324 protein-coding genes, 7 tRNA genes and 1 other RNA gene are annotated in these 357,692 nt (G+C 69.5%); 147 read left to right on the top strand and 185 right to left on the bottom strand.

Translation table 11 applies throughout. The annotated features are described in order from the left end of the window. Positions 1-130: 130 nt before the first annotated feature. Positions 131-1,471 (bottom strand): polysaccharide pyruvyl transferase family protein, encoded by a 1,341-nt coding sequence (locus tag FNH24_RS06200; protein ID WP_152361245.1) that lies wholly within the window; start codon positions 1,469-1,471, stop codon positions 131-133. 54 nt (positions 1,472-1,525) lie between these two features. Further along, positions 1,526-2,035: a YqeB family protein gene (locus FNH24_RS06195; RefSeq protein WP_152361244.1), complete on the bottom strand. Its 510-nt coding sequence runs from the start codon at positions 2,033-2,035 to the stop codon at positions 1,526-1,528. 64 nt (positions 2,036-2,099) lie between these two features. On the opposite strand from FNH24_RS06195, the gene FNH24_RS06190 reads away from it, so the two are divergent. The 5 genes from FNH24_RS06190 to FNH24_RS06170 all read left to right on the top strand — a co-directional run bounded on the left by FNH24_RS06190 (position 2,100) and on the right by FNH24_RS06170 (position 6,101). Then, the gene (locus FNH24_RS06190) at positions 2,100-2,693 is read left to right on the top strand and encodes a TetR/AcrR family transcriptional regulator (RefSeq protein ID WP_161606022.1); all 594 of its coding nucleotides are present in this window, start codon (positions 2,100-2,102) and stop codon (positions 2,691-2,693) included. Positions 2,694-2,796: 103 nt separating this feature from the next. Then, positions 2,797-3,207 carry a VOC family protein gene (locus FNH24_RS06185; protein ID WP_152361242.1) on the top strand — a complete coding sequence of 137 codons (411 nt, stop codon included), beginning with the start codon at positions 2,797-2,799 and terminating at the stop codon, positions 3,205-3,207. 44 nt (positions 3,208-3,251) lie between these two features. Further along, complete coding sequence (locus FNH24_RS06180) at positions 3,252-4,394, top strand: NAD(P) transhydrogenase subunit alpha (RefSeq protein ID WP_152361241.1); 1,143 nt, start codon at positions 3,252-3,254, stop codon at positions 4,392-4,394. Beyond that, on the top strand, positions 4,387-4,725 hold the full coding sequence (locus tag FNH24_RS06175) for an NAD(P) transhydrogenase subunit alpha part 2 (RefSeq protein ID WP_152361240.1): 339 nt from the start codon (positions 4,387-4,389) through the stop codon (positions 4,723-4,725). Before FNH24_RS06180 ends, FNH24_RS06175 begins: the two co-directional genes overlap by 8 nt. Further along, positions 4,722-6,101, top strand: a complete 1,380-nt coding sequence (locus tag FNH24_RS06170) for an NAD(P)(+) transhydrogenase (Re/Si-specific) subunit beta (protein WP_152361239.1) — start codon at positions 4,722-4,724, stop codon at positions 6,099-6,101. Before FNH24_RS06175 ends, FNH24_RS06170 begins: the two co-directional genes overlap by 4 nt. A gap of 69 nt (positions 6,102-6,170) precedes the next feature. Here the strand turns inward: FNH24_RS06170 and FNH24_RS06165 are convergent, their stop codons facing one another. The 4 genes from FNH24_RS06165 to FNH24_RS06150 all read right to left on the bottom strand — a co-directional run bounded on the left by FNH24_RS06165 (position 6,171) and on the right by FNH24_RS06150 (position 12,401). After that, the gene (locus FNH24_RS06165; protein ID WP_152361238.1) at positions 6,171-7,994 is read right to left on the bottom strand and encodes an ABC transporter ATP-binding protein; all 1,824 of its coding nucleotides are present in this window, start codon (positions 7,992-7,994) and stop codon (positions 6,171-6,173) included. After that, positions 7,991-9,712, bottom strand: coding sequence for an ABC transporter transmembrane domain-containing protein (locus FNH24_RS06160; RefSeq protein WP_152361237.1), 1,722 nt, complete (start codon positions 9,710-9,712; stop codon positions 7,991-7,993). Before FNH24_RS06160 ends, FNH24_RS06165 begins: the two co-directional genes overlap by 4 nt. Before the next feature lie 137 nt (positions 9,713-9,849). Then, positions 9,850-10,302 carry a DUF3817 domain-containing protein gene (locus tag FNH24_RS06155; protein WP_152361236.1) on the bottom strand — a complete coding sequence of 151 codons (453 nt, stop codon included), beginning with the start codon at positions 10,300-10,302 and terminating at the stop codon, positions 9,850-9,852. A gap of 518 nt (positions 10,303-10,820) precedes the next feature. Then, positions 10,821-12,401: a gamma-glutamyltransferase family protein gene (locus FNH24_RS06150; protein ID WP_152361235.1), complete on the bottom strand. Its 1,581-nt coding sequence runs from the start codon at positions 12,399-12,401 to the stop codon at positions 10,821-10,823. A gap of 245 nt (positions 12,402-12,646) precedes the next feature. Between FNH24_RS06150 and FNH24_RS06145 the strand changes: the two genes are divergently transcribed. Then, complete coding sequence (locus FNH24_RS06145; RefSeq protein ID WP_161606021.1) at positions 12,647-13,552, top strand: dihydrodipicolinate synthase family protein; 906 nt, start codon at positions 12,647-12,649, stop codon at positions 13,550-13,552. A 9-nt stretch (positions 13,553-13,561) separates the two neighbouring features. Continuing rightward, entirely contained in the window at positions 13,562-13,948 is a 387-nt protein-coding gene (locus tag FNH24_RS06140; protein ID WP_152361233.1) for an MmcQ/YjbR family DNA-binding protein, read from the top strand. On the opposite strand, the gene FNH24_RS06135 is transcribed toward FNH24_RS06140, so the two are convergent. Beyond that, entirely contained in the window at positions 13,949-14,644 is a 696-nt protein-coding gene (locus tag FNH24_RS06135; RefSeq protein ID WP_246186771.1) for a formylglycine-generating enzyme family protein, read from the bottom strand. A gap of 118 nt (positions 14,645-14,762) precedes the next feature. Here FNH24_RS06135 and FNH24_RS06130 point away from each other — a divergent pair, with 118 nt between their 5' ends. After that, complete coding sequence (locus FNH24_RS06130; RefSeq protein WP_152361232.1) at positions 14,763-17,270, top strand: alkaline phosphatase D family protein; 2,508 nt, start codon at positions 14,763-14,765, stop codon at positions 17,268-17,270. Between the two features lie 74 nt (positions 17,271-17,344). After that, positions 17,345-18,577, top strand: coding sequence for an MFS transporter (locus FNH24_RS06125; protein WP_152361231.1), 1,233 nt, complete (start codon positions 17,345-17,347; stop codon positions 18,575-18,577). 8 nt (positions 18,578-18,585) lie between these two features. Here the strand turns inward: FNH24_RS06125 and FNH24_RS06120 are convergent, their stop codons facing one another. Next, positions 18,586-18,834 carry an anti-sigma factor family protein gene (locus FNH24_RS06120; protein WP_152361230.1) on the bottom strand — a complete coding sequence of 83 codons (249 nt, stop codon included), beginning with the start codon at positions 18,832-18,834 and terminating at the stop codon, positions 18,586-18,588. Continuing rightward, positions 18,831-19,457, bottom strand: coding sequence for an RNA polymerase sigma factor (locus FNH24_RS06115; RefSeq protein WP_152361229.1), 627 nt, complete (start codon positions 19,455-19,457; stop codon positions 18,831-18,833). The genes FNH24_RS06120 and FNH24_RS06115 overlap by 4 nt, the downstream gene beginning before the upstream one ends. A 43-nt stretch (positions 19,458-19,500) precedes the next feature. On the opposite strand from FNH24_RS06115, the gene FNH24_RS06110 reads away from it, so the two are divergent. Further along, complete coding sequence (locus FNH24_RS06110; RefSeq protein WP_152361228.1) at positions 19,501-20,730, top strand: MFS transporter; 1,230 nt, start codon at positions 19,501-19,503, stop codon at positions 20,728-20,730. An 11-nt stretch (positions 20,731-20,741) separates the two neighbouring features. Then, the gene (locus FNH24_RS06105) at positions 20,742-21,806 is read left to right on the top strand and encodes a nucleoside/nucleotide kinase family protein (protein ID WP_152361227.1); all 1,065 of its coding nucleotides are present in this window, start codon (positions 20,742-20,744) and stop codon (positions 21,804-21,806) included. Here the strand turns inward: FNH24_RS06105 and FNH24_RS06100 are convergent. Further along, a complete protein-coding gene (locus tag FNH24_RS06100; protein ID WP_152361226.1) occupies positions 21,803-22,456 on the bottom strand; it encodes a class I SAM-dependent methyltransferase family protein in 654 nt (217 codons plus the stop codon). The genes FNH24_RS06105 and FNH24_RS06100 overlap by 4 nt on opposite strands. Positions 22,457-22,578: 122 nt before the next feature. Here FNH24_RS06100 and FNH24_RS06095 point away from each other — a divergent pair, with 122 nt between their 5' ends. Both FNH24_RS06095 and FNH24_RS06090 read left to right on the top strand, forming a co-directional pair. Then, positions 22,579-24,153, top strand: a complete 1,575-nt coding sequence (locus FNH24_RS06095) for an HNH endonuclease signature motif containing protein (RefSeq protein ID WP_152361225.1) — start codon at positions 22,579-22,581, stop codon at positions 24,151-24,153. Between the two features lie 74 nt (positions 24,154-24,227). Beyond that, positions 24,228-24,300 (top strand) — tRNA-Thr (locus FNH24_RS06090). Between the two features lie 64 nt (positions 24,301-24,364). On the opposite strand, the gene FNH24_RS06085 is transcribed toward FNH24_RS06090, so the two are convergent. Beyond that, a complete protein-coding gene (locus FNH24_RS06085) occupies positions 24,365-24,742 on the bottom strand; it encodes a tyrosine-type recombinase/integrase (protein ID WP_152361224.1) in 378 nt (125 codons plus the stop codon). A 162-nt stretch (positions 24,743-24,904) separates the two neighbouring features. Between FNH24_RS06085 and FNH24_RS06080 the strand changes: the two genes are divergently transcribed. From FNH24_RS06080 to FNH24_RS06065, 4 genes are all read left to right on the top strand, one after another. Continuing rightward, complete coding sequence (locus tag FNH24_RS06080) at positions 24,905-25,588, top strand: hypothetical protein (RefSeq protein WP_217428057.1); 684 nt, start codon at positions 24,905-24,907, stop codon at positions 25,586-25,588. 286 nt (positions 25,589-25,874) lie between these two features. Continuing rightward, positions 25,875-27,923 carry an AAA family ATPase gene (locus FNH24_RS06075; RefSeq protein ID WP_161606020.1) on the top strand — a complete coding sequence of 683 codons (2,049 nt, stop codon included), beginning with the start codon at positions 25,875-25,877 and terminating at the stop codon, positions 27,921-27,923. Between the two features lie 367 nt (positions 27,924-28,290). Continuing rightward, entirely contained in the window at positions 28,291-29,130 is an 840-nt protein-coding gene (locus tag FNH24_RS06070; RefSeq protein ID WP_246186770.1) for a helix-turn-helix domain-containing protein, read from the top strand. 67 nt (positions 29,131-29,197) lie between these two features. Continuing rightward, entirely contained in the window at positions 29,198-29,779 is a 582-nt protein-coding gene (locus FNH24_RS06065) for a dihydrofolate reductase family protein (protein ID WP_152361223.1), read from the top strand. A 7-nt stretch (positions 29,780-29,786) separates the two neighbouring features. On the opposite strand, the gene FNH24_RS06060 is transcribed toward FNH24_RS06065, so the two are convergent. The 4 genes from FNH24_RS06060 to FNH24_RS06045 all read right to left on the bottom strand — a co-directional run bounded on the left by FNH24_RS06060 (position 29,787) and on the right by FNH24_RS06045 (position 34,251). After that, positions 29,787-31,463 (bottom strand): ABC transporter ATP-binding protein, encoded by a 1,677-nt coding sequence (locus FNH24_RS06060; protein ID WP_246186769.1) that lies wholly within the window; start codon positions 31,461-31,463, stop codon positions 29,787-29,789. A gap of 101 nt (positions 31,464-31,564) precedes the next feature. Further along, complete coding sequence (locus FNH24_RS06055; protein ID WP_246186768.1) at positions 31,565-32,485, bottom strand: ATP-binding cassette domain-containing protein; 921 nt, start codon at positions 32,483-32,485, stop codon at positions 31,565-31,567. Next, positions 32,479-33,450, bottom strand: coding sequence for an ABC transporter ATP-binding protein (locus tag FNH24_RS06050; protein ID WP_161606019.1), 972 nt, complete (start codon positions 33,448-33,450; stop codon positions 32,479-32,481). Before FNH24_RS06050 ends, FNH24_RS06055 begins: the two co-directional genes overlap by 7 nt. A gap of 129 nt (positions 33,451-33,579) precedes the next feature. After that, complete coding sequence (locus FNH24_RS06045) at positions 33,580-34,251, bottom strand: alpha/beta fold hydrolase (RefSeq protein WP_217428056.1); 672 nt, start codon at positions 34,249-34,251, stop codon at positions 33,580-33,582. Positions 34,252-34,386: 135 nt separating this feature from the next. On the opposite strand from FNH24_RS06045, the gene FNH24_RS06040 reads away from it, so the two are divergent. After that, positions 34,387-34,647 carry a cupin gene (locus tag FNH24_RS06040; RefSeq protein WP_152361219.1) on the top strand — a complete coding sequence of 87 codons (261 nt, stop codon included), beginning with the start codon at positions 34,387-34,389 and terminating at the stop codon, positions 34,645-34,647. A gap of 158 nt (positions 34,648-34,805) precedes the next feature. Here the strand turns inward: FNH24_RS06040 and FNH24_RS06035 are convergent, their stop codons facing one another. The 5 genes from FNH24_RS06035 to FNH24_RS06015 all read right to left on the bottom strand — a co-directional run bounded on the left by FNH24_RS06035 (position 34,806) and on the right by FNH24_RS06015 (position 38,672). Then, on the bottom strand, positions 34,806-35,570 hold the full coding sequence (locus FNH24_RS06035) for an ABC transporter permease (RefSeq protein ID WP_152361218.1): 765 nt from the start codon (positions 35,568-35,570) through the stop codon (positions 34,806-34,808). Then, positions 35,567-36,394 carry an ABC transporter ATP-binding protein gene (locus FNH24_RS06030; protein ID WP_152361217.1) on the bottom strand — a complete coding sequence of 276 codons (828 nt, stop codon included), beginning with the start codon at positions 36,392-36,394 and terminating at the stop codon, positions 35,567-35,569. The genes FNH24_RS06035 and FNH24_RS06030 overlap by 4 nt, the downstream gene beginning before the upstream one ends. 50 nt (positions 36,395-36,444) lie before the next feature. Beyond that, positions 36,445-36,900, bottom strand: a complete 456-nt coding sequence (locus FNH24_RS06025) for a DUF1048 domain-containing protein (protein WP_152361216.1) — start codon at positions 36,898-36,900, stop codon at positions 36,445-36,447. A 228-nt stretch (positions 36,901-37,128) separates the two neighbouring features. Further along, entirely contained in the window at positions 37,129-38,019 is an 891-nt protein-coding gene (locus tag FNH24_RS06020) for an MBL fold metallo-hydrolase (protein ID WP_152361215.1), read from the bottom strand. A gap of 41 nt (positions 38,020-38,060) precedes the next feature. Then, the gene (locus FNH24_RS06015; protein WP_152361214.1) at positions 38,061-38,672 is read right to left on the bottom strand and encodes a DUF998 domain-containing protein; all 612 of its coding nucleotides are present in this window, start codon (positions 38,670-38,672) and stop codon (positions 38,061-38,063) included. Between the two features lie 156 nt (positions 38,673-38,828). Between FNH24_RS06015 and FNH24_RS06010 the strand changes: the two genes are divergently transcribed. After that, entirely contained in the window at positions 38,829-39,209 is a 381-nt protein-coding gene (locus FNH24_RS06010) for an NUDIX hydrolase (RefSeq protein ID WP_152361213.1), read from the top strand. 6 nt (positions 39,210-39,215) lie between these two features. Here the strand turns inward: FNH24_RS06010 and FNH24_RS06005 are convergent, their stop codons facing one another. Next, complete coding sequence (locus tag FNH24_RS06005; protein ID WP_152361212.1) at positions 39,216-39,677, bottom strand: NUDIX hydrolase; 462 nt, start codon at positions 39,675-39,677, stop codon at positions 39,216-39,218. A 217-nt stretch (positions 39,678-39,894) separates the two neighbouring features. On the opposite strand from FNH24_RS06005, the gene FNH24_RS06000 reads away from it, so the two are divergent. Genes FNH24_RS06000 through FNH24_RS05985 form a run of 4 tightly spaced genes read left to right on the top strand, consistent with a single transcriptional unit; the run spans position 39,895 to position 43,195 of the window. Further along, positions 39,895-41,031 carry a VOC family protein gene (locus FNH24_RS06000; protein ID WP_152361211.1) on the top strand — a complete coding sequence of 379 codons (1,137 nt, stop codon included), beginning with the start codon at positions 39,895-39,897 and terminating at the stop codon, positions 41,029-41,031. A gap of 39 nt (positions 41,032-41,070) precedes the next feature. After that, on the top strand, positions 41,071-41,640 hold the full coding sequence (locus FNH24_RS31910) for a PadR family transcriptional regulator (protein WP_152361210.1): 570 nt from the start codon (positions 41,071-41,073) through the stop codon (positions 41,638-41,640). Further along, positions 41,637-42,413: an ABC transporter ATP-binding protein gene (locus tag FNH24_RS05990; RefSeq protein ID WP_217428055.1), complete on the top strand. Its 777-nt coding sequence runs from the start codon at positions 41,637-41,639 to the stop codon at positions 42,411-42,413. Before FNH24_RS31910 ends, FNH24_RS05990 begins: the two co-directional genes overlap by 4 nt. After that, positions 42,410-43,195: an ABC transporter permease gene (locus tag FNH24_RS05985; protein ID WP_152361208.1), complete on the top strand. Its 786-nt coding sequence runs from the start codon at positions 42,410-42,412 to the stop codon at positions 43,193-43,195. Before FNH24_RS05990 ends, FNH24_RS05985 begins: the two co-directional genes overlap by 4 nt. Before the next feature lie 25 nt (positions 43,196-43,220). Here FNH24_RS05985 and FNH24_RS05980 read toward each other — a convergent pair whose 3' ends face one another. Together FNH24_RS05980 and FNH24_RS05975 are read right to left on the bottom strand one after the other, a co-directional pair. Continuing rightward, positions 43,221-43,679, bottom strand: a complete 459-nt coding sequence (locus tag FNH24_RS05980; protein ID WP_161606018.1) for a pyridoxamine 5'-phosphate oxidase family protein — start codon at positions 43,677-43,679, stop codon at positions 43,221-43,223. Between the two features lie 60 nt (positions 43,680-43,739). Beyond that, the gene (locus FNH24_RS05975; protein ID WP_217428054.1) at positions 43,740-45,080 is read right to left on the bottom strand and encodes an MFS transporter; all 1,341 of its coding nucleotides are present in this window, start codon (positions 45,078-45,080) and stop codon (positions 43,740-43,742) included. A gap of 188 nt (positions 45,081-45,268) precedes the next feature. On the opposite strand from FNH24_RS05975, the gene FNH24_RS05970 reads away from it, so the two are divergent. Further along, a complete protein-coding gene (locus tag FNH24_RS05970) occupies positions 45,269-45,649 on the top strand; it encodes a hypothetical protein (RefSeq protein WP_152361205.1) in 381 nt (126 codons plus the stop codon). 17 nt (positions 45,650-45,666) lie between these two features. Here the strand turns inward: FNH24_RS05970 and FNH24_RS05965 are convergent, their stop codons facing one another. The 12 genes from FNH24_RS05965 to FNH24_RS05910 all read right to left on the bottom strand — a co-directional run bounded on the left by FNH24_RS05965 (position 45,667) and on the right by FNH24_RS05910 (position 60,568). Further along, positions 45,667-46,314 carry a dTMP kinase gene (locus tag FNH24_RS05965; RefSeq protein ID WP_152361204.1) on the bottom strand — a complete coding sequence of 216 codons (648 nt, stop codon included), beginning with the start codon at positions 46,312-46,314 and terminating at the stop codon, positions 45,667-45,669. 19 nt (positions 46,315-46,333) lie between these two features. Then, entirely contained in the window at positions 46,334-47,893 is a 1,560-nt protein-coding gene (locus tag FNH24_RS05960; protein ID WP_161606017.1) for an alpha/beta hydrolase, read from the bottom strand. Positions 47,894-48,002: 109 nt separating this feature from the next. Next, positions 48,003-49,100, bottom strand: a complete 1,098-nt coding sequence (locus tag FNH24_RS05955) for a hypothetical protein (protein WP_152361202.1) — start codon at positions 49,098-49,100, stop codon at positions 48,003-48,005. Positions 49,101-49,167: 67 nt separating this feature from the next. Further along, positions 49,168-49,581, bottom strand: a complete 414-nt coding sequence (locus FNH24_RS05950) for a hypothetical protein (RefSeq protein WP_152361201.1) — start codon at positions 49,579-49,581, stop codon at positions 49,168-49,170. Positions 49,582-49,585: 4 nt separating this feature from the next. Then, the gene (locus tag FNH24_RS05945) at positions 49,586-50,059 is read right to left on the bottom strand and encodes a hypothetical protein (RefSeq protein WP_152361200.1); all 474 of its coding nucleotides are present in this window, start codon (positions 50,057-50,059) and stop codon (positions 49,586-49,588) included. Between the two features lie 44 nt (positions 50,060-50,103). Further along, the gene (locus tag FNH24_RS05940) at positions 50,104-50,973 is read right to left on the bottom strand and encodes a PSP1 domain-containing protein (RefSeq protein WP_152361199.1); all 870 of its coding nucleotides are present in this window, start codon (positions 50,971-50,973) and stop codon (positions 50,104-50,106) included. A 379-nt stretch (positions 50,974-51,352) separates the two neighbouring features. Then, a complete protein-coding gene (locus tag FNH24_RS05935; RefSeq protein WP_152361198.1) occupies positions 51,353-52,537 on the bottom strand; it encodes a DNA polymerase III subunit delta' in 1,185 nt (394 codons plus the stop codon). Continuing rightward, on the bottom strand, positions 52,534-53,172 hold the full coding sequence (gene tmk, locus FNH24_RS05930) for a dTMP kinase (protein WP_152361197.1): 639 nt from the start codon (positions 53,170-53,172) through the stop codon (positions 52,534-52,536). The genes FNH24_RS05935 and tmk overlap by 4 nt, the downstream gene beginning before the upstream one ends. A gap of 31 nt (positions 53,173-53,203) precedes the next feature. Beyond that, entirely contained in the window at positions 53,204-54,655 is a 1,452-nt protein-coding gene (locus tag FNH24_RS05925) for a CYTH domain-containing protein (protein ID WP_152361196.1), read from the bottom strand. Positions 54,656-54,669: 14 nt separating this feature from the next. Next, positions 54,670-57,444, bottom strand: a complete 2,775-nt coding sequence (gene topA / locus FNH24_RS05920; protein WP_152361195.1) for a type I DNA topoisomerase — start codon at positions 57,442-57,444, stop codon at positions 54,670-54,672. A 165-nt stretch (positions 57,445-57,609) separates the two neighbouring features. Next, positions 57,610-59,088, bottom strand: a complete 1,479-nt coding sequence (locus FNH24_RS05915; protein ID WP_152361194.1) for a DUF7059 domain-containing protein — start codon at positions 59,086-59,088, stop codon at positions 57,610-57,612. A 7-nt stretch (positions 59,089-59,095) separates the two neighbouring features. Continuing rightward, complete coding sequence (locus tag FNH24_RS05910; protein WP_217428053.1) at positions 59,096-60,568, bottom strand: MFS transporter; 1,473 nt, start codon at positions 60,566-60,568, stop codon at positions 59,096-59,098. 61 nt (positions 60,569-60,629) lie between these two features. Here FNH24_RS05910 and FNH24_RS05905 point away from each other — a divergent pair, with 61 nt between their 5' ends. After that, complete coding sequence (locus FNH24_RS05905; protein WP_152361192.1) at positions 60,630-61,139, top strand: winged helix-turn-helix transcriptional regulator; 510 nt, start codon at positions 60,630-60,632, stop codon at positions 61,137-61,139. Between the two features lie 9 nt (positions 61,140-61,148). On the opposite strand, the gene FNH24_RS05900 is transcribed toward FNH24_RS05905, so the two are convergent. Continuing rightward, positions 61,149-61,472, bottom strand: a complete 324-nt coding sequence (locus FNH24_RS05900) for a DUF2277 domain-containing protein (RefSeq protein WP_152361191.1) — start codon at positions 61,470-61,472, stop codon at positions 61,149-61,151. A gap of 82 nt (positions 61,473-61,554) precedes the next feature. Then, on the bottom strand, positions 61,555-62,835 hold the full coding sequence (locus FNH24_RS05895) for a BNR-4 repeat-containing protein (RefSeq protein ID WP_152361190.1): 1,281 nt from the start codon (positions 62,833-62,835) through the stop codon (positions 61,555-61,557). A 131-nt stretch (positions 62,836-62,966) separates the two neighbouring features. Between FNH24_RS05895 and FNH24_RS05890 the strand changes: the two genes are divergently transcribed. Continuing rightward, positions 62,967-63,848 carry an aminoglycoside phosphotransferase family protein gene (locus FNH24_RS05890; protein ID WP_152361189.1) on the top strand — a complete coding sequence of 294 codons (882 nt, stop codon included), beginning with the start codon at positions 62,967-62,969 and terminating at the stop codon, positions 63,846-63,848. Positions 63,849-63,859: 11 nt separating this feature from the next. Here FNH24_RS05890 and FNH24_RS05885 read toward each other — a convergent pair whose 3' ends face one another. From FNH24_RS05885 to FNH24_RS05875, 3 genes are read right to left on the bottom strand one after another with little or no spacing between them, the layout of a single operon-like run. Further along, positions 63,860-64,723 carry an ABC transporter ATP-binding protein gene (locus FNH24_RS05885; RefSeq protein ID WP_152361188.1) on the bottom strand — a complete coding sequence of 288 codons (864 nt, stop codon included), beginning with the start codon at positions 64,721-64,723 and terminating at the stop codon, positions 63,860-63,862. A 3-nt stretch (positions 64,724-64,726) separates the two neighbouring features. Beyond that, positions 64,727-65,815, bottom strand: coding sequence for a FecCD family ABC transporter permease (locus FNH24_RS05880; RefSeq protein WP_246186767.1), 1,089 nt, complete (start codon positions 65,813-65,815; stop codon positions 64,727-64,729). Continuing rightward, positions 65,812-66,870 (bottom strand): FecCD family ABC transporter permease, encoded by a 1,059-nt coding sequence (locus FNH24_RS05875; protein WP_152361187.1) that lies wholly within the window; start codon positions 66,868-66,870, stop codon positions 65,812-65,814. The genes FNH24_RS05880 and FNH24_RS05875 overlap by 4 nt, the downstream gene beginning before the upstream one ends. A 124-nt stretch (positions 66,871-66,994) precedes the next feature. On the opposite strand from FNH24_RS05875, the gene FNH24_RS32420 reads away from it, so the two are divergent. Genes FNH24_RS32420 through FNH24_RS05860 form a run of 3 tightly spaced genes read left to right on the top strand, consistent with a single transcriptional unit; the run spans position 66,995 to position 70,184 of the window. Beyond that, a complete protein-coding gene (locus FNH24_RS32420) occupies positions 66,995-67,612 on the top strand; it encodes a TetR/AcrR family transcriptional regulator (protein WP_152361186.1) in 618 nt (205 codons plus the stop codon). A gap of 50 nt (positions 67,613-67,662) precedes the next feature. Further along, on the top strand, positions 67,663-68,574 hold the full coding sequence (locus FNH24_RS05865; RefSeq protein WP_152361185.1) for an ABC transporter ATP-binding protein: 912 nt from the start codon (positions 67,663-67,665) through the stop codon (positions 68,572-68,574). Next, positions 68,571-70,184, top strand: a complete 1,614-nt coding sequence (locus FNH24_RS05860; protein WP_152361184.1) for an ABC transporter permease — start codon at positions 68,571-68,573, stop codon at positions 70,182-70,184. Before FNH24_RS05865 ends, FNH24_RS05860 begins: the two co-directional genes overlap by 4 nt. Here FNH24_RS05860 and FNH24_RS05855 read toward each other — a convergent pair whose 3' ends face one another. Then, entirely contained in the window at positions 70,185-71,399 is a 1,215-nt protein-coding gene (locus FNH24_RS05855; protein WP_152361183.1) for a type II CAAX endopeptidase family protein, read from the bottom strand. It abuts the gene before it with no gap. Positions 71,400-71,454: 55 nt separating this feature from the next. Here FNH24_RS05855 and FNH24_RS05850 point away from each other — a divergent pair, with 55 nt between their 5' ends. Next, positions 71,455-72,372 (top strand): oxygenase MpaB family protein, encoded by a 918-nt coding sequence (locus FNH24_RS05850; protein ID WP_152361182.1) that lies wholly within the window; start codon positions 71,455-71,457, stop codon positions 72,370-72,372. A 442-nt stretch (positions 72,373-72,814) separates the two neighbouring features. Here FNH24_RS05850 and FNH24_RS05845 read toward each other — a convergent pair whose 3' ends face one another. Beyond that, positions 72,815-75,238, bottom strand: coding sequence for a sodium-translocating pyrophosphatase (locus tag FNH24_RS05845; RefSeq protein WP_152361181.1), 2,424 nt, complete (start codon positions 75,236-75,238; stop codon positions 72,815-72,817). A 199-nt stretch (positions 75,239-75,437) separates the two neighbouring features. On the opposite strand from FNH24_RS05845, the gene FNH24_RS05840 reads away from it, so the two are divergent. Beyond that, the gene (locus tag FNH24_RS05840; RefSeq protein WP_246186766.1) at positions 75,438-77,792 is read left to right on the top strand and encodes a DEAD/DEAH box helicase; all 2,355 of its coding nucleotides are present in this window, start codon (positions 75,438-75,440) and stop codon (positions 77,790-77,792) included. Between the two features lie 65 nt (positions 77,793-77,857). Continuing rightward, positions 77,858-78,526 (top strand): hypothetical protein, encoded by a 669-nt coding sequence (locus tag FNH24_RS05835; protein WP_152361180.1) that lies wholly within the window; start codon positions 77,858-77,860, stop codon positions 78,524-78,526. A 38-nt stretch (positions 78,527-78,564) separates the two neighbouring features. On the opposite strand, the gene FNH24_RS05830 is transcribed toward FNH24_RS05835, so the two are convergent. From FNH24_RS05830 to FNH24_RS05790, 10 genes are all read right to left on the bottom strand, one after another. Further along, positions 78,565-79,035 carry an Rv3654c family TadE-like protein gene (locus FNH24_RS05830; RefSeq protein ID WP_161606016.1) on the bottom strand — a complete coding sequence of 157 codons (471 nt, stop codon included), beginning with the start codon at positions 79,033-79,035 and terminating at the stop codon, positions 78,565-78,567. A gap of 61 nt (positions 79,036-79,096) precedes the next feature. Beyond that, complete coding sequence (locus tag FNH24_RS05825; RefSeq protein WP_152361178.1) at positions 79,097-79,447, bottom strand: TadE family type IV pilus minor pilin; 351 nt, start codon at positions 79,445-79,447, stop codon at positions 79,097-79,099. Positions 79,448-79,509: 62 nt separating this feature from the next. After that, positions 79,510-79,767: a DUF4244 domain-containing protein gene (locus tag FNH24_RS05820; protein WP_217428052.1), complete on the bottom strand. Its 258-nt coding sequence runs from the start codon at positions 79,765-79,767 to the stop codon at positions 79,510-79,512. 182 nt (positions 79,768-79,949) lie between these two features. Next, positions 79,950-80,882 carry a phosphotransferase family protein gene (locus FNH24_RS05815; protein WP_152361177.1) on the bottom strand — a complete coding sequence of 311 codons (933 nt, stop codon included), beginning with the start codon at positions 80,880-80,882 and terminating at the stop codon, positions 79,950-79,952. Positions 80,883-80,976: 94 nt separating this feature from the next. Continuing rightward, the gene (locus tag FNH24_RS05810) at positions 80,977-81,753 is read right to left on the bottom strand and encodes a type II secretion system F family protein (protein WP_152361176.1); all 777 of its coding nucleotides are present in this window, start codon (positions 81,751-81,753) and stop codon (positions 80,977-80,979) included. A 46-nt stretch (positions 81,754-81,799) separates the two neighbouring features. Further along, on the bottom strand, positions 81,800-82,609 hold the full coding sequence (locus tag FNH24_RS05805) for a type II secretion system F family protein (protein WP_152361175.1): 810 nt from the start codon (positions 82,607-82,609) through the stop codon (positions 81,800-81,802). Beyond that, complete coding sequence (locus tag FNH24_RS05800; RefSeq protein WP_152361174.1) at positions 82,606-83,757, bottom strand: TadA family conjugal transfer-associated ATPase; 1,152 nt, start codon at positions 83,755-83,757, stop codon at positions 82,606-82,608. Before FNH24_RS05800 ends, FNH24_RS05805 begins: the two co-directional genes overlap by 4 nt. 14 nt (positions 83,758-83,771) lie before the next feature. Next, the gene (ssd, locus tag FNH24_RS05795; protein ID WP_152361173.1) at positions 83,772-84,908 is read right to left on the bottom strand and encodes a septum site-determining protein Ssd; all 1,137 of its coding nucleotides are present in this window, start codon (positions 84,906-84,908) and stop codon (positions 83,772-83,774) included. Next, positions 84,905-85,045: a hypothetical protein gene (locus FNH24_RS31365; protein ID WP_161606015.1), complete on the bottom strand. Its 141-nt coding sequence runs from the start codon at positions 85,043-85,045 to the stop codon at positions 84,905-84,907. Before FNH24_RS31365 ends, ssd begins: the two co-directional genes overlap by 4 nt. Before the next feature lie 437 nt (positions 85,046-85,482). Next, positions 85,483-86,187, bottom strand: coding sequence for a Fic family protein (locus tag FNH24_RS05790; protein WP_152361172.1), 705 nt, complete (start codon positions 86,185-86,187; stop codon positions 85,483-85,485). A 108-nt stretch (positions 86,188-86,295) separates the two neighbouring features. Between FNH24_RS05790 and FNH24_RS05785 the strand changes: the two genes are divergently transcribed. The 4 genes from FNH24_RS05785 to FNH24_RS05770 all read left to right on the top strand — a co-directional run bounded on the left by FNH24_RS05785 (position 86,296) and on the right by FNH24_RS05770 (position 89,796). After that, positions 86,296-87,045: a class I SAM-dependent methyltransferase gene (locus FNH24_RS05785; RefSeq protein ID WP_152361171.1), complete on the top strand. Its 750-nt coding sequence runs from the start codon at positions 86,296-86,298 to the stop codon at positions 87,043-87,045. Positions 87,046-87,165: 120 nt separating this feature from the next. After that, a complete protein-coding gene (locus FNH24_RS05780; protein WP_246186765.1) occupies positions 87,166-87,540 on the top strand; it encodes a DUF485 domain-containing protein in 375 nt (124 codons plus the stop codon). Beyond that, entirely contained in the window at positions 87,537-89,165 is a 1,629-nt protein-coding gene (locus FNH24_RS05775; RefSeq protein ID WP_152361170.1) for a solute symporter family protein, read from the top strand. Before FNH24_RS05780 ends, FNH24_RS05775 begins: the two co-directional genes overlap by 4 nt. Positions 89,166-89,253: 88 nt before the next feature. After that, entirely contained in the window at positions 89,254-89,796 is a 543-nt protein-coding gene (locus FNH24_RS05770; RefSeq protein WP_152361169.1) for a hypothetical protein, read from the top strand. Positions 89,797-89,895: 99 nt separating this feature from the next. Here FNH24_RS05770 and FNH24_RS05765 read toward each other — a convergent pair whose 3' ends face one another. Next, positions 89,896-91,677, bottom strand: a complete 1,782-nt coding sequence (locus tag FNH24_RS05765; protein ID WP_152361168.1) for a hypothetical protein — start codon at positions 91,675-91,677, stop codon at positions 89,896-89,898. Between the two features lie 90 nt (positions 91,678-91,767). On the opposite strand from FNH24_RS05765, the gene FNH24_RS05760 reads away from it, so the two are divergent. Then, entirely contained in the window at positions 91,768-92,808 is a 1,041-nt protein-coding gene (locus FNH24_RS05760; RefSeq protein ID WP_217428051.1) for an SIS domain-containing protein, read from the top strand. 73 nt (positions 92,809-92,881) lie between these two features. On the opposite strand, the gene mmsB is transcribed toward FNH24_RS05760, so the two are convergent. From mmsB to FNH24_RS05740, 4 genes are all read right to left on the bottom strand, one after another. Then, the gene (gene mmsB / locus FNH24_RS05755) at positions 92,882-94,129 is read right to left on the bottom strand and encodes a multiple monosaccharide ABC transporter permease (protein ID WP_217428050.1); all 1,248 of its coding nucleotides are present in this window, start codon (positions 94,127-94,129) and stop codon (positions 92,882-92,884) included. A 44-nt stretch (positions 94,130-94,173) separates the two neighbouring features. Then, positions 94,174-95,727: a multiple monosaccharide ABC transporter ATP-binding protein gene (mmsA, locus tag FNH24_RS05750; RefSeq protein WP_152361167.1), complete on the bottom strand. Its 1,554-nt coding sequence runs from the start codon at positions 95,725-95,727 to the stop codon at positions 94,174-94,176. A 30-nt stretch (positions 95,728-95,757) separates the two neighbouring features. Then, complete coding sequence (gene chvE / locus FNH24_RS05745; protein WP_152361166.1) at positions 95,758-96,891, bottom strand: multiple monosaccharide ABC transporter substrate-binding protein; 1,134 nt, start codon at positions 96,889-96,891, stop codon at positions 95,758-95,760. 249 nt (positions 96,892-97,140) lie between these two features. Further along, the gene (locus FNH24_RS05740; protein WP_152361284.1) at positions 97,141-98,247 is read right to left on the bottom strand and encodes a LacI family DNA-binding transcriptional regulator; all 1,107 of its coding nucleotides are present in this window, start codon (positions 98,245-98,247) and stop codon (positions 97,141-97,143) included. A 22-nt stretch (positions 98,248-98,269) separates the two neighbouring features. On the opposite strand from FNH24_RS05740, the gene FNH24_RS05735 reads away from it, so the two are divergent. The 4 genes from FNH24_RS05735 to FNH24_RS05720 all read left to right on the top strand — a co-directional run bounded on the left by FNH24_RS05735 (position 98,270) and on the right by FNH24_RS05720 (position 102,764). After that, positions 98,270-98,608 carry a DUF7677 family protein gene (locus tag FNH24_RS05735; protein WP_217428048.1) on the top strand — a complete coding sequence of 113 codons (339 nt, stop codon included), beginning with the start codon at positions 98,270-98,272 and terminating at the stop codon, positions 98,606-98,608. Positions 98,609-98,789: 181 nt separating this feature from the next. Then, positions 98,790-100,775 (top strand): acetate--CoA ligase, encoded by a 1,986-nt coding sequence (gene acs / locus FNH24_RS05730; protein WP_152361164.1) that lies wholly within the window; start codon positions 98,790-98,792, stop codon positions 100,773-100,775. A 204-nt stretch (positions 100,776-100,979) separates the two neighbouring features. Continuing rightward, positions 100,980-102,203, top strand: coding sequence for a Na+/H+ antiporter NhaA (gene nhaA / locus FNH24_RS05725; protein WP_152361163.1), 1,224 nt, complete (start codon positions 100,980-100,982; stop codon positions 102,201-102,203). A 108-nt stretch (positions 102,204-102,311) separates the two neighbouring features. Then, on the top strand, positions 102,312-102,764 hold the full coding sequence (locus FNH24_RS05720; RefSeq protein ID WP_152361162.1) for a phage holin family protein: 453 nt from the start codon (positions 102,312-102,314) through the stop codon (positions 102,762-102,764). Positions 102,765-102,771: 7 nt separating this feature from the next. Here FNH24_RS05720 and FNH24_RS05715 read toward each other — a convergent pair whose 3' ends face one another. The 6 genes from FNH24_RS05715 to nth all read right to left on the bottom strand — a co-directional run bounded on the left by FNH24_RS05715 (position 102,772) and on the right by nth (position 108,501). Beyond that, positions 102,772-103,293, bottom strand: a complete 522-nt coding sequence (locus FNH24_RS05715; RefSeq protein ID WP_152361161.1) for a nucleotidyltransferase domain-containing protein — start codon at positions 103,291-103,293, stop codon at positions 102,772-102,774. After that, a complete protein-coding gene (locus FNH24_RS05710) occupies positions 103,290-103,880 on the bottom strand; it encodes a TetR/AcrR family transcriptional regulator (protein ID WP_246186763.1) in 591 nt (196 codons plus the stop codon). The genes FNH24_RS05715 and FNH24_RS05710 overlap by 4 nt, the downstream gene beginning before the upstream one ends. Further along, positions 103,873-106,299, bottom strand: a complete 2,427-nt coding sequence (locus FNH24_RS05705) for a PEP/pyruvate-binding domain-containing protein (protein WP_152361160.1) — start codon at positions 106,297-106,299, stop codon at positions 103,873-103,875. The genes FNH24_RS05710 and FNH24_RS05705 overlap by 8 nt, the downstream gene beginning before the upstream one ends. 112 nt (positions 106,300-106,411) lie before the next feature. Continuing rightward, positions 106,412-107,059: an HD domain-containing protein gene (locus tag FNH24_RS05700; RefSeq protein ID WP_175047861.1), complete on the bottom strand. Its 648-nt coding sequence runs from the start codon at positions 107,057-107,059 to the stop codon at positions 106,412-106,414. Beyond that, positions 107,049-107,648 (bottom strand): NUDIX hydrolase, encoded by a 600-nt coding sequence (locus tag FNH24_RS05695; protein ID WP_425486879.1) that lies wholly within the window; start codon positions 107,646-107,648, stop codon positions 107,049-107,051. The genes FNH24_RS05700 and FNH24_RS05695 overlap by 11 nt, the downstream gene beginning before the upstream one ends. Before the next feature lie 85 nt (positions 107,649-107,733). After that, entirely contained in the window at positions 107,734-108,501 is a 768-nt protein-coding gene (gene nth / locus FNH24_RS05690; protein WP_152361159.1) for an endonuclease III, read from the bottom strand. A gap of 129 nt (positions 108,502-108,630) precedes the next feature. On the opposite strand from nth, the gene FNH24_RS05685 reads away from it, so the two are divergent. After that, positions 108,631-109,308, top strand: a complete 678-nt coding sequence (locus FNH24_RS05685; RefSeq protein WP_152361158.1) for a Crp/Fnr family transcriptional regulator — start codon at positions 108,631-108,633, stop codon at positions 109,306-109,308. An 81-nt stretch (positions 109,309-109,389) separates the two neighbouring features. Here FNH24_RS05685 and FNH24_RS05680 read toward each other — a convergent pair whose 3' ends face one another. From FNH24_RS05680 to pdxR, 3 genes are all read right to left on the bottom strand, one after another. Further along, entirely contained in the window at positions 109,390-111,201 is a 1,812-nt protein-coding gene (locus FNH24_RS05680) for an ABC transporter ATP-binding protein (protein WP_152361157.1), read from the bottom strand. Next, positions 111,191-113,053, bottom strand: coding sequence for an ABC transporter ATP-binding protein (locus FNH24_RS05675; protein WP_246186761.1), 1,863 nt, complete (start codon positions 113,051-113,053; stop codon positions 111,191-111,193). Before FNH24_RS05675 ends, FNH24_RS05680 begins: the two co-directional genes overlap by 11 nt. Positions 113,054-113,169: 116 nt before the next feature. Beyond that, positions 113,170-114,573 carry a MocR-like pyridoxine biosynthesis transcription factor PdxR gene (gene pdxR, locus FNH24_RS05670; RefSeq protein WP_152361156.1) on the bottom strand — a complete coding sequence of 468 codons (1,404 nt, stop codon included), beginning with the start codon at positions 114,571-114,573 and terminating at the stop codon, positions 113,170-113,172. A gap of 66 nt (positions 114,574-114,639) precedes the next feature. Here pdxR and FNH24_RS05665 point away from each other — a divergent pair, with 66 nt between their 5' ends. Next, positions 114,640-115,608: a DMT family transporter gene (locus FNH24_RS05665; RefSeq protein WP_161606014.1), complete on the top strand. Its 969-nt coding sequence runs from the start codon at positions 114,640-114,642 to the stop codon at positions 115,606-115,608. Here the strand turns inward: FNH24_RS05665 and FNH24_RS05660 are convergent. Next, positions 115,586-117,085: a S1C family serine protease gene (locus FNH24_RS05660; RefSeq protein WP_152361154.1), complete on the bottom strand. Its 1,500-nt coding sequence runs from the start codon at positions 117,083-117,085 to the stop codon at positions 115,586-115,588. The genes FNH24_RS05665 and FNH24_RS05660 overlap by 23 nt on opposite strands. Positions 117,086-117,296: 211 nt before the next feature. On the opposite strand from FNH24_RS05660, the gene FNH24_RS05655 reads away from it, so the two are divergent. Continuing rightward, positions 117,297-119,255 (top strand): elongation factor G, encoded by a 1,959-nt coding sequence (locus FNH24_RS05655; protein WP_152361153.1) that lies wholly within the window; start codon positions 117,297-117,299, stop codon positions 119,253-119,255. 542 nt (positions 119,256-119,797) lie between these two features. On the opposite strand, the gene FNH24_RS05650 is transcribed toward FNH24_RS05655, so the two are convergent. Then, positions 119,798-120,268 (bottom strand): DUF6319 family protein, encoded by a 471-nt coding sequence (locus FNH24_RS05650; protein WP_152361152.1) that lies wholly within the window; start codon positions 120,266-120,268, stop codon positions 119,798-119,800. Between the two features lie 197 nt (positions 120,269-120,465). Here FNH24_RS05650 and FNH24_RS05645 point away from each other — a divergent pair, with 197 nt between their 5' ends. The 3 genes from FNH24_RS05645 (at position 120,466) to FNH24_RS05635 (ending at position 123,842) form a co-directional block, all read left to right on the top strand. Beyond that, the gene (locus FNH24_RS05645) at positions 120,466-122,154 is read left to right on the top strand and encodes a tetratricopeptide repeat protein (RefSeq protein WP_152361151.1); all 1,689 of its coding nucleotides are present in this window, start codon (positions 120,466-120,468) and stop codon (positions 122,152-122,154) included. Positions 122,155-122,186: 32 nt separating this feature from the next. Then, complete coding sequence (locus tag FNH24_RS05640; protein ID WP_152361150.1) at positions 122,187-123,179, top strand: RNA polymerase subunit sigma-70; 993 nt, start codon at positions 122,187-122,189, stop codon at positions 123,177-123,179. A gap of 63 nt (positions 123,180-123,242) precedes the next feature. Next, positions 123,243-123,842: a dihydrofolate reductase family protein gene (locus FNH24_RS05635; protein ID WP_152361149.1), complete on the top strand. Its 600-nt coding sequence runs from the start codon at positions 123,243-123,245 to the stop codon at positions 123,840-123,842. Here FNH24_RS05635 and FNH24_RS05630 read toward each other — a convergent pair. The 5 genes from FNH24_RS05630 to sp36 are packed head-to-tail and all read right to left on the bottom strand — an operon-like array spanning position 123,836 to position 126,291. After that, the gene (locus FNH24_RS05630) at positions 123,836-124,144 is read right to left on the bottom strand and encodes a hypothetical protein (protein ID WP_152361148.1); all 309 of its coding nucleotides are present in this window, start codon (positions 124,142-124,144) and stop codon (positions 123,836-123,838) included. The genes FNH24_RS05635 and FNH24_RS05630 overlap by 7 nt on opposite strands. Before the next feature lie 48 nt (positions 124,145-124,192). Continuing rightward, positions 124,193-124,960 carry an MBL fold metallo-hydrolase gene (locus tag FNH24_RS05625; RefSeq protein ID WP_246186760.1) on the bottom strand — a complete coding sequence of 256 codons (768 nt, stop codon included), beginning with the start codon at positions 124,958-124,960 and terminating at the stop codon, positions 124,193-124,195. Next, on the bottom strand, positions 124,957-125,616 hold the full coding sequence (locus FNH24_RS05620; RefSeq protein ID WP_152361147.1) for an NUDIX hydrolase: 660 nt from the start codon (positions 125,614-125,616) through the stop codon (positions 124,957-124,959). The genes FNH24_RS05625 and FNH24_RS05620 overlap by 4 nt, the downstream gene beginning before the upstream one ends. A 25-nt stretch (positions 125,617-125,641) precedes the next feature. Beyond that, complete coding sequence (locus FNH24_RS05615) at positions 125,642-126,130, bottom strand: RidA family protein (RefSeq protein ID WP_152361146.1); 489 nt, start codon at positions 126,128-126,130, stop codon at positions 125,642-125,644. Next, the gene (gene sp36 / locus FNH24_RS05610; protein ID WP_152361145.1) at positions 126,127-126,291 is read right to left on the bottom strand and encodes a Sp36 family protein; all 165 of its coding nucleotides are present in this window, start codon (positions 126,289-126,291) and stop codon (positions 126,127-126,129) included. The genes FNH24_RS05615 and sp36 overlap by 4 nt, the downstream gene beginning before the upstream one ends. An 83-nt stretch (positions 126,292-126,374) precedes the next feature. Here sp36 and bagA point away from each other — a divergent pair, with 83 nt between their 5' ends. Both bagA and bagB read left to right on the top strand, forming a co-directional pair. Further along, a complete protein-coding gene (gene bagA / locus FNH24_RS05605; RefSeq protein ID WP_152361144.1) occupies positions 126,375-127,364 on the top strand; it encodes an ATPase BagA in 990 nt (329 codons plus the stop codon). Beyond that, positions 127,364-128,512 (top strand): ArsA family ATPase, encoded by a 1,149-nt coding sequence (bagB, locus tag FNH24_RS05600; RefSeq protein ID WP_152361143.1) that lies wholly within the window; start codon positions 127,364-127,366, stop codon positions 128,510-128,512. The genes bagA and bagB overlap by 1 nt, the downstream gene beginning before the upstream one ends. On the opposite strand, the gene FNH24_RS05595 is transcribed toward bagB, so the two are convergent. Next, positions 128,474-128,755, bottom strand: a complete 282-nt coding sequence (locus tag FNH24_RS05595) for a WhiB family transcriptional regulator (protein ID WP_152361142.1) — start codon at positions 128,753-128,755, stop codon at positions 128,474-128,476. The genes bagB and FNH24_RS05595 overlap by 39 nt on opposite strands. A 179-nt stretch (positions 128,756-128,934) precedes the next feature. On the opposite strand from FNH24_RS05595, the gene FNH24_RS05590 reads away from it, so the two are divergent. Continuing rightward, a complete protein-coding gene (locus FNH24_RS05590) occupies positions 128,935-131,490 on the top strand; it encodes a penicillin-binding protein (RefSeq protein ID WP_152361141.1) in 2,556 nt (851 codons plus the stop codon). Positions 131,491-131,603: 113 nt separating this feature from the next. On the opposite strand, the gene FNH24_RS05585 is transcribed toward FNH24_RS05590, so the two are convergent. Further along, on the bottom strand, positions 131,604-132,065 hold the full coding sequence (locus FNH24_RS05585) for a GatB/YqeY domain-containing protein (protein ID WP_152361140.1): 462 nt from the start codon (positions 132,063-132,065) through the stop codon (positions 131,604-131,606). 91 nt (positions 132,066-132,156) lie between these two features. Between FNH24_RS05585 and FNH24_RS05580 the strand changes: the two genes are divergently transcribed. From FNH24_RS05580 to FNH24_RS05570, 3 genes are all read left to right on the top strand, one after another. Further along, positions 132,157-133,098, top strand: a complete 942-nt coding sequence (locus tag FNH24_RS05580; RefSeq protein ID WP_217428046.1) for a metallophosphoesterase — start codon at positions 132,157-132,159, stop codon at positions 133,096-133,098. A gap of 40 nt (positions 133,099-133,138) precedes the next feature. Further along, a tRNA-Pro gene (locus FNH24_RS05575) sits at positions 133,139-133,215 on the top strand. A 179-nt stretch (positions 133,216-133,394) separates the two neighbouring features. Beyond that, positions 133,395-133,796, top strand: a complete 402-nt coding sequence (locus FNH24_RS05570) for a VOC family protein (RefSeq protein WP_152361139.1) — start codon at positions 133,395-133,397, stop codon at positions 133,794-133,796. Positions 133,797-134,169: 373 nt separating this feature from the next. On the opposite strand, the gene FNH24_RS05565 is transcribed toward FNH24_RS05570, so the two are convergent. Beyond that, a complete protein-coding gene (locus FNH24_RS05565) occupies positions 134,170-134,898 on the bottom strand; it encodes a VOC family protein (RefSeq protein ID WP_152361138.1) in 729 nt (242 codons plus the stop codon). Positions 134,899-134,969: 71 nt separating this feature from the next. Continuing rightward, complete coding sequence (locus FNH24_RS05560; RefSeq protein ID WP_152361137.1) at positions 134,970-135,509, bottom strand: hypothetical protein; 540 nt, start codon at positions 135,507-135,509, stop codon at positions 134,970-134,972. Between the two features lie 110 nt (positions 135,510-135,619). On the opposite strand from FNH24_RS05560, the gene FNH24_RS05555 reads away from it, so the two are divergent. Both FNH24_RS05555 and FNH24_RS05550 read left to right on the top strand, forming a co-directional pair. After that, the gene (locus tag FNH24_RS05555; RefSeq protein ID WP_161606013.1) at positions 135,620-136,162 is read left to right on the top strand and encodes an NUDIX hydrolase; all 543 of its coding nucleotides are present in this window, start codon (positions 135,620-135,622) and stop codon (positions 136,160-136,162) included. Next, positions 136,159-136,698 (top strand): mycothiol transferase, encoded by a 540-nt coding sequence (locus FNH24_RS05550; RefSeq protein ID WP_217428045.1) that lies wholly within the window; start codon positions 136,159-136,161, stop codon positions 136,696-136,698. Before FNH24_RS05555 ends, FNH24_RS05550 begins: the two co-directional genes overlap by 4 nt. Before the next feature lie 75 nt (positions 136,699-136,773). Here FNH24_RS05550 and FNH24_RS05545 read toward each other — a convergent pair whose 3' ends face one another. Further along, positions 136,774-137,352 carry a hypothetical protein gene (locus tag FNH24_RS05545; protein WP_152361135.1) on the bottom strand — a complete coding sequence of 193 codons (579 nt, stop codon included), beginning with the start codon at positions 137,350-137,352 and terminating at the stop codon, positions 136,774-136,776. Positions 137,353-137,584: 232 nt separating this feature from the next. Between FNH24_RS05545 and FNH24_RS05540 the strand changes: the two genes are divergently transcribed. From FNH24_RS05540 to FNH24_RS05530, 3 genes are all read left to right on the top strand, one after another. Next, positions 137,585-138,082, top strand: coding sequence for a pyridoxamine 5'-phosphate oxidase family protein (locus FNH24_RS05540; RefSeq protein ID WP_152361134.1), 498 nt, complete (start codon positions 137,585-137,587; stop codon positions 138,080-138,082). 61 nt (positions 138,083-138,143) lie between these two features. Next, positions 138,144-138,656, top strand: coding sequence for a ribonuclease FAU-1 family protein (locus tag FNH24_RS05535; RefSeq protein ID WP_161606012.1), 513 nt, complete (start codon positions 138,144-138,146; stop codon positions 138,654-138,656). Positions 138,657-139,359: 703 nt separating this feature from the next. Beyond that, complete coding sequence (locus FNH24_RS05530; protein WP_152361132.1) at positions 139,360-140,067, top strand: hypothetical protein; 708 nt, start codon at positions 139,360-139,362, stop codon at positions 140,065-140,067. Between the two features lie 116 nt (positions 140,068-140,183). Here the strand turns inward: FNH24_RS05530 and FNH24_RS05525 are convergent, their stop codons facing one another. Then, positions 140,184-140,624, bottom strand: coding sequence for a hypothetical protein (locus FNH24_RS05525; RefSeq protein ID WP_152361131.1), 441 nt, complete (start codon positions 140,622-140,624; stop codon positions 140,184-140,186). 3 nt (positions 140,625-140,627) lie between these two features. Further along, on the bottom strand, positions 140,628-141,893 hold the full coding sequence (locus tag FNH24_RS05520; RefSeq protein ID WP_152361130.1) for an aspartate kinase: 1,266 nt from the start codon (positions 141,891-141,893) through the stop codon (positions 140,628-140,630). 137 nt (positions 141,894-142,030) lie between these two features. On the opposite strand from FNH24_RS05520, the gene FNH24_RS05515 reads away from it, so the two are divergent. Together FNH24_RS05515 and FNH24_RS05510 are read left to right on the top strand one after the other, a co-directional pair. Continuing rightward, on the top strand, positions 142,031-143,044 hold the full coding sequence (locus FNH24_RS05515; RefSeq protein ID WP_246186758.1) for an iron-siderophore ABC transporter substrate-binding protein: 1,014 nt from the start codon (positions 142,031-142,033) through the stop codon (positions 143,042-143,044). A gap of 27 nt (positions 143,045-143,071) precedes the next feature. Next, the gene (locus FNH24_RS05510) at positions 143,072-144,709 is read left to right on the top strand and encodes a glycoside hydrolase family 3 protein (protein ID WP_152361129.1); all 1,638 of its coding nucleotides are present in this window, start codon (positions 143,072-143,074) and stop codon (positions 144,707-144,709) included. Positions 144,710-144,918: 209 nt separating this feature from the next. Here FNH24_RS05510 and FNH24_RS05505 read toward each other — a convergent pair whose 3' ends face one another. Next, positions 144,919-145,311 carry an SgcJ/EcaC family oxidoreductase gene (locus FNH24_RS05505; RefSeq protein WP_152361276.1) on the bottom strand — a complete coding sequence of 131 codons (393 nt, stop codon included), beginning with the start codon at positions 145,309-145,311 and terminating at the stop codon, positions 144,919-144,921. An 86-nt stretch (positions 145,312-145,397) separates the two neighbouring features. On the opposite strand from FNH24_RS05505, the gene FNH24_RS05500 reads away from it, so the two are divergent. Further along, positions 145,398-146,069: a TetR/AcrR family transcriptional regulator gene (locus FNH24_RS05500; protein ID WP_152361128.1), complete on the top strand. Its 672-nt coding sequence runs from the start codon at positions 145,398-145,400 to the stop codon at positions 146,067-146,069. Positions 146,070-146,419: 350 nt separating this feature from the next. Here the strand turns inward: FNH24_RS05500 and FNH24_RS05495 are convergent, their stop codons facing one another. Together FNH24_RS05495 and FNH24_RS05490 are read right to left on the bottom strand one after the other, a co-directional pair. Further along, complete coding sequence (locus FNH24_RS05495) at positions 146,420-146,746, bottom strand: hypothetical protein (protein ID WP_217428043.1); 327 nt, start codon at positions 146,744-146,746, stop codon at positions 146,420-146,422. Positions 146,747-146,767: 21 nt separating this feature from the next. Continuing rightward, positions 146,768-147,601, bottom strand: coding sequence for a phytanoyl-CoA dioxygenase family protein (locus tag FNH24_RS05490; protein ID WP_152361274.1), 834 nt, complete (start codon positions 147,599-147,601; stop codon positions 146,768-146,770). Between the two features lie 175 nt (positions 147,602-147,776). Between FNH24_RS05490 and FNH24_RS05485 the strand changes: the two genes are divergently transcribed. After that, a complete protein-coding gene (locus tag FNH24_RS05485; RefSeq protein WP_152361127.1) occupies positions 147,777-148,583 on the top strand; it encodes a helix-turn-helix domain-containing protein in 807 nt (268 codons plus the stop codon). A 260-nt stretch (positions 148,584-148,843) separates the two neighbouring features. Then, on the top strand, positions 148,844-150,601 hold the full coding sequence (locus tag FNH24_RS05480) for a sialidase family protein (protein WP_161606011.1): 1,758 nt from the start codon (positions 148,844-148,846) through the stop codon (positions 150,599-150,601). Here the strand turns inward: FNH24_RS05480 and FNH24_RS05475 are convergent. Next, the gene (locus FNH24_RS05475) at positions 150,598-151,278 is read right to left on the bottom strand and encodes a CPBP family intramembrane glutamic endopeptidase (protein ID WP_152361125.1); all 681 of its coding nucleotides are present in this window, start codon (positions 151,276-151,278) and stop codon (positions 150,598-150,600) included. The genes FNH24_RS05480 and FNH24_RS05475 overlap by 4 nt on opposite strands. After that, the gene (locus FNH24_RS05470; RefSeq protein ID WP_152361124.1) at positions 151,275-152,177 is read right to left on the bottom strand and encodes an NAD(P)H-binding protein; all 903 of its coding nucleotides are present in this window, start codon (positions 152,175-152,177) and stop codon (positions 151,275-151,277) included. The genes FNH24_RS05475 and FNH24_RS05470 overlap by 4 nt, the downstream gene beginning before the upstream one ends. A 124-nt stretch (positions 152,178-152,301) precedes the next feature. Here FNH24_RS05470 and FNH24_RS05465 point away from each other — a divergent pair, with 124 nt between their 5' ends. The 4 genes from FNH24_RS05465 (at position 152,302) to FNH24_RS05450 (ending at position 157,314) form a co-directional block, all read left to right on the top strand. Next, complete coding sequence (locus FNH24_RS05465) at positions 152,302-152,775, top strand: SRPBCC family protein (RefSeq protein ID WP_152361123.1); 474 nt, start codon at positions 152,302-152,304, stop codon at positions 152,773-152,775. A gap of 57 nt (positions 152,776-152,832) precedes the next feature. Continuing rightward, entirely contained in the window at positions 152,833-153,843 is a 1,011-nt protein-coding gene (locus FNH24_RS05460; protein WP_152361122.1) for a Gfo/Idh/MocA family protein, read from the top strand. 24 nt (positions 153,844-153,867) lie between these two features. Then, positions 153,868-156,594 carry a helix-turn-helix transcriptional regulator gene (locus tag FNH24_RS05455; RefSeq protein WP_152361121.1) on the top strand — a complete coding sequence of 909 codons (2,727 nt, stop codon included), beginning with the start codon at positions 153,868-153,870 and terminating at the stop codon, positions 156,592-156,594. 90 nt (positions 156,595-156,684) lie between these two features. After that, positions 156,685-157,314 carry a hypothetical protein gene (locus tag FNH24_RS05450; RefSeq protein WP_152361120.1) on the top strand — a complete coding sequence of 210 codons (630 nt, stop codon included), beginning with the start codon at positions 156,685-156,687 and terminating at the stop codon, positions 157,312-157,314. A gap of 16 nt (positions 157,315-157,330) precedes the next feature. On the opposite strand, the gene recR is transcribed toward FNH24_RS05450, so the two are convergent. From recR to FNH24_RS05430, 4 genes are all read right to left on the bottom strand, one after another. Then, on the bottom strand, positions 157,331-157,930 hold the full coding sequence (gene recR, locus FNH24_RS05445; protein ID WP_152361119.1) for a recombination mediator RecR: 600 nt from the start codon (positions 157,928-157,930) through the stop codon (positions 157,331-157,333). Positions 157,931-157,991: 61 nt separating this feature from the next. Continuing rightward, positions 157,992-158,327 carry a YbaB/EbfC family nucleoid-associated protein gene (locus FNH24_RS05440; protein ID WP_217428042.1) on the bottom strand — a complete coding sequence of 112 codons (336 nt, stop codon included), beginning with the start codon at positions 158,325-158,327 and terminating at the stop codon, positions 157,992-157,994. A gap of 194 nt (positions 158,328-158,521) precedes the next feature. Next, positions 158,522-160,933 carry a DNA polymerase III subunit gamma and tau gene (locus FNH24_RS05435; protein WP_152361117.1) on the bottom strand — a complete coding sequence of 804 codons (2,412 nt, stop codon included), beginning with the start codon at positions 160,931-160,933 and terminating at the stop codon, positions 158,522-158,524. Between the two features lie 9 nt (positions 160,934-160,942). Next, positions 160,943-162,292, bottom strand: coding sequence for an MFS transporter (locus FNH24_RS05430; protein WP_152361116.1), 1,350 nt, complete (start codon positions 162,290-162,292; stop codon positions 160,943-160,945). A gap of 110 nt (positions 162,293-162,402) precedes the next feature. Here FNH24_RS05430 and FNH24_RS05425 point away from each other — a divergent pair, with 110 nt between their 5' ends. After that, complete coding sequence (locus FNH24_RS05425) at positions 162,403-163,047, top strand: HAD family hydrolase (protein WP_161606010.1); 645 nt, start codon at positions 162,403-162,405, stop codon at positions 163,045-163,047. A gap of 23 nt (positions 163,048-163,070) precedes the next feature. Here the strand turns inward: FNH24_RS05425 and FNH24_RS05420 are convergent, their stop codons facing one another. The 3 genes from FNH24_RS05420 to ffs form a co-directional block, all read right to left on the bottom strand. Then, entirely contained in the window at positions 163,071-163,844 is a 774-nt protein-coding gene (locus FNH24_RS05420) for an SDR family NAD(P)-dependent oxidoreductase (RefSeq protein WP_152361114.1), read from the bottom strand. A gap of 2 nt (positions 163,845-163,846) precedes the next feature. Further along, entirely contained in the window at positions 163,847-165,031 is a 1,185-nt protein-coding gene (locus FNH24_RS05415; RefSeq protein ID WP_152361113.1) for a winged helix DNA-binding domain-containing protein, read from the bottom strand. 35 nt (positions 165,032-165,066) lie between these two features. Further along, an RNA gene (gene ffs, locus FNH24_RS05410) (signal recognition particle sRNA small type) lies at positions 165,067-165,163 on the bottom strand. 63 nt (positions 165,164-165,226) lie between these two features. On the opposite strand from ffs, the gene FNH24_RS05405 reads away from it, so the two are divergent. The 3 genes from FNH24_RS05405 to FNH24_RS05395 all read left to right on the top strand — a co-directional run bounded on the left by FNH24_RS05405 (position 165,227) and on the right by FNH24_RS05395 (position 168,641). Next, a complete protein-coding gene (locus FNH24_RS05405) occupies positions 165,227-165,715 on the top strand; it encodes a DUF1707 SHOCT-like domain-containing protein (protein ID WP_161606009.1) in 489 nt (162 codons plus the stop codon). A 37-nt stretch (positions 165,716-165,752) separates the two neighbouring features. Then, a tRNA-Ser gene (locus tag FNH24_RS05400) sits at positions 165,753-165,837 on the top strand. Positions 165,838-165,950: 113 nt separating this feature from the next. Continuing rightward, the gene (locus FNH24_RS05395; RefSeq protein WP_152361111.1) at positions 165,951-168,641 is read left to right on the top strand and encodes a glycine betaine ABC transporter substrate-binding protein; all 2,691 of its coding nucleotides are present in this window, start codon (positions 165,951-165,953) and stop codon (positions 168,639-168,641) included. A 5-nt stretch (positions 168,642-168,646) separates the two neighbouring features. Here FNH24_RS05395 and FNH24_RS05390 read toward each other — a convergent pair whose 3' ends face one another. The 3 genes from FNH24_RS05390 to FNH24_RS05380 form a co-directional block, all read right to left on the bottom strand. Next, positions 168,647-169,435 (bottom strand): VOC family protein, encoded by a 789-nt coding sequence (locus tag FNH24_RS05390; protein ID WP_246186757.1) that lies wholly within the window; start codon positions 169,433-169,435, stop codon positions 168,647-168,649. Positions 169,436-169,535: 100 nt separating this feature from the next. Beyond that, a complete protein-coding gene (locus FNH24_RS05385) occupies positions 169,536-170,402 on the bottom strand; it encodes a carbon-nitrogen hydrolase family protein (protein ID WP_161606008.1) in 867 nt (288 codons plus the stop codon). A gap of 281 nt (positions 170,403-170,683) precedes the next feature. Next, positions 170,684-171,124 carry a DoxX family protein gene (locus FNH24_RS05380; RefSeq protein ID WP_161606007.1) on the bottom strand — a complete coding sequence of 147 codons (441 nt, stop codon included), beginning with the start codon at positions 171,122-171,124 and terminating at the stop codon, positions 170,684-170,686. A 78-nt stretch (positions 171,125-171,202) separates the two neighbouring features. On the opposite strand from FNH24_RS05380, the gene FNH24_RS05375 reads away from it, so the two are divergent. Beyond that, positions 171,203-172,033, top strand: a complete 831-nt coding sequence (locus FNH24_RS05375) for a phosphotransferase family protein (protein WP_152361108.1) — start codon at positions 171,203-171,205, stop codon at positions 172,031-172,033. Between the two features lie 108 nt (positions 172,034-172,141). Continuing rightward, positions 172,142-173,749 carry a carboxylesterase/lipase family protein gene (locus FNH24_RS05370; protein WP_152361107.1) on the top strand — a complete coding sequence of 536 codons (1,608 nt, stop codon included), beginning with the start codon at positions 172,142-172,144 and terminating at the stop codon, positions 173,747-173,749. Positions 173,750-173,759: 10 nt separating this feature from the next. On the opposite strand, the gene FNH24_RS05365 is transcribed toward FNH24_RS05370, so the two are convergent. Further along, complete coding sequence (locus tag FNH24_RS05365) at positions 173,760-174,050, bottom strand: hypothetical protein (RefSeq protein ID WP_152361106.1); 291 nt, start codon at positions 174,048-174,050, stop codon at positions 173,760-173,762. Between the two features lie 81 nt (positions 174,051-174,131). Continuing rightward, the gene (locus FNH24_RS05360) at positions 174,132-174,686 is read right to left on the bottom strand and encodes a P-loop nucleotide/nucleoside kinase family protein (protein WP_152361105.1); all 555 of its coding nucleotides are present in this window, start codon (positions 174,684-174,686) and stop codon (positions 174,132-174,134) included. Positions 174,687-174,821: 135 nt separating this feature from the next. Between FNH24_RS05360 and FNH24_RS05355 the strand changes: the two genes are divergently transcribed. Continuing rightward, positions 174,822-175,292, top strand: a complete 471-nt coding sequence (locus tag FNH24_RS05355; RefSeq protein WP_152361104.1) for a hypothetical protein — start codon at positions 174,822-174,824, stop codon at positions 175,290-175,292. 17 nt (positions 175,293-175,309) lie between these two features. Further along, complete coding sequence (locus tag FNH24_RS05350; RefSeq protein WP_152361103.1) at positions 175,310-175,876, top strand: YbjQ family protein; 567 nt, start codon at positions 175,310-175,312, stop codon at positions 175,874-175,876. A 27-nt stretch (positions 175,877-175,903) separates the two neighbouring features. Here the strand turns inward: FNH24_RS05350 and FNH24_RS05345 are convergent, their stop codons facing one another. Beyond that, positions 175,904-176,590 (bottom strand): ribonuclease FAU-1 family protein, encoded by a 687-nt coding sequence (locus FNH24_RS05345; RefSeq protein WP_152361102.1) that lies wholly within the window; start codon positions 176,588-176,590, stop codon positions 175,904-175,906. Then, complete coding sequence (locus FNH24_RS05340) at positions 176,591-177,256, bottom strand: HAD family hydrolase (RefSeq protein ID WP_246186756.1); 666 nt, start codon at positions 177,254-177,256, stop codon at positions 176,591-176,593. Positions 177,257-177,683: 427 nt separating this feature from the next. Between FNH24_RS05340 and FNH24_RS05335 the strand changes: the two genes are divergently transcribed. Both FNH24_RS05335 and FNH24_RS05330 read left to right on the top strand, forming a co-directional pair. After that, positions 177,684-177,893: a hypothetical protein gene (locus FNH24_RS05335; RefSeq protein ID WP_152361101.1), complete on the top strand. Its 210-nt coding sequence runs from the start codon at positions 177,684-177,686 to the stop codon at positions 177,891-177,893. Between the two features lie 168 nt (positions 177,894-178,061). Then, complete coding sequence (locus FNH24_RS05330; RefSeq protein WP_152361100.1) at positions 178,062-181,265, top strand: heparinase II/III domain-containing protein; 3,204 nt, start codon at positions 178,062-178,064, stop codon at positions 181,263-181,265. A gap of 96 nt (positions 181,266-181,361) precedes the next feature. Here the strand turns inward: FNH24_RS05330 and FNH24_RS05325 are convergent, their stop codons facing one another. Both FNH24_RS05325 and FNH24_RS05320 read right to left on the bottom strand, forming a co-directional pair. Further along, a complete protein-coding gene (locus FNH24_RS05325) occupies positions 181,362-181,916 on the bottom strand; it encodes a hypothetical protein (protein WP_152361099.1) in 555 nt (184 codons plus the stop codon). A 115-nt stretch (positions 181,917-182,031) separates the two neighbouring features. After that, positions 182,032-183,684, bottom strand: coding sequence for a helicase HerA-like domain-containing protein (locus FNH24_RS05320; RefSeq protein ID WP_246186755.1), 1,653 nt, complete (start codon positions 183,682-183,684; stop codon positions 182,032-182,034). Positions 183,685-183,795: 111 nt separating this feature from the next. Here FNH24_RS05320 and FNH24_RS05315 point away from each other — a divergent pair, with 111 nt between their 5' ends. Both FNH24_RS05315 and FNH24_RS05310 read left to right on the top strand, forming a co-directional pair. Next, positions 183,796-184,089 (top strand): type II toxin-antitoxin system VapB family antitoxin, encoded by a 294-nt coding sequence (locus tag FNH24_RS05315; RefSeq protein ID WP_152361098.1) that lies wholly within the window; start codon positions 183,796-183,798, stop codon positions 184,087-184,089. A gap of 49 nt (positions 184,090-184,138) precedes the next feature. After that, positions 184,139-184,678, top strand: a complete 540-nt coding sequence (locus FNH24_RS05310; protein WP_161606006.1) for a LytR C-terminal domain-containing protein — start codon at positions 184,139-184,141, stop codon at positions 184,676-184,678. Between the two features lie 13 nt (positions 184,679-184,691). Here the strand turns inward: FNH24_RS05310 and FNH24_RS05305 are convergent, their stop codons facing one another. The 6 genes from FNH24_RS05305 to FNH24_RS05280 form a co-directional block, all read right to left on the bottom strand. Beyond that, entirely contained in the window at positions 184,692-186,206 is a 1,515-nt protein-coding gene (locus tag FNH24_RS05305) for a potassium/proton antiporter (RefSeq protein WP_152361096.1), read from the bottom strand. Between the two features lie 105 nt (positions 186,207-186,311). Next, entirely contained in the window at positions 186,312-187,286 is a 975-nt protein-coding gene (locus FNH24_RS05300) for a Fic family protein (RefSeq protein ID WP_246186754.1), read from the bottom strand. A 130-nt stretch (positions 187,287-187,416) separates the two neighbouring features. Next, complete coding sequence (locus FNH24_RS32415) at positions 187,417-187,542, bottom strand: hypothetical protein (protein WP_281351001.1); 126 nt, start codon at positions 187,540-187,542, stop codon at positions 187,417-187,419. A 125-nt stretch (positions 187,543-187,667) separates the two neighbouring features. After that, positions 187,668-187,752 (bottom strand) — tRNA-Ser (locus tag FNH24_RS05290). 43 nt (positions 187,753-187,795) lie between these two features. Then, the gene (gene tadA / locus FNH24_RS05285) at positions 187,796-188,257 is read right to left on the bottom strand and encodes a tRNA adenosine(34) deaminase TadA (RefSeq protein ID WP_152361094.1); all 462 of its coding nucleotides are present in this window, start codon (positions 188,255-188,257) and stop codon (positions 187,796-187,798) included. Positions 188,258-188,303: 46 nt separating this feature from the next. Beyond that, positions 188,304-188,987 (bottom strand): tRNA adenosine deaminase-associated protein, encoded by a 684-nt coding sequence (locus tag FNH24_RS05280; RefSeq protein ID WP_152361093.1) that lies wholly within the window; start codon positions 188,985-188,987, stop codon positions 188,304-188,306. A gap of 122 nt (positions 188,988-189,109) precedes the next feature. Between FNH24_RS05280 and upp the strand changes: the two genes are divergently transcribed. After that, entirely contained in the window at positions 189,110-189,748 is a 639-nt protein-coding gene (upp, locus tag FNH24_RS05275) for a uracil phosphoribosyltransferase (protein ID WP_152361092.1), read from the top strand. A 10-nt stretch (positions 189,749-189,758) separates the two neighbouring features. Here the strand turns inward: upp and FNH24_RS05270 are convergent, their stop codons facing one another. From FNH24_RS05270 to FNH24_RS05250, 5 genes are all read right to left on the bottom strand, one after another. Beyond that, on the bottom strand, positions 189,759-190,079 hold the full coding sequence (locus FNH24_RS05270) for a type II toxin-antitoxin system RelE/ParE family toxin (protein ID WP_152361091.1): 321 nt from the start codon (positions 190,077-190,079) through the stop codon (positions 189,759-189,761). Beyond that, entirely contained in the window at positions 190,076-190,318 is a 243-nt protein-coding gene (locus FNH24_RS05265; protein WP_152361090.1) for an addiction module protein, read from the bottom strand. Before FNH24_RS05265 ends, FNH24_RS05270 begins: the two co-directional genes overlap by 4 nt. Before the next feature lie 35 nt (positions 190,319-190,353). Next, a complete protein-coding gene (locus FNH24_RS05260; RefSeq protein WP_152361089.1) occupies positions 190,354-191,238 on the bottom strand; it encodes a 1,4-dihydroxy-2-naphthoyl-CoA synthase in 885 nt (294 codons plus the stop codon). Next, positions 191,235-191,771 (bottom strand): DedA family protein, encoded by a 537-nt coding sequence (locus tag FNH24_RS05255; RefSeq protein WP_152361088.1) that lies wholly within the window; start codon positions 191,769-191,771, stop codon positions 191,235-191,237. Before FNH24_RS05255 ends, FNH24_RS05260 begins: the two co-directional genes overlap by 4 nt. Positions 191,772-191,840: 69 nt before the next feature. Then, a complete protein-coding gene (locus tag FNH24_RS05250; protein ID WP_152361087.1) occupies positions 191,841-194,384 on the bottom strand; it encodes a DEAD/DEAH box helicase in 2,544 nt (847 codons plus the stop codon). A gap of 43 nt (positions 194,385-194,427) precedes the next feature. Here FNH24_RS05250 and FNH24_RS05245 point away from each other — a divergent pair, with 43 nt between their 5' ends. Beyond that, positions 194,428-194,859 carry a (deoxy)nucleoside triphosphate pyrophosphohydrolase gene (locus FNH24_RS05245; RefSeq protein WP_246186753.1) on the top strand — a complete coding sequence of 144 codons (432 nt, stop codon included), beginning with the start codon at positions 194,428-194,430 and terminating at the stop codon, positions 194,857-194,859. Between the two features lie 60 nt (positions 194,860-194,919). Continuing rightward, complete coding sequence (locus FNH24_RS05240) at positions 194,920-195,297, top strand: GntR family transcriptional regulator (protein ID WP_246186752.1); 378 nt, start codon at positions 194,920-194,922, stop codon at positions 195,295-195,297. Positions 195,298-195,336: 39 nt separating this feature from the next. On the opposite strand, the gene FNH24_RS05235 is transcribed toward FNH24_RS05240, so the two are convergent. Continuing rightward, the gene (locus tag FNH24_RS05235) at positions 195,337-196,161 is read right to left on the bottom strand and encodes a TIGR03620 family F420-dependent LLM class oxidoreductase (RefSeq protein WP_152361085.1); all 825 of its coding nucleotides are present in this window, start codon (positions 196,159-196,161) and stop codon (positions 195,337-195,339) included. A 196-nt stretch (positions 196,162-196,357) separates the two neighbouring features. On the opposite strand from FNH24_RS05235, the gene FNH24_RS05230 reads away from it, so the two are divergent. From FNH24_RS05230 to FNH24_RS05220, 3 genes are all read left to right on the top strand, one after another. Beyond that, positions 196,358-196,636, top strand: a complete 279-nt coding sequence (locus tag FNH24_RS05230; RefSeq protein WP_152361084.1) for a GlsB/YeaQ/YmgE family stress response membrane protein — start codon at positions 196,358-196,360, stop codon at positions 196,634-196,636. Between the two features lie 236 nt (positions 196,637-196,872). Continuing rightward, a complete protein-coding gene (locus tag FNH24_RS05225; RefSeq protein ID WP_152361083.1) occupies positions 196,873-198,210 on the top strand; it encodes a DNA/RNA non-specific endonuclease in 1,338 nt (445 codons plus the stop codon). After that, entirely contained in the window at positions 198,207-198,611 is a 405-nt protein-coding gene (locus FNH24_RS05220; RefSeq protein ID WP_152361082.1) for an antitoxin YezG family protein, read from the top strand. Before FNH24_RS05225 ends, FNH24_RS05220 begins: the two co-directional genes overlap by 4 nt. 3 nt (positions 198,612-198,614) lie before the next feature. On the opposite strand, the gene FNH24_RS05215 is transcribed toward FNH24_RS05220, so the two are convergent. After that, the gene (locus FNH24_RS05215; protein WP_152361081.1) at positions 198,615-199,805 is read right to left on the bottom strand and encodes an MFS transporter; all 1,191 of its coding nucleotides are present in this window, start codon (positions 199,803-199,805) and stop codon (positions 198,615-198,617) included. Between the two features lie 114 nt (positions 199,806-199,919). Beyond that, the gene (locus FNH24_RS05210; protein WP_152361080.1) at positions 199,920-201,962 is read right to left on the bottom strand and encodes an acetoacetate--CoA ligase; all 2,043 of its coding nucleotides are present in this window, start codon (positions 201,960-201,962) and stop codon (positions 199,920-199,922) included. A gap of 108 nt (positions 201,963-202,070) precedes the next feature. Between FNH24_RS05210 and FNH24_RS05205 the strand changes: the two genes are divergently transcribed. From FNH24_RS05205 to FNH24_RS05195, 3 genes are read left to right on the top strand one after another with little or no spacing between them, the layout of a single operon-like run. Beyond that, positions 202,071-203,024 carry a DUF389 domain-containing protein gene (locus FNH24_RS05205; RefSeq protein WP_152361079.1) on the top strand — a complete coding sequence of 318 codons (954 nt, stop codon included), beginning with the start codon at positions 202,071-202,073 and terminating at the stop codon, positions 203,022-203,024. Then, a complete protein-coding gene (locus FNH24_RS05200; protein WP_152361078.1) occupies positions 203,021-204,022 on the top strand; it encodes a methyltransferase domain-containing protein in 1,002 nt (333 codons plus the stop codon). Before FNH24_RS05205 ends, FNH24_RS05200 begins: the two co-directional genes overlap by 4 nt. A gap of 10 nt (positions 204,023-204,032) precedes the next feature. Continuing rightward, positions 204,033-204,869 carry an aldo/keto reductase gene (locus FNH24_RS05195; RefSeq protein WP_152361077.1) on the top strand — a complete coding sequence of 279 codons (837 nt, stop codon included), beginning with the start codon at positions 204,033-204,035 and terminating at the stop codon, positions 204,867-204,869. A 705-nt stretch (positions 204,870-205,574) separates the two neighbouring features. Here the strand turns inward: FNH24_RS05195 and FNH24_RS05190 are convergent. Next, positions 205,575-206,477 (bottom strand): RNA polymerase sigma-70 factor, encoded by a 903-nt coding sequence (locus FNH24_RS05190; RefSeq protein ID WP_152361076.1) that lies wholly within the window; start codon positions 206,475-206,477, stop codon positions 205,575-205,577. A 156-nt stretch (positions 206,478-206,633) separates the two neighbouring features. On the opposite strand from FNH24_RS05190, the gene FNH24_RS05185 reads away from it, so the two are divergent. Continuing rightward, entirely contained in the window at positions 206,634-207,980 is a 1,347-nt protein-coding gene (locus tag FNH24_RS05185) for an FAD-binding oxidoreductase (RefSeq protein ID WP_152361075.1), read from the top strand. 28 nt (positions 207,981-208,008) lie between these two features. Here the strand turns inward: FNH24_RS05185 and FNH24_RS05180 are convergent, their stop codons facing one another. Continuing rightward, positions 208,009-209,307 carry an outer membrane protein assembly factor BamB family protein gene (locus FNH24_RS05180; protein WP_152361074.1) on the bottom strand — a complete coding sequence of 433 codons (1,299 nt, stop codon included), beginning with the start codon at positions 209,305-209,307 and terminating at the stop codon, positions 208,009-208,011. Between the two features lie 49 nt (positions 209,308-209,356). Next, complete coding sequence (locus FNH24_RS05175; RefSeq protein ID WP_152361073.1) at positions 209,357-210,982, bottom strand: succinic semialdehyde dehydrogenase; 1,626 nt, start codon at positions 210,980-210,982, stop codon at positions 209,357-209,359. Between the two features lie 216 nt (positions 210,983-211,198). On the opposite strand from FNH24_RS05175, the gene FNH24_RS05170 reads away from it, so the two are divergent. Continuing rightward, positions 211,199-212,950 (top strand): glycoside hydrolase family 2 protein, encoded by a 1,752-nt coding sequence (locus tag FNH24_RS05170; RefSeq protein WP_246186751.1) that lies wholly within the window; start codon positions 211,199-211,201, stop codon positions 212,948-212,950. 27 nt (positions 212,951-212,977) lie between these two features. On the opposite strand, the gene FNH24_RS05165 is transcribed toward FNH24_RS05170, so the two are convergent. From FNH24_RS05165 to FNH24_RS05150, 4 genes are all read right to left on the bottom strand, one after another. Next, positions 212,978-214,246: an RNA polymerase sigma factor gene (locus tag FNH24_RS05165; RefSeq protein WP_152361072.1), complete on the bottom strand. Its 1,269-nt coding sequence runs from the start codon at positions 214,244-214,246 to the stop codon at positions 212,978-212,980. A 4-nt stretch (positions 214,247-214,250) separates the two neighbouring features. Then, the gene (locus FNH24_RS05160; RefSeq protein ID WP_152361071.1) at positions 214,251-214,628 is read right to left on the bottom strand and encodes a YciI family protein; all 378 of its coding nucleotides are present in this window, start codon (positions 214,626-214,628) and stop codon (positions 214,251-214,253) included. Beyond that, positions 214,625-215,083 (bottom strand): DoxX family protein, encoded by a 459-nt coding sequence (locus FNH24_RS05155; protein WP_152361070.1) that lies wholly within the window; start codon positions 215,081-215,083, stop codon positions 214,625-214,627. Before FNH24_RS05155 ends, FNH24_RS05160 begins: the two co-directional genes overlap by 4 nt. A gap of 136 nt (positions 215,084-215,219) precedes the next feature. Beyond that, entirely contained in the window at positions 215,220-218,150 is a 2,931-nt protein-coding gene (locus tag FNH24_RS05150; RefSeq protein WP_152361069.1) for a helix-turn-helix transcriptional regulator, read from the bottom strand. A gap of 218 nt (positions 218,151-218,368) precedes the next feature. On the opposite strand from FNH24_RS05150, the gene FNH24_RS05145 reads away from it, so the two are divergent. The 5 genes from FNH24_RS05145 (at position 218,369) to FNH24_RS05125 (ending at position 222,114) form a co-directional block, all read left to right on the top strand. Then, positions 218,369-218,584 (top strand): hypothetical protein, encoded by a 216-nt coding sequence (locus FNH24_RS05145; protein ID WP_152361068.1) that lies wholly within the window; start codon positions 218,369-218,371, stop codon positions 218,582-218,584. Between the two features lie 20 nt (positions 218,585-218,604). Further along, positions 218,605-218,847, top strand: coding sequence for a hypothetical protein (locus FNH24_RS05140; protein WP_152361067.1), 243 nt, complete (start codon positions 218,605-218,607; stop codon positions 218,845-218,847). Continuing rightward, entirely contained in the window at positions 218,844-219,083 is a 240-nt protein-coding gene (locus FNH24_RS05135) for a hypothetical protein (protein ID WP_152361066.1), read from the top strand. The genes FNH24_RS05140 and FNH24_RS05135 overlap by 4 nt, the downstream gene beginning before the upstream one ends. 127 nt (positions 219,084-219,210) lie before the next feature. After that, a complete protein-coding gene (locus tag FNH24_RS05130; protein WP_152361065.1) occupies positions 219,211-219,612 on the top strand; it encodes a MarR family winged helix-turn-helix transcriptional regulator in 402 nt (133 codons plus the stop codon). Between the two features lie 66 nt (positions 219,613-219,678). Further along, positions 219,679-222,114 (top strand): polysaccharide lyase 8 family protein, encoded by a 2,436-nt coding sequence (locus tag FNH24_RS05125; RefSeq protein ID WP_152361064.1) that lies wholly within the window; start codon positions 219,679-219,681, stop codon positions 222,112-222,114. Positions 222,115-222,164: 50 nt separating this feature from the next. Here the strand turns inward: FNH24_RS05125 and FNH24_RS05120 are convergent, their stop codons facing one another. The 4 genes from FNH24_RS05120 to FNH24_RS31360 all read right to left on the bottom strand — a co-directional run bounded on the left by FNH24_RS05120 (position 222,165) and on the right by FNH24_RS31360 (position 226,077). Further along, positions 222,165-222,443 carry a hypothetical protein gene (locus tag FNH24_RS05120; RefSeq protein ID WP_152361063.1) on the bottom strand — a complete coding sequence of 93 codons (279 nt, stop codon included), beginning with the start codon at positions 222,441-222,443 and terminating at the stop codon, positions 222,165-222,167. A gap of 189 nt (positions 222,444-222,632) precedes the next feature. Beyond that, positions 222,633-222,908, bottom strand: a complete 276-nt coding sequence (locus tag FNH24_RS05115) for a DUF3817 domain-containing protein (RefSeq protein WP_152361062.1) — start codon at positions 222,906-222,908, stop codon at positions 222,633-222,635. Between the two features lies 1 nt (position 222,909). Further along, positions 222,910-223,395, bottom strand: coding sequence for a DUF2269 family protein (locus tag FNH24_RS05110; RefSeq protein ID WP_152361061.1), 486 nt, complete (start codon positions 223,393-223,395; stop codon positions 222,910-222,912). Between the two features lie 234 nt (positions 223,396-223,629). Then, positions 223,630-226,077: a hypothetical protein gene (locus tag FNH24_RS31360; RefSeq protein ID WP_161606005.1), complete on the bottom strand. Its 2,448-nt coding sequence runs from the start codon at positions 226,075-226,077 to the stop codon at positions 223,630-223,632. 138 nt (positions 226,078-226,215) lie between these two features. Between FNH24_RS31360 and FNH24_RS05100 the strand changes: the two genes are divergently transcribed. Next, positions 226,216-227,154 (top strand): aminoglycoside phosphotransferase family protein, encoded by a 939-nt coding sequence (locus FNH24_RS05100; protein ID WP_161606004.1) that lies wholly within the window; start codon positions 226,216-226,218, stop codon positions 227,152-227,154. A gap of 13 nt (positions 227,155-227,167) precedes the next feature. Here the strand turns inward: FNH24_RS05100 and FNH24_RS05095 are convergent, their stop codons facing one another. From FNH24_RS05095 to FNH24_RS05075, 5 genes are all read right to left on the bottom strand, one after another. Further along, positions 227,168-227,644 (bottom strand): OsmC family protein, encoded by a 477-nt coding sequence (locus FNH24_RS05095; protein ID WP_152361059.1) that lies wholly within the window; start codon positions 227,642-227,644, stop codon positions 227,168-227,170. Then, positions 227,634-228,563 carry a DMT family transporter gene (locus tag FNH24_RS05090; protein WP_161606003.1) on the bottom strand — a complete coding sequence of 310 codons (930 nt, stop codon included), beginning with the start codon at positions 228,561-228,563 and terminating at the stop codon, positions 227,634-227,636. Before FNH24_RS05090 ends, FNH24_RS05095 begins: the two co-directional genes overlap by 11 nt. 85 nt (positions 228,564-228,648) lie before the next feature. Next, a complete protein-coding gene (locus FNH24_RS05085; RefSeq protein ID WP_152361057.1) occupies positions 228,649-229,707 on the bottom strand; it encodes a Gfo/Idh/MocA family protein in 1,059 nt (352 codons plus the stop codon). Positions 229,708-229,757: 50 nt separating this feature from the next. Beyond that, positions 229,758-230,642, bottom strand: a complete 885-nt coding sequence (locus tag FNH24_RS05080) for a sugar phosphate isomerase/epimerase family protein (protein WP_152361056.1) — start codon at positions 230,640-230,642, stop codon at positions 229,758-229,760. After that, entirely contained in the window at positions 230,639-231,850 is a 1,212-nt protein-coding gene (locus FNH24_RS05075) for an ROK family transcriptional regulator (RefSeq protein WP_152361055.1), read from the bottom strand. The genes FNH24_RS05080 and FNH24_RS05075 overlap by 4 nt, the downstream gene beginning before the upstream one ends. Positions 231,851-232,104: 254 nt before the next feature. On the opposite strand from FNH24_RS05075, the gene FNH24_RS05070 reads away from it, so the two are divergent. The 3 genes from FNH24_RS05070 to FNH24_RS05060 are packed head-to-tail and all read left to right on the top strand — an operon-like array spanning position 232,105 to position 234,501. Beyond that, entirely contained in the window at positions 232,105-232,737 is a 633-nt protein-coding gene (locus FNH24_RS05070; RefSeq protein WP_152361054.1) for a YiiX/YebB-like N1pC/P60 family cysteine hydrolase, read from the top strand. Between the two features lie 23 nt (positions 232,738-232,760). Beyond that, a complete protein-coding gene (locus tag FNH24_RS05065; protein ID WP_152361053.1) occupies positions 232,761-233,852 on the top strand; it encodes a hypothetical protein in 1,092 nt (363 codons plus the stop codon). A gap of 40 nt (positions 233,853-233,892) precedes the next feature. Then, entirely contained in the window at positions 233,893-234,501 is a 609-nt protein-coding gene (locus tag FNH24_RS05060; RefSeq protein WP_152361052.1) for a DUF1349 domain-containing protein, read from the top strand. A 48-nt stretch (positions 234,502-234,549) separates the two neighbouring features. Here the strand turns inward: FNH24_RS05060 and FNH24_RS05055 are convergent, their stop codons facing one another. Beyond that, positions 234,550-236,265 (bottom strand): IlvD/Edd family dehydratase, encoded by a 1,716-nt coding sequence (locus tag FNH24_RS05055; protein WP_152361051.1) that lies wholly within the window; start codon positions 236,263-236,265, stop codon positions 234,550-234,552. A 120-nt stretch (positions 236,266-236,385) separates the two neighbouring features. Between FNH24_RS05055 and FNH24_RS05050 the strand changes: the two genes are divergently transcribed. After that, positions 236,386-237,369, top strand: coding sequence for a hypothetical protein (locus FNH24_RS05050; RefSeq protein ID WP_152361050.1), 984 nt, complete (start codon positions 236,386-236,388; stop codon positions 237,367-237,369). Here the strand turns inward: FNH24_RS05050 and FNH24_RS05045 are convergent. From FNH24_RS05045 to FNH24_RS05025, 5 genes are all read right to left on the bottom strand, one after another. After that, positions 237,366-237,680: an excalibur calcium-binding domain-containing protein gene (locus FNH24_RS05045; protein WP_152361049.1), complete on the bottom strand. Its 315-nt coding sequence runs from the start codon at positions 237,678-237,680 to the stop codon at positions 237,366-237,368. The genes FNH24_RS05050 and FNH24_RS05045 overlap by 4 nt on opposite strands. 141 nt (positions 237,681-237,821) lie before the next feature. Then, positions 237,822-239,651 (bottom strand): hypothetical protein, encoded by a 1,830-nt coding sequence (locus FNH24_RS05040; protein ID WP_152361048.1) that lies wholly within the window; start codon positions 239,649-239,651, stop codon positions 237,822-237,824. Positions 239,652-240,317: 666 nt separating this feature from the next. Continuing rightward, complete coding sequence (locus tag FNH24_RS05035; protein ID WP_152361047.1) at positions 240,318-241,772, bottom strand: family 43 glycosylhydrolase; 1,455 nt, start codon at positions 241,770-241,772, stop codon at positions 240,318-240,320. Between the two features lie 198 nt (positions 241,773-241,970). Next, complete coding sequence (locus tag FNH24_RS05030) at positions 241,971-243,638, bottom strand: alkaline phosphatase D family protein (protein WP_152361046.1); 1,668 nt, start codon at positions 243,636-243,638, stop codon at positions 241,971-241,973. A 189-nt stretch (positions 243,639-243,827) separates the two neighbouring features. Further along, the gene (locus FNH24_RS05025; protein WP_152361045.1) at positions 243,828-245,030 is read right to left on the bottom strand and encodes an NAD(P)/FAD-dependent oxidoreductase; all 1,203 of its coding nucleotides are present in this window, start codon (positions 245,028-245,030) and stop codon (positions 243,828-243,830) included. A gap of 59 nt (positions 245,031-245,089) precedes the next feature. Between FNH24_RS05025 and FNH24_RS05020 the strand changes: the two genes are divergently transcribed. Then, positions 245,090-246,007: an SMP-30/gluconolactonase/LRE family protein gene (locus FNH24_RS05020; RefSeq protein WP_152361044.1), complete on the top strand. Its 918-nt coding sequence runs from the start codon at positions 245,090-245,092 to the stop codon at positions 246,005-246,007. Between the two features lie 14 nt (positions 246,008-246,021). Continuing rightward, positions 246,022-246,537, top strand: a complete 516-nt coding sequence (locus FNH24_RS05015; RefSeq protein ID WP_217428041.1) for a GNAT family N-acetyltransferase — start codon at positions 246,022-246,024, stop codon at positions 246,535-246,537. A gap of 578 nt (positions 246,538-247,115) precedes the next feature. On the opposite strand, the gene FNH24_RS05010 is transcribed toward FNH24_RS05015, so the two are convergent. From FNH24_RS05010 to FNH24_RS05000, 3 genes are read right to left on the bottom strand one after another with little or no spacing between them, the layout of a single operon-like run. Beyond that, complete coding sequence (locus tag FNH24_RS05010; RefSeq protein ID WP_175047860.1) at positions 247,116-248,054, bottom strand: formylglycine-generating enzyme family protein; 939 nt, start codon at positions 248,052-248,054, stop codon at positions 247,116-247,118. A 24-nt stretch (positions 248,055-248,078) separates the two neighbouring features. Beyond that, entirely contained in the window at positions 248,079-248,864 is a 786-nt protein-coding gene (locus FNH24_RS05005) for an SDR family NAD(P)-dependent oxidoreductase (RefSeq protein WP_152361043.1), read from the bottom strand. A gap of 50 nt (positions 248,865-248,914) precedes the next feature. Next, positions 248,915-249,592 (bottom strand): TetR/AcrR family transcriptional regulator C-terminal domain-containing protein, encoded by a 678-nt coding sequence (locus FNH24_RS05000; protein ID WP_246186750.1) that lies wholly within the window; start codon positions 249,590-249,592, stop codon positions 248,915-248,917. 78 nt (positions 249,593-249,670) lie between these two features. Between FNH24_RS05000 and FNH24_RS04995 the strand changes: the two genes are divergently transcribed. Continuing rightward, entirely contained in the window at positions 249,671-250,414 is a 744-nt protein-coding gene (locus tag FNH24_RS04995; protein WP_152361042.1) for an NAD(P)-dependent oxidoreductase, read from the top strand. A 35-nt stretch (positions 250,415-250,449) separates the two neighbouring features. On the opposite strand, the gene FNH24_RS04990 is transcribed toward FNH24_RS04995, so the two are convergent. Continuing rightward, positions 250,450-251,988: an LLM class flavin-dependent oxidoreductase gene (locus FNH24_RS04990; RefSeq protein WP_152361041.1), complete on the bottom strand. Its 1,539-nt coding sequence runs from the start codon at positions 251,986-251,988 to the stop codon at positions 250,450-250,452. 74 nt (positions 251,989-252,062) lie between these two features. On the opposite strand from FNH24_RS04990, the gene FNH24_RS04985 reads away from it, so the two are divergent. Continuing rightward, positions 252,063-252,557 (top strand): MarR family winged helix-turn-helix transcriptional regulator, encoded by a 495-nt coding sequence (locus FNH24_RS04985; protein ID WP_161606002.1) that lies wholly within the window; start codon positions 252,063-252,065, stop codon positions 252,555-252,557. 40 nt (positions 252,558-252,597) lie between these two features. Here the strand turns inward: FNH24_RS04985 and FNH24_RS04980 are convergent, their stop codons facing one another. Beyond that, on the bottom strand, positions 252,598-253,095 hold the full coding sequence (locus tag FNH24_RS04980) for a nucleotidyltransferase domain-containing protein (protein WP_152361039.1): 498 nt from the start codon (positions 253,093-253,095) through the stop codon (positions 252,598-252,600). A gap of 386 nt (positions 253,096-253,481) precedes the next feature. On the opposite strand from FNH24_RS04980, the gene FNH24_RS04975 reads away from it, so the two are divergent. Continuing rightward, positions 253,482-254,003, top strand: a complete 522-nt coding sequence (locus tag FNH24_RS04975; protein WP_281351000.1) for an isochorismatase family protein — start codon at positions 253,482-253,484, stop codon at positions 254,001-254,003. Between the two features lie 49 nt (positions 254,004-254,052). Here FNH24_RS04975 and FNH24_RS04970 read toward each other — a convergent pair whose 3' ends face one another. Further along, positions 254,053-256,185, bottom strand: a complete 2,133-nt coding sequence (locus FNH24_RS04970) for a hypothetical protein (protein ID WP_152361037.1) — start codon at positions 256,183-256,185, stop codon at positions 254,053-254,055. Between the two features lie 227 nt (positions 256,186-256,412). On the opposite strand from FNH24_RS04970, the gene FNH24_RS04965 reads away from it, so the two are divergent. After that, on the top strand, positions 256,413-257,831 hold the full coding sequence (locus FNH24_RS04965) for an aspartate aminotransferase family protein (RefSeq protein WP_152361036.1): 1,419 nt from the start codon (positions 256,413-256,415) through the stop codon (positions 257,829-257,831). Between the two features lie 60 nt (positions 257,832-257,891). Here the strand turns inward: FNH24_RS04965 and FNH24_RS04960 are convergent, their stop codons facing one another. From FNH24_RS04960 to FNH24_RS04950, 3 genes are all read right to left on the bottom strand, one after another. Continuing rightward, positions 257,892-258,611 carry a DUF433 domain-containing protein gene (locus FNH24_RS04960; RefSeq protein WP_152361035.1) on the bottom strand — a complete coding sequence of 240 codons (720 nt, stop codon included), beginning with the start codon at positions 258,609-258,611 and terminating at the stop codon, positions 257,892-257,894. A gap of 66 nt (positions 258,612-258,677) precedes the next feature. Next, positions 258,678-259,499 (bottom strand): SDR family oxidoreductase, encoded by an 822-nt coding sequence (locus FNH24_RS04955; protein ID WP_152361034.1) that lies wholly within the window; start codon positions 259,497-259,499, stop codon positions 258,678-258,680. 8 nt (positions 259,500-259,507) lie between these two features. After that, positions 259,508-260,278 carry an alpha/beta hydrolase gene (locus tag FNH24_RS04950; protein WP_152361033.1) on the bottom strand — a complete coding sequence of 257 codons (771 nt, stop codon included), beginning with the start codon at positions 260,276-260,278 and terminating at the stop codon, positions 259,508-259,510. A gap of 145 nt (positions 260,279-260,423) precedes the next feature. Here FNH24_RS04950 and FNH24_RS04945 point away from each other — a divergent pair, with 145 nt between their 5' ends. After that, on the top strand, positions 260,424-261,038 hold the full coding sequence (locus tag FNH24_RS04945; RefSeq protein ID WP_152361032.1) for a hypothetical protein: 615 nt from the start codon (positions 260,424-260,426) through the stop codon (positions 261,036-261,038). Positions 261,039-261,073: 35 nt separating this feature from the next. Here the strand turns inward: FNH24_RS04945 and FNH24_RS04940 are convergent, their stop codons facing one another. The 5 genes from FNH24_RS04940 to FNH24_RS04920 form a co-directional block, all read right to left on the bottom strand. Further along, positions 261,074-262,909 carry an MSCRAMM family protein gene (locus FNH24_RS04940; RefSeq protein WP_152361031.1) on the bottom strand — a complete coding sequence of 612 codons (1,836 nt, stop codon included), beginning with the start codon at positions 262,907-262,909 and terminating at the stop codon, positions 261,074-261,076. A gap of 76 nt (positions 262,910-262,985) precedes the next feature. After that, entirely contained in the window at positions 262,986-264,287 is a 1,302-nt protein-coding gene (eno, locus tag FNH24_RS04935) for a phosphopyruvate hydratase (protein ID WP_152361030.1), read from the bottom strand. Further along, positions 264,284-265,288: a phosphotransferase family protein gene (locus FNH24_RS04930; RefSeq protein WP_152361029.1), complete on the bottom strand. Its 1,005-nt coding sequence runs from the start codon at positions 265,286-265,288 to the stop codon at positions 264,284-264,286. The genes eno and FNH24_RS04930 overlap by 4 nt, the downstream gene beginning before the upstream one ends. A gap of 2 nt (positions 265,289-265,290) precedes the next feature. After that, entirely contained in the window at positions 265,291-266,382 is a 1,092-nt protein-coding gene (locus FNH24_RS04925) for a zinc-binding dehydrogenase (protein WP_152361028.1), read from the bottom strand. Between the two features lie 14 nt (positions 266,383-266,396). Next, on the bottom strand, positions 266,397-268,340 hold the full coding sequence (locus FNH24_RS04920; protein ID WP_152361027.1) for a beta-L-arabinofuranosidase domain-containing protein: 1,944 nt from the start codon (positions 268,338-268,340) through the stop codon (positions 266,397-266,399). Positions 268,341-268,600: 260 nt separating this feature from the next. Between FNH24_RS04920 and FNH24_RS04915 the strand changes: the two genes are divergently transcribed. Beyond that, complete coding sequence (locus FNH24_RS04915; protein ID WP_161606001.1) at positions 268,601-271,348, top strand: alpha-amylase family glycosyl hydrolase; 2,748 nt, start codon at positions 268,601-268,603, stop codon at positions 271,346-271,348. Positions 271,349-271,508: 160 nt separating this feature from the next. Here FNH24_RS04915 and FNH24_RS04910 read toward each other — a convergent pair whose 3' ends face one another. Continuing rightward, positions 271,509-272,912, bottom strand: a complete 1,404-nt coding sequence (locus FNH24_RS04910; RefSeq protein ID WP_152361025.1) for an alpha-L-fucosidase — start codon at positions 272,910-272,912, stop codon at positions 271,509-271,511. A gap of 131 nt (positions 272,913-273,043) precedes the next feature. On the opposite strand from FNH24_RS04910, the gene FNH24_RS04905 reads away from it, so the two are divergent. Next, a complete protein-coding gene (locus tag FNH24_RS04905) occupies positions 273,044-273,622 on the top strand; it encodes a PadR family transcriptional regulator (RefSeq protein WP_152361024.1) in 579 nt (192 codons plus the stop codon). Positions 273,623-273,643: 21 nt separating this feature from the next. On the opposite strand, the gene FNH24_RS04900 is transcribed toward FNH24_RS04905, so the two are convergent. The 4 genes from FNH24_RS04900 to aac(3) all read right to left on the bottom strand — a co-directional run bounded on the left by FNH24_RS04900 (position 273,644) and on the right by aac(3) (position 278,306). Continuing rightward, a complete protein-coding gene (locus tag FNH24_RS04900) occupies positions 273,644-274,543 on the bottom strand; it encodes a sugar ABC transporter permease (RefSeq protein WP_152361023.1) in 900 nt (299 codons plus the stop codon). Beyond that, positions 274,543-276,078, bottom strand: coding sequence for an ABC transporter permease subunit (locus FNH24_RS04895; protein ID WP_152361022.1), 1,536 nt, complete (start codon positions 276,076-276,078; stop codon positions 274,543-274,545). The genes FNH24_RS04900 and FNH24_RS04895 overlap by 1 nt, the downstream gene beginning before the upstream one ends. Positions 276,079-276,082: 4 nt before the next feature. Beyond that, positions 276,083-277,348, bottom strand: a complete 1,266-nt coding sequence (locus FNH24_RS04890; protein ID WP_161606000.1) for a sugar ABC transporter substrate-binding protein — start codon at positions 277,346-277,348, stop codon at positions 276,083-276,085. A 112-nt stretch (positions 277,349-277,460) separates the two neighbouring features. Further along, entirely contained in the window at positions 277,461-278,306 is an 846-nt protein-coding gene (gene aac(3) / locus FNH24_RS04885; RefSeq protein WP_161605999.1) for an aminoglycoside 3-N-acetyltransferase, read from the bottom strand. Positions 278,307-278,923: 617 nt separating this feature from the next. Between aac(3) and FNH24_RS04880 the strand changes: the two genes are divergently transcribed. Next, positions 278,924-280,834: an HNH endonuclease signature motif containing protein gene (locus FNH24_RS04880; RefSeq protein WP_152361019.1), complete on the top strand. Its 1,911-nt coding sequence runs from the start codon at positions 278,924-278,926 to the stop codon at positions 280,832-280,834. 52 nt (positions 280,835-280,886) lie between these two features. Here the strand turns inward: FNH24_RS04880 and FNH24_RS32610 are convergent, their stop codons facing one another. Genes FNH24_RS32610 through FNH24_RS04870 form a run of 3 tightly spaced genes read right to left on the bottom strand, consistent with a single transcriptional unit; the run spans position 280,887 to position 282,601 of the window. After that, entirely contained in the window at positions 280,887-281,165 is a 279-nt protein-coding gene (locus tag FNH24_RS32610; protein ID WP_161605998.1) for a VOC family protein, read from the bottom strand. After that, positions 281,068-281,904 carry a nucleotidyltransferase domain-containing protein gene (locus tag FNH24_RS04875; protein WP_246186774.1) on the bottom strand — a complete coding sequence of 279 codons (837 nt, stop codon included), beginning with the start codon at positions 281,902-281,904 and terminating at the stop codon, positions 281,068-281,070. Before FNH24_RS04875 ends, FNH24_RS32610 begins: the two co-directional genes overlap by 98 nt. Before the next feature lie 43 nt (positions 281,905-281,947). Beyond that, positions 281,948-282,601 (bottom strand): GntR family transcriptional regulator, encoded by a 654-nt coding sequence (locus tag FNH24_RS04870; RefSeq protein ID WP_161605997.1) that lies wholly within the window; start codon positions 282,599-282,601, stop codon positions 281,948-281,950. A 586-nt stretch (positions 282,602-283,187) separates the two neighbouring features. On the opposite strand from FNH24_RS04870, the gene FNH24_RS04865 reads away from it, so the two are divergent. Genes FNH24_RS04865 through FNH24_RS04840 form a run of 6 tightly spaced genes read left to right on the top strand, consistent with a single transcriptional unit; the run spans position 283,188 to position 293,168 of the window. Continuing rightward, on the top strand, positions 283,188-285,068 hold the full coding sequence (locus tag FNH24_RS04865) for an ABC transporter substrate-binding protein (RefSeq protein ID WP_161605996.1): 1,881 nt from the start codon (positions 283,188-283,190) through the stop codon (positions 285,066-285,068). A 3-nt stretch (positions 285,069-285,071) separates the two neighbouring features. Continuing rightward, on the top strand, positions 285,072-287,168 hold the full coding sequence (locus FNH24_RS04860) for a beta-galactosidase (RefSeq protein ID WP_152361015.1): 2,097 nt from the start codon (positions 285,072-285,074) through the stop codon (positions 287,166-287,168). Positions 287,169-287,177: 9 nt separating this feature from the next. After that, positions 287,178-288,167, top strand: a complete 990-nt coding sequence (locus FNH24_RS04855; RefSeq protein ID WP_152361014.1) for an ABC transporter permease — start codon at positions 287,178-287,180, stop codon at positions 288,165-288,167. A gap of 16 nt (positions 288,168-288,183) precedes the next feature. Then, positions 288,184-289,341: an ABC transporter permease gene (locus FNH24_RS04850; RefSeq protein ID WP_152361013.1), complete on the top strand. Its 1,158-nt coding sequence runs from the start codon at positions 288,184-288,186 to the stop codon at positions 289,339-289,341. After that, the gene (locus FNH24_RS04845) at positions 289,316-291,043 is read left to right on the top strand and encodes an ABC transporter ATP-binding protein (RefSeq protein WP_152361012.1); all 1,728 of its coding nucleotides are present in this window, start codon (positions 289,316-289,318) and stop codon (positions 291,041-291,043) included. Before FNH24_RS04850 ends, FNH24_RS04845 begins: the two co-directional genes overlap by 26 nt. 28 nt (positions 291,044-291,071) lie before the next feature. Next, the gene (locus tag FNH24_RS04840) at positions 291,072-293,168 is read left to right on the top strand and encodes a beta-galactosidase (protein WP_161605995.1); all 2,097 of its coding nucleotides are present in this window, start codon (positions 291,072-291,074) and stop codon (positions 293,166-293,168) included. Positions 293,169-293,184: 16 nt separating this feature from the next. Here the strand turns inward: FNH24_RS04840 and FNH24_RS04835 are convergent, their stop codons facing one another. Genes FNH24_RS04835 through FNH24_RS04820 form a run of 4 tightly spaced genes read right to left on the bottom strand, consistent with a single transcriptional unit; the run spans position 293,185 to position 297,455 of the window. Continuing rightward, a complete protein-coding gene (locus tag FNH24_RS04835) occupies positions 293,185-293,877 on the bottom strand; it encodes a cache domain-containing protein (protein ID WP_152361010.1) in 693 nt (230 codons plus the stop codon). A gap of 18 nt (positions 293,878-293,895) precedes the next feature. After that, positions 293,896-294,645, bottom strand: coding sequence for a winged helix-turn-helix domain-containing protein (locus tag FNH24_RS04830; RefSeq protein WP_152361009.1), 750 nt, complete (start codon positions 294,643-294,645; stop codon positions 293,896-293,898). Between the two features lie 48 nt (positions 294,646-294,693). Further along, entirely contained in the window at positions 294,694-296,031 is a 1,338-nt protein-coding gene (gene gabT, locus FNH24_RS04825; protein WP_152361008.1) for a 4-aminobutyrate--2-oxoglutarate transaminase, read from the bottom strand. Continuing rightward, positions 296,028-297,455: an NAD-dependent succinate-semialdehyde dehydrogenase gene (locus tag FNH24_RS04820; protein ID WP_152361007.1), complete on the bottom strand. Its 1,428-nt coding sequence runs from the start codon at positions 297,453-297,455 to the stop codon at positions 296,028-296,030. The genes gabT and FNH24_RS04820 overlap by 4 nt, the downstream gene beginning before the upstream one ends. Before the next feature lie 298 nt (positions 297,456-297,753). On the opposite strand from FNH24_RS04820, the gene FNH24_RS04815 reads away from it, so the two are divergent. Genes FNH24_RS04815 through FNH24_RS04795 form a run of 5 tightly spaced genes read left to right on the top strand, consistent with a single transcriptional unit; the run spans position 297,754 to position 303,660 of the window. Beyond that, a complete protein-coding gene (locus tag FNH24_RS04815; RefSeq protein WP_217428040.1) occupies positions 297,754-299,208 on the top strand; it encodes a (Fe-S)-binding protein in 1,455 nt (484 codons plus the stop codon). A 2-nt stretch (positions 299,209-299,210) separates the two neighbouring features. Beyond that, entirely contained in the window at positions 299,211-300,773 is a 1,563-nt protein-coding gene (locus FNH24_RS04810) for an FAD-binding oxidoreductase (protein WP_152361005.1), read from the top strand. Next, on the top strand, positions 300,766-301,047 hold the full coding sequence (locus FNH24_RS04805; protein ID WP_152361004.1) for a hypothetical protein: 282 nt from the start codon (positions 300,766-300,768) through the stop codon (positions 301,045-301,047). The genes FNH24_RS04810 and FNH24_RS04805 overlap by 8 nt, the downstream gene beginning before the upstream one ends. Beyond that, on the top strand, positions 301,037-302,593 hold the full coding sequence (locus tag FNH24_RS04800) for an APC family permease (protein WP_152361003.1): 1,557 nt from the start codon (positions 301,037-301,039) through the stop codon (positions 302,591-302,593). Before FNH24_RS04805 ends, FNH24_RS04800 begins: the two co-directional genes overlap by 11 nt. Positions 302,594-302,613: 20 nt before the next feature. Further along, positions 302,614-303,660: an LLM class flavin-dependent oxidoreductase gene (locus FNH24_RS04795; RefSeq protein ID WP_152361002.1), complete on the top strand. Its 1,047-nt coding sequence runs from the start codon at positions 302,614-302,616 to the stop codon at positions 303,658-303,660. Between the two features lie 73 nt (positions 303,661-303,733). On the opposite strand, the gene FNH24_RS04790 is transcribed toward FNH24_RS04795, so the two are convergent. After that, a complete protein-coding gene (locus tag FNH24_RS04790; RefSeq protein ID WP_246186749.1) occupies positions 303,734-304,885 on the bottom strand; it encodes an alpha-hydroxy acid oxidase in 1,152 nt (383 codons plus the stop codon). A gap of 135 nt (positions 304,886-305,020) precedes the next feature. On the opposite strand from FNH24_RS04790, the gene FNH24_RS04785 reads away from it, so the two are divergent. Together FNH24_RS04785 and FNH24_RS04780 are read left to right on the top strand one after the other, a co-directional pair. Then, entirely contained in the window at positions 305,021-306,310 is a 1,290-nt protein-coding gene (locus FNH24_RS04785) for a neutral zinc metallopeptidase (protein WP_152361000.1), read from the top strand. A gap of 60 nt (positions 306,311-306,370) precedes the next feature. Then, positions 306,371-307,477 carry a hypothetical protein gene (locus tag FNH24_RS04780; protein ID WP_152360999.1) on the top strand — a complete coding sequence of 369 codons (1,107 nt, stop codon included), beginning with the start codon at positions 306,371-306,373 and terminating at the stop codon, positions 307,475-307,477. A 126-nt stretch (positions 307,478-307,603) separates the two neighbouring features. On the opposite strand, the gene FNH24_RS04775 is transcribed toward FNH24_RS04780, so the two are convergent. Continuing rightward, a complete protein-coding gene (locus FNH24_RS04775) occupies positions 307,604-308,665 on the bottom strand; it encodes a fatty acid desaturase family protein (RefSeq protein WP_152360998.1) in 1,062 nt (353 codons plus the stop codon). A gap of 172 nt (positions 308,666-308,837) precedes the next feature. Between FNH24_RS04775 and FNH24_RS04770 the strand changes: the two genes are divergently transcribed. Continuing rightward, a complete protein-coding gene (locus FNH24_RS04770; protein ID WP_281350997.1) occupies positions 308,838-309,353 on the top strand; it encodes a GNAT family N-acetyltransferase in 516 nt (171 codons plus the stop codon). A 32-nt stretch (positions 309,354-309,385) separates the two neighbouring features. Here FNH24_RS04770 and FNH24_RS04765 read toward each other — a convergent pair whose 3' ends face one another. From FNH24_RS04765 to FNH24_RS04755, 3 genes are all read right to left on the bottom strand, one after another. Then, positions 309,386-310,219 carry a discoidin domain-containing protein gene (locus FNH24_RS04765; protein WP_161605994.1) on the bottom strand — a complete coding sequence of 278 codons (834 nt, stop codon included), beginning with the start codon at positions 310,217-310,219 and terminating at the stop codon, positions 309,386-309,388. Positions 310,220-310,272: 53 nt separating this feature from the next. Next, positions 310,273-311,715 carry a hypothetical protein gene (locus FNH24_RS04760; protein WP_152360995.1) on the bottom strand — a complete coding sequence of 481 codons (1,443 nt, stop codon included), beginning with the start codon at positions 311,713-311,715 and terminating at the stop codon, positions 310,273-310,275. Positions 311,716-311,825: 110 nt separating this feature from the next. After that, positions 311,826-312,689, bottom strand: coding sequence for a helix-turn-helix transcriptional regulator (locus FNH24_RS04755; RefSeq protein ID WP_152360994.1), 864 nt, complete (start codon positions 312,687-312,689; stop codon positions 311,826-311,828). Positions 312,690-313,008: 319 nt separating this feature from the next. Here FNH24_RS04755 and FNH24_RS04750 point away from each other — a divergent pair, with 319 nt between their 5' ends. The 4 genes from FNH24_RS04750 (at position 313,009) to FNH24_RS04735 (ending at position 316,973) form a co-directional block, all read left to right on the top strand. After that, positions 313,009-313,428: a hypothetical protein gene (locus FNH24_RS04750; RefSeq protein ID WP_152360993.1), complete on the top strand. Its 420-nt coding sequence runs from the start codon at positions 313,009-313,011 to the stop codon at positions 313,426-313,428. 126 nt (positions 313,429-313,554) lie between these two features. Further along, complete coding sequence (locus FNH24_RS04745) at positions 313,555-314,163, top strand: hypothetical protein (protein WP_152360992.1); 609 nt, start codon at positions 313,555-313,557, stop codon at positions 314,161-314,163. 1,122 nt (positions 314,164-315,285) lie between these two features. Beyond that, complete coding sequence (locus FNH24_RS04740; RefSeq protein ID WP_152360991.1) at positions 315,286-316,629, top strand: S1 family peptidase; 1,344 nt, start codon at positions 315,286-315,288, stop codon at positions 316,627-316,629. Next, positions 316,629-316,973, top strand: coding sequence for a hypothetical protein (locus tag FNH24_RS04735; RefSeq protein WP_152360990.1), 345 nt, complete (start codon positions 316,629-316,631; stop codon positions 316,971-316,973). Before FNH24_RS04740 ends, FNH24_RS04735 begins: the two co-directional genes overlap by 1 nt. A gap of 237 nt (positions 316,974-317,210) precedes the next feature. Here the strand turns inward: FNH24_RS04735 and FNH24_RS04730 are convergent. Beyond that, positions 317,211-317,283, bottom strand: a tRNA-Arg gene (locus FNH24_RS04730). Between the two features lie 215 nt (positions 317,284-317,498). On the opposite strand from FNH24_RS04730, the gene FNH24_RS04725 reads away from it, so the two are divergent. The 8 genes from FNH24_RS04725 (at position 317,499) to FNH24_RS04690 (ending at position 326,958) form a co-directional block, all read left to right on the top strand. Next, a complete protein-coding gene (locus FNH24_RS04725; protein WP_152360989.1) occupies positions 317,499-320,099 on the top strand; it encodes an esterase-like activity of phytase family protein in 2,601 nt (866 codons plus the stop codon). Between the two features lie 116 nt (positions 320,100-320,215). Then, positions 320,216-321,181: a threonine ammonia-lyase gene (locus FNH24_RS04720; RefSeq protein WP_170304474.1), complete on the top strand. Its 966-nt coding sequence runs from the start codon at positions 320,216-320,218 to the stop codon at positions 321,179-321,181. Positions 321,182-321,294: 113 nt separating this feature from the next. Next, entirely contained in the window at positions 321,295-322,068 is a 774-nt protein-coding gene (locus FNH24_RS04715) for a phytanoyl-CoA dioxygenase family protein (RefSeq protein ID WP_152360988.1), read from the top strand. Between the two features lie 13 nt (positions 322,069-322,081). Beyond that, complete coding sequence (locus tag FNH24_RS04710; protein ID WP_152360987.1) at positions 322,082-322,984, top strand: helix-turn-helix transcriptional regulator; 903 nt, start codon at positions 322,082-322,084, stop codon at positions 322,982-322,984. 92 nt (positions 322,985-323,076) lie between these two features. Continuing rightward, positions 323,077-324,318, top strand: coding sequence for an ABC transporter substrate-binding protein (locus FNH24_RS04705; protein WP_152360986.1), 1,242 nt, complete (start codon positions 323,077-323,079; stop codon positions 324,316-324,318). Continuing rightward, positions 324,315-325,241, top strand: coding sequence for a carbohydrate ABC transporter permease (locus tag FNH24_RS04700; protein ID WP_152360985.1), 927 nt, complete (start codon positions 324,315-324,317; stop codon positions 325,239-325,241). Before FNH24_RS04705 ends, FNH24_RS04700 begins: the two co-directional genes overlap by 4 nt. Before the next feature lie 2 nt (positions 325,242-325,243). Next, positions 325,244-326,125, top strand: coding sequence for a carbohydrate ABC transporter permease (locus tag FNH24_RS04695; protein ID WP_152360984.1), 882 nt, complete (start codon positions 325,244-325,246; stop codon positions 326,123-326,125). After that, on the top strand, positions 326,122-326,958 hold the full coding sequence (locus tag FNH24_RS04690) for an HAD family hydrolase (RefSeq protein WP_161605993.1): 837 nt from the start codon (positions 326,122-326,124) through the stop codon (positions 326,956-326,958). The genes FNH24_RS04695 and FNH24_RS04690 overlap by 4 nt, the downstream gene beginning before the upstream one ends. Positions 326,959-327,087: 129 nt before the next feature. Here the strand turns inward: FNH24_RS04690 and FNH24_RS04685 are convergent, their stop codons facing one another. Both FNH24_RS04685 and FNH24_RS04680 read right to left on the bottom strand, forming a co-directional pair. Further along, positions 327,088-328,038, bottom strand: coding sequence for an NAD-dependent epimerase/dehydratase family protein (locus FNH24_RS04685; protein WP_152360982.1), 951 nt, complete (start codon positions 328,036-328,038; stop codon positions 327,088-327,090). 18 nt (positions 328,039-328,056) lie between these two features. Then, positions 328,057-328,860: a GntR family transcriptional regulator gene (locus FNH24_RS04680; RefSeq protein ID WP_152360981.1), complete on the bottom strand. Its 804-nt coding sequence runs from the start codon at positions 328,858-328,860 to the stop codon at positions 328,057-328,059. A gap of 335 nt (positions 328,861-329,195) precedes the next feature. On the opposite strand from FNH24_RS04680, the gene FNH24_RS04675 reads away from it, so the two are divergent. The 4 genes from FNH24_RS04675 (at position 329,196) to FNH24_RS04660 (ending at position 334,016) form a co-directional block, all read left to right on the top strand. Next, the gene (locus FNH24_RS04675; protein WP_152360980.1) at positions 329,196-331,088 is read left to right on the top strand and encodes a phosphoenolpyruvate carboxykinase (GTP); all 1,893 of its coding nucleotides are present in this window, start codon (positions 329,196-329,198) and stop codon (positions 331,086-331,088) included. Positions 331,089-331,277: 189 nt separating this feature from the next. Next, positions 331,278-332,375: a glycoside hydrolase family 183 protein gene (locus tag FNH24_RS04670; protein WP_152360979.1), complete on the top strand. Its 1,098-nt coding sequence runs from the start codon at positions 331,278-331,280 to the stop codon at positions 332,373-332,375. A gap of 44 nt (positions 332,376-332,419) precedes the next feature. Beyond that, on the top strand, positions 332,420-332,884 hold the full coding sequence (locus FNH24_RS04665) for an SRPBCC family protein (RefSeq protein WP_152360978.1): 465 nt from the start codon (positions 332,420-332,422) through the stop codon (positions 332,882-332,884). 115 nt (positions 332,885-332,999) lie between these two features. Continuing rightward, positions 333,000-334,016 (top strand): DMT family transporter, encoded by a 1,017-nt coding sequence (locus FNH24_RS04660; protein WP_217428039.1) that lies wholly within the window; start codon positions 333,000-333,002, stop codon positions 334,014-334,016. Here FNH24_RS04660 and FNH24_RS04655 read toward each other — a convergent pair. Genes FNH24_RS04655 through FNH24_RS04640 form a run of 4 tightly spaced genes read right to left on the bottom strand, consistent with a single transcriptional unit; the run spans position 334,006 to position 338,646 of the window. Next, positions 334,006-335,325 carry an enolase C-terminal domain-like protein gene (locus FNH24_RS04655; RefSeq protein ID WP_152360977.1) on the bottom strand — a complete coding sequence of 440 codons (1,320 nt, stop codon included), beginning with the start codon at positions 335,323-335,325 and terminating at the stop codon, positions 334,006-334,008. The two genes, FNH24_RS04660 and FNH24_RS04655, sit on opposite strands and share 11 nt — an antisense overlap. Before the next feature lie 58 nt (positions 335,326-335,383). Continuing rightward, positions 335,384-336,946: an N-acyl-D-amino-acid deacylase family protein gene (locus tag FNH24_RS04650; protein ID WP_152360976.1), complete on the bottom strand. Its 1,563-nt coding sequence runs from the start codon at positions 336,944-336,946 to the stop codon at positions 335,384-335,386. A gap of 37 nt (positions 336,947-336,983) precedes the next feature. Then, on the bottom strand, positions 336,984-338,291 hold the full coding sequence (locus FNH24_RS04645; RefSeq protein ID WP_152360975.1) for a type III PLP-dependent enzyme domain-containing protein: 1,308 nt from the start codon (positions 338,289-338,291) through the stop codon (positions 336,984-336,986). After that, complete coding sequence (locus FNH24_RS04640; protein WP_152360974.1) at positions 338,260-338,646, bottom strand: RidA family protein; 387 nt, start codon at positions 338,644-338,646, stop codon at positions 338,260-338,262. The genes FNH24_RS04645 and FNH24_RS04640 overlap by 32 nt, the downstream gene beginning before the upstream one ends. Before the next feature lie 320 nt (positions 338,647-338,966). Between FNH24_RS04640 and FNH24_RS04635 the strand changes: the two genes are divergently transcribed. From FNH24_RS04635 to FNH24_RS04625, 3 genes are all read left to right on the top strand, one after another. Continuing rightward, the gene (locus FNH24_RS04635) at positions 338,967-340,112 is read left to right on the top strand and encodes a glycosyltransferase family 4 protein (protein WP_152360973.1); all 1,146 of its coding nucleotides are present in this window, start codon (positions 338,967-338,969) and stop codon (positions 340,110-340,112) included. A 328-nt stretch (positions 340,113-340,440) separates the two neighbouring features. After that, positions 340,441-341,136 carry an SDR family NAD(P)-dependent oxidoreductase gene (locus FNH24_RS04630; protein ID WP_152360972.1) on the top strand — a complete coding sequence of 232 codons (696 nt, stop codon included), beginning with the start codon at positions 340,441-340,443 and terminating at the stop codon, positions 341,134-341,136. A gap of 135 nt (positions 341,137-341,271) precedes the next feature. After that, entirely contained in the window at positions 341,272-342,129 is an 858-nt protein-coding gene (locus FNH24_RS04625; RefSeq protein WP_152360971.1) for a 5'-3' exonuclease, read from the top strand. An 831-nt stretch (positions 342,130-342,960) separates the two neighbouring features. On the opposite strand, the gene FNH24_RS04620 is transcribed toward FNH24_RS04625, so the two are convergent. From FNH24_RS04620 to FNH24_RS04595, 6 genes are read right to left on the bottom strand one after another with little or no spacing between them, the layout of a single operon-like run. Then, complete coding sequence (locus FNH24_RS04620) at positions 342,961-343,593, bottom strand: GNAT family N-acetyltransferase (RefSeq protein ID WP_152360970.1); 633 nt, start codon at positions 343,591-343,593, stop codon at positions 342,961-342,963. Beyond that, on the bottom strand, positions 343,590-345,695 hold the full coding sequence (locus tag FNH24_RS04615; protein ID WP_152360969.1) for a penicillin acylase family protein: 2,106 nt from the start codon (positions 345,693-345,695) through the stop codon (positions 343,590-343,592). Before FNH24_RS04615 ends, FNH24_RS04620 begins: the two co-directional genes overlap by 4 nt. A 12-nt stretch (positions 345,696-345,707) precedes the next feature. Next, positions 345,708-347,525 carry an IucA/IucC family protein gene (locus FNH24_RS04610; RefSeq protein ID WP_152360968.1) on the bottom strand — a complete coding sequence of 606 codons (1,818 nt, stop codon included), beginning with the start codon at positions 347,523-347,525 and terminating at the stop codon, positions 345,708-345,710. Further along, positions 347,522-348,088 (bottom strand): GNAT family N-acetyltransferase, encoded by a 567-nt coding sequence (locus tag FNH24_RS04605; RefSeq protein WP_152360967.1) that lies wholly within the window; start codon positions 348,086-348,088, stop codon positions 347,522-347,524. The genes FNH24_RS04610 and FNH24_RS04605 overlap by 4 nt, the downstream gene beginning before the upstream one ends. Next, on the bottom strand, positions 348,085-349,428 hold the full coding sequence (locus FNH24_RS04600) for a lysine N(6)-hydroxylase/L-ornithine N(5)-oxygenase family protein (RefSeq protein WP_152360966.1): 1,344 nt from the start codon (positions 349,426-349,428) through the stop codon (positions 348,085-348,087). The genes FNH24_RS04605 and FNH24_RS04600 overlap by 4 nt, the downstream gene beginning before the upstream one ends. Further along, entirely contained in the window at positions 349,425-350,918 is a 1,494-nt protein-coding gene (locus FNH24_RS04595; RefSeq protein WP_152360965.1) for a pyridoxal phosphate-dependent decarboxylase family protein, read from the bottom strand. Before FNH24_RS04595 ends, FNH24_RS04600 begins: the two co-directional genes overlap by 4 nt. 119 nt (positions 350,919-351,037) lie before the next feature. On the opposite strand from FNH24_RS04595, the gene FNH24_RS04590 reads away from it, so the two are divergent. Then, complete coding sequence (locus FNH24_RS04590; RefSeq protein ID WP_152360964.1) at positions 351,038-351,583, top strand: hemerythrin domain-containing protein; 546 nt, start codon at positions 351,038-351,040, stop codon at positions 351,581-351,583. A 65-nt stretch (positions 351,584-351,648) separates the two neighbouring features. On the opposite strand, the gene FNH24_RS04585 is transcribed toward FNH24_RS04590, so the two are convergent. Continuing rightward, positions 351,649-351,739, bottom strand: a tRNA-Ser gene (locus FNH24_RS04585). Positions 351,740-351,890: 151 nt separating this feature from the next. On the opposite strand from FNH24_RS04585, the gene FNH24_RS04580 reads away from it, so the two are divergent. Beyond that, positions 351,891-353,609: an LCP family glycopolymer transferase gene (locus FNH24_RS04580; protein ID WP_152360963.1), complete on the top strand. Its 1,719-nt coding sequence runs from the start codon at positions 351,891-351,893 to the stop codon at positions 353,607-353,609. A gap of 15 nt (positions 353,610-353,624) precedes the next feature. Here FNH24_RS04580 and FNH24_RS04575 read toward each other — a convergent pair whose 3' ends face one another. Both FNH24_RS04575 and FNH24_RS04570 read right to left on the bottom strand, forming a co-directional pair. After that, positions 353,625-354,092 (bottom strand): YcxB family protein, encoded by a 468-nt coding sequence (locus tag FNH24_RS04575; protein WP_152360962.1) that lies wholly within the window; start codon positions 354,090-354,092, stop codon positions 353,625-353,627. Positions 354,093-354,180: 88 nt separating this feature from the next. Beyond that, positions 354,181-354,269, bottom strand: a tRNA-Ser gene (locus FNH24_RS04570). A 104-nt stretch (positions 354,270-354,373) separates the two neighbouring features. Between FNH24_RS04570 and FNH24_RS04565 the strand changes: the two genes are divergently transcribed. Continuing rightward, positions 354,374-355,345 carry an NAD(P)H-quinone oxidoreductase gene (locus FNH24_RS04565; RefSeq protein WP_152360961.1) on the top strand — a complete coding sequence of 324 codons (972 nt, stop codon included), beginning with the start codon at positions 354,374-354,376 and terminating at the stop codon, positions 355,343-355,345. 76 nt (positions 355,346-355,421) lie between these two features. Then, positions 355,422-356,012: a hypothetical protein gene (locus tag FNH24_RS04560; RefSeq protein WP_152360960.1), complete on the top strand. Its 591-nt coding sequence runs from the start codon at positions 355,422-355,424 to the stop codon at positions 356,010-356,012. A gap of 4 nt (positions 356,013-356,016) precedes the next feature. On the opposite strand, the gene FNH24_RS04555 is transcribed toward FNH24_RS04560, so the two are convergent. Continuing rightward, on the bottom strand, positions 356,017-357,681 hold the full coding sequence (locus FNH24_RS04555; protein WP_161605992.1) for a sialidase family protein: 1,665 nt from the start codon (positions 357,679-357,681) through the stop codon (positions 356,017-356,019). Positions 357,682-357,692: the final 11 nt, after the last annotated feature.

Raw genomic sequence — 357,692 nt, 5'->3', positions numbered from 1 at the left:
CAAGAGTCCATCGAGAGCACCCCCTGCCACATCCGGTGAGCGACGACAGTTGGCTACGTGATCGTGTGTAAGGGGAATACCCCAGCGCGCGTACGGGGACACCCTGCGCGTACGGCAGCCAGAAGCTGGCTCAGGCGCCGATCCGGCGGCGGACGACGCCTCGGATCCGGTCGACGATCCTGCCCCAGGGCAGCCTGAGTTCGAGTGCGTCGGCGCTGACCCGGAGCACCGGCGGCGTGGATCCCGCCGATCGCTTCAGGGCGTACAACTGCTCGGGGTCCACCCCCATCAGCGTCTCCACCGGCGGCGGGTAGTCGGCCGCCGCAATGGCCGCGTCGAATCGCTCGGCACTCTCCCCCGGCAGGTACACGTGGCGCAGCCGATGCCGGTCGAGGAAGCCGGTGAAGGTCTGCCAGCGCTCGGCATGACCCTCGTTCAGCGACTCCCAGTCACACTCGGCGTAGAGCTCGGCCGCGTCCGGCCGCTCCGGCAGCCCGTCGATCCGGCGGTGCGGGATCCGGTGGTAATCGGCCAGTTCGAGGGTGCGCGAATCATGGGCCAGCACCAGGGCGGGGGTGCCGGCCAGCAGGGCCGCGATGTTGCCGTGGATCCGGGTACCGAAGGAGAACTCGTAGCCGGCCAGGTGCTCGAACCAGGTGCGCGGATCGAGGAAGAACCGGACCCGGTTCTGCCGGATCAACGGATGCTCCAGCGTCACCGGGACGCCGGAGTCACGGAACTTGGAGCGCTCGCTCATCGGATAGCGGCCGTGCAGCAGCAGTTCGAGACTCTGCCGGTTCTGAGCCTGGTAGATCAGGTTCGGATAGCGCTCGGCGTGGTCCAGGGAGATCGGGCCGAGTTCGCTCACGTACGGCGAGATGTTGAGCGCGATCGGCGAATCGGGCCGCAGCGCCTCGACCTTGCGGGTGATCTTGAGGTCCGGCCCGTACATGAACATCGACGGACAGCCGATCACGTCGATCTCGGACTCGGCGAACCCGAGCCCCCGCAGGTACGACTCCGTGAAGCCGCCGCGGACCCCGATCGTCGGCGACCGGCGCAGCACGGCAGCCACGAAACGGCGCACGGCCGGGCCGACCACTTTCGCCCCGGGAACCTTGCCGTCGAGGGAGGCCTGGGCACCGACGCCGACCACCGTGACCGGGATGGTCAGCTTCTCGATCAGGCCGGACAGCCGGTCCAGCCGATCGGTGTAGCGGTGCCGGAAGGCGTTGGCCAGCGGGATCACCAGGTGGTCGAACTCGGCGTTGATCTGCTCCGGCGGATAGCGGAACACGCCGGTCGTGATGTCGGCGTCAGCCGTGGACAGCAGCCGCCGGACGGACTGGCTGAAGACCAGGTTGCCGGTGTTGCCGCCGATCAGGTCATGCCGCAGGGTGGCCTCGGCCGAGGCGACGCGGAGCGGATCCTTGTGGGCGCGAAGAAGCAGACGTTGCGGGTGATCGGTCATGATGTGTCCGCAACTCTAACAAGCGCTGACCTGGGGAAGGATCCGGATGCGGTGTCATCCCTCGAGCTGATCACTCTCGATCGGCCAGTCGTAGCGGCGCAGCGCGGTCACCAGATCTTCGTTGCTGCCCTCGATCTTCTCCCGGACCAGGTCGGCGTCAGCGGAGTCCCGCAGGACCAGATGCCCCTCGTCGATCAGGACCAGGGCGACCTGGGAGCGGGCGAACCGCTTTTTGGTCGAGCCCTTGATGATCGTGATGTCGCGCGCGGTGATCTTGGCACTGATCAGGCCGCTGAGCAGGATCAGGCCGCCGATCACGCCGATCACGCCGCCGACGATGATCAACACCCAGCTGCCCCAGGACTCGGAGATCCGCTGCAGCAGTTGCATCGGCTTCTCGAACGGCAGCCCGCCGATGCCGAGGGCCCAGCCGATCACTCGCGGTGCGAAGAACCCGAGCACCAGCCCGATCACCGTGGTCACCGCGACCAGGATCAGCTGATGCGCGTTCTTCATCTCCACGAGGACCTCATCGGCCGCACCCGCTGCCCGCTTCTCACTCATACCACTATGAAACATGAATGTCCCATTTTTGGCAAAGCGAGTGCCAGAGAGGTACATTCCGAACATGGCACGGAAGAGCACGGCAGCGCCCGAGCCGGCACCGTCGGCGACGTCGGAGCGGACCCGCCGGGCGATCATCGACGCGGCGATGGAGACCTGGTCGGTGAACCAGACGGCGACCCTGGGCGACATCTGCGACACCGCCGGGATCGGCCGCTCGACCCTGCACCGGCACTTCGCCGACCGCGCCGCCCTGCTCGCCGCCGTCGACCAGCAGTGCCAGCAGCAGTTCACGGTTGCCGCCCTGCGGGCCCACCCCGACGACGGCCCGGGCCTGGAGGCCGTGCTCCGGCTCTGCCAGGAGTTGCTCGAGTTCGGCCAGGTGCTGTCGTTGATCTTCAGCGACAACGCCCTGATCGATCCGGACGGCTGGGATGACGGCTCCCGGGCCGATCAGGGCCTGACCGCGGTGATCCAGCGCGGCCGCCGGGACGGGACGATCGACCCCGAACTGCCGGCCGACTGGATCGAATCGGTGATCTGGATGCTGCTCTTCTGCGCCTGGCAGCGCAGCCGCGACGGCGGTTCCCGCCGGGAGACCGCCGCCCTGCTCAGCCGCAGCCTGTCCGGCGCGATCGGCACCCGCGGCCCGGCTTGATCAATACTTCCCGAACCGGCTGCGAGGCTCGTTCGACGGGGTTAGCGTGGAGCCCTCGGAATGCCGACGAGGGGCGCCGGCACCACAGCCGAAGGAGTGCGCGATGACCTCGAATCTCAATCCCTACCTCAACTTCGACGGCAACGCCCTGGAGGCGTTGGAGTTCTATCGCGAGGTGCTCGGCGGGGAGCTGAAGACAAACACGTTCGGTGAGTTCGGCAACGACGACGCGGCGGTCAAGGACAAGATCATGCACGGCCAGCTGACCAGTGCGGCCGGCTACACCTTGATGGCAGCCGACATCATGCCCGGGATGGAGTTCCGCCAGGGCACGACGATGACCATCAGCATCAGCGGCGACGACGCCGATCAACTGCGCGGCTACTTCAAGCAGCTGGCCGAGGGCGGCACCGTCTCGGTCGAGCTGGCGAAGCAGCCGTGGGGTGACGAGTTCGGGATGTGCACCGATCGGTACGGCGTCAGCTGGATGGTCGACATCTACCCGGCTTCCTGATCACGGTCCGGCTGGTTCTGCCGGGCGTCGGCTAGATTCGCGGTGTGCGGATCGCTCTGGCAAAAGAGTCGGCGCCGGGCGAAGCCCGGGTGGCGCTGGTGCCCGAGCTGATCGCTGGATTGTCCGCCGCCGGGTACGAGCTCGCCGTCCAGCCCGGCGCCGGCGAGGGCGCCATGATCACCGACGACGCGTACCGGCTGGCCGGCGCCACCGTGACCGAAGAGTTCCTGGCCGGGGCGGCCCTGGTGATCGGCGTACAGCCGCTGCCCGCCGACCTGGCCGGCACACTGCCGGCCGGCACCGCCACGCTGTCCTTCTTCCCGTACGTCGACGACGGTGACGCGGTCCGGATCCGCCGGGATGCCGGCATCACCACCTTCGCGATGGATCTGGTGCCGCGGATCTCCCGCGCCCAGGCGATGGACGCGTTGACCTCGCAGGCCATGGTCGCCGGCTATCGCGGCGCGATCGTCGCGGCCGGGATGCTGCGCCAGTTCTTCCCGATGAGCATGACCGCGGCCGGGACCGTGCCGCCGGCCCAGGTGGTCGTGCTCGGAGCCGGCGTCGCCGGACTGCAGGCCATCGCGACCGCGCGCCGGCTGGGGGCGGTGGTCAAGGGCTACGACGTCCGGCCGGCCGCGGCGGAGGAGATCGCCTCCCTGGGGGCGATTCCGATCGACCTCGAGCTGCCGCCGCTGGACGGCGCCGGCGGCTACGCCCGGGAGATGTCGGCCGAGCGGGCCCGGCAGCAGCAGGAGAAGCTGGCGCCCTATCTGGCCGCCGCCGACGCGGTGATCACCACCGCCGCAGTGCCCAACCGTAGGGCGCCGGTGTTGATCACCAAGACGATGGCCGCGGCGATGAAGCCGGACTCGGTGATCATCGATCTCGCCGCCGACAGCGGCGGCAACGTCGAGGGGGTCGAGGCGGGCGCCGTGACCCGGCTCGGGCCGGCCCGGCTCTGGGGCGGGCACAACGTGCCCAGTCAGCTGCCCGGCCCGGCGAGCCGGCTGTATGCCCAGAACGTGGCGAACGTGATCACGCTGTTGACCCGGGACTCGAGCTTCGCGCCGGACTACGCCGATGAGATCGTCGCCGGGATGTGCCTGACCCGGGACGGCAAGATCACCCATCCGCCGGCGGCGGAGCTCTTCGAGGACACTCAGGTGGTGGCGCGGAATGAGTGAACCGATCGTCTGGCTGACCTTCTTCGTGCTGGCCGTGTTCGTCGGCATCGAGACGATCTCCAAGGTGTCCTCGACCCTGCACACGCCGCTGATGTCCGGGGCGAACGCGATCCACGGGGTGATCCTGGTCGGCGCGATCATCGCCGCCGGCACCGCGACCAGGACTCCGGTGTTGATCTTGGCTCTGATCGCCGTCGTGCTGGCGTCGATCAACATGGCCGGCGGCTTCGTGGTCACCGACCGGATGCTGCAGATGTTCACCCGGCCCAAGCAGCTTCCACCCGGCGACGGGTCCAGCCGCAGCGTGGGCGACGGCAGGAGTGATCGGTGACGGCGGCGTCCTGGGTGCAGCTCGGCTATCTGCTGGTCGCGGTCTGCTTCATCCTGGCTCTGAAGGGGCTCTCCTCGCCCCAGCACGCGCGGCGCGGCAACCTGATCGGGGCGGTCGGCGCCGTCCTCGCCTGCGTGATCGTCTTCTTCTCCGCTCCCCTTGATCATCTACTGCCGATCATGATCGCGATCGCCATCGGTACGGCGATCGGGGTGGTCGGCGCGTACCGGGTGAAGATGACCGCGATGCCGCAACTGGTCGCCCTGTTCAACGGGGTCGGCGGCGGGGCCGCGGCGATCGTCGCGCTGGTCGAGCTGCGCACCCTGACCGCGTCCGGCGCCGCGGTGATCGATCTGATCGCCACGGTGTTCACGATCTTGATCGGCTCGATCAGCTTCGCCGGCTCGATCGTCACCTTCCTCAAGCTGCAGGAGTGGATGACCACCCGGCCGGTGATCTTCCTCGGCTACCCGATCGTCTACGTCGCCTGTCTGCTGGCGGCGATCGGCACCGCGGTGGGCGTGGTGCTGGCCCCGTCGGTCGGCGTCGGCAGTCTGCTGGCCCTGCTCGGCCTGGCGCTCGGAGTGCTGCTGGTGCTGCCGGTCGGCGGCGCCGACGTGCCGATCGTGATCTCGCTGCTCAACGCGTTCACCGGGCTGAGCGTCGCCGCCACCGGCTATGTCTTCCAGAACCTGTTGCTGCTGGTCGCCGGCACCCTGGTCGGGGCCGCCGGCACGCTGCTGACGATCTTGATGGCCCGGGCGATGGGCCGCTCATTGATCAGCACCCTGTTCGGCGCGCTCCGCGGCGGCTCGACGCTCGGCTCGACCAAGCTCAGCGACCGGCCGGTGAAGTCGGCCCAGCCCGGTGATGTCGCGATGATGCTCGGTTACGCCGGCCGGGTGATCATCGTCCCCGGGTACGGACTCGCCGTGGCCCAGGCCCAGCACACGCTGCAGCAGCTGGTCGAGGTGCTGCAGCAGCGCGGCACCCGGGTGGACTACGCGATCCACCCGGTCGCCGGCCGGATGCCGGGCCACATGAACGTGCTGTTGGCCGAGGCTCAGGTCCCGTACCCACAGCTCAAGGAGATGACCGAGATCAACGGCGACTTCGCGCAGACCGACGTGGTGCTGGTGGTCGGCGCCAACGACGTCGTCAACCCCGCCGCCGAGACGGACCCGGCCGCACCGATCTACGGCATGCCGATCTTGAAGGTGGCCGACGCGAAACAGGTGATCTTCATGAAGCGCTCGATGCGCCCGGGCTTCGCCGGGATCGAGAACGAGCTCCTCTACGCCCCGACCACCAGCCTCCTCTTCGGCGACGCCAAGGACACCATGGCCAAGCTCCTCACCGAGGTCAAAGCCCTCTGAACAACCCCGACTTGTCAGACTCTCGGCACGCTATAGCGTGCCCTGCTTCTGACAAGTCGGGGGTTTGGGTCAGTGGCCGGACCAGGTGTGCCAGAGGGTGGCGTAGCGGCCGCCGGCGGCGACCAGTTCGTCGTGGCTGCCGGACTCGACGATCCGGCCGGCGTCCATCACGACGATCCGGTCGCACTCGCGGGCCTGGGTCAGCCGGTGGGCGACGATCAGGGCGGTCCGGCCCTTGATCAACGAGCGGCCGGCGGCCTCCAGTTGCCGGGCGCCGGCACTGCCCGCCTCGGCGGTCGCCTCGTCCAGGACGACCAACGGCGGGTTGCGGGCGAGCAGCCGGGCCAGCGCGAGTTGCTGCACGTGGGCGGCGCTGAGCACGGCGGTGTTGGGGCCGACCGGGGTGTCCAGCTCCTCCGGCAGCGCCCGGACCCAGCCGGCGGCGGAGACGGCTTCCAGGATGTCCCAGATCTCGGCGTCGGTGATGCCGGGCCGGGCCAGGGTGAGCTCCTCGCGCAGCGTCCCGGTGAAGACGTACGTCTCCTGGGCGACGATGCCGACCCAGTCGCGCAGCTCGTCCTCGTCCACGGCGGCGGGATCGGCGGACAGCACCAGCTCGTGCTCGCCGTCGCTGAGCCGGACCGTGCCGACGGTCGGCGTGATCGCCCCGCCGACGATGCCGGCCAACGTGGTCTTGCCGGCTCCGCTGGCGCCGACCAGGGCCACCGAACTGCCGGCCGGGATCTCCAACTCCACCCGGTCCAGCACCAGATGGCCCTCGACGTAGGCGTGCCCGACCCCGTCGGCCCGGACCGTGACGGCGCCGCGCGGCTTCGGCAGCGGCGTCGGATCCGGATCCGGGATCTCGGAGACGCCGACCATCCGGGCCAGCGCGGCACCGGCCCGCTGCACGTCGTCGACCGACATCAGCAGCCAGCCGAGCGGGCCGAACAGCCGGTGGAACAGCAGCGCGGCCGCGGTCACCGCGCCGACCGTGACCAGGTCGGCCCGAACCAGCAGGAAGCCGGTCGCCAGCACCGCGCTCAGCCCGACCGCCTCGGCGAAGTTGAGGGTCAGCGCGAACCGGGCGACCAGCTTGAGCAGCCCGATCGAGGCCTCCAGCGCCGACTGCGACGCCCGACGCAACCGGCCGGACTGCAGCTCGGCCATCTGGTACGCGGTCACCGTCGGCCGGCCGCGCAGCGAGGACAGCAGCACCCGGGACCGTTCGGCGGACAGCCGGCGCTCGGCCGCATACATCGGTCCGGACCGCGGCAGATACCAACGCAGGCCGAACAGGTGCACCGGCAGTACGGCGGCGAAGGCGAGGGCCAGCCGCCAGTCCAGGCTGACGAAGCCGATCGCCGCCACCACGACCGTGACCAGCGACGCCGTCACCCCGGAGAGCACCGGAATGGCACCCATGAACAGCTCGACGTCGTCGGTCACCCGGGAGGCGATGTCGCCGTGCCCGGCGCGTTCCAGCACCTTGGTGTCCAGCCGCAGCGCCCGCTGCACCACCCGTTCGCGCAGGTCGGCGCCGACCTGGGCGGCGAGCCGCTGCAGCGCCCGGCCGGCGGCCGCGGTCAGCACCACGGTGACCAGCATGATCAGCACCAGGGCGATGATCAACATGATCAACGGCGCACTGTCGCCGGTCCGCGCGACGACCGGGACCTGGTCGACCAGGGCGCCGAGCACGATCGGCATCCCGACCGTCCCGGCACTGCTGGCCGTGCTCAGCAGCAGTGCCGCGGTCAGCTGCGCCGGATGGGCCCGGAGCCGGCGCAGCACGGCCCGGCCGGTGGTCCGCAGGCTGGCGATGGGCAGCAGGTCGGTCGTCCCCTGATCCGCCGGGTCGGTGCGTTCGGAGGTCAGCTGATCGGACGTCATCGCAGCACCACCGCCGCATAGTCGGGCTCGGCCAGGAGTTGATCATGGTCGGCGATCCGGGCCGGGCCGGCGGCCGGCAGCCAGGCCACCTGATCACAGCGGGAGAGCAGCGCCGGCGACGTGGTGATCACGATCGTCGCCGCTCCCGGGGTGATCCGTTGCCGGGCCTCGTGCAGCCGGCCGGACACCTGCTCCTCGGTCACCGCGTCGACGGCGGTCAGCGGATCGTGCAACACCAGCACCGGCCGTCCAGCGGCAATCGCCCGGGCCAGCGCCACCCGCTGCCGCTGGCCGCCGGAGAGGTTGGCCGCCTGGTCCAGCAGGGTCAGCCGATCAAGATCATCTTCCGCCGCCGGAGTGCCGGAGCGGAGACTGGTCAACACATCGTCGGCGCCGGCCGCGGCCAGGGCGGCGGTCCGCAGCGCCGGATCCGGTCGATCACCCGTCCGCATCGCCGCGCCCAGGGTGCCGCCGAGCAGTTCGGTCGCATGTGGCTCGGCCAGCAGTTGCCGGCGCAGCGTCGACTGCGGCACCTCGGTCGTCGGGCGCCCGGCCCAGGTCACCGCGCCGGCCTCGGGCTCGGTGCTGCCGGTGATCAATCCGAGCACGGTGGTGGCGGCCGCCGGGTCGGCGTACGCGATCCCGATCATGGTGTCCGACCCGACGGTCAGGTCCAGGCCGCGCACCGGCCCGTGGCCGACCCGGTCGAAGATCAACGGCCCGGCCCCGTTGCCGTCCGCGACCGACTCCGGTTCGGACCGGCCGAGCAGCGGCACCAGCCGGGAAGCGCTGGCGCGGGCGGCGGCCAGCCCGCCGATGCAGGCCGCGACCGTGCGGACCGGATCGGCGAGGAAGGATGCCATTGCGACCACGGTGACCAGTTCGCCGACCGTGATCCGGCCGGCCAGCGCCATCAGCACCGCCGCGATCGACGTGCCGGCCATGACCAATCCGGTCGCCAGCAGGCCCGAGCCGGTGACCACCGACGAGGCCGTCGCCGCCGACCGGGTGGCGTCGAGCGAGGCCCGGCTGGCGATTCCGTACCGCCGGGTCGCCTCGCCCACCCCGCCGAAGCCGCGCAGCGGCCGCAGCCCGGCGACCAGTTCGGCCGCGGTGGCCGCAGCGAGCCCGCCGGTCTGCTGCTGGGCGTGCAACCGCTGTTCCAGCCAGGGACTGAGCCGGTCGACGCCGAGCAGCAACAGCGGCACCACCACGATCAGCGCGATGCCGAGGAACAGATCGACCCGGAGCAGCACCACGACCGAGACCGCGATCCCGGCCGTGGCGGCGAACAGGGTCGAGATGAACGCGGTGATCTCCGCCGCCGCGAGCGCGTCGGAGGTGGCGATCGACAACAGTTCGCCGGTCCGCCGGTCGGCCCCCCGCTTCGGATCGGCGAGCACGCCGTGCACGGCGTCGGTCCGGAGTCGGTGCGCCTCCTCGTAGGCCGCGGCGTCAACCGTGCGATAGCCGTACGCCGCCGAGAACGCCAGCACCGCGAACAACCCGAGGACGCCGAGCACCGCGATGATCATGGCCGAGGTGACCCCGGTGGCCACCGCCTGATCGATGGTCAGCCCGATCGCCAGCGGCACCAGCGCCTCGCAGACCTGGTGCGACGTGACCATCAGGCCGCCGACGATCGTCTTGCGCCGCTGGTTGCGCAGCACGGTGCGGAGCAGTCCGCGAGACCGCGCACGGTCGCTCGTGTTCTTCACCCGGGCGGCCCTTCCTGACGGATTCCTGGGATGACGGTGCGGCCGCCCTCGCTGTGAGGTCGCCGACGGCCGGCACTAAGGCTAACCTCACCGACCCGGCGGCGCCGAGTCGTCCCAAGGTCTCCGTGATGGGGGAATCAGGCGAAGCGGGTCGACCAGCCGGTCGGCGGGCCGAGCCAGAGCAGGGTGCCGAAGGCGATGGCGACGGCGGCCAGGGCGATCGCGGCCGCCGGGATCGGATGACGCAACACCCAGCCGGTCAGCCGGGCCAGCCGTCCGTCGCCGTGCCGCTGCCAGTCGCCCGCGAGCAGGCCGCGCCGCTCGGCCCAGCGCTCGAACGGGATCGTCGCCCACGGCACGATCGCGCTGGCCAGTCCGACCAAGATCACGGACCGGCGCCAGCCGAGGTTGAGCCCGGCGAACAGCGTCGCCAGGACGTAACAGAGAAACGCGAACCCGTGCACGCCCCCGCCGATCCGCACCCCCAGCTCGGTCATCCCGGTCGCCCGCAGGATCAGTCCGATGATCAACAACGTCCAGGTGATCGCCTCCGCGATCGCAACGATCCGGTACAACAGGCGCGGCGTCATCCCGAGACCCTAACCTCCCGCCCGCACCGCTCGTCCGCGAGACCCGGTTGGGTGGGCGCCGAGGCCGCGGTGTCGTTGCCGTGAGCGTGGTTGGAGGGATTTCAGGCGCAGCGAAGGAGGGCAGGTTCGGCGGCGGGTGGGTCTGGGCCGCCGGCTGCCGGTCGGGCGACGTCGAGTGGGACGTTAGTGACGTCGATCGGCCGATCTCACGTCGCTTTCGTCCCACTCGACGCCCCGAGCCGAGTACGTCGGCGCCTGCCGGCCAATCCAGCCCACTCCGAAGGCTCAATTCGGCGCGCGAGACCCGGTTGAGTGAGCACCGAGTTCGCGGTGTCGTTCCGTGAAGCGTTGCCGGGGCCACAAACGCAGCGAAGGGGGGCAGGTTCGGCGGCGGGTGGGTCTGGGCCGGCCGGCTGTCGGTTGGGCGACGTCGAGTGGGACGTTAGTGACGTCGACCGGCCCATCTCACGTCGCTTTCGTCCCACTCGACGACCCCGAGCCGAGTACAGGTGCGGGATTCAGCCGCGGCCGTCCGCGCGCGGGTCGGTGGCGGCGTCGAGGGTGCCGTCGGAGGTGGCGCGGATCAGGTGGGCGTGGCCGAAGCGGTTCTCCGGGCCGGTGATCACTTCGGCGCCGAAGGTGGCGACGAGCGTGTCTCGGACGTCGCCGGGAGCGGTGGCTTCGACCAGCACCTCGGGTCCGCCGCCCGGTCCGGTGGCGGGGGTGACGACGTAGCGCGGAGCGTCGATCGCCTGCTCGGCGGACTGGCCGAGGGAGAGCCGGGTGATCAGCTGGGCGGCGATCGCGGGCTGGCTGCGGCCGCCCATGGTGGCGACCGTGGCGACGACCCGGCCGGCGCGCCGGACCAGGCACGGCATCAGGGTGTGCGGCGGGCGGCGGCCGCCGGCCAGCAGGTTGGGCCGAGCCGGGTCGAGGCTGAAACCGCTGGCCCGGTTGTGGCCGATGATGCCGGTGGTCGGCTCCAGCACGAGCGAGCCGAAGGTGCCGGCGACGCTCTGCAGCGAGCTGATCCACAGGCCCTCGCCGTCGGCGGCCGCGATGCCGATCGTGTCCCCGTCCAGTCGCGGCGGCGGGCCCGTGGCCGGCACCGGCGCGCGGCCGAGGGTTCCGGCGTCACGCCGGACGACGGCGGCGTCGAGCACCGCGGCGAGATCGACCGCGACCGCCTCCGGGTCGGCGGACCGGGCATCCCGCTGGGCACCGGCCAGGTCGAGCAGCCGGACGAATGCGACCGCTTGTTCGGCGGCCAGCGGATCGGTCAGCCCGAGCTCGTCGGCCAGGGCGAGCATCTTCAGCAGCGCGAAGCCCTGGGAGTTCGGCGGCGCGGTGAGCACCTCGGCGTCCCGCCACCGGCCGGCCAGCGGCGGCAGCACGTCGGCCCGGTGCCGGCTCAGATCATCCCGGGTCATCGAGCCGCCATGGATGGCGAGGCCGCGGGCATACGCCGCCCCCACCTCGCCGCCGTAGAGCGCGCCGACACCCTCGGCGGCCAGCGCCTCGAGGCTGCCGGCCAGGGCCGATTGGACGTACGTGTCGCCCTCGGTCAGCGGGAATCCGTCGGCGGTGAAGAACAGCGGCCGGGCTCCGGGATCGCGGACCAGCCGGCTGCCGTAGTCGACCAGATCGCGGGCCAGGCTGGGCGCGACGGTCGCACCGTCCCGGGCGTACGCGATCGCCGGGGCCAACAGCTCGGCGAACGGGATCCGGCCGAACCGGGCGTGCAGTTCGGCCCAGGCGGAGGGCAGTCCGGGCACGCTGATGCTGTGCACGCCGCTGCCGGGCATTGCCTGGTGACCGAGGGCGCGGAGCAGGTCGGGGGTGAGGCCGGCCGGCGCCCGGCCGGTGCCGTTGATCGCCACGATCTCACCGTCGGCGGGTCCGGCCAGGGTCCAGCTGTCGCCGCCGATGGTGACCATGTGTGGGGAGACGACGCAGAGCACGGCTCCGGTCGCGATCACCGCATCGGCGGCGGTGCCGCCGGCGGCCAGCACCTCTTGTCCGGCCCGGGTGGCCCGGGAGTCGGGTGATACGACCCGTCCCGTGCCGGTCTGATCATCCTGGGCATCGGACAACGTCATCTGGTCTCCTCACGAGCGACGGCCGCACGACGGCCTCTCCGGTATGCGAGGGGCGCATGATCATCGACCCCCGACCGAGGGTACGAGCGATCGGCCGGACAGGATCCGGAGGCTGCCCGAAATCTTGACAACTGGTCAGACATTGGCGTGAGCGATGGCGGCGGCATCCCGACGGACGGTACGCGGAGTGGTGACCCGACCCGCGACTTGTCAGACTCGGGGTGGTCGACGACGAGGAGGCGACGGTGGACGTTCAGGGATTGCACGGAGTGCACGTCGCGCTGGCCACGCCGATCGATCCCGGCACCGGTCACCTCGACCCGGCTGGGCTGGAGCGACTGGTGGACCGGGTCGTCGGCGGCGGGATCGACGCGATCTGCCCGACCGGGTCAACGGGCGAGGGGCCGCGGCTGACCCGCGCGCAGCGGTTGACGATCTTGCAGACCGTACGGGAACGGGTCGGACCCGACCGGGTGGTGCTGCCGGGCGCCTCGTCGCTGAACCTGCCCGACGCGATCGCCGAGGTCAACGACCTGGCCGCGGCCGGCGCGAGCGCGGTATTGCTGGCCCCGCCCGCGTACTATCCGCAGGCCCCGGCCGAGGTGGTGGCCTGGTATCGGACGGTGACCGAACACACCGACTGCCCGCTGGTGCTCTACAACATCCCGGTGTTCACCAAGATCAGCATCGCGCCGGCGGCGGTGGCCGAGTTGGCCGCGCTGCCCGGGGTGATCGGGATCAAGGACAGCAGCCGCGATCTCGAATATCTGCAACTGGTGCTGCACGCCACGGCCGACGCCGACTTCGCGGTGCTCACCGGCAGCGACACCCTGCTGCTGGCCTCCCTGGTGCTCGGCGCGGACGGCATGATCGCCGCCGGGATGAACCTGGTGCCGGACCTCGGCCGGATCGTCTTCGACGCGGTCAAGGCCGGTGATCTTGGCACCGCCGAAGGCACCCAGCGACTGCTCTCGACGATCGTCCAGGCCTGCCGCGCCGGTCAGCCGCCGGCCGGTTGGAAGGCGGCTCTGGCCTGGGCCGGCATCTGCTCCGACGCCCTCGTACCCCCGGCCGCCCCGCTCACCGACGAAGCCCGCGCCACCCTCGCCGCCGCCCTCGACTCCCTCCTCCCCCGCCCGATCCGGGCGTAAGGTCGGGGCATGGCGACCGTCAAGGATGTCGAGAAGATCGTCGCCGGGCTGCCCGAGGTGACCACCGGCGAGCGGCACGGGCAGCCGACCTGGTTCGTCGGCGGCAAGGCCTTCGCCTGGCACCGCGGCTTCAGCAAGGCCGACCTCAAGCGGTTCGGCGACGAGACCCCACCGAGCGGGCCGATCTTCGCCGTCGTGGTCGGCGACCTGGCCGAGAAGGAGGGCGTGCTGGCCGGCAGCTCGGCGGCCGTCTTCACCATCCCGCACTTCGATGGGTACGCCGCCGTACTGATCCAACTCGAGGCGATCGACCGCAAGGAGCTGCGCGAGTTGATCACCGACGCCTGGCTGGCCAAGGCACCGCGCAAGCTGGCCGAATCCTTCCTGGCCGGCTGATCAACACCCGGCGACGCGAGCCACCCTGAAGCCGAGGTCGTCCATCCGGAAGCTGGGGTGGCTCTTCCGCCGGCAGGAGGCACGACAGGCCCGCGGTTGATCATTCCAACCGCCGCCGCGAAAGACCCGGTACGGCCCGTACACCTCGGGATCGTAGTGATCCCAACACCATTCCCAGACGTTGCCGATCAGGTCGAACAGCCGCCAGGCGTTCGGCGCGCGGGTCGCCACGGGGTGCGGCGCACCGCCGGAATTGCCGCGATGCCAGGCGATCTCGTCCAGGTCGCCGTACCGGACGCCCGGGTCGCCGGCCCGGCAGGAGTACTCCCATTCGGCCTCGGTCGGCAGCCGGTAACCGTCCGCCGACCGATCCCAGGTCACGTCCAGCCCGTCGGGGTCGGCACCCGTCCGGTAGCAGGGCTGCAGGCCGGCGGTGACCGAGAGGTGATTGCAGAGGTCGATCGCGTCGAGCCAGGAGAGCTCGGTGACCGGCGCCTGCGGCCCGCCCGGCCCGACCGGCTCGCGCCCCAGCGCGCGGACGTCGGCCCGGGTGATCGGCCGGGCGGCGAGGGCGTACGGCTCCAGGTCGACGAACCAGGCCCGGCCGGTGCCCTCGTCGCGCAGCATGATCCGGCCGCCCGGGATCTCGATCATGGACTCGGCGATCGCCGCGGCGGCGGATTCGGGCGAGGTCACGGCCCCATCCTGCACCACCCCGCCGAGGACTCGGTGTCTCAGGAAAGCGAATGGAAACGTCGATGTTGCCATCCGGACACCAACCTGCGACAGGGTTGTGGCAACTCAGGGGGATGACATGATCACGAATCTGTTGGACCGGCGGCGCTTCCTCGTGCTGGCCGGCGGCGCGACGGCGACGACGCTCGGCGCGCAGGCACTGTGGCAGGAGACCGCCGCGGCGGCCGATCTCGACCCGGCCCCGTTCACCCTCGGTGTCGCATCGGCCGACCCGGACGCGAGCAGCGTCGCACTCTGGACCCGGCTGGCCAACGATCCGGCCGCCGGCGGCGGGATGCCGAACCAGGTGATCAAGGTCGGCTGGGAGGTCGCCCGGGACGAAGGGTTCCAACAGATCGTCCGCAGCGGGGTCGCCCAGGCGCGGCCTGATCGGGCCCACTCGGTGCAGGTGGTCGCCGACAAGCTGCGGCCGGACACCTGGCACTGGTATCGGTTCTCCGTCGACGGCGCGACCAGCCGGGTCGGCCGGACCCGGACCCTGCCGCTGCCGCAGCAGCGGGCCGACCGGCTCCGCTTCGCGTTCGCGTCCTGCCAGGCCTGGGCCGGCGGCCGCTACTCCGCCTACCGCGACCTGGCCGAGCAGGACCTTGATCTGGTGCTGCATCTCGGCGACTACATCTATGAAACGGCCGCCGGCAGCTTGGCCGAATTCCGCCGGCTGCACGCGCTCTACAAGAGCTCGCCCGATCTGCGCGACGCCCACGCCCGGTTCCCGTTCATCACGGTCTGGGACGACCACGAGGTGCTCAACAACTGGGCCGATGATCATCAGGGCAGCCCGGACGGCACTCCCTGGGACGAGCGGCAGGCCAACGCGTTCCAGGCCTACTACGAGCACCTGCCGATGCGGACGCAGCCGAAGGGTTCGGACTGGCAGGTCTATCGCCGCTTCCGCTGGGGCCGGCTGGCCGAGTTCTCGGTGCTGGACACCCGGCAGTATCGCAGTGATCAGGCCTGCGGCGACGGCATGAACACGCCACCCTGCGACGAGGTGTACGAGGACGATCGCACCCTGACCGGGCCGGAGCAGGAGCGCTGGTTGCTGACCGGGCTGAAGACCTCCAACGCCCGGTGGAACGTGATCGCGCAGCAGACGATCTTCTCCCGGTTCGATTATGATCTTGGTCCCGGGCTGGCGTACAACCTTGATCAGTGGGACGGCTATCCGGCTGCCCGGCAAAGGATCCTGGACACCCTCGCCACCCACCGCCCGTCCAACCCGGTGATCATCGGCGGCGACTGGCATTCGGCCTGGGTCAACGACGTGCTGGCCGACTTCGACGACCCGCGGTCGGAGGTGCTGGCCAGCGAGTTCGTCGCGACGTCGATCTCCTCCGGGATCGGCTGGGACGCCGCGGTGCGCCAGGGGCTGCCGGCCAATCCGCACGTCAAGCTGTACGAGGGCGGCTATCGCGGCTACACGCTGTGCGAGATCACTCCGGAGCGCTGGACGTCGGACCTGCGGATCGTGCTCAATCCGGGCGACGGCGCCTCGCCGGCGTACACGCTGGCCAGCTTCGAGGTGCGCGACGGCGAGCCGGGGGCGAACCAGGTCGGCGGCGGCGACGGCATCGCCGGCACGATCGTCTCCGGCGATGATCCGCTGGTCAACGCCGAGCTGCTGGTCCGGCGCGGCGACGGCTCGGTGCTGGTCCGCCGTTGGACCGACGCGGCCGGGCGGTGGAACCTGTTCGTGCCGCCGGGCAGTTACACGCTGGAGGCGCACGCCGTCGGCTACCGGTCGAGCAGTCGGCCGGTCACCGTCGGTTCGGGCGGCACCGTGGACGGGGATTTCGATCTTGATCGCGACGACCAGCCGTATGCGGCGACCGGGCGTTACCTGCCGGGGCCGAACTCGGAGGGCAGCAGCCGGGACGCCATGATCGGCAACGGGTCACTGGCGATGACCGTCGCCCGCGAGTTCGCCGACGGTCAGTTGCCCGGCGCGACCCCGGGCAAGCCGATCAACCTGGCCGCGGTCGGCCACCTTGATCAACTCGACTGGATCAACCTCGGTCTGGTGGCGACCAGCCGGCCGACCGGGACCGAGGCCTGGCAGCGCGGCCTGGTCCGCTGCGACGCGGTGACCGTTGACGGCGACCGGGCCATGATCACCACCACCGGCCGGGCCGCCGAGGCCGCAGCCCTGGCCGTGACCACGACCTATGCGGTCGGCGCCGAGGATCCGTGGATCACCGTCGAGACCAAGATCGACAACACCGGCACCGCACCGATCACCGTCTGGTGCGGCGACGCCGTTGATCATGACGGCCCCGGCCAGCGCAGCGGCGTGCCCGGCCACGGCACCATCGCGACGCCGTACGGGAGCCCGGCCGACTATGCGCCCGACGGTCCGTGGATCGGGATGACAGGCAGTGATCGGCAGGTCTACGGCATCGTGTACGACGACGCCGACTTCCTCGGTTACGGCAACGGCAACTGGATCATGAGTCTGCGCGAGATCACCCTGGCCGCCGGTCAGCAGTGGACCCTGCGCCGCCGGATCACCGCCCTGGACAGCGGCTCCGGCTCGGATCCCTGGGCCGTCCTGAACGATCTCGGTTGATCGGGGCGCTCGGGGTGGCCGTTCCCTGAGCCCCGGCGCCGGCCTCCGGTCGGCCGGTGGCGACAATGGCGGGGATGGACGGGCCGGAGGCGGGTGACGGACCGAGGCAGCCACGCCTCGGCGCGGTGCTGACCGGTCTCTGCGTTACCGAGATCGTCAGCTGGGGTGTGCTCTACTACGCGTTCCCGGTGCTGGCGCCGTCGATCCGCGCCGACACCGGCTGGTCGCCGTCGCTGACCACGGCCGCGTTCTCCGGGGCGCTGGTGGTGGCCGCGATCGTCGGCATCCCGGTCGGTCGGTTGCTTGATCGGCACGGGCCGCGAGCGATCATGACGATCGGGTCGGTGCTGGCGACGGCGGCCTGCGTGGTGATCGCCTGGTCGCCGAACCTGATCATCTTCGCCGTCGGCTGGCTGCTGGCCGGGGTGGCGATGGCCGGAATCCTGTATCAGGCCGCGTTCGCCGCCCTGACCCGCTGGTACGGATCCCGCCGGGTGCGCGCCCTGACCGCCGTGACCCTGGTCGCCGGGCTGGCCAGCACCGTGTTCGCGCCGCTCACCGACGCGCTGAACAGCGTGCTCGACTGGCGCGGGGTGCTGACGGTGCTGGCCATCGGGCTGGCGGTGATCACCATCCCGGTGCACGCGATCGTGCTGCGCCGGCGGTGGCCGGCGGACATCGCCCCGGCGGCGCACGCGGCGGTCGATCTCGACCGGCACGTCGCCACCGTGCAACGGAGCCGCGAGTTCTGGTTCCTCACCGCAGGACTGACCCTGGCGTCGATCGCCACGTTCGCGGTGTTGATCAACCTGGTCGCGCTGCTGACGGAGCGCGGTCTGAGCAGTGCACTGGCCGCGTGGACGCTGGGCCTCGGCGGAGTCGGGCAGGTCGCCGGCCGGATGTTCTATCCGGCCCTGGCCCGGCGGATCGGCGTCCGGGCCCGTACCTTGATCATCTTCGGTCTGGTCGCGATCACCACCGCAGTCCTGGCCCTGGTGCCGGGACCTACCGGGGCGTTGATCGTGATCGTCATGATCGCCGGCGTGGCCCGCGGCATCGGCACCCTGCTGCAGGCGACGGCGGTCCCGGACCGGTGGGGTGCGCTGGCGTACGGCCGAATCTCCGGGGTGCTGGCCGCGCCGGTCACCTTCGCGTCGGCCCTGGCTCCGTGGATCGGCACCACCCTGGCGATCCTGGTCGGCGGCTACCCGGCCATGTTCGGGGTGCTGGCCGTGCTGGCGACGGTCGCGGTGATCTTGCTCGGCTTCAGCGTGCCGCGCCGGCCGCCGGACCATCGCCCGACCTGATCACGGGATCAGCCCCGCGTCTTCCAGCTCCGGAACGCGGACAGCAGCTCGTCCTGTACCCGCGGCTCCAGGTCGGTCGGCTCGAGCCGGCCGGCCAGGCCGATCGTCTGCCGGAACTGGTCCAGGTAGGTCGTGCAACCGTCGCAACCGGTCAGATGCCCGTCGAACCGGCGGGTGTCCTCGGCCGTCAGCGCGCCGTCCAGGTAGTCGGTCACGATCGCGACCAACTCACGGCAGGTCAGCTCTTCTCTAGTCACGACCCCTCCTCCCCCAGATAGTCGGCCAGCTCACTCCGCACCCGGGTCCGGGCACGGTGCAGCAGGACCCGTTGATTGGTCTCGGTGAGCTCCAGAACGTTACACACCTCGGCCGATCCCCAGCCTTCCACGTCACGCAACGTGATCACGGCGCGCTGACTCGCCGGCAGGGTGTCGATGGCCCGGTCCAGCCGCTCCCGGACCTCGGCGCCGAGCAACCGGGCCTCGGGCCACGGCTCCGGCAGCACCGCCCAGTGCCCCGGCCACTCCGCATGATCGACCGGCAGGAACCACTCCTCGTCCGTCGCGTCCACCTCGTCACCGAGGGACGAGAAGGGCACCGTCCGGCGATCCCGCTGACCGCGGGATTTCGCTGTGTTGGTGAGGATCCGGAAGATCCAGGTGCGCAGTGACGAGCGCCCCTCGAACCGGTCGAGCCCGCGCAGCACGCCGAGCCAGGTCTCCTGCACCACCTCGGCCGCCGAGTCGCGGGTGGCCACGTAGAGCAGGGCGACACGCAGCATCGATCCGTGGTGCCGCCGGACCAGCCCGGCGAACGCCTCCTCGTCACCGGCCCGCAGCGCGGCGACGACCAGTTGCTCGTCGGGCGCGGGATCGGACATGGCTTGGACTGTAACGAATCCCGGCCCCGGGGGACTAGGAATCATGAGTCGAAATAGCGCGCTGATCCGGCGGTTGGCCCCGTTGCACCTTGCCGTCTTCCTGACCGGCTTCGGGCTCTGGGTGCCGATCGAGAAGTTGTTCATGAACGAGATCGGGTTCCAGCCGGCGACGATCGGCCTGATGGTCGCCGCGTATGCCGCGGTGGTGCCGATCATCGAGATCCCGTCCGGGGTGCTGGCCGACCGCTGGAGCCGGCGCGGCATGTTGATCATCGGCACCGTGGCCGCGCTGATCAGCGTGTTGCTCGCCGGGCTGAGCAGCACCGTGCCGACGTACATCCTCAGCGTCATGGTGCTCGGCATCTACTTCGCGACGGCGTCGGGCACGCTCGATTCGATGGTGTACGACACCGTGCTGGAGGTGACCGGCGACGGTCAGGGATTCCAGCGCCAGATCGGCCGGATCCGGCTGATCGAGAGCGTCGCGCTGGTCGGCAGTGGGCTGGCCGGCGGCTGGATCGCCGAGCTGACCTCGACCCGGATGACGTACTTCCTGACCCTGCCGATCCTGGCGTTGTCGATCATCGCGCTGCTGCGCTTCGAGGAGCCGCGCCAGCATCAGGTGGAGCAGCGCACCTCGCTGCGGGCGCACCTGAGGCTGACCGCGACCACCCTGCTCCGATCCGGCACCCTGCGCCCGATCGTGCTGCTCTCCTTGCTCAGCTCGGTGCTGCTGACCACCTTGTACGAGTTCGGGCCGCTGTGGCTGGTCGCGCTCTCGGCGGCGACCATGATCTTCGGACCGGCCTGGGCCGGGCTGATGGCCAGCATCGGCATCGGCGGGCTGCTGGCCGGCCGACTGCGGCTGGACCGTCCGCTGGTGCTCGCGGCCGCGGCGATCATCTCGGTGCTGTCGGTGATCGGGTTGATCATGAGCCGGAACGTGCTGATCGCCATCCTGTCCCAGATCGCCCTGGTGCTGGTGATCATGGTGATCAGCATTCACGTCACCAGCCTGCTGCACGACGCCGTACCGTCGACGATCCGGGCCGGCGTCGCGTCCGGCGTGAGCTCACTGTCCTGGATGGCCTTCCTGCCGTTCTCGCTGAGCTTCGGGTTGCTGCACCAGGCGACCGACGTCTTCACCGCCGGTTGGATGATCGCCGCTGCCGTCGTGCTCACCTTTGCGGTCCTGGTGAAGCTGACGGCGGGCCCGGCGGCACCTCCCGAGCCGGCGGCGCTGCTGCAGGAGTCGAGTGTCGGAGGCCGGTAGGTTGGCCTGCTGTGAGCCTATTGACCGAGCGGCACTCCGCGGCCCCGTACCGTGACTTCGTGCTGGCCGCCGGGGCGGCTCGAGATGATCTTGAACGGATCGTCGGCCTGCTGCCGCTGATGGAGACCGGATATGAGGCATGCCGTCATGATCTTCTGTGGGCCCTGGCCTGCTGCTCCTGTCTGCCGGAAGCCGTTGCTCCTGATCCCTTACTGGACCGGCTCGGCTGGACCGCGGCCGAGCGGGCGGAACTCGCGGCCGGGCTGGGCCGGTTGCTGTCCGATCCACAGACGCCCGAGGAGTGGGTCGCCCACGACACCGTCGCCGCCGCCCGGCGACTGCCGGCGGACCGGTGGATCACGCCGATGGGGCTGCGCACCGAGGGCCGGCTGGAGCCGCTGACCGAGCCGGCCGCGCCGATGACGCCGGAGCGGGCCGCCCTGCTCGCCGAGCTCGCCGATGAAGTCCTCGCGACGAATCATGATCAGCCGATCAAGATCGCGGTGGACGGTGGCACCGGTGCCGGGAAGTCGACCCTGGCCGACGAACTGGCTGCCGAATTCCGCCGGCGGGGCCGTTGGGCCGTCCGGGCCTGCGCGGACTTCTTCAAGATCCCGCCGGATCGGCGCAGCGCCGACGGCGTGGCCGGCATGTACGACCGGCCCGCTCTGCGCCGGGAACTGCTGGAGCCGCTCGGGCCGGGTGGTGATCGACTGGTGCGCACCGGCTCCTGGGACGGTTGGACCCGACGCAGCCTGCTGGACCGGCCGCGGCTGGCCGTACCGGAGAACGGGATCGCCGTGGTCGACGGCGTGTTGATCTTGACCGATGCCGAGCTCGAGGACCTGTGGGACTTCCGGATCTGGATGCACACCAGCATCGACACCCGGCGGGAACGGATGGTCGTCCGGGACGCCCTGTGGTCCGACGAACCGTCACCGGAGGCGCTGCGGAAGCGGTTCGATGATCGTTATCGGCCGGATGAGGAGGCCTACCGGATCGGGAGCGAGGTCGAGAAGCTCGCCGATGCCCTTGTGGACAACGAGGATCCCCTGCATCCGCGCTTGCACCGCTAGCTGAGGGTGATCCGGCCGATGTCGATCAAGGTCTGTTCATCGGCGAACTCGAACATCCGCCGCCCCGGTTGCAGCGGTGTCGGTTGCGTGACCAGCTGGTGCCTGGTGACGCCGAACCGATCGTCCGGGTCGGTGTGACGCCGGGTCAGTCCGTGCCGATCGAACGCGGCCGAGGCTTGGCGATAGAGGTCGGGGCTGGACCGGTGGGCGGTCCAGATCACCTGGGCGTTCTCGTCGCACAGTTGCGGCAGCATGCCGACCGTACGGTTGATGTCGGGTTCGGTGAGGCTGCCGAAGACGCCGCACAGCAGCACGATCTGGGCCGGGGCGGCGTCGACATAGGCGTCGGTGAGACCGGCGTCGCCCTGACGTACCTCGATGTTGCCGAGGCCGGCGGCATCGACCCGGCGCTGCGCTTCGGCGACGTTGCGGTGGTCCCACTCGACCAGCCGGGCTCGTACGTCGGCCTGGCGCGGCCCGTCCTGGAAGACGCCGATCACGTCGTGGCCCTGGCCGGCACAAACGCTGATGATCATGATCGGGCCGGGTCGGGTTTCGGTGAGGGCCTGGCGGAGTTGGTCCTGCACGAGCGGCAGCCGGCCGGCCAGGCCGCCGCCCTGATAGCCCTGGTGCCACTGATGCCAGTCCATGGTTTCGCAGTCTAGTGTCGCATCGTGGAGGACGATCGCGTGCTGCCGAAATCCCCACAGAACAAGGCATTTGTCGGACTCTTCAACTTGTGTTCGAACACCTGTTCGATTAGTATCGGGACATGAACTCGGGATTGTTCGTCGGCAACTCGCCGGTCAAGCACGCGCTCGTGGCGGTGCGGGCGACGATGGCCGAGTTGATCACTGCGGCACAGGACGGCGGGCTTGATCATCACGACGAGTCCGGGTTGCTGGAGCTGCTCGAGGAGTTCACGATCCTGGCCAACCAGGCCCAGGCGTTCGACGCGGAGCTGATCGCCGCCTGCCGTGATCGCGGCGTGCCGGAGGTGACCTGCCAACGATCGATGCGGCAGGTGCTGGAGCAGGTGTGCCGGGTCGGCAGCGCTGAGGCCGGCCGACGGGTCCGGGCCGCCGAGGCAGCCGGTCAGCGGGTCACCCCGACCGGGCTGCCACTGCCCCGACTGCGCGGCCGGGTGGCCGACGCCATGACCGCCGGAATGATCAACTCCGAGCAGACCGAGCAGATCTGCCGCACCCTGACCAAGATCGACAACGTCGACGTGCACCCCGACGACGTCGCGCGGGTCGAGAGCGATCTGGTCGAGCAGGCCGAGCAGCTGGGCCCGCGAGAGCTGAAGCAGGTCTGCCAACGCGTACTTGACATCTACGATCCCGACGGTCCCGAGCCGAACGAGCAGCGAAACTGGGACCGTCGCTCGTTCCGGATGCATCAGACCCCGTCCGGGGCGGTCGTCGGCGAGTTCCGGCTGACCCCGTCGACGGGCGCCAAGCTCGCCGCGATCCTGGAGCCGCTCGCGAAGCCCCGGCGCGACCGGACGGCGAAGGATCGGACCGCGACGACCGACCAGCGTAGCCGGGACCAGCGCCTGCACGATGCCCTCGACGATGCCTGCTCGCGCCTGCTCCGCGTCGGTGGGTTGCCCGACTCGGGTGGCACGCCGGCGACGGTGATCGTGACGATCGACCTGAACGACCTGCTCGCCCACACCGGTGCCGGGACCCGAGGCGTGAATCCCGTCGCCACGACGACCGCGCCCGAGCGTGCCGACGGGACTGAACCGGAGACCGAAGCCGCACCGGAGCCGGTGTGCCCGGCGGGTGCCCGTTTCGATCCGGGACCACCCGGCCGGGTCCGCCGGAGACGGCCGCGCCACGGCACCACCAGCGGTGGAGTGTCGCTGACCGTGCCGGAACTACTGAAGCTGGCCACCGAAGCCGAGATCTATCCGGTCGTGCTCAACCAGCACGGAATCCTGCTCGACCTCGGCCGATCCCGCCGGATCGCGAACAAGCACCAGACCATCGCGCTGATCGCCCGCGACGGCGGCTGCTCCTTCCCGGGCTGCGACTTCCCGCCGGAGTGGTGCGAGCGCCATCACGTCGTGCCCTGGGAGGAAGGAGGCCCGACCAAGCTCTGCAACCTGACGCTGCTGTGCGCGTATCACCACCACAACTTCCTCAACCGAGGCTGGCAGGTCCACATCAACGCCGACGGCCTCCCCGAGTGGATTCCACCCCGCTGGATCGACCCCGAGCAAGCGCCCCGGCTCAACAACCGCATCATCGCCCGGATCCACCAGTCCACCCTGCTCACCGACGTCACCCCGCTCCCCGTACCCCCGGATCCTGGCGTGCCGCCGCCCGAGCCAGAATGATTTCGCCGACGGGGCCACCCCTCGATATAGTGTCCAACCGTGCACCGAGCCCGCCCGCGGGCCAGGACGCACAAGCCGCCTTAGCTCAGTTGGCAGAGCGATTCACTCGTAATGAATAGGTCAGGAGTTCGACTCTCCTAGGCGGCTCAGACAAACGCCCCGGCCGAAACCGGGGTGCTTTCCCTTGTATTGCTGGGTTTTCGCGGTTCTCTTACGCAGCACCTGCCGTGTCCCCATGATCATCTCCGTCGGTGTTCGACTCGGCTTGTGCATCTAACTGTGCATCCACGTCCCCCGAGAAAAGGGTGTCCATCACCTCCGCCCCGGTCTCCACCACCGGCCGGATCTGGTGCCGGTAGACGAGCTCGGTCACGCTGGTTCCGGCGTGGCCGACCAGGCGGGAGATGTCCTCGATCGGCACGCCCGCATCGGACAGCAGCGACACGAACGAATGGCGCAATTCTCGTGGCGTCCAGTCCGCCGGCGTGATCCCGTCGATACCCTCGAGCGCGGCCCGGAAGTAGTCTCTGCCTGCGAGTCTGGGACTGCCGCGCTCAGCCTCGTCACTGGTGAAGGGGCCGTATGTCACCGGGCGTCAGCCATCTGATCAAATGCCATTGCCGTTGACCGTGGCGACCTGAGCTTGCCATCCATTCCGATCGCTGCAGCGCTTGTCAGTCAGCAGGGCCGCTCGTATCAGAATCCGTGTAACCCCAGCGACGCCGGGGATGAGGCTGAGACAATCCGACCCGTGAATGAACCAACCTGGACCGACATCCTGGCCGCCTGGTCGACCTTCGGAACCGCGGTCTTAACGGCCGTCCTGGTGATCCTGGCCGTCTGTGCCTGGCGAACTGCGAAGGACACACTAGATGCCTCAAAGAAGGCAAGCGAGGCAGCAGAAGCATCGGCGGTGGCGGCCCAGGCCGCGAATGAGCAGGCGCGGCTAGACAGTATCGAGCAGACCAGGCCGTACGTCTTCGTTGAAGTCGTCCCGGGGCTGCAGGGTGCTGGCTGTTGGGACGTTCGCATCGCCAACTCAGGCCGGTCGGCCGCCCGGAACCTAACACTGGACTACGAGCATTGGTCACAGAATCCCGACGACGTGGGCACGGCGGTACGGGAACTCTTCGAAACGAGTCGCGCCCTGCCACCTGGCTGCAGCATTCGCGCTGTTTGGCGCCTCGAGGGCAACTTCACCGAGGGTCCAAGTATCGTCGGGCTGGGCAAGTCGGGAAAGATCACTGTGCGATACACAAGCGATGACCCATCGAGACCGGATTATGACGACAGCTTCGATGTCATGATCGAGAAGTCCGGGCTCTGGCCAATACCCGAGTCGGGGCCCGAGCCAGAGGGAGTCACAGGCCAAGCGCGAAAGTTCTACCGCCTGGGCCAGGCACTCACGCGCCGCATCGGTGAGACGAGTAGATGACAAATCCGTGGTCCTGAACGTGATGCCCCAGTTCGTTGGAAACCGCGATGGACGAGCGTCGGCACCATCGCCGCGTCGCGCTGGCTGAGACCGCGCCGTGAGCCGACCCAAGTAAGACCGCGACTTCTGCGATCACACCGTAGAACTTTGCGGCGCGCGTTGGTCGATCGAGGCGGTGGCATCGACGTAGCAGATGCGGGCGATCAAGCATCGGCATCGGACGTGGCGGACGTGTCGGAGCTGGCGGACGTGTCGGGAGCTGGCGGACGTGGCGGAGCTGGCGGACGTGGCGGAGCTGGCTGCGGGCCGCGATCTTCGGGAATCCGGCGCCTCGGTGATCGACTTCGGGCAAGATTGGGTTCTCACGTCCCATCGATTGGCCGGCGCTGCGGTCGTTCAGAGCGAAAGAATGGTCAGCATGAAGTGCACCCGTATCCTGTTTGAAGGCTACAAGCGGTTGGCAAGGGCGGAATGCGACGTGAATCAATCACTACTTGCATTCGTGGGGCCGAACGAAGCGGGAAAGTCCACCGTGCTCACCGGACTCGAATGGTTAACCGGAGACGGCGAAACTGAGCTGGCCAACTTGGACAAGACCAGATCGAACCGCAAGGATGAGGGCTGGATTGTTGGAGCCATATTCAAGCTGAACGACAGCGAACGAGCTCTTCTGAAGAATCTCGGCCTAGCTGACGTGCCTAACGGGTACGCCTTGTGGAAGCAAGCTGACGGCACACTTCATGCGACCCTTCGGGAACCGGAGCCAAGAAGGAATGCCGTCCCATTCCTCAGGACAGAAAAGGCACTAGTATCAATTCAGGACCGACTTCGAACCGTTCTCGGCGGGCAGTTTGATGACGACGAAGACAATCCTCGCAGTTGGCTGGAAAGGATTCTCAACCTAACTAGGGACCCAGAGAAAGATTGGAGCAAGGAGGATGAGGGCGTCTGCAAGGGACTAATGGAGTGGATTTCCAATCAGAGGATTCCCGGAAAGCCTGGACCCGAGGCGACTGCTGCACTCTTGCAGGATGCCATGCAGGTCGGCCTTAGTGAGCATCCGCGAGAGGAGGCCAAGCGAATCCTGCGCCAGCATTGCCCGACATTCGTACTGTTTCGAGACGACGATCGAGATCTTCCCACTATCACCCCCATTTCGACAGCCCCCGAGCGTCACTCGATTCGCCCAGCTGTCAAGAATCTATTGAATGTCGCTGGTATCAGTCCCGCTCAGTTATGGCGGGCGTACGCTCAAGCCGACAGCGGAGAAGTCCAGACTATTCTAGGAAATGGGAACGAAAAACTCGATGAGTTCTTTGGACAATCTTGGAACCAGTCGAACATTTCAGTACGTCTCAGTCTGGATGCGACCGGCCTATCGGTTCACATCTACGAAATCGACACCAAGCGGTTCACGAGAGTTGAGGAGCGCAGTGATGGATTGCGCGCATTCGTAGCCCTAGCCGCGTTCCTAGAAGCAAAACACACTGACGTCCCCCCCATTCTTCTCATTGACGAGGCCGAATCCCATCTTCACTATGACGCGCAGGCAGACCTGGTCGGCGTGTTACTCAAGCAGGTCAATGCCGCTCAGATCTTCTACACAACCCACTCACCTGGCTGCCTTCCAGCAGATCTCGGGACAGGCATACGACTAGTCGAGAGGTCCGAGAATTCCAGTACTCTTAAGTCTCATTTCTGGGCCAATGAAGCTCCTGGGTTCCGACCACTTCTGTTTGCAATGGGCGCAGGCGCTGCGGCCTTCTCAGCTTGTCGATGGGCAGTCATGGCCGAAGGTGCAGCCGATATGATTCTGTTACCGACATTGCTCCGATGCGCCACCGGACTCAATGAGCTCGACTACCAGATTGCACCAGGTCTGGCTAATGCGCGCGCCTTCAATATGGACGTCGAAGAGGTTGCAGCGAAGGTGATCTATTTGACAGATGGCGATGGGGCCGGACAAGACTACCACCGCGCCCTCAAGCAGGCGGGAGTCTCCGAGGAGCGTATCCACTCCCTACCTGAAGGTATGGCTACTGAAGACCTTCTCGACCCTGGTTACTACCTCGGCGTTGTGGCCAGCATGCTTCCACCCGGTGCACCGGAGATCCCGTCCATAGTGGCCAGCAGTCGCCCGATAGCGAAAGCCGTCGTGGACTGGGGTGCAACTCAGTCACCCGGACTCAAGGTCCCGGGAAAGATCCCGGTTGCGTACAGGATCATTGAACGAGATGACATAAAGCTCCGAAGCGAGGCGAAGCAAGCACTTCGGGACTTGCATACCGCGTTCACCCAGATTTTCCGCGGCGCGGCGCCGGTCGGAGTCGAGTAACCCTCAATGCTCCAGCAAGATTACGACTTGTCACCGATCCCTCTTGTTGCTGGAGCATTGAGGGCGATCGCGGGGCCCCGACAGGCCCCGGCCTGCCATCACCAGCCACCAACACCGTAGGCAGGTCACTGGCTGTCGGTGCGCCAATCCGCCAAGGCCTGAGGCAACCTCTCGACCTGCCCCGCACTCGTAATGAATAGGTCAGGAGTTCGACTCTCCTAGGCGACTCCACTCCTGAAGGTCCCTCACCCGTCACTTTCTTGATCATCTTGTCGTGTGCGCAAGTGGGAAGCGCGGGACAGAACCACGGCCGTTCCTTCTGTCCTGCAAGCGAACTGAGCCGGGAGCCTTCGGCGATACTTGGCGGGTGAGGTACGTGTCCAGAGTGCCGCGACCGCCGCTGGACGGCCTGATCGACGACCTCTATTACCTGGAGGGGACGGCGCCGTACGCCCGGCTGACGCTGCCGCCGGCGCCGTCGGCACTGCTCATCGTCAACCTCGGGGCGCCGTTCCACATCCGCGGTGGCAGCGACACCGAGACGGGCGAGTACGCCGACGGCTGTGTGGTCACCATGCCGACCTGCGCGTGGGACTTCGGCTACCCATCCCGGACCCGGTCCGTCGGCGTGCACTTCAAGCCGTGGGGGCTGGCGCCGTTCCTGCCGATGCCCGCGGCCGAGCTGCGTGACCGGCCGGTGACGGTGGAGCAGGTCTGGGGTCGGAGCGCCATGGCCGAGCTGCAGGACCGGCTGGCCGCGGCGGACCGGCCACCCGAGCTGCTGACGCTGCTCGAAGAAGAGCTGACGCGACGGCTGAGCGAGACCGCGGGCCTTGGGTTGGTCCGGTACACGAGCGGCGTCATCGCAGCGACCGGCGGGGCGGTGCCGGTCGGCGACTTGAGCGTGGCCGCCGGGGTCAGCGCCACTCACCTGGCGAAGCGGTTCAAGGAGCTGATCGGCGTCACGCCGAAGCGGCTGGCCCGCACTCACCGCTTCGCCTACACCGTGTTGACGATCAACCCCGCCGAACCGATCGACTGGGGCGCGCTCGCCGCCGGCGCGGGCTACTTCGACCAGGCCCACTTCGGCCACGAGTTCCAAGCCTTCACCGGGCTCACCCCGACCCGGTACCTCGAAGTCCGGCGGCAGTTCCTGCGCGATCACCCCGGCCACGCGCTGGACGGCTGGGCCCTGCCGGCCGATTGATTTCTTACAAGATCGACGGCTCCCGGGACGCTAATTTGTGGGCACCCCGAATGCAGAGGAGAGCCCGATGGGCAAGGTGGTCATGTACGCGTCGGTCTCGGTCGACGGCTTCATCGCCGACGAGAACGACCAGCCCGGACCGCTCTTCGAGTGGTTGCTCAGCGGTGACGTGCCGCTGGACGAGAGCGGCGTCGTGAAGGTGTCGCAGACGTCGCACGACTACACCCGGTCGTACTGGGACCAGATCGGGGCGACGATCGCCGGTCGCCACGTCTTCGACCTGACGGATGGCTGGGACGGGAAGCCTCCGGCCGGGATCGACCACGTCGTCGTCGTGACCCATCGGGGCCGGCCCGAAGGCTGGCATCCCGAAGCGCCGTTTCACTTCGTCGACGGCGTCGCGGCGGCTGTGACCAAGGCACAGGAGCTTGCGGGCGACCGCATCGTCGAGGTCGCCGCCGGCGACGTCGGTGGCCAGGTGCTTGCCGCGGGCCTGGTCGACGAGGTGCGCATGGATGTCGTACCCGTCGTGTTCGGGTCCGGCAAGCGCTACTTCGGGTCGGTCAACGCCCAACACCTGTTGGAGGACCCCGAGGCCGTGGTTCAGGGCAACCGGGTGCTCCACCTGCGCTTTCCGGTGCGCCGCTGACCGAGCGCTACCGGTACCCGCGCGCCTGCAGCTCGTAGAGCTCGGCGTAGTGCCCTTGATCGGCGATCAGTTCGGCGTGCGTTCCGGTTTCGATGATCCGACCCTGGTCGAGTACGACGACGAGGTCGGCGGCGGCCACGGTGGAGAAGCGGTGGGTGATCAGCAGCGTGATGCGTCCCTCGTTGCGGCCGGCGTGGGCCGCGGCGGCATAACGCTCGAAGAGGGCGTGTTCGGTGGCGGCGTCGAGGGCCGAGGTGGGCTCGTCGAGGATCAGCACCAGCGGGGCCGGGCGCATCATGCCTCGCGCGATCGCGATCCGTTGCCATTGACCGCCGGACAGGTCGACGCCGTCGAGCCAGCTCGTGCCGAGCTGGGTGGCGAGGCCGGCCGGCAGAGCGGCGATGACGTCTTCGGCGGCGGCGGCGCGGAGGGCGCGACGCACGTGATCTTCATGGTCCATGATCGAAAGATCTCCGCTGCCGACTGACTGTTGTGCCTTGAGCTCGAAGTTGGCATGGTCCTGGAACGCGCCCGAGAGCTTGGATCGCCAGGCGGTGAGGTCCAGGGCGGCCAGGTCGTGGTGGTCCACCAGGATCCGGCCGCTGCTGGACCGATGGAGGCCGGCCAGCAGCTTGATCAGGGTGGACTTTCCGGCGCCGTTCTCTCCGACGAGGGCAACGACCGCGCCGGCCGGGAGCTCCAGATTGATCTTGATCAGGGCGTTGTTGTTCGACTCGCCGTAGCGGTAGCTGACGTCCTCGATCCGGATCCCGCGATCGAGTCGATCCGGCGGCCGAGTCCGACCCGGATGGGCGGCTTCGACTTGCGCCGCATAGTCGCGGAGCCAGATGAAGCGGGCGCCGTTCCGACCGACCCGGCTGAAGTTGCGGGTCGCGGTGACGAAGGTGGAGCTCACGTTCTGGAGGGTGAGCATGACGCCGACAGCGACGACAAGCATCGGGATGGAAACCGTTCCGGCGAAGGCGTCTTGCGCCATCCAGGCCAGGAGCACGACGGCAACGGCGAAGAAGCTGATCGTGTTCGCGGCGTTGAGGAGGGCGTTGCGATCACCGGATCGGACGAGCGGCTCTCGCCAGCCGGCGACCGCGGCGCTGAGGCGATTGCGTAATTGCTGCTGCTGCCCGAAGACGCGGGTCTCGGCACCGGCGGTCGGCGACGTGGTGAGATCCAGGAGGTGCCGCGACAGCCGGCTCGGCGCGGCGCCGGCTTCCTCGGCCTCCTTCTCCCACCGGACGGACCAGCGCGCGGTCAGTAGCCGGACGGCGCCGATGGCGACCAAGATCAACAGTCGCCAGTCGGCGGTGACCGCGACCAGGAGCACGGCGACGGCGTAGGCCAGCGTGTTGATCGTGTGCACCAGCAGACCGAAGGAGGTGCCGAGCACACCTTCGTTGTCACGCAGGATCTGCAGCCGGTCGAGATACCGAGCGGATCCCAGGTGGTCCAGGGTGGGGACCCGCGCGGTCAGGTCAGCGATCTGGGCGTCCAGGGTGTGCCCGACGAGTTCTTGTTGCTTGATCTGGGCGGTGACTGCGATCGCCTGGAACGCCTCCGCGACAGCGGTCGATCCGACCAGTGCGGCCGCCGCGAGCAGCATCCGGCCGAGATCCTGGTCCAGAGCGCCGGCGGCGAAGATCCCCATGAACAAAGGGGTGAGAGCCACGAGCACTCGTCCGACACCGTCGAGAAGACACAGCAGTGATTGCCGGGGACTGATCCGGACCGCGGTGACAAGGACCACCCCCAGACCGCGCAGCGTCGGGTTCATCGGATCACCGGGCCCGGATCGTCCGAGGCGTCGCGCCCGGTCTGCGCGAACCGGCTGGCCTGCAGGCTGAACAACCGGGAGTAGCGTCCGCCGCGACGCATCAGCTCCTCATGGGTGCCGTCCTCGACGATGCCCTGCCCACTGTCGGCCGGATCGCCCAACACGACGATGCGATCGGCGTGCCGGACGCTCGACAACCGGTGGCTCACCAAGATCGTGGTGACACCGCGGGTGACCTCGAGGAACCTGTCGAACAGGGCGGCCTCGGCCCGCACGTCGAGGGCGGCCGTGGGCTCGTCCAGGATGAGAACCCCGGCCCCGCCGGCCACGGCCGCCAGCGCCCGCGCGAGGGCCACTCGCTGCCACTGACCGCCGGACAGGTCGGTGCCGCCCTCGTACTCGGCCGAGAGGACGGTGTCCCAGCCGTGATCAAGACGTTCCAGTACGGTGGCGCCGCCGGCATCGACCAGGGCGCGGTCGAGCAGCTCTTGATCATGATCATCCGTCCCCGCACCGAGCCTGACGTTGTCCCGGAGCGACAACTGATATCGGACGAAGTCCTGGAAGATGACCGCCACCTTCCGCCGGGCGTCTTCCTCGACCGCCGGATCTGCCTGGTCGACCAGAACCGTTCCCTCGTCGGGTGTGTAGAGGCCGCAGAGAAGTTTGATCAAGGTCGACTTGCCGGCGCCGTTGACGCCGACGATGGCGATCGACTGACCGGGCGGGATATGCAAGGTGACGTTGCTGACCGCGCGAGTGTCCCGAGTCGGATAGCCGAAACTCACCCCGGTCAACCGCACCTCCGCCGCGATCACCGGCGCGTCATTCGCCGTCCGGTCCCCGACCGGGGGTGGCACCCGATCGACGGCGGGCAGACCCAGCTCTCGGCGAAGCTCGATCAAGCCGATCAGCACCGAGGTGTTCCGCGCCAGAGAGGAACCCCGGCGAAGACGTCGACCCCGACCAGCGCCAGCGCACCACCGATCACGACGGCGGCGCCCAGACAGGTCACCAGGACCGGACCCAACCCGCTACGCCGCGCCTGCCACAACCCGGCCATCGCGTGCAGCCACGTCGCTCGATAGAGGTCGCCGAGCCAGTCCGCGAGCCCGAACAGCCGGATCTCCTTCGCCGGTTCACTTCCCGTCATCAGGGACCGCAGGTAGCCCGCGCGCCGGCGCTCGTTCCCCGTCGTCTGCAGCAGCTGGTCGAAGGCCAGGCTGATCCAGCGCATGAACACGTTCGACAAGATCAGGAACATCGCGGCGACGACGAGCGGAACCCACCACCGCCAAGGCAGCAACACCACCACCGCGCCGATCCCGGCAAACCGGGACGCCAGGACCGACCAGGTTGAGTCGAGTCCCATCACGAACGACCAGTCCCGGGTTCCGTCGACCACGGCGCGCAGCCGGCCGGAGAATGCGGGGGTGTCCAGGTGCGCGATGCTTCGAGGTTGTACGCCGACCTCGGCCACAAGATCGAATACATACCTCAGGTAGGCCGCCGAGCACCGCTCCGACGTCATCGACCGCAGCAGTTGTAGCGCTGGGCCCATGATCAACAGAACTGCCGCTGCCGCTAACCAACGCCACGCCTGATCCGTCGCCTGAAGATCGGCACCGCCGCTGACAGCCGCCGGTACGGCACCCACGAACTGCCCCACCGCGATCATGAGCACCGTACGGACGGTCGCGTCGAGCACGGTCAGCACCAGGGTCAGCCCGGACCACAGACGCGTGGCACGCCACAGAACCCGTGCATGCTGCAGATAGCGACGCGTTCCCTGAGTCAGTCGGTGCAATGCCCGAGCTAGCAGGGCCTTACCGGTTGACGATGCCTCATCCGCGACCACACAAACCTCCCGAAGCCGCGCCAAGAGTCGCAACCGCCACGGACCCTCGCAACGTTGACCGCGTGTCGTCTGAGCTGCGGCGTGTTGCTACCGAAACTCCGGCATAATTGAACGTGAGCCACCTTGGAGATCAGTCGGCTCGTGGTCCTGCGGCTAGTTCTCTTCCAACCCGTCGAGGACGGCAGCCAGACCCTGCGGGTCGCGGCGGGCGATGTTGTGGCCAACGGGAATCTCGACAACCTGCCAGGCCGGGTCGTCGCGCAACCGTTCGGTCAGGGTCAGGAACGGGCTGCCCGGCCAGGCGCCACCACTGAGGTACGTCCGAGTGAGCGCGGGTCGCGGAGCGCCGGTCAGCCTGATCGACTGGAGGAAGCTCGGCAACGGATGCGGACGCGCACGGGGATCGAGGCCGTCGGGGACGGCGACCCAGCGGCCGTCGGTACGGGAACCGGCGATGAACAGCTCCCGGAAACCGTCGCTGGTCAGGGACCAGCACGAGTCCCCGTCGTCCGGGACGTAGGCGTCGATGAAGACCAGATGATCAAGGCGATCGCCGAGCCGGTCCGCGACGCCGGCGATCACCAGCCCGGCATAGCTGTGGCCGCAGAGCGCGAGCGGGGTTTCGTCGCTGCGGTCGATGATCTCGGCTACTTGATCAATGTGGTCGTCGAGATTCGGCGGCCGCTCCGGCTCGATCGGGCCGTCCGGCTCCAGCCCGGCCGGGGTCACCGTCTCGACCTGGTGCCCGTTGCGCTGCAACGCTTCGGCCACCGGATCGAACACCCATCCGCCCTGCCAGCCGCCCGGCACCATCACGAACTTCACCGCCTCAGGCTAACCCCGGTTGGTTGCCCGCCTTGGGTAGGTTCCTGACTCGTGACCACCACCACGCCGAAAGTCCGAAGTTTCAATCCGGGAGGCGAGAGCGGGCCGCTCCGGTTCGGAGACCGCCGCATCGTCATGACGCCCGCCATCGAAGCCGCCGAGGGCGGACCGCTGAGCAGCTACTCGGCGTTCTTCGGCGCGGGCGAGCGGGCCGACCTGCCGGCCCCGTACGACGAGGTCTGGGTCGTCATCCGCGGTCGACTCGTTGTCGGCGAGCCCGGCAGCACGGTCACCGCGACGGCCGGGGATCACCTCCACGTGCCGCGGGACAGTCCGGGCGAGGTGGAAGCGATCGAGGACACCGAGCTGGTCTGCGTCTCGGTGCCGGCGCACTGATCGAGCGATCATCGTGGTCAGTTCGGCCCCGTCCCAGCGCCAAAGTGACCACGATCCTTCCGATCCGGGCTCCGCGGACATGACGATGCCGCCCGCGTCTCCCCGGGGGAGCGGGCGGCATACGTCGCGGTCCTGCGTTCGGCGCGCAGGGGGCGTCCTCAGTTGATCTTGCGACGGTAGATGACGATCGCGAAGGCGTAGGCGGCGATGAGGATGCCGACCAGCCAGGCGAGGGCGATCCAGATGTCGCCACCGACGGGTTCCTGGGCAAACAGGGCCCGGATGGTGTTGACGATGGAGGTCACGGGTTGGTGCTCGGCGAACCAGGCGACCGGGCCCGGCATCGAACCGGTGGGGACGAAGGCCGAGCTGATGAACGGCAGGAAGATCAGCGGGTAGCTGAAGGCGCTCGCACCGTCGACCGACTTCGACGAGAGTCCCGCGATCACGGCGATCCAGGTCAGGGCCAGGGTGAACAAGATCAGGATGCCGGCGACCGCGAGCCAGGCCAGGGGCGATGCTCCGGTACGGAATCCCATGATCAACGCGACGCCGATGACGAGCGCGACCGAGACCAGGTTCGCGACCAGCGAGGTGAGCACGTGGGCCCAGAGCGCGCTCGACCGGGCGATCGGCATGGACTGGAACCGCTCGAAGATGCCGCCCTGCAGATCGAGGAACAGCCGGTACGCGGTGTAGGCGATGCCGGAGGAGATCGTGATCAGCAGGATGCCGGGCAACAAGTAGTTCACGTAGGACGTGCTGGAGCCGGTGTTGATCGCGCCGCCGAGCACGTACACGAAGAGCAGCATCATGGCGATCGGGGTGATCGCGGTGGTGATGATCGTGTCCGGGCTGCGCAGGATGTGGCGCAGCGAACGGCTGGTGAGGACGCCGGTGTCGCTGAGAACGTGGGTGGTCATCGGGATTCCTTTCCTGCCGTGGCGGCTGCGTCGGCCGGGACAGCGTCAGTGGGTTCGCCGGTCTCGCCGACGAGAGTGAGGAAGACGTCTTCGAGGGAGGGCTGCTTCTCGACGTATTCGACCTTCGCCGGCGGCAACAGTTGCTTGAGCTCGGCCAGGGTGCCGTTCTGGATGATCACGCCCTGATGCAGGATCGCGATCCGGTCGGCCAACTGCTCGGCCTCGTCGAGGTATTGGGTGGTCAGCAGGACGGTGGTCCCGCCGTCGGCCAGTTCCTTGATCGTTTGCCACACCTCGATCCGGCCCTGGGGATCCAGCCCGGTGGTCGGCTCGTCGAGGAAGATGATCGGCGGGTTGCCGATCAAGCTCATCGCGATGTCGAGCCGGCGGCGCATGCCGCCCGAATACGTGATCGCCCGGCGCTTTCCGGCCTCGGTGAGCGAGAACCGGGCGAGCAGGTCGTCGGCCACCGCCCCGGGGTTCTTCAGGTGTCGCAGCTTGGCGATCAATACTAGGTTCTCCCGGCCGGTGAGCACCTCGTCCACCGCGGCGAACTGACCGGTGAGACTGATCGACTCGCGCACGTCGCCGGGCTTGGTCGCGACGTCGAAGCCGTGCACGGTCGCGGATCCCGCATCGGCCTTCAGCAAGGACGACAGGATCCGGATCAGCGTCGTCTTGCCGGCGCCGTTGGAGCCGAGCAGCGCGAAGATGCTTCCCGGCTGCACGTCGAAGTCGACGCCGCGCAGCACCTGCAGGTCCTTGTACGACTTCTGGATGCCCTGCACCCGGATCGCGGGTTCGCGGGTCTGGTTGGTGATCATGACTGGGTCTCCGTTCTGGGCTCGTTTTGGGCTGGCCGGTGGTCGGGTGGTCATCGGGCGTCCGCCTCGGCCCGCTCGATCGCCCGGCTCAGCCGCTTCCGCTCCTTGCCGGCCCAGCCGCCCTGGCCGTACTCCTGCAGCAACGCCTCCAACACCGCCGGGTTCTCGTCGACGAGCTCGCTGATCAGCCGCTCCCGCTCCTGGCTGGGCAGTCCGCCGCCCTTCGGGTAGTTCTGCAGCAACGTCTTGACGAACTCCACCGGGTTGTCGCCGACGATCTCGCGGACCGGGGTGCCGGCCGCGGCGGCCTGCTCGAACCGGGTGGCGAGATCCTCGAACACGGTGGCCGCGGTGTCGGCATCGGCCGGCCCGAAGCGCAGCAGGTAGCGCTCCAGCGCCTTGACGCTCGTGCGGTAAGCCGCCGGAAGCTGCCGCGTCCGCGCCTTGTAGGCCCGCCAGCGCCGCTTGTCGCCGATCAGCTTCACCGTGAATTCTGAGATGGTCATGGTCAGGTTCCTTTGCATTCGTCCGGCGGGGTTCCGCCATGACCACAGACTCCGGGCCCGACCTGCCACCGGCCTGACACGGCACTGACACGGATCAGGACGGCCTGGCAGGCGATGACAGAGGGGTATCGTCCGGGGCCCGGGCCCCGGGACAGGACAGGCCGACGCCCCGACCGCAGCCGGGGCGTCATCCCTGATCAAAGCCGTAATAGCCGGCCAGCCTGAAGGTCAGTCCTGCTTCATCACCGAGGTGAGATAGGCGATGACCTCGTCGTGGCCGGGCGCCCTGGATCCCTCGTTCTCCGAGGCGTTGACAGCCCACTCCAACGGGGTCAGCCCGGAATTGTCGGACAGGGCGGTCAGGTCGGCACCCAGGTGCACCAGCCTGCGGACCTGGTCGAGATCCCCGCGCCAGGCCGCGATGTGCAGCGACGTCGCCGGCCACGGCGGCAGGTCCAGCGCCCGCTCGAACGCCTCCCGGGAATGTACGGGCTCGCCGTGGGAGACGATCACCCGCTCGAACGGCAGGGCGAGCATGGCCCGAAGGTCGGGCAGGGCGCGCTCCTCGTGCGTCGGCGACATCCACACCCGCAGCGATCCGGCCCGCTCGGTCATCCCGTCGCCGAACACCAACGTCCGGTGCTGTGGAAGATAGAGCGGCGTCTCGGCCCAGCCCCGGACATCCCGGAACGGCAGCAGGCCGCCCGGCAGTTCTCGGCCGGGCACGATCTGCTGCCCTTCGACCTTGGGCCGGCCCCACTTCTTGATCATGTCCTGATCGAAGGCGTTCGGCCCGAAGGTACGACAGCCGTAGCGGTCGACCAGGGCATCGACGCTCCACACCGTCTGATCACTCCACGTCTCGCGCAGATGATCACCGATCAAGATCACGACCGCCGTCGGCGGCCGCTCGGCGAACCGGCGCCACACCTCGGTGGTGTCGTCCGGCGGGAGCAGCGGATCGATCACCCAGCGCTCGGTGCCCGCGTCGACGCACACGCTGGTGACCACCTCGGGCCAGTCCTCGCCCTCGCTCCAGTGCGGGTGCTCGAGGCGCCAGAGCCACAGGCCCGGCTCGAGGTCGATCACCTGCACGTTCGGCGCGCTGCGCTTCGTCATGTGCCAACGCTAATCCCCGTACCGGACATCTACTGTCCTGATCAACGTCGGCCGCGGAGGATGGTGGCGGTGGCGAGGGAGACGCCGATCATGCCCGTGCCGACGCCGATGGCCAGGACCAGGGACGGATACGGCAGCCCGATCGTGGTGGCGACGTTGGCCCCGATCACGAAGGCCGCGGCGATCACGCTGAGCACGGCGACCAGGCGATGGCCGGTCCGGGCGAGGTGCCGGGCCAGGGTGATCAAGGTCGCGGCGATCGCGATGAAGGCGATGATGCCGACGATCAGGTGTGGCAGCAGTTGATCTTCCAGGGTGAAGGCGCCGGACAGGACGTAGCCGAGACCGTAGATCAGGACCCAGCGGGGAGCCCACCGGCTCGGCACGGTCCGCCGCAGCCCGAAGGCGCCGGCGACGACGAGCAGACCGGCGATCACGAAGTTGCTGATCTGGATCCAGCCCAGGCCGCCGGACGACAACAGGCTGAGCGGCTGCTGGGTCAGGTCGAACCCCGGCCGGGTGGCGGCCTGGATCAGCGAGGTCGCCACCCAGAGCGGATTGGCGATCACCAGGGCGAGCAGCAGTCGCCGCGGTGCACCGGCGGCCGGATCCGTGGCGGAGGCGGCGGCAGCGGGAGAGAACTGAGTGGACATGATCAGGCCTTTCGGAGTTGATGGCCCCGAGACCGGGGCTGCTTTGCCCTTAGGTCGAACGGACCGCCCCGATCTCGACACGGCCCCGAAGAAATCTCGTCATCCAGTTCGAGCTGCTCGACCCGGTTGTCAGTGGCGGCTGGCACCGTGCAACCCATGTTTGAATGGGAGACCAGCGTGGTGATGATCTTGGATCCGAGCGACCGGGTGCTGTTGGTGCGACAGAACTACGGCTACCGCTTCTTCGGCCTGCCCGGCGGCAAGGTCGAGGACGGCGAGGCCCCGGACCAAGCGGCCATCCGGGAGTTGTACGAGGAGACCGGGCTGCGGGCCGACGCGGTCACCCCGCTCGCCGTCCACGATCTTGTCTATCCCGGCAGTGGTCGCCACTACCGGGCGCACGCGTTCAGCTGCGACCGGTTCTCCGGTCAGCTCGGCGTGACGATGCCGGACGAGATCTCCTCCGTCGGGTGGTACGGGCGGGACGAGCTGCCCGCTCCGCTGACGCCCTCGGCGACGGCCGTGCTGGGCGGCTGATCCGGGTCAGTGTTGGATCAGGCCGCCGACCGGGACCGGATCGACGTGGCCGGTCGGTGGTTCGGTCCGGGCCAGGGCGAGACCGATGTCGACCAGCGATGATCGGCGCAGCTCGGCGACGTCGGCGAGCGGGGTCCAGACCGACTCCAGGGTGTCGCCGTTCGGCTCCGGCCGCGGCTCGCCACCGGTGATCTTGACCCGGTAGAAGATGCCGAGGTTCTGGTGTTCCGGCCCGCCCGGCACGGCGCGCTCGGCCGCCGGGATCACCCGTGAGTCCACGCCGAGCAGCCGCTCCACCGCGGCCTCCCAGCCCGTCTCCTCGGCGATCTCCCTGATCACGGTGTCGAACGGATCCTCGGCGTGCTCGACCCGGCCTCCCGGCAGCGTCCAGTTGCCCGACGCGTGGTGGGCGAGTAGCACGCGCCCGTCCTCCAGGCACACGGCGTAGGCGGCCAGCCGAAAGCTCATCCCCGCACCCTAATGGCGCTTCGTCGGGTCAGCGGGCGGACCGACCGTCGGCGAGCCAGCGGGACAGGTGCTCCGCGGTGGCGTTGTCGCCGACCCGGAGTCGTCGTTCATCACGCCTCCTGGTCGGGATCCCGTACCTTGCTTATCGAACGACTTATTCGGATGATTGAGCCACTCTGCCTAATGCCGCGGTCGGCCGACGGAGGGACGGGGAATCATGGACATCGTGTTGGTGCCTGGGCCGCAGCCCGACGGCGCGGCTTGGGAGCCGGTGGCGACCATGATCAAGAAGGCGGGACATCGCCCGCATCCGCTGGCGTGGGCGCCGGCTGATCAGGTCGCGGCAGTGGTGTCGGTGATCGACACCTGCTCCACCCAGGTACTCCTGGTCGGGCACGCCGAGGGCGCCGGGATCGCGTATGCGGCCCTCGACGCCCGGCCGGACCGGGTGGTCCGGTTGATCATGGTCGACGGCTCGGCGCCCCCACCCCCGCTAACGGATCCGGCCGGCCTCGACGTGCCGGTGACCATCGCCGACAGTGCCGCGCCGCCCTTGTCCGGGGACGAGCCCTCGGGTGGGCTGAGCAAGATCAAAGAGGTGGAGCGACTATGGCTGCCGGCCGACCCACGGCCCGATGATCTTGCCGGCATCATCCTCGGGTCGGTGCCGGTGACCGGGAAGCAGTTCGTCGAGGCGGGCGGCACCGGGGACTGGCGGCTCGGAATGGGCGGCGCCGGTGCCCACTTCACCGCCTCGTCATTCGGCCAGGGCCTCGCGCTGGCGACCAAGCTCGCCGACCTGGCCGACGGCGGAAACCGCCGGATCGATGTCGATCTTCGCCGCGAGGGCGTGACCGTCACACTGGACCTCCGGTTCAGCAGCTTCATCCACCGCGACATCGAGGTCGCCCGGCGGATCTCGGCCGCGGCCGGAGAGGTCGGGATGAGCGCGGACCCGTCGAAGCTCCACAGCCTCAACATCATGTTCCATCCCACGGCGGAGAGCATCCGGCCGTTCTGGCAGGCGGCCCTCGGCTGGGACGAGCGTGGCGAGGAGGACCTCGCGGATCCGCTGCGCCGGGGACCCAACGTGCAGTTCTTCGGGCTGGAGGAGATCAAGCCCGGCGATCCGCAGTTCCATCTGGACGTGACGGTCGGCCACGACGTCGCCGAGGCTCGGGTCGCCGCGGTCGTCGCCGCCGGCGGCCGCCTGGTCAACGACAAGTTCGCCCCGTTCTGGTGGACCCTCGCCGACGCCGAAGGCAACCTGGTCGACATCGCCACCGGCGTCGGCCGGGAGGAGCACTGGGGCTGGCCCTTCGCGCCCGATGACCCGGCCGCCGAACCCGACTGACCTCTTGCCTGAGGCGATTAGTCGTATGAGACTAATCGCATGAGAGATGCCAATCCGGTCCGGTTGCTGATCCTCGGGCTGCTCGCGGAGGCGCCGTTGCACGGCCACCAGATCCGCCGCGCCGCCGATCTGAGCGGCATCGAGCACTGGGGCGAGGTCAAGGTCGGTGCGCTGTACGGCATGCTCCGTCGGCTCGAGGCCGAAGGACTGATCGAACCCGTACGGGTCGAGCAGGAAGGGCGGCGGCCGCAGCGCACCGTGTACGCGATCACCGAGGACGGGCAGCAAGAACTCGCCATCCATCGGGACCGGGCGCTGACCCAACCGATGTTGCATTCGACCACGGTTGAGGCGGCCATCAAATGGTCGGCCGGTCTGGACGAAGTCGCCCTGCGCGAACGACTGGATCGACGCCGATCCGCCCTTGTGGCGGCGCTGACGGAACTGGTCGCGAACCGAGAGCTACACCGCCGGGAAGATCACCTGTCCGCCGCCAGCCTCGCGGGCTACCGGCGCACCGAACTCCACCTCGAGGCGGAGCTGGCCTGGCAGGACGAACTGGACGAGATGCTGCCGGATATCGCGCGCGGATCCGGACCGACCTCGTGACCGACGTCATCACCGCGCGGAACCTGGCCAAGCGCTACGGCAAGGTCGAGGCCGTCGTCGACGTGTCGTTCTCGGTCGCCGAAGGGGAGGTGCTCTGCCTGCTCGGCCCGAACGGCGCGGGAAAATCCACCACCGTCCGCATCCTCGCCACCCTCACCCGAGCCGACGGTGGCACGGCGGTCGTCGCCGGTCAGGATGTGAGCCTGCAGCCGCGGGCCGTTCGCGCCGCGATCGGTTACGTCGCCCAGAACGCCGGCACGGACGGCTATCTGACCGGGCGGGAGAACCTGCTCGTTCAGGCCGCTGCCCACCGGCTGCGACGAGGCTCGGCGATCCGTCGCGCCACCGAGCTCCTCGACCTGGTCGGACTGGCCGGTGCCGCCGACCGGGTTGTGAACACCTACTCCGGCGGCATGCGGCGGCGGCTGGAGATCGCGATGGGCATCGTGCACGACCCCCGGGTGCTCTTCCTCGACGAGCCCACCACCGGGCTCGACCCCGAGGCAAGAGCGTCACTGTGGCGAGAACTCCGCCGGCTGCGGGCCGAGCAAGGTCTGACCATCCTGCTCACGACGCACTATCTGGACGAGGCCGACAGGTTGGCCGACCGGATCGTGATCATCGACCACGGCACCGTGATCGTTTCTGGACCACCGGCGACGCTCAAGGCGGAACTAGGGCCGACCGGCGGCCAGGACGGCCCAAATCTGGACGATGTCTACCGACACCACACGAGGACGCGGCTTACGCTCGGCGAAGAACTGGCCGGATGATCATGAGTCATCGCTGCGGACTCGGCGCCCAGCTTGTCCTGCTCGGCCGCAACTACCGGCTGCTGCGACGACAACCGATCCTGCTCCCGATCATGATCGCGCAACCGCTGGTGTGGCTGTTGCTCTACAGCCAGCTCTTCGCCGGGCTGCCGCGGCTCGGCGGCTTCGGCACCGACTCGTACCTGGCGTTCCTCGCTCCGGGCATCGCGATCATGACCGCCTTCTCCCACGGCGCCTGGGAAGGGCCGGGCCTGGTCCAGGACATCGAACGTGGTGCGATCGACCGATTCCTCGCCACCCCATTGCCGGCCAGTGCCTTCTTGATCTCTCGCGGGCTGCAGGCGGCGATCACCGGCACCCTTCAGGCCCTTGTCGTGGTCGTCGTGGCACTGATCTTCGGCGCTCGACTGGACAGCGGCCTCCCCGGGCTGCTGGTGATCTTGGCCGCGGCCGCCCTGGTCTGTGTCGCGTTCGCGGGATTCTCGCACGCGTTGGCCCTACTGTTTCGCCGACAGGAGACCATGATCGCGGTCGGCCAGCTCGCGGTGCTTCCGTTCATGTTCCTGTCCGCGACGCTCACCACGACGGCACAGATGCCGGATTGGATGCAGCGGGTGGCCGAGGCCAATCCGGTCAACTGGGCGGTGCAGGCGGCCCGGACGGCGATGCTCGGCGGCGATCCGACCACGATGATGATCAACCTGGCCGCGCTCGCCGCCCTCGCAGTCGCCACCGAGACGCTCGCGCTGGTCGCACTCCGGCGCTACCGGCGCAGCCTCTAGCGACGGGTTGTGCGATGGGGGGAGGTCAGGCGGGTTCGATCGGGAGGCGGCGGTCCGGGCCGCCGTCCTCGGCGAGCACCCACTGCTCGGTCATCGTGGCGCGGTAGAGGCGGAGCCGGGAGTCGCCGGTCACCCGGTCGATCCCCCAGGCATCGTGACCCGCGGCCACCGACTCGGCGGAGAAGATCGCGATCCCGGCTTCGACCTCGTCCGGCGGGACCTGCTGGGCGGTCGCGCTGGCGTAGTAGGCGCTGGCGCTGCCGACCGGGACCTGCGAGTTGAAGATCACCAGGGCGACGTCGGCGCGGGCCGCGATGTTTTCCGAATGCCGGGAGGTCGGGGCCGAAACCCAGTAGAAGTGTTCGCCGTCGCTGGCGTACCAGACCGGCGTCGCCCAGGGCCGGCCGTCCGCGTCCGCGGTGGACAGGACCAGGTAGCGGGTGCCGGCCAGCACCCGCTCCGCCATCCCTTGTGTCTCAGTCATGGGCCTCATCCAACCCGAGTCTCGCGGAGCCCGGGCGAAATCTGCCGGACAACGTTCGGGTCAGTGGTTGGAGCCGACCAGCTCCGGCTCCGCCGCGACCGGCTCGGCGGTGATCTCCGCGTCGCTCGTGTTCTCCGCGTCGGGGGTGTCCAGCGGGTGGGCGATCTCGTCCCGGGTCATCCGGGCCGCGAAGATCGCGACCGCGCCGATCAACAGCGGCGCCAGCCCGGCGATCAGGAAGACCACCGGCAGGCCGAGGGTCTGTCCGGCCGGACCGGCCAGCGCCATCGACACCGGCATGAAGGCCAGCGAGACGAAGAAGTCGAGGCTGGACACCCGGCCCAGCATGTTCGACGGCACCCGGCGCTGCAGCAGCGTTCCCCAGATCACCACGCCGGCGTTGAACGCCGCACCAACCAGGAAGGCCGCGATCACCATCACCCAGACCTGATCGGTCAGGCCGAAGGCGATCAGCGGCAGGCAGCCGCCGGCCCAGAGCAGGTTCATCACCGTCAGGTAGCGCCGCGGCAGCTTGATCGAGGCGATCACCAGCGAGCCGACCGCCCCGCCGATGCCGAACGCCGCCAGCACCAGCGCGTGCTGGGCCGGGCCGCCACCGGCGTTGTCCTTGATCGCGAACGGCACCAGGACCTCGAACGGACCCATCATCACGAAGATCAACAGCGAGGCGAACACCAGCGTGCCGAGCAGCCAGGGCGTCCGCACCATGTAGCGGAAACCTTCCCGGACGTCGCCCAGCAGCGAGGTCGCGGGGGCGGCCGGCTCGTCGGTGGCCGGCTCCGGCGGCGCCGCGGGCTTCGGCAGCCGCAGGATGAACAGTACGGCGACCGCGCCGGTCAGCGCCGTGACCGCGAGGGCGGCACCGGGCGAGGTCACGGCGATCAACGCACTGGCCAGGGCCGGACCGCCGGCCTGCATCAGCACCGGCCGGGTCATGCCCTCGAAGCCGTTCGCGGCCAGCAGCTGATCCTCCGGCAGCACGGTCGGCAGCAGGGCCGAGTACGCCGGGTAGTAGAGGCCGCCCATCACGCCGCCGACGAAGGCGACGGCCGCCAGATGCCAGAGCTCGATCATGCCGCTCAGCGCCAGCAACGCGACGATGCCGATGGTGACCGCCCGAGTCGCCTCGACCACCAGCAGGATCCGCCGCTGCGGCATCCGATCGGCCAGTGCCCCGCCCAGCAGAGTGGTCAGCAGCATGCCGACGGCCGCGGCTCCGGCGGCCAGCGAGAGGTCGGCCGCGCCGCCACCGATCGCGACGATCTGCCAGACCAGCGCCACCATCCAGACCCCGGAACCGACCAGGGACGAGACGAGCGCCGCCGCCAGCCAGCGGTAGGCCGGGGTGGTCAGCGGCCGGAGTGCCCTCGGGATCTTCATGATGTGCTCCTCATCGAATGTTCGGGTCCTTCTACTCATCAGTCGAAGCAGCCCGACGCAGATCGACAGCTCGCTGGATATTTCTCCGCGATTTCTGATCGCTCCGCGGGGATCGTGGTCACTTCGACCCCGTCTCCGCACCGAACTGACCACAGTGAAGGCGGCGCGGACCCGTACCATCGGCGACCGTGAGCAGCATTCGTGCCGGTCGGTTCGACCGCGACGTCGCCGTCTGCGTCGAGCTGTGGGTCGAGGCGGTCACCGCCCGCGACGGCGCCGTGCCGGACCCGGCCGCACTGGTCGCGCGGATGCGGGGGAAGTTCGAGCAGCCGACGGTGCGGTTCGCGGTCATTGACGCCGACCCCGCTCCCGGCGGCACGCAACGACCGGTCGCCGGGTTCGCCCTGACCGTCGTCCGGCCCGACCCGCTACCCGACCGGACCGGGACCGCACCGGCGTTCCTCGACCTGTTGGCGGTCGCCCCCGCTCAGGCCGGCCGTGGCCTCGGCCGCGCCCGCCCTCCGGCCGCCGCCCAAACGCGGCAGTTCCACTCAAACGCGGCAGTTTGAACTGCCGCGGACAGCTGTTACTGCCGCGTTTGAGGGCGGGCCGGCTGGTCGGGCCGCAGGTGCGGGCGGGCGGCGGCGAGGATGGCGGAGCGGACGGAGTCGGGGTCAGCGGTGCCGTCGATCACGGCGAAGGCAGCGGCCTCGGGCAGTGAGCGGTAGGCGCGGGCGAGGGAATCGAGCTCGGCGGCACTGTGCTCGCGCTCGCCCCGGTGCGCCAGGCGTCGCCGGGCCAGCTCGCCGGGGACGTCGATGAAGATCGTCCGGTCCGGGCCCGGCAGGTCGGCGAAGATGTCCCGGAGCAGGTCCTCGTTCTCGGCGCCGATCGCACGGGCCACCGCGTACTGGCAGAGCACGCCGCGGTCCGTGATCACCACGCGGCCGGCCTCGGCCAGGGCCTCCCGCAGCGGGGCGAGGCTGCTCCACTTGTGGACGGCAGCGATCAGCCGGGCCGTGTCCGGTCCGAGCAGGTCGACATGATCAGCAGCGCCCCGGCGCGCGGCGAGAGCGTTCAGCATCGCGCGGACCGGTGACAGGCTCACGCTGGGCACGAAGACGGCGTCCGTCCCATCGGCCCGCAACCGTTCGGTCAGCAGCCGGGCCTGGGTCGTCTTGCCGGACCCGTCGACCCCGGCGAAGGCCAGCCAGGTCGCGGCGGCGGGCGTCACCGCCGGGTCAGCGACGTGATCAACATTTTGCGCCGTCCTTCGGCGCCTTGTCCTTGGTCAGGTAGCCGATCACCAGTTCCCGGACGCAGGCGCTGCGCCGATAGGACAGGTGACCCTGGCCGCGGTAGGTGATCAACACGCCGGACTCCAGCTGGTCGGCCATGTCGACGGCATACTCGTACGGGGTCGCCGAGTCGCCGGTGTTGCCGATCACGATGATCGGCGGGGTCCCCTTGCCGGTGATCTTGTCCGGCCGCTTCCGCGCCTTGACCGGCCACAGCGGGCAGGTGTAGTCGAGGCCGATGTACGGGCCGATCACCGGGGCCATCCGGGCGTCGTCGGCGGCATCCTGCTTCGCGTCCGCAACGCCTTCGTCGGAGTTGTCCAGACAGCGCACTGCCGGGAAGCCGTAGTTCAGCTGACCGAAGTTTCCTTGATCATCGCGGACGTTGTACTGGTCGGCGAAATAGAGCAGACCCTGCCCGTTGTCCTCGGTGATCGCCAGCAGCAGGGCCTGGGCCAGCAACCGCCAGCCCTCCTCGTCGTCGTACAGCACCTGGATCACCGCGGTCACGCCCAGGGTCTGGGTGAGCACCCGGTCGCCGACCTCGAGCGGCCGGGAGTCCAGAGAATCCCAGAGATCGGTGATCGCGGACAGCACCTCCTGCTGGCTGTCGCCGAGCCGGCAGCTCTCTCGGACACACCAGTCGGCGAAGTCGGTCAGCGCCCGCTCGAAGCCCTGGGTCTGGCTGATCTCGTCATCGGGCGTCAGCGACACCGCGCCGTCCAGCACCAGCCGGCCGGCCCGGCCGGGGAAGAAGTGCGCGTAGTAGGCGCCGATCTCGGTGCCGTAGGAGGCGCCGAAGTAGTTGAGCTTGCGGTCCCCGACCAGGTGCCGCAGCAGATCAAGATCACGTACGGTCTCCTCGGTGGAGACGTGCTGCAACAGCGCGCCGGACTGCTGCAGGCAGGACTCGCCGAACCGGCGGTTGGACTCCTGCAGCGCCAGATCTTCCTGATCGCTGTCCGGCGACATGTCCAGCTCGGTGTAGGCGGCCAACTGTTCGCCGCCGAAGCAGGTCACCGGGGTCGACCGGGCGACGCCGCGCGGATCCCAGCCGACGATGTCGAAGGAGTCCAGCCCCGACTTCTCGAAGTAGCCGACGTAGTCGACCCCGGAAGCGCCGGGCCCGCCGGGATTGATGAACAGGCTGCCCTTGCTCGGCTGCAGCTTGGCCGGCCGCCGAGCCAGGCTGAGGGTGATCGCCATCTTGTCCGGCTGCTTGTAGTCCAGCGGCACCAGCACCGCCGCGCACTCCAGCGGGTCGTCCTGGTTGGTGCCGCACGGGGACCAGGCGAGCCGCTGCGCGCGATAACGATCAAGCCCCTTGCCCGGCGGCGGAGCCGCGAAGCCGCTCGGCCGGACCTGGGGCGGACTCTTGATCGGACGGCCGGTCTCCTGCAGCTCGGTCGGGCTCGCCGACGACGCCGGCGCGGAACTGCTCGGAGCCGGTGCGGGCCGCCGGGGGCCGATCGGAGCCACGGAGCACGAGCCGACCAGGCCGGCGATGATGATCATCGCGACCACTGCGGCTGCGCGCGGGCGCGGGCGCGACAAGATCGATCGTCCGCACCCCACCACCATGGACCGAGCCTACCGGCTGATCACGCCCGGCAGGGCCTCCGGGTCAGCCGCGATAGGCCGCGAAGGCCGCCTCGGCCACCCCGCCGACGGTCCAGAGCCGGGACCGGCCGGCCACGAGGCCGGTCAGCACGCCGGTCGCCTTCGCCGGCACCTTCGGCGGGTCGACGGGCACGAAGGCCTGCCGGCGGTGCTCGAGGACGTACGGCTTGAAGATCACGATCCCGTCGGGCTGCTCGATGAAGCGTTCGCCGACCGCCACGGCCCGGCCGTCCCAGATCGCCACGTCGTAGAGCTGGGCCGACTCCTCCGGCACCGCGACCGTGCTCCAGCTGCCGCCGTCGTAGTGCACGGCCAGCGGACGCTCACCGGACTGGCTGTGTTCGACCCCGACACCCCACAGGTCGTCCGGTCCGGCCGCGGTCAGCCCGGTCAGGATCTGCGACCCGTCGGCGGGGAACTCCTCGACCGGCGACCAGGACTTCCCGTTGAAGTGCACCAGCCCCGGATTCAGCGCCAGCCAGGCGTCGGTGGCGGACGACACCAGCAGCGCGTTGCCGTTGATCGACTGTTCCAGCCCGTCGAGCAGCGGCTGCCAACGGCCGTCGGCGTAGCGATACACGACACCGCGCTCGGCGCCGTCGATGTCGGCCCAGCCGGCCACCCAGACGGAGCCGTCCGGCGCGGCCACGACATTGCCGAACGCCCCGGTCGGCACCGGCGGCGGCTCGACCACCCGCCACCCGCGACCGTTCCAGCGCAGTGCCAGCGGCTGCGGCGCCTGCGGATCGGCGTAGTCGACGCCCACCGCCCAGACCTCGTCCCGCCCGGCGACGGCCACGCTCGACAACACCGAGTGGGTCCGGACCGGATTCGGCGTGGCGGCCCAGCGCCCGTTCTGCCAGCGCAGGGTCAGCGGCCGGGTGTCCTGGAATCCCTCCAGCAGGGTCACCCCGACCGCCCAGGTGCCGTGCCGGGTGCTGTCGACATCGTCCAGGAAGGTCTCGGCCAGGCCGACCGGGGAGCCGGTCCAGCCGCGGCCGGCGGCCGGGCCGAGCGCGGCCGCCCGGTCCGTCCCGGTGTGGATCGCCAGCCCGAGTCCGGCCAGTCCGGCCGTCGCCAACAGATCGCGTCGCTTCATCACGCAGAGGTCCCTTCGGTTCAGCTGAGGCTGCGGTGGGTCGACCGACCCACCCCCTTCCCTTACGGGCTCAGCCGCCGCCGGGTTGCAGCTGGCGCGAGATTCGCCGACCGAGCATCAGACAGCCGCCGGTGAGGACGGTGATCAGGATCGGCACGCCGGCGACCGCGGCCAGTTGGAGCGGCGGCTCCAGCTGGCAGTCCGGAGCATCGGATCGCCGGACCGTCATCGACCACGCCTCCTTTGACACGGTGTCGCCGCGGCGCAGGCAGGCGGCGGCGCTCGGATCGACCCGCAGGGTCCGCCGGTCGGTCCGGACGAAGATCGCGTCGTCGCGGCCCGGCTGATGCTCCTCGTGCACCGACACGTCCATGATCGTTTCGGCCGCGAAGGACTGCGGGACGATCGTCCGGGTGAAGGTGATCATGATGGCGGCACCCCAGAGCAGCGCCGCGATGATCGCCAGGGTCACCACCACCACCACCGGCCTAGAGGAGCCCGACAAGCCGCCCACCTCCGCCGAGGAATCCGAAGGCCAGGACCAGCCAGATGATCACCGCGAGCCCGCGGACGGGCCAGAGCGCGAACACGATCCCGGCCGTCAGCGCGCCCAGACTCTGGTTCGCGACGTCGACAAGATCGAATCCGCCGCCCGGAAACAGGACCAGCTCGCAGCCGACGCCGAGCAGGCAGGCGATCACGGTCAGCACCACGACCGACCACTCGCGTCGCCGCCGGCGGCCGAACCCGAGCACCGCGAGCAGCAGCATCGTGCCGCCGAGACCGGCCACGTAGTGCGCGGCGAAGTCGAACCGGTCGGAGAAATAGCGGTAGCCGAAGACGCCGACGACACCGGCCACCGTGATCGCCAGCACCGGGGTCAGCGCTCGGACCGCCGCCATCCCGGCCGCGCGCGGCCCGGCGGCGCTCTCGTTCCGCAGTGGCTGTTGAGCCTCAGTCACGTGTCACTTTCCGTCCGCAGGACCCGAGTCGTGCCGCGCACAATCTAGCGAGGTCCGGGCGGTTCCGGGGTCGGCGGGCGGCGTTCGGTGTACGCGGCGCGGGAGCCGCAGACCGAGGCCCGGTTGCAGCTCGTCACCCGGCCGGAGTCGGTCATCCGGACGACGACCGAGTCACTGGGCACCTGGTGCGCGATGACCACCCCGTCGCCGGCTTCGGTCGAGACCTCCGACCCGATCGCCGGCGCCTCCTTGGTGAAGCTGGCGTAGAGCGGGTGCTCGTACTTCAGGCAGCACATCAGTCGGCCGCAGGCGCCGGAGATCCGCAGCGGGTTCGCCGGCAGGTTCTGCAGCTTGGCCATCCGCAGGCTGACCGGCTCGAAGTCGGTCAGGAACGTGGCACAGCACAACTCCCGGCCGCAGCTGCCCAGTCCGCCGGTGATCCGGGCCGCGTCGCGAGCGCCGATCTGGCGCAGGTCGATCCGGGCCTGCAGGGAGCGGGCCAGATCCCCCACCAGGGCGCGGAAGTCGACCCGGCCCGGGGCGTGGAAATAGATCACGACCAACAGATCGACGCTGGCATCGCCGTCCACGAAGTCGACCCCGATCAGCTTCATCGGCAGGGCATGTTTCTTGATCAACTTCTTGGCCACGAGCCTGGCCTCGGCGCGCCGGCGGCGGTTGGCGGCGTCGCGTTCCAGGTGCTGGGCGGAGGCCAGACCCTGGCAGCGCGGCAGGTCGGCGAAGGCCAGTTCGGCGTCATCCACCCACTCCGGCGCCCAGACGCATTCGGCGACCTCGGCGCTGGTGTCGGTCGGCACCAGGACCTGATCACCGACCCGGTAGTCACGGTCGCCGGGGTCAAGATAGTAGAGCCGCCCGTAGCGGCGGAACGAGACAGCCATGACCCGCGCCATGGGCGTCAGCGTAAAGGTCGGGGAAGGCAAGGGGAAGGCCCGGCATGCGGGGGCGGCCGGGCCTTCCTGGGCCGGGTGGCTCGGGGGCGTCCACCCGTGGCACTCCGCAGAGCGCCGCTGGAAAGTAGCCCATCTACCCTAACTCGCAACTGATCCGGAAACGACAAAATGCCGCTCAGAATCTGAGCGGCATCACCGGATTGATGCAAAGCCGGCCGGAGAACCGGAAAGGGTTGCCGGAGAGAACGCTCGGGGGTTCGTGCCCTCCGGCAACCTGAGAAGAACAGTACTAGACCGCGACCGTCTTGCAAACTCAATCCACAGGATGGGACAGCTGTTTCTCGCGCAATTTCGGTCCGATTTCGGCGGTGGCGCCGAATCAGCCTCTGGCCAGGCCGATCAGGGTCGACTCGACGGCCAGCAGCGGCGCGACGTTGTTTTCCAGCGCCTCGCGGCAGGCCAGCAGGGCGTCGATCCGGTGCAGCGTGGACGCTGCCGTGGTCTTCCGCGCCAGCACCCCCAGCTGCGGCGCCAGCTCCGGATTGACCAGCTCGGCACCGGAGCCGGTCTGGATGCTCAGGGTGTCCCGGTAGAAGCCGGTCAGCTCGGTCAGCGCGCGGTCGATGGCGTCGCGCTGGAAGCGCTTCGCCCGGGCCTTCTGCTGGTCCTCCAGCTCCTTCATCGCGGCCTGGGCGTTGCGCGGTCGGGCCCCCTTGGTGCCGAACCCCAGCGCCTCGGACAGCTCGGCCTTCTCCTTCTGGTCCAGCTCGGCGGTCGAGGCGGCCGCCTCCTCGGCGGTGGCCTCGACCAGCTCGGCCGCGGCCTGCAGGCAGGAGCCGAGGTCGGTCAGCCGGCCGGGGATGGCGAGCACGGCCATCCGCCGCTCCCGCGCCGCGGGGTTGCGGGCCAGCGCGCGGGCCCGGCCGACGTGGCCCTGGGCCACCCGGGCCGCGTACTCGGCCAGCTCCGGCTCGACGCCGTCCCGGGCCTGCAGCAAGCGGGCCACGGCGGCGACGGTCGGGGTCTGCAGGGTGAGCAGCCGGCAGCGGGACCGGATGGTCGGCACCACGTCGTCCACGGTCGGCGCGCAGAGGATCCAGACCGTCTTCGGCGCCGGCTCCTCGATGCTCTTCAGCAGGGCGTCCGCGCCGCGCTCGGTGACCCGGTCCGCGTCCTCGACGACCAGCACCTGGCGGCGGCCCATGGTCGGGCTCATCGCGGCCCGCCGGACCAGTTCGCGGACCTCGTCGACGCCGATCGACAGCTGTTCGGTCCGGACCAGGGTGACATCGGGGTGCGCGCCGGAGCGTGAGGTGCGGCAGTCGGAGCACTCGCCGCAGCCGCCGCGCCGGCACTGCAACGCCGCGGCGAAGGCCCGGCCGACGTTGGACCGGCCCGACCCGGGTGGCCCGGTGACCAGCCAGGCGTGGGCCATCGCGTTCCGTTCGCCGGCGACGGCCCGACGCAGTACGACGACCGACCGCTCCTGGCCGATCAGCTCGCTCCAGACTCCGGGCAGCTCGGGGGCGGGGCCGGAGTCGACGGCGGGGCTGGCGGCGGTCATGGTGCCAGTGTGCCGGTCCGCGCCGACAGCAGCGCCGCGACCCGGTCGGCGACGCTCGCGGCGATGGCGGTCTCGGCGTCCCGGGCCGGCAGCACCAGGTAGCTCTCGGGTGCCTCGGCGGCCAGGTCGAGGAAGTGTTGTCGGGCCCGGTCGTGGAACGACTCACCGGCCGACTCGAGCTTGTCCTTGACCGCCTTGGTGCCGACCGCCCGGCGCGGGTCGAGATCGAGCAGCACGGTGAGGTCGGGCCGCAGCTCGGCGGTGGCCCAGCGGGCGATCCGGGCCACCTCGGCCAGGTCCAACGCCCGGCCCGCGCCCTGGTACGCCAGCATCGTGTCGACGTAGCGGTCGCAGATGACCACCGCTCCCCGGGCCAGCGCCGGCCGGACCACCTCGAACAGGTGCTGGGCCTTGTCGGCGGCGTAGAGCAGGGCTTCGGCCCGCGGATCCAGCTCGCCCGACGCATGGTCCAGCACCAGCCGACGGATCTCCCGCCCGGCCAGGGTGTCGCCCGGCTCGAAGGTCCGCACCACCTCATGATCACGCTCGGTCAGCCACCGGGCCAGCCGTCTGGCCTGGGTCGACTTGCCGACGCCGTCCCCGCCCTCGAACACGATGAACAGTCCCGCGGTCACGCCGTTCGCATCCTCTTCTTGATCAACATCGTCAGCTCAGCTTCTTGATCAACTTCGCCCAGCGCTGCAGGAACTCGGCCCGGTCGGCGGCCAGCTCGCCCAGCTGCCGCTCGTAGCTGCGACCGAGCTCGAACGCCTTGGCCTGGTCCGTGGCCACCGCCTGACCGCGGAGTTGCTCGGCCCGGCGGACCCGGTCCTCGACCACGGCGATGCCGTCCCGGGCCCGGTCCAGTCGCCGCCGTTCGGCCGACGACCCGTCCGGTCCGCCGATCTCGGCCAGCCGGAGCGCCCGGTGGTAGGCGGTGAGGCCCTGCGCCACCCGCTCCCAGTCCGCGTCACCGGAGTCGGCGGCCAGGCCGTCCGCGGCCGCCAGCGCCTCGGCCCGGGCGTCGTCGATCACCGTACCGATCACGTCGGTCGCCGGCAGCCGGCTCAGCTCGCCGATCTTGGGGGCCCGGATCCCGTTCACCAGTTGATCAAGGATGGTGAGGTAGCGCTCACCACGCAGCCGGACGCGCAACCCGGCCGGTCCGCCCGGCTCGATCACCCAGTCGAGCTCGTCGTCCAGGTCGGAGATCCAGTCGGTGTCCAGGACCCCCGACAGGGCCTCGATCTCGTCCCGGAGCCGGACCGCCTCGGCCACCAGATCGGCGACGAGCAACGAATCGGTCTTGTCGTCGTCGGTCCCGGACAGCCGGAGATCGGCCGCCACCAGCGCCCGCAGCCGGAGCGCGAGCCAGCGGGCGACGAAGGTCCCGAACGGCAGGTCGGCGACCGGTGGCTCGACCTCCGGGAAGTCGGTCAGCCCGGTCGCCGGCGCGCCGAGCCGGTGCACCAGCGGCGGGAAGTCCTCGACCGGGGTGCCCCCCGCGTCGGACAGCCGGTCGGTCAGCCAGGCCTGCTGCTCGTCGGTCAGGCCGGGGCCGGTCGGGGTCAGGGTGACCTCGCGGTAGCGGGCGATGGTCACGCCGCCGCGACGTACGGTCACCCGGTCGTCCCGCAGCACGCCGAGCGCCCGGCCCGCGGCGTCGCGGAACTCGAACTCACGGCGCTCGCAGTTCAGCGCGGCGACCGGCCCGAGCGGGGCCCGGCGCCGGAACGGCCGGATCAGCCCGGCCAGGCTCTCCGGCAGGTCGCCGGAGCCCATCGGTTCCGATCGCTCGGCCGGCAGCAGCGGGGCCCACCGAGGGGCCGCGAGATACCACTCGCCGCGTTCGCCGACCACCCGGTGGGCGAGCAGGACGCCGGAGCGGAGCAGCCGATGGTCCGGCGCGTCGAGCACCGTGACGTCCATCGAGTAGGCCGCGTGCCGACTGAGCCGGCCGACCAGGGCAGCCAACCCGAGCTCCGGATTGATCAGCCGCGGCGCCGCCGCCGGGAACGGCATCTCGAACCGGCGCGCGCCGTCGACGGGCGCCCCGGCGACGTCCGTCGGCGTGGGCTTCCGGGACCGCCCGCCGGAGGAAGACTTGCGTTTGGCCACGGCCGGCTCCCGGATCAGTGCCCGGAATCCGCGCCGGCCGTGACCTCGGTCGACCGGCCGTTGGTCGCGGACCCGGTCGCCTTCTTGGCCGGGGCCTTCTTCGCCGCCGCCTTCTTGGCCGTCGTCTTCTTGGCCGCGGTCTTCTTGGCCGCGGCCTTCTTCGCCGGTGCCTTCTTCGCGGCCCGCTTCTTCGGTGCCGGACCCTTGGCCCGCTTCTCCGCCAGCAGTTCGGCGGCGCGCTCCTTCGTGATCGTTTCCACGTCGTCGCCGCGGCGCAGCGTGGCGTTGAACTCGCCGTCGGTCACGTACGCCCCGAACCGGCCGTCCTTGATCACCATCGGCTTGCCGGACACCGGGTCGTCGCCCAGCTCCTTCAGCGGCGGCTTGGCCGCGGCCCGGCCGCGCTGCTTCGGCTGCGAGTAGATCTGCTCGGCCTGCTCGAGGGTGATCGAGAAGATCTGATCCTCCGTCTCCAGCGAGCGGGAGTCGGTGCCCTTCTTCAGGTACGGGCCGTAGCGGCCGTTCTGGGCCGTGATCTCGGTGCCCTCGGCGTCCTGGCCGACCACCCGGGGCAGGCTCATCAGCTGCAGCGCCTGCTCCAGCGTGACGTCCTCCACCGTCATCGACTTGAACAGGGAGCCGGTCCGCGGCTTGGCACTCTTGGGCGCGTCGTCACCCAGCACCTCGGTCACGTACGGGCCGAACCGGCCGTTGCGGGCCACCACCGGCGTGTGCGTCTCGGGGTCGAGGCCGAGCTCGCGCTCCTCGCCCATCGGCTTGCTGAGCAGCTCCTTGGCCAGCTCGACCGTCAGCTCGTCCGGCGGCAGCTCGTCGTCGACGTTGGCCCGCCGCTCCTCGTCGTCCTCGACATAGGTGCCATAGCGGCCGACCCGGACCACGATGCCGGAATCAAGATCACCGACCTGGAACGTGGACAACCGGCGGGCGTCGATCTCGCCCAGCTCGGTGACCAGCCGCTGCAGGCCTTCATGATCATCACCGGAGGCGCCGAAGTAGAAGTCGGTCAGCACGCCCAGCCGCTCGGCGTGGCCGCCGGCGATCTGGTCCAGCACCTGCTCCATGTCGGCGGTGAACTTGTAGTCGACCAGGTGCGGGAAGTGCTCCTCCAGCAGCCGGGTCACGGCGAACGCGAGCCAGGTCGGCACCAGCGCGGTGCCGCGCTTGAACACGTAGTCCCGGCTGGTGATCGTCCGGATGATCGACGCGTACGTCGACGGCCGGCCGATCTCCAACTCCTCCAGCTTGGCCACCAGCGACGGCTCGGTGTAGCGGGCCGGCGGCTTCGTCTCGTGACCCGAGGCGAGCACCTCCTCCGGCCGCAGCGACTGACCCTCGGTCAGATCCGGCAGCCGGGTCTGGGCGTCGTCGGACTGGCCGTCGGCACCCTCGTCGATCGACTCGACGTAGGCCTTGAGGAAGCCGTAGAAGGTGATCGTCCGGCCGGACGCGGTGAACGAGCAGTCGTCGCCGCTGGCCGGGTGGGCGTTGATCTTGACCGTGATCGTGTTGCCTTCGGCGTCGCGCATCTGCGAGGCGACGGTGCGCTTCCAGATCAGGTCGTAGAGCCGGAACTGATCACCGGTCAGCCCGGTCTGCGCCGGGGTCGAGAAGGTCTCGCCGGCCGGCCGGATCGCCTCGTGCGCCTCCTGCGCGTTCTTCACCTTGGAGGTGTAGACCCGCGCCTTCTCCGGCAGATACTGATCACCGAACAGCTGCCGGACCTGGGTCCGGGCGGCGTTGATCGCCGTGCTGGACAGGGTGACCGAGTCGGTTCGCATGTAGGTGATGTAGCCGCCCTCGTAGAGATCCTGGGCGACCGACATGGCCCGCTGCGCGGTGAAGCCGAGCTTGCGACCGGCCTCCTGCTGCATCGTGGTGGTCCGGAACGGCGCGTACGGCCGCCGGGTGTAGGGCTTGGACTCGACCCCGGTGACCGAGAACTCGGCCGTCCGCAGCGATGCGGCCAGCGCCTCGGCGGTGGTCTGATCGAGCTGGACCACCGGCTCGGAGCCCTTGCTGATCAAGGAACCGCGGGAGTCGAAGTCGCGGCCCTGGGCGACCCGGGCCGCGCCGACATGGGTCAGCCGCGCCGGGAACAGCGGCGGCTCGGCCTCCGCGCCGGCGTCCAGGGTGGCGTCCAGATCCCAGTAGGAGGCGCTGCGGAACGCGATCCGCTCCCGCTCCCGGTCGACCACCAGCCGGGTCGCGACCGACTGCACCCGGCCCGCCGACAGGCGCGGCATGACCTTCTTCCACAGCACCGGGGAGACCTCGTAGCCGTACAACCGGTCGAGGATCCGCCGGGTCTCCTGCGCGTCGACCAGATCGGTGTCCAGCTCGCGCGGGCTGGCCACGGCTTCGGCGATCGCGTGCGGGGTGATCTCGTGGAACACCATCCGCCGGGCCGGCACCTTCGGCTTCAGCTCCTGCAGCAGGTGCCAGGCGATCGCCTCGCCCTCCCGGTCACCGTCGGTGGCGAGCAGCAGTTCTTCGGCGCCGGCCAGGGCTTCCTTGAGCGACTTGATCGTGGCCCGCTTGTCCGGGCTCACCACATATAAAGGAGCGAACCCGTTGTCGACGTCGACGCCGGTCCGGGCCCACTTCTCGCCCTTGTACTTGGCCGGCACGTCGGCCGCGCCGGTCGGCAGATCCCGGACGTGGCCGCGGCTCGACTGCACGACATAGCCGTCACCGAGGAAGCTCGCGATCTTGGTCGCCTTCGTCGGCGACTCGACGATCACCAGGCGTCTGCCTGTTTTTCCAGCCACTGAGGTGTCAACTCCTTGAAGAAACGTGAGTACAGTCCGGCCCCGCCCCCTGGAAACCGCGCCCCGGACTCAGGCGCAACGAACCTGATGCTAATCGCCATGTCAACACGGTTCAGCCTCGGGAGCCCGAGTGAGACAACCCCCGAGGGCCCGGCCGCAACCGGTTCAGCGCAGGAAATCGTCCCGGATCAGGTCTCGCAGCCGCGGCATCAACTCGGCCCGCAGATCGATGGAATCGATCTCCAGCACGGTCGCGACGGCGTCGACGATCCGTCCCAACGGTAACTCGCCGTCGCACGCTCCGACGACACCGGCCAGGGCCGTGTCGGCCTCGACCGCCCGCCGGAAGCCCCGTTCCTGGCGCAGCACGATGTGCCGCGGATCGGCGCCGCCCGGGTCGGCCAGCGATTCCTCGCCGACGTCGGCGGCCACCACCCAGTGCCGACCGAGCAGCTCCGAATCAGGCAGCTCGCGGAGCGTGCCGACGTGATCCAGCCGGGTGGCGATCGCCGGTCCGATCGGCTGCTCGATCGGGTGCGGCCACTCCTCGACGGTCACCTCGGGGGTCGCGTCGGTGCGGCGCAGGGTGATCCAGCCCATCCCGATGCCGGTGATGTCCAGGGCGGCGAGGTAGTCGAGCCAGTCGGCGTACGCGCTCCGGTAGCCCGGCTTGCCGCTCTGCCCGGCGTCGGCCAGCCAGAGCTCCACGTACTCGCCCGGATCGAGCACCTCGCGCTGCACCACGTGGGCGTCGCAGCCGTCGACCCAGCCCGCCAGCCGGTCCGCCCAGGTCTCGCTGCCCACGGCCGGGTGGGCCCAGTTGGCCAGGATCTGGCAGATCCCGCCCTCGGTCAGGTGCGTCGGCGCGGCCCGGACCAGCTCCTCGACCAGGCCGTCGGCGGACCGGTCGCCCTCGCGATAGGTGAGCCGGCGGCCGGCCGTGGTGGGCGGTGCCATCACGTACGGCGGATTGCTGATGATCAGATCGAACCGCTCGCCGGCGACCGGCTGCAGCAGGTCACCGGGGCGGAGCTCGGCCTCGACGTCGTTGATCAACAACGTCAGCCGGGCCAGCTCGAGGGCGCGCGGGTTGAGGTCGGTGGCGATCACCTGATCGGCGTGGCCGTCCAGGTGCAGCGTCTGGACACCGCAGCCGGTGCCCAGGTCGAGGGCCCGGCCGATCGGACGGCGCACCGTGAGCTGGGCCAGCGTGGTCGAGGCGGACGAGACGCCGAGCACGTAGTCGGGCCGGATCGGGGTGATCACGGTGTCCATCCCCGGCGTCAGATCGGACACCACCCAGTACGGTCCCGCCTCGTCGGTCGCGTACGGACGAAGATCGAGCAGCGCCCGGACCGAGCCGTCGGCGGACCCGAGCAGACCGCTGTCGATCATGGTGTCGACCAGCCCGGGAAAGGCCGTGATCACCGCGCCTCGTTCCACCGGGAGTTGCAGCAGGAAGAGCGTGATCATGGTCGCCAGCGGGTCGTCCCGACCGGCCAGCGCCCGCTCGGCCGGCACCGTGCTGTTCCGCCCGAGGGCCCGATGGGCTTCGGTGCCGATGGCCGCGATCACGCCGTCGACGGTGTAGTCGGCGGCACCACAGGTCGCCCGGAGGTCGGCGCAGGCGGTCGCGGTCAGCACCCCCGCATCATCCCACTGTCCGGCCCGCGCGTGGCACCGCCGCCCGGAGTCGCCTCAGCTCCGCTCGATCCAAGATCAACACCGTCAGACCGCCGAGGGCGGACAGCACGGCGGTGACCGTCGCCGCCGCGGTCCAGCCGCCGGTGAGCTGATCACCGGACGGATCGGACGGCGCCGATCCGTGCAGCAGCAGGATTCCGGTGATCGTCACCCCGATCGCCGAGCCCAGATAACGGGCCGTGTTGTTCACGCCGGAGCCGAAGCCGCCGCGGCCGGCCGGCACGCTGGCCACCGCCTCGCGGCCGAGACCGGCGTTCAGCACCCCGCTGGCGATGCCGGCCAGGAACAGCCCCGGCGCGATGGTCGCGAAGCTGTGGGCCGGGATCATCAGCGCCTGGCCGGCGGCGACGCCGAGCAGGCCGATCGCCAGTTGGGTGCCGCCGCCGACCCGCTGCGCCAGCGGCCGGGCCAGCAGCGCGGTCAGCACACTGGTGCCCGACCACAGCGCCAGCGTGCCCGCCGCCGCCAGCGCGGTGAAGCCGAGACCGCTGATCAGGAACGTGATCGACACCGAGCAGAGCGCGATGATCCCGATCCCGGTGGTGAAGCCGGCCACCACCTGGCCGGTGAACCGCGGGCCGCGAAACAGCCGCGGATCGAGCATCGGCTGGGCCACCCGCAGCTCGATGATCACGAACACCACGAACAGCAGCGCGCCGCCGATGATCACCAGGATCGGTTGGTACGGCTGCGCGGCGAGCCGCAGCCAGACCAGCCCGGTCAGGCTCACCACCATCGCGGCGACGAAGATCACCCCGCCGACCAGATCGACCCGCTGCCGTTCCGGCACCCGGGATTCGGCCAGGCTGACCCAGGCCATGATCGCCGCCGCCACCGCGGCGACCCCGACCACCAGATAGGCCGACCACCAGGCTCCGATCAGGTGCGCGACCCCCGCCAGCAGCGGCCCCGCCGCGATGCCCGCGCCGAGCACGGCACCCCAGACGCCGGTCGCCGCCGCCCGCCGGGCCGGCTCCTGATGACCCGCGGCGATCAGGCCGAGGCTGGCCAGGGTGATCGCCGCGCCGCCGATTCCGGCCACGATCCGGCCGGCGATGAAGACCGGCGCGCTCGGCAGCAACGCCGCGAACGAGCCGAGCGCCAGCACCGCGCAGCCGATCAGGAACATCCGCCGCCGGCCGTAGTCGTCGGCCAACCGGCCGGCGATCAACAGCGCCGCGGCCAGGCCGACACTCATCGAGCTGAGGATCCAGGCACTCTCGGCCGGCCCGGCGCCGAGCACCGTGACGATCGTCGGCAGATCGGCCAGCGGCAGGGTGAAGGCGACCAGGGCCAGGAACGTCCCGACCGAGCTGACGGCGAGGATCGGCCCGGGCCGGGCGCCGGTCCGCCCGGTCGAGAACACTCCCCCGGGTGCCGGCTCGGCCAACGGGCCGACGGCTAGGTTAAGTCTGGTCACGAGACCAAACCCTAGGTGAACTTTGGTTCGGTGACAAGACCATAATGGTAGGCTCGCGACCATGGCACTGGGCAAGGACTACGCCGACCAGGACTGCGGCATCGCCCGCACGCTGGAGATCATCGGGGAGCGTTGGACCGCGCTGATCGTGCGCGACTGCCTCTACGGCGTGACCCGGTTCTCCGACCTGCAGGTCCACCTCGACATCTCCAAGGCGGTGCTCGCCGACCGGCTGGAGAGCCTGGTTGCGAACGGCGTGCTGGAGAAGCTCACCGGCGAGGGACACCCCGAATACGTGCTGACCCGGGCCGGCCGTGACCTGTGGCCGTTGATCAACGCGATGGCCCAGTGGGGCAATCGGCACGGCACCGGCGGCACCCGTACGCCCACCCGCGCGTTCCGGCACGCCGACTGCGGATCGTTGATCGACATCAACGGATTCTGCACGGCCTGCAAGATCATCCCCGAGGTCACCGAGATCATCTCGACCCCCGAGCGCGCTTCACGCCGCACCGACCCGGTCACCCAGCGACTCCGCGAGCCCCGCCGGCTGCTGGACCCGCTGCGCTAGCGCGCCAGCTCAGTGCGAGTGGGCGATGCCCAGCTCGTGCATCCGCTCGTGCTCCTCGCGCTCCTTGATCCGCTGCGCGATCCGCGCCTGGACCTCGGGGCGGCGCAGCGGCGGCACGCTCTTCGGCGGCTGACGACGATCAGGCAGCGAGTCGAGCAGCCGGACCACGATGTCGGAGATCTCCTGGGTGGCCTGTTCCACCGCCTCCCGGGTGGTATCGGTCACCTTCGTCACGCCCGTGACCTTGCGCACGAACTGCAGAGCGGCGGCGGTGATCTCTTCATCGGTGGCCGGCGGTTCGAGGCCGCGCAGCGTGGTGATGTTTCGGCACATACCCCGACCGTACGTGGTCGGCGGGCGTACGGCATCCGTTGCGCCGCCCGGCAAGACGACCCAGCAGGCGCGAAACGGCAGCTCAGCGCGGCAGGATCCGGGCCACCACCTCGGCCGCGTAGTGCTGCGAGCGGGTCATCGTGCCGCGGAACCAGAGCAGCACGGTGCGGCCGGGCACGCCCGGGACGACGATCGGGCGCAGGTTGTCCACCGGCGAGTCCGCGGTGATCGGCCGCCAGTCCCAGCGGCCGCCCTGGTCATCGGTGTGGCCGGCGAAGATCTCGTGGTGCGCCAGCCGATCGCCGGTCCGCGGGTCGATCGGGGTGGACAGATAGAGCGTGTCCAGGTCGGCCGGATCGATCGCGCCGAGGCCGGTGTAGTCCTGCTCCCGGGCCCACAGCGGCGGTCCGGCCTTGGCCAGCGGCCGGACCCGCCAGTCGGTGCCGGTGAGCCGGCCGTAGAAGAAGCGCCGGTCCTCCAGCGCCGACTCCTCCCCGGCCCGGCAGGTGATGATCGCCGCCAGCTCGCCGGCGGCATTGCGGCGGAGATCGCAGGTCCAGGCGTGGCTCATCGGGTCGCCATCGATCACCTGGCCGGAGTCGAAGATCGTGGTCAGCCCGGTCTGCGAGGTGCCGGCGCCGCCGATCACCCGCGGGTCGGTCACCGTGCCGTCGGCGCGGTGCAGAGCGCCGCCGCGCAGGTAGCCGTGGAAGATCCGGTTGTCGAAGTCCCGCGGATGGTGATCGGTGGTGATCAGATCGATCCGGTCGGTGCCGTTGGAGGCATAGCGGGTGTAGCCGTTGACGTAGCCGATCTTGGGCTCGGTGAACAACTTGCCGCCGTAACGCCAGCTGTAGCCGTTGTCCTCCGACAGCATGATCGACGGGTCGTCGTTGATCGAGCGGACGAAGATGTACAGCAGGCCTTCCGCGGCCAGGTAGTGCAGATTGGAGTACGTCGCGCCGCGGCCGCCGGTCAGCTCGGACCAGTCGAACGTCTGCTCCGGCTCCCAGGCCGACGGGTCGTGCGGCTCGGCCGAGATCCGCCAGCGGGAAAGATCATCGGTCTTGTGCCGGGCGTACATGGCCAGGTAGCGACCGTCCGGACGCAGCCACAGCGCCGGCACGTCGTGATCATCGGTCTCCAGCCGCTCGTGCAGCACGGCGACCCGGCTGGTGCCGGTGGCCAGGTCGAGTTCGGTCAGCTCGATGTTGCCGGCGCGCGCCTCGCCGCCGGGCCCCTCGGCCGCCGGCACCGAGCCGATCAGGACCCGGTCGGTGTCCGGGTCGTAGAGCGTGCGTTCGTCCTGGAACCAGCACCAGGCGCCGTTGTCGTTGACGAGGATCGACTGCTCGGCCGGCATCAGCTCTCACGCTCCGTGATCAAGGTTTGGTGGCACCAGCATTCCATGCGGTTGAGCTTTATCGCCTTGCGTTCGCGCCGGGTCCGGTCAATACTCCCGCTGGTACCGCGGACGGACGGGAAGGCGCACGGGTGACGAGGTTGCACGAGGGACAGCTCGAGATCGACGACGTGCTGGTGGCCGGACTGTTGGCCGAGCAGTTCCCCGCCTGGGCCGGATTGCCGATCACCCGGGTCCCGTCCACCGGCACGGTCAACGCGCTGTTCCGACTCGGTGATCGCCACTGTGTCCGGCTGCCCCTGATGCCGCACCACGCCGACGACCTGGCCCGGGAGTTGCGCTGGCTGCCGCGGCTCGCGCCGCACCTGCCGATCGGCGTCCCGCAACCGATCGCGGCCGGTGACCCGACCCCGGAATTCCCTTACCTGTGGGCGGTGTACGAGTGGCTCGACGGTCGGCCGTACGGCGACGACAACGTCGCCGACGAGCCGGCGGCGGCCCGCGACCTGGCCGGCTTCGTCGCGGCCCTGCGCAAGATCAAGATCACCCCCGACGTGCCGCCGGGCGGGCGGGCGCCGCTGCGCGAGGTGGACGAGCTGACCCGGCAGGCGATCATCGATTCGGCGCCCGAGATCGACACCGCGGCCGCGCTGCGGGTCTGGGACCGGGCCCTCGAGCTGCCGCCGTTCGACGGCAATCGGGTCTGGATCCATGCCGACCTGCTTCGGCCGAACGTCCTGGTCCGCGACGGCCGGCTGAGCGCCGTGATCGACTTCGGCGGCGTCGGGGCCGGCGACCCGGCCCTCGACCTGATCCCGGCCTGGGCGATCTTCGATCCCGCCGGCCGGCAGGCCTACCGGGACGCGTTGCAGCCGTCGGACAACGATTGGGAGCGCGGCCGCGCCTACGCCCTGCACCAACATTCCATGATCATTCCGTACTACCGGACGACCAACCCCCGCTTCGTCCTCACCGCGATCCGCACCATCCAGCAACTCCTCCTCCCCACCTGAGCTCGGAGGGGTCAGCGAAGGTCGGTAGGGGTGGTGTCGGGGTTGTCGCAGTGGTGCCGGCCGATCGGGATGATCGTCGGGGTGCGGGAGACCGGGTCGCTGATGATCTCGGCGCGGAGGCCGAACACCCGATCCATGTTCTCCGCGGTGATCACGTCGTGCGGCTTGCCTTCGGCGACGATCTGGCCGTCGCACATGGCGATCAGGTGATCGGCGTAGCGGCAGGCCAGGTTGAGGTCGTGCATGACGATCACGATCGTCGTGCCGCGCCGCCGGTTGAGGTCGGTGAGCAGGTCGAGCACGTCGATCTGATGGGTCAGGTCGAGATAGGTGGTCGGCTCGTCCAGCAGCAGCAGGTCGGTCTCCTGGGCCAGCGCCATCGCGATCCAGACCCGCTGCCGCTGGCCACCGCTCATCTCCTCGATCGGCCGGCCGGCCAGGTCGACGATGTCGGTCGCGGCCAGCGCCTCGGCAACCGCACGATCATCCTCGGCGGTCCACTGCCGAAACCAGCCCTGGTGCGGGTAGCGACCGCGGCCGACCAGGTCGGCCACCGTGATCCCCTCGGGCGCCGTCGGGGCCTGCGGCAGCAGTCCCATGATCTTGGCGACTTCCTTGCTCGGGATGGACTGGATGCTGCGCCCGTCCAGCAGCACGTTGCCGCCGGTCGGGGTGAGCAGCCGGGCCAGGCCGCGGAGCAGGGTCGACTTGCCACAGCCGTTGGCGCCGATGATCACGCTGACCTGGCCGGTCGGGATCTCGACCGTCAGATCACGAACGATCTGCCGGTCGCCGTAACCGAGATCGAGCCGGGCGGCTTCGAGCGTGTGCTCCACCGCGGGCCGGATCTCAACAGGCACCTGTAGTGCGACCATCGGTCATCCCCCATTTCCGACACGATTGGAAACGATCAAGAGATAGATCAGGTACGGCGCACCGATCGCGGCAGTCAGCACGCCCACCGGCAGCTGCATCGGCAGCAGGTGCTGGCCGGTGAAATCGGCCGCGGTGACGACGACGGCGCCGACCAGCGCGGCCGGGATCAGCGCGATGCCGGTGCCGCGGGTGAGCCGCCGGGCGATCGGGCCGGAGACGAAGGCGACGAAGCCGACCGGGCCGGCCGCGGCGGTCGCGATCGCCGCCAGCGCCACGCCGAACAGGATCAGGCACAGCCGGTAGACCTCGACCCGGATGCCGATGCTCTTCGCGGTGTCGTCGCCCAACTGCAGCCCGGACAGGGCGGCGCCGGCCCACATGGTCAGCGGCACGATGATCGCCGTCAGCACCAGCAGCGGCACCATCTTGGTGGTCGAGGCGCCGTTCAGGCTGCCGGTCAGCCAGAGCAGCGCGACCTGGGCGTCGTTCACCTCGGCCCGCGTCATCAGATAGTCGATCACCGAGGCGAGCATCGCCGCGATGCCGATGCCGACCAGCACCAGCCGATAGCCGGCCAGGCCCTTGCGCCAGGCCAACGCATAGATCAACGCCGCGGTGATCACCGCGCCGAGCAGCGAGAGGCCGGAGACGGCGAACCCACCCAGACCGAACACCAAGATCGCGACCACCGCGCTGGCGCTGGCGCCCGAGGTGATGCCGATGATGTCCGGGCTGGCCAGCGGGTTCTTGATCATGGACTGGAAGATCGCGCCGGACATGCCGAAGCAGAGGCCGATCGCCATTCCGGTGACCACCCGGGGCAGCCGGAGGTCGTACACGATGAAGTTGGTCGCCCGGGTGCCGCGACCGGTCAGCGAGGCGAACAACTGCTGCGGCGAGATCGGGTAGTCGCCGACCACCATGCAGGCCACGAACAGGGCCAGCAGAATCGCGGCCAGCACCAGCGACACCACCAGCACCCGGCGACGGAGACCGTGCCGGACGCCGCGGACGACGCGGATCGTGCCGACGATCGGCTCGGCGGCATCGAAGGGGGCGGCGCCGGACTGGCCCGGCGCGTACGCGGTCACAGGTCGGCCAGCTTCCGGCGGCGGACCAGCGCGATGAAGACCGGCGCCCCGATCACCGCGGTCACGATGGCCACCTGCACCTCGCCGGGCGGCGCGATCACCCGGCCGACGATGTCGGCGGACAGCAACAGGATCGGCGCCAGGAACATCGAGTACGGCAGGATCCAGCGATAGTCGGGGCCGGTGATCATCCGGGCCACGTGCGGGATGGTCAGGCCGATGAAGCCGATCGGTCCGCAGGCGGCGGTGGCCGCACCGCAGAGCAGCACCACCGCGGCGGCGGCCAGGCCGCGGGACAACAGCACGTTGGCGCCGAGCGAGGTGGCGACGTCCTCGCCGAGGGACAGGGTGTTCAGCACCCGGCCGAGGACCAGCGCGAGCCCGGCGCCGACCAGCAGGAACGGCCCGACCTGCCAGGCGATCGTGAGGTCGCGGCCGGCCAGCGCGCCGACCTGCCAGAACCGGAACTGATCGAACGTCGACTGGTTAAACAACAGGAACGACGTGGTCACGGCGCCGAACGCGGCCGTGATCGCCGCACCGGCCAGCGCGAGCTTGATCGGGGTCGCGCCCTCCCGGCCGAGCGAGGCGACGCTGTAGACCACGACGGCCGCCACGCCGGCGCCGAGGAAGGCAAACCAGACATAGCCGAGGACCGAGGTGATGCCGAAGACCGAGATCGCCAGCACGACGAACAGGGCGGCGCCGGAGTTGACGCCGAGGATGCCGGGATCGGCCAACGGGTTGCGGGTCACGCCCTGCATCACCGCACCGGCCAGGCCGAGCGCGGCACCGACCATTAGGCCGAGCACGGTCCGCGGGATCCGGTAGTTCAAGATCACCAGGTGATCGGTGTTCTGCGCGTCGTAGCTGAACAGAGCCTGCAGCGTGGTCTCCAGGCCGATCGATCGGGTCCCGATCGCGACACTGAGGAAGCTGAGCACGACGAGGATGCCGAGGCCGAGCAGGACCCCGACCAATCGGAACGATGTCCGCCGTAGTGGCGAACGAACCCCCGGTTGATCGGCGGCCTTGGCCACCGTCAACACACTCATAAGGGAAGCCTAACCTGGATCCTCGGACCTGAAAACTTCGTGCTCAGCGCCTGGACCGAGACCCCGCTCACACAGCAGCACTGGACACTTGTACGGTCGACTGGACAGTTGTACAGTCTGCCGTATGAGCATGCGATCGCCGGAAGATCTGACCGCGCGGGCCCGGATCCGGGACGCGGCCATGGAGGTCTTCGCCGAACGCGGGGCCAAGGGTGCGACGATCCGCGCCATCGCCGAGCGGGCCGGGGTGTCTCCGGCCCTGCTGCAGCACCACTTCGGCACCAAGGAACAGCTCCGGGCCGCCTGCGATGATCACGTGCTGGCCTACCTGAAGCAGGGGGTCGCCCTCGGCATCGACGAGGGCCGGCTCGACCGGCCGGACTTCGCCACCGAGATCTACCGTTCGGCCCCGCCGGTGCTGCGCTATCTGGTCCGGGCCCTGGTCGACGAGTCACCCGGCTCGGCGTTGATCTTCGAACGCGTCGTCGAGCTGACCACGCCGTATCTGAAGGGCCGGGACGACTCCCTGGACCCGAAGGTGCGGGCGGCCGTGTTCGTGGCGATGCGGCTCGGCCTGGTGGTGCTGTCGTCCCAGCTGTCCGGCGTGATCGGCGCCGAGCTGCTCTCCCCCGACGGTGCCCGCCGGGTGGGCGCCGCGATGCTCGACATCCTCGATCCGGCACTGTTCGACGCCACGATCAACGAGCAGGCGCGGCGCGCGGTCCGAGACCCCGATTCATGATCATCAACTCCGAATTCGATCACTCCTCCTCAGGAAAGCGGGAAGCTGCGATGAACACACCCGGATCGTCCGTGATCACGGTGTCCGGACTGACCAAGCTGTACGGATCCGTTCGTGCTCTGGACGGGTTCGAGCTGGACGTGACCCAGGGGGAGGTGCACGGCTTCCTCGGCCCGAACGGCGCCGGCAAGACCACGACGATCAGGATCCTGCTCGGCCTGCTGCGAGCCACCTCCGGCTCGGCGTCCGTGTTCGGCCTCGACCCCTGGGCCGACGCGACGGCGATCCATGCCCGGCTCTCGTACGTGCCGGGCGACGTGACCCTCTGGCCGACGCTGACCGGCGGCGAGGTGATCGACCTGCTCGGCCGACTCAACGGGCGGACCGTGACCCGGCTGCCGGAGCTGCTGGACCGGTTCGAGCTGGACCCGACCAAGAAGTGCCGCGCCTACTCCAAGGGCAACCGGCAGAAGGTCGCGCTGGTTGCCGCGTTCGCCTCCGATGCCGAGTTGTTGATCTTCGACGAACCGACCTCGGGGCTCGACCCGCTGATGGAGCAGGTGTTCAGCTCCGAGCTGGAGGCGGCCCGGGACCGCGGCGCGACCGTGCTGCTGTCCAGCCACATCCTGTCCGAGGCGGAACGGCTCTGCGACCGGCTCAGCATCATCCGCGCCGGCCGGCTGGTCGCCTCCGCGCCGCTGGCCGAGCTCCGCGGGGCACGGCACAGTGTGATCACCGCCGAGCTCGACCGAATGCCGGCACTGGATGCGATCCCCGGCCTCGACGATGTCGCACTGACCGGGACCTCGCTGCGCTGCCGGGTCGACCCGGCGGCCCTCGACGCTCTGCTCCGGGTGTTGGCCGAGGCCGGCGTGCGCAGCATCACGATCACCCCGCCGAGCCTGGAAGAGGTCTTCCTCAGCCACTACCAGTCCGAGAGCGGGAAGGCGGCGACCCGATGACCGCGACCATCGTCCAGCCGGTACGGCAGCACAGCGAGCCCCGGCCCGGGCGGTTCACCGGAAGTCTGATCTTGCTTCGGCTGCACCTGCGGCGCGACCGAACGCTGCTCACGGTCTGGATCCTGGCCATGGGCCTGCTGCCGGCGGGTCTGGTCTCGGCGACCAGGATCGGCTACCCGACCGCGCAGGACATGATCAACTTCGCCGAGGCGGCCATGATCAGCCCGTCCCAGCTGGCCACCCGCGGCCCGGTGTTCGCCGCGACCCTCGGCGGACTGGTCGCCTGGACCGTCGCCAGCTCCGGCGCCCTGGTCCAGGCGGTGATCAACATCCTGGTCGCGATCCGGCACACCCGGGCCGACGAGCAGACCGGCCGGCAGGAGACGCTGTCGTCAACCCGGATCGGCCGGCTGGCACCCCTGGCCTCGGCCCTGCTGCTGGCCGTCGCCGGCAATCTCGGAGTGGCGGTGCTGGCCACGGTCGGGCTGCTGGCGCAGGGCCTGCCGATCGCCGGTTCGATCATGATCGGCGCGGTCTTCGGCAGCGTCGGCCTGTTCTTCGCCGGGATGGCCGCGCTGTTCGCCCAGCTGGCCCAGACCGGCTCGGCGTACGCGCTCTCGTTCACCGCGCTCGGTGCCTTCTTCGCCCTCGCCGCCGCCGGTGACCTGGCCCGCTCCTGGCTGGTCTGGCTGACCCCGATCGGCTGGGCCCGGCACGCCGAGGCCTTCGTGGCCGACCGCGGCTGGGTGCCGTTGCTGGCCCTCCTGGCCGGCACGCTGCTGATGATCATCGCCGGCCTGTTGGCCGAGCGTCGCGATCTTGGCGCCGGGTTGCTGCCGACCCGGCCGGGCCGGGCCCGCGCCACGGCCCTGTTGAGCACCCCGCTCGGGCTGGCCTGGCGCCGGCACCGCTCCGGAGTCGCCGGTTGGGCGATCGGGCTCGGCTTCCTCGGCCTGCTGCTCGGCTCGGTCACCCAGTCGCTGGACGCACAGCTGAACACGCCCGCCTTCCAACAGTTCAGCCGCGGCGTCGGGGGCGGCAGTGTCAGCGAGGTGTTCTTCCTCTTCATCGTGTACGTGCTGGCCCAGGTGGCGACCGCGGCCGCCCTGGCCACCGTGCTCGGGCTGCGCGGCGACGAGCGGGCCGGGCTGGCCGAGCCGATCCTGGTCACCCGGACCTCTCGGCTGTCCTGGGCGGTCGGTGAGATCGCGATGGCGGTGATCACCGGGGCCGCGGTGCTGGCCGCGATCGGGCTGGCCGCCGGCGCCACGTCGGGCGCCGGGCTGGCGCTGATGGCGATGACGCTGGCCTACCTGCCGTCGGTATTGATCATGGTCGGGTTGGCGATCGCGCTGATCGGCTGGCTGCCGCGGGCCGCGGCCCCGGTCTGCTGGACCGTGCTCGGCCTGCTGCTCGTGCTCGACCTGCTGGGCGAGTTCCGGCTGGTCCCGGACCAGGTGCTGTGGCTGTCACCGTACGCGCTGACCTTCAACGCCCAGTTCGGCCGACTGGAGCCGGCGCCGGTGCTGATCCTGCTGACGCTGATCGCCGTCGCCCTCGGCGCGCTCGGCCTGGCCGGGCTGCGCCGCCGGGACGTGGCGACCGGCTGATCAGCGCGACGACCGGTCCGGCGGCGGCTGGTCCGGCGGCGGCTGCGTCGGGCGGTACGGCGGTGCCGAAGGGAACGACGGTGTCGCCGGGTAGTGCGTCTGGACCTCGGGATGCGGCTGCACCGGCTGCTGGGAGCCGCCGAGGTACGGCTGCCCGCCCGGGTACTGCGGGGCTCCCGGGTAGGCCTGACCGGTCGGGTACGGATGCTGCCCCACCGCCGGGTAGGACGGGCTGCCGGCGGCCAGCTGAGCCGGCCCGGGACGGTAGAGCCGATCGATCTTGGCCCGCTTGGCCTGCCACAGGATCAGCGCGACGGCGATCGCGTCGACCACGACGGACAGCACCAGGGTGATCGGCGAGCCGGTGGTCTCCGGGCCGACCAGGGCCTCGGCCCAGCCGCCGAAGATCACGATGGTGATGAAGATCAACACGTTGTTGACGATGTGCATCGCGATCGCGGCCTCCAGCCCGCCGGTCCGCCAGGTGAGGAACATCGCGACCACGGCGAACAGTCCGATATCGGCCAGCACGAACGGATCCAGGCTGCTGTGCGCCAGCGCGAAGGTGACCGCGGAGACGATGGTGCTGATCACGATCGCCACCACCGGCGGCTTGATCCAGCTGCCGAGGTTCTGCAGGATCCAGCCGCGAAACGCGTACTCCTCCGCGGCGCACTGCAGCGGCGTGGTCAGCAGCACGATGATCAAGAACGCCAGCCACTGCTCCGGCCGCGGTGACGCGGGCGGGAAGATCACCTGCCCGACGCCGAGATAGACCACCCAGACCGGTAGCAGCACGATCAGGCAGCGGGCCATCCAGCCCCAGCGGATCCGGCCGGCCACCGAGCCGGTGTAGCCCGGCCGGATGCGGTGCACGATCCAGTTCGCGAACAGCACCGACGGGATCAGCGCGATCAAGATCAGATTGTTGAACAGGAAGACGTCGGCCCCCAGCGCGCCCTCGTTGAACGACGCCAGCAGTTCCTCCATGTCCTGCCCGGTCAGCGCCCCGTACACCACGTAGCCGACGGTCAGCACCAGGACGATGATCATCCAGAACGCGACGGTCAGCAGCAGCGACAACAGCGGCTTCCACCAGCGCCGCCGCGGACCCCGGTACAGTTGCTGATATTCGCTCGGCTCGACCGGTAGCGGTGAGACGGGCGCGGGTGCGACGGGGTAGGCCGGAGGGGGTGGGCCGACGGGGACGCTCATAGCGGGCAAGTCTGCCAGGGCCGACCCCGATCACCCGGCCACCTACCATCGGGTTGTGCTGTCATCGGGGCTGAAGTTGATCAGGGAGCGGACGCCGCCGTGGCGAGGGGCCGTCGGCCGGGTCCGGGCCGGGCTGACCGCGGCGGTCCGGGGGCCGGTAGCCGGCGATCGGTTCGCGGAGCATCACGCCCGGATCTGGCACACGCCGGGGCCGCGCTGGTTCGCCGAGGGCGATCCGATCTGGACCGTCCACTCCGACATCGCGATGCTGATCGGCGGGATCCGGGCGCTGCTGCTGCAGTCCCTGCATCCGGTGGCGATGCTCGGCGTCACCGATCACTCCGACTTCCGCGACGACCCGCTCGGCCGGCTGCAGCGGACCAGCCACTTCATCACGGTGACCACATTCGGCACGGTCAGCGACGCCGAGCGGTCGATCGCGAAGGTCCGCGGCATCCACCGCCGGGTCCGCGGCGTCGTGCCCGACTCCGTGCCGAGCGCCGAGCCCGGCCGGGCTTACCGCGCCGATGATCCGGATCTGCTGCTCTGGGTGCACGCCGCCGAGATCGACAGCTTCCTCAGCGCACATCGTGCCTTCGGCGCCACGCCGCTCGACCGGGCCGGCTATGACCGCTACGTCGCCCAGACCTGTGTCGTGGCGGAGCGCCTCGGCGTCGTCGACCCGCCCGACTCGGTCGACCGGCTGGACGCCGTGATCGCGAGCTACCGGCCGGTGCTCACCCGCGGTCCCGGGTCGGACGACGTGGTCGACCTGCTGCTCCGCCGGCCGCCGATCGTCGGCCCGGCCGGCCCCGGCTACCGGCTGCTCGCCGCCGGCGCCGTCTCGCTGCTCCCACCGTGGGCCCGGTCCCAGCTCGGCCTGCCGCCGCGCGATCGACTTCCCGCCCGAACCGCCGCCCGCACCCTGACCCGGATCCTCCGCTGGGGGCTGGCCGGCGACACCGCCGTCTGACCTCAGCGCTGTTCGTCCCCTGAGCCTGTCGAAGGGCAAGCCCGCTGCATGTTCGTTCCCTGAGCCTGTCGAAGGGCAAGCCCGCTGCATGTTCGTTCCCTGAGCCTGTCGAAGGGCAAGCCCGCTGCATGTTCGTTCCCTGAGCCTGTCGAAGGGCAAGCCCGCTGCATGTTCGTTCCCTGAGCCTGTCGAAGGGCAAGCCCGCTGCATGTTCGTTCCCTGAGCCTGTCGAAGGGCAAGCCCGCTGCATGTTCGTTCCCTGAGCCTGTCGAAGGGCAAGACTGATTCACCGGAGCCCTTCGACAAGCTCAGGGAACGAAACACCCAGCCCTCCACACCACCAGGCGAAAGGCAGTCCCGAATGCGGGGTGGTTCCGCAAACGACGGATCCCCTGCACGCGGTTGCGTGCAGGGGATCCGAGCCGGTGTTCGGCTGAGCTACTTACTTCCTCGACTCGGAGGCCTTCTCAGGCTCCTGCTCGAGGTCCGACTGCTCCGACTCCGGCCGGGACGGGAGCTCGTTGACCGCGTCCGCCGCGTTGCCGGGCAGGCCGTCGAGACCCGGGTTGGGCTCGTCGTCGGCCAGCGACTGACCGCGCCGGGTGCTGATCGCCACCGCGACGATGATGCCGGCCAGAGCGGCCAGGGCGATCACGTACCGCAGCGGGCTTTCCGACGTGCTCAGCGGCGACATCGCGACGACGGCCGGGGCGATCAACACGGCGACCAGGTTCATCACCTTGATCAGCGGGTTGATGGCCGGGCCGGCGGTGTCCTTGAACGGATCGCCGACGGTGTCGCCGATCACGGTCGCCTCGTGGGCCGGGGAACCCTTGCCACCGTGGTGACCGTCCTCGACCAGCTTCTTCGCGTTGTCCCACGCGCCACCCGAGTTGGCCAGGAAGACGGCCATCAGGGTGCCACAGACGATCGCACCGGCCAGGTAGCCGGCCAGCGCCGGGGCGCCGAGACCGAAGCCGACCGCGATCGGGGCGAGCAGGGCCAGCAGACCCGGCGTCGCCAGCTCACGCAGCGAGTCCTTGGTGCAGATGTCGACGACCTTGCCGTACTCCGGCTTGCCGGTGCCCTCCATGATCCCGGGGATCTCGCGGAACTGGCGGCGCACCTCGAACACGACCGCACCGGCGGCGCGACCGACGGCGCTGATGGCCAGGCCGGAGAAGAGGAACACGACGGCCGCACCGGCGATCAGACCAACCAGGGTCTCCGGTGCGAACACCACAGCCTGCGCGGTGAACTCGGCGTACCGCTCGGCCAGCACCCCGCGGATCGCGTCCGTGTAGGAGCCGAACAGGGCGGTGGCGGCCAGCACGGCGGTCGCGATCGCGATGCCCTTGGTGATCGCCTTGGTGGTGTTGCCGACCGCGTCCAGCTCGGTCAGGATCTGCGCGCCCTCGCCGTCGACGTCGCCCGACATCTCGGCGATGCCCTGGGCGTTGTCGGAGACCGGGCCGAAGGTGTCCATCGCGACGATCACACCGACGGTGGTCAGCAGACCACAGCCGGCCAGCGCGATCGCGAACAGCGCCACGATCCCGGCGCCGCCGAGCAGGAACGCGCCGTAGACGGCGGCCCCGATCACCAGTGCGGTGTAGACGGCGGACTCCAGGCCGACCGAAATGCCGGACAGGACCACGGTGGCCGCGCCGGTCAGCGAGGTCTTGCCGACCTCCTGCACCGGACGGGCCTCGGTGCCGGTGTAGTGACCGGTCAGCGACAGGATGATCGCGGCCAGCACGATGCCGATCAGCACCGAGCCGAACGCCACGATCCGCGGGTCGTCGATCGGGCCGGTGAAGACGAGGTTCTCGACGTTCAGGCCGGCGAAGCTCGACGGCAGATAGACGAAGGCCGCGATGCCACAGAGCACCGCCGAGATTCCGGCGGAGATGTAGAAGGAGCGGTTGATCGTCTTCAGACCGTTTTCGCCGGACCGCGGCTTGGTCAGGAAGATGCCGATGATCGCGGTGATCACGCCGATGGCCGGCACGATCAGCGGGAAGACCAGGCCGGCCTCGCCGAACGCCGCCTTGCCCAGGATCAGCGAGGCGACCAGGGTCACCGCGTACGACTCGAACAGGTCGGCTGCCATGCCGGCGCAGTCGCCGACGTTGTCACCGACGTTGTCGGCGATGGTGGCCGCATTGCGCGGGTCGTCCTCGGGAATGTTCTGCTCGACCTTGCCGACCAGGTCGGCGCCGACGTCGGCGGCCTTGGTGAAGATGCCACCGCCGACCCGCATGAACATGGCGAGCATCGCGGCACCGAAGCCGAAGCCCTCGAGGATGGTCGGGGCGTCGCCGCGGAAGATCAGCACCACGACGGCCGCACCGAGCAGGCCGAGGCCGACGGTCGACATGCCGACGTGGGCGCCGGTACGGAACGCGATCCGCATCGCCGGGTTGCGGCCGTCCTCGCGGGCCGCAGCGGCCACCCGCACGTTGGCGCGCACCGCGAGCCACATGCCGAGGTAACCGATCAGCGCGGAGAACAGGGCGCCGAGCAGGAACGCGACCGAGCGAGCGCCACGCAGCACCCACTCGTTGAACGCGCCGTCCCCGTGCACCGGCAGCACCAGCAGCAGCAGGAACGCGATCACCGCGAACACGCCGAGGGTCTTGAACTGACGGGTGAGGAACGCCGAGGCGCCCTCCTGCACCGCCAGGGCGATACGTTGCATGTTGGGCGTACCGTCGCCGGCCGCCAGCACTTCGCGGCGGAAGATCAAGGCCATCACGAGAGCGACGAGCGCGATCGCACCGACAACGGCGACCAGGGTCACGTTGATCCCTGACAGGTCAACGGCAAGCGGCAGCACTTCCAGCGCACGTGGAAGTCCGGGCATACGGGGTCCTCCTGAGACATGGGTGTAGCACGCGCCGGGCGCGGCGCAATGGCGGGCAGTCTAACCACCATGCGCACTGGTTTGCTCATCGGTCCCGAAATGCCACGCGGAATCGTCCGAGACGCCTGTCACAGTGGCCTCAGGTTTTCCACGGCGGCGTGAAAAACTTCCAGAAACCCCAAGGAAAGCTGGTCAAACGGTGGAGCTGCTGAGCGAGGCGCAGCAGGTGCGCTATCGGCACCTGGTGCCGCGCCGGTCGGCCTCCTTCGCCGAGTGGCCCGGCTGGCTGCCGGCGGCGGTCCGGGAATCGGTGGCGCGGGGTGGCGGGATCGATCGACTGTGGCGCCATCAGGCCGGGGCCGCCGACGCGCTGTTCGGCGGTCGGCACACCGCACTGGCCACCGGTACGGCCTCGGGCAAGTCGCTCGGCTATCTGCTGCCGGTGCTGAGCGCGACGTACGGCGGCCCTGAGGCGGCCGGCGGTGCGGCGGCGCCCGAGCGGGACCGGCTGCTTCGGCCGCGGCGACCGCACACCGCCCTCTACCTCGCGCCGACCAAGGCACTGGCCCATGATCAATTCCGGATCGCCGGCGAGTTCGGCCCGGCCGGCTGGTCGATCGCGACGATCGACGGGGACAGCGAGCCCGGGCAGCGGGACTGGGCGCGGGACTTCGGCGCCTACGTCCTGACCAATCCCGATCTGCTGCACGCCTCGATGCTGCCCAACCATGAGCGATGGTCGTCTTTCCTGTCCTCGTTGCGCTATGTGGTGATCGACGAGGCCCACCGGTACCGCGGGGTGTTCGGGTCCCACGTCGGCGGGGTGCTGCGCCGGCTGCGCCGGATCGCCGAGCGGTACGGGGCTCGGCCCGTGTTCGCCTTCGCGTCCGCGACCGGGTCGGACATCCGGCGGCTGGCGGCGGAGCTGATCGGGGTCGAGGAGTCGGAGATCGCCGCGATCACCGAGGACGGTTCGCCGCACGGCGAGGTCCGGATGCAGTTGTGGCAGCCGGAGCGGACGGTCGAGTCGGACGCCGCCGCGCTGCTGGCCGAGCTGGCCGCCGACGGCCGGCAGACGATCGCCTTCACCCCGTCCCGGCGGATGTCGGAACTGGTGGCGTTGCGGGCCCGGGAACGGCTGGAGGATCAGGAGGTGGCCGCGGTGGCCGGGGACGGCGCACTGCCGGGGAACGGCGCGTTGCCGGCGGAAGCGGAGGTGCCGCGGATCGAGTCGTACCGTGGTGGCTATCTGGCCGCCGACCGGCGTGCGGTGGAACGGGCACTGCTGGACCGGACGATCATGGGCGTCGCGGCCACCAACGCACTCGAGCTGGGGATCGACATCGCCGGCATGGACGCGGTGATCATGGCCGGGTTCCCGGGCAGCCGGGCGGCGATGTGGCAGCAGGCCGGGCGGGCCGGGCGCCGGGGCGGAGACGCCGACGTGATCATCATGATGCAGCCCGATCCGCTGGACCAGTATCTCGCCGATCATCCGAAGGAACTGTTCGAGGCGCCACCGGAACCGGTCGTGCTCGATGCCCAGAACCCTTATATTCTTGCGCCGCAGCTCACCGCGGCCGCGCAGGAGTATCCACTGACCGCGCGCGACACGGCCTACTTCGGGCCGACCGCCCCGGCGTTGATCAACCGGCTCTGTGATCACGGAGTGCTGCGCCGCCGACCGGACGGCGCCTACTGGACCCGCGCCGAGCGGGCGGTCGACGCGATCGATCTGCGGTCGATCGGCGGCCGGCCGGTGGAGATCGTGGACAGCTCCACCGGGCGGGTGCTCGGTCACGCCGACCGGGCGAGCGCGGACGCCGTGGTGCACCCGGGGGCGATCTATCTGCACCAGGGCGAGACGTATCTGTGTGAGGAGCTCGACCTCGACGCCGGTGAGGCGATGGTCCATCCGGAGCGTCCGGGCTACTTCACCCAGCCGCAGGTGTCGCAGCAGGTGCAGATCGTCGATGATCGAGAGGCGACCCGGTCCGGCACCGGCCGCCGGCACCTCGGCCGGGTGGACGTGATCTCCCAGGTGATCGGCTATCTCCGCCGGGACGAACTGACCGGCACGGTCTGGGACTCCACCCCGCTGGACCTGCCGGAGCGCCGGCTGCGGACCGCCGGGGCCTGGTGGACCGTCCCACTCGACGATGATGATCTTGACGGCGCCCAGGCCGGTGCCGCGATCCACGCGGCCGAACACGCCCTGGTCGGGCTGCTGCCACTGTTCGCCCGCTGTGATCGCGGCGATGTCTCCGGGGTCTCGGCGGTGGCCCATGCGGACACCGGGAAGCCGACCGTGTTCCTGCACGACACCCACGCCGGCGGGTCCGGTTTCGCCCGGCTGGCGTACCTGGCTGGTGACGAGCTGGTCCGCGCCGCGGCCGACCGAGTTGATCACTGCCGGTGCCTGGGCGGTTGCCCCGCCTGCGTGGTCTCGGCCCAGTGCGGTCGCGGCAACAACCCGTTGGACAAGGCCGGTGCCGGACTGGTGCTCGCCCGGCTGCTCGACAGCACACCCGACCAGCCCACCGGCTCGGGCTGACCGATCCGCCGCAGGCCCGCCGCGTCGCAGGTCTTCCGACGCGGCGGAGGTCCATAATGGCCGGCATGATTCCGGTAGCTGTGGTGCTGATCGTCCTGGTGATCGTCTTCACCATCGCGATCATCATCGGAAACCCACAGGCGTTCGATCTTCAGGTCTTCGTGGCCAGGATCCCGGCCAACATCACCGGGGTGTACGTCACCGGCGCAGTCACCATGCTGGTGCTCGCCGTCGCCGGCTGGCTGCTCTGGTCCGGGATCATCCGGATGCGGGCCCAACAGCAGGAGATCCGCGCCCTCAAGGCCGCGGCCGGGGCCCGGACCAAGTCGATCCCCGCCGGCGACAAGGCCGCGAAGCCGGCGGGTGCGGGCGGCTCCGGCACCAGGCGCGACCCCGACGCCGTTGCGAAGCGTGACCGGGAACCTGTCGGCGGAGCCGGTGCTCGAGACGGTGGAACGAAGTCCGCGGTGGGTTCGGCCGACGACAAGGGCCCAGCGGAGACCGCGGGCAGCCGGAGGACAGCCGCGGCGGAGTCGGCCGAGGAGTCCCGGCCCACCAAGGACTCCGGCCTCAGCGAAGGCGACAACGCGGCTCCGGACTCGTCCCGAGCTGATGATCATGAGGGCCGGAAGGGGTCCGGCCGGCGCGACGACAAGCCGGCCACGACGGCGGAGGAACGCCGGCGGATGCTGGCCGAAGCCGACGAACTGACCGGAGACGACACCGACAAGTGACCTCTGCCCCGGGAAGCCGGCCGGACACCGTCGACTCCTCAGCGGGGTGGTGAGACCGGGCCGGCGTGAGCGGTGGCGCTCACCTTCCGCGGCAGTCCGGGCAGCATCATCGGCGGCACCTCATGATCGACTCGGACCGTGATCACGAAGTCGATCCGATCACCGACCTGATCGCAGCTGGCCAACGCCGTCCCGTTCGCCCGCGCGATAGTCCGGGCGGCGGCGCAGGCGTCGTCCCCACCGGACCAGGCCAGCGCACCGCTCAAGGCGGCGAGATCGGCGGCGGCCCGAGCCCGGTGAACGGCGAGGGCGTAGGCGGCGACGCAGGTGCCGGTCAAGGCCAGCACGGTGATCACGATCATCACGCCGATCATCAACATCGTGCCACTGCCCCGTTCGTCCCGATGGTGAGCGGGACGCTGGGCCTGGGTCGCACCACGAGTCGGTCCGCCGATCACCAGTCCGCTCGGACCACCACCGGGCAGAGCGCCATGATCACCTCCGGTCATCCGAACCCACCTCCTTTCTTGTCGATCCCCGCGAGGAATCCTGCTCCGGCCCATCGGCAGGTCAGCCGCCCTCCCCCGGCTCGGTGACCACCTCGGCCGAGGCGGTCAAGGGCACCGGCGGCACCAGCTGGCTGAACGGCTGCACAGTGAGCCGGACCCGCACCACGGTGCTGCCGCCCCGCTGTTCGACCGTGATCATCGAGCCGTCCGGCGCGTCCCGCTTCGCCCGCCCGACGCCGGCCTCGTCACCGCGGGCGGCCTGCCGGGCCACCTCGGCGGCCGTGTCGGCGCACTGCAGTTGCAGCATGATCAACATGATCCCCCAGCCGAGCATGATCAACAGCGCGAGGGCCGCCAGGATGGAGACGGCCAGCTCCGCCGTCACCATCCCGCGGTCCCGCGACCGGCGCATGCCGCCGGAGCGAACGGAAGTCGACCGGCGGCACCGTTCTGCTCTCGGCATGGCCGGCCCGATCAGTTCTTCAGCAGACCGGTCAGCTTGCCGATGACTTCCAGCACGACCTTCACCAGCGACTCCTCGACCGGTCCGCTGGTGACGATCGCCAACAGCACGCCGGCCAGAGCGGCGGCCGCGATGATGCCCAGCACCCATTCGGCGCTGACCAGACCGCGCTCGTCGCGTCGACCGACGGCCCCGCCGGACTTCGCCGGCGCCTCGGGGTGGGCCGCCGGCACCGGCTCGGTGCCGGGACGAACCATGATCTCCGACATTTCTGCTCCTTCCATCACGCATCGATCGCAGACCGACCGATGCCGCATCCACCGCGGATACGCCGGGGAGTCTGTGGCGATCGGACCGGATCGTTCGGCCCGAGCAAGATCTGTTGATAAGCGAACGGACAACACCCGCGCTGTGGACAACCGCGATCCGGGAGCCGATTCCGGCGTCGCGGTCAGCGAGTGACGCGCCCGTGGTCCTCGATCAACTCCAGGCAGCGGGCCAGACAGCGATCGGCGAAATCGAGGTCTCCGTCGGCGTGACAGTCCGTGATCTCGCTGATGCCCGTCCGGAGGTCGTGGCACAGGACTCGGTCCCGGTAGGCGGGCAGGTCACCGAGTCGGCGGTCGGCGTGATCGGCCAGCGCAGTGACGCAGGCCGAGACGGCGGGCCAGAAGGCCCAGAAGCGGCCAGCGACGTCCCGGATCGGGTCGTCGACACCGGCAGTGGCCCAGTCCAACACCGCGGCGACCCGGCCATCGTCGACCAAGAGGTTGTTGCATCCCCAGTCGCCGTGCACGAACGCCCGTTGATCAGGACAGCAGTCGATCAGGGACTGAACGTGCTCGAGCACCGAGGTGACAGCCGGCCGGCGCGCCTCGACCCAGTGCGCCGGCCACCGCCGGGCCGAGTCGAGCTCGGACCGGAGCCGGTCCCGCGGCGTCCGGTAGGGCGCGGTCATCGTCGCGGGATCGAGCTCGCCGTACCCGGTCGTGGCTTCGATCGCGGCTGTCTGCAGCCGCGACCAGGCGTCGAAGACCAGCGGAGTCACCCGGCGGGCTTCGGCGGCGGGGAGGTCCTGCAGCGTCACTCCGTCCACCCAGTCGGTCAGGCAGTAGGCGGCCCCGTCGGGGAGCACACCGAGCTCCCGGACGGCCGGCACCGGCACCACGGATCCGAAGGTGTCGTGAGCCCAGGCGTCCTTACGAAATCCGCCCGGGCCGGCGCCGATGCGTAGACACCCGGCCAACCGGTCGTCGGTGACCCGGTACGCCTGGGTCTCCATCCCCGGGGTCGCCACGGCCGTGACCGTGGCTCTGGCCCGCCCGAACAACCGCGCGGCCAACGCCTCGACCGCACCCTGGTCGAGCAAAGGTGTCCGTGGCACCTGATCACCGCCGCCCCTCGACTCTGCCGATCACCCTCGCGGCTGCACCGACGCGGAGCAAGCAGGTTTTCGGCGGCTGCGCCGGCCGAAGCCTTCAGCCGAACACCTTGAGCAGCGCCGAGGCGATGGTGGGGACGATGCCGATCAGGATGAACGCCGGCACGAAGCAGGCCATCAGCGGCAGGACGGAGCGGACGCCGACACCACGGGCCACGACCTCGATCGACGCCTGACGGCGCCGCCGGGCCAGCTCCGCATGCCGCGAGAGCCCCTCGGCGAGCCGGGTGCCGGACTCCACCGAACGGGCCAGGTCGACCGCGATCGGTGCCCAGACTGGGTCCTGCCGGAGGTCGCGCCAGGCCTCGCCCTCGGGCCGGCCGAGCTCGATCTCCGCCAGCACCCGACCAAGATCATCCGCCACCGGCCCGGATTGCCCGGCGGCGACGTGCCGGGTGGCGGTCCGCAACGGCAGCCCGGCCCCGACCGCCGCACCGAGCAGCGACAGCGCCTGCGGCAGCTCCATGATCAACTGGTGCCGACGCCGCCGGCCGGCACCGGTCTCGACCCACCCGGTCAGCACGACGACGCCGAATCCGACCGCCACGGCCGGCACGAGCAGCAACGCGCCGAGCTCGGCGACCTGGCCCTGCCCGACCATGATCACGGCCAGCCCCAGGCCGGCACCGGCCGCCGCGCGGAGCCGCAACGGCGGTGCGCCACGGCGACCGACCAGCAGGCGCCGGAGCCGGGGGAACCGGTCGCGGCGATCATGATCGCCGCCGACCGCCGCCAGCCGTTCGCTCGGAGCGCGTACGGCGAGCGCGACGGCAAGCCCGGCCAGCCCCGCCGACAAGATCATCATCCAGATCATCCGATTCCTCCGTTCCGCCCGATCCGGGCGCGTCAACGCCTCCCGATCAGCCGTGCTCGGCCCGGGCGGCCAAACCGTCGATCCACAGGATCCCGGTCGCGGCGAGAGCGCTCCCGACCAGCAGGCAGGCCCAGCCGACCGGCTCCTGCCAGAGAAAGGCCACCGGGTCGCCACCGATCAGGTAGCCCAGCCCGATCCCGAGCAACGGCAGCACCGCCATCAGCTTGCCGCTCGCCCGCGGTGCGGCCAATTCACCCGCCACCATCATCCGGATCGTCTGATCGGACACCAGGTTGTCGGCGATCTGATCCAGCGCCGCCGACAGCGGAGCACCGGTCGCCTGGCACAGGTCCCAGCCGCGGGCGAGGTCGAGCAGGCCGGCATGCCCCGGCCGGAGCGCCCGGGCCCGCCAACTCCGTGCCACGTCCCCGCCCAGCCGCTGCACCCGATCGGCCTCGGCGAGCACCGGATGGTCGGCCGCGGCGGCGGCGAGTGCCGCCGCGGGGATCTTTCCGGTCCGCACCTCCGCGGCCAGTGCGCGGCAGGCGTCCGCGATCTCCGCCTCGGCCCGCCCCGCACGCAGCCGACGCCCGCCGCCGGTGGCCAGCCGCAGGCCGAGCCCGACGATGAGCTGAAGGACGGCCGCGTACACCGCACCGCGCACGCCGTCGATCATGAATCCGATCACCAGGACGGCGAGACAGCCCGGCAGCAGGAGCAGCCAGCGCCGGGAACGGCCGCCGCTCGTCGGCGCCGGCTCGGCACCGGCCAACCGCCGCAAGGTCTTGCGACCACCGACTGTCGGCATGATCAGGAAGGTGGCCAGGCCGGCCAGCGCCACGCTGAGCATGATCATGATCGCTCCAGCAGGAGTTCGAGGCGCGCGGCGGCCGGCCCGCGGCGCGGCGGCCCACCGCGGTCGAAGATCAGCGCCGGCTCGGCGACCACCAGTCCGGTCCGCGGATCCTGCGCCAGGGTTGCGATCTCCGCCACCCGGCGCGGGCCCGTCCGGTCCCGGACCAGATGGATCACCAGCTCGACGGCCGCGGCGAGCTGGGCGTGCAGGGTGGACCGGTCCATCCCGCCCAGCGCGGCCAGCGCCTCGAGCCGGGCCGGCACCTGGGTCGCCGCGTTCGCGTGCAGGGTGCCGCAGCCGCCTTCGTGACCGGTGTTGAGCGCGGCCAGCAGGTCGCACACCTCGGCGCCCCGGACCTCGCCGACGACGAGCCGGTCGGGTCGCATCCGCAGCGCCTGCCGGACCAGGTCGGTCAGCGTGACGGTGCCGACCCCCTCGGCGTTGGCCGGCCGACCCTCGAGCCGGACCACGTGGGGATGACGCGGTGCGAGCTCACGCGAATCCTCCGCGATCACGATCCGCTCCGTGGCCGGCACCAGGCCGAGCAGCGCGGCCAGCAGGGTGGTCTTGCCGGAGCCGGTGCCGCCGCTGATCAGGAAGGCCGACCTGGATTCGACGATCCTGATCAACAGGTCGGCCGCGGCCTCACTCACCGAGCCGGAGGCCACACAGTCGGCCAGGGAGAAGGAGCGGTCGGCCGGGATCCGCAGCGACAGGCAGGTGCCGGGCGCCGCCAGGGTGCCGAGCACGGCATGCACCCGAGTCCCGTCCGGCAGCCTGGCGTCGACGTACGGCGAGGCGTCGTCCAGCCGCCGGCCGACCGAGGCGGCGAGCCGCTGCGCCAGGCGCCGCACCTCGGCCTCATCGGTGAAGGCCAGCTCGGTCCGCTGCAGGCCGCCGCCGACGTCGACGTACACCTCGGCCGGACCGTTGACCACGACATCGGTGACGCCCGGCAGCCGGAGCAGCGGCTCGAGGATCCCGGCCCCGACACTGTCCCGGCGCAGCACCTCGAGGGTCCGCAGCAGGATCGCGTCGGTCACCACAGTGCCCTCGGCGCGCAGGGCCGCCGCGACATCGGCGGGGGTGTGCTCCCGCCCCAATCCGGCCAGCCGGGATCGGATCGGCTCGAGCTCGACCGTCGTCATGTCTCGCCCGCCGATCAGGCCGCCCGGCCGTCCGCGGCCGACATCGTCGACCGCCGCGGCCCGGGCGGCTCGTCCGTCTCGGCCAGCTGGTCGAGCAGCGACCGGCAGGCCTTGGCCAGCGCACTCCGGGCCGACCGGCCAGGTGGCTCACCGCGGTCGGCCGCGCGCAGCACGCCGGGCTCATCCCGCACGGCGGCCACCACCTCGATCCCGACGCCGTCCCGGACGGTCGTTGCATCGACCTGGCCGCCCGGTCGCAGCCGGAGCACGGCAGCAAGATCGGAACACAGCCCGCTCAGTTCGGCCGCGGTCTGCCGCGCCGCCGCGAGCCCGCGGACGTCTCCGGCGACGACCAGATAGGTGCGGTCGGCCCGGCGCAATACCTCGGCGCCGGCGTCGGTCGGCGGTCGGGGCAGATCGACCACGACGACCTGGTAGTCGCGGAGCCCCGCCAGCAGCACCGCCTTCACGGCTTCGGCCGACGGCTCGGTCGGCAACTCGGCCGGCGGCGGGCCGACCCGGGCCATCGAGAGCAGGTCGACTCCCTCGACCCGGGGCAGCTGGCCGGCGAGCTGTCCGAGATGCCCCTGGGCCCGATCGAGCCGGGGCCAGCGCCAGCCCGGCTCGCCCTCCGCGCCGAGCAGCAGGTCGATCCCGCCGCCCCGCGGGTCGGCATCGATCAGGAGGGTGGACCGGCCCAGCTGCGCGGCCTGGTACGCGAACGCGGCGGCACAGGTCGACGCGCCGGCACCGCCGGAGCCGCCGACGAAGGCGACCAGGCGACTGGCACCGGCCCTCCCCCCGCCGGCGTCGGCGATCGCCGCCGTCAGCCAGGTCGCGCCGCCGGGCAGCAGCACGACCGCAGCGCCGAGCGGCCCGGACCAGCCGGTGGTCTCGCCGCCGGCCTCGTCGGGCGCGACCAGGAACACGTCGTCGCGGCGCGGCAGGGCCATCGTCGCCAGCCGGGGCGCGACCTCGACCCCGACGATCACCAGATCGGCCATCGCCCACAGCGGACGGATCGCCCCGGGGTCGGGCAACACCCGGGGCTCGACCCCGGCGGCAGCGGCGACGGCCAGGACGCGGTCCAGCAGGTCCGGGTCCGTGGCCAGCACCACGACGTGGGGGGACCGGGCAGGTTCGGCTCTCATGCGGAGGACTCTGTGCCGCCGAGCGCCGATGCGTCGCCCTCGAGAAAATCTGTGGACAACCGAATTGCCTCGGCCTCGGCTGTGGACAACTTCCCGACCACCTCCCGGGCCATGATCAACTTCGAATAGTTGATCATGAACGAGACCGTCCCGACAGCCCGTTGCGACGACCTCCGTCCGGCGCCGGTCGGCGCCGCCGCGACCAGGAGAGATTCCAACGGTGAAACTCAGCGCGGCGCGAAATTGCTGGTCAACAAGGTCTTTTCATTGGGTCGAATTCGAGGTACAAATGTCAGCAAGGAAAAGGACTCGCGGGCACCAAGTATTCGAGAAACGATCTTCCCGGATCGTCCCGGACAGTTGGCACCAGCGAGCCTGATTCCTCGCACGACAACCGAGCACCCACGCGAGGATCACCAACCTTCATGGGTAGTTGCGCCATCGGGCGGCCCGTCGCTGAGAGGGCACGCGCCTTGGCCAACTCTATGGGCAGTGCGCGCTTGGTCACTCGGAGCTGTCGTGCTTGGCGGCGCCCGCTATCCAGCGGGCGCCGTTACAACGTCCGGGGCAGGATTCATGGCCGCGGCCCCACCAGCCGGCCGCCGAGCTGCTCCGCCGCGTGGGTCACCGCCCGGGCGCAGTACGCGATCCACGGCCCGACCCCGGAGACGTCGGCGTAGCCCGCGAGCCGATCGCCGTACTCCTCGGCCAGTTGCCGGTGCCCCGAGCAGACCGGGACGACACCCTGCGGATCCACGCCGCGCGCGATCAGCACCGCCTGCTCGACCGCCCGGGCGACCAACCCGTCGCCGAACCCGAACGGCGACACGGTCGCCACCTCGGCATGCGCGACCGCCGCCAGCACCAGCCCCGGCGCCTCCGTCGGCGTGGTCAACAGTCGCTGCAGGCCGGCCATCCGATCCGCCGCCGCCGGCCGGATCCGGCCCAGCTGATCGTCCGGCACCAGCCCACGCCCGATCAACGCGTGCGCCCGAGCCAGCATCTGCCCCGGTGACCGCAGGATCGTGCCGGCGAGTTCGTGGAGTTCACCGGACAGCCGGATCGCCCCCGGCAGCAGCCGGTCCGGCTGCTCCGCCAGCGCGGCGTTGGCCCGGGCGCCCTCGAGCAGCGACCACGCCCGCTGCTCGGCCGTGATCCGCCGCAGACCGCGATCCCGGAGCACCGCGTCGACCGCGTCCCGCGCGGCCGCCACCGCCGACGGCACTCCCTCCAGGACGGACAGGGCGACCAGGGGATCGTCCCGACGTTCGGCTGTCATGGTTTCAGTCTCCCGCCTGGAGCGTCCGGGCGACACGGCCGGGCCGATCAATGCCGTCTGACCTGCAGAAACGGCCCTGGCCGGAGTCCGGACACTACAGTCAGCACCATGCGTCCCAGCCGATCGACCCCGTTCCCGGCCGAGGCGCCGGCGTGGATGGTCGGCGATCGGCCGGCCCTCGTGCTCGACGTCGGCACCGGCCGCGGCGGGCTGGCCGGCATGCTGCACGAGGCCGGGCACCGGGTCTGCTGCCTGGACCGGAGCGAGGCGGCGGTGCGGCGGCTCGCGCTGCGCAACGCCGGCCCGGTGGTGGTCGGCCAGGTCGAGTCGCTGCCGTTCCTCGCCTGCCACTTCGACGTCGTCACCGCGGCCCAGACCCTGCACCAGTTCGCCCCCGGCCTCGCCCTGTCCGAGATCGCGCGGGTGCTCCGGCCCGGCGGCCACCTGTCCGCTCTGTATGTCACCCGGGACGACACCGTGCCCTGGGTGCAGCGGCTGGCCGCGCTGCTGCAGAAGTACGATCCCGAGGCCATGGCCGGCGACTACGGCGCGGACTCCATCGACTGGATCGCCGACAGTCCCTACTTCGCCGAGGTGACCCGGAGGAACTTCCGCAACTGGGTGCCGGCCGATCGCGACGATCTTCGCGAGATGGTGCAGCGCCGGCCGGCCACGGCCCAGCTGCCGGCCGCGGAGCGGGACCAGCTGCTGGCCCAGGTCGACGAGCTCTATGCCTCGGTCGCCCGGCCGCCGGAGCCGCTGATGCTGCCGTACCAGATCTCCTGCTGGCGGGCGGTAGTTGATCACTCGCAGCTCAACCCGGCCGCGGCCGAGGACGGCGTCCAGATCCGGCTCTAGCACTGCGGCACTCTTGGCGGGTTGCTGGCCAACCGCGAGGGCTAACGATACTGTCGATCTTGGTCGGCAGGGTTGCGGTCCGTCTGCGGCTCGCGGCCTCGTGTCAGTGGGAGGTCATTCGTGGTTCAGCCAACAATCCCGGAGCCGGGTCTTCCCGACGAAGACTCCGGCCAGGAACGTGCCTACGCCAGTGTTGCCCGGAGTCAGGAGTTCGGCGAGCTCAAGCGCCGCTATCTGGGCTTCGCCGTGGTGGCGACGATCGTCTTCATGGTCTGGTACATCGCGTACGTCATCTGCAACAACTGGGCCCGCGACTTCATGAACATCCGGCTGGTCGGGCACATCAACGTGGCCCTGGTCTTCGGCCTGCTGCAGTTCGCGTCGACCTTCCTGATCGCGATCCTGTACGCCCGGCACGCGGGCAAGTCCCTGGATCCGCTGGCCGATGAGTTGCACGACCGGTACGAGAGCGAGAAGGCGGGCGATCCTCGATGATCACGATCATTCCGATGGCGACGGAGAGCAATCGCTTCCTCACCATCGCCCTGTTCCTGGTGATCGTCGCGCTCACCCTCTACATCACCTTCTGGGCCTCGCGGCACACCAAGAACGCGGCCGACTACTACGCCGGTGGGCGTGGTTTCTCCGGCTTCCAGAACGGCCTCGCGGTCAGCGGCGACTACATGTCGGCCGCCTCGTTCCTCGGCATCTCCGGCTCGATCGCGCTGTACGGCTACGACGGCTTCCTCTACTCCATCGGCTTCCTGGTCGCCTGGCTGATCGCGCTGCTGCTGGTCGCCGAACTGCTCCGCAACTCGGGCAAATACACGATGGCCGATCAGCTGGCGTTCCGGATGCGACAGACGCCGGTCCGGGCGGCCGCGGCGAGCTCGACCATCGTGGTGTCGATCTTCTACCTGCTGGCCCAGATGGTCGGCGCCGGCAGCCTGGTCGCGCTGCTGCTGTCCGTCGACAGCCCGTTGTTGAAGAACCTGGTGATCGTCGCGGTCGGCATCCTGATGATCGTTTACGTGACTCTCGGCGGCATGAAGGGCACCACCTGGGTGCAGATCGTCAAGGCGGTGCTGCTGATGGTCGGCACGCTGTTGATCACGATCTTGGTGCTGGCCCAGTTCGGCTTCAACCTCTCCACCCTGCTGGGGGCGGCGGCCGAGAACACCGGTAAGGGCGAGGCGTTCCTGCAGCCCGGTCAGTTGTACGGCAAGACCCTGGTCGGCAAGTTCGACTTCCTGTCCCTCGGCCTGGCCCTGGTGCTCGGCACCGCCGGCCTGCCGCACATCTTGATCAGGTTCTACACCACGCCGACCGCCAAGGCGGCCCGCAAGTCGGTGCTCTGGGCGATCGGGCTGATCGGGGCCTTCTATCTGATGACGCTGGTGCTGGGCTTCGGCGCGGCCGCCCTGCTCGCCACCGGCGACGGTAGCCCGGTGAAGACCTCGTCGGGCAACCTGGCCTCGCCACTGCTCGCTCAGGCGGCCGGTGGCGGTGACACGCTCGGTGGCTCGATCCTGCTGGCGGTGATCGGCGCCGTCGCCTTCGCGACGATCTTGGCCGTGGTTGCCGGCCTGACCCTGACCTCGGCGTCGTCGGTGGCGCACGACATCTACGCCAACGTGATCAAGAAGGGGCGGGCCAGCGAGCGGAGCGAATTGATCGTGGTCCGGATCGCCGCCTTCGTGATCGGCGCGATCGCGATCGCCCTGTCCATCCCGGCGCAGCGGCTCAACATCGCATTCCTGGTCGCCCTCGCCTTCGCGGTCGCCGCGTCGGCCAACCTGCCGGCGCTGATCTACAACCTGTTCTGGCGCCGGTTCAACACCTCCGGGGCGGTCTGGAGCATCTATGGCGGTCTGATCGCCGCGGTCGGTCTGGTGTTCTTCTCCCCCGTGGTCTCCGGCGCCCCGACGTCGCTGATCCCGAGCGCCAACTTCGCCTGGTTCCCGCTGAACAACCCGGGGCTGGTGTCGATCCCGATCGGCTTCCTCTGCGGCTTCCTCGGCACGATCCTGAGCAAGGATCGGACCAGCGAGCTCCGGTACGACGAGCTGTCCGTCCGGGCCCTGACCGGAGCCGGGGCGGAGAAGGAGGTCAAGCACTAGGGCGGGGTCTCCCGCCTTCGCCTCCATTCCCCCGGCGGCCCGAGTGTGCAACCATTCGGGTTGGATCACACGACTCGGGGGAGTTGGTATGACGCTTGAGCTGGATCTACGGCCGGTCCTGATCACCGCCGCCGAGATCCGGTTGACCCTGCTCGCAGTCGCCTTCGTGATCGGCACGGCCGCGGCATCATCCCTGGTCAGCCTGCCGGAGAGCGTCCGTCTGATCGTCTTGTTCGTGCATCTCGGGTCGTTGGTGGTCGGCTTCGGCGCCGTGCTCAGCATCGACTGGTACGGGCTGCTCTGGCTGCGCGGCCGGGCCACCCTGAGCGACATGATCAACCACGCCCACCGAGCCACCACGCTGACCTGGTGCGGGCTGATCGGGCTGTGCCTCAGCGGCATGCTGCTCAGCCCGGACCTCAACTCCCCACTGACCTTGATCAAGATCGGCGCGGTCGCCGGCGCGGCCGCGGTGGGCGTCTGCGCCCTGGCCGCCGGACGCCGGCTGCGAAGCTGGCGGGACAACCCGCCCCGCCAGGTCATGATCTTCGGCCTGGTCCTCGCCGGTGCGTCCCAGGTCTTCTGGTGGACCGCCGTGGTGATCGGCTTCCTCGCCCGCGAAGCCCGCTGATACTTGTCGTTCCCTGAGCCTGTCGAAGGGCAAGCCGAGTTCCCGGGTCCTCTGATCATGCCGGTCAACTTGGCCGGGTAGTCGCGGCCAAATTGACCGCTATCCCGTCGTCGGCCGCGGGCGGAGCTCACCGATCTCGCGGATCAGGCGGGCGGCGGCCAGGTCGCCGGTGAGCAGCCGGAGCCGGTGACCGGTTCCGTCGCGACCCGGCAACGCCCAGTGCGCGCCGGTGGTGGCCGGCAGCGGGTGATCGGCCACCGTGATCAACTCCAGTTCGACGGCCTGCTCCACCGGTGATCCGTGAAGCAGCCCGTCGATCGAGAAGACCCGAACGACGCGGGCCGCGCCGAGCTGCTGCCACGGCAACCGGCTCCGCGACTCGGCCGACCAGAGGAACCGGTCCCGGACCAGTTGCAGCCCGGCCGGCTCGACCTGGATCCCGCTCCGGGCCAGCCGTGCCGGCACCAGCCAGCCGGCGATCCAGACCAGGCCCGCCCCGGCCAGCAACGGCACCGCCGGCCAGATCGCCTGCTGCCACAGCGGCGGGTTGGCGATCGGTCGCGGCCCCCACCAGAACCAGCCGACCAGGACGAAGCTCAGCACCGCCGCCGCCATGATCATCCGCGCCAATCCGCGGCGGGCGACCGGGATCCAACGGACCATCCGTACCGCATCGTCGGATTCACCGGCCTCGGCCTGGCGGACGTGTCGGGAGATCAGCCAGCGCAGTCGCTCGGCCGAGTCACCATCGCCGGCCATGATCAACAACCGCGGCCGGTCGGCGACCAGCCGGCGGGCCTCCACCCCCGGCGGCACCACCCGCGCCCAGCTCGGCAGCGGCGGTTGCTCGGGGCTCCCGTTCAAGATCAACTCGAGCACGGTCGCGGCGCCGTGCCGCTCGGCCGGCTGGTCCTCGAGATCGACCAACGGACCCGGGTCGGGAAAGATGCCGGACCAGGCCCGGAGCTCCGACCAGCCGAGCCGCCACCGGAGGCCGGCCTGCCAGCCGCACCGCTCCCGTCGCACCTCGATCCCGTCCGGTCCGACCCCGACCCCCTGCCGGGCCAACGCGGCCGGCGCGGACCTGATCACCAGCAGCAACACCAGCACGGTGAGCCCGGCCGGCACCAGCAGAAACGGATCGGGCCAGCCGGTCGAGATCCCGGAGGCGACGTAGGACCACAAAGGAAGGTTGGTGACCGCCAGACCGACCAGCGCCGCTAAGCCCCAACGGACGATCCGACCGACCCGCAACGACACCCACGCCTCGCCCGGTCCGACATCCGACTCCGACCGATCGGTCCGCAGCCGGTCGATCGCCGCCCGGAGCCGGTCCACTTCGGCGGCGGGCAGGTCCAGGAGGAGCCGGTGATCGTCGCTGACCTGATCGCCGTTGCCCGGCGCGGCGCCCGGCTCCACCGCGGTACACCAGATCGGGCTGCCGCCCACCGGCACCGGCCGGGTCAGGGTGATCGCCAGCGCAGCATCCGACGCCTCGGTCCCCGACGCCTGCACCGTGCGCCGGGTCCGCGACACCGCCGTGATCACGGCCGGCGGCAACAGGATCCGCCAGCCGCGGAACCACCACCGCGGCTCGGCGAACACCTCCAGCCCGGACTCGTCGACCCGGATCCCCTGCCGGGTCAGGAACCGGGGCAGCAACCGCAGCACGAAGATCAACACGATCAGGACAGCGGCCACGACCACGCCGAGCAGGACGGCCCCGGTCACGGAGTGCGGAGCCACCAGCACCATCGCCACCGCCGCGACCAGCAGCACCGGAACGAGGATCAGCAGCGACCTGGTCAGGTGGCCGCGCTCGCCGGCGCCGAGCCAGACTGTCTCCCGGCCGAGTGGGGCCGTCGGTGGGTGCTGCGTCACGGAGCGACAGGGTACTAGCGGCAAGTCCGATCAGCGTGTGTCAAGGTGGTGCCCGCGGGGACGCGTCCGAGCGCCGCAGAGGAGGACACGATGGCCAATCCTGGGGCCCTGATGGCTGCCGAGATCGCCGAGCAGCCCGAGGCCTGGCGACGACTGTTGACCGAGAGCCGGGAGCAGATCCAGGTCGCGGCGCTACGGATCGCCGACTACCAGCCGCGGTTCGTCCTGTTCGTCGCCCGCGGCACCAGTGATCATGCGGCGCTGTACGCGAAGTACCTGACCGAGATCGTGCACCAGCTGCCGGCCGGTCTGGTCTCGCCGTCCACGATGACCACGTACGGCGCTCGGCCCGACCTGCGGCAGACGTTGATGATCGGGGTCAGCCAGTCCGGTGGGTCACCCGACCTGATCCAGTCGCTGCAGGTGGCACGGGACTGCGGCGCGCTCACCCTGGCGGTGACCAATCAGCCGTCCTCGCCGCTGGCCGAGGCGGCCGAGCTGGACGTCGACATCCTGGCCGGCGAGGAGCGGGCGGTGGCGGCGACGAAGTCGTACACCACCCAGTTGCTGGCGCTCTATCTGCTGCTCGACGCCGTCCGCGGCGGTGACGGCTCGGCGATGGCCGGGCTGCCCGATCAGGCGAGCAAGATCATCGACGACAATGATCATTTCGTCCGGCTGGCCGAGCGCTACCGGTTCGCGTCCCGGCTGGTCAGCACCGGCCGCGGCTATTCGTACCCGACCGCGCGCGAAGCGGCGCTGAAGCTGATGGAGACGTCCTACCTGTCGGCGCAGGCGTTCTCCGGCGCCGACCTGTTGCACGGGCCGCTGGCCATGATCGACCGACAGGTCCCGGTGCTGGCGACGATCAACGGCGGGTCCGGCGGCGAGGCGATGCGGCCGGTGCTGTCCCGGCTGCGTGATCTTGGTGCCGATGTCTGCTGTGTCGGCGCCGCCGACGCCGTCAAGGCCGCTTCGGCGGGCTACGCGCTGCCCGGCGAGATCGCCGAAGAGGTCTCGCCGCTGCTGGAGATCATCCCGTTCCAATTGTTGTCGCTCCACCTGGCCATCGCCCGCGGCAGCGACCCCGACGCCCCCCGCGGCCTGGCCAAGGTCACCGAAACCCTCTGAACACCCCGAGTTGTCAGACTCTGACCACGCTATAGCGTGGTCAGAGTCTGACAAGTCGGGGGTTTGGGTGGGGTTACTTGGAGGCGTTGGCGGCGCGGCGCTTGTTGAAGATGTCGAACGCCACCGCGAGCAGCAGCACGAAGCCCTTGATGAAGGCCTGGGCCTCGGAGCCGAGGCCGAGCAGCAGCATGCCGCTGTTCAGCACGCCCATGATCAAACCGCCGATCATCGCTCCGGTCACGGTGCCGACGCCGCCGGTCACCGCCGCGCCGCCGATGAACACGGCAGCGATCGCGTCCAGCTCGAAGCCGTTGCCGGCCCCGGGTAGGGCCGAGTCGCTGCGGGCGGTGAAGGCGATGCCGGCGATCGCCGACAGCACGCCCATGTTGACGAACAGCCAGAAGTCGACCGCCTTGGTGTTCACGCCGGACAGCTGTGCCGCCAACAGGTTGCCGCCGCGGGCGTACACGTGCCGGCCGAACACCGACCGGGTCATCACCACCGTGTAGCCGAGCACCAGCACGGCCAGGATGATCAACACGATCGGGGTGCCGCGGTAGCTGGCCAGCACGAAGGTGATCGCCAGCAGGAAGATCATCATGAACGCGAGCTTGACCACGAACCACCACAGCGGCTCGTCCTCGAGCTCCAGCTTGACCCGCTTCCGGCGCTCGCGGATGCTCTGCAGCAGCAGCGCGGCCGCGGCGATGAAGCCCATGATCAGCGTCAGCGGCTCGAAGACGGACAGGCCGCCGGCCAGGTCGGGCAGGAAGCCCACGCCGATCTCGGTGTACGCCGGCGGGAACGGCGTGATCGGCACGTTCTGCAGCACCATCTGGGTCAGGCCGCGGAAGGTGAGCATGCCGGCCAGGGTCACGATGAACGCCGGTATCCCGACGTAGGCGACCCAGAACCCTTGCCAGGCGCCGATCAGCGCCCCGATCACCAGGCTGGCGAGGATGCCGAGCCAGACCGGCCAGCCCCAGTTGACGATCAGGATGCCGCTCATCGCGCCGACGAAGGCGACCACCGAGCCGACCGAGAGGTCGATGTGGCCGGCGATGATGATCATCACCATGCCGATCGCCAGGATCAGGATGTAGGCGTTCTGGCCGATGATCGAGGTGACGTTGCGCGGCGTCAGCAGGCTGCCCTGGGTCAGCGCCTGGAACAGCACGATGATCACGACCAGGGCGATGAAGATGCCGACCTGACGCAACCGACTGGCCAGGAAGTTGAGCGCACTGGTCGCCGGCGGGCGCCGCGGCGCGGTCCTCATCGTCTCCGGCGTCTGCTCCTGTGACGGCGTGTTGACCGACATCAGGCCACTCCTCGCTCTGTCCTCGACAGAATCGTGTCCATCGCTCAGGACTCCTTGGTCATGAACTGCATCAACTGCTCCGGGTCGGCTTCCTCGCGGGTCACCTCGCCGGTGATCCGGCCGGCCGACAGGGCGTAGATCCGGTCACAGATGCCGAGCAGCTCGGGCAGCTCGGAGGAGATCACGATGATCGCCTTGCCCTCGCCGGCCAGCCGGTTGATGATCGTGTAGATCTCGTACTTGGCCCCGACGTCGATGCCCCGGGTCGGCTCGTCCAAGATCAACACGTCCGGGTCGGCGAACATCCACTTGCTCAGCACCACCTTCTGCTGATTTCCGCCGGACAGCTTGCCGGTGATCGCGGCGACGTTGGGCGCCTTGATCCGCATCGACTTGCGGTAGTCGTCGGCGATCAGCCGCTCGGCGTTGCTGTCCACCCAGCCCCACTGGGACAGCTTGCCCAGGGCCGAGGCGGAGATGTTGCGCTTGATGTCCTCGATCAGGTTCAGCCCGTAGCGCTTGCGATCCTCGGTGGCGTAGGCGATGCCGTGCCTGATCGCCTGCTGCACGGTCCGGACCTGGATCGGCTTGTCGCGCTTGTAGATCCGGCCGGAGATGTCGTGCCCGTACGAGCGACCGAAGACGCTCATCGCCAGCTCGGTCCGGCCGGCGCCCATCAGGCCGGCGATGCCGACCACCTCGCCGGCCCGGACATTCAGGTTGACATGATCGACGACGATCCGGCTGTGCTCCAACGGGTGATGCACGGTCCAGTCCTCGATCCGCAGCACCTCGTCGCCGATCTCGGGCAGCCGGTCCGGGAAGCGGCTCTGCAGATCGCGGCCGACCATGCCCTTGATGATCCGCTCCTCGGACACGTCCTGGTCGGCATCGCTGCCTTCCACGGGCTCACCGTGCACCTTGAGCGTCTCGATCGTCCGACCGTCACGCAGGATGGTGACCTTGTCGGCGATGGAGCGGATCTCGTTCAGCTTGTGGCTGATGATGATGCAGGTGATCCCCTCGTCCCGCAGACCGCGGAGCAGGTCGAGCAGGTGGGCCGAGTCCTCGTCGTTCAGCGCGGCGGTCGGCTCGTCCAAGATCAACAACTGGACGTCCTTGGACAGCGCCTTGGCGATCTCCACCAACTGCTGCTTGCCGACGCCGATGTCGGTGATCTTGGTCGCCGGGTTCTCCGACAACCCGACCCGACGCAGCAGCTTGGCCGCCTCGACGTTGGTCGCGTTCCAGTCGATCAGGCCGACCCGGGACCGCTCGTTGCCGAGGAAGATGTTTTCGGCGATCGACAGGAACGGGCTCAGCGCGAGCTCCTGATGGATGATCACGATCCCGGCCCGCTCGGAGTCACGGATCGTGGCGAACGTCGCCGGTCGGCCCTCGTAGATGATCGCCCCGTCGAAGCTGCCGTGCGGATAGACGCCGGACAGCACCTTCATCAGGGTCGACTTGCCGGCACCGTTCTCGCCACAGATGGCGTGGACCTCGCCGCGCTCGACCTCCAGGCTGACGTGTTGCAGCGCCTTCACGCCCGGGAAGGTCTTGCTGATGTCGACCATTTCCAGGATGTGATCATTCACCGTGGACTCCTCGGTCACCCGGGCCGCCGGCTACTTGCCCGACTCGACTTCTTCCTTGGTGTAGTACTCCGATTCGACCACGATCTTCATCAGGTTGTCCTTGGTCACGATGTGCGACTGGTGCAGGAAGGACGGCACGACCTTGACCTTGTTGTCGTACGTCGTCGTGTCGGTGACCTTCGGTTCGCGACCGTTCAGCAGGTCATCGACCATCGTCGCGGCGGTCTCGCCCAGGAGCCGCGTGTCCTTGAAGATCGTCGAGTACTGCGTACCTTCCAAGATCAACTTGTCGGACGGCTTCTCCGCGTCCTGACCGGTCACGATCGGGTTCGGGATGGCGGCGGCCTTGGTGGCGTTCAGGATGCCGCGGGACAGGCCGTCGTACGGGGACAGCACGCCGTCGAGCTTCTTGCCACCCTTGGCGTAGAAGCCGTTGAGGATGGTCTCCATCCGGTTCTGCGCGGTCTCCAGCTTCCATTGCTGGATCGCGACCTGGGAGAACTCGGTCTGGCCCGAGCCGACGGTCAGGATGCCCTTGTCGATGTAGGGCTGGATGACGCTCATCGCGCCGTCGAAGAAGAAGTGGGCGTTGTTGTCGTCCGGGCTGCCGGCGAAGAGCTCGATCGTCTTCTTCTCGGCCTGGCCGGTGTCCTTGCCGTCGGCGTCGAGGATGCCGAGGCCCTGCAGCAGCGAGGTGCCCTGCTGCACGCCGACCTTCTGGTTGTCGAAGGTGACGTAGTAGTCGACGTTCGGGGTGCCGTTGATCAGCCGGTCGTAGGCGATCACCTTGACGCCGTCCTTGGCCGCCGCGGCCAGCTGCTGGGACAGCGCGGTGCCGTCGATCGACGCCACGATCAGGGCCTTGGCGCCCTTGTTCAGCATCGACTCGATCTGCTGCTGCTGGTCCGGCACCTTGTCGTTGGCGTACTGCAGCTCGACCTTGTAGCCCAGGCCCTCGAGCTTGGCCTTGACGTTGTTGCCGTCGTCGATCCACCGTTCGGAGGTCTTGGTCGGCATGGCGACGCCGATCAGCGCGCCCTTGTTGTCCCCGCCCTGCGGCGCCTGCGCCCCCGGGTCACCGGCCCGCGAGCCCGCACAGCCGGCCAGCCCCAGGGTCAGGGCCGCAGCCGCGGCCACTCCAGCGATCAATGTGCGACGTTCCACGTGAGTTCCCCTCCGCGATGAATCGGACTCGTCGGAGCGGGGTCGAGAACGGGATCCCCCATCGGTGTTCTCGGCCGGGTCCGGCGCGTGACGGCCAAATGTGACCGGTCACATGCTTACTCTCCGCGACCTCCGGAGTCAAGCGGTCCGGCGTTCGGAGACCGAGTTGTTGTGTCCGAAATCTTGCCGAGACGTCACATCTGCGCCGACACGCCGAAAAACCGGTGCGTTTGTGACGGGTCGGCGGGTTTAGGAGGGGGGTGGTGGGGCGGTGGACTCGCGGATCACCAGGTACGGGAGCAGGCTCTCGCCGGCCGGGGGGCGGGTGGGTTCGGCGGGTTCGGCGGGCGGATCGGAGAGGGCCAGCAGCCGGGTGACACAGCGGCGGCCGAGCTCGGCGAAGTCCTGCCGGACCGTGGTCAGCGGCGGCCAGAAGTGCCGGGCCTCGGGTACGTCATCGAAGCCGACCACGCTGATCCGGCCCGGCACGTCCCAGCCGGCGTCGCGGAAGGCATGGATCGCACCGAGCGCCATCTGGTCATTGGAGGCGAAGAGCGCGGTCAGGTCGCCCTGCCAGGCCAGCTGCTGCCCGGCGCGATAGCCGAAATCTGCAGTCCAGTCGCCCAGGATCGGCGCGGTCGCGGACAGGTCGGCGTCGGACAACTCGAGCAGGAAGCCCTGCATCCGGGCGTCGGCCTCGAGCCATTCCTGCGGCCCGGCCAGGTGATAGATGTCGCGGTGGCCGAGGTCGATCAGGTGCCGGGTCGCCGCCCGGGCCCCGGCCAGCTGGTCGACGAAGACCTCGTGCGGATCGTCGTTGGCCCGCGAGTGCAGCAGCACGTACGGCAGATCCAGGGCCAGTTCATCCAGCGCGTGCAGCACCCGCTGCTGCGGCGCGATGATCACGATCCCGTCCACCCGGTAGTCGGCCTGGGCGCTCAACGCGGCCCGGATCTCCTCCGGATCGGCGCTGATCAGATTGGTGGTGTTGACCAGGTAGCCGACCTTGCGAGCAGCCTCCTCGATGCCGACCACGGCCGCGCCCGGCCCGTACTGGGTGCGCTGCGAGGCGACCACGCCGATGGTGCCGGAGCGGCGGGTGCCGAGCGCTCGGGCGATCCGGTTCGGCCGGTAGTGCAACTGCTCGATCGCCTGCTCGACCTTGCGCCGGGTCTCCGGCCGCAGGCTGGGATGGTTGTTGATCACCCGCGATACGGTCTGATGGGACACACCGGCCAGCCGGGCCACATCCCTGATGCTGGCCGGCTGATCTCGTTGACCCGAGGCGGTCACCAATTCCCCGGACAGTCGATGTGACCGATCACATCGCTCACTATAGGGCCGACCGGCCGGCATCGGATCGGGCAGGATGACCACGGTGACGACTCGACTGAGCCATTCCTTCAGTGGCGCGCTGCGGACCTTTTCCTTCTGGGTGGCCAACGGAACCCTCGGGCTGCCGGTCCTCGAGGGTATCGACTATCAGTTCGTCCTGGCCGAGGAACCGAGCGCCCTGGAGCAGGTGTACGCGATCTTCGCCAACGTCATCGTGATGGACGACGACGGAACCGTACTCAACGCCAAGTACGCCGAACGCCGCGCCGCCGAATGGCTCCGGTCCTACGTCGATCCGAACTACTCGATGGAGCCAGAGCTGGAGCACTGGGAGCGGGCGCTGCACGAGGCACCGCCGCGCGAGGATCCGGCCGGGCGATAACCCTGGACAGGGCATGGAACTGCCGGTCTCGCTCGGATTACGGTGTTCCGCGTGCATCCCGAGGATCGGGTCGCTATTTTTACTACGCTTGAATCAATTTATGGACGTGCCAAATTTACCGAGGTGGCGCGTCGAGATTAGGCTGGTCCCGGCCGGAGATCAATGAGGAGAGTGAGCCTAAGTGAGCGAGCCGCAACACAGCGAGGCACGGACCAATGAGGGTTTGGCGAACCTGCTGCACGAGGATCGCCGATTCCCGCCGCCCGATGAGCTGGCCGCCGCCGCCAACGTGACGGCCGAGACGTACGCCGAGGCCGAGGCGGATGGCGAGGCGTTCTGGGCGAAGCAGGCGCAGCGGATCAGCTGGGGCACGGAGCCGACCGAGGTGCTGGACTGGAGCAACGCCCCGTTCGCGAAGTGGTTCGCCGACGGCACCCTCAACGCGGCGTACAACTGCTGCGACCGGCATGTCGAGGCCGGCCTCGGCGACCGGGTCGCGTTCCACTTCGAGGGTGAGCCGGGCGACACCCGGACGATCACGTACGCCGAGCTGACCACCGAGGTGAAGAAGGCGGCCAACGCGCTGCTGGAGCTCGGCGTCAAGGCCGGCGACCGGGTCGCGCTCTATCTGCCGATGATCCCCGAGACCGTGTTCGCGATGCTGGCCTGCGCCCGGATCGGCGCGCCGCACACCGTCGTCTTCGGCGGCTTCTCCGCCGACGCGCTGTCGTCGCGGATCCAGGACTGCGGCGTCGAGGTCGTGATCACCGCCGACGGCGGCTACCGGCGCGGCGCCCCGTCGGCCCTGAAGCCCGCCGTCGACGAGGCTCTGAAGGCCTGCCCCGACGTCCGGTCCGTGGTCGTGATCAAGCGGACCGGCCAGGAGACGGCGATGGCCGAGGGCCGCGACGTCTGGTGGGACGACATCGTCGGCAAGCAGTCCGAAGATCACACGGCCGAGGCGTTCCCGGCCGAGCATCCGCTCTACATCATGTACACCTCCGGCAGCACCGGGAAGCCGAAGGGCATCCTGCACACCACCGGCGGCTATCTGGTCGGCTGCGCGTACACCCAGTGGGCGACGTTCGACCTCAAGCCGGAGACCGACGTCTACTGGACCGCCGCCGACATCGGCTGGGTCACCGGCCACTCCTACATCGTGTACGGGCCGCTGGCCAACGGCACCACGTCGATCTTGTACGAGGGCACGCCGGACACCCCGCACAAGGGTCGCTGGTGGGACATCGTCGAGAAATACAAGGCGACCATCCTCTACTGCGCCCCGACGGCGATCCGCACCTTCATGAAGTGGGGCGCCGAGATCCCGGAGAAGGCCGACCTCTCCTCGCTGCGCATCCTCGGATCGGTCGGCGAGCCGATCAACCCGGAGGCCTACGTCTGGTATCGCCACTACATCGGCGGCGACCGGACCCCGGTGGTCGACACCTGGTGGCAGACCGAGACCGGCATGCACATGATCTCCCCGATGCCGGGCGTGACCAGCGGCAAGCCGGGTGCGGCGATGCGCGCCATCCCGGGCGTCGGCGTCGATGTGGTCAACGACGAGGGCATCTCCGTCGGCGACGGCGAGGGCGGCTATCTGGTGATCACCAAGCCGTGGCCGGCGATGCTGCGCACCCTGTGGGGTGATGATCAACGCTACGTCGACACGTACTGGTCGCGGTTCGAGGGCAAGTATTTCGCGGGTGACGGAGCGAAGAAGGACGAGGACGGCGACCTGTGGCTGCTCGGTCGGGTGGACGACGTGATGAACGTGTCCGGCCACCGGCTGTCGACCACGGAGATCGAGTCGGCCCTGGTGTCGCACCCGACCGTGGCCGAGGCCGCAGTCGTCGGCGCCACCGACGCCACCACCGGCCAGGCCATCGTCGCCTTCGTGATCTTGCGCGGCGATGCCGCCAAGGGTGGCGAGGATCAGGTCACCGAGCTGCGTAACCATGTGGCGAAGGAGATCGGCCCGATCGCCAAGCCGCGGCAGATCATGGTCGTCGAGGAGCTGCCGAAGACGAGGTCGGGCAAGATCATGCGCCGCCTCCTCCGCGACATCGCCGAGAACCGCGAACTAGGCGACGTCACCACCCTGACGGACTCGACGGTGATGGACCTGATCAAGACCAACCTCGCCACCGCCCCCGCCGAAGACTGACCCGACCCCTCCCGGGCCACCGGCCCAACCAGACTCAAACGCGGCAGTTCGGACCATCCGCGGCAGTTGCAACTGCCGCGGATGAGTGGAACTGCCGCGTTTGGGTTGTAGGGGCCGCCGGGTAGGGCGGGATAGGGTGGGCGGCGGTGTGCCGGGAAGTCTGGTCGGCGATGATGCCGACGACCCCGGGGAGAGATCAGAGTCATGCCGTTGCGGAAGCGGATCGTGCTGTTCGGGCGGACGAGCGACGCTGACGCGCGCTCCGTCGCCGATGTGTTGCGGCAGGAGACTGCGGGCGGGGCCTTGATCCTGTTCGCCGCGGCGGTGGCCCTGATCTGGGCCAATCTCGGGCCGGACAGCTACCGGACCCTGGCGCACCTGCCGATCGGGCCCCTTGATCTTCATCACTGGACGGCCGACGGACTGCTGACGATCTTCTTCTTCGTCGCCGGGCTCGAGCTGAAGCGCGAGTTCACCGTCGGCTCACTGTCCCGGCCGGCGAACGCCCTGGTGCCGGTCGTCGCCGCGCTCTGCGGCATGATCATCCCGGCCCTGATCTATCTGCTGATCAACGGACTGGCGCCCGGCGGACACCCGCAGGGCTGGGCGATCCCGATGGCGACCGACATCGCCTTCGCCCTCGCCGTCCTGGCCGTCGTCGCGCCCGGACTGCCGGCCAGTCTGCGGGCGTTCCTGCTCACCCTGGCCATCGTTGATGATCTTGGCGCGATCCTGGTGATCGCCGTCGCCTTCACCGCGGACCTGCAACCGTTGTGGTTGCTCGGCGTCGTCGCCTGCGCCGGGCTGTGGGTCCTGCTGCAGTGGCGCCGGATCCGCGGCTGGTATCTCTATCTGCCGCTGGGGATCCTGTGCTGGTGGCTGACCCTGTCTAGCGGCATCCACGCCACCATCGCCGGCGTGCTGCTCGGCCTGCTGACCCGGGCCCGTCAGGGCGACCGCAGCCTCGGCTCGGATGCCGGGACGCCGGTCGACCGCTGGGAGCACCTGTGGCGGCCGGTCTCGGCCGGCGTCGCGGTGCCGCTGTTCGCCCTGTTCTCGGCCGGGGTGACGCTCTCCCCCGACGTGCTCCGGTCCATGATCACCGAGCCGGCGGTGATCGGCATCGTGGCCGGACTGGTGCTCGGCAAGACCATCGGCGTGTTCGGCGGCGCCGCGCTGACCGCCCGCTTCACCCGGGCCCAGCTCGCCCCCGATCTGCGGTGGTCGGAGGTGTTCTCGGTGTCGATCCTGGCCGGGATCGGCTTCACCGTGGCCCTGTTGATCTCCGACCTGGCCTTCGCCGGCACCCCGGAGCTGGCCGAGCAGGCCAAGGGCGCGGTGCTCTTCGCGTCCCTGCTGGCCGCCGTGCTGGCCACGATCTCGCTACGCCGGCGTACGGCCTCGCGGCGCCGAGCCGAATCCGACTGACAACTCGGTTCAAAGGGCGGGAGAAGGGGAACCAGGTGATCGCGGCCAGCCGGAGTCATCCGCCGAAGCGTTTCCGTTAGGCTCCGGCGGAGACGAGAGGAGCAGATCATGACCGAACCAGCGGTGGGCGACATCGTCAAGAACATCTCCGAAGACGTCAAGGTCCTGATCCAGGGCGAGGTCGAGCTCGCCAAGCGGGAGCTGTCCGAGTCGGCCAAGCGTGGCGGCATCGGTGCGGGGATGTTCGGCGCCGCGGGTTACTTCGCGATCAACGCCGTGACCCTGCTCTATTTCGCCGCCGCGTTCGGCCTCTGGGCGCTGACCGGCTGGCATCTGGCGGCCTGCTTCCTGATCGTCGCCGGCGTGCTGTTGGTGATCGCCGGCGTCCTCGCCCTGCTTGGCTATCTGTCGATCAAGAAGATCAAGGCCCCGGAGGCGACGATCACCGAGGCCAACAAGACCATCGACGGGGTGAAGACCGCCGCCCAGCGCGGGCTGGCCGCGGTCAACCAGCCGGAGCAGCCGGCTGTCGGTGTGGGACCCGCGGCAACGCCCCGGTGACCTGAGGTCAGCGCGCTCCGAGCAGTGAGCGGAGCAGGTCGAGGTCGCGCAGATCCTTGTCCCGCAACGGGCTCCCGTTGCGCAGCCCCGGATACTGCTCCTTCATCGCCACCATGCCGGCGACGCTCATGGCCCGGGCCGCCAGCCCCGCGAATTCGACCGGTTCCTCCGGGAACGAGCCCGCCGGGAAGACCCAGTCGGACCAGCGGCCCTCGGGGGTCGCGGTGCCGTCGGGTCGGGCGTCGAAGTAGGCGGTGCTGAACCAGGTGTCGCCCCAACTGAATTCGGTCGACTCCGCCGGCGGTTGGGTGTCCTGCCGCGCGGCGCCTTCGGCGATCAGGATCCGCTGCACCTCCGCCGCGTCCCGGCGGTCGACCCAGAACTCGATGTCACCGTGATCACGGGTGATCCGGCCGATCCGCGCGTCGAGACCCCAGCCGCCGAACAGCCAGGCCCGCCGCGCCTCGCGGCCGAGCACGGTGGTGATCCTGGCGATCAGTTCGAGTTGGTCACGGGTCTGCCCGTTCATCTGGTCACCTCTCCCGGGGTGAAGAGCGGCAGCACGACGTCGTCGACCAGTTCGGTGACGTCCAGCGGTCGGCCGTCCAGCAGCAGCCGGTAGCGCAGGATCGCCGGGCCGGCCTCCATCCGCTGGTTGGTGATCACCGCCGGATCGACCTCGCCGCGATCCACCGCGCGATCCAGGATCGCCCGCATCAGGGCCAACCCGCCGTGCCGGGAATGGCGTCGCACCCGGCGGTGGTGCTCCTCGTCACCGAGCGACTCGGCCCAGACCCCCCGCAGCGCCCGGCCGAGTGGACCGGCCAGCTCCGCCGCGAACCGGTCGAAGACGGTGATCAGATCGGTCCGCAGGCTGCCGGTGTCGATGATGGCGTCCTCGGTCGGGATCCGGGATTGGATCGTGTCCAAGATCAACTCCAGCCGGGTCGGCCAGCGCCGATAGAGCGACGCCTTGCCGGTGTGGGCCCGCTGGGCGACGGCCTCCATGGTCACCGCGGCATAGCCGTTCTCGGCCAGCTCCGCCAGCACCGCGTCGTAGATCGCCTGGACCAGCTCCTCGCCCCGTCGCCGTGGCTCCGACCGATGATCACTCACCGGCGGCAGACCCGTCCGCCGCGGTGACCCGGCCGGTCGTCCCGTCCACCCGGATCCGATCACCGGTACGCAGCCGGACGGTGCCCTCGCCGGTCCCCATGATCGCCGGCAGGCCGTACTCCCGGGCCACGATCGCCGCGTGCGAGCCGACGCCGCCGGTGTCGGCGACCACGGCCACGGCACTCTGGAACAGCGGGGTCCAGGCCGGGTTGGTGTACGGGCAGACCAGCACCTCGCCCGGCCGCAGGGTGCCGAACTCCGTCGCGTCGGTGATCACCCGGGCCGGCCCGGTGGCCACTCCGGCGCCGGCCGGAGTGCCGGTGACGATCGCGTCCCCGGTGTCGCCCGCCGGACCGAACACCGCCACCCGGTTGATCATCGGGACCGCCGCCAACTCCTCCCGGGCGATCGCGCGGCGGCGGACCAGCCGGGTCAACCGGTCCCGTTCGGCCGGCTCCAGCCGCTCCGGATCGATGATCGCCTCGAGCTCCTCCAGCCGCAGGTGAAACACGTCGAACGGCTCGGCCAGCACCCCCGCCGCCCGCAGCCGGCGGCCGATCTCGAGCAGGCAGCGGCGCAGCACCGGGGCCGGCCGGGTCAGCAGATCGTGCGAATCCTCCCGGAACACGGTGCCGGCCCGAGCCGCGTCGATCGCCGCGCGCATCGCGGCCCGGCGCCGCGGATCGGCCAGGCTGCGTTTGCCGAACACGATCGCCTCGGCCGCGGCGGCGCGATCGGCCGGAGTGGGCGGCTCGGCGCCGGCGGCCAGGGCCTTGATCGTGCCCAGCGGCGCCTCCGGCTGATCGATCCAGGTCGGCGGCGAGACGAGCACCGGGCTCGCCGTCTCCCGGTGGCCGAAGTCGGCGAGCAGCCGGTCGAAGTCGGCCGCGAGCTCGGCCAGCGCCGGGTCCTCGCGGAGTCGTACCAGCAAGGCATCGGTCGGTAGGTCCGCGAACAGCCGGGCCGCGTCGGGTGCTCGCCGTACCGCCGCGGCGATCTCCGCCAGCCGCTCGTTCATGATCGTGGTCGCCGTGACCGCCCCGCCGATCAGGTCGTCCAGCAGCCGGGTCTCCCGGAGCAGGGTCAGCCGGAGCCGCAGCCGGACCGCCGACACGGCGATGCCGGGTAGGAAGTCCTCCCGCACCGACCCGGAGAGCTCGGCCACCCGGAACAGGTCCCGCGGCCGCCGGATCAGGTCGCGCCAGCCGAGCTCGGCCGGGTCGCCGGACAGGTCAGCCAGCCGCCGCTCGAACTGTCCGACCCGCGGATCGGACCGCCACCGCGCCGGATCGAAGCGATGCGCCCGGAACAGCATCGCCGGCAGCGCCACCAGCAGCCGCGGGCTCGGTTTCGGCGACACCGGCTGCAGCCGGGTCACCACCCCGTCCTCCTCCGGCAGCAGCGTGGCCAGGTCGACGCGGAGCCCGATCCGGCTGACCAAGCGCATCATGATCCCGGCCGGGCCGTACGGCAGCCAGGTGGTGACGTCCAGCGGATACGGCCGCTGGACCAGATAGTCCGAGACCACGGAGGACGCCAGCCGCTGCCCGGCGCCGATCGCGGCCGGCGTCGGCAGCGCGGTCATCGGCCGGGCCTGGAGCAGCCGGAACCGCCCGTCGGCCAGCGCCCACTCGATGTCCTGCGGGCCGCCGAAATGATCACGGACGGCCGCACCGAGCTCGGCCAGCCGGCGCAGCTGATCGGCCGCCAGTAACGGCTGCCCGGTCGACGGGACGCCGGCCCGGAACTCGAGCTGCCGGCCCTCGGCGTCGAGCAGATGATGATCGGGCGTGACCTCGCCGGAGACCAGCGCCTCGCCCAGGCCGGCAGCCGCGTCGATCATGATCACGTCCCGTCGGCCGCTGACCGGGTCGGCGGTGAACATCACCCCGGCGACCTCGGCCGGCACCATCGCCTGCACCACGACCGCGATGCTGACCTCCTCCGGGTCGATCCGCAGCCGGCGCCGGTAGGCGACCGCGCGATCGGTCCAGAGCGAGGCCCAGCAGCGGCGGACGGCGCCGAGCAGGTCCGGCTCCGTCACGTTCAGATAGGTGTCCTGCTGGCCGGCGAACGCGGCGCCGGGTAGATCCTCCGCGGTCGCGCTGGACCGCACCGCGACCGGCCCGGCCGGCAGTCCGCGGTACGCCGACATGATCAGCTCGGCCAGCCGCGCGGCGACCGGCGCGGCTTCGATCCGCCGCCGCAGCTCGACCGGATCCTCGTCCGCGAGTGACAGCCCGGCGACGTGCTGTCGGTAGGCCGCAGTGGTGATCACGAAGCCCTCCGGCACCGGGAACCCCGCCACCGCCAGCCGCGCAAGATTGACCGCCTTGCCGCCCAGCCGCCCCAACTCGGTCCCGGCCTCGGCCAGGCTCCGGGCCACCAGCACAGGCTCCACCCCGATTAGAGAACTCATAGTTCTCTAACTGTACGCCTGCCGGTCACCCACCCGTCAACCAAATCCGACTTGTCAGAACTGAGTTGTGCCCTGACACAACTCAGTTCTGACAACTCGGCTCAGGGTCGGGTCAGGTGTCGTCGGGGTTGGGGAGGCCGAGGCGGCGGCGGAGGTCGGCGCGCTCGCGGTCCAGGTTGTCGCGCGCGGTCGCGAGCAGCTCGCGCCGGGCCTTGCCGGTGCGGAACAGCTGGGTGCCGGCCAGTCGATCGAGGACGTCGAGCCGGGCCGTCCAGAAGGTCTCGTCGTCGACCGCCGCGTACTCCTCCCGGACCGCCTCGGCGTAGGCCCGGTATTCCGCGCGGGTCCCGGCCAGCACGGCCAGGTCGGCGTCGCAGAGCAGCTCGCCCGCGGCGTCGCCCGGGCCGACCTGATGGGTCGCGGTGAGCCGGACCAGCCGGGTCACCTGGTTGACCTCCTCGATCTCCAGGCCGGCCAGATGCAGCCGGCGCACTGCGAGCCGCGCCGACGCCTCCTCGTTGCTGACCTGTCCGGCCGGGATCGCGTACACGGAATCGTGGAACCAGGCCGCGAGCCGGATCAGGAACAGATCATGATCACGTTCGGCCAGCCGATCGATCCAGCGCAGCACCGCCAGCAGATGATCTTGACCGTGATAGTGCCGGTGCGGCTCCGCATAGCGGGCGATCAGGTCGTCGCCCAGCTCGGTCTGCTCGGGCAGCACGTCCTGCCAGCGGGCACGCAGTTCTTCAGTGAGCATTCGTTCCTCCGACGTTGCGTCGATCGGTCAGGTAGCGCTCGGGAATCTCGACGGTACGGTCACGGTCCCACGGCTCGGTCCAGCCGGCAAGATCAAGAACGCCCTCGACGAAGTGGGCGGTGAGTCCCCAGATCAGCCAGTCGTCGATGATGAAGGCCGGCCCGGTGTAGCCGGAGGGGTGCCGCACCCGGGCCCGGTTGGCCGGGTCGACGAGGTCGGCGATGTCGATCATCCGGACCGACTCGACCTCGCGCGGATCCGCCGCCGAGACCGGGCCCGGCGTGTGCCACCAGCCGATCACCGCCGAGACGTCGAAGCCGCTGACCGCCACGTGCGCGGCCGGGAAGGCGCCAAGCACCGAGACGCCGGCGCGATCGAGCCCGGTCTCCTCGTTCGCTTCGCGCAGCGCGGCCGCGGCAAGATCAACATCGGCCGGCTCCACCCCGCCGCCGGGGAAGGCGATCTGACCGGCGTGGTGGCGCAGCCGCCGGGACCGCTCCACGAACAGGATCGCCGGCGCCGGCTCGGTTGCGATCAAGATCAACACGGCCGCCTGCCGGGCGCCGAGGCCGGGCCGGGAGCCGACGATGCCGGCCAGCCGCGGCCGATCGGTCAGGCCCGCCACCAGCGGGGACAGCAGCTCCGGCGGTCCGGCCGGATCGATCGGGGCCAGGTCAGCCACGAGGCTCGCGGATCAGCTTGGCCGCCTTCTTCGGGTCGGTCTCGCCCTCCCCGTACGCCGGGCAGAGCCGGGCCACCGGGCAGGCCCCGCAGGCCGGGTTGCGGGCATGGCAGCGCCGCCGGCCGTGCCAGATCACGTTGTGCGACAGCTGGGTCCAGTCCGCCTTCGGGAACAGGGCGCCGATCTCGGTCTCGGCCTTCACCGCGTCGGTCTGCCGGGTCCAGCCGAACCGGCGGATCAGCCGGCCGAAGTGCGTGTCGACGGTGATCCCCGGCACGCCGAACGCGTTGCCGAGGACGACGTTGGCGGTCTTCCGGCCGACGCCGGGCAGCGTCACCAGATCGTCCAGCCGGCCCGGCACCTCGCCGTCGAACCGCTCCACCAACGCCGCGCCGAGCTTCAACAGAGAATCGGTCTTCGCCCGGAAGAACCCGGTCGGCTGCAGCAAGGTCTCCAGCTCGGTCCGGTCGGCCGCCGCGTACGCCGCCGCGTCGGGATAGCGCTCGAACACGATCGGCGTCACCAGGTTGACCCGCCGGTCGGTCGACTGGGCGGACAGGATCGTCGCGACCAGCAACTCCAGCGGGGACCGGAAGTCCAGCTCGCAGTGCGCCTCGGGATAGGTCTCGGCCAGCTCCCGATTGATCGTGCGGGCCCGCCGGACCAGCGCCGTACGACTCCGATCGCGCGACGACGGCAGCTCTTCCGCCGCCGCCTCGAGCTCACCCGCACCGCGGGCCTGCGGACCTGAAACCTTCATGGCAGGTCACCCTACGCGGCGGCTCCGACGACGGTGCTGAGAGAGTGCATCAAGAGGTGATTCGATCCCAAGCCGGAGGCGTGACGGTACCCTTGGGCGCGGACAGGTGCTTGAAGAGCAGGAGGACGAGTGGATCCAGAGGTCTTGAAGCAGGCGCCGCTGTTCGCCGAGTTGGACGACGAGGCCGCCAGCACCCTCGCCGCGGCGATGGGCACGATCAAGGTCAACAAGGGTGACGTCCTGTTCCACGAGGGCGACACCGAGGATCGGCTGTACGTCGTGGTGAGCGGAAAGATCAAGCTCGGCCGGAGCGGCTCCGCCGGCCGGGAGAATCTGCTCGCGGTCCTCGGCCCGGGCCAGATGTTCGGTGAGCTCTCGGTCTTCGACCCCGGCCCACGATCGAGTACGGCCACCGCCGTCACCTCCTGTGAGCTGCGGGTGCTCGAGCACGACGAACTCACCCAGTGGCTGACCGGCCGTCCCGAGGTGGCCCGCGGGCTGCTCGGACAACTCGCCTCCCGGCTCCGCCGGGCCAACGAGAACGCCGCCGACCTGGTCTTCTCCGATGTGCCCGGCCGGGTCGCCAAGGCCCTGCTCGACCTGGCCAAGCGGTTCGGCGAGCAGCGCGACGAGGGCATCCATGTCCATCACGACCTGACCCAGGAGGAGTTGGCCCAGCTGGTCGGCGCCTCCCGGGAGACCGTGAACAAGGCCCTGGCCGACTTCGCCGCCCGCGGCTGGATCCGCCTCGAGCCCCGCTCGGTCACCCTGATCGACGTCGAACGCGTCGAACGCCGCGCCCGCTGACCCACCAGTTTCCGAGTTGTCAGAACTGAGTTGTGCCAGGACACAACTCAGTTCTGACAACTCGGGTTTTAGTGCCGGACGTCAGCGGTAGGAGCGGGCCTGTAGGTCGTACATCTCGGCGTAGTGGCCGCCCCGGCTGATCAGTTCGGCGTGGGTGCCGACCTCGGTCACCCGGCCCTGGTCGCAGACGACGACCAGGTCGGTCATCCGGACCGTCGAGAACCGGTGCGAGACCAGCACGGTGATGCCGCCATTGGTTTCGGCGGCCAGGCGCGCGGCCAGTGCCCACCGAAGGAACAGCTCGTGCTCCGCCGCCGCGTCCAGCGCCGCGGCCGGTTCGTCGAGCAACAGCAGCAGCGGCTGCGGCCGCATCATCGCCCGGGCCAGGGCGAGTTTCTGCCACTGACCGCCGGACAGGTCGACGCCGCCGGGCCAACTGGGCCCGAGCTGGGTGTCGAGCCCGGCCGGCAGCCCCGCCACGACGCCGGCGGCACCGGCCCGGTCGAGCGCCCGCGCGATCGCCGGCTCGCCGATCTCGGGGTCGGCCAGCGCGTCGAGGTCACCGAGGCCGACCGCGTCCCGGACCGGGAACTCGAATCGTGCGTGATCTTGGAAGCAGGCGGAGGTCCGGCGCCGGAACGCGACCGGGTCGATCCCGGCAAGGTCGGTGTCGTCGAGCAGGATCCGGCCGCCGGTCGGTCGATACAGACCCGCCAGGAGCTTGACCACGGTGGATTTCCCGGCGCCGTTGTCCCCGACGATCGCCACCGTCGCCCCGGCCGGAAGCGTCAGGTCCACCTCCCGCAGCACCGGCCGATCGGCACCGGGATAGGTGTACGACACCCGCTCGAGCCGGATCCCCCGCTCCAGCCGATCCGGCGCCTCGCCGGTGCCGCCGCCCCCGGCACCCTTCTCGAGGTCGGCCAGATAAACCAGCCGGCCCGCGGCGACCAGGCTCTGGAAGGTGAGTTGCAGCGCCTCCGCGGCGCCGGTCACCAGGCCCAGCACCTGCCCCGCGAGCACCGCGGTCAACACCGCGTCACCGACGCTCGCCCGGCCCGAGGCGGCCAGGACGACGACCAGGACCACGGCGCCGACGTAGCCGACCAGGAAGGCGGCCCGGCAGCCGATCCCGATCACGGCCGCGCGGAGCTGGAGCCGGTGGTGGATCCGTCGGACCGTCCGCTGCTCCGCGGCGAAGCGGGCCAGCAGCACGCCGGCGAGGCGGAACAGCCGGATCTCCTTGGCCGCGCCGGCGGTCGCGGTGAGCTCCAGCAGGTGCTCGGCCCGCCGCGCCGGCTCGGCCGCCCGCTCCTGGCCTTCGCGGAACAGCCCACCGGTCCACGGACTGACCAGCACCGCCGGGATCCCGAACAGCGGCAGCAGCAACAGGGCCGGATGAACGGCGGCCAGCAGCAGCCCCATCGCGAGCAGCCGGACGGCGAGCGCCAGCAGCTCCACCAGCCGGGGCACGACCGCATACAGTTGATACTGCTCGCGGCGCACCGCCTCGAGCTGGGTCAGGTGCTCCGGCGTCTCGTGCAGGTCGAGATTCGGCACGCCGGCGGCGACCCGGAGCAGGCGAAGATTCAGGCCGTACCGCAGCTCGCCGCTGAGGGTGGTGAGGACCCGGCCGCCGGCGTGGGCCAACGCGGCGGTCCCGGCGACCGAGCCGATCACCCCCGCGGCCGCGAGCACCAGCGTCGTCGGGTCGCGGTCGGCGATCCCGTCCAGCAGCAGTTTCAGCCAGTACGCGAACAGGGTCTGGACGATCGCGCGGCTCCCGAGCAGGACGAACGCCAGCACCGTCCGCCACCGGTCGGCCGACCAGGCGATCGCGATCACCGTGGCGGCCGACCGCCGCCAGCTCACCGTCGGGCGGTCACTCGGCATGATCAGCTCCAGGGTCGGGATCCGGATCCGTGCGGTAGGACTGAGCCTGGGTGGCGAAGAGCTGCGCATACCGACCGCCGGCGGCGACGAGTTCGTCGTGCGTCCCGTCCTCGGTGATCCGGCCCGCGGCCAGGACCACGATCCGGTCGGCCCGGCGCACGGTCGAGAAGCGGTGACTGATCACGATCGAGGTGAGCTCGCCGGTCAGGTCCAGGAACCGGTCATAGATGTCGGCCTCGGCCCGGACGTCCAGCTGAGCCGTCGGCTCGTCCAGGATCAGCACCCGGGCCCCGTTCTCCACCGCGGCCATCGCCCGGGCCAGGGAGATCCGTTGCCACTGGCCGCCGGACAGGTCGACACCGCCGGTGAACCGTCGGGACAGCGGCGTGTCGAGGCCGTACGGCAGCGCCGCCAGCACCCCGTCCGCGCCGGTGCGGGCGGCCGAGCGGCGGACCAGGGCTTCGATTCGATCATGATCGGGCAGCTGCTCGACCGCACCGAACGCGATGTTGTCGCGGGCGCTGAGCTCGTAGTGCACGTGGTCCTGGAAGATCGCCGCGACCGACCGGCGCCAGGAATCCGGGGCCAGGCCGGCGAGGTCGGCACCGTCGATCATGATCCGGCCACGGCCCGGCCGCTCCAGGCCCGCGAGCAGTTTGATCAAGGTCGTCTTGCCCGCCCCGTTGAGCCCGACGATGCCGAGCGAGGTGCCGGCCGCGATGGTCAGCTCGAGTCGTTCGAACACCGGCCGCTCCGCACCCGGGTAGCCGAAGGTCACGTCCTCGAAGCGGATCTCCCGGACCAGCGGCACGGCCGTGGCCGGTCCGGCCGGCTCCGGCGGTTGATCGAGCGGCCCGGCGGCTCGCTCCAGCTCGAGCACGGGCGGCACCTTGTTGGTGCCGAAGTCGATCAACTGGTCGGCCATCGGATCGGCCAGGGCCGCCATCCCGAGCAGCCCCAGCAACAGCACCGTGACCTGCGCCGCCGTCAGCTCACCCGCCGACCCCGCGACGGCCACGGCGGTGAGCACCACCGCGTGCGCGCCCGCGATCAGGAGCAGCACCAGGACGGCCCGCCGCAGCCCGACCCGGCGCGCCTGCGCCAGCTCCGCAAGCACCCGGGCCCACCGCCGGCCGAAGCGATCCGCCAGCCAGTCGACCAGTCCGAAGATGCGGACCTCCTTCGCCCACGCCGGCCGCACGGCGATCCGGCCGAGGTAGCTCGCGGCGCGCAAGGACGAGGACCAGAGGTCGACGTCCAGCCGCCGCGCGGTCGCCATCAGGGTGAGCCCGGCGACCAGCCAGACCAGGGTGAGCGAGCCGGCGGCCAGCGGCCAGACCGTCGCCACCAGGACCGCGGCGGCCAGGCCTTCGGCTAGCCGCTGCCACCGGCAGCACCACCCGTCGATCAGATCGCCCGGCTCGTCGCCGGCGATCCGGACGGCTCGGTCGGCGACCTGCGCCAGCCGCGGATCCTCGAACAGCTCCAGCCGCCCGCTGCCCACGGTCGCGGTGATCACCCGGGACAACAGGTAGTGCTCGTAGCGCCGGTAGAACGCCCACTTCGCGACCTCGTACGCCGACGAGGCCAGATCCTGGCCGAGCAGCACGATGGCGAGCATGATCAACAACCGGATCAGTTGATCACCGGCCGGCGTGCCGAAGCCACCGGACCGGATCACTTCGGGCAGCAGACCGACCAGGATCCCCAGCAGGGCGGAGAAGACGGCGGGCAACGCTCCGGACACCGCCGCCAAGATCAACTGCAACGCGACTCGGCCGGGCAATGATCGAACGACGAACCACAACGCGAGCCAGCGCACCCTCAGCCGGCTCTTCGGACCTTCAGTCAACCCGCACAGTGCGAGCTTGAACGACCCTCCCCGTTCTGTCAACGGTTTCCCCGATACTCCCCGGGGGTTCCCATCGCACAACCACCGAGTTGTCAGAACTGAGGTGCGCTATAGGGCTACTCAGTTCTGACAACTCGGGGGTTGGTCGGGCCGTGGACTGCTGCGGCGAGGGCGGAGACGAGGGTCGGGGCGATCGGGCGGGCGATGCCGAGGATGATGCCCGGGTCGCCAGTGCCGAAGAAGCAGGATCGGTAGCCCTGGGCGGCGATGCCGCGGTCGGCGAGGAAGGCCAGCGCCCGTTCCTCGGCGGTCGCGTCCGGCAGCGGGACCAGCAGGTGCAGGCCGGCCTGGTAGCCGCCGGGGTCGGGATCGAAGGAGTCCGGGGCCAGCCGCTCCCGGAGCTGGGCGACCAGGCTCGCCCGTCGCTCGCCGTACACCTGGCGCAGCCGCTTCACCTGCCGCTGGTACTCACCGCTGCCGAGGAACTCGGCCAGCGCGGCCTGGTCGAAGACGGAGGTGCCGAGGTCGGCGTTGCGCTTGGCGGCGACCAGTTCGGCGTGCAGGTGCGGCGGCGGGATCAGCCAGCCCAGCCGCATCCCGGGCGCGAGCACCTTGGAGACCGAACCGAGCAGGACGACCCGGTCGGGCGCCATCGCCTGCAGCACGCCGATCGGCCGGCCGTCGTACCGGAGGTCGGCGTCGTAGTCGTCCTCGATCACCAGCCGGCCGGCGGCCCAGTCGAGCAGCCGGCGGCGCCGGTCCGGGTCCAGCGGTACGCCGAGCGGATACTGATGGGCCGGCGTGACGATCACGGCGCCGGCCTCGTCGGCGAGGCGGTCGATGTCGATGCCGAGCTCATCGGTCGGGACGCCGACCACCGTCGCGCCGATCCCGCAGAGTGAGTCCCGGGCACCCGGCGAGCCCGGATCCTCCACGGCGATCGGTCCGGCCCCACGGGCCCGGAGCACGGTGGCCAGCAGGGTCAACCCCTGTGCCACGCCGCTGATGATCACGACCTGATCCGGCTCGACCACTGCGCCGCGGGTGAGCCGGAGCAGCTCGGCGACGCGCTCCCGGAGCGCCGGCAGGCCGCGCGGATCGCCGTAGCCGAGGTCGTCGGGACCGAGCCGAGCCGACCCGGATCGCATCGCCCGGAGCCAGGACGACCAGGGGAACAGCGCCGGGTCGGGAGTGCCCGGGCTCGGCGGGGGCCGCACCGTGGCCTCCCGGCGCGCCGGCCGGACCGAGGCCGCGCTGGGCGCGACGCTGCTGCCACTGCGTTCCCGGGTGATCAGATAGCCCTCGGCGGTGAGCAGTTCGAGGGCCTCCGACACCGGTCCGCGGGCGACCCCGAAGCCGGCCGCGACCGCCCGGCTCGAGGGCAACCGGACACCGGCGGACAGCCGGCCGTCGCGGACCGCGGCAGCGATCCCGTCGTGCAGCCAGGCCCGGATCCCGCGCCGGGTCCGCGGGCCGAGCAGCAGCCGCAGGTCCTCCGGGGCAATCGTCGCGTCCGCCATCTGGTCTATAAAAACATGGCTGGACTGGATCTGGAAGTAGGCCCAGTGAGTTCCTACCGTGAAGCCATGTCGCCCCGTGTCACCGGCTCCCTGCTCTGTGCCCTCGCCTGCGTCGGGGTCGGCGCGTCGATCTCGATCACGACGTTGATGCGGGACTTCCCGATCTTCGGCGGGCAGGCGGTGCGCTATCTGGGCACCGCGTTGATCCTGGCCCTGCTGCTGCGGCTCCGCGGGGTGCCGTGGCTGCGTCCGTCGGTGGTCGACCTGTTACGGCTGCTGGCCCTGGCCGGCAGCGGCATGGTCGGCTTCAACCTGATCTTGATCCCGGCCACCCACTTCGCCAGCCCGTCGCTGATCGGCGCCATCCTCGGTTGTGCCCCGTTGATCATGGCGATCGTCGGGCCGCTGGTGCAGCGGCAGCGGCCGCGCCTCGGAGTGATCGGCTGCGCCGCCGTGGTGCTGGTCGGGATCGTGATCATCGAGGGAGTCGGCGGCGGCTCACTGCTCGGCACTCTGCTGGCGATCGGGGTGCTGCTCGGCGAGCTCGGCTTCTCGCTGCTGGCGATCCCGCTGCTGCCGCGGTACGGACCGCTGCGGGTCTCCTGCTATGCCAGCTTCCTCAGCGCCGCCGTCCTGCTGATCATGGGCATGATCGCCCCCGGCCCACTGCTCCGCTGGCCGACCCTGACCGAGGCGGTGGCACTGGCGATCATGGGGTTGATCTTCACGCCCGGCGCCTTCGCCGCCTGGTATGCGGGCCTGCAGCGGCTCGGCGCGGCGTCGGCCGGGCTGTGGATCGGAGTGATCCCGCTGGCCGCGATGGGCGCGTCGGTCGCCCTCGGCTGGGAGTCGATCACCATCCCCGGCATGATCGGCTCTGTCCTGATCGGCGCTGGCGTGACCACCGGCCTCCTCATCAACCGCCCACCACCACAACCCCCAGCCGACTTGTCAGAACTGAGTTGCCCTGGGGCACAACTCAGTTCTGACAAGTCGGCTGATGGTGGGGGTGTTACTGCGCGGAGTCGAGGGTGACGGTCGCGGTGTGCGTTTGACCGTCGCGCTGGTAGGTGACCTCGACCTGGGTGCCGGGAGCGTAGAACCGGATCGCCGCGATCAGGCCGTCGGCACTGGTGACGCGGAAGTCGTTGATCTTGGTCACCTGATCACCGGCCTGCAGTCCGGCCTTGGCCGCGGCGCTGCCGGAGGCGACGCTCTGCAGCGGGATGCCGGTCGGATCTTCCTGCTGGCTGCCCGCGCCGGCGACCGTGACGCCGAGGCTGGCGTCGGTCGAACGGCCGTCCTTGATCAACTCGGCGGCGACCCGGGTGGCCACGTCCGCCGGGATGGCGAAGCCGATCCCGATGTTGCCAGATTCCTGGTCGTTGGAGCCGGAGCCGGCGATTGCGGAGTTGATGCCGACCACCGCGCCGTTGAGGTCGACCAGCGGTCCACCGGAGTTGCCGTGGTTGATCGCCGCGTCGGTCTGGACGCCGAGGTAGACCGCCTCGCCGCTGTCGCCGGAGCGGACCGGCCGCGCGGTGTTGGAGATGATGCCGCTGGTCACCGACTCGGACAGGCCGAGCGGGGCACCGACGGCGACCACGGTCTGGCCGACCTCGACCGAGGCGGAGGTCGCGAAGGTCGCCGGCACCAGTCCGTCGACGCCGGAGATCTTGATCACCGCGAGGTCGTTGTTCGGCGAGGTGCCGACCACCGTCGCGTCGACCACGCGGCCGTCGGGCAACGTCACCTTGATCTGGCTGCCCTGGCCGGCACCGGCCACCACGTGATCATTGGTCAGGATGTGCCCCGCCTGGTCGAGCACGATCCCGGTGCCGCCGACCGTGCCCTGGCCGGACTGGACGTTGATCGTCACCACCGACTGGCTGATCTTCTCCGCGGCGGCGGTGATCGAGCCGTCCAGCTTCGGGCTGTCCGCCGCGGGCAGCGTCGAGACCCGGATCGGTGACTGGAGCGCGCCACCGGCACTGGCCGCGGCAAAGCCGCCGATGCCCGCCCCGGCGCCGATCACCGCCGACAACGCGGCGGCGACCAGCAGGGTCGCGGCGCGGGGACGGTTGCTGCTCTTCGTCTTGGTCGCGAAGGCCGACACCGGCGGGACGTTCGGGGGTGCCGGAAAACTGCCCGCCGGAGCGGACGGCCCGTAGCCGGACCCGCCCGGCGCACCGAACGGCGGAGTGTTCAGCCCGGACTGGTTGCCCCAGTGCGGAGCGACGTGGGGCGCCTGGTGCTGAGCGGCCCCCGGGTGCTGGCCCGGTGCCTGGTGCTGAGCTGATCCCTGCTGCTGAGCTGATCCCTGCTGCTGGGCCGATCCCGGCTGGAAGGCCGGGCCCTGCTGGAAGGTCGGGTTCGGCTGCTGGGCGGGCGGCGTCGAGTGCTGGGCGGGCGTCGACTGGGGTGCGGACGGCGCGGGAGTGGCGGGGTCCGTGGCGGAGGTCGGGGGTACGAAGTGGGGGTCGGACGGCCCCTGCTGTTCCATGTTGTCCATGTCTTCGACCGTCTCTCCGGACCCTGTGCCCATGCTGTGCGCCGCGGATGAGACCACTGAGAGCCCGAAACGACCGTAAATGTTGTTGACAACGACCGGCGGACCGACTGGACTCGACCCCGAGCCGGCAGGACGTCGGTAGTTCAGCCCTGAGGAGATTCGATGCGCGTTCACGTGATCCTGACCACCGTCACGTCGAACACGAGGACCAATGCATCGAGCCCACTCTCCGGAGACCGCCGGACCAGCTGACCCGTCCGACCGGCCGGCACCGTCCCGCCGCTGGCTGAATCTCGGCGTGCTCGCGCACGTCGACGCCGGCAAGACCAGCCTGACCGAGGCGCTGCTGCACGCCGGCGGCGCCGTTGATCAACTCGGCCGGGTCGACGACGGCACCACCCAGACCGACACCCTGGCGCTGGAACGCCGTCGCGGCATCACGATCCGGACCGCCGTCGCCAGCTTCGCCGTCGGCGACGTCACGGTGAATCTGGTCGACACGCCCGGCCACCCCGATTTCATCGCCGAGGTCGACCGCTCGCTCGCCGTGCTGGACGGCGCGATCGTCGTCCTGTCCGCGGTCGAAGGCGTGCAGGCGCAGACGATCGTGCTGTTCCGGGCCCTGCGCCGGCTGGGCATCCCCGCCGTCTTCATGATCAACAAGATCGACCGCAGCGGCGCCGATCCCGAGCGGGTGCTGGCCGGGATCAGGCGCCGGCTGACCGCGGCGGTGGTCCCGCTCGGGGTCGCCCGTGATCAAGGTACGGCCGCCGCGGCCCTGCACCCGCACGACTGGACCGATCCCGCGCTGGCCGAAGCGACCACCGCAATGCTGGCCGAACTCGACGACGCGGTGCTCGCCGCCTGGGTCGATCAGGGCCGGGCCCTGGACCCGGCGAGCCTCTGGGCCGCCCTGGGCCGGCTGACCCGGCGCGGCACCGTCCATCCGGTCCTCTTCGGGTCGGCCGTGACCGGGGCCGGCGTGCCCGAGGTGATCACCACGGCCACCTCGCTGCTGCCGGCCGAGTCGGCCGACGCCGCCGCGCCGATGACCGGTCAGGTGTTCAAGATCGAACGTGCCACCGACGGCTCCCGGGTCTGTTCGGTGCGCCTCCGCGCGGGCACGCTCGGGGTCCGCGACCCCGTCCGGGTCGGCGAGGCCGAGGTCGGCCGGGTGACCCGGCTCGAGGTGCACGAACCCGGCGGGGCGGTGACGCGCGACCGCGCGCTCGCCGGCCAGATCGCCCGGGTCCACGGGCTCACCGAGGCGCGGCTGGGTGATCGGCTCGGCGTCGACCTGGCCGGGCTGCCGGAGCTCAACTTCGCCCCGCCCGCCCTGGAGACCACAGTGCAGGCCCGTGATCATGCCCAACAACTAGCCCTGCACACGGCCCTGGCCGAGTTGGCCGACCGGGATCCCTTGATCAGGCTTCGGCCGGATGCCGACGGCGCTTCCCGGATCAGCGTCTACGGCGAGGTGCAGCAACAGGTGATCGCCGACACGTTGGCGCTCGAGCACGGGATCGAGGTCGACTTCCGCTCGACCATGATCATCTGCGTCGAGCGACCGGCCGGGGCCGGCAGTGCCGTGGTGCGGATGGGCGATCCCGATCACTTCCTCGGGGCCGGGGTCGGGCTGACCGTCGAGCCCAACCGGTCCGGCGCCGGGCTGGAATTGATCTTGGACCTCCCGCTGTCCCAGGTGCCGATGCACGTCTATTCGACGGTCGGGGCGTTCCAGGAGGCGATGCTGCGCTATCTGGAGGAGCCGCTGACGAACGGCCCGCAGGGCTGGCAGGTCACCGATCTCCGGGTCACGGTGACCGAGATGGACTTCGTCCCGCCCGGGCCGTCCGCCGCCCACGCTCGGCTCACCGCCCAGCTGGTCGTCGCCGAGGCGGTCCGCCAGGCCGGCACGATCGTTTGTGAGCCGGTCGACCGGTTCCGGCTCGAGACCCCGGCCGACGCCCTCTCCGGCACCCTCGGCCTGCTCGGCCGGCACCGCGCCATCCCCGGGACGCCGCTGATCAAGGACTCGCTGGCCGAGCTGACCGGAACCATCCCGACCGCCGAGCTGGACGCGGTGCGCCGTCAGTTGCACAGCGCCACCCACGGCGAGGGGCTTCTCGAGTCCAAACTCGATCACTACGTGCCGCGACGATCGGGATGATCATCCGCTGGTTCCCTGGGCCCTGTCGCCGCTTGTTCGTTCCCAGAGCCTGTCGAAGGGCAGGCCAGACGGTGCCCCTCCGGTTTCGGCCTGACGGCCGGGGAAAGACGCGCCAAGGACGGTCCGGTCAAGGCGGTCCGCAGCGTCATGCGGCCGGGCGCCGGTTGGGCGGCGAAAGTCGCCGGCTGCGCATCGACTGTGACGTTTCCCGCCCGTTCCGTTCCGGTTGAGCCGGGAAACGTCACAGTCGATGATCCCGACCACGACCCAACCGGCACCCGGACGGACGTTCCTAAGAACCGCCCTAACCCGCCCGTCCTTGGCGCGTCTTTCTAATCCTCGGCGCGCACCGAGCGGACTTGCCCGGGCGAACCCGGGCGCGGCAAATCCTGCCGTTCCCGGGTCCACTCGACGGGTGCACAGGTTCCGTGACCCGAACCCGAGACAGCGCTTGCCTGGCTTGCCCTTCGACAGGCTCAGGGAACGAACAACGGGGACAGGGCTCAGGGAACGAACACACCACGGCTCAGGGAACGGAGCGGTCAGTCGGCCAGGTCGGCGAGGGCCTTACGGGCGGCCTCCAGCTCGGCCTCGAGCGCCGCGACCTTGGCCGCCTGCTGCTCGCGGGCGGCTTCGATCACCTCGTCGATCGGGGTGGACAGGTCTTCGTGGAGTTCCTTGGCCGCCCGCGAGACGGCCGCGGCGGCGACGGCGAGGTTGCGGGCCAGGAACGTCGTCCCCTGCTTCAGCTCGGCGTGCCACTCACCGTCGGCGGTGCCGGTGACGGTCAGCGTCAGCTCCAACGTCTTGGTCCGCTTGCCGGCCGCCTTCTTCGCCGGCGCCTTCTTCGGCTTCGCCTCGACCGGGGCCGCCGTCGACGCGTCCGGCGTCGCGTTCGCCTGGCTCCGGTCCTCGACGGCCGGAGTCGCCGGAACCTCGGCGTCGGTGGACGGTGCAGGTGCGGTCGGGGCGGGTGCGCTCGGGGCGGGGGCGGTCAGGGTGTCTGCAGTCATCGTTGCGGCGATCTCCTTCTGAGCATCGCCCGCCGGGAGCGGGCTGACGGGCGAGCGATCATTAGAACACATGTTCGGGGACAGCCTCGTCGCGCCACACCGGGTTTCACCGAAGCGTTCACGGCGCGGCGCCGGAACTTCCGCGAGTTTCGCCGAGCGGGCGCGCTCACCCCGGAGTCGGCCTAATCTGGGCGTTCATGAGCGATACCGCGTCGGCATTGCCGGGCCGGACGGAGCCCTACTACGACCTCGGCACGTTTCACCGGCCGGTCGAGACGTCATCGCCCCAGGCGCAGGTGTGGTTCGATCGCGGGCTCGTCTGGGCGTACGCCTTCAACCACGAAGAGGCCGTCCTCTGTTTCGATCGCGCCCTGGCACTCGACCCCGACCTGGCGATCGCGCGCTGGGGCATCGCGTACGCCATCGGCCCGAACTACAACAAGGCGTGGGAGGCGTTCGATCCGGTCGACCTCGCGGCCTCGCTGGCCCGGGCGCGGATGGAGCTGGGCCTGGCCGCGCAGGGCCGCCGGTCGCCGGTCGAGCAGGGGCTGATCGAGGCGTTGCAGACCCGTTTCCGCACCGACGACCCGAACGACACGGATGCGCTGGGAGCCGGCAGCGCCGCCTATGCCGACGCGATGGCGGCGTTGGCCGAGGCCCATCCGGACGACCTCGACGTGCAGACCCTGGCCGCCGACGCCCTGATCAACGTCACCGCGTGGGCACTCTGGGACATCAGGACCGGCGAACCGGCACCGGGCTCCCGCGTCGTGCCGGCCAAACGCCTGTTGGACGACGTCCTGGCCACGCCGGCCGGACGCGAACATCCCGGCGCCCTGCACCTGTATCTGCACACGATGGAGATGTCGGCCCGGCCGCAGGACGCGCTGCCGGCCGCGGATCTGCTGCGCGACCTGGTGCCCGACGCGGGCCACCTGCAACACATGCCCAGCCACATCGATGTGCTGTGCGGCAACTACCGCGATTCGGTGCTGGCCAACCAGGCCGCGGTGCGGGTCGATCGGCGGTTCGTCGAGCGCGAGGGGCCGCTGAACTTCTACTCCCTCTACCGCGCGCACAATCTCCACTTCGTGGTCTATTCCGCCATGTTCGAAGGCAGTTCGCGGACCGCGCTCGAGGCCGCGGCCGAGCTCGCGGATCAGCTCACCCCCGAGCTGCTGGCCATCGAGTCGCCGCCGATGGCCGACTGGCTGGAGGCATTCGTACCGTTGCGGATCCACATCCTGATCCGGTTCGGCCGCTGGGACGAGCTGATCGCCGAGCCGCTGCCGGAGGATCTCGAGCTCTACTGCAGCACCGCCGCGACCATCCACTACGGCCGCGGCGTCGCCTACGCCGCGACGGGCCGAGTGGCCCAGGCCCACACCGAGCGGGAAGCCTTCGCCGCGGCCTACCGGCGGATCCCGGACACCCGCTACCTGTTCAACAACACCGTGCACGACATCCTGGCGATCGCCGCGGAGATGCTCGACGGCGAGATCGCCTACCGCGAAGGGCGGTTCGAGGAGGCGTTCGGCCGGCTGCGGCGGGCGATCGAGCTGGACGACTCGCTGCCGTACGACGAGCCGTGGGGCTGGATGCAGCCGACGCGGCACGCCTACGGTGCCCTGCTGCTCGAGCAGGGCCGGGTCGAGGAGGCCGCCGCGGTGTACGCCGCCGACCTCGGGCTGGACCCGACGCTGGCCCGGCCCTGCCAACATCCCGGCAACGTGTGGAGCCTGCATGGCTATCACGAATGCCTGCACCGGTTGGGTCGTACGGCCGAGGCGGCGATCATCGCCCAGCAGCTGGACCTGATGCGGGCCCGGGCCGACGTACCGATCGTCGCGTCGTGTGCCTGCCGGCTGGAGACCGCCGACGCCTGACCCGAGGGCCCGGCGGCTGACAGACTCCGGCCATGGATCTGCTGACCGCCGCCCGGGATGGCGACGAACATGCGTTCGGCCGGCTCGTCGAGCCGCATCGGCGGGAGCTCACCGCCCACTGTTACCGGATCCTCGGCTCGGCCCACGACGCCGAGGACGCGCTGCAGGAGACGCTGTTGGCCGCCTGGCGCGGCCTGTCCGGTTTCCAGCAGCGCAGCTCGCTGCGGACCTGGCTCTACCGGATCGCCACCAACTGCTGCCTGCGGCAGGCCCGGAACCGGCCGCAGCGGATGCTGTCGTTCGATCATGGTCCGGCCCGGCGACCGGGCGACGAGCTCGGCGCCCCGGTCGAGGGCGACGGGTGGATCGAGCCCCTGCACACGCCGGAGGTCGATCCGGAGCAGGTCCGACAGCGCCGGGAACACATCGGCCTGGCCTACGTCGCCGCCCTGCAGCGGCTGCCACCGAATCAGCGGGCGGTGCTGATCCTGCGGGACGTGCTCGGCTTCCCGGCCGCGGAGGTGGCCGGACTGCTGGACACCTCCCGGGCCTCGGTGAACAGCGCGCTGCAGCGGGCCCACGCCACCCTCGCCACCGCACCGGCCGCGCCGGTCGAGCAGGTCGCGGCCCCGAAGGGCAAGGAGCGGACGGTGGTGGCGGCGTTCGTCACCGCCTTCGACGCGGGTGACGTGTCGGGCCTGGTCGACCTGCTGGCCGACGAGGTCCGATTCACCATGCCGCCGCTGCCGGCCTGGTTCGACGGCCGCGCGGACGTGGTCGAATTCCTGAGCCGGAACGTCTTCGCGCTCCCCTGGCGAGCTCGACCGGCCCGGTTCAACGACCGGCCGTCGCTGGCCTGCTATCTGCCCGAGGCGGACGGTGAGCTGCTCCTGTCGGCCATCCTGGTGATCACCCTGGACGGCGACCGGGTGACCTGGCTGGCGTCGTTCATCGACCCGGTGATGCTGGCCCGGTCGCCGCTGCCGCAGCGGATCTCGCCGAAAGAATTCCCGGCCGACCGATGAATCCGCGGCTCGTTCTGTCTCGATCCGGATAACAACTCGAATCGAGGCAAGGAGCCCACCATCATGCGCAAGATCATCGTCTGCAACATCGTCTCCGTCGACGGCTACTTCACCGATCCGGACGGCAATCCGCCGTTCGCCGGGATGGACGAGTTCTTCGACGGCTACAACCTGGAGCGGATCACCGCGGCGACCACCGTGCTGCTCGGCCGGAGGTCGTACGAGTTCTTCGGCGGTTACTGGCCGGCCGTCGCCGACGCCCCGGTCGACCCGGCCGACCGGTCGTTGGACGAGGTCAATCGGGGCATCAGCCGGGGCTTCAACCAGGTGCAGAAGGTCGCCGTCTCCGACGACTTCGCGGTGCCCGATGATCATCCGTGGCGGGACCGGACCACGGTCGTCACCCGGGCCGGAGTCGCGGGCTGGCTGGCCGCGGCGAAGGAGTCGGGCGAGGGCGACATCGTAATCTTCGCCAGCCGCACCCTGTGGAACGCCCTGCTCAGCCAGGGGCTGGTCGACGAGGTGCACCTGATGATCGCCCCCGTCGCGTACGGCGGCGGCACCCCGGCCTTCGACGGCCAGGTCCCCCTCGCCCTCAGCTCGGCCCGGCAGGCTCCCGGCTCGAACAACGCCCTACTGGTCTACCGGCCGGCCGCTCACTGATCGGCGACGCTGTCGTCGCCGCCGGTGATCACGTCGAGTTGATCCTGGTCGGCCCGCCACGAGGCCAGCGCCGCTCGGCGGTGGGACACCTCGGCCAGGATCGCCCGGCGGCGCGCCGACAGGATCGCCACCTCCCGGAGCGCCGCGATCTCGGTCTCGACCGTCGCGGCCCCGCGGGGCAACCCGGCGGCATGCATCGCCTGACTGACCTGGTGCAGCTCGATCTCCAACTCGACCATCGAGCAGCTCGACAGGTCGAGTTCCTTGCCACGATCCACCACGATCACCCCGGAGTCGGCCATGCAGAATTGGTCGATGTTCTGCAGGGTACAGCGGAGTAGCCCCCCGATTCACCCACGGCGGGAATCGCGGTCGAGATAGGCCAGCTGCGCCGCCACCGACAGCTCGGCCGCGGGCCGGACCGCCGCGTCGATGTCGGTGTAAACGGCGTCGACCACTTCGGCCGGGGTGCGGGCGCCGCCGGCCAGCGCGACCCGCACCTGATCCAGCCGCTCCAACCGGTGCTGCCGGTAGTACGCCAGCACGCCGGCCGGATCGGTGACCACGGGTCCGTGGCCGGGCAGGATCTCGGTCACTCGATGATCACGCACCAGCGCGATCATGATCTCCAGCGAGGCCAGATAGGAGCCGACGTCGCCGTCCGGATGCATGATCACCGTGGTGCCGCGGCCGAGCACCATGTCACCGGTGGCCAGCCGGGCCGACCCGTCGTCGCCGGTGATCAGGATCGAGTACGAGTCGCTGGTGTGACCGGGCGTCGCGACCAGCCGCAGCTCGGCCCCGGCCACCGAGAGGCGGTCACCGTCGGCCAGGCCGCGATCACCGATCCGGACGGCCGGGTCGGCGGCCAGCACGTCGCAGCCGGCCAATGCCGCCAGCGCGGCGGCCCCGGCCGTGTGATCAAGGTGCCGATGGGTGATCACGATCGCCGCGATCGCCCCGGCCGCGGTCAGCACCCGGCGCAGATGTCGATCATCGTCCGGTCCGGGATCGATCACCACCACCGGACCGCGCGCCGGGTCGCCGACCAGGATGGTGTTGGTGCCCTCCAGGGTCATCGGGCCGGGATTGTCGGCCCGGATGATTGCGGCGCTCACCGTTCGCCCCGCCGCGGATAGCGAAACGTCCGCCGCCCGCCCGCCTGTTCCGGCACCGGCAGCACCGGGCTCACCACCCGATCCCGGGCGGCCGCGACCACCGCGGCCACGGAACCGTACTCGGCCAGCTCGGTCAAGATCGCCTGAGTCGGCGGCATCAGCCCGAGGTCGCCGCGGAGGTGCCCGGCCAGGGTCTCCTTCGGCACCGCCCATCCGGCCGAGGACGCCTCGCCGGAGATGTCGGCCGGTTCTTGATCATCGGGTACGACCGCCACGAAGAATCGGGTGTCGTAGCGGCGCGGCTCCACCTCCGGGGTGATCCAGTGGGCCCAGGCCGACAGGGACGCCGGCTCGATCCGGACGCCGGTCTCCTCGGTCAGCTCACGGGTCGCGCAGGCGATCACCGGATCCCCCGACTTCTGATCGAGCGGATCGACTCCGCCCCCGGGAAAGACCATCATCGACGGGGCGAACGCCATCCGCGCATGTCGGTGCATCAGATAGACCTGCAACCGGTACCGCTGCCGGAGCAAGATCACACTTGCGCTCGGGCGCGGCACGACCGGCGGCCCGCTGAAGGTCAGCACCCGGTCGACGACGGCGTCCGGCACCGGCACCACCATCCGGTCCAGCACGTCGAGCGAGTGACTGACCATGATCACCAGCTTCCGTTCACCGGCATCAGGCCGACACGATCCGCGGCGGATCCGGCTCCATCTGCAGCACCAGCTCGACCTCGACCGGCGCGTTCAGCGGCAACGAGGCGACGCCGACCGCCGACCGGGCGTGCTGCCCGGCCGGGCCGAACACCTCGCCCAGCAGTTCGCTGGCCCCGTTGGCCACCTTCGGCTGCCCGGTGTATTCGGGCACCCCGGCCACGTACACCACGACCTTGATCACCCGGGCGATCCGGTCCAGCCCACCCGCCGTCTCGGCCGCCGCGGCCAGCCCGTTCAGCGCCGCCTGCCGGGCACACTCGACGGCCTGCTCCTCGGTCACGTCGGCCCCGACCAGGCCGAGCGCGATCGGCACGCCGTCGACCAGCGGCAGTTGCCCCGCGGTGAAGATCAGATCGCCGCTGCGGACCGCCGGCAGGTAGGCGGCGAGCGCCGCCGGCACCGCCGGCAGGGTCAGGCCGAGCTCGGCCAGCCGGCCCTGCGGCGACCTCATTCGCCCTCGGCGATCGGCCGTTTCAGGTAGGCGACCAGGTTTTCCGGGTTCATCCCGGGCACGATCTGCACCAGCTCCCAGCCGTCGGCACCCCAGTTGTCCAGGATCTGCTTGGTCGCGTGGACCAGCACCGGCACGGTCACGTACTCCCACTTCGTCATGAGCGACACAGTACTGGTGACCGATCGGCCCTCAGCGGGCTGCCTTCGCGGCACGCCAGGGCCTCCCGACTACGATCGGCGACATGCCGTCGCCCCCGTCGACAGTCCCGACGCGGACGCCGCTGCACACCCTGCACATCGTCTCCGGCAAGGGCGGCACCGGGAAGACGACGATGGCCGGTGCCCTCGCGTGCGCCCTGGCCGCCAACGGCCGCCGGGTCCTGGTCTGTGAGGTGGAGGGCCGCAACGCCCTGCCCCGGCTGTTCGGCACCGCCCCGTTGAACGGGGCCGAGGAGCGCCGGCTCTGCCGCACCCCGGCCGGCGGCGAGGTGTTCGGCCTGTCCGTCGACGCCGAGGACGCGCTGCTGGAATACCTGGAGACCTTCTATCACCTGGGCATCGCCGGCCGGGCGCTCGACCGGTTCGGCGCGATCGACTTCGCCACCTCGATCGCACCGGGGCTGCGCGACGTGCTGCTCACCGGCAAGGTGTACGAGGCGGTCCGGCGGCAGATCAAGGGCCGCCCGAACGCGTACCACGCCGTCGTCCTGGACGCCCCGCCGACCGGACGGATCGCGCAGTTCCTCAACGTGCACGAGGCCGTCGCCGGGCTGGCCCGGATGGGCCCGATCCGCGGCCAAGCCGATTCGATCATGCGCCTGCTGCGGTCGGTGACCACCGCCGTACATCTGGTCACGCTGCTGGAGGACATGCCGGTGACCGAGACCGAGGAAGCGATCCAGGCCCTCCGGCCGACCCAGATCCGGCTCGGCGTGATCATCGCCAACCAGGTCCGGGCCACGCCGCTGTCCGATGATCAACTCCGGACCGCGGCGACCGGCGAGACCATGCTCGACGTGCCCGGCCTCGACCCGGCGCAGAACAAGCTGCTGACCGCGGAGTTCGCCGGCGAGGCGGGTCGGATGCTGGCCGAGCGGTCCCGCCGGGACAAACTGCTGGAGACCGGGCTGCCGGTGGTCGACATCCGGCTCGACCCGACCGGGATCGACACCGATGCGGTCTGGGGCATCGCTGCCCAGCTGGCCGAGCAGCTCGCCGCCGAGGTCGCCTGATGGCCGGCTCCCCGACCGAGGTCCGCCGCCCGGAGCTGGACATCGACGCCATCCTGGCCGACCGGTCGATCGAGATCATCGTCTGCTGCGGCGCCGGTGGGGTCGGCAAGACCACCTCCTCGGCCGCACTGGCACTGCGGGCCGCCGAGGCCGGCCGGAAAGCGGTCGTGCTGACCATCGATCCGGCCCGCCGGCTGGCCCAGTCGCTCGGCCTGGGCGAACTGGACAACACACCGCGCCCGGTCACCGCCATCGACACGACGGCCGGCGGCAGCCTGGACGCGGCGATGCTGGACATGAAGCGCACCTTCGACGAGGTCGTGCTGGCGCACACCACGCCGGAGAAGGCTGAGCAGATCCTGCGCAACCCGTTCTACGTCGCGCTGTCGTCGTCGTTCGCGGGCACGCAGGAATACATGGCGATGGAGAAGCTCGGGCAGTTGCACGGCCAGTCCCGGGCCGACGGCCGGTGGGATCTGATCATCGTCGACACCCCGCCGGCCCGCTCGGCGCTGGACTTCCTGGACGCGCCGGAGCATCTCAGCTCCCTGCTCGAGGGACGGTTCCTCCGCCTCCTGCTGGCGCCGACCCGAGGTCCGCTCCGACTGATGAGCGTCGGCTTCAACCTGGTGTCGTCGGCGATGAACAAGATCCTGGGCGGACAGATCATCACCGACGTCCAGACGTTCGCCACGGCGTTCGAAACCCTGTTCGGCGGGTTCCGGCAACGAGCGCAGCAGACGTTCGACCTCCTGGCTTCGCCGCAGACGACCTTCATCGTCGTCGCGACCGCGGAGCCTGACGCGCTCCGCGAAGCGGCGTACTTCGTCGATCGCTTGGACGAGGAATCCATGCCGTTGTCCGGCCTGGTCGTCAATCGCGAGCACCGGACCGAACTTCCTTTGTCCGCCGGGCGCGCGCAAGCGCTCGCTGAAGAAATCGACCCGGAACAGTTCCCGGTCGCATCTGTGGCCTTGGAAAGACACGCCGCACTGATGCAGGTGATCGAGCGGGAACGGGTCCTGCTCGACCGCTTCGCTACAGCGCGGCCCCGGATCCTGACAACCCGGGTGCCGGCGCTGCAGTCCGACGTGTCCGACCTCGAGGCGTTACGCCTGGTTGGCGACCTTCTCGCCACTCAGGGCTGATCGCCACGACGCCACGTCCGGGCGTTGCCGCAGCAAGAGCCTTCGCTCCCGCTCCGTCATTCCGCCCCAGACCCCCCATTCGATCCGATTGTCCAGCGCCTCCGCCAGACATTCGGACCTGACGGGACAGCCTGAACAGACCACCTTCGCCCGCTTCTGATCGACGGCGTCCGGAAACAACCCGTCGTTCATCCCCCGGCACTTGGCTTGGACTGTCCAGTCATCCCACGCAGCTGTCCGCATAAGTGCGGCCCCCTTCCTGTGCTTGCCCCGTACGACGCCTCCCAACATCGTGCGCGGCATAGTGCATGTTACGAACGGAAGTGCGGTCTGACTAGGGGTCCACACGGATTTTTTGCACAACTCGATGGACGGCTACGAAAGATTCGGCTTGGGCCAGGGGGTCCCGTACCCTATGTGCCATGCCCGTCAGCCTGAAACGTCCGGCGAAAGTCCTGTCGTCACTGGCCATGTTCCTGGTGGTCAGTGCACTCGCCGGAGTCCTGGTCGCGGGCCTGTTCGTCCCCTTCGCCGGCCTGGCCGGCGTGACCGGACAGGCTGCCGCCGGTGAGATCGAGAACCTGCCCGCCGAGCTGGAGACCCCGCCGCAGGCGGAGCGGTCCAAGGTGCTGCTGGGCAACGGCGACGTGCTGACGTACTTCTATCAGGAGAACCGGATCTACGTCCCGCTCAAGAAGATCGCGCCGGTGATGATCCAGGCGCAGTTGGCGATCGAGGACCACCGGTTCTACGAACACGGCGCGCTCGACCTGACCGGCACGCTGCGGGCGCTGCTGCGGACGTCGAGCGGCAACACCCAGGGTGGTTCGTCGATCAGTCAGCAGTACGTGAAGATGGTGCTGGTCGAGTCCTGCCGGCTGGACCAGGCCTGTATTTCCAAGGTGACCGAGGCCAGCGGCACCGACGGCCTGCAGCGCAAGATCCGTGAGTTGCGGTACGCGATCGCGCTGGAGGAGAAGTTCTCCAAGGACGAGATCCTGGAGCGGTACCTGAACATCGCCTACTACGGCCAGGGTGCGTACGGGGTCGAGGCGGCCGCCCGGCACTACTTCTCCACCACGGCGGAGAAGCTGACCCTGGCCCAGGGGGCCATGCTGGCCGGCCTGGTGCAGAACCCGAACCAGGTGAACCCGGTGACGGCGCCGGATGCGGCAAGCGACCGGCGTGACTTCGTGATCAACCGGATGGCCGAGCTGAAGATGGTCACCCAGGATCAGGTGAAGAAGGCCAAGGCCGAGAAGTTCGACCAGAAGGACGTGCAGAAGACGCGGAACGGCTGCGTCGGCTCCAAGTACCCGTTCATCTGTGACTACGTACGGCGGAGCCTGCTGCAGGCACCGAGCCTCGGCAAGACGCCGGAGGAGCGCGAGGACACCCTGAAGCGGGGCGGCCTGACGATCGAGACCGCGATCGACCCCGAGGTGCAGGACATGGCGCAGAAGCGCCTGACCAAGGTCGTCTCGCCGACCGACCCGATCATCTCGACGATGAACATGATCCAGCCGGGCACCGGGCTGATCCTGGCGATGGCGCAGAGCCGCTACGTGATGGGCGACAACGCCAAGAAGGGTGAGACCTACTACAACTACTCGGCCTCGCCTCAGCTCGGTGGCGCGGAGGGTTATCAGGCCGGGTCGACGTTCAAGGCGTTCACCGCGGCGGCGGCGTTGGAGAAGGGCATCCCCACCTCCAAGAAGTACAACGCGGCCAGGCGGGTCGACCTGACCGGGCGAAGCTTCCAGACCTGTGAGGGCCGGGCCAAGCTCGGCAAGTGGAAGCCGGCCAACTCCACCGGCGTCGACGGCATCATGGACATGAACCGGGCGATGCAGAACTCGGTGAACACCTACTTCGCCCAGCTGGCGCTGCAGGTCGGCATGTGCCGGGTGACGGAGATGGCGGAGAAGCTCGGCATCGAGAGCACCGGCCTCGACGACCGGGCGGGCCACGAAGGCGAGATCCGCGACCTGGTCGACTACTACCAGTACATCCCGGCCTTCACGCTCGGCTCGGTGGAAATCTCGCCGATGTCGATGGCCGAGGCGTACGCGACCTTCGCGGCCCGCGGCATCCACTGCGACCCGACGATCGTCAAGAAGATCACCACGCCGGGCGGCAAGGAGCTGCAGGTGCCGGGCGAAGGCTGCAAGCGGGTGATCGAGAAGGACATCGCCGACGGCATGAACCAGGTGCTGGGCGGCGTGATGACCAAGGGCACCGGGCGGCGGGCCGCCGTCAACGACGGTCGGCCGCAGGCGGGCAAGACCGGCACGATCGACAGCAACGAGGCGGTCTGGTTCTCCGGCTACACGCCGGAGGCGGCCGGCGTGGCCATGATCGCGATCGACAAGCGGCAGAAGCCGTTCATCCGGGGCAAGAAGGGCTTCCGGCGTAACGGCGTTAAGGGCTTCAAGCTGGAGAGCGGCGAATATCTGGAGGGCTCCGGCAGCGGCGACGCGGGTCAGGAGATCTGGAAGCCGACGATGGAGCGCTACCTCGAGGACATGCCGAAGACGAAGTTCAAGAAGCCGCCGCGGGAGATCGAGACGGGCAAGATGGTCCCGATGCCCCGGCTGACCGGCCTGAGCATCTCCGAGGCCACCGCGAAGCTGGAAGAGGCCGGCTTTACCGTCGTCCGGGACAAGGTCTTCAGCGATTCCGTACCGAAGGGCGAGTTCATCGGCTTCAGCCAGTACAGCGGCAGCATCCGCGAGTTCTCGACCATCTACGTGATGATCTCCGACGGCCGGGACCCGGCGAAGGTCCAGGCCGAACGCGACGCCGAGGAGAAGGCGAAGAACGAGCGCGAGGAACGGGAACGCGAGGAACGCGAGCGGCAGAAGAAGGAAGAGGAAGAACGGAACAAGCCGCCACGCCAGGGCAAACCGGGGACCCAGGATCCTGGCGGCCAGAATGAGGGCGGCCAGAACGAAGGCGGCGAGGAAGGCCCCGGCTGAGGCTGAGGCCGCACCCGACCTGAACGTCGAGGGCGCCCCGTGGAGTTGATCTCCGCGGGGCGCCTTGGTTCGTTCCGCCGGCCGCTGTCGCAGCGCCGGTCAGGCCGGCCGGGTCACGCCGTCAGCTGGCGCTTGACCTCGGCGGCGACCGCTCCGCCGTCGGCCTTGCCCTTCGTCTTCGGGGTCAGCACGCCCATCACCTTGCCGATGCCGCGCGGGCCCAGCTCGGCCGCGCCGGTCTCGGCGATCGCCTGCCGGACCAGCTCGGCGATCTCGTCCGCGCCGAGCTGCTGCGGCAGGTATTCGGCCAGCACCCCGGCCTCGGCGTGCTCCTTCTCGGCCAGGTCGGACCGGCCGGCCTCGGTGTAGGCCTCCTCGGCCTCCCGACGCTTCTTGGCCTCCTTGACCACGACATCGAGCTCCTGCTCGGCGGTCAACTCCTTGGCCGACTTGCCGGCGACCTCGGCCTCGGTGATCGCGGTCAGCACCATCCGCAGGGTCGACGTGCGGACGCTGTCCCGCGCCTTGAGCGAGGCCACCATGTCCGAATGGAGCCGTTCCTTCAGTTCTGCCATGCCCCCATCCTTCCCGACCCCGCGGCCGGGCAGCAATCGGCTTACCGGCGCCGGCACGTAGGGGGTGGGGTGCGCTTGTAGCCTTGCTCGCATGTCTGTGGGTCGGGTAGCCAAGATCATGGCCGGTACGGTGCTCGGAATCGGAGCCGTCGGTGCCGGCTGCCTGGCGTACGCGGCCGGCTACGAGGTGCGATCGTTCCGGTTGCGCCGGCTTCAGGTGCCGGTGCTGCCCCGCGATGCCGTACCGATCCGGGTCCTGCACCTCTCCGACCTGCACCTGACGCCCGGGCAGCGGAAGAAGCAGGACTGGGTTAACCGGCTGGCCGGCCTCGAGCCCGACCTGGTGATCAACACCGGCGACAACCTCGCCCACGTCGACGCCGTGCCGGCCGTGGTGAATGCGCTCGGCCGGCTGCTCGATCGGCCCGGCGGCTACGTCTGGGGCTCCAACGACTACTTCGGCCCCTCCTTCAAGAACCCGCTGCGCTACCTGACCCAGCCGAAGCGGACCGCCAAGCCGAGCGACAACACGCTCCCCTGGCAGGACCTCGGCCACGCCTTCAAGCAGGCCGGCTGGCTCGACCTCACCCACACCCGGGCCACCCTCGACATCCACGGCGTCCGGATCGGCCTCCGCGGCACCGACGACGCCCACCTGAACGCCGACCGCTACGCCGAGGTCGCCGGCCCGATCGACCGGAACGAGGTCGACGTCGCGATCGCTGTCACCCATGCCCCGTACCGTCGGGTGCTGGATCCGATGGTCGCCGACGGCCACGACCTGATCGTCGCCGGCCACACCCACGGCGGCCAGGTCTGCGTCCCGTTCTACGGCGCCCTGGTGACCAACTGCGACCTCGATCCGGCCCGGGTCAAGGGCCTGTCGACGCATCGCGTCGGTGATCAGAGCGCCTATCTGCACGTGTCCGCGGGGCTCGGCACCTCGCCGTACGCGCCGGTCAGATTCGCCTGCCCACCCGAGGCGACCCTGCTCACCCTGATGCCCCGAGACCGCCCAGCTAATCCGATGTGAACTCGGCGCCCCGGATGGGCTAGACTCACCGAGGTTTCACCGGGGTGTGGCGCAGCTTGGTAGCGCGCTTCGTTCGGGACGAAGAAGTCGCAGGTTCAAATCCTGTCACCCCGACCACCAGATCGGCCCCCTGACCAGCAATGGCAGGGGGCCGATCGTTTTGTCAGACCGCTCGGCGGACGCCAGGAGTGACAAACGGTGTGACATCGCGGTCAGGCGCCGGTCGACTTGTACACGTCATCGATCGCGATGCCGAGCTCTGGACGACCACCGTGCTCACCGCACAGGATGGGCCGATGGATGACCTGCGCCCCCTCACCATCTCAGTCATGCTCGCCGTCGATAGCGTTCCGGCAGCCGTCGAGTGGTACCGCAAGGCAATCGGGGCGGAGGTTCAGTGGGACCTCGGATCGGTGGCCGGCCTACGGGTCTCCGGTGCGCCGCTGCTGCTCGGTGAGCCTGGCAACAACGGCTGGGCGACACCGGCAACACTGGGGATGACATCGACCCGCGTCGAGATCTTTGTCACCGATCCCGATGCATTCGTTGATCGCGCCGTCGCAGCTGGAGCGACAGCGGGAGATCCGATCGAGGTTCATTCCATGCCGTGGGGACCTCACCGACAGGGCACGTTCACGGATCCGTTCGGACACCTTTGGTTCGTGGGTGATCACAGCCCACTGGATGGCCGGACGTAAGCCAGCCATAGGAGCTGGACCCGCCTGCTATTGAACGTCGCGTTGCCCCCGTCGCCCTCGCAGGCGGACGGGCAGGTGTGGTGACAGTCCTGATCATCAGGGCAAGGTGTGACGAAGTGCGTGACATCGGTCCAGATCGTGCACGGACGAACCCGCACTGATGGGATCCTCACCGAGTGTGACGAAAACGACGCGGAAGTCGCTCGGACACGTCGTTATCGTCACTCTCGACGCGCGACCTTCATGCTCCACTGGGCTGCAAGCGGGTAGGCGCGAAGACGAGGTCTTACCAGATGAGTCCCTCCAGATGGTTGTGGCCGGAAAGCAGACGCGCGATGCGACCAGCGGCCGCCAGCGTCCTCAGCAGCACCGGTCAGCTTCCGGCGGTGCGCACCTGCTCCAGTTCGGCCGAGTTCGCCAGCGCCTCGCTCAGACCTTCCCGCTGCTCGCCGGTGAGTTCCGCGGCCCTGAGCTCCGCCAGCAGTACGTCGGCCCGCGCCCGATCGCCGAGCCGAACCGCGAGCTCCGCGGCGTAGGCCAGCGCTTCCACCAGGTCGGTGACCGGTGCCGACTCGCGGTGTCTGTTCAGCGCCCCGTCCAGGATCCGCGCGGCCTGCCGGACGTCGCCCTTGGAGTCGCCCAGCACGACCGCGTTCCGCACGGCCGTCCCGAGCTGGCTAGACGGCTCGTCGGTGCCCTCCTCCGCCAGGGCGGTGTTGCGGAAGACCCGAATCCAGTTGCCGCCCGGGTCGACGATCGAGAAGCCGGTGACGTTGCCGACGTTCTTGCGCTTGCGCGGCCTGGTCATCCGCGGCAGCCCGGAGATCAATACCTTGCCGTGCACCGCCCGCATCCCGGCAGCGAAAGCCTCGTAGAGCGCCATGGTGTCCTCGACCAGGACCACACACGACCCGTACGACGTCTCCGGGTCGAAACCGTCCAGCCCGAAGAACTGCAGTTGGAGGTCTTCGCGCTGGAGGCCGACGCACGGGTAAGGCTTGGCCTGCCGGTACGTGCGCTCGAAGCCGAGCATCCGGTAGAAATCCTCGATCTCGTCGATGGAGCGGCAGGGCAGCAGGGGAATGGCAATCTCGCCGGCCATGATCACTTCCTCACACGTACGGTGACAGTAACTCTGTACAGCGTACGGCATAAGGTTGAGGTGTGCTCAGGTCAGAAGGGTCCCGAGTAGGCGCTGCAGGTGAGGAGGGTGGCGCAGAAGCCGAACAGCGTGAGCATAATCAGCGCCGCGCCGCCGACCAGAAGGACTAGCGAGATGAGGGCATCGCGGGCGAGGCGACGGCCGGGACTGCGAAACCGCCACGCAGCCCAGGAAGCGAACGCGCCGAGAATCATGGCCGCAATTGGAAGATGGAAGATTATCGGCATCGGCAGGAACATGCTGGCAAGGAACATGATCACTGCGACAACGAGAGCCGCGGCCGCTGTCGTCCCGACCACGACGAGGATGCGACTGCTCGCGTCGGACATGAAGGCGTTGCGAACCCAGCTGGTCACGAGCCCGGCGAGGAGTCCGCCTGTCAGGGAAGCTACCGGCGCGATCAACTGCGGCGGCACAACCAACCCACCCCAAGCCATGAGCGGCAAGATCATCGCGAAGGCGGCAAGGGAAGAAAGAACCCAACTCAACGGGCCGGCGATAGGGCTAGCGGTAGCAGAATCCATATCGACCTCATCCTTGAAATTCGACATCCTCGTGTCAATTGTCGAGCAACCCGCTCCATTCGACTGGTCGCCGCACGGCACTTCCCTTGTGCGGCCTGAGTTACGGGGCGGCGGACAGGCGCGATACGGTCGCGCTTGTGCCGGATTCAGCGGAAGCCCCAGCTCATCAAATCCAGCGAATCGGCGCCTACGCCGTTTGCACCAACGTCGACGGATCGATCCTGCTGTCCCGCTACACGTCAGGAACCTGGGGCCTTCCCGGCGGCGGAGTCGAGCATGGAGAACATCCCGAGGACACCGTTGTTCGGGAGGTCGCCGAGGAGACCGGATACACCGCCAGAGTTCGTGATCTGATCGGCATTCATTCGAATGAATGGACCACCAACTCCGGACACGACATCCACAGTGTCAACGTTGTGTATCGGGTCGAACTCCTCGGCGGGGAACTACGCCATGAATCTGATGGCACCTCTGACCTCGCCGACTGGATCCCCATCACGGAGGTTGGCAATCACCCACACACGCCGCTGATCGATGTGGTGTTGCAGCAAGATCGGGAACCGCGCCTTCAGTCAGGGGCCCGGCTGACCAACGCCGGCTCTGCAGACAACGCCGATAGCGACGGCAACCACCACAGCCGTCTCGGCCTCGGGCCGGGCCTGCCACCCTCACGGTCATGAACCACATGGACCTCTACCCCTTCGCTGAGGACATGGATGGCAGCGAGGCGGCCGTGCTGTGCTTCGCTCTGGACCGTGCGCGGTGGCGGTTCGCTTGGAAGACCGGAGGACTCGACGCCGATCAGTTGCGCCGGCGACACCCGCCATCGGCGATGACCCTGGCCGGATTGATCAAGCACCTGACTGCCGTCGAGGATGGGTTCGCGGCTGGCGCAGCTGGTCGACCGCCAGCAGTAGCCGGCGGCGAAGGCGATTGGGTCACCGCGGTTGCCGATGCACCAGAGGCTCTCTATGCGGGCTGGTACGGGGCCGTCGAACGCGCCCGGAACGAGTGGCGGGCGCTGAGTGCCGACGACGGGTTGGACGTACGCGTCCCCGGTGGCACCGAGACCTGGGTTCTGAACCGGCGCGGCTTGCTTGTCACGTTGCTGGAGGAGTACCAAGTGCACGCCGGCCACGCCGATCTCATCCGCGAAGCAGTCGATGGCCTCGTCGGCAATGACCCGCCGGGGCCGGACGCCGTATCGGACGCTTGATTCTCAGGGGCTGTAGAGGGAACGCCCGTCATGATCAAAAGGGCTGCACCCAAGCAGATCTTTGCGTCGGGCCGCTCACCTGCCGCCCGCCAGGTGACAGGTCAATGACCAATCCGCAAGATTCGCGCGCGACGCACTGGTGACGCGTTCCCAGTCAGAGCAGCTCACCCGGCTCATCTCGAGCGCGGCGGGCTGGTGGGATTGCAGCACATACCCCCAGGAGAATCCGGCCAGTGCTTCCAGGGTCCGCTCGCTCAATCCGACGCGAACGAGGAACGTGTGCGCGATCCACTGCATGTCGGGATGATCGGGGTTCGCCGGAGCGTCGAAGAAGGTCGGCTTAAAGCCCAACGCAAGGACAGGAGCGCCAAGGCCGCTCCAGGCGTCGAGAGTCGTCATGGTCCCGTCGCCAGGTTCGGCGTACTCGTGCGTGACGGTCTGAATCCATCCGAAGATCGCCCGGTAACCAGAACCCGCGTACTCAACGGAGGCAGTCACAATCGGGAACCCACGGAAGGACTCCTCGTTGTAGCCGACCGCGACAATGTCATGTCCGGTGCGGACTGGATCGTCGTTCAAAGTTTGCTCAATGAGAATCTGCCCCTCGAATCCCATCGACCGAAACGGAACGGACAGTTCCTTCGCCTGGTTCACACCTGCCAAGCATAGATTCGCTCACCGCCCTATCCGAGAGCTGCAACGATCCGAGTCTGCCAGGCCATCCCCGAGCACCGGATAGACCGTGCAGTGGCCGCCCCATCGGTCCGAGGTTGCTTGATCACAAGGCCCATGTCAGCACCTGACTGGCACCGCCCTCCGGTCCGCTGAGTCGGGTGTCGGTGGTCACCTCTAGGTTCGATGGTGATCGACGACGGAGGAGGTTTCGGTGGGCAACAACGCTTCGACAACCGGGCCGAAGGGCCGGCCAGGGCGGTTACCGGATGGCTACAACCAGCGCGGGGAGCAGCGACCGCTGGCTTGGCCGGATGTACGGCAGCGACTGGAGCAGGCCAAGCATTTCTGGTTCAGCACGGCCGATGCCGACGGTGCTCCGCACGCCCGGCCGATCTGGGCCGCCTGGGTCGACAACACCCTGTATGCGGACGGCGGGGTGCAGGTGACCAGGTGGGGTCGTGATCTGTTGGCCAATCCCCGGATCCAGGTCCATCTGGAGAGTGCTCTCGACGTGGTCATCGTCGATGGGACGTTCACGCTGGAGAACGATCTGACCGCCGAGGCGTTCGGCCGGGTCCAGGCCAGCTATCTCGAACGGTACAAGGACTATCAGCCCGAATCAGCGAATGGCCTGTTCATGATCAAGCCGCGGCAGGTGCTCGCCTGGTCGCAGTTCCCGGTCGATGTCACGAGCTTCACGTTCGACTGAGCCGTCTCAGGTCTACTTCACTCCACCATCGAGACCGCATGCACGTTGCTACCGTCGTCCGATGACCGACCTGCGCTCCGTCACCAAGATCAAGCTCGACGGAGCGGTACGCACCCACTGGAGCCGGTTGATCACGGCGGCGCCGCCGGGCACCTGGCTGTTCGCGCCCGAGGGGACGGCGGTTCACTACGACTCGGGCGAGCTGTATACGAAGCACAACACGGCCGGTGTTCAACTACTTGTCCCTGGCGAGTGGTGGACCGCCTGGTGGTGGCAGGACCGACGCTGGATCGGCATCGATGTCACGCTGCCGGTCACCGAGACCGATAACGGATTCCGTTACACCGACCTCGAGCTCGATCTCTGGTGGCGGGACGGCGATTGCGGCATTGTCGATCAGGACGAGCTCCGGGAAGCTGTTGATCAAGGACGGATCGACTCAGATACCGCCACGGTCGCCGAACGGGTCGCGGCCGAGCTGCGCCAGCGGCTGCGGCGCGATCGGGAATTCGTCGAGCACGGCTTCACCGTCCTTGATCGCAACCTCACCAGGTCGGCCGGATCACCCGACTGATCACGACCCCACGCGGATTCAGGCCACGTGCACCACGGCACGGATGCGTGCTCGGCGGAACAGGCGCATCCGGCGTCTCGGCGAGGGCGCGTTCCAAACCGTTCGAACCATCGGTGACCTCGTCCTCGGTCAGCTGTTCGAAGGCCGAGAGGCTGCGCAGCGGGTGCTCGGACCGTCAGGAATGCCGCCAGCACCAACGTCCGGCCGCGCCGACCGACAGAATGGTGACGAGTTGACGACACCACGCGAGTTTCAACCGCGGATTCGGCGCGGGTCCCGTAACATCATCCGTGCTCGGGGCGATCTACACCGTCCGAGCAGTCAGCGAGCCGAGGCACTTGCGAACGCAAGGCCGATTTTTGCATGCCCTTCTTGACGAACTCTTGAGGCCAGGCCTCGCACGATAACCCGACGTTGAGCTTCTCCTGAGCCGGGATCCCTAGGATGATTTGGACCTCGCTGCGGGTGCACGAATCGATTCAAGGTCGTTCGGGGGACGTCACCGCACGAATCCCGTGGTCGACATGTCGTCGACCGGCGCCGAAGCCGCGCGCAACGATTCTCTGAGCCTTTTCGGCACCGAGTGAGATCGGATCCGGCTGACCGACGCCAGCCGGATGCACATCTTGGCGGCAACTCGGGAGGGGAACCCCATATGGTTCGGCCGCGTAGGGCCCTTGAGGCTCCACCGCCATCGCCGCTGATGCGGCGCGTGGTCATTCTCTGTACGGTTCCGCTGCTGGTCCTGGCTGCGGCCGGCGCGGGTTTGTTCGTCTGGAACTCGCAGCAGCAGCAGGCGGGGCCGGCCGAGCCCGGTGCCGTGCCGTCCACCTCGTCCACCCCGTCGACCGACGGCGCCCCCAGCGGGGATGCCAGCGAACTGACCGGCGAACAGCAGGCCGCGAAAGCGATCTCCTCCTGCCGGCGCGAGGTGGCCCTGGCCGAGTCCGTGCTCGGCGCGGCCGGCGACGGGACCGGCCACTGGCGGGAGCACGTACAGGCGCAGACCGATCTCACCCTGGGCCGCAACACCGACGCCCAGACCAAGGCGATCTTCAAGCGGTCCAAGCTGGCCGGGCCGTCGGACGTGGCGAAGTATCAGACGGCCAAGGCGGGCTACAAGGCCGAGAGCGGGGCCTGCAAGGCGGTCAAGGGCGCGGACGAGGAGCAGACCGACCACCTCGCCGTCTGCCGGGCCCGGCTGGACAAGGTCACCTCGGCCCTGACCAACGCCGACCTGGTGATGAAGGACTGGTCGAATCACCTCGCCGACATGCGCAAGTCGGCCGGCGGTGAGGTCCACGACGCCCAGGCCGTCTGGCTCGACACCTGGCGCAAGGCTCCGCCCAACCTGGAGAAGTACGCCGCCGCGATGGACACCCTGGCCAAGACCAAGAGTTGCCCGCGCTAGGAGCCCGAAAACAGTCAGACGCGACTGTTCGCAGCATCCGCGATCGTTTCAACGGTCGCTGACGCGGCGAACGGTCGCGTCTGTGCTTTCGTCCCCTGCCTGGCCCGGGACCGGATTTACTGGGGTGAGCCGCCGGGTTGGTACGGGCCCGGCTGATAGGGGCCTTGCGGGGGCGTCGGTTGCGGGCCCGGCTGATAGGGACCTTGCGGCGGCATCGGCTGCTGTCCTGCAGGCCGGAACGGCTGCGGTTGAGGCTGCTTGCGCCGACCTGCCACCACGGCGCAGATGACCAGGATCATGCCGATCGCGCCGAGCACGTTCATGATGGCGAGCGGCACGCTGGCCATGGCCATCGACAGGCTGAGCTCGGCCATGATCCGCGGCAACATGATCGACACGACCGCGGTCAGCGCGTGGGCGATCAACAGCAGGAAGCAGCCGATCATGCCGAGCACCCGGGCGGACCCCTTGGTCATGGCCCCGATCAGGACGATGCCGATCAGGAACGGCAGCCCGAACGCGATCTGCATCAGGGCGTACGGGATCATGTCCGACATGGATCAGCGACCCGTTCCGGCGTAGACGACCGCCTCGTTCTCGGCGTCCAGCCCGAACGCGGTGTGCGCCGCGACCACGGCCCGGTCGACGTCGTCCTGGTCGACCACGACCGAGATCCTGATCTCCGAGGTGGAGATCATCTCGAGGTTCACGCCCGCCTCGGCCAGGGCGGTGAAGAACCGCGCCGTCACGCCGGGGTGGGATCGCATCCCGACGCCGACAACGGAGACCTTGCCGATCTGGTCGTCGTACAGGACCTGCTCGAAGCCGACACTCTCCCGCAGTGCCTCGAGGGCGGCCTTGGCGGCCGTGCCGTCGGTCTTCGGCAGGGTGAACGAGATGTCGGTCCGGCCGGTCTCGACCGCCGACACGTTCTGCACGATCATGTCGATGTTGATCTCCGTCGCGGCGACCGCCTCGAAGATCCGGGCGGCCTCGCCGACCCGGTCGGGCACGCCGACGATCGTGATCTTGGCTTCGCCACGATCTTGCACGACGCCGGAGATGATCGCCTGCTCCATGGCACTTCCCTTCTCTGCCTCGGTGACCCAGGTGCCGTCCCGGTCGGAAAACGATGATCGTACATGCACGGCGACATGCTCCCGTCGGGCGTATTCGACACAGCGCAGGTGCAGGATCTTGGCACCACAGGCGGCCATCTCGAGCATTTCCTCGTAGCCGATCTTGGGGATCCGGCGTGCACTCGGGACGATCCGCGGGTCCGCGGTGAAGATCCCGTCGACGTCGGTGTAGATCTCGCAGTGATCGGCCTGGAGGGCCGCGGCGAGTGCGACGGCCGTGGTGTCGGAGGCACCGCGGCCCAGGGTGGTGATGTCCTTCGTGTCCTGGGCCACGCCCTGGAACCCGGCGACGATCACGATGTCACCGGCGTCGACCGCGGAAACGATCCGACCCGGCGTGATGTCGATGATCCGCGCGTTGCCGTGCGTACCGGTGGTGATGATGCCGGCCTGCGATCCGGTCAGCGACCGGGCATGCAGGCCCAGGTCGGCGATCGCCATCGCCAGCAGCGCGGCACTCATCCGCTCACCAGCGGTGAGCAGCATGTCGAGCTCTCGCGGCGGCGGCAGCGGGGAAACCTGGAGCGCGAGATCCATCAGCTCGTCGGTCGTGTCCCCCATGGCCGAGATCACCACGACGACGTCGTGGCCCTGCTGCTTGGTGGCGACGACTCGCTTGGCGACCCTCTTGATGCTCTCCGCATCGGCCACCGACGATCCGCCGTACTTCTGCACTACGCGGCCCACGCCGACTCCCTCTGTTATGCCTGTTCTCGGCCGTCAACTGGTCTCGAACCAGGCCCAACTGTAATCGGAACGGCCGCCGACGCCGGGGCCTGGCCACAGTGCGGTCGCCCGGCGAAGTTAGGTTACCCTTATTGACTGTGACCTCCTTCCTGTCCCGCCGCCGGATGCTGACCGGTTCCGTCGCCCTGGGCCTGGGCGCGAGCCTCGGAACGGCCGGCTGCAACTCCACCGCCGAAACGCCGTCCCTGGCCGGGCCGTCCGGCGCCGGTTCGGGCTTTCCGGTGACCGTCGAGCACAAGTACGGCAGCACGACGGTCCCGGCCGCGCCGCAACGGATCGTCTCGGTCGGACTGACCGAGCAGGACACGCTCTTCGCCCTCGGGCTGACGCCGGTCGCGGTGACCGAGTGGTACGGCGATCGGCCGCACGCGATCTGGCCCTGGGCGGAGCAGGCCGCGGCCGGCGCGAAGCCCGAGGTGCTCAGCACCGCCGACGGACTGCAGCTCGAGCGGATCGGAGCGCTCGAGCCGGACCTGATCCTCGGCACCAACGCCGGGCTGTCCAGCGCCGACTACGCCCGACTGTCCGAGTTCGCGCCGACCATCGCCAACCGCGGCGGCTTCGACTCCGACAACTTCGAGCCGTGGACGGTGCAGACCGAGCTGATCGGCAACGCCGTCGGCAAGGCGGCCGAGACCACGAAGTTGATCACGGACCTGCGAGATCGCTTCGCCCGGGCGGCGGCCGATCACCCGCAGTTCGCCGGCAAGAAGGCGGTCTTCCTCCAGGCGCCGTACTACGAGGGCAAGGCGATCGCCTATCAGGACGGCCTCAGCACCGCATTCCTGACCGACCTCGGCTTCGTCATCCCGCCGGTGATCAACGAGTACGCGACCGATGGCGGCCAGGCACAGATCCCGGTCGAGAAGCTCGACATCCTCGACGAGGCCGACGTCCTGGTCTGGGCCACCGAGGACGACAAGGCCCGGGCCGAGCTGGCCCGCAACGAGTTGTTCGGCCGGCTCCGCGCCGTTCGGGAAGGCCACTCGATCTACACCGGCGGGGTGCTCGCCGCGGCGATCTATTTCGCCACCGTGCTCAGCCTGCCGTACGTCCTGGACACGCTGGTGCCGATGCTCGAGACCCCCTGACGATCCGGTTGAGTTAGGGTCGCGCGGGTGGCGGAGACGGCGAAGAATCAGTGGATCGACGGCGTGCTCGGGCGGCTGTCGCTGGAGCAGTTGGTCGGCCAGTTGCTGGTGCCCTACGTGACCGGGGCGACCGTCGACACGGCGGCGCCGGAGAACCGGGAGCGGTTCGGGGTCGACACCCCGGCGGAGGTGATCAAGACCCTGCAGCCGGGAGGCGTGATCTATTTCGCCTGGTCCGGCAACGTCGACCGGCCGGAGCAGACCGCCGAGCTCAGCGCAGGGCTGCAACGGATCGCGCTCGATGATCATGGTCCACAGATCGGGCTGATGATCGCGACCGATCAGGAGAACGGGATCGTGGTCCGGCTGAAGGAGCCGGTGACCCAGTTCCCGGGCGCGATGGCGCTCGGCGCCATCGCCGGGGACGCGGGCCGCAGCCGGGACTGTTACCGGATCACCGGGCGGGAGTTGCGGGCGGTCGGGATCAACGCCGACTACGCACCCGACGGCGACGTCAACGTCAATCCGGCCAACCCGGTGATCGGGGTGCGCTCGTTCGGCTCCGATCCGGACCGAGTGTCGGAGCACGTCGTCGCGTCGATCCACGGGCTGCAGCAGGACGCCGGGATCTCCGCCTCGGTCAAGCACTTCCCCGGCCACGGCGACTCGGCGGTCGACTCACACAGCGACCTGCCGGTGATCACTCATGATCGCGCGACCTGGGAGCGGGTCGATGCCCCGCCGTTCCGGGCCGCGATCGCCGCCGGGGTCGACCTGGTCATGTCGGCCCATCTGTCCTTCCCCGCTTTCGATCCGTCCGGTGATCCGGCGACGCTGAGCCGGCCGGTGATCACCGGGCTGCTGCGGGATGAGCTGGGCTACCAGGGAGTGATCACGACCGACGCCCTGGACATGCAGGGCGTCCGGACCCGCTATCCCGACGGCGAGGTCGCCGTGCGGGCGATCGAGGCGGGCATCGATCATCTGCTCGATCCGCCGCAGCCGCTAGTCGCGCGGGACGCGCTGCTCCAGGCGGTCCGGGAGGGTCGGCTGAGCGAGGAGCGGATCGCCGCCAGCGTGCGCCGGATCCTCTCGGTGAAATGGGACCGGGGGTACGCGACCGGCCCCGACCCCGATCGGCCTGAGTTGTCGATCATCGGGTCCGACGAGCATCGCGCGGTCGCTACGAGCATCGCGCGGGAGGCGATCACGATCGTCCGGGACGACGCCTCACTGATCCCGCTCGCGGCCGGGTCGGTGCTGGTGACCGGCTGGGGCGACGCCGCGGTGCCGAGGCTGGCCGCCGGCCTGCGCTCCGCGTCCGAATCGGGCATCGTGCGGGTCGAGGAGTTGATCACCGGCCCGGAGCCGTCCGCCGGGACGATCGGGGCGGCGGTCGCTCTGGCCGTGGCGGTCGACCGGGTCGTCCTGGTGACCTCCTCGGCCTGGCGAAACCCTCCGCAGCAGGCCCTTGCCGCCGCCCTGGTCGCGGCGAACCCCCGGCTCGTCGTGGTCTCCGCCCGCGACCCGTACGACCTCTCCGTGCTGCCCGCGACGGGAACCTTGATCACCGGCTACTCCGCCCTCCCGGCAACCCTGGACGCCGTGACCGAGGTGCTGCTCGGCCGCGATGCCGCCCCCGGCCACCTCCCCGTCGAGCTCTGATCAGCAGCGCCGGCATCGGGGAAGATCTCGCCGGGTACTCCCGGCCGCATCTTCCCCGTTGTCGTCGGGGCACCGGCCGCAGGAGTGCCTTCCGTTCCCTGAGCCTGTCGAAGGGCAAACCGGGTCGTCGCCTGGCCCTTCGACAAGCTCAGGGAACGAAACCCACGGAGGGGTGCTCGGCCACCGTCGCCGGGCTCGGGCTGTCCAGCTCAGGAGCCGGCGACCGGGGTGGTCTGGGCGAGGGCGACTCGCCAGGCTCCGGCCTCTTCGACCGCCACGTAGGTGAGGCGGCCGGTGGTGGCGAAGGAGGGCTCCGCGGTGTCACGCTCGTCGGAGATGTGCTTGGTGCAGCTGATGATCGCGACATCGGGACGGAGGAAGCGGATGTCGTCGACCTCCGCGGTCGTGATCACCTGAGCCAACGGTGACGCGAGCCCGGCCGCCATCGCCCGCCCGAGCTCATCCCGCCCGGCCACGCGCCGACCGCCGAAGTTCACGATGATCGCGTCCTCGGTGTGCAGCGCGAGGAACGGCTCGACATCGAATTGCGCCGCCTGCAACTCCTCGACGAGTCGGTGCAGCTTGCCCTGATCCTGATCCATCTCGATCACTTTCCTATTGTGCGGAGCGATTTACTCCGCGCAGCCAGAATATTGCGGAGTGTTCCATTCCGCAATAGTGTCCGCTGATGGAGAACCGCCGGAAAGCCGCGCGCCGGGACGAGGTCGAACGCAACAACCGGGCGCTGCTGCACGCGGCCCGGGCGGTTGTCGACGAGGACGGTGCGCATGCCTCCGTGGCGGCGATCGCGGCCCGGGCCGGCGTCGGGGTCGGCACTCTGTATCGGCGATATCGCACCAAGGAGCAGCTCTTCCAGCACCTCTGCACCATCACCCTGACCGACTATCTCCGTGCCGCCGAGGAGGGGCTCGGTCACGACGATCTGTGGGACGGCCTGGCGCACTACATCGAGCAGGCGGTGCTCGCCGGCACGGGAGCCTTCGGCGCCATCGCCGGCACCATCGAGGTCACCGCGGAGATGAATGAACTGAGCACCCGCGGCGACGACGCCGCCGAAGAGCTCGTCCGCCGGGCGCACCAGGCCGGGGTGCTGCGCGCCGACGTCGGCGCGGTCGACGTCGCGCTGCTGATCGAGCAACTGGGGCGGTCACCGCTGGTCGAGACGATCGGCCGGCAGGGCCGGGCCGAGCTGGTCGAGGCGGCCGAGCACGCGCGCCGGAGGTTGATCAGCATCGCCGTCGACGGGCTCCGTGCGCCGGGCGGCGCACCGCTGGCGGAGCCGCGACCCGGCTGGGAGCTCTTCACCGAGCGGTGGACGTCACCCGGGGCGGGTTTGTGATCACAGGGCCTGCCCTTCGCCAGGCTCAGCCCGGATCCACCGATGATCTTGGATCCGTGGTGCCGTGACTTCGGTCCGGGCTGTGCGGCCGGGTGTTCGTTCCCTGAGCCTGTCGAAGGGCAGCCAGCTGGGTGCCCTTCGACAAGCTCAGGGAACGAACATCCGCCGGCCCGAACAGAGGTCGCGACACCACGACCAAGATCATCGGTAGGTCCGGGCTCAGGGAACGAAGTGTCGGACCTTCGACAAGCCGCGGGACGGGGTGGGGACGCGGTCGAGCCGGCCGGGATGCCGCGGGGGTTCGCCCGCGTGATCATCCCGACCGGCTCGTACTGCGTACTGCTGGGGTCTCAGGCGGAGATGTCGACAATCCGCTCGAACACGAACTCGTACGGCAGGTAGGCCACGTCGTACTCGTGGCCGGGCTGGTGTGACTGCAGCTGGGACAGCTGGAGCAGGCGCCAGCCGTCGATCAGGGCGTCGAGGCCGGTCTTGTAGGGCGGCTCATCGCTGTCGCCCATGGTCGGCTTGGACCGGCCGGTGCCGTCGTAGCGGGTCCAGGCGATCACGTTGGAATCCAGCGCCGAGGTGCCGAGATACAAGATCAGCACCTGCTGGCGCAGGTTGGGCTGGGCCGGGGTGGCGGCGAAGGCTTCTTCGATGGTGGTGGTCGTCATGGCAGTCTCCTCGTTCCTTGATCAGAAATGCCAGCCGCCGGCGCGATGGCTCGAGCCGAGCCGCACGTCGCTGGCTCCCGGTGCGACGAACTGCGGCCGCAACTGCTCCCGGGTCAGGTAGTAGTCGATGTCGAATTCGGCGTTGCCGGTGATCACCCGCCACAGCTTGGCCCGGTTGACCAGCTCCAGCCGACCCTCGTTGGCCGAGCTCCAACCGAAGCTCGTGGTCAGCTCCTTGAGCACCTGCGGGTCGTCGATGTCGTCGGTGTTCCAGAGCCGGAGCTGCCGCACTGTCGGGTTGAACCTGATCTTGAACATGTAGCGCGGCACGTCGGAGTCGTTGCGCCGGCCGCCGTGCCAGATGCCGTGGTGCAGGAAGACGACCGTGCCGGCCGGACAGGTCAGCCGGGTCTGGCCGGCCAGGTTCTGATAGCGGCCGATGCCGGTCTGGTTGATCTTGCGCAGATGGGTGCCGGGGACGCTGAGCGTGCCGCCCTGCTCCAGCGTGACGTCGCGCGGGTAGTACATGAGCTGCACGTCGAACGAGTCCGTCCGGGTGTCCAGGATCGCGTCGCCATGCATGTTCTGCGCCTCGCCGCCGCGCGGCGGACGGACGTGCACCGCGTGGTGGTCGATCACCGGGCCGGGCCCGACCAGGCTCTGCACCGCCCCGGCGACGGCCGGCAGGTCGAGCAGTTCGCGGACGAAGGTGCCGACGGGGAACGCCTCGTCCAGCGGCGTCCCGTACGGGTAACCGGGGATGCCGGCGTCCAGCACCTCGATGGCGCGCTGGTTCATGGCGTCCGGCACGGCCGCCTCCAGCGCGACGGCTCCGTGGGACACGAAGTGGGCCATTTCCACCGAAGTCAGTAAGTGTTTCCGATCGACCAGTGCACTCACGGCACAGTCCTCCCTTGGGCGTGGGTCAAGGATTCGCAGCAACAGAAGGGGTCGGCTGCGCTTACTACGCTAAGCCGCCGGAACCCCGATGTCGTGGTGCGGAAGCGGCCATTACTGGTTGAATTCCTGCATGACGGAGCCCGAGATCCCAGCGGTCGAGATCGACCTGACCGAGCCGCCCGAGGTCTGGGCGCAGGGTCGCGGCACGCACGGGCGGCGGCAGTTGGAGGACCGGTTCCAGTTGCCGCGGCTGTGGTCACTGCATCTGTACGGCTACCACGCCGAGCTGGAGGTGGACGGTCGGAGCTATCGGGTCGCGCCCGGCACCGTGTCCCTGGTCCCGCCGGCGGCCGCAATCGTCTACCGCTACCAGGGGCCGTCCACCCACCTCTACGCCCACCTCCGGGTCGAGGGCCGGACGCCGACCCGCGGCGGGCTGCAGTTGATCATGTCGCCCGGTGCCGAGCTGCCGGTGATCACCGACCTGATGGAGTCGGCCGTCGCCGCGGCGGCCGTCCGGCCGGAGCGGACCCGGGCCGACGTCTGGGGCGTGCTGCTGCGGCTGGCCGACCGGCCGGCGCCGCGGCGGGCGACCAGCCCCGCCCATGATCACGTGATGGCGGCGATGGCCTACATCGAGTCCCGGCTGACCGAGCCACTCACGGTGCCGCAGGTCGCCGCGGCGGCGGGGATCTCGGCCAACCACCTGGCCCGACTGTTCGCAACCGAGGTAGACCAGTCGGTGGTCGGCTACCTCCGCCGGCGGCGGATCGATCATGCCCGCCGGCTGCTGGCGAGCAGCACGATGTCGATCAGCGCGATCGCCGCGGCCGTCGGGATTCCCGATCTGCAGGCATTCAACAAGGCCTGCCGGGCGGTCACCGGGCAGTCGCCGCGCCGGCTGCGCCAGCCCGAGACGGCGTCGCCGGATCGCTGATCCTGGTCTGTCGCGACCGCTGGACGAGTTCTTGCGGCCAGCGTCCGACCTTGGCAGATTTGGGCTCGGCACCCAGCCCGCTGTTTCGTTCCCTGAGCCTGTCGAAGCATGTCCTGAGCCTGTCGAAGGGGGCAAGCCAGGTGCATCGGACCGGCCCTTCGACAAGCTCAGGGAACGAAACCGAGCATGCTCCGGTCCATCGCGATCGAGGAGGATCGATGACCCCAGCACCCCGCAGCCGACCTGCCCGAAATCCCGTCATGATCATCGGTCTCACCGTCGCCGCCCTGGTGACCACGCTGCTCACGACGGCTCCGGCCCAGGCAGCCCCGGCGGTACGCGATTTCGAGGCGGATCCGGTCGGCTCCGTGCCGACCGACTGCGGGACGCCGGCCGACCGAGCGGCCGCAGCGGTCACCGATCAGCAGGCCCAGAGCGGCCGGCAGTCGTTGCTGCTGGCCGACGACTCGACCACCAGCCAGACCGTGATCGTCTGCCCCGCGGCCGGCGGTGCCGGCGCCGAGCTGAAGGTCGCGCTCCGGCCGGAGTCGTTGCCCAACGGCTTCCTGATCTCGCTGCTGGGCACGACCGCCCGCCGTCCAGGCGTCGAGGTGCCCGTCTTTCAGCTCCGGGTCGGCCCCGACGGCGGTCTGTCCTGGTACGACGGCCTCGGCTGGACCCCGTTCGGCCCGACCGGCATCGTGCCGACCGGAGCCTGGAGCACCGTGATCATGCAGGTGCCGCAGGGGCATCAGGAGGCGCGGGTCTACGCCGGCGACCGGGCCGACCGGCGGTCCTACGTCGGAGCGGCCGGACCGGTCGGCGTCAGCCCGGTCACCGCGGTCGCCCGCTATCAGTTCGCGACCGCGGGCACGGCCACCTCCGGGGACACGATCTTCGTCGACGACGTGGCCGTGGACGACGGGGCCGGTGTCCGACCGGCACCGCCGCATCCCACCCTCCGGGTCGGCCGCCCGACGATCATCGACCAGACCGACGAGGGTCTGATGCAGATGCCGAACACCGTGGTCAGCGTGCCGCAGCCGGGCGGCGGCGAAGAGATCCTGGTGTCCTACCCGGTGCACGGCGACACCGCCCATGACACCGGCACCGCGATGGCGTCGTCCCTTGATCATGGTGCGACCTGGACCAACGCCGACGACCGGAATCCCTTCCCGGACGAGCAATCCTTCTACCTCAGCCGGCTGCAGGGCGGCGACCTGCTCGCGGTGTCGTACCACACGTTCATGATCGACGACTCCGGCAGCCTGCAGGCCGAGGTGCCGACCGCGGTGTCCAGCGACGGCGGTCACACCTGGACCCACCGGGCCGGCCGGATGACCGCGCCGACCGCGATGAAGCCGATCTCGACCGCGACCAGCCGGCCCGGCCATCCGCTCGGCGGCTTCGTCCTGGTGCACCGGGTGATCGAGGACGCCGACGGCACGCTCTTCCAGTCCGGCTACGGGTTCTACGCCCCGGACAAGAAGTTCCGGCAGATCCTGCTGGCCTCGACCGACGGCGGCGAGAACTGGACCGTGCGCGGCACGGTCGCCGCCGACCTGCCCGACCGGCAGAACTACGAGTGCCTCTGTGAGGCCGCGATCGAGCGGACGGCCGACGGATCGATGCTGGCGATCATGAGGACCGGCAGCTATCAGCCGCTCTACCAGGCGCGATCGACCGACGACGGCGCGACCTGGAGCACGCCGGTGCCGCTGGTCGCCGGTCCGGACCGGCTCCCGGTGGTCGGCGTCTTCCCCGATCTGATCTTGCTCGGCAACGGAAGGCTCGTGCTCTACGTCGGTCGCCCCGGGCAGTCGATCTTGAGCTCGCCCGACGGCAACGGACGATCATGGTCCGCCCCCGCCGTGGTCGACTATCTCAACTCGGGCAACGGAACCCAGCTGCCGATCGGCCCGAACCGGGTGCTCACCTTCGGCGACCGCGGCGCCGAATGGACGCCGAACACCCCGCTCCGCAAGGCCGTCTGGGCCGCCCCGGTCACAGTGCGCTAACCGCCTGGGGAGGTCAACGGAGGTACGGCGAGCAGCATCGTCACCGACCACGCGGCGTGAGCCAGGATCGGGGCGATGACCGCGCCGGTCACCTGCCGCAGCCGACCGACGACCAGGGCGAGCAGCACGGCCGCGAAGACCAGCAGCGGATTGCCGGTGGCGATGGTCGCGAGGGCGTAGAGCAGCGTCGTCGCCAGCAGGCGGTACGGCTCCCGGACCAGCCGCCACAGCGCGCCGCGGAAGAACAGCTCCTCGCCGGCCGCGTTGATCACCGTGATCCCGAGCACCAGGGCCGGCAGGCCCCGGTCGGCGTAGTCGAAGACGCCGGCCAGCACCCGGTCCAGCACTGGCACCCGATGCACGATCACGGCACCGAGCAGGAAGATCGCGGCCAGCCCGAGCCCGACCATGATCGGCGCGATGATCGTCCGGCCGAACGGTCGCGGCCGGTCGGGCAGCCAGCTGATCGGCCCGAGCAACAGCCCGCCGGCCAGCCAGACCGCGGCCAGCGCCAGGCTCAGCAGATAGAACCGGGGACTGCCGGGCGGGCTGGCGAACGACAGCTGGAGCAGCGCGATCCCGGCGCCCAGCACGATCAACACCAGCAGTCGGGCCAGCGTCGGTCGCCGCTCCAGGGCGGATCCCGTCGCGCCCCGCACCGTCGAGCCGGTGATCACCAGGACTCGCCGGCCCGCCGGCAGTCGATCAGCGCGGCGCGGACGGCGTCGTCGTAGCCGAGCTGGTCACCGGGGATCAGCCGCCGGATCCGGTCGTCCCGGACCACCACCTCGTTGCTCATCGACCCGATCAGGTTACGGGCGGTGACCGGGTCGACGTCGGTGATCAACTGCAGCCAGGCCGAGGACAGCCGCGGCGTGAGCAGCGGCACCGGCAACATCGGCAGCGGCCGCCCGTCGATGATCTTGGCCACCCGGCGCAGCATCTCGCCGTAGCTCAGCACCTCCGGACCGCCGACGTCGTACGCGCTGCCGTACGTCTCCGGCCGGCCGAGCACCCCGACCAGGTAACGGATCATGTCGACCAGGGCGATCGGCTGGGTCCGGGTCGACACCCAGGCCGGCGTGATCATGGCCGGCAACCGCTGCGCCAGCTGTCGGGTCAGCTCCCAGGAGATCCCGTCGTGGCCGATCACGATCGCGGCCCGCAGCGTGGTGACCGGCACCCCTCCACCGGCCAGCAGCCCCTCGACCTCCCGCCGGGACCGCAGATGATCGGACAACCGGCCGTCGTCGACCCCGAGCCCACCGAGGTAGATCAACTGACCGACCCCGGCCCGGGCGGCAGCCTCGCCGAACGCCCGAGCCGCCTCGGCGTCCCGTTCCACGAAGTCGTCCGACCCCAGCGCGTGCACCAGGTAGTAGGCGGCATCGGCCCCGGCCAGCCCCGGCTCGAGGCTGTCCGGATCGGACACATCCCCCGCGATCGGCTCGCCGGCTCCGGCATAGTCGTCCGGCCGCCGCGTCATCGCCCGTACGGTGTGCCCGCCCGCGACCAGCTCCGCACACAGGTGCGACCCGATGAACCCGGACGCGCCGGTGACCAACACCCGCGTCATCGCCGTCTCGCCGCTCGGTCCATCCAGCGAACCTACCCACCGAGCGTCGACCGGCGAGCCAGGGGCTGAGATCGGCAGGTCGGCCGAGCGGGACGGTGTCGCCGCCGACACTAGGCTGGCGATCATGAGAGACGCTGTCTCGATCCGGATCGATGCCCCGCCGAACCAGGTCTGGGAGTTGGTCAGCGACATCACCAACACCGGGCGGTTCAGCCCGGAGACGTTCGAGGCCGAGTGGCTGGGCGGGGCGACCGGGCCGGCGGTCGGCGTGCGGTTCCGCGGGCACGTCAAGCGCAACGGCAAGGGGCCGACCTACTGGAGCGTCTGCCGGATCGTGGCCTGCGAGCCGGGCCGGGAGTTCGCGTTCGTCGTCACGGCCGGCGACACGGAGCTGAACACCTGGCGGTACGTCTTCGAGCCGGACCGGGCCGGCAGCACGGTGACCGAGTCGTTCGAGCTCACCGATTCCATCGGCACCCGGATCTACTGGGCACTGCTCGGTCGCTGGCGGGGACGCACCAACCGGAACGGAATGCGGACCACGCTGCAGCGGATCAAGGCCGAGGCCGAGGGCACGGCCGGGACAAATCGGACCTGAATTCGAGTTCCGGCCCGGCCCCACCGCGGGATCACGGTCTCGCGCATAATCGGGCGCATGACGACGGGACTCGACCGGGAGGTTCGCTGGGGCATCATCGGGCCCGGCGGCATCGCCGGCAAGGTGATCAAGGACTTTCCGCTGGTGCCGAACGCGGTGCCGGTCGCCGTCGCCTCCCGATCCCAGCAGCGGGCCGATGCCTTCGCCGCCGAGCACGGACTGCTCGAGGCGTACGGCAGCTACCGCGAGTTGATCATGAGCGACTCGGTCGACGCGCTCTACATCGCCACGCCGCATCCGCAGCATCGTGATCTTGTCCTGGCCGCGGCCGAGGCCGGGAAGGCCGTCCTGGTGGAGAAGTCGTTCGCCGCGACGGTCGACGGGGCGACGCTGATGATCGAGGCCGTACGCCGACACCGGGTGTTTGCCATGGAGGCGATGTGGACCCGGTTCCAGCCGGCCATCGTCGCGGTTCGCGAGCTGATCGACGCCGGGGAGATCGGCGAGCCGCGCCAGGTCCAGGCCGATCTCGGCGTCAACCGGCCCTACGACCCGGCCGACCGGCTCTACGATCCGGCCCAGGGCGGCGGCGCGACGCTCGATCTCGGCGTCTATGTGGTCTCGCTGGCGCACTACGTCCTGGGCCGGCCGGATTCGGTTCTGGCGACCGGGTCGCTGGCGCCGACCGGGGTGGACGCCGACGCCGCGATCATGCTCGGTTACCAGGACGGCCGGATCGCTTCCTTGATCACCACTCTGCGCCATCAGACGCCGGGCGCGGCCCGGATCACCGGCACGGCCGGCTGGATCGACATCCTGCCGAGGTTCCACCATCCGACGACGTTCGTGATCACCCGGACCGGTGAGCAGCCTGAACGGGTCGAGCGGCCGCAGACCGGAGGCGGCTACGCGCACGAGTTGATCGAGGTCACCGAAGGCATCCGGGCCGGCCGGACCGAGAGTTCGATCATGCCACTGGACGACACCCTTGCGGTCCAGCAGACGCTGGCCGAGGTCTGTCACCAGCTCGGCGTCGAGCACCGCGAGGATGATCATGCGCTCAGTTGAGCTTCGTCGGCCGCCGGGCCGGCGATGACCGAGCGCTCACCGGTGATCATCGGCCGGTCGGGCGAGCAGGCCCGGCTGCAACGGCTGATCGGGGAGGCCAAGGACGGCCGGAGCCGATCGCTGGTGCTGCGTGGCGAGGCTGGGATCGGCAAGTCGACCCTGCTGAACTACGCGGAGGCGATCGCCGGGGATCTCCGGGTGCTGCGGGTGATCGGGGTCGAGTCCGAGGCCGAGATCCCGTACGCGGGACTGCAGGTGCTGCTCGCCCCGTACGTCGACCGGATCGACGGACTGCCCGGTCCGCAGGCCCGGGCCCTGAACGCCGTTTTCGGCAGGACCGAGGGCCCCGGTGATCAGATGCTGGTCGGAGCGGCGACCCTGACTCTGTTGTCGGAGCTCGCCGAGCCCCGGCCGTTGCTCTGCCTGCTCGACGACGCCCACTGGTTCGACCAGTCATCGGTGGCCGCGCTGCTGTTCGCGATCCGCCGGTTGCAGGCGGATCCGGTGGCGATGATCTTCGCCGCCCGCGACGGTGATCGCCCGTTCCGGGCCGACGGCGTCGACAGCCTCGAGCTGCGCCGGCTCGATCATGATCAGGCGGCCCGGCTGCTGGCCGCGGTGCGCGCCCTGCCGCACGACACGGTCGAGCGGGTGCTGCGGGAGACCGCCGGGAACCCACTGGCGATCCTCGAGCTGGCGGCCGAGGATCCGACCCGCCCCGAGGCGCCGCCGATGGCGCCGTTGCCGGCGGTCGGCCGGCTCGAACAACACTTCCGAGCCCAGCTCGCCCTCCTGCCCGAGCCGACCCGGCGGGCCCTGGCCATCGCCGCCGCTGATCATGGTTCGGACCTCGGCGGCTTCACCGCGGCGGCGGCCCGGCTCGGTCTCGACCTGGCCGACCTCGAGCCGGCCGAGGCGCGGCGGCTGGTGCGGGTCGGCGGCTCGGTCGAGTTCCGCCATCCGCTGATCCGCGCCGCCGCCTACCAGGGCCTCCCGGTGACCGGCCGGCTCGCCGTCCACCGGGCCTGGGCCGACACCCTGACCGACTCCGGCGATGCCGATCACCGGGCCTGGCATCTCGCCGCCGCAACGACCGGCGTCGACGACGCCGTGGCGGCCGAACTCGAGCGGGCCGCGTTGCGCGCCCTGGATCGCGGTGCCCCGGCTGCCGCCTCCCGGGCCTGGGAACGGGCGGCGCAGCTCAGCACCGTGCCCGCCGACCGAGCCCGTCGCCGGTCCGGCGCGGCCCGGATGGCCTACGACGCCGGCGAATCGGACCGGGCCGACCAGCTCGCGGCCGCGGTCGGACCGGCGGCCGCGCCGAGCGAGCGGGCCGATGCCGCCTGGGTCCGCGCCCAGGTGGCGTACGAACGCGACTCGCCCAGCCGGGCCGCGACCCTGGCCATGGACGCGGTCACCCCGATCCTCGCGATCGATCCCGAACGGGCGGACTCGATGCTCGCCGAGGCGGCGTGGTGTGCCCGCGACGCCGCCGACCCGGAGTTGATCGCCCGCTGCGCCGACCTGCTCCGGTCCGATCCCCGAGCCGGCGTGCTGCGCGAGGCCTTGGCCGGCATGACCGCCATGCTGCTCGGCGACACTCCCGCCGTTCCGGCGATGCGGGCGTTGCTGCTGGCGGTGCGGGACGGCCAGCTCGAGCCGCCGGTGCAGCGGCTGAGCGGCGGCTTCCTCGGCATCCTGATCGGAGCCGACGAGTTGGCCCGATCGGTGCTGGAGCGATTCGTCGCGCGGATCCGGGACGAGGGCCAGCTGGGTTGGCTGCCGTACGCCCTCGAACCGCTGGCCCTGGCCCAGTTGGTGACCGGCCGGTTCCGCGACGCCGAGGTCACCGTGGCCGAGGCGACCTCGTTGGCCGGCGAGCTTGATCAGCCCCAGCAGGCCGCCGTGCTGACCTCGATCGCCGCCTGGCTGGCCGCCGTCCGCGGCGATGACGCGGCCTGTGATCGGCTGGCTGCCGCGGTGCTGCACGGCGACGGGGCGGGTGGGCCGGACGGGGTCGACCGGGCTCGGCACCGGATGGCCGCCGCGACGACCGAGTGGGCGCTCGCCATCGTCGAATTGACCCGGCCGGATCCGGCCGCGGCGGCCGATCGGTTGGAACGACTCTGCCGCGGCACGGCCCGGCACGACCTCACCCTCCGCGCCATCCCCGACCTGGTCGAGGCCGCGGCGCGGGGCGGCGAGCCCGATCGGGCCCGGCGACTGCTGCCGGTGCTGCGCGACTGGGCCGGGCACACCGAGAGCCCGACGCTGCAGGCGCTGGCCCTGCGCTGCGCCGCGATCATCGACCCCGGCGACGCGGCCGCGGACCTGTTCGAGCGGGCGGTCGCGACCGTCGGTGTCGGACCGTACGACCTCGCCCGGACCCGGCTCGCGTACGGCGAATGGCTGCGCCGGCATCGCCGGCCGACGGCCGCCCAGACCCAGCTCACCGCGGCGCTGGAAGCCTTCGACCGGCTGGCCGCCCGCGGCTGGCAACGCCGGGTCGAGGCCGAGCTGACCGCCCTCGGCGTCGCCCTGCCCGATCACCCGGCCGACGCCGGCCGCGGGCCGGGAACCCTCACCCCACAGGAGTTGCAGGTGGTCCGGCTGGCCGGAGAGGGTCTGACCAACCGGGAGATCGCCGCCCAGCTGTTCCTCAGCCCGCGCACCATCGGTTACCACCTGTACAAGGCGTATCCGAAGCTCGGAGTCGCCCGGCGGGCCGAGCTGGCTCGGCTCGAACTCTGATCTGGCAGACTTGGGCCGGTCCAGGCTGCCGTGCGGAGAGGGAATCATGACCGGCTTGATGATCATGGACCTCTGATCATGATCGAGACCATGGAGCTCAGGCCTCGGATCTCGATCCGGGACTCGCTCGCCGCTCGCGGACTGATCCTCGGTGCCGGAGTCGGGCTCGGCGCGGCGCTCTGCTATCTGCTGGTCCTGGTGCCCATCGTGCTGATCCTCGGGCCGGCCGTCGACGCGGTCGCCGCAGGCCAGCCGGTGATCATGGCCGGATTCGACGGCGATCTCATCCTGCCCGCCGCCGTGATCACCGCCCTCGTCGTCGGCTTCGTGGCCGGAGTGCTGCCAGCGAGCGTGGCCGGAGGCATCGCCGGATTCGGCATCGGATTCGTGCTGCAGTTGACGATCCATCGCCGGCGCCCGGCCCGCTCGTCGGACCACGCGCCGCCGGGCCGCGCCGATCCTGCGGACCGGCAGCCCGGCTGGCCGGCCTGGTTGATCGGGACCGCGGTGAGCCTCTTCGTCGGCGCGGCGGCCGCGTTCGTAGCCACGCTGACCGTCCCGGGCGAACTGGTGTGGTCCTCGTCAGGGTTGATGATCCTCTGGCTGCCGGTGTTGATCTTCGCTGTGGCCGGCGGCCCGTTCGCTCGTTTACTGCCACAGCGGGCCGACCGGAAACGGCTGGCCGAGACGCCGGTCCGGCCGCGCCGCGCCGCGAACTGAGCGACCGGTCCGCGGGTCAGGCCTCGACGTAGCGGCGGCCCTCGAAAGCCCGGCCGAGGGTGACCTCGTCGGCGTACTCGAGATCGCCGCCGACCGGGAGTCCGCTGGCCAGCCGGCTCACCTTGACCCCCATCGGCAGCAGCAACCGGCTGAGGTAGGTCGCCGTCGCCTCACCCTCCAGGTTGGGATCGGTCGCCAAGATCACCTCGGTGACGGTGCCGTCGGCCAGCCGCTGGCACAGCTCCCTGATCTTGATCTCGTTCGGGCCGATGCCGTCGATCGGGCTGATCGCCCCGCCGAGCACGTGATAGAGCCCGCGGAACTCCCGGGTCCGTTCGATCGCGACGACGTCCTTGGATTCCTCGACCACGCAGATCGTGGTCTGCTCCCGGCGGACGTCGCTGCAGATCCGGCACCGATCACCCTCGGAGACGTTGAAGCAGACCTCGCAGAACTTGACCGTCTCCTTCACCCGGCGCAGCGCATCGGCCAGCCGCAACACATCCTCGGAGTCGGCGGCGAGGATGTGGAACGCGATCCGCTGCGCACCGCGAGGTCCGACGCCGGGCAACTGCCCCAGCTCGTCGATCAGGTCCTGGACCGGGCCCTCGTACACCGCACCTCCCCGTTCGCTGCTTGATCAGATCGTCTGCTTGATCAGTGTGCTCGCTGCTTGATCAGAACGGCAGCCCGGGCAGGCCGGAGCCGCCGAGCCCACCGGCCAGCGGGCCGAGCTTGGCCGCCGCACCGGCCTTGACCTTGTTGTTGGCGTCCCGGACCGCGGCGATGACCAGATCGGACAGGGTCTCGGTGTCCTCGGGATCCACGGCCTCGGGCTTGATCGTCAGCCCGACCAGTTCCCCGCCGCCGGTCAGGGTGGCGGTGACCAGGTCACCGCCGGCCGAACCCGTGAATTCGGCCTCGGCCAACTCCTGCTGCGCCTGCATCAGCTGCTGCTGCATGGCTTGCGCCTGCGCCAGCAGACCGGACATGTCGCTGCCTTCGGGAATCATCGGGACCGCTCCGTTTCGCATGCTCTGGGACAGTTCGAGTGCGGCGCCGCCGCTCCCGCCAGCCTAGCCGCGCCCACGCGCTGACCTCCCTCCGACCCGACCGGGAAGTTCGTTCCCTGAACCGGTCGAAGCGCCGTCCTGAGCCTGCCGAAGGGGGCAACGCCGGATTCGACCCGCTGCGCCGCTCAACCGCACTAACGAAGGGCGTCGGGCGATTCCTCGGCGATGATCTCCGCGCCCAGGTGCCGCTGCAGCAGTTCGGTGTGGGACTGGGTGTCTTCGGTGACGTCCAGATCGTCGCGCGCGGCCGCCGCGTCCCGGTCGTCCTCTTCCGGGTCGGCGTCGGGCGACGCCGGACCGCCGGCCCGCATCGGCCGGATCTGCTCCCGGGCCCGATCGAGGACGGCCCGATCCACCGGCGAACCGGCGGCTGCTGCACCAGCACTCGCCGGGCCTCCATTGACCGGACCGCCGGCCGCCGCACCGCCGTCCGCCGGCCTGCCGACCGTCGGGCCGGCCGCGGCCGCCCAGTCGTCGCCCGCCGGCGCTCCGCTCGCGGACGCCGAACCACCCTCGCCGCCCGGACCCGCTCCGGCCGTTGGCGCCCCGGCGGGCGCTGCTCCCCCGGCGCCAGTGCCGTCCGCCGCCCCCGGCGCCGACGCTGTCGGTTCCGCGAGGGCCTGGCCCGATGGCTGACCGCCGGGCGTCGGACTCGCCGGCGGCGCGCCGCCGCCCGGGTTGGCGCCCGGATCCACGATCGCTTCGATCCGCAGCTCGGCCCCGAGCACCTGCACCAGGGCGTCGGTCAGGATGTCCTCGTTGCCGCCGCGGGTGAAGCTGTCCCGCGCGCCGGCGTTGGTCATCCCGAGCACCAGCGTCTTGTCGCTCAGGTCGATCACCTGGGCGTTCTGGCTGAGCAGGATCCAGGTGAACCGCCGCTTGCCCTTGATCTCCTCCAGCACCTCCGGCCAGAGCCGGCGCACGTCGGCCACGGCCAGGCTCGACCTCGGCTGCTCGGCGGCCGGCGGCGAGGGCGCCGGCTCGGGTTCGGACCAGTCGGCCGAAGCCGGCGGAGCGGCCGCGGGTGCCGGCGTCCCTTGATCCGGTACGGAAGCCGCCGCGGCGGACGTCCCTTCGGCCGGCTCCGCCGAGGCCGGGCTCGCGGACCCGCCCGGCGCATCGCCGATCGCCGGGGGCGCAGCAGGCTCGGCGGCGACGACCGGCTCGGAAACCTTGGCCGGCACGACCTCGGCAACCGGCGCGGCCTCCCGGGTCACCGCCGGTCGGGCCGGCGGTTGAGCCACCACCGCCGGCGTCGGCCCGGAGGCCGTGTCGGTCATCCCGATCCGCCGCTCCAGCCGATCCAGCCGGGCATGGATCCCGCGCTCGTCGACATCGGCACCGGGCAGCAGCACCCGGGCGCACATCAGTTCGAGGTGCAGCCGCGGCGCGGTGGTGCCGCGCATCTCGGTCAGCCCGACCGCGATCACCTCGGCGGCCCGGCTCAGCTCGCCCGGGCCGAGCGCAGCAGCCTGGGAGGCGAGCCGCTCGGCCTGATCACCGGAGACGTCGACCAGCCCGGTCGACACCGCATCGGGCACGGCGGCGACGATCACCAGATCCCGCAGCCGGCGCAACAGGTCTTCGGCGAAGCGCCGCGGATCCTGGCCGACCTCGATCACCTTGTCCACGCAGGAGAACACGCCGCCGGCGTCGCCGGCCGCGAAGGCGTCCAGGAACTCGTCCAGCAGCGAGTCGGGGGTGTAGCCGAGCAGGGCCGCGGCATGGGCGTAGGACACCCCGGCGTCGTCCGCACCGCCCAGAAGTTGATCAAGAACGGAGAGCGAGTCGCGGACCGAACCGGCGCCGGCCCGGACCACCAGTGGCAGCACAGCGGTTTCCACCGCGATGCCCTCGGCCTCGCACAACTTGGCCAGGTAGGCCGATAGGATCTTCGGCGGCACCAGCCGGAACGGGTAGTGATGGGTCCGGGACCGGATCGTCCCGATCACCTTCTCCGGCTCGGTGGTGGCGAAGATGAACTTGACGTGCGGCGGCGGCTCCTCGACCAGCTTCAGCAGCGCGTTGAAGCCGGCCGTGGTGACCATGTGCGCTTCGTCGACGATGTAGATCTTGTACTGACTGCTGACCGGTGCGAAGAACGCCCGCTCGCGCAGGTCCCGCGCGTCGTCGACGCCGCCGTGGCTGGCCGCGTCGATCTCGATCACGTCGATGCTGCCCGGCCCGCCGCGGGCCAGATCCCGGCAGGACTGGCACTTCCCGCACGGCTCGGCGATCGGGCCCTGCTCGCAGTTCAGCGCCCGGGCCAGGATCCGGGCCGAGGTGGTCTTGCCGCAGCCGCGCGGCCCGGAGAACAGGTAGGCGTGGTTGACCCGGTTGTTGGTCAGCGCCCGTTGCAGCGGGTCGGTGACATGGCCCTGCCCGATCACGTCGGCGAACGTGTCCGGCCGGTAGCGCCGATACAGCGCCAGCGGGGCCGCCGAACTCACCGCAGGGCGCTCCGGCTCCGCGAACAAAGCCTCGTCCTGGCCCGGGCCCGCCACGTCCTCGTACTCGGGCCCCTCATCGATGTCTGGCTCGTCCACAGGTGCACCCTAGTGTCTGTCGCCGACAGCGGACGATGGGTCCGCGCCATCGGCCTTGGGCAGTCCGCGCAGGATCAGCACCAGGATGCCGGCGCCGACCATCGCCGCCCCGACCGCCCACATGCCGGCGTTCTGCGAGCCGGTGCCGTCGGCCAGGAATCCGGTGATGTACGGCGCCGCGAAGCCCGCGATGTTGCCGATCGAGTTGACCAGGGCGATCCCGCCGGCCGCCGCGGCACCGGTCAGGAACGCCGTCGGCAGCGTCCAGAACGTGGGCAGGGCACAGCAGACGCCGATCGCGCAGACGCTGACCGCGACCATCACCAGCGTCGGATTCTGCAGATAGAGCGCGACCGGGATCGCCAGCCCGCCGACGAAGGCCGGGATCGCCACGTGCCAGGTCCGTTCGCCGGTCCGGTCGCCGTGCCGCGCCCACAGGATCATCGCCACGGCCCCGAGCGCGTACGGGATCGCGGTGATCAAGCCGACCTGCACCAGCGAATACTCGACGCCGAACTGCTGCTGGAAGCCGCTGATGATCGTCGGCAGGAAGAATGAGAGCGCGTACAGCCCGTAGACGATGCCGAAGTAGACGAACGCGAGCGCGATCACCCGGCCGTTGGTCAGCGCCTTGCGCAGCGGGAAGTGGAAGCGCTGCTCGGTGCCGGCGGCCTCGGCCTCCATCTCGGCCGTCAGCCAGGCCCGCTCGTCGTCCTTCAACCACTTGGCGTCCTGCGGCTTGTCGGTCAGGAAGAACCACGTGATGAACGCCAGCGCGATCGCCGGAATCCCCTCGAACAGGAACATCACCCGCCAGCCGGCCAACCCGAACAGGCCGTCGCCGAGCTGCATGATCGCGGTCGACATGGGCGCGCCGAGCACGGTCGAGATCGGGATCGCCACCATGAACCAGGCGACCACCTTGGCCCGCTCCCGCTTCGGGAACCAGAAGGTCAGATAGAGAATGATGCCGGGGAAGAAGCCGGCCTCGGCGACCCCGAGCAGGAATCGCAGCACATACAGCACACCCTCGTTGGGGACGAAGGCCATCGCGCTGGCGATGATCCCCCAGGTGATCATGATCCGGGCGATCCAGCGCCGGGCGCCGAACCGGTGCAGCGCCAGGTTGCTCGGCACCTCCAGGAACAGATAGCCGATGAAGAAGATGCCCGAGGCCAAGCCGAACGCCGTCTGGGTCAGACCAAGATCAACACTCATGGTCAGCTTGGCGAAACCGATGTTGGTCCGGTCCAGATAGTTGATGAAGTAGAGCAGGCCCAGGAACGGCAACAGTCGCAGCGCGACCTTGCGGATCGTCCGGCGCTCCAGCTCCGGCACGGATGTCTCGGCTGTGGTCATGATTCCTCCCGGCAGTCGCGTCCTCGCAGCCTCGATCATCTCGCTCGAGCCGTCTCGGCGACACCCACCAGGACTCGTCTCGGACCCCCTGCGTACGGCAAAGTAGTGCTGTGGGCGATTCTGCGGGGATTTCGGCCATTCTGTTCGACGCGGACGGAGTGGTTCAACGGGCGCATCCGGACTGGCGGGCGCGACTCGGTTCCTGTGTTGCCCCGGAAGCCGCGGAGACCTTCATCGAAGAGGTGTTCGAGGCCGAGCTGCCGGTGCTCACCGGCGGCGATTTCGGCCAGGCGTTGCAGCGGGTGCTCGATCGCTGGCAGGTCGACCGGCCGGTCGAGGAGGTCCTCTCCGTCTGGGATTTGATCATCATCGATCAGCGGATGATCACCGCGATCCAACGGCTGCGACGGGGCGGGATCCGCTGCTATCTGGCGACCAACCAGCAGAACCACCGGCTGGACGTGATGCGCTCACTTCCCTGGTACGCCGACGGTCTGGATGATCAGTTCTACTCCTGCGAGCTGGGAGCGGCGAAACCGAGCCGGGCGTTCTTCACCGAGATCATGCACCGGATCCACACCCCGGCCGAGCAGGTGTTGTTCCTCGACGACAACAAGATCAACGTCGAGGCGGCCCGGGCCACCGGGATCAACGCCGAGCTGTTTCCGAAGGACGCCGGGGTGCGGGCCCTGGCGCCGTTGTTGTCGCGCTACCGGCCCGCCTCCGGAGTCGGCGCGGGCGTCGGCGTCGCCTGATCGATCGGCTCCGATCACGGCGGTCAGAGGTAGTGGAAGCCACCGTTGACGGTGACCCGCTGGCCGGTGATGAAGCCGGCGTCGGTGGAGGCCAGGAAGGAAACGGTCCCGGCGATGTCGGCCGGGGTGCCCCAGCGGGCCAGGTCCTGCCGCTCCAACCAGTCCTCCGCCGCTGCGGAGACGTCGCCGTGCCGTTCGACCGGGATCCAGCCCGGGGCGATGAGATTGACCGTGATCTCGTCCCGGCCGAGCTCAGTCGCCCAGCCGCGGGTCAGGCCGAGCAACGCGCCCTTCGCCGCCATGTAACCCGACCAGCCCGGGCTGCCGCGGTCGAACAGGTCCGAGCCGAGGTGGATCAGCCGGCCGTAGCCGGCGCGACGCATCTGCGGCACGAAGGCCTTGGCCAGCAGCAGCGGACTCTTGACGAAGAACTCGAGGTGGCCGAGCACGTCGGCCCAGTCGAGGTCGGCCAGCCGGATCGACGGCTGCGGCCCCGAGGCGTTGGCGACACTGACCGCGACCGGACCGAGCCGGGTCTCGACCGCGACCGCCAGTCCGGCGACCGCGGCCTCGTCGGTGACGTCGGCGGCGAACGCCTCGGCCCGGCCGCCCGCGGCGCGGATCGCCGCCGCCGTCTCCTCCGCCGGGCCGTCCCGGAGATCGTTGACCGCCACCGCCCAGCCGTCCGCGGCCAGTCGTTGCGCGATCACCCGGCCCAGCCCGCGGCCCGCCCCGGTGACCAAAGCCACCCCGTCGTCGATCGCCCGCCGCGGCACCGCCGCTCCCTCCGTCGTCATGATCAACTTTCGCTGAGTTCGCGCTCCAGTGGGGTCCGGAAGCTCGGGATCACTGTCGCTCCGCCGAGACGATCCTGCACGGAGGCCGCCGCGACGCCGATCGCCTCGGTCGCCTCCGCACCGACGTCCTCCAACAACCGCCAGACGACCTCGCCGGCCCGGATGGCCCAGCCGCCGACGATCCGGCCGTCCCACCACACGGTCGGCCCGATGTTGCCGTTGCGATCGAACAACGCCGGCTTGTGCGGCCCGAGATACCACTCCCGCTGCTGCCAGCCCATCGGCGTCGCGTCCAGCGCCGGCAGCAGGGCGGCGGTGGGCGCGACGGGCGCCTCCGGCTCCGTGTCCTCGGCCAGCACCACCCCGGCCTCGCCGTCCAGGTCGACCTCTGTGACGTCCAGCCGCGCCAGCACGGTCCGGGTCAGGCCGAGGGTCCAGCCGGTCCACCACTTCAGGTCCGCGACCGTGGCCGGCCCGAACGCGCCCAGCCAGCGCCGTACCAACTCCTCCTGGGCCTCGGCCTCGGCCAACTCCGGCATCCCGCCCGGCCAGAGTGATCGGACCGAGGCCCAGCGGTGCTGCCGGGACAGCCAGGTCCCGGCCGGACGACCGCGGACCACCCGGCCGTCGGCCCCCATCAGGGTCAGCACCCGGCTGGTGAGCTTCATCGGGACGTCGTAGGACTTGTCACCGTTCGGGATCAGCGTGGTCCGCAGCCTCGGTTCGTCCTGACTGAGCTGGCTGGCCAGCGCCTCGCCCCGGGCGTCCACGGCGCGCTCGGTGCCGGCCTCGACGTCGGTCAGCCAGGCCTCGAGGTCGCCTTCCACCGCCGGCTCGGTCCGGTGCGTGCCCAGGTGTTGCACCAGTTGTTTCCGCAGTCGCTGGGCGATCGCCCGGCCCGCCGCGCTGTGCACGACCGGAGCGAAGCCGGTCGGCACCACGAACATGGTCCGCCGCATCGCGATCAGCTTGACCAGCGAACGATCTTCGTACAGCGCGGTGGAGATGTCGTCGAGCTTGGCGTCCGGGCAGCGGGCCAGCAGGGACAGGTAGACGGTGGCCGGATCGGTGGCGTGCACCACGACGATCGCCGCGGCCGCCTCGGCGACCGTCGCACTGGGACCGGGGATCAGCCCGTGCCGGCGCTGCAGCCGGTGCCGCCGCTGCGCGGTGTCGATAGTGAGCACGCACCGAGGCTAGAGGGCGGCACCGACACCGGGACAACGAAGATCCCCCGCGCACCCGAAAGAGCTCTCTTACCCTTGCTGCCTTCCGGCCCTGGGGGAGTTGGGAAAGGTATCGCCACGCGGGGGACCAGGGACGAGTGTACGTGATCGGGCAGTGGACGCCAGTCGGCTCCCGCGGTTGGACATACTGGTCTGGTGACCGAGCCAGTTCCAGCCCCTCGCATCGGCGATTCCGAGCGCGACCAGGCGACGGAATACCTGCGTGAGCATCTAGCCCAAGGCCGGCTGGACCAGGCCGAGTTCGACGAGCGGATGACCGCCGCGCTGGTGGCCCGGACCCAACCCGAGCTGGACAAACTGTTCGCCGACCTCCCCGCCCCACGCCCTGGCCGGGAGCTGGCCGTGCCCGATCCGGCGAGACCCGCGGCCGTCGAGCCGGCCGGCCTGCCGCACTCCCCGCGCCTGATCAACACCATCGGGATCGTCACCGCGGTGATCTGGCCGGTCACCCTGCTGCTGCTGTTCGCCATCGGCTGGCACAACTGGTTCCTGATCTTCATCCCGATCGCCGTCTCCGCCCTCTTCGCCAACCTGCAGAAGCAGAGCGACGACCACCGCAAGCACCTCGACCGCGAGGAACGGCGCCGGCTGGAGGGCAAGCGGGACGACGACCCGGAAAGCTGATTCGCCGTTCCGCACCGCACCGGGTAATCTTCCGCGCGGAGGATTCGCCTAGTGGCCTATGGCGCTCGCTTGGAAAGCGGGTTGGGTGCAAGCCCTCAGGGGTTCGAATCCCCTATCCTCCGCTGATTGGGTGCATGACCTTGCGGGCATGTCAGACTCGCAGGCGGCGCCGCCCGAGCGGACGGTTCGTCGGCTGACGACGGCGCGACGGACGAGCGCTGGGAGTCGGGTGCGGATGAATCGTTCTGCCGGGAAAGCGACGACTGCGGCCATCACGATCGCTGCTGTCGCGGCCGTCGCGTTCTGGTCCCTGAAGCCGGTCCTGATCTCCGTCATCGGTGATCGCGGTGACTACGCCGAGGTGTACGTCGTGGCCGGAGCGATCTCCGTCCTGACCAGCCTGCTCGTTGCCGCAATCTTCTGGAAGCGCTCCGTCGCCGTGGTGCGGGGCGGCCGGACGACGGGCAAGGCGATCCTCTGGGCTGGACTGTCCGGGCTGTTCCTGGCCATGTGGTACTACGGCTTCTACCGGGCGCTGTACGGCACGGCCAAGGCCGACGCCACCGTCATCGCCTTCACCTGGCCGCTGATCGCGGCCATCGCGATCCGGCTCATCTCGCCGGGAACGGCCGGAAAGCTCAAACCCAATCAGTGGTTGCTGATCGGCGCTTCGTTCCTCGGTGCTGTCGCGATCGGTGTCGCCAACGTGGGGGCGTCGCCGCGGGGCGAGGCGTCCGGCGAGATCGTCTGGGCGTTCGTCGCCGCGATCGGCAGCGGCCTCTATCTCCCGTTCGCGTTCAAGGCGACGAGCGCCCTCGAGACGCGGGTCAGGTCGAAGCCGCTGGCCACCTTCTATTCGATCTCGATCGCCAATGTCGTCTCGCTGCTCGCCGTGCTGCTGGTCCTCTTCCTCGCCGGTCACCGGCTGCGGTTCTACGCCTTCGACGCCCAGGTCCTGTTGGTGTGCGCCATCATCGGGATCGGCACCTACCTCGTCGCCGAAGTGATGTGGACCTGGGCCTTCCAGGAATACAAGTCGCTAACCCTCTCGTCGCTGCCGTACTTCTCGCCGGCCGTGTCGGTCATCCTGCTGCACGTCCTGTTCCAGGAGCCGGTCCGCCCGATCGCGATCGTCGGTCTGGTGCTGATCCTCTTCTCCAATCTCACGCTGCACGCGAGTCAACGCTCGACCAACGCGCTCTCCCTGACCTTGATCGCCACCGTGTACGTGGCGTTGGCGTCACAGATCCTGCCGACGGGGACGATCGGCTCTGCCCCCGAGATGGCGGCGGCGCTCACCGGCCTGTTCGCGATCTTGGCCGGTTTCATCCTGGCCCGCGCGGCCGGACGCCGGACCCAGGAGGTGGATGCGCGGGCCGTGCTGGTCAGCCGCCTGATCGCCGTCGACGGCTCGGCCGGCAAGGAACTGGCCGACAAGCTCCTGCGCAGCCTGATGGATCTCGAGTTCGAGACCGATCGCGAACAGCAGGACAGCAAGACGGCCAAGCTGCGGGCGCTGCTCGCGGACGGTCCGGCTCAGGACGCGGCTGCGCGCAAGGACGCCCGGGACGCCTTCAGTTCCTGGCTGGCGATGCACCAGGATCGGCTCTCCATCGGCGAAACCGCCGCGCTCTGGTTGACCGGGATCGGCAGTGTCGTCTTCGTCCTCCTGCTGCGCGACGTGTCGCCGTTCGGCCAGGCCGGTTCGATCATCTTCGCTGCCGGCGCGTTCCTGGCGATCTTCACGATCCGCGACTACGACCGGAACAATCTCCACGGCTTCCGCAACCAGCTCCGCCGGCTGGAACAGGGCTTCAGCGAGATCGGGAAGCCGTACTACGTTCCCGCGGATGTCGTCGAGGCCGGACAGCTTTCCGGTGCCGAGTTCAAGCGGGGCGTACGCCGCGAGACCGCGGACGGGCGGATCGAGGTCGTCCGGAACTTTCCCGGGAGCCGGCTGTTCAACTCCTTCTATCTGGGCACCGCCGCGTTGGTGATCTTGGCGGTGATCGTGCTGCCCATCTCCTCGGTCGCCGGACCGGGCGCCGGTGGGGTCGCCGCACCCCGGCCCGGCGAGAGCCAGGGTTCGCTCGACCCGGGCGGCGACGCGCGGACCATCGTCATCGCCGATCCGGGATGGGCCGGCGCCACGGTCGCGGCCGAGATCATCAAATCAACGCTCGAGGCCCAGGACATCAGCGTGACGGTCGAGAAGGTCGACCACACCACCGCGGTCTCGGAGTTGATCAAGAAGGACGCCAAGATCCAGGTCCATCCCGATCTGTGGCTGCAGAATCAGAACATCGCAGTCCGCGAAGCGATCGAGTCCGGGGCCGTACGGCTCAGTGATCATCACTATGCGGCAACCCAGGGCATCTACATCCTGGACGACCAGCGGACGCGCGGTCTCGTCAAGGATCTGAACTCCCTGACGGATCCGGCGGTGGCGGCTCTGTTCGACACCACCGGCGACGGGCGCGGGGAGATGTGGATCGGGGCGCGCGGCTGGTCGACCACCGAAAGCCTCAAGACCTGGCTCGACAACGGAGTTCCGACGATGATCGGCGAGGCCTATTCGGAAACGATCTTCAAGGCGAAGCTGGCCGAGGACGCCAAGACCGGTCGACCATCACTGTTCTACGGCTATGTGCCCGATGGCATTCACGAGAAGTACGCGCTGCGCCGGCTCGGTGACGTGCCCGGCGAGACCGCCGCCAAGGAGGTGGACGCCTCGGTCGCGCGATCCGCCGAGGTCGCGGCGCTGTCGCCGACGGCGGACCGGATCCTGGCCCGGATCGGCTTCGACACCCACGACGTCAACGGCTTCATCAAGGCCTGCGACGACGGAGTTGAGCCGGCCAAGGTGGCTGAGCAGTGGATCACCGCGCATCGTGATCGAGTCGATGGGTGGACCAAGACTCGCTAGCGAGCTCAGAAGCAGAACGGGTGTCCGGCCGGGTCGGCGTAGACGACGTGCTGCAGGTAGATGGCACCGAGCTGTTCGGCGCGTTGGATGGCGGCTCGGCCGGCCGGGGTCTGGAAGTGCGGCAGTTCATGATCAACACTGAAGCGGTAGTCGGCGTGCAGTTGGGCCGGATAGGCGGGATCGGGCCAGCGGGGTGCGGGGACCTGGGCCTGGTGGAAGGCCAGGTCGGGCAACTCGTCGTCGGCCAAGTTGATCACTACCCGGTTCGGTGAGTCCTCGAGTCGGTCCGCGACGCCGAGGAAGGCCTGGTAGAAGGTTGCCAGGGAGCGTGGGCTGAAGCAGTCGTACACCAGCCGGGCGACCGCCGGCCCGGCCTCGGCTCGGCGCGGATCCGGGTAGAGACAGAACGCGTGCCCGACCGGATCGGCGTAACTGCGGTGGCCGGCTTCGTCGTGCAGCAGGGTCGCCCCGGCCGCCGCGGCGCGCTCGTCGGCGGGGGCCAGCTCCGGCACAGCGAAGTCGAAGTGGAGCTGTTGTGGATGCTCCGGATCGCCCCAGCGCGGCGGACGAAGGTCCGACCAGCCGTCGCGGTCGAAGCCGATCCGGAACTTGGGGTCCTTGGACAGGAACGGGGTCCCCCAGGCATCCCGGCGCGGCCAGCCGAGCAGGGCGCCGTAGAAATCGGCCAGCGCCGCCTTCCCGTCCCGACCGTCGACCTGGTCGGGACAGCCGAAGTAGACCGTCATGCCGTCTTCGTCCGCGAGCAGATGGGCCACCGCCGCCTCCAGATCCATGGGCCAGACGTTGATCCTTCACCGCTCGACCTCCGTCTGTCGAGCCTCGGCCGAGCGGCGGATCGACGACGCGTGTCGATCCGCCGCCCGGCCGTCGTGGCTAGCTGCCTGTGTACGCGAGTCGACGCGCGCCCTCCCGATGCCAGGCCTTGGCGGTCGGGTCCAGCGAATCGGTCACGTCCGCCACGGCCAGGCTCGGGCCGTCGCCGGTCGGGAGCCGGGCCAGCCAGTCGCCACCGGGCGAGACCACACCCCCGGCCGGGTCCTGATCACCACCGGAAGCGGCGCCGAGCCAGAGCAGGTTGCCGCGAGCCTGGGCGATCGTGTGCTCGAGCAGCGACCGACCCTGCTTCGCTTCGCCGCGGCCGCCGGTCGAGACCAGCACCAGGTCGGCGGCCTGCTCCGCGTACTGCTCGGAGACCCGGGAGAACAGACCCTCGACCCCGGAGGCGAGCCCGATCCGAACGCCGTCGACCTCGATCACCAGGCCGTCTTTCCCAGCCTGGTAAAGAAAGTCGGCCTTGGTCCGAGACAGGATCCGCTCCCGGTAGTAGCCGGCCGTGGCGCCGGTGTCGTCGATCACCAGCAGTCCCGTGTACGGCCGCGCACCGACCCTCGCCCGGGGCACACCGAGCACGGTCCAGATCCTCAGCCGAGCGGCGGTCGCCACGATCGATCGGAGCTCCGCGGCGAGCGCGTCCCAGTTGAACCTGCTCCAGTCGGCCTCGGCCATCCGGTCGGGGTCAGTCGAGAGCCGCCGTTTGGCCGGGAAGCAGAGGGTTCCTTCCTGGAACTGCACGAGCCGGGCCCCCTGCTCCTTCGCTCGACCGAGCAGCATCCGGACCTCATCGCCGGCGGCCCGGAAGCCGGCCGGATCTCCGGGGTCCTCGCGCAGGGTGGTCCGGGCGACGGCGAGCCGCAGCAGGACGGCTCCGGTCCCGGTGCGTACGGGTTGGCTGGTGGACATGGGCACTCCTTCGTCGGTTCGGAAGTGCCGGAGGGCAGCGGTGTAGGACTCACCGGTCCGTGCCGCACGGGCCCGTATCCGCTTCTTGAAACGCCTGTTGGCTGTCATCCGGACTCCCGCGCCTCGCCGATTCCCCAGCAACGCGCACGAGACGCATGGTCGATTGACAGCGACCTGAGACCGGGTCCCTTTGCCTCCGCGAGGGTCCGCGCTGGGGTCGGGCCATGGAGGTGCGGCGTTGGCCACGCCGGAGCCCTTACCTTAGAACGCCGCACCGACAGTCAGTCGCCGCGGCGCGCCGGCCGACGCTCTCGTACGGCAGCGATCAGCGCGATCGTGCTGCGCCGCCGGCCCCAGGCGACGATCGCCGAGATGATCAACAACGCCACGGCCATAGCGACACTTCCGCCGGTGCCGAGCTGCACCGCGATGGCTCCGATCGTCAGCGCGACGAAGGCGGTCGCGGCCGGGCCGGTCAGTCGCGGAATGAACAGGGCAACGGATCCGAGCAGTTCGAGGCCGGCCAGCAGGTAGCGCAGCGGCGGGCCCCAGCCGAGGGAGTCGAAGGTCGCGACGGACACCGGGTCCCCGGTGAGCTTGCCCAGCGCCGCCAGCAGAAATCCCAGTGCGGCGATCACCTGGAGGATCCAGAGGACGACGTTGCCGGCCCGCCGCCGGGCGGACGAGTCGTTCTTCGATGGGCTATACGACGTATAGTTCATTCTGCTACTGTACATCGTATATTCGCCGACCACTGAAAATGGGTCTCGACGGGAGGCCGCGTCCCGTACGCTCCTGCCGTGCTGACCACCGCCCGCCTCGGCTCACTGGCTCCGGGTCAGTTGCAGCAGGCGCGGGATCGGTTCGACCTCGGCCGGCTCGTTCGGGCCGAGCCGGCGACGACCGGAAACTTCGGCCAGAACGCCTTCCTGGACACCGATCGGGGCCGCTATGTGTTGCGCGGCAACCCGCTGCTGCCCGGCCAGTTCGCCAAGGAGGCTTACTTCGCCCGGGTGTTTCATGATCACTGCCAGCTGCCGGCGCCCTGGCCGTACTGCTACGAGCCGTCGACCGAGCTGTTCGGCTGGCCGTACGTGATCATGGGGCGACTGGATGGGCGCCAGGTCGCCGACGAGCAGGTCTACGCCGCGCTCACCGCGACCGAACGGGCGGAGCTCGCGCACGCCCTCGGCCAGGCAACGACCATGATCAGCGCGGTCCACGGCGAGACAGCCGGTCGCTGGGAACCCGAGACCGGTGCCGTCGTTCCCTTTCAACCGAGCTGGGCCGACTGGGTCCGGGACACCACGCTGGAGGTCCTGGGCCGCGCCCGCGCCATCAGCACCGAGGACCGGGCCTGGGTGGTCGGCGTGCTCGACGCCACCGCCGACACTCTGGCCCGGCCGTTCGAACCGGCGTTGCTGCACGGCGACTACAGCCGGCAGAACGTGACCGCAGCCCCGATCGACGGGCGCAGGGCACTGTTGGTGGTCGGACCAGATCCCGTTCCGCGACTGGCTCGGCCGGTATCTCGACGCGGTGCCGGCGTGGTGATCATGAGCGCGGCGAATCCCGACCGACAATTCGCCGACCTGGTCGTCGCTTCGAAGCTGCTCGACGACGCAACCTGAGGACAAGACCCGCTCCTCGACTCCGTGGGTTTGATGATCATTGTCACTGTTCGGGCCGGTTCCGGCTGCGTAGCGTGGCTGTCAGGAATCGAGACTCAGGGGGACGCCATGTTGATCAAGACCGTTGCCCAACCAGGCCTGACCGGACGGGCACGCGAGCTGCTGCTGGCGATCACCTCCGCCGCCCTGGCCGCGATTCTCGTCGTGTTGCCGGCGCCGGCGGCCGAAGCCCAGGGCCAAGGTCTGGTCCGCGTGGACACCGGGTGGTTGCGCGGCGAGGTCGGCGAAGATCACGTACGGTTCACCAAGATCCCGTACGCGTCCCCGCCGATCGGCGAGCGTCGCTGGCGGCGACCGGCTCCGCCCGCCGCCTGGTCAGGCGTACGCGACGCGACCGTACCTGCCGATCCTTGTCCCCAACCGGCCAACGACGGGACCGAGCTGATCATCGGCCTCGAGGACTGCCTCACCCTGGATGTCGTCCGCCCCCGCACCGACCGTCGGGGTCGACTGCCGGTCGTCGTCTGGTTGCACGGCGGTGAGCTGACCTCCGGCGCGGCCGCCGAATACGACGGCGCCCGGCTCGCTGTCCATGGGGACGTCGTCGTGGTCACGATCAACTACCGACTCGGAGCGCTCGGCTTCCTGGCCAATCCCGTGCTCGACGCCGAGGGCACGGTGTCCGGCAACTACGGCCTGCTCGACCAGGCCGAGGCGCTGCGCTGGGTGCGCCGCAACATCGACCGCTTCGGTGGCGACCCGGGCAAGATCACGCTGGCCGGCCAGTCCTCCGGCGCGCGCAGCGTCTGCACCCAGCTCGCCTCGCCCGGCTCCCGCGGGCTGTTCCATCGCGCGATCACTCAGAGCGGCGCCTGCAGCACCGAGGTGATGACCAAGATCACCGCCGACGCCAAGGGCGACCGGGCGATCGAGGAGGTCGGCTGCGCCGACGCCGGCAGCCACCGCGACGTCACGGCCTGCCTGCGCAGGGTGCCGCTGGCTGACCTCCTCCGCACCCTCCGCGGCGTCGGCCATCCGCTCGGTGATCGCCGCGATGCCGCCTGGGGACCGGTGGCGGGCACGCCGTACCTGCCCTGGCAGCCAGCCACCGCATTGCATTACGGCCTCACCGCCGACGTCCCGCTGCTCGTCGGCAGCACCCGCCACGAGGCGCGCGGCGTGGTGCTCAACGCGCTGCCGGACCTGACCGAAGACCGGTACGCGCTGCTGCTCCGCACCCTGCTCGGTGCCGACTCCGACGCCGTCCTGGCGGAGTATCCGGCCAACGAGTTCGACAGCCCGGCGCTCGCGCTGGCCACCGTCCTCACCGACCGGAACTACGCCTGCCCCGCGCTGACCACGGCTCAGTCGGCACGACGGCACGGTCCGGTCTACGCCTACGAGTTCCGCGAGGAGGCCGGGCCGATCGACGGGACCCTCTATGGCGCCTACCACAGTTGGGATCTGCCGTTCCTGTTCGACGTCTCGATCCGGAACAGCCAGTTCCCGCCGCTGACCGCGCAGCAGCAGCGACTCAGCCGGACCATGATCGACTACTGGTCGTCCTTCGCCCACACCGGCAAGCCGAATCGACCCGGACTCCCCGCATGGCCGGCGTTCAACACCGGCGGCACTGTGCTCGGGCTGTCAGCCGACCGGATCCGGCCGACGAGCTACGCCGCAGAGCACCGCTGCCAGTTCTGGGCCGCGTTGTGAGGTGGCCTGATCACCGGGCGGGATCGAGCATCTCGTCCGGAAGGGCGGGCACCAGGTCGTTGTCCCACGGGATCTCGACGTAGCGGTCGAACAGATAGCTCTGCCGCATTTCCTGGAGTGCCAGGACTGCGTCGGCCGGCGTGTCGGCGACCGTTCTGGTCACCCAGCCCCGGCGACCCCTTCCGCCGACCTGGAAGGCGATCCGGCCGACCACGAACATCAAGATCGTCTTCCGCCCGAACACGCCGCGACGCTCAAGCAGGCACTCCCACTCGGTCGGGATCGTCACGGGTTCGCTCATGGGCCGACGGTACGCGGACAAGGCCGGGTCCGCGGCGGGTTCAGGGAAGTTCGCCCAGGATGCCGGTCAGTTTGGCCGCGACTACCCGGCACGATTGACCGATATCTTGAGCTTGCTCAGCAAAGCTTCCACCAGGGCGCCGACCGGCCCTTCGGTGATCACGGTCAGGGTCTCGGCCGGCAGGAACGGGAACAGCTCGCGGCCGTCGCCGTCGGAGTCCGGCCGGGTCGTGGTCGGCCGGCCGGCATGGCCGAACTGCGAGATGCGGCTGACCCGGTCACGGGTGCGCCGGTCCCGGGTCTCGCGATCGGCGGCGCAGAAGACGACCCGGAGTGCGCCGTCGGCGTCAGCGGCAATGGCCCCGCACACCTCGATCACCCGCGGATAGAAGGTCGGCCAGTCCAGGATGATCGACAGCCGCTGCGTGACCACAAGATCACGGGCAAGATCGAACAGCACCTCATACGACGCCTGCCCGGCCAGCGACTCCTCGGCGCCGAGCTGCAACAGAGTCGTCTTCACCGTGTCCTTGTCGAGCACCGGCCAGCCCAGCGCCCGACCCAGTGAGCCGGCGAGCGTGCTCTTGCCGGCACCGGGCAGGCCGGCCATCAGGAGCAGGGTCGGCGTCGCGTTCATCGGCCCATTGTCCGACGCCGGGGCACCTCGCTCACTCCCCGATCGATTGGCTGGACCCGATCTCCCCTCCGCGCCGAGTGAACTTCCCCCGCGCGGGTGACCCGCGCCGCCGGCCTCCGGCCCAGGCTTGAACCCATGACCACAACCTCCACCGCCGATCGCGGTCTCGACCACCGGGCCGGCCCGACCGTGCCGCTTGCCACCATCGCCGGCCGCGTCGGCCGCGTCGGCGCGATCTTCGTCGTCATCCTCGGGGTGGTGCACGCCATCGTGAACACCATGGGCTTCGCCCAGCTCGGGTACGGTCCGTGGGCCGACTATCTGATCTTCGGCCTCGGCATCTCGGTGATCGGATTCCTGCTCGCGTACGGCGCCTGGCGGATCGCCGGCAGCAGCCGGCCGCGCTGGGTCACGCTCGTCCTGGTCGGGCTGGGCGGGCTGCTGCTGATGCTCCAGCTGGTCGGCATCGCGATCACCGATCCGGCGCTGCTGCTGCGCCCGCTCGGCCCCGGCCTGTGGTCGCTGGTCTGCGGACCGGCACTGATCATCGAGGTCGTCGCGCTGATCGTGCGCTGGGTCGGCGGCCGGTCGCGATCGAGCCGCTGACCTGATGGAATGGCCGCATGATCATCGTCACGACGGATGAGGTCGCCGGCTACCAGATCGTCGAGGTGCTCGGCGAAACGATGGGGGCGATCGCGTACAGCAGTTACGGGCTCGGCGCCGGCGGAATGTACGGCTCCGCCACCCCCGCCACCATCTCCGACATCGTCCACGGGTGTCGCAACGAGGCCATGAACCGGCTCTGGACCGAAGCCTCCAGCCGCGGGGCGAACGCGGTCGTCGGCATGCGCTACGACCTCAGCCAGCTCGCCGAGTATCTGCTCGAAGCCTGCGCCTACGGGACTGCTGTCGTGTTGCGGCCGCTCGGGGAAGGCGAGGCGGGAGCCACTCCGCAATCGATCCGCCAGGCGATCGAGACCAACGGACAGCCCGCGTCGCCGAGCCAGCCGCCGCCGTCCGATCGGCGACCGCCCGCCAATCTGGTCCAGGGCACCCTGCCGCCGCATCAGCAGGCCGGTCATCAGGCACCACGGCCGCCACATCCGCAAGCGCCGCTGACCCAGCCGGGTCCCCAAGGTCAGCCGCCGGGCACCTGGCAGCAGCCGCCCTCCCCCGGGTTCCGCTAGCCGGGTACCGTCCGGGCCGGGCCATGCTCAGGGGATCGGCGCGACCGGGTAACTTCGCCGCCAGCGCTCGCCGTCCGGCGCGTAGTCCGGCGGCAGGACCGCGGCCGCCTCGGGTTCCGGCCGCAGCTCCAGCAGCGCGGGATCGAAGGCTCCGGTCCCGCGATCCCGCTCGGCCAGGACGAGCTCGGCCTCGCGCTCCAGGATCGGCCGCAGCTCGGGCGCGAACAGCCCGTCAGCGAGGGCGCGGTCGAACTCCCCGTCGTCTTTCCAGTCCCAGCGACCGTCTGCGTACACGAACAGGTCCAGCACCAGATCCTTGCCCCAGATCCCGTCCTCCGTGGCGACCGGCGGCAGCTCGAAGTTGACGTACCAGCCGAGGAACTCGTGATCTCGGGCCGGATCCCAGGCCAGATTGATCCGGGACCACCGGCCGGGATGGAAGTAATAGACCTTGTCCAGCCAGTCCTCGGCCTCCAGCGGACGTGCCACCCCGGTCAGTAGCGCCTCGTGCTTGCGCTGGTCCCGGGTCATTCCCTCCGCCTCGGGCAATCCACGGTTGGTCATGAACACAGAGCGCGCGCAGGCCGGCATCCAGGTGATCAACATCTCCGGTCGGCTGTCCACGACCCGCTGAGGCAGAGCGCTCCACAGCCGGCCCTTCCACCGCTCCTCGATCACGATGTCCGAGCCAGGCGCAAAGACGGGAAGCGTCACTCAGCCAACCTTTCGTAGGGCGTCACGCAGGGTCAGCTCCGCCGCTGAGCCCAGGACCAGCTCGGCTGTGGCGCACCGGGTCGGATCGACGTGTGGGTTGGGAATCGCTATCGCCCGCAGCCCGGCCCGGTGGGCCGCCTCGACCCCGTGCGGCGTGTCCTCGACCGCGACGCCATGGCCGGGCAGGATTCCCAACCGGGTCAGTGCGAGCCGATAGACATCGGGGGCGGGCTTGTGATCATCGACCTCGTTCCCGGCGGCTACGACCTCGAAGGCGTCACCGACTCCGGCCCGAGCGAGATGTCCCGTGACCCAGTCCAACGGTGAGGACGAGGCCACGGCGAGGTGCAGCCCGAGTTCGGCCGCTTCGCTCAGCCAGGCACCGATCCCGGCCGAGAGCCCGAGCGTGCGGTGCAGGTCGTCGCGGTACGTCTCCCGGCGCCGATGACTGAGCTCTCGGTCGAAGCTCGGTCCGACCGCGCCCGCCAGACTGGCGTACCGCTGATCGCTGACGTCACCGCCGTGCGGCGCGAAGAAGGTGGCCCGGTCGAGCTCGAGCCCCCACTGGCTCCACTCGTACTCCCAGGACAGCAGCGAGGTCGACTCGGTGTCCATCAGCAGCCCGTCGAAATCGAAGATCACCGCCGTCACCGGTTCGCCTACCACCGGCTCATTGAACCACGATCATGATCATCACCGATGGCCCGGTGGGGGCCTTCGAAAACCCGGCCCGATAAATCGATTGCGTCGGATCTCCGCCGCTCCGTATGGTTGGCGACGCCTCGAAGAGGCCCCGGACGACACGAGAGGAGGTGCCAGATCATGATCAAGAACTACGAGACGATCCCCGTCGCCGTCGCGGTGACCGCTGGCACCTCGGCCTCCGTGTTCGTCGGCTGACGCCACTCATCGCTGCCCCGGCCTGATTTCGGCCGGTCGGTTCGGCGCACGCCCTTTCCACACTGCCCGACCGTCACTGACGCCTGCCTGGCGTCACGTGACTCCACTTTGTCCACGTCTCGACGTCACATGACTTGTATATGACGTCATCTTGGTGCCATACTGATGTCACCACCTACCAAGGAGACCCACCATGTCGTTCCACCTCGCCGACCTCGACGGCCAACTCGGACATCAGTCGATGATGGATCCGCAGCTGAACTACTCGACGATGCGGCTGAGCTACCTCGCAGCCAAGAAGTTCGAGCTCAACCGAGCACTGGCCGAGCGCCGCCAGGAGCGCCGGGCGGCGAAGGCCCGCTCCGCCCGCGGTCGGCGCCTGCCGGTCGCTCGTACGGCATGACAACCGTCGGCCCAGCTTCAAACCCCTCCCCCCAATCTCCCCGGTCCACCCAGGACCGGGGAGGTTGCTTTTCAGCCCGGCCAGCGAGCAGTTAGTGACAGACCTATTGCGCTATTAGGGGCGTGCGCTTAATTTCAGGGAACCACGGACCTCGCCCAAGGACGCGCCATGCCGACTGATTCCCGCCCGCTTCCCATCGCCCGCCGCCGCCTGCTCCAGGCCGGCGCCGGCCTCTCCCTCGCCGCACCGCTGGCCGGTTGGCCCGCCCTCCGCGCCGCCGCGGACCCGACGGCGCCGAGCAAGACCCGCTCGACGTACTACACCGCGGAGCGGGTGGCCAACGCCCGGGCCAACATCGACCGGTACGGCTGGGCCCGCCAGCAGCGCGACGCCGCGGTGACCGCGGCCGCCGAGTTCACCGCCCACAGCGACGCGAAGTTGTGGGACCTCGTCACCCCGCAGAGCGTGTCCCGCAGCCTCGGCGTGCTGATCCGCTACCGCCAGCGGATCAAGGGCAGCCCCGGCCCGGAGGGCGCCGAGATCAACAAGTTCGGCAACTACCCCTGGCGGATCGATGCCATCGGTGACCCGTGGAAGCTGAAGAGCCCGGTCACCGGCGAGCGCTACCCGAGCAACGACTTCGCCTCCTTCTATGCGGCCGGCCTCAACGAGCACGGCATCTTCGACGTCGAACTGGCCCGCGAGCGCGGCTCGCAGTTCTTGATCAACGAGCTCTACCCGGAACGCGGCGAGGGCTGGGGCGTCGACGACGGCAGCGGCTGGACCGACCCGGACGGCGACACTTGGACCTTCGTCGCGTACTACCACCACTGGGCGCTCTGGACCACCGGCGGCGGGCAGGCCTTCCACGGCTACCTGATCCGGGCGTTGAACGCGCTGCGCGATGCGTACCTCTTCACCGGACAGGCCGAGTACGCGCACAAGGGGCTGATCCTGCTGGATCGGATGGCCGACGTCTGGCCGGACATGGACGTCACCGCCTATCCGTGGGAGGGCGGCTTCGACAACGGCGATCCGGCGATCCACACCGCGCAGGGCAAGGTGGTCAACGACATCTGGGAGACCGGGATCGCACGGGTGCTACTGCAGGCCTACGACGCCTTCTACCCGGCGATCGAGACCGACCCGGCGGCGCTGGAGTTCATCCAGGCCCAGGCCGAGAAGTACAAGATCACGACCCCGAAGACGACGCCGGCCGAGCTGCGCGCGCACTTCGAAGATCACATCGTCCGGCTGGTCTACCCGGCCGTGCAGGGATCGCAGATCCGCGGCAACACCGGCATGCACCAGAGCGTGCTGGCGCTGGCGGCGGTGATCATGGACGAGGAGGGCACCAGCAAGGAGTGGCTGGACTACGTCTGGCAACCGGGGGACCTGGTCAAGATCACCGATCCGGCGGCGCCGTACGGCCGGCGCTACGAGGTGACCGGCGGCAACATGGCCCGGGTGCTGATAGACCAGATCGACCGGGACGGTTGGGGCAACGAGGCCGCGCCGGGCTACAACTCCGGTTGGCTCGGCAACTTCCTGCAACTCGCCGACGCCGTCGACGGCTTTCAGCGCTATCCGGACTACGACCTGTTCGAGCATCCCAAGTTCCTCAAGATGTTCACCGCGATCTACCCGATCGCGATGTTGTCCCGCTACACCCCGTCGATCGGTGACAGCGGCAACACCGGGGGCCCCGGCATCGTCGGCGCGCTGGCCACCGACCTGCTCGGCTTCGGCAGGACCAAGGATCCGGGCCTCGCCCAGCTGGTCCATCTGCGCAACGGCAACACCACCACCAACCTGCGCGGCAACATCTTCGAGGCCGAGCCGGAGGCCGTGGTGGCCGAGATCCAGGCCATCGTGGACGACCGCGGCCGGTTCAACCCGGGGACCGTGCACCAGCCGGGCTACGGCTTCGCCGCGCTGCGCGAGGGCTCCGGCGCGGCCGCCCGCGGCGCCTGGCTCTACTACGGTCGCAGCAGCGGCCACGGACACCGGGACACGCTCAATCTCGGGCTGCATGCCGCCGGCATGGACCTCACGCCGGACCTCGGCTACCCCGAGGTGACCGGCCTCGATCCGGAGCGGCAGAACTGGACCATGGCCACGGTCAGCCACAACACCGTGGTGGTGGACGAGTCCTCCCAAGCGGCCGCGTGGGTGGCGGTGCCGCGGCTGATCGCGGGCTCCGATCGGGTGCAGCTGATCGAAGTCGACGCACCGAAGGCGTACGCCCGGACCGAGCTCTACCGACGCACCACGACCATGATCACCATCGATGACCAGCGGTCCTACCTGATCGACTTCTTCCGGGTCGACGGCGGTGATGATCATGTCTTCAGCTTCCATGGCGCCAAGGGCACGGTGACCACCAACGGGCTCGAACTCGTCGATCAGACCAGCGGATCGTATGCCGGGCCGGAGGTGCCGTTCCAGGACCCGAAATACAACCAGAACGGGAAGTTGGGCGGCTTCAACTACCTCAATGCAGTGCAGCGGGACGCGTCGCCGGCGAGCCCGTACCGGATCGACTGGAAGATCGCCGACAACTGGAACGTCCATGATCAGGACCCGGACGCGCACCTGCGACTGACCATGCTGTCACCGGTCGACGACGTTGCCCTGGCCGACGGCGTCCCGCCGCGAAACAAGCCGGGCAACCCGGACAAGCTGCGTTACCTGCTGGCCCACCGGCACGGCAGTGACCTGAAGAGCAACTTCGTCTCGGTGATCGAGCCGACGGTCGGTGCCAGCATGATCACCGCGAGCGCCCTGGTCCCGGTCAGGACCGAGGACGGCGACGAAGTCGATCACTTCGAGGTCGCCGCGGTCAAGATCGATTTCGCCGACGGCCGGACCGACTATGTGGTCAGCGCGATCTCCGATGCCAAGGGTTACGTGATCGACGGGTCGCTGCAGTTCCGGGGCCGGTTCGGGGTCTGCACGCTGCGCGCCGGCGAGCCCGAACACCGGTTCCTGCACGACTGCCGCCGGTTCGGCCCGAACGCCTCGGCCGGCCCGCGGGCCTATTCCAAGCTGGAGGGCAAGGTCGTCGACTTCACTCGTGAACTGACGATGGAGAACACGATCACCGTCGATGTCAGCGGCGGCAAGCACGGCCCGCGCTTCGACCCGAAGACCTTGATCGGCAGCTATCTGCACGTCCAGACCGACAACGTCCGCAACGGCACCTACAAGATCACCGGCGCGACCATGGAGAGCATCAACCGCTTCGTCCTCGAGATCGGCGACCAGACCCTGATCCGCAGCCTGCTCGACCCCGACGACGCCAACGGCGGCTACACCTACGACCTAACCCCCAACACCCCCTTCACCCTCCCCCTCACCGAAACCCGCTGACCCGGCACTAATGCACGCGGTTTTGCGGCGTGTCGGAGCACAAGTGACGTCTCGGCAGGACCGGCGGCGCGGGAAGGACTCCCGAAAGTCGGACTGTCATGGGCGAGAAGGAGACGATCGGCCCAAGATCAACACGGCGATGACCGCTGCCGGCGGATCAGCACCGAGCCGGTACGAGGTGAGCCGGTCGGTGTGTCCGTCGGCGTACGTCACCGGCACGGACACCAGCCGGTCGAGGTCGTACAGCGTGATCAGATCGATCCGCATCGGCGGGGCACCGCGGTCGACCGGCGGCCCGACCCGGAAGTCGGACAACATCCGGCCACAGACGGATTGATCATGCCGGAGCGCCTGCAACCCGGTGTCCGTGACAACGGCCGGCTCGACGTGCAACTCCACCCCCAGGGCGTCATAGCCCGCGGTGAACGGCAGCAGCCGTTCACGATCGTGCCGATCGGTGCCGGTCCGGATGATCACGTCCGCCAACTCGCTCGCTGACCAACCGGGATGATCCACCAGGGACAGCCCGCGGACCCCGATCCGAGCAACGCGGGGTGCGTCGGCCCGGGCGATCATCGCGCACCGCTGGTCGAGTTTCGGACCGATAGCCGCATGCTCCCCCGGCGGTGCCGCATCGTCGACCGTCGGCACGGCGATCCTCACCACCGAACCAGACACTCCAGACCCCCTCAACCCCCTCGCCGAGACGTCACTTGTGCACCGACACGCCGCAGAATCGCGTGCATAAGTGACGTCTCGGCGGGGGTTAGCGGCGGCGGCGGGCGGTGCCGAAGAGGCCGCGGATGATCTCGCGGCCGGCGGTGTTGACCAGCTGCTTGAACATCGTGTTGGAGGTGACCTGTTCGATCAGGCTCTTCTCCTTGCGGCCGCGGGGCTCCGGGGCCGGCTCGGGCGGCGGTGGTACGGCGACGTCGGGGCCCGGCTCCTGAGCGGCCGCGGCGGCTCCGGCATCGAGCTTCTTGGCCAGCAGTTCGCGGGCCGACTCGCGGTCGACGGCCTCGCCGTACTTGGCCTTCAGCGGCGAGCCGTCGACGGTCTGGGTCAGCCGCTCGGCCGGCATCGGGGCCATCAGCGACTGCGGCGCCCGCATCCGGGTCCAGGCGACCGGGGTCGGCGCACCGTCCGGGTCCATCACGGTGACGATCGCCTCGCCGATGCCGAGGTGCTGCAGTGCTTCGGCCAGCTCGTAGTGCGACTTCGGGAAGGTCGAGACGGTCGCCTTCAGCGCCTTGGCGTCGTTGGGCGTGTGGGCGCGGAGCTGGTGCTGCACCCGGGAGCCGAGCTGGGCCAGCACGTCGTCCGGCACGTCCTTCGGCGTCTGGGTGACGAAGAAGACACCGACACCCTTCGACCGGATCAGCCGCACGGTCTGCGCGATCGAGTCCAGGAACGCCTTCGAGGCGTCGTTGAAGAGCAGGTGCGCCTCGTCGAAGAAGAAGACCAGCTTCGGCTTGTCCACGTCGCCGACCTCGGGCAGATCATGGAACAGGTCGGCCAGCAGCCACATCAGGAACGTGGAGAAGAGGGCCGGCCGGTCCTGCAGGTTCGGCAGCTCGAGCAAGGACACGACGCCCTGCCCGTCCGGCGTCGTCCGCAACAGGTCGGCGCTGTCGAACTCCGGCTCGCCGAAGAACGCCTCGGCGCCCTGGTCGGAGAAGGTGATCAAGGACCGCAGGATCACCCCGGCGGTCGCGGCGGACAGGCCACCGATCGCCTTCAGCTCCTCCTTGCCCTCGTCGCTGGTCAGGTGCTGCAGCACCGCGCGCAGGTCGGACAGGTCGAGCAGCGGCAGCCCGGCCTTGTCGGCGTAGTGGAAGACCAGGCCGAGCGAGGACTCCTGGACGTCGTTCAACCCGAGCACCTTGGACAGCAGGACCGGGCCGAACGAACTCATCGTGGCCCGGATCGGCACCCCGGTGCCCTGCCCGCCGAGCGCATAGAACTCGGTCGGGCACGCCTTCGCCTGCCAGTCCTGGCCGATCCCCTTGGTCCGGGCCAGCAGCTTGTCGCTGCCCTCGCCCTCGGCGCCGATCCCGGACAGGTCGCCCTTGATGTCGGCGGCGAACACCGGCACGCCGGCCGCGCTCAGCTGCTCGGCCAGCAGTTGCAGCGTCTTGGTCTTGCCGGTGCCGGTCGCGCCGGCGACCAGGCCGTGCCGGTTCATCATCTCCAGCGGCAGCCGGACGACCGCGGCGGGCAACGGCTGATCAGCTTCGACCACGACGCCCAGCTCGATCGACGCCCCTTCGAAGGCGTACCCCTCGGCGATCTTGGCGACCGCCTCCGGCAGCTCGGCCGGAGCCCCTTCGGTCGGCGCGGCTTCGATCGTTTCCGGCGCGGATTCGGTGGTGGAGTCGGTGCCGGATTCGGCCGGCTCGGCATGCTCGGTCATGGGCATCAGAGTTCCATATCCGCCCGTCGAGACGGTAGTACCTCACCGAGGAAGGGCCGCCTAAACCGTTACGCGGCCGTGTTCGGCCCCTGCCACCTTTGTGAATAGAGTGTCACAGTGATTTTCAAGCGTGTCGGTGACGTACGTCCTTACCCGGACCACGGGTACGCCCAGAAGCAGTGGGCGGCGATCGCTCCGCACCAGGTTCGCTTGGATCAGCTCGTCACGACGAAACGGACTCTCGATCTGGAAGCACTGCTGGAAGAGGATTCCACCTTCTACGGTGACCTGTTCGCCCATGTCGTGGCCTGGCGCGGTGAGCTCTATCTGGAGGACGGATTGCACCGTGCCCTCCGGGCGGCGCTGCAACAGCGGCAGACCATGCATGCTCGCGTACTCGATCTGAAGTAAGGTCAGCGGCGGGCTGCGGAGCCCAGGGGAAAGTGAAGGAGTGGTTCGGTTGATCGGCCGAGTTTGGCGCATCGTGCGGACGCCGCTGACGCTCCTCGTACTGCTGGGGATCCTCTGCTACGGCGCCTGGTGGGGCTACACCAACGTGCTCCGGCCGGTGCCGCCGCTGCCCCCCACGCCGTGTGTCTCGGTGCCGATCAAGAAGGGCTCGCTGACCGCCAGCCAGGTCAGCGTCAGCATCTACAACGGCGGCAGCAAGCGCGGCCTGGCCCGCGACGTCGGGATCCGGATGCGGGACCGCGGCTTCAAGATCCAGCGCGAATCCAACACGGCGGAGAAGATCAACGCGACCGTGATCGTCGGCCAGGGTGCGAAGAATCCCGAGGTGCTGCTGGTGAAGCAGCTCTTCCCCGGTTCGACCGTGCGGGTCGAGCCCGGCCGGGTCGATCACAGCGTCGACATCCTGGTCGGCAACAACTGGAACTGGGACAAGCACTTCGCCGACAAGGCCAAGACGACGCTCCCGGTGAAGGCCAAGGCGGTCTGCCTGCCGTCGATCAAGGCGTCCGACCCCGCCCCGGAGGGCTGAGCCGGCCCGAAGGCTAGAGCTCCGGCTCCGGCTTGTGCCAGCGCGCCAGCCGACCGCCGCGGCCGATGCTGCGCAGCCGGTTCTCGGTCTGCTGGCGCAGCGCCGCCGGGGTCACGATCAACAACTCGTCGCCCTCCCGGATCCGGGTCACCCCGGTCGGTGGGAACGGGGAATCGTTGCGGATCACCAGCGACACCACGGTGTGCTTGCCCAGCCGCAGCTCGCCGATCTCCACGCCGGCCAGCCGGGAACCCTCCGGGATCCGTACCTGGAGCAGGTCGGCCGAGATCCGGTCCAGCGGCGCCGCCTCGACCTCGACGTCCCGCGCCGCTTCATGATCGACAAGCTTGAGCAGCCGGGCGGCCAACGGCAGCGTCGGCGCCTGGAGCAGGGTGAAGACGATCACGAAGACCAGCACGACGTCGAACAGGAAGATCCCACCCGGTACGTCCTCGGACAGCGGGATCGTCGCGAACACGATCGGCACCGCACCGCGCAACCCGGCCCAGGACAGGAACGCCTGCTCCCGGATCGGGAACCGGAACCACACGGTGGAGATGTAGACGGCGAGCGGCCGGGCCACGAAGGTGAGGAAGGCGCCGGCCGCGAGCGCGACCAGGATGGCCTGCAGGCTCACCCGGGATGGGGTCGCGAGGAGGCCGAGCATGACGAAGAGGCCGATGTGGGCGATCCAGCCGATCCCCTCGACGAAGGACCGGGTCGCGCCGCGGTGCGGCAGCTGGGCGTTGCCGAGCATCAGCGCGCAGACGTAGACGGCGGCGAACCCGCTGGTGTGCAGACTGGCCCCGGCGGCGTACGCGAACACGGTCCAGACCAGCGCGGCGAGCGGGTAGAGGCCGGAGGACGGCAACGCGACCCGGCGCAGGATCTGCACCCCGATCCAGCCGAGCGCCAGCCCGATCGCCAACCCGGCGACCAGTTCCAGGGCGATGATCCCGACCAGTCCCGCGAGGCCGCCGCCGTGGTCGTCGTGCCCGCTCGCCGCGGCGCTGGCCAGCACGACCAGCAGCACGGTCGGCGCGTCGTTGAGCCCGGACTCGGCCTCCAGCGCCCCGCGGAGCCGGTGCGGGATCGGCACCCGCCGGAGCACCGAGAACACCGCGGCCGCATCGGTCGGCGAGATGATCGCGCCGAGCAGCACCGCGAGCCAGAGGTCGAGGCCGAGCACGAAATGCCCGAACAGGGTCATCAGCCCGACGCTGACGAAGATGCCGACCGTCGCCAGCATCCCGGCCGCGCCGACCGACGGCTTGATCTCGTTCCAGCGCGTGGTCAGTCCGCCCTCGGCCAAGATCAACACCAGCGCGCCGAAGCCGAGCGCCCGGGCCAGATCCGGATCGGAGAACTGCAGCCCGAGGACCGAGTCGCCCATCACCATGCCGAGCCCGAGGAACAGCAGCAGCGACGGCAACCCGATCCGGGAGCCGAGCCGGGCTGCGATGATGGCGGCGATCAACACGACGGCGCTGACCAGCAGAATGCCGTCGAGATTGATCTCCATCTGCATATTTTGGCCGACCGTCAAGATTTCAGGTGAGCCAGCCCTCACCCTGGACCGGGCCAGGCGGGTGATAAGGACCCTGGGGCTAGCGGACGAACGCGAAGTTGCTCATCAGATCCTCCGGTAGCGCTGTCGCAGATAGTCGTCTACCCAGTTCCGCGACGACATCCAAGTGCCGTCCGGCTGCTTCTGCGCCCGGAGCCGTCCTCGGACCGCCGCGGTGCGCAGGGCGTTCGCCGTGAGCGACAAGTCGGATCCGGCCAGGCTCGCGAGCGGGACCAGCCGGGCCGGCCCTGCCACGGCGGGAACAATGAAACGGTGCAGGTTGTCAGTGATCGCACGGGCCAGCAGCTCGCCGAGCGGGCCATATTCGCCACCGTCGGCGCGTTCCATGGCCGTGAGATAGCGAGACCTATCGTTCTTGAACACGATCGCCGGCGGATAGCCGAGCCGCACCAAGACGAGGTTGAGGAGAAGCCGGCCCGTGCGGCCGTTGCCGTCGAGAAACGGGTGGATGCGCTCGAAATCGTTGTGCATCCGCGCGAGCCGCTCGGGAAACGGCGTCGCCTCGTCGGCGCTCACGAGTTGACTGACCTCAGCGACCCAATCCCGCATGAGGGCGTCGATCTCAGTGAACGGCGGCGGCTTCATGCCACCGCCGAACGGCTGGATCTCGTGTCGACGCCAGTTGCCAGGAGTCTCCTCGGGCGTGGCATTCGCGTGCGGCGAGACCTCCCAGACCAGCCCCATCACCTGGTGGTGGACCGATCGCACCTCGTGCAGGGTCAGCAGTTCGCCGTCGGTCCAGGTGCCCAAGCCGTGGGCCTGTTCGTAGACCCAGCGGGCCGCGGTGGCGTACCCCTCGACCTCCATGTATTCCCGGAGTTCCTTGCTGCCGACCGCCCGCCCTTCATCGAGCAGCTTTCGGACCTGGCTGAGCACGAGGGTGTTGCCCTCGATCGCAGTCGAATGATGAGCCTCGTGGTGCCAGATCTCGGTCCAGATGTCGCTCGCCTCGTCGGGCGACGGCATGCCGCCCAGGCGGGTGCGCAGGTCGGCAAGCGCGTCCTCCAGACGCTGATACACCGCCTGTCGCGATGGCCGCCCGCCCGGCATCCTGCCCCCTGGTTTGTTTGGTCTGACAGAAACAAACTGTACCGAACACTTTCGGATTTGTTCGGTCCAAGAGAAAGAAACTCCACCGAACACTTTGGCGCTACTCGAAGAAGTCCTCGTCGATCTCGACGATCTTGAGCGGCTGCGTCGCCTGGACACCGGCCCCGAACCTGATCATGAGCGACGCGAGCCGTTGCCCGTCGATCAGATTGATCCGGGTAGGCACGGGCGGTCGATCTTGTTCGTCAGTTCGCCGGTGACCACACGCAGAACTTTGGTGTTCCCACCGCCATGGATTGCCCTTCGACAGGAAGAGCCCGCGTCCGAGACCGGACGCGGGCTTCCCTTCAGCGGTGGCGGCGGGATTTGAACCCGCGGAGGCTTTCACCTCACGCGCTTTCGAGGCGCGCTCTTTAGGCCGCTCAGACACGCCACCGCGGGAGAGATTACCCAATCGTCGGCGCCGGACGCGAATCGGATCAGCGGCGCTGGCCGAAGAAGTCCGAGAGGAGCGCGCCGCACTCCTCGGCCAGGATGCCGCCCATCACGTCGACCCGGTGATTCAGCCGACGATCGCGGACGACGTCGAAGAGCGAGGCGACGGCGCCGGCCTTGGGGTCGTACGCGCCGAAGACCAGTTGTCGGATCCGGGCCAGGACCAGGGCCCCGGCGCACATCGTGCACGGCTCGAGGGTGACGACCAGGGTGCAGCCTTCCAGCCGCCAGGCCTCCCGGCCCAGGGTCGCGACCGCCCGGCGCAGCACGAGCAGCTCGGCATGGGCGGTCGGATCGCCGGTCTGCTCCCGCTCGTTGCCGGCGGTGGCCAGCACGGCGCCGGCCGGATCGAGCAGGACGGCGCCGACCGGGACGTCGCCCTTGGCTGCGGCCGCCCGGCCCTGATCGAGCGCGATCCGCATCGCCGGATCCCACTGACTGGCCATCGGGCTCAGCCGCGACGAGTGATCGACAACTCCATGATCACGATGATCACCGGAAGCTGGACTGGACCACCCGGCGGACCTCGTCGCCGATCTTGAGCTTGTCGACGATCCGATAGACCAGATCCTCGCTGGACTCCTCGAAGTCGCCGCTGATCGCCTCCAACTCGAACGAGCCGATGCCGAGATCGTTCAACAGATCGAGGTCACCCAACGGGTCGTCGCCGTCGGGCACGGCCAGGCCGAGATAGTCGGCGACGTCGCGGGCGATCGGCCACTCGTCGCCGGCGCCGCCGTCGGACAGCAGCACCTGCACCAGCCGGCCCCGGACCCGGGCGATCACGAACACCGACTGGGTGAGCGAGACGAAACCGAGGGAGCCGCCGTCGCCGGGCAACCGGCGCAGCACCTCGATCAACTCCTCAAGATCGTTGGCCAGGTCCTTCTGCAGTGCCTGGGCTACCGGTTGACCGTCCTCCCGGTACGCGGCGACGACGAAGTCGATCTCGTCCTCGGTCGCGTCTTCAAGATCATCGTCGAAGTCGTCGTCATCATCGTCATCGTCGTCGTCATCATCGTCGAAGTCGTCGTCATCGTCGTCCTCGTCAAGATCATCGGAATCCGCCAAGTCCTCCTCCGCACTCCGAGCATCGGTCCGGTCGCCGGCCGTGTCCCGCCCACGCGCAGGCCCCAGGTCGAACGACTCGTACTCGTCGTCGTCAAAGTCACTCATCACGCATCCCTTCATTCGCCACCCAATGGTGTCAGAACGAGTCAACAAGCACATCTTTGCCGGGCCATTCGATACCTGCTCTTGACTCTGCCACCGCTCGGACGATGTGGCACCCTCTAGGCATGGAACTTCGGGTCGTCGATCATCCCCTCGTGGCGCACAAACTGACCGCCCTGCGCGACGAACGCACCGACTCGCCGACCTTCCGGCACCTGACCGAGGAGCTCGTCACCCTGCTGGCGTACGAGGCGACGCGGGAGGTGCGGGTCACCCAACACACCGTGCGCACCCCGATCGCCAATTGTGTCGGCGTGAAGCTGGCCCAGCCGCGGCCGATGGTGGTGCCGATCCTGCGGGCCGGACTGGGCATGCTGGAGGGGATGACCCGGCTGATCCCGACGGCCGAGGTCGGCTTCGTCGGCATGGTGCGGGACGAGGTGACTCTGGAGGCCTCGACGTACGCGGAGCGGCTGCCGGAGGATCTGTCCGGCCGCCAGTGCTACGTGCTCGACCCGATGCTGGCCACCGGCGGCACCCTCGCCGCGGCGGTGAAATATCTGGTCGCCCGCGGCGCCGATCACATCACCTGCATCTGCCTGCTGGCCGCGCCGGAGGGCATCGCCCGGGTCGAGGGCCTGCTCGATGATCTCCAGGTCCCCTGCCACCTGGTCACCGCCGCCGTCGACGAACGCCTGAACGAGGTCGGCTACATCGTCCCCGGTCTCGGCGACGCCGGCGACCGTCTCTACGGCGTGGTCTGAGGCGAACTGATCAAGGGCTGATTCGGTCTCTCCAGTAGCCGGGTCGCCGCTTACTGTGGGCCACTGCGAGGACGATCAGGTCACCGTTCTCGGCGACGAAGTAGACGACACGGTACGGAAACCCGGTTACACCCTTCGAACGCACGATCGGGTCGCGATTCCAGCCCGGCCAGGTCGCCCAGGCGTCCGGAGCCTCGGCTGCCGAGTCAATCGCTGCCCGAACTCCGGCTACAAAGCGTGCTCCGACACCTGCGTCACGACCGTCGTACCAGTCAATGTCGGCCATGAACTCGGCCCGGGCCTCCGGGTGGAAGCCGAAGCCGACGCTCATCCGTTGCGCGCATCCCGCCGGCCGGCCAACTCGGCGAACACCTGATCGCCGGGGACCGGCTGAACCTTGCCGCTGCGGATGTCCTCCATCCGTGTGATGATCTCGTCGGTCCAGTCGTCATCGAGCGTCTCCTGATCGACGACCTCGACCGATTCGAGCAGCTGCAACGCGACATCCTTGCGCACCGAAGGAGGCAGGGCCATGCCCGCCTCGTAGAACTCAGCTGCGCTCAGCGACATGAAGTCAGTGTACGCAAGGTCAACGGCAGCCCGGATCAGTAGTAATAGGGGAAGTCGCGCCAGTTGGGTGGGCGCTTTTCCAGGAAGGCGTCGCGGCCCTCGACGGCCTCGTCGGTCATGTACGCCAGCCGGGTGGTCTCGCCGGCGAAGACCTGCTGGCCGATCAGGCCGTCGTCGATCGCGTTGAAGGCGAATTTGAGCATCCGCTGGGCGGTGGGGCTCTTGCCGCAGATCTTGCGGCCCCAGTCGAGACCGGTGGTCTCCAGGTCGGCGTGCGGGACGACGCGGTTGACCATGCCCATCCGGTACGCGTCCTGGGCGTCATAAGTTTCGCCGAGGAAGAAGATCTCCCGGGCGAACTTCTGGCCGACCTGGCGGGCCAGGTAGGCCGAGCCGAAGCCGGCGTCGAACGAGCCGACGTCGGCGTCGGTCTGCTTGAAGCGGGCGTGCTCGGCGCTGGCCAGGGTGAGGTCGCAGACCACGTGCAGGCTGTGCCCGCCGCCGGCCGCCCAGCCGCCGACCAGCGCGATCACCACCTTGGGCATGAACCTGATCAGTCGTTGCACCTCGAGGATGTGCAGCCGCCCCATCGCCGCCGGGTCGGTGGGCTCGTCGCCGTCCGCGTACTGATAGCCGGAGCGGCCGCGGATCCGTTGATCACCGCCGCTGCAGAAGGCCCAGCCGCCGTCCCTGGGCGACGGGCCGTTGCCGGTCAACAGCACGCAGCCGACGTCGGAGCTGGTCCGGGCATGATCAAGAGCGCGGTAGAGCTCGTCGACGGTGTGCGGGCGAAACGCGTTGCGCACCTCGGGCCGGTCGAACGCCACCCGGACCACCGGCGCGTCGACCGCGCGGTGATAGGTGATGTCGGTGAAATCGAAGCCGGCAACCGGCTGCCAGAGCGCGGGATCGAAGGTCACGAGCCCACGTTATCCCGCCCGGCCGGACGATCGACGCCCCGCACCGGCGGATGATCATCGTCGGCAGTCTCCCGCGGCCGCCGGATCTGCCACACGATGAAGCCGATCAAGATCAACACCAGCACGATCAGCAGCGCGACGGCCGGCCCGGGCCAGCGTTCGTAGAGCCGCTGCCAGACTTCGAACGAGACGAACCCGAAGGTCGCGTACAGGAACGACCAGAGCACGCCGCCGATCAACATCGCCGGCAGATAGCGCCGGTACGGCATCCGGACCACTCCCGCGGCAAGATTGATCAAGGTCTGCAGGCCGATGGTGAGGAAGGAGAAGGTGATCACCGGCGCACCCCAGCGCACCACCAGGTCCCGCGCCCGGCGATAGCCGGCCGACTCCAGCATCCGTTGCAGCCGGGTCCGGTTCGCGCCGGCGTTGGCCGCCCGGCCCAGCCAGTAGGTGGCGTTGGCCCGCAGCAGGATGACCAGGAACAAGATCGACAGGGCGAGCGGATACGGCCAGTCGCGCCAGAAGTCCATCAGGTCCCGTCCCCGGTGCTCACCGAACCACTATAGGTGAGGTGAACCTAAGCCGATCAGGCTCGGGGCTCAGCGAGGGTCGTCGGCGAAGCCGGTCTGCTCACCGAAACCGACCACCCGGATCACCGCCTCGCCGGCCTCGTCACTGGCGGCGAGGTCGACCTCGGCCTCGATCACCCAGTCGTGGTCGCCGGCCGGGTCGTCCACGATCTGCCGGACCCGGAGGTGGTCGGACTGCCGGTCGATCAGCAGCAGGCTCGGCCCACGGGCGTCAGGGCCGATGCCGATCTCGTCGTGCGTCTCGAAGTAGCGCTGGATCCCCTCGCGCCAGGCCTCGGCGTCGAAGCCGCCCTCGCCGTCCAGCTCGCCGAGATCGTTCCAGCGGCGCCGGGCGGCCAGCTCGATCCGGCGGAACATCGCGTTGCGGACCAGCACCCGGAAGGCCCGCTGGTTCTGGGTGACCGGGGTCGGGCGCTCGTCCAGCCGGTGTTCGGTCGGCTGCGCGCCCGGGTGGCTCAGCGCCTCCCACTCGTCGACCAGGCTGGAGTCGACCTGCCGCACCAGCTCGCCCAGCCACTCGATCAGGTCGGCCAGGTCCGGCGTCCGGATCGCCTCCGGCACGGTCTGCCGCAACGCCTTGTACGCATCGGAAAGGTAGCGGAGCACGATGCCCTCGGAGCGGGCCAGCTGATAGCTGCTGACGTACTCGGTGAACGTCATCCCCTGCTCGGCCATCTCCCGCACCACCGACTTCGGCGCCAGCCGATGATCAAGGACCCACGGGTGGGTCTGGGCATAGACCGAGTACGCGTGCTCCAGCGGCTCGGCCAACGGCCGCGGATAGGTGATGTCCTCGAGCAGCTCCATCCGCTCCTCGTACTCGATCCCTTCCGCCTTCATCGCCTCGATCGCGGCACCACGGGCCCGGTTGCGCTGTGCCATCAGGATCGGCCGCGGATCCTCCAAGATCGATTCGATCACCGACACGATGTCCAGCGCGTAGTTCTCGGCCTCGAAGTCGACCAGATCCAACGCCGCCAGTCCGAAAGGCGACAGCGGCTGGTTCAGCGCAAAGTCTTCCTGCAGGTCGATGGTGACCCGGGCTCCCGTTCCGTCCAGCAGCGGCTCGACCACCCCGGTGGTCAGCAGGCCGCGGTAGATCTCGATTGCCCGATGGACATGCTTGCGGCGGCGGACGGCGGGCTCGTCGTTGTCGGTCAGCAGCCGCCGCATCGAGGCGAAGCAGTCGCCGCCGCGGGCGATCACATTGATCACCATCGCGTGGCTCACCGCGAAGCTCGACTCGAGCGGCTCCGGCTCGGCCGCGATCAGCCGGTCGTAGGTCGGCTGGCCGTAGCCCACCGTTCCCTCCGGCGGCTTCTTCCGCACCACCTTGCGCCGCTTCTTCGGATCGTCGCCGGCCTTGGCCAGCGCCTTCTCGTTGGCCACCACATGATCGGGAGCCTGGATGACGACGTTGCCGGCGGTGTCGTAGCCGGCGCGGCCGGCCCGGCCGGCGATCTGGTGGAACTCGCGCGCGGTGAGCAGCCGCGGCTTGACCCCGTCGTACTTGCTCAGGGAGGTGAGCAGGACGGTCCGGATCGGCACGTTGATGCCGACGCCGAGCGTGTCCGTGCCGCAGATGATCTTGAGCAGTCCGGCCTGGGCCAGCCGCTCGACCAGCCGGCGGTAGCGCGGCAGCATCCCGGAATGGTGCACGCCGATGCCCATCCGGACCAGCCGGGACAGGGTCTTGCCGAAGCCGGCGGAGAAGCGGAAGTCGCCGATCAGCTCGGCGATCTTGTCCTTCTCCTCCCGGCTGGCCACCTTGAGGCTGGCCATCGCCTGGGCCTGCTCGATCGCTGCGGCCCGGCTGAAATGCACCACGTAGATCGGGGCGTCGCGGGACTCCAGCCGTTCCTCGATGGTCTCGTGCAGCGTCGTGGTGACGTAGGAGTAGTAGAGCGGGATCGGCCGCTCGACGGAGCTGATCACCGCGGTGGTCCGGCCGGTGCGGCGCTTCAGGTCGGCCTCGAACCGGGTCATGTCGCCGAGGGTGGCCGACATCAACAGGAACTGGGCCTGCGGCAGTTCGATCAGCGGCACCTGCCAGGCCCAGCCGCGATCCGGCTCCGCGTAGTAGTGGAACTCGTCCATGATCACCGTGTCGATGCCGGCCCGATCGCGCGACTCTCCGCCGCCTTGGCGCAGCGCGATGTTGGCCAGCACCTCGGCGGTGCAACAGATGATCGGCGCCCCGGGGTTGACGCTCGCGTCACCGGTCAGCATGCCGACCTTGTCCGGCCCGAAGAACTCGGTCGCGGCGAAGAACTTCTCCGACACCAGAGCCTTGATCGGCGCGGTGTAGTACGTCGTCCCGCCGGCGGCGAGGGTGGCGAACTGGGCCCCCGTCGCGACCAGACTCTTACCGGAGCCGGTCGGCGTCGCCATGATCACATTGGAGCCGGAGACGATCTCGATCAAGGCGTCGGTCTGCGCCGGATACGGGGCCCAGCCGCGCTCGATGGACCAGTCGACGAACGCCTCGAAGACCGCGTCGGGATCGATGGAGCCCGATTCGGTCGGGGCGGGGATCAGGTCGGCCAGTAGCATCAGCCGCGACCCTACCCGTCGCTCACCGTGGAGGCAGCGAGCCGTGCCGGAATCCGGAGCACCGACCCGGCTGGTGGTCGCGGCCGCGATCCTCGACGATCCCGGCCGGCCGCGCCGGGTGCTGGCGGCCCGGCGCAGCGGTCCGGCCGAGCTGGCCGGCCGGTGGGAGTTCCCCGGCGGCAAGGTGGACCCCGGCGAGACCGCGGCGGAAGCGCTGACCCGCGAGATCGCCGAGGAGCTCGGCGTCGCGATCGCGGTCCGCGACGAGCTCACCGACGGTGCCCCGTGGCCGATCAACCCCGATTGGGAATTGCGGGTCTGGACCGCGGCGCTCACCGGAGGGCAGCCGGCACCGGCGGCCGGCGATTCCCATGACCGGCTCCGCTGGCTGACCCGGACCGAGCTGACTGCGGTCGACTGGCTGGAGCCCGATCGCCCGGCGGTGGCCCTGCTGGATGCGATCTTGCTCGACTGACCACGGGCAACCAGCCGGCCGGTTAGGCTTGCGGACCATGATCAGCTCCAGGAGTCACCGATGACGGAGCGGGATCCGATGATCACGATCGACATCGACCCGGCTTCGGCCGTCCCGCCGTTCGATCAACTGCGCAGCCAACTCGCCGCGATGATCACCGACGGCCGGCTCGAGCCGGGCGCCCGATTGCCGACGGTACGTCAGCTGGCCGGCGACATCGGGCTGGCGGTCAACACGGTCGCCCGGGCCTACCGGGTGCTGGAGTCCGACGGAGTGATCACCACTCACGGCCGCAAGGGCACCTTCGTCACGCTCCAGTCGACCCCGACCGACGCGGTGACCGAGGCCGCGACCCGGTTCGCCACCGTGGCCCGGCAGACCGGGCTCACCCTGTCCGAGGCGATCCGCGCCGTCGAGGACGCCTGGCAGCGCCCCTGACAAGATCGTTTTCCCGCGCGGCCAAGATCGTTGCGTCGCTCAGGTCGCGTGCTGATCGGCCGGCAACCGCAGCAGGTCGGCGAGCTCGGCCAGGAACTCGTCCCGGTCGGTGCCGCCGAGTGGGCTGATGATCACCTGGTCGGCGCCGGCGTCCCAGTGCTGCCGGACCGCGGCCGCGATCGTCGCGGTGTCGCCGCGGGGCACGATGGCATCGACCAGCCAGTCGTCGAGCCGGTCGATCTCGGTCTCGGCGAAGCCGATCCGGGTCAGGTGGGCGCGATAGCCCGGCACCCGGACCAGGAAGCCGAGGGTCTCCCGCGCCGCGGCCCGGGCCCGTTCGGCGTCGAGGTCGGGCGCCACGAGCAGGTCGACGATCTGGTGTCGGGAACCGAGCCGGTCGCGGGTCCGGGCGGTGAAATCGGGGGTGACCAGCAGTGTGATCGCCCCGGCGAACCGGTCCCGCGCCAGCTCGACCTTGCGCGGCCCGAGGGCCGCCAGGTAGCGCCGGTCGACCGGTAGCACCGGGTCGGAGCGGTCGAGCTGATCCAGGTAGTCGTGCAGCGCCTGCAGCGATTTCGGCGCCTGCGCGCCGCCGAGCCCGACCAGGAATCGCCCCGGCTCGGTGCGCTCAAGATCGGCGTAGGTCTGGATCACCTCCGGTGCCGGATAGACCGAGGTCGGAATGATCCCGGTGCCGACCGTCGTCGTCCGGGTCGCCGCGAGCAGGTCACCGATCGGCGCCAACGAGGTCAGCTGACCGCCGGCGATCCACAACGCGCCGTAGCCAAGTTCTTCGTACCGTGCGGCTTGGGCAGGGATCCCGTCGGCGAGATCGATGGCCAGGCCCGCTCTGCTGAGTTCCATGACCGTGACGGTAGGACTTCAAGAAGGGTTGAGGTCAACCCCGGCCGACCGGAATCGCAGCCCGTCGGGCCGGGCGAAAATCACGGATTGATGACGCGGTCGCCGACGCGAGAATTTCGCGCGATTCAGCGTCGCCGGAACCGGGTAAGTAGCGCTACGTTGGGTGCGTCCAACTACGAAATAAAGGGAGATCGACATGGGCTTTCTTGGATTCTTGCTGTTGGGCCTGGTTGCGGGAGCTATTGCGAAACTGATCCTGCCGGGGAAGCAGGCCGGTGGCTGGATCGCCACCTTGATTCTCGGCGTCGTCGGCGCGCTGCTCGGTGGGTGGATCGGCAGCCTGATCTTCGGCACCGGCCTGGGTGAGTTCTTCTCGTTGCGCACCTGGCTGTTGGCCATCGTCGGCTCGCTGATCGTGCTGATCATCTGGGGCTTCATCACCAACCGGATGGGCAGCAAGAAGGCCGCAGAGTAGTCGAGCGTCCTGGTCCGTCCGGTGGGTGCTGCCGACCGGACGGACCATGATCGTGGTCTGAGCACCGAGTCGGCACGTGGCGTGAAGCGAGAGCGATGCGGGAGTTGCGAGGCGTTGCCGACGATCCGTCAGGAGTTGACCGCGCTCCGGACTCGGATCGGGCTCGTGAGGGCGACCGATCCGATCTTGATCGTCCAGGTCCCGCAGAGCTACGCCCGGGGCCTGCGTCGGACCGGTTGAGTCGCGTCGCGGAGATCCGCGAGGCGCGGATCGCCGAGGCCGCGGACCGCGGGGTTTCCCGCGAGGAGTACGAGCGGTACGAAGCGGCTGATCATGAGGACGGACGACAGGCCGGTCAACTCGAGTTGGCGCGACACCGGATCCGGGACAAGTCCGTGTGGGGCCCGCCCGACGAGCGTGCGGCCCGGCGGCAGGAGCACTACGACCGGCAGGACGCGGCGTTGGAGCACTTTCGTACTGTTCCCGTCGAGGGGCCCGAGAACAGACCCATCGAGCCGGCCCGGCAGCGGGATTACGTGGCCACCGGCTGGATGGAGCACCGGGATCAGCCCTTTCCTCCCGGCGATCTGAGCCGGCGCGACGAGTTGGTCTATCGGCGTTACGAGATCACCGAGCAGACCCGCGATCCCCAGTCCTTCCACCTGGGCGAAGCCGGCGCTCGGCCGGACCTCGCTGGGACGACCCAGCCGACCAGCGAATCACTCCGTGACCGCTATCCAGAGGGGGTCAGCTACACCGACAACGGTCATCCGGATCTGAGCAGGTACGCGAGCAAGACGGTCGTGCTGGAGAACGGGTTCGACCGCCCGGAGCACGCCGAGGTCGATGCCCGCGCGAACCCGGTCTTCGGTTGGCAGACCACGCCCGAGGACAAGACCTGGCACAAGTCCGGGGACGGCCGGACCGTCCTGCTGGTCGCCACGGAGCTGCACCAGGAGTACGGTCACGCCGACCAACGCCCGGCCGACGGCGACCGGTCGGGCGACGTCGATCATGCCGGGCCGCACCCGCCGAGCCAACCGAGCGAAGATCGGGAGCGACCGGACGACGCAGGACCCATCCGGCTCTCGACCGGCAATCCTGATCACAAGGATCAGCTGAGCAAGCCGCCGCCGGACAGCACGATCGTGGTCGATGATCGCTTCACGTACACGACTGATCATCTCGGCCGGGTGACCCACGCCTCGGCCAGGCTCGACGTCGTCGATCTTGAGCACCCTCGCGACAAGTCGGCGCAGGCGCAACTGATCGGGAAGCTGCCGGGTGATCACGCCGGCCATCTGTTCGCCCGAATCTTCCAGGGACCGGGCGATACCATCAATCTTGCAGCGATGGAGGGCAATAAGGTCAACCTCGGGCAGTACAAGAGCGCGGAGCATGCCTGGCGGCGAGGCATTGAGGCGGGGCACGACGTCAAGGTCGAGGTCGCGCTGATCTATGCCAGCGACACTCCTCGCCCCGACGCCCTGCAGCTGACCTGGTGGATCGACGACAAGAGAATGGAACGGTTCATCTACAACACACCACGACCCGCGGAGAGTGAAACGCCATGACACCAGATCCCGACCTGCTGAAGAGAATCGGTGCGGCGATGGCGGCGTCCGCATCGAAAGAATGGCGGCGGATCACCCTCACCGCTACTGCTGTTACCTCCGGAAACGAGACCACATTGGCGATCGAGCGGCCAAACGGAGAGGTCGATCCCTCTCAGGGGATCAGTGCCGACGCCCACTTCGCGATCGGACAGCTTCGAGCCAGCATGTACGAGCAGGGCGTTGGCACCTGGTACAACGCGACGATGACCCTCACCGCCGACGGGAACCTCGAGACCGCGTTCGACTACGACAGCCCGCCGTTCGGCGGTGACTACACCGACGAGATGCTCGAAGATGATCAAGAGGCCTATCCGCGGAGCCCGGAGAATCTTCCCTCCTGGCACCCGTCGCGGACGTGACACTCAGGCGATCGTCCTCTCCTGCCGCACCGGGACGAGCGGGACGGCGATCATCGGGCAGAGTGCCGTCAGGGCGAAGGCCAACGGATAGCCGAGCACGGTGATCACCCCGCCGAGCACGGGCGGGACCAGCGAACCGGCCAGGAACTGCGCCGTGTTCTGGGCACCGAGGGCCCGGCCGGACCAGAAGGGTCCGGCCACCTCGGCGATCGACGTGAAGGCCAGGCCGTTGTCCGCGACCGTGATCACGGTCGCCAGCACGAGCACCGCGATCGCCACCGACCAGCCGAGTTGATCGGTGGCCGCCAGCAGCAGCATCGTGATCGCGGCAGCGATCGCCACCCACCGCAGCGGCCGCAGCCGACTGCGGACCCGATCCGACAGTTGACCGGCCGCGATCCGCCCCAGCGCGCCGAGCAACTGGGTGATCGCGATCAAGGTCCCGGCAGCCCCCGGCGACCAGCCGCGGTCGGTGATCAACCAGACCAGCCCGAACGTCCAGACCATGAACTGCGGCACCACCAGCAGCACCGACACAGCATGGATCCGCCACAGGAATCCACTGCCCCGATACGGATTCGCCAGCTGCTCGGCCGCCGCCGGATCCGTCCGCGCCAGCCGGACCGGATCGATCACCACCACCAGGCACAGGATCGTCGCGACCGCGGCCAGGATCGCGGGCAGCCAGAGCGCCGCGCTGACCCCGTAGCCAGCGGCGATGGTCGGGACGCTCAACGCGGCCAACCCGACCCCGAGCGGCTGAGCCATCTGCCGGATCCCCATCGTCAGACCGCGCCGCTGAGGTGGAAACCAGCCGACCACGACCCGACCACTGGCGGCGTTGGTGCTGGCCGCCGCCATCCCGCCGAACAGCAGGAACACACTGAGCATGATCATCGAGCTGGACAGGGCCGCGCCGACTCCGCAGGCCGCGGTCAGCCCGGTCCCGATCACCAGCACCCGCCGCTCGCCGAACCGATCCACCGCAACCCCCCAAGCGAGCAGGGTGAGCATGATCCCGATCGTCGGCATCGCCACCACGACCCCGGCCTCGACCAGGGTCAGCCCGAGCCGACCCTGCAGCTCAGGGATCAGGAACGCCACGCCGTGACTGAAGAAGGCACTGGCCGCCTGCGCGATCATGCTCACCGCCAGCAACGCCCACCGCCGCCCGGCGCTGATCTCCGTTTTCATGGAGTCTCATATTCCAAGACAAAATGTCTCGACATATGAGCATCGTACAACCCTTCACCGACTTGTCAGAACTGAGTTGTGTCAGGGCACAACTCAGTTCTGACAAGTCGGCATTCAGGGGGTGAGGCGGGGCTCGGTGCGGGCGTAGCGGGCGAACCAGTCGAGCATCTCCGGATGGGTGATCGAGCCGCGACCGCCGCTCACCGCCGCCAGGTCGGCGCCGCGGAGGATGCGCTTCACCGGCACTTCGAGCTTCTTCCCGGTCAGTGTCCGCGGCACCGCCGGCACCTCGACGATGGCATCCGGAACGTGCCGCGGTGACAGCCGGGTCCGCAGCTCGGTCCGGATCCGGTCGAGCAGCGCCGGATCAAGATCAACTCCGGGCTCGGTGACCACGAACAGCGGCAGGAAGTAGCCGCCGTCGGGCAGTTCGACGCCGATCACCAGGCTGTCCGCGACGCCCGGCACCCCTTCGACCACGCCGTAGAGATCGGCCGAGCCCATCCGGATGCCCTGCCGGTTCAGGGTTGCGTCCGATCGGCCGGAGATCGCCGCAGTGCCGTCGGGAAAGATCGTGATCCAGTCCCCGTGTCGCCAGACGCCCGGAAAGAGATCGAAATAGGTCTCGGCGTAGCGCTCGCCGGTCGGATCGCCGAGCAGCCCGATCGGCATCGACGGCAGCGGCTTGGTGATCACCAGTTCGCCCTCGGTGCCGATCAGGTCGTGGCCGTCGGGATCCCAGCTGTGCAGGTCGACGCCGAGGTACGGTGCGGCCATCCGGCCGGCGTGCACCGGCAGCAGTTGGGACGCGCCGACCAGGACCGCGCAGATGTCCGTACCGCCGCTGACCGAAGCGAACCAGCACCGATCCGACACGGCCGTGGAGACCCATCGCCAGGCGTCGGCCGGCAGCGTCGAGCCGGTCTGCAGGATGGCCCGCAGCCGGCTCAGATCATGATCGGCGCCGGGCCGTTTGCCGGCCCGGAAGCCGGCGTCGAGATAGCCCGCGCCGATGCCGAGCACGGTGGCCCCGGTTCGTTCGGCGATCTGCCACACCGCGTCGCCATCGGCCGCGGCCGGGCTGCCGTCGTACAAGATCACCGTCGCGCCGAGACCGAGCCCGCCGACCAGATAGTTCCACATCATCCAGCTGGCCGAGGTGACCACGAAATAGCGATCATCCGCGCGAACGTCGGAGCCGAGGCCGATCGAGGCGAAGACCGCCATCACGATCCCACCGTGCGACTGCACGATCCCCTTCGGCTTCCCGGTCGTGCCGGAGGACCAGAGCACCCACAACGGATGATCGAACTCGACCTCGGCGAAGGTCAGCTCGGCCTCCGGCGCGACCGCCTCCGGCCAGGCCCGGTGATCGACGGCCAGGCCGGACCAGTCGACCAGATGATCGACGACTGTGGTCTGCCCTTCGACGGGCTCAGGGAGCGATCCGGCCAGCAGGTCGATCGTGATCACCAGCCGCAACTCGGGGAGAGCGGTGATCAACTCGCGGGCCTGCGCGGTCCGGTCGAACACCTTGCCGTTGTAGCGGTAACCGTCGGCCACGATGATCACCGACGGCTCGGCCTGCTCGAACCGGCTGAGCACCGCCTCGACCCCGAAGTCGGGCGAGCAGGAGGTCCACGTGGCGCCGACGCTGGCCGCGGCGAGCAGCGCGATCACCGCCTCGGCGACGTTCGGCAGGTAGCCGGCGACGCAGTCGTCGGGTCCGATGCCGGCCGACCGCAGGGTCGCGGCCAGCCCGGCCACCCGGCGGCGCAGCTCGTCCCGGGAGATCTCCACCGGCTGCTGCCGCTCGTCGATGGCGATCACGGCGACCGGTGACTCGCCGTCGGTCGGCCGCAACAGCTCCGCCGCGAAATTCACCCGGGCGCCGGGACACCAGCGGGCTCCCGGCATCCGCGGGTCCGCCAGGATCCGGTCCGCACCGAGGTCGACCCCGGGCCGGAAGAACCGCCAAACGGCGTCCCAGAAATCCTCGGACTGGTCCACGCTCCACCGATGCAGCGCGGCGTAGTCGGCGAACCGCGGCTCCCGCTCCCCGGCCAGCCAGTCCCGGAACCGGGCCACCTGGGATCGCTGCAGCGCATCGGCATCGGGCCGCCACAGCACCTCGGCCGCATCGTCGCTGGCGATCATGCCCGCCTCCTTCGAATCCCGGCCGCCGCCGGAGCTCTCGACTCGCCCGGTCCTGACACGTCGGAGGGTATGCGATTCTGTACGGCGAATCGAGGAGTGGAGGGACCCATGCTGCATCTACGCGTGATCTCGCCGAGCTCGCTCACCGAGCGGACCCTGGAGCTGCTCCGCGACGACGAGGCCGTGACTCACCTGTTCGTGCTGACCGGTGCCGCGCAACGCCCGGTCGGCGACGTGATCAGCTGCGACATCGCCCGTGAGGGCGCCGAAGACATCCTGGAACGGCTGCGCGGGCTCGGCCTGGAGGAGCACGGCGGGATCAGCGTCGAGCAGGTCGATCTGACCCTGTCCACCTCGGCCGAGCTGGCCGTGGAGCGGACCCCGGGCGATCCGGCGGACGCGATCATCTGGTCCGACATCCAGCAGCGGTCCGGCGACGAGGGTCGGGTCAGCTGGACGTACCTGGTGTTCATGAGCGTGGCGATGATCATCGCCAGCATCGGCGTGCTGCTCGACCAGCCGATCCTGATCGTCGGCTCGATGGTGGTCGGTCCGGAGTTCGGGCCGCTGGCGGCACTGTGCACCGGGATCGTCGCACTGCGCCGGTCCTTGATCAGCAGGGCCGCGCTGACCCTGCTCGGCGGCTTCCTGTTCGGCATGATCATCACCGTCGGCTGCACGCTGCTCCTGACTGCGCTCGGCCTGATCGACCGGAGCATGCTGCTCGATCCACGGCCGCTGACCAGCTTCATCTGGCAGCCGGACGCCCTGTCCTGGGTGATCGGCCTGCTGGCCGGGATCGCCGGCATGCTGTCGTTGACCGCGCAGAAGTCCGGCGCCCTGGTCGGCGTGCTGATCTCGGTCACCACCATCCCGGCCGCGGCCAACGCGGCGGTGGCGATCGCGTACGGAGTGCCCCAGGAGGCCGGCGGATCGGCCCTGCAGTTGTTGATCAACCTGGTGGCGATCATCGTGGCCGGCGTGATCACCCTCGTCGTCCAACGCTTCGCCCAGTCACGGCTGGCCGAGCGACGTCGGCGCCGCTCGGCGGCGACCGCATGATCACCGACCGGCTGGAGTTCCGGACCATCGGAGGTGCCGAGGAACTCCTGGTCGAGGAACTCCGGGACACCGGCCTGACCGAGCTGACCGTGGCCGAGCGCCGGGTCACCGGCACCCTCGCCGGCGACCCGGAACTGCTGCCCCGGCAGCGGCTGTTCTCCGCGGCCGCCCTGCCGCTCGGTGACGCGGCCGAGCCGGACCTGGCGCCGCTGACCGCCTCGATAGCCGGCGGCATGATCAACACTCTGGTCCCGGCGGACCGACCGGCGACCTTCCGGGTCGGGCACGACTCGGCCGAGATCCGTGCCGCGCTGACCGAACGGCTGGTCGAAGGGTTCGGCTGGGTCAACGATCCGAGTGACTGGCTGATCAATCTCACCCGGTACGGCGAGCGTTGGCTGGCCGAGCTCGGCCCACTGCACTGGACCCGGCGCTTCGGCCGGCTGGAACGGCTGCCCTGGTCCAGCACGCCGGTGCTCGCCGCGACTCTGGTCCGGCTGGCCAAGATCGGCGCCCGCGACCGGGTCGTCGATCCGTTCTGCGGCAGCGGCACGCTGCTGTTGCTGGCCGGACTGGGCGAGCCCGGGACCCGGTTGACCGGCTCGGACCTCGATCCGGAGGCGATCCGGCTGGCGACGATCAACCTGGAGCGGTTCGGCGTCACCGCGGCCCTGCGCGCCGGTCCGGCGGAGCGGATCGAGCTCGGTGATCACAGCGCGGACCGGGTGCTGGCCAATCTCCCGTTCGGCAAACGGGTCGGTAGTCACCGGTCCAACGAGAAGCTCTATCCGGCGGCGTTGCGGGAGGTCGCCCGGATCCTTGATCCCCGCGGCCGGGCGGTGCTGCTCACCGACGACAAGCGGCTGTTCCTCGACGCGTTGCAGCGCACCGGCGGGATCAAGATCATCCGGGAACGGGTGCTGACCTTCGGCGGCGTCAGCCCGACCGCGTACGTGATCACTCCGACCGCCGGTCGGCGAAAAGGTTCGCGACGCTAAGCTGATCATCATGACGGACGTACCCGAGATCACCCTGAACAACGGCGTCACGATCCCGCAGCTCGGGTTCGGCGTCTATCAGATCCCGCCGGAGCAGACCAAGGACGCGACGCTGACCGCGCTGGAGATCGGCTACCGGCACCTTGACACCGCGCAGATGTATCGCAACGAGCGCGGCGTCGGCGAGGCGGTGCGCGCGTCCGGGCTGGCCCGGGAGGACGTCTTCGTCACCAGCAAGCTCAACAACCCGCACCTGACCCGGGACGACCAGCTGGCCTCGTTCGAGCAGACGCTGGCCGAGCTCGATCTCGGCTACCTCGACCTGTTCCTGATCCACTGGCCGCTGCCGACGGTCCGCGACTTCGTGGAAACCTGGCGGGTGATGGAGGAGATCCTGGCCGGCGGCAAGGTCCGCGCCATCGGCGTCTCCAACTTCGAGCCCGCCCATCTGGATCGACTCGCCGCCGAGACCGACACCGTGCCGGCGATCAACCAGATCGAGGCGCACCCCTACCTGACCAACGACACGGTCCGGGCGTACGACTCCGAGCACGGCATCGCCACCGAGGCCTGGGCGCCGATCGCCAAGGGCAAGGTCGCCGACGACCCGGTGATCAAAGGCATCGCCGAGCGCCTCGGCCGTTCCCCCGCCCAGGTCACCCTGCGCTGGCACCTGCAGCGCGGCGACATCGTCTTCCCCAAGTCCGTCACCCGCAGCCGAGTCGAGGAGAACTTCGCCCTCTTCGACTTCGAACTCTCCGACGACGACCTCGCCGCCATCACCGCGCTCAACACCGACGCCCGGATCGGCCCCCACCCCGACGCCATGGACCGGGTCACCACCTAGCTGGCGGCTGGACCCACGTTCGATTGGAGCGGGGTGTTCGAATGAGCCCGGCCGAAGCCTTGGGGCTGGCGTGATTCAGCCCGGATTCTTGCGCGTCTGGATGCGAGCCTCGCGCGTCACGTTCGGCCTTCGGAGACCTTCTTGGCGCCAACTGGGGCGGCTCAGGGCGCCCCTGACGTTGGGCCCGCCCCGATTGCCTTCCAGCGGCGTCGAGTGGTGAGTTGTCCACGTGCGTACGGCCTTTCGACGTGGATAAGTCGCCACTCGGCGAACCCGCTACCGGCAGCCGGAGGTCCGGCCGGTCGGACGCCGGACTGGCTCCGTTGCCGCCGAAGGTTCTCTGCCCCTCGCCGCCACGGCGCGGCACCCAGCCTGATCACCGGCAAGGAAGCGCCCTGATTCCTGGGATCCGCGCACCGAGTGTGACCTTAACGACGCAGGTCCGCCCTTTCGAGGTCGCTATCGTCACACTCGACGACAACGCCTACCGGCGGCCGGCCGGCCAAACGTGACCGACGCCAGAACCACCCCCCCTTTTGCCGCCGAAAGGTCTCCATCCGCCAACCCTTCGGCGCGGCACCCAGCCCGACCACCAGCCAAAGTCCGCGACACCACCACCGACGGCCGATGGACACGGCGAGTGGACCGGTTGGCCACGCTGCGGCCGCTTTCGACTGGCGTGAGCGTCCACTCGGCGAGGTGGGATCACCGACCCGCCGGGCTCCGGGTGATCATGGTCGGCTGGGCGAGGCGGGAGAGCTTCGCGGGGTTGCGGACCAGATAGATACCGGTGACCAGAGCCCCGTCGAGGCGCAGGGTCAGGACGGTGTTGATCTTGCCGTCGCCCCGCAGGACCAGGGCGGGCCAGCCGTTGATCATGACCTGTTCGATCGACTCGAGGCCGGGAATCGGCATCCGGAGCGACAACTGCTGGAGGATCCGATCGGCGCCGACCAGCGGCTCCAGGGTGGCCGGGACGACGCCACCGCCGTCGCCGAGCAGCACCACATCGGGGGCCAGCCGGTCGACCAGACCCTGCAGGTCGCCGGTCTCGACCGCCCGCTGGAACGCCTGCAGGGCGACGCCGGCCTCCTCCCGGGAGACCTCGCCGCGCGGTCGACGCGCGGCCACGTGTTCCCGGGCCCGGTGCGCGATCTGCCGGACCGCGGCCGGGGTCTTGTCGACCGCCGCGGCGAGCTCGTCGTAGCCGAGGGCGAAGACCTCCCGCAGCACGAACACGGCCCGCTCGGTCGGCGACAGCGTCTCCAGCACGAGCAGCATCGCCAGCGACACACTCTCGGCGAGCTCGACGTCGTCGGCCACGTCGGGGGACGTCAGCAGCGGCTCCGGCAACCACGGTCCGACGTAGGACTCCCGGCGCCGGCCGAGCAGGCGCAGCCGATCAAGCCCTTGCCGGGTGACGATCCGGACCAGATAGGCCCGCGGGTCCCGCACCTCGTCAAGATCAACTCTTGCCCACCGCAGCCACGCTTCCTGCAGCACGTCCTCGGCATCGGCGGCCGAGCCGAGCAGCTCGTAGGCCACCGTGAAGAGCAGATTCCGGTGCTCGACGAAGATCTCGGTGGCGGCGTCCGGACTGCTGGACATGGTGCTCCTCTCGCTCGGCGGTTCTCCCATAAGACTCCACCGGTCACGCCGGTGTGACACCCCACGACCAGTGAGCTAGGTCACATCGCGGATCGGTCACATCGGCCCGAGCGGCGGCGTCTTGTGAGCGTTCAGCTGACCCGGAAGGAAATGATCATGAGCGCCACCTTCGAACTCCTCCACCGTGACTTCGGCGGAGACATCATCGACCCCACCAGCGATCGGTATCCGGCGGTGAGCCGGACGACCCTGACCACCGGCAGCCCGGCTGTCGTCCTTCGTCCCCGGACCGCGGTCGACGTGCAACAGGCGGTACGTTTCGCCTCCGGCAGCGGTCAGCCGTTGTCCGTCCGCGGCGGTGGTCACGGGTTCCCCGGCTTCGGCACCAACGACGGCGGGGTCGTGATCGATCTCGGCGAACTGACCGACGTCGAGGTGATCGACTCGGAGCGGCACCTGGTCCGGATCGGCGGCGGCGCCACCTGGGGCCGGGTCGTGGATGTGCTGGCCCCGGACGGTTTGGCGATCTCGTCGGGCGACACTCGCAGCGTCGGCGTCGGCGGGTTGACGCTGGGCGGCGGCATCGGCTGGAAGGTCAGGAAGCACGGTCTCGCGCTGGACAGCCTGGTCGCCGCCGAGGTGATCACCGCCGACGGCGAGTTGGTGCGGGCAAGCGTAGATGATCAGGCCGACCTGTTCTGGGCGCTGCGCGGCGGCGGCGGCAACTTCGGCATCGTGACCGCCTTCGAGTTCGCCGCCCACCGGACCACCGACGTGCACTTCGGCAAGATCACGTTCCCGGCCGACCAGGCGGCCCGGGTGCTCCAGGGATGGGCCGAGCTGCTCCGCGCGGCACCGCCGGAACTCACCGCCATTGCCGATCTGGCCAACCCGATCGCCGGTGGACCCGAGGCACCGGTGCAGGTGCACGTCGCCGTGGACACCGATGATCCCGACCTCGCCGACCGGATCCTCGATCCGATCCGCCGGTTGGGCCCGGTGATCACCGACGACGTGACACTGCGACCGTACGGCGACGTGCTGGTCGAGGGCCAGACGCTGCCGCCGGGGCTGCAGTTGATCACCCGGAATGCCTTTGTCGACAAGGAGTCCGTGCCGCAGGTGCTGGAGCTCCTGGCCGAGGTCGGCACCTCGGGCCGGTCGCCGTTCATCGCGATCCGTGGCCTCGGCGGCGCCGTGTCCCGGGTCGCCGACGACGCCACGGCCTACGCGCACCGGCAGGCCGAGTTGATGATCGTGACCATCCTCGCCGGCCCGCCGCCGGTGATCGAGGCGGCGAGCCCCGGCGTGGCGGCGTTGTGGCAACGGCTGGCTCCACACGTGACTGGTGCCTACGCCAACTTCCTCACCGGAGCGACGGAGGCGGACGTGGCCGCGATCTATCCGACCGAGACCCGCCGACGGCTGGAGTTGATCAAGCATCGCTACGACCCGGACAACCTGTTTGCCGGCAACCACAACCTTCGGCCCCGCCGGTCCTGAAACCGCGTCGGCACTCCGGCCGGCCGCGTCAGGCCGGGGTGATCCGGTGGGTCTCGAACCCGGCCGACCCGGCGACGACCAACCAGCGATCGTTCACGCCGACCAGGATTCCCTTCACACTGGGCGATCGCGGGCCGCCGGTGCGATCGACCGCGACCACGCCGATCAGGGGGACCTCGCTGTCGGAGGTCGACTGGTTGCTGCTGTAGCTGCCCCAGAGATGGGGGCCGACTCCGATCGCGGGCTCGAATTCCAGCCCGCCCGGCCTGCGCCGGCCCTGCTCGGGCTTCCCTTCCGGAAGCCGTTGGGTGAGGAAACCGTTCGGGCCGCGGGACCACCAGTCCACCCCCGTGTCCCAGACGAGCAAGGGCGAGTCGGTCGCCATCGGGGTCGGCGGCGGCAACTCGGGATAGTCGATCCGTCGGCCGGTGGAGAGCTGGACGATCTCGTACTCGCCCATGGTGGGACGGGAGGGCCAGATGACGGTGTAGTCGGCCGCGGTGGCGAAGATCATGGTCGGTTCATCGAGCTCGTGCTCTCCGGTCCAGCGCGGTTCGCCGGTCCGAGCGTCCAACACGCGGGGAGTCCAGACGGCTCGGGCATCGGAGCGCCGGTCGCCCTTCGCTGCCACCACGGATTCGCCGTCGGCCGCCAGGCCGACGAGATCCGGCTCCGACCAGAGCTTCTCCCCGGTCCTGGCGTCGAGGGCGATCGTGCTCACCTCCTGCTCGGGCGTCGGCCAGTGCGGCCCGAATCCCGGCGCGACGACCATGATCACGACCTCGCTGGACACCGCAGTGATCACCGCGCGACTCTTCGATCGCTCCGTCGTGGCGGCGAACCCCCAGACCGGTGCCCCGGTGGCCAGGCTGACGCCGACCACTCCGCTGGTCGCATTCGGGCCGCTCTCGCTCACGTACGAGAGCGGCAAGATGTCGTCGGCGGCTTCCAGCACGGGATTCGACACCATCCTGCCGAACGAGCTGAGCGATTCCTTCCCGCAGCCGCCGACGAGGACTCGGCCGACCGTGGGCGCGGTGATCGGCGAACCGACGGAGAGCGACCACCGGCGGGCCCCGGTCGCGGCGTCCAGGGCGGTGAATCGTTCGGGTTCGGCCTCGGCGCCTTCCGCCAGGACGACGGTGTCACCGAGCAGGGCCACCCGGTCCTCCAGCGCTGCGACCCCACGCCCGGCCTCGGTCTTGATCACCTTCTCCCAGACCTTGTCCAGCTTGAGCTGCCGAGCAGCCGGCCCGGGGCCGGCCGAGCACGCGCCGAGGATCGGGACGGTCACCAGGGCGGCCAGCAGGGTACGGCGATTCGGCACGGAGGCATTCTGGCAGCCGAAGAGATCTTCGCTCCCCGACACTCGCCGATCATCGGCCGGGCAGGTGCTTCAACACGCGGAGCAGGGCGGTCATGCCGCGGCGGTAGAGCCGGCCGCGGAAGGCGCCGAACTCGCCGGTCGGCAAGATCGACTGGACGGCGACGGTCTGCGTCTGGGTCACGGCGAGCAGGGATTCGCGGCCGTGCCGATGGCCGGCGCCGGAGGAGCCCCAGCCGCCGATCGAGGCGTGCACCGAGCCGTAGGCGGCGGCGAAGCCGTCGTTGATGTTGATCTTGCCCGACCGGAGGCGTCGCGCGATCCGCCGGCCGGCGGCCACGTCGCGGGTCCAGATCGACGCGTTCAGGCCGAATTCGGAGTCGTTGGCCAGCGTGATCGCCTCCTCGTCGGAGTCGACCGCGGTGATCGCGACCACCGGGCCGAACGTCTCCTCGCGATAGCAGCGGGCCGTCGCCGGCAGGTCGGTGAGCACCGTCGGCCGATAGCAGTACGGGCCTGCCTCCGGCACCGCCGCGCCACCGGTCAGCACGTTCGCGCCGCGGCCGACGGCATCCCGGACATGAGCCGTGACCTTGGCCAGTTGATCAGCTGAGGTGAGTGAGCCGATGTCGTAGTCGTCGCCGTATCCGACCCCGACCCGCAGCCGCGAGGTGACGGCCACGAACCGCCGGATGAACTCGTCGGCGACCGAGCGCTGGACGTAGATCCGCTCGATCGACTCGCACAGCTGTCCGGCCGAGGAGAAGCAGGCAGCGACCGCCCCGGGCACGGCCCGGCCGAGATCGGCGTCGCCGCGGATGATCATCGGATTCTTGCCGCCGAGCTCGAGACTGGTCCCGATCATCCGGTCCGCCGCCCGCTCGGCCACCAGCCGGCCGGTGGCAGACGAGCCGGTGAAGATCACCTGATCGGAGCGGTCGATCACCGCCGGGCCGACCTCGGCGCCCGACCCGTTGACGATCTGCCACAGCTCGGCCGGCAGCCCGGCCTCGATGATCAACTCGCGGCCGAGCAGGGCCGTCAGTGCGGTCTGACCGTCCGGCTTGTGCAGCAGCGCGTTCCCGGCGATCAACGCGGCGAGGCCGTCGCCGACTCCGAGCGAGAACGGGTAGTTCCAGGGGCTGATCAGGCCGATCACGCCGACCGGGGCCTGCCGCTGGCGGACCCGGGTGAAGATCGGGATCGCGCCGGGCAGCGACCGCGGCGTGAGCACGGGCCCGGCGACCAGGCCGAGGAAGCGGGAGAGCAGCGCCACCTCCAGCACCTCGGTGAAGGCGTGACCGCGGGCCTTGCCGGTCTCGGCCTGGATCACGTCCAGCAGACCGTCGGCCCGGTCCAAGATCAGGTCGTGCAGCCGCAGGCCGACCGCCGCCCGCTCCCGTGGCGCCACCTCGGCCCAGGACTGCTGCGCCGCCCGGGCCCGGCGGACCGCGGCATCAAGATCATCCGAAGTCGAGGTCGGCAGCTCGGTCAGCGGCTCGCCGGTGAACGGCTGGATCACCGACGACGGTTCGCCGGTCCCCGCGACGCCGCGACGCAGCCGGCCCAACCGGTCCGGCGCCAGTGACGAGGGCAGCATGACCTCCCGCCGGGCGGTGCCGACCAACCGCAGTCTCGGCCGGTCGGCTCGCCGCTGACGTGATCCTGGTCCGGTCATACCGCAAGTCTGCTTCGCCCGGAGTCCGACGCCAACCAGGCCCGCCGCAGTGATCAGTGAACGAATGCATGGGACTGCCGCGCGGCGCCCGCCGGAGTCTGCCACGATAGACGACCGTTGCTGCTGTTCGCCGTCCCCGATCCGTACCGAAGGAACCTCGTGACCGACATCCCGAGAGCCGAGTACCCGCGCCCGCAGTTTCGCCGCGATCGTTGGTTGAACCTCAACGGCCAATGGCAGTTCGCTCAGGACCCGGGCGACAGCGGCTTCGAACGCGGCCTGGTCAGCAGCGACCTGCCGGACATGATCACGGTGCCGTTCGCGCCCGAGTCGGAGCTGTCGGGCATCGGCAACGTCGACTTCCTGACCGCGGTCTGGTATCGCCGCGAGGTGACCGTGCCGGAGGACTGGTCCGGTGATCGGGTGCTGCTGCATTTCCAGGCCGTCGACTACGACGCGACCGTGTGGGTGGACGGGGTCGAGGTCGGCCGGCACCGCGGCGGGTTCACCGGCTTCACGGTCGACCTCACCGACGCCGTCACGCCCGGCCGGCCCTGCTGGCTGACCGTACGCGCTCGGGACGACCGGGACAGCCCGCAGCCGCGGGGCAAGCAGTCCACCCGGTTCGAGAAGTACGGCTGCCTCTACACCCGGACCACCGGCATCTGGCAGACGGTCTGGCTGGAGTCGGTGCCGCGGCACCACCTGCGGCGGCCGCGGATCACGCCCAACGTCGCCGGCACCTCGTTCGAGTTCGAGCTGCCGCTGTCGGAGAACCGCGACAACACCATGATCAGGATCGCGATCACCGACGACGCCGGCACGGTCGCGGTCCGGTCGGTCCGCGCCGATCTTGATCTCAGCCCACGGACCGAGGTCCGGCTGCCGTCGGAACGGGCCCGGCGTTGGTCGCCCGACGACCCGTACCTCTACGACATCGTGATCGAGCTCCGTGATCTCGACGGCAACCTGATCGACTCGGTGGTCAGCTACGCGGGCCTGCGCAGCGTGTCGATCGTCGGCATGCAGGTCCGGATCAACGGCAGCACGCTGTTCCAGCGACTGGTGCTCGATCAGGGCTACTACCCGGACGGGATCATGACCGCGCCGACCGACCAGGCGTTGATCGACGACATCCGGCTCAGCCAGGACGCCGGCTTCAACGGCGCCCGGCTGCACCAGAAGGTGTTCGAGGAGCGGTTCCTCTATCACGCCGACCGGATGGGCTATCTGGTCTGGGGCGAGTTCGGCGACTGGGGTTGCGCCACCGGCCGCGGCCCGTTCGATCATCAGCAGCCGTCGCAGGGTTACGTCACCCAGTGGCTGGAGGCGGTCGAGCGCGACTACTCCCATCCGAGCATCGTCGGCTGGTGCCCGCTGAACGAGACCTGGCAGGTGATCGACGACAAGATCACGGTGCTGGACGACGTCACCCGCGGCATGTTCCTGGCCACCAAGGCGCTGGACACCAGCCGGCCGGTGATCGACTCCTCCGGCTACGCGCACCGGGTCGCCGAGACCGACATCTACGACTCGCACAACTATGAGCAGGACCCGGCCAAGTTCGCCGCGATCATGGCCCCGCTGGCCGAGGGCAAGCCGTATGCCAACCCGGATGATCAAGGACCGGAGCGGCGCTGGTCGCTGCCGTACCGCGGGCAGCCGTATTTCTGCAGCGAGTTCGGCGGCATCTGGTGGAACCCGGACGTCGCCGCCTCCGGCGTCGAGCAGGGCGACTCCTGGGGCTACGGCGACCGGCCGCGGACCGAGGAGGAGTTCTACGAGCGGTTCGAGGGCCTGCTCAAGGTGCTGATGGACGACCCGAACATGTTCGGCTACTGCTACACCCAGTTGACCGACGTGTTCCAGGAGCAGAACGGGATCTTCTTCTTCGACCGCAAGCCGAAGTTCGACCTGGCCCGCCTCCGCTCGGTCCAACGCCGAGTAGCCGCCATCGAAGCGGAGTAAACCCCGAGTTGTCAGACGCAGACCACGCTATGACGTGGTGTGCGTCTGACAAGTTGGGGGGTTGAGGCGGGCGGCGCGGGAGTGGAGGTAGCGACGTTCCGTGGCGCTGAGGGTACGGCGGGCCGCCTCCTGGTACGCCTGGTGGGCCGCCGCGTGGTCCCCGCTCTGCTCGAGCAGGTGGGCCCGGACCGCGAACAGCCGGTGGTGATCGGCCAGTTGCGGATGATCAGCGACCTCGGCGATCAGGCGCAGCCCGGCCGCCGGCCCGTCCGCCATCGCGACGGCGACGGCCCGGTTGAGCGTGATCATCCGATCGTCCGACGTCCGGTCCAGGACGCCGTACAGGGCCGCGATCTGGGGCCAGTCGGTGTCCTCGTAGCGCTCGGCCTCGGCATGGCAGGCGGCGATCGCCGCCTGCAGTTGATAGCTGCCGGGGCGATGCCGCGGCAGCACCTGCTCGAGCAGCGCGATCCCCTCGGTGATCATGGTCCGGTCCCAGCGCGCCCGGTCCTGATCGGCCAACGGGATCAGGTCACCGGCATCGTCGGCACGGGCGTCGCGGCGGGACCCGGTGATCAACATCAGCGCCAGCAACCCGGCGACCTCGAGCTCGTCCGGCAGCCGGGACCAGAGCAGCCGGGTCAGCCGGATCGCCTCGTCGGCCAGCTCGACCCGCTGCAGGTCCGGGCCGGAGGAGGCGGTGTAACCCTCGTTGAAGATCAGATACAGCACCTGCAGTACGGCGGCCAGCCGGTGATCCCGGTCCGCCGGCTCGGGCATCCGGAAGCGGGCGCCGGAGTCGAGGATCCGTTGCTTGGCCCGGGTGATCCGCTGCGCCACGGTCGTCTCGGGGATCATCAGGCCCCGGGCGATCTCGGCCGTGGTGAGGCCGCCGACTGCGCGCAGGGTGAGGGCGATCTGGGACGGAGCCTTCACGTCGGGATGGCAGCAGAGGAACACCGTGATCAAGGTGTCGTCGCGATCCTCCGGCCGGGTGATGCCGGGCGTCGGCGCCGCCGGTGGGACCTCGCGCACGAAGTCGCGCTGCTCCCGCTGCCGCCGGGACTGCTCGCTGCGCATCAGGTCGGTGAGCTTGCGCCCGGCCACGGTGGTCAGCCAGGCGGCTGGATTGTCCGGGATCCCGGACTCCGGCCACTGCGTCGCCGCTGCCAGCAGGGCCTCCTGGACCGCGTCCTCACAGAGATCGAACCGGCCGTAGCGGCGGGTGAGCGCGCCGAGGGCCTGCGGCGCGATCTCGCGCAGCAAGCCCTCGAAGCCGCTGGTTCCGACCGGCATCGCGTCAGAACTCGGCGCCGGCGTCCTCGTCGACCGGTCTCAGCTCGACCCGCTGCTCCACCAGTCCGGCGAACCGGCCGGCCAGCTCCACCGCCCGATCATGGGACTCGGTCTCGACGATCAGGAAGCCGGCCAGCACTTCCTTCGATTCGGCGAACGGTCCGTCCGAGGCGACCGGCCGACCGTCGCGCAACTCGACCGTCAACGCGGTGGACGGTGGGGTCAATCCGTGGCCGGTGACCAGCTCGTCCGACTTCTGCAGGTCGTCGATGAAGGCCGCCATGTTCTGAAAATGATCTTTGACCCGTTCCTTCGGCCAGACGCTCCAGTCCCAGGCGGACTCGTCGCCGAAGGTCATCAGCATGTACTTCACGAAAGTCACCGTGCCTTCCTCGTCGCTGCGCGATCACTGTACCGACGTACGGCCCGGACCGTGGCGACGATCCGGTCCCGGCGCAGCACGATCACCACGGCCGCCACGACCGCGACGGCGAGCGGGACCACCGGGCTGGCGCCGAGGGCGGTGACGCTGGAGACGACCGCGCCGAGCATCAGGGCGGTCAGGCCGATCGCGGCCAGCCCGGCCAGCGGCGGGATCAGCAGGCCGACGGCGCCGGCCACCTCGAGCGCGCCGACGACGTACCGCAGCCACTGACCGGCGCCGAGGGCGTCGAACATGGCCACCATGATCGGGTCGCCGGTGAGCTTGGGGACGCCCGCCAGCACGAACTCGGCGGCCAGGACCACCTGGAGCACCCAGGTGACGATCGTGCGGGCTCGGCTGCGCCCGCGGAAGGCGACCCGGGTGGGGGCCGAGGAAAGGGTCTGCGTGGTCATGATGAGCTCCTCTGTGGGGTTGCTGTCACCCCTCGTACGGAGCCGTCGACGCCGTCACGACAGTTCGTCGGAGATTTCTGCGGATAATCTTCTGCGGCGGTCGCTCGGATCGCCCGCGGCGCCGTTCGACCCTGCGCTACTGGTCGAGTAGTCCCCGGCGCCGGGCGAGGGTCGCGGCCTGGGTCCGGCTGGTCGCTCCCAGTTTGGTCATGATGTTGGACACGTGCACGCTGGCCGTCTTGCCGGTGATGAACAGGCGTTCGCCGATCTCCCGGTTGCTCAGGCCGTCGGAGATCAGCGCCAGCACCTCCTGCTCCCGGCGGGTGAGCAGCGCGGCCGCCGACTGATCGACCGGTCGCGGGTCCAGGGTGGCGAGCTCGGCCACCAGGGGCCGGGCGCCGAGTCGTTCGGCCACCTCGCGGGCCCGCCCCGCCAGCTCTCGCGCGGCCTCGGTCCGGCCGGCCAGCCGGAGGGCGGCGGCCAGCCGGGCCTGGCTCCGGGTCAACTCGGGCAGGTGCGGGAAGCGGGTGAAGGCCTCGACCGTCCGCGTCCATCGCTCGACCAGCTCGGTCGAGTCCGTCGGCAACCCGAGCCGCTGGTCCAACCGGAGCCGTTCGGCGTGCACCCGGGCCAGCCACGCCGCGCTTTCCACCCCGAGCGGCCGGCGCTCCTCGGCCGCGGCGACGATCCCGCGCACGTCGTCCAGCAACGCGTCGGCACGCTCGGTCCAACGCTGCTGCTCGTCGGGTTCGCCGCGGACCAGGTCGGCGGCGATGCCGATCATCAGTGCGCTGAGCCGGATCCGTCCCTGCGGGTCGGTCCAGTGCGCGGTGACCTCGGCGACCGCCTCCTGATGCTGCCGCCAGGTCCGGTCCAGGTCGCCGGTCAATCCGCACAGCTCGACCGCCACCCCGCCGCTGAGCATGATCACCAGGACGTCGGTGGGCCAGGCCCGGCGGGCCCGCTCCATCAACGCCAGGCCGGCCGGGTCGCCGCGGCCGGCGGCGACCTGCATCTCGATCGTGGCCAGGGCCCCGTCCAGGCCGGTCGGCGGGCTCTCGCCGGAGGTGTCGGCGATCCGGAGCGCCTCGTCCCAGTCGCCGCGGGTGTAGGCCACCAGACCGCCCAGCAGCCGGGCATCGATGCCGTACGGCGCGTAGCGCCGCCCGGTCTCGGCGGCCCGCGTCGCGCCCTCCAGATAGAGCCGCTGCGCCTCGTCCAGCTGGCCCTGCTCGTAGTGGCCGCCGGCCAGGTGGAACAGCGCGCGCAGCTCGGTCGCGTCGCCGCGCCGCCGGGCCTCGGCCAGGATCCGCCGCAGGGCCGCCCGGGAGGCTTCGGTGTTGCCGAGCTGCTCCTGGATCTCTGCCAGCAACGCCGCCATGTCGCTGGCCACCTCGGTCAGGCCGAGCCGGTCGGCCATCGCGCACGCCTCCTCCGCCACCCGGATCGCCTCGTCGTGCCGAGACCGGTCGGCCAGCGCCTGGGCGTGGATCCGCAGCACCCGGCAGCGCAGCTCGCTGTCCGGTTCGGCCGGCACCAGCGTCAGCGCCTCGGACGCCACCACGAGCGCGTCGACACCCAGATCGGTGATCAGGGCGGCACCGGCCAGCGCGTGCAGCAGCCGGGCCCGGTCCATCGGGTCGTGACCGGCCGGCAGCTGCTCGAGTTGATCTTGAACCAGCGCGACGCCGCGCTCCGGCACCCCGGCCGCGATGGCGGCGAAGGCGGCCCGGGAGACGATCTCGACCGGGTCGATCTCGGTCGTGTCGATCAACGGATCGGTGATCAGTTCGATCACCGAGGTGTAGTGCCGCAGCGCCTCGTCCGGCCCGCCCATGATCATCGCCTCGTCGGCGGCCTGCACCCCGGCCCGGACCGCGGTGCGGTGATCATGGGCCGCCAGCGCGTGCCGGGCCAGATCGGCGGCGGGCGCGCGCGGATGATCACACAGGGCCTGGACGTACGCACCGTGCAACCGGACCCGCTCGCCCGGCAACAGATCCTGGTAGACCGCCTCGGCCAGCAGGGCGTGGCGGAAGGCGTAGTGGTCCGGGTCGTCGCTGATCAACACGTGCCGCTCGACGGCCTCGCGCAGGGCCCCGTCCAGCTCGATCGGGTCGAGCCCGGTGACCGGCTGCAGCAGGTCGTGACCCACCCGCCGACCGGCGACCGCCGCCGACCGGACCACCTGGCGCGCCGCCGGCTGCAACCGGTCGACGCGCAGGATCAGCAGATCGGCCAGATCGTCCGGGACGCCCTGCGGCATCGAGCCGGCGGCGATCAGTTCCTCGGTGAAGAAGGCGTTTCCTTCGGCCCGGTCGATCACTCGCCGCAACCCGTCGTCGGACAGCTCGGCTCGCAGGCTGCTGGCCAGCTGCCGGATCGCGTCGTCGGGGAGCGGGCCCAGCTCGATCCGGTCGACCGTCGGCAGCTGGAGCCAGCCCGCCGCGACCGGCCGCAACGGGTGCCGCCGGTGCAGGTCGTCGGTCCGGTACGAAATGATCATCGTCACCGGCGCCAGAAACGGGCGGGCCAGTAGGAAGTTGATCAACTCCAGGCTCGACCGGTCGGCCCAGTGCACGTCCTCGACCAGCACCAGCAACGGCTGCTCCGCGGCCAGATCGGTCAACGTCACCCGTACCGCTTCGAACAACGCGCTGCGACCCAACCGCGGCGTCGTGTCGTCGGCGGCCTGATCGATCAGGGGTCGCAGGGCCGGCCGTTGATCGACGAGCTGTCGGGTCTGCGGATCGGCGGTCAACCGGCCGAAGACGTCGACGAACGGCAGGTACGACAGCGGGCTGTCACCCAGATCCATGCACTGGCCGACGGCGACCCGCCAGCCCCGCTCGGCCGCGGTCTCGGCCAGCGTGGACAGTAGTCGGGACTTGCCGATGCCCGCCTCGCCGGTCAGCACGACGTTGCGCCGGCCCTGCCGGGGTTCCCCGGACAGCCCGATCAGCGCCATCAGCCGGGCCAGCTCGGCGTCGCGGCCGAACATCCGCCGCTGGGATCGCCGGACCTCCTCGACCGGCGATCCGGGGCTCATCGGCTCCGTCCTGGTCACGGCCCCATCATGGCCCAGACTTGCGTACTCATCGGTCCTGCAGCGGCCGTACGGACACCTGAGGTAGGTGCCTTAGCCGCACCCCCGGGCCCTTAGCGGGCCTTCCGGAGCCTGTGCCCGACCTGGATTCGGGGATATCGACCGATCTCCGGCCGGGGTCCTTAGAACCAGGCTGGCCGCATCGAAAGAGATCAGAAAACGATGCGGAGGACCCCGCGATGAGCTTGACCAAGGACTACTACACGGCAGCTGAACTCGCCGCCCGGCAGCACCGTGAGCTGCTGCTCCGGCCGTTCGCCACTGACCTCGAAGAAGCCACGGACCCCCGGCCGGCCGAGAAGGCACGCCGGCGCGGATGGCGGCTGGCCAAGCTGGCCGAGCCGTCCAGCCGACAGCTGGTCGGTGCCTGGGCCACCAACTTCGTTCACGGCTGAACCAGAAGGAGATGACAGCCATGAGCTCCAACCACGATCCCCACAACTCCGGCGTCTTCGTGCTCGGCACGGCCGTGCTGACGGTGCGGCCCGAGCGCCGCACAGCACCGCCGACCGAGGCCGAGCTGTTCCGGGACGAGCTGACCAGGCTCGCTGGTACGAAGACCCGGCGACCCGGCCTGTTCGGCCGGCTCCGCTCCGGCACCGGCCGGGCCCGGCGGCGGCCCGTTCCGACCCGCGAACCCGTCGGCAGCCGATCATGATCACGCTGCTGGACGTGTTCCTGCCGGAGGCGTCCCGCCGATCCCGGCCGAGCCGGCCGGCGGGCCGGGTGTCACCGGCGCAACGCCGGCTGTGGCAGGCCGAGCTCTACGGGCCCACCGTGCCCGAGGAGCCGCGGTCGGCGCGGGAGCGGGCGCCGCGCCGGGTCACAGCTCGGCAGCGGGCCGCCGGCTCCGCTCACATCGGGCACGCCGACGATCTGGTCGTCACGAGATGAACGCGACCCACCTGCGCTACCGCGTCCTCCGCTGAGGCGCTACTAGGCTGACTTCCACGCCATGCCATGGACCTGGAGAGGGGCGTTCCGTTTGTCCGAATCCGCCCCGATCTCCGCCTCGGCCGTCATGCAGTTGATTCTCTCCGGCCGGGCCCTGCAGGCGCGGGTGGAGGCCGACCTCGCCGAGCTCGGCCTCACCCTGCGCCATGTGGGCGCGCTCGGCCACCTGTCCCACCGCCCGGACCTGTCCTACAGCGATCTGGCCCGGCGGGCCGGGGTGACTACGCCGAGCATGCTGGCGACCGTGCGAGCGTTGGAGGAACTGGGAGCGGTGCGCCGGACGATCATCGGCGCCGGGCATCCGGCCCGGCTCGAGGTGACCAGCTCGGGCCGGAAGCTGCTGGACCGGGTCAAGGCGGTCGTCGACGGGGTGGAGCGGGAGCTGCTCGGCGAGCTGACCGCGGCCCAGCGCGCCGCCCTCGCGCAGACCCTGCTGACCGCGACCAAGATCAAGACCGAGCCGCGCTGACCCTGTCGGATTGGCAAGATCGGGAAAGGTCTAGGCCTGGGCGGTGAGCCCGTTTAGCGTGGACCCATGACCAGTCCAGCGGGGGAATCGGCCGACCACAACAGTGACCGGAGCGGCTGGCCGCGGCGGCGGCTGCTCGCGGTCGCCGGGGCGTCGCTGGTCGGAGCGGGGCTGCTGCGGAACGCGGCACCGGCCGCCGCCGCGACCGGATTCCAGGCGCTGCGTGAGCGGGCCGCCGGGCTCTATCTCGGCCGGTCGTTCGACGCCGCCACCGAGCCGTTCAAGACCGCGCTGGCGTCCATGATCACCAAGGCCTCCGGGTTCGCGGCAAGCTACGCGCCGGCCACCGGCAAGCTCTGGCCGGACCTCGACTACGCCGACCCGGACCCGAACACCGACCCGGACTCGTTCGGCTACTCGTCCCGGCTGACCGGGAGCTATGCCCGGCTGGTGACGATGGCCGAGGCGTACGTGCGCCCCGGCACATCGCTGACCGGCGACGCCGCGCTGCTGGACAAGATCATCGACGGGCTGGAGCAACTCGATGCCGAGGTGTACGGGGCGGGCCGGAAACGGTTCGGCAACTGGTGGGACTTCCAGATCGGCACTCCGCAGAAGCTGGCCACGATCGCCGGCCTGATCTTCGACCGGCTGTCCGCGGAGCAGCGGGCCCGGTACGCGGCGGCGATCGAGCACTTCGTCCCCGACGACGCCGTGGCCGACTACACCGGCACCAGCACCGGGGCCAACCGGGTCGATCTCTGCCGTGGGATCATCGGCGGCGCCATGATCAGCGAGAACGCCGATCGCCTGGCCCTCGGCCGGGACGCCCTCTCCCCCGTCTTCCCGTACGTCACCGCGGGGGACGGCTACTATGCGGACGGCTCGTTCGTGCAACACACCTGGGTGCCCTACATCGGCGGCTACGGCGCGGTGCTGATCGACGGGCTCGGTTGGGCGTTCGCGCTGCTGGCCGGGTCCGAGTGGGAGATCACCGACCCGGGTCGGGAGCTGTTCCTGGCCACGATCGAGCTGGCCACCGCCCCGTTCATCTACAACGGGCTGATGATGGACAACGTCTCCGGCCGCGGCATCAGCCGCAACAGCAGCAGCGAGTTCCGGCGCGGCACCCCGGTGCTCGGCGCGATCGCCGTGATCGCCCAGGGGGCGACGGCCGAACAGCGCACCCGCTGGGAGTCCATGATCAAGGGCTGGCTGGCACGCAATGATCACGACAATCCGCTGATCGATCCCGGCCAGTCCCTGGTCCGGCTGGGCAACCTGAAGGCGATCATGGACGACGCCGCGGTCGAGCCGGCCGCGGAACCGGTGGAGCATCGGGTCTTCGGCAGCCAGGACAGGGTCAGCCACCGCCGGCCGGGCTGGGCGGCCGCGGTCTCGATGGCGTCGAAACGGATCGCCTACTACGAGGTCGGCAACGGCGAGAACCTGCACGGCTGGCAGACCGGGTCCGGCTGGCTGCAGTGGTGGACCGACGCCACGACGGCCCAGTATTCCGACGCCTACTGGCCCACCGTCGACCCGTACCGGCTGCCCGGGATCACCGCCTCACTGAAGCCGCTGGCCGACGGTGCCGGCGGCGAGTGGGGCAAGGCCCGGCCGGACACGAACTGGTCGGGCGGCTGCACCGACGGCGAGTTCGGCGCGGCCGGCCAGGACCTTCAGGGCCCGCTCTCCACCTTGCGGGCCAAGAAATCCTGGTTCAGCCTCGACCACGGGATCCTCTGCCTCGGGGCCGGGATCACGGCGACCGACGGGTTCGAGATCGACACCGTCGTCGACAACCGACTGGTCGGTGATCAACCGCGGCAGACTCTGGTCGACGGCGTCGCGCTGCCCGGCGAAGCCGCCGGCGAGGCACACTTCGCCCGGGCCCGCTGGGTGCACCTCGAGGGACACGCGGGCTACGTCTTCCCGTCCGGCACCCGGATCACCGTGCTGGACGAGCATCGCACCGGCAGCTGGCGGGAGATCAACAAGGGCGGCCCGGAGACGCCGATCACCCGCCGCTACCTCACCGTCTTCCTTGACCACGGCGTCGATCCGACCGATGCCCGCTATGCCTATTGGCTGCTACCGGGGGCGAGCGCCGCGGACACCGCGAAACTCGCCGGACCCGAATCACGCGGTCGCTACCAGATCACCGCCAACTCGGCCGTCGTGCAGGCGGTCGACGTTGATCATCTCGGGCTCACGGCGGCGAACTTCTGGGCTGCGGCCGGAGCCGGATCGATCACCGCGTCGGGGCCGGCCAGCGTCCTGATCCGCCGCGCCGCGGACGGCACGGCGCTGGTCTGCGTCTCCGATCCGACGCGGGGCGCCGGCCCGCTGACGATCACCTGGGACCGGCCGGTGGCCGAGGTGATCAGCAAGCCCGCCACGGTTTCCGCGATCAGCACCGGAGAGCGACTGTCGATCACCTTCAGCGGCTTGGCCGATGCCGCCGGAGGCACCCAATCGGTCCGCGTCCAACTCGGCTGACCGGGCCGTCAAGTCCGATCCTTGGTCTGCCCGGCCCGACACGGGTCACCTCAGCCCAGGTACCCGAAGAACCCGACGAACCCCGCAAGCGGCAAGACCAGTATCCCGAGGACCAACCCGAACACTCCCCACATCCGGCCGCGCCGGGTAGCGACGGCCACGACGGACAGCACGAAGCCGGTCAAGCCGGTGCCGACCCCCGCGTTCGACATGACCGAGGTGAATGGCAGGACCGCTTCCGGCGACATGGCCGGGGTGTTCATCAGCAACCAGACCGCTAGCCACGTGAACAGCACCGTTGCCGTGACGACGAGGGCAAAGGCGATCACCCCGAGCGCCCGGGAGCGGCGAGGGTTGCCCCGGTCCGGCGCGAGCTGTTGATCCGGCCCTGTCGGCGGGCGCGGACCCGGATGCGAAGCCGGCCCGTTCCGGGGTGGCGTCGGTTGATCGAGCGGCGGGTGGCTGTCCACCCGGCACAGTTCAACGTATCGCTGGGAATTCGTCCACTTCCGCGAGCATCACGGGAGGCTGCGGTCCGGTTCCGGCCGTGGAGTGAGCAGTCGCAGTGCGAGCAGGCCGCCGATCCCGGGCACCAGGGAGAGCAGCCTGGTGCCCAGGGCGGCCGGGCGCACGGACAGGGCGGAGCCGATCACCAGGAGGTACGCGCAACCGTGGACCGGGCCGAGCAGCGAGGAGACCGGCGCGAGGTGGATGGTGGCGAGGTTGATCAGCAGTACGGCCAGCGAGGCGGCCTCGACCACGCCGGCGATCCGCAGCAGGCGAACGGCGGACATCTCAGTGCACCCCGGTCGTCGATCCGGGCCGCATGATCATCAGGATCACGACCACCACCCAGATCAGCGCGAAGGTGCCGGTGAACCCGCCGAGCCGGCCCAGCTCGCGACGGGCCGGTCCGGTCAGCATCTCGCCGCCGTCGATCAACTGCAGCATCGCTTCCTGGCGTGGCAGGACCAGCAGGATCAAGATCAACGCGGCGGCCGCGGTCAGCACCATCGACACGATCAGCCAGGTCTCGCCGAGCACGCCCATCCTGGCTCCGGTGGCGATCCCGAACACCGGGACGGTGACTCCGAGTGCCGCGTAGACCCGGCTGATCCGATTCAGGACGCGCACCACAGCAGCCGCCCCGCTGCGCGGATTCCCCGGCTCCGCCGCGAGCGCAACCCGAGCGCTCCGCGGAAACATGCTGGCCGCGACCGTGACCGGCCCGATGAACAGGATCGCCGCGACGACATGGATCGAGAGCAGTACACCGCTCACCCCTCCTCCAATCCCGCCGACCCGTCACATCCGCGGCCGTTCTGGCGGCGTGTCGCAGCCGATCTGACGACCCGGCGATCCTCGTCCGCACCCTCCGTTAGCTCTACTATAAGCCTAACTAACGGTAGGCCCGAAGCTGGCACTGCCTCGGCCCATCGATCCGCGCCTCGCCCACCTAAGGGCGAAGTCGTCTGTCGGAGGCGAAGAGCTCGGCAGGGCGTCCCGCCGCGGGGGTCAGCAGGGGCCGGTGGTGGCGCCGGTGACGTGGTTGGGGAAGCCGAGGTCGGTCGGGCGTGGGGAGTTGCTGCGGCAGGAGAGGGAGCCGCGGATGTCGTTGCTCCGACTGATCGTCCGCCAGGCTTCGGTGTGATTGCCGGTCAGCGTGACCGATCCGGTGATCTTGCTGTGCTCCAGACCGAGCTCACCGGTGGTGCCGGTGAGCGTCACCGACCCACGGATGATCGTGGTGGTCAGCCGGATCGACCGGGCGCCGGTGGCGGTCAGGCTGCCGGTGATCGTCGAGTCCGCGGACTCCAGCGATCCACCCGGCTGGACGACCACCGAGCCGGTGATCTCGGCCCGGTCCAGGCAGACCCGGTCCTTGATCACCAGGGAGCCACGGTGCTTTCCGGTGATCACCCTGGTGTCGTCGTCGACCTGGCACGGGCCGTGCAGGTCGATCGAGGCGGTGATCGGCGTCTTCGAGGACAGCTTCCAACCGGCCCCGTTCTCGAACCCACCGTTGATCAGATCCAGCCCGATGGTCTCGACGTGATCGAAGCCGATCTCGTTCTGATAGCGGGCGATCTCGCCCTTGCTGCAGACGGCGAACTCGAGCTCGACCTGCTTCTTGCCCTTGACCAGATTGGTCAGGTCGATCACCCCCTGAAGCTCGGAACCGTTGAGATAGAACCACGGCCAGTAGTCGCCGGCATCGCGGTCCCAGATCGTCCGGCCGTCGATCCGCAACTGCTTGAACAGATTGCCGAAGTCGGCCTGATGCCAGTCCGCGTGCCAGAAGGAGATCTCGTAGCGGCCGAGCCCGGGCAGCACGTCGACCGTCTGGGTCGCGGTGGCGCAGGTGTCGGCCGGGATCGGGGTGTCCTTCGGGGTGGCGAACTGCAGCCGGCCGTTGCCGTAGAGCGCGCGGTTGTCCCGGCCGATCCGCAGATTCGGCCAGTCGTTGAACGAGACCGGGGTGAACTCCTTGCCCTGATAGCGGGCGAAACCGGCGCTGACCGCGTTGAACGTGGTGGTCCAGCGGTCCGGCGTGTAGAACTCGATGTGCGGCTGCAGCGTCGGCTGGTTGCGGTCCAGCGTCCAGTGCGCCTCCGACTCGACGTCACCGTTCTTGATCGTGAACCCTTCGGCCGAGATGTCGTCGATGGCGACGTCGGCCGGCCACCAGGCCACGCCCCGGGCGTGGAACAGCCGGAACGCGATCGTCGCGGATTCCTTGCCGTGCAGGACTTCGGTCAGGTCGACCGTGCTGGCCAGCCACTCCATCCGCGGGTCGGCCGACACGTCGCTCTGCCACACCACCTCGTCGTCGACCAGCAACTGCTTGAGCTGGTAGCCGGAGAGACCGCCGTCGTCCTGATCATGGTGATGGAAGGTGATCGATCGCGGTCGATCATCGTCCGGCACCGTGACGCGCTGCGCCGCGGCCGCCCAGGAACCGTCCTCGGTCGGGGTGAAGTTGCTGACGCTCAGCGAGAGCCGGCCCTGCCCGCTGTGCGCCCAGTAATCCCAGCTCGGCGCCTGTTGCTCCAGCTCCACCGGCGTCCCGTACGCGATCACGCCGGTGATCCGGCCGTCGCGCACGTACGGCTCGGCCCGGTCCAGCATCGCAGTCGCGTAGCGGTCGTCGGGGTAGATGATGCCGTCCAGGAAGCGGCCGTTGTAGACCAGCAGCACGAGCTCCAGGTCCTCGGCGCCGGTCACCGCCAACGCGTCGTCCAACCGCCGCTCCAGCCAGGTCGGATCGATCGTGTTGTTGGTGAATCCGTTGTACGGATAGATCACGCCGTCCAACGCATCGCCGATGATCGCCATGTGCTCGGCCGTGATCTCGCCGAAGTAGAGCGTGACATACCACTTCAGGTCGGGGTTGATCCCGTCCATGATCGTGCGGATCTCGCCCAGATACTCCTTGGTGAAGAGCTTGCCGTTCTCGCCGACCAGGAAGTCGTCGATGCCCCAGGAGACGACGTTGTCGTAGCGCACCGACAGCTCGGCGATCGCCTTCGCCCAGGCTCGATAGTCCAGGTTGTACGGGCGCGAGCAGCGGCCGTCCAGATGCGTGGTGTCGTTGAGATAGCACTCGCTCGGCGGCACGATGTAGACCATGATCTCGATCCCCGCCGCCTGCGCGGCCGGGGCGAACTCCTCGACCAGATCCGCCCAGTCGGTGTCCTGATCCCAAACCGTGTAGGAGTACATCGTCACGTTCAGCTCGCGCAGCCGCTTGATCATCGCCGGGGTGTCGAGATGCCGATAGCCGTCGGCCCGCGGCTTCTCCTCGCGCAGCGGCGCGGCGATCGTGTTGCCGCCGGACATCGCGGCCAGGAAGGTGTCCTCCGGCAGCGCCGATCGCGCCGCGGGTTTCGCCGCGGCGAAACCTGGGGCGATCAGGGCCAGCAGACAGATCAGGGGTCCGAGCAAGAGGTGAAGCCGACGCATCGTCGTGCCCTTCCCGAGAGATGTTTCGATATATCGAATTTATCTTCCAGTTAACCCTAAGATCATTTCCCCGCTCCCGACAACCCCCATCCCATCCGCCCCGGCCCACCGAGGCTCGACACCTGGTTGACTCGCACGGTGCCCGACGCGCCCCTGCCCGTGCCCGACGCCCTGCGGTACGAAGTGCTGCGCCGCAGCCCCGAAGCCGGCGCTCGGTGGCTGAACGACCTTCCGTCCCGGTGCGCCCGGCTGTGTCGCCGGTGGGGGCTGCGGATCGACGGGCCGCCGGCGCATGGTGCGGCGGCGATCGTCGTCCCGGTGGCCGGGCCGGGCGGCCGGTACGCGCTGAAGTTGATCAGCCCGTGGACCGACGCGGCGGCCGAGCGGGCGGCACTCGAGGCGTTCGCCGGCGACGGTGCCGCCCGGCTCCTCGACGCCGACGAGGACGCCGCTGCCCTGTTGATCGAATGGCTGCCGGGTCCGCCGTTGATCACCGAACCGGACCGGGTCGCCGCGATGCGGATCGCCGGCGAGCTCGCCGGCCGGCTCGGCCGAACCCCGGCCCCGGCCGGCACCCGAACCCTGGCAGCGGGGGCGGCGGACTGGCGACAGGAGTTGATGGCCCAGCACGCGGCGGCCGAGGCCGCCGGGGAGGCTTTCAGCGACGAACTCCTTGCGCTCGCGCTGGACGCGGTGGACGAGCTCGCGACCGACCGGACCCGGACGCTGACCCATGGCGACCTGAGCCTGGACAACATCCTGGCCGCCGGGCCGGGCCGCTGGGTGGCGATCGACCCGCTGCTGCTGATCGGGACCGTGGCGCACGACGTGCACACGATCGCCCGGAGCCAGCTGGGCGCGGTGATCACCGACCCGGATCCGGCCGGCCGGCTGGATGCCCTGACCCGGGAGGTGACCCGGGCCGCCGGAGTCGATCATGGCTGGGCCCAGCGGCTGTCACTCGCCCGCTATGTCGCCTCGGCCTATTGGGAGGCCCAACACGACGGCGAGGCCGCGAATGTGCACCGACTCCGCGCGGCGGTGTTGATCACCGCCCGGCTGGTCGGCCGGGCCTGACCGGCCCGGCCGGTCAGCCGCCGGTCCTGATCGTCGGCTGATGCCGGACCGGGAAGTTGACCGAGGCGGCGATGAAGCAGGCCTCCTGCGCCTTCTCGTGCAGGGCCTCGGCCAGCTCGGCGTCCGAGTCGGCGGTGATCGTGATCTCCGGCTTCAAGATCACCTCGGTGAAGTGGCCGCCGGTCTGATCGGTCACCATCGTGCCCTCGGCATGATCGACATAGGTGGTGACGACGATCTTGTTCACCGCACAGACGTGCAGGTAGGACAGCATGTGACACTGGCTCAACGCGGTGAGCAGCAGCTCTTCGGGGTTGTAGCGGGTCGGGTCACCGCGGAAGGTGGGATCGGACGATCCGAGCAGCGGAGCCGCCTTGGTCGGGATCGTCACCTCATGATCACGGGTGTAGTCCCGATAGCCCGAGGTCCCGGTCCCGGTGTTGCCGGTCCAGGTCGTCGTCACCTGGTAGTGATGGTCCTTACCCGCCATGCCGTACTCCTTCTTCCTGATCGCTTCGGTCACGATCGCGCTCCGGGTGGCGAATGACCAGCGCCACGCCCGCGACACAGACCAGCATGGCCCCCAGCTCGAACGGGGTCGGCAGCGGGGCGCCGCGGAACGCGGTCTCGGCGAAGCGGACCAGGAACGGCACGACCAGCGAGATCGACGCCTTGAACACGGCACCGCGGAGATGGATCAGTTGGTGCTGCAGCACATAAACGGGCACGTAGATGCCGACCCCGAGCAGGGCGAGGATGCCCCAGTCGAGCCAGGTCAGCGCGGCCAGCCCACCGAGCTGGCCGGTGATCACCAGGAAGATGATCACTGCCAGGGTGCCGATGCCGAAGATGCCGGGCAACAGGTCGAGCGGGTTGTGGCCCTTGGACAGCCGGGCATAGTGCTGGCCGTACGCGGCGATGGCGATCACCGCGACGCCCGAGGCGATCACTCCGCCGACCAGCGTCGAGGACGACAGGTCGGGCCGCAGGGCGAAGCTCGCGATGACGAACAACACCGCCCCGGCCGATCCGGCGATCACGCCGACGACGGCCGGCCAACTGGTCCGTTTGCGGAAGAACAGCACACCGATCAGCAGCGACAGGCACGGCGTGGTCGCCAGCAGCAGATTGGGCACGGTCACGCCGACCAGCGAGATCGCGGTCAGCGAGCCGAGCGCATAGATCGAGACCCCGAGCAGGCCGGAGATGCCCAGCGCCACCGGGCGCCGCCGCACCTGGTCGATCGAACGGCGCAACGCCCCCTTGCCTCGGAAGGCCAACAGGCACAGGCCGAGCGCGCTGAACGCCGACCGCCCCGCGGCCACCACCGCCGGATCCGCCCGGCTGACCGCGATGTCGGAGACGAGCCAGGTCAGCGCGAGGAGGACGGCGAGCGCGGCGCTGATCAACAGCGCCCGCGCCCGCCCGCCGACGTTCCCTGAGCCTGTCGAAGGGCGCCCTTCGACAGGCTCAGGGGACGAAGGGGACGGCACCTTAGACCTGGATCTCCTTGCCTTCCGCGGCCGAGGTGTAGACGGCGTCGAGGATCTTCATCATCTCCGCGCCCTGCCAGGCCGGCGCGACGCTCTCGGCGTCACCCTGGATGGTGGCCACGAAGTTTTCGATCTCGTTGTTGAAGCCGTCGTCCAGATTGAAGCTCTCGAAGCCGATCCGCGGCGTCACGTTGAGCACGGTCTCGTGCTTCTCGGTGGCGATCTGCAGCTTCGGCTCCAAATCGGCACCGCCCTTGTCCCCGTACACCGAAACAGTGAGCGAGTCCTCGGTGGCGTGCAGCGAGAACGAGGCGTCCATGATCAACGACGCGCCGTTCTCGAACCTGATCAACGCGTTGGCCATGTCCTCGACGTCGTTCAGGGTCGGGTCGTAGTCGGCCACCTTGTAGCGCGGCATGGTGGTGATGTTGGACCGGTTGCCGAGCTTCTCGTACGTGTTGGCGCTGACCGAGGTGACCCGCGGGTTGCCCATCAGATACCAGGCCAGGTCGATCACGTGCACACCGATGTCGATCAACGGACCACCGCCGGAGATCGCCTTGTTGGCGAACCAGCCACCGGGGTTGCCGACCCGGCGGATGCAGCTGGCCTTGCCGTAGTAGACATCGCCCAGCTCGCCCTCGTTGATGAACGATTTCAGCACCCGGCAGTTGGCCGAGTGCCGGCGGACGAAGCCGACCTGGAGCACCTTGTCGTGGGCGTTGACCACGTCCTCCAGCTGCTGCGCCTCCGCGTAGGTGCGGCACATCGGCTTCTCCACCAGGACGTGCTTCCCGGCCTCGATCGCCGCGATGGCGAGCTCGGCGTGGGTGTTGTTCCAGGTGCAGATGCTCACCGCGTCGACGTCGGCGTCGGCGAACAGTTCCTTCGGGTCGCTGTAGGAGCGGGCGGCGCCCCACTGCTTGGCCACCGCGGTGGCGCGGTCGGCGTTGATGTCACAGACCGCGAGCAGCTCGGCGCGCGGGTTGCCCTGGTAGGCCTTGAGGTGACAGCCGGCGATGCCGCCGGTGCCGACGACGCCGATCTTGACCTGCTGCATGATGCTCCTTTGATCTTGGTTGGGCTTCGACAGGCTCAGCCCGCGGGAAGTCAGGCTTCTTCGTAGATGCGCTTGGCGTTGGCGATGCCGCGGGCACAGCCGATCAGGCAGTCCTCGTGGCCCTCGAACTCGATCGAGGCAAACCCGTCGTAGCCGGAGTCCTTGATCGACTTCGCGATGCTCCAGGTGTCAAGATCACCGTTGCCGACGATCGCGCCGCGGAGATACTTGCCGCCCCGGCTGCGGAACCAGCCCTCGCCCGGGTTGCGATCGGCCGGCCGGATGTAGAAGTCCTTGAAGTGCACGATCATGGCGTACGGCAGGTTGGCCGGCACCGCCACGGTCGAGTCCTCGTCGACGCAGATGAAGTTGCCGATGTCCAACGTGGTCTTGAAGTTGGGCTCGTCGACGGCGTGCACGATCCGGCGGACCCGGTCGCTGCTCTGGACGAAGAAGCCGTGGTTCTCCAGGCTGGTGGTGACGCCCTTGGTCGCCGCGTACTGGGCGATCTCCTTGCTCGCCGCGACGATCTTGGGCAACGCCTCCTCGAACAACGGGGTGTCGTCGCCCTCCAGCCCGGCGTGCCGGACCACGTCGTGCCGCATCAGCTTGATGCCGAGCCGCTCGGCCAGATCGACGTTGGCCTTGACCCGCTCGACCTCGGCCGCATTCTCGGCGTCGTCACCGAGGAAGCTGGCGCCGATCGCCAGGTTGGACAGCGTCACGCCCCGGTCGGCGGCGTGCTTGACCACCTTGTCGACGAAGGCCGGATCGGACTCGATGCTGGGCACCGGGGAGTCGGCGCCGCCGTAGATCGCGGCGAACTCGAGGTGTTCACCCTCACTGTCGGCGGCCCAGTCGAGCACGTCGAAGACGGTCATCTCGCCGGTGCTGAGGCGTTGGTTGAAGCTGTAGGAGCTGAAGCCGAATCTCATCTGATCATTCCTTGCATCGGTTGCGGTTGAATCGGTTGCGGTTGACTGGATCGGCCGGGGACCTCGGCCCAGACCTGCCACCGGGACGGCACGCCGGGGACGCCGAAGATCACCGCCGAGTGGGTTTCGAAGGCCGCGCCGAGGGCGCCGCACAGGGTGCCTTCGGAGGTCAGGTGGGAGGCCGTGACGACCGGCTTGTCGTCGGTCATCAGCATGTGGTGCACCGCCTTGGTCAGCGGCCGGATCAGGGTGTCGCCGGCCCGGGAGAGGCCGCCGCCGATCACGATCAGGGCCGGGTCGACGGTCAGCGCCAGGGTGGCGATCTTGGGCGCGATCTCGGCACAGAATTCGGCGATCTCCGTGCTCGCTTTCTGATCACCGTCGCGAGCCAGCTCGAACACGGCCCGCCCAGTGGTGGCCGTACGCCAGCGCAGCCGGCCGCGGACCGAGGACTCGGTCCACCGCATCCCGCGCAGGCTGCCGAGCTCACCGGCCTGCCGGTGCCGGCCCTGCAGGATCGTGCCGTTCATGATCAACGCAGCCGAGATCCGATGCCCGACCTGCAGGAAGACCAGGTCACCGTCGTCCCCGCGCAGCCGCTGCTCGGCCAGGGCGGCCAGCTTGATGTCGTTCTCCACCAGCACCGGGCAACCCAACAGCCCGGCCAGCCGACCGGGCAGGTCGATCCCGACCCAGTCCGGCACCGCGAGGCTGCGGGTCACCCGCCCCTGATGATCAAGAATGCCCGGCACCCCGATCCCGGCGCCGCGGAGCAACCCCGGCTCGGCGGCGGAGTCGGCGAGCGCCCGCTCGACCGTGGCTCCGATCGCACCGATCCGCTCCGTCCCGTCGGCGCCGCTGGGCACGGGAGTCTCCGCCCGCCCGACCAGCCGTCCGGAGAGATCGGCCACCCAGGCCCGGATCCGCCCGCCGCCGACATCAACCCCGGCCACCCGCCCGGCCGCCGGATCGAACGCATGGGACCGAGCGGGCCGTCCAGCCCCCGGCGACCGCCGCGCCTCGCTCGGCCGGACCGGCCCGAACTCCACCAACTCGCCGATCACCGCATTGACCGTCGGCCGCGACAGCCCGGTCGCCACCGCCAACTCGGCGATGGTCAACGGCCGCGCCTGATCCCGCAGCACGGTCAGGCAGGCTGCCGCGTTGGCCTGGCGGACGGCCGCCCCGGCGGGATCCTCAACTGGCACGGGCGCTCCATCAACGAATTGCGAAACCCGGTTTGTTAATTAGCAGCCTTGCATGCCGTGTAACTCGGGTCAACCATTTCGTAGATCCGGCCTGACCTGAATCGTCCGGGTTCCCGGTGCCTCACGACGAGTGAACGCAACCCAGTTCTGTCCTCCTGTGGATAACTCCATGGCTGTCGTCGTCAAGCTGTACGCTCGGCTTCACCTCCGATGGAACTGCGGCCGCCTATGACACCCATAGGAAGGATCCAACGATGAGGACAGTCCTCGCGATCGTTGCCTCGGCCTGCGCTGTTGCACTGCTCGCGCCGATGCCAGCCTTGGCCGAAACAACAACGTCGCGGCAGCAGGTTGCCGCGGACGGCAGTGCGACTCAAGCGATGATCGACCGTGCCAACGCCCGAGAGATCGAGGTCGACCACAAGACACCGATCACGACGCGGAGCCCCTACGGCTCATATCCGAGACGCAAAGGGGTCATTCTCGTGACCCGGGACAAGTACAGGGACCTGATTCCGACCGGCCATGCCGCCATCATCCACAGTCGAAACTACGTGGTAGAGGCTCTGGGGCATGGAGTCGTCCGAGGCGACAACAACTGGTATCAGTCCAAGACGCAGGCCTACGGCGCCGGAGTCCGCGCGACCAGCGCCGCCCAGGATGCCAAGGCCGCCGATTGGGCGTATCTACAACGCGGGAAGCCGTACAACTACAACTACGTCGACATGAGGACCCGGAGCTCGTTCTACTGTTCACAGTTGGTGTGGGCGGCATTCTGGGACAACTTCAGAATCAATCTCGATACGACCAAGATCCCGGGAGCGGTGCATCCGCTCGAACTCCTGGATGATCCGAGCAAGGCCTATTTGATCTATCGGAAGAAGTAGTCGGAGCCGGGCGGGATGCAGCCATGAGAACGAAGACGAGACGAGTCGGAGTACTGCTCTGGCTGGCGATCTTGTTGACCTCCTGCGGCATCCTGCCCGCGCCGGAGGAAGCGGAGGGCTGCCCGTCAGGGTGGCAGATCGCGATCATGTGGTCGACTCAGAACGGACCTCACAGCGAGTTGATCTTCATCGAGGCCGATTCCGTGCTCCAGCGCCGCACCGTGCCGTATGTCGGATTCAACCCTGTCCCCGGCAACGTCGAGGACCGGTCTGGCAGCGACCTGATCATGGTCGCCAACGGCAACCTGGATCGCGATCAGACCAACGTGGTTTCGATGTCGACTCTCAGCTGCGACCTGTCGGCCCGGCGGGTGCCGGAGCCGGTTGTCCTGGGGATTGCCAGTCACGCCGGCGACGTCTACACGACGAACTCGATCAACGGCGAGGCCCAACTGCGCCGCCGCGACTCGGGTGGCAATGTCAAGGCGGAGGTGGCGTTCCCGGCGATCGTGCTGTCAGAACTGATAGTGCACGACGACATCCTGTTCGCATTCGCGGCTGACGACGCCACCGACCAGTCGGTGCTGCTGGTCCTAGACCCGGCGACCCTGGCCGAGCGGAACCGGATCAAGCTCGAGGGGTCGGCCGGGACGGCCGAACAGGCGATCGTCAAGGGAAGTGTCCTCTACTATCCGCAGACTCTGACCGTCGACAACGAAGGGACCAAGCTCGGCATGATCGATCTCAGGACCTTCCAGCAGTCGACCATCGAGCTCGACTCTCCGGCACCGTTTCTGATCATCGACGCCGGTGATCACCTCTACATCGGCCATACCTTCATCAACCCGGGCTACCGGCCTATGAGCGACTACCGGTGGGTTTCCCGCTACAACCTGGCCACAGGGAAAGTTGAGAGGTTCGACGTCGGCGGACGCCTCGGCAGCATGGCCATCCGGGACCAGGTCCTCTACGTGCTCAACAGCGGCGAAGACGACGAGCCGGCGAAGCTCCGCAGCTTCGACCTGCCGAGCATGACCCCGCGTTCGACCATCGACGTCCCCCGTCCCAACGCATTGCTCGGCCATTACTACGCGAGCGGGCTCATCGCCCGGTGACGGCGCGACCGTTCAGCCGTTCGGTGCGACACTGTTGATCATGGACCTGGAACTTCCCGAACTCCCGTTCTCACTGCGCAGTCACGGCCCCGACGGAGAGTGGTCGTACGCGGACGGAGTGCTGACCGGGCAGGCGGGGGCGCGGCAGGACCGGTTCGTGCCGCCCGGCGGCGACGGGCTGGAGTCGGTCTCGGACGCGCCGCGGCTGCTCGGCCGGCCCGACGGAGACTTCCAGCTGATCGCCCGGATCACCGTGGAGTTCGCCGCTCGATTCGACGCCGGGGTGCTCTACCTGCACGTGGACGATCAGAACTGGGCGAAGTTCTGTTTCGAGTACTCGCCGGACGTGCCGACGGTGTGCACGGTCGTCACCCGGGGACATTCCGACGACACCAACTCGTTCACCGTCGACGGAAACCTGATCTGGTTCCGGATCAGTCGGATCGGCCGGGCGTTCGCCTTCCACGCCTCGCACGACGGTGATCGCTGGATCTTCGTCCGGCACTTCACGCTCGGGTCGGAGCGGGAGGCCCGGGCCGCGGAGGTCGGCTTCCTGGTGCAGTCACCGGAGGGCGAGGGGTGTCGGGTGAGCTTCGATCGGATCGGGTTCAAGGTCGGCGGGCCGGAGGATCTGCGCGACGGGAGTTGATCAACGGCGGATCTGATCTGCCCTTCGACAGGCTCAGGGAACGAATGATCAGTGGGACTCGCGGCCGACCTTGGCGCCGCTGGAGCCGACCAGGAAGTCGAGGTCGGCGCCGGTGTCGGCCTGCATCACGTGATCGACGTAGAGCTTCTCCCAGCCCCGGGTCGGCGCGGCGGTGCTGGACTCGCCCGGCGCGGCGGCGCGGGCGGCCAGTTCCTCGTCCGACACCTCGAGCACCAGGGTCCGGTTGGGCACGTCCAGGGTGATCAGGTCGCCGTCGCGGACCAGGCCGAGCGGGCCGCCGGCCGCGGCTTCGGGCGCGACGTGCAGCACGACGGTGCCGTACGCGGTGCCGCTCATCCGGGCATCGCTGATCCGCACCATGTCCCGGACACCCTGCTGCAACAGCTTCTGCGGCAACGGCATGTTGCCGACCTCGGGCATGCCCGGATAGCCGCGTGGGCCGCAGCCTTGCAGCACCATGATCGAATCTGCGGTGATCTCCAGGCTGTCGTCGTCCAGTCGCGCGTGCAGATCCTCGATGCTGGTGAAGACGACGGCCGGGCCGCGGTGAGTGAGCAGTTCCGGCGACGCGGCGGACGGCTTGATGATCGCGCCGCGGGGGGCGAGGTTGCCGTGCAGCACCGCGATGCCCGCGTCCTTCAGCACCGGCTCGGCGGCGGGCTTGATCACCTCTGGGTCGTAGATCGGCCGGTTGTCCAGGTAGTCGACCAGCGGCTTGCCGGTGACGGTGATCGCCTCCGGCCGGAGTTGATCTTTGAGCTCGGACAGGACGGCGAGCACGCCGCCGGCCCGGAACAGGTCGTCCATCAGGAAGGTGCCGGACGGCTGCAGGTTGGCCAGCAGCGGGATGTGCTGCCCGATCTCGTCGAAGTCGGCCAGGCTCAGCTCGACCCCGAGCCGGCCGGCCAGCGCCAACAGGTGCACCACCGCGTTGGTCGAGCCGCCGACCCCGGCGACGGCGACGATCGCGTTGTGGAACGCCGCCTTGGTCAGGATCGCGCTCGGCCGGCGATCCTCCCGCACCATCTCGATGATCAACTTGCCGGTCGCGTGCGACGTCGCCAGCAGCCGCGCGTCAGGGGCCGGGGTGCCCGCGACGCCGGGGATGGTCATGCCGAGCGCCTCGGCCACCACCGCCATCGTCGAGGCCGTACCCATCGTGTTGCAGTGACCCTTGCTCCGGAGCATGGCCGACTCGGAGTCGGTGAACTCCTCCGCCGAGATCACGCCGCCGCGGACGTCCTCGCTGAGCCGCCAGACGTCGGTGCCGCAGCCGAGCGGGCGCCCCTTGAAGGTGCCGGTGAGCGCCGGACCGCCGGGCACGACGACCGCCGGCAGGTCGACCGAGGCCGCCGCCATCAACAGCGACGGGATCGTCTTGTCACAGCCGCCGAGCAGCACGACGCCGTCGATCGGGTTGGCCCGCAGCATCTCCTCGATCGCCATCGCGGCCATGTTGCGCCAGAGCATCGCGGTCGGCCGGACCAGCGTCTCGCCGAGCGACACCACCGGCAGGTTCAGCGGCACGCCACCGGCCTCGAGGATGCCGTCCCGCACGCTGGAGGCGACTTCGTTCAGGTGCAGGTTGCACGGGGTCAGATCCGAGGCCGTGTTGGCGATCGCGATGTGCGGCTTCTCGCCGTCGAACGCGTCCACCGGCAGCCCGCGCCGCATCCACGCCCGGTGGATGTAACCGTCCCGGTCCTGGCCGCCGTACCACTCCTGACTGCGTAGCGGGCCCATGTCACTGCCTCCACCATGAGATCGGAAACCTTCGGTGCGCGGAAAGGCGCACGAACGAAACCTTATCCGGCCGGATGATCGCCCGGGCCGGGACTCCCACACCCCGTAGGCTGCCGGACCATGCGCTTCGCCCTTGTTGATCATGAGCAGCCGGGCCGGCCGGCACCGCAGGCCGAGGTGCTGCTGCAGCGCGGTGGGACGTCCGTGCCGGCCGACGGCGGCTACCGGTGGTTCGCCACCTGGCTGGGTGGTGATCAGCCGACGGCGATCGGTTTCGCGCACGACGGCCTGGAGCTGCACGGGATCGCCCAGGTGCCGTCCCGTGAGGCTCGGCTGACTGCCTGGGCCCTGCGCCTGTGGCGACCGTCCGACGCGGTGACGATGGTCTGCTGCGTCGCCGAGATCGACCGGCTGTCCGAGAGCGCCCGCGAGCCGGCGATCCGGGTGTTGCTCGATCGGCTGGCCGGCTACGGCGAGAGCACCGCCGTGATCATCGCCGGCTGGTTCACCACGAGCACTGCCAACCGTCTGGTCGCGGGCGGACAGCTGCACCGGGTCGCGCCGGGCGAGGACCGGATCCTGATCGCGCCCGGGATCGCGGTCGCCGGCCACGATCCGACGGCCGGCGTGGTGGACCTGACGATCCGGCACCGCCGGGAGTTGATCGACCACCGCCGCTGGACCCGGCCGGGCGCCGAAGTCACCGAGGTCAGCTGGTGGTATCAGCCGGAACGGTCCGCCGGCGTTCGATGCGCCAGCTACGCCGAAGCGTCCGAACGGCTGGCGGCCGACACCTGGGGCCCCGGCACCATCTCCGTGACGTACGTGCTCCAAGACCCGGACGGCACCCGGCTGGAGACGACGACCGGAGCCGGATCGGAGGCCGCCGGGCTCCGGCCCGGCGACCGCGTCCTCAACCGCCGCCTCGTCGTCCACGCGTTGCAGAGCCCGACCCGGTTCGACGACGTGGCCGAGGCCCTGCGGTGTGCCTGGGCCTGGGCCGCCAAAGAGGTCGCCGAAGAACTCACCCTGGGCCGCGATGCAGCATCGGCGGTGACCCTGCCCGGCGACCGGATCAAGATCACCCCCGAGTGGCGCTCCTAGCGCTTCTCGCAGGCGACGCCGTCGTTGTCGCGATCAAGGTCCTTCTCGCCCTTGTACTTCTTCGCCTTGCCGTCGTTGTACTGGTAGACGATGGTGCTGACCTTGAAGTTCTTCACCGGCTTGGACTTGCCCTTGACCTTGTCCTTGGCGCCCTTCTTGGCAACCCCGTGCGGATAGTCCTTGTTCAGAGCCGTGCAATTCTTGTACGACTTCGGCTTCTTCGGTGCCGCGTCGGCCGGCAACACTGCCGTTCCGGCCAGCAAGGCCGACGCGGCGGCCATCCCCACGAGCGCACGCTTGATCATCATCATCAGAATCCCCCGATTCCGGCGGGAAACCCCCCGAGGGTCCCCACCACCGTTTCCTGCCCCGTGCAGCAGTATGTGGTCGGCGGTGGGCCGGCGTGGACCGACCGGATGATCGTTACCGGGCCGAGATCTGGCCGGTAATGATCAAGAACCGTAGAGCTCCAACTCGTGCAGGAACGCGGCCAGCGGTTTGCTGATCGGATTCGGGTCGCTGATCCGGACATACTGGGCCGAGACCGGCGCGGCGAACGGGCGCAGGTAGCCGTCCCGGGCGCCCCGGGCCGGGGTCGACCAGCTCTGGCCGTTGCTGGAGACCTCGATCTTCAGGTCGGCCCCACCGTCCTGCAGGTACGCGATCGCCCCGACCCCGGTCAGTTGGTAGGCCCGGGGCAGCCGCAGGGTGAGGCTGCGGTTCGGCGTCACGGTGCTGGTGTCGGAGCGGGCATCGCCGTCGAAGGCGAACGCCGCATAGGACTGCCGGCAGCCGGTCGGCGTCGCACAGCTCCCGTACCGGCTGAAGGTCGGGTCGAGCACGGTCAGCTCGTCCCGCCGAAACATGCCGGGCAGATCGAGCCGGCCGACCCGGCCGTTGTCGACGGTGACCGTGGTCCGCCACAGCCCGGTCTGCGTTCCCTTGGGGTAGCCGCCGGCCCGCTGCGGGCACTCCCAGCCGCGCGGGTTCTGCGCCGTCGCCGGGCACGGGCAGCCCCAGCCGGACGCGCAGTTGTCGCCGACGACGAGCAGCTGGTTGCCGGTGATCGCCTCGATCCCCATCGTGGTGCTGGACCCGAGGTGTCGCATCGGCCGGCGCACCCGGTGGCCCTGCGGGTTGTACGGATCGAAGGAGTACCAGCCGTCGGCGTCACCGCCCGTGGTCGGGGTGTTGCGATAGAGCACGTACGGGTTGGACCAGGCGATGCCGCGGCCGTCGTAGGAGACCCGGAGCACGTTGTCCGGCCGGCCGGAGCCGATCACCAGCGCGCCGTTGCCCAGCAGTTCGACCGACGGCGAGTTGCCGCCGTCCGCGGCCAGCCGGGCACTGGCGTCGAGCGGTGTCCAGGGACCGGCGGCACTCTGCGTGCTGGAGCGCCGGACGTAGAGCGCGACATTGGCCGGGATGTTGGCGATCGGCGATCCGCGCAGATTCTCGTCCTTGCGGATCACCGCGATCAGGCCGCCGTCGCTGGTCGGCGCCACGCTGGCCTCGCCGAACTGTTCGGTGGTGGAGACCGCCAACTCGCTCCGGACCGTCCAGGTGACGCCGTCGTTGGTGCTGTCGGCCACGGCCGAGAAGAAGGCCCAGCCGTGTTGGGCGTTGTAGCGGCCGTAGACGGTGGTGATCAAGGTCTTGCCGTCGCCGGCCAGGATCGGGCCCTGGTAGATCCGGGCCCAGGCCACCTCGTTGTTCCGGGTCGGGAAGTTGATCGTCGCCTTACCGGCCCGCTGCCAGTTGTCGCCGGCCAGCAGCCACCGGTCGAACTCGCGTCGGCAGCTCGGCTGAGTGCAGGTCTCGTCGATCACGCTGCGATCCTCGAAGGTGAACCCGTACACGGCACCGCTCGCGACCCCGAGCCGGACGAAGTTCGACGGGATGACGTAGCCGTCGGCACTGTCCATCACCTCGAAGTTGCCACCCCGCGATTGCCGCAGCACGGTGGAACCGAGCCCGACCGTGTCCCGCTGGGTCGCGTGACTGAGGATGTACCGCTCGCTCCGCTCACCCTCGCCATCGGTCGAGGATCCGTTGTACAGCGAGGGAAAGCCCATGAACTTGGTCTCGCCGGCCGGGTAGCCGCTGAACATCCAGGGTGTCGGGTACGTGACGCCGCCGGCCAGCACCTGCGCGGTCGGCGGCGTCGCCGCCGCCGTGATCATGCCCGGTCCGAACAAGGTCGTGAGCAGCAAGCTGACCATGACCGTCAGGGACAGCCGGCGACCGCGACCGGCCACCGACCTCGCACGTTGATTCCGCATGGGACCCTCCGATGATCAGCACTGATCGACTGAACAATGCTGACGCGAAAAGTCGTTCCATGTCAACGAAGTGGTGTGGGTTCGTTCCCTGGGCACGGATTCGCCGATGATCTTGGAACTGTCCTGCGCGCCAAGGACGGACGGGTTGGAGCCGTCGGCGAGAATCGCGGCCGGCCACCGGTCCGGCGCGGAGATGAGGTGCACTCAGCGAGTGGTCACTTTGGGCGCGAATCCTCGCTGGGACCTGCCCAAACTGTCCACTCGACGTACGCCTGCGGGCGATCTCGGTTGCGGATCGGCCGACTGCGTCGAGTGTGACCTTATCCACGCGGATTCGACGATTTCAGGTGGGAAAGTGCACTCTCGACGCAAGCTCGGCCACGCACCTTGCCGACTCAACGTCCGCAGCGGAACGCGAGCGGGCGGACCGGAGCCGACCAGCACCCGAACCCGCCCCCTCCTGGCGCCAAGAAAGTCCCCGAACGCTCAACCGGCAGCGATGATCATTCCCTGAGCCCGTTGAACGGCAACCAGGTCAGCTCTCACAGCAACTCCGAGCAAGATCCGTCCTGCCCTTCGACAGGCTCAGGGAACGTAGAACCGGCGACAGGCTCAGGGAACGTAGAACGGGCGGACGGCTCAGGGAACGTAGAACCGGCGGACGGCTCAGGGCCAGACTTCGGCCCGGTCGATGCTGATCACCGTGGCACCGGAATCGGGATTCTTCTCCCCGGTGACCCGAACCGTGACGGTGTGCTCGCCCGGCGGCAGCTTCACCGTGCGGTAGTTCATCACCTGGCCCTGCCGGGGCGAGGAGTAGAAGTCGTGCCGGGTCTCCGCGCCGCCGTCGACCGAGATGGCGGCGATGCCGTTGCCGACGTCCCGCACGCTGAACAGCGCCAGCTGGGTGCCGGTGAACCGGAAGGTCGCGGTCGCGCCGGTCGCGCCGCTCCAGTGATCATCTCCGCGGTAGCACTGGTTGCCGCAGCCCGAGCCGGACTGCCAGGCACCGGCATACTCGACCTGGAACGGGCCGGTCCCGGTGTCGGTGTCGTTGATCGCCCGCGGACCCGGGCCCGGGTCGCCGGCCGGCACCGGGATGTCACTGCCGAGGGCGAGGGGCGCGCCGATCACCGGCAGGCCGGCGGCGCTCCAGGTCACCTGTTGCGCCCGGGTGGAGCGCCAGGAGTAGGTGTAGTCGCTGGTGTTCTTCGCGTGATAGGCGATCCAGTCCTGGCTGCCGTCCGGGCTCTTGAAGAACGAGTGGTGCCCCGGCCCGTACACGCCGGCCGCGTCGTTGCGGCTCAAGATCGGATCCGGATAGGTGGTCCAGTTGCCCGGCACCATCGGATCGCCGTTGGTCGGGATCGAGATCATGTACAGGGAGTAGTCGGGCTTGCCGGTGTCACAGGTGGAGTAGGTGAGGAAGAGTCGATCACCGTGCACGATCGAGGTCGGCCCCTCCCGTACTTCGGAACACATACCGGCGTCGACCGGCAGCGCCACCACCGGACCGCCGCTGGTCCACGGATTGCTCATCTTCTGGATATAGACCTGCTGCGGCCCGCCGCCGTGACCCCGGCCGTTCATCGACCAGGTGAAGTAGAGCTGGCCGTTCACCACGATCGGCTCACCGTCGATCTGGTACTGCCCTTGATCAGCGATCTGGGCCTTGAAGCTGTACGGGCCGCGCGGGTCGTCGCCGGCCGACTCGAGCACGTACATCCGGTGATTGGCATCCACGCCGTTGCTCGCCGTGTAGTAGATGTACCAGTGCGGATTGCCGTCCGCGCCGTCGAACTGGTAGAGCGCCGGCGCCCAGATCTGCGTGCTGCGACTGGGATCGTCGTCGGCCCCGATCCAGACATCATGATCTTGGGCGGCAGGCAGCTGGGCGATGCTCGGCGCCGAATTGATCGTCAGCCGATCACCGCGGGTCGTCATCAGGTGATACTGCCCGTCGTGGACCACCATGAACGGGTCCGCGCCGTTGTTCAGCGGCGCCCGGAACACGGGCTCCTGCTGCGTCGGCTGCGCCCCCGCCTCCGGGCTGGGCAGCGCACACGCCGCCGCCAGCACCGCCAGGGACAGCACAGTGATCAGTCGGATCGGACTCAGCATCGGGTCACCTTCTCCGCATTCGGCTGTCCTCATCCAACGCGAGTCGCCCGGCCCAGGTCAAGAAGTCACACCAGACCAGTATTCGGGTGCCGCTCCCAGAACTCGGCGATGGGGACGCTCGGGTGTTCGTTCCCTGAGCCTGTCGAAGGGCAAGCCTGATCGAACTTGCCCTTCGACATGCTCAGGGAACGGAACGAGCTAGGGGCGTTCGGTCTCCCAGGCCACGGTTTCCCGGGTCACCTGCTCGACGCTCTCGCCCTCGCGCAGGACGGAGGCCGGCGGGTGATCAGCGGTCTGCTGCAGGCCTCGCTCACCGTCGACGAGCCGGTACGAGCGCCGGGTGAACACCGGCTGCCCGGCGACGGACACCTTCGGCAGGCAGCGGAAATCGGAGTCCAGCTGGTCGGCGGTGATCGTGGTGTTGACATAGCCGCGGAGGTTGTTCTGGAACTTGAGGTGGGTGTTCCAGGCCAGCCACGGGTGCGGCGTCGCCGAGTCGGCCCCGTCGCCGCCGGAGGTGATCGAGGAGCAGATCAGCTCCGAGCCGACCACCGCCCCGTCCGGATCGTCGTAGTCGATCTTGACGTCGGAGGCCCAGTGCGCGTGCACGTCGCCGGTCAGCACCACCGGGTTGCGCACGCCGGCGTCGACCCAGCCGCGAGTGATCCGCTCCCGAGAGGCCTGATAGCCGTCCCAGCCGTCCATCGACACGGTCTTGATGTCGGGCGAGACGTTGTTGTCCCGTTGGGCGAAGAAGACCTGCTGGCCGATGACGTCCCAGCGCGCCCGGGACTGCCGGAAGCCGTCCAACAGCCACGCCTCCTGATCATCACCGGTGATCGACCGGGTCGGATCCACAGCCTCCGGGCAGTCAGTCTTGTAGCCGTCACCGCAACCTTGATCATCGCGGTACTGCCGGGTGTCGAGCAGGTGGAACGTGGCCAGCCGGCCCCAGTGGATTCGCCGGTAGAGCAGCAGATCGATGCCGTCCGGGGCCGAGCTCGGCCGCAGCGGCATGTTCTCGTAGTAGGCCCGAAACGCCGCCACCCGGCGCTCCAAGAAGGCCGGACCGGCCTCGGCCGGCTTCTCCGGCATCTCATCGGCCCAGTTGTTGTCGAGTTCATGATCATCCCAGACCACCAGCCAGGGCGCGATCGCGTGGGCGGCCTGCAGATCCGGGTCGGACTTGTACTGCGCATGGCGCTGCCGGTAGGTCGCCAGATCGGTCGTCTCCGGCCCGGCATGATCACGGACGTTGCCGCCGGGCGCGACATAGGCGCCCGCCTTGTACTCGTACTGGTAGTCACCCAGGTGCAGGATCAACTCCGGTTGATCTTCGGCCAGCCGCCGGTAGGCGGTGAACCAGCCGTGCTCGTACTGGGAGCAGGAGACGAACGACATGGCCAGCGAAGCCGGCGACTCGCCCCGCGCCGGTGCGGTCCGGGTCAGCCCCGGCTCGGACAGGTGACTGCCCTGCCGGAACCGATACCAGTATTCCCGGCCGGGCTCCAGCCCGGTCGCCTCGACGTGCACCGCGTGCGCGAACTCAGCCTTGGCCACGGCCCGGCCGGATCTGACCACCGACCGGAACGACGGGTCCTTGGCCACCTGCCAGAGCAGTTCGTAGTCCCGCTCCGGCATGCCGCCGCGGCCGTCGGCGGCCAGCGGGTCCAGCGCCAGCCGGGTCCACAGGACCACGCTGGTCGACCACGGATCACCGGAGGCGACGCCGAGCGTGAACGGATTCTGCCGCGGCGACGGCGCCGCCGCCGCGTTGTTGGACGACAGTGCCAGCCCCGCCGTCGTCGCGGTCGCCAGTCCGGCCTTGATCAGTGTGCGGCGCGAAGGCCCCCGAGATGTCCCCATGGCCCCACCGTGCGCCCCCAGTCCGACGCCTGAGGGTCAGCCAGATGTCCGCCGAGTGACCAATCGGTGGCCCTTCGAGGAATCCGCTTTCCGGATGTCCCGGGCCGCTTGTTCCGTTCCCTGAGCTTGTCGAAGGGCGAGGGAGATGCCCCGAACCTGCCCTTCGACAAGCTCAGGGGACGAACAAGCTCAGAGAGTCCCGTTGATCAACTCGTCCTCGGTGACCTGCCGGCCGGAATCGACCAGGGCGCCGAGGGCGTCGCCGTGATCCCAGTCGTTGACGTTCATCGCGGCGGCGACGGCGCCGTCGCGCAGCCAGAAGGCGATGAACTCCCGCCCGGCCAGGTCACCGCGGATCACGAGTTGATCATGCTCCGGGTCGGCCAGGCCACGGTATTCGCAGCCGAGATCGTACTGATCGGTGAAGAAGTACGGGCTCGCCTGATAGGGCGCCTCGGCCCCGAGCACGTTGCGGGCGACGTGGGCGCCCTGGTCCTTGGCGTTGGCCCAGTGCTCGACCCGGACCCGGCGGCGATAGCGCGGATGATCATGGGCCGCGACGTCACCGACGGCGTAGATGTCGAACTCGGAGGTGCGCAGCGTCGGGTCGACCGCGATGCCGCCGTCGGTGAGCTCGAGCCCCGCCGCTTCGGCCAACGCGATGTTCGGCGCGGCGCCGACCCCGAGCACCACGGTCTGCGCCGGCACGACGGTGCCGTCACCCAGCTTCACCCCAGAGACCGTACCGTCGCCCTCGAAGCCCTGCACGGACGCGCCGAGCCGGAGATCGACTCCGTGCTCCCGGTGCAGCCCACCGAAGACGGCACCGATCTGATCACCGAGCACCCGGACCAGCGGCTGGTCCTCGGGCGCGATCATGGTCACCGCGGCGTCGTGCTTGCGCGCCGCGGCGGCTGCCTCGCAGCCGATCCAGCCGGCGCCGATGACGGCCACCGGCCCGCCCGCCGCGAACCGTTCCCGCAGGGCCAAGGCATCGTCCAGCGTGCGCAACGTCAGCACACCGTCGAGCTCAGCGCCGGGCAGGTCGAGCCGGCGCGGCGTCGACCCGGTGGCGATGATCAACTTCTGATACGGATAGGAGTCGTCGCCGACCCGGACCACCTTGCGCTCCGGATCGATCGCGGTCACCGTCGTGCCCGGCTTCCAGGTCACCGCGGTGTCGAAGAAGCCCTCGTCGCCGACCCAGTCGGGCTCCTCGGCATCACCGAGCAGCAGGCCCTTGGACAGGGGTGGCCGCTCGTACGGCCGGTGGGTCTCGGTGCCGAACAGGGTGATCTCGCCGTCGAAGCCGCCCTCCCGCAGGGCGACAGCCGCGGCGCCGCCGGCCAGCGACGCGCCCACGATGACAATCGGACCAGTCGAATCAGCCATCCGGCCATTGTTGTCCACCCGGTCGCCGGTGCCTACCACGGGGTCGAGATAATCCGGACATGTCGGACAACACTCTTCCCGTGATCGAGGGCTTGGCGGGTTTGATCGACCCGGACACCGTCGTGGAGCGACTGTGGACCGGCGCGATCTGGTCCGAGGGGCCGGTCTGGATTCCGGACCTGCGCGCCGTCCGCTGGAGCGACATCCACAACAACCGGATCCTGCAGTTCCACGCTGACGACGGCAGCACCGTCGTCTACTCCGACAACGCGGAGTTCACCAACGGCCGCACGCTGGATCGCCAGGGCCGGGTGATCCAGTGTTCGCACGGCCGGCGCCGGGTGGAGCGTGATCACGACGACGAGATCACCGCGATCGTCGAGACCTGGAACGGCGTCCAGTTCAACTCGCCGAACGACGTGGTCGTCGCCCGGGACGGAGCGATCTGGTTCACCGACCCGGCGTACGGCATTTCCATCGCCGTGGAAGGCCATCCGGGTGAGCGGGAGTATCGGGACCAGTATGTCTTCTGCCACGACGAGACGACCGGGATCACCCGCCCGGTGATCTTGGACGTCGAGGCGCCGAACGGGCTGGCGTTCTCGCCGGACGAGTCGATCCTCTACGTCGCCGACTCCTCCGGCTCGGGCTCCGGAATTCACCCCGGCGTCGGCAACCGGCACATCCGCGCGTACGACCTGATCGACGGCCGCTGCAAGAACGGCCGGACGGTGATCACCATCGAGGACGGGGTGCCGGACGGGCTGCGGGTCGACACCGACGGCAACATCTGGACCTCGACCAAGTACGGCGTCGGCGTCTACGACCCGACCGGCCGCGAACTGGGCGTGATCAGACTGCCGGAGACCACCGCCAACCTGTGCTTCGGCGGCCCGGACGGCACCGACGTCTACATCACCGCCTCCAGCAGTCTCTATCGGGTGAGAACCCGGGCCAGGGACGCCGCGACCGCCTGAATCGGCTGCCGACAATGTTGTCGCTGCTGATGCGCCGCCCGCACCTGAAGGATCTGCCGCCGGTCCCGGACGGGGTCGATCCGGCCGGTCCCCTGGACGCCACCGCGCTCGCTCACCTGCTCGACGCCGCCTTCAGCACGACCTGGACGCCGGACCGGGTCCGGCTGGAGCTGCTGGACGACCCGACCGTGCGCGCCACCTATCTGATCCGGCGCGGGGACCGGCTCGTCGCCACCGCCTCGGCCCGGGTGCTGCCGCACCGCGACCCGCAGGCCGGCTGGCTGCACTGGGTCGCCAGCCATCCCGCGCTCCGCGGCCGCGGCCTGGGCCTGGCCGTCACGGTCGCCGCCCTGCACCGGTTCGCCGCCGACGGCCTGACCTCGAGCGCGCTGGAGACCGACGACCACCGCCTCCCCGCGATCTCCGCCTACCTGCGCCTCGGCTTCGTCCCGCAGTATCCGACCCAGACCCACCAGGACCGCTGGTCCGAGATCTTCCGCCGCCTCAGCCTCCGCCGCCACGCCCGCTGAATTGTTCGCTGAGCCGGTCGAGAGCAAGATCAACTCCCCTCCGCCAACCGATGGGGACGCTCGAGGGCTCCGTTCCCTGAGCCTGTCGAAGCATGTCCTGAGCCTGTCGAAGGGGGGCAAGCCAGTCACAGCCCTGTCTCGGGTTCGGGTCGCGGGACCGACGCCCTCACCGAGTGGCCCCGGGGCGGCGGGATTCGACCGCCCCCGGTCGGCCGGGCACGTCCGCTCGGTGCTCGCCAAGGATCAAAGACGCACCAAGGACGGGCAAGTTAGGGCGCCTTCTGGGAATGTCCGGCCGGGCGCCGTTTGGGCTGCGATCGGGATCATCGACTGTGACTTTTCCCGGCTCAACCGGCACCCACCGGGCGGGAAACGTCACACTCGATGCCCAGCCGGCGACTTTCGCCGCCCAAGACCGGCGCTCGGCAGCACAACGCCGCGGACCGCCTTGACCCGCCCGTCCTTGGCGCGACTTTCCCCAGCCGTTGGGCCGAAACCGAAGGGGCACCCATCCGGCCTGCCCCCTTCGACAGGCTCAGGACATGCTTCGACAGGCTCAGGGAACGGAACACCCGACCTCAGCGGGCGGAGACGGTGCGGAAGCCGGCGTTGCCCATCGAGGAGTCGGGGGTGTTGGAGGAGCGGGCGGCGTTGCGGTAGCGGTTGCAGTAGGAGTCGTGACAGAGGTACGAGCCGCCGCGGAGCACCCGGGCCCGGCCGCCGGGCGGGCCGGCGGGATCCTGGCCCGGCGCGGCTTGGTAGTAGCGCGGATCGAACCAGTCGGCGCACCACTCCCAGACGTTGCCGACCGGCTGCCACAGCCCGTAGCCGTTCGGCTGGTAGGAACGCACCGGGGCCGTGGTCAGCCAGCCGTCTTCCTCGGTGTTGATCTTGGGAAAGGCACCCTGCCAGATGTTGCAGCCCCAGTCGTCCAGGTCGAGGTCGTCGCCCCACGGATAGCGGGCACCTTCGATCCCGCCGCGCGCCGCGTACTCCCACTCGGCCTCGGTCGGCAGCCGCCGCTTGGCCCAGCGGCAGTAGGTGCGGGCATCGGTCCAGCTGATGTGGGTGGCCGGATGATCATCGAGCCCGTCCAGGTCGGACAACGGCCCGGCCGGGTGCCGCCAGTCGGCGCCGCGGACGCCGAGCCACCAGGGGGTGCCGTCGGCGTTGCTCATGATCTGGCTCGGTTTCGCCTGCACGACCAGGTGGAAGACGGCCGAGAAGCCGAACATCTCGGCATCGGTGCGATAGCCGGTGGCGTCGACGAATCGGGCGAAGTCGGCGTTGGTGACCGAGGTGACATCGATCGAGTACGGCGACAGGGTGACCTGGTGCAGCGGCGTCTCACCGTCGGCCGGCAACCCGTCGCCGTGCTGATCACCCATCGTGAACGTGCCGCCGGGCAGCTCGGCCTGCTCGATCAGGTGCCGCCCGTCGACCGGGATCGTCGCCGGCCGGCGCGACGGCTGGGGCGCGCCCTGCGGCCGTTCCGGCGCACAACAGTGGTCGGTCATGATCAACTCCCTCCGCGGATCAGGTCATCGCCCGCGCGGCCGGACGGCGAGCCCGGCGATCGTCGCCGCGAGCCGACGCGGGATCAGCCGGTTGGCGTGCACCGTGGCCCGATTGCGCCAGCCCGGCACCACCACCGGCTGGCCCCGTCGATAGCCGGCGAGCCCCTGCGCGACCACCCGGTCGGCCGGCAGCCGCTGCCCGAAGGCGGCATCGGTCGACCCGACCTGCTCCCAGAACTTCGTCATCACCGGCCCCGGGCAGAGCGCGGTGACCGTCACGCCCTTGCTCCTCAGCTCGGCATGCAGCGCCTGGCTGAACGACAGCACGAACGCCTTACTGGCGGCATAGGCCGTCAGATAGGGGGTCGGCTGGAACGCCGCCGTGGACGCGACGTTGATCATGCCGCCGCGACCGCGCCGGACCAGTTGCGGCGCGATCCCCTGGGCCAGGTCGGCCAGGGCGACCACGCAGACCTGGAGTTGATCATGCTGCTCGGCCCGGTCCAGCTGCTCGTACGGCCCGTGCTGGGCGAACCCGGCGTTGTTGATCAAGAGGTCGACATCGACCTCGGCCAGTCGATCGACCAGTCCGCTGACCGCGACCGGATCGGCCAGGTCCGCGATCACCGACTCGACCCCGACCCGGAAGTGCCCCAGTTCCCCGGCCAACTCGTCCAGCGCCGCCGCGTTCCGTCCGACCAGGACCAACTCCCGGCCCTGGGCCGCCAGCGCTCGGGCGAAGGAGACGCCGAGACCGCCGGTCGCGCCGGTGATCACGACCTTTCCGCCGCCGGAAATCTCGCTGGGCATGGCCCCGAGCCTAACCAGCCCCGCCCGACCGGGCCGCGACGGGGAGCGGGTCAGAGCTCGTCGGGGCGGAGGGCGTCGAGGATCAGGTCGAGGCCGTAGTCGAACTCGGCGGCGTAGTCGTAGCCCGGTCGCAGCGCATGCTCGGTGATCAGTTCGGTCAGATGGGGAAACTCCTCCCCCGGTCCGTCCCGCAGGATGCCGGTGGCGATCTTGCCCAGTTCCTCGGGCCCGGAGAACGGCATCGCCGATTCCTGCAGCACGAACCCGTACAGATAACTGTCGATCACCGAGAAGGCGTGCGCGGCCATCACGACGGAGAACCCGCCGGCCCGGAGCGCGCCGAGCACCGCGTCGTGATGGCGCAGGATCGCGGGGCCCGGCTGGCTCCGGGAATCCATCAGGCTGACCGCCCAGGGGTGGCGCCGCAGCACCGATCGGGACGACAGCGCCCGGTCGCGCATCGCCTGCTTCCAGTCCGTGGCCGTGGTCGGCAGTTCGACCTCGGCGAAGACCGCGTCCACCATCCCGTCCAGCAGGCCGGCCCGGTCGGCCACGTGGTTGTAGAGCGACATCGCCTCGACGCCGAGCCGGCCGGCGGTCGCCCGCATCGTGACGCCGGCCTCGCCCTTCTCGTCGGCCAAGGCGATCGCGGCGGCGACGATCCGGTCCCGACTGAGCGGCTCCCGTTTGGCTCGACCCCGCCGGACCGGACTCTGCTCGCGCTGCACACTGTCCTCCCACTCTTGACTAACTTACGGCGTAAGCATACCGTTGCTTACATCGTAAGTTCGAGCAAGGACGGGGACATGGACAATCACCGGATCCGCAAGGTCTGCATCATCGGCGCGTCGGGCAAGCTCGGGCGATACCTGGTCCAGCACGCACTGGACCGCGGCTACGAGGTCGTCGGCGTCTGCCGTGAGGTCAGCGTCGGCAAGCTGGCCGAGTTCGCCGACCGGATCACGATCCTGCCAGGGCCGACGAACGACCGGGAGTTGATCCGCCGGGCGGTCGCCGGCTGCGACGGAGTGCTGTCGGTGCTGGTGCCGTGGGGCGTGCAGCAGTATTCGTCGGGTACGGCCCAGGCGGTCCTCGACTTCGCCGAGCCCGAGGCGCGGCTGATCTTCTCCTGCGGCTGGCACATCACCCGGGACGGCCGGGACCGGTATTCGGTGTGGTTCCGGGCCGCGCTCCGGGTCGCCGCCTGGCTGGGCCGACTGCTCCGCGCGGTCGAGATCGAGGATCAGGTCGAGGCCTGCCGGCGAATCTTCGCCAGCGACCGGCGCTGGACCGTCGTCCGGGGCAGCGATCTCGAGGAGGGCGAGAGCCAGGGACTGCCGGTGTGGAGCCGGCACGTCGGCGACCCGGTGCTGGCCAGCAACCGGACCCGCCGGGTGGATTTCGCCCTGTTCATGGTCGAGGCGTTGACCGACGACACGCTGGTCCGGGAGGTGCCGGCGATCGTCGGGCGGCTCACGGCCAGCGCGCAGGCCCAGGCAGGCGAGGCCCGGCCCCAGGTCGTCCGCAATGGGGAAGACGCCGCCGGGTAGTCCCGGCGGGAATCTCCCCGATCATGCGGCAGCGGTCAGACCTGGCCGGCATACATCCCGATCCGGGCCAGCGGCTCGACCAGTTCGCGCTCCTCGTAGGACAGGTGTGAGCGCAGGGTGTCGGTCAGCCGGTCGACGGCCCGTTGCAGCTCGGTGAACTCGCCGGGCGCCTTGAGGTGCTCCACCAGTCGCCGGTCGAGCTCCTCCAGCACCCCGTGGATCACCTGGTGTTCCTCGGTCAGTCGGTCCAGCACCGGCACCAGCTCCGGATCGCTGCGCCGCAGATGCGGAAACATGCTGCGATCCTCGATGGTGTGGTGCTGGGTTACCACCCGGCAGTATGAGGCGCAGTAGGCGCCCATCGCCCAGTTGTTCTGCTTCAGCGTCAGCTCGTTGATCACCGACCGGGCCCGGGCCGCCTCGATCGTGCCCTGCTTCACTTGGTCCACCAGGTCCCGGACCGTCTCCAGCTCCTGCCGGAGATGATCATGGACGTCGATCAGGTGCTGGCCGACCGCACCGCCCTGGGCGCTGTAGCTCGCGTCGGGCGCCGGCGTCAGGTGTGGCCGCGCCCCCTCGTCCCAGGGCTGGTCGGGCAGCAGCCGGCTGCCGTCGTCCGGGGTCGGCCGGACGCCGATCCGCTCGAACACCTCCGACTCGGCGGCACCGGCCCGGACCGGATCCGGGCCGGTGATCATTCCGACGCCGGCGGACGGATCCGCGCCGCCGCCCCGGCGAGCGGCGTCGACCAGCTCACGTACCGCGGGGGCAGTCTCCTGGGCGAAGCGCTGCAGTGCGGTCGGATCGTCGATCATGGCGATGAACGTGCCGATCCCTTCGGTCAGCGCGAGTTCGGCCAGCTCCGCCGGCTCGGCCTGGCCGAGGTTGAGCAGCCGGCGGACGGCCCGCGGCTCCCGGCCGGCGGCGATCGCCGCCTCGTCGATGATCTTGTTGCCACGGGTCAGGTCGCCGGGCTGCAGGTACGACAGCGACGGCAGCCAGCCGTCGGCCAACCGGCCGGTCAACTCCAGCATTCTCGGCTTGTACGCGCCGAGCCAGATCTGCACCCGGTGCGCCGGGGCGGGACCCCGCTTGGCCCCGTCGACCTGATAGACCCGGCCGCGGACCCGCACGCCGCCGCGCTGCGTGTCGTCCCACAGCTCGCGCATGATCATGATCGCCTCTTCGACCGAACGCACCGCCTCGCCCGGCGTCCGGCGCTCGCCGCCCATCGCCTCGATCGCGTCCCAGAAGGCGCCGGAGCCGAGCCCGAGCTCGATCCGGCCGCCGGTCAGCCGATCCAGGCTGGCGACGCTCCGGGCCAGCACCGACGGTGGCCGCAGCGGCAGGTTGAACACGTTTCCGGTCAGGGTGATCCGTTCGGTCCGGCCGGCGACGTAACTGATCAGGGTCCAGGCGTCGAGGAAGGCGGGCTGGTACGGATGATCTTGGAACGAGACCAGGTCCAGGCCGGACTGCTCGGCCAGCCGGACCAGGTCGACCACCCGGTCCGGGTCCCCCGCGTCGGGGGTGAGGAACCCGCCGAACTGCAGTTCGTGGCCGTAGTCGGTCATGCCCGCACTCCTTCTGTTGATGTGTCAACCACAACTGGATGATACATCAACCGAATCCGGGTAGAATCTGTTCCATGGTCCGCGGCGGCACGCTCACGCCGGCCCAGGTGGACGCCTGGCGCCGGTTCCACCGCATGCAGGCGCAGCTGATCGGCGTGCTGGGCCGGGAACTGACCCAGGCGACCGGCCTGTCCGAGGCGGACGCCGAGGTCCTCGCCGCCCTGGCCGCCGCGCCACAATCGACCCTGCGGGCCCGCGACCTGCGCTGGGAGCTGGCCTGGGAGAAGAGCCGGCTGTCGCACCAGCTGCGCCGGATGGAACAGCGCGAGCTGGTCCGCCGGACCGAGTGCGTCGAGGATTCGCGGAGCACGGTGATCGTGCTCACCGCCAAGGGGCGGGCGGCCCAACTGACCGCGGAGCGGTTCCAACAGGACCGGGTCCGCGAGCATCTGGTCGACGCCCTCGACCATGATCAGCTCGAGGCCCTCGGCGAGATCAGCGAAGCCGTCCTGCAGCGCCTCGGCATCGCCTGCACCCAGGCCCGCGCCGCCGACCCCGACCCCGACTAGCCCTCCGACTTGTCAGAACTGAGTTGCCCTATGGCACAACTCAGTTCTGACAAGTCGGCAGGTTTGGGGCGAGGCGGGCGAGCTGGGCCAGGTCGTGGTGGTCGCGTTCGGTCTTCTCGTAGCCCTGGTGGAAGTGGAACTGCTGCTCGGCGGACAGGCATGGCACCCGGATCCCGTTGATCATGCCCGTGACGAAGCACGACGCCGGATAGTGGAACGGGTGTTCGGGGTCCGGTGACGCCTGATCGGCGGACCCGTCGTCGGCGAACACCAACGGATGCAGATCCAGGTCGCGCCCGTCGGGATGGCTGACCACGAACCGGATCGGCCGCCAGTCGAGGGACTCGACGAACCCGGCGGACGCGAGGGCTGCGACCACGGCCGGCTCCTGCTCCTGCCGATGCATCAGATCAAGATCACGATGCTCCCGGGTCTGCTCGCCGACCAGTGCATCGATGCCCCAGCCACCGCCGATCCAGACCTCCGCCCCGACCCCGCGCAGGACCTCCAGCACCCCCAGCACATCCTCGGCCACCATCACCCGCCGAACCCTACCCACCCTCGTGCAGCACCGGTGATCACTCCCGCTCCTGCGTCTGCCGTTTCGCAGAGGCTGCCCGGGTGTTCGTTCCCTGAGCCTGTCGAAGGGCAAACCAGCTGCGCCAACGCTGGCCAATAGGACCTTGGGGATCGCTCAGCCTGCATGCCCTTCGACAGGCTCAGGGAACGAACAGCCCGCCCGGCGGTCAGTTGATCTTGCTCCCCGAAATCGAGGGCGGCATCGGGTCGGCCCTTCGACAGGCTCAGGGGACGAACACCCGAACGTCCCGCTGACCAGGCACGAACTCGGGGCCCGTCGCCGAGAGTGGGCACCGATCGGAGCCCCGGTGTGGATCGCTCGATGATCATCGGTAACTTCAGAACGTGACTCACACACTTGATCGTGCCGGCACAGCGCTCGTGCTGGTTGACCTGATGGAGCGCATCGTCGCGCTGCCACTCGAGCCGAGGCCGGGAGCCGAGGTGCTGGCGACCGCGGAAGGCCTGGCGGAATCGTTCCGCTCGGCCGATGCGCTGGTCGTCCTGATCCGCGTCGAACGCCCGAAGATCGCGGTGCAGCCGCCGGGCAGCGGCCTGGTGCCGGAGCTGCTCCGGGACGGCGACGTGGAGATCGTCAAGGGGACCATCGGCGGCTTCCAGGGCACCGGGCTGGACGAGGAGCTGCGGTCGCGGGGCATCGACACGTTGGTCTTCGGCGGCATCGCGACCAACCTCGGGGTCGAGTCGACCGCCCGGGCGGCCGGCGACCTCGGCTACGAGTTGATCTTCGTCGAGGACGCGATGACGGCGCTGACCGGCGCGGAGCACGAGGCGGCCATCGGCCTCGACTTCCCGCGGCTGGGCACGGTGGTCCGGGCCGCCGACGTCAAGCTGTCGCAGATCTGACTTTCGTTGGCCGATCGGCCCCGATCCGGGCCGTTCCGACGAACCATTGTCAGATCTGCGACAGCCCACCGATCACCCGCACCGAGGTGCCGGCCGGTGAGCCGGGATGCCGCACCCAGAGCACTCCGGCCTGCTGATCATGCCGCCAGTCGTCGGTCCGGGTGCCGTCGATCATGACTTCGGCCGGCCGGGCAGGCCAGCGCAGGGCGGTGATCACACCGATCTCGGCCGGCGCCTCGCAGCGGTAGGCGAGGACGTCCGCCGCGACCTGATGATCTTCGATCCGGCCGGCCGAGGCCAGCACCTGGCCGACTTCGGGCTCGTGATCGAGCTCGCGCAGCCAGACCACCCCGCCGGGCGGCACCTCGAGTTCGGTGATCACCGGCAGGTCGGGATCGAGTAGGTCGATCCAGCGCCCGGTCTGCGGGTGCGGCTCGGTCGCCTCGGACAGCACGGCCCCGATCAGGTACGGACCACGCCGTACCGACAGCCAACTCCCGGACCGCCAGGAGTGCCCGGCCAGGCCGGCCAATCCACGGACCAGATCGACCAGCGCCGCCGCCGCGGCCGGGCTCTCGGTGAACCGCGCCGGATCGGCGGCGACGAACCGGGCCAGGCCGTCGCCGACCGCTACGGCACCGTCATGATCATGATCGACCCCGAGCGCCTCGGCCAGCTGGTGGGCCGCGGTCGGATAGCGTCCGGTCCACCAGGACCGGATCTGATGGAACGGGTCGGAGCCGTCACCGACATAGAGCAGTGCGCCGCCGCGCCGGACCCAGCCGGCCAGGGCATCGTTGATCGCCGTACTGCTCGGCTTCTGGAACTCGTAGCTGGCCAGCACCACGTCGAACTCGTCCAGCAGCGCGGGATCGGTCAGCAGCAGCTCCAGCTGCACCGGCACCACCCGCTGCCCCTCGAACAGCGGCGGCAGCGCCAGCCCGTAGAACGGCGAGAAGTCCAGCAGGGTGCGCGATTGCGGTCCGGGTGCGTCCTGCAGCCCGTCATACTTCTCCGGGTCCTCCGAGCCCGGCAGCCAGCGCTGAAACATCGCCGTGTCCGACAACAGCACCCCGATCCGCGGCCCGTGATCATCAGTGATCAACTCCGCCTGATCAAGGTCACGGAGCGCGTTCATGGTGATCAGGTAGGACGTAGCCGTGTCAGCCGGGATGCCCACCCGCTCGTCCGACCCCTCCCGCCGGTACCGGCCGGTGAAGATCCGCCGCGGCCACGGCGCCACCTCGAACCGGCTCACCCCCGGATGCAGCAGCGAGGCGACCAGGGTGCGGTGATAGTTGGCCCGGTAGTCCTCCCAGGTCCGACCCGGATGATCTTCGATCGGGTCGTGCAGGAACCACAGCGTCCGGTCGGTGCCGCGGGTCAGGTCCTGCGCAATGCCGTACTCCAGATAGGCGGTTTCGAAGGTCCGTTCGGCGTGCCGGCCGGCGTACACGTTCGGCGTCCGCGCGGTGCCGGTCCAGACCTGGGCGATCGCCCCGTGCACGCCGGGAAGATCACGAAGTCTGGACTCGGGGCTGACGATCTGCCACTGGGTGTAGTTGAGCAGGCTGTGCGTCGGGATGTAGCAGCGGGTGTCCCGGCCGAGCCGCAGCGCCTCGTCCCGGAGCACGGTGGTCACCCGGTCCAGGCAGCGGGTCAGCAGATGCTGCATCAGCTGCCCGGAGCGGTAGTGCGCCTCGGGCCCGGAGTGCGGCGGCTGCCACGGCTCGCCGTAGAACGCGAGCCACTCCCGCTGGAAGGACGGCGCATAACCGCCGCGAGCCCAGAACTCCGGCTCCTCCAGATGGATCCCCTCGACGTCGAGCGCGATGATCGGCCGCAGCTTCTCGATCAGGTATTCGGTGAAGGCGAGTGTCGGCACCATGTAGGGGATGTCGGTGCTCTTGCCGTGCAGGATCGGCCGGCCGTCGCGGTCGGTCTGCGCGTCGTCCCAGTGGTCGGTGCCGTCCCACCGTCCGTCCAGGTAATCCTGGTACTTCCCCCAGGAGATGCCGGTCATCAGATGCACCCGGTAGCCGGCCTCGCGCCACCGTGCGATCCGGTCGGCGGTGCTGTCGTCGAGGCCGTACGCCATCACGAAGTCTGTCCGCAGATCGATCTTCGGATCGTACGGCGCCGACTCCTGGAATCCGGTCGCCTCGCGTGCTCGAAGATCCATGCCGGGCAGCCCCTCGTCGGTCCGTCAGCTCACTCGCGGAGCACCTATTCTCTCGGGCCGGCCGAAAGCATTTCCCACGGGGCGGACCGAACCCCTCGACGTGAGCGAACATTCAGCGCACGATGGGAGCCTCACACATTCGCACACCGACTGTCGGCGTCCCCGTTTACGGTGGCGCACAGGATCGATCTCGGGGGACAGTCAGGGGACAGGGGACCGGCAACACCATGAATCATGAAGATCTTCAGGCAAAGGCCCGAGACAATCTGCTCCTGCACTTCTCCAAGCAGCGAGTCGACGATCTGTTGGTGATCGAGCGCGGCGAGGGCCCGTACGTGTTCGACACCGAGGGCCGGCGCTATATCGATTCGCTGTCCAGCCTGTTCTGCGCGCAACTCGGCTACTCGTACGGGCGGGAGATGGCCGAGGCAGCCGCGACCCAGCTGACCACCCTGGCGTTCCACACCACCTGGGCCACGGCCCACCCGACGGCGATCGAGCTGGCCGAGCAGGTGTGCGCCCGTGCTCCGGCCGAAGACTACCGCGCGTTCTTCACCAGCGGCGGTTCCGAATCGGTCGAGGCCGCCTGGAAGCTGGCCCGAGAGCACTTCCTCGCGATCGGCCAACCCCAACGGACCAAGGCGATCGCGCGCCGGACCGCCTATCACGGCGTCACCCTCGGCGCCCTCTCCTTCACCGGGCTGCCCGGCTATTCCGACGGGTTCGGGCCGGCACCGATCGACGTCACCCACGTCTCCAACACCAATGCGTTCCGCGCGCCGGACGGCGCCGACCCCGAGGGCTTCCGGGACCGACTGCTGGCCGAGGTCGAGGACGCGGTGCTCGCCGCCGGCCCAGACACGGTGGCCATGATCATCGCCGAGCCGGTGCAGAACTCGGGCGGCTGCCTGGTGCCGCCGGCCGGGTACTGGGCCGGGCTGCGCCGGATCGCCGACCGGTACGGGATCCTGCTGATGGCCGACGAGGTGATCACCGCCTTCGGCCGGCTCGGCGAGTGGTTCGGCATCTCCCGGGAGTCGGTCGCGCCCGACCTGATCAGCCTGGCGAAGGGCCTCACCTCCGCACATGCGCCGATGGGCGCCGTGCTGGCCCGATCCCGGGTGACCGAGCCGATGATGATGGCCGGGCGGCCGTTCCGGCACGGCATCACCTTCGGCGGCCATCCGCTCAGCGCCGCGATCGCCCTGCGCAACCTCGAGATCATCGAGCGGGACCGGATCCTGGACAACGTGCGGTCCTTGGAGGGGCACTTCGCCGCCGAACTGAGCCGGTTGCGGGAGCTGCCGATCGTCGGCGACGTCCGCGGTCGCGGCTTCTTCTGGGCCGTCGAGCTGGTGAAGGACGAGCGGGCCACCCGCTTCGACCAAGCGGAACGGGATCGGCTGCTCCGCGGCTACCTGCCGCAGCGGTTGCGCGAGGCCGGCCTGATCGCGCGGCCCGACGACCGCGGCGACAGCGTCGTGCAGATCGCCCCACCCCTGATCAGCGATCGCGACCTGCTGGACGAGATCGTCGGCCGCCTCGGCGACGTGCTGACCGACGCCGGCCGGGAGATGGGCGTGACCACCCGACGGGTGGAGCACCACGAACGCCGCGCCGTCCGCACCCCGGCCCACGCCGGCTGACCGCCGGATCCGCTCGGTGCTCCTCCGCTCGCCGGAACGCGACGCCTGGTCGGACCAAGATCACGCCGGGCTCCGAGCCAGACCGAGCGGAGGCCGAACTCGGTGCAGGTCGCGCCGACGATCCGACGTCGCCTCGTAGCGGACGGCCTGCTCGACCTCGTCGATCGTCAGGTCGTAGCGCTCGGCCAGCTCGGCCGGGCCGGCGCCGGACCGGACCTCCTCGGCGAGCGCCGCGGTAGGCGCGTCGCGGATCGCCGGTCGGCCGAAGGCCCGGCGCGGATCGATCAGCACCGCCGGCGTGCTCGGGTCGGGCCGGAGCCGCACCACGATGCCGTTCTCCCGCACGACCGCCGTGCGGAACCGGTGCGCACCATCGGGCAGCGCGTGCTGACCGCTGCGGACGACGATCAACTCCGCGGGCCGATCGGGCCCGTCCTGATCTTCGATGATCCGCACCAGTTCGCGGCCGTCGACCTCGAGAAGCGGGTGGGCCCGGGCGAGCGGGCCGGGTCCGAACTCCGCCCGGAGCCGGACGACCGCGCTCCGCAACCAGCGGACGGGCACGGCGTGCCGGAACTCGGCCAGCAACCACACCTCGACCAGCTCACCCCAGGTGACCGCCGTCGACCCCGTCGCGTCGGGCCGGAGCACCGGCGGGTAGGACTGACCGCGCAGCCGATAACCCTCCAACCAGCGATGTGCGGTGCCGGCAGAGAGACCGGCGAGGCGATCCACCTCCGGGTAGGAGTAGAGCGCCCGGTGCAGCAGGTCGTCGGGCATGGCTCCATCCTGACACCGGGCGCGGACACTCGGCCGCCGCCGAGCAGGCGTCGACGACTCGCATCCTCAACCGGCGAGAAACTCCGTCGCACCCCGCAGCCGGGTCCGCAGCTGCTGCTGGGTGGCGGTGCAGTCCAGCCGTACGTCGAGCGGGCCGGCGATGCCGCTGCCCGCGCGGGTCCGGGTCGGCAGTGAGGCGGGGTCGAGGCCGTCGCGGCGGGCGATCAGGACGCCCAGCTCGTGGCGGCTGACGGCCTCGGCACCGGCGACGTGCTTCACGCCGGACTGGCCGGACCGCCCGAGCTCGAGCAGGGCGGCGGCCAGGTCGGTGACGTGGACCGGGCAGCGGATGTCGTCGGTGAACAGGCCACCGGTCGCCTCGCCACCGGCCAGGGCGTGCACCAGCCGCTCCTGCGGCGAGTCATGATCACCGATGATCAAGGAAGTGCGGGCGATCACCGCGCTCGGGCTGATGATCTTGATCGCCGATTCGGCGGCCGCCTTGGCCGCACCGTACGGGGTGATCGGGTCCGGCACCGCGGTCTCGGGGTAGCGCACTGCCGTACCGGAGAAGACCGCGTCGCTGGACACCTGCACCAGCCGCGCGCCGACCGCCGCAGCGGCGACCGCCAGCTGGATGGCGCCATCGGCCGTGCTGGCCCAGTCGTGTTGTTGATAGGCGGCGTTGATCACCACGTCCGGCCGGACCGCCGCCAGCAACTGATCAACAGCCGGCCGGTCGCGGAGGTCGAGCGGCCGCCAGTCGGCGCCGGCGGAGTCGGCGGCTCGGGTGAGATAGCTGGCGACGACCCGGTCACCGGCGGCCGACGACTGCCGGACCAGCTCCCGGCCGAGCAGGCCGCTGCCGCCGACGACGAGCAGATTCATGATCGACATCAGGTGCGGTTCGGCAACGGCAGCCAGTCGATCACGTGCGGGATCACCGCATCCCACAGCCCCCACTCGTGCACCCCGGGCCGGAAGTCGGTGCGGACGTCGATGCCCCGGGCGGCGGCCAGCTCGGCGAGGCGCCGGTTCGGCGGCATCAGCCGCTCCTCCTCGGTGCCGCAGGAGATGTAGAGCGGTGGCACGCTGCCCGGCTCGGCCGCCTCGAGCAACTCGAACAGGTCGTCGCTGTCGGAGATCGTGCCGTCGAAGACGCGCTGGAAGAGGTCCGCGCGTTCGGACCGGGTGGCGAGCTGCCGTACGTCGACGGCGCCGGACAGACTGGCGACGGCACCGAACCGCTCCGGGTGTGACAGGCCGAGCTTCAGCGCGCCGTAGCCGCCCATCGACAGCCCGGCGACGAAGGTCTCCGCCGGCTCGGTCGAGATCTTGAAGAACGACGCGACGATCTCGGGCAGCTCCTCGGCGACGAAGCTCCAGTAGCGATGACCGTGCGCCTCGTCGGCGTAGAAGCTGCGATGGACCGCCGGCATCACGACGGCGAGCCCGGCGGCGGCCGCATACCGCTCGATACTGGTGTAGCGCAGCCACGCGGTGTGATCATCGGACAGCCCGTGCAGCAGGTAGAGCACCGGGAAGTCCGTGCGCCGGCGCGCCGCCGTGACACCGATCTGCGCCTCGGTCGACTGGGGCAGGATCACGGTCATCGACGTGCCGACCTCGAGCGCGTCGGAGAAGAAGTCACAGTTGATCAACGCCATCGCACCACCCTAAGCCGACCCCGACCGAGCCGTCCGTGGTGGCCCTCGGACCGGGGCGGTTCCGGCAGCGGCCGCAACGACGTACGACCTGTTCCGGGGCGCCACCAGCCAAGCCGACGACAGTAACTACTCCGACGGGCCTGAGTTGATCACCTACGCCGCGACCAATGTCCGCGGCGGGCTGTGGGTGCACGACGGCGCGGTCGGCTCCGTCGAGAACGGCAGCTACAGCGATCCCTTCCACCGTGGCGATTGGGGCCACAACCTGCGCCGGGTCCGGGTCCGCTCCCGGCGCAGCTTCCAGCAGAACTATGCGGTCACGGTGCGCGGCCGGACGCTCTGGTACGACCCGCTGGCCGGCCAGGTCGTCGACGGCGTAACCCGGTCGTCCAACGGCGGGCTCAAGGTGCTGCTCGGTCACTACAGCAACGACTACAACTACGCCGTGCTGCTGATCCGCAAGTCCGGCTACGTGACCATCCAGCGCGAGTTCGGCCACGAGTACACGACGCTGGCCAACGTCCACTTCCCGACGCCGATCGAGACCTACCGGTCGTTCAAGATCACCTGGTACGACAACCGGATCAGCGTCTATCACCGCGTCGCCGAGGACGGGTCGGACGATCGACTGATCGTCCAGACCGCTGCCGGCGCCGCCCCGGGCACCTATCAGGGCATCCGCTACGACAACCAGCCGATCGGCATGTATCTCGACGGCGCCGCGGTCCGGATGGCCTACCTCCGCCTCTGGCAATCCTGACCCCCGACCCCCTCCAACCCTCTCCGAGCCGAAGTTCAGCGGTTGCGGCGGCGGAGGAGGTGGGTGCCGAGGAGGAGGGCGGCGAGGCCGGCGACGGCGAGCAGGGGCGACGGGGCACCGGTCTGCGGCAGTTCGTCGTTCGGGGCCGGGGCCTCGGTCGGCTGGACGACGGTCGGCGGCGCCGTGGGTTCGGTCGGCGCGGGTTCGGTCGGCGCGGGCTCGGTCGGCGCGGGCTCGGTCGGGGCCGGGGTGGGCTCCGAGGGCGGGGTCGTCGGCTCGGACGGGGTCGGCTCCGGCGCCGAGGGGGTCGGCGACGGGGACGGCTGGCCGAGGACGACCAAGAAGTCGATCCCGGTGACATCCCGGTCGACGACCTCGAACGTCGCCGACGGGTCACCCGCCGGGGAGCCGTCCGGCAGGTCGACGGTGACCTTGTAGTCCGCACCCGGCGGCACGTTGGGGAAGGCGAAGGCGCCGTCCTGGTCCGTGGTCACCACGACCGGCTCCGCCAGGTCGGGCCCGGTCAGCTCGACCTCGAGCTCGGCGATCGGATCACCGGACGCCAGGTCGGCGACCGTCCCGGACACGTCGTAGGCCGGCTCCTCGGAACGGGTCAGGGTGAAGTCGACCTCGGTGACCGCGGTGCCCTCCTCGTCCACGGTGACGTCGGCGTCGACCGGGCCGACCGGCTGATAGCCGTCGGGCGGCGTGACGACCACCGCATAGTCGCCGGGCGGCAGCTCGTCGAGGACGTAGCCACCGTCGTCGTCGGTGGTCGCGGTCTGTTCGACGCCCTCGGGTCCGGTGCCGGTGATCTTCGCGCCGGGCACCGGATCGCCGTCGTCGGTGGACACGGTGCCGGAGATGCTGCCGGTCACCTCGACCGGCTCGACGAGCACGAAGTCCAACCCGGTCTGGTCGCCGGCACTGAGATCGGCGTCGCGGGCCGTCGGACCCTCGGCGACGAGATCGGCGGGCGGGATGATCTCGACCCGGTAGTCGTCGTAGGTCGCGTAGCCGGGGAAGGAATAGCGGCCGTCGGCGTCGGTCTCGGCCTCGGCGAGCTCCTGGCCGTCACTGTCCAGCAGCTGCAGGGTGATCCCCTGCTGCCGTCCCTCCGGAGCGGTCACGGTGCCGGCGATGTCGTACGCCAGCGCGGAGAACCAGGTCTGGTAGACCGGGCTGCCCGAGGTCCGGGCGAACTCGAGGGTGAGCGTCTTGATCGGCACGGTCGGCTCGAACCAGCCACTCGCCCCGGCCGTGTCGGCGCCGCCGCCGGTCAGCGTCGAGGTGGCCGCGTCCCACGCCGGCAGGTCGGTCCCGTCGTTGCCGGGGCCGGAGCAGGACGGCTTCGGCGACACCCCGGCGGCGCAGTAGTTGAAGGTGCTGCGGAACCCGAGCTCGGCCGCGGTCAGCTCCGACCCGTCGGCGCCGGTCGCGGTGACCGTCACGGCGTCCGCGTCGATGTCGCCGAGGACGAAGGTCCAGCCGGCGGCCGGGGTCGGCCGCTCGAAGGTGTAGGTCGTGGTCGACGGCGGCGCGGCGTTGAGACCGTTCGGCCTCAGGTTGAGGTACGGCCGGCCCTGGCTGCTGCCGTACTTCTCACCGGGCGCGGTCTGCGGCGCCAGGAACGTCGACGCACCGGTCTGGATGCCGACGGCCGAACCGGCCACCGAGTCGGTGACCACCGAGGCCTCGGGGAAGCCGGCCGGCTGCTGCCGCATCGTCGTGGTGAAGTCCCGCGACGTGCCGGCTAGCGGATCCCAGTCGGCCCAACCGGCCTGGGCCGCGGCCGCCGGCCCGGCACCGACCAGGATCAGCGCGGCGGCAAGCAACAGCGAACCGGCCGCCAGCAGCGGACGTCGAAGCATGGAAAACCCCTGGTCGTAAGCCTGAACAGGCACCCGTCCCCGAGCACGCCCTGGCAGGCTAGCGACCCGGCGCCGATCAAGCCAACCGGACACTCCCCTCCGCCGCACCCGGGAAGGGATGGGCGAAGGTGGTGTCGGTGGTGGCCTCGAGCTCGAGCACGCGGTTCCACTTGGCCGTACGTTCGGAGCGGTGGGTCGAGCCGACCTTGAGTTGACCGGCCCGCCAGCCGACGGCGAGATCGGCCACCCAGGCGTCCTCGGTCTCGCCCGAGCGGGCCGACACGACGGTGCGGAAGCCGGCCTGCTGGGCCGCCCTGATCACGTCCTGGGTGCGGCTGAGCAGGCCGTTCTGGTTGACCTTGATCAAGATCGAGGTGCCGCAGTGCTCGGCGATGCCGCGGTCCAGTCGGTCCCGCTGGGTGACGAACAGATCGTCGCCGATCAGGTCGCAGCGACCGGCCAGCCGCTCGGTGATCAACTGCCAGCCGGCCCAGTCGTCCTCGGCCAGCGGATCCTCGATCGAGACGATCGGATACCGGTCCAGCCAGCCGGCGTAGTCGGTGATCAACTCCTCGGCCGCCAGCACCCGGCCCTCCGCCGCCAGGTGGTACGCGCCGTCGGCGTAGAACTCGGTTGCCGCCGCGTCGATCGCCACCGAGGCCTGCTCGCCCGGGGTCAGCCCGGCCGCCTCGATCGCCTCGACCACCAGGCCGATCGCCGCCTCGTTGGAGTCGAGCCGCAGCCCGAGCCCGCCCTCGTCCGCGACCAACACCGCTTCGGCGAAGCCGCGTCGCTGGGCCACCTCGGTCGCCCGCTGCCGTACGGCCTGGGCCCATTCGATCGCCTCGGCGAACGAGTCGGCACCGTGCGGCACCACCAGGAAGTCCTGCAGGTCGATCGCCGAGCCGGCGTGGGCCCCGCCGGAGACGATGTTGATCATCGGCAGCGGCAGCTGCAGCGGGCCGTCGCCGGCCAGCCAGCGAGCCAGGTCGGTGCCGGCCTCGGCGGCGGCCGCCAGTGCCGAAGCGATCGACACCGCGAGGGTCGAGTTGGCGCCGACCCGGTCCTCCCCCGCATCCTGCTGGGCGTCGGCGATCGCCGCGTCCACGGTGATCAACTCGGCGGCGTCGAGGCCGATCACCGCGGGCGCGATCACCTCGGTGACGCCGGCCACCGCGGCCCGGACGCCGTAGCCCTGATAGCGATCACCACCGTCGCGCAACTCCTTGGCCTCGTGCGATCCGGCCGAGGCCCCGGACGGCACCCGGGTGGTCCCGGTGGCGCCGCCGGCCAGTTGCACCCGGGCGGCAACGGTCGGCCGGCCGCGCGAGTCGAGCGCCTCCCAGGCCTGCACCTGCTCGATCCGGCTCCTGATCATGCGTCCCCGTTCAGCGTCCGGACCCGTTGCCACAGGTCGTCGATCGTTGCGTCACCAGCCAGGTGCGCGGTGGCCAGCCGCCGGACCAGGCCCTGTTGCCGCTCGGACAGGTAGTGCACCCGCGATACGCCGTCGACCCGGGCCAGCAGCAACGCCGCCACATGATCACCGAGCTCCTTGCCGGTCACCGCCGAACCGCTCCAGGCCTGCCGGTAGCCGGCCCAGAAGCCGGCCGCGACGTCGAGCAGGCCGCGCCGGTCCAGCTCGATCGACTTCAGCGTCAGGTGCGCGACCAGGAAGGCCAGGTCGAACACCGGCCGGCCGCGGACGGCGACCTCGTGATCGACCACCCAGAGCCCGTCGTGGCCGACCAGGACGTTCTTCGGTGAGAAGTCGCCGTGGATCAGGCACACCGGATCCGTGTGCAGGCCGTCGGCGAGGCCGTGCAGCCGGTCCGCCAGCTCCGGATGCTGCTCGGCCAGCGCCCGGTAGAACGGATCGGTCCGCAGCAGCCGATAGGTCTCCTGATCATCGAACGAGGCCAGCAGCTCCTGATCACCGGCGGTGCCGGAATGCCACCGGGCCAGCCCCTCGGCCAGCCGGCGCGCGACCTCGGCCGCGACCTTGGCCCGTTCCCCACCCAGCAGCCGTTCCTTCCACGGCCACCAGTCGGAGGGGGCGCAGGCCATGGTCAAGATCAACTGCTCGGGATCGGTGTCGATCAGCGGCGGCACCAGCTCGGGGGTCAGCCGGCCGTAGACCTCGAGGGCGCGGGCCTCGGTCAGGATCCGGCGACGATCCGCCTGCCACGCGCCCGGCACCGCGAGCTGCTCCAGCGCCTGCTTGCACACCACCGGTCCGTTCGCGGCGTCGACCCGGACCACGGTCCCGGACACGCCGCCGGTGAGCCGCTCCACGCCGGCCGATCGGCGGACCGCGATCCCACGGTCGGCCAGATAGTGCCGGATGTCGGCATCGGATGCTCGGGCAAGATCGATCATGATCAGGTTCCGGTCGGTGTCGGGTGGTGGAGACGGTCGGGCACGACGGCGATCTTGATCTCGTTGCCGCCCGGCCGGGCCAGCGCGGCGAACCCGTCCTCGACGGTGCGGCTCAACGGGATGACGCTGGTGATCAGCGGCGCGGTGACGATCGCGCCGGAGCGGAGCAGCTCCAGCGCCTGCGGGAAGTCGGTGTCCCAGGCGTGCGAGCGGCTGGCGGTGATCGTCTTCTCGTCCAGCAGGAACGGCAGCATCGGCACTTCGAACGAGGCGTCGTGCACGCCGAGCAGGATCGCCGTCCCGCCGCGGCGAACGACGTCCAGTGCGCTCCGGGCGGCGACGGTCGAGCCGGCGCACTCGAGCGCCAGGTCGGGCCCGCCGGCCTCGTACCGCTCGGGCAGGGAGCCCAGCTCGGCGGGGGTCAGGAACGCGTCCGCGCCACAGGTCAGCGCGATCTCACGCTTGCCGGGGTTGGCGTCGATCATGACCACGTCGACCGCGCCCATCGCCCGCGCGGCCTGCCCGGCGAGCAGGCCGACGGTGCCGGCGCCGAAGATCACCACCGACGAGCCGGGCAACTCCCGCTGCCGGCGCAGCGCCCGGACGCCGACCGACAGCGGCTCGACCAGCACCGCCTCGGTGGACGGGAGCTCGGCGTTGATCGGCAGGCACATGAAGCCGGGCGCGATCATGAAGTCGGCCAGGCCGCCGTGATCCATCTGGCCGAGCGAGGCCACCATCGTGCACAGCGGGTATTCGCCGCGGCGGCACCAGAAGCAGCGGCCGCAGTAGCGGTTGCCCTCGACCACGACCCGGGTGCCGACCGGCGGCGCGGACGGATCCCGGGAGTCGACGATCGTGCCGACCGCCTCGTGCCCGAAGGTGACCGGCGCCTTCACTCCGGTCAGCGGGTGCTCGGTGAGCGGCACCACGATCGGGCCGTCCCGGTATTCCTCGAGGTCGGTGCCGCAGATGCCGCAGGCCTCGATCTCGATCAGGACCGAGCCGTCGGGGATCGTCGTCGGCACCGGGATCGTGTCCACCCGGACATCGCGCCGGCCCCACCAGCGAAGGGCGGTCATGGTCCGCGACATGCGTTCCGCCTCCCCTATTCCTGGTCCAGCACCGGCAGACAGGTGTACCGGAGCATAGTGCAGCCGATCGGCAGCAGCCGGAGCCGCCGGGTGCCGGCGCCGCCGAGCGCCTCGGCCCGCGGATTCGGATCCAGCGCCTCGACCTCGATCGCCAGCCCCGGCTCCCGCCACGGGTCCGATCCCGGTCGGTCGGTGATCAAGGTCGCGGCCTCGATTCCCGTACCCAACAGGTAGGGCGGGTGGAGCTGTCGCGGATCGACCGGCACCAGGTCACGATCGGTGAGCTCGCTTCCCGGATAGGTCCGGGTGGTCTGCTCCCGATGGTCGATCGGCACCGCGAAGATCAACGGGCCGGCGGCCAGCGCCGTCCGGCCGTCGACGCTGCGGACCTGGCGCACCGTTCGGGGCAGGGTGAGGGTCAGCGTGGCCCGGTCCGGCCAGGGGCCGGTCACCCGGAGCAGGTGGCCGGAGTCGGACCGTTCGATCGTGGCCGTCGGCCCTTGCGGCGTCGCGAACTCCAGCACCGGGTCGGCGCACCAGCCGGGCACCCGGAGCTCCAGCACGAAGCTCTGCGGGACATCGGTCAGCTCGAGCCGCACCGTGTCGGAGAACGGATAGTCGGTCCGCTGCCGCAGCTGGACGCGATGATCACCGAGCCGCGCGGTGGTGATCATCGGGCCGTAGAACTGGACCCGCAACCCGCCGTCGATCTCCATCACCGAGCGGTCGATCATCGCCGGCAGGATCCGGCCGGCGTTGGGCACGCAGCAGACCGCGGCGTCGTCGTGGGTGGGCGAGATGTCCCAGCGGGCACCCATGATCTTGGTCGCCGCCGGCTGGTTCTCGGCGAAGAAGTAACCGGCACCCGTGCCGTCGTCGGAGCGGGCCGCCTGGGCCGCGTTGAGCCAGAGGCTCTCGGCCAGGTCGGCGGCCTCGGGCAGGTCGAGGATCCGGGCGAACTCGCCGGCGGTGATCGCCAGCTCGGTGATCGCGCAGTATTCGTAGCCGGCCTCCGGCACCGGCCACGGCCGCTGATCCGGTGCACCGACCGTCTCGTCGCTGCGCAGCGCGCCGGTGACGCCGAGCGCGCCCGGTCCGCCGTCGGCGCCGATCAGCTTCGACCAGCCGTTGCGGGCGGCCTCGAGCAGCCGCGCGTCGCCGCTGAACTCGTACAGCCGGAGTGGGATCCGTAGGTTCTCCGCGACGTGCGGGCCGTGGCCGTGCAACGGGGTCGCGGACAGCAGCACCCCCAGTTGCCCGTCATCCTCGACCCAGCTGAGCGGCGCGGCGCTGAAGCGACGATAGAGCGCGTCGGCCAGTTCCACCGGCGCCGCGGCGCCGGACCGGCGGGCGACGTCGAGCAGCAGGTCGACCAGTTGCAGGTCGTGGCCGCGGACCGCGGTCTCCGGCTCGACCGTCGCGAACGGCAGCTCGCCGGCCGCCGCATAGCGGGCTCCGTGCCAGCCGACCGCCCGGTCCACGGCCTCCGTCAGGTCATGATCATCGGTGGCGTTGGCCCAGTCCTCGATGGCCAGCAGCAGCCGGCCCGAGGTCCAGCAGTCGCCGGGCAGCCAGGGGTTGGCGGCCCGGGCGGCGGCGGTGAACATGCCGAGGTAGCCGTCGTCGTCCTGCCGAGCGACGGCGGCACCGATCCGCTCCGCCACGGCGAGCCGCTCGGCCTCGGTGCCGGCCAGCCGGACGTGTCCGGCGTAGCCGATCAGCCAGTTGCCCTCGCTCTCCCCGTTCCACCACTGGACCGAGGCAACGTTGCCGCCGACAGCGGCCGAGTCCGGCCCCAGCCGGCCGGCGGCGAAGACGTGCCCGCCGACCTCCGCCGAGATGTCGGGCAACGCCCCGAGGAACCCGTCCAGATTCTGCCGGGCCTGACCCGCGATCCAGCCCTCCGGCACCGTCGATCCGGCCGGCAGCGCCCACCCGGCGACCCGCGACGTCGTCATGATCGACAACGCTACTGGACGCCCGCCCGCCCGTTCCCCGAGCCCGCGCTTGTTCCGTTCCCTGAGCTTGTCGAAGGGCGGGCCCCATGATCACCAGCACTGCCTGCCGTACGACCAGCCCACGGGATCAGCTGGTCTCGCCCTTCGACAGGCTCAGGGAACGGAACAAGCAGTTGGCTCAGGGAGCGGAACCCGGCGGCGCGGCGACTGGCAGCGGTGACAGGATTGGGGAATTCGTCCACAGTGAGGTGGTAGTGCTCATGAAGCGTCGGACCTGGTGTCTGGTCCTGATCACCGGCCTGCTGGCCGCCCTGCTCGGCACGGCGCCGGCCGCGAGTGCGGAGCCGACCTCGGTCACCCTGGTCGGCAGCCTGCAGACCGAGCTCGGCTGCGCGGCCGACTGGGATCCGGCCTGTCCGGCGACCGAGCTGAGGCCGACCGGCGAGCCGGGACGCTGGGCGGCCGACTTCACCCTGCCGGCGGGAACGTACGAATACAAGGTGGCGATCGACCACGGCTGGGAGGTCACCTGGGGCCTGAACGGCGGGCCGGAGAACGTGCCGCTGACCGTGGCCGGTGAGGTGCGACTGCAGGTGCGCTACGACGACGCGGTGCACCGGATCGGCGTCACCCCGCTGGACCTGCCCGGTGATCATGATCCCGGCGACGCCGGCCTGGTCGGCACCCCGGCCCGGGGGCCGGCGGCCGGCGAGCAGTTCTATTTCGCCCTGACCGACCGCTTCGCCGACGGCGACCCGAGCAACAACAACGGCGGCCTGAAGCCGGAGAAGTTGATCTCCGGCTACGACCCGACCGACGCGAACTTCTACCACGGCGGCGACCTGGCCGGGATGGAGAGCAAGCTCGACTACATCGCCGGGCTCGGCACGACGGCGATCTGGATCACCCCGCCGCTGAAGAACGTGCCGGTGCAGACCACCGCCGAGGTCACCCTGGGCAGCTACCACGGCTACTGGACCCTGGACCTGACCACGATCGACCCGCACCTCGGCACCGAGCAGGCGATGCGGCAGCTGATCAAGGCCGCCCATCAGCGCGGCATCAAGATCTATTTCGACATCGAGATCAACACCACCGCCGACGTGATCTCCTACGAAGAAGGCGCCAGCAGCTACGTGCCGATCGCCGACGATCCCTACCGCGACCGGCACGGCAAGGTGATCGATCTGGCCGAGCTGGCCGGCGACCCGGCCTTCCCGATCATGGATCCGAAGACCTCGTTCCCGTACACGCCGGTGGTGCCGGCCAACCAGCGCAACGCCAAGAAGCCGCACTGGCTCAACGATCCGCGGCTCTATCACAACCGGGGCGACTCGACCTTCAGCGGCGAGTCGGTCACCTACGGCGACTTCTTCGGCCTGGACGACCTGATGACCGAGCATCCGAAGGTGGTCCGCGGCTACATCGACGTCTATCGGAAGTGGGTCGACTTCGGCGTCGACGGCTTCCGGATCGACACGGTCAAGCATGTGAACTTCGAGTTCTGGCAGGAGTGGTCGACGGCGATCATGAAGCACGCCAAGGCGATCGGCAAGGATGACTTCTTCATGTTCGGCGAGGTGTTCGAGGGCGACCCGAAGAATCTCGCGCCCTATGTCCGCGACACCGAGATCGGCGGCGTGCTCGACTTCGCGTTCGCCGGTAACGCGGCCAACTTCGCCCGGGGCACCACGGCCAAGGGCCTGTCCTCGTTCTTCGCGACGGATGATCTTTACACCACCCCGCGCTCGTCGGCGTCGAACCTGGAGACGTTCGTCTCCAACCACGACATCGGCCGGATCGGTCAGCTGCTCGGCGACGTCGACCGGCTGGCCGAGCGGGCCGAGCTGAGCCAGGAGCTGATGATGCTCAGCCGCGGCCAGCCGGTGCTCTACTACGGCGACGAGCAGGGCTTCACCGGCGGCGGCGACCTGTGGACCGATGTCGCGGGGCGGCAGGACATGTTCGCCACCCGGGTCGACGCGTACGCGCAGCAGAAGTTGATCACCGGTGAGCCGGTCGGTCGGCGGGATCGCTACGACACCGACAGTCCGCTCTACCGGGAGCTGGCCGCGCTCGGCCGGCTCCGGGCCGAGCATCCGGCCCTGGCCCGCGGCGCCCAACTGGAGCGGTACGCCGACGACGGCCCGGGCGTCTACGCGTTCAGCCGGGTGGATCGCGAGCAGCGGATCGAACACCTGGTCGCGTTCAACAACGCCGAAGCAGCGCGGACGGTGACGCTGAAATCCCTGACCCCGCAGGCCGAGTACGCGGTGCTGCACGGGAGCACCGAGCCGGTGACGGCGACCGCGGACGGATCGGTGACGATCACCGTGCCGGCCCTGTCGTCGATCGTGCTCCGAGCCGATCGCCCGGTCGCGGCAGCGGCATCGGCTCAGTCGATCAAGGTCGCGACCCCGACTCCGGGGGCGGCCCTCGAAAGCCTGGCCCCGCTGTCGGTGAAGGCCGATCCGAACCGCTGGCAGGAGACCTCGTTCGGCTGGCGGGTCGCCGGCGAGGACGTCTGGCGCCCGCTCGGCACCAGCGACACGGCGGTGCCGGCGATCCGGCACGACGTCGCCAAGCTGGCCCAGGGGACCTTGATCGAATACCGGGCGGTCACCGTCGACGCCGCCGGGCATCGGTCGGCGGCGTCCTCGTACGGCTCGGTCGGCTTCGCGGTCGACCTGTCCGTGCCCGATCCGGGCGACGGCATCGTCACCGTGCCGGGCACCCACAACGCCGCCATGGGCTGCGCCGGAGACTGGCAGGTCGACTGTGCCGCGGGCCGGCTCGAGCTCGGCGACGACGGGATCTGGTCCGCCACCTTCACCGGCATCCCGGCCGGCAGCTACGAGTACAAGATCGCGCTGAACAACTCCTGGGAGGAGAACTACGGCGAAGGCGGCGTCCGCGACGGCCCCAACCTCCGCTACCAAACGCCCGGCGGACCGGTGACGATCTTCTACGACCCCGAGACCCACCTCTCCCGGGTCAAAACCGGCTGAGCCGGCCCGCGTGGACGTTCCCTGAGCCTGTCGAAGCATGTCCTGAGCATGTCGAAGGGGGCAGACCAGATCGCTGATGTCACAAGATCATCGGGCCGGCCCCCTTCGACAGGCTCAGGACATGCTTCGACAGGCTCAGGGAACGAAACAAGCAACCCCATCAGGCAGGGCGGACCGCCGCGGCCGGAGTGATCGTCAGGGCGAGGGACGGGCCGGCGTCCGGGACGCCGGGCAGGTTGATCACGACCCCGGCCGGCTCCTGCCGCCAGGCCAGCGGTTCGTCGCCTCCCGTGGCGGTGATCACCGCGCCGGGCTCGATGATCAACTCCAACCGGACCCGGGCCTCGGTCGGCGCACCGAGCACGATCGCGTGCACCGCCGCGTCCGTCGCGGTGTAGCGGACGTCGCGACCGCATTCGGTGCTGCCGGCCGGCTGGAGCCAGGGCCGGGTGCCGTAGATCGCCGTACCGTTGCGCTCCAACCACCAGCCGAGGGTCAGCAGCCGCTTCACCTGCGCCCACGGGATCTCACCGCTCGGTGTCGGGCCGACCGCCGGCAGGAAGTTGCCGCCGCGGGCGACGCAGTCGACGAACTCCTCGATCAGGGCATGATCATCGAGATAGTTGGCGTCGGGCTCGGCGCGGTTGTAGCCGAAGGACGAGCCGAAGCCCCGGCAAGACTCCCACTTCCGGCCGGCCGGCGCCTCGCTGGCGTACGCCCGTTGGTATTCCAGGGTGGCGAAGTCGGACCACTCCTCCTCCGAGCCGGCGGCCTCGGGCCCGAAACGATCATTGACCACCCCGTCGGGCACCTGGGTCCGGTAGTAGTCGATCAAGGTCTCCGGTGAGGCCGCCGCCGGGAAGCCGGCGTCGTTCCACAACACCGACGGCCGGTAGCGGTCGATCAACTCCCGCCAGTGCGTGTCCAGGGTCCGGGCGTAGTCGGCGTTGTCGGCGATCCCCGGCGGCACCTCCTCGAAGTCCGGCGCCGGCGGCTCGATCACCGTGAAGTCCAGCCCACTGCTGTAGAGGACGCCGAACTTCAGCCCGCGCGCCCGCACGGCCGCCGCCAGCTCGCCCGGGATGTCGCGCTCGGACTGCCAGCCCGGCTTGCCCGGGTTCGGCGCCGCGCTCGGCCAGAGCAGGAAGCCGTCCTGGTGCTTGACCGTGAGCACCACGTAGCGGAAGCCGGCCCGCGCGAACAGGTCGGCCCAGGCCTCCGGATCCCAGCGGTGCAGCCCGGCCAGGAACTCGGCCACGAAGTCGGCGTACGGACGATCGCCGTAGGTCTCGGCATGATGGGCCGCGACTGCGCTGGTCGGGATGTGCAGCTGATTGAGATACATCTCGGCGAACGGCAGCCGGTCCTGCAGCAGCGTCCCGGCCTCCTCCTCCGACATCGCCTCCCACTCCTCGGTGGTCGGAAACAGCGGCGCGAACGCCGGCACCGACGCCGGGGTCCAGACGATCATCACGCCCAGCTTGGCCTCGTCGAACCAGGCCGGCGTCGTCCGCGCCGCCCGCTCGATCGGTGCGGGCGGCGAGCTGGCTGCCGTCGTCTCCATCGCTTGACTCCTTTGGTCACCCTGGACTAGTCGAGCTTGACTAGTCGACCGGCAGACTAGCCTTCGAGCGCCCAGCTAGTCAAGCTCGACTAATCGGATAGGGTGACCTGGACGACAGGAGGAGAGAGGCCGTGGCAGGCACCCAGAACACCCCGATCCGGCTCCTTCTCCTCGGTGCCGTACGCCAGCTCGGCCGGGCCCACGGCTACCGGATCCGGTCCGAGCTCGAGTCCTGGGGCGCCACCGACTGGTCCATCGTCAAGCCGGGCTCGATCTACGCCGGGCTCAAGCAACTGGCCAAGGAGGACCTGCTCCGCGCTCACGGCAGCGGAGCCAGTGCGGCGGGCGGGCCGCCGCGGGCCGACTACAGCCTGACGCCCGCGGGCGAGGCCGCCTTCTTCGAGCTGCTGCGGACCGCCCTGCGCTCGCACACCCAGCCCACCGGGGTGCTGATGGCCGGCCTCGGCTTCATCACTGCCCTGCCCCGCGCCGAGGCGATCGGGCTGCTGGCCGAGCGGGCCGACGCGTTCGCCGAATGGCAGCGTGGGGTCGCCGACTACTGGACCCCGGACGCTTCGAGCGCGGAGTGGGGCGCGGTCGGTGAAGTGATGCGACTGTGGACCGACGCCTCGGCCTGGAACCGGACCTGGACCCTGGACCTGATCAAGCGGCTCCGCGCCGGCGAGTTGATCATGGCCGACGACCGTTGATCCTCGGATCGCCGGCGGGGATCAACCCTTGACCGCGCCGGCGGTCAGGCCCGAGACGATGTAGCGCTGCAGCACGAGGAACAGGACCACGACCGGGATGGCGGTGATCACCGCGCCGGCGGCGAACAGCCCCCACCGGGCCGAGTTCTGTTCCGAGACGAACTGGAACAGGCCGACCGCGACGGTCCACTTGCTCTCGTCGGTGAGGATGATCCCGGCCAGCAGATAGTCGGAGAAGGTGCCGATGAAGCCGAGCAGCCCGGTCACCGCGAGGATCGGCGCAACCAGCCGCAGGATGATCACGAAGAAGATCTGCAGGTGGCTCGCGCCGTCGACCTTGGCTGCCTCGTCCAGTTCCTTGGGCACGGTGTTGAAGAAGCCGTACATCAGGAACGTGTTCATCCCCAGCGCGCCGCCCAGGTAGACCATGATCAACGCGATCCGGCTGTTCAGGCCGAGCAGCGGGTGCAGGTCGCCGAGCGCGGTCAGCAGCAGGAAGATCGCGACGAAGGTCAGCAGCTGCGGAAACATCTGCACGATCAACAGCGTCATCAGCCCGGCCCGCCGGCCACTGAACCGGAACCGGGAGAACGCGTAGGCCGCCGCGGCGCCCATCAGCACCGAGCCGACGCTGGTGATGGCGCCGATCCACAGGCTGTTCACGATCCAGGACCAGAACTGGGTCTGGTTCAGCGCCGCGAAGTTGGCCAGCGAGAACGAACTGAACAGCCGGCTACTGCCGACCAGGCTGCCGGTGGCGTTGAGCGAAGCCGAGATGACGAAGATCACCGGGAAGATCGCGTACCCGATCACGATCACGCCGACGATGTGCCGCCAACCGATCTCCCGCCACCAGCGGGCGCCGGTCAGCCGGTCGAATTCCCCCTTCGACGGGCTCAGGGAACGTCGCGTGGATGCCATCAGTTGATCTCCTCGAGACGCCGGGTCTGCCGGAAGCTGATCAACGAGATCGCGCCGACGATCACGAAGATGATGATCGACAACGCGCTGGCCAGCCCGTACTGCCGGGTGCCGCCCTGCCCGGCCAGCCCGGAGATCTGATAGACCATCGAGATCAGGATGTCGGTCTGGCCGACCGCGACCGGGGCGCCGGGGAACGGCGGTCCGCCGCGGGTCAGCAGATAGATGATGTTGAAGTTGTTGAAGTTGAACGCGAACGAGGCGATCAACAACGGTGCGACCGAGACCAGCAGCAGCGGCAGGGTGATCAGCCGCCAGATCCGGAACGGCGACGCGCCGTCGATCCGGGCCGACTCGATCAGCTCGTTCGGGATCGCCTGGAGCGCGCCGGTGCAGATCAGGAACATGTACGGGAAGCCGAGCCACAGGTTGACCAGCACCACCGACAGCTTGGCCAGCCAGGGATCGGTCAGCCACGGGATCGAGGCGCCGCCGAAGAACGTGCCGTTGATGAAGCCGAAGTCGGTGTTCAGCATGCCGGACCAGAGCAGCGCCGACATGAACGCCGGGAACGCGTACGGGATGATGAAGAACGACCGGTAGACCCGTTGGCCGCGGACCCGGCGGTCGTTCATCGTGATCGCCAGTGCGAGCCCGACCAGGAACGTGGTGACCACGGACAAGATCGAGAACACCACGGTCCAGCCCAGGACCTGGCCCATGATCGTCGAGTAGCGGGTGTCGGTGAACGGCCGGGTGAAGTTCTCCGTCCCGACCGGCACGGCCCAGCCGGTGCCCAGTTCGGTCCCGTCCTGGGCCACGAAGCTACCCCGGCCGTTGGGCGTGAAGACCTTGCCGGACTCGGTGTCGGTCAGCGTGTCCGCGGCCTGGTCATAGAGCAGGAACGACCGGTAGAGATAGGCATGCGAGCCGTCGGTCGTCCGGTACGCCCCATCCTCCGCATTCTCCGATGCGGGCACCCGGAGCGCGTTGATCTGGTCCTGGATCGGCAACAGATCGGTCAGCGTCAGCACCTGCCAGCCGGGCACCGCGGTGATCTTGGTGCCGGCGATCGTCGCCCCGGGATCCGGCCGGGCCGGCTGGGTCGGCGTACCGACCTGCACCTGTCCGTCGATGATCACCGCGAGACCGTACTCGGTCGGGTTGGTCTCGTTCCTGATCACCGAGGCCGCGAGCTGGGCCGAACCCTCGACCCGGCGCTCGTTCTGCGCCAGCAGCGAGTCGATCGCCTCGTCCTTGGTGACCAGATGCCCGTCACCGTAGTTGGTGAACGCGACGTAGCCGGTGTAGCCCATGCTGAAGATCTGGAACACCAGCAGGAAGACCAAGCCGGGCAGCAGATAGCGCAGCGGCAGCGCCTTGGGCAGGAAATAGACGACGTCGGCGATGATCACCAGCACCACGCAGACGACGGCGATGATCGGATGCCCGGTCTCGATCGACCGGGCCACCAGATAGACGCCGAGCGCGTTGACCAGGGCGATCAACAGCAGCTTGATCAGAAAGCCCGGCATGAACTCAGCCGGCCTTCTTGATCGCCGCCTCGATGTTCTTCGCCATCGTCGACCAGGTCTTCTCGGCCTCGGCGCCACCGACGATCGCCGCCTCCGCGCCGCCCCAGAAGGTCCAGACCTGGGCCATCGGCGGGATCGACGGCATCGGGATGCCCTCCTTGCCGGCCTCCGCGTACCCCTGCACCATCGCGTTGCCGGTGACCGACGGATCTTGCGCCGCCTCGGTCAGCGCCGGCACCCGGTCGCCCTGCTCGAACAGCTGGAGCTGGACCTCCTTCGTGCCGAGGTAGTTGACCAGGAACTGGTTGGCCAGCAGCGCGTTCTTGCTCCGTGCCGACAGGATGAAGCCCTGCACGCCGACGAACGGCCGCGCGGGCTTGCCGCCGGCGGACGGGATCGGCAGCACGCTGACGTCGAGCTTCTTCTTCTCGAAGTCCGGGGTGTTCCACGGGCCGGTGATGAAGAACGGCGCGTTCCCGTTCAGGAACTGCTCCTTGGCGATGTCGCCGGTCAGCGATGTGTCCAAGATCTTGCCCGCCTTCTTGCCCTGGCTGCCGAGCCAGGCGGCGAACTCGAGCCCGGTCGCGTCGCCGATGGTGAGCGTGTCGGTGAAGGTCGAGTCGGGGTTCATCTGGAACACCGTGTTGCCGAACGAGGATTGCAGCGGGAACGTGTGGTACGGATCGCCGCCCTCGCCGACACCGAGCAAGATCGAATACTTCTTGCCCGCCTCCTTGCCGGCCGCGACCAGGTCGTCCCAGGTCGTCGGCGCCGCATCGCTGAGCGCGTTGTTGCGGACCAGGCCGATGTTCTCGATCGAGTACGGCAGCCCGTAGCACTGGCCGTCCTGGCTGAACGCCGACACCGCCAACGGGGTCAGCTTGGCAGCAAGATCACCGAGCTCGATCGGCGCGACCACGCCGGACTTGATGAAGTTGCCGATCCCGTCGTGCGGGGTGACCGCGATGTCCGGACCCTTGCCGGACGGGACCTGGGTGGAGAACTGCGGGCCGATGTCGGCGAAGTTCTTGGTCACCACGTCGATCGTGACCCCGGGGTTGTCGGTCGAGAACTGCTTCCCGATCTCCTTCACGGCCGGTGCCCGCGACCCGTCGACCCAGACCACCAGCTTGGCGCTCTGCGCGGGCGGGGTGGACGGAGCGGTGCTCGGCGCCGGAGTGTTGCCGGTCGTCGGTGCGCCGGGGCTGCAGGCCGCCAACGGAGCGGCACCGGCGGCGACCGCCAGGCCGACGAAGCTGCGACGCTTCATGGGTACTCCTCGGGTGGGTCCGCACCTTCCGATGCGGGCTGACGATCGGACCATCCGTGGTCCTCGCACGGACCTTATTGCGTCCCAGGTTTCGACCGGTAGTCAGGCCAGGTCAGAAGCGGGATTCGAGCCAGGCCGTGACCGCCCGGACCGCCGCCGGGGCGTCGACCAGGACCAGCGGGCAGTCGTCGACCGCGCCGGCGATGGTCGCTCCCGCGGCGACCGCCTGCTCGGCCAGGTGGCCGGCCCAGGAGTCGATCAACGGATCGATCCGATCCCAGTACGGCAGGGCCCCGTAGAACGTGTCCAGGGTCCGGTAGTCCACCCACTCCGTACGGCCGTCGCGGAGCACCGGCATCCGATACTCGTGGTAGCGCTTGCCGCCGACGTCGGCGATCGCTTCGGCGTGGTGACAGAGGGTCAGACGCTTCAGCGACGCACCCAACATCAACACCTGGCCGTCGCTCGCCACCAGCCGACCCAACGGACCGTCCGATCCCCACGGATCGCCATCCGCCGGTTCGGTGATCAACTCCGCGGCCGCCGGACCCCAAGCCGTGAAGCTCACCTCCGGATGCGAGCTGCGGAGCGCACCCGGCCAGGTCCGGAGGCGCTCCGGGAACCGGCCGAACTCGCGCCGCGCGGCCGAGGCCGCCGGGTCGAACGGCGGCTGATCACGATAGGCCTCCTGCCAGCGCTCGGGCCACAGTCCGACGTGGTAGGGGCTGTCCTCCCAACCGGTGAACGCCATGATCGTTCCGGCCGACCCGACCACGTCCCGCAACGCCCAGACCACCGCATCGATCCCCCCGACCATCCAGCCGAGCGCCGACAGCCGGACATGCACCATCAACACCCCGCCCGGCCGAACTCCCAACCCCCGCAGCGATTCCGCCAGCCGGCTCCGCGTGATCGGCACGAAGTCCGGTCGGTCCAGGTAGTCGGAGGGAAGTCGCATGATGATCATCCTGACACCCACACGCCCGCTCCCACGACCGAGCTTCCGGACCTGCCCGGGTGATCGCCCTCGACCCACGGGTGCGACGGAGACCAGGAAGCGAGCTGGGAGGCGGGGGGACCGCTTGGTCCGTTCCCAGGGACCCGGATCGATCGATGATCTTGGTCGTGGTGTCGCGAGATCTCTTCGTGCGGGGCGAAACCCGCCATTGCCACGTGGAAACCTCCAGCATGAAGAGATTTCGCGACAGCCAGCCAGGTGCACCCCTTGAGTTGGCCCGAGCCGACAGGGTCGGTCGCTCGGGATCGGCCGTGCCAGTCCGCTCGGTGCACGCTGAGGACTGAAAGACGCGCCAAGGACGGGCGGCACATGGCGGTCCGTTGAGATTTGCGGCCGTCAGGCCGACCCGGAGGGGGACAGTCACCTGGCCCGCCCTTCGACAGGCTCAGGGAACGAACCCCTTGCCCCCGATTGTCGAACTCCGCCGGACCTCAAGGAGCCGAGCAGGCGCAGTCGAGCCCGATGATCATGACCGGGGTGTTGCACACTGTTCCCTAGATGTCCACAATACAAGGGGAAACCTTGTATTCGCTCACCTGTTCGAATATGATGTGATCATGGACTCGGGGACCACCACAGACACCACGCCGGTCGAGCACGCGCTCGACGGCGTGGAGGTCGCGGTGGCCGAGTTGATCACCACATTGCGGCAGGGCGGGCTTGATCATCATGATCAGGCCGGGCTGCTGACCCTGCTGGATCGGGCCGAGACCGTGCGGAAGCAGTGGCAGGCCGTCGACGCCGAAATCCTGGCGGTCTGCCGGGACCGGGGAATCGCGGAACGGGAATGCCAACGATCCATGGCGAAAGTCCTGGAACGGCGCTGTCTGATCAACCCCGGTGAGGCCCGACAGCGAGTGAAGGCGGCCGAAGCGGTCGGGCCGCGGGAAACGCCGACCGGGATGCCGCTGCCCCGGCTGCGGGATCAGGTCGGTGCCGCCATGGTGGCCGGGGCGATCGCGGCCCAGCAGGTCGCGCTGGTCAACGACACCCTCGAACAACTCGACCAAGCCGAAGTGGAGCCCGACCTGGTCGGGCAGGTCGAAACCGAACTCGTCGAACACTGCCGCCAGTACGGACCGAAAGAACTCAAACAGCTCTGCCAGAAATACCTCGACACCTACGACCCCGACGGACCCGAACCCAACGAGCAACGCAACGCCGAACGCCGGTCGTGGCGGATGCACGTCACCCCGTCCGGAGCGGTAGTCGGGGAGTTCCGGCTGACCCCGGAAACCGGGGCAAAGGCCCAAGCGATCTTCTCCTCCCTGGCCGACCTCCGCGCCGACACCACCAGCCGCACCGCCGGTGGTGTCGGTGGCAAGGTCGCCAAGGACCCCCGCAGCCACGGACAACGGATGCACGACGCGTTCGACGACCTCTGCTCCCGCCTCCTCCGAGCCGGTGGCCTGCCCGATTCGGGCGGCACCCCGGCGACGGTGATCGTCACCATCGACCAGATCGACCTGCTCAACGACCTCGCCGAAGCCGGCCTGTTCAAACCCACCAGCGACACGGCCGGGTTCGGCGTCCCGTTCAGCGGCTGCCCGACCTGCGGCCAACAACCCGAACCGCCGCAGACCGCGCCGCCCGGAGCCGGTGATCAAGACCCCAACCAGACCCAGACCCGTGCGCAAGATCAGGAGCGGAAGCAAGGTCAGCAACGTGATCCGGTGGCGCGGACGCAAGACCGGCAGCCAGAACAGGCAGTTCGGGACCTAGAGCCAGAGCCGGCGCCGGGAAGGCAGGAGCGGGCCAAGCAGGGCGAGCAGGAGCGGGCCGAGCAGGGCGAGCAGGAGCAGGAGCAGAGCGAGCAGGAGCAGGAGCAGGGAGAGCGGGGAGTGCGGGAGGAGGCGCCTGTTCGTTCCCTGAGCCTGTCGAAGGGCAAGCCCGATCACCCCGCCCCTCCGAAAAGATCGAGAACCGAAGATCAACCGGCCTGCCCTTCGACAAGCTCAGGGAACGAACACCCACACCCCGGGCCCCGACGGCCGGGACGGGTCCGACGGTCCCGACCGAGACACGGCATCACCAGCCACGGAATCCACCTCACCGTGCCCGAGTTGCTCCGACTGGCGGGCGAGGCGGAGGTCTATCCCGTCGTCCTCACCACTCACGGCAAGCTGGTCGACCTCGGCCGCACCCGCCGGGTCGCGAACAAACACCAAACCCTAGCGCTGATCGCCCGCGACGGCGGCTGCTCCTTCCCCGGCTGCCAACACCCACCCGAATGGTGCGAACGCCACCACATCCTGCCCTGGCACCAAAACGGCCTCACCAACCTGCGCAACCTGACCCTGCTCTGTTCCTACCACCACCGCCACTTCCTCGACCACGGCTGGGAAGTCCGACTGAACGATGACGGACTACCCGAATGGATCCCACCCCGCTACCTCGACCCCGCCCAGAGGCCCATGATCAACAACCGCATCCTGGCCCGGATCCACCAAGCACCGCTGATCACCTGAGACCGGGCCCCGGCGATGTGACCGCCCACCCGTCGGAGGATCGAGCCGGGCGTCAGCTGAAACGCGGTTCGGTCACCGTTGCGACCGTGTGCCTGCAGAACGGATGACCGGCCGGATCCTCGAACCCGCGAAATCCGGTCTCGGGCGCTCCGTGCCGCCGCACCGCACCAATGGCCAGAACTGCTTCGCTGGCCGGGTCGGAGTCCGCGAGGCTGATGTCGAGGTTGAGTTGATCAACCGCAGGATTGTGGGGCGGATGACGCGCGGTACTTCGCCAGCGCCTGTTCGCCGGCCGCTGTGCTGACAGGTCCGAGGACGCCGTGCTCGACATGCGCCCGCAGCACCGCGGCCACGTCCGCTGCGACTCGCTGGACCCGGTCGCTCAGCTCCTCGGGCACGACCGACGGGTTCGGCAACTGTGCAAGCTCACTCCGCATCGCACCCAGGGCTCGGGGCAGCCGGCCGGCCTCGCCGAGTAGTGCCACGGCCTCGGCGGCGCTCTGCGGAATCGCGCCGGCGGTCAGACCTGCGAGCACACTGCACAGTCTCCCGACGCTCTTTCGCAGTCCTGCCGGGTCGGCCCGGTCCGCGAAGGCGTCGTCCTCGAACAGCACCCCCAGCACGAGCAGCGACTCGCGGCCGGCCTGATCCACGGTCCGCGGTAGCAGTTGCTCGTGCCAGGCATATCCGGCCAGGTGATGTGCCCGGCGAAGGTCGACCCACGGGTTGATCGAGAACTCGGCGGCATCGACCACCTTCAGGTCCAGCTGATCACTCCAAAGGCGCGTAGCCAGCGCGTCCTGGCAGGCCTGCTCGGCGGCCTGCCACGTGCCTTCCCGCTCAACCGCACACAACCCGATCACGTCGATGTCACTCCGAGGCCCGGCCTCTCCGCGGGCATGACTACCGTGCAGATAGATGCCGAGCCGGCAGTCCCCGAAACGACGAGCCACGGACTCCAGATCATCGCCCAACTCGCTGATCAATTGCGCCATACGGGCCGATGGTACGAGAAGCGTCGTTGAGAAGTGGCCGATTTTCGCGGCGGTGATCGGCGCGGCGGCGGCCATGATCACCGCGAGTGCTGCGCTCAGCTCTTCCGGATCGCTGAGGTCAACCGGGTGCGGCGGTCGCTCCCGCCTCGGCCCGGGCGACGTCGGCGAGCAGGGCGTCGCGGCAGCCGTGAAGATCACGTTGCAGGGCGACGACGGCGCCGTCGGGGTCGCCGGCGCGGATCGCGTCCAGGATCGCGCCGTGCCGATCGGTGAGTTCGACCAGGTCGACGCCGACCTTGGCCCGCACCTGGGCGATGCAGAGTTGGGATTCGCCCATCACGGTGTCGTGCATCCGCCGCAGCCGCGGGCTGCCGACCGCGGCGACCAGGGCCTTGTGCAGGGCGATGTCGGCCTCGGTGTGTTCGGAGTGCTCACCCATCGTGGCGGTGACGGTCATCAGCTTGAGGGCGCGCTCGGCATCGGCCGGGACCTCGGATTTCGCCGCCAGGGCTCGGATCGCGCTGGATTCGATCGGCTCCCGGCTGAAGTACAGATCAGCGATGTCGTCGGCCGACAGCTTGGGCACCAGCGCACTCTTGTACCGGCCGCGGCGCAACAGACCCTCACCGGCCAGCCGATCGATGCTCGCCTTCGCCGTCGGCCGCGCGACGTCGAATCGCTCGGCCACCCAGGTCTCGGAAAGGCGCTGACCGGGCGCCACGTCGCCGGCGATGATGTGTTTCCGCAAGACCTCGCAGAGAGAATCCGTCAAGGACGCATTTTCCAACGGAACCGGCATCGTCATTCACCCCCGGTCGGGGAATTCCTTTTCTGACAGCGCATGAGATTCCTCCACTCTGCATTCGTGGTTCGCCGAAGCAAACCGGTGCCACAATCCCGCCCCATCGCCGGACCGTCAGCCGTGCCCGCACCCTACCGGCGGAGCCGGCGAATCCGGCCCGACATCGCACCTCGATCGCCTCGACCGATCACCTCCGACCATCGTCGTCCGGCCGGATCGACTCGACCGTCCGCTGCCGCCGTACCGGATAACGGGACGAACGGCGGACCGATCTCACCGGCTCGCACGCTCAGCATGCAGTCAGATCGTCTGTCTATGCAACTTGTCAGTCAATCTATTGACACTGAGTTGTCGATCATGGTTCCCTCGATGAGTCGCCTGACCCCGGTTGCGGCTCGGCCGCGACTCCGATGCGAAGGGCTGAGCAATGATGCGCGCTCCCCATTCCAGTCAGCTAGATCCTCGAATTGAGCACGGCCGCGGAATTCTGTCCCGGCGCTCGGTGCTATTGGCCGGTGCCGGTGTCGCTACGACGACATTTCTGGCGGCCTGCGACATGTCGCTCAATCCCGATACGCAATCCCAGCGGGGTGAAAAGGGAAAAGAGGCACCGAAACTGGCCGCGGCGGTCGAAGCCGGTGATCTTCCTCCCGTTGATCAACGTCTGCCACCCGAGCCGGTGGTCGTCACGCCGCAGGCGATCGGCCATTACGGCGGCACCTGGAAGAGCGCGACCGTCGGCGCCGGCGACACGGCCTGGTGGTGGCGGATCGCCGGCTACGAGCCGGTGGTCCGGATCGAGCCGTTCACCGGTGAGATCCAGCCCAACGTCGCCGACGGCTACGAGGTCACCCCGGACGGCAAGAAGTTCGTCTTCCACCTGCATCCGGGCATCAAGTGGTCCGACGGCGAAGACTTCACCGCCGACGACATCGTCTTCTGGTGGGACGACTACGAGAACAACGCCGAACTGATGCCGACCGGTCCGCCGTCCTGGATGATCACCGGCGGCGAACCGGGCCAGGTGACCAAGATCGATGATCACACCGTCCAGTTCTCGTTCAGCGCGGCCAACGGCTTCCTGCCGTTCCGGTTGTCCGACTCCGACGGCGTGCCGCTGACGGCGATGCCGCGGCACTACCTCGAGAAGTTCCACCAGGAGTACGCCGACGACGCCGAGCAGCAGGCCAAGAAGGCCGGCCAGAACTCGTGGGTCGACCTGTTCATCTCCAAGTCGGGCGAGGAGACCAACCACTTCGCCCTCGACCTGCCGACGATCCGGCCCTGGTTCCTGGCCACCGGCCTGGGCAGTGGCTCGCAGGTCACCTTCGACCGCAACCCGTACTACTGGAAGGTCGATCCGGAAGGCAGTCAGCTGCCCTACATCGACGCGCTCTCCTTGTCGGTCATCCGGGACGCCGAGGTGATCTTGCTCAAGGCGACCAACGGCGAGCTGGACTACCACGCCCGGCACATCAATCTGCCCGCCAACAAGCCGGTGGTCGCAGCCGCGGCGGAGAAGTCGGGCTACCGGGTCACCACGTTGACCCCGGGCAGCATGAACGTCGGCGTGATCGCGCTCAACATGACGATCAAGGACCCGGTCAAGCGGGAGATCTATCACAACAGGGATTTCCGGATCGGGCTGTCGTACGCGCTGGACCGGCAGCAGCTGATCGACTCGGTGTTGCAACGACAGGGCGAGCCGTGGCAGGCCGCACCACAGAAGGAGTCGCGCTACTTCGACGAGGAGATGGCCAAGCAGTACACCGAGCACGACCTGGCCAAGGCGAACGAGCATCTGGACCGGGCCTTCCCGCGCAAGGACGGCGACGGCAACCGGCTCGGGCCGGACGGCAAGCCGATCGTCCTGCGCTTCCTCGCCTCGACCGAGGGCGGTGATCTTGAGGCGCTCTACCTGGAAATGCAGCCGATCATGAAACAGCACTGGGCCAAGGTCGGGATCGGCATGACGACCACCGCGATGGAACGGTCGCTGTTCGGGGTCAAGACCGAGAACGAGGAGCAGGACGCCCTGATGTGGACCGGCTTCGGTGGCAGCAATCTGACCCTGCCGGTCGATCCGCGCTGGTACGTGCCGTACACCACCGGCCAGTCCAACTGGGCGCGCCAATGGGTGCTCTGGCGGACCAGCGGCGGCAAGTCCGGCGAGGAGCCGCCGGAGCGGATCCAGCAGGGCTACCGGCTGTACGACCAGGCGCTTGGTGCGGTCGAGACCGAGGAGCGGGACGGCTATCTGAAGCAGATGCTGCAGCTGGCCAAGGAGGACTTCTGGGTGATCGGCACGATCAGCACCCCGCCGAGTTTCGCCGTGGTCTCGAACAAGTTCAAGAACATTCCGGACACTCAGCCCGACTGCTGGCCGTACCCACAACCGGGGCAGCTGCACTCGGAATCCTTCTGGATCGAGGCCTGAACCATGATCAATCCGCTGCCGCGGGTCCCGTACGGCGCCGTCTACTTCCGCAAGTCCAATCCGCCGCGGGCGGACTGGGAACGGGACTACCGGACCGCCGCCGAGGACGGGATGAACATCTTCCGGCACTGGTTCCTCTGGTCGGCGATCGAGATCGCTCCCGGAGAGTACGACTGGGCCGACTACGACCGGCAGCTCGAGCTGGCCGAGCAGCACAAGATCACGACGATCATCGCCGAGATGATCACCGCGGTGCCGGAGTGGCTCTACCACGAGCGGCCCGAGGCGCGGTATGTCCATGCCGACGGCCGGCAGCACGAGTCGAAGATGAGCGGCAGCTGCGTCACCGGCGGATTCCACGCGATGTCGCTCGACGACGAGGTGGTGCGCGAGGCCGCCGGCCGGTTCCTCACCGCCTTGGTCACCCGCTATCGCGATCATCCCGCCCTCGGCGGCTACGACGTCTGGAACGAGTGCAACTACGTGCCCGATTCCGGCTATCTCGAGCCGACCGCGAGCCGGTTCCGGGAGTGGCTGAAGCTCAAGTACGGCGATCTGCGCACCCTCGGCCGGGCCTGGGGCCGGCACAGCTTCACCGACTGGGACCAGATCACGCCGCCGCGCCAGCTGCAGGCCTTCGCCGACGCGATGGACTGGCTCGAGTTCCAGGCCGACAACGCCTTCGACCACCTGCGCTGGCGGGTGGAGTTGATCAAGAAACTCGACGACCAACATCCGGTGACCGCGCACGGCATCGCCGCCTCGCTCGTCTCCAGCGCCCACAACGGGGCCGACGACTGGCGGTCCGCGGCCGAGGTCGACTCCTACGGCTTCACCTGGGTGGCCTCCCGGCAGGGGGACGCGGACTGGCAGCACCTGCACGCCGTCGACCTGACCCGGGCCGCCTCGCGCGGCAAGGACTTCTGGCACGCCGAGGCCCAGGGCGGGCCGCTCTGGCTGCAGCCGCAGGTGCCCGGCCGGCCGCTGGACGACGGCCGGGTGACCGAGGCCGATGATCTTCGACTGTGGAACCTGACCACGTTCTGCGGCGGCGCCCGCGGCCTGCTCTATCCCCGCTGGCGGCCACTGCTGAACGGTCCGCTGTTCGGCGCGTTCGGTGCCTACGGCATGGACGGCTCGCGCACCCCGCGTTCCGAGATGGCCGGCCGGATCGCCCGCTGGGCCAACTCCACCGAGACGGCCGACCTGTGGCGGTCGGCGCCGGTCCGCGGTGAGCTGGGGATCGTCTACGTGCCCGAGGCCCAGCTGTTGGACCTCACCCTGCAGGGCGACGCGACGACCTACACCAAGGCCGTCCGCGGCGCCTACCGCGGCTTCTTCGACAACAACTTCCAGGCCGACTTCGTCCATCTCGATCAGCTCGACGACTACCGGCTGCTCTACCTGCCGTACCCGATCATGCTCACCGCCGATCATGCCCGCCGGATCGCCGACTGGGTCCACGCGGGCGGGACCTTGATCAGCGAGGGCTGTCCCGGCTACTTCGGTGATCACGGCTGGGTCGGGACCAGCCAACCGAACCACGGGCTGACCGAGGTCTTCGGCGCGGTCGAGGAGTCGGTGCTGTTCACGCCGGACCTGCTGACCGCCCTGGAGCTCGACGTCGCCGGCGACCGGATCCGCGGCGGGGTGTTCCGGCAGAGCTACCGGACCGCCGGCGGCACGGCCTGTGGCTGGTACGACGACGGGACGGTCGCCGCCGTGGATCACGTCCACGGGGCCGGTCGGACCCGGCTGATCGGCACCTTCCCCGGTGCCGGCTACCTGGCCGAGGCGACCGAGGGATCCCGCGGCTACTTCCGCCGGCTGCTCGACTGGGCCGGGGTCGCGCCGATCCTGGAGTCCACCAACCGACGGCTCACCGCGCGCCTGTTCGACGGCGACGGCGGCCGGTTCCTCTGGCTGCTCAACCATTCCCGCGCCGAGCAGTCGGGCCGGATCACGCTCGGTGATCAACTCGACCCGGTGGCTCAGTCCCGACTGCTCTGGGGCGACGCGGAACCCGAGCCGGTGTCCGAGCGGACGCTGCAGGTCACGGTCGGGGCCCGGGACGGCCTGGTCCTGGCCCTCGACCGGTGATGGCCGCTCATGATCAACTTTGTGCTGCGCCGCGTGCTCTACATGGTCCCGACCCTGATCGTGATCTCGATCGTGTCGTTCGGCCTGATCCAGCTGCCGCCCGGCAACTACGCCACCGCGCTGGCCGCCCAGATGGCCGCGAACGGCGAGACCCTGCAGCAGGCGCAGATCGACGCGCTGGAGGCACGTTACGGGCTCAACGACCCGTTCTTCGTGCAGTACCTGAACTGGATGGGTGATCTGCTGCGCGGTGACCTCGGGCAGTCCTTCCTCTACAACGCCCCGGTCGCCGGTCTGATCGCCGACCGGCTGCCGTTGACCATCGTGGTCGCGATCGCCACGTTGATCTTCACCTGGGCGGTCGCCTTCTACGTCGGGATCATCTCCGCGGTCAAGCAGTATTCGGTGCTGGACTACGTGCTCAGCGGCTTCGCCTTCCTCGGCCTGGCCACGCCGAGCTTCCTGATCGCGCTGATCATGATGTATCTCGGCTCGCAGTTCCTCGGGATGAGCGTCGGCGGGCTCTACTCACCGGAGTGGGTGGACGCGTCCTGGAACTTCGGCAAGTTCCTCAACCTGCTGTCCCACCTCTGGGTGCCGGTGCTGGTGATCGGGGCCGCTCACACCGCGGCCCTGTTCCGGATCTTCCGGGCCAACCTGCTGGACGAGCTGCACAAGCCGTACGTCGTCGCCGCCCGCACCCGCGGCACCTCGGAGCGCCGGCTGCTGCTCAAATATCCGGTCCGGATCGCGCTCAACCCGTTCATCTCCACTCTGGGCTGGTCGATCCCGGCGGTGCTCACCGGCGACATCATCGTCGGTCAGGTGTTGTCGCTGCGCACCACCGGGCCGCTGCTGCTGGAGGCGTTGCTGGCCCAGGATCCCTATCTGGCCGGGTCGATCATCCTGATCGTCTCGGTGCTCACCGTGATCGGCACCTTGATCTCCGACATCGTGCTGGCCTGGTTCGATCCGCGCGTCCGGCTGAGGTCGATCTGATGAGAGGTGATCACCGATGACGATGCCCGGCGCCCCCGGCACGGCGGTCGAGGAGCTCCCGGCCGACCCGGACTCCCGCCCCGAGGATGATCTTGCCGCACTGCCGGAAGCCTCGCCGGCCCGGCTGTTCTGGCGCGCGTTCCGGCGGCACCGGATCGCCTTCGTCAGCATGATCGTGTTGATCTTGATGTATCTGGTCGCCCTGATCCCGGAGTTCCTGGCGCCGGCCGGGCCGGAGACCCTGCTGGCGTCCTATGCGTACGCACCGCCGCAGCAGTTGCACCTGGTCGGCGACGGCGGGTTCGGGCTGCATGTGTACGACTACACCTCGACCGTCGATCCGCAGACCAATGCGATCAGCTACGCGGTCGACCTGACCCAACGGATCGACGTCGGCCTGTTCGTCCGCGGCGAGCCGTACCGGCTGTTCGGGATCATCCCCAGCGACGTGCACCTGGTCGGGCCGGTCGAGGCCGGCCGTCCCTTCTTCCTGCTCGGGGCCGACGCCAACGGACACGACCTGTTGTCCCGATTGATCTACGGCACCCGGATCTCGTTGTCGGTCGGGCTGATCGGCGTGCTGCTGGCATTCGTCCTCGGCATCCTGCTCGGCGGGCTGTCCGGCTACTTCGGCGGCCGGGTGGACAACGCGATCCAACGCCTGATCGAGTTCTTCATGTCAATCCCGACGCTGCCGCTCTGGCTCGCGTTGGCGGCCGCGCTGCCGACCTCCTGGGGGCCGATCGAGCGGTACTTCGCGATCACCGTGATCTTGGCCATCGTCGCCTGGACCGGGCTGGCCCGGGTGGTCCGCGGCCGGTTCCTGGCACTGCGCTCGGACGAGTTCGTGCTGGCGGCCCAACTGGACGGGAACTCGGCGCTGCGCACCACGCTGCGGCACATGCTGCCGTCGTTCACCAGCCACCTGATCGCCCAGCTCACCCTGTCCATTCCCGGCATGATCATCGCCGAGACTTCGCTCAGCTTCCTCGGCCTCGGGCTCGCCCCGCCGGCAGTGAGCTGGGGCGTGCTGTTGCAGGCGGCGCAGAACATCCGCGCGGTCGCCACCGCGCCGTGGCTGCTGATCCCCGGCCTGGCCGTGGTGATCGCCGTGCTGGCACTCAACTTCCTAGGAGACGGGCTTCGCGATGCCGCAGACCCCTACCACCGCTGAGTCACCGACGCGGACGCTCGCGGCCGAGCCGCCGTTGCTGCGGGTCGACGGCCTGCGGACCTACTTCGAGTTGGACGGCCGCACGGTCAAGGCGGTCGACGACATCAGCTTCGAGGTCAGCCGCGGCCGGTGCCACTGCCTGGTCGGCGAATCCGGCTCCGGCAAGTCGATCACCGCCCGCTCCGTCCTCGGACTGATCGAGTCCCCCGGCCGGATCGTCAGCGGTTCGGTGCTGTGGTCCGGCACCGATCCGGCCGTCGACCTGACCACGATCGATCCGCGGAGCAAGCGGATGCGGTCGATCCGCGGCGCCGAGATCGCGATGGTGTTCCAGGAGCCGATGGCCTCGCTCTCCCCGATGTACACGATCGGTGATCATCTGGTCGAGGCGATCCGCAATCACCGCGAGCTGACCAAGAAGCAGGCCGCGGCGATGGGGGTGGAGTTGCTCGACCGGGTCGGCATCCGCGATCCGCAGGGTTGCATGTCCGCCTACTCGTTCCAACTGTCCGGCGGCATGTGCCAGCGGGCCATGATCGCCGTGGCGCTGAGCGCCGAGCCGAAACTGTTGATCGCCGACGAGCCTACCACCGCGCTGGACGTCACCACCCAGGCCCGGATCATCCGGCTGCTGCGTGACCTGCAGGCCGAGCGCAACCTGGCTCTGCTGTTCATCACCCACGACTTCGGCGTGGTCGCCGAGATGGCCGATGACGTCTCGGTGATGCGGCACGGCAAGATCGTCGAGAGCGGACCGGTCGACACGATCTTCCATGAGCCGGAGCATCCGTACACCCAGCGGTTGTTGGCCTCGCTGCCCAAACCCGGCACCCGACGGCTGCAGCTGGTCGAGACTGCGCCCGACCCCATCGCACCCGAAACTCCGCTGATCAAGGTCCGGTCGGTGGCCAAGCGGTTCCCGATCCGCGGGTCGGGGGTGTTCGCCAGGGTCAAGGGCCACCATCAGGTGCTCACCGACGTCTCGCTCGAGCTGCACCGCGGCGAGGTGCTCGGGCTGGTCGGCGAATCCGGCAGCGGCAAGACAACGCTCGGCCGTTGCATCGTCGGCGCCTACCAACCGGACAGCGGAAGCGTGTTGTATCACAGGGATTCCGCCGCTCCGGTCGACATCGTCACGGCCGACCGGCAGGTCCGGCGCCGGTTCCAGCAGGACGTCCGGATGGTCTTCCAGGACCCGTTCGGCTCGCTCAATCCGCGGCTGACGATCCTGCAGATCATCGGCGATCCGTTGATCGTCAACAAGCTCGCCGCCGGATCGGAGCTGGAGGACCGGGTGGCCGAGATGCTGTCCCGGGTCGGGCTGCCGCGACGGTATCTGCGGCGCTACCCGCACGCGTTCTCCGGCGGTGAGCGGCAGCGGATCGGCATCGCCCGGGCGTTGATCGTCGACCCGACCTGCGTGATCGCCGACGAGGCCGTGTCGGCGCTGGACATGTCGGTCCGGGCCCAGGTGCTGGAGCTGATGGAACGGCTCCGGATCGAGCTCAACCTGACCTACCTGTTCATCTCCCATGATCTTTCCGTGGTCGAGTCGATCTGCGACCGGGTCGCCGTGATGTATGCCGGCGACATCGTCGAGCTCGGCGAGGCCGAACAGATCTTCGGCGATCCCCAGCACTCCTACACCCGCGAACTGCTGGCGGCCGCCCCCAAACCCGACCCCCGCCTGCGTTCCGCCTGACGACCCCGACCGAAGGAAGCGATGCTCGATGACCACCAGTGATCAACTCCAGGGCTATCCGTACGGTGCCGTGTATTTCCGCAAGTCCCACCCACCGGAGGAGGACTGGGAGCGCGACTACGCGGTCGCCGCGGAGGACGGCGGCAACATCTTCCGGCACTGGTTCCTCTGGTCCGCGATCGAGATCGCTCCCGGCGAGTACGACTGGGCCGACTACGACGCCCAGCTCGACCTGGCGGCGCAGAACAAGATCACCACGATCATCGCCGAGATGATGAACAACGCCCCGGAGTGGGCGTTCCGCCAGTTCCCGGAGGCCCGCTATGTCCGCGCCGATGGCAGTGTGGTCCGGCCGCAGATGGGTGGCAGCTGCGCCACCGGTGGCTTCCCCGGGCTGTGCCTTGATCATGACGGGGTACGCGAGCTCGCCGGCAACTTCCTGCGCGCGCTGGCAACCCGCTATCACGATCATCCCGGGATGGGCGGCTACGACGTCTGGAACGAGTGCAACTACGCGGCCGACACCTGCTTCTGCCCCGCCACCCTGGACCGGTTCCGCGACTGGCTGAAGGAGCGCTACGAGTCGCCCCGCGCCGTGGGCCGGGCGTGGCGCCGGCCCAGTTTCGCCGACTGGGCCGACATCGAGCCGCCGCGCGGCGTGGGCGGCGCCTATCCCGATCAGCTCGACTGGCTCCGGTTCCGGCTCGACAACGCCTACGGCCTGATGCGCTGGCGGATCGAGCAGTTGCGCGGCATCGACAGCAGGAACAAGATCACCGCGCACGGGATCGCGGCCAGCCTGACCAAGATGGCGCCGGGCGGCGCCGACGACTGGCGGGCCGCGGCCGAGGTCGAGTCGTACGGGATGACCTGGGGCTCGTCCCGGCACGGTGACGAACCGTGGCGACAGTTGCACGCGATCGATCTGGTCCGGGCGGCCTCCCGGGGCAAGCCGTTCTGGCACGCCGAGTCCTACGCCGGCCCGCTCTGGATGCAGCCGCAGGTGATCAACAAGCCGCGCGACGAGGGCCGGATCGCGACCCCGGACGACGTCCGCTATTGGAACCTGGTCAGCATGGCCGGCGGCGCCCGCGGGGTCCTCTACCTGCGCTGGCGGCCGCTGGTCGACGGGCCGCTGTTCGGCGCTTTCGGCGGCTATGGCATGGACGGCTCCCGGACCGAACGCTCGGCGGCGATGAAGGAGATGGCGACCTGGGCCAACGCGCCCGAGCAGGCCGGGCTGTGGCGGTCGGCCCCGGTGAAGGGCGACCTCGGCATCATCTACCTGCCCGACTCACAGCTGTTCGCGTACGCCCAGCAGGGTCACACCGACTACTACGCGCGGGCGATGGAGGGCGCGTACGCCGGGTTCCTGGCCGGCAACATCCAGGCCGACTGGGTGCACATCGATCATCTCGAGGAGTACGAACTGCTCTATCTGCCTTATCCGATCATGGTCCCGGAGACGTACCGGACCAAGATCACCGCCTGGGTCGAGGCCGGCGGCACCTTGATCAGCGAGGGCTGCCCCGGCTACTTCGGCGACGGCGGCCGGGTCGCCTATCGGCGGCCGGGCTGGCTGGAGGAGCTGTTCGGCGCCGCGGAGGACTATGTCGAGTTCACCCCCGACCTGCTGGACGGCCTCGAGCTCACCGTCGACGGGGCCCGACTCCACGGATCGACCTTCCTGCAGGCCTACCGGCCGACCACCGGCACCGCGTCCGGTTGGTACGACGACGGCCGGATCGCCGCCGTTGATCACGCCTACGGCGACGGCCGGACCCGGCTGATCGGCACCTTCCCCGGCGCCGGCTTCGCCCGGCACCCCGAACCCGGCCGGGAGCGGTTCTTCGCCGACCTGCTCGGCTGGGCCGGCCGCGAGCAACAGGTGATCACCTCCGACCGCCGCAGCTACGCCCGGTTGTCCGACGGCGACGGCGGCCGCTACCTCTGGGTGCTCAACCCGACCCGGCAGCCGATCACGCCGACGATCACGCTGTCCGGCGCGTCGGCGGCGATCACCTCCGTCGTGGCGCTCCGATCCGCCGAGGCGAAGGCGGTCGATGATCACACCCTGGAGGTGACCGTCCCGGCCCGCGACGCCGGCGTCTTCCGGCTCGGCTGAGCCGATTTTCGCCGGTTCAGCCGAGGAGGAGGGACAGCGAACCGCAGGAGTGGCGTTCGGTCGCGTCGGTGCCGGTCCGGCCGATCGAGTCGCCGGCGGCCAGGGTCGGGTCGGTGGAGACGATGATCCGGTCGGAGCTGTTGATCAAGGTCGCCCGGCTCGACTCCCGGCGCAGCAGCGGGACCAGCTGGCGTTCCACGCTGTCCACCAGCAGATCCAGCGCGGCGACGCCGGCGAAGCTGCCGCGGATGGTGACCGGAGTGGCGATGGTCATCGTGTATTCGTCGCTGCAGAGATAGTCGACGCTGGGTCCGCTGAGATGGGCCTTCCCGGTGATCATCGGCACCCGATACCACTCGAATTCGCTGTAGTCGAGATGCTCCTTGTTGATGATCGACCAGGCCAGCGACAGCTGTTCCCGGTCCGGCCCCTGCCACCACGAGAGATGGCCCCGGGCGTCGCGCAGCAACCCGATAGCGGCGATGAACCCGGCCCCGTACACCGGGACCCTGGTCTCGCTCAACGTCGTCGCGGCATAAGGCCGGACGATGTCGTCCAGCCGGGCCGTGGTCAGCAGGGTTTCGTCGGTCGCCGCCTCGAGGTCGCTCGCGAAGTCGGCCTTCCACGCCTCCAGGGCGGCGAAGGCGGCATCGAAGAAGTCACAGACCAGCCGCGCCACGGCCGGCCGGCGTTGCGTACGTTTCCCCACGGTGACGTCCCCTTCGACTCAGTCCTGGGATAGATCCTGCTGGATCTCGATCAGGCTGGCCAGGTCCAGCTCGGTCATGATCGCGAATCGTTCCCCCGCTGCCCGGACCTCGCCCCGCTCCACCGCGGTCAGCACCTTGCGGAAGGCCTTCTCCCGCGGCTTCCGGCGATCGTCGCCGATCAGCGCCAGCAGCGGCGAATACTCAGCCTGCAACCGCATCTGCTCACGGGTCAGCCGGGCGGACTGACCGAGCGAGGTCAGCTCCAGCACCGCCTCGTCCAGGTGTCCGGACCATTCCTGATCATGGTCCGCCGCTGCTGCCGCGAGCCGGCGCCGGATCGCGTCGACCTCCGCCGGCCGGGCCCGCCGGGCGGCGAGGGCGGCACAGGTGGAGCCGATCGCCGCGTAGTGCGCGCTCAGGTCGCGGAGCGCGAGCCGGGTCAGCCGGCGCAGCCGTTCGCGGGCGAAGAGGATCGGGTCGGCGGCCTCGGTCAGGAAGCTGCCTCCGGAGCGCCCGCGCTTGGTGGTGATCAACCCGCGGTCGCGCAGCAGGCCGAGCGCCTCGCGCACGGTGACCGGGGAAACCCGCAGCACCCGGGCCAGCTCCGACTCCGACGGCAGCCGCTCGCCGGGTCGCAGGACGCCGCCGGTCACCGCCTGGATCAGCCGTTGCTCGACCTGCTCGACCCGGCCCTCGTCGCCGACGGGCAGCAAGATGGCGGTACGCATTCGGGACGGCACCAAGCCGCGCGCCTGCGTCGTGCTCACGCCGCCATTCTCTCCCACGACGCGCCTTCCGCCGACCGACGACCCGGCTCACGCGGTCCGGAAGGCTCCGCGGAGCACGCCCAACGCCTCGCGGAGCAGGTCGTCCGGGATGGTCAGCGGCGGCAGCAGCCGGATCACGTTGCCGAAGCTGCCACAGGTCAGCAGGATCACGCCCTGAGCGTGCACGGCGGCCACGATCCGGCCGGTCAGCTCCGGATCCGGCCTCCCGTCCGGGTCGACGATCTCGAGCCCGATCATGGCGCCCCGACCGCGAATCTCGCCCACCCGCGGATCGTCTCGCAATCCGGACAGCTCGGCGAGGATGATCGATTCCAGCTCGCGGGCCCGGCGGGTCAGCTCCTGATCGACGTACGTCCGGAGCGCGGCCAGGGCGGCGGCACAGGCCACCGGGCTGCCACCGTAGGTGCCGCCGAGCCCGCCGACGTGGACCGAGTTCATGATCTCCGCCCGGCCGGTCACGGCGGACAACGGCAACCCACCGGCGATCCCCTTCGCGGTGGTGATCAGATCGGGGACCACGCCCTCGTGCTCGCAGGCGAACAGGTCGCCGGTGCGGGCGAAGCCGGTCTGGATCTCGTCGGCGATGAACACCACTCCGTGATCGCCGGCCCAGCCGGCCAGCGCCGACAGGAAGCCCGGCGCCGGCACGACGAAGCCACCCTCACCCTGGATCGGTTCGATGATCATCGCGGCCAGGTGGTCCGCCCCGATCTGCTTCTCGATCATCCCGATCGCCCGCTCCGCGGCCTGCTCCCCGGACAGCCCGTCACGCAACGGGTACGACGCCGGCACCCGGTAGATCTCCGGCGCGAACGGACCGAAGCCGTCCTTGTACGGCTGCACCTTGGCGGTCAGCGCCATGGTCAGGTTGGTCCGGCCGTGATAGGCGTGGTCGAACGCCACCACGGCCGGCCGTCCGGTGTGCCGGCGGGCGATCTTGATCGCGTTCTCCACCGCCTCGGCGCCGGAGTTGAACAGGGCCGTGGCCTTGGCATGATCACCGGGAGTGAGCCGATTCAGCTCCTCGGCCACCTCGACGTAGCCGGAGTAGGGGGTGATCATGAAGCAGGTGTGGCTGAATCGGACGATCTGATCCGTCACCGCGGCCACCACCGCCGGCGCCGAGTTGCCGATCGTGGTGACGGCAATGCCGGAGCCGAGGTCGATCAGCACGTTGTCGTCGACATCGACCACCACCCCGCCACCGGCGGCCTGGACGAACACCGGCAGGGTGATCCCGACCCCGGCGGCCACGGCCGCGGTCTTGCGTTGCAGAAGTTCCCGGGACCGCGGGCCCGGCAGCTCGGTCCGCAGCACCCGGCGTTGCGGCAGCGACGGGCCGCCCCGCCGCGCCGTGTTGATCATGACTCCTCGCCCCCGGCAGCGCCACCGATCCTGATCAACTTCTTGTTCACGAACTCGCCGATGCCGAGCCGGCCGAGCTCCCGGCCGAAGCCGGATCGCTTCACGCCGCCGAAGCTCAGCTCGGCGCTGTCGGCGCCGACCACGTTGACGAAGACCATCCCGGCCTGCAGCCGGTCGGCCACCCGGAGCGCCTGCTCGGAGTCGCTGGAATAGACGTAGGAGCCGAGACCGTACGGCGTGCCGTTGGCGATCTCCACCGCCTCGTCCTCGGAGCCGGCCCGGTAGACGGCCGCGACCGGGCCGAAGAACTCCTCGGCGTACGCCTCGGACTCCGGGGTGATGTCGGTCAGCACGGTGGGCGGGAAGAAGTTGCCGCTCCGCTCGCCGCCGGAGACCAGCGAGGCGCCCTGCTCGACCGCGCGCGCCACCTGATGCTGCAGCCGCTCGGTCGCCGCCGCCGAGGAGAGCGGGCCGAGTGCGGTGTCCGGCCGGGTCGGGTCGCCGGGATTGATCTTGGTGAACTCCGCGGTGAACCGTTCCAGGAACGGCTGGTAGAGCGGGTCCAGCACGATGAATCGCTTGGCCGCATTGCAGGACTGACCGCTGTTCTCCAGCCGGGCGTCGATCGCCGCCTGCACCGCCGCGTCGAGATCATCGGTGGCGAGCAGCAGGAACGGATCGGAGCCACCGAGCTCCAGCACCACCTTCTTCAGGTGCCGGCCGGCGGTGGCGGCGACCGCCGATCCGGCCCGGGCCGAGCCGGTGACCGAGACCCCCTCGACCCGCGGGTCGGCGATCACCTCGGCGATCTGATCATTGCTGGCGAACAGGTTGACGTAGCCGCCGGGCAACAGCCCGGCGTCGAGAAACAGTTGCTGCAGCGCGGAGGCGGACTCCGGGCACTGCGGCGCGTGCTTGAGCAGGATCGTGTTGCCGGCCACGAGATTCGGGCCGGCGAAGCGGGCCACCTGGTAGTACGGGAAGTTCCACGGCATCACCCCGAGCAGCACGCCGAACGAGGAGTACCGGATCAGGGCCGACCCGTCGCCGTCGAGCAGCTCGATCGGTTCGTCGGCCAGGAACCGCTCACCGTGCTCGGCGTAGTAGCGATAGATCGTGGCGCAGTAGTCGACCTCGCCCAGCGCCTGTTCGACCGGCTTGCCCATCTCCCGCACGATGATCGCGGCCAGCTCGTCGCGCCGCTCCTCGTGCAGGTCGCCGACCCGGCCGACCACCGCGGTCCGCTCGGCCAGCGGGGTCGCCGACCAGCGGCGGTGGGCGGCCGTAGCCGACCCGATCGCGTCCCTCAGTTCGGGGTCGGTGATCGTCGGATAGTCGGCCAGCCGCTCGCCGGTCGCCGGATTGATCACCGCATAGTCGGCCGACGCATCCGTCGCGTTCGAGGTCGCCGCTGGCTGGGGCATGGGAAATCCTCCTCGATCTCAGGGCCCGTCTCTGGCGACATGACCCGGGTCAAGCCTTGAAGAGAGACTTAATCCTATGGTCTCATAGGTTTTAGCGGAAGCCGGGAGGGTGGTGTCGAGCGGTGGCCGTAGCGAGCAGGTGCCCAGGTACGCATTGGACAAGGCGGAGGAGAAGGTCGTAGCGGTGTTCTACGGACGCCGACGACAACGCAGTCCAATGCGTGCCTGGGTGCCGCGCAGTAGGTCACCGCTCGACACCACCCTCCCCAGGGACAGGTCACTGCCGACAGGAGGTCCCGTGACTCAGCTCGACCCCCGAACCACCCCAGCCGGAGTTGCCCGGAACGAGGCGCCGGCGCGCGATGACGCGCTGGCCCGGCCGTTCACTCCGGGCGCGCCGTCGAACGATCCGAGCCTGGCCGAATTCCCCGAGACGTTGGCCCGCTCGACGCCGGTCGACCTGCCGGATCCGACCACCCGCGAGTTCGTCGAGCAGTGGCGCAACGCCTCGTACAACTGCTATTCGTCGGGGCACAAGTTCTGCCGCGAGGTCTGCCCGGTGATGCAGGTGACCCGGAACGAGTCCTGGACCCCGACCGCCTTTCACGCCAACGTGATCGCGCTGGAGCAGGGCCAGCTCGAGGTGGCCGACATCGCGGCCGACTACGTCAACTGCACCCAGTGCGGCGCCTGTGAGTTGCGCTGCCCGAACACCTTGTTCACCGGCGATTTCTACCGGTTCCGGACCCGCACGGTCGACGTGGTGAAGGCGGTCCGCGCGCTCGCCGTCGATCAGGGGATCCACCAGTCGGGGTGGCGGACCTGGAACGAGCGGACCAACAGCCGGACCCACGAGCCGGTGCTCGGCGAGGTCGACGTCAGCCAGGAGACGGTCCGCGACTGGGCCGATGATCTTGAGCTTCCGATCGGCGGCGAGACCGTGCTGTTCGTCGACTGCGAGGCTGCCTTCTACCGCACCGCGGTGCCGCGGGCGGTGGCGCAACTGCTCAGACTCGCCGGGTACGAGTTCGGGCTGATGGATGAGCAGTGGTGTTGCGGCGGACCCGCGGCCGAGATGGGCTACGTCGATCAGGCGCAACGCTTCGCCCGGCACAACCTCGACAACTGGCGCTCGACCGGCACCAAGCGGGTGCTGGTGCTGGACCCGCACGACTACATCACCTTCACCGAGGACTATCCGAAGTATTTCGGTGACGAGTACGAGATCGAGGTGATCTTGGTCGTCGAGTTGCTGGCCGAGCTGATCCGGGACGGCCGGTTGACGCCGAACGTCTCGATCGAGCGGACCATCACATACCACGATCCGTGTCGGCTGAACAAGCGCAAGGGGATCTGGCAGGAGCCCCGGGAGATCCTGCGCGCCATCCCCGGATTGATCTTCAACGACGTCGACCGGGTCACCCAGTGGTCGTACTGCTCCGGCGGTGGCGGCGGCCTGCCGGTGGAGAAGCCGGAGCTGACGGCGGCGATCAGTGCCCGCCGGCTGGACCACGCGGCGCAGACCGGGGCCGACCTGCTGGTCAGCGCCTGCCCGTGGTCGGAGCGGCCGCTGTCCGAGGCCGGGGAGGCCAGGAACATCGACGTGATCGACATCCACGAGCTGCTGGCCGAGTCGCTGGGCATCACCGTCGGCGGCAGCCGGGGCGAGGTCGGCGATCGCCGCGGCGGCTGTGCCGGCGGCAGCTGCGGCTGCGGGCCCGCTGCTCCGGCGGCACCTGGTCGGGAGGAATGATCATGACCGTCGTCACCGAGCGTCCCGGCCAAGATCAACTCGACCAGGTGGTGCGGCGGCTGCGGACCGTGCTGACCGAGGAACAGATCCTGACCAGCCGCACCGACCGCTACAACCGGGCCCGGGTGCCGGCGCCGTTCCCGGTGCACCGGTGGGCCGAGCGGGTGCCCGACCTGGCCGTGCTGCCGACCTCGACCGAGCAGGTCGCCCAGGTGATCACGATCGCCAACGAGCTCCGGGTGCCGATCGTGCCGCGGGACGGCGGCACCGGGCTGACCGACGGCGCGGTGCCGCTGCGCGGCGGCATCGTGCTGGACGTGAAGCGGATGAACCAGATCCACCAGCTGGATCTGGAGAACCGCACGGTGACGGTCGGCACCGGGATCAACATGCTGAAGCTGAACGAGGAGCTCGGCCGGCACGGGTTGATCTATCCCGACGACCCGGCGTCCTACCCGTGCTCGCTGGTCGGCGGCCGGATCGGCACCTCCGGCTGGTCCTTGATCGGCGCCCGCTACGGCCACACCCGGGATCTGGTGCTGTCATTCGATCATGTGCTGCCGACCGGAGAGGTGCTGCACGTCGGCGACGGGATCGGCCACAAGATCAGCAAGTCGTCCTCCGGCTACCAGCTGAAGCACCTGTTCATGGGCCATCAGGGCACCCTCGGCGTCGCCACCCGGGCCACCCTCAAGCTGTATCCGAAGCCGGAGGCTGAGCTGTCGCCGTTCTGGGCGTTCGACAATTACGACGACGCGTACCGCTGTGTCGGCGCCCTGGCCCGGGCGGGGGTCGCGACGTTCGCCGGCGCGGTGCTGTTCGACGAGTGGAAGGTCGCCTACCTGCGGCGCGACGACGAGGCGTACATCCCGCAGCCGAAGGACGTCCGGGCCCTGGTCTGTGCCGTGATGTACGGCTACGAGGACGAGGTGCGGCCGGCCGGGCGACGCCTGTTCAAGATCGCCAAGGAGCACGGCGCCCGCTATCTCGGCGACGAGATCTCCGAGGGCGACTGGGCCGCGCGTCATGATCGTTACGCCACCCCGCTGCACGGCCGGACCCGGGACGGCCAAGTGGTGCCGATGAGCTGGCACTGCGAGGACGCGGCGATCAACTACACCCGGCTGCCCGCGGTGACCAAGGCCTGGCACGAGATCGTCGCCGAGCTGCGCCGCAAGACCGACCTCTTCGACGACTGGGGCATGTTCGCCTACACGTCGTCCGACACCGGCGTGGACTACCTGACCGAGATCGACATCGGCATCTGGGAACAGCAGCTCAACGACGACGCCTGGGCCGAATGGGTGCAGACCAAGCGGCAGATCGCCGCGGTCGCGCTGGCCCACGACGGGTCGATCAGCGCCTGTCACGGCTCGTGCCGGGAGGGCGAGGTCGACCTGGTGCCGGACGAGCTGGGCCGCGGCTATCAGCTGATGCTCGATCTGAAGCGGGCCGTCGATCCGAACAACATCATGAATCCGGGCAAATATCTGCTCGACGCCGCCTACGCCGACGATCCGCTGGCCGCGCTCGACGCCCTGAGGGGAAGGACGAGCCATGAATGATCACCGGCCCGGAGTGGGCTATCGGCGGGCCGAACAGCACGCGCCGCCGCCGGCCACCCGGGTCAGCGAGGTCGCGGTGACCACCCATCCGGACCTGTTCGAGGTCGACCCGCGGCTGATGGAGCGCTGGGTGCTGCAGCAGACCTTCCCCAACTGGGATTCACTGCGGATCATGAACTCTCGTCATGATCATCTGGACTGGATGCACCGGCACTTCGCCGAGCGGGTGATCACCGGCTCCGAGTTGCTGCGCGAGGTGGACGATGAGCCATGACGGCAACCGCGCGCTGAACACGTCCCGGCGCCTGGCCCCGAACTACGCCCTCGGCCCGCCGGACGGTGACGACGAGGCGCACCTTGCCGCCCTGGGCTACAAGTCCGAGTTCAAGCGTGACATGAGCCTGTGGGCCAACTTCGCCCTCGGCTTCACCTACCTGTCGCCGGTGGTCGGCATCTACACCCTGTTCGCCGTGTCGCTGGCCACCGCCGGCCCGCCGATGTTCTGGTCGCTGGTGATCGTCGGCCTGGGCCAACTGCTGGTCGCGTTGGTGTTCGGCGAGATCGTCTCGCAGTATCCGGTCGCCGGCGGCATCTATCCGTGGGCCCGCCGGCTCTGGGGCCGGAAGTGGGCCTGGATGACCGGCTGGGTCTATCTGTTCGCCCTGCTGGCGACGATCGCCGGGGTCGCGTACGGCGCCGGTCCCTATCTCGGGGCTCTGTTCGCCTTCGTCCCGGGCGTGGCGACGACGGTGCTCTGCGCCCTGATCCTGATCGCGGTGGCGTTGTTGATCAATCTCGGCGGCACCAAGTGGCTGGCGTACGCGGCGATGATCGGATTCGGCGCCGAACTGCTCGGCGCCCTGGTGGTCGGCGGCTGGCTGCTGCTGAGCCAGCGCCACCACGGCCTCGAGGTGCTGTTCGACACCTTCGGCTCCGCCCCACCCGAGGCCTATCTCGGCGCGTTCTTCGCCGCCGGGCTGATCGGCATCTTCCAGTACTACGGCTTCGAGGCCTGCGGCGATGTCGCCGAGGAGGTGCCCGACCCGACCCGGCGGATCCCCAAGGCGATGCGGATGACGATCTATGTCGGCGGCGCCGCCGCGATGTTCGTCTGCCTGTCGCTGATCCTCGCGGTGTCCGACTTCGGCGCCGTGATCTCCGGCGCCGACGCCGACCCGATCGGCACCATCCTGACCACCGCGTTCGGCCCGGTCGGCAGCCGGGTCGTGCTGGCCGTCGTGCTGATCTCGTTCCTCTCCTGCACCCTGAGCCTGATGGCCGCGGCCTCCCGGCTGATGTATTCCTACGCCCGGGACGGGATGATCATCGGCGCCAAGGCGCTGCGTACGGTGCTCCCCAAGCGACACGTGCCGCCGTACGCGATGGTGGTCGCGGCCGCGGTGCCGGCGATCATCGTCGCGGTCTCGATCGTCTCCTCCGAAGCTCTGACCAAGATCATCTCGTTCGCAACGCTGGGGATCTATCTCGGTTTCCACATGGTCGTCCTCGCCGCCCTGCGGGCCCGGCTCAAGGGCTGGCGGCCCGGCGGCCCGTTCCGGCTCGGCCGCTGGGGTCTCCCGGTCACGATCGGCGCCCTGGCGTACGGCGTCCTGGCCATGATCAACATCGCCTGGCCGCGGACCCCGGACGCGCCCTGGTACGACAACTGGATCGTCGTTCTCGGTGCGGCGGTGGTGATCGGGATCGGCGTGGTCTATCTCGTCCTCGGCCGGCCGTACGAGCGTGGCGACGCGCCGTACGGCGACGCGGTCGGCTCGGCTGCACCGGGCCGCCGGGTCAACCTCAACTCAACTCAGTGAATCCTGACCAGGAGGTCATCGTGAAGTTCAGCTACGTCACCCTTCCCGACTACCCGCTCGCCGAGTCGATCGAGTCGATCAAGCTCGCCGACGAGCTGGGCTTCCACGCCGTCTATGCGGCGGACGAGACCTGGCACAAGGATCTGTGGCTGCTGTTCGCGGCCGCGGCCGACAAGACCACGCAGATCCGGATGGGCCCGAGCGTGTCCACCGTCGCGCTGCGCGAGCCGACCTTGATCGCGCAGGCGGCGGCGACACTGGACGAGTTGACCGGCGGCCGGGCCGAGGTGGTGTTGTCGTCGGGCAACTTCGGCCTGCTGGCGCAGTACGGCATCGACTGGTCGACCCAGAAGCCGCTGTCCCGGACCAAGGAGGGCGCGCAGGTCGTGCGCACCCTGCTGGACGAGGGCGCGATCACCTTCGACGGCGAGTTCTACACCTACAAGGGATTGTTCTCCTTCGCCCGGCCGGTCCAAGATCATCTGCCGGTCAAGCTCGGTGCGATGCGCGGGCCGCGGTCGTTCCAGGTCGCGGCCGAGTTCAGCGACGGCTGCCATCACGCGCTCAGCTACACCCGCGAGGCGTACGAGTACATGTACGAGAACATGAAGATCGGCGCGGACCGGGCCGGCAAGGACGTCGACTCACTCGACATCGCCGCCTGGGTCGTGTTCGCCACCGGCGAGGACTCGGCCGTGGCCAAGGACGCGGCCCGCTCGATGGTCGGTCTCTACGCCTCGGCGATGCCGGCGGAACAGCTGCAGCGCAACGGGATCCAGCCGGAGGCGATGGCCCCGATCATCGAGAAGCTCGGCGCCGGTGATCTGGCCGGCTCGATCGACGCCACCACCCCGGAGATCGGCGACACCCTCTCCATCGCCGGCACCCCGGACGAGTGCGTCGCCAAGCTGAAGGACATCGCCGCCGCCGGCGTCAACCACATGATCTTGGCGATCACCGACGCCACCCTGGTGAAGACGTTCATGGGCCGCGACATCGAAGGCGTCGCCGACGTCAACACCCAGCTCCGCCTGATCCACGACAAGATCATGCCCGAATTCGCCTGACCCACCCTCCAACCCCGAGTTGTCAGACTCTCACCACGCTATGGCGTGGTGAGAGTCTGACAACTCGGGGTCTTCAGGGGGTGCGGGGGCGGGCGCGGGAGCGGAGGTCGGCGAGGGTGGTGGCGCCGAGTTGGCGCATGGTCCGGCGGAGGCCGGTGTCGAGGATGTCCAGCGCTCGCCGTACGCCCGCCTCGCCGCCGGCCATCAGGCCGTACAGGTAGGGCCGGCCGATCATGACGGCGTCGGCGCCGAGGCAGATCGCGGCCGCGAGGTCGGCGCCGGAGCGGAAGCCGCCGTCGATCAAGATCGTCGCGTCCGGGCCGAGGGCGCGGCGCACGACGGGCAGTTGCTCGATGGTCGTCGGGGCCCGGTCCAGCTGCCGGCCGCCGTGGTTGCTGAGCACGATCCCGTCGGCGCCGGCAGCGATCGCCGCGCCGGCGTCGGCGACGTGCTGGATGCCCTTGATCAACAACTCCCCGTCCCAGGTCTGCCGCAGCCAGTCGAGATCGGCCCAGGTCACGGACGGGTCGAACAACCGGTTCGGCAGTTCCTCGGTGGTGCCGGTCCAGGCCCGCATCGAGGCGAACGTGAGCGGCTCGGTGGTGAGGAAGTTGAACCACCAGTGCGGATGCAGCGCGCCGTCGATCAAGGTCCTGGCGGTGAGCGCCGGCGGAATGGTCAGCCCGTTCCGCACGTCGCGCAACCGCAGGCCGCCGACCGGAGTGTCGACGGTCAGCATCAGCGTCCGGTAGCCGGCGGCCCAGGCCCGATCGATCAGATCCCGGCTGGCCGCGCGATCGCGCCACAGATACAACTGGAACCAGCGGTCCACGTCCGGGCCGACGGCGGCGACCTCCTCGATCGACCGCGTCCCCATCGTCGACAACGTGTACGGCAGCCCGACGGACCGGGCCACCCGCACCACCGCATCCTCGCCCTCGTGGTGCATCATCCGGGTGTAGCCGGTCGGGGCCAGCACCAGCGGCAGCGCGGCCGACCGGCCGAGGATCTCCGTGCTGGGATCGACCTCGCCCACCACCCCGAGCCGGCGCGGTTCGAGTTCGATCTGCTGCAGCGCCGTCCTGGCCCGGCGCAACGAGATCTCCTCCTCCGCGCCGCCGTCGGTGTAGTCGAACACGGCTCGCGGGGTCCGGCGGCGGGCGATCCGACGCAGTTCCTCGATCGTGTCCGCCGCGGCGACCCGGCGTTCGCTCCAGCTGGTCACAGGCCCTCCATCCATGATCATCAAATCAGACCGGCCCGCCGCAGGAACACGCGGGCCGGATCGTGTCAGCGGCGCGTCAGTGACCTTGGTTAGGCTCCCGGTCGGAAGAAGCGGCGACCGACGGAGGACGACACCATGGGCTCAGGACCGCACCCCTCGTGGGGCGGTGGGCCGCCGGCCGGTCAGCCGCCGGCCTGGTCCGGTCAGTCGTGGCAGCGACCGGGAGCCGCCCAACCGTGGGGTTGGCATCAGCCGCCGGCCACGGGGCAGGCGGTGGGCGGCCGGCCTCCCGTACCGCCACCTCCGCCCGGCTACCCGCCTCCACCACCCGGCTACCCGCCCCCGCCGCCGCCCGGCTATGCGCCCCCGCCCTGGCCGCCCCGCCGCCCGCCGCGCGCGGGGCTGCCGACCGGGCTGAAGATCGTGCTGCTGACCCTCGTCTTCCTGGTCGCCCTGGGCGGCGGTGCGATCGGGATCTACTACTACGGTTTCGTCGCGCCGACGGCGTCGGACGACCCGACCGGCTGGACCCCGCCGAGCCGGACCCGGCCCCCGCTCCCGACCGCTTCCCGACGCACGACGGCACCACGTCCCACCGCCTCGGACCCGGCCAGCCGACCGCCGGCCAGCCGGCCGCCCAGCTCGACACCGCCGGAGCGCCCGGCGCATCTCGAGCCGCAGCGCGGCTACGCGCCGGTCCCGCTGCCGGATCCACCGCACTCTTCCAGCGAAGCCGACGCCGCGTCGAAGGCGGCCGCGGTGTATCGCCAGAAGGTGTCCAGATCACGCTGCGCGAAGATGCCGAAGCTCGGCGCCCGCCCGTACGGCAACGTGTCCGAGCGGAAGCTGCTGGCGGGGATGCAGATCATGGCCGACTGCGCGACCGCGATGTGGAAGACGCCGCTGGCCCGGGCCGGATTCCAGGCCACGAAGGTCAAGCTCCGGCTCTACAGCGGCAGCGCCAAGTCACCCTGCGGCACGGTCGCGGCCGGACAGTACGCGGGCTTCTACTGCTCGGCCAACCAGCAGATCTACATGGAGAAGGGGCTCGGCGCGCCGCGCAACCGGACCTACCTCACCTGGGGCAACTATCTGAAGACGGTCGATCACGAACTCGGTCACCACATCCAGGCGCGGGCCGGCATCCTGGCCGGTTACGCCATGCTGCGGTACGAGGCGTCCGGGTCGAAGGTGCTGGAACTGTCTCGCCGAACGGAGCTCCAGGCCAACTGCTTCTCCGGCTTGGCCATGAAGCAGTCGGGCCGGGTCTCGGGGTCCGTGGCGCGTCAGGTGTTCGAGGTGAGCAGCGATTCGGAAACGCACGGGTCCGCCGACCATCGGCTCGGCTGGGGGCTCCAGGGCTTCCGCTACCGCGAGATCCGGCAGTGCAACACCTTCGCGGCCTCGAGCAAGGATGTGCGCTGAGGGCGACGGTGCTCACAAAAGCGGTGCCGCATCACTGACTCACGACACTAGGGTGGCGCCGTGTCCATCAACCCCGCCGAACTGCTGAGCGGCCCTCGCGGTCGACGGCTCTGCCTCGAACTCATCCAACGGATCGTCGGGTCCGCACCGACCCATGACGAGCTGAACGGGGCACTGTTCTGGGCCGCCCATGCCCTCGAACCGGAAGTGGCGTCGGTGGCGATCGTCAGCGCCGGTGCCGGCGAGCCGCCCCCGCCACCACCGTCGACGCCGGCCGACGTCGCCCGGCTGCTCGACCGGGTGATCGTCGACACCCCGGACGAGGCCGCCCTGCTGGACGCCCTCGACGCCGCAGTCGCCAACGCCCGCTACTGGCAGGAGCCCGACGGGATGGACGTCCTGGGCGCGACTCCGGAGGTGTCGGAGGCGCTGCGACGGACCGCGGCCACGGTGGCGGACGCACCGGGCGCGGCCTGGTGGACGACCCCGATCGACCGGACCGGCCAGTGGCTGGTCGAGCTCCCGGACCGGCCCCGAGCGGTCACCGGCGGCGCCGGCGCCGTGCTGTCCCGGTGGCGCGCCGAGGCACTGGCCGACGAGACGAGGGCTCGACGTGATCGTCCGGCCGACCCGCGGGAGACGATCAGCGGCACCTGGTGGTCGATGCCGCCGGCCGACCTGGGCCGGACCACGCGCCGACTCGAGCCGCAGGGTCCGGTCGGCCTGTGGTTGATCGAGGACGATCTCGGCCGCGACCGGGGCACCGTGCGCCGGGTCGTCGTCCCGGACGACGCGATCGTGTACGAGATCGACGGTCCGCGGGCCTGGGCCGACCTGTGCGAACGCTATCCGTTCGAGGTCACCGCCGATCGCCGGCACGACTGGTATCGCGCCACCGGACGGGAGGGTCGCTGGTGCCTCCCGGACTGGGCCGGCGTCGCCGCCGACTACGCCGGCGTGCACCTGACGACGGCCGGCTATCTCAGCACGGCCGGCCGCGCGATCGAGGTGTCCGATGAGCTCAGCTCGGTGATCGCCGGCTGGGATCCGGACGCCACCTGGTGGCTGACCGCGGTCAGCGTCGACGAGGAGAGCCGCCAGGACTGGCGCCACGACGACGCCGCCGGTTGGATCCACGGCATGCCGTCGGAGCCCACCGGTTCATGATCACCTCGACCGGTCCGGACCTTGATCGACTTCGACCGGAGCTGGCCCGGCTCCCCTGACCGACTTGTCAGAAGTGAGAAGCCCTATGGCACAACTCGGTTCTGACAACTCGGCAGGGAGGAGGGGTCAGCCCAGCGAGCGGGCGGCTGGGCAGTCGAAGGGGTCGGCGGCGCCGAGTCCGACCCGGTTCAGGTACTCGACGACCCGGGCGTACGACTGCGCGAAGGTCGTCTCGGTGTAGGGCAGCTTGAGCCGGGCGCAGTGCTCGCGGACCAGGGTGGCCGCCCGCGGCAGGTGCGGCCGGGGCATGCTCGGGAAGAGATGGTGCTCGATCTGGTAGTTCAGGCCGCCGAAGAAGGTCGTCATCCCGCGGCCCTTGATGTTGCGCGACGTCAACACCTGCTTGCGGACGAAGTCGAGCTTGCTCTTGGCCGAGATGATCGGCATCCCCTTGTGGTTCGGGGCGAAGGACAGGCCCATGTAGACGCCGAAAGTGGCGATCTGGACGCCGAGGAACGCGGCGCCCATGCCGGGGCCGAGGAGCCCGATGATCACCGCCGGGTACACCCCGAGGCGGAAGATCAGCAGGGCCCGCTCGAGATTGCCCGCGGTGCTGTTGCGGCGGAAGGCGTGCTTGATCGCCGAGACGTGGAGGCCGAGCCCGGCCAGCAGCAGCATCGGGAAGAACAGGTAGCCCTGACGGCGCGTGATCATGCCTCGGATCCCCCGCCGGGCCAGGGCGTCCGCCGGCTCGAAGACCAGCGCCCGGGGCTCGATGTCGGGGTCGCGGCCGACCATGTTCGGGTTGGCGTGGTGCCGGCTGTGCTTCGACATCCACCAGGAGTAGCTGAGCCCGACCAGACCGGAGCCGATCCACAGGGCGGCTCGGTCGTTGCGGACGCCCGAGGCGAAGACCTGACGATGAGCCGCCTCGTGGGAGAAGAACGCGAACTGGGTGAAGACGACGCCGAGGACGCCGGCGATCAGCAACTGGAACCACGACGTCCCGAGCAGGACGCCGCCCGTGGCCGCACCGAGCAGGCAACAGGTCAGGATGGCCACCAGCCCGAAGTAGAACGGGCGAGCCCGCTCCAGCAATCCCGCCTCCCGGATCGCGCGCAGCAGGTCAGCGTGAGAGCTTTCCGTGGCGGGTCCGCGGGCATGCGTCAGGGTGGCACCAGTCGTCATCAAGCCTCGCTAGGTAGCAACTGCACCTTCGTAGTCGAGGCCGAGCCGATGGGCTCGTACGTTCGTCACCCCAAGTAACTGTGCCCCGCAGGTCTGTTGCGGGGCCGGTGTTGCGCCCTACCCTAGGGCACCGATCAGGACACGCCGACCATCGGACTGATAACAAGTTCCTGTGATTCCCGCACCCAGTCCACGCCTCGCCTTCCGCGAGATGACCGAACAAGATCATGACGACCTGGCCGGATTGCTGGGGGATCCGGTGGTCATGCAGTACTACCCGAAGCCTCGTGATCGGGCCGGCGCGCTGGCCTGGATCCACTGGAACCAACGGCTCTATCGCGAGCGAGGATTCGGCCTGTGGCTGATCACGCTGCGGGAGACCGGCGAGTTCGTCGGGGACTGCGGCCTCACGCCGCAGCTGGTGGACGGGCGCACCGAGATCGAGATCGGCTATCACGTCCGGGCTGATCTTCAGGGCCGCGGGCTCGCCACCGAGGCCGCCGAGGCCTGTCGTGATCTTGCCCGGGACGCGTTGGGTGTACGGCGACTGATCGCGATCATCAATCCGGCCAACACGCCGTCGCAACGGGTCGCCGAGAAGCTCGGTCTTGATCATGAACGCGACGCCTCGGTGCACGGCGGGACGCAACGGATCTACGCCGGCGACCTCGGCCCCGCCCGGACCTGACCGAAGGGGACCGAGGTCACCGCGATACGACGTCAGCCGCCGAGCGGAGTGAGCTCGATCAGTCGGGTGAACTCGCCGAACGACGACGGTGCGTTTCCGGTCACGACGATCCGCACCTGGCTCGCGGTCACCGCCCGGCGGAAGGGCACCTCGCGGTCCAGCGCGGAGTTGCCCTTGACCGTGGCCCGGGTCGACCAGGTCTCTCCGTCCGTCGACGTCTGGACGGTGAAGTCGCTGATCCAACCGGCCGAGTGGGTGACGATCCCCACTCCGGAGATCTTGATCGGCTCCGGAGTGATCACCGTGAGTTCGTCCGGGTAGGCCGCCACGGTGGCGTCGTTCCAGAAGGTGCTCACGTCGCCGTCGATGGCGTTCCCGGCGACGAACGAGGCGCCGCCGGGCGGATGGACGCTCGAGGCCTCCGCCGTTGTGCCCGCCGGCCAGGACACGGCCACCGCGGCCTCGGTCGCGGCCTTGACCGGCGCCTCGCTGTCCGTCGACCTGGCGGTGATCTTCAGCGTCTCCCGACCGAAGTCGGCATCGGCGGGCGGCGTGACCTGGACCGTGTACTCGACCGGGACCGGGGTCCCGTGGGTGGGCACCTGGAACGGTTGCTCGGCCGGAGTGACCTGCCACCCGCTCGGTCGGCTGACCCGGAGCACGCCGTCGATCGGATCCCGGGCCTGGCCCCAGACCGTGATCGTGATCATGGCCGTACCGCCCGGTTGGACGAACGACGTCACCGGCTCGGCGACCACCCGCAGCCGCGGCGGAAAGGGATCATCCTCGACCGCAGCCGCCGGGGACAGCAGCAGCGGCTGGAGCAGCAAAGCCAGCAGCACGCCGAGCAGGACGGCCGGCCGCACCCGGCCAGCCGATCTTGAGCGGGGGCCAGGTAACGACGAACCGGATTCGATGATCATGCGGCGACCTCCACCCGATAGAGCACGGCGGCCCCGGCACCGAGCGAGATGTCGGCCCGTGGACTCACCGGCCGGTAGCTCTCGTCCGCGGGGACGTAGCGTTCCACCGTGGCGACGTCGGAGCCGAAGTTGACCCGCCCGGTCGCCTTCGCATCCAGGGCGTAGTTGACCACCAGGAACCACCGATGATCATCATCGGCGGCCGACCCGAACCGCCCGATGATCAACGGATCGCCCCAGGTCTCCTTGATGTAGTCACCGGGAGCGAACGCGGGCAGGCCGTTCGGCGGATGGTCCAGCAGGTTGGCCACGCCGATGCTCTCCGAGGTCAGCGGCTTCAGCTGCCGTCCGACCCGGGACAGCCAGCCGCTGTTGATCTTCTTCGCCGCCTGGTAGCGCGCGGTCCGCTCGCCGGCCAACGTGATCAACGCACCGTCGCCCTCGGCGAAGCCCTCGCCCCGCGCCGCCTCCGGCGTCCAGTAGGTGAAGTACAGGATTCCGGTGCAGCCGTAGGCCAGGCTGACGTTGGTCTGCCACAGCAGCTCGGCCTCGGTCGGTGATCGATAGTTCAGGTGTTCGACCGCCAGCAGATAGGTCCAGGTCGGCAGGTCGAAGTCCAGCCCGGCCTGCCGGACCGACGCCCAGTCGGCGTACCAGGTCTGATCGATGCTGCCGTTGAACAGCGGATAGTGATCAAAGGAGATGACCGGCGGGTCGACCTGCTCGACGAAGGCGGCCAGCCGGGTCGGGTTCATCGAGATGCCGCGCTCGAGATTGACGTACGGGAAGACATTCGGCGCGATCTCGCGCAGCATCCGGATGCCGCGAGCCACGTTCTCGATCGCCTGCGGGGTGGTCGGCTCGTCCCAGAAGTTGAAGCCCGCAAACGACGCCTGCGGCTTGTACACATCGACCGCGGCCTGGAGCAACTTCCTGGTCTCCGCCGTCGAGTACTCCAACTCGCCGGCCCCGTCATCGGTCAGCTTGGCCAGCCGCATCAGCGACGAGAGCCGTAGGTCGTTGGCCTCCAGATATTTCAGGCCGACCTGACCCGCGAAGCCCATCGCCCGGCGGGTGATGAACGCGTCGTAAAGGTAGTTCCCGCCGACCAGGAAGGTGAAGCCGGCGTTCTTGATCTCCTGATAGCGCGCCAGCGTGGTCTGATACGGCGGCGGTGGCCAGTACAGCCCGATCGGGAACTCCTCGCCGCTGATCAACGGCAGGTCGTCCGGGTAGGGCGTCCGCCCGGCTGCCTGACGCGGCTCGGCATTCGCCGTCGTCGGCCCGGCGCCGAGCCCGCCGGCCGCGGCGACGGCCCAGGTCCCCAGCCCCGCAGCTCCGAGCAGGGTGCGGCGACCCAACCGTGGCCCGGTGTCGGCTTCCTGCTGGTCCCGCTCGGCTGGTCGTACGTCCTCGTGATCTTGGTCCTGAGTGTCCATGTCACCTCTCCGTGGCAGTGGGCTGACTCGTGGCGTGGGTTGCGCCCGACTGTAAGGAAGGGGAGCGGCACGGAGCCATGACCTGATCAGTTGAATCGTTGCACTCAACGTCACATCGATGGCCCGGTCGCACCGCCCTGACCCTTGACGCTGCTCGGCGGCTGCCCGAACCAACGGCTGAACTGCCGGCTGAACAGGAAGACGTCGTCGTAGCCGAGCGCCCGGGCCACTTCCGCCACGGACAGCGGGCTCTCCGCCAACAGTTGGTACGCCCGCTCCAGGCGCACCTGCAGGAGCTGACGCCGGAAGGTGGTGCCGAGCTGGGCCGAGAACAGGCGGGACAGATACACCGGGGACAACCCGGCCACCGCGGCCGCCTGGCTGAGCGTCGGACGCCGCGACGGTTCGGCGGCGATGAAGTCGAGCACCTCCTGCAGCCGCGGGTCGATCTGCGGGATCAGCCGGCCCTGCGCCTGCGCCTCCTGCAGATAGACCTCGATCAACGCCGACAGCAACACCGAGGCCGATTCGAGCTGTCGTAAGGGATGCGGGTCCCGGCGCAGTCGCATGATCCGGTGCAGCAGATCACTGAGCCGCGAGCTCCGACTCAGCTGCAGGTGCCGGTCCGGCAGCCACGCCGCGGGCGGCTCCGACGGCACGGACGTCGTGGGATCGACGAAGTCGTAGTGGCAGGAGATCACCGTCAGCGGGTCGTTCGGATCATGTCCGAACTCGGCCACATCGCCCGGCCGGAACATCATCAGGCTGTTGGCACGGACCGTGACCGGCCGGTCGTTGACCCGTCCGGCGCCCTGACCCGCGAGCACCAGCCAGATGTCGTAGTCGGGCATGGTGATCCGCCACCGCCACCCGGGCTCGTGCACCCACCGCGTCGCCAGCGAGGGCATCGGCCGGTGCCGTGTCGACAACAGCTCCGCCAGGTCCTCCCAGGCATGCTCGGCGTCGTAGTCCACCCACCGGCCCTTCCCCTATTCGGTTCCCGGCAGTACAGCACGTCGGTTGGGCCAGGCCCAGCCGGCGTTGGCGGAGGTCGATGTGGTCGCGACGGCTGGGTGCTCAACCGCCGCGACCTATGCCTTCCCGGCCTCCTAGGTAGCCGGGCCGACCTATCCGTCCCCGTACCCAATTCCGTGATCACCATTCGGTCCACCGCGAACTCCCGATCAAGGTGGGCGCCGGTGAGACGGACGGACATGGATCCGCGTCCCCCAGACATGGCGCCTCCGCGCGTCGACCGGTTCGATGGCGATCACTCGATCAAGGAGAGCACTCATGAGCGAAGCACCACCCGACTCTCTCAAGCAGCTCGAGCCCTTGCTGGGCACCTGGCGCGTCGAGGGGCCGGGCACCTCGGGCCAGGTCCGCTACGCCTGGGCCGACTTCGGCGGCTGGCTGGTGCAGGACGTCGACATCGTCGCCGACGACCAGCACACCCGCGGGGTCGAATACATCGGTTACGACAGCGAGTCCGACAGCATCCGATCCCACTTCTTCGGCAGTTCCGGCGAGATCCTGGAATACACGTACGCCCTGGACGGCGCCGTCCTGACCATCTGGTTCGGTGGATCGGATTCACCGGCCAAGTTCGTCGGCACGTTCAACGACGACTTCAGCCGAAACGTCGGCGCGTGGTCCTGGCCCGGCGGCGGCTACGACTCGACCATGATCAAGGAATCGCCGGCCTCACCGTGAAGGTCGGCTGCCCGCGTCACCGGACCCCTGAACTCTGCCGGCAAAGCGCCCGCGCGGACACGCCGACCGGCGTAGCGTCAATACCACATATCAAACTGGTATGGAAGATCGGACGGGGGTCCGGAGATGTTCGTACAGGTTATTCAGGGTCAGGTGTCGGACGCGGCGCGGGCGCGGGCCCAATTCGATCAATGGATCGCCGAGGTGGCGCCGGGATCGGTCGGCTGGCTGGGGTCGACCTCCGGAGTCACCGAGGACGGGCGATTCATCGCCCTGGCCCGCTTCGAGTCGGCAGCGGCGGCGCAGCAGAACAGCGATCGACCGGAACAGACGGCCTGGTGGGAGGTGACGGCTTCGGTGTTCACCGGCGAGCCGACTTTCCAGGACAGCCGGTACGTCGACGTCGACCTGCCCGGTGACCCCGACCAGGCCGGCTTCGTGCAGATCATGCAGGGCCGCTCGAGCGATCCGGATCGGGTCCGGGAGCTGATGGCGAGCGACTCGACCGATTGGCAGCAGTACCGCCCGGAGATCCTCGGCACAATCATCGCCGGCCACGACGACGGCGCCTGGACGATGGCGATCTATTTCACGTCCGAGGAGGCCGCCCGCGAGGGGGAACGGAAGGAGCCGCCGCCGAAACTGCAGGAATTCATGCAGGAGCTGAATGCCCTCGCCGTCGGCGAGCCGGTCTATTTCGATCTCAAGGACCCCTGGCTGGACACCCCGCGCTGAACCTCGGTTTGGGCCACGGTGATCGTCGATATCGCCGGCATCGGCGTAATCTGTCAGTGGCAGCGTTCAGACCCATACGTACGGCGCTGGGACGGAGGGCCAATGATGCGACGATGTCGAAAATAGGAACGCAGATCAATATGCTGTTCCAAAACTCAAGCGGAATTCCTGGCGAGAAGTCGGACTGGTTCTATGTGACCAGAAAACAAGCAGGCATTTTTCAGAATGGATCTGATGCGTACATCAGGGTCAATCCCAAAGGTCCAGACCGCTTACCGGCGACCGTGTCTGAATTTCAAGTAGCCAACTATCCTAATACTCTTCCTGACCACGCGTTCACAACGTTGCACGAACTTCGGGCACAAGGAGTTGGAGCCAGGCCGGGCCCTGGTGCTCAACATGCAGGACCTGACCCGGGAAGCGCCCTGCGACGAGACGGGCAGCAGGCACTGTACTGAGAGTCGGAAAGTCGAGGTCGGTCGCTCATGAACACACACTCGGATCCCCTGCCGAGCCCACTCGAGGAGCGGTTGGCAAGGCTACGAGCCCGGCAAGAACCATTGACCGGAATCGACCGTCGCGCCTGGGAGATTGCCGACAGCCGCGTACTGCGCCGGTTGAAGACCTCTGCATGTGACGTCGCACACTTTGTCGATCAGCGAGAACAGATTCTCGGCCAGGAGCACCGGCCGGGGGTCACCTGGCAGCGCCGACGGTTTCAACGTTTGTACAACGCCGGTGTCGAGGTGCGGGAATCACTCCGCGACTTTTTCACCTCGGTCCTCGGCCAGATCCGCTCCTATCGGTACTGACCGACTGCACCGGGACATCGGCAGGGCGTGAGTGGGATTGCCGCTTGTCGGCAGCGCGTCGCGCGGAGGCCGGCAGAGACACCATTGAAGCCAGGACATCCGCCACCTTCCTGTCAGCCACCTCACTCCACGCCGCGTACACGCAGAGACACCCAACCTTCTGATCCGCAGTCCGAAGCTGGGTTCTGTTTGCCATGTCATCCCGCCCATTCCATCCCACCCAGTCTGACATCACGGCACAGGATGGTTCGTGACGTGAACACGCCTCGCCTCCCGGACCGACGGTGGGGCGTCTTCAGGGTCGAGATCGATGGTTGGGGATTTCCAGTTCGGCAACCAGGAGGTCATCCACCTGCTACCGTGTGAGATCAATCACGTGACGCGGGTCACTTTCCTGCCGGGGGTAACAATGTTCCAAGAGCACCGAATCAGGCGGTCAACCATAGTGCTGGCTGCGATGGCTTTGATCACCTCCGGGGCAATTGCGACTACCTCCGGCACAGCTGTGGCTGATCCGCCGGCCGGCGAGGAGGCCCTTCGTGCCGACATACAGATTGTGGCGCAACAGCGAGGGATCTCCTATGACGACGCATTCAAGGCCGTGGATTGGCAGGATGGCGTGGCCGGTGTGATGACCAAGTTGGCCGAGAAATTCCCAGACTTCTACTCAGGTGCCGAGGTCACCAGCGAGACTCCTGCGGCGGTCAAGGTGCGCTTCAAAGGATCAGCCCCGGCCGAAGCGATATCGATCCTCGCAGGCATCGATGCTGCAATCAAGGTCGATATCGTGGAGGATCAACCTCTAAATGAAACTGACATCCACGACGTCGTGAGAAAAGCACACGAATCGCTGACTTCTCTACTCGATGCTGATACGGCGGTTTCGTCGTCGTATGACAGAAACGGCAACGTCGTGAAGTCAGTAGCCAACTCCGCCGGCTTCAGGCTCCGCGAAAGTGACCTTGAGAGCAGGGTTTCTGCGGGTATCGCGACCAGTGCACCGGGCGTTCAGTACGACTTGACCCTAAGTGAATCGTTCAATGCATCTCCCACTGCGCGCAACGGCGGTGGGCGGCTAGAGCACCCGTCATCGGAGGGTCTTGCGTGCACCGGGGGCTTCAATGTCATTAGTTCCGCGGGCACCACTGGAGTTGCCACTGCCGGACACTGTGCAAATGGACTGACCCATGAGAATCGACCAGGTCAGGCAGAGTTCACGATGACGTACAGGGCTCAACATATGGGGACTTACGGAGACTACCAATGGCATACGACTACCGATACTGAACCTGATGACTTCTATTTCTCAAAGGTAGAGACATCTGCCAGAGACGTGCGCGGCGTGTTCAGCCCGATGGATAATCAGACAATATGCAAGTTCGGATGGGTTACGGGGTCGACCTGCGACACGGTGGCAGATCTATCGGATTGTATTACCTACCCTGGCTATCCACAGATGTGTCGACTCGTAAGGACTGACCACCGGAAGGCGATCGAGGGGGACAGTGGAGGCCCCTGGTTCTACTCATACAACGCATACGGACTTACGAGTGGATGGTTGACTTGCAACATTATTACCGGCGACCAATGCGACCTGTTTTCGCGCGCCACCTACATATACAACGCGCTCGGAGTCTCGGTGAGGACGGGCTGATGAGCTACTCGTCCGGACGGGTGCTGAGGGCGATCGCCCTGATCGTATGCCTGATCTCATTGATGTGGACCAGCTCATGTTCGGTCCGAGATCCCGTGTCCTTTGAAGTGTCCGGAGAGGCTGGGTCGACGACTCTGACCGTGACTGTTCCATGCGGAGGAGAGTGGGATGTGAAGAAGGATGAGACGTCGGACACGGTCCTTATCTCCGTCATCGCCACCAAGCTTCCTGCAAGGCCAGCCTGCAACGACATCACTAGGGTCGAGCTTGATAAGCCATTGGGTGCCAGGAAGATTGTTGACAAGAACACAGGACGCGAGGTCAAGCTGAACTCAGGCCAATGAGCCGGCGCACAGAGGCTACGTGGACCTCCGGTCGGCTGCCGCGCTCCACTCCGCGTACACGCGCAGCATCGTGCCGCCTCCGCCGCCATGTCGATGCCGAACTTGGCGCCCATCGCTGCGGACCGCTGAGAACCGCGTCCAGGGGCGCGGCACCGAATGGTCCGGCTCGGCTGAAATCCCAGCGAGTCGGGGTCAACTTGTTTGACTGTTATTCCTAGTCGAACCGACTTTGTGCAGCGCGCCCGGAGGGATTCGAACCCCCAACCTTCTGATCCGTAGTCAGATGCTCTATCCGTTGAGCCACGGGCGCCCGGTCGTCCTGGGACGACCGACGACTGAGTTTAGCGGTCCCTGGCCTTGAGGCCCAAACCAGTTGGCTGGGAGCCGCCTTGGGCCGGCGTGGCGCCGAGTGGAAACCTGGCCGAAAGGTTCGGCTCATCTGCTCGCCATCTGATCGTGCGGTCCTCCTGGGATGCTCCCCCGGCGCAGGGGGCGCACGGGTGAAGCAGGGGGTCGAGGTCGCTGATGGCACGACGCAGGGGTACGAGATCGATCGCGGCCGGTGTGGCCGCTCTGTGGCTGGCCGGGGCCGGGCTCTCGGTGCCCGGGACTGCGGCCGCGGACGACGGCGCCGTGTTCCAGCGGACCGCGACCTATCCGGTCTATCTGAACAACGACGACGACCCGTCGGCCGAGACTGTGGCCGAGATCTCGACGGTCAGCGGGGACGGCAACACGCTGATCTACACCGATGCGCTGGCCCGGCAGATCGGGTTCCTCGATATCACCGATCCACATGCGCCGACCGGGCTCGGCACGCTGGCGCTGACCGAGCTCGGCGATGCGGAGGACGAGCCGACATCGGTCGCGGTCGTCGGTGACTACGTGCTCGTCGTGATCAACACCAGCGCCTCGTTCACCACGCCGTCCGGCCGGCTGGACGTGATCAAGCTTGCCGACCGGACGCGGGTGCGCAGCATCGAGCTGCCCGGCCAGCCCGACTCGATCGCCATCGCACCGGACGGCAGGACGGCGGCGATCGCGATCGAGAACGAGCGGGACGAGGAGGCCGGCGACGGCGGCCTGCCGCAGCAGCCGGCCGGCTTGATCAGCTTCCTTCGGCTGGCTCCGACCGGCCCGGCGCGCTGGACGCTGAAGAACGTCGAGATCGCCAACCAACTCGCCGGCATCGAGGGCATCGACACCCCGGAGGATCCGGAGCCGGAGTATGTCGCGTACTCACCCGACTCGTCCACCGTCGCCCTGACTCTGCAGGAGAACAACGCGATCGCGCTGTTCAACCCCCTGCGGGGGACCTTGATCAAGGCCTTCTCCGCGGGCACGGTCACGCTGACCGGGATCGACACGGAGGACGATGATCAGATCGATCCGACCGGCACGCTGACCGACCTCCCGCGGGAGCCGGACGCCATCGGCTGGGTCGATGATCATCACGTCGCCACCGCCAACGAGGGCGACTGGAAGGGCGGCAGCCGCGGCTGGACGATCTTCGACACCGTGACCGGCCAACCCGCCTGGGATGCCGGCAACTCTTTCGAGCACCTGGCGATCTCCAACGGGCTCTACCCGGAGCATCGTTCGGCAGACAAGGGTTCCGAGCCGGAAGGCTTGGCGATCGCCGAGATCAACGGCACCCGGTACGGGTTCGTCGCCGCCGAACGGGCCAACTTCGTCGCCGTCTACGACCTCACCGACCCGGTCGCGCCGGTCTATCGGCAGACCCTGCCGACCACGAACGGGCCGGAGGGGATCCTGCCGATCCCGGATCGGCACCTGCTCGCCGTCTCCAGCGAGACCGACGAGCCGGCGAACCGGGTCCGGGCGAGCGTCAGTCTTTTCCAACTGGGGCAGGGAAAGCCGGAGTTTCCGACCATCCACTCCGTCGGCGAGCAGCCGATCCCCTGGGGTGCACTGGGCGCCCTCAGCCGCGACGTCAACGCGGCGCACCGGCTCTATTCGGTGACCGACGCCGCCTATCAGCCGACCCGGATCCTGGGCATCGACGCGTCGGTGACCCCGGCGGTGATCGACACCGAACGGGTGATCACCAAGGACGGCAAGCCATACGCCGTCGACGCCGAAGGCATCGCGCAGCGACCGGACGGCGGGTTCTGGATTGCCGCCGAGGGTGAGACCGGCCCCGAGAACGCGTTGATCCGGCTCGACGCCGCCGGCGCGGTGCGGCAGGAGATCAAACTGCCCGACGAGCTAGCGGCCAAGATCAAGAGCCAGGGTCTGGAGGGCGTCGCGGCGGTCACCGTCGCCGGGGTCGAGCAGGTGTATGTCGCGCTGCAACGCCACCTGGACGGCGATCCCGACGACACCGCCCGGATCGGCCGCTTCGTCCCGTCCACCGGCCAATGGGAATGGTTCGGCTACCCGCTGGAACGGACCACAGCCGAAGGCGACTGGATCGGGCTGAGCGAGATCACCGTGATCGATGATCATCGGCTGGCGCTGATCGAACGGGACAAGCTGAACGGGCCGGACGCGGCGATCAAGCGGATCACCATGATCACCGTCCCGGCTGCGACCAGGGACGGCACCCTGACGCCGCTCACCAAGGAGACCGCGGTCGATGTCCTGCCGCTGCTCCGCGCGACGAACGGCTGGACCCAGGAGAAGCTCGAGGGGTTGACGATCGCCGGCGACGGGACCGTCTACGCGATCACCGACAACGACGGCGTGAACGACGCCACCGGCGAGACGATCTTCCTCCGGCTGGGCAGCTCGGAGGCGATCTTCTGCGCGAGTCCGGCACCGTCCCCGACGCCCGCTCCGTCCGGATCCCCCTCGCCGACGCCCAGCCGGCCGACTCCGAATGCACCGACCCCGACTCCGACTGAGACCCCCTCACCCGGCGGGCCGAGCACACCACCACCGAGCGACAACCCCACGGCCCTGCCGAGCGACGGCCCGAGCCACCCGTCGGCGCCGATCGGCAACCCGCCGGGTGACGGCGGACAACTCCCCGAGACCGGCGCGCCGGTGCCGCCGATCGTTCCGGTCGCAGCGGCGGTGCTGATCGGCGTCGGGCTTGCCCTGACCGCTGCCCGCCGCTCGACCCGGCTTCGGCCGGCCCCGACAGGACCCGACCGGTCCTGACCAGCCCTCCGGTCCCGACTGGACCGCCGGACAGGATTCGCCGACCCGTCACTTGTGCGCCGACACGCCGCAAAAACCGGCGCAGATGTGACGGGTCGGCGGTTTTAGGGTGGGGGATGGAACTGGACGTCGGGTTGGGGCGGATCGAGCGGGCGGCGCGGGAGTTGCCGGCGGTTTTTCGGGATACGCCGCAGTATGTTGAGGAGCAGTTGTGTGCGGCGGTTGGCCGGACGGTGTTGATCAAGCTGGAGATTGCCAATCCGATCCGTAGCTTCAAGGGGCGCGGGGCCGACACGATGCTGGCGTCGCTGCCGTCGGGTAGCTCGGTGGTCTGCGCCTCGTCCGGCAACTTCGGCCAGGCGATCGCGTACGCCGGCCGGGCTCGGGGGATGCCGGTCGAGGTGTTCGTCCCGTACGACCTCAATCCGGACAAGCGGCGCCGGATGGAGACGTTCGGCGCCCGGCTGACCCCGGCCGGAGCCGGCAGCGCCGAGGCCCGGCTGGCCGCCGCCGACTTCGCCGCGCAGCATCCGGAGGTGACGTTCGTCGAGGACGGCCGGCAGCCGGCGTTCGCCGAAGGGGCCGGGACGATCGGGGTCGAGCTGGCCCGGGCCGAGCCGTGCGACGCGGTTGTGCTGCCGGTCGGCGACGGGGCGTTGATCACCGGCGTCGCCCGCTGGCTCAAGGCGCACCGCCCGGACACCAGGATCGTCGGGGTCAGCGCCGCGGGCAGCCCGGCGATGGTCCGCAGCGTCGAGGCCGGGCACCCGGTCACGGTCGAGGCCACCACATTCGCCGACGGGATCGCGGTCAGTACGCCGATCGAGGAGTCGGTCCGCCGGGTCCGGGCGCTGGTCGACGAGTTCGTCCTGGTCGACGACGCGGCGATCCTGGACGCGATGGTGCTGGCCGCCCGGACCCTCGGCGTGCTGCCCGAACCGGCCGGCGCGGCCGGGCTCGCGGCCATCGCGAGCGGCGCGATCGCGGGCGACCGGGTGGCCACCGTGGTCACCGGAGCCAATCCGCGGCCGGAGGTCGCCGCCACCGTCGCGGCCCGGATCGGCGCTCCCGTGGCATCCTGATCCATGTCCGTTCCGCGAACATCGGCGTCCGGGCCGGGCCTTCCCGAAGGCCGGTCCCGATTCCTAGATTGGTGTTCGCAACGGACACACCTGACGGTCTCGAAGGAGCCTCGATGACGACCCTCACCACCCCCGCCCGTGATCTTGACCAGCTGGCCGCTGATCATGCCCGGGACGGTTTCGTCCTGGTCAAAGGCCTGCTGACCAAGGAGGAGGCGGCCGCATACCGGGCCCGCAGCCACGAGTTGATCAAGCGGCTGAACCGCAGCGACGACCCGACCTGGGCCTCGGCGGCCGACGTCGCGATGGGCCAGGCCACCAGCCTGCGGCACACCCACGACGCCCAGTTCTACGACTCGGCCTTCAGTAAGCTGCTGACCGATCCCCGGTTCACCGACGTCGCCGCCGCGGTGCTCGGCACCCCGAACGTGCAGCTGCACCACACCAAGCTGTTCATCAAGCCACCGGAGAACGGCTCGCCGTTCCCGCTGCACCAAGATCATCCGTTCTTCCCGCACAAGTACCACCGGATGGGCGCGGCGATCTTTCACTTCGACGATGCGCCGGAGGAGAAGGGGTGCGTCCGGGTCATTCCGGGCAGCCATAAGGCAGGCCCGCGGGAGCACAGCCCCGAGGGCAGCTATCACCTGACCGACGTGCCGTTCAGCGACGCTGTCCCGCAGCCCGCCGAGGCCGGCGACGTGCTGTTCTTCAGCTACCTGACCGTGCACGGCTCCGGGATCAACACCTCCGACGAGGCCCGGACCACCTGGCTGGTGCAGTATCGAGACCCGGAGGATCCGTCGCTGACCGACCAGCACACGCAGTCGCTGGGGCAGGGCATGATCCTGGCCGGCATCGATCCGACCTGCCGCAACCCGCAGTGATCACGATCCGCTCTTGATCATCGACGACGTCGCCGCATCGAGCAGCTTCACCGGCCTGCACGGGCTGCTCGATCGGTGCGTCGTCGACTCCTATGCGGCCGACTTCGTCAGCTGGGGCTTCTTCGAGCCGCGCTACTGGCGCAACTACGCCCACACCCACTCCTACTTCGAGATCTGCCTGGCTTTCGCCGGCCGCGGCACCTTCACCATCGACGGTGATCATCATCGGGTCGCCGTCGGCACGGTCTTCGTCGCCCGCCCCGGCCAGGTGCACGAGATCATCTCCGACCGCCGCGACCCGCTCGGCATCGCCTTCTGGGGTTTCACCCTCGCGCCCGGGCGCGGATCGGCGCCGTCCCGGCCGGGCTGGTGGCGCGGCCTGCTCGACACCGACCGGCCGGCCCTCTCCGATCGCCTCGGCCTGCTGCCGTTGACGATCAGCGCGCTGGCCGTCGAGGCGGCCCGGCCGCGATCCGGGCAGTCGGGCGTGCTGGCCGGGCTCGGCGCGACCCTGGTGATCGAGACCGCCCGCGCCTTCGCCGACGAAGCTGATCTTGCTCTGGAGACCACGCCGGTCGACCGGCGTTCGGTCGCGGTGGCGACGATGGAGCGCTATCTGCTGGACAATCTGGCCCGACCGCTGGTCGTCCGGGATGTCGCCGCGGTCGTCCACCTGTCCGAGCGGCACGCCGAACGGCTGTTCCAGGCCCAGACCGGCGAGCCGCTGAAAACGGCCCTGCGCCGGTTGCGGCTGGAGCGAGCAGCCCGGTTGCTGCTCGAGTCCAACGCCCCGGTCACCGAGATCGCCCGGCGCTGCGGCTATCCGGAGGTGCGCCCGTTCAGCACCGCGTTCCGCCGCCGCTTCGGCCAGCCACCGACCTCCTTCCGCCACACCGGCGGCACCCTGCACCTCTGATCACCCCGACTGAGAGCCGTTGACGCTGGTCTAGACCAGGCGTACGATCATGCCCGGACAGGTTCAGGTCGACCGCCGGAAACGGAGTCATCATGATCAGCAGACGTTCCCTGCTCGCGGCCGCCGGCGTCGGGGCGCTCGGTTCGACGCTTTCGCTCACCGGCTGCGGATCATCCTCCGACGACGACGGCGCGATCAGCGTCTACAGCTGGCGGCAGGAGGACACCGAGGGCTACCAGCAGTTGTTCGGCGCCTTCACCGCGGCCAATGCCGGGATCACGGTCGAGTTCGAGCCGTTCAACTCCACCGACTACGACCAGATCCTGGCCACCGCGATGAAGGCCGGCGATGCGCTGGACGTGATCCAGTTGCGTCCGTACGCCGCGGGCCGGGAGATCATCGACGGCGGCAGTCTGGCCCCACTGGACGACCTGCCCGGCCTGTCCGCGTTCAAACCGGCCGATCTCGGCGCGGTGAGCGGCTCGGACGGCAAGGTGTACGGCGTCCCGCTGGCGCTCAACGCTCTGATCAGCCTCTACAACGTCGATCTGTTCGAGAAGCACAAGATCGCCGAACCGACCACCTGGCCCGAGTTCCTGGACGCCTGCCAGAAGCTGAAGAGCGCCGGCATCGTGCCGATCGCCCAGTCGGGCAAGGCCGCGTACCTGTTGTCGATCTTGTACGAGGCCGTCGCCTCGGCCGCGCTGCCGGACGGCTTCGTCCAGGCCGCCCACGACGGCAGCGCCGACTTCACCGGCCCCGAGTTTCGGCAGTCGGTGCAACGGGTGCTGGACCTCAAGCCGTTCCTGCCGGACAGCTTCATCGGCATGGCCGACGACGAGGCGCGCGCGATGTTCGCCCAGGGCGAGGCCGCGATGTACATCAACGGCGACTACCGGATCAAGCCGCTGTTGGAGCTCAACGCCAAGCTCAACCTCGGCTACCTGCCCAGCCTGCCCGACTCCGGTTCGGCATCGCGCCTGTGCACGTTCGTCGACGGCGCGTACGCGGTGCTGGCCGACTCCAAGCACCTGGACGATGCCAAGAAGCTGCTGGCCTACCTGGCGTCGGCGGACTTCGGCACCGCGTTCGGTCAGGTGTTCTCCCGGCTCAGCCCGGTGCCCGGCACCAAGCCGGAGGACGACCTGCACGTCAAGCTCGCCGACGCGATCGCGTCGTCGGGCACCCAGAACCTGTTCATCGAGATCGGTGGCGGCCAGCCGGACGTGAAGTCGGAGTTCGAGAATGCGCTGCAGGGCGCCCTGGGCGGCCAGATCACCGCCGACGAGCTGTTCGCCAAGACCCAGGATGCCTACCGCAGCTCGAGGTCGTGAAGATTCTCGGTGCGTCGGGGCGTCGCGGCCCGGCCCGCATCTCGCCCTGGGTCCACCTGTTCGCGCTGCCGGCTCTGCTGTTGTACGGGCAGTTCGTGCTCTATCCGATCCTGACCACCCTGCTGAACAGCTTCTTCTCCTTCCGCGGCATCAATCGCGGCGCCTGGATCGGGCTCGACAACTTCGTCACCCTGTTCACCACCGCCCCGCTGAACGAGCGGGTGATCAACGCCGTCGGCAACAACCTGATCATGTTCGCCGGCGCCATGATCATCACCTTCGCAGCGTTCGTGATCGCGGCGCTGCTGCATCAGCTCACCGTCGGCCGGGAGTTCTTCAAGGCGGCGTTCTTCCTGCCCCGGCTGCTGTCCCTGGTCGTGGTCGGCTTCCTCTGGCAGCTGATCCTGAGCCCGCGATCGGGTGCCCTGAATGCCTTCCTGGAGGCGGTCGGCCTGGCCGGCCTGACCCAGGCCTGGCTGGGCACGCCGGACTCCGCGCTCACCTCGGTGATCGCGGTCGGCGCCTGGCACAGCATCGGCTTCTCGATCCTGGTCTTCCTGGCCGCGATGCAGGCGATCCCGTCCAACCTGTACGAGGCGGCCCGGCTGGACGGCGCCGGGCCGGGCCGGATCCTGTTCTCGCTCACCCTGCCGCTCACCCGATCGGCCTGGATGATCTTGACCGTGCTGGCGTTCATCGGAGCGTTCGAGACCTTCGACCTGGTCTACGCCATGCAGGGGGTGACCGGCGCGCCGTACTACGGCACCGACACCCTCGGCCTGTTGTTCTACCGACTCGCCTTCGGCGGCGAGGGCGGCACCGCCGCGGTCGGACTCGGCTCCGCGCTGGCCCTGGCGATGCTCGTGGTGATGGCCGTGGCCGCGATCGGGACGCTGCGACTCTTCCGGCCGGCGAAGGATTGATCATGGCGACGACCACCGCGATCATGAACGCGTCGGCGATCACGGCGACGCCCCGCGCCCGGCGTCGCCCGCTCCGGCCGGCCCGACTCCTCGGCTACGCCTTCCTGATCCTGTTCGCCGCGGCCCAGCTCGCTCCCGTACTGCTGATGATCACGAACTCGTTCAAGACCGACCTGGATGTGCTGAACAGCCCTGTCGGCTGGCCCTCGACCTTCCGGTTCGAGAACTATGCCGAGATCTGGCAGCGGGCCGACTTCGGCCGCTACCTGATCAACTCGGTCCTGGTGACCGCGATCTCGGTCGCGGCACTGATCCTGATCGCGTCCATGATCGCGTTCTATCTGGCCCGCTTCGACTTCCGCTGGAACCGGGCCCTGCTGGTGTTGTTCCTGCTCGGCCTGATGGTGCCGTTGCGGCTCGCGGTGATCCCGATCTTCAGCCTGATGAAGGATCTGCACCTGCTCGACTCCCTTGCCGGGCTGATGATCATCCACGTCGCCGAGCGGCTCTCGTTCGCGATCTTCGTGATGTACGGCTTCGCGCTGTCGGTGCCGCGGGAGATCGAGGAGGCGGCCCTGGTCGACGGGGCCGGCTGGGGCAACATCTATCTGCGGATCTTCCTGCCGCTGATGCGGCCGGCCCTCGGCACGGTCGCGATCGTGTCGGCGGTGAGCGTGTGGAACGAGTTCTTCTTCCCGCTCGTCTTGATCCGCAGTGAGGAGAACCGCACCCTGCCCCTCGGCCTGGCCACCGTGATGGCGGAGTTCCGGACCGAATGGGCCCTGCTGTTCGCCGGGCTGACGATCGCCGCGATCCCGATCATCGTGCTGTTCGTCCTGATGGCCCGCCAGTTCATCGACGGTATGACGGAGGGGACGCGGTGACCGCGACCGACCACGGATCGACACCCACGACCGCGGAGCGAGTGATCAGCTTCGACCTGGACGGGACCTTGATCAACGGGCCGTTCGCACGGGTGTTGACCGATCTCAGCGAGGAGCTGGCGCGACGCCACCAGGCCGACGGCGTGAAGCGGGAGATCATCCGCCGGCACGAACGACTGCTCGGCACCGACCTGCTGGCCGCCTACGACTGGCAGTCGATCGTCAGCGACTACCTCGACGAGCTCGGCCTGGTCGCCCCGTTCGACCTGCTGGAGCGGCTTGATCAGTATGCCGTGGAGGGGGCGACGACCATCCTGCATGACGGCACCGCCGACCTGCTCGGCGCGCTGCGCTCGGCCGGCTGGCGCGTCCTCGTCCTGACCAACGGCTGGCGCCGCTATCAGGAGCCGGTGCTGCGCCGAAGCGGCCTGTTGGCGGCCATCGACGGCATCGTGACCAGCGACGACGTCGGCGAGGCCAAACCGGCCGAATCGATCTTCGCCGCGGCGCGGGCCGGGGCGACCGACTACGTCCACGTCGGCGACCGGATCGATCATGACGTGATCGGCGGCAACGCCGCCGGAGCCCGGACCGTCCTGCTGCGTCCCGACATCCCGGCCGACCCGGCCGAGCTGCCCGCCTATCTGGCCCGGCTGGCCACCGCCCAGGGCGTACCGAATCCGGACCCGTCCCTCGCCTCGCCCGACCTCGTCACCTCGAGCCTGTCCGACCTGGTCGACCGCCTCACCCACCCCTCCCCCGCCGACTTGTCAGAACTGAGCAGCCCCCTGGGGCAACTCAGTTCTGACAACTCGGCTCCAGGGGCACGGTAGGCGTACGTTTTTCGACCACGGTCGACTTCCGCGGTGGGCCCGGGACCTTTCGCGCACGTTTCTCGACCGGAGTCGACTTTCGCGACGTCCGGTGGTGGGGCCGGGTGCGATCGTGAGGGAGGCCGGAGGTCAGGAGGGTTGGGGCAGCCGGCCGTCGCGGATCAGCCAGGCGATCGCCTCGCGGACCGTCTCCCAGCCGGTGTGGGCGGGCCGGAAGCCGAGCACGCGTTCGGCCTTGGCCGCGCTGGCGTGCGGGCTGTGCTCGATGTGGTCGGCGGTCGGACGCGCTGCGTCCTCGCCGACCCGGGCGACGAACTCGGCCCAGGGCAGCAGCTCGAGGTCGAGCGGATGGCCGTATTCGGTGGCGACCAGCTCGGCGTACCCGCGGAGCGTCATCGATTCGGTGGCGACCGAGTTGAACGCCTCGCCCGTCGCCCGACCCGGCTGGTCGAGCGCGGCCCGGTGGAGGTCCGCGACATCGGCGGCGTGGACGTGTTGGAGCAGCCCCGTGCCGCGTTCCGGCAGCACGGCGCGGCCGGAGGTGATCAGGTCCGCATAGACCGAGAGCTCGAGGTTGCCGGCCGGGTTGATCGGCACCCAGCCCGGGCCGGAGATGTGTCCCGGATGGATGACCGTCGCCCGGACCCGATCTTGGTCGCGGAGCAGGTAGTCCTCGATCCGCGCCTTGTTGATCCCGTACTCGCCGAACGGTGCCTTCGGGCTCGACTCGAGGACGGGGACGACCAGGTTGCGGCCGTAGGACCAGATGCTGCCGGTGTGGATCAGCTGAGTGCCGGGCACCAGTGCCTCGGCCAACTGCCGCGCCGAGTCGACGGTGAAGCAGGTGTGATCGATCACCGCCTCCGGCTCGAGTCCGGCGATGCGATCACCGAAGATGCCGTCCTGATCTTCCTGCTCCCGGTCGCCGGTGATCATGGTGACGCTGCCCCACGCGTCGTCGACGGCGTACGGGCTGCGCCGGCCGCGACTGATCACCGCCACCTCGTGGCCGGCACGGACCAGGCCCGGCACGAGAAATGTTCCGATATGACCGGTCCCACCGATGACCACAACGCGCATGGGGCGAGCCTACGCGGACTACTCCGCGGCGGGACCGGGGTCGTCGGCGGGCGCGGCCGCGGCGGGTAGATCGGTGTGCAGGACCACCTCGTACCGGTCGGCCCGATAGACCGAACGGCCGGACTCGATCACCGCGCCGTTGCCGTCGTGGCTGACGCCGAGGATCTCGAAGCCCGCCACCCCGGCCGACACCTCCAGCAACTCCGCATCGGCCGGCTGGACCAGGACCGCCCGGATCCGCTGCAGATGACTGGCGGCGCGCACGCCCCAGCGCCGGAACAGCACCCCGTGCAGCGAACCATGATCAAGTTCGAGCCGTTCGATGCCGGGGAACCGGTCGATCGCGATCTGGGACCTGATGATCGCCATCGGTTCGCCGTCGGCCGTGCGCAGCCGGACCAGGTCGAGATATCGGGCTCCGGCCTCGATGCCGAGTGCTTCGGCGACCGGCCGGGCGGCGGTCCGGACGCGTGCGCTGATCTTGCGCCCACCCGGCACCATCCCGCGGGCCCGGATGTCGTCGTCGTAGGAGGCGAGGTGCCGGGTGTGCACGAAGCGCGGCTGGGTAGCGAACGTCCCGCGGCGCGCGATCCGCTCCGCCAGACCCTGCTCGACCAGCCGGTCGACCGCTTCACGCGCGGTCATCCGGGCGATCCCGAAATGTTCGGCGATCACCCGTTCCGAGGGCAATTCGGCGCCCGGATTGAGGTCGCCGACCAGGCTGCGGAGGCGGGCGACGAGTTGCTCGCCCCGGGTTCCGGCGCCGTCGAGGCTGCGGGAGGTGGCCGACAACAGCTCGGCGCCCGTCTGACCTTGCGTCACGATCCTCCTCGCCCCCGGTCCGGCCTCAGGTCATTATCCGATGCTCGGGACGGGCTCGCGGCCACCACCCCGTCCCCGGCCGCTCGGCGGACACGCCGGAGTCGCAACAACGTTTCACTGGTCTGGTCGGGGACGCCGCCAACCGGCTTCTGTGCCTCGGCTCACTTGCTGAGACCGTGACCGCCGTCACCGATCTCAGGAATCATCCCTGGTCAGACCGACTATCGAGGCAATGTGAGGGGCCTCACAAGTCAGCAGGCGCTTTCCGAACATAATACCAGTGCACGTGGTGGGCTATGGTCAGTCCACCGCCCCCACTGGTCTCTTTTGAAGGGATGTCGACCGTGACCGCTACCCTCGATCCCACCCGACTCGCGCCGGCCACGAGCCACGCGCCGACCACCCATACCGCCCTGCTGGCCTGGGTCGCCGAGGTCGCCGAACTGACCCAGCCGGACGAGATCCGCTGGTGCGACGGTTCGGCGGCGGAATGGACCGAGCTGACCGACCAGCTGGTGGCCGCGGGCACGCTGACCCGGCTCGACCCGATCGCCAAGCCCAACTCGTTCTACGCCCGGACCGACCCGAACGACGTCGCCCGGGTGGAGGACCGCACCTACATCTGCAGCCGGGACGAGGTCGACGCCGGGCCGACCAACAACTGGATGGCCCCGGCCGAGATGAAGTCGATCATGACCGACCTGTACCGCGGGTCGATGCGCGGCCGCACGATGTACGTGGTCCCGTTCTGCATGGGGCCGCTCGATCCTTCGACAGGCTCAGGACAAGCTACGCAGCCGATGTTCGGCGTCGAGCTCACCGACTCCGCCTACGTCGCGATCAGCATGAAGGTCATGACTCGGATGGGCGCCGAGGTGCTGGCCGCGATGACCGCCGGTGGCGACGCCGATTTCGTACCCTGCCTGCATTCCGTGGGAGCTCCGCTGGAGCCGGGGCAGGAGGATGTGGCCTGGCCGTGCAGCAAGATCAAATACATCAGCCACTTCCCGGAGGAGCGGGCGATCTGGTCCTACGGCTCCGGCTACGGCGGCAATTCCCTGCTGGGCAAGAAGTGTTACTCGCTGCGGATCGCCAGCGCGATCGCACGGGACGAGGGCTGGCTGGCCGAGCACATGTTGATCGTCAAGCTGACCTCGCCCGAGGGCCGCTCGTACACGATCGCCGCGGCCTTCCCGAGCGCCTGCGGCAAGACCAACCTGGCCATGATCAATCCGACCCTGCCCGGCTGGACGGCCGAGATGATCGGCGACGACATCGCCTGGATGCGGTTCGGCGACGACGGCCGGCTGTACGCGGTGAACCCGGAGTTCGGACTGTTCGGCGTGGCGCCGGGCACCGGCTGGCAGACCAACCCCAACGCCATGCGGGCCATCGAGCGCGGCAACGCGATCTTCACCAACCTTGCCCTGACTGATCATGGTGACGTCTGGTGGGAGGGGATGAGCGCTACTCCGCCGGCCCACCTGACCGACTGGCGCGGCCGGAGCTGGACCCCGGACGACGGGCCCGAGGGCGGCGCACCCGGCGACCCCGCGGCCCATCCGAACAGCCGCTTCTGCTTCCCGATCGAGCAGGTGCCGGTGCTGGGCGACGACTACCACAGCGCCCGGGGCGTGCCGATCGACGCGATCCTGTTCGGCGGCCGGCGGCGGGACACCGTGCCGCTGGTCAGCCAGGCCCGGGACTGGGAGCACGGCGTCTTCCTCGGCGCGACCCTGTCCAGCGAGACGACCGCCGCGGCGACCGGAGCCGTCGGCGTGGTCCGCCGCGACCCGATGGCCATGCTGCCGTTCCTCGGCTACAACGTCGGCGACTACTTCGCCCACTGGCTGGAGCTCGGCTCGCGGCACCCGAACGCCCAGCTGCCGCCGGTGTTCTACGTCAACTGGTTCCGCCGCGACGCCGACGGCAAGTTCCTCTGGCCCGGATTCGGTGAGAACAGCCGGGTGCTGAAGTGGATCACCGAACGACTGGACGGGACCGCCGACGCGGTCGAGACACCGATCGGCTCCGTCCCGGTCGCCGGCGGCCTGGACCTCACCGGCCTCGACCTGTCACCGGAGGCGGTCGCCGCCGCCGTCGCGTACCACCCGGCGGAGTGGCAGACCGAGGTGCCGCGAATCGAGGAATGGTTCGCCCGCGTCGGCGACCGCCTCCCGCCCGCTCTCCGTACCGAATTGGACCGCCTCCGCACCGAACTCACCTGACCCTGTCTGTCCGTTCCCTGAGCCTGTCGAAGGGCAAGCCAGATCGCGTCTGACGCTCTGGTCCAACCAATTCATCGGACCTGCCCTTCGACAGGCTCAGGGAACGAACGAGCTTAGGCCCTGGTGCCTCCACCTGTTCTGGGTTAGCGTGTAATCGATTTCAAGCGTTGACTCGACGGAGAGGAAGCCATGAGCACCTTCAATCCGCGGATCTCTCGCTCGACACTGCTGCGGGGCACGGCAGGCGTCGTCGCGGGAGGCGCGCTCGCCGGACTGGCCGCGGGATCGGCCGAGGCCCAGCCGCTGGCCCTGACCGTCAACAAGGTCAAGGACCTGACCGGGCCGGGGTTGACCACCGAGTGGGAGATGGAGGCGACCGACCTCGGCATCCCGGTGTCGACGCCGGACGGCCGTACCCTCTACGTCTTTGGCGACACCTTCGAGCACACGATCGGCGACGCCAACTGGCGCTCCCCGGTCGGCCTCTACTCGACCACGACCAATCTGGCCGGCGGCGTCACCTGGTCCGGCGCGGTCGGCGGCGCCACCGCCCGGCAGTTCTGGGACTACCCGCACAACAATCCCGAGTTCTCCACCGTGCTGCCGTCGGACGTGATCAAGATCGGCAACCGGATCTATCTGCACGCCATGGTCAACAAGGGCCTGGGCAACGTGATCCGCTGTGAGATCTGGTATTCCGACGACTCCGGCAACACCTGGATCGACAGCGGCGCCCGGATCCCCGGCAACTGGCTCGGCGGGATGGCGCAGCTGGTCGGCTGGGGCCTGGGCAACGATGACTACGTCTACATCTACTCGACCGGCTTCCAGCGGGACAAGCCGATCATCCTGCACCGGGTCCGGACCGCGAACCTGACCAATTATCAGGCCTGGGAGCCGTGGGGCTACGCCGGCAGTGCCTGGAACTGGGGCAATCCGCCGACGCCGATCCTGGACGGCCGGTTCGGCGAGATGTCCTTCCGTCCGCTCGGCGGCAAGTGGATCCTGACCTGGTTCAACGAGGGCGACTACCGGATCGAGGGGCTGATCGCCGACACCCCGACCTCCAACCTGCACACCGCCAAGCGGGCCACGTTCCTGCACGGCACCAGTTGGGGCAACGAGGACGACACCCACGTCGCCCAGTTGTACGGCGGGTACGTGATCCCCGGCTCGACCCTGGATGATCTTCATCTCGCGGTCAGCCAGTGGAACACCACGCCCGGAGCCAACAACTGGCCGTACCGGGTGATGCAGTTCCGGGTCCAGGGCTTCGGCAGCTCCTGAGCCCCGGCTGGTTCGGTCGCCGTCGGGACGGGTACAGCTCACGGATGAGCGACAACGACAAGATCACTGTCACCAGGACGATCGACGCCTCGGCCGACGCACTGTTCGACGTTCTCGGCAATCCGCGGCGGCACCCGGAGCTGGACGGTTCGGGGTTCATCCGCGGCGTGGGAGAGCAGGCCGACCGACTGCAGCAGGTCGGTGACCTGTTCACGATGGAGATGTCCGGCGATCACATGGGCGGCGACTACAAGACCGACAACCGGGTGACCGGCCTGGTGCCGAACAAGCTGATCGCCTGGAAGACGGCGCCGGCCGGGACCGAACCGCCCGGCTGGGAATGGGTCTGGGAGCTCGATCCGCTCGGCCCCGACCGGACCGAGGTGTCGCTGACCTACGACTGGAGTCAGGTGAGCGACCCGGACCTGCTGGCGAAGATCAAGTTCCCGTTGGTGCCGCAGGAGGCGCTCGAGGACAGCCTGGCCAAGCTGGCGGCCACAGCCGCCTGATCGGGCGGGGCCTTCCCGGCATCGGCTCACGTTCCGGCCCGCCCGGGCGTCTACCTCGGTGAGGACTTCGCGGGATCCGGGAATGGCCGCTCGGCCGGGGTGGTTGTATCGGCACGTGCGCACCCCAGTCGAGCCCACCTCCGGCCCCGAGGCCACGGCGGCGGCGCCGCACGCCTATTCGAGGGCGGTCCGGACCGCGACGATTCCGGCCCTGGTGGGCATGGGCGCGCTGATGTCGATTCAGTCCAAGATCAACGGACAACTCGCGCACGAGCTGGGCACCGGGCTGCGGGCGGGCGCGCTGGCGGCGGTGATCAGTTTCGGCAGCGGGCTGCTGGTGCTGACCGTGGTCGTGTTGGCGCGGGCGTCGGCCCGGCGCGGTGTGGTCCGGCTCTATCGCGGCGTGGCCGGCGGCGAGGTGCCCGTGTGGCTGATCCTCGGCGGGCTGGCCGGCGCCATGTTCGTCGCGTCTCAGGGGCTGACCGTGCCGGTGCTCGGCGTCGCCCTGTTCGTGGTGGCGTCGGTGGCGGGACAGTCGACCGGCGGACTGTTCGTTGATCATGCCGGCGTCGGGCCCGGCGGGCCGCGGCCGGTCACCCGGGGCCGGATCATCGGAGCCGCACTGGCCGTGGTGGCGGTGGCGCTCTCGGCGTACGGGAGCCAGACGGCGGCCGTGCCGCTCGCGGCCCTGGCGCTGGCCCTGCTCCCGTTGATCGCCTCGATGGGCAACAGCGTGCAACAGGCGATCAACGGTCGGGTCGCGGTCTACGCCGGGCCGTGGCCGACGACGTTCAACAACTTCGCGGTCGGGTTCCTGGCGTTGGTGATCTTCTTCGGCGTCTCACTGCTGGTGCCGGGACAGCTGATCGGGCTGCCGGGCCAATGGTGGCTCTATCTCGGCGGCGTGATCGGGATCTGCTACATCTGGTCGGCTTCGATCCTGGTCCGGATCCACGGTGTGCTGATCCTCGGGCTGTGCGCGATCTGCGGCCAGGTGGTGTCGGCGATCGTGATCGATCTGATCTTCGCGCCGGACGAGCTGACGACCTACTCCTACGTGGCGGCGGCGATCACGCTGCTCGGCGTGGTGATCGCCACCCTGCTCCGGCCGCGCCGAACGGTCAGCGGCTGAACTGCCCGCTCTCGAACAGCTCGACCCAGCCGGGTCCGCCCGGATAGGTCCACCGCTCGACCGACTTCTCGTACATCTCACCACTGGCCCCCGGTGCCGACGGCGCCTGGTAGCGGCCGCCCTCGACCACGACGGGATCGACGAAGTGCTCGTGCAGATGATCGACGTATTCGATCACCCGGCCGTCCTGACTCGCCGAGACGGCCGCGTAGTCGATGAACGAGAAGTGCACCACCAACTCGCACAGACCGACGCCGCCGGCGTGCGGGCAGACCGGGATGCCGAATTTGGCGGCCAGCAAGAGATTGGCCAGGTTTTCGTTCGGCCCGGCGAAGCGGGTCGCGTCGATCTGCAACACGTCGATCGCCTCGGCCTGCAGCAGCTGCTTGACGATGATCCGGTTCTGCACGGCCTCGCCGGTGGCGATCTTGATCGGCGCCACCTCGCGTCGGATCCGGGCGTGACCGAGCACGTCGTCCGGTGAGGTGGGTTCCTCGATCCAGTAGATGTCGGGGTCGCCGATCGCCTTGATCCACGGGGCGGCCTCGTGCACCTCCCACTTCTGGTTGGCGTCGACGGCGATCTTGATCTCCGGCCCGACCGCTTCCCGGGCCAGCTTCATCCGCCGTACGTCATCCTCGACCGAACCGCCGACCTTGAGCTTGATCAGATCGAAGCCCTCGGCGACGGCCTCTTTGGCCAGCGTGACCATCTTGTCGTCGCTGTAGCCGAGCCAGCCGGCCGACGTGGTGTAGGCGGCGTAGCCGGAGGCCTTCAGCTCCGCGATCCGCTCGGCCTTGCCCGGCTCGGCCCGGCGCAGGATCTCCAGCGCCTCGTCCTCGGTCAGCGCGTCGCGCAGGTGGGAGAAGTCGACCGCGGCGACGAACTCCTCCGGGGTCAGGTTGGCGATCAACTCCCACAGCGGCAGGCCGGCCCGTCGCGCCTTGAGATCCCACAGCGCAGTCAGTACGGCACCGGCCGCCATGTGCGCGACGCCCTTCTCCGGCCCGATCCAGCGGAACTGCGAGTCGTGGATCAGCGCCTTGGACACGGCGCCGAGATCGTCGAGCAGCGACTCGACGTCGGAATCCGGGATCAGGGCGACGACCGACTCGATCGCCGCGGCGACGACCTCGTTGCCGCGGCCGGCGGTGAAGACCAACCCGTAGCCGGAGTCGCCGGCGTCGGTGGTCAGCACCAGGTAGGCACCCGAATAGTCGGGATCGACGTTGACCGCGTCGGACCCGTCGAGCTCGAGAGAGGTCGGGAATCGGACGTCAAGGACCCTGCTGGAGGCGATGCGCGACATGATGTCCTTTCGGCTGCGGCAGGGCCACGATACATCAGATCAATCGGCAACGGCGAGCTCAATTGCGACGGATCGACCGGCCCGACCGCACGCCGGTCAACTGACCGGCCGCGAGCACCTGCTCGCCACCGACCCAGACGTCGTCGATGCCGTCCGCCGGCCGCCGCGGGTTCAGATACGTCGCGTTGTCGCGGATCCGGACCGGATCGAGCAGAAACAGGTCGGCCGCCGCGCCCGGCCGCAGCTCGCCCCGCCGGCCGAGCCGAAACCGGCGGGCCGGCAGCGCACTGCTGTGCCCGGCCAGCTCGGACCAGCTGAGATCGCCGCGTTGCCTGACGAACACGTCCATCAGCCGGGCGAACGTGCCCCAGCCGCGCGGGTGGGTGCTGCGGCCGAGATAGATCCCGTCCGACCCGGTCAGTTGGGCCGGATGCGGCAGATTGCGGGCCAGTTCGTCGTCGCCGCGGTCGGACTGGGTCCGCATCACGGTGCTCACCTCGAGGTCGGCCGCGGCCAGCATCCGCAAGCCCAGGTCCATCGGCTCGACCTCGGCCCGGCGAGCCGCCTCGGCCAGGGTCAGCCCGTGCGCCCAGCCGTACTGCGGGGCCGCGATGTGGGCCAGCGCCAGCTTGTCGGCCCAGGTCGCGCCGAGGTGCTCCTTCGCCACCAGCCGGGGCAGCCAGGATTCGATCACCGCGGTCCGGCCGGCGGGCGTGGCCAGCGCCTCGGCGGTCTCCTCGAAGCCGCGGGCGAGGAGTTCCGGCGGCAGCAGCACCATGCCGAGCACCGAGCAACCGCGCGAGTACGGATACCAATCGAAGGTCAGATCAATTCGTGCCGCGGCCTCTTCCAGCAGGGAGGCCATCAGCTCCGGCCGGGCGTGGAAGTGGGAGATGTGGCCGCGGGCGCCACTGCCCTCGCAGATGCTGATCACCTCGTCCAGCCCGATCGCGGACTCCTCTTCGTAGCCGCGCATGTGGCTGACGTAGAGCCCGTCCACGGCCGCGACCGGCCGGCACAGCTCGGCCAGCTCGGCGGCGTCGGCGAAGAGGCCGGGCGTGTAGTCCAAGCCGGTGGACAGGCCGAGCGCGCCGGCCGCGAGACCCTGCTCGACCAGCTCGCGCATCGCGGCCAGCTCGGCCGCCGTGGGCCGGCCCGCCCGGAACCCCATCACCTCGTGCCGCACCGTGCCGGCCGGCACCAGGTAGCCGACGTTGACCGGGGTGGTCCCGTCGTAGCCGGCCAGCAGCGCCGGCACCCCGCCGCCGCGATAGGTCGGGTGCGCGCCGTTGATCGCCGCGAAGTAGCGGGTGGCGTAGCGGCCGTCGCCCGGGGCGTACGAAACGCCGTCCTGGCCGGCGATCACCGTCGTCACACCCTGCCGGAGCAGCGCCAGCGCGACCTCGTCGTCGAACACCCGCCCGTCGGCGTGGGTGTGCGCGTCGATCATCCCGGGCATGATCAACCGGCCGGTCGCATCGACCTCGAGATCGTCGGGTCGCGTCTCGATCCGGCCCACCTGGTCGATCTCGCCACTGACAATGGACAGGTCGGCTTCGGCCGTCCCCGTCTCGTCCACGACCCGGCCGCCGCGCAGGACGGTACGGCGAGCGGTCGTCATGATCGTCTCCCTCGACAGAATCGGCTGCGCGTCAAGATCAGAAGTAGGTCAGCACCGCGTCGACCACCGTCGGGTCGTCGGGCTGATTCGACTCCACCACACCGATCACGCGCCACTTGTCGAACGCCGTGCAGGGATGGGAGAGCCCGAGCCGGACCAGGTCTCCGACCTCGAGTTCGGAGTCGGCGGCGACGTCGAGATAGCCGTGTTGATCATTGAGGCTGATCACCGTCGTCGCGCCCGGATCGATCCGGCGCAGGCCGTCGTCGGTGCGTCGCCGCGCGTCCAGCACGATCGGCAGGTCCTGGTCGAACGGGACGTCCCGCCGGCCCGCGTCGATGATCACCCGGCCGGGCTCGGGCCGGGACAGCACCGTCGCCCAGGTGCTGATCGCCGGGACGAACTCCGGCCCGGCACCGCGGGTGCTCGGCGTCACCTGGGCATAGTGCAGATCGTCGTGCACCGCGTACGCCCCGGAGCGGATCACCACGTCCACCCCGTCCAGACCGCCGAACGCCGCCGCGACCCGGTCGAAGTGGGAGCTGCCGCCGGCGGTGATCACGGGCCGGTCGCTCTCGTACAACTCGGTCAGCTGGTGATGCAGCTCGACGACCGACTCCAGGAAGGCGTCGACGGTGGCCAGCCCGGCCGCGTCGGCGCCGATCCCCGGCACCGCGCCCTCGTAGCAACTGATCCCGGCCAACCGCAGCCGATCGGCGGCGACGACGGCCTCGGCCACCGCCCGGACCGCCAACGGGTCGCGCGCGCCGGCGCGGCCGCCGACCCCGCCGACCTCGACGCACACGTCCAGCGGCCGGCTGCCGTGTCCGGTCAGCGCCTGCTGCATCAGCTCGACGCCGGCCACCGAGTCGACCCAGCAGGTCAGACCGAAGGCCGGATCCCGGTCGAGCTCGGTGCCGATCCAGGCCAGCTCCCGCGGGTCGACGAGCTCGTTGGCGACGATCAGATCGGGCACGCCGACGGCGCGGGCGACCCGGAGCTGGAAGGCGTTGGCGACCGTGATCGCGACACAGCCGGCGCGCAGTTGGTCCAGCCACAGGCTCGGCGCCATCGTGGTCTTGCCGTGCGGCGCGAGCACGGCACCGCGCTCGGCGCACCAGGCGTTCATCCCGGTGATGTTGGCGTGCACGGCCGAACGGTCGATGATCATCAACGGTGAGCCGAGCGACGACAGCGGCCGACTCGAGGCACGCAACTCGCCGATCGTGCTGTCGGCCCCGGTGAATCCCTTGTGGCGCCAGTCGAGCGGCACGTCGCCATGATCGGCAACGGTGCGCTCGAGCGCCGCGGTGCTACCCGGCCTGCGGGCGGACGGCGACGACATCGATCTCGACCAGGATGTTCATCACCTGCGAGCCGACCGTGGTCCGCACCGGGAACGGCTCGACCAGCCGGCTCCGATAGACCTGGTCATAGCCGGCGAAGTCGCGGTGCAACTCCTGCAGGTGGGTGGTCACCTTGACGACGTCACCCCAACCGAGCCCGGCCGAGCCGAGGATCGCCTCGAGGTTGTCCAGCACCCTCGCCGTCTGCTCTTCGATCGTCTCGCCGACGACCTGGCCGCTGGCCGGATCGACCGGCCCGACCCCCGCGGTATAGAAGAAGCCCCCGGCCGCGATGCCCTGGGAGTAGCTGCCGCCGGGCTTGGCAGCCAGGTCGGTCTGGAACGCCTCACGCATGGGCACCACCGTAATGCCCGCCCCGATCCGCCCGACCGACCGGGGCAGGAGCCGGAGATCGGGAGGACCGCTTGTTCCGTTCCCTGAGCCTGTCGAGGGCAAGCCCCAGCTCCTCGCCGAGACGAAGAATCAGGACGAAAGCAGAAGTACGGCAGGAACCGCTTGTTCCGTTCCCTGAGCCTGTCGAAGCATGTCCTGAGCCTGTCGAAGGGGGCAAGCCCGATCCCCTCGCCCGGCGTAGCCGAACCGACCGGTGACCGTTCCCGACTCGTCACGCGGTCGTTGCCCCGGCGACGGTCCGAGCCGGGATCGTCGACAGTATGAGGGTCGCGCTGATCGCCGAGTCCTTCCTCCCCCAAACCAACGGTGTCGTCCACTCGGTCCTCCGGGTCCTGGAGCACCTGCACGCCCGCGGTGACGAAGCCCTGGTCATCGCCCCGGCCGATCCGGTCGGCGTGCCGATGATCATGTCCGGTGCCCCGGTGATCACGGTGCCGTCACTGCCGCTGCCGATCTATCCCGAGGTGCGGATCGCGGGCGGACCCGCGGCTCCGGTGGCGTCCCTGCTGCGCGACTTCCGTCCGGATGTGATGCATCTGGCCTCGCCGTTCATGCTCGGCTGGCGTGGCGTGCTGGCGGCCCAGGCGGTCGGCCTGCCGACCGTTGCGGTGTATCAGACCGACGTGCCCGGGCTCGCCGTGCGATCCGGCTTCCGGCTCGGCGAACGCCTGCTCTGGCGCCGGATCCGCGACCTCCACTCCCGCGCCACCCTGACCCTCGCACCTTCCTCGGCCTCGGTCACGGCCCTGGAGGCGCAGGGCGTCGAACGGATCCGGTTGTGGCGTCGCGGGGTCGACTCGCGGCGATTCCGGCCGGACCGTCGTGATCATGAACTGCGCCGCCGGCTGGCCCCGAACGGCGAGAAGTTGATCGGCTTCGTCGGCCGACTGGCCGCCGAGAAACAGCTTGATGATCTTGCCGTGCTCCGTGATCTTCCCGGCTGCCGGCTGGTGATCATCGGCGACGGGCCGGAACGTCGACGTCTGGCCACCGTGCTGCCGGAAGCGATCTTCACCGGCATGCTGCACGGAGATGATCTTGCTCGGGCCGTCTCCGGCCTCGACGTGCTGGTGACGCCGGGCGAGTCGGAGACGTTCTGTCAGGTGGTCCAGGAGGCGATGGCGAGCGGCGTCCCGGTGGTCGCCCCGGCCGCGGGCGGGCCGCTGGACCTGATCGATCACAGTCGCACCGGTTGGCTCTATCCGCCGGGCGAGTTGCTGACGATGCGCGACCGGGTCCGCGACCTGGTCGGCGACGACGCCAAGCGGGAAGCCTTCGGTCGCGCCGCCCGGGCCTCCGTCCTGCATCGCGGCTGGCGCCCGGTCTGCACCGAACTGGTCGGCTACTACGCCGAAGCCGCCGACCTGCACGCCGCCTCCCTCCGCCGTTCCGCTCATCGTCGCTGACCGCCCGGTCCGGCGATCGCGGCCAAGCTCTCTTCGCGCCCGTTCCTCGCACTTCGCACCGACTACTGCTGTCGCGTGGTGCGGAGAGATGGGGCGAAGAGCACCCGAGCAGAACCCCGGAGCGATCTTGCGCGCCACGGCCGGGTCACAACGGTGCTGCCCCCTTCGCGCCTCTTCCTCGTGCTTCGCGCCAGCTACAGCCGTCGCGAGTGACGAAAGGTGGGGCGAAGCAGCTCTCGGGCCGGGATTCGCGACGGAGTGCTGGGCACTGGCTGCACCGCGCCGTCCTGTCGATCGGACTGTCAGGGTCCGCCGGTAGGCATGAACCATGGACATCGAGGGACGCAGAGCCGTGGTCACCGGAGGTGCGATCGGGACCGGCCGCGCGGTGGCAATCGCGCTGGCGGCGGCCGGAGCCGAGGTCGTGGTGGCCGACATCGACGAGGTGGGCGGTCGGGAGACCGTCGATCGCGCCGGGGCCGATCGCTGCCGGTTCGTCCGGACCGACCTGACCGATCCGCAGCAGACCGCCGATCTGATCACCTCGACCCGGCCGCGGATCCTGATCAACAACGCCGGCGGTGGCGGTCACCTGCCGCCGCACTTCCCCGAGGCGTCGGCGGAAGAGTGGGAACGGCTGCTCACGCTCAATCTGATCGGGCCGATGCGGGCGACCCAACACGCCCTCGTGACGATGCGGAGCGACGGCGGGGTGATCGTCAACATCTCCTCGATCGCGGGGCTGGGACTGGGTCCGCATCCGTCGCCCGAGTATTCGGCGGCCAAGGCCGGGGTGATCAGGTTCACCGCCACTCTCGCCGATGTCGCGCCGGCCCGGGTCGTCTGTCTGGTGCCGGACTGGGTGGCGACCGAACGCGTGACCGACGCCGAGCTGGCTTCGGACCCGCCGCCGATTCCGATTGCGGCGTTCACCGACGCCGTGCTCGGGCTGATCGCCGACGACTCCCTGGCCGGGCGGGTGATGCTGCTGCCTCAGGTGGGTCAGCCGCAGCTCCTGGCGTGAGCCCGGCGGGTTGTCGGCCGGGTTGTCGGTACGAGGTCGTACGGTGAAGGTTCCTGGGGATCACTGCGCACCTCGATCGGTGCGACCCGCCCGCCCAGCTCAGCGGCCAACGAGCTGGAGGTAGGTGCGCGCCCGATGACCGCTTCGACCCCACTGCTGCTGGTGGACGGACACAACTTGCTGTGGCGAGCCTGGTACGGCTTTCCGGCCCGGATCCGCAGCCGGGACAAGACCCGCGACCTGACCGGCGTGTTCGGCTTCTTCGCCCTGCTCCGGGTGGCGATTCGCGAACTGCCCGCCGCCTCGGAGGTGATCGTCGTCTTCGACGGCGAGAATGCCTGGGGCGACCGGACGGCGGTCGATCCGGACTACAAGGCGCATCGGCCGACGGACGAGGACGCGATGGCACCGATCAAGTCCCTGGCCGACGTCAACCGAGGCCTGGACGCCATCGGCCTGCGCCAGCTCTGCCTCGACACCGCCGAAGCGGACGACGTGATCGCCACTTTGACCCGCCGGTGCCGTCGGGCCACGCCGCGCCGCGACGTCTGGATCATGTCCCTCGACCGCGACTTCTATCAGCTGCTGGATCGCCGCACCCGGATCCTCAACACCGCCCGCTACCCCGGCCGGCGGGTCATCGACGCCGCCGAGGTCGAATCCCGGTTCGGCGTCCGGCCGACCCAGTGGTGCGACCGGACCAGCCTGGTCGGCGACCCGTCGGACGGCATCCGCGGCATCCACGGCGTCGGCACGATCACCGCCGCCCGCCTGCTCGCCGAAGGCCTGACCCTTGATCAACTGCCCGACTCGGGCCGCCTCACCGGACGGATCGGCGATCAGGTCCTGGCCGGCCTCGACGACGCCCGACGCTGGCGTTCCATGATCACCCTGCGCACCGACCTCCCGCTGCCGCGAGCCATGATCACCCTCAGACCCTCCGCCCCGCTGCCGCCGGCTCCCATGATCATCGAAACCCTCGAGCTCTGGTGAATGATCAACACGGCGTGTGCTTGAGGCCGCCAAGCTGCTGGGCCTGGAGAAGGTCCTCAACCGCAAGCCGAAGCCGCTCTCCGGTGGTCAGCGGCAGTGCGTCGCGAGGGGTCGATGGCTCTCCGGCCCGCTCGGGCCCGGATCCTTCGGCGCGTTCCAGAGCGTCTTGAGTTCCGCCGCGCGCCAGTCCGGATGTTGCTGGGCCTACAGCGCTGCCGCGCCGGCCACGTGCGGCGCCGTCTCGCCTGCCGCGACCTGGATCCGCGCCGAGCGCTGCCAGGTTGTGCCGATGAGCGCAGCTGCCGGCGGGGCCGCGTAGTCGGTGCAGATCGGCCGGGACGGGGCTGGGCTGAAAGACGAAGAGATGCATCAAGGACGGGCGGGTTGAGCAGAACTCCTGTTCCCTGCCGTCCGCCAGATGGTTGCCGAGGTCGGTTTGCCGGTTTGCACGCCGAGTGGACGCCTTGGCCACGCCCGGGGCACTCTTGGGTGGCCAAAGCGTCCACTCGCGTAGTCCGGATGCCCGCTAGCGGGTGGGGGATGCGAAGCCCGGTACGCCGAGCACGGAATCCCTCGGAACGCGACCTGCGCCCGCTCGTCCCCGACCCCGGCCGGAACCGGCCAACTCGGCCGCGTCCCACCCCGCCTACCCGTCCCCATTGGTGCGTCTTTCGACCAACGCAGGTCTGCACCCGGCCGAGAAACCCGACACGGGTGGCGCCGCTCGCTGCCGCGCCGTCGGTGGATCCCCGGGCTCAAGAGAAGCTGACCATGGGACCGCCCATCCGAGGATCAGGGAACGGAAACCGTCCGGACTGCCCTTCGGCAGGCTCAAGAAACGACGATCTCACCCGGGAGGTCGGGATGGGTCGTTGTGGACTCCCAGCGGGAACGGGTGAGGAAGGCGAGTTGGGCGCGCTTGTCCGGCAGGTCGATCTCCGGGCCGAGTTGGAAGCCGAGACGGGTGAGGCGCTCGACGGCGGGACGGTTGCGGATGTCCGGTTCGCCGATGATGCGTTGCGCGCCGGGTCGGGAGAACAGGAACCGCGCGACCAGGGCGGCGATCCGGCCGGTGTAGCCGGGGATCCGGCGGGAGCGGGCGCCGAGCAGGAAGTGGACGCCGACGTCGCCCGGCTCGACCGGGTAGCACTCACCGACCGGATCGCACTCGGGTTGATAGGTCTGCAGCAGCACCACCGGCACGCCACCGAATCGGATCAGGAAAGCGTGGTGGCTGGGCAGGGAATCGACGTAGGCGTAGAGCTCCCGCAGCTCGGTCCGACTCAGCCCGGCCAACCCCCAGAAGCCGGCGTGCGGTTCGCGGACCCAACGATGGATGGTGTCCAGATCGCCGTCAGGGTCGAGCACTGTGACGGTCGCCTCGCCGAGTTCAGGCTCCTGCTCGACGTACACCTGCTCGCCGGGTCGGCCCGCAGCGAGTCGATCAAGGTCCGGGGCGTTCATGATCGACTTCGATCGAAGAGATCATCCGGCCGCAGCCGGGACCAGTCGGTCTCGATCTTGGTCGGGGCGACGTCGACCCAGCCGGCGAGTTGATCGGCGAAGTGGGGCGAGGCCGGGTCCCCGGAAGCGCCGAAGGGCACGCTCCAGCGGCTGTTCGCGCGATCACCGAGGTCCCAGGCCCAGCGGGCGACCGAGCCGCGGGAACAGCGGTCGGTGACCCCGGGCGTGGTCCCGGTGCAGCGGACCGTGTCGTTGTCGCCGGACAGTTCGGGCGTGAGGTCGGCGCCCGGTACGGCACCCGGATCGAGGCCGTCGACCTCGCCGAGCAGGTGCAGCGGGCGCAGCCGGTGCCGGGCACCCCACGGCTCCGCCGGCGTCGCGGCGGCGTCCTCCAGGGCGGCGATGATCAAGGACTCGGCAGGCAACCCGAGGGTCTCGTCCGCGAGCAGCCGCGGCAGGGCGGCGGCGACCCGCGCGGTGACCGAGAACCACGGATCGAAGATCGCGCCGAGGCCGTGCGGTCGCCCGAGCGGCGCGAGTACGGGCTCGGCGGCGACCCGGCCGGCCAGGGCGGCCCGCCAGGCCACGAAGCGCGCCGCGGCCGGATCATCGGCCGTCATCCGGCCCTCCCAGCCCAGCAGTTCGTCGCGTACGGCCCGGGCAGCCGGTCCGAGCCGGTCGGCGGCCGGCAGCAGGGCGAGCAGCGGCGCTGCGGAGCCCAGCGCGACGTCGGCCCAGATCGGCTCCAACTCGGCGATCGTGGTCGGCCGGAGCTCGGCCAGCAGGGCCGTGATCCGGTCGGCGCGATGCGGCGGCGGGTAGTCCCAGCCGAAGTCGATCTCGGCCCGGGCCGGTCGTTCGTTGGCGTCGACGGCGATGTCGGTCACCGCGATCGCGGCCGGCATCGGAGCCGCCGCGACAAGGTCGGTGTTGGTCGGGTCCAGCGCCAGCCGCCGCTCCGCCGAAGCCCGGGCCGGCACCCGGCCCACGGTCGCCGACAACACCGCGCCGGTGGTGTCCGCGGCGAGCAGTCGGTTGACCGGATCGACCCAGCGGCCGAACGCCGCGACGACGTCGGCGGCGGTCCGGGCCCGGAGCAGCGGCAGCAGCGCGCCGAAGCCCAGGTCGGCCTCGGCCCGGGCCGGCGACCGCAGACTGAACCCGGTCAGCTCGGCGTCGGACCCTTGGCTCAGCTCGGTCACCACCGGTCCACGCCGGGTCTCGATCGCCTCGATGATCATGGGTTCGCCACCGCGCACCTGCACCGTGCTCCGCTCCAGGTCGGTCGGCTGCCAACCCTGCGGACCGAGAGCCTCGTAGCCGGAACCGGTGCGCCGCAGCCGCTCGGCGAACAGGTCGGCCCCGTGCGCGGTGGCGTTGGTGATGCCCCAGGCGGCCTGGCCGGTGTGGCCGAAGTGGGCGATGCCCGGCACTCCGGGGAAGGCCAGCCCGATCACGTCGAACTCCGGGCAGGCCAGCCGGAGCTGCTGATAGACCCCGGGCAGTTCGATCACCCGATGTGGGTCCCCGGCCAGCACCGGCGCGCCGCCGGCGGTCCGGGAACCGTGCAGGGCCCAAGCGTTGCTGCCGGACAACGGTTCGTCGCTCGCGAACAGGGCGACCGCGGCGTCGCCGAGCGTGGCGGCCACGTGCGTCCGCCAGAACAGCGCCGGCATGCTGCCGAACAGCACATGGCAGGTGTGCAGGATGCCGAGCGGGGCCCAGTCCGGCCACTCGTCGGGCTCGAAACGATCACCGAAGTGCCGCTCCAGCAGCCCGTACTCGGCCGGCGTGGTCTCCCGCAGCCCGTGCCGGACCCCGGCCGTGTAGGCGTCCACCCAGATCCGCACCTCCGACCCGAGGGCCTGATAGGCCCGCCGCGCCGTGTCGGCCAACCGGGCCCGGCGGGCGAAGACGTCCCAGGCGACCCCGGCCGAGCCGATCAGCAAGGCCAGCCGGCCCTCGGTCCGGAGCCGGTCGGTCTCGATCTGCCAGCCGCGATCCCGGGCGGTCACCCTCCCCTGGGCGTACGCGAGCGCCAGATGATCATCGGCTCGAAGATGCGGGACACCATGATCATCGCGAAACAGCTCGGTCGGCATGCCCGCACTCTGTCAGCCGACGAGGGCGGAGTCGAGGGGCGTCCCACTCTCCGCGACGGCGGGACCACCGGACCGGGCGATCGGGTTGGCCAGCGTGCCGGCATAGATCAACGACTCCGACTGATTGGTCAGATCGACCATCTGCAAGGTGTTCCGGAGCTGGAGCCGATTCAGGCAGGAGTGGTCGAACCGGGCCGCTCGCAGGTCGATCGCGGAGTCGAGCTCCGGATGATCGGCCGCGTGCCGATCGACGCACTCGGCCACCAGCCGCCAGAAGGTGGACTCCGGCAGCGTCCGGTCGGCGTGCAGGATGCCGGCCAGGTGCCGCAGCACGCCGTCGAAAACGTCGGTGAAGATCACCAGCGCCTTCTCCCGGTCGTCGACGGGATGGACGACCCGTCGGACCGGCTCGGGCACCGCCCGGTCGGCCAGCACGGCGATCTCCTCGCCGATGTCCTTCATGAACACTCCGGCCGGCCGGTGATCATCGAGCACCAGGATCAGGTTCTCGCCGTGCGGCATGAAGGCGAGATCGTACGCCAGCAGACAGTGCACCAACGGCCGCAGATAGCCGTGCAGATAGTCCCGGATCCACGTCTCCGCGGGCAGTCCGGACGATCGGATCAAGGCGGTGATCACCGAAGCTCCGGCCGGGTCGCGGTGCAGCAGGGCGGCCATGGTGGACAGCCGTTCACGGCCGCGGAGCAGCGGCAGCGGGCTCTCCCGCCAGAGCGCGGCGATCATCTTGCGGTGCGCGTTCGGCCGCGCCGTGCGGTGATACGCGTCACCGGTGTAACCGATCGACGCCCGCTCCCGGAGCACCCGGAACCGTGCCTCACCGAGGGTCTGATCGGCACCGACCAGGTCGGCCACCCAGTCGTTGATCGCCGGGGTGACCCGCATGTAGGCCGGCGACAGCCCGCGCAGGAACCCCATGTTCTGCACGGCGAGCGCGGTCTTGACGTAGTGCCGGTCCGGATGGGTCCGGTTGAACAGCGTGCGGATCGACTGCTGAGCCAGGTAGTCGTCGTCGCTCTCGCCGAGGAACACCAGGTCGCGCCGGGCCACGTCAGGCGCGAACGTGATCGCAATCCGGTGCCGCCACTGCCACGGATGGACCGGCAGCCAGTGGTATTCGGCCGGGTCGAGCCCGAGCCCGGTGAGCCGATCCCGGAAGCGTTGCACCTGCCGGGCGCCCAGCTCACCGGCGACGAAGCTCGCCTCGGCCAGGCCCTGGCCGAGTGCCAGGTGGGTGTGCTCGCGCCGCGCGGCGAGCCAGACCAGCCGGAACGGCTCCCCGGCCTCCGGCGCGTAGGCCGCGTACTCGTCCACGGCGAAACCGATCCGGCCGTTGTTGGCCACGAAGCCGGGATGGCCCTCGGTCATCGACGACTCGATCGTCTGGAAGTCGGCGTCGACGAGCTCGCCGGCGGTCGGCCCACCACCGTTCAGGTGATAGGCGTCCCGCTTGTACGCCGCGGCGGCCAGGGTCGACGCGATCTCCTCCAGGTAGGTGCCGACAAGATCATCGGGGATGTCGAGCAGCGGCTGCAGCTCCAGCACCAGCTGCTGCGCGTCCAGCGGTGCCGGCGCCCCGGCGACGGTTCGGTCCAGGCTCGGCTCGTCGATCAGCCAGTGCTCCAGCGCCAGCCGCTCGGCCCGGAAGCGGTAGCGGACCCGGCCGCCGTCCAGCTCGAGCCGCCAACCGTCGCCGTCGCGCTCCGGCGCCATCAGCCGCTCGTGGCTGAATTCGGCGATCGCCTTGGCGGTCAGGTGACGCTGGGCCGCTTCCATCGTCTTCGGCGTCAGGTGTTCCGCGTTCGTGATCATGAATTCCTTCCCAGGACTGAGGAGGCGAAGTCGGCCCGGGTGCAGGCCGAGAGGGCCGCCTGCTTGGTCCCGTCGCCCTCGGGCAGCTCGAGCTCGTCCAGCACCCGGAAGCCGGCGCGGGCGTTCATCGCGATGATCTTGGTGTTGGCCACGTCGGGCTCGACGACGACCCGTTCGGCCCCCAGCCGGTCGAAGCACCAGCGCATCACGGCCGCGAACACGGCACCGGTGAAGCCGTGGCTCGACGGCCCGTCGGGCGGGGCGATCAGCACGTGCATCCCAAGATCACCGGGCAACGCCGAGTACCGGCCGGCGAGCAGCACCCGGGCCGGGTCGTAGGTCTCGGCCAGGAACGCCGGGCCGCCGTCGACCGATCCCAGCCAGGCGGCCTGATCCGGATCGGCCACGATGCCGGCCAGATAGTCCCGCACCTGATCGACCTCGAGGTGACCCATCCGCCAGAACGCGGCCCGGGGACCGGTCAACCAGCGCCGGACCAGCGGGGCGTCGTCCGCCGGTGCCACCGGCCGGATCTCGGTTCGTCGCTGCGCCTCGGTGATCATCGGGCCACCCCCAGGGTGTCCGCCGCGGAGGCCTCGGACGGCTCGGCATCGGCCGGCAGGCCGAACTCCTGGAACGCGATCCGGCGTTCGATCGGGTACGGCTCAGCGCCGGTGATCGCGGCCAGGATGGCCGAGTTGCGCCAGGCGCCGAAGCCGAGGTCCGGCGCGGTCAGGCCGTGGGTGTGCTCCTCGCCGTTCTGGACGAAGATCCGGCCCCGGCCCGCGTCGATGCTGTAGTCGCGGGCGACCGCGAGCCGGCCGACCGGATCGATCAGCAGCCGGTTCCGGATCGGATCAAGGAAGGACGGGATCCCGGCGGTGTAGCCGGTGGCCAGGACCAGCGCGTCGGCCCGGCGTTGATAGACCCGATCGAGCTGGGTGTGCCGCAACCGCAGTCGATACTGCTCGCCGTCCCAGTCGGCGTCGACCAGTTCGGTTTCCGTCAGCAGTGTGGTCGGCACCGGGCCACCGGCGCTGAGCCGATACAGCGTGTCGTAGATGTCGTCGATCAGGTCGCCCGAGATGCCCTTGTAGAGCGCCCGCTGGTCCCGGCCGAGCCGCTGTCGCTGCTGCAGCGGCAATCCGTGGAAGTGATCGGTGTAGTCGGGCGAGGTGAGCTCCAGCGTGAGCTTGGTGTATTCCATCGGGAAGAACCGCGGCGACCGGGTCACCCAGTCCAGCCGATAGCCGCCGCCGGGAAGATCACCGAGCAGCTCGCGATAGATCTCGGCCGCCGACTGGCCACTGCCGATGATCATGATCGACCGGGCCTGGCGCAGCCGGTCCCGATGATCAAGGTAGTCGGCGCTGTGCAGCACCGGGCCGGCCAGCTCACGCAGCGGCTCCGGCACGAACGGCCGGGTGCCGACGCCGACCACGACATGCCGTGCCAGCACCACCTCGGCTTCGCCGGTGTCGCGTCGCTCGGCCCGGACCCGGTACAGGTCGCCGTCGCTGTCGTACTCGATCATCGTGACGTGCCGGCCCCAGCGCAGGTTCGGCAGTTGCTCGCTGGCCCAGCGGCCGTACGCGTCGTACTCGGCGCGGAGCGGATAGAAGCTCTCCCGGATGTAGAACGGGTAGAGCCGACCGGTCCGCTTGAGCCAGTTGAGGAACGAGAACGGCGAGGTCGGGTCGGCCAGCGAGACCAGATCGGCCAGGAACGGCACCTGGATCGTCGCTCCGTCGATCATCATCCCCGGATGCCAGCGGAACTCCGGGGCGGAGTCGAGAAACACCGTGTCCAGGTCGAGCGGCTCGGCCAGGCAGGCCAGGCCGAGGTTGAACGGCCCGATGCCGATCCCGACCAGGTCATGGACGTGATCGAATTCGGGGCTCATGCTGCCGCCTCCGCGGCGGCGCGGAGCCGGCTCCGTTGTTGATCAAGCACATCGCCCGGCTCGATCCCGGCCAACGCGGCCCCGGTGCGCTTGATCAACAGCAGGATCCGGCGCACGTCGTCCAGGCCGGCATCCGGATTGAGCAGGGTGAGCTTGAGGCACGGCCGGCCGTTGATCATGGTCTTGGCGACGTGCGCCCGGCCCGACTCGAACAACGCCCGCCGGATGGCCGGCACCGCGGAGTCCCGGGCCGCCTCGTCCAGCCCCGCGGGCGCGTACCGGAACAGCACGGTGCTCAACTGGGACCGACCGACCAGCTCAAGATCACGATCGGCGGCGACCTCGTCGTGCACCGCCCGGGCCAGATCGATCACCGAGTCGAACAACTCGCCCAGCCGCTCGGCACCGAGCGCGCGCAGGGTCGTCCACAGTTTCAGGGCGTCGAACCGGCGGGTGGTCTGCAGCGACTTGTCGACCTGGTTGGGCTCGGCGTCCTGCCGCGGATTCAGGTAGTCGGCGTGCCACACGGTCGGCGCGAACGCCGCCGGGTCGCGGATGATCACCGCGCTCGATGAGACCGGCTGGAAGAAGCTCTTGTGATAGTCCACGGTCACCGAATGGGCCCGCTCGATGCCGACCAGCAGGCTCCGGCGGCGGCGCGACACCAGCAGCCCGCAGCCGTACGCGGCGTCGACGTGCAACCACACCTCGGCCCGCTCGCAGCGATCCGCGATCGCGTCGACCGGATCGATCACGCCGCGGTCGGTGGTCCCGGCCGTCGCGACCACCGCCATCGCCAGCCCGCCCGCCCGCCGGACCTCGGTCAGGGCCGCGTCGAGCGCCGCCGGATCCATCCGGCCGGCCCCGTCGTCCGCGACCTTGATCACGGCGTCCTCGCCGAGCCCGAGCAGCAACGCGGCCTTGGCGACGCTGAAGTGACTCGACGCGGTCGCGAGGATCCGCAGCCGTGGCAGTCCGTCGGCGCGGGACAACGCCGGGTTCCGCAGCAGCGTGTGCTCCCGGGCCAGCAGCAGCGCCTGCAGATTGGACTGGGTGCCGCCGGAGGTGAAGATCCCGTCGCCGTCGGCGAACCCGATCCGCCGCGCCGTCCAGTCGACCAGCCGCCGCTCCATCAGGGTCCCGATCGTCGACTGGTCATAGGTGTCGACCGACGGGTTCACCGCGGCCAGGACCGCCTCGGCGGCGACCGCCGGCAGCGCGACCGGACAGTTGAGATGCGCGGCGTAGGAGGGATCGTGGAACCAGACCGCGTGCGGCAGGAACAGCCGCCCCACCTCCTGCACCGCCGCCTCGGTCCCGAGCCCGGCGGCGTCCAGGTCGACGTCGTCGACCAGCCGTTGCAGCTCGGCCCGGCTGGCTCCCGAGAACGGTTGGCTGACCGCGGCGACCTGGTCGGCGATCAGGCGAGTGGTGGATTCGAGCAGCGTTGCGTAACGGTCGGCGGTAGTGGAGGACAGCAGTTCGGACACAAGCGACTCCGAGCGATCGGGGACAAGGTCAACTGCTTAGGCGTGCCTAAGTTAGCATTGCCTAACCTGTTCGTCTGCCCCCTGTCCACCGCTGCCGACCGCGCGGTAGAACTGAGGACATGAACCATGTCATCGATGTCGGCCGGCCGGTCTCGGGTGATGTGATCGAGCTGATCCTGCAGGACCATCGCCGGTTCGAGGATCTGCTGCGGCAGCTGCGAGACGCGACGTCGGACCGCCCCGCCGTCCTCGACGCGCTGGCCACGATCCTCGTCGCCCACGCCGAGGCCGAGGAGAAGTTCGTCTACCCCAAACTCAGAAAGCGCTCTGCGGTCGGCACGCACGAGGCCGAGCACGGCGAGGAGGAGCACGCCGAAGGCCATGAGGCCCTGCTCGCGGTGCTGGAGCTGAAGGGGACCGCCACGGCCGCGTTCGACGACGCGGTGGAGAAGCTGTCGGCGGTGATCAGCCATCACCTCGTCGAGGAGGAGTTGACCATCCTCAACCCGGCCCGCGCGGCGCTGGGATCCCGGGCCAAGTCCGACCTGGGCGAAGCCTTCGTCACCGAACGGAACCGCCAGATCGACTCGCACTGCGGCAACCTGACCAACGTTCGCGCCCTCGTCGCGACCAGCCGCCGCGAGGGCAAGCTCGACGACGACTGACCCGCTGACACAGCAAACGCCGGGGGCTCCTGATCATGGAGCCACCCGGCGTTTCCCTTTCAGGGCGGAGGCGGCGGGATTTGAACCCGCGAGAGGGGATGAACCCTCAACCCGCTTAGCAGGCGGGCGCCATAGACCGGACTAGGCGACGCCTCCCCGACTCGGACGCGCCGAGACCGCCCAAGAGTACCGATCGGGAACCACAAGAGGCAAAGTGTCGTTGAACCAGGGCGTTGAGTCGACAGAAACCCGGCGCATAGGGTAAGCCGGGTCCCGAAAGAGTTGGTCGTGTTGGGGGTCAAAGTCCGTGGCAGATGAGCAAGACCAGTGGCACTGGGACCTGCCCGAAACCTCGGCTCGTCAGGCACGGGCCCGGCAACGCGCCCGCGAGGCCCGTTCCGGCCGGAACGGCAGCGGCAGCAGCCGGAGCAGCCGGCGGACGGTCGACACCCCCGGATTCCGGCGGACCGTCCTGTTCACGATTCTTGGCGCGGTCGTCCCCGGCGCCGGACTGCTCGCGGCCGGCCGGAAGAAAGCCGGGGCAATTGTGCTCACGGTCTTCGTCCTCGGCCTGGTCACCCTCGGCCTCTGGGCCGTGGTCGACCCGAAGGGCCTGGCCAGCATCGCGGTGACACCCGAGTTGCTCAATCTGGTCTCGGTGATCGCCGTGATCATCGGCCTGGCCTGGGTGGTCGTCGTCATCGCCAGCCACCTGGCGCTCCGGAACAAGCCGAGTTCGCCGCAGCGGATCGCCGGCGGCCTGCTGGTCGGTCTGCTCGCGTTCGCGGTCGCGGCCCCGATGGCGGTCGCCGCGCGTTACAGCTACGACCAGGCCGACCTGGTCGCCAAGGTCTTCCAGCGCCAGGACAACAGCAAGAGCGCGACCCGGCCGACCATGAATCCGCACGGGAATCAGAACGATCCATGGAAGGGCAAGGATCGGCTCAACGTCCTGCTGCTCGGCGGCGACGGAAACTCCAAGCGCCCGGGCATCCGCACCGACACGGTGATCGTCGCCAGCATCGACACCAAGACCGGTAACACGACCCTGATCAGCCTGCCGCGCTGCACCGCCAGGATGCCGTTCCCGGAGGATTCGCCGCTGCACCAGTACTACCCGGACGGCTTCACCAACGGCAACGGCGATGATCTCGAATTCTGCCTGACCGCGATGTATGAGAACGTCCCGGCCAACGTGCCCAAGGACGTCCTCGGCGAGACCGACAACCTCAACGCCGATGTGGTGAAGATCTCGGCCGGCGAGGCGCTCGGGCTCAAGATCGACTACTACGTGCTGGTCAACCTCAAGGGCTTCGAGCAGTTGATCGATGCCCTCGGCGGGTTGACCCTGAACGTCAATTTCTACATCCCCAAGGGCGGCGACAGCGACGCCCACATCCCGCCGTCCGAGTTCCTGACCCCGGGCCCCAGCCAGCACCTGAACGGCAAGGACTCGCTCTGGTACGCCCGCGGCCGGTACGGCTACAGCGACTTCTCCCGGATGGACCGGCAGCGCTGCGTGATCGACGCGATCATCAAACAGGCCAATCCGGCCAACCTGCTGGCCCGCTACGAGGCGATCGCCAAGGCCGGCAAGGAGATCGTCCAGACCGACATCCCGCAGGAGATGCTGCCGGCGATGGTCGAGCTGGCCACCCGGGTGCAGGGCGGCAACATCCGCAGCGTCGTGTTCACCCACGGCGAGGACGGCTTCCTGGTCTACCGGCCCGACTTCGACATGATGCGGGAGCGGGTCCGGAAGGCGATCGGCGAGTCGGAGAAGAAGCCCAAGAAGCAGACGCAGTCACCGGCCCCCGGTGATCCGCAGACGAGCGAACCGGCCGACCCGCCGCCGTCCAGCGAGCAGCCGAAGGACCCGGAGACCAAGGAATCGGATCCGCCCGAGTCCGACAAGAACACGAAGGAACCGGACGACAAGAAGGACGAGGCGAGCGACGACACCGGCGACTCCTGCAAGTTCCGGCCGGACATCGCCGCGACCTCCAGGCCGAAGTACACCGGCTGACCTTCTCGCCTCGGGCTAGCTGCCGTAGCCGCGGTTGGCGTCGAGTCGGTCCCGGACCGCGGTCATGAACGCGACCACGCCCCGGTCCTCGTCGTCCCGGGGGTTCACGAACTCGGTGCCGCCGGAGCTGGCGACGACGATGAAGTGATGCCGGGTGGCCTTGACCGAGGTCACCTCCGACCACGGGATCCGCTGCCGACGACCGAGCCGGCGCACCTCGATCCCGGCGCCGTCCATGATCACCGTGGTGCTCAGTCGCAGCACCAGGATCAGGGCGACGATCGCCAGCCCGGCGCCGAGCACCAGCAACACGACACCGACGATCCGGACCGGCTCCAGGGCCGCCACGGTGCCGGCGACGATCAGCGCGGCTCCGGCGATCGCGGCCGCGGCGGCGATGGCGTACGCCCGCACCGGGGGTCTGGGCGTGAGCAGGTGCGTCTCGGTCTTCGAGTTGCGGGCCCGCGCATCCTGCTCACTCACAGTGCTCACCTTAAGTCCCAAGACCACCGGGGAAGATCACGCCGGGAGTACCCGGCACCGGATTCCCCAAACCTGAGACCCGGATCGGCGGCGAGGGTGGGATTCGAACCCACGGAACGGTTTCACCCGCTCGGGCGCTTTCAAGGCGCCTGCACTAGTCCACTATGCGACCTCGCCCGGTCCGCGGCCGGAGAGTCTCCGGCCAAGGCCATCGTCGATCTTAGTGGCACCGTCGCCGGCCGCGCCGGTCGGATGTGGTGCCGGTGTGACAACCTGGCGCCATGCTGGCCATCGACGTTCTGGAACCGGGCGGCCCGGAGGCACTGCGACCGGTCGAGGTGGAAGCGCCGAGCCCGGGGCCGGGCGAGGTCGCGATCAGGACCCGGGCGATCGGCGTCAACGGGGCCGATCTGGTGCAGCGGCAGGGCAGCTACCGGCCACCGCCGGGCGCGAGCCCGATCCCGGGCCTGGAATGTTCCGGAACGATCTCGGCGGTCGGGCCGGACGTCACCGGCTGGAAGGTGGGCGAGCCGTGCGTCGCGCTGCTCGCCGGCGGCGGTTACGCCGAGGTCGTGGTCGCGCCGACCGGGCAGGTCGTACGGCCTCCGGACGGGGTCGATCTGATCACCGCCGGTGGCCTGATCGAGGTCGCCGCCACGGTGGTCGCGAACCTCGACCTGGCCCGGCTCGGGCCGGGCGAGCGGTTCTGTGTGCACGGCGGAGCGGGCGGCATCGGCTCGTTCGCGATCCAGTACGCGAAGCAACTCGGCGCGGAGGTGATCTGCACCGCCGGCTCGACCGAGAAGCTGGACTACTGCCGCTCGATCGGCGCCGACCACGCGCTGTCCTACCGCGACGACTGGGCGGCCGCGATCGAGGCGATCACCGACCGCACCGGCCTGGACGTGATCTTGGACAGCGTCGGCGGCGACTATCTGGAGCAGCACGTACGGCTGCTCGCGACCTCGGGCCGGCTGATCGTGATCGGGTTGCAGGGTGGCCGCGCCGGCACCCTCGACCTGGGCCGGCTGCTGGCCAAGCGCGCCACGATCCACGCCACCCTGCTGCGGCCGCGGCCCATCGCGGAGAAGGCCGCGATCTGCGCCCGGGTGGCCGAGGCGATCTGGCCGATGATCAACGACGGCCGGATCAAGCCGGCCCCGCAGACCACCTTCCCGCTGACCGAAGCCGCCGCGGCCCACCGGCACCTGGAATCCGGCGACAACCTCGGCAAGGTGCTGCTGCTCGCCTGAGCCCCTTATGGCCCCATGACGGATCCGAATGCGCAGCCCGGCCCTATCGGCCCGGCCCGTCGTTACCGTCGGCGCCATGACCGAGAGAGCACAACTGCGCGGAGCGGGCCTGCGACTCCCGGTCGTGCTGGCTTCGACCTCGGCGGCCGCGGGCGGCGCACTCGTCACCGGGTTGGCGATCATGAATCCGTTCAATCTGGCTCACGCCGGCACCTTCGGCACCATCGGAGTCGCCGTCCTGTTCCTCTTTCTCGGCGTTACCTTCGCCTTGGCGCCCTGGTGCGTGCCGGTGCGCGTCGCGGCGGCCATCGCCGCGGTAGGGCTCGGTGCGATCCTGGTGCCCATGTCGGTGGCCTCCCACGTGATCGGTGGCACCGGGAGACCGGTCGCATCGACGAAGGCGGCGGACGGGTCCGACCTGGTGGTGCAGCGGGACAACTGGATCGACGAGTGGCCGGTGATCAGGCTGGGCCGCGGCAGCGGACCGTTACGCCAGGAATCGTTGGTCTATTACGGCCCGATGTACGGCGAGCTTCCCTCCGACGTGCGGTTCGCGGGCGACCACCAGATCGCCTTCAGCGTCGGTGACCGCGACTACACCTCCACGTACGATCCCTGGACGCTGGAGGTCGACCCGATCGACTGCCAGTACGACGACGACTGCTGAACCCCTACTGATACTCGGCGGTGGTGCTGAAGACGGCGGTCAGGGTGCGCCGGCTGACGTCGTAGCCGAGGGTCAGGTAACGGCCGGGCGAGAGCTCGACGCTGCTCGGGTTGGCTTGATCACCGCGGGTCGTGTCATAGATCCGGGTCTCGGCGATGCCGTCCCACGGGCCGGCCGGGTTGCTGATCAACTGGCCGTACGTCGGCCGCGTCGACGGCGTGATCGCGCCCCAGGTCAGCAGCAGCGCCCCGGTCGAGGTGACCAGCTGATGGTGCGACGAGGCCATGATGTCGGTGACGACCGGCGTGCTCCAGGTCTGGCCCCCGTCGGTCGAGCGGCTCAGCCGGGCCGCGATGCCGGCGCCGGAGCCGTTGGCCATCCGGATCAGCGAGACCAGCTGGCCGCCCGGCAGCACCGAGACATTCGGTTCCTGGAAGTTCACCCCGCCGCCGGAGCCGATGATGCGCTCGCTCGAGCGGTGGAAGGTCAGCCCGCCGTCGGTGCTGCGGACCACGGTGGCGCGCGAGGTCGTGTCCCCCGGAACCCTTCCGTACAAGGGGATCAGCACGTCGCCGTTGGACAGCTCGACGGCCGCGCCGTGGCTGCCGTTCCAGCCGCCCGCATCGGGATCCATCGCCGAGTCGACCTCGACCGGAGCACTCCAGGTCGCGCCGTTGTCGGTGGACCTGATCACGTGGGTGCCGTGCTGCTTGCTCGGCTGACCGGCCGGCCACTCGGTGACGAAGAAGCTGACCAGCAGCGTCCCGTCGGACAGCTTGCTGATCTTGGGATCGCGGGCGTCGTAGTGGGCGCTGCCGAACGTCCCGTCCTCGATCGTCCGCGGACTGCTCCAATTGACGCCGCCGTCGGTGGAGCTGACCAGCTTGATATCGCCGTTGGCGTTGGTGTGCGCGGTGGCGCTGTGATAGACCGCCAGCAGCGTGCCGTTGGCCAGCTTGGTGATGTCCGGGAACCGGATCTGGCTGCCGGCCGGATCGATCGCGACCACCGTCGAGTGCATGATCAGATTGTCCACCTGTTGTGAGCTGCCGGTCGGCTGGGTGCCGGCGGACACGAACTCGATGCCGGTGATCGGCGAGCCGGCCGAGGCCTTGATCGTCGTCGAGCGCCGGTTGCCGTTGAAGGTGACCGAGGCCAGATCGGCGGTGGCGTCGACGACGATCTTCCGGTACGTGTTGCGCAGGCTGACCGGCTCGGTCCCCATCGTCTGCCAGGCCGTGCCGTTGTAGACCGAGAGCACCGTGCTGGTCGCGTTCGCGGTGATCATGAACCGGAAGACCCCCAGCGCCGCGTTGTCACCCGACCCGCGGATGGCGAACAGCGACGCGCTGCCCCACTCGGTGATCGCCAGATCGAACTCGAAGTGCCGCGAGTTGACCGCCGGCGCCGGGAAGTAGGCCTTGGTCTGCAGCGAGGCCGACGCATCGGTCAACTGCACCGCCCGACCGGTGCCGCCGAGCCGCGGCGTGACCGCGACCGAGCCCTGCACCGTGGCTCCCGACGGTGGCTGGTTCAGCGGCTCGGCGTCGAACGTCCGCGGCGCCGCCGTCTCCGCGGCCGACGCCGTCGGCGCGGTGATCAGTTGGGCCAGACACAGTACGGCGACCAGCCCCGCGATCGCCCCCGCCCGAAGTCCCCCAGTACCCATTGACCGCTCCC

Origin of the sequence: Microlunatus speluncae (genome assembly GCF_009299835.1) — a bacterium.
GTDB lineage: Bacteria > Actinomycetota > Actinomycetes > Propionibacteriales > Propionibacteriaceae > Microlunatus > Microlunatus speluncae.
The sequence above is the reverse complement of the archived record's forward strand: the minus strand, read 5'-3'. Positions and strand labels throughout refer to the sequence as shown.

Coding starts and splice junctions, on each gene's coding strand:
- FNH24_RS06200 (WP_152361245.1), bottom strand. CDS start 1,471: ATGACCGATCACCCGCAACGTCTGCTTCTTCGCGCCCACAAGGATCCG.
- FNH24_RS06195 (WP_152361244.1), bottom strand. CDS start 2,035: ATGAGTGAGAAGCGGGCAGCGGGTGCGGCCGATGAGGTCCTCGTGGAG.
- FNH24_RS06190 (WP_161606022.1), top strand. CDS start 2,100: ATGGCACGGAAGAGCACGGCAGCGCCCGAGCCGGCACCGTCGGCGACG.
- FNH24_RS06185 (WP_152361242.1), top strand. CDS start 2,797: ATGACCTCGAATCTCAATCCCTACCTCAACTTCGACGGCAACGCCCTG.
- FNH24_RS06175 (WP_152361240.1), top strand. CDS start 4,387: ATGAGTGAACCGATCGTCTGGCTGACCTTCTTCGTGCTGGCCGTGTTC.
- FNH24_RS06165 (WP_152361238.1), bottom strand. CDS start 7,994: ATGACGTCCGATCAGCTGACCTCCGAACGCACCGACCCGGCGGATCAG.
- FNH24_RS06155 (WP_152361236.1), bottom strand. CDS start 10,302: ATGACGCCGCGCCTGTTGTACCGGATCGTTGCGATCGCGGAGGCGATC.
- FNH24_RS06150 (WP_152361235.1), bottom strand. CDS start 12,401: ATGACGTTGTCCGATGCCCAGGATGATCAGACCGGCACGGGACGGGTC.
- FNH24_RS06140 (WP_152361233.1), top strand. CDS start 13,562: ATGGCGACCGTCAAGGATGTCGAGAAGATCGTCGCCGGGCTGCCCGAG.
- FNH24_RS06130 (WP_152361232.1), top strand. CDS start 14,763: ATGATCACGAATCTGTTGGACCGGCGGCGCTTCCTCGTGCTGGCCGGC.
- FNH24_RS06125 (WP_152361231.1), top strand. CDS start 17,345: ATGGACGGGCCGGAGGCGGGTGACGGACCGAGGCAGCCACGCCTCGGC.
- FNH24_RS06115 (WP_152361229.1), bottom strand. CDS start 19,457: ATGTCCGATCCCGCGCCCGACGAGCAACTGGTCGTCGCCGCGCTGCGG.
- FNH24_RS06110 (WP_152361228.1), top strand. CDS start 19,501: ATGAGTCGAAATAGCGCGCTGATCCGGCGGTTGGCCCCGTTGCACCTT.
- FNH24_RS06100 (WP_152361226.1), bottom strand. CDS start 22,456: ATGGACTGGCATCAGTGGCACCAGGGCTATCAGGGCGGCGGCCTGGCC.
- FNH24_RS06095 (WP_152361225.1), top strand. CDS start 22,579: ATGAACTCGGGATTGTTCGTCGGCAACTCGCCGGTCAAGCACGCGCTC.
- FNH24_RS06065 (WP_152361223.1), top strand. CDS start 29,198: ATGGGCAAGGTGGTCATGTACGCGTCGGTCTCGGTCGACGGCTTCATC.
- FNH24_RS06040 (WP_152361219.1), top strand. CDS start 34,387: ATGACGCCCGCCATCGAAGCCGCCGAGGGCGGACCGCTGAGCAGCTAC.
- FNH24_RS06035 (WP_152361218.1), bottom strand. CDS start 35,570: ATGACCACCCACGTTCTCAGCGACACCGGCGTCCTCACCAGCCGTTCG.
- FNH24_RS06030 (WP_152361217.1), bottom strand. CDS start 36,394: ATGATCACCAACCAGACCCGCGAACCCGCGATCCGGGTGCAGGGCATC.
- FNH24_RS06025 (WP_152361216.1), bottom strand. CDS start 36,900: ATGACCATCTCAGAATTCACGGTGAAGCTGATCGGCGACAAGCGGCGC.
- FNH24_RS06020 (WP_152361215.1), bottom strand. CDS start 38,019: ATGACGAAGCGCAGCGCGCCGAACGTGCAGGTGATCGACCTCGAGCCG.
- FNH24_RS06015 (WP_152361214.1), bottom strand. CDS start 38,672: ATGTCCACTCAGTTCTCTCCCGCTGCCGCCGCCTCCGCCACGGATCCG.
- FNH24_RS06010 (WP_152361213.1), top strand. CDS start 38,829: ATGTTTGAATGGGAGACCAGCGTGGTGATGATCTTGGATCCGAGCGAC.
- FNH24_RS06005 (WP_152361212.1), bottom strand. CDS start 39,677: ATGAGCTTTCGGCTGGCCGCCTACGCCGTGTGCCTGGAGGACGGGCGC.
- FNH24_RS06000 (WP_152361211.1), top strand. CDS start 39,895: ATGGACATCGTGTTGGTGCCTGGGCCGCAGCCCGACGGCGCGGCTTGG.
- FNH24_RS31910 (WP_152361210.1), top strand. CDS start 41,071: ATGAGAGATGCCAATCCGGTCCGGTTGCTGATCCTCGGGCTGCTCGCG.
- FNH24_RS05985 (WP_152361208.1), top strand. CDS start 42,410: ATGATCATGAGTCATCGCTGCGGACTCGGCGCCCAGCTTGTCCTGCTC.
- FNH24_RS05980 (WP_161606018.1), bottom strand. CDS start 43,679: ATGACTGAGACACAAGGGATGGCGGAGCGGGTGCTGGCCGGCACCCGC.
- FNH24_RS05975 (WP_217428054.1), bottom strand. CDS start 45,080: ATGAAGATCCCGAGGGCACTCCGGCCGCTGACCACCCCGGCCTACCGC.
- FNH24_RS05960 (WP_161606017.1), bottom strand. CDS start 47,893: ATGATCATCATCGCCGGCCTGGTCGGCTCGTGCTCCGTGGCTCCGATC.
- FNH24_RS05940 (WP_152361199.1), bottom strand. CDS start 50,973: ATGGCGCGGGTCATGGCTGTCTCGTTCCGCCGCTACGGGCGGCTCTAC.
- FNH24_RS05935 (WP_152361198.1), bottom strand. CDS start 52,537: ATGACCGCCGCCAGCCCCGCCGTCGACTCCGGCCCCGCCCCCGAGCTG.
- FNH24_RS05905 (WP_152361192.1), top strand. CDS start 60,630: ATGGCACTGGGCAAGGACTACGCCGACCAGGACTGCGGCATCGCCCGC.
- FNH24_RS05900 (WP_152361191.1), bottom strand. CDS start 61,472: ATGTGCCGAAACATCACCACGCTGCGCGGCCTCGAACCGCCGGCCACC.
- FNH24_RS05895 (WP_152361190.1), bottom strand. CDS start 62,835: ATGCCGGCCGAGCAGTCGATCCTCGTCAACGACAACGGCGCCTGGTGC.
- FNH24_RS05885 (WP_152361188.1), bottom strand. CDS start 64,723: ATGGTCGCACTACAGGTGCCTGTTGAGATCCGGCCCGCGGTGGAGCAC.
- FNH24_RS05875 (WP_152361187.1), bottom strand. CDS start 66,870: ATGAGTGTGTTGACGGTGGCCAAGGCCGCCGATCAACCGGGGGTTCGT.
- FNH24_RS32420 (WP_152361186.1), top strand. CDS start 66,995: ATGAGCATGCGATCGCCGGAAGATCTGACCGCGCGGGCCCGGATCCGG.
- FNH24_RS05865 (WP_152361185.1), top strand. CDS start 67,663: ATGAACACACCCGGATCGTCCGTGATCACGGTGTCCGGACTGACCAAG.
- FNH24_RS05860 (WP_152361184.1), top strand. CDS start 68,571: ATGACCGCGACCATCGTCCAGCCGGTACGGCAGCACAGCGAGCCCCGG.
- FNH24_RS05855 (WP_152361183.1), bottom strand. CDS start 71,399: ATGAGCGTCCCCGTCGGCCCACCCCCTCCGGCCTACCCCGTCGCACCC.
- FNH24_RS05845 (WP_152361181.1), bottom strand. CDS start 75,238: ATGCCCGGACTTCCACGTGCGCTGGAAGTGCTGCCGCTTGCCGTTGAC.
- FNH24_RS05835 (WP_152361180.1), top strand. CDS start 77,858: ATGATTCCGGTAGCTGTGGTGCTGATCGTCCTGGTGATCGTCTTCACC.
- FNH24_RS05830 (WP_161606016.1), bottom strand. CDS start 79,035: ATGACCGGAGGTGATCATGGCGCTCTGCCCGGTGGTGGTCCGAGCGGA.
- FNH24_RS05825 (WP_152361178.1), bottom strand. CDS start 79,447: ATGCGCCGGTCGCGGGACCGCGGGATGGTGACGGCGGAGCTGGCCGTC.
- FNH24_RS05820 (WP_217428052.1), bottom strand. CDS start 79,767: ATGTCGGAGATCATGGTTCGTCCCGGCACCGAGCCGGTGCCGGCGGCC.
- FNH24_RS05810 (WP_152361176.1), bottom strand. CDS start 81,753: ATGATCTGGATGATGATCTTGTCGGCGGGGCTGGCCGGGCTTGCCGTC.
- FNH24_RS05805 (WP_152361175.1), bottom strand. CDS start 82,609: ATGATCATGCTCAGCGTGGCGCTGGCCGGCCTGGCCACCTTCCTGATC.
- FNH24_RS05800 (WP_152361174.1), bottom strand. CDS start 83,757: ATGACGACGGTCGAGCTCGAGCCGATCCGATCCCGGCTGGCCGGATTG.
- ssd (WP_152361173.1), bottom strand. CDS start 84,908: ATGAGAGCCGAACCTGCCCGGTCCCCCCACGTCGTGGTGCTGGCCACG.
- FNH24_RS31365 (WP_161606015.1), bottom strand. CDS start 85,045: ATGATCAACTATTCGAAGTTGATCATGGCCCGGGAGGTGGTCGGGAAG.
- FNH24_RS05790 (WP_152361172.1), bottom strand. CDS start 86,187: ATGACAGCCGAACGTCGGGACGATCCCCTGGTCGCCCTGTCCGTCCTG.
- FNH24_RS05785 (WP_152361171.1), top strand. CDS start 86,296: ATGCGTCCCAGCCGATCGACCCCGTTCCCGGCCGAGGCGCCGGCGTGG.
- FNH24_RS05775 (WP_152361170.1), top strand. CDS start 87,537: ATGATCACGATCATTCCGATGGCGACGGAGAGCAATCGCTTCCTCACC.
- FNH24_RS05770 (WP_152361169.1), top strand. CDS start 89,254: ATGACGCTTGAGCTGGATCTACGGCCGGTCCTGATCACCGCCGCCGAG.
- FNH24_RS05760 (WP_217428051.1), top strand. CDS start 91,768: ATGGCCAATCCTGGGGCCCTGATGGCTGCCGAGATCGCCGAGCAGCCC.
- mmsB (WP_217428050.1), bottom strand. CDS start 94,129: ATGTCGGTCAACACGCCGTCACAGGAGCAGACGCCGGAGACGATGAGG.
- FNH24_RS05740 (WP_152361284.1), bottom strand. CDS start 98,247: ATGCCGGCCGGTCGGCCCTATAGTGAGCGATGTGATCGGTCACATCGA.
- nhaA (WP_152361163.1), top strand. CDS start 100,980: ATGCCGTTGCGGAAGCGGATCGTGCTGTTCGGGCGGACGAGCGACGCT.
- FNH24_RS05720 (WP_152361162.1), top strand. CDS start 102,312: ATGACCGAACCAGCGGTGGGCGACATCGTCAAGAACATCTCCGAAGAC.
- FNH24_RS05715 (WP_152361161.1), bottom strand. CDS start 103,293: ATGAACGGGCAGACCCGTGACCAACTCGAACTGATCGCCAGGATCACC.
- FNH24_RS05705 (WP_152361160.1), bottom strand. CDS start 106,299: ATGAGTTCTCTAATCGGGGTGGAGCCTGTGCTGGTGGCCCGGAGCCTG.
- FNH24_RS05700 (WP_175047861.1), bottom strand. CDS start 107,059: ATGCTCACTGAAGAACTGCGTGCCCGCTGGCAGGACGTGCTGCCCGAG.
- nth (WP_152361159.1), bottom strand. CDS start 108,501: ATGAAGGTTTCAGGTCCGCAGGCCCGCGGTGCGGGTGAGCTCGAGGCG.
- FNH24_RS05680 (WP_152361157.1), bottom strand. CDS start 111,201: ATGCCGAGTGACCGCCCGACGGTGAGCTGGCGGCGGTCGGCCGCCACG.
- pdxR (WP_152361156.1), bottom strand. CDS start 114,573: ATGGCGGACGCGACGATTGCCCCGGAGGACCTGCGGCTGCTGCTCGGC.
- FNH24_RS05665 (WP_161606014.1), top strand. CDS start 114,640: ATGTCGCCCCGTGTCACCGGCTCCCTGCTCTGTGCCCTCGCCTGCGTC.
- FNH24_RS05660 (WP_152361154.1), bottom strand. CDS start 117,085: ATGGACAACATGGAACAGCAGGGGCCGTCCGACCCCCACTTCGTACCC.
- FNH24_RS05655 (WP_152361153.1), top strand. CDS start 117,297: ATGCATCGAGCCCACTCTCCGGAGACCGCCGGACCAGCTGACCCGTCC.
- FNH24_RS05650 (WP_152361152.1), bottom strand. CDS start 120,268: ATGACTGCAGACACCCTGACCGCCCCCGCCCCGAGCGCACCCGCCCCG.
- FNH24_RS05645 (WP_152361151.1), top strand. CDS start 120,466: ATGAGCGATACCGCGTCGGCATTGCCGGGCCGGACGGAGCCCTACTAC.
- FNH24_RS05640 (WP_152361150.1), top strand. CDS start 122,187: ATGGATCTGCTGACCGCCGCCCGGGATGGCGACGAACATGCGTTCGGC.
- FNH24_RS05635 (WP_152361149.1), top strand. CDS start 123,243: ATGCGCAAGATCATCGTCTGCAACATCGTCTCCGTCGACGGCTACTTC.
- FNH24_RS05630 (WP_152361148.1), bottom strand. CDS start 124,144: ATGGCCGACTCCGGGGTGATCGTGGTGGATCGTGGCAAGGAACTCGAC.
- FNH24_RS05620 (WP_152361147.1), bottom strand. CDS start 125,616: ATGGTCAGTCACTCGCTCGACGTGCTGGACCGGATGGTGGTGCCGGTG.
- FNH24_RS05615 (WP_152361146.1), bottom strand. CDS start 126,130: ATGAGGTCGCCGCAGGGCCGGCTGGCCGAGCTCGGCCTGACCCTGCCG.
- sp36 (WP_152361145.1), bottom strand. CDS start 126,291: ATGACGAAGTGGGAGTACGTGACCGTGCCGGTGCTGGTCCACGCGACC.
- bagA (WP_152361144.1), top strand. CDS start 126,375: ATGCCGTCGCCCCCGTCGACAGTCCCGACGCGGACGCCGCTGCACACC.
- bagB (WP_152361143.1), top strand. CDS start 127,364: ATGGCCGGCTCCCCGACCGAGGTCCGCCGCCCGGAGCTGGACATCGAC.
- FNH24_RS05595 (WP_152361142.1), bottom strand. CDS start 128,755: ATGCGGACAGCTGCGTGGGATGACTGGACAGTCCAAGCCAAGTGCCGG.
- FNH24_RS05590 (WP_152361141.1), top strand. CDS start 128,935: ATGCCCGTCAGCCTGAAACGTCCGGCGAAAGTCCTGTCGTCACTGGCC.
- FNH24_RS05585 (WP_152361140.1), bottom strand. CDS start 132,065: ATGGCAGAACTGAAGGAACGGCTCCATTCGGACATGGTGGCCTCGCTC.
- FNH24_RS05580 (WP_217428046.1), top strand. CDS start 132,157: ATGTCTGTGGGTCGGGTAGCCAAGATCATGGCCGGTACGGTGCTCGGA.
- FNH24_RS05570 (WP_152361139.1), top strand. CDS start 133,395: ATGGATGACCTGCGCCCCCTCACCATCTCAGTCATGCTCGCCGTCGAT.
- FNH24_RS05565 (WP_152361138.1), bottom strand. CDS start 134,898: ATGGCCGGCGAGATTGCCATTCCCCTGCTGCCCTGCCGCTCCATCGAC.
- FNH24_RS05560 (WP_152361137.1), bottom strand. CDS start 135,509: ATGTCGAATTTCAAGGATGAGGTCGATATGGATTCTGCTACCGCTAGC.
- FNH24_RS05550 (WP_217428045.1), top strand. CDS start 136,159: ATGAACCACATGGACCTCTACCCCTTCGCTGAGGACATGGATGGCAGC.
- FNH24_RS05535 (WP_161606012.1), top strand. CDS start 138,144: ATGACCGACCTGCGCTCCGTCACCAAGATCAAGCTCGACGGAGCGGTA.
- FNH24_RS05530 (WP_152361132.1), top strand. CDS start 139,360: ATGCGGCGCGTGGTCATTCTCTGTACGGTTCCGCTGCTGGTCCTGGCT.
- FNH24_RS05525 (WP_152361131.1), bottom strand. CDS start 140,624: ATGTCGGACATGATCCCGTACGCCCTGATGCAGATCGCGTTCGGGCTG.
- FNH24_RS05505 (WP_152361276.1), bottom strand. CDS start 145,311: ATGGATCAGGATCAGGGCAAGCTGCACCGACTCGTCGAGGAGTTGCAG.
- FNH24_RS05500 (WP_152361128.1), top strand. CDS start 145,398: ATGGAGAACCGCCGGAAAGCCGCGCGCCGGGACGAGGTCGAACGCAAC.
- FNH24_RS05495 (WP_217428043.1), bottom strand. CDS start 146,746: ATGACGACCACCACCATCGAAGAAGCCTTCGCCGCCACCCCGGCCCAG.
- FNH24_RS05490 (WP_152361274.1), bottom strand. CDS start 147,601: ATGGCCCACTTCGTGTCCCACGGAGCCGTCGCGCTGGAGGCGGCCGTG.
- FNH24_RS05485 (WP_152361127.1), top strand. CDS start 147,777: ATGACGGAGCCCGAGATCCCAGCGGTCGAGATCGACCTGACCGAGCCG.
- FNH24_RS05480 (WP_161606011.1), top strand. CDS start 148,844: ATGATCATCGGTCTCACCGTCGCCGCCCTGGTGACCACGCTGCTCACG.
- FNH24_RS05470 (WP_152361124.1), bottom strand. CDS start 152,177: ATGACGCGGGTGTTGGTCACCGGCGCGTCCGGGTTCATCGGGTCGCAC.
- FNH24_RS05465 (WP_152361123.1), top strand. CDS start 152,302: ATGAGAGACGCTGTCTCGATCCGGATCGATGCCCCGCCGAACCAGGTC.
- FNH24_RS05460 (WP_152361122.1), top strand. CDS start 152,833: ATGACGACGGGACTCGACCGGGAGGTTCGCTGGGGCATCATCGGGCCC.
- FNH24_RS05455 (WP_152361121.1), top strand. CDS start 153,868: ATGACCGAGCGCTCACCGGTGATCATCGGCCGGTCGGGCGAGCAGGCC.
- FNH24_RS05450 (WP_152361120.1), top strand. CDS start 156,685: ATGGAGCTCAGGCCTCGGATCTCGATCCGGGACTCGCTCGCCGCTCGC.
- FNH24_RS05440 (WP_217428042.1), bottom strand. CDS start 158,327: ATGATTCCCGAAGGCAGCGACATGTCCGGTCTGCTGGCGCAGGCGCAA.
- FNH24_RS05430 (WP_152361116.1), bottom strand. CDS start 162,292: ATGACCACAGCCGAGACATCCGTGCCGGAGCTGGAGCGCCGGACGATC.
- FNH24_RS05420 (WP_152361114.1), bottom strand. CDS start 163,844: ATGACGACGGAGGGAGCGGCGGTGCCGCGGCGGGCGATCGACGACGGG.
- FNH24_RS05395 (WP_152361111.1), top strand. CDS start 165,951: ATGAATCGTTCTGCCGGGAAAGCGACGACTGCGGCCATCACGATCGCT.
- FNH24_RS05390 (WP_246186757.1), bottom strand. CDS start 169,435: ATGGATCTGGAGGCGGCGGTGGCCCATCTGCTCGCGGACGAAGACGGC.
- FNH24_RS05385 (WP_161606008.1), bottom strand. CDS start 170,402: ATGTCCACCAGCCAACCCGTACGCACCGGGACCGGAGCCGTCCTGCTG.
- FNH24_RS05380 (WP_161606007.1), bottom strand. CDS start 171,124: ATGAACTATACGTCGTATAGCCCATCGAAGAACGACTCGTCCGCCCGG.
- FNH24_RS05370 (WP_152361107.1), top strand. CDS start 172,142: ATGTTGATCAAGACCGTTGCCCAACCAGGCCTGACCGGACGGGCACGC.
- FNH24_RS05365 (WP_152361106.1), bottom strand. CDS start 174,050: ATGAGCGAACCCGTGACGATCCCGACCGAGTGGGAGTGCCTGCTTGAG.
- FNH24_RS05360 (WP_152361105.1), bottom strand. CDS start 174,686: ATGAACGCGACGCCGACCCTGCTCCTGATGGCCGGCCTGCCCGGTGCC.
- FNH24_RS05355 (WP_152361104.1), top strand. CDS start 174,822: ATGACCACAACCTCCACCGCCGATCGCGGTCTCGACCACCGGGCCGGC.
- FNH24_RS05350 (WP_152361103.1), top strand. CDS start 175,310: ATGATCATCGTCACGACGGATGAGGTCGCCGGCTACCAGATCGTCGAG.
- FNH24_RS05335 (WP_152361101.1), top strand. CDS start 177,684: ATGTCGTTCCACCTCGCCGACCTCGACGGCCAACTCGGACATCAGTCG.
- FNH24_RS05330 (WP_152361100.1), top strand. CDS start 178,062: ATGCCGACTGATTCCCGCCCGCTTCCCATCGCCCGCCGCCGCCTGCTC.
- FNH24_RS05320 (WP_246186755.1), bottom strand. CDS start 183,684: ATGCCCATGACCGAGCATGCCGAGCCGGCCGAATCCGGCACCGACTCC.
- FNH24_RS05305 (WP_152361096.1), bottom strand. CDS start 186,206: ATGCAGATGGAGATCAATCTCGACGGCATTCTGCTGGTCAGCGCCGTC.
- tadA (WP_152361094.1), bottom strand. CDS start 188,257: ATGGCCAGTCAGTGGGATCCGGCGATGCGGATCGCGCTCGATCAGGGC.
- FNH24_RS05280 (WP_152361093.1), bottom strand. CDS start 188,987: ATGAGTGACTTTGACGACGACGAGTACGAGTCGTTCGACCTGGGGCCT.
- upp (WP_152361092.1), top strand. CDS start 189,110: ATGGAACTTCGGGTCGTCGATCATCCCCTCGTGGCGCACAAACTGACC.
- FNH24_RS05270 (WP_152361091.1), bottom strand. CDS start 190,079: ATGAGCGTCGGCTTCGGCTTCCACCCGGAGGCCCGGGCCGAGTTCATG.
- FNH24_RS05265 (WP_152361090.1), bottom strand. CDS start 190,318: ATGTCGCTGAGCGCAGCTGAGTTCTACGAGGCGGGCATGGCCCTGCCT.
- FNH24_RS05255 (WP_152361088.1), bottom strand. CDS start 191,771: ATGGACTTCTGGCGCGACTGGCCGTATCCGCTCGCCCTGTCGATCTTG.
- FNH24_RS05250 (WP_152361087.1), bottom strand. CDS start 194,384: ATGCTACTGGCCGACCTGATCCCCGCCCCGACCGAATCGGGCTCCATC.
- FNH24_RS05240 (WP_246186752.1), top strand. CDS start 194,920: ATGACGGAGCGGGATCCGATGATCACGATCGACATCGACCCGGCTTCG.
- FNH24_RS05235 (WP_152361085.1), bottom strand. CDS start 196,161: ATGGAACTCAGCAGAGCGGGCCTGGCCATCGATCTCGCCGACGGGATC.
- FNH24_RS05230 (WP_152361084.1), top strand. CDS start 196,358: ATGGGCTTTCTTGGATTCTTGCTGTTGGGCCTGGTTGCGGGAGCTATT.
- FNH24_RS05220 (WP_152361082.1), top strand. CDS start 198,207: ATGACACCAGATCCCGACCTGCTGAAGAGAATCGGTGCGGCGATGGCG.
- FNH24_RS05215 (WP_152361081.1), bottom strand. CDS start 199,805: ATGAAAACGGAGATCAGCGCCGGGCGGCGGTGGGCGTTGCTGGCGGTG.
- FNH24_RS05210 (WP_152361080.1), bottom strand. CDS start 201,962: ATGATCGCCAGCGACGATGCGGCCGAGGTGCTGTGGCGGCCCGATGCC.
- FNH24_RS05205 (WP_152361079.1), top strand. CDS start 202,071: ATGCTGCATCTACGCGTGATCTCGCCGAGCTCGCTCACCGAGCGGACC.
- FNH24_RS05200 (WP_152361078.1), top strand. CDS start 203,021: ATGATCACCGACCGGCTGGAGTTCCGGACCATCGGAGGTGCCGAGGAA.
- FNH24_RS05195 (WP_152361077.1), top strand. CDS start 204,033: ATGACGGACGTACCCGAGATCACCCTGAACAACGGCGTCACGATCCCG.
- FNH24_RS05190 (WP_152361076.1), bottom strand. CDS start 206,477: ATGTCCAGCAGTCCGGACGCCGCCACCGAGATCTTCGTCGAGCACCGG.
- FNH24_RS05185 (WP_152361075.1), top strand. CDS start 206,634: ATGAGCGCCACCTTCGAACTCCTCCACCGTGACTTCGGCGGAGACATC.
- FNH24_RS05175 (WP_152361073.1), bottom strand. CDS start 210,982: ATGACCGGACCAGGATCACGTCAGCGGCGAGCCGACCGGCCGAGACTG.
- FNH24_RS05165 (WP_152361072.1), bottom strand. CDS start 214,246: ATGCCGGTCGGAACCAGCGGCTTCGAGGGCTTGCTGCGCGAGATCGCG.
- FNH24_RS05155 (WP_152361070.1), bottom strand. CDS start 215,083: ATGACCACGCAGACCCTTTCCTCGGCCCCCACCCGGGTCGCCTTCCGC.
- FNH24_RS05145 (WP_152361068.1), top strand. CDS start 218,369: ATGAGCTTGACCAAGGACTACTACACGGCAGCTGAACTCGCCGCCCGG.
- FNH24_RS05140 (WP_152361067.1), top strand. CDS start 218,605: ATGAGCTCCAACCACGATCCCCACAACTCCGGCGTCTTCGTGCTCGGC.
- FNH24_RS05135 (WP_152361066.1), top strand. CDS start 218,844: ATGATCACGCTGCTGGACGTGTTCCTGCCGGAGGCGTCCCGCCGATCC.
- FNH24_RS05130 (WP_152361065.1), top strand. CDS start 219,211: ATGCAGTTGATTCTCTCCGGCCGGGCCCTGCAGGCGCGGGTGGAGGCC.
- FNH24_RS05125 (WP_152361064.1), top strand. CDS start 219,679: ATGACCAGTCCAGCGGGGGAATCGGCCGACCACAACAGTGACCGGAGC.
- FNH24_RS05115 (WP_152361062.1), bottom strand. CDS start 222,908: ATGTCCGCCGTTCGCCTGCTGCGGATCGCCGGCGTGGTCGAGGCCGCC.
- FNH24_RS31360 (WP_161606005.1), bottom strand. CDS start 226,077: ATGCGTCGGCTTCACCTCTTGCTCGGACCCCTGATCTGTCTGCTGGCC.
- FNH24_RS05095 (WP_152361059.1), bottom strand. CDS start 227,644: ATGGCGGGTAAGGACCATCACTACCAGGTGACGACGACCTGGACCGGC.
- FNH24_RS05085 (WP_152361057.1), bottom strand. CDS start 229,707: ATGCAGCAGGTCAAGATCGGCGTCGTCGGCACCGGCGGCATCGCCGGC.
- FNH24_RS05080 (WP_152361056.1), bottom strand. CDS start 230,642: ATGAGATTCGGCTTCAGCTCCTACAGCTTCAACCAACGCCTCAGCACC.
- FNH24_RS05070 (WP_152361054.1), top strand. CDS start 232,105: ATGAGGACAGTCCTCGCGATCGTTGCCTCGGCCTGCGCTGTTGCACTG.
- FNH24_RS05065 (WP_152361053.1), top strand. CDS start 232,761: ATGAGAACGAAGACGAGACGAGTCGGAGTACTGCTCTGGCTGGCGATC.
- FNH24_RS05060 (WP_152361052.1), top strand. CDS start 233,893: ATGGACCTGGAACTTCCCGAACTCCCGTTCTCACTGCGCAGTCACGGC.
- FNH24_RS05055 (WP_152361051.1), bottom strand. CDS start 236,265: ATGGGCCCGCTACGCAGTCAGGAGTGGTACGGCGGCCAGGACCGGGAC.
- FNH24_RS05050 (WP_152361050.1), top strand. CDS start 236,386: ATGCGCTTCGCCCTTGTTGATCATGAGCAGCCGGGCCGGCCGGCACCG.
- FNH24_RS05045 (WP_152361049.1), bottom strand. CDS start 237,680: ATGATGATGATCAAGCGTGCGCTCGTGGGGATGGCCGCCGCGTCGGCC.
- FNH24_RS05040 (WP_152361048.1), bottom strand. CDS start 239,651: ATGCGGAATCAACGTGCGAGGTCGGTGGCCGGTCGCGGTCGCCGGCTG.
- FNH24_RS05035 (WP_152361047.1), bottom strand. CDS start 241,772: ATGCTGAGTCCGATCCGACTGATCACTGTGCTGTCCCTGGCGGTGCTG.
- FNH24_RS05030 (WP_152361046.1), bottom strand. CDS start 243,638: ATGGGGACATCTCGGGGGCCTTCGCGCCGCACACTGATCAAGGCCGGA.
- FNH24_RS05025 (WP_152361045.1), bottom strand. CDS start 245,030: ATGGCTGATTCGACTGGTCCGATTGTCATCGTGGGCGCGTCGCTGGCC.
- FNH24_RS05020 (WP_152361044.1), top strand. CDS start 245,090: ATGTCGGACAACACTCTTCCCGTGATCGAGGGCTTGGCGGGTTTGATC.
- FNH24_RS05015 (WP_217428041.1), top strand. CDS start 246,022: ATGTTGTCGCTGCTGATGCGCCGCCCGCACCTGAAGGATCTGCCGCCG.
- FNH24_RS05010 (WP_175047860.1), bottom strand. CDS start 248,054: ATGACCGACCACTGTTGTGCGCCGGAACGGCCGCAGGGCGCGCCCCAG.
- FNH24_RS05005 (WP_152361043.1), bottom strand. CDS start 248,864: ATGCCCAGCGAGATTTCCGGCGGCGGAAAGGTCGTGATCACCGGCGCG.
- FNH24_RS04995 (WP_152361042.1), top strand. CDS start 249,671: ATGGACAATCACCGGATCCGCAAGGTCTGCATCATCGGCGCGTCGGGC.
- FNH24_RS04990 (WP_152361041.1), bottom strand. CDS start 251,988: ATGACCGACTACGGCCACGAACTGCAGTTCGGCGGGTTCCTCACCCCC.
- FNH24_RS04985 (WP_161606002.1), top strand. CDS start 252,063: ATGGTCCGCGGCGGCACGCTCACGCCGGCCCAGGTGGACGCCTGGCGC.
- FNH24_RS04980 (WP_152361039.1), bottom strand. CDS start 253,095: ATGGTGGCCGAGGATGTGCTGGGGGTGCTGGAGGTCCTGCGCGGGGTC.
- FNH24_RS04970 (WP_152361037.1), bottom strand. CDS start 256,185: ATGGATCTTCGAGCACGCGAGGCGACCGGATTCCAGGAGTCGGCGCCG.
- FNH24_RS04965 (WP_152361036.1), top strand. CDS start 256,413: ATGAATCATGAAGATCTTCAGGCAAAGGCCCGAGACAATCTGCTCCTG.
- FNH24_RS04960 (WP_152361035.1), bottom strand. CDS start 258,611: ATGCCCGACGACCTGCTGCACCGGGCGCTCTACTCCTACCCGGAGGTG.
- FNH24_RS04955 (WP_152361034.1), bottom strand. CDS start 259,499: ATGAATCTGCTCGTCGTCGGCGGCAGCGGCCTGCTCGGCCGGGAGCTG.
- FNH24_RS04950 (WP_152361033.1), bottom strand. CDS start 260,278: ATGGCGTTGATCAACTGTGACTTCTTCTCCGACGCGCTCGAGGTCGGC.
- FNH24_RS04940 (WP_152361031.1), bottom strand. CDS start 262,909: ATGCTTCGACGTCCGCTGCTGGCGGCCGGTTCGCTGTTGCTTGCCGCC.
- eno (WP_152361030.1), bottom strand. CDS start 264,287: ATGATCAGGAGCCGGATCGAGCAGGTGCAGGCCTGGGAGGCGCTCGAC.
- FNH24_RS04930 (WP_152361029.1), bottom strand. CDS start 265,288: ATGATCGATCTTGCCCGAGCATCCGATGCCGACATCCGGCACTATCTG.
- FNH24_RS04925 (WP_152361028.1), bottom strand. CDS start 266,382: ATGTCGCGGACCATGACCGCCCTTCGCTGGTGGGGCCGGCGCGATGTC.
- FNH24_RS04920 (WP_152361027.1), bottom strand. CDS start 268,340: ATGACGACGTCGCGGGTCGCCGGGTGGGCGCTGCCGGCCGGATCGACG.
- FNH24_RS04915 (WP_161606001.1), top strand. CDS start 268,601: ATGAAGCGTCGGACCTGGTGTCTGGTCCTGATCACCGGCCTGCTGGCC.
- FNH24_RS04910 (WP_152361025.1), bottom strand. CDS start 272,912: ATGGAGACGACGGCAGCCAGCTCGCCGCCCGCACCGATCGAGCGGGCG.
- FNH24_RS04900 (WP_152361023.1), bottom strand. CDS start 274,543: ATGGCATCCACGCGACGTTCCCTGAGCCCGTCGAAGGGGGAATTCGAC.
- FNH24_RS04895 (WP_152361022.1), bottom strand. CDS start 276,078: ATGCCGGGCTTTCTGATCAAGCTGCTGTTGATCGCCCTGGTCAACGCG.
- FNH24_RS04890 (WP_161606000.1), bottom strand. CDS start 277,348: ATGAAGCGTCGCAGCTTCGTCGGCCTGGCGGTCGCCGCCGGTGCCGCT.
- FNH24_RS04880 (WP_152361019.1), top strand. CDS start 278,924: ATGGACTCGGGGACCACCACAGACACCACGCCGGTCGAGCACGCGCTC.
- FNH24_RS32610 (WP_161605998.1), bottom strand. CDS start 281,165: ATGTCGAGCACGGCGTCCTCGGACCTGTCAGCACAGCGGCCGGCGAAC.
- FNH24_RS04875 (WP_246186774.1), bottom strand. CDS start 281,904: ATGGCCGCCGCCGCGCCGATCACCGCCGCGAAAATCGGCCACTTCTCA.
- FNH24_RS04865 (WP_161605996.1), top strand. CDS start 283,188: ATGTCGCTCAATCCCGATACGCAATCCCAGCGGGGTGAAAAGGGAAAA.
- FNH24_RS04860 (WP_152361015.1), top strand. CDS start 285,072: ATGATCAATCCGCTGCCGCGGGTCCCGTACGGCGCCGTCTACTTCCGC.
- FNH24_RS04855 (WP_152361014.1), top strand. CDS start 287,178: ATGATCAACTTTGTGCTGCGCCGCGTGCTCTACATGGTCCCGACCCTG.
- FNH24_RS04850 (WP_152361013.1), top strand. CDS start 288,184: ATGACGATGCCCGGCGCCCCCGGCACGGCGGTCGAGGAGCTCCCGGCC.
- FNH24_RS04845 (WP_152361012.1), top strand. CDS start 289,316: ATGCCGCAGACCCCTACCACCGCTGAGTCACCGACGCGGACGCTCGCG.
- FNH24_RS04840 (WP_161605995.1), top strand. CDS start 291,072: ATGACCACCAGTGATCAACTCCAGGGCTATCCGTACGGTGCCGTGTAT.
- gabT (WP_152361008.1), bottom strand. CDS start 296,031: ATGATCAACACGGCGCGGCGGGGCGGCCCGTCGCTGCCGCAACGCCGG.
- FNH24_RS04820 (WP_152361007.1), bottom strand. CDS start 297,455: ATGCCCCAGCCAGCGGCGACCTCGAACGCGACGGATGCGTCGGCCGAC.
- FNH24_RS04810 (WP_152361005.1), top strand. CDS start 299,211: ATGACCGTCGTCACCGAGCGTCCCGGCCAAGATCAACTCGACCAGGTG.
- FNH24_RS04805 (WP_152361004.1), top strand. CDS start 300,766: ATGAATGATCACCGGCCCGGAGTGGGCTATCGGCGGGCCGAACAGCAC.
- FNH24_RS04800 (WP_152361003.1), top strand. CDS start 301,037: ATGAGCCATGACGGCAACCGCGCGCTGAACACGTCCCGGCGCCTGGCC.
- FNH24_RS04785 (WP_152361000.1), top strand. CDS start 305,021: ATGGGCTCAGGACCGCACCCCTCGTGGGGCGGTGGGCCGCCGGCCGGT.
- FNH24_RS04775 (WP_152360998.1), bottom strand. CDS start 308,665: ATGACGACTGGTGCCACCCTGACGCATGCCCGCGGACCCGCCACGGAA.
- FNH24_RS04760 (WP_152360995.1), bottom strand. CDS start 311,715: ATGGACACTCAGGACCAAGATCACGAGGACGTACGACCAGCCGAGCGG.
- FNH24_RS04750 (WP_152360993.1), top strand. CDS start 313,009: ATGAGCGAAGCACCACCCGACTCTCTCAAGCAGCTCGAGCCCTTGCTG.
- FNH24_RS04745 (WP_152360992.1), top strand. CDS start 313,555: ATGTTCGTACAGGTTATTCAGGGTCAGGTGTCGGACGCGGCGCGGGCG.
- FNH24_RS04740 (WP_152360991.1), top strand. CDS start 315,286: ATGGTTGGGGATTTCCAGTTCGGCAACCAGGAGGTCATCCACCTGCTA.
- FNH24_RS04735 (WP_152360990.1), top strand. CDS start 316,629: ATGAGCTACTCGTCCGGACGGGTGCTGAGGGCGATCGCCCTGATCGTA.
- FNH24_RS04725 (WP_152360989.1), top strand. CDS start 317,499: ATGGCACGACGCAGGGGTACGAGATCGATCGCGGCCGGTGTGGCCGCT.
- FNH24_RS04720 (WP_170304474.1), top strand. CDS start 320,216: ATGGAACTGGACGTCGGGTTGGGGCGGATCGAGCGGGCGGCGCGGGAG.
- FNH24_RS04715 (WP_152360988.1), top strand. CDS start 321,295: ATGACGACCCTCACCACCCCCGCCCGTGATCTTGACCAGCTGGCCGCT.
- FNH24_RS04705 (WP_152360986.1), top strand. CDS start 323,077: ATGATCAGCAGACGTTCCCTGCTCGCGGCCGCCGGCGTCGGGGCGCTC.
- FNH24_RS04695 (WP_152360984.1), top strand. CDS start 325,244: ATGGCGACGACCACCGCGATCATGAACGCGTCGGCGATCACGGCGACG.
- FNH24_RS04685 (WP_152360982.1), bottom strand. CDS start 328,038: ATGCGCGTTGTGGTCATCGGTGGGACCGGTCATATCGGAACATTTCTC.
- FNH24_RS04675 (WP_152360980.1), top strand. CDS start 329,196: ATGTCGACCGTGACCGCTACCCTCGATCCCACCCGACTCGCGCCGGCC.
- FNH24_RS04670 (WP_152360979.1), top strand. CDS start 331,278: ATGAGCACCTTCAATCCGCGGATCTCTCGCTCGACACTGCTGCGGGGC.
- FNH24_RS04665 (WP_152360978.1), top strand. CDS start 332,420: ATGAGCGACAACGACAAGATCACTGTCACCAGGACGATCGACGCCTCG.
- FNH24_RS04655 (WP_152360977.1), bottom strand. CDS start 335,325: ATGTCGCGCATCGCCTCCAGCAGGGTCCTTGACGTCCGATTCCCGACC.
- FNH24_RS04650 (WP_152360976.1), bottom strand. CDS start 336,946: ATGACGACCGCTCGCCGTACCGTCCTGCGCGGCGGCCGGGTCGTGGAC.
- FNH24_RS04645 (WP_152360975.1), bottom strand. CDS start 338,291: ATGTCGTCGCCGTCCGCCCGCAGGCCGGGTAGCACCGCGGCGCTCGAG.
- FNH24_RS04640 (WP_152360974.1), bottom strand. CDS start 338,646: ATGCGTGAGGCGTTCCAGACCGACCTGGCTGCCAAGCCCGGCGGCAGC.
- FNH24_RS04635 (WP_152360973.1), top strand. CDS start 338,967: ATGAGGGTCGCGCTGATCGCCGAGTCCTTCCTCCCCCAAACCAACGGT.
- FNH24_RS04630 (WP_152360972.1), top strand. CDS start 340,441: ATGGACATCGAGGGACGCAGAGCCGTGGTCACCGGAGGTGCGATCGGG.
- FNH24_RS04625 (WP_152360971.1), top strand. CDS start 341,272: ATGACCGCTTCGACCCCACTGCTGCTGGTGGACGGACACAACTTGCTG.
- FNH24_RS04620 (WP_152360970.1), bottom strand. CDS start 343,593: ATGAACGCCCCGGACCTTGATCGACTCGCTGCGGGCCGACCCGGCGAG.
- FNH24_RS04615 (WP_152360969.1), bottom strand. CDS start 345,695: ATGCCGACCGAGCTGTTTCGCGATGATCATGGTGTCCCGCATCTTCGA.
- FNH24_RS04610 (WP_152360968.1), bottom strand. CDS start 347,525: ATGATCACGAACGCGGAACACCTGACGCCGAAGACGATGGAAGCGGCC.
- FNH24_RS04605 (WP_152360967.1), bottom strand. CDS start 348,088: ATGATCACCGAGGCGCAGCGACGAACCGAGATCCGGCCGGTGGCACCG.
- FNH24_RS04600 (WP_152360966.1), bottom strand. CDS start 349,428: ATGAGCCCCGAATTCGATCACGTCCATGACCTGGTCGGGATCGGCATC.
- FNH24_RS04590 (WP_152360964.1), top strand. CDS start 351,038: ATGAACCATGTCATCGATGTCGGCCGGCCGGTCTCGGGTGATGTGATC.
- FNH24_RS04565 (WP_152360961.1), top strand. CDS start 354,374: ATGCTGGCCATCGACGTTCTGGAACCGGGCGGCCCGGAGGCACTGCGA.
- FNH24_RS04560 (WP_152360960.1), top strand. CDS start 355,422: ATGACCGAGAGAGCACAACTGCGCGGAGCGGGCCTGCGACTCCCGGTC.
- FNH24_RS04555 (WP_161605992.1), bottom strand. CDS start 357,681: ATGGGTACTGGGGGACTTCGGGCGGGGGCGATCGCGGGGCTGGTCGCC.